At 71.1% G+C, this 451,356-nt stretch carries 399 protein-coding genes, 6 tRNA genes and 7 pseudogenes (2 of these 412 cut by a window edge); 184 read left to right on the forward strand and 228 right to left on the reverse strand.

Going from position 1 to position 451,356, the window contains the following annotated elements; genetic code table 11:
* The 5 genes from ACZ4D5_RS09260 to ACZ4D5_RS09280 form a co-directional block, all read right to left on the reverse strand.
* A protein-coding gene (locus ACZ4D5_RS09260; protein WP_467771732.1) for an FUSC family protein crosses the window boundary here: on the reverse strand, positions 1-1,148 show its 5' portion. 1,042 nt of this gene lie to the left of the window's left edge; only the first 1,148 of its 2,190 coding nucleotides appear in the window; it begins with the start codon at positions 1,146-1,148; its stop codon lies off the left edge, out of view.
* Between the two features lie 95 nt (positions 1,149-1,243).
* Entirely contained in the window at positions 1,244-2,452 is a 1,209-nt protein-coding gene (locus tag ACZ4D5_RS09265) for an ABC transporter permease (protein WP_467771733.1), read from the reverse strand.
* A gap of 5 nt (positions 2,453-2,457) precedes the next feature.
* Positions 2,458-3,156 (reverse strand): ABC transporter ATP-binding protein, encoded by a 699-nt coding sequence (locus ACZ4D5_RS09270; protein WP_467771734.1) that lies wholly within the window; start codon positions 3,154-3,156, stop codon positions 2,458-2,460.
* Positions 3,153-4,229, reverse strand: a complete 1,077-nt coding sequence (locus tag ACZ4D5_RS09275; RefSeq protein ID WP_467771735.1) for an efflux RND transporter periplasmic adaptor subunit — start codon at positions 4,227-4,229, stop codon at positions 3,153-3,155. Before ACZ4D5_RS09275 ends, ACZ4D5_RS09270 begins: the two co-directional genes overlap by 4 nt.
* Positions 4,226-4,867, reverse strand: a complete 642-nt coding sequence (locus ACZ4D5_RS09280; RefSeq protein ID WP_467771736.1) for a hypothetical protein — start codon at positions 4,865-4,867, stop codon at positions 4,226-4,228. Before ACZ4D5_RS09280 ends, ACZ4D5_RS09275 begins: the two co-directional genes overlap by 4 nt.
* 133 nt (positions 4,868-5,000) lie before the next feature.
* Here ACZ4D5_RS09280 and ACZ4D5_RS09285 point away from each other — a divergent pair, with 133 nt between their 5' ends.
* From ACZ4D5_RS09285 to ACZ4D5_RS09295, 3 genes are all read left to right on the forward strand, one after another.
* On the forward strand, positions 5,001-5,702 hold the full coding sequence (locus tag ACZ4D5_RS09285; RefSeq protein ID WP_467771737.1) for a response regulator transcription factor: 702 nt from the start codon (positions 5,001-5,003) through the stop codon (positions 5,700-5,702).
* 74 nt (positions 5,703-5,776) lie between these two features.
* Positions 5,777-7,195, forward strand: a complete 1,419-nt coding sequence (locus tag ACZ4D5_RS09290) for an ATP-binding protein (protein WP_467772257.1) — start codon at positions 5,777-5,779, stop codon at positions 7,193-7,195.
* Positions 7,192-7,731: a GerMN domain-containing protein gene (locus ACZ4D5_RS09295; RefSeq protein WP_467771738.1), complete on the forward strand. Its 540-nt coding sequence runs from the start codon at positions 7,192-7,194 to the stop codon at positions 7,729-7,731. The genes ACZ4D5_RS09290 and ACZ4D5_RS09295 overlap by 4 nt, the downstream gene beginning before the upstream one ends.
* Before the next feature lie 22 nt (positions 7,732-7,753).
* Here ACZ4D5_RS09295 and ACZ4D5_RS09300 read toward each other — a convergent pair whose 3' ends face one another.
* Complete coding sequence (locus ACZ4D5_RS09300; RefSeq protein WP_467771739.1) at positions 7,754-8,893, reverse strand: DUF2786 domain-containing protein; 1,140 nt, start codon at positions 8,891-8,893, stop codon at positions 7,754-7,756.
* Between the two features lie 138 nt (positions 8,894-9,031).
* Positions 9,032-9,973 (reverse strand): DMT family transporter, encoded by a 942-nt coding sequence (locus ACZ4D5_RS09305; RefSeq protein ID WP_467771740.1) that lies wholly within the window; start codon positions 9,971-9,973, stop codon positions 9,032-9,034.
* A 39-nt stretch (positions 9,974-10,012) separates the two neighbouring features.
* Here ACZ4D5_RS09305 and ACZ4D5_RS09310 point away from each other — a divergent pair, with 39 nt between their 5' ends.
* Entirely contained in the window at positions 10,013-10,591 is a 579-nt protein-coding gene (locus ACZ4D5_RS09310) for a MarR family winged helix-turn-helix transcriptional regulator (RefSeq protein WP_467771741.1), read from the forward strand.
* On the opposite strand, the gene ACZ4D5_RS09315 is transcribed toward ACZ4D5_RS09310, so the two are convergent.
* Complete coding sequence (locus ACZ4D5_RS09315; RefSeq protein ID WP_467771742.1) at positions 10,588-11,430, reverse strand: nitrilase-related carbon-nitrogen hydrolase; 843 nt, start codon at positions 11,428-11,430, stop codon at positions 10,588-10,590. The two genes, ACZ4D5_RS09310 and ACZ4D5_RS09315, sit on opposite strands and share 4 nt — an antisense overlap.
* A gap of 120 nt (positions 11,431-11,550) precedes the next feature.
* Between ACZ4D5_RS09315 and ACZ4D5_RS09320 the strand changes: the two genes are divergently transcribed.
* Positions 11,551-13,251, forward strand: a complete 1,701-nt coding sequence (locus ACZ4D5_RS09320) for a bifunctional 3'-5' exonuclease/DNA polymerase (RefSeq protein WP_467771743.1) — start codon at positions 11,551-11,553, stop codon at positions 13,249-13,251.
* Positions 13,252-13,281: 30 nt separating this feature from the next.
* Here the strand turns inward: ACZ4D5_RS09320 and ACZ4D5_RS09325 are convergent, their stop codons facing one another.
* From ACZ4D5_RS09325 to ACZ4D5_RS09345, 5 genes and pseudogenes are all read right to left on the reverse strand, one after another.
* A complete protein-coding gene (locus ACZ4D5_RS09325; RefSeq protein WP_467771744.1) occupies positions 13,282-16,686 on the reverse strand; it encodes an AfsR/SARP family transcriptional regulator in 3,405 nt (1,134 codons plus the stop codon).
* 203 nt (positions 16,687-16,889) lie between these two features.
* Positions 16,890-17,831, reverse strand: coding sequence for a lipase family alpha/beta hydrolase (locus ACZ4D5_RS09330; protein ID WP_467771745.1), 942 nt, complete (start codon positions 17,829-17,831; stop codon positions 16,890-16,892).
* An 86-nt stretch (positions 17,832-17,917) separates the two neighbouring features.
* Positions 17,918-19,834, reverse strand: a complete 1,917-nt coding sequence (locus ACZ4D5_RS09335) for an ATP-binding protein (protein WP_467771746.1) — start codon at positions 19,832-19,834, stop codon at positions 17,918-17,920.
* Positions 19,835-20,087: 253 nt separating this feature from the next.
* Positions 20,088-20,831 (reverse strand): annotated as a pseudogene (locus tag ACZ4D5_RS09340) (response regulator transcription factor); the annotation flags it as partial.
* A gap of 131 nt (positions 20,832-20,962) precedes the next feature.
* Positions 20,963-21,475 (reverse strand): hypothetical protein, encoded by a 513-nt coding sequence (locus ACZ4D5_RS09345; RefSeq protein ID WP_467771747.1) that lies wholly within the window; start codon positions 21,473-21,475, stop codon positions 20,963-20,965.
* Positions 21,476-21,617: 142 nt separating this feature from the next.
* On the opposite strand from ACZ4D5_RS09345, the gene ACZ4D5_RS09350 reads away from it, so the two are divergent.
* Together ACZ4D5_RS09350 and ACZ4D5_RS09355 are read left to right on the forward strand one after the other, a co-directional pair.
* A complete protein-coding gene (locus ACZ4D5_RS09350) occupies positions 21,618-23,321 on the forward strand; it encodes a sensor histidine kinase (protein ID WP_467771748.1) in 1,704 nt (567 codons plus the stop codon).
* 37 nt (positions 23,322-23,358) lie between these two features.
* A complete protein-coding gene (locus tag ACZ4D5_RS09355) occupies positions 23,359-24,063 on the forward strand; it encodes a response regulator (protein WP_467771749.1) in 705 nt (234 codons plus the stop codon).
* A gap of 53 nt (positions 24,064-24,116) precedes the next feature.
* Here ACZ4D5_RS09355 and ACZ4D5_RS09360 read toward each other — a convergent pair whose 3' ends face one another.
* Positions 24,117-25,502, reverse strand: a complete 1,386-nt coding sequence (locus ACZ4D5_RS09360) for an aminotransferase-like domain-containing protein (protein ID WP_467771750.1) — start codon at positions 25,500-25,502, stop codon at positions 24,117-24,119.
* A gap of 160 nt (positions 25,503-25,662) precedes the next feature.
* Between ACZ4D5_RS09360 and ACZ4D5_RS09365 the strand changes: the two genes are divergently transcribed.
* Entirely contained in the window at positions 25,663-26,475 is an 813-nt protein-coding gene (locus ACZ4D5_RS09365) for an alpha/beta fold hydrolase (protein WP_467771751.1), read from the forward strand.
* 105 nt (positions 26,476-26,580) lie between these two features.
* On the opposite strand, the gene ACZ4D5_RS09370 is transcribed toward ACZ4D5_RS09365, so the two are convergent.
* The gene (locus tag ACZ4D5_RS09370; RefSeq protein ID WP_467771752.1) at positions 26,581-27,357 is read right to left on the reverse strand and encodes an SDR family NAD(P)-dependent oxidoreductase; all 777 of its coding nucleotides are present in this window, start codon (positions 27,355-27,357) and stop codon (positions 26,581-26,583) included.
* 139 nt (positions 27,358-27,496) lie between these two features.
* Positions 27,497-27,988: pseudogene (locus ACZ4D5_RS09375) on the reverse strand (cupin domain-containing protein); the annotation flags it as partial.
* Positions 27,989-28,117: 129 nt separating this feature from the next.
* Here ACZ4D5_RS09375 and ACZ4D5_RS09380 point away from each other — a divergent pair.
* The gene (locus ACZ4D5_RS09380; protein WP_467772258.1) at positions 28,118-29,407 is read left to right on the forward strand and encodes a peptidoglycan-binding protein; all 1,290 of its coding nucleotides are present in this window, start codon (positions 28,118-28,120) and stop codon (positions 29,405-29,407) included.
* Between the two features lie 148 nt (positions 29,408-29,555).
* Here ACZ4D5_RS09380 and ACZ4D5_RS09385 read toward each other — a convergent pair whose 3' ends face one another.
* Together ACZ4D5_RS09385 and ACZ4D5_RS09390 are read right to left on the reverse strand one after the other, a co-directional pair.
* Positions 29,556-30,395 carry an RNA polymerase sigma factor gene (locus ACZ4D5_RS09385; protein ID WP_467771753.1) on the reverse strand — a complete coding sequence of 280 codons (840 nt, stop codon included), beginning with the start codon at positions 30,393-30,395 and terminating at the stop codon, positions 29,556-29,558.
* 110 nt (positions 30,396-30,505) lie between these two features.
* Entirely contained in the window at positions 30,506-31,273 is a 768-nt protein-coding gene (locus ACZ4D5_RS09390; RefSeq protein WP_467771754.1) for a response regulator, read from the reverse strand.
* Between the two features lie 182 nt (positions 31,274-31,455).
* Here ACZ4D5_RS09390 and ACZ4D5_RS09395 point away from each other — a divergent pair, with 182 nt between their 5' ends.
* Positions 31,456-32,655, forward strand: a complete 1,200-nt coding sequence (locus ACZ4D5_RS09395) for a sensor histidine kinase (protein WP_467771755.1) — start codon at positions 31,456-31,458, stop codon at positions 32,653-32,655.
* Between the two features lie 21 nt (positions 32,656-32,676).
* On the opposite strand, the gene ACZ4D5_RS09400 is transcribed toward ACZ4D5_RS09395, so the two are convergent.
* Positions 32,677-33,273: a TetR/AcrR family transcriptional regulator gene (locus ACZ4D5_RS09400; RefSeq protein WP_467771756.1), complete on the reverse strand. Its 597-nt coding sequence runs from the start codon at positions 33,271-33,273 to the stop codon at positions 32,677-32,679.
* 90 nt (positions 33,274-33,363) lie between these two features.
* Between ACZ4D5_RS09400 and ACZ4D5_RS09405 the strand changes: the two genes are divergently transcribed.
* The gene (locus ACZ4D5_RS09405; RefSeq protein ID WP_467771757.1) at positions 33,364-33,909 is read left to right on the forward strand and encodes an LppU/SCO3897 family protein; all 546 of its coding nucleotides are present in this window, start codon (positions 33,364-33,366) and stop codon (positions 33,907-33,909) included.
* A 207-nt stretch (positions 33,910-34,116) separates the two neighbouring features.
* Complete coding sequence (locus tag ACZ4D5_RS09410) at positions 34,117-35,994, forward strand: serine/threonine-protein kinase (protein ID WP_467771758.1); 1,878 nt, start codon at positions 34,117-34,119, stop codon at positions 35,992-35,994.
* A gap of 84 nt (positions 35,995-36,078) precedes the next feature.
* Here ACZ4D5_RS09410 and ACZ4D5_RS09415 read toward each other — a convergent pair.
* The 11 genes from ACZ4D5_RS09415 to bldG form a co-directional block, all read right to left on the reverse strand.
* Positions 36,079-36,152 (reverse strand) — tRNA-Thr (locus tag ACZ4D5_RS09415).
* A gap of 118 nt (positions 36,153-36,270) precedes the next feature.
* On the reverse strand, positions 36,271-37,842 hold the full coding sequence (locus ACZ4D5_RS09420; protein WP_467771759.1) for an alpha/beta hydrolase: 1,572 nt from the start codon (positions 37,840-37,842) through the stop codon (positions 36,271-36,273).
* Between the two features lie 125 nt (positions 37,843-37,967).
* Positions 37,968-39,173, reverse strand: a complete 1,206-nt coding sequence (locus tag ACZ4D5_RS09425) for a DNA polymerase III subunit delta' (protein ID WP_467771760.1) — start codon at positions 39,171-39,173, stop codon at positions 37,968-37,970.
* Between the two features lie 198 nt (positions 39,174-39,371).
* Positions 39,372-42,527, reverse strand: a complete 3,156-nt coding sequence (tmk, locus tag ACZ4D5_RS09430; protein WP_467771761.1) for a dTMP kinase — start codon at positions 42,525-42,527, stop codon at positions 39,372-39,374.
* Between the two features lie 137 nt (positions 42,528-42,664).
* On the reverse strand, positions 42,665-45,508 hold the full coding sequence (gene topA, locus ACZ4D5_RS09435; RefSeq protein ID WP_467771762.1) for a type I DNA topoisomerase: 2,844 nt from the start codon (positions 45,506-45,508) through the stop codon (positions 42,665-42,667).
* A 435-nt stretch (positions 45,509-45,943) separates the two neighbouring features.
* Positions 45,944-46,141: a hypothetical protein gene (locus ACZ4D5_RS09440; RefSeq protein WP_467771763.1), complete on the reverse strand. Its 198-nt coding sequence runs from the start codon at positions 46,139-46,141 to the stop codon at positions 45,944-45,946.
* A gap of 260 nt (positions 46,142-46,401) precedes the next feature.
* Positions 46,402-47,925 (reverse strand): DUF7059 domain-containing protein, encoded by a 1,524-nt coding sequence (locus tag ACZ4D5_RS09445; protein ID WP_467772259.1) that lies wholly within the window; start codon positions 47,923-47,925, stop codon positions 46,402-46,404.
* Between the two features lie 139 nt (positions 47,926-48,064).
* Entirely contained in the window at positions 48,065-48,649 is a 585-nt protein-coding gene (locus ACZ4D5_RS09450) for a small secreted protein (protein ID WP_467771764.1), read from the reverse strand.
* Between the two features lie 249 nt (positions 48,650-48,898).
* Positions 48,899-51,301 carry a sodium-translocating pyrophosphatase gene (locus tag ACZ4D5_RS09455; RefSeq protein WP_467771765.1) on the reverse strand — a complete coding sequence of 801 codons (2,403 nt, stop codon included), beginning with the start codon at positions 51,299-51,301 and terminating at the stop codon, positions 48,899-48,901.
* Between the two features lie 270 nt (positions 51,302-51,571).
* Positions 51,572-52,012: an ATP-binding protein gene (locus ACZ4D5_RS09460; RefSeq protein ID WP_467771766.1), complete on the reverse strand. Its 441-nt coding sequence runs from the start codon at positions 52,010-52,012 to the stop codon at positions 51,572-51,574.
* 133 nt (positions 52,013-52,145) lie between these two features.
* On the reverse strand, positions 52,146-52,487 hold the full coding sequence (gene bldG / locus ACZ4D5_RS09465; protein WP_003975386.1) for an anti-sigma factor antagonist BldG: 342 nt from the start codon (positions 52,485-52,487) through the stop codon (positions 52,146-52,148).
* A gap of 80 nt (positions 52,488-52,567) precedes the next feature.
* Between bldG and ACZ4D5_RS09470 the strand changes: the two genes are divergently transcribed.
* Positions 52,568-55,018 carry a DEAD/DEAH box helicase gene (locus ACZ4D5_RS09470; RefSeq protein WP_467771767.1) on the forward strand — a complete coding sequence of 817 codons (2,451 nt, stop codon included), beginning with the start codon at positions 52,568-52,570 and terminating at the stop codon, positions 55,016-55,018.
* Positions 55,019-55,240: 222 nt separating this feature from the next.
* On the opposite strand, the gene ACZ4D5_RS09475 is transcribed toward ACZ4D5_RS09470, so the two are convergent.
* The 7 genes from ACZ4D5_RS09475 to ssd all read right to left on the reverse strand — a co-directional run bounded on the left by ACZ4D5_RS09475 (position 55,241) and on the right by ssd (position 60,224).
* Positions 55,241-55,609 carry an Rv3654c family TadE-like protein gene (locus ACZ4D5_RS09475; RefSeq protein ID WP_467771768.1) on the reverse strand — a complete coding sequence of 123 codons (369 nt, stop codon included), beginning with the start codon at positions 55,607-55,609 and terminating at the stop codon, positions 55,241-55,243.
* Between the two features lie 14 nt (positions 55,610-55,623).
* Positions 55,624-56,034, reverse strand: coding sequence for a TadE family type IV pilus minor pilin (locus tag ACZ4D5_RS09480; protein WP_467771769.1), 411 nt, complete (start codon positions 56,032-56,034; stop codon positions 55,624-55,626).
* Positions 56,021-56,191 (reverse strand): DUF4244 domain-containing protein, encoded by a 171-nt coding sequence (locus ACZ4D5_RS09485; RefSeq protein ID WP_467771770.1) that lies wholly within the window; start codon positions 56,189-56,191, stop codon positions 56,021-56,023. The genes ACZ4D5_RS09480 and ACZ4D5_RS09485 overlap by 14 nt, the downstream gene beginning before the upstream one ends.
* Positions 56,192-56,282: 91 nt before the next feature.
* Positions 56,283-57,071 (reverse strand): type II secretion system F family protein, encoded by a 789-nt coding sequence (locus tag ACZ4D5_RS09490; RefSeq protein WP_467771771.1) that lies wholly within the window; start codon positions 57,069-57,071, stop codon positions 56,283-56,285.
* A complete protein-coding gene (locus ACZ4D5_RS09495) occupies positions 57,068-57,925 on the reverse strand; it encodes a type II secretion system F family protein (RefSeq protein ID WP_467771772.1) in 858 nt (285 codons plus the stop codon). The genes ACZ4D5_RS09490 and ACZ4D5_RS09495 overlap by 4 nt, the downstream gene beginning before the upstream one ends.
* Entirely contained in the window at positions 57,922-59,097 is a 1,176-nt protein-coding gene (locus ACZ4D5_RS09500; RefSeq protein ID WP_467771773.1) for a TadA family conjugal transfer-associated ATPase, read from the reverse strand. The genes ACZ4D5_RS09495 and ACZ4D5_RS09500 overlap by 4 nt, the downstream gene beginning before the upstream one ends.
* Positions 59,094-60,224 (reverse strand): septum site-determining protein Ssd, encoded by a 1,131-nt coding sequence (gene ssd / locus ACZ4D5_RS09505; RefSeq protein WP_467771774.1) that lies wholly within the window; start codon positions 60,222-60,224, stop codon positions 59,094-59,096. Before ssd ends, ACZ4D5_RS09500 begins: the two co-directional genes overlap by 4 nt.
* Before the next feature lie 522 nt (positions 60,225-60,746).
* On the opposite strand from ssd, the gene ACZ4D5_RS09510 reads away from it, so the two are divergent.
* The gene (locus ACZ4D5_RS09510) at positions 60,747-61,580 is read left to right on the forward strand and encodes an HAD family hydrolase (RefSeq protein ID WP_467771775.1); all 834 of its coding nucleotides are present in this window, start codon (positions 60,747-60,749) and stop codon (positions 61,578-61,580) included.
* Positions 61,581-62,016: 436 nt separating this feature from the next.
* Here the strand turns inward: ACZ4D5_RS09510 and ACZ4D5_RS09515 are convergent, their stop codons facing one another.
* The gene (locus ACZ4D5_RS09515; protein WP_467771776.1) at positions 62,017-62,832 is read right to left on the reverse strand and encodes a Fic family protein; all 816 of its coding nucleotides are present in this window, start codon (positions 62,830-62,832) and stop codon (positions 62,017-62,019) included.
* A gap of 101 nt (positions 62,833-62,933) precedes the next feature.
* Here ACZ4D5_RS09515 and ACZ4D5_RS09520 point away from each other — a divergent pair, with 101 nt between their 5' ends.
* Entirely contained in the window at positions 62,934-63,914 is a 981-nt protein-coding gene (locus ACZ4D5_RS09520; RefSeq protein WP_467771777.1) for an ATP-binding protein, read from the forward strand.
* Positions 63,915-63,929: 15 nt separating this feature from the next.
* Here the strand turns inward: ACZ4D5_RS09520 and ACZ4D5_RS09525 are convergent, their stop codons facing one another.
* Complete coding sequence (locus tag ACZ4D5_RS09525; protein ID WP_467771778.1) at positions 63,930-65,201, reverse strand: polysaccharide deacetylase family protein; 1,272 nt, start codon at positions 65,199-65,201, stop codon at positions 63,930-63,932.
* A gap of 298 nt (positions 65,202-65,499) precedes the next feature.
* Between ACZ4D5_RS09525 and ACZ4D5_RS09530 the strand changes: the two genes are divergently transcribed.
* The 6 genes from ACZ4D5_RS09530 to ACZ4D5_RS09555 all read left to right on the forward strand — a co-directional run bounded on the left by ACZ4D5_RS09530 (position 65,500) and on the right by ACZ4D5_RS09555 (position 73,373).
* On the forward strand, positions 65,500-67,824 hold the full coding sequence (locus ACZ4D5_RS09530) for a bifunctional SulP family inorganic anion transporter/carbonic anhydrase (protein ID WP_467771779.1): 2,325 nt from the start codon (positions 65,500-65,502) through the stop codon (positions 67,822-67,824).
* 126 nt (positions 67,825-67,950) lie between these two features.
* The gene (gene acs / locus ACZ4D5_RS09535) at positions 67,951-69,909 is read left to right on the forward strand and encodes an acetate--CoA ligase (RefSeq protein ID WP_467771780.1); all 1,959 of its coding nucleotides are present in this window, start codon (positions 67,951-67,953) and stop codon (positions 69,907-69,909) included.
* A gap of 219 nt (positions 69,910-70,128) precedes the next feature.
* Positions 70,129-71,529 (forward strand): Na+/H+ antiporter NhaA, encoded by a 1,401-nt coding sequence (gene nhaA, locus ACZ4D5_RS09540; RefSeq protein ID WP_467771781.1) that lies wholly within the window; start codon positions 70,129-70,131, stop codon positions 71,527-71,529.
* Positions 71,530-71,581: 52 nt separating this feature from the next.
* On the forward strand, positions 71,582-72,079 hold the full coding sequence (locus ACZ4D5_RS09545) for a phage holin family protein (protein ID WP_362329992.1): 498 nt from the start codon (positions 71,582-71,584) through the stop codon (positions 72,077-72,079).
* Positions 72,076-73,035, forward strand: coding sequence for an alpha/beta fold hydrolase (locus tag ACZ4D5_RS09550; protein ID WP_467771782.1), 960 nt, complete (start codon positions 72,076-72,078; stop codon positions 73,033-73,035). The genes ACZ4D5_RS09545 and ACZ4D5_RS09550 overlap by 4 nt, the downstream gene beginning before the upstream one ends.
* 149 nt (positions 73,036-73,184) lie before the next feature.
* Positions 73,185-73,373 (forward strand): hypothetical protein, encoded by a 189-nt coding sequence (locus ACZ4D5_RS09555; protein WP_362329985.1) that lies wholly within the window; start codon positions 73,185-73,187, stop codon positions 73,371-73,373.
* A gap of 30 nt (positions 73,374-73,403) precedes the next feature.
* On the opposite strand, the gene ACZ4D5_RS09560 is transcribed toward ACZ4D5_RS09555, so the two are convergent.
* The 3 genes from ACZ4D5_RS09560 to nth form a co-directional block, all read right to left on the reverse strand.
* A complete protein-coding gene (locus tag ACZ4D5_RS09560; protein ID WP_467771783.1) occupies positions 73,404-74,609 on the reverse strand; it encodes a MarP family serine protease in 1,206 nt (401 codons plus the stop codon).
* A 49-nt stretch (positions 74,610-74,658) separates the two neighbouring features.
* Positions 74,659-75,447, reverse strand: coding sequence for an NUDIX hydrolase (locus tag ACZ4D5_RS09565; protein ID WP_467771784.1), 789 nt, complete (start codon positions 75,445-75,447; stop codon positions 74,659-74,661).
* Between the two features lie 65 nt (positions 75,448-75,512).
* Positions 75,513-76,475: an endonuclease III gene (nth, locus tag ACZ4D5_RS09570; RefSeq protein WP_467771785.1), complete on the reverse strand. Its 963-nt coding sequence runs from the start codon at positions 76,473-76,475 to the stop codon at positions 75,513-75,515.
* 405 nt (positions 76,476-76,880) lie between these two features.
* Here nth and ACZ4D5_RS09575 point away from each other — a divergent pair, with 405 nt between their 5' ends.
* Both ACZ4D5_RS09575 and ACZ4D5_RS09580 read left to right on the forward strand, forming a co-directional pair.
* Positions 76,881-77,555 carry a Crp/Fnr family transcriptional regulator gene (locus tag ACZ4D5_RS09575; protein ID WP_016642758.1) on the forward strand — a complete coding sequence of 225 codons (675 nt, stop codon included), beginning with the start codon at positions 76,881-76,883 and terminating at the stop codon, positions 77,553-77,555.
* 139 nt (positions 77,556-77,694) lie between these two features.
* Positions 77,695-78,555, forward strand: a complete 861-nt coding sequence (locus ACZ4D5_RS09580; protein ID WP_467771786.1) for a nucleotidyltransferase domain-containing protein — start codon at positions 77,695-77,697, stop codon at positions 78,553-78,555.
* Here the strand turns inward: ACZ4D5_RS09580 and ACZ4D5_RS09585 are convergent.
* From ACZ4D5_RS09585 to ACZ4D5_RS09600, 4 genes are all read right to left on the reverse strand, one after another.
* Positions 78,512-79,342, reverse strand: a complete 831-nt coding sequence (locus ACZ4D5_RS09585) for an MBL fold metallo-hydrolase (protein WP_467771787.1) — start codon at positions 79,340-79,342, stop codon at positions 78,512-78,514. The two genes, ACZ4D5_RS09580 and ACZ4D5_RS09585, sit on opposite strands and share 44 nt — an antisense overlap.
* Before the next feature lie 73 nt (positions 79,343-79,415).
* Positions 79,416-80,291: an NUDIX hydrolase gene (locus ACZ4D5_RS09590; protein ID WP_467771788.1), complete on the reverse strand. Its 876-nt coding sequence runs from the start codon at positions 80,289-80,291 to the stop codon at positions 79,416-79,418.
* Positions 80,292-80,375: 84 nt separating this feature from the next.
* Positions 80,376-80,843 (reverse strand): RidA family protein, encoded by a 468-nt coding sequence (locus ACZ4D5_RS09595; RefSeq protein WP_362329965.1) that lies wholly within the window; start codon positions 80,841-80,843, stop codon positions 80,376-80,378.
* A complete protein-coding gene (locus ACZ4D5_RS09600; RefSeq protein ID WP_003975360.1) occupies positions 80,840-81,001 on the reverse strand; it encodes a DUF4177 domain-containing protein in 162 nt (53 codons plus the stop codon). Before ACZ4D5_RS09600 ends, ACZ4D5_RS09595 begins: the two co-directional genes overlap by 4 nt.
* Before the next feature lie 105 nt (positions 81,002-81,106).
* Here ACZ4D5_RS09600 and bagA point away from each other — a divergent pair, with 105 nt between their 5' ends.
* Positions 81,107-82,087 (forward strand): ATPase BagA, encoded by a 981-nt coding sequence (gene bagA / locus ACZ4D5_RS09605; RefSeq protein WP_467771789.1) that lies wholly within the window; start codon positions 81,107-81,109, stop codon positions 82,085-82,087.
* Positions 82,084-83,406: an ATPase BagB gene (gene bagB / locus ACZ4D5_RS09610; RefSeq protein ID WP_467771790.1), complete on the forward strand. Its 1,323-nt coding sequence runs from the start codon at positions 82,084-82,086 to the stop codon at positions 83,404-83,406. Before bagA ends, bagB begins: the two co-directional genes overlap by 4 nt.
* 37 nt (positions 83,407-83,443) lie before the next feature.
* Here bagB and ACZ4D5_RS09615 read toward each other — a convergent pair whose 3' ends face one another.
* Entirely contained in the window at positions 83,444-83,788 is a 345-nt protein-coding gene (locus ACZ4D5_RS09615) for a WhiB family transcriptional regulator (protein ID WP_030782081.1), read from the reverse strand.
* A gap of 384 nt (positions 83,789-84,172) precedes the next feature.
* Between ACZ4D5_RS09615 and ACZ4D5_RS09620 the strand changes: the two genes are divergently transcribed.
* Complete coding sequence (locus ACZ4D5_RS09620) at positions 84,173-86,455, forward strand: transglycosylase domain-containing protein (RefSeq protein WP_467771791.1); 2,283 nt, start codon at positions 84,173-84,175, stop codon at positions 86,453-86,455.
* A gap of 218 nt (positions 86,456-86,673) precedes the next feature.
* On the opposite strand, the gene ACZ4D5_RS09625 is transcribed toward ACZ4D5_RS09620, so the two are convergent.
* Positions 86,674-87,138, reverse strand: a complete 465-nt coding sequence (locus ACZ4D5_RS09625) for a GatB/YqeY domain-containing protein (RefSeq protein WP_467771792.1) — start codon at positions 87,136-87,138, stop codon at positions 86,674-86,676.
* Between the two features lie 116 nt (positions 87,139-87,254).
* Between ACZ4D5_RS09625 and ACZ4D5_RS09630 the strand changes: the two genes are divergently transcribed.
* The 3 genes from ACZ4D5_RS09630 (at position 87,255) to ACZ4D5_RS09640 (ending at position 89,292) form a co-directional block, all read left to right on the forward strand.
* Complete coding sequence (locus ACZ4D5_RS09630; RefSeq protein ID WP_467771793.1) at positions 87,255-88,181, forward strand: metallophosphoesterase; 927 nt, start codon at positions 87,255-87,257, stop codon at positions 88,179-88,181.
* 254 nt (positions 88,182-88,435) lie between these two features.
* Positions 88,436-89,170 (forward strand): Pr6Pr family membrane protein, encoded by a 735-nt coding sequence (locus tag ACZ4D5_RS09635; protein WP_467771794.1) that lies wholly within the window; start codon positions 88,436-88,438, stop codon positions 89,168-89,170.
* A gap of 48 nt (positions 89,171-89,218) precedes the next feature.
* Positions 89,219-89,292, forward strand: a tRNA-Pro gene (locus tag ACZ4D5_RS09640).
* A gap of 144 nt (positions 89,293-89,436) precedes the next feature.
* Here ACZ4D5_RS09640 and ACZ4D5_RS09645 read toward each other — a convergent pair.
* Complete coding sequence (locus ACZ4D5_RS09645) at positions 89,437-89,907, reverse strand: DUF5994 family protein (RefSeq protein ID WP_467771795.1); 471 nt, start codon at positions 89,905-89,907, stop codon at positions 89,437-89,439.
* A 408-nt stretch (positions 89,908-90,315) separates the two neighbouring features.
* On the opposite strand from ACZ4D5_RS09645, the gene ACZ4D5_RS09650 reads away from it, so the two are divergent.
* From ACZ4D5_RS09650 to ACZ4D5_RS09695, 10 genes are all read left to right on the forward strand, one after another.
* Positions 90,316-90,888, forward strand: a complete 573-nt coding sequence (locus ACZ4D5_RS09650) for a DUF5994 family protein (protein WP_467771796.1) — start codon at positions 90,316-90,318, stop codon at positions 90,886-90,888.
* A gap of 6 nt (positions 90,889-90,894) precedes the next feature.
* On the forward strand, positions 90,895-91,173 hold the full coding sequence (locus ACZ4D5_RS09655; protein WP_467771797.1) for a hypothetical protein: 279 nt from the start codon (positions 90,895-90,897) through the stop codon (positions 91,171-91,173).
* A gap of 142 nt (positions 91,174-91,315) precedes the next feature.
* Positions 91,316-91,672, forward strand: a complete 357-nt coding sequence (locus ACZ4D5_RS09660; protein ID WP_467771798.1) for a PRC-barrel domain-containing protein — start codon at positions 91,316-91,318, stop codon at positions 91,670-91,672.
* Between the two features lie 34 nt (positions 91,673-91,706).
* Positions 91,707-91,877 (forward strand): hypothetical protein, encoded by a 171-nt coding sequence (locus ACZ4D5_RS09665; protein ID WP_467771799.1) that lies wholly within the window; start codon positions 91,707-91,709, stop codon positions 91,875-91,877.
* A 329-nt stretch (positions 91,878-92,206) separates the two neighbouring features.
* Positions 92,207-92,593, forward strand: coding sequence for an STAS domain-containing protein (locus ACZ4D5_RS09670; RefSeq protein ID WP_467771800.1), 387 nt, complete (start codon positions 92,207-92,209; stop codon positions 92,591-92,593).
* Entirely contained in the window at positions 92,590-93,231 is a 642-nt protein-coding gene (locus tag ACZ4D5_RS09675; protein WP_467771801.1) for a hypothetical protein, read from the forward strand. Before ACZ4D5_RS09670 ends, ACZ4D5_RS09675 begins: the two co-directional genes overlap by 4 nt.
* A gap of 54 nt (positions 93,232-93,285) precedes the next feature.
* Positions 93,286-94,734: a PP2C family protein-serine/threonine phosphatase gene (locus tag ACZ4D5_RS09680; protein ID WP_467771802.1), complete on the forward strand. Its 1,449-nt coding sequence runs from the start codon at positions 93,286-93,288 to the stop codon at positions 94,732-94,734.
* A gap of 244 nt (positions 94,735-94,978) precedes the next feature.
* A complete protein-coding gene (locus ACZ4D5_RS09685) occupies positions 94,979-95,722 on the forward strand; it encodes an ANTAR domain-containing protein (protein ID WP_467771803.1) in 744 nt (247 codons plus the stop codon).
* A gap of 76 nt (positions 95,723-95,798) precedes the next feature.
* Positions 95,799-96,530 (forward strand): ANTAR domain-containing protein, encoded by a 732-nt coding sequence (locus tag ACZ4D5_RS09690; protein ID WP_467771804.1) that lies wholly within the window; start codon positions 95,799-95,801, stop codon positions 96,528-96,530.
* Positions 96,531-96,720: 190 nt separating this feature from the next.
* Positions 96,721-97,086 carry an STAS domain-containing protein gene (locus ACZ4D5_RS09695; RefSeq protein ID WP_467771805.1) on the forward strand — a complete coding sequence of 122 codons (366 nt, stop codon included), beginning with the start codon at positions 96,721-96,723 and terminating at the stop codon, positions 97,084-97,086.
* 313 nt (positions 97,087-97,399) lie between these two features.
* Here the strand turns inward: ACZ4D5_RS09695 and ACZ4D5_RS09700 are convergent, their stop codons facing one another.
* From ACZ4D5_RS09700 to ACZ4D5_RS09710, 3 genes are all read right to left on the reverse strand, one after another.
* Positions 97,400-98,917: a LacI family DNA-binding transcriptional regulator gene (locus ACZ4D5_RS09700; RefSeq protein WP_467771806.1), complete on the reverse strand. Its 1,518-nt coding sequence runs from the start codon at positions 98,915-98,917 to the stop codon at positions 97,400-97,402.
* 27 nt (positions 98,918-98,944) lie between these two features.
* Positions 98,945-99,319 carry a helix-turn-helix domain-containing protein gene (locus ACZ4D5_RS09705; protein WP_467771807.1) on the reverse strand — a complete coding sequence of 125 codons (375 nt, stop codon included), beginning with the start codon at positions 99,317-99,319 and terminating at the stop codon, positions 98,945-98,947.
* Positions 99,320-99,452: 133 nt separating this feature from the next.
* On the reverse strand, positions 99,453-99,968 hold the full coding sequence (locus ACZ4D5_RS09710; RefSeq protein ID WP_467771808.1) for a helix-turn-helix domain-containing protein: 516 nt from the start codon (positions 99,966-99,968) through the stop codon (positions 99,453-99,455).
* A 389-nt stretch (positions 99,969-100,357) separates the two neighbouring features.
* Between ACZ4D5_RS09710 and ACZ4D5_RS09715 the strand changes: the two genes are divergently transcribed.
* The 6 genes from ACZ4D5_RS09715 (at position 100,358) to ACZ4D5_RS09740 (ending at position 105,697) form a co-directional block, all read left to right on the forward strand.
* Positions 100,358-101,278, forward strand: coding sequence for a hypothetical protein (locus tag ACZ4D5_RS09715; RefSeq protein ID WP_467771809.1), 921 nt, complete (start codon positions 100,358-100,360; stop codon positions 101,276-101,278).
* A gap of 59 nt (positions 101,279-101,337) precedes the next feature.
* Positions 101,338-101,997: an ATP-binding protein gene (locus ACZ4D5_RS09720; RefSeq protein ID WP_467772260.1), complete on the forward strand. Its 660-nt coding sequence runs from the start codon at positions 101,338-101,340 to the stop codon at positions 101,995-101,997.
* A gap of 109 nt (positions 101,998-102,106) precedes the next feature.
* On the forward strand, positions 102,107-102,343 hold the full coding sequence (locus ACZ4D5_RS09725; protein ID WP_467771810.1) for a hypothetical protein: 237 nt from the start codon (positions 102,107-102,109) through the stop codon (positions 102,341-102,343).
* Positions 102,340-103,260: a DUF2637 domain-containing protein gene (locus ACZ4D5_RS09730; RefSeq protein ID WP_467771811.1), complete on the forward strand. Its 921-nt coding sequence runs from the start codon at positions 102,340-102,342 to the stop codon at positions 103,258-103,260. Before ACZ4D5_RS09725 ends, ACZ4D5_RS09730 begins: the two co-directional genes overlap by 4 nt.
* A 257-nt stretch (positions 103,261-103,517) precedes the next feature.
* Complete coding sequence (locus ACZ4D5_RS09735; RefSeq protein WP_467771812.1) at positions 103,518-104,048, forward strand: plasmid mobilization relaxosome protein MobC; 531 nt, start codon at positions 103,518-103,520, stop codon at positions 104,046-104,048.
* The gene (locus ACZ4D5_RS09740; RefSeq protein WP_467771813.1) at positions 104,045-105,697 is read left to right on the forward strand and encodes a relaxase/mobilization nuclease domain-containing protein; all 1,653 of its coding nucleotides are present in this window, start codon (positions 104,045-104,047) and stop codon (positions 105,695-105,697) included. The genes ACZ4D5_RS09735 and ACZ4D5_RS09740 overlap by 4 nt, the downstream gene beginning before the upstream one ends.
* On the opposite strand, the pseudogene ACZ4D5_RS09745 reads toward ACZ4D5_RS09740, so the two are convergent.
* From ACZ4D5_RS09745 to ACZ4D5_RS09765, 5 genes and pseudogenes are all read right to left on the reverse strand, one after another.
* Positions 105,698-105,894 (reverse strand): annotated as a pseudogene (locus ACZ4D5_RS09745) (flavoprotein); the annotation flags it as partial. It abuts the gene before it with no gap.
* Between the two features lie 43 nt (positions 105,895-105,937).
* Positions 105,938-106,516: a hypothetical protein gene (locus ACZ4D5_RS09750; RefSeq protein WP_467771814.1), complete on the reverse strand. Its 579-nt coding sequence runs from the start codon at positions 106,514-106,516 to the stop codon at positions 105,938-105,940.
* Positions 106,517-106,544: 28 nt separating this feature from the next.
* On the reverse strand, positions 106,545-107,237 hold the full coding sequence (locus ACZ4D5_RS09755; protein WP_467771815.1) for a class I SAM-dependent methyltransferase: 693 nt from the start codon (positions 107,235-107,237) through the stop codon (positions 106,545-106,547).
* On the reverse strand, positions 107,238-108,152 hold the full coding sequence (locus tag ACZ4D5_RS09760; protein WP_467771816.1) for a phosphotransferase family protein: 915 nt from the start codon (positions 108,150-108,152) through the stop codon (positions 107,238-107,240).
* 72 nt (positions 108,153-108,224) lie between these two features.
* Positions 108,225-108,973: pseudogene (locus ACZ4D5_RS09765) on the reverse strand (hypothetical protein).
* A 231-nt stretch (positions 108,974-109,204) separates the two neighbouring features.
* Here ACZ4D5_RS09765 and ACZ4D5_RS09770 point away from each other — a divergent pair.
* The gene (locus ACZ4D5_RS09770; protein WP_467771817.1) at positions 109,205-110,563 is read left to right on the forward strand and encodes a tetratricopeptide repeat protein; all 1,359 of its coding nucleotides are present in this window, start codon (positions 109,205-109,207) and stop codon (positions 110,561-110,563) included.
* A 1-nt stretch (position 110,564) separates the two neighbouring features.
* On the forward strand, positions 110,565-111,098 hold the full coding sequence (locus tag ACZ4D5_RS09775) for an NUDIX domain-containing protein (RefSeq protein ID WP_467771818.1): 534 nt from the start codon (positions 110,565-110,567) through the stop codon (positions 111,096-111,098).
* Between the two features lie 730 nt (positions 111,099-111,828).
* Here ACZ4D5_RS09775 and ACZ4D5_RS09780 read toward each other — a convergent pair.
* From ACZ4D5_RS09780 to ACZ4D5_RS09790, 3 genes are all read right to left on the reverse strand, one after another.
* A complete protein-coding gene (locus ACZ4D5_RS09780; protein WP_467772261.1) occupies positions 111,829-112,914 on the reverse strand; it encodes a fatty acid desaturase family protein in 1,086 nt (361 codons plus the stop codon).
* Positions 112,915-112,959: 45 nt separating this feature from the next.
* Entirely contained in the window at positions 112,960-114,096 is a 1,137-nt protein-coding gene (locus tag ACZ4D5_RS09785) for a ferredoxin reductase (protein WP_467771819.1), read from the reverse strand.
* Between the two features lie 250 nt (positions 114,097-114,346).
* Positions 114,347-114,766: a DUF5994 family protein gene (locus ACZ4D5_RS09790; protein ID WP_467771820.1), complete on the reverse strand. Its 420-nt coding sequence runs from the start codon at positions 114,764-114,766 to the stop codon at positions 114,347-114,349.
* Between ACZ4D5_RS09790 and ACZ4D5_RS09795 the strand changes: the two genes are divergently transcribed.
* The 5 genes and pseudogenes from ACZ4D5_RS09795 to ACZ4D5_RS09815 all read left to right on the forward strand — a co-directional run bounded on the left by ACZ4D5_RS09795 (position 114,765) and on the right by ACZ4D5_RS09815 (position 120,895).
* Entirely contained in the window at positions 114,765-115,130 is a 366-nt protein-coding gene (locus tag ACZ4D5_RS09795) for an STAS domain-containing protein (RefSeq protein ID WP_467771821.1), read from the forward strand. The genes ACZ4D5_RS09790 and ACZ4D5_RS09795 overlap by 2 nt on opposite strands.
* A gap of 64 nt (positions 115,131-115,194) precedes the next feature.
* Positions 115,195-115,314 (forward strand): annotated as a pseudogene (locus ACZ4D5_RS09800) (AraC family transcriptional regulator); the annotation flags it as partial.
* A gap of 84 nt (positions 115,315-115,398) precedes the next feature.
* Complete coding sequence (locus ACZ4D5_RS09805; RefSeq protein WP_467771822.1) at positions 115,399-115,620, forward strand: hypothetical protein; 222 nt, start codon at positions 115,399-115,401, stop codon at positions 115,618-115,620.
* A 151-nt stretch (positions 115,621-115,771) separates the two neighbouring features.
* Positions 115,772-119,785, forward strand: a complete 4,014-nt coding sequence (locus tag ACZ4D5_RS09810) for an nSTAND1 domain-containing NTPase (protein WP_467771823.1) — start codon at positions 115,772-115,774, stop codon at positions 119,783-119,785.
* A 351-nt stretch (positions 119,786-120,136) separates the two neighbouring features.
* Complete coding sequence (locus tag ACZ4D5_RS09815) at positions 120,137-120,895, forward strand: glycosyltransferase family 2 protein (protein ID WP_467771824.1); 759 nt, start codon at positions 120,137-120,139, stop codon at positions 120,893-120,895.
* Between the two features lie 69 nt (positions 120,896-120,964).
* Here ACZ4D5_RS09815 and ACZ4D5_RS09820 read toward each other — a convergent pair whose 3' ends face one another.
* Complete coding sequence (locus ACZ4D5_RS09820; RefSeq protein WP_467771825.1) at positions 120,965-121,900, reverse strand: FkbM family methyltransferase; 936 nt, start codon at positions 121,898-121,900, stop codon at positions 120,965-120,967.
* 57 nt (positions 121,901-121,957) lie between these two features.
* Complete coding sequence (locus ACZ4D5_RS09825) at positions 121,958-123,175, reverse strand: amidohydrolase family protein (protein ID WP_467771826.1); 1,218 nt, start codon at positions 123,173-123,175, stop codon at positions 121,958-121,960.
* A 247-nt stretch (positions 123,176-123,422) separates the two neighbouring features.
* On the opposite strand from ACZ4D5_RS09825, the gene ACZ4D5_RS09830 reads away from it, so the two are divergent.
* Positions 123,423-123,869 carry a DoxX family protein gene (locus tag ACZ4D5_RS09830; protein ID WP_467771827.1) on the forward strand — a complete coding sequence of 149 codons (447 nt, stop codon included), beginning with the start codon at positions 123,423-123,425 and terminating at the stop codon, positions 123,867-123,869.
* Between the two features lie 76 nt (positions 123,870-123,945).
* Positions 123,946-124,548 (forward strand): hypothetical protein, encoded by a 603-nt coding sequence (locus tag ACZ4D5_RS09835; protein ID WP_467771828.1) that lies wholly within the window; start codon positions 123,946-123,948, stop codon positions 124,546-124,548.
* A 1-nt stretch (position 124,549) separates the two neighbouring features.
* On the opposite strand, the gene ACZ4D5_RS09840 is transcribed toward ACZ4D5_RS09835, so the two are convergent.
* On the reverse strand, positions 124,550-126,823 hold the full coding sequence (locus ACZ4D5_RS09840) for a hypothetical protein (RefSeq protein WP_467771829.1): 2,274 nt from the start codon (positions 126,821-126,823) through the stop codon (positions 124,550-124,552).
* A 251-nt stretch (positions 126,824-127,074) separates the two neighbouring features.
* On the opposite strand from ACZ4D5_RS09840, the gene ACZ4D5_RS09845 reads away from it, so the two are divergent.
* On the forward strand, positions 127,075-128,163 hold the full coding sequence (locus tag ACZ4D5_RS09845) for a methyltransferase (protein WP_467771830.1): 1,089 nt from the start codon (positions 127,075-127,077) through the stop codon (positions 128,161-128,163).
* A 9-nt stretch (positions 128,164-128,172) separates the two neighbouring features.
* Here the strand turns inward: ACZ4D5_RS09845 and ACZ4D5_RS09850 are convergent, their stop codons facing one another.
* Entirely contained in the window at positions 128,173-129,195 is a 1,023-nt protein-coding gene (locus ACZ4D5_RS09850; protein ID WP_467771831.1) for an Lrp/AsnC family transcriptional regulator, read from the reverse strand.
* A 213-nt stretch (positions 129,196-129,408) separates the two neighbouring features.
* Here ACZ4D5_RS09850 and ACZ4D5_RS09855 point away from each other — a divergent pair, with 213 nt between their 5' ends.
* From ACZ4D5_RS09855 to ACZ4D5_RS09865, 3 genes are all read left to right on the forward strand, one after another.
* Positions 129,409-130,392 carry an isopenicillin N synthase family dioxygenase gene (locus tag ACZ4D5_RS09855; protein WP_467771832.1) on the forward strand — a complete coding sequence of 328 codons (984 nt, stop codon included), beginning with the start codon at positions 129,409-129,411 and terminating at the stop codon, positions 130,390-130,392.
* 201 nt (positions 130,393-130,593) lie between these two features.
* Positions 130,594-131,337 (forward strand): ANTAR domain-containing protein, encoded by a 744-nt coding sequence (locus tag ACZ4D5_RS09860; protein WP_467771833.1) that lies wholly within the window; start codon positions 130,594-130,596, stop codon positions 131,335-131,337.
* A complete protein-coding gene (locus tag ACZ4D5_RS09865; protein WP_467771834.1) occupies positions 131,334-132,089 on the forward strand; it encodes a GAF domain-containing protein in 756 nt (251 codons plus the stop codon). The genes ACZ4D5_RS09860 and ACZ4D5_RS09865 overlap by 4 nt, the downstream gene beginning before the upstream one ends.
* A 54-nt stretch (positions 132,090-132,143) precedes the next feature.
* Here the strand turns inward: ACZ4D5_RS09865 and ACZ4D5_RS09870 are convergent, their stop codons facing one another.
* Positions 132,144-133,526 (reverse strand): glutamate decarboxylase, encoded by a 1,383-nt coding sequence (locus tag ACZ4D5_RS09870; RefSeq protein WP_467771835.1) that lies wholly within the window; start codon positions 133,524-133,526, stop codon positions 132,144-132,146.
* Between the two features lie 114 nt (positions 133,527-133,640).
* Between ACZ4D5_RS09870 and ACZ4D5_RS09875 the strand changes: the two genes are divergently transcribed.
* The 4 genes from ACZ4D5_RS09875 (at position 133,641) to ACZ4D5_RS09890 (ending at position 137,105) form a co-directional block, all read left to right on the forward strand.
* Positions 133,641-134,345, forward strand: a complete 705-nt coding sequence (locus tag ACZ4D5_RS09875; RefSeq protein ID WP_467771836.1) for a response regulator — start codon at positions 133,641-133,643, stop codon at positions 134,343-134,345.
* Positions 134,346-134,353: 8 nt separating this feature from the next.
* Positions 134,354-135,925 (forward strand): sensor histidine kinase, encoded by a 1,572-nt coding sequence (locus tag ACZ4D5_RS09880; RefSeq protein WP_467771837.1) that lies wholly within the window; start codon positions 134,354-134,356, stop codon positions 135,923-135,925.
* Complete coding sequence (locus ACZ4D5_RS09885; protein ID WP_467771838.1) at positions 135,922-136,461, forward strand: hypothetical protein; 540 nt, start codon at positions 135,922-135,924, stop codon at positions 136,459-136,461. The genes ACZ4D5_RS09880 and ACZ4D5_RS09885 overlap by 4 nt, the downstream gene beginning before the upstream one ends.
* 110 nt (positions 136,462-136,571) lie before the next feature.
* Positions 136,572-137,105 carry a GNAT family N-acetyltransferase gene (locus ACZ4D5_RS09890; RefSeq protein WP_467771839.1) on the forward strand — a complete coding sequence of 178 codons (534 nt, stop codon included), beginning with the start codon at positions 136,572-136,574 and terminating at the stop codon, positions 137,103-137,105.
* Positions 137,106-137,117: 12 nt separating this feature from the next.
* Here the strand turns inward: ACZ4D5_RS09890 and ACZ4D5_RS09895 are convergent, their stop codons facing one another.
* Positions 137,118-137,279: a hypothetical protein gene (locus ACZ4D5_RS09895; protein WP_467771840.1), complete on the reverse strand. Its 162-nt coding sequence runs from the start codon at positions 137,277-137,279 to the stop codon at positions 137,118-137,120.
* A 114-nt stretch (positions 137,280-137,393) separates the two neighbouring features.
* Entirely contained in the window at positions 137,394-138,218 is an 825-nt protein-coding gene (locus ACZ4D5_RS09900; RefSeq protein WP_467771841.1) for a class I SAM-dependent methyltransferase, read from the reverse strand.
* Positions 138,219-138,290: 72 nt separating this feature from the next.
* On the opposite strand from ACZ4D5_RS09900, the gene ACZ4D5_RS09905 reads away from it, so the two are divergent.
* Together ACZ4D5_RS09905 and ACZ4D5_RS09910 are read left to right on the forward strand one after the other, a co-directional pair.
* Positions 138,291-140,129: a S9 family peptidase gene (locus ACZ4D5_RS09905; RefSeq protein WP_467771842.1), complete on the forward strand. Its 1,839-nt coding sequence runs from the start codon at positions 138,291-138,293 to the stop codon at positions 140,127-140,129.
* 164 nt (positions 140,130-140,293) lie between these two features.
* Positions 140,294-141,076, forward strand: a complete 783-nt coding sequence (locus tag ACZ4D5_RS09910; protein ID WP_467771843.1) for an SURF1 family protein — start codon at positions 140,294-140,296, stop codon at positions 141,074-141,076.
* A 72-nt stretch (positions 141,077-141,148) separates the two neighbouring features.
* On the opposite strand, the gene ACZ4D5_RS09915 is transcribed toward ACZ4D5_RS09910, so the two are convergent.
* The 7 genes from ACZ4D5_RS09915 to ACZ4D5_RS09945 form a co-directional block, all read right to left on the reverse strand.
* Positions 141,149-142,228, reverse strand: coding sequence for a hypothetical protein (locus ACZ4D5_RS09915; protein ID WP_467771844.1), 1,080 nt, complete (start codon positions 142,226-142,228; stop codon positions 141,149-141,151).
* The gene (locus tag ACZ4D5_RS09920) at positions 142,225-142,887 is read right to left on the reverse strand and encodes a SigE family RNA polymerase sigma factor (protein ID WP_467771845.1); all 663 of its coding nucleotides are present in this window, start codon (positions 142,885-142,887) and stop codon (positions 142,225-142,227) included. The genes ACZ4D5_RS09915 and ACZ4D5_RS09920 overlap by 4 nt, the downstream gene beginning before the upstream one ends.
* Before the next feature lie 394 nt (positions 142,888-143,281).
* A complete protein-coding gene (locus ACZ4D5_RS09925) occupies positions 143,282-144,340 on the reverse strand; it encodes an aspartate-semialdehyde dehydrogenase (protein ID WP_467771846.1) in 1,059 nt (352 codons plus the stop codon).
* Entirely contained in the window at positions 144,337-145,611 is a 1,275-nt protein-coding gene (locus tag ACZ4D5_RS09930) for an aspartate kinase (protein WP_362329816.1), read from the reverse strand. Before ACZ4D5_RS09930 ends, ACZ4D5_RS09925 begins: the two co-directional genes overlap by 4 nt.
* Positions 145,612-145,838: 227 nt before the next feature.
* On the reverse strand, positions 145,839-146,231 hold the full coding sequence (locus ACZ4D5_RS09935; protein WP_467771847.1) for a Uma2 family endonuclease: 393 nt from the start codon (positions 146,229-146,231) through the stop codon (positions 145,839-145,841).
* 75 nt (positions 146,232-146,306) lie between these two features.
* The gene (locus tag ACZ4D5_RS09940; protein ID WP_467771848.1) at positions 146,307-146,507 is read right to left on the reverse strand and encodes a DUF397 domain-containing protein; all 201 of its coding nucleotides are present in this window, start codon (positions 146,505-146,507) and stop codon (positions 146,307-146,309) included.
* Positions 146,504-147,298 (reverse strand): helix-turn-helix domain-containing protein, encoded by a 795-nt coding sequence (locus ACZ4D5_RS09945; protein ID WP_467771849.1) that lies wholly within the window; start codon positions 147,296-147,298, stop codon positions 146,504-146,506. The genes ACZ4D5_RS09940 and ACZ4D5_RS09945 overlap by 4 nt, the downstream gene beginning before the upstream one ends.
* Before the next feature lie 84 nt (positions 147,299-147,382).
* Between ACZ4D5_RS09945 and ACZ4D5_RS09950 the strand changes: the two genes are divergently transcribed.
* Together ACZ4D5_RS09950 and ACZ4D5_RS09955 are read left to right on the forward strand one after the other, a co-directional pair.
* Positions 147,383-147,814, forward strand: a complete 432-nt coding sequence (locus tag ACZ4D5_RS09950) for a hypothetical protein (protein WP_467771850.1) — start codon at positions 147,383-147,385, stop codon at positions 147,812-147,814.
* Positions 147,815-147,935: 121 nt separating this feature from the next.
* Complete coding sequence (locus ACZ4D5_RS09955) at positions 147,936-148,352, forward strand: peptidase inhibitor family I36 protein (protein ID WP_467771851.1); 417 nt, start codon at positions 147,936-147,938, stop codon at positions 148,350-148,352.
* 98 nt (positions 148,353-148,450) lie between these two features.
* On the opposite strand, the gene ACZ4D5_RS09960 is transcribed toward ACZ4D5_RS09955, so the two are convergent.
* Positions 148,451-148,876 carry a hypothetical protein gene (locus ACZ4D5_RS09960; RefSeq protein ID WP_467771852.1) on the reverse strand — a complete coding sequence of 142 codons (426 nt, stop codon included), beginning with the start codon at positions 148,874-148,876 and terminating at the stop codon, positions 148,451-148,453.
* Positions 148,877-149,265: 389 nt separating this feature from the next.
* Here ACZ4D5_RS09960 and ACZ4D5_RS09965 point away from each other — a divergent pair, with 389 nt between their 5' ends.
* Positions 149,266-149,784 carry a GtrA domain-containing protein gene (locus ACZ4D5_RS09965; RefSeq protein WP_467771853.1) on the forward strand — a complete coding sequence of 173 codons (519 nt, stop codon included), beginning with the start codon at positions 149,266-149,268 and terminating at the stop codon, positions 149,782-149,784.
* Positions 149,785-149,796: 12 nt separating this feature from the next.
* Here ACZ4D5_RS09965 and ACZ4D5_RS09970 read toward each other — a convergent pair whose 3' ends face one another.
* The 3 genes from ACZ4D5_RS09970 to ACZ4D5_RS09980 all read right to left on the reverse strand — a co-directional run bounded on the left by ACZ4D5_RS09970 (position 149,797) and on the right by ACZ4D5_RS09980 (position 151,534).
* On the reverse strand, positions 149,797-150,501 hold the full coding sequence (locus ACZ4D5_RS09970) for a DUF5063 domain-containing protein (protein WP_467771854.1): 705 nt from the start codon (positions 150,499-150,501) through the stop codon (positions 149,797-149,799).
* Complete coding sequence (gene recR, locus ACZ4D5_RS09975; RefSeq protein WP_055699206.1) at positions 150,494-151,093, reverse strand: recombination mediator RecR; 600 nt, start codon at positions 151,091-151,093, stop codon at positions 150,494-150,496. The genes ACZ4D5_RS09970 and recR overlap by 8 nt, the downstream gene beginning before the upstream one ends.
* A gap of 99 nt (positions 151,094-151,192) precedes the next feature.
* Positions 151,193-151,534, reverse strand: a complete 342-nt coding sequence (locus ACZ4D5_RS09980) for a YbaB/EbfC family nucleoid-associated protein (RefSeq protein ID WP_362330415.1) — start codon at positions 151,532-151,534, stop codon at positions 151,193-151,195.
* Between the two features lie 266 nt (positions 151,535-151,800).
* Between ACZ4D5_RS09980 and ACZ4D5_RS09985 the strand changes: the two genes are divergently transcribed.
* Positions 151,801-152,541 carry an SLATT domain-containing protein gene (locus ACZ4D5_RS09985; protein ID WP_467771855.1) on the forward strand — a complete coding sequence of 247 codons (741 nt, stop codon included), beginning with the start codon at positions 151,801-151,803 and terminating at the stop codon, positions 152,539-152,541.
* A gap of 243 nt (positions 152,542-152,784) precedes the next feature.
* Here ACZ4D5_RS09985 and ACZ4D5_RS09990 read toward each other — a convergent pair whose 3' ends face one another.
* The 5 genes from ACZ4D5_RS09990 to ACZ4D5_RS10010 form a co-directional block, all read right to left on the reverse strand.
* Positions 152,785-153,435 carry a hypothetical protein gene (locus ACZ4D5_RS09990; RefSeq protein WP_467771856.1) on the reverse strand — a complete coding sequence of 217 codons (651 nt, stop codon included), beginning with the start codon at positions 153,433-153,435 and terminating at the stop codon, positions 152,785-152,787.
* Between the two features lie 115 nt (positions 153,436-153,550).
* A complete protein-coding gene (locus tag ACZ4D5_RS09995) occupies positions 153,551-156,010 on the reverse strand; it encodes a dolichyl-phosphate beta-glucosyltransferase (protein WP_467771857.1) in 2,460 nt (819 codons plus the stop codon).
* Complete coding sequence (locus ACZ4D5_RS10000) at positions 156,007-156,702, reverse strand: GntR family transcriptional regulator (protein WP_467771858.1); 696 nt, start codon at positions 156,700-156,702, stop codon at positions 156,007-156,009. The genes ACZ4D5_RS09995 and ACZ4D5_RS10000 overlap by 4 nt, the downstream gene beginning before the upstream one ends.
* A gap of 138 nt (positions 156,703-156,840) precedes the next feature.
* Positions 156,841-158,250 (reverse strand): aminotransferase class III-fold pyridoxal phosphate-dependent enzyme, encoded by a 1,410-nt coding sequence (locus ACZ4D5_RS10005; RefSeq protein ID WP_467771859.1) that lies wholly within the window; start codon positions 158,248-158,250, stop codon positions 156,841-156,843.
* A 131-nt stretch (positions 158,251-158,381) separates the two neighbouring features.
* Complete coding sequence (locus ACZ4D5_RS10010) at positions 158,382-158,942, reverse strand: hypothetical protein (protein WP_467771860.1); 561 nt, start codon at positions 158,940-158,942, stop codon at positions 158,382-158,384.
* A gap of 72 nt (positions 158,943-159,014) precedes the next feature.
* On the opposite strand from ACZ4D5_RS10010, the gene ACZ4D5_RS10015 reads away from it, so the two are divergent.
* Both ACZ4D5_RS10015 and ACZ4D5_RS10020 read left to right on the forward strand, forming a co-directional pair.
* Entirely contained in the window at positions 159,015-159,812 is a 798-nt protein-coding gene (locus ACZ4D5_RS10015) for a response regulator transcription factor (RefSeq protein WP_467771861.1), read from the forward strand.
* Positions 159,812-161,200, forward strand: a complete 1,389-nt coding sequence (locus ACZ4D5_RS10020; protein ID WP_467771862.1) for a sensor histidine kinase — start codon at positions 159,812-159,814, stop codon at positions 161,198-161,200. Before ACZ4D5_RS10015 ends, ACZ4D5_RS10020 begins: the two co-directional genes overlap by 1 nt.
* On the opposite strand, the gene ACZ4D5_RS10025 is transcribed toward ACZ4D5_RS10020, so the two are convergent.
* Positions 161,151-161,945 (reverse strand): VTC domain-containing protein, encoded by a 795-nt coding sequence (locus ACZ4D5_RS10025; protein WP_467771863.1) that lies wholly within the window; start codon positions 161,943-161,945, stop codon positions 161,151-161,153. The genes ACZ4D5_RS10020 and ACZ4D5_RS10025 overlap by 50 nt on opposite strands.
* Positions 161,942-162,589 (reverse strand): DUF4956 domain-containing protein, encoded by a 648-nt coding sequence (locus ACZ4D5_RS10030; protein WP_467771864.1) that lies wholly within the window; start codon positions 162,587-162,589, stop codon positions 161,942-161,944. The genes ACZ4D5_RS10025 and ACZ4D5_RS10030 overlap by 4 nt, the downstream gene beginning before the upstream one ends.
* A 156-nt stretch (positions 162,590-162,745) precedes the next feature.
* Here ACZ4D5_RS10030 and ACZ4D5_RS10035 point away from each other — a divergent pair, with 156 nt between their 5' ends.
* The 4 genes from ACZ4D5_RS10035 (at position 162,746) to ACZ4D5_RS10050 (ending at position 167,470) form a co-directional block, all read left to right on the forward strand.
* Positions 162,746-163,342: a DJ-1/PfpI family protein gene (locus tag ACZ4D5_RS10035; protein ID WP_467771865.1), complete on the forward strand. Its 597-nt coding sequence runs from the start codon at positions 162,746-162,748 to the stop codon at positions 163,340-163,342.
* A 35-nt stretch (positions 163,343-163,377) separates the two neighbouring features.
* Positions 163,378-163,875, forward strand: a complete 498-nt coding sequence (locus tag ACZ4D5_RS10040; RefSeq protein ID WP_467771866.1) for a MarR family winged helix-turn-helix transcriptional regulator — start codon at positions 163,378-163,380, stop codon at positions 163,873-163,875.
* Between the two features lie 79 nt (positions 163,876-163,954).
* Positions 163,955-165,799: a serine/threonine-protein kinase gene (locus ACZ4D5_RS10045; RefSeq protein WP_467771867.1), complete on the forward strand. Its 1,845-nt coding sequence runs from the start codon at positions 163,955-163,957 to the stop codon at positions 165,797-165,799.
* 99 nt (positions 165,800-165,898) lie between these two features.
* Entirely contained in the window at positions 165,899-167,470 is a 1,572-nt protein-coding gene (locus tag ACZ4D5_RS10050) for a substrate-binding domain-containing protein (RefSeq protein ID WP_467771868.1), read from the forward strand.
* A gap of 52 nt (positions 167,471-167,522) precedes the next feature.
* Here ACZ4D5_RS10050 and ACZ4D5_RS10055 read toward each other — a convergent pair whose 3' ends face one another.
* Both ACZ4D5_RS10055 and ACZ4D5_RS10060 read right to left on the reverse strand, forming a co-directional pair.
* Positions 167,523-169,424 (reverse strand): CASTOR/POLLUX-related putative ion channel, encoded by a 1,902-nt coding sequence (locus ACZ4D5_RS10055; protein WP_467771869.1) that lies wholly within the window; start codon positions 169,422-169,424, stop codon positions 167,523-167,525.
* Between the two features lie 140 nt (positions 169,425-169,564).
* A complete protein-coding gene (locus ACZ4D5_RS10060; protein ID WP_362329750.1) occupies positions 169,565-170,848 on the reverse strand; it encodes an adenylosuccinate synthase in 1,284 nt (427 codons plus the stop codon).
* A 175-nt stretch (positions 170,849-171,023) separates the two neighbouring features.
* On the opposite strand from ACZ4D5_RS10060, the gene ACZ4D5_RS10065 reads away from it, so the two are divergent.
* Entirely contained in the window at positions 171,024-171,869 is an 846-nt protein-coding gene (locus ACZ4D5_RS10065; protein ID WP_467771870.1) for a diacylglycerol kinase family protein, read from the forward strand.
* Positions 171,870-171,905: 36 nt separating this feature from the next.
* Here the strand turns inward: ACZ4D5_RS10065 and ACZ4D5_RS10070 are convergent, their stop codons facing one another.
* The gene (locus ACZ4D5_RS10070) at positions 171,906-172,421 is read right to left on the reverse strand and encodes a GbsR/MarR family transcriptional regulator (protein ID WP_467771871.1); all 516 of its coding nucleotides are present in this window, start codon (positions 172,419-172,421) and stop codon (positions 171,906-171,908) included.
* Positions 172,422-172,526: 105 nt separating this feature from the next.
* Between ACZ4D5_RS10070 and ACZ4D5_RS10075 the strand changes: the two genes are divergently transcribed.
* Together ACZ4D5_RS10075 and ACZ4D5_RS10080 are read left to right on the forward strand one after the other, a co-directional pair.
* Positions 172,527-173,435 (forward strand): ABC transporter ATP-binding protein, encoded by a 909-nt coding sequence (locus ACZ4D5_RS10075; protein WP_467771872.1) that lies wholly within the window; start codon positions 172,527-172,529, stop codon positions 173,433-173,435.
* Entirely contained in the window at positions 173,432-175,036 is a 1,605-nt protein-coding gene (locus ACZ4D5_RS10080; RefSeq protein WP_467771873.1) for an ABC transporter permease, read from the forward strand. The genes ACZ4D5_RS10075 and ACZ4D5_RS10080 overlap by 4 nt, the downstream gene beginning before the upstream one ends.
* On the opposite strand, the gene ACZ4D5_RS10085 is transcribed toward ACZ4D5_RS10080, so the two are convergent.
* The 11 genes from ACZ4D5_RS10085 to ACZ4D5_RS10135 form a co-directional block, all read right to left on the reverse strand.
* Complete coding sequence (locus ACZ4D5_RS10085; RefSeq protein WP_467771874.1) at positions 175,029-176,255, reverse strand: cytochrome P450; 1,227 nt, start codon at positions 176,253-176,255, stop codon at positions 175,029-175,031. The genes ACZ4D5_RS10080 and ACZ4D5_RS10085 overlap by 8 nt on opposite strands.
* 43 nt (positions 176,256-176,298) lie before the next feature.
* Positions 176,299-176,967 carry a response regulator gene (locus ACZ4D5_RS10090; RefSeq protein ID WP_467771875.1) on the reverse strand — a complete coding sequence of 223 codons (669 nt, stop codon included), beginning with the start codon at positions 176,965-176,967 and terminating at the stop codon, positions 176,299-176,301.
* Positions 176,964-178,304, reverse strand: coding sequence for a sensor histidine kinase (locus ACZ4D5_RS10095; RefSeq protein WP_467771876.1), 1,341 nt, complete (start codon positions 178,302-178,304; stop codon positions 176,964-176,966). The genes ACZ4D5_RS10090 and ACZ4D5_RS10095 overlap by 4 nt, the downstream gene beginning before the upstream one ends.
* Before the next feature lie 168 nt (positions 178,305-178,472).
* A complete protein-coding gene (locus tag ACZ4D5_RS10100) occupies positions 178,473-179,141 on the reverse strand; it encodes a response regulator (RefSeq protein WP_467771877.1) in 669 nt (222 codons plus the stop codon).
* The gene (locus ACZ4D5_RS10105) at positions 179,138-180,508 is read right to left on the reverse strand and encodes a sensor histidine kinase (RefSeq protein WP_467771878.1); all 1,371 of its coding nucleotides are present in this window, start codon (positions 180,506-180,508) and stop codon (positions 179,138-179,140) included. The genes ACZ4D5_RS10100 and ACZ4D5_RS10105 overlap by 4 nt, the downstream gene beginning before the upstream one ends.
* Before the next feature lie 124 nt (positions 180,509-180,632).
* Entirely contained in the window at positions 180,633-181,826 is a 1,194-nt protein-coding gene (locus ACZ4D5_RS10110) for an acyltransferase family protein (protein ID WP_467771879.1), read from the reverse strand.
* Entirely contained in the window at positions 181,819-182,772 is a 954-nt protein-coding gene (locus tag ACZ4D5_RS10115) for an alpha/beta hydrolase (RefSeq protein WP_467771880.1), read from the reverse strand. The genes ACZ4D5_RS10110 and ACZ4D5_RS10115 overlap by 8 nt, the downstream gene beginning before the upstream one ends.
* A gap of 184 nt (positions 182,773-182,956) precedes the next feature.
* On the reverse strand, positions 182,957-183,859 hold the full coding sequence (locus ACZ4D5_RS10120) for an alpha/beta hydrolase family protein (RefSeq protein WP_467771881.1): 903 nt from the start codon (positions 183,857-183,859) through the stop codon (positions 182,957-182,959).
* Between the two features lie 90 nt (positions 183,860-183,949).
* Positions 183,950-185,200, reverse strand: a complete 1,251-nt coding sequence (gene kynU, locus ACZ4D5_RS10125) for a kynureninase (RefSeq protein ID WP_467771882.1) — start codon at positions 185,198-185,200, stop codon at positions 183,950-183,952.
* Entirely contained in the window at positions 185,193-186,068 is an 876-nt protein-coding gene (locus ACZ4D5_RS10130) for a tryptophan 2,3-dioxygenase family protein (RefSeq protein WP_467771883.1), read from the reverse strand. The genes kynU and ACZ4D5_RS10130 overlap by 8 nt, the downstream gene beginning before the upstream one ends.
* Positions 186,069-186,288: 220 nt before the next feature.
* Entirely contained in the window at positions 186,289-186,885 is a 597-nt protein-coding gene (locus ACZ4D5_RS10135) for a CGNR zinc finger domain-containing protein (RefSeq protein WP_467771884.1), read from the reverse strand.
* Positions 186,886-186,995: 110 nt separating this feature from the next.
* On the opposite strand from ACZ4D5_RS10135, the gene ACZ4D5_RS10140 reads away from it, so the two are divergent.
* Positions 186,996-188,123 carry an NADH:flavin oxidoreductase gene (locus ACZ4D5_RS10140; RefSeq protein WP_467771885.1) on the forward strand — a complete coding sequence of 376 codons (1,128 nt, stop codon included), beginning with the start codon at positions 186,996-186,998 and terminating at the stop codon, positions 188,121-188,123.
* Between the two features lie 113 nt (positions 188,124-188,236).
* On the opposite strand, the gene ACZ4D5_RS10145 is transcribed toward ACZ4D5_RS10140, so the two are convergent.
* The 8 genes from ACZ4D5_RS10145 to ACZ4D5_RS10180 all read right to left on the reverse strand — a co-directional run bounded on the left by ACZ4D5_RS10145 (position 188,237) and on the right by ACZ4D5_RS10180 (position 194,989).
* On the reverse strand, positions 188,237-188,650 hold the full coding sequence (locus ACZ4D5_RS10145) for a DUF3151 domain-containing protein (RefSeq protein WP_467771886.1): 414 nt from the start codon (positions 188,648-188,650) through the stop codon (positions 188,237-188,239).
* Between the two features lie 87 nt (positions 188,651-188,737).
* Positions 188,738-189,760 (reverse strand): class II fructose-bisphosphate aldolase, encoded by a 1,023-nt coding sequence (fbaA, locus tag ACZ4D5_RS10150; RefSeq protein ID WP_467771887.1) that lies wholly within the window; start codon positions 189,758-189,760, stop codon positions 188,738-188,740.
* Between the two features lie 128 nt (positions 189,761-189,888).
* Positions 189,889-190,440 (reverse strand): orotate phosphoribosyltransferase, encoded by a 552-nt coding sequence (gene pyrE, locus ACZ4D5_RS10155; protein WP_467771888.1) that lies wholly within the window; start codon positions 190,438-190,440, stop codon positions 189,889-189,891.
* Positions 190,441-190,463: 23 nt separating this feature from the next.
* Complete coding sequence (locus tag ACZ4D5_RS10160; protein ID WP_467771889.1) at positions 190,464-191,255, reverse strand: aldose epimerase family protein; 792 nt, start codon at positions 191,253-191,255, stop codon at positions 190,464-190,466.
* A 24-nt stretch (positions 191,256-191,279) separates the two neighbouring features.
* On the reverse strand, positions 191,280-192,083 hold the full coding sequence (locus ACZ4D5_RS10165) for an SRPBCC domain-containing protein (protein ID WP_467771890.1): 804 nt from the start codon (positions 192,081-192,083) through the stop codon (positions 191,280-191,282).
* 60 nt (positions 192,084-192,143) lie between these two features.
* Entirely contained in the window at positions 192,144-193,712 is a 1,569-nt protein-coding gene (locus tag ACZ4D5_RS10170) for a polyamine aminopropyltransferase (protein ID WP_467771891.1), read from the reverse strand.
* Between the two features lie 81 nt (positions 193,713-193,793).
* Positions 193,794-194,318, reverse strand: a complete 525-nt coding sequence (locus ACZ4D5_RS10175) for a DUF2617 family protein (protein ID WP_467771892.1) — start codon at positions 194,316-194,318, stop codon at positions 193,794-193,796.
* A gap of 386 nt (positions 194,319-194,704) precedes the next feature.
* On the reverse strand, positions 194,705-194,989 hold the full coding sequence (locus ACZ4D5_RS10180; protein ID WP_467771893.1) for a hypothetical protein: 285 nt from the start codon (positions 194,987-194,989) through the stop codon (positions 194,705-194,707).
* A 132-nt stretch (positions 194,990-195,121) separates the two neighbouring features.
* Between ACZ4D5_RS10180 and ACZ4D5_RS10185 the strand changes: the two genes are divergently transcribed.
* Together ACZ4D5_RS10185 and ACZ4D5_RS10190 are read left to right on the forward strand one after the other, a co-directional pair.
* Positions 195,122-196,312: a pyridoxal phosphate-dependent aminotransferase gene (locus tag ACZ4D5_RS10185; protein ID WP_467771894.1), complete on the forward strand. Its 1,191-nt coding sequence runs from the start codon at positions 195,122-195,124 to the stop codon at positions 196,310-196,312.
* Positions 196,313-196,409: 97 nt separating this feature from the next.
* On the forward strand, positions 196,410-197,591 hold the full coding sequence (locus ACZ4D5_RS10190; protein WP_467771895.1) for a glycosyltransferase family 39 protein: 1,182 nt from the start codon (positions 196,410-196,412) through the stop codon (positions 197,589-197,591).
* A 9-nt stretch (positions 197,592-197,600) separates the two neighbouring features.
* Here the strand turns inward: ACZ4D5_RS10190 and ACZ4D5_RS10195 are convergent, their stop codons facing one another.
* Positions 197,601-198,149, reverse strand: a complete 549-nt coding sequence (locus ACZ4D5_RS10195; protein ID WP_467771896.1) for a type III secretion system chaperone family protein — start codon at positions 198,147-198,149, stop codon at positions 197,601-197,603.
* 152 nt (positions 198,150-198,301) lie between these two features.
* The gene (gene clpB, locus ACZ4D5_RS10200; protein ID WP_467771897.1) at positions 198,302-200,908 is read right to left on the reverse strand and encodes an ATP-dependent chaperone ClpB; all 2,607 of its coding nucleotides are present in this window, start codon (positions 200,906-200,908) and stop codon (positions 198,302-198,304) included.
* A 159-nt stretch (positions 200,909-201,067) separates the two neighbouring features.
* Here clpB and ACZ4D5_RS10205 point away from each other — a divergent pair, with 159 nt between their 5' ends.
* The gene (locus tag ACZ4D5_RS10205; protein ID WP_467771898.1) at positions 201,068-201,514 is read left to right on the forward strand and encodes a pyridoxamine 5'-phosphate oxidase family protein; all 447 of its coding nucleotides are present in this window, start codon (positions 201,068-201,070) and stop codon (positions 201,512-201,514) included.
* A 109-nt stretch (positions 201,515-201,623) separates the two neighbouring features.
* Here ACZ4D5_RS10205 and ACZ4D5_RS10210 read toward each other — a convergent pair whose 3' ends face one another.
* Positions 201,624-201,980 carry a hypothetical protein gene (locus ACZ4D5_RS10210; RefSeq protein WP_467771899.1) on the reverse strand — a complete coding sequence of 119 codons (357 nt, stop codon included), beginning with the start codon at positions 201,978-201,980 and terminating at the stop codon, positions 201,624-201,626.
* Between the two features lie 324 nt (positions 201,981-202,304).
* Between ACZ4D5_RS10210 and ACZ4D5_RS10215 the strand changes: the two genes are divergently transcribed.
* The 4 genes and pseudogenes from ACZ4D5_RS10215 (at position 202,305) to ACZ4D5_RS10230 (ending at position 205,869) form a co-directional block, all read left to right on the forward strand.
* Complete coding sequence (locus ACZ4D5_RS10215; RefSeq protein WP_467771900.1) at positions 202,305-203,294, forward strand: helix-turn-helix transcriptional regulator; 990 nt, start codon at positions 202,305-202,307, stop codon at positions 203,292-203,294.
* Between the two features lie 124 nt (positions 203,295-203,418).
* Positions 203,419-203,613: pseudogene (locus tag ACZ4D5_RS10220) on the forward strand (helix-turn-helix transcriptional regulator); the annotation flags it as partial.
* Positions 203,610-204,626, forward strand: a complete 1,017-nt coding sequence (locus tag ACZ4D5_RS10225) for a helix-turn-helix transcriptional regulator (protein WP_467771901.1) — start codon at positions 203,610-203,612, stop codon at positions 204,624-204,626. The pseudogene ACZ4D5_RS10220 and the gene ACZ4D5_RS10225, both read left to right, overlap by 4 nt.
* Before the next feature lie 268 nt (positions 204,627-204,894).
* Complete coding sequence (locus ACZ4D5_RS10230) at positions 204,895-205,869, forward strand: helix-turn-helix transcriptional regulator (protein ID WP_467771902.1); 975 nt, start codon at positions 204,895-204,897, stop codon at positions 205,867-205,869.
* Between the two features lie 66 nt (positions 205,870-205,935).
* Here ACZ4D5_RS10230 and ACZ4D5_RS10235 read toward each other — a convergent pair whose 3' ends face one another.
* The 5 genes from ACZ4D5_RS10235 to dnaK form a co-directional block, all read right to left on the reverse strand.
* Positions 205,936-206,451: a hypothetical protein gene (locus tag ACZ4D5_RS10235; RefSeq protein WP_467771903.1), complete on the reverse strand. Its 516-nt coding sequence runs from the start codon at positions 206,449-206,451 to the stop codon at positions 205,936-205,938.
* A gap of 99 nt (positions 206,452-206,550) precedes the next feature.
* The gene (locus tag ACZ4D5_RS10240) at positions 206,551-207,000 is read right to left on the reverse strand and encodes a heat shock protein transcriptional repressor HspR (protein ID WP_467771904.1); all 450 of its coding nucleotides are present in this window, start codon (positions 206,998-207,000) and stop codon (positions 206,551-206,553) included.
* Position 207,001: 1 nt separating this feature from the next.
* Positions 207,002-208,195, reverse strand: a complete 1,194-nt coding sequence (dnaJ, locus tag ACZ4D5_RS10245) for a molecular chaperone DnaJ (protein WP_467771905.1) — start codon at positions 208,193-208,195, stop codon at positions 207,002-207,004.
* Between the two features lie 45 nt (positions 208,196-208,240).
* Positions 208,241-208,924 carry a nucleotide exchange factor GrpE gene (gene grpE / locus ACZ4D5_RS10250; RefSeq protein ID WP_467771906.1) on the reverse strand — a complete coding sequence of 228 codons (684 nt, stop codon included), beginning with the start codon at positions 208,922-208,924 and terminating at the stop codon, positions 208,241-208,243.
* A complete protein-coding gene (dnaK, locus tag ACZ4D5_RS10255) occupies positions 208,924-210,795 on the reverse strand; it encodes a molecular chaperone DnaK (protein ID WP_467771907.1) in 1,872 nt (623 codons plus the stop codon). Before dnaK ends, grpE begins: the two co-directional genes overlap by 1 nt.
* A 354-nt stretch (positions 210,796-211,149) precedes the next feature.
* Between dnaK and ACZ4D5_RS10260 the strand changes: the two genes are divergently transcribed.
* The 8 genes from ACZ4D5_RS10260 to ACZ4D5_RS10295 all read left to right on the forward strand — a co-directional run bounded on the left by ACZ4D5_RS10260 (position 211,150) and on the right by ACZ4D5_RS10295 (position 222,649).
* Positions 211,150-213,417, forward strand: a complete 2,268-nt coding sequence (locus tag ACZ4D5_RS10260) for a (Fe-S)-binding protein (protein WP_467771908.1) — start codon at positions 211,150-211,152, stop codon at positions 213,415-213,417.
* 102 nt (positions 213,418-213,519) lie between these two features.
* On the forward strand, positions 213,520-214,950 hold the full coding sequence (locus ACZ4D5_RS10265) for an FG-GAP repeat domain-containing protein (protein ID WP_467771909.1): 1,431 nt from the start codon (positions 213,520-213,522) through the stop codon (positions 214,948-214,950).
* Positions 214,951-215,092: 142 nt separating this feature from the next.
* A complete protein-coding gene (locus ACZ4D5_RS10270; protein ID WP_467771910.1) occupies positions 215,093-216,433 on the forward strand; it encodes an FG-GAP repeat domain-containing protein in 1,341 nt (446 codons plus the stop codon).
* 238 nt (positions 216,434-216,671) lie between these two features.
* Entirely contained in the window at positions 216,672-218,057 is a 1,386-nt protein-coding gene (locus ACZ4D5_RS10275; protein ID WP_467771911.1) for an FG-GAP-like repeat-containing protein, read from the forward strand.
* Between the two features lie 63 nt (positions 218,058-218,120).
* Positions 218,121-219,584, forward strand: coding sequence for a VCBS repeat-containing protein (locus ACZ4D5_RS10280; protein ID WP_467771912.1), 1,464 nt, complete (start codon positions 218,121-218,123; stop codon positions 219,582-219,584).
* A gap of 17 nt (positions 219,585-219,601) precedes the next feature.
* A complete protein-coding gene (locus tag ACZ4D5_RS10285) occupies positions 219,602-219,922 on the forward strand; it encodes a hypothetical protein (protein ID WP_467771913.1) in 321 nt (106 codons plus the stop codon).
* Positions 219,923-220,026: 104 nt separating this feature from the next.
* The gene (locus ACZ4D5_RS10290; protein WP_467771914.1) at positions 220,027-221,508 is read left to right on the forward strand and encodes an FG-GAP-like repeat-containing protein; all 1,482 of its coding nucleotides are present in this window, start codon (positions 220,027-220,029) and stop codon (positions 221,506-221,508) included.
* 142 nt (positions 221,509-221,650) lie between these two features.
* Entirely contained in the window at positions 221,651-222,649 is a 999-nt protein-coding gene (locus ACZ4D5_RS10295; protein WP_467771915.1) for a Yip1 family protein, read from the forward strand.
* Between the two features lie 93 nt (positions 222,650-222,742).
* Here ACZ4D5_RS10295 and ACZ4D5_RS10300 read toward each other — a convergent pair whose 3' ends face one another.
* The 3 genes from ACZ4D5_RS10300 to ACZ4D5_RS10310 all read right to left on the reverse strand — a co-directional run bounded on the left by ACZ4D5_RS10300 (position 222,743) and on the right by ACZ4D5_RS10310 (position 224,080).
* A complete protein-coding gene (locus ACZ4D5_RS10300) occupies positions 222,743-223,252 on the reverse strand; it encodes a phosphoribosyltransferase (RefSeq protein ID WP_467771916.1) in 510 nt (169 codons plus the stop codon).
* Between the two features lie 8 nt (positions 223,253-223,260).
* Complete coding sequence (dcd, locus tag ACZ4D5_RS10305) at positions 223,261-223,836, reverse strand: dCTP deaminase (RefSeq protein WP_362329563.1); 576 nt, start codon at positions 223,834-223,836, stop codon at positions 223,261-223,263.
* A gap of 85 nt (positions 223,837-223,921) precedes the next feature.
* Positions 223,922-224,080, reverse strand: a complete 159-nt coding sequence (locus ACZ4D5_RS10310; protein ID WP_467771917.1) for a hypothetical protein — start codon at positions 224,078-224,080, stop codon at positions 223,922-223,924.
* 295 nt (positions 224,081-224,375) lie between these two features.
* On the opposite strand from ACZ4D5_RS10310, the gene ACZ4D5_RS10315 reads away from it, so the two are divergent.
* Positions 224,376-224,449: transfer RNA gene (locus ACZ4D5_RS10315), tRNA-Gly, on the forward strand.
* Between the two features lie 176 nt (positions 224,450-224,625).
* Here the strand turns inward: ACZ4D5_RS10315 and ACZ4D5_RS10320 are convergent.
* Both ACZ4D5_RS10320 and ACZ4D5_RS10325 read right to left on the reverse strand, forming a co-directional pair.
* Positions 224,626-225,141 (reverse strand): hypothetical protein, encoded by a 516-nt coding sequence (locus tag ACZ4D5_RS10320; protein WP_467771918.1) that lies wholly within the window; start codon positions 225,139-225,141, stop codon positions 224,626-224,628.
* Positions 225,142-225,232: 91 nt separating this feature from the next.
* A complete protein-coding gene (locus ACZ4D5_RS10325) occupies positions 225,233-226,411 on the reverse strand; it encodes a helix-turn-helix domain-containing protein (protein ID WP_467771919.1) in 1,179 nt (392 codons plus the stop codon).
* 142 nt (positions 226,412-226,553) lie between these two features.
* Here ACZ4D5_RS10325 and ACZ4D5_RS10330 point away from each other — a divergent pair, with 142 nt between their 5' ends.
* Entirely contained in the window at positions 226,554-227,111 is a 558-nt protein-coding gene (locus ACZ4D5_RS10330; RefSeq protein ID WP_467771920.1) for a flavoprotein, read from the forward strand.
* 1,171 nt (positions 227,112-228,282) lie between these two features.
* Positions 228,283-230,061, forward strand: coding sequence for a hypothetical protein (locus ACZ4D5_RS10335; RefSeq protein ID WP_467771921.1), 1,779 nt, complete (start codon positions 228,283-228,285; stop codon positions 230,059-230,061).
* Positions 230,062-230,447: 386 nt separating this feature from the next.
* On the opposite strand, the gene ACZ4D5_RS10340 is transcribed toward ACZ4D5_RS10335, so the two are convergent.
* The 6 genes and pseudogenes from ACZ4D5_RS10340 to ACZ4D5_RS10365 form a co-directional block, all read right to left on the reverse strand.
* Positions 230,448-231,284 carry an alpha/beta fold hydrolase gene (locus ACZ4D5_RS10340; protein WP_467771922.1) on the reverse strand — a complete coding sequence of 279 codons (837 nt, stop codon included), beginning with the start codon at positions 231,282-231,284 and terminating at the stop codon, positions 230,448-230,450.
* A gap of 410 nt (positions 231,285-231,694) precedes the next feature.
* On the reverse strand, positions 231,695-232,435 hold the full coding sequence (locus ACZ4D5_RS10345) for a class I SAM-dependent methyltransferase (RefSeq protein WP_467771923.1): 741 nt from the start codon (positions 232,433-232,435) through the stop codon (positions 231,695-231,697).
* Between the two features lie 405 nt (positions 232,436-232,840).
* Positions 232,841-233,027 (reverse strand): annotated as a pseudogene (locus ACZ4D5_RS10350) (hypothetical protein); the annotation flags it as partial.
* Positions 233,028-233,199: 172 nt separating this feature from the next.
* A complete protein-coding gene (locus tag ACZ4D5_RS10355; RefSeq protein WP_467771924.1) occupies positions 233,200-233,586 on the reverse strand; it encodes a hypothetical protein in 387 nt (128 codons plus the stop codon).
* A 475-nt stretch (positions 233,587-234,061) separates the two neighbouring features.
* Positions 234,062-234,535 (reverse strand): carboxymuconolactone decarboxylase family protein, encoded by a 474-nt coding sequence (locus tag ACZ4D5_RS10360; RefSeq protein WP_467771925.1) that lies wholly within the window; start codon positions 234,533-234,535, stop codon positions 234,062-234,064.
* Between the two features lie 866 nt (positions 234,536-235,401).
* Positions 235,402-236,895 carry an MFS transporter gene (locus ACZ4D5_RS10365; RefSeq protein ID WP_467771926.1) on the reverse strand — a complete coding sequence of 498 codons (1,494 nt, stop codon included), beginning with the start codon at positions 236,893-236,895 and terminating at the stop codon, positions 235,402-235,404.
* Between the two features lie 187 nt (positions 236,896-237,082).
* On the opposite strand from ACZ4D5_RS10365, the gene ACZ4D5_RS10370 reads away from it, so the two are divergent.
* Positions 237,083-237,490, forward strand: a complete 408-nt coding sequence (locus ACZ4D5_RS10370; protein WP_467772262.1) for a MarR family winged helix-turn-helix transcriptional regulator — start codon at positions 237,083-237,085, stop codon at positions 237,488-237,490.
* Positions 237,491-237,605: 115 nt separating this feature from the next.
* On the forward strand, positions 237,606-238,268 hold the full coding sequence (locus ACZ4D5_RS10375; RefSeq protein WP_467771927.1) for a DUF4232 domain-containing protein: 663 nt from the start codon (positions 237,606-237,608) through the stop codon (positions 238,266-238,268).
* Here the strand turns inward: ACZ4D5_RS10375 and ACZ4D5_RS10380 are convergent.
* Positions 238,226-239,158 (reverse strand): helix-turn-helix domain-containing protein, encoded by a 933-nt coding sequence (locus ACZ4D5_RS10380; protein WP_467771928.1) that lies wholly within the window; start codon positions 239,156-239,158, stop codon positions 238,226-238,228. The genes ACZ4D5_RS10375 and ACZ4D5_RS10380 overlap by 43 nt on opposite strands.
* A 114-nt stretch (positions 239,159-239,272) precedes the next feature.
* Between ACZ4D5_RS10380 and ACZ4D5_RS10385 the strand changes: the two genes are divergently transcribed.
* Positions 239,273-240,046, forward strand: coding sequence for an NAD(P)H-dependent oxidoreductase (locus tag ACZ4D5_RS10385; RefSeq protein ID WP_467771929.1), 774 nt, complete (start codon positions 239,273-239,275; stop codon positions 240,044-240,046).
* A 71-nt stretch (positions 240,047-240,117) separates the two neighbouring features.
* Here the strand turns inward: ACZ4D5_RS10385 and ACZ4D5_RS10390 are convergent, their stop codons facing one another.
* The 4 genes from ACZ4D5_RS10390 to ACZ4D5_RS10405 form a co-directional block, all read right to left on the reverse strand.
* Positions 240,118-247,203: a DUF7927 domain-containing protein gene (locus ACZ4D5_RS10390; RefSeq protein ID WP_467771930.1), complete on the reverse strand. Its 7,086-nt coding sequence runs from the start codon at positions 247,201-247,203 to the stop codon at positions 240,118-240,120.
* 217 nt (positions 247,204-247,420) lie between these two features.
* On the reverse strand, positions 247,421-248,377 hold the full coding sequence (locus ACZ4D5_RS10395; RefSeq protein WP_467771931.1) for a pirin family protein: 957 nt from the start codon (positions 248,375-248,377) through the stop codon (positions 247,421-247,423).
* A gap of 108 nt (positions 248,378-248,485) precedes the next feature.
* Entirely contained in the window at positions 248,486-248,860 is a 375-nt protein-coding gene (locus tag ACZ4D5_RS10400; protein ID WP_467771932.1) for a roadblock/LC7 domain-containing protein, read from the reverse strand.
* Positions 248,850-249,827: a MarR family transcriptional regulator gene (locus tag ACZ4D5_RS10405; RefSeq protein WP_467771933.1), complete on the reverse strand. Its 978-nt coding sequence runs from the start codon at positions 249,825-249,827 to the stop codon at positions 248,850-248,852. Before ACZ4D5_RS10405 ends, ACZ4D5_RS10400 begins: the two co-directional genes overlap by 11 nt.
* Before the next feature lie 280 nt (positions 249,828-250,107).
* Here ACZ4D5_RS10405 and ACZ4D5_RS10410 point away from each other — a divergent pair, with 280 nt between their 5' ends.
* The 4 genes from ACZ4D5_RS10410 to ACZ4D5_RS10425 all read left to right on the forward strand — a co-directional run bounded on the left by ACZ4D5_RS10410 (position 250,108) and on the right by ACZ4D5_RS10425 (position 252,278).
* Complete coding sequence (locus ACZ4D5_RS10410) at positions 250,108-250,545, forward strand: hypothetical protein (RefSeq protein ID WP_467771934.1); 438 nt, start codon at positions 250,108-250,110, stop codon at positions 250,543-250,545.
* Complete coding sequence (locus ACZ4D5_RS10415; protein ID WP_467771935.1) at positions 250,542-251,375, forward strand: transcriptional regulator; 834 nt, start codon at positions 250,542-250,544, stop codon at positions 251,373-251,375. Before ACZ4D5_RS10410 ends, ACZ4D5_RS10415 begins: the two co-directional genes overlap by 4 nt.
* 79 nt (positions 251,376-251,454) lie before the next feature.
* The gene (locus ACZ4D5_RS10420) at positions 251,455-251,847 is read left to right on the forward strand and encodes a roadblock/LC7 domain-containing protein (protein WP_467771936.1); all 393 of its coding nucleotides are present in this window, start codon (positions 251,455-251,457) and stop codon (positions 251,845-251,847) included.
* A 56-nt stretch (positions 251,848-251,903) separates the two neighbouring features.
* Positions 251,904-252,278 (forward strand): hypothetical protein, encoded by a 375-nt coding sequence (locus ACZ4D5_RS10425; RefSeq protein ID WP_467771937.1) that lies wholly within the window; start codon positions 251,904-251,906, stop codon positions 252,276-252,278.
* Between the two features lie 70 nt (positions 252,279-252,348).
* Here ACZ4D5_RS10425 and ACZ4D5_RS10430 read toward each other — a convergent pair whose 3' ends face one another.
* Genes ACZ4D5_RS10430 through ACZ4D5_RS10440 form a run of 3 tightly spaced genes read right to left on the reverse strand, consistent with a single transcriptional unit; the run spans position 252,349 to position 254,376 of the window.
* Positions 252,349-252,552, reverse strand: coding sequence for a hypothetical protein (locus ACZ4D5_RS10430; protein ID WP_467771938.1), 204 nt, complete (start codon positions 252,550-252,552; stop codon positions 252,349-252,351).
* A 49-nt stretch (positions 252,553-252,601) separates the two neighbouring features.
* Positions 252,602-253,870, reverse strand: coding sequence for an MFS transporter (locus ACZ4D5_RS10435; RefSeq protein WP_467771939.1), 1,269 nt, complete (start codon positions 253,868-253,870; stop codon positions 252,602-252,604).
* A gap of 5 nt (positions 253,871-253,875) precedes the next feature.
* Entirely contained in the window at positions 253,876-254,376 is a 501-nt protein-coding gene (locus tag ACZ4D5_RS10440; RefSeq protein ID WP_467771940.1) for an SDR family NAD(P)-dependent oxidoreductase, read from the reverse strand.
* A gap of 128 nt (positions 254,377-254,504) precedes the next feature.
* Between ACZ4D5_RS10440 and ACZ4D5_RS10445 the strand changes: the two genes are divergently transcribed.
* The gene (locus ACZ4D5_RS10445) at positions 254,505-257,726 is read left to right on the forward strand and encodes an AfsR/SARP family transcriptional regulator (protein ID WP_467771941.1); all 3,222 of its coding nucleotides are present in this window, start codon (positions 254,505-254,507) and stop codon (positions 257,724-257,726) included.
* Positions 257,727-257,891: 165 nt separating this feature from the next.
* Here the strand turns inward: ACZ4D5_RS10445 and ACZ4D5_RS10450 are convergent, their stop codons facing one another.
* Positions 257,892-258,623 (reverse strand): GbsR/MarR family transcriptional regulator, encoded by a 732-nt coding sequence (locus ACZ4D5_RS10450; RefSeq protein ID WP_467771942.1) that lies wholly within the window; start codon positions 258,621-258,623, stop codon positions 257,892-257,894.
* A gap of 231 nt (positions 258,624-258,854) precedes the next feature.
* Here ACZ4D5_RS10450 and ACZ4D5_RS10455 point away from each other — a divergent pair, with 231 nt between their 5' ends.
* Positions 258,855-259,997, forward strand: coding sequence for a serine hydrolase domain-containing protein (locus ACZ4D5_RS10455; RefSeq protein WP_467771943.1), 1,143 nt, complete (start codon positions 258,855-258,857; stop codon positions 259,995-259,997).
* A 40-nt stretch (positions 259,998-260,037) separates the two neighbouring features.
* Here ACZ4D5_RS10455 and ACZ4D5_RS10460 read toward each other — a convergent pair whose 3' ends face one another.
* On the reverse strand, positions 260,038-261,006 hold the full coding sequence (locus tag ACZ4D5_RS10460) for a S8 family peptidase (RefSeq protein ID WP_467771944.1): 969 nt from the start codon (positions 261,004-261,006) through the stop codon (positions 260,038-260,040).
* A 174-nt stretch (positions 261,007-261,180) separates the two neighbouring features.
* Here ACZ4D5_RS10460 and ACZ4D5_RS10465 point away from each other — a divergent pair, with 174 nt between their 5' ends.
* From ACZ4D5_RS10465 to ACZ4D5_RS10480, 4 genes are all read left to right on the forward strand, one after another.
* Positions 261,181-261,546, forward strand: coding sequence for a PH domain-containing protein (locus tag ACZ4D5_RS10465; RefSeq protein ID WP_362329454.1), 366 nt, complete (start codon positions 261,181-261,183; stop codon positions 261,544-261,546).
* Between the two features lie 105 nt (positions 261,547-261,651).
* On the forward strand, positions 261,652-262,113 hold the full coding sequence (locus tag ACZ4D5_RS10470; protein WP_467771945.1) for an FxLYD domain-containing protein: 462 nt from the start codon (positions 261,652-261,654) through the stop codon (positions 262,111-262,113).
* Between the two features lie 142 nt (positions 262,114-262,255).
* Complete coding sequence (locus tag ACZ4D5_RS10475; protein ID WP_467771946.1) at positions 262,256-263,401, forward strand: abortive phage infection protein; 1,146 nt, start codon at positions 262,256-262,258, stop codon at positions 263,399-263,401.
* Positions 263,402-263,509: 108 nt separating this feature from the next.
* Entirely contained in the window at positions 263,510-264,472 is a 963-nt protein-coding gene (locus ACZ4D5_RS10480) for an SGNH/GDSL hydrolase family protein (RefSeq protein WP_467771947.1), read from the forward strand.
* Between the two features lie 110 nt (positions 264,473-264,582).
* Here ACZ4D5_RS10480 and ACZ4D5_RS10485 read toward each other — a convergent pair whose 3' ends face one another.
* The 3 genes from ACZ4D5_RS10485 to ACZ4D5_RS10495 form a co-directional block, all read right to left on the reverse strand.
* Complete coding sequence (locus ACZ4D5_RS10485) at positions 264,583-264,927, reverse strand: hypothetical protein (RefSeq protein ID WP_467771948.1); 345 nt, start codon at positions 264,925-264,927, stop codon at positions 264,583-264,585.
* A 172-nt stretch (positions 264,928-265,099) separates the two neighbouring features.
* Positions 265,100-265,399 (reverse strand): DUF397 domain-containing protein, encoded by a 300-nt coding sequence (locus tag ACZ4D5_RS10490; protein WP_467771949.1) that lies wholly within the window; start codon positions 265,397-265,399, stop codon positions 265,100-265,102.
* A complete protein-coding gene (locus tag ACZ4D5_RS10495) occupies positions 265,359-266,207 on the reverse strand; it encodes a helix-turn-helix domain-containing protein (RefSeq protein ID WP_467771950.1) in 849 nt (282 codons plus the stop codon). The genes ACZ4D5_RS10490 and ACZ4D5_RS10495 overlap by 41 nt, the downstream gene beginning before the upstream one ends.
* 134 nt (positions 266,208-266,341) lie before the next feature.
* Here ACZ4D5_RS10495 and ACZ4D5_RS10500 point away from each other — a divergent pair, with 134 nt between their 5' ends.
* From ACZ4D5_RS10500 to ACZ4D5_RS10515, 4 genes are all read left to right on the forward strand, one after another.
* Entirely contained in the window at positions 266,342-266,749 is a 408-nt protein-coding gene (locus ACZ4D5_RS10500) for an ATP-binding protein (RefSeq protein WP_467771951.1), read from the forward strand.
* 69 nt (positions 266,750-266,818) lie between these two features.
* A complete protein-coding gene (locus ACZ4D5_RS10505; protein ID WP_467771952.1) occupies positions 266,819-267,253 on the forward strand; it encodes a DUF7144 family membrane protein in 435 nt (144 codons plus the stop codon).
* Between the two features lie 8 nt (positions 267,254-267,261).
* Positions 267,262-268,536, forward strand: a complete 1,275-nt coding sequence (locus tag ACZ4D5_RS10510; protein ID WP_467771953.1) for an ion channel protein — start codon at positions 267,262-267,264, stop codon at positions 268,534-268,536.
* A gap of 90 nt (positions 268,537-268,626) precedes the next feature.
* On the forward strand, positions 268,627-269,151 hold the full coding sequence (locus ACZ4D5_RS10515; protein WP_467771954.1) for a hypothetical protein: 525 nt from the start codon (positions 268,627-268,629) through the stop codon (positions 269,149-269,151).
* A 64-nt stretch (positions 269,152-269,215) separates the two neighbouring features.
* Here the strand turns inward: ACZ4D5_RS10515 and ACZ4D5_RS10520 are convergent, their stop codons facing one another.
* Positions 269,216-270,124 (reverse strand): LysR family transcriptional regulator, encoded by a 909-nt coding sequence (locus ACZ4D5_RS10520; RefSeq protein ID WP_467771955.1) that lies wholly within the window; start codon positions 270,122-270,124, stop codon positions 269,216-269,218.
* A gap of 152 nt (positions 270,125-270,276) precedes the next feature.
* On the opposite strand from ACZ4D5_RS10520, the gene ACZ4D5_RS10525 reads away from it, so the two are divergent.
* Positions 270,277-271,563, forward strand: coding sequence for an SGNH/GDSL hydrolase family protein (locus tag ACZ4D5_RS10525; RefSeq protein ID WP_467771956.1), 1,287 nt, complete (start codon positions 270,277-270,279; stop codon positions 271,561-271,563).
* Positions 271,563-272,990: an MFS transporter gene (locus tag ACZ4D5_RS10530; RefSeq protein WP_467771957.1), complete on the forward strand. Its 1,428-nt coding sequence runs from the start codon at positions 271,563-271,565 to the stop codon at positions 272,988-272,990. Before ACZ4D5_RS10525 ends, ACZ4D5_RS10530 begins: the two co-directional genes overlap by 1 nt.
* On the opposite strand, the gene ACZ4D5_RS10535 is transcribed toward ACZ4D5_RS10530, so the two are convergent.
* Positions 272,975-273,388, reverse strand: coding sequence for an SH3 domain-containing protein (locus tag ACZ4D5_RS10535; protein WP_467771958.1), 414 nt, complete (start codon positions 273,386-273,388; stop codon positions 272,975-272,977). The two genes, ACZ4D5_RS10530 and ACZ4D5_RS10535, sit on opposite strands and share 16 nt — an antisense overlap.
* 182 nt (positions 273,389-273,570) lie before the next feature.
* Here ACZ4D5_RS10535 and ACZ4D5_RS10540 point away from each other — a divergent pair, with 182 nt between their 5' ends.
* From ACZ4D5_RS10540 to ACZ4D5_RS10555, 4 genes are all read left to right on the forward strand, one after another.
* Entirely contained in the window at positions 273,571-274,581 is a 1,011-nt protein-coding gene (locus ACZ4D5_RS10540) for an ATP-binding cassette domain-containing protein (RefSeq protein WP_467771959.1), read from the forward strand.
* Positions 274,578-275,426, forward strand: coding sequence for an ABC transporter permease (locus tag ACZ4D5_RS10545; RefSeq protein WP_467771960.1), 849 nt, complete (start codon positions 274,578-274,580; stop codon positions 275,424-275,426). The genes ACZ4D5_RS10540 and ACZ4D5_RS10545 overlap by 4 nt, the downstream gene beginning before the upstream one ends.
* A 100-nt stretch (positions 275,427-275,526) precedes the next feature.
* Positions 275,527-276,402 carry a hypothetical protein gene (locus ACZ4D5_RS10550; RefSeq protein WP_467771961.1) on the forward strand — a complete coding sequence of 292 codons (876 nt, stop codon included), beginning with the start codon at positions 275,527-275,529 and terminating at the stop codon, positions 276,400-276,402.
* Positions 276,403-276,463: 61 nt separating this feature from the next.
* Positions 276,464-276,640, forward strand: coding sequence for a hypothetical protein (locus ACZ4D5_RS10555; protein ID WP_467771962.1), 177 nt, complete (start codon positions 276,464-276,466; stop codon positions 276,638-276,640).
* Positions 276,641-276,739: 99 nt separating this feature from the next.
* On the opposite strand, the gene ACZ4D5_RS10560 is transcribed toward ACZ4D5_RS10555, so the two are convergent.
* Together ACZ4D5_RS10560 and ACZ4D5_RS10565 are read right to left on the reverse strand one after the other, a co-directional pair.
* Positions 276,740-278,641 (reverse strand): hypothetical protein, encoded by a 1,902-nt coding sequence (locus tag ACZ4D5_RS10560; RefSeq protein ID WP_467771963.1) that lies wholly within the window; start codon positions 278,639-278,641, stop codon positions 276,740-276,742.
* Between the two features lie 125 nt (positions 278,642-278,766).
* Positions 278,767-279,444: a hypothetical protein gene (locus ACZ4D5_RS10565; RefSeq protein ID WP_467771964.1), complete on the reverse strand. Its 678-nt coding sequence runs from the start codon at positions 279,442-279,444 to the stop codon at positions 278,767-278,769.
* Positions 279,445-279,880: 436 nt separating this feature from the next.
* Here ACZ4D5_RS10565 and ACZ4D5_RS10570 point away from each other — a divergent pair, with 436 nt between their 5' ends.
* Together ACZ4D5_RS10570 and ACZ4D5_RS10575 are read left to right on the forward strand one after the other, a co-directional pair.
* Positions 279,881-280,888, forward strand: coding sequence for an endonuclease/exonuclease/phosphatase family protein (locus ACZ4D5_RS10570; protein WP_467771965.1), 1,008 nt, complete (start codon positions 279,881-279,883; stop codon positions 280,886-280,888).
* Positions 280,889-280,932: 44 nt separating this feature from the next.
* Entirely contained in the window at positions 280,933-282,918 is a 1,986-nt protein-coding gene (locus ACZ4D5_RS10575; RefSeq protein ID WP_467771966.1) for an FUSC family protein, read from the forward strand.
* A gap of 90 nt (positions 282,919-283,008) precedes the next feature.
* Here the strand turns inward: ACZ4D5_RS10575 and snpA are convergent, their stop codons facing one another.
* Complete coding sequence (gene snpA, locus ACZ4D5_RS10580; RefSeq protein WP_467771967.1) at positions 283,009-283,671, reverse strand: snapalysin; 663 nt, start codon at positions 283,669-283,671, stop codon at positions 283,009-283,011.
* 220 nt (positions 283,672-283,891) lie between these two features.
* On the opposite strand from snpA, the gene ACZ4D5_RS10585 reads away from it, so the two are divergent.
* Complete coding sequence (locus ACZ4D5_RS10585; RefSeq protein ID WP_467771968.1) at positions 283,892-284,866, forward strand: LysR family transcriptional regulator; 975 nt, start codon at positions 283,892-283,894, stop codon at positions 284,864-284,866.
* Positions 284,867-285,063: 197 nt separating this feature from the next.
* Entirely contained in the window at positions 285,064-285,996 is a 933-nt protein-coding gene (locus tag ACZ4D5_RS10590) for a hypothetical protein (RefSeq protein WP_467771969.1), read from the forward strand.
* A 71-nt stretch (positions 285,997-286,067) separates the two neighbouring features.
* Here the strand turns inward: ACZ4D5_RS10590 and ACZ4D5_RS10595 are convergent, their stop codons facing one another.
* Positions 286,068-288,164, reverse strand: coding sequence for a PhoX family protein (locus ACZ4D5_RS10595; RefSeq protein WP_467771970.1), 2,097 nt, complete (start codon positions 288,162-288,164; stop codon positions 286,068-286,070).
* A 280-nt stretch (positions 288,165-288,444) separates the two neighbouring features.
* On the opposite strand from ACZ4D5_RS10595, the gene ACZ4D5_RS10600 reads away from it, so the two are divergent.
* Together ACZ4D5_RS10600 and metG are read left to right on the forward strand one after the other, a co-directional pair.
* Entirely contained in the window at positions 288,445-289,872 is a 1,428-nt protein-coding gene (locus tag ACZ4D5_RS10600; protein WP_467771971.1) for a VWA domain-containing protein, read from the forward strand.
* Between the two features lie 85 nt (positions 289,873-289,957).
* Positions 289,958-291,601 carry a methionine--tRNA ligase gene (gene metG, locus ACZ4D5_RS10605; RefSeq protein ID WP_467771972.1) on the forward strand — a complete coding sequence of 548 codons (1,644 nt, stop codon included), beginning with the start codon at positions 289,958-289,960 and terminating at the stop codon, positions 291,599-291,601.
* A gap of 154 nt (positions 291,602-291,755) precedes the next feature.
* Here metG and ACZ4D5_RS10610 read toward each other — a convergent pair whose 3' ends face one another.
* Positions 291,756-292,340, reverse strand: coding sequence for a TetR/AcrR family transcriptional regulator (locus tag ACZ4D5_RS10610; protein ID WP_467771973.1), 585 nt, complete (start codon positions 292,338-292,340; stop codon positions 291,756-291,758).
* A gap of 107 nt (positions 292,341-292,447) precedes the next feature.
* Between ACZ4D5_RS10610 and ACZ4D5_RS10615 the strand changes: the two genes are divergently transcribed.
* Positions 292,448-293,323, forward strand: a complete 876-nt coding sequence (locus ACZ4D5_RS10615) for an NAD(P)-dependent oxidoreductase (RefSeq protein ID WP_467771974.1) — start codon at positions 292,448-292,450, stop codon at positions 293,321-293,323.
* A gap of 6 nt (positions 293,324-293,329) precedes the next feature.
* Here the strand turns inward: ACZ4D5_RS10615 and ACZ4D5_RS10620 are convergent, their stop codons facing one another.
* On the reverse strand, positions 293,330-294,742 hold the full coding sequence (locus tag ACZ4D5_RS10620; RefSeq protein ID WP_467771975.1) for a serine hydrolase domain-containing protein: 1,413 nt from the start codon (positions 294,740-294,742) through the stop codon (positions 293,330-293,332).
* Between the two features lie 162 nt (positions 294,743-294,904).
* Between ACZ4D5_RS10620 and ACZ4D5_RS10625 the strand changes: the two genes are divergently transcribed.
* Positions 294,905-295,594: a TetR/AcrR family transcriptional regulator gene (locus ACZ4D5_RS10625; protein WP_467771976.1), complete on the forward strand. Its 690-nt coding sequence runs from the start codon at positions 294,905-294,907 to the stop codon at positions 295,592-295,594.
* Positions 295,595-295,717: 123 nt separating this feature from the next.
* Positions 295,718-295,897, forward strand: a complete 180-nt coding sequence (locus ACZ4D5_RS10630) for a hypothetical protein (protein ID WP_362329372.1) — start codon at positions 295,718-295,720, stop codon at positions 295,895-295,897.
* 129 nt (positions 295,898-296,026) lie between these two features.
* Here the strand turns inward: ACZ4D5_RS10630 and aspS are convergent, their stop codons facing one another.
* A complete protein-coding gene (aspS, locus tag ACZ4D5_RS10635; RefSeq protein WP_467771977.1) occupies positions 296,027-297,790 on the reverse strand; it encodes an aspartate--tRNA ligase in 1,764 nt (587 codons plus the stop codon).
* Positions 297,791-297,954: 164 nt separating this feature from the next.
* Here aspS and ACZ4D5_RS10640 point away from each other — a divergent pair, with 164 nt between their 5' ends.
* Positions 297,955-300,135 carry an ATP-binding SpoIIE family protein phosphatase gene (locus ACZ4D5_RS10640; RefSeq protein ID WP_467771978.1) on the forward strand — a complete coding sequence of 727 codons (2,181 nt, stop codon included), beginning with the start codon at positions 297,955-297,957 and terminating at the stop codon, positions 300,133-300,135.
* A gap of 68 nt (positions 300,136-300,203) precedes the next feature.
* On the opposite strand, the gene ACZ4D5_RS10645 is transcribed toward ACZ4D5_RS10640, so the two are convergent.
* The 4 genes from ACZ4D5_RS10645 to ACZ4D5_RS10660 all read right to left on the reverse strand — a co-directional run bounded on the left by ACZ4D5_RS10645 (position 300,204) and on the right by ACZ4D5_RS10660 (position 305,102).
* The gene (locus tag ACZ4D5_RS10645; RefSeq protein WP_467771979.1) at positions 300,204-301,241 is read right to left on the reverse strand and encodes an AI-2E family transporter; all 1,038 of its coding nucleotides are present in this window, start codon (positions 301,239-301,241) and stop codon (positions 300,204-300,206) included.
* A gap of 46 nt (positions 301,242-301,287) precedes the next feature.
* Complete coding sequence (locus tag ACZ4D5_RS10650) at positions 301,288-302,244, reverse strand: pirin family protein (protein WP_467771980.1); 957 nt, start codon at positions 302,242-302,244, stop codon at positions 301,288-301,290.
* Between the two features lie 112 nt (positions 302,245-302,356).
* Positions 302,357-304,432: a hypothetical protein gene (locus ACZ4D5_RS10655; protein ID WP_467771981.1), complete on the reverse strand. Its 2,076-nt coding sequence runs from the start codon at positions 304,430-304,432 to the stop codon at positions 302,357-302,359.
* Positions 304,433-304,604: 172 nt separating this feature from the next.
* The gene (locus ACZ4D5_RS10660) at positions 304,605-305,102 is read right to left on the reverse strand and encodes an SseB family protein (RefSeq protein ID WP_467771982.1); all 498 of its coding nucleotides are present in this window, start codon (positions 305,100-305,102) and stop codon (positions 304,605-304,607) included.
* A gap of 119 nt (positions 305,103-305,221) precedes the next feature.
* Here ACZ4D5_RS10660 and ACZ4D5_RS10665 point away from each other — a divergent pair, with 119 nt between their 5' ends.
* From ACZ4D5_RS10665 to ACZ4D5_RS10705, 9 genes are all read left to right on the forward strand, one after another.
* On the forward strand, positions 305,222-307,048 hold the full coding sequence (locus tag ACZ4D5_RS10665) for an acyl-CoA dehydrogenase (RefSeq protein ID WP_467771983.1): 1,827 nt from the start codon (positions 305,222-305,224) through the stop codon (positions 307,046-307,048).
* Between the two features lie 237 nt (positions 307,049-307,285).
* On the forward strand, positions 307,286-308,605 hold the full coding sequence (locus tag ACZ4D5_RS10670) for a M18 family aminopeptidase (protein WP_467771984.1): 1,320 nt from the start codon (positions 307,286-307,288) through the stop codon (positions 308,603-308,605).
* Positions 308,606-308,683: 78 nt separating this feature from the next.
* The gene (locus ACZ4D5_RS10675) at positions 308,684-308,911 is read left to right on the forward strand and encodes a DUF6458 family protein (protein WP_467771985.1); all 228 of its coding nucleotides are present in this window, start codon (positions 308,684-308,686) and stop codon (positions 308,909-308,911) included.
* Positions 308,912-308,960: 49 nt separating this feature from the next.
* Entirely contained in the window at positions 308,961-309,455 is a 495-nt protein-coding gene (locus ACZ4D5_RS10680; protein ID WP_467771986.1) for an LURP-one-related/scramblase family protein, read from the forward strand.
* 130 nt (positions 309,456-309,585) lie between these two features.
* Positions 309,586-310,587 (forward strand): hypothetical protein, encoded by a 1,002-nt coding sequence (locus ACZ4D5_RS10685; RefSeq protein WP_467771987.1) that lies wholly within the window; start codon positions 309,586-309,588, stop codon positions 310,585-310,587.
* 103 nt (positions 310,588-310,690) lie between these two features.
* Positions 310,691-311,128 (forward strand): hypothetical protein, encoded by a 438-nt coding sequence (locus ACZ4D5_RS10690; RefSeq protein WP_467771988.1) that lies wholly within the window; start codon positions 310,691-310,693, stop codon positions 311,126-311,128.
* 1 nt (position 311,129) lies between these two features.
* Positions 311,130-311,984 carry a hypothetical protein gene (locus tag ACZ4D5_RS10695; RefSeq protein ID WP_467771989.1) on the forward strand — a complete coding sequence of 285 codons (855 nt, stop codon included), beginning with the start codon at positions 311,130-311,132 and terminating at the stop codon, positions 311,982-311,984.
* A 185-nt stretch (positions 311,985-312,169) separates the two neighbouring features.
* Entirely contained in the window at positions 312,170-313,186 is a 1,017-nt protein-coding gene (locus ACZ4D5_RS10700) for a hypothetical protein (RefSeq protein ID WP_467771990.1), read from the forward strand.
* 42 nt (positions 313,187-313,228) lie between these two features.
* Positions 313,229-314,182: an FKBP-type peptidyl-prolyl cis-trans isomerase gene (locus ACZ4D5_RS10705; RefSeq protein ID WP_467771991.1), complete on the forward strand. Its 954-nt coding sequence runs from the start codon at positions 313,229-313,231 to the stop codon at positions 314,180-314,182.
* A gap of 169 nt (positions 314,183-314,351) precedes the next feature.
* On the opposite strand, the gene ACZ4D5_RS10710 is transcribed toward ACZ4D5_RS10705, so the two are convergent.
* Positions 314,352-316,517, reverse strand: coding sequence for an L-type lectin family protein (locus ACZ4D5_RS10710; RefSeq protein ID WP_467771992.1), 2,166 nt, complete (start codon positions 316,515-316,517; stop codon positions 314,352-314,354).
* Between the two features lie 200 nt (positions 316,518-316,717).
* Positions 316,718-317,521, reverse strand: a complete 804-nt coding sequence (locus ACZ4D5_RS10715; protein WP_467771993.1) for a carbon-nitrogen family hydrolase — start codon at positions 317,519-317,521, stop codon at positions 316,718-316,720.
* A gap of 137 nt (positions 317,522-317,658) precedes the next feature.
* On the opposite strand from ACZ4D5_RS10715, the gene ACZ4D5_RS10720 reads away from it, so the two are divergent.
* A complete protein-coding gene (locus ACZ4D5_RS10720; protein WP_467771994.1) occupies positions 317,659-318,483 on the forward strand; it encodes a maleylpyruvate isomerase family mycothiol-dependent enzyme in 825 nt (274 codons plus the stop codon).
* Positions 318,484-318,542: 59 nt separating this feature from the next.
* Here ACZ4D5_RS10720 and ACZ4D5_RS10725 read toward each other — a convergent pair whose 3' ends face one another.
* Together ACZ4D5_RS10725 and ACZ4D5_RS10730 are read right to left on the reverse strand one after the other, a co-directional pair.
* The gene (locus tag ACZ4D5_RS10725) at positions 318,543-319,844 is read right to left on the reverse strand and encodes an MFS transporter (protein ID WP_467771995.1); all 1,302 of its coding nucleotides are present in this window, start codon (positions 319,842-319,844) and stop codon (positions 318,543-318,545) included.
* Complete coding sequence (locus ACZ4D5_RS10730; RefSeq protein WP_467771996.1) at positions 319,841-320,503, reverse strand: GntR family transcriptional regulator; 663 nt, start codon at positions 320,501-320,503, stop codon at positions 319,841-319,843. Before ACZ4D5_RS10730 ends, ACZ4D5_RS10725 begins: the two co-directional genes overlap by 4 nt.
* A gap of 158 nt (positions 320,504-320,661) precedes the next feature.
* Here ACZ4D5_RS10730 and ACZ4D5_RS10735 point away from each other — a divergent pair, with 158 nt between their 5' ends.
* Entirely contained in the window at positions 320,662-321,558 is an 897-nt protein-coding gene (locus ACZ4D5_RS10735; protein WP_467771997.1) for a D-alanyl-D-alanine carboxypeptidase family protein, read from the forward strand.
* Between the two features lie 85 nt (positions 321,559-321,643).
* Here ACZ4D5_RS10735 and ACZ4D5_RS10740 read toward each other — a convergent pair whose 3' ends face one another.
* The 3 genes from ACZ4D5_RS10740 to pdhA (ACZ4D5_RS10750) are packed head-to-tail and all read right to left on the reverse strand — an operon-like array spanning position 321,644 to position 325,307.
* On the reverse strand, positions 321,644-323,134 hold the full coding sequence (locus ACZ4D5_RS10740; protein ID WP_467771998.1) for a dihydrolipoamide acetyltransferase family protein: 1,491 nt from the start codon (positions 323,132-323,134) through the stop codon (positions 321,644-321,646).
* An 11-nt stretch (positions 323,135-323,145) separates the two neighbouring features.
* Complete coding sequence (locus ACZ4D5_RS10745) at positions 323,146-324,126, reverse strand: alpha-ketoacid dehydrogenase subunit beta (protein ID WP_467771999.1); 981 nt, start codon at positions 324,124-324,126, stop codon at positions 323,146-323,148.
* Positions 324,127-324,128: 2 nt separating this feature from the next.
* The gene (gene pdhA / locus ACZ4D5_RS10750) at positions 324,129-325,307 is read right to left on the reverse strand and encodes a pyruvate dehydrogenase (acetyl-transferring) E1 component subunit alpha (protein ID WP_467772000.1); all 1,179 of its coding nucleotides are present in this window, start codon (positions 325,305-325,307) and stop codon (positions 324,129-324,131) included.
* 381 nt (positions 325,308-325,688) lie between these two features.
* Between pdhA (ACZ4D5_RS10750) and ACZ4D5_RS10755 the strand changes: the two genes are divergently transcribed.
* The 3 genes from ACZ4D5_RS10755 (at position 325,689) to ACZ4D5_RS10765 (ending at position 327,851) form a co-directional block, all read left to right on the forward strand.
* Entirely contained in the window at positions 325,689-326,348 is a 660-nt protein-coding gene (locus tag ACZ4D5_RS10755; RefSeq protein WP_362329303.1) for a response regulator transcription factor, read from the forward strand.
* Between the two features lie 55 nt (positions 326,349-326,403).
* Complete coding sequence (locus ACZ4D5_RS10760; RefSeq protein ID WP_467772001.1) at positions 326,404-327,348, forward strand: NADP-dependent oxidoreductase; 945 nt, start codon at positions 326,404-326,406, stop codon at positions 327,346-327,348.
* A gap of 80 nt (positions 327,349-327,428) precedes the next feature.
* On the forward strand, positions 327,429-327,851 hold the full coding sequence (locus ACZ4D5_RS10765; RefSeq protein WP_467772002.1) for a pyridoxamine 5'-phosphate oxidase family protein: 423 nt from the start codon (positions 327,429-327,431) through the stop codon (positions 327,849-327,851).
* Positions 327,852-327,952: 101 nt separating this feature from the next.
* Here ACZ4D5_RS10765 and ACZ4D5_RS10770 read toward each other — a convergent pair whose 3' ends face one another.
* Positions 327,953-329,521 carry a protein kinase domain-containing protein gene (locus ACZ4D5_RS10770; RefSeq protein WP_467772003.1) on the reverse strand — a complete coding sequence of 523 codons (1,569 nt, stop codon included), beginning with the start codon at positions 329,519-329,521 and terminating at the stop codon, positions 327,953-327,955.
* 308 nt (positions 329,522-329,829) lie between these two features.
* Between ACZ4D5_RS10770 and ACZ4D5_RS10775 the strand changes: the two genes are divergently transcribed.
* A complete protein-coding gene (locus ACZ4D5_RS10775; protein WP_467772004.1) occupies positions 329,830-331,476 on the forward strand; it encodes a protein kinase domain-containing protein in 1,647 nt (548 codons plus the stop codon).
* 98 nt (positions 331,477-331,574) lie between these two features.
* Here the strand turns inward: ACZ4D5_RS10775 and ACZ4D5_RS10780 are convergent, their stop codons facing one another.
* The 9 genes from ACZ4D5_RS10780 to pdhA (ACZ4D5_RS10820) form a co-directional block, all read right to left on the reverse strand.
* Complete coding sequence (locus ACZ4D5_RS10780; protein WP_467772005.1) at positions 331,575-332,117, reverse strand: bacterial proteasome activator family protein; 543 nt, start codon at positions 332,115-332,117, stop codon at positions 331,575-331,577.
* Positions 332,118-332,182: 65 nt separating this feature from the next.
* Positions 332,183-332,590 (reverse strand): hypothetical protein, encoded by a 408-nt coding sequence (locus tag ACZ4D5_RS10785; RefSeq protein ID WP_467772006.1) that lies wholly within the window; start codon positions 332,588-332,590, stop codon positions 332,183-332,185.
* 223 nt (positions 332,591-332,813) lie between these two features.
* A complete protein-coding gene (locus ACZ4D5_RS10790; RefSeq protein ID WP_467772007.1) occupies positions 332,814-333,791 on the reverse strand; it encodes an NAD(P)H-quinone oxidoreductase in 978 nt (325 codons plus the stop codon).
* Between the two features lie 43 nt (positions 333,792-333,834).
* Positions 333,835-334,941, reverse strand: coding sequence for a potassium channel family protein (locus ACZ4D5_RS10795; protein ID WP_467772008.1), 1,107 nt, complete (start codon positions 334,939-334,941; stop codon positions 333,835-333,837).
* Complete coding sequence (locus ACZ4D5_RS10800; protein ID WP_467772009.1) at positions 334,929-336,467, reverse strand: molybdopterin molybdotransferase MoeA; 1,539 nt, start codon at positions 336,465-336,467, stop codon at positions 334,929-334,931. The genes ACZ4D5_RS10795 and ACZ4D5_RS10800 overlap by 13 nt, the downstream gene beginning before the upstream one ends.
* The gene (locus ACZ4D5_RS10805) at positions 336,464-337,510 is read right to left on the reverse strand and encodes an NTP transferase domain-containing protein (RefSeq protein WP_467772010.1); all 1,047 of its coding nucleotides are present in this window, start codon (positions 337,508-337,510) and stop codon (positions 336,464-336,466) included. Before ACZ4D5_RS10805 ends, ACZ4D5_RS10800 begins: the two co-directional genes overlap by 4 nt.
* A gap of 106 nt (positions 337,511-337,616) precedes the next feature.
* On the reverse strand, positions 337,617-339,071 hold the full coding sequence (locus ACZ4D5_RS10810) for a dihydrolipoamide acetyltransferase family protein (protein WP_467772011.1): 1,455 nt from the start codon (positions 339,069-339,071) through the stop codon (positions 337,617-337,619).
* Positions 339,071-340,087 (reverse strand): alpha-ketoacid dehydrogenase subunit beta, encoded by a 1,017-nt coding sequence (locus ACZ4D5_RS10815; protein WP_467772012.1) that lies wholly within the window; start codon positions 340,085-340,087, stop codon positions 339,071-339,073. The genes ACZ4D5_RS10810 and ACZ4D5_RS10815 overlap by 1 nt, the downstream gene beginning before the upstream one ends.
* Positions 340,084-341,229, reverse strand: coding sequence for a pyruvate dehydrogenase (acetyl-transferring) E1 component subunit alpha (gene pdhA / locus ACZ4D5_RS10820; RefSeq protein ID WP_467772013.1), 1,146 nt, complete (start codon positions 341,227-341,229; stop codon positions 340,084-340,086). Before pdhA (ACZ4D5_RS10820) ends, ACZ4D5_RS10815 begins: the two co-directional genes overlap by 4 nt.
* Before the next feature lie 208 nt (positions 341,230-341,437).
* Here pdhA (ACZ4D5_RS10820) and ACZ4D5_RS10825 point away from each other — a divergent pair, with 208 nt between their 5' ends.
* Positions 341,438-341,953, forward strand: coding sequence for an Lrp/AsnC family transcriptional regulator (locus tag ACZ4D5_RS10825; RefSeq protein WP_467772263.1), 516 nt, complete (start codon positions 341,438-341,440; stop codon positions 341,951-341,953).
* A 36-nt stretch (positions 341,954-341,989) separates the two neighbouring features.
* Here the strand turns inward: ACZ4D5_RS10825 and ACZ4D5_RS10830 are convergent, their stop codons facing one another.
* A complete protein-coding gene (locus ACZ4D5_RS10830) occupies positions 341,990-342,583 on the reverse strand; it encodes a TetR/AcrR family transcriptional regulator (protein WP_467772014.1) in 594 nt (197 codons plus the stop codon).
* Positions 342,580-344,091, reverse strand: a complete 1,512-nt coding sequence (locus ACZ4D5_RS10835) for a 3-hydroxyacyl-CoA dehydrogenase (RefSeq protein ID WP_467772015.1) — start codon at positions 344,089-344,091, stop codon at positions 342,580-342,582. The genes ACZ4D5_RS10830 and ACZ4D5_RS10835 overlap by 4 nt, the downstream gene beginning before the upstream one ends.
* Positions 344,092-344,286: 195 nt before the next feature.
* Here ACZ4D5_RS10835 and paaN point away from each other — a divergent pair, with 195 nt between their 5' ends.
* The gene (paaN, locus tag ACZ4D5_RS10840) at positions 344,287-345,978 is read left to right on the forward strand and encodes a phenylacetic acid degradation protein PaaN (protein WP_467772016.1); all 1,692 of its coding nucleotides are present in this window, start codon (positions 344,287-344,289) and stop codon (positions 345,976-345,978) included.
* A 22-nt stretch (positions 345,979-346,000) separates the two neighbouring features.
* Here the strand turns inward: paaN and ACZ4D5_RS10845 are convergent, their stop codons facing one another.
* The 3 genes from ACZ4D5_RS10845 to ACZ4D5_RS10855 are packed head-to-tail and all read right to left on the reverse strand — an operon-like array spanning position 346,001 to position 348,857.
* Positions 346,001-346,807, reverse strand: coding sequence for a TrmH family RNA methyltransferase (locus ACZ4D5_RS10845; RefSeq protein WP_467772017.1), 807 nt, complete (start codon positions 346,805-346,807; stop codon positions 346,001-346,003).
* Positions 346,804-348,087 (reverse strand): HTTM domain-containing protein, encoded by a 1,284-nt coding sequence (locus tag ACZ4D5_RS10850; RefSeq protein WP_467772018.1) that lies wholly within the window; start codon positions 348,085-348,087, stop codon positions 346,804-346,806. The genes ACZ4D5_RS10845 and ACZ4D5_RS10850 overlap by 4 nt, the downstream gene beginning before the upstream one ends.
* Positions 348,084-348,857, reverse strand: coding sequence for a DUF5819 family protein (locus ACZ4D5_RS10855; protein ID WP_467772019.1), 774 nt, complete (start codon positions 348,855-348,857; stop codon positions 348,084-348,086). The genes ACZ4D5_RS10850 and ACZ4D5_RS10855 overlap by 4 nt, the downstream gene beginning before the upstream one ends.
* A 184-nt stretch (positions 348,858-349,041) precedes the next feature.
* Between ACZ4D5_RS10855 and paaA the strand changes: the two genes are divergently transcribed.
* The 6 genes from paaA to ACZ4D5_RS10885 all read left to right on the forward strand — a co-directional run bounded on the left by paaA (position 349,042) and on the right by ACZ4D5_RS10885 (position 353,953).
* The gene (paaA, locus tag ACZ4D5_RS10860) at positions 349,042-350,040 is read left to right on the forward strand and encodes a 1,2-phenylacetyl-CoA epoxidase subunit PaaA (protein WP_467772020.1); all 999 of its coding nucleotides are present in this window, start codon (positions 349,042-349,044) and stop codon (positions 350,038-350,040) included.
* Positions 350,037-350,327, forward strand: a complete 291-nt coding sequence (gene paaB, locus ACZ4D5_RS10865; protein ID WP_030972485.1) for a 1,2-phenylacetyl-CoA epoxidase subunit PaaB — start codon at positions 350,037-350,039, stop codon at positions 350,325-350,327. Before paaA ends, paaB begins: the two co-directional genes overlap by 4 nt.
* Before the next feature lie 59 nt (positions 350,328-350,386).
* Entirely contained in the window at positions 350,387-351,085 is a 699-nt protein-coding gene (gene paaC / locus ACZ4D5_RS10870) for a 1,2-phenylacetyl-CoA epoxidase subunit PaaC (RefSeq protein WP_467772264.1), read from the forward strand.
* Complete coding sequence (gene paaD, locus ACZ4D5_RS10875; protein WP_467772021.1) at positions 351,079-351,579, forward strand: 1,2-phenylacetyl-CoA epoxidase subunit PaaD; 501 nt, start codon at positions 351,079-351,081, stop codon at positions 351,577-351,579. Before paaC ends, paaD begins: the two co-directional genes overlap by 7 nt.
* A complete protein-coding gene (locus ACZ4D5_RS10880) occupies positions 351,579-352,682 on the forward strand; it encodes a 2Fe-2S iron-sulfur cluster-binding protein (RefSeq protein ID WP_467772022.1) in 1,104 nt (367 codons plus the stop codon). The genes paaD and ACZ4D5_RS10880 overlap by 1 nt, the downstream gene beginning before the upstream one ends.
* 137 nt (positions 352,683-352,819) lie before the next feature.
* Positions 352,820-353,953 carry an acyl-CoA dehydrogenase family protein gene (locus ACZ4D5_RS10885; RefSeq protein ID WP_467772023.1) on the forward strand — a complete coding sequence of 378 codons (1,134 nt, stop codon included), beginning with the start codon at positions 352,820-352,822 and terminating at the stop codon, positions 353,951-353,953.
* 139 nt (positions 353,954-354,092) lie between these two features.
* On the opposite strand, the gene ACZ4D5_RS10890 is transcribed toward ACZ4D5_RS10885, so the two are convergent.
* The 13 genes from ACZ4D5_RS10890 to ACZ4D5_RS10950 all read right to left on the reverse strand — a co-directional run bounded on the left by ACZ4D5_RS10890 (position 354,093) and on the right by ACZ4D5_RS10950 (position 369,729).
* On the reverse strand, positions 354,093-354,440 hold the full coding sequence (locus tag ACZ4D5_RS10890; protein ID WP_467772024.1) for a rhodanese-like domain-containing protein: 348 nt from the start codon (positions 354,438-354,440) through the stop codon (positions 354,093-354,095).
* A gap of 61 nt (positions 354,441-354,501) precedes the next feature.
* Complete coding sequence (locus ACZ4D5_RS10895) at positions 354,502-355,395, reverse strand: hypothetical protein (RefSeq protein WP_467772025.1); 894 nt, start codon at positions 355,393-355,395, stop codon at positions 354,502-354,504.
* Between the two features lie 58 nt (positions 355,396-355,453).
* A complete protein-coding gene (locus ACZ4D5_RS10900; protein ID WP_467772026.1) occupies positions 355,454-357,058 on the reverse strand; it encodes a DUF2252 domain-containing protein in 1,605 nt (534 codons plus the stop codon).
* Between the two features lie 75 nt (positions 357,059-357,133).
* Positions 357,134-358,570 carry an MFS transporter gene (locus ACZ4D5_RS10905; RefSeq protein WP_467772027.1) on the reverse strand — a complete coding sequence of 479 codons (1,437 nt, stop codon included), beginning with the start codon at positions 358,568-358,570 and terminating at the stop codon, positions 357,134-357,136.
* Entirely contained in the window at positions 358,567-359,991 is a 1,425-nt protein-coding gene (locus ACZ4D5_RS10910) for a Gfo/Idh/MocA family oxidoreductase (protein ID WP_467772028.1), read from the reverse strand. Before ACZ4D5_RS10910 ends, ACZ4D5_RS10905 begins: the two co-directional genes overlap by 4 nt.
* A gap of 15 nt (positions 359,992-360,006) precedes the next feature.
* On the reverse strand, positions 360,007-360,561 hold the full coding sequence (locus ACZ4D5_RS10915; RefSeq protein ID WP_467772029.1) for an arsenate-mycothiol transferase ArsC: 555 nt from the start codon (positions 360,559-360,561) through the stop codon (positions 360,007-360,009).
* On the reverse strand, positions 360,558-361,775 hold the full coding sequence (locus ACZ4D5_RS10920) for an ATP-grasp domain-containing protein (protein WP_467772030.1): 1,218 nt from the start codon (positions 361,773-361,775) through the stop codon (positions 360,558-360,560). Before ACZ4D5_RS10920 ends, ACZ4D5_RS10915 begins: the two co-directional genes overlap by 4 nt.
* Entirely contained in the window at positions 361,768-362,625 is an 858-nt protein-coding gene (locus tag ACZ4D5_RS10925; protein WP_467772031.1) for an AAA family ATPase, read from the reverse strand. The genes ACZ4D5_RS10920 and ACZ4D5_RS10925 overlap by 8 nt, the downstream gene beginning before the upstream one ends.
* Complete coding sequence (locus tag ACZ4D5_RS10930) at positions 362,622-363,872, reverse strand: DegT/DnrJ/EryC1/StrS family aminotransferase (protein ID WP_467772032.1); 1,251 nt, start codon at positions 363,870-363,872, stop codon at positions 362,622-362,624. Before ACZ4D5_RS10930 ends, ACZ4D5_RS10925 begins: the two co-directional genes overlap by 4 nt.
* 8 nt (positions 363,873-363,880) lie before the next feature.
* Complete coding sequence (locus ACZ4D5_RS10935) at positions 363,881-364,750, reverse strand: nucleotidyltransferase domain-containing protein (protein ID WP_467772033.1); 870 nt, start codon at positions 364,748-364,750, stop codon at positions 363,881-363,883.
* 51 nt (positions 364,751-364,801) lie between these two features.
* The gene (locus ACZ4D5_RS10940) at positions 364,802-365,812 is read right to left on the reverse strand and encodes an NAD-dependent epimerase/dehydratase family protein (RefSeq protein WP_467772034.1); all 1,011 of its coding nucleotides are present in this window, start codon (positions 365,810-365,812) and stop codon (positions 364,802-364,804) included.
* Between the two features lie 144 nt (positions 365,813-365,956).
* A complete protein-coding gene (locus ACZ4D5_RS10945; protein WP_467772035.1) occupies positions 365,957-367,741 on the reverse strand; it encodes an ABC transporter ATP-binding protein in 1,785 nt (594 codons plus the stop codon).
* Positions 367,738-369,729 carry an ABC transporter ATP-binding protein gene (locus ACZ4D5_RS10950; RefSeq protein ID WP_467772036.1) on the reverse strand — a complete coding sequence of 664 codons (1,992 nt, stop codon included), beginning with the start codon at positions 369,727-369,729 and terminating at the stop codon, positions 367,738-367,740. The genes ACZ4D5_RS10945 and ACZ4D5_RS10950 overlap by 4 nt, the downstream gene beginning before the upstream one ends.
* A gap of 415 nt (positions 369,730-370,144) precedes the next feature.
* Here ACZ4D5_RS10950 and ACZ4D5_RS10955 point away from each other — a divergent pair, with 415 nt between their 5' ends.
* From ACZ4D5_RS10955 to ACZ4D5_RS10985, 7 genes are all read left to right on the forward strand, one after another.
* On the forward strand, positions 370,145-371,335 hold the full coding sequence (locus ACZ4D5_RS10955; RefSeq protein WP_467772037.1) for a nucleotidyltransferase domain-containing protein: 1,191 nt from the start codon (positions 370,145-370,147) through the stop codon (positions 371,333-371,335).
* 64 nt (positions 371,336-371,399) lie between these two features.
* Positions 371,400-372,428, forward strand: a complete 1,029-nt coding sequence (locus ACZ4D5_RS10960; protein WP_467772038.1) for a ParB/RepB/Spo0J family partition protein — start codon at positions 371,400-371,402, stop codon at positions 372,426-372,428.
* 162 nt (positions 372,429-372,590) lie between these two features.
* A complete protein-coding gene (locus tag ACZ4D5_RS10965) occupies positions 372,591-373,607 on the forward strand; it encodes an LLM class flavin-dependent oxidoreductase (protein ID WP_467772039.1) in 1,017 nt (338 codons plus the stop codon).
* A 117-nt stretch (positions 373,608-373,724) separates the two neighbouring features.
* Positions 373,725-375,263, forward strand: a complete 1,539-nt coding sequence (locus ACZ4D5_RS10970; protein WP_467772040.1) for a class I adenylate-forming enzyme family protein — start codon at positions 373,725-373,727, stop codon at positions 375,261-375,263.
* Positions 375,260-377,683, forward strand: a complete 2,424-nt coding sequence (locus tag ACZ4D5_RS10975) for an acyl-CoA dehydrogenase family protein (RefSeq protein WP_467772041.1) — start codon at positions 375,260-375,262, stop codon at positions 377,681-377,683. The genes ACZ4D5_RS10970 and ACZ4D5_RS10975 overlap by 4 nt, the downstream gene beginning before the upstream one ends.
* Before the next feature lie 50 nt (positions 377,684-377,733).
* Positions 377,734-377,991 carry a phosphopantetheine-binding protein gene (locus ACZ4D5_RS10980; RefSeq protein WP_467772042.1) on the forward strand — a complete coding sequence of 86 codons (258 nt, stop codon included), beginning with the start codon at positions 377,734-377,736 and terminating at the stop codon, positions 377,989-377,991.
* Positions 377,988-379,523 (forward strand): condensation domain-containing protein, encoded by a 1,536-nt coding sequence (locus tag ACZ4D5_RS10985; RefSeq protein ID WP_467772043.1) that lies wholly within the window; start codon positions 377,988-377,990, stop codon positions 379,521-379,523. The genes ACZ4D5_RS10980 and ACZ4D5_RS10985 overlap by 4 nt, the downstream gene beginning before the upstream one ends.
* On the opposite strand, the gene ACZ4D5_RS10990 is transcribed toward ACZ4D5_RS10985, so the two are convergent.
* The 7 genes from ACZ4D5_RS10990 to pgl form a co-directional block, all read right to left on the reverse strand.
* Positions 379,485-380,129 carry an HAD-IA family hydrolase gene (locus ACZ4D5_RS10990; protein ID WP_467772044.1) on the reverse strand — a complete coding sequence of 215 codons (645 nt, stop codon included), beginning with the start codon at positions 380,127-380,129 and terminating at the stop codon, positions 379,485-379,487. The two genes, ACZ4D5_RS10985 and ACZ4D5_RS10990, sit on opposite strands and share 39 nt — an antisense overlap.
* Positions 380,129-380,806: a ribulose-phosphate 3-epimerase gene (locus ACZ4D5_RS10995; RefSeq protein ID WP_467772045.1), complete on the reverse strand. Its 678-nt coding sequence runs from the start codon at positions 380,804-380,806 to the stop codon at positions 380,129-380,131. Before ACZ4D5_RS10995 ends, ACZ4D5_RS10990 begins: the two co-directional genes overlap by 1 nt.
* An 83-nt stretch (positions 380,807-380,889) precedes the next feature.
* Complete coding sequence (locus ACZ4D5_RS11000) at positions 380,890-381,981, reverse strand: DegT/DnrJ/EryC1/StrS family aminotransferase (protein WP_467772046.1); 1,092 nt, start codon at positions 381,979-381,981, stop codon at positions 380,890-380,892.
* Between the two features lie 55 nt (positions 381,982-382,036).
* On the reverse strand, positions 382,037-383,170 hold the full coding sequence (locus ACZ4D5_RS11005; RefSeq protein ID WP_467772047.1) for a dehydrogenase: 1,134 nt from the start codon (positions 383,168-383,170) through the stop codon (positions 382,037-382,039).
* The gene (locus tag ACZ4D5_RS11010; RefSeq protein ID WP_467772265.1) at positions 383,167-384,297 is read right to left on the reverse strand and encodes a sedoheptulose 7-phosphate cyclase; all 1,131 of its coding nucleotides are present in this window, start codon (positions 384,295-384,297) and stop codon (positions 383,167-383,169) included. Before ACZ4D5_RS11010 ends, ACZ4D5_RS11005 begins: the two co-directional genes overlap by 4 nt.
* A complete protein-coding gene (locus ACZ4D5_RS11015; RefSeq protein ID WP_467772048.1) occupies positions 384,294-385,475 on the reverse strand; it encodes an ROK family protein in 1,182 nt (393 codons plus the stop codon). The genes ACZ4D5_RS11010 and ACZ4D5_RS11015 overlap by 4 nt, the downstream gene beginning before the upstream one ends.
* Positions 385,472-386,314 (reverse strand): 6-phosphogluconolactonase, encoded by an 843-nt coding sequence (gene pgl / locus ACZ4D5_RS11020; RefSeq protein ID WP_467772049.1) that lies wholly within the window; start codon positions 386,312-386,314, stop codon positions 385,472-385,474. The genes ACZ4D5_RS11015 and pgl overlap by 4 nt, the downstream gene beginning before the upstream one ends.
* A gap of 20 nt (positions 386,315-386,334) precedes the next feature.
* Between pgl and ACZ4D5_RS11025 the strand changes: the two genes are divergently transcribed.
* Positions 386,335-387,216 (forward strand): arylamine N-acetyltransferase family protein, encoded by an 882-nt coding sequence (locus ACZ4D5_RS11025; protein WP_467772050.1) that lies wholly within the window; start codon positions 386,335-386,337, stop codon positions 387,214-387,216.
* Positions 387,217-387,228: 12 nt separating this feature from the next.
* Here the strand turns inward: ACZ4D5_RS11025 and ACZ4D5_RS11030 are convergent, their stop codons facing one another.
* Positions 387,229-388,704, reverse strand: coding sequence for a glycoside hydrolase family 3 protein (locus ACZ4D5_RS11030; protein ID WP_467772051.1), 1,476 nt, complete (start codon positions 388,702-388,704; stop codon positions 387,229-387,231).
* A 356-nt stretch (positions 388,705-389,060) separates the two neighbouring features.
* Positions 389,061-389,147, reverse strand: a tRNA-Leu gene (locus ACZ4D5_RS11035).
* 451 nt (positions 389,148-389,598) lie between these two features.
* On the opposite strand from ACZ4D5_RS11035, the gene ACZ4D5_RS11040 reads away from it, so the two are divergent.
* From ACZ4D5_RS11040 to pknB, 6 genes are all read left to right on the forward strand, one after another.
* Positions 389,599-390,492 carry an FhaA domain-containing protein gene (locus ACZ4D5_RS11040; RefSeq protein ID WP_467772052.1) on the forward strand — a complete coding sequence of 298 codons (894 nt, stop codon included), beginning with the start codon at positions 389,599-389,601 and terminating at the stop codon, positions 390,490-390,492.
* Positions 390,493-390,502: 10 nt separating this feature from the next.
* Positions 390,503-391,021 carry an FHA domain-containing protein FhaB/FipA gene (locus ACZ4D5_RS11045; RefSeq protein WP_467772053.1) on the forward strand — a complete coding sequence of 173 codons (519 nt, stop codon included), beginning with the start codon at positions 390,503-390,505 and terminating at the stop codon, positions 391,019-391,021.
* A 123-nt stretch (positions 391,022-391,144) separates the two neighbouring features.
* Entirely contained in the window at positions 391,145-392,701 is a 1,557-nt protein-coding gene (locus tag ACZ4D5_RS11050) for a Stp1/IreP family PP2C-type Ser/Thr phosphatase (protein WP_467772054.1), read from the forward strand.
* 26 nt (positions 392,702-392,727) lie between these two features.
* Positions 392,728-394,146 (forward strand): FtsW/RodA/SpoVE family cell cycle protein, encoded by a 1,419-nt coding sequence (locus ACZ4D5_RS11055; RefSeq protein ID WP_467772055.1) that lies wholly within the window; start codon positions 392,728-392,730, stop codon positions 394,144-394,146.
* Positions 394,143-395,606, forward strand: a complete 1,464-nt coding sequence (locus tag ACZ4D5_RS11060) for a peptidoglycan D,D-transpeptidase FtsI family protein (protein WP_467772056.1) — start codon at positions 394,143-394,145, stop codon at positions 395,604-395,606. Before ACZ4D5_RS11055 ends, ACZ4D5_RS11060 begins: the two co-directional genes overlap by 4 nt.
* Positions 395,607-395,774: 168 nt before the next feature.
* Entirely contained in the window at positions 395,775-397,784 is a 2,010-nt protein-coding gene (gene pknB / locus ACZ4D5_RS11065) for a Stk1 family PASTA domain-containing Ser/Thr kinase (RefSeq protein WP_467772057.1), read from the forward strand.
* An 82-nt stretch (positions 397,785-397,866) separates the two neighbouring features.
* Here pknB and ACZ4D5_RS11070 read toward each other — a convergent pair whose 3' ends face one another.
* The 6 genes from ACZ4D5_RS11070 to ACZ4D5_RS11095 are packed head-to-tail and all read right to left on the reverse strand — an operon-like array spanning position 397,867 to position 402,273.
* Positions 397,867-398,598, reverse strand: a complete 732-nt coding sequence (locus ACZ4D5_RS11070) for a class E sortase (protein ID WP_467772058.1) — start codon at positions 398,596-398,598, stop codon at positions 397,867-397,869.
* A 24-nt stretch (positions 398,599-398,622) separates the two neighbouring features.
* Entirely contained in the window at positions 398,623-399,912 is a 1,290-nt protein-coding gene (locus ACZ4D5_RS11075; RefSeq protein WP_467772059.1) for a class E sortase, read from the reverse strand.
* Positions 399,909-400,562: an aminodeoxychorismate/anthranilate synthase component II gene (locus ACZ4D5_RS11080; protein WP_467772060.1), complete on the reverse strand. Its 654-nt coding sequence runs from the start codon at positions 400,560-400,562 to the stop codon at positions 399,909-399,911. Before ACZ4D5_RS11080 ends, ACZ4D5_RS11075 begins: the two co-directional genes overlap by 4 nt.
* Positions 400,559-400,747, reverse strand: a complete 189-nt coding sequence (locus ACZ4D5_RS11085) for a hypothetical protein (RefSeq protein WP_467772281.1) — start codon at positions 400,745-400,747, stop codon at positions 400,559-400,561. Before ACZ4D5_RS11085 ends, ACZ4D5_RS11080 begins: the two co-directional genes overlap by 4 nt.
* A gap of 26 nt (positions 400,748-400,773) precedes the next feature.
* On the reverse strand, positions 400,774-401,475 hold the full coding sequence (locus ACZ4D5_RS11090; RefSeq protein ID WP_467772266.1) for a class E sortase: 702 nt from the start codon (positions 401,473-401,475) through the stop codon (positions 400,774-400,776).
* Positions 401,476-401,502: 27 nt separating this feature from the next.
* Positions 401,503-402,273, reverse strand: coding sequence for a DUF881 domain-containing protein (locus ACZ4D5_RS11095; protein WP_467772061.1), 771 nt, complete (start codon positions 402,271-402,273; stop codon positions 401,503-401,505).
* A gap of 142 nt (positions 402,274-402,415) precedes the next feature.
* Here ACZ4D5_RS11095 and crgA point away from each other — a divergent pair, with 142 nt between their 5' ends.
* A complete protein-coding gene (crgA, locus tag ACZ4D5_RS11100; protein ID WP_467772062.1) occupies positions 402,416-402,673 on the forward strand; it encodes a cell division protein CrgA in 258 nt (85 codons plus the stop codon).
* Positions 402,674-402,931: 258 nt separating this feature from the next.
* On the opposite strand, the gene ACZ4D5_RS11105 is transcribed toward crgA, so the two are convergent.
* The gene (locus tag ACZ4D5_RS11105) at positions 402,932-403,828 is read right to left on the reverse strand and encodes a rhomboid family intramembrane serine protease (protein WP_467772063.1); all 897 of its coding nucleotides are present in this window, start codon (positions 403,826-403,828) and stop codon (positions 402,932-402,934) included.
* 115 nt (positions 403,829-403,943) lie between these two features.
* Entirely contained in the window at positions 403,944-404,477 is a 534-nt protein-coding gene (locus ACZ4D5_RS11110; RefSeq protein WP_467772064.1) for a peptidylprolyl isomerase, read from the reverse strand.
* 322 nt (positions 404,478-404,799) lie between these two features.
* On the opposite strand from ACZ4D5_RS11110, the gene ACZ4D5_RS11115 reads away from it, so the two are divergent.
* Entirely contained in the window at positions 404,800-405,513 is a 714-nt protein-coding gene (locus tag ACZ4D5_RS11115) for a DUF5324 family protein (RefSeq protein ID WP_467772267.1), read from the forward strand.
* 200 nt (positions 405,514-405,713) lie between these two features.
* Entirely contained in the window at positions 405,714-405,902 is a 189-nt protein-coding gene (locus ACZ4D5_RS11120; protein WP_467772065.1) for a hypothetical protein, read from the forward strand.
* 73 nt (positions 405,903-405,975) lie between these two features.
* Here the strand turns inward: ACZ4D5_RS11120 and ACZ4D5_RS11125 are convergent.
* Positions 405,976-406,048: transfer RNA gene (locus ACZ4D5_RS11125), tRNA-Ala, on the reverse strand.
* A 182-nt stretch (positions 406,049-406,230) separates the two neighbouring features.
* Here ACZ4D5_RS11125 and ACZ4D5_RS11130 point away from each other — a divergent pair.
* Both ACZ4D5_RS11130 and ACZ4D5_RS11135 read left to right on the forward strand, forming a co-directional pair.
* Entirely contained in the window at positions 406,231-406,779 is a 549-nt protein-coding gene (locus ACZ4D5_RS11130; RefSeq protein ID WP_055563954.1) for a helix-turn-helix domain-containing protein, read from the forward strand.
* A 55-nt stretch (positions 406,780-406,834) separates the two neighbouring features.
* Positions 406,835-408,220: a serine/threonine-protein kinase gene (locus ACZ4D5_RS11135; RefSeq protein WP_467772066.1), complete on the forward strand. Its 1,386-nt coding sequence runs from the start codon at positions 406,835-406,837 to the stop codon at positions 408,218-408,220.
* A 57-nt stretch (positions 408,221-408,277) separates the two neighbouring features.
* On the opposite strand, the gene ACZ4D5_RS11140 is transcribed toward ACZ4D5_RS11135, so the two are convergent.
* Both ACZ4D5_RS11140 and ACZ4D5_RS11145 read right to left on the reverse strand, forming a co-directional pair.
* On the reverse strand, positions 408,278-409,678 hold the full coding sequence (locus ACZ4D5_RS11140; RefSeq protein WP_467772067.1) for a hypothetical protein: 1,401 nt from the start codon (positions 409,676-409,678) through the stop codon (positions 408,278-408,280).
* A 293-nt stretch (positions 409,679-409,971) separates the two neighbouring features.
* Positions 409,972-410,100 carry a DLW-39 family protein gene (locus ACZ4D5_RS11145; RefSeq protein WP_003999697.1) on the reverse strand — a complete coding sequence of 43 codons (129 nt, stop codon included), beginning with the start codon at positions 410,098-410,100 and terminating at the stop codon, positions 409,972-409,974.
* A gap of 312 nt (positions 410,101-410,412) precedes the next feature.
* On the opposite strand from ACZ4D5_RS11145, the gene ACZ4D5_RS11150 reads away from it, so the two are divergent.
* A complete protein-coding gene (locus ACZ4D5_RS11150) occupies positions 410,413-410,742 on the forward strand; it encodes a DUF6344 domain-containing protein (protein ID WP_467772068.1) in 330 nt (109 codons plus the stop codon).
* A gap of 298 nt (positions 410,743-411,040) precedes the next feature.
* Here ACZ4D5_RS11150 and ACZ4D5_RS11155 read toward each other — a convergent pair.
* The 9 genes from ACZ4D5_RS11155 to dnaA form a co-directional block, all read right to left on the reverse strand.
* Positions 411,041-411,117 (reverse strand) — tRNA-Ile (locus ACZ4D5_RS11155).
* A gap of 121 nt (positions 411,118-411,238) precedes the next feature.
* The gene (locus tag ACZ4D5_RS11160) at positions 411,239-411,949 is read right to left on the reverse strand and encodes a DUF3566 domain-containing protein (RefSeq protein ID WP_467772069.1); all 711 of its coding nucleotides are present in this window, start codon (positions 411,947-411,949) and stop codon (positions 411,239-411,241) included.
* An 18-nt stretch (positions 411,950-411,967) separates the two neighbouring features.
* Positions 411,968-414,571, reverse strand: coding sequence for a DNA gyrase subunit A (gyrA, locus tag ACZ4D5_RS11165; protein ID WP_467772070.1), 2,604 nt, complete (start codon positions 414,569-414,571; stop codon positions 411,968-411,970).
* Between the two features lie 42 nt (positions 414,572-414,613).
* Positions 414,614-416,671 carry a DNA topoisomerase (ATP-hydrolyzing) subunit B gene (gene gyrB / locus ACZ4D5_RS11170; RefSeq protein WP_362342579.1) on the reverse strand — a complete coding sequence of 686 codons (2,058 nt, stop codon included), beginning with the start codon at positions 416,669-416,671 and terminating at the stop codon, positions 414,614-414,616.
* Positions 416,672-416,936: 265 nt separating this feature from the next.
* Positions 416,937-417,509, reverse strand: a complete 573-nt coding sequence (locus ACZ4D5_RS11175; protein WP_467772071.1) for a DciA family protein — start codon at positions 417,507-417,509, stop codon at positions 416,937-416,939.
* Positions 417,506-418,627, reverse strand: a complete 1,122-nt coding sequence (gene recF, locus ACZ4D5_RS11180) for a DNA replication/repair protein RecF (RefSeq protein ID WP_362342573.1) — start codon at positions 418,625-418,627, stop codon at positions 417,506-417,508. The genes ACZ4D5_RS11175 and recF overlap by 4 nt, the downstream gene beginning before the upstream one ends.
* A 52-nt stretch (positions 418,628-418,679) precedes the next feature.
* Positions 418,680-419,555 carry a phosphogluconate dehydrogenase (NAD(+)-dependent, decarboxylating) gene (gnd, locus tag ACZ4D5_RS11185; RefSeq protein ID WP_467772072.1) on the reverse strand — a complete coding sequence of 292 codons (876 nt, stop codon included), beginning with the start codon at positions 419,553-419,555 and terminating at the stop codon, positions 418,680-418,682.
* Between the two features lie 89 nt (positions 419,556-419,644).
* Positions 419,645-420,775 (reverse strand): DNA polymerase III subunit beta, encoded by a 1,131-nt coding sequence (dnaN, locus tag ACZ4D5_RS11190; protein ID WP_362342567.1) that lies wholly within the window; start codon positions 420,773-420,775, stop codon positions 419,645-419,647.
* 975 nt (positions 420,776-421,750) lie between these two features.
* Positions 421,751-423,625 carry a chromosomal replication initiator protein DnaA gene (gene dnaA, locus ACZ4D5_RS11195; protein WP_467772073.1) on the reverse strand — a complete coding sequence of 625 codons (1,875 nt, stop codon included), beginning with the start codon at positions 423,623-423,625 and terminating at the stop codon, positions 421,751-421,753.
* A 367-nt stretch (positions 423,626-423,992) separates the two neighbouring features.
* Here dnaA and rpmH point away from each other — a divergent pair, with 367 nt between their 5' ends.
* The 9 genes from rpmH (at position 423,993) to ACZ4D5_RS11240 (ending at position 430,953) form a co-directional block, all read left to right on the forward strand.
* The gene (rpmH, locus tag ACZ4D5_RS11200) at positions 423,993-424,130 is read left to right on the forward strand and encodes a 50S ribosomal protein L34 (RefSeq protein ID WP_003949374.1); all 138 of its coding nucleotides are present in this window, start codon (positions 423,993-423,995) and stop codon (positions 424,128-424,130) included.
* A gap of 21 nt (positions 424,131-424,151) precedes the next feature.
* Positions 424,152-424,523, forward strand: a complete 372-nt coding sequence (gene rnpA / locus ACZ4D5_RS11205) for a ribonuclease P protein component (protein ID WP_467772074.1) — start codon at positions 424,152-424,154, stop codon at positions 424,521-424,523.
* Positions 424,520-424,876 carry a membrane protein insertion efficiency factor YidD gene (gene yidD, locus ACZ4D5_RS11210; RefSeq protein ID WP_467772075.1) on the forward strand — a complete coding sequence of 119 codons (357 nt, stop codon included), beginning with the start codon at positions 424,520-424,522 and terminating at the stop codon, positions 424,874-424,876. The genes rnpA and yidD overlap by 4 nt, the downstream gene beginning before the upstream one ends.
* A gap of 3 nt (positions 424,877-424,879) precedes the next feature.
* Positions 424,880-426,193, forward strand: coding sequence for a membrane protein insertase YidC (gene yidC, locus ACZ4D5_RS11215; protein ID WP_467772076.1), 1,314 nt, complete (start codon positions 424,880-424,882; stop codon positions 426,191-426,193).
* Positions 426,194-426,207: 14 nt separating this feature from the next.
* Positions 426,208-426,723, forward strand: coding sequence for a Jag family protein (locus ACZ4D5_RS11220; protein WP_055700788.1), 516 nt, complete (start codon positions 426,208-426,210; stop codon positions 426,721-426,723).
* A gap of 100 nt (positions 426,724-426,823) precedes the next feature.
* Entirely contained in the window at positions 426,824-427,543 is a 720-nt protein-coding gene (rsmG, locus tag ACZ4D5_RS11225; protein ID WP_467772077.1) for a 16S rRNA (guanine(527)-N(7))-methyltransferase RsmG, read from the forward strand.
* Between the two features lie 296 nt (positions 427,544-427,839).
* Positions 427,840-428,916: a ParA family protein gene (locus tag ACZ4D5_RS11230; protein ID WP_362342690.1), complete on the forward strand. Its 1,077-nt coding sequence runs from the start codon at positions 427,840-427,842 to the stop codon at positions 428,914-428,916.
* Positions 428,913-430,028 carry a ParB/RepB/Spo0J family partition protein gene (locus ACZ4D5_RS11235; RefSeq protein ID WP_467772078.1) on the forward strand — a complete coding sequence of 372 codons (1,116 nt, stop codon included), beginning with the start codon at positions 428,913-428,915 and terminating at the stop codon, positions 430,026-430,028. The genes ACZ4D5_RS11230 and ACZ4D5_RS11235 overlap by 4 nt, the downstream gene beginning before the upstream one ends.
* A 307-nt stretch (positions 430,029-430,335) precedes the next feature.
* Positions 430,336-430,953 carry a GNAT family N-acetyltransferase gene (locus tag ACZ4D5_RS11240; protein ID WP_467772079.1) on the forward strand — a complete coding sequence of 206 codons (618 nt, stop codon included), beginning with the start codon at positions 430,336-430,338 and terminating at the stop codon, positions 430,951-430,953.
* 82 nt (positions 430,954-431,035) lie between these two features.
* Here the strand turns inward: ACZ4D5_RS11240 and trxA are convergent, their stop codons facing one another.
* The 7 genes from trxA to ACZ4D5_RS11275 form a co-directional block, all read right to left on the reverse strand.
* Positions 431,036-431,368, reverse strand: a complete 333-nt coding sequence (trxA, locus tag ACZ4D5_RS11245; protein WP_362342544.1) for a thioredoxin — start codon at positions 431,366-431,368, stop codon at positions 431,036-431,038.
* Between the two features lie 40 nt (positions 431,369-431,408).
* Positions 431,409-432,368: a thioredoxin-disulfide reductase gene (gene trxB, locus ACZ4D5_RS11250; RefSeq protein WP_467772080.1), complete on the reverse strand. Its 960-nt coding sequence runs from the start codon at positions 432,366-432,368 to the stop codon at positions 431,409-431,411.
* 239 nt (positions 432,369-432,607) lie between these two features.
* Positions 432,608-433,600, reverse strand: coding sequence for an anti-sigma factor family protein (locus ACZ4D5_RS11255; RefSeq protein WP_467772081.1), 993 nt, complete (start codon positions 433,598-433,600; stop codon positions 432,608-432,610).
* Complete coding sequence (gene sigM, locus ACZ4D5_RS11260) at positions 433,597-434,331, reverse strand: RNA polymerase sigma factor SigM (RefSeq protein WP_467772082.1); 735 nt, start codon at positions 434,329-434,331, stop codon at positions 433,597-433,599. The genes ACZ4D5_RS11255 and sigM overlap by 4 nt, the downstream gene beginning before the upstream one ends.
* 45 nt (positions 434,332-434,376) lie before the next feature.
* Positions 434,377-436,092 carry a protein kinase family protein gene (locus ACZ4D5_RS11265; RefSeq protein ID WP_467772083.1) on the reverse strand — a complete coding sequence of 572 codons (1,716 nt, stop codon included), beginning with the start codon at positions 436,090-436,092 and terminating at the stop codon, positions 434,377-434,379.
* Between the two features lie 118 nt (positions 436,093-436,210).
* Positions 436,211-438,571: a murein biosynthesis integral membrane protein MurJ gene (murJ, locus tag ACZ4D5_RS11270; protein WP_467772084.1), complete on the reverse strand. Its 2,361-nt coding sequence runs from the start codon at positions 438,569-438,571 to the stop codon at positions 436,211-436,213.
* A gap of 46 nt (positions 438,572-438,617) precedes the next feature.
* The gene (locus ACZ4D5_RS11275) at positions 438,618-440,957 is read right to left on the reverse strand and encodes a DUF6049 family protein (RefSeq protein ID WP_467772085.1); all 2,340 of its coding nucleotides are present in this window, start codon (positions 440,955-440,957) and stop codon (positions 438,618-438,620) included.
* Positions 440,958-441,154: 197 nt separating this feature from the next.
* Between ACZ4D5_RS11275 and ACZ4D5_RS11280 the strand changes: the two genes are divergently transcribed.
* On the forward strand, positions 441,155-442,597 hold the full coding sequence (locus ACZ4D5_RS11280) for a CCA tRNA nucleotidyltransferase (RefSeq protein ID WP_467772086.1): 1,443 nt from the start codon (positions 441,155-441,157) through the stop codon (positions 442,595-442,597).
* 112 nt (positions 442,598-442,709) lie between these two features.
* Here the strand turns inward: ACZ4D5_RS11280 and ACZ4D5_RS11285 are convergent, their stop codons facing one another.
* From ACZ4D5_RS11285 to ACZ4D5_RS11305, 5 genes are all read right to left on the reverse strand, one after another.
* On the reverse strand, positions 442,710-443,234 hold the full coding sequence (locus ACZ4D5_RS11285) for an LppU/SCO3897 family protein (protein ID WP_467772087.1): 525 nt from the start codon (positions 443,232-443,234) through the stop codon (positions 442,710-442,712).
* Positions 443,235-443,675: 441 nt separating this feature from the next.
* Positions 443,676-444,032 carry a peptidase inhibitor family I36 protein gene (locus ACZ4D5_RS11290; RefSeq protein ID WP_467772088.1) on the reverse strand — a complete coding sequence of 119 codons (357 nt, stop codon included), beginning with the start codon at positions 444,030-444,032 and terminating at the stop codon, positions 443,676-443,678.
* A gap of 156 nt (positions 444,033-444,188) precedes the next feature.
* Entirely contained in the window at positions 444,189-445,442 is a 1,254-nt protein-coding gene (locus ACZ4D5_RS11295; RefSeq protein ID WP_467772089.1) for an MFS transporter, read from the reverse strand.
* Positions 445,443-445,541: 99 nt separating this feature from the next.
* Positions 445,542-446,624 (reverse strand): inositol-3-phosphate synthase, encoded by a 1,083-nt coding sequence (locus tag ACZ4D5_RS11300; RefSeq protein ID WP_362338625.1) that lies wholly within the window; start codon positions 446,622-446,624, stop codon positions 445,542-445,544.
* A gap of 59 nt (positions 446,625-446,683) precedes the next feature.
* Positions 446,684-447,370, reverse strand: a complete 687-nt coding sequence (locus tag ACZ4D5_RS11305) for a PadR family transcriptional regulator (RefSeq protein ID WP_467772090.1) — start codon at positions 447,368-447,370, stop codon at positions 446,684-446,686.
* A gap of 373 nt (positions 447,371-447,743) precedes the next feature.
* Here ACZ4D5_RS11305 and ACZ4D5_RS11310 point away from each other — a divergent pair, with 373 nt between their 5' ends.
* On the forward strand, positions 447,744-450,512 hold the full coding sequence (locus ACZ4D5_RS11310; protein WP_467772091.1) for a transglycosylase domain-containing protein: 2,769 nt from the start codon (positions 447,744-447,746) through the stop codon (positions 450,510-450,512).
* Positions 450,513-450,647: 135 nt separating this feature from the next.
* Positions 450,648-451,356: the beginning of a glycosyltransferase family 87 protein gene (locus ACZ4D5_RS11315; RefSeq protein WP_467772092.1), read on the forward strand. Its footprint extends 836 nt past the window's final position; only the first 709 of its 1,545 coding nucleotides appear in the window; its start codon is at positions 450,648-450,650; the stop codon falls past the right edge of the window.

The following is a 451,356-nucleotide window of genomic DNA, read 5'->3' on the forward strand; positions in this document are numbered from 1 at the left end:
ACCGGGGAGTCGTGCCGGAACTCGGCCCGCACGGCCCGCAGGACGCCGGGGACCAGGGCGGGGAGGGTGGGGCGCAGCAGCGGGATGGCCTGGGTGTCGGACTGGGCTCCGGTGGGGACGTCCGGTTGCGTGGGGGCCGCCGTGTCGTGGGTCGGGGCGCCCTGGGTGTTGCCCGCCGTTTCCAGTACGTCGCGCAGGAGCGCGCCCAGGCGGGTCGCCGCCCGGTACGCCGGACCCGTGAGGATCGCTCCCGTGTCCGGGGTCCTGAGCGCGGCCAGGGCCGCCGGGGGGATCTCGACCGGTTCGCCGTGGCGGATCGCCCGGGCCGCGGCGTCCAGGACCGCGCCCGCCGCCCCGAGCAGTTCGCGGACCCTGTCCCGTTCCCTGCCCTCCGGCGGGACGCCCACCGCCGGGTCCGCCAGTGAGGCGAGGACCGGGCGGATGCGTTCCGCGAGGCCGCGCGCGCCGTGGAGTTCCGCGGGGCGGGTGCGGGCCTGGCGCGGGGTGATCGTCGCCGCGTCGCGCGCCGCCATCAGGGGCTCGGGGTCGAAGGGGGCCACCGGGTCGTGGCGGAGCCTGCGGGCGTAGTCCGCCTCGGCCGCCAGTGCGTCGGCCAGGGCGTCGCGGTGCGCGCCCCATCTGCGGATCGGGAAGAGGACCACCAGCGCAGCCTGGACGCAGCCGCCGACGATCATCATCGCCGCGTGGCCCGCGGCGGCGGCCGGCGAGGTGGGGAGCGTGACCGTCACGAGCATGATCGCGACGTTGGACGACGCGATGATGCCGACGGTGGGGCCCGCGGCCCAGCTCAGGCCCGCGAGGAAGGTCCACAGGGCGAGCAGGGCGAGGAAGAGGAGCAGGTGGGAGCCGGTGAGGTAGCCGAGGAAGGTGGAGACGGCGAGGCTCGTGCCGGAGGCCAGGGCCAGTTCCGGGCGGGGCCGCCAGCTGCGCTGGAAGGTGGCGATGGCCGCCTGGTACGCGCCGAAGGCGGAGCTCGCCGCCACTGCCGGGCCGAAGAGGGAGAGGCTGACGCCGATGACGACGGCGAGGCCCGCGGCGCCGCGGAGGGCGACCAGGGGTTCCAGGCGTTTGCGCTCGACGGACAGCCCCGAGCGAGCTGTCTCTTTCAGCGCGCGGAGCCAGGTCACTCTGTGATGATACGGGGCATATCGGGCTACCTGGCCGGGGGGCGAAGGCGGGGCTCTGGCGGGGCGAGGGCGGGGCCCTGGCGGGGGCCGCCCCCTCACGTCGCGCTCAGCGCCACCGTCGGGTGCAGGCGCGACGCCCTGATCGCCGGGTAGAGGCCCGCCGCCATGCCGATCAGCAGGGTCGCGGCGAAGCCCGCCGTCAGGGACCACGCGGGGACCACCGGGGTCCACCCCTGGGCCAGGGCGAACGCGTACGTCGATGTCGCGCCGAGGAACGCTCCCGCCGCGCCGCCCAGCGCCGCGAGCAGCAGGGACTCCGTGAGGAACTGGAGGCGGATCGCGTTCCTGGTCGCGCCGAGGGCCCTGCGCAGGCCGATCTCCGCGCGGCGCTCCAGGACCGAGATCACCATCGTGTTCGCCACCCCCACCCCGCCGACCAGGAGCGCCACCGCCCCGAGGCCCAGCATCAGTGTCGTCAGGCCCTTGTCCGTCGCCGCCTTCGCGGCCAGCGCGTCCGAGGGGCGGGAGACCTTCACCGCGCTCGGGTCGGCGGGGTTGACCGTGCGGGCCAGGACCTCCCGTACGTCCTCCACCGCGGCGTCGGACGAGCGCTCGAAGACGGTGGTCGGGTGCCCGTCGAAGCGGAAGTACTTCTCGGCCGCCGGGAAGCCGACCATCGCCACGCGGTCCAGGTTCGGGACCAGCTCGACGGGCTCCAGGATGCCGATCACGACCACGTACTCGTCGTTCATCAGGATCTTCTCGCCCGGGGACGTGACGCCGAGGCGGTCCGCCGCCACCGAACCGAGCACCGTGACCGGGAGGTTCTCGTTCGCCCCGTTCAGCCACGTGCCCTTGTGGACGCGCGCGTTGAGCGTCCGCAGGAGGTCCGGGTGCGCCGCCTGGGTCGTCACTCCCGCTGTCCGCTCCTCGGGGACCGCCTCGCTGCGGCGGATGCGTGTGTCCACGTTCGCCGTCGCCGTCGCACGGGTCACCGGGCCGACGCGCTCCACCATCGCCACCGCCGACTTGGGCAGCGGCACCTCGAACCCCTCCGCGTTCTTGCCCGCCTCCGCGGAGAGGAGGTTCGTGCCGAGCCGGTCCAGCTTCGCCATCAGGTCCGACTTGCTGGACTGGGAGAGGCCGACGACCGCCACCATCGTGGCGATGCCGATCGCGATGCCCAGGGCCGAGAGGACCACCCGGGCGCGGCGGGCCCGCAGGCCCACCGCGCCGACTCGCAGGATGTCCGCCGGGGAGAGGCGCGACGGCTTCGGGGCCCGGGTGGGCCGGGGTCGCTTCACGTGCGTCAACTCACCTTCCGCGAGCGCGAGTCCGCCGTGATCCCGCCGTCCCTGAAGCGGACCCTGCGCGGCAGGGACTCCGCTATGTCGTTGTCGTGCGTGATCACACAGATCGTCGTGCCCGTCCGGTTCAGGTCGTGCAGGAGGTCCATGACCATCTCGCCCGACGCCGTGTCCAGCGCTCCCGTCGGCTCGTCCGCAAGGAGGAGCGCGGGCTCGCCGACCAACGCGCGGGCTATCGCCACGCGTTGCTTCTCGCCGCCGGAGAGCTGGTCGGGGCGGTGCGACAGGCGGTGGCCGAGGCGGACGCGCTCCAGGGCCGTACGGGCGCGGGCGCGGCGCTCCCCGAGGGGCACGCCCGCGTACAGCAGGCCGTCCGCGACGTTGTCGACCGCGTCGCGGCCCGCCGCCAGGTGGAAGTGCTGGAAGACGAAGCCGATGTGGCGGGCCCGGAGCGCGGAGAGGCGGGCGTCGGTGAGCTCGTTCACGTCGTGGCCCGCGACGTGCACCGTGCCCGACGTGGGCCTGTCGAGCGTGCCGATGACGTTCAGCGCCGTCGACTTGCCGGAGCCCGACGGGCCGACGATCGCGAGGAGTTCGCCCGCGCGGACCGTGAGGCTCACGCCGCGCAGGGCGTGCACGTCGCCCTCGTACGACTTGGTGACGTTCCTCAACTCGACGACGGGGGTGGTTGTCGAAGTCATGGGGCCGCCGCTCCGACCTTCGTGCCCTCCTCGATGCCGGGGCCGCTGACCTCGATCCTGCCGTCGGCCGTCATGCCCGTCTCGACGCGCACCATGCGGGACGTGTCGCCCTCGACGACCTGGAGGCCGTAGCCGCCGTTCTCGCCGCGCAGGGCGACGACCGCCTCGACGGGGACCGCGAGGACGTCCTTGCGGGACTCGCTGACGAACCGCACGCTGGCCGTGGCTCTCGGGTCCTCCCCCGACGCCGCCGATCCGCCCGCGTCCAGGGTCACTTCGACCGTGATGCCGTCCCCGGCCGCGCCGCTCTCGGACTCGTCCGAGGCCCGGGGTTCCACCGTGCCCGTCACCCTGCCCGGCTCCTTCTTGCCGCTGGGCAGGGTGACTTCGACCTTCGTACCCTTCGACGTGAGGGACACGTCCGCCTGGTCGAGCTCCGCGCGGACGACCGGCTTCGTCGAGGCCGCCGTCAGGACCGCGTCGCCGGGGGCGACCTGGTCCGCGAGCGCCGCGTTCGCCTCGGCGACCTTGACCTGTCCGGGCTGGAAGACCACATCTCCCTTGCCCACCCGGCCCGTCGGGGTGCGGTCGAGGGACTTCTGCCACCGCTTGACCGCGGCCTCGGTCGCCTTGTCGAAGCGTGGGTCCACATAGAGGCCGCCGCCGTGACCGAGCGCCACGAGGTTGCGCTCCAGTTGCAGTACGTCGCTGCCGCGGTCCCCCGCCCTCATCTCGCGGAAGGCGGGGACCGGGCCGTAGAGGAGCGTCACCGGCTTGTCGTCCAGCTCGTAGAGCGCCTGGCCGCGCGCGACGGTGGCGCCCCCCTTCGCGGCGACCGTGACCGTGCCCTCGACCGCCGACTTCACCGGGCGGCGCCCCGCGAAGTCGATCTTCCCGTCGACCGTCCTGGACTGGACGAGGTCGGTGCGCACGACCGTGGCGGTCGCGGGCGGCCGCTCGCCGCCCCCGCCGTCGGCGCCCGCGTCCTCGCCGCCCACCGCGAACGCCCCGGCCCCGGCCGCCGCCGTGGCGGCCACCGCGGCCGCCGCGATCCATCCCGTACGGCGTCTCATCCCTGCATCCCGTCCAGGCCTTCGAGCAGCTTGTCCTTGCAGGCCTCCTTGGCCCTCTTGTACGCGGGCGAGTCCTGGTTCATCGTCGGGTCCGCCGGGTCGGTCTCGCCGCCGGGGATGACGTTGCCGCCGGACATCGTGGGGTTGGCGTACTTCGAGAGGCCGTTGTCGCGCATGCACTTGGCGTGCGCGAGCATCGACTCGAAGTCCTTCTGCGCGTCGCGCCTGGGCTCCTGGTTCATCGCGTCCCGCAGCTCCGGGGCGCAGACGCCGTCCCTGCCGCCCTTCTGCTCCTCGCCGCGGCCGTCGGGGTCGGTGATCGCGTCGATCTTCGGCCAGTCGAGATAGCCGCTGAGCTTGGGGTCGGGGAAGTCCTTGATGCCGGCCTTGGTGCGCATGCACTGGACGTACTTCATCTGTGCGTCGTAGAAGGCGCTCTTGCCCTTGGCCTCGGGCTTGGACTCGCCCGCGGGCTCGCCCTCGGACCGCCCCCCGGACTTCTCCGGGGCCGACGCGACCCCCTCCTCCTTCACTCCGTCGCCGCCTCCACAGGCGACGGTGAGCGCGAGGACCGGGGCGGCGACGAGTGCGGCCATCCGCAGACGGGCGGTGCCGCGGGGCGTGGTGTGGATGCTCATGGGCCCCACCGAACCGCGCTCATATGGTGGCCGGTCCATGGCCGCATGATGAGAACGTAACAATGCGCCGCGGCCGTCGGTTCGCCGCTCCTACCGCCCTGAACCGGACAGGTCCTCGCCCATAATCGCTGGCATGCCCCGAGTCCCCCATGTGCTGCTGATCGAGGACGACGCTTCCGTGCGCGACGGAATGGAGCTGGTGCTGCGCCGCCACGGGTACGCGGTCGACACCGCGGCCACCGGCGAGGAGGCCCTCGCCCTGCTCGCCGGGCCTGCCGGCCAGGGCGTCGAGCTCGCCGTGCTCGACCTGATGCTGCCCGGCATGGACGGCTTCGAGGTCTGCCGGCGGATCCGCGCCACCGGGTCGACGATCCCCGTCGTCATGCTGACCGCGCGCGGCGACGACAGCGACATCGTGCGGGGCCTGGAGGCGGGCGCCGACGACTACGTGGTCAAGCCGGTCACCGCGCCCGTCCTTGAGGCCAGGATCAAGGCCGCGCTGCGCCGGGCCGAGCCGGTGCGGCGCAGGCCCGACGAGGACACGTACGCGGGCCTCGTCATCGACCGCGCCGGGCTCACCGTCACCAAGCGCGGGACGCCCATCGCCCTGCCGCCGACCGAGCTGCGGGTCCTCCTTGAGCTCTCCGCCTCGCCGGGGCAGGTGTTCAGCCGCGAACAGCTGCTGCGGTCGGTGTGGGAGCACGACTTCCTCGGGGACTCGCGGCTCGTGGACGCCGCGGTCGGGCGGCTCCGCGCCAAGATCGAGGACGTACCGGCCAGGCCGGTGTTCGTGCAGACCGTGCGGGGCTTCGGGTACCGGTTCGGGCCGGTATGAGGCGGCGCTCCGGGAGGCGGGGGAGCGCGGGTCCGGCGCCGGAGCCGCGGGAGGGCGTGGCGCCCCGGCGGTGGATGTGGGGAGGGCTGCGGACGCGGCTCGTCGTCGCCTTCGTCCTCGTCGCGCTCGTCAGCGCCGTCACGGCCACCGGGCTCGCCTACCGCGAGTCCCGCGACGCCGTCCTGGAACGCAAGCAGGACGCCGTGCGGACCGAGTTCAGGAACCGCGTCGACCAGGCCGCCGCCGACCTCGCGATGCCGCCCGACGAGGTGTCCCTCACCCGCTTCGCCGCCGGTGTCGCCGACGGGCTCGGTGACTCCGTCGTCGTCGCCGAGTACCGCACGCTGCGGGGCTCCTCCGACGCCTCCGCGGACCGGTCACGGATCTCCGACGCGCTGCGCGAGGCCGTGCGCGAGCGGGAGCGGATGAGCTTCCAGCGCATCGAGCGGGACGGCAGCCCCTACCTGGTGGTGGGCACGCCCGTCACCTTCGGGTCCGGGCCGCCGTCCGGGCTCGACGTCTACGCCGTCACCTCGCTGCGGGCCGAACAGGAGGACACCGCGGCGATCCTCGACGCCGCGCGAAACGGCCTGCTGCCCGTGGTGCTCCTCGCCGTCGTGCTCGCGCTGCTGGCCGCGCGCACGGTGCTGCGGCCCGTGCGGGAGCTGGGGCGCGCCACGCGCAGGCACGCCGCGGGAGACCTGTCCTCGCGGGTCGACGTGCCCAAGGGGCGAGACGAACTCGCGCACCTGGCGCGGGACTTCAACCTGACTGCGGACGCCCTGGAGACGTCCGTCGCCGAGCTGCGCGAACAGGAGGCGCGGGCGCGGCGGTTCGTCGCCGACGTCTCGCACGAGCTGCGCACGCCGCTCGCCGCGATGACGATGGTCGCCACCGTGCTCGACGAGGACGCGGGCCAGCTGCCGCCGGACGTGGCCCACGCCGCCCGTACGGTGAGCGCGGAGACGGCGCGGCTCTCGCGGCTCGTCGACGACCTGATGGAGATGTCCCGCTTCGACTCGGGCGCAGCCCGGCTCAACCTCGGCGAGGTCGACCTCGCCGACACCGTGCGGAACACGCTCGCGCTGCGCGGCTGGGCCTCGCGGATCGACGCGCGGCTCCCCAAGGGGGTGCGGGCCGTGGTCGACCCGCGGCGCGTCGACGTGATCGTCGCCAACCTCGTCGGCAACGCGCTGCGGCACGGGGCCGAGCCGGTGACCCTGACGGCGGCGGCCGCGGGCGACTGGCTGACGGTCGAGGTCGCCGACCGGGGGCCCGGCCTCGCGCCCGAGGTGCTTGCCCACGTCTTCGACCGCTTCTACAAGGCGGACAGCGCGCGGACGCGGTCGGAGGGCAGCGGGCTCGGCACGGCCATCGCCCTGGAGAACGCGCGACTGCACGGAGGGACGATCGAGGTGGCCAACAGGGCGGAGGGCGGGGCGGTGTTCACGTTGCGGGTGCCTTGGCGGCGCGGGGAAGGGGGCGGGGAGTGAGTCTCGTACGCGCTGCGGCACGGAGCGCCCTCGTCCGCAGGGGGATCGGCCTGGGCCTTGCCGCGCTCGCCCTCGCGGGGTGCGGGGTGCGGCCGACCGGGGTGGTGGACGCGGGAGAGGCCGCGGGCGGTCTCACCAAGGGGTTGCGGATCTACTTCGTCGACGAGACGGGGCGGCTTCAGGGGGTGTCCCGTTCGGACGAGAACGTCCGCGAACCGGCAGCCGTCATCAAGCTGTTGATGAGCGGCCCCGACGATGCGGAGCAGCGGGCCGGACTCAACACCCTGGTCGACGAGGGGCAGTTCGATGTCACCGGTGGGGGCTCCCGGCTCACCTTGCGGATGCCCGGCACCCCGATCGACCCGTCGTCCGTGCGCGACCGCAACCTCACCGGCCAGCTCGTCTGCAGCATCGCCCGCGCCGGCGCCGTCCTCGACAGGAGCGGGCGGACGCGCCCCGACGACGTGCGGGTGACCGTAGTGCCGCAGGAGGGCGGGGAGTTGGGGCCCTATGTGTGCTCGGACTTCCTGAAGTAGGGCCGGCTCGCGCGCCCTTCGCTCAGGGCAGCGCCGGGCCCCGCGACGACACCTGTGCCCGGTCCGCCGCCGCCGTGCCGTGTGCCCAGCCCTCGCCGTCCGTCACTCCTCGCACCCGTGTCGTGGTCGTCTCCGGGAACATCCGCTCCGCGCGGTCGGTGACCGCCACGTCGCGCGCGGCGAGGACGGGGAGCAGCGCGGCCGGGGACCCGCCCTCCGCCGCGGCCTCCGTCACCGCGTGTTCGCCCGCCTCGGCCAGGCGGGCGCCGATGCGGTGCGCGTACGCCATCAGGAACGACTGGCGGAACGTCTTCGTGCGCTTGCGGCCGCCCGCGCGCTGTTGCGCCTCCGCCCTGGTCATCGCCGCGGTGCCCTGCACGAGGAGGGAGGTGTGGAGCAACTCCACCGCTTCCAGGTCGGGTTCGAAGCCGACCACCGTCGAGAAGCCGTACGCCTCGTTCCACACCGCGCGGCAGCGGTTCGCCGCGGCGACGACGTCCAGGAGGATCGCCTTCGCCGTCTCGTACGGGGCGTCCACGCCGACGCGGCAGGCCGCGGGGACGTCCTTGGCGTGCGTACGGGACGCGAGCAGCGCCTCGTCGAGCGAGTGCCGCGCCATCAGCTCCTGGGCCTTGGCGGTGAGCGCCTCCGCCTCCTCCGGGTAGCCGGTCGCCTCGGCCTTGGCGAGGAGGGCGCGGATGCGGGTGAGGGTGCGGGGTTCGCCCTCGGCCGGGGCGGGGATCGCCTCGCCGGGGGGAGGGCCCACCGGTTCCAGCGGGGGGAGGCGCAGGAGCAGGCGGTAGAGCTGGAGGGTCGTGGTGGCCCGGGAGAAGCGGTCCTGGGCGGGCTCGTCCGTGGGGCCGGTCTCCGCGAGCTGGGTCGCCCAGCGCGGGGGCAGGTGGGCGTAGCGGGCGGTCTCCGCGTGGATCAGGGACGCGGCCAGGCGTACGTGCGGGTCGGCCAGGTCGCGGCGGACCAGGCGGAGGACGTCGGCCGGCTGCCAGCCGTGCCGCCACGCCCTGGTCAGGTACTCCTCGCCTCGGCGGCGCAGGTCGGCGTCCGCGTCGGGGGCCGCCGCCAGGAGCGACGCGCCGGTGTCCAGGCCTTCGTCGCCTTCGCCGTACAGCGCCGCCGCGAACGCCTTGTCGATCACCGAGTCCATGAGGTCAAGGGTATGGGGCGGCGCGGGGCCGGCATGGGGGTCGTTGCATGGGGGGTACGGGGGGCATGGGGGGGCGTGGGGGTACGGGGGGCATGGGGGGCGTTGTTCGGCGGCCGCCTCTGGGGCGAAGCCACCCCCTCATCCACACCCTGTGGATATCGAACTTCTGCGCGGGCGGTCGTTCGCGCGCGGGCGTGGGCGCGGGCGCGGACTCGGGCGGCCCAGGAGGATGCCCGCCAGCACCAGGCCCAGGCCCAGGAGCTGCCGCGGGGTGAGCGGCTCGGCCGCGAGGAGGGTGCCGAGCAGGACGCCCGTCACCGGGTTGAGCAGCCCGACCAGACCCACCGTCCCGGCGGGGAGGTGGCGCAGGCCCGCGAACCAGGCGGCGAAGGCCAGGGCGGTCGCCACCACGGCGACGTAGGCGAAGGCGAGCGCGGCGGGGGCGCCGAGGGCGGGCGGCGCTCCTTCCAGGGCGACCGCCAGGGGGATCAACGCCGCTCCCCCGGCGACGAGTTGCCACGCGGTCGAGGCGAGCACGGGGACGTCGGAGCCCCAGCGCCTGGCGAGGACGTAGCCGAGGGAGGACATGAGCATCGCGGCGGCCGAGGCGAGCACGCCGCCGGGGTCGGCCGACGCCGTGGCGCCGAGCAGCATCAGGCAGACGCCGCCGAGCCCCACGCCCGCTCCCGCCAGGTGCGGCAGCCGGGGCCGCTCGGCGAGCAGGGGCCAGGCGATCACCATCATGACCAGGGGCGAGGTCGCCATGACGGTCGAGGCGATGCCGGTCGGGAGCAGTTGCGCGGCGACGTAGACCAGGGTGAAGAAACCGCCCACGTTGAGGACGCCGAGGACCAGGGACTTCCACCACCACGAGCCGCGCGGCAGCCGCCGGGCCACGGCCAGGAGCAGCAGGCCCGCGGGCAGGGCTCTGATCGCCGCGCCGTACAGGGGGCTTTCGGCGGGCAGGAACTCGTGCGTGACGTAGTAGTTCGTGCCCCAGGCGACGGGCGCCACGGCGGTGAGGAGCACCCAGCGGACCCCTGCGGGCGGTGCGGCGGCGGAACCGGAAGTATCTTCCATGGAAGATACTATGCCTTCCGAGGAAGCTAAAGTGAAGGCATGCCCGACTCCACACCCGAGCCCGTATCGCCCCTGGGTGACGCACCCCTCGACCACGTGGCCCGCATCCAGGCCGAGTGGGCCCGGGAGCGCCCCGACGTCGACGTGACGCCGCAGGGCGCGATCGGGCGGCTGCACCGGCTCGGGGCGCTGCTCACCGAGGAGCTCTGCGTCGTGTACCGCCGATTCGGGCTGAGCGAGGGCGAGTTCGACGTGCTGGCCGCGCTGCGGCGGGCGGGTGAGCCGTACGAGCGGGCGCCCGGCGAGCTGGCCGCGCACACCATGGTCACGACCGGCGCGATGACCAAGCGCGTCGACCGTCTCGAACGCGCCGGACTCGTCACGCGGCGGCGCGCGGCGGGCGACGGCCGGGGCCGCGTCGTCGGACTCACCGGCGCGGGACGGGAGTTGATCGACCAGGCCTTCACGGAGCACATGCGCAACGAGCGGCGTCTCCTTGACGCGTTGACGCCGCGGGAGGCCGAGCAGATCGAGGCGTTGCTGACGACGTGGCTGGGGCGGGTGGAGCGGCCGGTCGGGGCAGAGGGGCCTCCGGGGGCGCAGGCCGAGGCGCGCTAGCTGTCGCCGCCCTCGTCGATGAGCCGCCGCACCTCGCGGTCGACGAGGCCGAGGCGGGCCTCCGCCACGAGCGGTACGGCGCGGCGCTGCCGCCGGGCCTCGTGTACGTCGATGTCCACCGTCACCAGGCCCTGCTCCCACTTCGGCGCCTGCGCGACGACGGTGCCGCGCGGGTCGACGACGCGGGAGCCGCCCCAGAAGGAGGCGCCGTTCTCGTTGCCGACGCGGTTCACGAAGACGACCCAGCACTGGAGCATGCGGGCGGTGTACGAGAGCAGCGTGTCCCAGTACAGGCCGGTGTCCATGGCTTCGGGGTCCAGGCTCGCGGCGCTGTTCGTGGGTACGACGATGACCTCGGCGCCGTCCTGCACGGCGAGCCAGGGCAGGACGGGCTGCCAGGCGTCGTTGCAGACGAGGGTGGCGGCGCGGCCGTGGGCGCCGGGGAGGTCGTACGCGCGCAGGTGCTGGCCGGGGCTGACGTGCTTGCGCTCCTCCCAGGCCAGGTAGTTGGGGAGGTACAGCTTGCGGTGGGCGTGCAGGAGGCGGCCGCCCGTGTAGTACGCCGAGGTGTTGTAGGCGCGGAGGCCGGTGTGCTCGTGGAGGCCGACCAGGACGTCGGGGCCGCCGGGTGCCGCCAGGGCGAGCAGGCGGGGGTCGTCCGTCGTGACGGACGTGTCCTTCTTCAGGGCGCCCAGGTGGTAGCCGTGGAGGCTGAGCTCCGGGAAGACGACGAGGTCGGCGGCCTGGGCCGCCGCCTGCTCGATCTGGTCCCGGGCGGTCTCCAGGTTCGCCTCGACCTCGCCCAGCGCGCAGTCGGTCTGCGCCAACGCCACTCGCATCCCCCGACCCTCGCAGCCGGCGGGTCCTCCCGCACGCCGGGCGCGGCCACCTGGGGCCGGGCCCGGGACCCCTCGCGCGTGGCCCCCGGCGCTGTCAGTGCCGGGTGCGAGACTCCTGGGATGAGCGGGCGGATGGTTGTCGGGGTCGGCGAGGGAGGAGGCGTTGAGCTGCTCCCCCTCGGGGAGGACGGGCTGCCCTCGGGGCCCGTCGTCCGGGAGGCCGATCTCGGCGAGGCCGTGCGGACGCGGGGCCACGTATCGCGGTGGATCTGGCGCTCCACCCCCGCCGTCTACCCCCGCCTCCTCGGCGCCGGCGTCCGCGTGGAGCGGTGCTATGACGTCGAAGCCGCCGAGCTGCTCCTCCTCGGCCACGAGGGCCGCCTCGGAGAGCCCCGTTCCGCGGCCGCCGCGCTCGCCCGCATCCGCAACGCCCCCGTACCCCCCGATCCCCCGCCCCGCGCCGCCGAGCCCGGCACCCAGGACTCCCTCTTCGAGCCCCGTCCCGGAGGCACCCCCGTAAGCATCGAGGAGCTCGCCGAGGTCTATGCCGAGCAGCAGCGAAGACACGACGCCACCGCCCACCCCGGCCGCATGCGCCTGCTCACCGCCTCCGAGTCCGCGGGCATGCTCGTCGCCGCCGAGATGAACGCCGCCGGGCTCCCCTGGCGCGCCGACGTCCACCGCGGCCTCCTCACCGAACTCCTCGGCGAGCGGTACGCGGGCGGCGGCGAACCCCGCCGCCTGGCCGAGCTCGCCGACGAGATCTCCGCCGCCTTCGGCCGCCGTGTCCGCCCCGACCTGGCCGCGGACGTCGTCAAGGCCTTCGCGCAGGCCGGCATCAAGGTGAAGTCGACCCGCCGCTGGGAGATCGAGGGCATCGACCACCCCGCCGTGCGGCCCCTCATCGAGTACAAGAAGCTCTACCGCATCTGGACGGCCCACGGCTGGAGCTGGCTCCAGGACTGGGTGCACGACGGCCGCTTCCGCCCCGAGTACACCCCGGGCGGCTCCGTCAGCGGCCGCTGGACCACCAACGGCGGCGGCGCGCTGCAGATCCCCAAGGTCATCCGCAGGGCCGTCGTCGCCGACCCCGGCTGGCGCCTCGTCGTGGCCGACGCCGACCAGATGGAGCCGCGGGTCCTCGCCGCGATCTCCCGCGACCGGGGCCTGATGGAGGTGGCGGGCAGCGAGGACGACCTCTACACCCGCCTCTCCGACCGCGCGTTCTCCGGCGACCGCGAGCACGCGAAGCTCGCGCTGCTCGGCGCGGTGTACGGCCAGACGTCGGGCGACGGCCTGAAGAACCTGGCCGCGCTGCGCCGCCGCTTCCCGCTCGCCGTCGCGTACGTCGACGACGCGGCGAAGGCGGGCGAGGAGGGCCGCCTCGTACGGACGTGGCTGGGCAGGACGAGCCCTCCGGCGGCGGGGTCCGGGGAGAGCGAGGAGGCGGGGATCCCGCAGGACGACCCCACCGAAACCCCCTCCTCCGACAGCGAGTTCACCCCTGGTTACGCCTCCACCAACGCCCGCGCCCGAGGCCGTTTCACCCGCAACTTCGTGGTGCAGGGCAGCGCCGCGGACTGGGCCCTGCTGATGCTGGCCGCGCTGCGGCGGACGATCGACGAGGCGGGGATGCGGGCGCGGCTCGTCTTCTTCCAGCACGACGAGGTCATCGTGCACTGCCCCGCCGACGAGGCGGAGGCGGTGGCCCGCGCGATCCGCGAGGCGGGGGACCTCGCGGGACGGATCGCGTTCGGCGAGACCCCGGTCAGATTCCCGTTCACCACGGCGATCGTGGAGTGCTACGCCGACGCGAAGTGAGACGCCGGACGGCGAAGGGCCACCCCGGCGCTACGCCGCGAGCAGCGCCCTGAGTTCCTCGACCACCTTGCTGTCCGTCCCGTCCAACGCCCGCAGCGCGCACCGCCATTGCTCGTACGCCTCGCCGTCGCGGCCCTCGTCCCGCAGCAGGAGCCCCCGCTGATGGCGGGCCAGGCCCGTCATATGGGTGTCGCCGCGCTGTTCGGCGCCCTCGGCGAGCGCGACGCACTCGCGCGTCGCGTCCTCCGTGCGGGAGAGGCCGCGCAGGGCCCGCACCAGGCCGAGGCGGGCCTGGGACTTGCCGTGCCAGTCCTCGTACTCGTTGTGGATGCGCAGGCTTTCCTCGAAGTGGGCGAGGGCGGCGGCCGGTTCGCCGAGGGTGAGGTGGGCGTAGCCGATGTTGCAGTGGGCGGACTGGCGGACGATGGCGTGCCCGATGGTCTCGCCGATCGCGAGGCTGCGTTCGTGGTGGACGATGGCGGCGCGGGCGTCCGTGTGCTCGTAGAGGTTGCCGAGGTGGCTGAGGGTGATCGCCTCGCTGAGCGGGTCGGCGAGCTCCTTGGCGAGCTCCAGGCTCTGGTGGAGGGCGTCGGCGGACTCCGCGTGGCGGCCGAGGCCTTCGAGGAGAAGGCCGCGGTTGTTGAGGCCGCGGCGTACGCAGGACACGATGCCGAGCTCGCGCCAGAGGGCGAGGGCCTCGTCGTTCAGGGCGAGGGCCTCGCTGCTGCGGCCCGACATGAAGTGCATGCCGGCGAGGTCGGTGAGGGCCTGGGCCTGCGCGCCGGTGTCGCCCTGGCGGCGGGCGGCGGCCAGGGCGAGGGCACCGAGCGCGGCCAACTCGGTGAGGCGGCCGCGCCGTTGGAGGTACGGGAAGAGGCAGCGGACCAGGACGGGCACCAGGGCCGGGGGGTTCTCGCCGGTGCCGTGGCGTTCGACGAGGGCGAGGATGTTGGCGAGCTCGGTGTCGCCCCAGGCGAACGCGGCCTCCATGGACAGGGACGACTCCGCGGGCCCACTCCCGGCAGGATCCGTGGCCCGAGGCCCGCCCTCGGCAGAACCCGTGGACCGAGACCCACCCCCGGCAGAACCCGTGAGCCGAGACCCACTCCCGGCAGAACCCATGAGCCGAGACCCACTCCCGGCAGAACCCATGAGCCCGGCCCCGGCGAGGCGCGGCTCGACCCCGCGCAGGCGGTCGGCCCTGTCCAGCCCCTCCGGCATGATCGCCAGCAGGGTGCGGCGGGCGGACTCCGCGTACCAGAGCAGGGCCTCGGCCACGGCGTCCGCGCCGGCGGGGGCCGCGGAGGAGGCCGCCGTCTCGCGGGCGAAGTCGCGTACGAGGTCGTGCGGGGTGTACCTGCCGTACGCGGTCTCGTCGAGGAGGGCGACGTCGACCAGGCGGTCGAGGGCGGCGCCCGCGCGCAGCTCGTCGGTGCCCAACAGGCGGGCCAGCAGCGGGACTCCGTACGTGGGCAGGTCGAGCGCGCCGATCCGGGCGAGGGCGAGGGCGGCGTCGCGGTCGGCCTGGCGTTCCGAGGTGCGCAGGGCGTCGAGGGCGACGGCCAGCGAGCGGCGCACGCTCAGGTCGTCGTACTCGAGGTGGTGCAGGCGGCCGCCGCTGACGGTGAGGAGTTCGGCGAGGTCGTCCGGGGTGAGGGCGCGGCGCGCGGCGAGGCGGGCGGCGACGATGCGCAGGGCCAGCGGGAGGCGGCCCGCGAGCTCGACCAGGGGGTGCCCGGCGTCGAGCGCGTCGCGGCCGGAGACGGCCCGCAGCAGGGCGGCGCTCTCGCCGTCGGAGAGGGGCTCCAGCGGGAAGCGGGCCGCGCCGTCGAGCGCGGTCAGCGGCGACCGGCTGGTGACGATGACCGCGCAGCCGGGGCCCGCGGGCAGCAGGGGGCGCACCTGCGCGGCGGTCGCGGCGTCGTCCAGGACCATGAGCGTGCGGGTGGGCGCGAGCAGCGAGCGGAGCAACGCGCTGGCGGCGGCCGGGTCTTCGGGGCTCTCCTGGGTGTGGCGGGGCTCGGCCCCGAGGTCCCGCAGGAGGGAGGCGAGGGCCTGGCCGGGGGTGAGCGGGGTCATGCCGGGGGTCGCGCCGCGCAGGTTGACGTAGAGCTGTCCGTCGGGGAACTCCTCGCGCAGCCCGTGCGCCACGTGCACGGCGAGGGCGCTCTTGCCGACCCCGGCCATCCCGGAGACGACGGCGACGCGTGGCCCTGCGCCGAGGGCGCCCCGCAGCTCCCGGACGGTTTCGTCGCGGCCGGTGAAGTGGGCCGGGCCAGGGGGGAGTTGGGCGGGCTGGTACGGGCCCACGCCGGGCGACGTGGCCGAGCCGCGGGACTCGGCCGCATCCTCGTCGCCGCGAGCGCCCGGGCCATCGGCCCCGTTCCCGTTCCCCTCGGCCCCGTTCCCCTCGACCCCGTTCCCCTCGACTCCGTTCCCTCCGACTCCGTTGGTTCCCTCAACGACTCCGTTGGTTCCCTCGACCCCTTGCGCACGCTCGGCCCTTCGCGTGCCGGCGGACTCCCCGTACGCCTCCCCCGCATCGGACGGCACCACAGAAGTCGTCACGGAGGCCGCCCCGGAAGCCGCCCTGGAAGCCGCCCCGGAAACCGGGTCCGCCGGTCCACGCAGCACCTCCCGATGTGCCTCCCGTACCGCCGTGCCCGGTTCCACGCCCAGCTCGTCGATCAGGCGGCGGCGCAGTTCGCGGTGGACGGCGAGGGCCTCCGCCTGGCGGCCCGTGCGGTGCAGGGCCAGCATCAGCTGGCGGTGGAAGACCTCGCGGAGCGGGTGCTCCGCGACCAGCGCCGCCAGTTCGGGGGCGAGCGCGGCCAGGTCGGTGCCGCGCTCCAGCTCCGCGTCGTACCGCCACTGGAGGGCGAGGAGACGTGCCTCTTCCAGGCGCGGTACGAGGGGGTGGTCGGCCAGCACGTCCGGGAGGCCGCCGAGCGGCGTGCCCCGCCACAGCGCGAGCGCCCCCGAGGCCGACTCGGCGACCCGCGCCCAGTCCCGCTCCGCGTACGCCGCCCGCGCCCGCACCACCAGGCCCTCGAAGACCCGTACGTCCAACTCGCCCTCGCCGACCCGCAGTCGGTACCCCGGCGGCACCGCCTGCAGCCGCCCCGGATCGTCGAGGAGGCGCCGCAGCCGCGTCACGTGGTTCTGGAGGGACGCCTGCGCGGAGGCCGGCGGGTGGTCGCCCCACAGCGCCTCCTTGAGGGCGCCGAGCGAGACCACCCGGTCCGGTTCCAGGAGCAGCGCCGCCAGCAGGGCGCGCCCCTTGGCGCTGCGCACGGGGTGCGGCTCGCCCGCGGCGTCGTACACGGCAGGTGCTCCGAGCAGACCGAACCGCAGCCCGCATCGCTCGCTCACGCCGTCTCCCCGTACTGTCCCGCTCCGCCTGTCCTGACCCTTCGCCCTGACCGTTGGCCACATGTTAGCGATCTGTTGGCGGGCCCTGATGGGATCACTTCATCGGACCTGGCCCGCCGGTACTCGCGCACAGCGCGTAGCTCGGGGGAGTGTCGCCGCCGCGGCCGGGTCCGGGGGCAGAGAGAGAGCCCCGGTCGGCGGAGGTGAACGACCGGGGCTTTCGTCCTGCCCCGCACTCCGTTCGGGACCTCCCCCTCCCCGGAGTCCTACCTGCGGCCTCTGCCCGAGACGCCCTTCGCGAGGATGCCGCAGTCCGCCTCCACCGCCCGCGCCGGATCCAGCGCGTTGAGCGCGAACCGCAGCGCGACCGGATCCGTGGCCGTGCCGCTGTGCAGCGTGAAGTCGTAGGCGCAGCGGTCCTGGAGCAGGCCGTTGCGGCCGTCGGGGCCGTCGTACAGATACTGGGACTTGTAGGGCGTCACCACGTAGTCGTACTTCGTGGCGGCGACGGCGTACGAGACTCCGGGCAGCGTAAGGCCGCCCTCGTTGAGCCGCTTCAGGAACTCCGAGCCCGCCAGCTGGTCCAGGCAGGCCCAGCACGGCGCGTCCTCCGCGACGGCGAGGGTGGCCGCCAGCTTCGGCTGCTCCCTGGCGAGGGCCTCGCGCATGTCGAGGGTCGTGCCGCGGTTGGAGGGGGAGATCCCGACGAGCGTGCGCACCTTCTTCGCGCCGCCCTCGAACTTCATGTACTGGCGGGGCATCATCCCGCCCTGCGAGTGCCCGACGACGTCCACCTGACCGGCGCCCGTGGCGGCGAGGACCCCGTCCACGAACACGGCGAGCTCCTTGGCGGACTCGGCGACCGGCGCCATGCCGTACATGTCCTCGGCCCCGGTCTTCCCGTAGTCGAGGACGAAGACGCAGTACCCCGCCGCCTTGAAGACCGGGACGGCCATCCCCCACGCCTTGCCGGTGGCGAAGGTCCCGTGGACCAGGACGAGGGGGCGCGGGTGGGCGCGGCCGGGGCGGCACGCCCAGTCGTTGGCGCCCGGGACTCCGGGCGTGGCCAGCTTCCTCGCGGCGGCGACCGCGGCAGCGGATGCGGGGTCGCCGGGGTCGCCCGAGCACGGCGCGGGGGCCGCGGCCGCCGGTGAGGCGGCGCAGAGCAGGGCCGCGAGGAGGCCGGCGACGACGGGGCGTACGTCCATGAACCCCAGGGTCCGGCCCACCCGCCCGCCCCGCACGCCTGTGCGGCCGTACGGATCAACGTACGCGGAGCGTCGCCGTGGGGGCCTCATCCCGTCGGCAACCGCACCGTGAACATCGACCCCTTGCCCACCACGCTCTCCGCCGTCACCGTCCCGTCGTGCGCCTCCGCCAGCTTCCGCACGATCGACAGGCCGAGGCCGCTGCCGCCCGTCGCGCGGGTCCGTGACTTGTCGGCGCGCCAGAAGCGGTCGAAGACGTGCGGCAGGTCCGCGGGCGCGATGCCCGTGCCGGTGTCGGCGACCTCGATCAGCACGGCGTCGTCCGCGGTGCGGCAGCTGATCCGCACGCTGCCGCCCTCGGGCGTGTGGCGGATCGCGTTGGAGACGAGGTTGCCGATCGCCTGCCGCAGCCGCAGCGGGTCGGCCGTCACCCGGGGGTCGCCGAACACGGTGGCCCTGAGCCTCACCCCCGCCGCGTCCGCGCGCGCCTGGTGCGCCGCAGCCACCTGCTCGGCGATGTCGGCGGCGCGCACCGGCTCGCGGCGCAGGCGGAGCGTGCCGGCGTCGGCCGCGGCGAGGTCCTGCAGGTCGTCGACGATGTGCTGGAGCAGCAGGGCCTCTTCGAGGAGCGAGGTGACCAGCTCGGGGTCGGTGTCGACGACGCCGTCCTCCGCCGCCTCCAGCCAGCCGCGGATGTTGGACAGCGGGGTGCGCAGCTCGTGGGCGACGTCGCTCACCATGGCCTTGCGCTGCTCCTCCAGGGCCTTGCGGTGGGCCGCCATGTCGTTGAAGGCGGCGGCCAGTTGGCTGATCTCCCCGGCCGAGCGGGTCGCGCTGGCAGGTACGGGGTCGCCCGCCTCCCCCGTCTTCATGCGCCGCGTGGCGGTGGTCAGCGCGCGCAGCGGCCGGGTCAGGCGGGTCGCGGCGAGCGCGGTGACGGCGACCGTGACGGCGAGGACGGCCGCGGCGAGCCCGGCCAGGCGGACGGTGTTGTCCCGGGAGAGGCTGAATCCCGGGGTGCTGCGCGTGCCGTCGGAGCTGGTGATGAAGAGCAGCGCGGGCGAGGAGACATAGGGGCCGAGCTGTTCGCGGCGCGCGGTGTCGACGCAGGACGCGACGGCGGCGGCGGTCGACTCGGCCGCGACCGGCCCGGGACGCGAAGGGCTGGGAGTGGGCGTGGGGTTGGGGTTGGGGGTGGTCGAGGGGGCGTCGTCGGGCTCCACGGGCGGCAGCTCGGGAACGTCGGTGCCGATCGGCTTCGGGCCCGACCGGGCGGTCAGGTCGAGGCTGACCCGTACGGGGGCGAGCCCGCGCCGCTTCATGCAGGCGTTGGCAAGGGAGTCGAACTTGTTGAGCGCCTTCTGCTCGGTCGCGGTGGGCACGTCGAGCAGGTTCATCCGGCAGCGCGCGTCCATGAACTCGCCCGCGTGGTAGTCGAGTTGGACGGAGGGACGGCCACCGGCCCCGAAGACGACCTCGGGGCTCATGCCGAGCTCCGTCAGGCAGGCCGCGCTCCGGTCGGCGGCCTCCTTCATCACCTTGCGCTCCCGCTCGGGGAGGCGGTAGGGGCCGACCGCCCGCGGGTCGATGCGGTCGGCCGCCGTGTCCTCGTCCGCGCGGCCCGGGGCCAGCGTCGTGTCCACGGAGAGGGGGTCGAGGACGGCGGACGCGGTCGGGGGCAGGGAGGTGCGACGGGACGCCGAGTCCGCGATGACCTTGTGGTCCTGGGTGGTGAGGGCGATGCGGCGGCCGGTGCCTCGGGCCAGTTCACGGACGGCCTTGTCGGCGCCCTTCCACTGCGGCGCGCTCGCGCCGACGCCGAGGAGCTTGTCGTAGATGCGGGCGTCGTCGGCGAGGACCTGCCCCTGCTCCTGCTTCAGCGCGCCGGACGTGGTCTGCGCGGCGAGCCAGGCGGTCGCGGCGATCGAGCCGACGGAGACCAGGACGGAGACGGCGAGAAGGCGGGCCAGGAGGCTCTTGCGGAGCGGTATGTCACGCGCCACGCCGCGCCGCCGCCCCACGCCGGACGCCGACGCCGACGCCGGCGTCGGCGCTTACCGGGGCTGGGGCTGGGGGTCTGGCTGGGGCTGGGGATCCGGCTGGGGCTGGGGCTTCGGCTGGGGCTGGGGATCCTGCTCCGGCTTCGGCTTCAGCTGCGGATCCAGTTCCTGCTCCGGCTGCGGTTCCCGCTCCGGCTGTGGCTCCGGATCCCGCTCCGGCTGCGCCCACGCCCACCACGGCTGCGGCCGCGGTTCCAGCTCCAGCTCCAGCTCCGGATCCAGCTCCCGGCACCGTCAGCTTGTACCCCACCCCGAAGACCGTCACGAGCCGATCAGGTCGGCGTGGGTCGGCCTCGATCTTCTTGCGCAGGTTGAGGATGTGCACGTCGACCGTGCGCGCGGATATGTAGCCGGACGAGCCGTGGATCCGGTCGAGGAGCTGCGGCCGCGTGAAGACCCGGCCCGGCTCCTCCGCGAGCGCGGTCAGCAGGTCGAACTCGCCCGGCGTGCAGTCGACCTGGCGCCCGTCGACCGTCACCTCGTGCCGCAGCGGGTCGACGACGAGGCCGCCGACGCGCAGGATCCGCCGGTCGGTGTCCGGCAGCGGCGCGTGGATGCCGCCCGCACGGCGCAGCAGCGTCCGCACCCGGGCCATCAGCTCGCGCGGGCTGTACGGCTTGGTGAGGTAGTCGTCGGCGCCCAGGTCCAGCCCCGTCAGGAGGTCGTCCTCGGTGGAGCGCGCGGTCAGCATCAGGACCGGAAGGCGCGTCAGCTCCGGCGGCCCGCCCGCGTCCCGCAGCAGGCGGGTGACCTCGAGGCCGTCGGTGCCCGGCATCATCACGTCGAGGATCAGCAGGTCCGGCGGCCTGCGCCGGACCTCGGCGAGGGCGGTGGACCCGTCGTGGACGACGGCGACCGTGTGACCCTCGCGCTCCAGGTAGCGGCGGACCAGCTCGGCCTGTTTCTCGTCGTCCTCCGCGACCAGGACAAAAGCGCACATGGCGTTGAGGATAGGCGGGCCCCGGCAGGCAGACCGGATCCGGACGGCGGCCTGACAGGATCCTGATAAGTGACCCGTGGGGCACCACCCGCGGCCGCCGCCCCACCGCCCCCACCGCCCCGGTGATGCGTCTAACGGCCCGGCGACACGTCCCCGTTCGTCCAGGCGTACACGGTGTCCCCTTGCACCGCGACCCGGTACTGGTGGAAGTCCCCGCACTCCGCACGGGCCTCGGAGGGCGTGCGGTCGGGCCACCAGGGTGCGTCGAGCTCCGGCTCGCCGACGCGGGACGCGCCCGCGCCGCAGGCCCTGCCCGCCGGGCCGAAGCGCTCACCGTCCACCGGCGTGAACCGGATCAGCTTCGCGTCGCCGGTCGTCTTCACCTTCACCTTGACGTTCTTGGCGTCCTTCGGGATCCACGAGGGCAGCACGAACGCCAGGTCCCCCTTGGCGGGCGCGTCCGCCGCCGTCGCGAAGGCCTTCGTCTTCTCCTTGAAGACGTGCTCACTGACGGCGTCCGGCATCAGCGAGCTGTCCTTGAGCGCGGGCGCCGCGACGGCGACCGCCCCGGCGGCGACCAGGCATCCGGCGACGGTGAGGACGACGACACCGGCCTTCTTCTTGTTCAGGGACTTCGAGGGCATGGCACCAGTCTTCGATGCCGCACCCGCGATTCCGTACGGCCGTGGGACGAACCTCCGCCTCTGCCGAAAGACAGAGGTCGCACTCCGTATCCCCCTCAAGATGTACGAGGAGGACGGCACCCCCTGTCCAATACTTGACGGTATGCCCCATCCCGCCACCCCGCGCCGCTCACCGCTCGCCCCCGGCCCCTACGCCACCTGGCACCTGGTCCGCGCCGTCCTGGAGGCGCTCGCGGGCGGCGCCCTGCTCGTCCTCACCTACTCCGGCACCAGCAGCGCCGTCACCCAGCTCCCCCGCCCCGCGAAGGTCGCGTACGGCGTCCTGGTGCTGCTCGCGCTCGTGGTCCGGCGGCGCTTCCCCGTGGGGAGTCTGCTCGCGCTGGCGGCGCTCGCGGGCCTGATGCCGCCGACGGGGCTGCTCGTGGCGGTGGCCGCCCACCCGGCGGCGCGGCAGCTGGCGGACCCGCGGCGCAGGGTCGCCGCGCTGCTCGCCGCGGCCGCGCTGACGATGCTGGTGGCGACGGCGACCGCACGGCCGCTCGCCGTGGGCAGCTGGCAGTACGGGCTCGCACTCGGGGCGATGCTCGCGGCGGTGACCGTGATCGTGCCCGGACTGGTCGGCACGGCGGCCGGGCAGCAGGACCGTCTGGTGCGGGCGCTGCGGGAACGCACCGCGGCGGCCGAGCAGGCGCGCCGCCTCGCCGACAGCGAGTCCCGCATCCACGAGCGCTCCCGGATCGCCGCCGAGATGCACGACCTGGTGGGCCACCGGCTCAGCCTGATCTCCCTGCACGCGGGCGGCCTCGAACTGGCCCTCTCCAAGCAGGCCCCCGAACTGCGCGACGACGCCACGCTGCTGCGCAGGACGACGCGCGACGCGATGAACGAACTACGCGAAGTCCTCGGCGTACTCGGCCCGTTGGGGCGCGACACCGGTACGAACGCCCTGACCGACGCGACCGGCACCCGCCCCGACATCGAGGCCCTGGTCGAGGAGTCGCGCGGCGGCGGCATCCCGGTGGCGCTCGCCTGGCACGGCCCCGACCTGGGCCCGCAGGAGGGCCCCTCGGTGCGCAGGGCGGTCCACCGGGTCGTCCGCGAGTCGCTGACGAACGTGCACCGGTACGCGACGGGGGCGCCGGTCGCGGTGACGGTCACGCACGCGGACGACCGGGTGGAGATCTCCGTACGCAACGAAGCGCCGCCCACGCCTCCGTCGGCGACGACCGGCCTCGGCACCGGGCGGGGCCTGGTCGGGCTGCGGGAGCGGGTGGCGCTGCTCGGCGGCGCGTTCGAGGCGGGCCCGGTGCCGGGCGGCGGCTTCGGCGTGACGGCGACGATTCCGACGGACCCGGCGGCATCCGCGGACTCCGCGGAGCCGGACGCCACCGGGCGGCCCGGCCTCGAAGAACCCCTGGGCCCGCCGCTGCCGGACACCTCGGCGGAGGAGGGCGCGGTCGGCGGCCTCCAGAGCCGGATCGCGGGCGTGCTCACGACGCTCCTGGGAATGGGCGGCGTCGCCCTGATGCTCGGCCTCGGCCTCGCCCTGGTGACCGAGGCGCAGCCGGGCCCGAGCGTCGCCGAGCGCCAGGAGGTGCACGTCGGGATGTCGAAGGAGGAGGTGGAGCGTTCGGTGCCGGCGGACAGCGACGCGGTGCGGGCCGCGGCGGCCGGACGCGAACCGGCGCGCCCCGCGGGGACGACGAGCTGTCTCTACCCGTACGTGGGCGGCGGCTCGACGGACGAGGAGTCGGAGGGCGCCCGTTTTGATGTGACTCGCTACTGTTTCAGCAATGATGTCCTGACGTCCATCGACCACTTCACGGTGCCGCTGGCCAGACCGTAGGGACAACGCGGGAACACCGTAGGAACGAGGAGCTCCCATGACGACGCCATCGACGTCACCCACGATCCGCGTCCTGCTCGCCGACGACGAGGAGATGATCCGGCACGGCGTCCGCATGATCCTCCAGCACGCCGACGGCATCGAGGTGGTCGGCGAGGCCGTGAACGGCGCGGAGGCGGTCACGCTCGCCGCCGAGCTGAGCCCCGACGTCGCCCTCGTCGACATCCGCATGCCCGTCCTCGACGGCCTCGCGGCGATCGGCCCGCTGACCGCCCTCGACCCCAGGCCGCAGGTCGTCATGCTCACCACCTTCGGCGACGAGGAGAACGTGACGCGCGCGCTGCGGGCGGGCGCGGGCGGCTTCCTGCTCAAGGACGAGGGTCCGGACGAGCTGATCCGCGCGGTGCGGGCGGCGGCTGCGGGCGACGCGGTGCTCTCGCCCGGCGTGACGGGGACGGTCATCCAGCGGATGCTTCAGGGGGGCGCCGCCCCTGCCCCCTCCGGCGCCGCGTCATCGGGCGGCCCCGACAGCCGTCTGGCCTCCCTCGACTCCCTCACCGACCGGGAGCGCGAGGTGCTCGCCATGCTCGGGGCGGGCCTGCCGAACCTGGAGATCGGGCTGCGGCTCGGCATCGGCGTGGGCACGGTCAAGACGCACGTGGCCGCGGTCCTCGACAAGACGGGCAGCGACAGCCGGGTGCAGGCGGCCCTGCTGGCGCATCAGGCGGGGCTGGCTTCCTGACAGCCGGTGCCGTTCACGGGAGGCGGGACTGGCTTCCTGACAGCCGGTGCCGTTCACGGGAGAACGATCCCCGCGAGCACCCCCAGCGCCTCGCCCAACACCTCCACCGGCGGCGACGCGAGTCCGATGCGCACCGCGTCCGGCGCGGCGTGCGCACCCGCGGCGAAGGCCGAGCCCGGCGTGACGGCGATGCCGCGCTCGGCCGCCGCCGCGACGAAGGTCTCGGCCCGCCACGGCGAGGGAAGCTCCCACCAGCAGTAGTAGGCACGGGGATCGGTACGGAACCGCCCCTTCGCCCCCGTGTCGATCAGCCGCTCCCGCACGACGGCGTGGCGCGCGGCCGCGTCGGCGCGCTTGGCCGCGACGAGCGTCTCCACGGTCCCGCCCGCGACCCACCGCACGGCCGCCTCCAGGTTGAACGCCGCCGCCGTCCACGCCCCGGACCGCAGGGTGGCGGAGAGGGCGTCACGGCGGGCGGGCGGGGCGACGAGCATGCCGACGGTGAGGCCGGGGGCAAGCCGCTTGGAGAGGCTGTCGACGAGGACGACGCGCTCGGGGAGGCGGGCGGCGAGCGGAGCGGGCGCGTCGTCGGCGAGGAACCCCCAGGTGCCGTCCTCGACGGCGTACAGCCCCAACTCGCAGATCACGTGCGCCAGTTGACCCCTGCGCTCCTCCCCCGCCGTCACGGACAGCGGATTCTGCAGGGTCGGCTGTACGTAGACACCGCTGAGGGGCGCGCTCCGGTGGGCGTCGGCGAGCGCGCCGGGCAGCATGCCCTGTTCGTCCATGGCGAGGGGCACGAGCCTGATGCCGAGCTGCCCGGCGATGGCTTTCACCAGGGGGTACGTGACTTCCTCGACGCCGATGCGGCCGCCGGGGCGGGCGAGCGAGGAGAGGGCCGCGGCGATGGCCTGCCGGCTGTTCCCGGCGAACAGCACCCGCTCCGGCTCGGGCCGCCAGCCGCTCCGGGCGAGGACGGAGGCGGCGGCTTCCCGCGCCTGTGCCGTGCCGCCGGGGGCGGCGGTACGGGTCGCCTCCAGGAGGACGTCGGGGCGCAGCAGGGGGGCGAGGGCCCGGCTCATCAGCTCGGACTGCCCTTCGACCACGGGGTAGTTGAGCTCCAGATTGACGGATGCGGCAGGCAGGGGAGTCCCTGGAGGCGCGAGTGCCCCTGAAGGCACAAACGTCCCTGAAGGCGCGGGCGTCCCCGGCGCCCCCTCGGTCAGCGCGGCGCCGCCGGGATGCGGGGCACCGGCCCGCACGAAGGTGCCGCGCCCCACCTCGCCGACGACGAGACCACGCCGTACGAGCTCTCCGTACACGCGAATGGCAGTGGAGTTGGCGATCCGCCGCCGCCGGGCGAAGACGCGCTGCGGCGGCAACCGCTCACCGCTGCGCAGCACTCCGCTCTCGATCTGCCGGGCCACGTCATCGGCCACGCGCCGAAAGTCTTCCCGCACCACAGTTCCGAGCCCCCTTCCCCTGCTGCCCCACGCACACGTACCGCCACACGTCCTGCCACACGCGCCGCCACACGCACATTGCACCGAGAGCAAAGATCCTATTGCACCGCCCAGTTGCCCCGCCTAGCCTCCCTTCATGGCAACCGCGCAGCTCAACGGCATCACGATCGGCTACGACGACACCGGCGAAACCGGAAGCGCAGGCGACGGCAAGGGAAGCGGCACCACCCTCGTCCTCCTCCACGGCCACCCCTTCGACCGCTCCATGTGGGCCCCGCAGCGCGAGGCCCTCGCGGCGACCCACCGCGTCATCACCCCGGACCTGCGCGGCTACGGCGAGAGCACCGTCGTCCCCGGCACCACCGCCTTCGCCACGTTCGCCGAGGACGTCGCGGCGCTCCTGGACCACCTGGGCGCAAGGGAGTTCGCGCTCGGCGGCCTCTCCATGGGCGGCCAGATCGTGATGGAGTGTTACCGCCTGTTCCCGGAGCGCGTCACGGGCCTCCTCCTCGCGGACACCTTCCCCGCGGCCGAGACCCCCGAGGGCAAGGCGTTCCGCAACGCCCTCGCCGACCGCCTCCTCGCCGAGGGCATGAAGGGGTACGCGGACGAGGTGCGGGACAAGATGGTGGCTCCGTACAACACGGAGGCGTCCGCGTACGTCCACCGCATGATGCTGTCCGCCCCGCCCGAGGGAGCGGCCGCCGCCCTGCGCGGCCGCGCCGAACGCCCCGACTACCGCGACCTGTTGACCCGCGCCGACGTCCCGTCCCTCGTCGTCGTGGGCCGCGACGACACGTACACCCCGGTCGCCGACGCCGAGGCCATGCACGCCGCGCTCCCCGACGCCGCGCTGCACGTCGTGGAGTCGGCGGCCCACATGCCGAACCTGGAACGCCCCGACGACTTCAACACGGCGGTCCGCACCTGGCTGTCCCGCGTCCGCTGAAGCCGGGCCGGGGAGGGGCCCGGGGGGCCCGGGAGGGGCCCGGGAGGGACGTCCTCACCGCTGAGCCAGTAACCGCCGGAAAAGCCCCCACCAGGGGTACCAGCCCTACCAGGTGGGCCGCGCCCCCACCCCGCCGTCCACCACGAGATCCGTCCCGGTGATCCACGACGCCGCGTCCGAGGCGAGGAACACGCAGGCGCTGCCGATGTCCTCGGGCGTGCCGAGCCGTCCGAGCGGCGCCGCCCGGCCCCACCGCGCGACGCCCTCGGGCCAGTCGTCGGCGAGCCCCGGCCGGTCGATCAGCCCCGGCGAGACGCTGTTGACGCGGATGCCGCGCGGCCCGTACTCCAGGGCGGCCGAGCGGGCGAACATGATCAGGGCGGCCTTGGACGCGCTGTAGTGCGCGTGGCCGGGCGCGGGGTGCGACCCCTCGATGGACGCGATGTGCGTGACCGTGCCGCCGCCGTCCTGCCCCGCCATGACCTCGGCGGCGGCCTGCGTGCAGCAGAACGCGCTCGTCACGTTCGCCTCGGAGAGCCGCCGCCAGTCCTCGGCCGTCATGCCCGCGAGCTCCTGCACCGGCTGGATCCCGGCGTTGTTGACCAGCGCGTCCAGGCGGCCCCGCCACGCGTACGCCGCTTCGACGAGGCGCCGGCACTCCGCCTCCCGCGTCAGGTCCGCCGGTACGGCGAGGGCGTCGCCGCCCGCCGACGTGACCCGTGCGACCAGTTCACGGGCCCGCTCCTCGCCCCGGCGGTAGTGGACCACCACCGCCGCACCGGCCTGCGCGAACCGCAGGGCGATGCCCGCGCCGACGCCGCCGCTCGCCCCGGTGACCAGGGCGACGCGCCCGGGCAGCCCCGGCAGGCTCTCGTCACGCATGGGAACCACCCTCTCCGAGCGCCTCGCTCCCCGGGACGCCCTCTCCGAGCGCCTCGCTCCCCGGGACGCCCTCTCCAGGCACCTCACTCCCCAGGACGCCCTCTCCAGACACCTCGCCCATCCGCAGCGGCTCGCCCACCCGGCACAGTTCCCGGATGAGTCCCGCCCGCCCCGGATACCGCGCGCCCAGCGCCTCCGGCTCCCCGCCCTCGTAGTCCTCGGGGATGAACCCCGGCGCCATGGTCGTCCCGCACAGCGCCCAGCCGTGCCGCCCACCGGCCGCGACCCGCGCCCCCATCCACGTCCCCGCGGGGACCACCAGCTGCACCAGACCTCCGGCGCCGAGGACGGCCAGCCGGTCGGTGCCGTCGGGGGCGAGGAGCAGGAGCTCCAGCGGATCGCCCTCGTAGAAGTGCCAGACCTCGTCGATCGGCAGCCGGTGCAGGGCGGAGAAGTCCCCGGGCGCGGTGGTCAGGAGCACGACGATCGCCGTCCCCGCGGGGCGCCCTTCCGCGTCCGGCGGGCCCGCCCAGGTGCGCCGGAACAGCCCGCCCTCCACCGGCAGCGGCCGCAGCCCGTGCCGCGCGGCCACCTCTTCCGCCGTCTCCGGCACCGCTCCCTTTTCGACCATGGTCGAACGCTCCCCGGCCGAAGTGCGTCATAACCGCGCGCCTCGCCACTCCTCCTCCATGGCACCCCTTTTCTCCCTGTTCAACCCCTGGAGGGCGATGTGAGCACACCGGTCTTCGACACACCTGTCCTGGACGCGCCAGCCTTCGACGACATATCCGCGACGCCCGACTGCCCCTGCCCCGGCTGCGCGCGCCAGCGGCTCGAACTGCGCGCGAGCGGCGGCTCACGGGCCGGGACCCGCGCCGCCGCCGTCCTGGCACTCGGCGCCGTCCTGACGGGCGCAGGCACAGGCGCCGCGCACGCCATGGCGCAGCCGCCGGTCGCGACGCAGAACCCGCTGCCGCCGGGCCAGGGCGCACCGGGCCCGCTGTTCGCCCAGGCCGCGGCCGCCCGCACGGCATCGGCCTCGACGCCGATGCGTCTGACCCGGGCGCAGATCCTGGCCCGCGCCCAGACCTGGGTGAACGCCCGGGTCCCGTACAGCATGAGCGGCTACTACCAGGGCTACCGCAAGGACTGCTCGGGCTTCGTCTCGATGGCCTGGGGCCTCGGCAGCAACCAGTGGACGGGCAGCCTCGCCGCCTACGGCGTCCGCATCACCAAGAGCGAGCTGAAACCCGGCGACATGCTGCTCTTCCACAACCCGGCCAACCCCGGCGCGGGTTCACACGTGACGATCTTCGGCGGCTGGGCGGACTCGTCGAAGACCCGGTACGTGGCGTACGAGCAGACGCGCCCGCACACCCTCAAGCGGACCACTCCGTACGCGTACTGGAACCACTCCGGCAGCTACGTGCCCTACCGCTACAAGTACGTGACCGACGGCGGCGGTTCGAACGGCGGCACCGGCGGCGGTTCGGGCGGTGGCTCCGCGTCGTTCCCCGGCGCGTCCGCCTTCGGGCCCGGCGCATCGGGCAGCCAGGTCACGAGGCTCGGCAGGATGCTGGTCGAGCGCGGCGGCGGGCGCTTCTACTCGGTGGGCCCGGGGCCCCGCTGGTCGGACGCCGACCGCAGGGCGACGAAGGCGTTCCAGGAGGCGCAGGGCTGGCGGGGCGCGGAGGCGGACGGCATCCCGGGTCCGGCGACGTGGCGCTACCTGGTGGAGGGCAGGGGCAGGGACATCGGCGGGGGTTCGAGCGGCGGTTCGGGCGGTGGCTCCGGCGGCTCGGGGAGCTCGACCGTCGCGTTCCCCGGCAAGCAGTACTTCCGCCCCGGACAGTCCAACGCCCACGTCACGAAGCTCGGCAAGCAGCTGGTGAAGAAGGGGTACGGCAAGCACTACACGCAGGGCCCCGGCCCGCGCTGGTCCGAGTCCGACCGCCGCAACGTGGAGGCCTTCCAGCGGGCCCAGGGCTGGCGGGGCGCGGACGCGGACGGCCACCCGGGCCCGGAGACGTGGCGCCGCCTGTTCCGCTGACCCCACCCACGACCGCCCGCCGCCCCTCCCCCTCGGGAGCGGCGGGCACCGCGGGACCAACGAGCCCCAACACTTCCCCCCCATCCCCATCCCCATCCCCATCCCCAGGCATCCCCGCCCCCGTACACCGCCACCGCAGCGCGCAACCTCACCGCACGTGACGCCCCCGCTGCGGCAACCCCGCGTTCACGTCCCGCAGTTGCCGCCGGCCCTCGCGGCAGGACGCGCAGCGGTGCAGATGTGAGGTGACGGCCGCGGTGTGGCGCCGTACGGAACGGCCGCGCAGTGAGGCCACGACGCGGTCCATGACCTCGGCGCACTCCGCGCTCGCGGGCCGCACGTGACGGCGCAGGAATCCGGCGCGCAGGGCCTCCTTGGAGCGGTAGACGAGGGAGGACGCGGCGGTGGCGGCGATGCCGAGCCGTTCGCCGATGTGCCCCGCGCCCCGCTCCTCGATGGCGAAGAGACGCAGGGCGGTGCGGCGCTGCTCGGAGAGCCCGAGGAACGCCTCGCGCGCGCAGGCCGCGTCGAAGTACGCGCTGACCCGGCAGCCGTTGTCGCCGGGCCGCTCGGGCAGTTCGGGCAGTTCGGCGACGGGCAGCTCCCGCTGGCGCCGCGCGGTGATCCGGGCGGCGGCGCGGCGCACGGAGCACCTCAGATAGCCCGCCACGTTCCCGACGGGTCCGCGGCCGCCGCGCAACGCCTGCAGCAGGCCGAGCATCGCCTCGGACACGGCGTCCTCGGCGTCGGCCGTGCTGCCGCGCGTGCAGCGCAGGGCGCACTGCCGTGCCATCTGAACGTGACGTTCCCACAGCACACGGAAGGCCCGCGGATCGCCCGCACGCACCTGCGCGCAGAGCGCCGCGTCCTCGACGCCTTCAACGCCCTCCACGTACTCGACGGCCCCGTCGCCCTCGACGGCCCTGTCGCCCTCGACGCCCCCGACGTCCCTGACACCCCCGAAGTCCCCGAACTCCTCGACCTGCACGGCGTCACCTTTCGGTTGTGCGGAACGCGCTGCGATTCAGCGTTCCGTGCACCGAAGGCCGTCATGTCCCACCAAAGTGGACAGGTGGCACCAAAGGGAGACAAGCACCCTCAACTTTCGTCCGGCCCGACGAGGGCGGGACGCGCCTGCGCCCACTCACCGCGCTCACCCCACCCAACCTGCCTCAACCGCTCGGCCTGCCCCACCCGTTCACCCTCGTCGACCGAGAGCCCCAACTCGTACGCCAGGATGGCCGCCTGCGTCCTGTTGTCGAGGCCGAGCCTGCGCAGGATCCTCGACACGTACGTCTTCACGCTGGTCAGCGACAGATGCAGCGCCTCGGATATCTCTTTGTTGCTCATTCCCGCGCCCACCAGCGCGAGTACCTTCACTTCGCCCTCGCCGAACGACGCGACTTTCCCGGCCAGTTCCGCCACCCGAGGAATCCGGGCCCGGGGCGCGGGACGGCATATAAGGCGCTGCATGACGGCGTACGAGAGAACACTCGCGCCGGCCGCCACGGAACGCACCGACGAGACGATTTCACGCGGCGTCGACGTCTTGAGGAGAAGTCCCGCCGCACCGGCCTGGAATGCGCCGCGCACCGATTCTTCCGAGTCGTGGTTGGTGAGGACAAGGACCCGCGCGGAAGGCGTTGACCTGGTCAGTTGAAGCGTCGCGTCAATTCCGCCGACCCCGGGCATGCGAAGGTCGAGAAGCACCACGTCGGGCGCGAGTTCCCGGGCCATGCTGACCGCCTCGGCGCCGTCGGCCGCCTCGCCCACGACCACCAAGTCGTCGGCCGCGCCGAGCAATGCGCGCAGGCCCGCGCGGATCACCGGCTGGTCATCGACGACGAGTACGCGAACCACGTTCATTCTTGCCTTGATTGAAGCGCATGTGAGTCTGCCGACGAGCCTGTCATGCGCTTGATGATAACGGGGCTTCCGATCAACTCCGGTTTCCGCCTCAGGACTTTCGACCATTCCGAAAGGCCCGGGGCAGGCCGTAAAGTCCTTTACCGGGGTCGGTGTACAGCGCAATGAGCCGGGTGAACGACGTGACAGGCATACAGGCCGCACTGGTGCGGAAGGCCCGGAGGAGGGTACGGAGAACGACCCGGCGGGCCGCCCGCGCCTGGGCGGCACACCCCGCCGCGCGGCGCGCCGCGATCACCGACGTGACGATCGCCGTCGCGGTCCTCGCGCCCTCGCTCATCGCCCTGCCCACGGGCGGAAGGCCGCTGTTCCTGTGGCGGTTGGCGGCCCTGCTGCTCGCCGCGTCCCTGCTCGTGCTGCGCCGCGTCGCCCCCTGGCTCGCCCTGCTCGCGGCCTCCGTGGCCACGCTGCTCGACTACTCGGCGCGGCTCACGATCATGGCGGCGTCGTACGCGGTCGCCCTCTACCAGCGGCGCTTCCGCGTCGCCGTCCTGCTGCTCCCCGTCCTGCTCGGCATCCTGTACTCCCTGGACGTACCGCCCGACGACCGGCTCGACCTGGACGGCCTCGTCGCGTTCACCGCGGACGTCCTGCTGCCCGCCCTGACCGGCCTGGCGGTGCGTCAGCAGCGGCGCTACGGTCGGGCGGTGCGGCGCGGCAACCGCATCGTCGACGGACTCCTGGAGGGCGCGGCCGACCTCGCCGTCGAACGCGAACGCGCGCGCCTCGCCCGTGACCTGCACGACGGCATCGGCCACCAGCTCAGCGTCGCCGCGCTGTACGCGGGCGTCCTGGAGCAGCGCGCCCCGGACGACGAGCGGCTGCGCTCCTCCGCGCGCACGGTGCAGGACGCGTGCGCGCGGGCCGCCCAGCAGCTCTCCGACGTCCTCGGCGTGCTGCGCGGCCACGGCGGCGCGGCCGAACGGTCCGACCCCGGTGTTTCGATCGCGGAACTCGTCCAGTCGCTGAACGCGGCCGGCGTCGACGTCCGCTTCCGGCCGCCGCCGTCCGACGCCGCGGTGCTGCTGCCCCACGAGACGGCACTCGCCGTCTTCCGCATCGCCCAGGAGGCCCTCACCAACTCCCTCAAGCACGCGCCGGGCGCCCGCGTCGACGTGGCCCTCGATCGGTCCACCGACGGCACGGTCGCCCTGACCGTGCTCAACGGACCGGCCCGTCACCCCCGCTGGGGCGCGCCGTCCAGCGGCCTCGGGCTGCGCGGCATGCGCGAGCGCGCGGAGTCCTGCGGCGCGACGCTCACCACGGGCCCGCTGCCGGAGGGCGGCTTCGCGGTCCGCCTCGCGGTCCCCGCGCCTCGCTGAGCACTCACGCGCGGCTTGCGCTCACGGACACAGCGAGCGCCAGATCCGCTCCGGCAGGATGCGCGCGGCCTCGTCGAGGTCGACGTCGTCGTCGACACCGGAGAGCCAGCGGCGCGCGGTGGCGATGACAGGCCCCATGATCAGCGCCTCGGCCACGGGCACGGGCACCGGCGCGATGTCGCCCGCCGCGACGTGCCGCCGCACCCAGTCGGCCATCGGCGTCAGCCTGGCCTCCTGGGCGTCGCGCAACTGCCTGGCCTGCGCCATCCCGAGCCGGTCGGCGTAGGAGGAGTGCAGGAGCCGGGACGCGTCCGGATGCTCCTGGATGAAGGCCAGATACACCCGTACCAGGGCGCGCACGGCGGTCCTCGCGCTGCGGGCACGCTCCACGGCCCCGGCCAGCTCCCCGAGCAGTCGGCCGAGCCAGCGCAGCAGCAGGGCGTTCATGAGGCCGTCGACGCTGCCGTAGTGGTGGTAGAGGCTGCCGAGGCTGACGCCGCTGGCCTTGGTGAGGGCGCTGACGGTGACACCCTGCTCCCCGGACTCGGCGTACACCTGAAGCGCCGCGTCCAGGAGGCGATCAGCGGTTTCAGCACCGCGTTGTTGCTTGGGGGTCATGGTGGGAACCAGCGTAGAGCACCATTTTTTCTAGAACTATTTTCTAGAAACACACTCCAAAGGAGCCGTCGGCCGATCCACACTGTCCCGGTGTCAGAACCCATACCTCCCACGCCGCGGCCGAGCCGCGCCCCCAAGCCCGGAGCCCGCGGCTGCCTGGCGGTGCTCGTCGCCGCCGGCGTCGCGATCGGCGCCGGCCTGCTGAGCCGGGGGGACGACGGCGACAGTTCCGCGTCCCCCGCCCCGACCTCCAGCACGGGGACCTACGCCCCCTCGACCGACGCCCCCTATCCCAGCGACCCGTACTCGAGCGATCCGTACGACACCGCGACCGACGACCCGATGGCGACGCCTTCGAGCGCGGCCCCCAGCCCGTACGAGCAGGGCACCTGCCTCAACGGCACACTGCCGGACTCCGAGACGGCGCAGGAGGTCAGCGGCGTCGACGAGGTGTCCTGCTCCGCGTCGGACGCCCACTACCGCGTGATCCAGACGATCCCCCTGACGTCGGACCTGAGCCGCTGCAAGAGCAACTCCCAGACGCAGTACGCCTTTTCGTACCGCTACACGATCAACGGATCGACCATCAACGAGTACGTGTACTGCCTGGTCGGCCTGGGTTCGTACGCACGCTGACCGCATCGCCCCGCCACCGCCACCGCCACCGCCACCGCCACCGCCACCGCCACCAAAAGTGAAACCACTTTCTAGAAAAACCTTCCAATCCGGTGGCCGGATGGTCCAAACTGATCACGTGCCGGGCCTGTGTCCGTCCGTGCGGACGGGGGGAGCGCACGGACCGGCACGGTCCGGCCCCGGGGGAGGCCGGTGGACGGGGAGAGCGTGAACGGGGCAGGCGGGGCAGACGAGTTCGACCTGACGGGCAGCGGCGCCGAGCCGCTGCACCCACAGGACCCGCGGCAGATCGGGCCGATCCCCCTGGTGGGACGGCTCGGCGCGGGCGGCATGGGCCGGGTGTACCTCGGCGTCACCGACGGGCGATACGCCGCGGTCAAGCAGATGCTGGCGTCCGTCGTCGCCGAGGACCGGGGCTTCCTGCGCCGCTTCGGCCAGGAGATGGACAACCTCGCGCGCCTGCCCGCCGAGGCCACCGCTCCCCTCCTGGCGAGCGACCGCACCGCCGAACCCCCGTGGTTCGCCACCGCGTACGTCCCCGGGATCACCCTGGCCGAGGCCGTCGAGGACCACGGCGGCCCGCTCTCGCCGGACGCCCTGTGGCTGCTCCTGCGGGAGGTCGCCGCGGGCCTGGAGTCGGTCCACGCCCGCGACATGATCCATCGCGACCTCAAGCCGTCGAACGTCATGCTGACCCTCGACGGCGTCACCCTCATCGACTTCGGGATCGCCCGAGCCGCCGAGCAGAGCCAGCTCACGCAGACGGGCCTGGTCGTCGGCACGCCGGCCTACATGTCACCCGAACAGGCCTCGGGCAAACGGCGGTTGACCAGCGCGTCGGACATCTTCTCGGTGGGCCTCCTGGTCGCGTACGCGGCGAGCGGCCGCTGGCCGTTCGGCGACGGAGCCGAGGGCAGCCCGCTCTACCGCATCGTGCATGACACCCCTGACCTGGCACCGATACGCGAGCGCGACGCCGAACTGGCCGAGGTGCTCGAATCCTGCCTGGACAAGGACCCCGAGGGCCGCCCAACGGCCCCGGAACTGAAGAATCTCGCGCCCGCACACACCTCAAACACCCCACATCCCTCACAGCCCTCACAGCCCCAACCGGCCTGCTCGACCTGGTCGGCCCCGACACTGAAACTCCTGACCGAACGTGCGACGTTCGCGTCGAAGGTCCGGCCCCCGACGGAGACACCGCCCCCGCCACCCACCCCCCTGGTCACGACCGTCCCCGCCCCGCCCCGCCCCGAACGGCGCCGCAACCGCGTCCTGCTGGCCGCCGTCCCCGTGATCGTGGTCACCGCGGGCGCGACGCTGGCCCTGCAGAACCTCCCGTACATCACCGGCCCGGACCGCGCCGCGGGCTCGACGCCCTCGGCCACGGCGTCGGCGCAGCCGCCGGGCGAAGACGAGTCGGCGAGCCCGGAACGGCCAAAGAAGAAAGAGAAGAACAAGGAGGAGGAGAAGAACAGAAAGGACGACTCCCCCTCTTCCAAGGACAAGCCGAACGCGAACGACGGGTCGAGCGGCGACAGTTCGGGTTCCGACGGCGGAAAGGGCGACGGAGAGAACGGCGGCACGAACACGGGAGACTCCTCCGGCGAAGGCTCATCGGACGAGGACTCGTCCGGCTCGGGCTCGTCCAGCTCCGGCTCATCCGGTCCGGGCTCGTCCGACGGCGACGCCCCCAAGCCGCCGACGTCCCCCGACTCCCCCTCCTCCGGCCCCTACCGCCTGAAGAACGCCGACAACGAGGCCTGCCTGACCCAGGTATACGGCTCCGCGGACGACGGCAGCTGCGGCGACGCGAGCGCGTCCTGGAAGACGGTGAGCGCGGAGAACAACAGCTTCAAGGTCGTCAACAAACAGAGCGGCGCCTGCCTGGTCGCCAACATGCTCGGCCAGGCGGTCTTCGTCGGCGACTGCACCCGGGGCGAGGCACGCCTGTGGCGCTGGGGCTCGGGCGGCACACTGAAGAGCACCAGCAACGGCGGCTGCCTGGACCTGGCCTACGGCGGCGGAGTGGCAACGGCGACGTGCGCATCGGGAAAGGCATCACAACGCTGGGCAAGGTCATAGCCCCAGACGCCGCCCAGAACTCACCAAGACGGCCAGAACAAGAAGAAGCCCAGATCACGCAGAACGTGACCTGGGCCCCAAATGAGCCGCCTTCGGGATTCGAACCCGAGACCTACGCATTACGAGTGCGTTGCTCTGGCCATCTGAGCTAAGGCGGCGCGCCGTCCGCACCATGGTGCGATCAGCAACGTGCCCAAGTCTACACAGTTATCGGGGGTGCTCCGTACACCCCCCTCGGACCGGCCCCCGGGCGGGCCGAGATTCCGCCCGCACCCCCTATGAGCAGCGCTTTCCGTCCTCGGGAGCGGTGCCCTTCAGGAGGTAGGCGTTGATCGTCGAGTCGACGCACTCGCTGCCGCGGCCGTACGCCGTGTGGCCGTCGCCCTCGTAGGTGAGGAGGCGGCCCGAGGAGAGCTGGGAGGCCAGGGCCTTCGCCCAGCGGTAGGGGGTGGCGGGGTCGCGGGTCGTGCCGACGACCACGATCGGGGCCGCCCCCTCCGCTTCGATGCGGTGAGGGCCGCCCGTGGCCTCCACCGGCCAGTACGCGCAGTTCAGCGACGACCAGGCCAGGCCCTCGCCGAAGACAGGGGAGGCCTTCTCGAACTCGGGCAGCGCCTTCTCGACCTCGTCCGGGGAGGTGAAGGCGGGCGGCAGGTCCAGGCAGTTCACGGCCGCGTTGGCGAACATGAGGTTCGCGTACGAGCCGTCGCCGTCCCGCTCGTAGTAGCTGTCGGAGAGGGCCAGCAGGCCCGCGCCGTCCTTGTCCTTGATCGCCGAGGCCAGCGCGTCGCGCAGCTGCGGCCACGCCCCCTCGTCGTACATCGCGGCGATCACGCCCGTCGTGGCGAGCGCCTCGCCGAGCTTGCGGCCGGAGGTGTCGGAGGCGGACAGAGGCTTTCCGTCCAGGTCGCGGAAGAAGGACTTCAGCCGCCTGCCCGCGTCCTCGGGGCTCCCGGAGCCCAGCGGGCACTCCGCGCCGCGCGCCACGCAGTCCTTCGCGAAGGACCGGAACGCCGTCTCGAAGCCGGCGGTCTGGTCGCGGTTCATGCGGCGCGCGGACAGGGACGGGTCCATCGCGCCGTCCAGGACGAGGCGGCCCACGCGCTCCGGGTAGAGCCCGGCGTACGTCGCGCCGAGGAACGTGCCGTACGAGGCCCCGACGTACGACAGCTTCTCGTCGCCGAGCACCGCCCGCAGGACGTCCATGTCACGGGCCGCCTCGACCGTCGAGACATGCGGCAGGACCGTCGCCGACCGCGACTCGCAGCCCTCCGCGAACCCCTCGAAGGCGGTACTCAGCTTCTTGGCCTCGCCCCGGTCATCGGGGGTGACGTCGGTCTGCGTGTACGCGTCCATCCGCTTGCCGTCGAGGCAGGTGACGGGCTCGCTGCGGGCCACGCCGCGCGGGTCGACGGCCACCATGTCGTAGCCGGCACGGACCTCTTCGGGGTAGCCGAGAGCCGCGTACGACTGGAGGTAGCCGATCGCCGAGCCGCCGGGCCCGCCGGGGTTGACCAGGAGCGAGCCGATGCGACCGCTCTTCTTGGTGGCCTGCTTGCGGGCCACCGCCAGCTTGATGTCGCCGGCGGTGGACTCGGCGTAGTCGAGCGGGACCTTCATCGAGGCGCACTCGAAGCCGGGGACGCCGCACTCGTGCCAGCTCAGCTTCTGCCCGTAGTACGGAGCGAGCTCCGCGGGCGTCGAGCGGGGCAGCGCGGCCATGGAGGCGTCCGCCGTCGAACTCCCCGAAGAGCAGCCGGAGATGAGCAGCCCTGCGGTCACGAACAGCGTGCCGCATGTACGGAAAGAGAGGAGACGGCTGCGACGGGCGCGACGGCTGATGTCCATCACGCGAGACTAACTCTCCGAGATGGATCGTTCACTCGCGGTACTCGTACGGGTGACACCGTCAATCGACCACAGGACGGCGGCCGTTCACCAGGACGGCGGCCGTTCACCAGGGCGGCGGCCGATCACCCCGACCGCAGCGCCACCGTCATCGCCTCCACCGCGAGCAGCGGCGCCACATTGCGGTCCAGGGCGGTGCGGCAGGCGCCGATCGCCTCGATGCGGCGCAGCGTCGACTCGGGCGAGGAGCCGAGGGCCAGGCGCTGCAGCATGTCCTGCACCTCGGTGTTGGCGATGGCGACCTGCGAACCCAGCTGCAGGGCAAGGACGTCCCTGTAGAGCCCGGTCAGATCGGTGAGCGCCAGGTCGAGGCTGTCGCGCTGCGTACGCGTCCTGCGGCGCTTCTGCTTGTCCTCCAGGTCCTTCATGACGCCCGCGGTGCCGCGCGGCATCCGGCCGCCCTGCGCCGCGCCGAGCGCCGCCTTGAGCTCCTCGGTCTCCTTGGTGTCGACCTCCTCGGCGACCTGCTTCGCGTCCTCCGTCGCCGTGTCGATCAGTTCCTGCGCGGCCTTGAGGCAGCCGCCGATCTCCTCCACCCGCAGCGGCAGCTTCAGGACGGCGGCCCTGCGCTCACGCGCGCGTGGGTCGGTCGCGAGGCGCCGGGCACGGTCGATGTGCCCCTGTGTGGCGCGCGCCGCGGCCGCCGCGACGTCCGGCTCGATGCCGTCTCTGCGTACGAGTACGTCGGCGACCGCGTCCACCGGAGGCGTACGCAACGTCAGGTGCCGGCAGCGGGAGCGGATCGTCGGCAGCACGTCCTCCAGGGAGGGCGCGCAGAGCAGCCACACGGTGCGCGGGGCGGGCTCCTCGACGGCCTTCAGCAGGACGTTCCCCGCGCCTTCGGTGAGGCGGTCGGCGTCCTCCAGGACGATGACCTGCCACCGGCCGCCGGCGGGCGAGAGCTGGGCCCGCCGCACGAGGTCGCGGGTCTCCTTCACACCGATGGAGAGCAGGTCCGTGCGCACCACTTCCACGTCGGCGTGCGTGCCGACCAGGCTGGTGTGGCAGCCGTCGCAGAAGCCGCAGCCGGGGGCGCCGCCGAGCGCGCGGTCCGGGCTCGTGCACTGCAGGGCGGCGGCGAAGGCGCGCGCGGCGGTGTCCCGCCCGGAGCCGGGCGGGCCCGTGAACAGCCAGGCGTGCGTCATCTTCGACGACTCCGGCGGCGGGGTGTCCGCGGCGGCCGCCGTCACCAGCGCGTCGGCGTCCCGGGCAGCGGCCCCCAGCTGCTCGCCGACCCGCTCCTGCCCCACCAGGTCGTCCCACACGCTCATGGGGTCACCGCCTTACGCTGCGCTCTGTTCCTGCCCGCCACCGGAACTGCCCATTGTGGCGGACGCCTCTGACAATCCCGTCCGGTCGCCCGGTCGCCCGGTCGCCCGGTCGGCGAGGCCCGGCGGCCTGCACGGCCCCCACGGACCCCACAGTCCCCACGGCTCCACGACTCCACGGCCTCCGTGACCTCAGCGGCCTCAGCGGCCCTTACGGCCCCGGCGTCCCCGTCCGCCCCGGTCATCGTCGTCGTCCTCGTGCGAGCCGAGCAGTTCGTCCGCCAGCGACGGCAGGTCGTCCAGCGGCGTCTCCTCGGCCCAGTCGGAACGGGGCCGCCGCGGCACGCCCTGCTCGTCGACCTGAGGCAGCTCCCGGGTCCGGTCGTCGGAACCGTCGGGCGAAGGCGCAGGCGCGGCCGCCGGGCGCTCGTCCCGGAAGTACCCCGGCGGAACCTTGTCCTCCCGCACGGGCGGCAGCACGGCCGTCTCGTCCGCGGCACCCGAGGGCACGGGCGGCTTCGGCAGGACCGCCGTCTCGTCCGCCGCGGAACCGTCGGCCGGGACCTGCGGCAGCACGGCCGTCTCGTCGGCGGGACCGGACGACGGCTTCACCACCGGCGTGGGCACGGTGGTCTCGTTGTCCGGCACAACAGGCACATCCGCCACATCCGACGCATCCGCTGCATTCGACGCATCCGTCACATCGGAAGCCGGAGCCGCAGGAGCAGGCGCCGGAGCCGGCGGAGCCACGGGCTTCGAAGCCGCCGCGGCCGCAGCCGCCGAAGCCGCCGCGAGACGACGCGCCTCCTCGGCCCGCAACAGGGCCTCCTCCGCCTTGCGCTGCTTCTCGAGCCGCCGCTCCTCCGCCTCGGCCCGCAGCCGCGCCTCTTCCTCGGCCTCCCTGCGGCGCCGCTCCTCCTCGGCCTTGCGGACCTTCTCCTCGGCGAGGAGCCTGGCCTGCTCCTCCTCGGCACGGCGCTTCGCCTCCTCGGCGCGCTGCCTGGCCTCCTCGGCCTGCCGCTCGGCCTCGCGGCGCTGGGCCTCCTCCAGCTCGCGCCGCTTGCGCTCCTCCTCCTCGGCACGGAGCTTGGCGAGCTGCTCCTGGCGCTCGCGCTCCAGGCGCTCCTCCTCGGCCTTGCGGGCGGCCTCCTCCTCGGCCTTGCGCCGCGCCTCCTCCTCGGCGGCCTTGCGGGCCTCCTCCTGCGCCTTGATCTCGGCCTCGGAGAGCGGAAGGACCACGTCGAGCCGGTGCCGGATCACGGTCGTGACCGCCTCCGGCTCCTGGGAGGCGTCGACGATCAGGTAGCGCCCCGGGTCGGCGGCGGCGAGCGTGAGGAAACCGGAGCGCACGCGCGCGTGGAACTCGGCGGGCTCCGACTCAAGCCGGTCGGGCGCCTCCGTGAACCGCTCGCGCGCGGCCTCGGGCGACACGTCGAGCAGGCACGTCAGATTCGGTACGAGACCTCCGGTCGCCCAGCGGTTGATGCGGGCGACCTCGGTCGGCGACAGGTCGCGTCCGGCGCCCTGGTAGGCGACGGACGAGTCGATGTAGCGGTCGGAGATGACGACGGCGCCGCGCTCCAGGGCGGGCCGTACGACCGTGTCGACGTGCTCGGCCCGGTCGGCGGCGTACAGCAGCGCCTCGGCGCGGTGCGAGAGACCGGCCGACGACACGTCGAGAAGGATCGACCGCAGCCGCTTGCCGACGGGCGTGGCCCCGGGCTCGCGCGTGACGACGACCTCGTGCCCCTTGGCGCGGATCCACTCGGCGAGCGCCTCGGCCTGCGTCGACTTGCCGGCGCCGTCGCCGCCCTCCAGGGCGATGAAGAAGCCGGTGGCGCAGGGCGCCTGCACCGGGTCGTCACCGCCGCGCAGCGCGTCGAGCAGGTCGTGCCGCAGCGGTACGCCCTGCCGGTCGTCGGCCTTGGCGAGGACCAGCGCGGCCACCGGCAGGAGCAGCGCGCCGACCAGCATCAGCGTGAAGGCGGCGCCTCCGTGGTCGAAGACGAACTTGCCGTTGACCATGCGGTGCGGCCCGATCGCGGCGGCGACCACCGGGGCCACGAGCGCGGCGAGCGCGACACACAGTCGTACGACAGCCTGCAGGTGCTCGGTCGTACGGGCCCTGCGGTAGTCCTCGACCTCCTGGTCGAGCAGCGCGTGCCCGGTGTTCGCGGCGACGCCCGCGCAGACCCCGGCGAGGGCCAGGAGCAGCAGCACGGTCGTCACGTCGGGCACGAGGCCCGCGGCGAGCAGCGCCACTCCGGTGAGGGCGATGGCGAGCGCGAGCAGCCGACGGCGCGACAGCGAGGGCAGCAGGGACGGCGCGGTACGGATGCCGACGGCGGTGCCGCCGGTCAGCGCGAGGACGATCAGGCCGTACGTGACGGGACCGCCGCCCAGGTCCTTGGCGTGCAGCACGGCGACGGCGACCGCGGCCGCGACGGCCACGGCGACCGCGGCACAGGCCGCGACGAAGAGCGGGATGGCGCCGGTGCGGCCCTTGTCGGTGCCGGTCCCGGTGCGCGGCCTGCGCAGCCCTTCGAGCGGGCTACGCGCGCGTGGCGTCTGGGCGGCGGGAAGTTCGAGGAAGTAGACGATCGAAAGGGACGCGGCGAAGAGCCCGGCCGCGACGAACGAGGCGAGCCCCGCCTGGTGCAGCGAGAACCAGTCGAGCCCGGCGCCCAGGAGGTTGCCGACGAGCGTGATGCCGACGAGCGCGGCGGCCGCGATGGGCAGCGCCAGGAATCCCGTACGCAGGGACAGGCGCCGCAGCGCGTCCATGTGGTCCGGCAGCGGCCGCACCGTCGCGCCCTCCAGGGGCGGCGCGGGCAGCAGCGCGGGCGCCGCGCTCTCCCGGGCGACCGTCCAGAACCGCTCGGCGACGCCGACGACGAAGGACGTCACCAGGATCACCGCGAGGGCGTTGTCCGGGGTCCAGTCGATCCACAGCGGCGCGACGACAAGGAGTGCGGCGCGCACGCCGTCCGCCCCGACCATGGTCCAGCGGCGGTCGAGCGGACCGTCCGGAGAGGTGAGGGAGGTGAGCGGTCCGAGGAGCACCGCTCCGAAGAGCAGCGTCGCGAGAACGCGTGCTCCGAAGACGGCGGTGACGGCGAAGGCCACGCCCCGATAGCCGCCTCCGAAGGCCCCTTCGACGATGGCCGACTGGAGCGCGAGGATCACCAGGACGAGCAGTGCGAGGGCGTCGCCGACACTGCCGACGAGCTGGGCGCTCCACAGCCTCTTCAGCTGCGGCACACGCAGCAAGGCGCGAACGGCGCGCTCTCGGGAATCTGCGACCAGGGCGTCGTCGGGGGCCGGATTTCCGGCCGTTGGCTGCTCGGCACGCGTCATCCGTCCAGCCTATCTGGACGGACAGCGTCCTAGTGGAACCACCCGAACAAACGACCGTCCGGAAGCCGTCCCCGTGGTGGGCACAACGCCCACTGCCGGGCACCCTTCCAAGAACAAGGCACCCGGCAACGAAGACGTCACTCCTCCGAAGCAGCACCCTTAGAAGCGGCCGCCTTCTTGGCAGTGGTCTTCTTGGCGGTCGTCTTCTTGGCGGTGGTCTTCTTCGCGGCAGTGGTCTTCTTGGCCGCCGTCTTCTTGGCGGCAGCCTTCTTCGCCGGCGCCTTCTTCGCGGCCTTCTTGGCCGTCTTCTTCGCAGGCCCCTTCGCCCGCTTCTCCGCGAGCAGCTCGAAGCCCCGCTCCGGGGTGATCTCCTCCACGGAGTCCGCCGCCCGCAGCGTCGCGTTGGTCTCGCCGTCGGTCACGTACGCCCCGAAGCGCCCGTCCTTGACGACGACCGGCTTCCCGCTGACCGGGTCCTCGCCCAGCTCCTTCAGCGGCGGCTTCGCGGCCGCACGCCCCCGCTGCTTGGGCTTGGAGTAGATCTCCAGGGCCTCTTCCAGCGTGATGGTGAAGAGCTGCTCCTCGGTGTCGATCGACCGGGAGTCCGTGCCCTTCTTCAGGTACGGCCCGTACCGCCCGTTCTGCGCGGTGATCTCGACGCCTTCGGCGTCCGTCCCGACCACGCGCGGCAGGGACATCAGCTTCAGGGCGTCCGCAAGGGTGACCGTGTCGAGGGACATCGACTTGAAGAGCGAGGCCGTACGCGGCTTGACCGCGTTCTTGCCGGTCTTCGGGGTGCCCTCGGGGAGCACCTCGGTGACGTAGGGGCCGTAGCGCCCGTCCTTGGCGATGATCTGGCGGCCGGTCTCCGGGTCGGCGCCGAGTTCGAAGTCGCCGCTCGGCTTGGCGAGCAGCTCCTCCGCGTACTCGACGGTCAGCTCGTCCGGCGCCAGGTCGTCGGGGACGTCCGCGCGCTGGTGGTTCTCGGCGTCGCGCTCGCCCCGCTCGATGTAGGGGCCGTAGCGCCCGACGCGCAGCACGATGTCGTTGCCGACGGGGAACGACGACACCTCGCGGGCATCGATGGCGCCCAGGTCGGTGACGAGCTCCTTGAGGCCGCCGAGGTGGTCGCCGTCGCCGTTGCCCGCGTCGGCGGCGCCTGAGGAGCCCTCGCCCTCACCCTCGCCGAAGTAGAAGCGCTTCAGCCACGGCACGGCCTGCGCCTCGCCGCGCGCGATGCGGTCGAGGTCGTCCTCCATCTTGGCGGTGAAGCTGTAGTCGACGAGCCGGCCGAAGTGCTTCTCCAGCAGGTTCACCACGGCGAAGCTCAGGAAGGAGGGCACGAGCGCCGTGCCCTTCTTGAAGACGTAGCCGCGGTCCAGGATCGTGCCGATGATCGACGCGTACGTCGAGGGGCGGCCGATCTCGCGCTCTTCCAGCTCCTTGACCAGCGAGGCCTCGGTGTAGCGGGCCGGGGGCTTGGTCGCGTGGCCGTCGACGGAGATCTCGTCGGCGGAGAGCGCGTCGCCCTCGTTGACCTGCGGGAGCCTGCGCTCGCGGTCGTCCAGCTCGGCGTTCGGGTCGTCGGCGCCCTCGACGTACGCCTTGAGGAAGCCGTGGAAGGTGATGGTCTTGCCGGACGCGCTGAACTCGGCGTCGCGGCCGTCGGAGGCACGGCCACCGATCTTGACCGTGACGGAGTTGCCCGTCGCGTCCTTCATCTGGGAGGCGACGGTCCGCTTCCAGATCAGTTCGTAGAGCCGGAACTGGTCGCCGGTCAGGCCGGTCTCCGCGGGCGTGCGGAAACGATCACCCGAGGGACGGATGGCCTCGTGCGCCTCCTGCGCGTTCTTGACCTTGCCCGCGTACGTGCGCGGCTTGTCCGGCAGGTAGTCGCTGCCGTAGAGCTGCGTGACCTGGGCACGGGCGGCCGCGACCGCCGTGTCCGAGAGGGTCGTGGAGTCCGTACGCATGTAGGTGATGAAGCCGTTCTCGTACAGCTTCTGGGCCACCTGCATGGTGGCCTTCGCGCCGAAGCCGAGCTTGCGGCTCGCCTCCTGCTGCATCGTCGTCGTACGGAAGGGCGCGTACGGCGAGCGGCGGTACGGCTTGGACTCGACGGAGCGTACGGAGAAGTGCGTGTCCTGGAGGGCGGCGGCCAGCGCGCGGGCGTTCGCCTCGTCCAGGTGGAGGGTGTTCGCGCTGCCGGGCTTCAGCTGTCCGAGCGAGCTGAAGTCGCGGCCCTGCGCGATGCGCTTGCCGTCGACCGTGGTGAGGCGGGCGACCAGCTGCGACGGGTCGGAGGCGTCACCGGCGCGGCCCGTGCCGAAGGTGCCGGTCAGGTCCCAGTACTCGGCGGAGCGGAAGGCGATGCGCTCGCGCTCCCGCTCGACGACGAGCCGGGTCGCCACGGACTGCACGCGGCCCGCCGACAGCCGCGGCATGACCTTCTTCCAGAGCACCGGCGAGACCTCGTAGCCGTACAGGCGGTCGAGGATGCGGCGGGTCTCCTGGGCGTCGACCATGCGCTTGTTGAGCTCGCGCGGGTTGGCGACGGCGCTGCGGATCGCGTCCTTGGTGATCTCGTGGAAGACCATCCGGTGGACGGGGACCTTGGGCTTCAGGACCTCGAGGAGGTGCCACGCGATGGCTTCGCCCTCGCGGTCCTCATCGGTGGCGAGGAAGAGTTCGTCGGACTCCTTCAGGAGGTCCTTGAGCTTCTTGACCTGCGCCTTCTTGTCGGCGTTGACGACGTAGATCGGCTGGAAGTCGTGTTCGACGTCCACGCCGAGACGGCGCACCTCGCCGGTGTACTTCTCGGGCACCTCCGCGGCGCCGTTGGGGAGGTCACGGATGTGCCCGACGCTGGCCTCGACTACGTAGCCGGGGCCGAGGTAGCTCTTGATCGTCTTCGCCTTGGCAGGCGACTCGACGATGACGAGTCGGCGGCCGCCCTGTGCGGTCTCGCTGGTCGGGGACAACTTCGCTCTTCTCTCCGGTCGACGCTCGGTGGCAGTGCGCGGTGGCAATGCTCGTGGCAGTGCGGTGGCAGTGCTCGCATGGCTTGCGTTGCGCTGTCGCTGCGGAGTGTGACGGTACATCCCGCCCCCGTGTCAAACGGGAAAAGCCCGCAACGGCCACTCGAACGGTAACCCGACTACCGCCATCTCTGCCGCCCGGAGTGGCGACCTGCTGTTTCGGCGCCCCATGGGGCCCACGGGCCGACGGCACCGGCGCGATCCCCGGAAGACGATCGTCCGTCCTCCTGGAACAAGCTGGTCCCCCTCACCGGGAGGAGACGGCCCCGCGAGCCGAGAGGAGCGGGTCCGCGAGCCGGAAGGAGCGGGTCCGCGGCGGCCGACCACAGTCCGCCCCCGGCCGGTTCGCGGTCGGCCCCCGGCCGTCTCACAGCCGGTTCACAGTCGCGTGAAGCACCACACGCCGAGGAGCAGCGCGCCCGAGCCCGCGAGCGTGGCGAGGGTCGCCGATGCGACGGGGTTCACACCCTGGGCCACGGGCGAGCGGTGCGCGACCCGCGCACCGGTCCACAGCAGCAGCCCCGCGCCGAACAGCGCGAACACCGTCCCCGCGAAGATCGCCGGTCCGCTCTCCATGGCGTTGCCTCCCCGTGCCGAGTTCCCCTGCGGGGGAGGCTGACACGCACGGGAATCGGGAGCGCGAAATCGGGGTGAACGACGGGGGACCTGCCTGTGCCGCGCCCGAACCGGTTCGCGATGTTGGCCGGTTTCCTGCCCCGCCGTCCCTACTCGCCTCTCTCTTCACGTCTCTTCACGTCACGTCACGCCTCTTCACGCCTCTTCACGTCTCGTCTCGTCCCGTCTCGTCACGCGACGTCGAGGCGTACGTACGAGATCTACGCCGCGACCGGCAGCAGGAAGCCCTGCCGCACGAGGAGCCTGATCTGCGCGGGCGTCCGGTCCCGCAGCAACACCGGGTCCTCCCCGACCAGTTGGGCGATGGCGTCCAGGATCCGCCCGGCGCTCAGTGAGCCGTCGCACACCCCGGCGAATCCGGCGCCCACCGTGTCCACCTTGGTGGCCCGCCGCATCCCGCGGTTCTGGCGCAGCACGACGTGCTCCGGGTCCTCGGCGCCCGGCAGTCCGACCTGCTCCTGCACGACCTCGTCGGCGAGCTTGAAGTGCCCGGCAAGCAGCGCCGCGTCGTCGTGCGTCCGCAGATACTCCTGCCGCTCGAAGAACTCCCGCACCGTCTCGCCGAGCGGCTGCTCGACGGGGTGCGGCCACTCCTCGATCGTGACGGACGGCTCGGCGGCCCCGGTCTTCCGCAGCGCGATCCAGCCGAACCCGACGGCGCGCGTGCCCCGCGCCTCGAACTCGTCCAGCCATGCCTCGTACCGCGCCGCGTACTCGGCCGGGTCCGTGCGGTGGTCGCCCGCGTCCCGCAGCCACAGCTCGGCGTACTGCGTGATGTCCTGCACCTCGCGCTGCACGATCCAGGCGTCGCAGCCACGGGGCACCCAGGAGCGCAGGCGGTCCTGCCACTCCTCGCCGTCCACGTGCTGCCAGTTGGCCAGGAAGTGCGCGTACCCCCCTTCGTTCAGTCGCTCCCCCGCCTCCTGAACGAGCGAGCGGCACAGATCGTCCCCGCCCATCCCGCCGTCCCGGTAGGTGAGCCGGGCGCCCGGCGAGATCACGAAGGGCGGGTTCGACACGATCAGGTCGTACGTCTCGTCCGCCACCGGCTCGAACAGCGAGCCCTCCCGCAGGTCCGCCTCCGGGGCCCCGGACAGGGCCAGGGTGAGCCGGGTGAACCGCAGGGCCCGGGGGTTGAGGTCGGTCGCGGTCACGCGCGTGGCGTGCTGCGCGGCGTGCAGCGCCTGGATGCCGGAGCCGGTGCCGAGGTCGAGGGCGCTCGCGACGGGCGTGCGCACCGTGACCCCGGCGAGCGTCGTGGAGGCCCCGCCGACCCCGAGGACGACGCCCTCCTCATGGCTGCCGATGCCACCGGCCCCGCCGACCGCACAGCCCAGGTCGGAGACGATGAACCAGTCCTCACCGCTCGGCCCGCCGTACGGCCGCACGTCCACGGTCGCCCGCAGCTCACCGTCCCGCTCGACCAGCCATCCGCTCTCCAGGAGAGCGTCGAGGGGCAGAACGTCCGCCACGCGCGCGTGGGGCACGGATTCCTGCAGCAGAAAGAGGCGTACGAGCGCGGCGAGGGCCCCGTCCCCGCGCGTGGCCCGCAGCGCGGGCACGGTCTCGCTGCGCGCGAGCGCGGCATAGGCGGGCGCCCCGAGCAGTTCGAGCAGCCCGTCGGCGGTGAAGTCGACGGCAAGCAGAGCACTCCGCAGGGAGGCGGCGACGTCGACGCGATCGGACGAGGGCAGGGGGAAGCTGGCGTTACTCACGCTCTCCATTGTGACCCGCCGCACCCGGCCGCTCCTGCTGTGGGGCAGGCGGGCACGGCCCGGAGCCGCCGGACACCGACAGACGCGACGTTGCCCCGGGGCAGGCGAGCAGTACCCGCGCCCCGGGGCAACGTACGCAAGAAGAAACCTAGCTCTTGCCGGAAGGCGTAGCGGCAGCGCTCTTGCAGCTGTCCTGCTTGTTCATCGCCTTGCCGACCTCCCCCTCCTGCAACTTCTCCAACGCCTCGTTCCCGCTCTTGCTCAGCTTGTCCAACTCACCCGCGACGTCCTTGAGCCCGTCCGCGAAGTCCGCCTGGTTCTTCGTGTCCAACCCGTCGACCTGCTTCTTCAGGTCCTCGTACGACTTGGAGATGGCGTTGAGCTCCTTGACGGCGTCGTCCGTCTTCTTCTGCCCGTCGTCGACCGGCGGAGCCCCCGCGCTCTTCACGGCGGCGCCCATCGCCTTGTAGGCGTCGGACATGTCCTGGAACGCCTTGGAGTCGGTCTTCTGGACGTCGGCCGGCGAGCTGTTGTCGGAGGTCTCCTTCTGGATCGCGGCGTTGGCGTCCGCGATCTTCTTCGACTGCGGCTGCACGGAGTCGCAGACCTTCTTGGCCCAGTCGTCCAGCTTCTTGTTGCCGTCGTCGCTGCACCCTGACAACGCGAGTACCAGTACCGCACCGCCGGACAGTGCGGCTGCAAGCTTCTTGTTCACCGGATTGGTCCCTTCCATGGCTCTCGGCCCCGGAACTTACACGCCAACTGGGCTACATCCGCATGCCGGAGGTCCGATACGAGCGCTATTGCAGCCATTTGCACCAAGGGACAGAAGGGCGAGAAGCGCGAGAGAAGGCTCACGGATCTCCCGCACACACGAACGGGCGGACGGCGCCTCAAAAAGCGCCACCCGCCCGTGTGTTGGGCAGAGCCCGGTGCTGGGCAGAGCCCGGTGCTGGGCAGAGCCCGACCCGGAGTTACGGGGTCACGAGACCACGGCCGGATCGACCGGCTTGGCCACGCGCTCGGCGTTGCCGTCGTCCTCGACGGCGATGCCCCGCCGCTTGGAGACGTAGACCGCGCCGACGATGACCGCGATGGAGAGCGCCGCGATCAGCACCCGCATCCCCACGCTGGCGTCGTCCCCGTAGCTGAACTTGACGACCGCGGGCGCGATGAGCAGCGCCACCAGGTTCATCACCTTCAACAGGGGGTTGATGGCCGGACCGGCGGTGTCCTTGAACGGGTCGCCGACCGTGTCGCCGATGACGGTCGCGGCGTGGGCCTCGCTGCCCTTGCCGCCGTGGTGGCCGTCCTCGACGAGCTTCTTCGCGTTGTCCCAGGCACCACCGGAGTTGGCGAGGAAGACCGCCATGAGCGTGCCCGTGCCGATCGCGCCCGCCAGGAACGAGCCGAGCGCGCCGACGCCGAGTGTGAAACCGACCGCGATCGGCGTGAGCACGGCGAGCAGACCCGGTGTGGCCAGCTCGCGCAGCGCGTCCTTGGTGCAGATGTCGACGACGCGTCCGTACTCCGGCTTCTCGGTGTAGTCCATGATCCCGGGCTTCTCGCGGAACTGCCGCCGCACCTCGTAGACCACGGCACCGGCCGACCGCGACACCGCGTTGATCGCGAGCCCCGAGAAGAGGAAGACGACCGCGGCGCCGAGGACCAGGCCCACCAGGTTGTTGGGCTGCGAGATGTCCATGACGAGGTTCATCGGAGCCCCGTCGCCGAGCTTCTCCCCCACGTCCTTGGCCGCTTCCGCGATGGCGTCGCGGTACGAACCGAAGAGCGCCGACGCCGCGAGCACCGCGGTGGCGATGGCGATTCCCTTGGTGATGGCCTTGGTGGTGTTGCCGACGGCGTCCAGGTCGGTGAGCACCTGCGCGCCCGCGCCCTCGACGTCGCCGGACATCTCGGCGATGCCCTGCGCGTTGTCGGAGACGGGACCGAAGGTGTCCATGGCGACGATGACGCCGACGGTGGTCAGCAGACCCGTACCGGCGAGGGCCACCGCGAAGAGCGCGAGCATGATCGACGTACCGCCGAGCAGGAACGCCCCGTACACGCCGAGCCCGATCAACAGCGCGGTGTAGACGGCCGATTCGAGACCGATCGAGATGCCGGCGAGGACGACGGTGGCCGGGCCGGTGAGCGAGGTCTTGCCGATGTCCTTGACGGGACGCCGGGTGGTCTCGGTGAAGTAGCCGGTGAGCTGCTGGATCAGCGCGGCCAGGACGATGCCGATGGCGACGGCGACGACCGCGAGGATCCGCGGATCGCCGTCGTGGCCCTTGATCGCCGCGTCGGTGACGCCGTCCAAGTCCGCGTACGTGGACGGGAGATAGACGAAGACGGCCACGGCCACGAGTGCCAGCGAGATGACCGCGGAGATGAAGAAGCCGCGGTTGATGGCGCTCATGCCGCTGCGGTCGGAGCGTCGGGGCGCCACCGCGAAGATGCCGATCATCGCGGTGATGACACCGATGGCCGGGACGATCAGCGGGAAGGCGAGACCGGAGTCGCCGAACGCCACCTTGCCGAGGATCAGCGCGGCGACGAGCGTGACGGCGTACGACTCGAACAAGTCGGCGGCCATACCGGCGCAGTCGCCGACGTTGTCGCCCACGTTGTCGGCGATGGTCGCGGCATTGCGCGGATCGTCCTCCGGAATGCCCTGCTCGACCTTGCCGACCAGGTCGGCGCCGACGTCGGCGGCCTTGGTGAAGATGCCGCCGCCGACACGCATGAACATCGCGATCAGCGCGGCCCCGAGGCCGAAGCCCTCGAGGACCTTCGGCGCGTCGGCCGCGTAGACGAGCACGACACAGGAGGCGCCCAGAAGACCGAGCCCCACCGTGAACATGCCGACGACGCCGCCCGTGCGGAAAGCGATCTTCATGGCCTTGTGCGAGACGGCGGTGAGATCCTTTTCAGGTTCACCTTCCGCCGGAGTGGCCTCCCGGGCGGCGGCAGCCACACGCACATTGCTGCGCACGGCGAGCCACATACCGATATAGCCGGTGGTCGCCGAGAACGCCGCTCCGATCAAGAAGAAGATCGATCGTCCGGCGCGTTGATTCCAGTCGTCCGCGGGCAGCAGCATGAGCAGGAAGAACACCACGACGGCGAATACGCCGAGAGTGCGCAACTGCCGTCCCAGATAGGCATTCGCGCCTTCCTGGACCGCTGCCGCGATCTTCTTCATGCTGTCGGTGCCCTCGCCCGCCGCGAGTACCTGACGTACGAGTACGCCGGCGACGACGAGCGCCGCGAGCGCGACGGCCGCGATGACCATCACGATGAGGCGGTTGTCGTCGGTCAGCACTGCGGCTGCGAAGGTTGAGGGGTGGTCAAACCGATGAGGGGTAGAAAGCCCCGCCATTCGTCCTCCTTGACGCTTGGGCTGAGCTCAAGATGTGGACGGATTGTAGGGAGCGGAACCTGATCAAAACAGAGCGCCACAAACGGAATTGACCTGAGATTGCTTCTCAGCAAATGATCGCCCGGCCGGATTGACCCCGAAAGCGGTAATGCCTCAAAACCGTTGACGGAAGCGCGGCGCGAGATCGTCGATCTACGAGAATTAATGATCGGAAAAATAAAAGGCCCTGTTCACCGAGGTGGTGACAGGGCCTGCGGTACGTCGCCGGGGTCAGGGCAGGAGCGTCGCCGGAGTCGTCGGCCAGCTCATGCGGATGAGGCCGCCGGACTCGCCCGCGGTGACCTCCACGTCGTCCACGAGTCCGCTGATGACGGCGAGACCCATCTCGTCCTCGCCCTCGGCCTCCGGGTCGTCGCCCTCGCCGGCCCGCGCACCGGGCACCCGGTCGCCGGGGGCCGCGCGGGGGGCTTCGTCGCCGACCTCGATGGAGAACTGCTTCTCGTCCTCGATCAGCGCGACGCGCACCGGCGCCGTGACCCCACTGCTCTGGTGCAGTCCGACGGCGCGCGTGCAGGCCTCGCCGACCGCGAGCCTGACCTCGTCGAGAACGGCCTCGTCCACTCCGGCCCTGCGCGCGACCGCGGCCGCCACGAGGCGGGCGGTCCTGACGTGCTCGGGCAGCGCGCTGAAGCGGAGTTCAACGGTGGCCATGCATCCCCCTCGGACATACGCGCGTGCTGTCAGAGGGCCGGGCCCACCAGGGCCCGGTCCCCTGCTGTACTGCCGCCCCGGGCCGAGGGCCCGGGGCATCCGGCCTGTCGGCCGGCAGTCAGCGGTCCGGCACTCAGTCGGTGGCCGCGACGGCTTCCTCGACCGAGGTGTGAATGGGGAACACCTTGGTCAGGCCGGTGATACGGAAGATCTTGAGAATGCGCTCCTGGTTGCAGACCAGGCGCAGCGAGCCCTCGTGGGCACGCACGCGCTTCAGGCCGCCGACCAGCACGCCGAGCCCGGTGGAGTCGAGGAAGTCCACGCCCTCCATGTCGACGACCAGGTGGAAACTGCCGTCGTTCACCAACTCGACCAACTGCTCGCGCAGCTTGGGCGCGGTATATACATCGATTTCGCCACCGACCTCGACGACCGTACGATCGCCGACGGTACGGGTCGACAGGGACAGGTCCACGGATCCTCCAGCACCTTGCTATCGAGCGGTCATCCCTCGGGACACCTCGGCAGAGCCCCCAGGACGGATCGCCAGCCGCGATGGCATTCAATCACTTACCGGCAGGCGTGCACGACGCCTTGGGACCATTGTCCATCCCGCCAGTGACACACTCGATGCCGATGGCCAAATTTTCCCCTCCCGGAGGACCCACTGCGGGTCGCCCGGCACAGACGCCCCCGCGGACGGTCCTTGACCGGCTCACCGCGGGGCCGAGCCGTGCATCGCGCGTCACTCATACGGAGCACTTGCCCCCACGTGAGGCTCGGTATGCAGTCTGGCCCGACCGCATCCGGCCCGAGGTCATATCCGCCGTCCGGGCCGCGGGCATCGAGCACCCCTGGGCCCACCAGGCGCTGGCCGCCGAGCACGCCCTGGACGGGGAGTCCGTGGTCGTCGCCACCGGCACCGCCTCCGGCAAGTCCCTGGCCTATCTCACCCCCGTCCTCTCCGCGCTCCTCGACGGCTCCGAGGCGCCCAACGGCCGCGGCACCACCGCGCTGTACCTGGCCCCGACCAAGGCCCTCGCCGCCGACCAGCGCCGCGCCGTCCGCGAACTCGCGGCCCCTCTCGGGAACGCGGTGCGCCCTGCCGTGTACGACGGCGACACCCCCTTCGAGGAACGCGAGTGGGTGCGTCAGTACGCCAATTACGTCCTGACCAACCCCGACATGCTGCACCGCGGGATACTCCCCTCCCACCCGCGCTGGTCCTCCTTCCTGCGCGCCCTGCGCTACGTCGTCATCGACGAGTGCCACACCTACCGCGGCGTCTTCGGCTCCCACGTCGCCCAGGTCCTGCGCCGCCTGCGCCGCCTCTGCGCCCGCTACGGCTCCGAGCCCGTCTTCCTCCTCGCCTCCGCCACCTCCGCCGACCCGGCCGTGTCCGCGGAGCGCCTCACCGGTCTGCCCGTGAAGGAGGTCGCCGACGACGCCTCACCCCGCGGCGACCTCGTCTTCGCCCTGTGGGAACCCCCTCTCACCGAGCTCCACGGCGAGAAGGGCGCCCCCGTCCGCCGCACGGCGACCGCCGAGACGGCCGACCTCCTCACCGACCTGACCGTCCAGGGCGTCCGCTCGGTCGCCTTCGTACGCTCCCGGCGCGGCGCCGAGCTGATCTCGGTGATCGCCCAGGAGCGCCTCGCCGAGGTCGACCGCTCCCTGGCCCGCCGCGTCGCCGCCTACCGCGGCGGCTACCTCCCCGAGGAACGCCGCGCCCTGGAACGCGCCCTGCACTCCGGCGAGCTCCTCGGCCTCGCCGCCACGACCGCCCTCGAACTGGGCGTGGACGTCTCGGGGTTGGACGCCGTCGTCATCGCCGGCTACCCGGGCACCCGCGCCTCCCTGTGGCAGCAGGCGGGGCGGGCAGGCCGCTCCGGACAGGGCGCCCTCGCCGTCCTCGTCGCCCGTGACGACCCGCTGGACACCTATCTCGTCCACCACCCCGAGGCGCTGTTCCAGCAGCCCGTGGAGTCCACGGTCCTCGACCCCGACAACCCGTACGTCCTCGCGCCCCACCTGTGCGCGGCGGCCTCCGAACTGCCGCTGGTCGAGGACGACTTCGCCCTCTTCGGGCCCGCCGCCGAGGAACTGCTCCCGCAGCTGGAGGCCGCGAAGCTGCTGCGCCGCCGGACGAAGGCCTGGCACTGGACCCGCAGGGAGCGGGCCGCCGACCTCACCGACATCCGCGGCGAGGGCGGGAAGCCCGTGCAGATCGTCGAGGAGGGTACGGGCCGACTCCTCGGCACCGTCGACGCGTCCGCCGCGCACACCACCGTGCACGAGGGCGCGGTCCACCTCCACCAGGGGCGTACGTATCTCGTGCGCCACCTCGACCTGGAGGACTCGGTGGCCCTGGTCGAGGAGGCCGCTCCGCCGTACTCCACGACCGCGCGCGACACCACGGCGATCTCCATCCTGGAGACGGACGTCGAGGTCCCCTGGGGCGAGGGCCGGCTCTGCTACGGCTCCGTCGAAGTCACCAACCAAGTCGTCTCCTTCCTCCGCAGGAAACTCATCACGGGCGAGGTGCTCGGCGAGACGAAGCTCGAACTCCCTCCTCGCACGCTCCGTACGCGCGCGGTCTGGTGGACGGTCACCGAGGACCAACTCGACGCCGCCCGCGTGAATCCCGAGATCCTCGGCGGCGCCCTGCACGCCGCGGAACACGCGTCGATCGGCATGCTCCCGCTGTTCGCGACGTGCGACCGGTGGGACATCGGCGGCGTCTCCGTCCCGCTGCACCCGGACACGCTCCTGCCGACCGTGTTCGTGTACGACGGCCATCCCGGCGGGGCGGGCTTCGCCGAGCGGGCCTTCCACACGGCACGGGAGTGGCTGACGGCCACGCGCCAGGCCATCGCCTCCTGCGAGTGCGAGGCCGGCTGCCCTTCCTGCATCCAGTCCCCCAAGTGCGGCAACGGCAACGACCCTCTGCACAAACGGGGCGCGGTCCGCCTCCTTTCTGTGCTGCTACGGGATGCGGCGGGGTAGCGCGGGTTGCGGGGCTTGGTCGCCGCGGCTCGCGTGAGGCTCGCGTGAGCGTTGTGCGCAGTGATCCGCTTGGACATACCTCCACGTCCCCTCGCGTCTCGTGCACGCCCAACAGGCCGCCTCAGCCTCCCTCTTGCCGCTCCTGCTGCGGACAACCGCGCCGCTGGGACGGCACGGGTGGGCGCAGCCCGAAGCCCCCGAGCACCGATCAACCGTGCCCAACTACCGCTCAGGCCAAGGCATCGCCGGACCCGCGCGGGACCTGACCGTGGTCGCGAAGGGGCCCGCGGACGCCGTGGCCGTGACCTCGGAGACCTGCCCCCGCACCACGCACCGCACAAGCCGCGCCCCCTGCGCCCGCGCCACCCGCCCGGCTCCGTCGCACGCTGCCGCCGAACCACTCATCCACCGGTCCGCCGCGGCGAGCGCCGCCAAGTCCGCCGCGCCGCCCGCCCGATGCCGGGCCACGACGACCTGCGCCATGGCGAGCACCGCGCCGCAGAACACCATCAGCACGGCCATGACGACCACCACCCACACGGTGGCCGCCCCTCGGTCCCGGCCGGCCGGGCGCCACTTTCCGCCCCTCACGGACTTTCCGCCCCTCATGGACTCACCCCCACTGTTTCCTCCGCCAAGGCCACCGCCTCCGACCGCAGTCGCAGGCCGAGGCCGAGGCCCAACGCCGTCGCACCCGGCGGGTCCGCCGCCACCTCCACCCGCACCAGGTCGCCCTCGCGCCGCACGGAGACGCTCGCCCCGCGCGGCGCCGCCTGCCGTGCCGCCGCCACAGCCACGGCGTCCGGGTCCTGCCGAGCCGCCGCGCGGGCCCCCGCCCTGGCCGCGTCCACGCACTGGATCTGCGCGGACGCGGCCAGCAGGGTCCAGAGCAGCGCCATGGTGAACAGCACCAGCGTCGGCAGCACCACGGCCGCCTCCGCCGTCACGAACCCACCATCGCTGCCCCGGAATCGGCCTCTCGGGCACCACCCCCGCCGCACCTCAGAACGGGACATCGAGCGCCTTCTCCACGACCGCCTGCAGCGCCGCCCTGACCTGCCCGCTCGTCACCACCTTGTAGAGCAGCCCGGCGAAACCCACCGCCGCGATCAGCCCCATCGCGTACTCGGACGTCACCATTCCGGCGTCCTTCTTCATGCGCTGTCGTCGCATACCAACCCCCGTGTTTTTCCTGTCAGTTGTCGTGCTGAATGTCGCGCTCTGAGCGAGCTCTGAACGAGCTCAGAGCGCGCTCGGAACGCCCTCAGAGCGTGCTCAGGAGCCCCTCGGCCAGCCCAATCACCACCGGCAGCACCCCGACCGTGACGAACGCCGGCAAGAAGCACAGGCCCACCGGTGCCGTCATCAGGACCGCGGCCCTGCGCGCCCGAGCCGTCGCCGCTCCGCGCCGCTCCGCCCGTGCGTCCACGGCGAGGCGTGCCACCGGTTCCGCCGCGGGCGCTCCGGACTCGCCCGCCCGCTCCAGGAGCCGGGCCAGCGGCGCGGCACCCGGTATCGCGGCCAACTGGCGCCATGCGTCGGCCGGTTCGCCGCCCAGTCGCACTTCCGCCGCCCCTTGCGCCAGGCGCTCGCCGACCGGCCCCTTGAGGGACTCTCCGACCGCGTGGGCGGCCGCCACAGGGCTTGCGCCCGCAGCCACGCATGCCGCCAAGAGATCTGCAGCCAAAGGGAGTTGGCGCTCAGCTTCCTCTGTTTCCGCCCTCCCCTCCGACCCGTTCGCGGCCCCGCTCGTCCGCCCCCTGTACCGCCACGCGGCGTACCCCGTCACCGCTCCCGCCGCGAGGCCAAGAACTCCGCCCACCAGGGCATAGGCCGCACTCGCCGCGCCCGCCACCAGCAGCCATGCGCGCGCTGCGGCGAAGCGATGCCGATGTCGCGCCACGCCTCTGGCGGGTGGTCCCTTCACGTTCAGTGCCTGGTCCGCTCGCCGCCGCAGCGCTCTTTCGCGCCGCGCCGCGAGCACCGTCAGCGCCAGCCACAGCACTGCCGCCGCTCCCCACACGACCACCCCCAGCCTGTGGACAACGCTCATCGCCCCTCCGCCCCTCGCACGATCCGCAGCGCCCACCACACCCCGACGCCCTCCAGCACTCCGCCCACCGCAAGGCAGCCGATCCCCGCTCCGGTGTGCAGCAGCACCCGCAGCGGCTCCGCTCCCAGCGCGCTGCCCATCAGCAGACCCAGCACCGGCAGGCCCGCGAGCATCACGGCCGTCGACTTGGCCCCCGCCAACTGGGCCCGCAGATCGTTGCGTTGATCGCGCTCCGAGCGCAGTGCGGCCTCCAGTCGGTCGAGTCCCGCCGCGAGGCCCGCGCCCCGGTCCACCGCGACCCGCCAGCAGGCCGCGAGCCCCAGCAGCCCCTGGGCCCCGGGCTGCCGCGCCGCCTCCCCCAGCGCCCCCGGCACGTCCCCGCCGAACCGCGCCGCCGCCAGCACCGCACTCCGCGTCGCACCGGTCCCGCCGTCATCCGCCTCGACCGCTTCGCCGAGGGCCAGTCGCAGCGCCTCCCCCGGCTGCCGACCCGCCCGCACCTCGCCGGCGAGCGTGCCGCACAGGGCGATCACCGCGTCGCCGCGCCGCTCCCGCTCCCGTCGCGCGTCCCCGGCCCTCCGCACCCGCGCGACCAGCGGAACACCGGCCGCGCCCACGATCAGCGGCACCACGGACTCCCCCAGCAGCGCGACCGCCAGACCAGCTGCCAGGCACCACCACTCCTGGCGCCCGCGCCCCGCCGCGATCACCCACGGTCGGCACCGGCCGCGTCTCCCCTCCGGCAGACCGGCTGCGAACACCGCTCGTGCCCGCCGGGTCTCCTGGCCGCGTCCGACCGTCAACCAGGCCGCGCTCCCCGCGCACACGGCCGCCGCCCACATCGACGTACTCATGAGTCATCGCCCCAAGGCCCGCCGTCAAGAAGGGAGTTCAGGCGCTCCCAACCCGGCTCCCGGGTGAAGGCCGTCTCGCCCCAGCGCAGCGCGGGCACCGTCACGACCAGGCCCGAAGCGGCCCGCTCCAGCACCCGCACCTCGGAGATCCGGCGGCGGCCCGCCCGGTCGCGCACGAGATGGATCACCACTGACAGCGCGGCCGCCAACTGGCTGTGCAGCGCGGCCCGATCGAGCCCGGCAGCCGTCCCCAGGGCCTCCAGGCGGGCGGGCACGTCCGCAGCGGCGTTGGCATGCACCGTGCCGCAACCGCCCTCGTGACCGGTGTTGAGCGCGGCCAGCAGATGCACCACCTCCGCGCCCCGCACCTCGCCGACCACGAGCCGGTCGGGCCGCATGCGCAGGGCTTGGCGCACGAGATCGTCCAGACCGACCAACCCTGCCCCTTCCTGGTTGACCGGCCGGGACTCCAGGCGCACCACATGGGGATGCTCGGGCCTCAACTCCGCGGAGTCCTCGGCCAGGACGATCCGTTCCTTGGGTCCCACCAGGCCGAGCAGCGCACTCAGCAGAGTCGTCTTGCCGCTGCCCGTCCCACCGCTGATCAGGAAGGACAGGCGGGCGTCGAGCAGGGCCCTCAGCACCCGGTCACCACCCGGAGGGATCGTCCCCGCGGCGGTCAGCTCCGCGAGTGTGAAGGCCCGGGGCCGCACGACCCGCAGGGAGAGGCATGTGGAGCCCACGGCCACCGGGGGCAGCACCGCGTGCAGGCGGGTGCCGTCCGGCAGGCGTGCGTCCACCCAGGGGCGCGCGTCGTCGAGGCGCCGTCCCGCCACGGACGCGAGGCGCTGGGCGAGCCGACGCACGGCGGCCGCGTCCCTGAACGTGACGCCCGTGAGCTCCAGGCCGCCGCCCCTGTCCACCCACACCCGGTCCGGCGCGCAGACCAGCACATCGGTCACCGAGGCGTCCGCGAGCAGTGGCTCCAGAGGTCCCGCCCCGACCAGTTCGGAGCGCAACTGCTCGGCAGCGCCCAGCACTTCGGCGTCCCCGAGGACCCGGCCCTGCGCCCGCAGCGCCTCGGCGACCCGGGCAGGGGTCGGCTCCGTGCCGTTCTCCGCGAGCCACTGGCGCACCCCGTCCAGCATCCGGGCCCCGACCACGGCGCTCATACGCCCCCTCCCACCGCGTCGGCCGGCAGCCGGTCCCAGAAGGCGGCGCAGAACCGGGCCAGCGGCCCGCGCGCGGCTCCCCCGGGCGGCGTCCCCGCGGCCTGTGCCGTCAACAGTCCCGCTTCCCAGGGGACTTCGCCGACCAGCGGAAGCCCGATCAGCCGGGCGACCTCCTCCGGGTCGAGTCCGCCGGGGCCACCGGGCCCGGCGCTTCCCGCGACCACCACCCGCAGATCCCGCTGCACCAAGCCCGCGGCCGACGCGACGCGCCGTGCCCCCGCCACCGCGCGCAGCTCCGGGGGCACCACCAGGAGCCCCAGATCCACCTGCGCGAGCGCCTCGGCGACGCCCTCGTCCACCCGGCGCGGCAGGTCCACGACCACCACGCCGCCGCGCCTGCGGGCCGCGGCCACGACCGCCCGCACGGCCTCCGGAGCGACCGTGACCGCATCACCCCTGTCCCAGCTCAGGACCCGCAGCGCGTGCAGCTCCGGAAGCGACTCCTCCAGCGCGCTGCCGCCGACCCTGCCCCGCGACGCGGCGAAGGCCGGCCACCGGAGCCCGTCCACGGCTTCGCCGCCCAGGAGGACGTCGAGGCCGCCGCCCAGCGGGTCCGCGTCGACGAGCATCGTGCGCCGCCCCGCCCGCGCCGCCGTCACCGCGAGGGCGCACGCCAGGGTGGAGGCCCCGGCGCCGCCGCGGCCGCCGATGACCCCGACGGTGAGCGCGGGGCGCCCCACGCCCTCGGCCACGTCGGCGATGCGGTCGACGAGCCACTGCTCGCCGTCCGGCAGGAGCAGCACATGGTCGGCGCCGATCTCCACCGCGCGCCGCCAGACCCCGGGATCGTCCTGATCCCGCCCAACCAGCACGACCCCGCGCCGCCTCACGGCACCGCGCACCCGGTCCGCCGCGTCGTCCCCGACCAGGACGAGCGGGGCCGCGTCCCAGCCCTCTCCACGCCCTGGTCCGCCGTGATGCACCTCGGGCAGCGCGCCCGCCGCGGCACACAGCCGCAGCAGGTCATCCAGCAGCTCCACGTCCTCCGTGACGATCAGCGGTCCGCCCTGCCGCCCGTCGGACGGCGCCGCCCTGTCGTGCGAAATGACTCCGGCCACGATCTCCATCCCCCTCTCACCACAAGCCCCTGTGAATGCCGCGCCCCGCATCCGCGAAGAACCGGACAAAGCAATCCGGCCATGAACTTCACGAGCGGAACGGGCGGAATCAGCGTGCGGCGAACCGGTAAATCGTGTGGATCTTGGTCAATTACTGTGGACAAGGCGGTGGCTGTGAATATCCCCGTCACCCATACCGGTGACATCCCGTCGACTTCACGCCGACTTCCACAGAGCAGCCTGTTGACTACACACAGTGACGGATCTTGGGTAGAGCACAAGACCGCCTCGACGGCGAAGAGAAGGGCCCGAGGGCCGAAAGAGGATCAGCGGAGGGTTCAAAAACCCATCCGGACATGCGACGACCCCCGCCGGGGGGGAGAGCGGGGGTCGTCCCCACGGTCCGACTCGGGGGGGGAGGAGCCAGACCGGGTTAGCACGGTCGCGAACGATCCGTGACTTCCATGGTGTACCCGAGAGCCTTCTCAGGCAAACCCACGCGCCTCAGCTTACGCCGAATGGTGGGCGCCTATGCTCGGGCTTGTGGAAAACCACTCCTTGCCTCGCACTGCCGCGTTCTTTGACCTGGACAAGACGGTCATTGCGAAGTCGAGCACGCTCACCTTCAGCAAGTCGTTCTACCAAGGCGGCCTGATCAACCGCAGAGCGGTACTGCGCACCGCGTACGCGCAGTTCGTCTTCCTGGCGGGCGGCGCCGACCACGACCAGATGGAGCGGATGCGCGAGTACCTCTCCGCACTGTGCCGCGGGTGGAACGTGCAGCAGGTCAAGGAGATCGTCGCGGAGACCCTGCACGACCTGATCGACCCGATCATCTACGACGAGGCCGCGTCCCTCATCGAGCAGCACCACGCCGCGGGCCGGGACGTCGTCATCGTCTCCACCTCGGGTGCCGAGGTGGTCGAGCCGATCGGTGAACTCCTGGGCGCCGACCGGGTGGTGGCGACCCGCATGGTGGTCGGCGACGACGGCTGCTTCACGGGCGAGGTGGAGTACTACGCCTACGGCCCCACCAAGGCGGAGGCCATCAAGGAGCTCGCGCGGTCCGAGGGGTACGACCTCGACCGCTGCTTCGCCTACAGCGACTCGGCGACCGATCTGCCGATGCTCCAGTCCGTCGGGCACCCCTTCGCGGTCAACCCCGACCGCGCGCTGCGCCGCGAGGCCCTCACGCGCGCGTGGCCGATCCTCGACTTCCACCGCCCGGTCCGGCTCAAGCAGCGCCTGCCCGCGCTCTCCGTGCCGCCCCGGCCCGCCCTCGTCGCGGCGGCCGCGGTCGGCGCCGCCGCGGCCACGGCGGGCCTCGTCTGGCTCGCCAGCCGGCGCCGCGCGGCACTGAGCTGACCAGGGAGCCGGCCGGGCCTGTCGGGCAGGCGCGACCCCGCCCGCGGCAAGCCCGGAGACCGCCCGTCGCCGCGGCCGAAACCCTGCGCCCGATTCGCTCCTGTTTGAACCTAAAAGTAAAGAAGTGCATCCAGGGCTTCCGCTTCCTCCACGACAGGAGTACAAAGGATTCAACGGCCCGCGAGACCAAGGACATCCGAGAGGATCACCTTTAAACGCAACCAAGGCCCCACGGACCGAAGCATGGACATCGAGCACCCACGCGACGTCGACCCGTCGATTACGGGCCAGCCGCACCAGGTGACGGGCAATGTTCCCGACCTGATGGGCAACACTTCGAGGACGCTTGGTAACCCGGTGAACATGCCAGCGGCGGTACGGATTCCGTACCGCCGCAACCCTTTGCGGGCCCCTTCGGACCACGCCCACGGGCCCCTCAGGCCGCGCCGCGCTGCAGCGCCTCGCAGACCGCGGTCGACTCCCTGACGCCGAGCTCAACAGCCTTGCCGCAGTGGGCGATCCAGGCCGCCATGCCCTCCGGCGTGCCGGAGGCGTAACCGTCGAGGGCCGCGACGTAGGCCGCACGCCCCAGCTCTCCGTACCCCGCCTCCGCGGGGCAGATCGACTTCGGGTCGAGTCCGCTGCCCACCAGGACGATGCGCTCGGCGGCCCGCGCGACCAGACCGTTGTACGAGCCGAAGGGGCGCAGGCTGATCAGCTCGCCGTGGACCACGGCCGCCATCACGAGCGCCGGCGCCGAACTGCCCGCGATGATCAGCTGCGCCAGGCCGTCCAGACGGCCCGCCACCTCGTCCGCGTCCGGCAGCGGCAGCTCGACCAGCGGCTCGTCGACGGTCTCGCCCGCCAGGCGGGGACGGCCCGCGCCCTCGGTGGAGTCGGCGGCGGCGACCAGGTGCAGACGCGCGAGCACGCGCAGCGGTGACTGCCGCCAGATCGACAGGAGTTGACCGGCTTCAGCGGTCAATCGCAGGGCCGCGCCGACCGTGCGCGCCTCGCCGTCACCGCTGAAGTCGCTGCGCCTGCGCACCTCTTCGAGCGCCCACTCGGCACCGGACAGCGCCGCGGAGCCGCGGGCTCCGCGCAGGGCCGCCTCGGAGGTGATCTCGTTGCTGCGGCGGCGCATCATCCGGTGCCCGTAGACCCGGTCCACGGCCTTGCGCACGGAGTCCACGGAGTCGGCCACGCCGGGGAGCGCCCCGAGGGCGGCGAGCGGATCGGCTGTCGTACTCATGAGTAAGAGCCTACGTACTTCAGGGCGCCGCTCCACGAAGGAGTGGTCTTCTTCACGCGAGCCGGGCACCAGTCGTGATCGAGCGACTACCCTTCGTGGTCATGAAAATCGCTTTCGTAGGGAAGGGCGGCAGCGGCAAGACCACGCTGTCCTCGCTCTTCATCCGCCACCTCGCCGCCACCGGCGCGCCCGTCATCGCGGTGGACGCCGACATCAACCAGCACCTGGGCCCCGCGCTCGGCCTCGACGAGGCGGAGGCCGCCGAGCTGCCCGCCCTGGGCGCGCGCCTGCCCCTGATCAAGGAGTACCTGCGGGGCTCGAACCCGCGCATCGCCTCCGCCGACACGATGATCAAGACGACGCCCCCGGGCGAGGGCTCGCGGCTCCTGCGGGTGCGCGAGGACAACCCGGTGTACGACGCGTGCGCGCGGCCGGTGGAACTCGACGACGCCGGCGTACGTTTGATGGTCACCGGGCCGTTCACCGAATCCGACCTCGGTGTCGCCTGCTACCACTCCAAGACGGGAGCGGTGGAGCTGTGCCTGAACCACCTGATCGACGGCCGTGACGAGTACGCGGTCGTGGACATGACCGCCGGCTCGGACTCCTTCGCCTCCGGCATGTTCACGCGCTTCGACATGACGTTCCTGGTGGCCGAGCCGACGAAGAAGGGGGTCTCCGTCTATCGCCAGTACAAGGAGTACGCACGGGACTTCGGCGTCGCCCTCAAGGTCGTGGGCAACAAGGTCCAGGGCCAGGACGACGTCGACTTCCTGCGCGAGCAGGTCGGCGACGACCTCCTGGTGACCGTCGGGCACTCGGACTGGGTGCGCGCCATGGAGAAGGGCCGCCCGCCCCGGTTCGAGCTCCTGGAGGAGGACAACCGCCGTTCCCTGCACGCGCTTCAGGCTGCCGTCGACGCCGCGTACGACCAGCGGGACTGGGAGCGGTACACCCGCCAGATGGTCCACTTCCACCTGAAGAACGCGCAGAGTTGGGGGAACGAGCGGACGGGTGCCGACCTGGCTGCCCAGGTCGACCCCGACTTCGTGCTGCGCGAACAGATGGTCGCCACGGCCTGAACGGCCCCGCGGGTGCTACTGCTTGACCGCAGGAGCGCCGGGGACGCCCTTCGGGGCCGGTGCGGGCTGGGCGGAGAGGAACGCCGCCCAGCCTTCCTTCGGCGCCTTGCCGACCGGCAGTCCGGTCAGCTTGGCCAGCGTCTTCGGGTCCTGCGCGTCGAGCCAGTCCGCGAGTTGGCGGAAGGAGACGCAGCGCACCTCGGGCTTGGTGCAGACGCGCTCGACGGTCTCCTCGATGGCGCGCATGTACGTGCCGCCGTTCCAGGACTCGAAGTGGTTGCCGATGATCAGCGGCGCACGGTTGCCCTTGTAGGCGCGGTCGAAGCCCTGGAGCAGGCCGTCACGCATCTGGTTGCCCCAGTACTCGTGCTTGGCGGGGTCGCCGTGCGAGGTCGATCCGGACTGGTTGACCATGAAGTTGTAGTCCATGGTGAGTGTCTCGAACTGGCGGCCGGGGACCGGGACGAGCTGCATCGACAGGTCCCACAGCCCCTCCTTCTTCTTGGGCCAGAGCTGGTTGTTGACGCCGCTGGTGTCGTAGCGGAAGCCCAGCTCGCGGGCGGCGCGCATGAAGTTCTTGCGGCCCTCGAGACAGGGGGTGCGGGCGCCGATCAGTTCCTTGTCGTAGTCGAAGGGCAGGGGCTGCGCCTTCTTCATGCCCGTGTTGGTCTTCCAGGCCTTCACAAAGGACTTGGCCTGGTTGATCTCGCTCTTCCAGTCCTCGACGGACCACTCGCCGACCCCGCGGCCGCTGCCGCAGAAGTGGCCGTTGAAGTGCGTGCCGACCTCGTTGCCCTCCAGCCAGGCGCCGCGGAGCTGGTCCACGGTGTCCTTGATCCCCTGGCGGTCGTTGAAGCCGATGTCCGAGCTGCCCGCCAGGTGCTGCGGCGGCTTGTAGAGTCTGCGCTTCTCCTCGGGGAGCATGTACACGCCGCTGAGGAAGTAGGTCATCGTGGCGTTGTTGCGCTTGGCCACCTTGCGGAAGTGCGAGAACAGCTTCTGGCTGTCCTCGCCGGCACCGTCCCAGGAGAAGACCACGAACTGGGGCGGCTTCTGGCCCGGCTTCATGCGGGCCGGTCTCGGCAGGTTCGGCTGCGTTCCGGTGAAGGCCGTGGAGCCGTCGCCGATCATGCGGACGGCGCTCTTGGGGGCCGGGGCTCCGGCCGCCTTCTTCGCGCCGGGGGCGCCTTCCTTCGTGCCGGTCTCGCCACCGGCACAGCCGGCCAGTGCCGCTACGCACGCCACGAGGGCGGTGAGGCTCGCGGCGATCCTCCGGGTGGCGGCCATGTTCCGCCCACCTTCTTTCCGTGCAAGTCGGGACAGATCTGCAGCAACCTCGCACGGAGTACGGAATGTCACGTTCCGACAAGCCGACCACATTCCTTATTCACTCATCAGGGTGATCGATTGCCCCATTTGCCCCGATAATCCGTCCACGACCTTTACTCTGCATTACGGTTCATTTACCGAGAGTTGAGATATCCCGCCGCTGCAACGCCGTGACCCACGGCCGCGACCCGACCTCCGGAGGCCTCCGGAGGCCCCCTTGTCCCGCGACCGCGCTGCCCCGGAGGAGACGGGAAACATGTCTGCCTGCGTCACTCGCACCACCGACTCGGCCCACACGCCACGCGCCCACAAGCCCCACGCGCCGCCGCCCGGCAAGAGGTTCCGCATCGCGGGCGCCGACCTCTCCGCGTCGGTCGCCGTCTTCCTGATCGCCCTGCCGCTGTCCCTCGGCATCGCCCTCGCCACCGGAGCACCGCTCCAGGCGGGCCTCGTCGCCGCCGCCGTCGGCGGCATCCTCGCCGGAGCGCTCGGCGGATCCCCGCTCCAGGTCAGCGGCCCCGCCGCCGGCCTCACCGTCGTCACCGCCGACCTCATCCACCGGTACGGCTGGCGGACCACCTGCGCCATCACCGTCCTCGCCGGAATCGCCCAACTCGGCCTCGGCTGCCTGCGTGTGGCCCGCACCGCGCTCGCCGTGAGCCCCGCCGTCGTGCACGGCATGCTGGCCGGCATCGGTGTCACCATCGCCGTCGCCCAACTGCACATCGTGCTCGGCGGCACCCCCCAGAGCGCCGTGCTCGACAACCTCCGCGCGCTTCCGGCCCAGTTGGCCGACCTGCATCCGGCCGCCCTGACGATCAGCGTCCTCACGCTGGCGATCCTGCTGCTCTGGCCGCGGATCCCCGGGCGGGTGGGGCGCATCGCCCGGATCATGCCCGCGGCGCTCGTCTCCGTGGCCGCGGCGACGGCCGTCACCCAGCTCGCCGGACTCCGGGTCGACGAGGTCGACCTGCCCTCGTGGCGCAGTCACGCGCTCGCCGGACTGCCCGAAGGGCCCGCGCTCGGGCTCGTCGCCGCCGTCCTCACCATCACGCTGGTGTGCAGCGTGCAGTCGCTGCTCGGCGCCGTCGCCATCGACAAGCTCGTCGCCAGGCAGCCCGAGCTGCACGTGGGCGTGCGCCGCTCCGACCTCAACCGCGAACTGCTCGGCCAGGGCAGCGCCAACATCGTCTCCGGGGCGCTCGGCGGACTGCCCGTCGCCGGGGTCGCCGTGCGCAGTGTCGCCAATGTGCGAGCGGGCGCCGTCAGCAGGAACTCCACGATCCTGCACGGCGTTTGGGTAGTGGTGGCCGCGCTGCTCCTGGTGCCCGTCCTGGAGCTGATCCCCCTCGCCGCGCTCGCCGCGCTCGTCATGTTCGTCGGCATCCAGATGGTCAGCCTGAACCACATCCGTACGATCACCCGCCACCGCGAGATCCTCGTCTACGCCGTCACCACCCTCGGCGTGGTCCTCCTCGGCGTGCTCGAGGGCGTGGCGCTCGGTGTCGCCGTCGCCGTCGCCGTCTCGCTGCACCGCCTGGCCCGCACCCGGATCACCCACTGCGAGGAGGACGGCGTCCACCACATCCGCGTACGCGGGCAGTTGACGTTCCTCGCCGTGCCCCGGCTCAGCAGGGCACTGCACCTTGTCCCCCAAGGATCCGATGCCGTCGTGGAGTTGGACGGATCCTTCATGGACCACGCCGCGTACGAGTCGCTGCAGTGCTGGCAGGACGAGCACAGCTCGCAGGGTGGCACCGTCGAGATCACCGGGCGCGCCGGGACCCGCATCGCCGAGCCCGCCAGCGCCTCGCACTCCTGCTGCCGCCCCTGGACGCCGTGGCGCAACCACCACTGCGACCGACCGCAGGAGGAGGAGCAGACCGGGCGGCCCAGCAGCCACCAACTGGCCAGCGGGATCAGCGCCTTCCAGCGGAACACGGCGCCCCATGTGCGCGGCGAGCTCGCCCGCCTCGCGCGTGAGGGGCAGCAGCCCGCGCAGCTCTTCCTGACCTGCGCGGACTCCCGGGTCGTCACCTCGATGATCACTTCAAGCGGTCCCGGTGACCTCTTCGTCGTACGCAATGTGGGCAATCTGGTGCCGCTGCCGGGCGCCGAGAGCGGGGACGACTCGGTGGGGGCCGCGATCGAGTACGCGGTCGACGTGCTCAAGGTGCGGTCCATCACCGTGTGCGGGCACTCCGGGTGCGGCGCGATGCAGGCGCTGCTCAACACCCCGCCCGGGGGCGCCCAGACGCCGCTCAAGCGGTGGCTGCGGCACGGCCTGCCGAGCCTGGAGCGGATGGGCGCGCAGGACAGGGCGTGGGCGCGGCTCGCCGGGCGGGCGCCCGCGGACGCGGTCGAGCAGCTCTGCCTCACCAATGTGGTCCAGCAGCTGGAGCACTTGAGGGCGCATGAATCAGTCGCGCGCCGCCTTGCCGACGGTGATCTCGAGCTGCACGGTATGTACTTCCACGTCGGAGAGGCGCAGGCCTATCTGCTCACGGAGGGCACCGACGCCGAGCAACTCCCCGACGAGGTCTTCGATCAAGTGGCGCCCACAGCACGGGTCAAGGTCTAGCGAACACCGTCCAGGTAAAGGTCTAAACCAATTTTCGGCAGACCCTTGTCACCACGGGTTGTGTCTGATGAGCTGTGGCTTCGGACACAACGGTCGCCTCCGGCAAAGCAGCGCAAGGGAGATGTCGTGAGCAACGAAAGCCTGGCCAACCTCTTGAAGGAGGAGCGTCGCTTCGCGCCGCCGGCGGAGCTGGCAGCCGCCGCGAACGTCACCGCGGAGGCGTACGAACAGGCCAAGGCTGACCGGCTCGGCTTCTGGGCCGAGCAGGCCCGCCGGCTGACCTGGGCCACGGAGCCGACCGAGACGCTCGACTGGTCGAACCCGCCGTTCGCCAAGTGGTTCGCCGACGGCAAGCTCAACGTCGCGTACAACTGCGTCGACCGCCACGTCGAGGCGGGCAACGGCGACCGCGTCGCGATCCACTTCGAGGGTGAGCCCGGCGACAGCCGGGCCATCACCTACGCGCAGCTGAAGGACGAGGTCAGCAGGGCCGCCAACGCCCTGACCGAGCTGGGCGTCCAGAAGGGCGACCGCGTCGCCGTCTATCTGCCGATGATCCCCGAGGCGGTCGTCGCGATGCTGGCCTGCGCCCGCATCGGCGCCGCCCACTCGGTGGTCTTCGGCGGCTTCTCCGCCGACGCCATCGCGGCCCGCATCAAGGACGCCGACGCCAAGGTCGTCATCACCTCCGACGGCGGCTACCGCCGGGGCAAGCCCTCCGCGCTGAAGCCCGCCGTGGACGAGGCCGTGAGCCGGGTCGAGGGGGTGCGGAACGTCCTCGTCGTCCAGCGCACCAAGCAGGACGTGGCGTGGACCGAGGGCCGCGACGTGTGGTGGCACGAGATCACGCAGAAGCAGTCCGCCGAGCACACCCCCGAGGCCTTCGACGCGGAGCACCCGCTCTTCATCCTCTACACCTCGGGCACCACGGGTAAGCCGAAGGGCATCCTGCACACCTCCGGCGGCTACCTCACACAGGCGTCGTACACCCACCACGCCGTCTTCGACCTCAAGCCGGAGACCGACGTCTACTGGTGCACGGCCGACATCGGCTGGGTCACCGGCCACTCGTACATCACGTACGGCCCGCTGGCGAACGGCGCGACCCAGGTGATGTACGAGGGCACCCCCGACACCCCCCACCAGGGCCGCTTCTGGGAGATCGTCCAGAAGTACGGGGTCACGATCCTCTACACGGCGCCGACGGCGATCCGTACGTTCATGAAGTGGGGCGACGACATCCCCGCGAAGTTCGACCTGTCGTCGCTGCGGGTCCTCGGGTCGGTCGGCGAGCCGATCAACCCCGAGGCGTGGATGTGGTACCGCAAGCACATCGGCGGCGACACGTGCCCCATCGTGGACACCTGGTGGCAGACCGAGACCGGCGCGATGATGATCGCGCCGCTGCCGGGCGTGACCGAGACCAAGCCCGGTTCCGCGCAGCGTCCGCTGCCCGGCATCTCCGCGACCGTCGTCGACGACGAGGCGAACGAGGTGCCGAACGGCGGCGGTGGCTACCTGGTCCTGACCGAGCCGTGGCCGTCGATGCTGCGCACCATCTGGGGCGACGACCAGCGGTTCATCGACACGTACTGGTCGCGCTTCGAGGGCAGGTACTTCGCCGGTGACGGCGCCAAGAAGGACGAGGACGGCGACATCTGGCTGCTCGGCCGCGTGGACGACGTGATGCTCGTGTCCGGGCACAACATCTCCACCACCGAGGTCGAGTCGGCGCTCGTCTCGCACCCCGCGGTCGCCGAGGCGGCGGTCGTGGGCGCGGCGGACGAGACGACGGGCCAGGCCATCGTCGCCTTCGTGATCCTGCGCGGCTCGGCGAACGCCGAGGACGAGGGGCTCGTCGCGGACCTGCGCAACCACGTGGGCGCCACGCTCGGTCCGATCGCCAAGCCGAAGCGGGTCCTTCCGGTGGCCGAGCTGCCGAAGACCCGGTCCGGGAAGATCATGCGGCGCCTCCTTCGGGACGTCGCGGAGAACCGCGAGCTCGGTGACGTCACCACGCTCACGGACTCGTCGGTGATGGACCTGATCCAGACCAAGCTGCCGGCCGCGCCCAGCGAGGACTAGATCCCCTTCGGATGGCATGAGGGCACCCGGCGCCAAGCGCGCCGGGTGCCCCTTTTGCGCTTAAGGTGAAGATCACTGGATTCGTCCGGGCGTACGTTAGGTAAGCTAAGAATCGCGTCAACATCGCGACAAGAAGACGCGACGAGAAGTACCTAGGTGCGCCGGGAAGTCTGGTCGGCATGTGCTCAGCCCTGCCTACCCGACCGGAGGTCGACTCACGTGGCCGCGCCCGCCCCCAGCAGCAACAAGCACAAGGTGCTCGGACGCCTCTCGCTCCCCGAGCGGAACTTCGTCGCCGACGCCCTGCGCGCCGAGACGGTCGGCGGTGTCCTGCTGCTCGTCGCGGCCGTCACCGCACTGATCTGGGCGAACACCGCAGGCGGCTCGTACGAATCCGTACGCACCTTCCACATCGGCCCCGGGTCGCTCGGGCTCGACCTCTCCATCCAGCACTGGGCGGCCGACGGGCTGCTCGCCGTCTTCTTCTTCGTGGCGGGCATCGAGCTGAAGCGTGAGCTCGTCGCGGGCGACCTGCGCGACCCCAAGGCCGCGGCCCTGCCCGTCGTCGCCGCGCTCTGCGGCATGGCCGTGCCCGCGCTCGTCTACTTCCTGACCAACACCTTCGGCAGCGGCTCGATGGACGGCTGGGCCGTGCCGACCGCGACCGACATCGCCTTCGCGCTCGCGGTTCTCGCGGTCATCGGCACCTCCCTGCCGTCCGCGCTGCGCGCCTTCCTGCTCACGCTCGCCGTCGTCGACGACCTCTTCGCGATCCTGATCATCGCGGTCTTCTTCACCAGCGACCTCAATTTCGCGGCCCTCGGCGGCGCCGTCCTCGGCCTCGCCGTCTTCTGGCTGCTGCTCAGGAAGCGGGTGCGCGGCTGGTACATCTACCTCCCGCTGGCGCTGGCCATCTGGGGCCTGATGTACAACAGCGGCGTCCACGCCACCATCGCCGGTGTCGCCATGGGCCTGATGCTGCGCTGCCACAAGGAGGACGGTGAGCAGCACTCCCCCGGTGAGCACATCGAGCATCTCGTACGTCCGCTCTCCGCGGGCCTGGCCGTGCCGCTGTTCGCCCTGTTCAGCGCCGGTGTCGCCGTCACGGGCGGCGCCCTTGGCGACGTGTTCACGCAGCCGGAGACGCTCGGTGTGGTGCTCGGTCTCGTGGTCGGCAAGGCGGTCGGCATCTTCGGCGGCACCTGGCTCGCGGCGCGCTTCACCAAGGCCGAGCTGAACGAGGACCTGGCCTGGCCCGACGTGTTCGCGGTCGCCTCGCTGGCCGGCATCGGCTTCACCGTGTCGCTGCTGATCGGTGAGCTCGCCTTCACCGAGGACCCGCTGCTGACCGACGAGATCAAGGCGGCCGTCCTCATCGGCTCGCTCATCTCGGCGGTGTTCGCCGGGGTTCTGCTGAAGATACGGAACGCCAAGTACCGCAAGCTGTACGAGGACGAGGAGCGCGACGACGACCTCGACGGCATCCCCGACATCTACGAGATGGACAATCCGGACTACCACCTTCGGATGGCCGCCATCTACGAGAAGAAGGCCGCCGAGCATCGCAGGCGTGCCGAAGTCTCGGGTGGGGAACGCGAGGACGGTGCCGGTCCGGCATGATCTGAGCAGACATATCTCAGAAGAGATCAGAAGAGAAAAAGGGGAGAACGCGATGAGCTCACCCGACGGTCCCGTCGGCGCCGAGCGCAGCCTCGGCCAGCTGGTCGCCACGGCGACCAGTGAGATGTCCGCGCTGGTGCACGACGAGATCGCACTGGCCAAGGCCCAGCTGCGACAGGACGTCAAGCGCGGTGCGCTCGGCGGTGCCGCGTTCGCCGCGGCAGGCGCGGTCCTCATCTTCTCGCTGCCGATGCTGAGTTTCGCGCTCGCGTACGGCATCCGCACCTGGAGCGACTGGAACCTCGCGATCTGCTTCGTGCTGTCCTTCGCCGCCAATGTGCTGGTGGCCGGACTGCTCGCGCTGATCGGCGTCGTCTTCGCCAAGAAGGCCAAGAAGGGCAAGGGCCCGCAGAAGGTCGCCGCGTCGGCCAAGGAGACGGCTGCCGTACTGGGGAACGTCAAACCGCATCCCCGCGCGGTGAGCCCTGCGGGTGCCGTCAGCCATCGAGTCGGTGAGACGGCGGAGGCTGTGGCACGCTCGTCCTCATGACGGACCCCGCCCCTCAGGACCCCACGCCCGCCGCCCATTCGGCGCAACCCGCCTCGGTCGTACGCATCGAGGGGCCCTGGACCCACCGGGACGTGGCCGCCAACGGCGCGCGCTTCCACATCGCCGAGATGGGCGACGGGCCGCTGGTCCTGCTCCTGCACGGCTTTCCGCAGTTCTGGTGGTCGTGGCGGCACCAGCTGGTGGCGCTCGCCGACGCGGGCTTCCGGGCCGTCGCGATGGACCTGCGGGGCGTGGGCGGCAGCGACCGCACGCCGCGCGGTTACGACCCGGCGAACCTCGCGCTCGACATCACGGGCGTGGTGCGGTCGCTCGGCGAACCGGATGCCGCGCTCGTCGGGCACGACCTGGGCGGATATCTCGCGTGGACGGCGGCCGTGATGCGGCCCAAGCTGGTGCGCCGCCTCGCGGTGTCCTCGATGCCGCATCCGCGGCGCTGGCGCTCGGCGATGCTGTCCGACCGGAAGCAGACCGCCGCGGGCTCGTACGTGTGGGGCTTCCAGCGGCCGTGGCTGCCGGAGCGTCAACTGGTCGCCGACGACGGAGCCCTGGTGGGCCGTCTGATCCGCGACTGGTCCGGGCCGCGGCTGCCGGACGACGAGACGGTGGAGACGTACCAGCGGGCCATGTGCATCCCCTCGACGGCCCACTGCTCGATCGAGCCGTACCGCTGGATGGTGCGGTCGATGGCGCGGCCGGACGGCATCCAGTTCAACCGGCGCATGAAGCGGCCGGTACGGGTGCCGACGCTGCATCTGCACGGGTCGCTGGACCCCGTGATGCGTACGAGGAGCGCGGCGGGCTCCGGCGAGTACGTCGAAGCGCCGTACCGCTGGCGCCTGTTCGACGGTCTCGGGCACTTCCCCCATGAGGAGGACCCGGTGGCGTTCTCCACGGAGTTGGTGAACTGGCTGAAGGATCCCGAGCCGGATCGGTGACCCGGGGGGCCTTGGGCCGGATCGGTGAGGCGGGGTCGGCCGGGGTGGGTGGGAACGCCTGTCCTACGAACGCCAATTGCCTGGCGCATAGGCCAATTGGGGCCCCTGTGCGCGGTTACCGACCATGAGGCACGGGCACACGTCGGGGTATGGGCTGGACGCACGACTACAGTGACGCAGCACGCAATCGCCGCTCGGCCACAGCGCTGAACAGCCATGAGAGGGGCGGGCCACAGGATCCGGGCCATCACGGCCCCCCTCAGGAGATGGGGATTCCGCGCATTCTGCGCCGGAGGGCCCGCTGGGTCTCCGCGCGGCTCAAGCACACGCGCGACTGACCCCGTCCCGAGGGCCCTGCGACTGCCGCTCTAGAGCGCGCAGCCCTGACTGTCGACCTCTTGGTTGGCGGTGCGGCCCCGCTCGATGTCCTCGCGCACCTCGTCCACCGTCAGCGCATAGCCGGTGTCCGGGTCGTCGAGGGACTTCGCGAAGACCACGCCGTAGACCTTGCCGTCGGGTGTGAGCAGCGGGCCGCCGGAGTTGCCCTGGCGGACGGTCGCGTAGAGCGAGTAGACATCGCGGCGCACGGTGCCCCGGTGGTAGATGTCCGGGCCGTTGGCCGTGATGCGGCCCCGCACGCGCGCGGGGCGGACGTCATAGGGGCCGTCCTCGGGGAAGCCCGCGACGATGGCGCCGGCGCCGCTGGACGCGTCCTTCGACGTGAACTCCAGGGCCGGGGCCCTGAGCGTGGGCACGTCCAGTACGGCGATGTCCCGCTCCCAGTCGTAGAGGACGACCTTCGCGTCGTACACCTGGCTCTGGCCGCCTATCTGGACGGTCGGCTCGTCCACGCCGCCGACCACGTGCGCGTTCGTCATCACGCGGCGGTCGGCGAAGACGAAGCCGGTGCCTTCGAGGACCTTGCCGCAGCTGCGGGCCTCGCCGCGGACCTTCACGATGGAGCGCTTGGCGGTCGTGGCGACCTGGCTCTTGGCGAGCTTGGGGTCGGGCGGGCTGACCTCCGTGATCGGCTCGTTCGAGAACGGGCTGAAGACCTGCGGGAAGCCGTTCTGCGCGAGGACCGAGGAGAAGTCGGCGAACCAGGTGTCGGCCTGGCCGGGCAGCGCGCGGGAGACGCCGAGGAGGACCTTGGAGTTGCGCACCTCCTTGCCGAGCGTCGGCAGCGTCGTACCCGCGAGGGCGGAGCCGATCAGCCAGGCGACGAGGAGCATCGCCACCACGTTCACCAGGGCGCCGCCCGTCGCGTCCAGGGCGCGGGCGGGCTGCCAGGTGATGTATCTGCGGAGTTTGTTGCCGAGGTGCGTGGTGAAGGCCTGGCCGATCGAGGCGCAGACGATCACGATGACGACGGCGACCACGGCCGCCGTCGTGCCCACCGCGGCCGCGTCGTCGTCCGTGAGCGCGTCCCAGATGACCGGCAGCAGATAGACGGCGACGAGGCCGCCGCCCAGGAATCCGATCACCGAGAGGATGCCGACCACGAAGCCCTGGCGATAGCCCACGATCGCGAACCAGACCGCGGCGAGCAGCAACAGGACGTCCAGCACGTTCACCGATTCAATCCTCGCCTCGCATCGCGGTCGCCACGTCCCCGCAACCTTGTCATGCGCGCCAGTCGAGCGGGACCTGCCTGTCGCGGTCCCACGGGCGCTCCCACCCTGCGAAGTGCAGGAGTCTATCGATCACTCCGGCCGTAAAACCCCAGACCAGAGCGGACTCGACGAGGAAGGCGGGGCCGTGGTGGCCGCTGGGGTGGACCGCCGTCGCCCGATTCGCGGGGTCCGTGAGATCGGACACGGGGACCGTGAAGACCCGGGCTGTCTCGTTCGGGTCGACGACGCCCACCGGGGTCGGGGTGCGCCACCAGCCGAGCACGGGCGTCACGACGAAGTCGCTCACCGGGATGAAGAGGCGGGGCAGCACGCCGAAGAGCTGGACGCCCCGGGGGTCGAGGCCCGTCTCCTCCTCGGCCTCGCGCAGGGCGGCGCGCAGCGGTCCTTCGGCCTGCGGGTCGCCGTCCTCGGGGTCGAGGGCGCCGCCGGGGAAGGAGGGCTGCCCCGCGTGCGAACGGAGGGAGCCCGCGCGCTCCATCAGGAGCAGTTCGGGGCCCTGCTCGCCCTCTCCGAAGAGGACGAGTACGGCGGACTGGCGTCCGGCGCCGCTCTCCGGGGGCAGGAAGCGGCTCAGCTGGAGCGGCTGGACGGTCTCGGCGGCGTGGACGACCGGGTCCAGCCACGGGGGCAGGCCGGCCTTGCTCAGGAGGCCGTGGCCGTCCTGTCCGGCGGCCTGGCCGCGCCCCCTGTCGCGCCTTCCGTCGGCCTCCTGGAAACCGCCGTCCATGTGGGTCGTATCGCTGTTCGTGGCGTTCGTCGTCTCGCTCGCGTGCGTCATCGGCACCCCCGTCCGTCTCTGGAGAACGCTCTTGGCCCTTCGGTTCGTTCCGCCCCGCCGCGATGTCACCCCGCCGCGAGCGGGGGCGCCGGCTTGCCCGGGTAGTCCGCCGGCGGCTTCAGGCGCTGGCCCGGGAGGCCGCCCATCTCGTACTTCAGGAGCTTCTTCGCCTTCTCCGGGTCGGTCTCGCCCTCTCCGTACGACGGACAGAGCGGGGCGATCGGGCAGGCGCCGCAGGCGGGCTTGCGGGAGTGGCAGATGCGGCGGCCGTGGAAGATCACGCGGTGCGAGAGCATCGTCCACTCGCTCTTCGGGAAGAGCGCGGCGACGGCCGTCTCGACCTTCTCCGGGTCCGTCTCCTCGGTCCACTTCCAGCGGCGGACGAGGCGGCCGAAGTGGGTGTCGACGGTGATGCCGGGGACGCCGAAGGCGTTGCCCAGGACGACGAAGGCGGTCTTGCGGCCGACGCCGGGCAGCTTGACCAGGTCGTCGAGGCGGCCCGGGACCTCGCCTCCGAAGTCGTCGCGCAGCGCCTTCGCCAGGCCCATGATCGACTTCGTCTTGGCCCGGAAGAAGCCGGTGGGCCTGATCAGCTCCTCGACCTCCTCGGGGACGGCCGCGGCGAGGTCCTCCGGGGTCGGGTACTTGGCGAAGAGGCGGGGGGTCGTCTGGTTCACGCGCAGGTCGGTGGTCTGCGCGGAGAGCACCGTGGCGACCAGGAGTTCGAAGGGGTTCTCGAAGTCCAGCTCGGGGTGGGCGTACGAATACACCTCGGCGAGCTCACGGTTGATCCGCCGGGCGCGGCGGACTAGGGCGGTGCGGGACTCCTGGGGGGCCTTGGGGGAGGCCGCTTTGGTGGAGGTCGCCTTAGCGGGGGTGACCTTGGCGGAGGTGACCTTCTTGGCGGAGGCGGCCTTCTTGGCTGCGGGTGCCGTCTTCTTGGCCGAGGCTGCCGTCTTCTTGGCTGTCGCCGGCTTCTTCGCGGAGGCGGTCGCCGGCTTTGCCGGAGGCGTCGTCTTCTTTGTCATGGGTGCCTTCTTCGCCGGGGGCTGCTCTTGTGCGGGGGGCGTGGTCGTCCGCTGGGGTGGCGTTGGCGGATGCGTCGACGTTGTCCGTTTTGTCGCTTTCTTGCGGGTGCCGGACGCATGTTCGCCCACAGCGGAATCGCGGGGTGCGGCCGCCTTCCCAGCCCCCTCGGCCTGCGCTCTCACCGGCTTTTTGGACACCCGGCCAGCCTAGAGCCCGGCACTGACATCCGTCCTCGACCCCATGGATCGGCCCCCAATTGGCCCCCTCCCGCACAGCATGCGACGCCAGTGCGGCAGACTTGTGACTGATCACACTGTTTGGACCGTCCGGCAAAATGGGGAACACGGTCCCCTGATATGCGGGGGAACCAAGATCCCCTGAGCAGGTCGACAAGGAGAGAACTCGTGGACGACGTTCTGCGGCGCGCCCCGCTCTTCGCGGCGCTCGATGACGAGCAGGCCGCGGAGCTCCGCGCCTCCATGAGTGAGGTGACGCTCGCGCGCGGGGATGCTCTTTTCCATGAGGGCGACCCCGGAGACCGCCTGTACGTGGTCACCGAGGGCAAGGTGAAGCTGCACCGCACCTCGCCCGACGGCCGCGAGAACATGCTCGCGGTGCTCGGCCCCGGCGAGCTCATCGGTGAGCTGTCGCTCTTCGACCCGGGCCCGCGGACCGCCACGGCCTCCGCCCTCACCGAGGTGAAGCTGCTCGGCCTGGGCCACGGCGACCTCCAGCCGTGGCTGAACGCCCGGCCCGAGGTGGCCGCCGCGCTGCTGCGCGCCGTCGCCCGGCGCCTGCGCAAGACCAACGACCAGATGTCCGACCTGGTCTTCTCCGACGTGCCGGGCCGTGTGGCCCGCGCGCTGCTCGACCTGTCGCGCCGCTTCGGCGTGCAGTCCGAGGAGGGCATCCACGTCGTGCACGACCTCACGCAGGAAGAGCTCGCCCAGCTGGTCGGCGCCTCCCGCGAGACGGTCAACAAGGCGCTCGCGGACTTCGCGGGACGCGGGTGGCTGCGGCTCGAGGCCCGCGCCGTGATCCTGCTGGACGTGGAGCGGCTCGCCAAGCGCTCGCGCTGACGCTCTGTCCGTACGCGAATGGGCCCTGCCTCCTGGGAGGCGGGGCCCATTCGCGCGTTGGGCAAGGCGGGTGGTCTCACGGGGCGTCGGCTCGGGTAAATGAGGTGATCCGTGGTGGGGACCGCTGCACAGTTGGCTCATGACGAGCTGTGTCACCATCGGACTTGATGCTCAGGGTTTCATCGCGCGGGAGGGATCCCTCGCGCGCGTGCCGGACGCGTTCCGGCCCGTCGTCGCCGCGGCGCGCGACCGCGTGCTCGCGCTGTTCGGGACACGGCTGGACAGCGCGTACCTCTACGGATCCGTTCCCCGGGGCACCGCGCGGGTCGGGCGGTCGGACCTCGATCTGCTGATCGTCCTGCGCGACGAGCCCGCCGAGGCCGACCGGGCCGCCGTCGACGCCCTGGAGCATGCGCTCGACGCGGAGTTCGAACAGATCGACGGGGCCGGGGCGCTGCTGCTCGGGCGGGAGCGGGTGCTGAGCTCTCTGGAGACGTACGACCTGGGGTGGTTCGTCGCCTGCCTCTGCACGCCGCTGCTCGGCGACGACCTCGCCGAGTTCCTGCCGCGCTACCGTCCCGACGGGCTGCTCGCCCGTGAGACCAACGGCGACCTCGCGCTGTTCCTGCCGCGGTGGCGCGAGCAGGCCGCCGCGGCCTCCGACGACGCCGAGCTGCGGCGGGTGTGCCGCCTCGTCTCGCGGCACCTCGTGCGGACCGCCTTCACGCTCGTCATGCCGCGGTGGGGCGGCTGGACCAGCGACCTCGGCGAGATGGCGGAGGTGTTCGCGCGGTACTACCCGCAGTGGGGCGAGCCGATCCGTGGCGCCGCCGCCGTCGCGTACGAACCCGTGGCCGACCGGGACCTTCTCGCCTCCTACACCGAGGAGGTCGGGCCGTGGCTGGCCGCCGAGTACGCGGCGACGCACGGCGTGAAGGCACCGCGCGAACCCGTCGTCAGATCAGGCCGTGCTCCCGCAGATAGTCCAGCTGCGCCCTGACGGAGAGCTCCGCGGCGGGCCACAGGGAGCGGTCCACGTCGGCGTACACGTGCGCGACGACGTCGGCGGCCTCCACGTGGCCGTTCTCCACGGCCGTCTCGACCTGGGCCAGGCGGTTGGCCCGGTGCGCGAGGTAGAACTCGACGGCTCCCTGGGCGTCCTCCAGGACCGGGCCGTGGCCCGGCAGGACCGTGTGGACGCCGTCGTCGACCGTCAGGGAGCGCAGGCGGCGCAGGGAGTCGAGATAGTCGCCCAGACGGCCGTCGGGGTGCGCCACGACCGTCGTGCCGCGGCCGAGGATCGTGTCGCCCGTCAGGACCGCGCGGTCGGCGGGGAGGTGGAAGCAGAGGGAGTCCGCGGTGTGGCCGGGGGTGGGGACGACGCGCATCTCCAGGCCGCCGGTGGTGATCACGTCTCCGGCGGCGAGGCCCTCGTCGCCGAGGCGCAGGGCGGGGTCGAGGGCGCGTACGTGAGTGCGGGTCAGCTCGGCGAAGCGGGCGGCGCCCTCGGCGTGGTCGGGGTGGCCGTGGGTGAGCAGGGTCAGGGCCACGCGCTTGCCGGCCTTCTCGGCGGTCTCGATGACGTGGCTCAGGTGGGCGTCGTCCAGCGGGCCCGGGTCGACGACCACCGCGAGCGGGGAGTCCGGCTCCGAGACGATCCAGGTGTTCGTGCCGTCCAGGGTCATCGCTGAGGGGTTGGGCGCGAGGACGTTCACCGCGCGGGCGGTGGCGGGGCCGCTGAGGACTCCGCCGCGCGGCTGGCCGGGGAGGGCTGCGGCATCGGTCATGCGGTGGTGACTCCTGTCGGGGCGGGGATGGACCCGGGGCGGGTGGGTGCGGGGGTCGGGACGGGCGGTGTCGTCAACTCGTGCCGCCGCGTTTGATGTGCTTCGTGAACTCCGCGTGGCCCGGCCAGGAGAGGGTCAGGGTGTCGCCCTCCAGGCGTGCCTGGGCCAACACCGGGGTCATGTCCTGGGACGAGGCCGCGGACAGGGCCTCTCGGGGGGAGCCGTGGGGGCTCAGGGCGCGGAGGGTCGCGATGGTGGGCGGCATCATCAGGAGCTCGCCCTTGTCGTAGCGGGCCGCGGCCTCGGCGGGGCGGATCCAGACCGTGCGGTCGGCCTCCGTGGAGGCGTTGCGGGTGCGCTGGCCCTCGGGGAGCGCGGCCACGAAGAAGAACGTGTCGTACCGCTTGGGCTCGAACTCGGGCGTGATCCAGCGGGCCCACGCGGCGAGGAGGTCGCTGCGCAGGAACAGGCCGCGGCGGTCGAGGAAGTCCGCGAAGGAGAGGTCACGGGCCACCAGGGCCTCGCGGTCCGCCTCCCAGTCCTCGCCCGTGGTGTCGCCCACGACCGTCTCCGGAGTGGGGCCCGCGAGCAGGACGCCCGCTTCCTCGTACGTCTCGCGGACCGCGGCGCAGACGATCGCCTGCGCCGCGGCCTCGTCGTCGACGCCCAGGCGGGCCGCCCAGGACGCGCGCGTGGGGCCCGCCCAGCGCACCAGGTGGTCGTCGTCGCGCGGGTCGACGCCGCCGCCCGGATACGCGTACGCGCCTCCGGCGAAGGCCATGGAGGCGCGTCTGCGCAGCATGTGTACTTCAGGTGCGCCGTTCTCCGCACCCTCCCTGAGGAGCATGACGGTCGCGGCGCGGCGCGGCGTCGCGGGCGTCAGCTCGCCCCGCGCGAGGGCGCGGATGCGGTCGGGCCACTCCGGGGGGTACCACTGCCCATTTGCCATGGGCGGAGGCTATCCCCTAGTGAGCTGATGTTCGAGAGGCAACAATCAGTGCCCCTAGGAGGCCGAAAAACGCCTGAACACCCCTCAGGCCTCGGTCAGTTCCACCTGGAACTCGACCTCGACCGGGGCGTCCAGCGGGAGCACGGCGACGCCGACGGCGCTGCGCGCGTGCACGCCCTTGTCGCCGAGCACCTCGCCGAGGAGCTCGCTGGCACCGTTGATCACGCCGGGCTGGCCCGTGAAGTCCGGGGCCGACGCGACGAAGCCGACGACCTTCACGACGCGCGCGATGCGGTCCAGGTCACCGGCGACCGACTTCACGGCGGCCAGGGCGTTCAGCGCGCAGATGCGGGCCAGGTCCTTGGCCTCCTCCGCGGTGACCTCGGCGCCGACCTTGCCGGTCACGCCGAGCTTGCCGTCCACCATCGGGAGCTGGCCCGCGGTGTAGACGTACACCCCGGACTGGACGGCCGGCTGGTAGGAGGCCAGCGGAGGCACGACCTCGGGCAGCGTCAGGCCGAGCGACGCGAGCTTGTCCTCGACGGCGCTCATGCCTGCTTCTCCCGCTTCAGGTAGGCCACCAGCTGCTCGGGGTTGTTCGGCCCGGGCACGACCTGGACCAGCTCCCAGCCGTCCTCGCCCCAGGTGTCCAGAATCTGCTTCGTGGCGTGGACGAGCAGAGGCACGGTTGCGTATTCCCACTTGGTCATGTGGCCGACTGTAGTCGGTGTCAGGGACTGCTCAGGGTCGATGTGGGGGGCAGCTCAGGGTGGGCTCCTGCGTGGGACGGGCGGCGACTGGTTAGGCTCGAAGACGTGAGCAGGCTCCAGGTCGTCAGTGGCAAGGGCGGTACCGGCAAGACCACGGTGGCCGCAGCCCTCGCGCTCGCCCTCGCGACGGAGGGCAAACGCACCCTCCTCGTCGAGGTCGAGGGCAGGCAGGGCATCGCGCAGCTCTTCGAGACCGAAGCGCTGCCCTATGAGGAGCGGAAGATCGCCGTCGCTCCTGGGGGCGGGGAGGTGTATGCCCTCGCGATCGACCCCGAGCTCGCGCTGCTCGACTACCTCCAGATGTTCTACAAGCTGGGGGGCGCGGGCCGGGCGCTCAAGAAACTCGGGGCCATCGACTTCGCCACGACCATCGCGCCGGGGCTGCGGGACGTCCTGCTGACCGGCAAGGCGTGCGAGGCCGTGCGCCGCAAGGACAAGAGCGGTCGGTACGCGTACGACTGCGTCGTGATGGACGCGCCGCCCACCGGCCGCATCACACGCTTCTTGAACGTGAACGACGAGGTGGCGGGGCTCGCGAAGATCGGGCCCGTACACAACCAGGCGCAGGCCGTGATGCGGGTGCTCAAGTCACCCGAGACCGCGGTGCACTTGGTGACCCTCCTCGAGGAGATGCCCGTCCAGGAGACCGCGGACGGGATCGCCGAACTGCGGGACGCACAGCTGCCCGTGGGACGGGTGATCGTCAACATGGTGCGCCCCGCGGTGCTCGACGAGGCCGCGCTGGAGCTGAGCCTGGAGCAGACGCCGCGTACGGCCATCGCGAAGTCCCTGTCCGCCGCGGGACTCGGTGGCGCGCGGCGCGGCGGGGTCGCCGAGCGCCTCGTCGACCCGCTCCTGGAGCAGGCCGCGGAGTACGCCGAGCGGTACGCCCTGGAGCGCGACCAGCGCGCCCTGCTCACGGAGTTCGGACAGCCCCTGCACGAACTCCCGCTGCTCGCGGGCGGGATGGACCTCGCGGGCCTCTACGAGCTCGCCACGGCACTGCGGAAGCAAGGGATCGCATGACCCCGGAACCGGCACGGACCCTGGACCCCGCCCGCGCGCTGGACGTCGACGCCCTGGTCGACGACCCGAAGACCCGCATCGTGGTGTGCTGCGGCTCCGGAGGCGTCGGCAAGACCACCACGGCGGCCGCCATCGGGCTGCGCGCGGCCGAGCGGGGCCGCAAGGTGGTCGTGCTCACCATCGACCCGGCGCGCAGGCTCGCGCAGTCCATGGGCATCGACTCGCTGGACAACGTCCCGCGCCGGGTCAAGGACGTCGACGGCGACGGCGAACTGCACGCCATGATGCTCGACATGAAGCGGACCTTCGACGAGATCGTCGAGGCGCACGCGGACGCGGAGCGGGCGAAGGCCATCCTCAACAACCCCTTCTACCAGTCGCTTTCGGCGGGCTTCGCAGGCACGCAGGAGTACATGGCGATGGAGAAGCTGGGTCAGCTGCGGTCCCGGGACGAGTGGGACCTGATCGTCGTCGACACGCCGCCCTCGCGCTCCGCCCTGGACTTCCTGGACGCGCCCAAGCGCCTCGGATCGTTCCTGGACGGGAAGTTGATCCGGCTGCTCATGGCGCCGGCGAAGGTGGGCGGCCGGGCGGGGATGAAGTTCCTGAACGTCGGCATGTCGATGATGACGGGGGCGCTCGGCAAGCTGCTCGGCGGGCAGCTGCTGCGTGACGTGCAGACGTTCGTGGCCGCGATGGACAGCATGTTCGGCGGTTTCCGCACACGGGCCGACGCGACGTACCGACTGCTGCAGGCGCCCGGTACGGCGTTCCTCGTGGTGGCGTCGCCGGAGCGGGACGCGCTGCGGGAGGCCGCGTACTTCGTGGAGCGGCTGGCGGCGGACGACATGCCGCTCGCGGGTCTCGTGCTCAACCGCGTGCACGGCAGCGGTGCCGCTCAGCTGTCGGCCGAGCGGGCACTTGCCGCCGCGGAAAATCTTGAGGAGAGCCGCATTGTGGATCAGGAGGGCGGGAAGGTTGGAGTTCGTAACTCCCCCGAGAATTCCGTGACTTCCGAGACTCCCAGGCCTTCCGAGACTTCCGAACCCCACGAGCCGGCCACCGACACGTCCGACGAGGTGTCCGGCGAGGACGACGCGTCCGACGAGGTGTCCGGCGACGCGTCCGTCGGGCAACTGACCGCGGGGCTGTTGCGTCTTCACGCGGAGCGCATGCAGCTGCTCGCGCGTGAACAGCGCACGCGTGATCGCTTCATCGCGCTCCACCCTGAGGTGGCGGTGGCCGAGGTGGCCGCGCTGCCGGGCGATGTGCACGACCTCGCGGGCCTCCGGGCCATCGGGGACCGGCTGGCGGGCTGACTGGCTCGGGGGTGCGCACGGTCGCGCGCCCGGCCGGCTAACCCACTGCCGCGTAGCTCTCGTACGTCTCTTCGTCCTCCAAGTCCACGGGCAGCAGGCCCGCGCCGCGCTCGTACTCGGAGCGCGCTGTCTCCAGGAGCCTGCGCCATGAGGTGACGGTGGGACGCCTGCGCAGCAGTGCGCGGCGCTCTCGCTCCGTCATGCCACCCCACACGCCGAACTCGACGCGATTGTCCAGCGCGTCGGCCAGGCACTCGGTCCGCACCGGACATCCGGTGCACACCGCCTTGGCCCTGTTCTGCGCTGCTCCTTGAACGAACAGTTCATCCGGATCGGTAGTGCGGCAGGCCGCCTGCGCACTCCAGTCGGTTACCCAGCCCATACCGGCGCCGTCCTCTCCCGAATCGAGGCTCCCCCACGGCGGCAGCGGCATATTCACCGCCGCCAGTTGAGGACGTTACGGAAGGTGGGCACAGCGCAACACCCCCTTCGGGCCCAATCTTGGATGGCCCGAACGGACTATGCGTAAGCGGCAGATCACCCGACGGAGTGAGCTGGGGACATGCGTGATCAAACCGGCATGTCCGGACAGTTCAGTTGAGTCACAACGGACGCCGAGCGCCACTTGAGGCGAATTCGGACATAAATCCGTCAGATCGGGGAGCGACAGGGGGCTTGTTGCTGGACCGCACTGCTGTGACAGTTGGGAGCAGCTTAGGCCAAGGCATTGAGGCCTGTCCGGCGAATCAGAACGTAGGCTGCCCCCATGGGAAAGAAGCGCTCGGGCGGTGGTCTGTCACCAACTCAGCAGGCCGCGAAGTTCCTAGGAGTCAGCGTTCTGGCGGGTGCGGTGCTCGCCGGGATCGCCCTGCCCGCGGCCGGTGCGCTGGGCCTGGCGGCCAAGGGCTCGGTCGAGGGGTTCGACGAGATCCCCGCCAACCTGAAGCAGCCGCCGCTCAGTCAGCGCACCACGATCCTGGACGCCAAGGGCGGATCGATCGCGACGGTCTACTCGCGTGACCGCACGGTGGTGCCGCTCAAGGACATCTCGCCGTACATGCAGAAGGCGATCGTCGCGATCGAGGACGCCCGCTTCTACGAGCACGGCGCGGTCGACCTCAAGGGCATCCTGCGCGCCCTCAACCAGAACGCGCAGAGCGGCGGCGTCTCGCAGGGCGCGTCCACGCTCACGCAGCAGTACGTGAAGAACGTCTTCGTCGAGGAGGCCGGCGACGACCCGACGAAGGTCGCCGAGGCCACCCAGCAGACGCTCGGCCGCAAGATCCGCGAGCTGAAGTACGCGATCCAGGTCGAGGACAAGCTGGGCAAGAAGCGGATCCTCAAGAACTACCTGAACATCACCTACTTCGGTCAGCAGGCGTACGGCGTCGAGGCCGCCTCCCAGCGCTACTTCTCCAAGCCCGCCAAGGAGCTGAAGCTCCAGGAGGCCGCGCTCCTCGCCGGCATCGTGCAGTCCCCCAGCCGGTACGACCCGGTGAACGACGCGGCCGAGGCGACCAAGCGGCGCAACGTCGTGCTGCAGCGCATGGCCGACACGCACGACATCTCGCAGGCCGACGCCGACAAGGCCAAGAAGACCGACCTCGGTCTGAACGTGAGCCGCCCCAAGAACGGCTGCATCACCTCGGTCAACGGCGCCGGCTTCTTCTGTGACTACGTACGCGAGGTGTTCCTCAACGACCCGGTCTTCGGCAAGACGAAGGAAGAGCGGGCCAAGATCTGGAACCGCGGCGGCCTGAGGATCCGCACGACGCTCGACCCGCAGACGCAGGAGTCGGTGCAGGCCTCGATAAAGGATCACGTGAACAAGACCGACGACGTGGCGACCGCGGCCACCATCGTCGAGCCGGGCACGGGCAAGATCCTCGGCATGGGCCAGTCCCGTCCCTACGGTTTCAAGAAGGACGAGACCACGATCAACCTCTCCGTGGACGACTCCATGGGCGGCGGCGCGGGCTACCAGCCCGGTTCGACGTTCAAGCCGATCGTCGCGGCGGCGGCCCTGGAGGGCGGCAAGTCGGCGGGGCAGAGCTACTCGTCCCCGTACGAGATGCCGTATCCCTCGCGGGTGTCCGCCTGTGGCGGCAAGGACTGGGTGAACTCGGGCGGCGCGAAGCTCACCAACGAGAACGAGTCCGAGGTCGGGCCGTACGGCATGAAGGAAGCGACCGCGAAGTCGGTCAACACCTACTACGTGCAGCTCATCGGCGACATCGGCATCTGCCCGGTGACGACGCTCGCCGACAAGATGGGCGTCAAGCGCGCCGACGGCAAGGAGATGGTCCAGGCTCCGTCGATCGCCCTCGGCACCCAGGAGATGTCGCCGCTGACGATGGCGGGCGCGTACGCGACCTTCGCCTCGCGCGGCACCTACTGCACGCCGATCGCCATCGAGTCGATCTCCACGCTCGGCGGCAAGTCGCTGCCGGTGCCGAAGTCGACGTGCTCGCGCGCCATGTCGGAGAAGACCGCGGACACCATCAACACCCTCCTGAAGGGCGTGGTCGAGGACGGCACGGGCAAGCAGGCGGGACTCGGCTCGCGCCCGAGCGCGGGCAAGACGGGTACGACCGACTACCGCTACGCCGCCTGGTTCGTGGGCTACACCCCGAACATGTCGGGCGCGGTCTGGGTCGGCGACCCGCAGCACAAGCGGCAGATGGTCGACATCACCATCGGCGGCGTCCCGTACGACAAGGTCTTCGGTGGCGAGGTGCCGGGTCCGATCTGGCGCGACGCGATGAGCGGGGCGCTCGCGGGCAAGCCGGCGCCGGGCTTCAACACCGTCCACATCCCCGGCGGGGACAAGGGCAAGGGCCGCGACAGGGACCGCGACCGGGACCACGACGACGGCAAGCCGGGCGGTGGCAACGGCGGCGGTCACGGCGGCGGCGGGAACGGCGGCGGTGACGGTGGTGACGGCGGCGGGAACCCGTGGCCGGAGATCTCGATCCCGCCGGACGCGCTCGGGGGTCTCGGCAACGGCGGGGGCCACGGGGGCGGAATCGGTGGAGGCTGGCCGCGCTAGCCTTCCTGGCCGTGTACGTGGATGAGGGCGCCCCCTGAAGCAGGGGGCGCCCTCATCTGCGTACGGCTTCGGGAGCCTTCGGGGGCCTTCCGGAAGGAAGGGCCGGGCTCAGTCTTCGGGAATCTTCCGGAAGGCGGGGCTGGGCTCAGTCTTCGGGAACTCCCGGAAGGCAGGGCCGGGCTCAACCTTCGGGAACCTCCCGGAAGGCGGGGCCGGGCTCAGCCTGCGAGGAGCTTCTTGACCGTGGCGGCGACGCGGCCGCCCTCCGCCTGGCCCGCGACCTTCGGGTTCACGATCTTCATGACCTGGCCCATGGCGCGCGGGCCCTCGGCGCCGGCCGCCTTCGCCTCCTCGACGGCCTGGACGACGATCGTCTCCAGCTCGTCGTCCGAGAGCTGCTTGGGGAGGTACTCGGCGAGGACCTCGCCCTCCGCCTTCTCGCGCTCGGCCTGCTCGGGGCGGTTGCCCTGGGCGAACGCGTCGGCGGCCTCGCGGCGCTTCTTGGCCTCGCGGGTGATCACCTTCTGCACCTCGTCGTCGGAGAGCTCGCGCTTCTCCTTGCCCGCGACCTCCTCCTTCGTGATCGCGGCGAGGGTCATACGGAGCGTCGAGGAGCGCAGCTCGTCACGCCCCTTGATCGCGGCGTTGAGGTGGTCCTGCAGCTTCGACTTGAGCGTGGTCATGCGTCGATTGTGGCAGGTGCGGGCGGGTTCCTGCCCGCCGATTTCCGTGAGGTGCGCGCCCGTTGCCGCGCCGCCCTCCGGAATTCGGGGCGCCGCGGGTCTGACACGATGGAGGGATGCGCGCGCGATACGCAGTACCTCTGGGCATCACGGCGACGGCCGCGGCCGGTCTCGCCTACTCGGTGGGCTTCGAAGCCCGTTCCTTCCGGCTGAGGCGGGTCACGGTGCCCGTACTGCCGTCGGGGATGCGTCCCTTGCGGGTGCTTCAGGTCTCCGACATCCACATGGTGTCCGGGCAGCGCAAGAAGCAGCGGTGGCTGCGCTCGCTCGCGGGTCTGCGCCCCGACTTCGTGATCAACACGGGCGACAACCTCTCCGACCCCGAGGGTGTGCCGGAGACTCTGGACGCGCTCGGGCCGCTGATGGAGTTCCCCGGGGCGTACGTCTTCGGCTCGAACGACTACTACGGCCCGAAGCCGCGCAACCCCGCCCGCTACCTCCTGGAGAAGGTCCAGGGCAGGCACGGTCTGAACGGCAACCCGCCCGCCGTCGGCGTCATCCACAACCCGTGGGAGGACCTGCGCGACGGGTTCGACGAGGCGGGCTGGGTGAACCTCACGAACACCCGCGGCTCGCTGAAGATCGACGGTTGCGAGATCGGCCTCACCGGTGTGGACGACCCGCACATCAAGCGCGACCGGTACGCGCGCGTGGCGGGCGGTCCGGACGCCGCGGCCGACTTCTCGATGGGCATCGTGCACGCCCCGTACCTGCGCTCGCTCGACTCCTTCGCGGCCGACGGGTACCCGCTGATCCTCGCCGGCCACACCCACGGCGGTCAGGTCTGCATCCCCTTCTACGGCGCCCTGGTCACCAACTGCGACCTGGACACGGACCGGGTGAAGGGCCTGTCGACGCACGAGGCCGAGGGGAAGCGGTCGTATCTGCACGTGTCGGCGGGGTGCGGGGCGAACCGCTACACGCCGATGCGGTTCGCGTGCCCTCCGGAGGCGACGCTGTTGACGCTTACGGCGGGGGGCTGAGGCGGGGCGGGCGCGGGGAGCGGGGCGTGGCCCGGTGGTGGGCGAGTGGCGGCGGGGGCCTCGCCTGACGCCTAACGGCTGGCGGCTGGCGGCTGGCGGCTGGCGGCTGGCGGCTGGCGGCTGGCGGCTGGCGGCTGGCGGCTGGCGGCTGGCGGCTGGCGGCTGGCGGCTGAACAGCGTGGGCTGACGGCGGTGGGGGTGCGACGGGGCCTGACCGCGCGCGTCTGACAGGAACCGTGTTTACGGTGGAGGGCATGATCGCGCCGATTCCCACCGGTGTCCCCGCGGAGGCGGTCGTACCACCCGTGCGCCGCCCCCTCGCGGCGGCCTTCCGCACCCTGATCGCACTCGCCGCGGTGACCGGGATCGTCATCGACCTGGCCATCGGCAGTCCCCTGCGCGTCCTCAGCTACTTCACGGTCCAGAGCAACATGCTCGTGGCCGTGGTGCTCGGGATGTCCGCGTGGCGCGCCTGGCGGGGCCGTCCTCCGCTGCCGCCCTGGGTGACGGGCGGAACGCTCCTGTTCATCTCGATCACCGGGCTCGTCTACCACCTAGTCCTGGCCAACGACTCCAGCGGTTTCTCGATGACCGGGGACATCACGGCCCAGTCCGACTGGCACTCCGTCTCCAACCAACTCCTGCACACCGTGACGCCGATCGGGGTCGCCCTGGACTGGCTGCTGCTCACCAGGCCGGGCGGCCTGCGCCCGCGCCATGCCGGCCTCTGGCTGCTCTACCCGCTCGCGTACCTGGCCTTCGCGCTGGCCCGCGGCGCCCTGATGTCGCCGGGCTCGACGGCCCGGTACCCGTACCCGTTCCTGGACGTCGACGCCCACGGCTACGCGGGGGTCCTCGGCAACGGCGTCGTCTTCGGCCTGGCCTTCTACGCCCTCGCCCTGCTCGTCGTCGGACTCGACCGGATCCGCCCCGCCCCGAGGGGCCGCGAAAACCGGATTTCGTCTCAGGGCGCCGGTCCGCTAAAGTAATCGATGTCGCCGCGACCTGCAGCACTGCGGGCAGCGGAGCAACGACATCGGGGTGTAGCGCAGCTTGGCAGCGCGCTTCGTTCGGGACGAAGAGGTCGTGGGTTCAAATCCCGCCACCCCGACAGCTGAAACACCAGGTCAGGGGCCTGATCCGCTTAGCGGGTCGGGCCCCTGAATCGTTTCTGGCCCCCTCTTGGGAGCCATTTGGGAGCCAACTTCAAGATCCGGCTCCCAAGGAGCCGCTGAGAGAGCCCTCCGGACGTCCCTCAAGCGGAAGTGATTCCGGTGGCCGCCAGGATCTCCGCGGCCGATGCGCTGTTGCCGTCCTGGACGGCCATGGCCATGGCGGCACGCGCGGCGGAGGCGTCGGTCTGCGGCGGGAGTATCAGGAAGGAGAAGATGTCCTGGCGCCCGCGGGTGACGAGCATCGTGTTGTCGTCGACGGCGGACCAGTCGATGCGGACCATCAGGCCGTCGACAGCCATGTGACGTGTGTGCACGTCCCAGGAACTCTCGTCCAGGCCGATGCGAGCGATGGGGCCGAGGCGTTCGGTGAGCGCGCGTATCAAGCCCGGCAACTGAGTTTCGAGGTTCCGGGAGCGCGGCCACCAGGCGCCGTCGAAGGTCCCGTCACGGCGGGGCGTCGTCTCCATTCTCAGTACGGCTGCGCCGGGGGCCAGCTGATGGGTCTGGGTGTCCGCAAGGAGCGTCACGGGAGGCGTGGGGTCGGTGGTCATGACGCACCGCTCGCTCCGAGACGCGGCAGCAGTCGCTGCGAGTCCTGCTCGACTACGGGCCAACCCGCCTTCACCGCATGACCGTTGGCGGGTGCCTTCTTCGGGCAAAGTGTGTTCGTGGTCATGGTGTGCCTCGCCCCGGGCAGATCCGGTCCGGTGACTCGCCGAGAGCGACAAGGGCGACTGGGCCCGTGTACGCAGATCCCTCGGTGCTGCCAGCCTACTCCTGGCCACCCCAACAGGCAGGAACGGCCCCTCAGAAGGGAACGGTCGGGCAGTCGTGGTCGGGGCCGCCGCAGGAGTAGGCTGGCAGTATCGAGAGCATTTCTTGACCGGCTTTCCTGTCGGTATCTCTCTCGGTTCGATAGCACCGGGCCAGGACGCCAAGCCCGGGGACAGGTCGTCACCATGACGATGATCACCCAACGAGCCCCGCCAACCACACCGATCACCGAGCCCACCGGCTCCCTGCCGGTCCGGCTCTCCCTCAAACCTCCGGGACCGCCCGCCGGGCTGCTCGACGGCGCCTGGTGGCCACGCTCCCGGGACCTCACCCGTGAACTTCCCGCCCTGACCGACCTGTTGGACCCGCTGTGGGGCCGTATCACACGCGTCACGGTCAACCCGACGCACTGGCCCGTCGTGCCACGCAAGATCCCCGTCAACGGCCATGTGGTCAAGGTGGGTTGGTTCCGCCAAGAGCAGGACCCGCACCAACTCCTGCTGCTCTCCTACCACGTCGGGCGCTGGGACCTGCTGATCATTCCCCCAGAGACCGGTGCGGCAGCCGCCGGGCGCCTCATGGCCGCCGCCTGCGATCCCCGGACCATACGGACCGGCAGCGCTCTCATCACCGACGAACTGGACCGTCACCCCGCAGCCCCAGCCGAGGCGGACCCGCCGGCCCGCACACAGGCAGAGGCATGGGAGGCGGAGGGCGGCGCCATGGCCGCACCCGTCGGCACGACCGGCGGGAGGTGACGGGCCATGGACACCGGCATCACCATCGCTGTCATCCTCGCGATGATCGCCCTGGGAACGTTCTTGATCCACCGTCTCAACAGCCAGCACGCCGAACGGATCGCGCTGCACAAGTACAGCCGTCGCCTCACCAGCCGTCGCGGCGCCCGCGGTCCCGCACGGCAGCAACCCGGCATCGCTCCTCCCTCCGCCGTCCGCGCCCGCCGCGACCACCGGGACGGAGGCCGCGGACGCCTCCGCCCGCGGCGCCGGAGCGTCAAACGCGCGGGCGGCCGAAAGCCATGACCTGACGGGCGGTCGGCGGGATACCGCGGGTGGATCTGGGTACCCCGGCCGTACTGCTCCGGGAAGAGGCGCACCCCGGCGGGCTGCCGCTGTCCATGGACAGGCTCGCACCGGCCCAGATCAACGGCCCAGGAGGCAAACCATGATCCATGCAGCCGACATCCGCGAGTGGCGCAACCACAACGTCGTCGACCCCAAGGACCACAAGATCGGCGTCCTCGAAGCGATCTATGTGGACACCACCACCGACGAACCGGCCATGGCCACGGTCCGCACCGGACTGCCCACCCGCCACCGGTTGGCCTTCGTGCCCCTGGACGACGTGACCCTGGGGCCAGACTACGTCAAAGTCTCCTACGCAAAGGCCCTGGTGAAAAAGGCACCCGCGGTCGGCATGGACGACGTCCTGCCCGCCGAGGCAGAGAAAGCGATCTTCCATCACTACGACCTGTCCTACCAGACCGGCGCAGACGGCGAGAGGCAGCTCGCACGCCGCTGACCGCCCGTGCTCAGCCCAAGGAGGCGTCCGCGTCATGGTCCTCTTTCTGCTCCTCGTTCTGGTCGCCATCGCGCTGGGAATCATCGGAGCGGTGACAGAGGGGCTCGGCTACCTGCTGCTCATCGGCGTCGCGGTCTTCATAGCCGCTCTGGCCTTCATCGTCATGCGCTGGTCCCGGCGTTCCAGTCGCCACCCCATCCGATGACGACCAGCCTGTGGACTCGGTGCCGAACACTGCCAGGGCTGTCCCTGCGCCGCCGTCACCCGTCCCCTCGAACCACCTCGTCGGGTCCACGATGTGCGGCGGCCCTCCCCGACGGCACCGCCACCAGACGTATCCGAACTCCTGCCACAGATACGGGCCTTGAGAGACCTTTCCGTCTCCCGCACCGGCGAATCCGGGACTATCCTCACAGCAGGACGTCGACGTTCCAGACCCCGACGGCGCGTTGCTGCCGAGCACACACACCTGCCGGGCTCTCAGCCTGCATCGCTGGTCTCCGCCCCGGCCGGTCGCCCGGAACCGGAGGCGCCATGTCCCTGCCCCATCTGAACGTCCAACGGCTCGACGAGCACAGCCAAGCGCTGATCACCCTGGCCGGTGAGATCGACCTCGAGACGGTGCCGTTGGTCAGCGCGTCCCTGCGGGAGTGCCTATACGGGGGTACGTGCACGATCGACGTCGACCTGACGGCCGTCACCTTCTGCGACGTGAGCGGCCTCAACACCTTCCTAGACGCTTCCGAGCAGGCCACCACAGCAGGCGGCGCCCTGCGGCTGCACCACCCACCGTCCTCGCTGCGGCGGATCCTCACCCTCACTGGCTGCGCCTTCCTGCTGGACGGCACACCGGCGAGCCGCACCGGGCGCGCGCCCACCGCGCGGCGACCCGCGCGCCTGTCGTCGGCAGGTGCGCGATGACGGCCGTCGGCTCCGGACCGGGCCACGAGCACGCAGCCCTGGATGCAGTGCGCCTGCGCCGCCTGAACCGCTGGCAGGCCGAGACACTCCGGGAGGACCTGGCGGATCTGTACGTCGAGTCGTCAGACACCGCGACCGGCGAGGCGTACCGCCGCAGGGAGGACTTCCTGCGGCGTCTCGCGGACTCCGTACGGCGCCCGGGATTCTCGATGCTGCTCGCCGAGACCACCGCCCTGGCGGGCTGCGCCTTCGGCTTCCCCATCGCGCGCGACGGGGCCTGGTGGGTCGGCTTCGAGGGCGGCCTGCCCAGGTCGGTCGAGCAGCTGACCTCCTCGGGGCACGCCTTCGCCGTCACGGAGATCGTGGTCCACCCGCACGAGCGCACAGCCGGTCTCGCCCGGCTGTTGCAGACGCGGCTGCTCGCCGACCACCACGCCTCGCTCGGCGCCACCTTGGTGGACCAAGCCGACCCCAGGGCCCACGCCGCCTTCCAGGCGTGGGGATGGGAGGACATCGGCCAGGTCCGCAGGCCCTCCGATCCCGCGGTGCTGCGCGCCCTGGTGCTGCCCCTGGGCGAACGCGAGGCCGGTCGTCCGGACGGCCTCGCGCACAACGCCCGTACACAGCGCCCCGAGTAACCGGAATGAGACGGACAGGCGCGGGAGGCCGGTCGACGAACGGGACGGGAAGACATGGAGTCGTCCCCTGAGGGAGATCACGAGCGGGAGGCGCGGCGCATCGAGGCGGTACGCCGCTACGACATCCTGGGCACCCCGCCGGACGGGGCGTTCGACCGGATCGCCGCGTTGGCCGCGCGCCTCTTCGGCGCGCCGATGGCGACGGTGACGATCGTCGACACCGACCGGGTCTGGTTCAAGGCCGCGTACGGGCTCGACCGTGTCACCCAAGCCGGCCGGGATGCGTGCCTGAGCACCTCGGTCGTCCTCTCCGACACCCCCTTGGTCATCCGTGACACCCACCACGATCCCCGGGCCCGAGCGCACCCGATGGTGACCGGCCCGGCCGGTGTCCGTTTCTACGCCGCCGCCCCCATCACCACGCCGGACGGCCACCGGCTCGGCGCGGTCGACGTCCTGGACATCCGGCCTCGCCGGATCACACCCGAGCGGGCCGCCGCCCTGACCGACCTGGCGGCGCTGGTCATGGACCAGCTGGAGCTGCGCCTTTCCGCGTTGCGCATGCTGCGCAGGGAACGCGAACTGCTGGAGGCCGCCAACGCGGCACGCGAGGGGGCCGAGCGGGAGCGGGCCCGCACCGCCGAGTTCGCCGCAGCCCTGCAGAGCACGCTCCTGCCGCCGGTCCTGCCCCAGGTGCCGGGCCTGCAGGCGGCCTGCCACTACGCCACCGCGTCCGTCCACGACGTCGGCGGCGACTTCTACGACGTCTTTCCCCTCGGCACCGACCGGTGGGCGTTCTGCCTCGGTGACGTGAGCGGCAGGGGCACAACGGCGGCCTCCCTCACCTCGCTGATCCGCCACACCCTGCGTGCCACGGCACCGCTGGAGGCCGACCCGCGCGCCGTCCTGGAGACGCTGAACACGGCCCTGTTGCCGGACCGGGCCGCCGATGTCCACCTGTGCACACTGATCTTCGGCACCTTGGTCCCCGACCCTGCGGGCGGGTTCACCATCGACCTGACCGGGGGCGGCCACCCTCCCGCGTACCACCTGCGCCCGGCCCGCGACGGGCTGCGCCCCAACGCGAAACCGGTGGAGCTGACCGGTGGAATACTCCTCGGTGCGCTCGCCGAGGCACCGTTCGTCTCCCGGACGTTGCGCCTGGCACCGGGCGAGGCGCTCCTGCTCTACAGCGACGGCCTCATCGCGTCCCGCACCTCCCACGGCGCCCGCTTCGACGAGGAGAGCCTGGCCTCGCACCTCACCCACCACGCGGCCACCAGCGCGGCACCCGGCGCGGCCGCGATCATCGACGACCTCACCACCCTCCTCGCCACGTTCCCCGACGGCCCGGCGGACGACGTGGCCCTCCTGGCCCTCAGCGCCACACCCCTGGAAGCCAACGGGACACCCATCGGCGCGTCGGGCACCACCCACACCAGCGTCCCCCTCCCTGCCGGCAAGAGCCACCAGGGCACAGGAACACGCGCACCGATGACGTGAGGCGCATCGCAAGGCAGACGTCGAGCGCCGCCTCCCGCTGCCCGGTCAGTCGTCCCACGACGGGACCGGTGCACCAGAGAACCGCGAACGGCGCGGGATCTCCCGACCGGTTTCCGGCTATGCCGACACGGCACTTCACGAGGTGTCCTGGTCAAGGCGCGCCATGGGGACGAGACTGGGTGGCAACAGGAGACAGCACCCTGTGGGAAGGTGTCCCCGGATCACTCTTGGAGGTGGGTGGGGTATGCCTGAGCTGCCGCGTGAGGAGCAGTTGGCGGCCGCGTTCGTCGACCTCGCCGACACCTTGGTGCGGGACTTCGACGTCATCGGATTCCTGCACACGCTCGCCGACCACTGTGTGGACCTGTTGGACGTGGCGGCGGCCGGGGTCCTGCTCGCCACTCCCGGGGGCCAGTTGGTGGACGCCGCGGCCTCGGACGAGCGCACTCGTCGGCTGGAACTGGCCAGCATCGAGTGGGACGAGGGCCCCTGCCGGGACTGCTTCCGAACCAGGGAGCAGGTGTCTGACGTACCGCTGGCGACGCAGGCGGCCGCGATGCGCTGGCCCCGGTTCGCGCCGCGGGCCGTGGAAGCCGGCTTCACCTCGGTCGTGGCGGCACCTCTCCGTTTGCACGACCAGGTGATCGGAGCCCTGAACCTGTTCCGGGACCAACCCGGGCCGCTGGACGACTCCCAGGTGCGTCTGGCTCAGGCGCTCGCCGACACCGCCACCATCGGCGTCCTGCAACAGCGGGCGGTGAGTGAGCAGATGACAGTGACCGCACAACTACAGGCCGCCTTGGACAGCCGCGTCATCATCGAGCAGGCCAAGGGCTATCTGGCGAACCGCCGCAACACCGGCGTCGAAGAGGCGTTCACCCTCATGCGCCGCTACGCGCGCGATCACCAGACGCGGCTCACCGATATCGCCCGCCAGGTCCTGCAGGGCACGGCCGACGCAGCGCTTCTTGAGCGGCGCGATCGGTGAACCACCCGCCCATCGGTGCTGACTGGTGGGCCGGCCGCCGGATGGTCCGCACGGCACCCGAAAGGGGGTGGCGTCGGTGACCCATCCGGTGTTGGCCGACTACCTGCGCACCCTCAGCTCCCACACCGGCCCCGGCATGGCGCCACTGCCGCTCGCGGCCTGCGCCGACATGCTGGGCCTGGACGGCCTCAGCCTGCTCCTCGCCCCCAGTGGCAACCAGGCCGAACTGGTGCAGTCCTTCGGTGAGCGCACACTCGCGCTGGAGGACCTGCAACAGGTCCAGGGCCAGGGCCCGAGTCTGGACGCCGCCCGCAACGGCGCACTGATACTGCTGCCCGACGTGGCCGACACCTCCGCCTTCGCCACCGATCGCTGGCCCGGCCTGCCGGGCGCCATCGAGGCGCTGGACGTACGCGCGGTGTTCTCCTTCCCGCTGCGCATCGGGGTCATCGCGCTCGGCGCCCTCACCGGCCACCGCACCCGGCCCGGCCCCCTGTCCACCGGCCAGCTCACCGATGCCTTCGGCCTGGCCGACACCATCGCCCAGATCACCATCGCCACCGCCGCCCACGCCGATCTGTCCCACACTCCCCTGCTCGACGAGCCCGGTCTCCACTTCGCCGAGGTCCACCAGGCCACCGGCATGCTCGCAGACCAGCTGGCCATCGACTGCGACCACGCCCTGATCAGACTGCGCGGATACGCCTTCAGCCACGACCGGCCCCTCCTGGACGTCGCCCGCGACGTACTGGCCCGCCGACTCCACCTGGACGACAACGGCGACGGCGAACCCGGACCCGTCCCATGACAACACCCCGCCGAGAAGCCCACCATCAGGTGCCCAGCCCCATCACCCTGTAGCAGCGGAGCCCCCACGTCCGCAGTTTTTCGGCACAACCAGTCAGCAGGCCGGCACAGCCCGCTACCCTGAATCACCGACCCAGATCCCGTTGGTATCCGGTCTCCACGCACATCTGCCTCCGGAGAAGAGGGTCGCCATGCCCCCACCCCCTGCCGTGATCTGCGTCAAGGAAGTCCGCCCTCGCGGAGACTGCACCCTGGTGGTCCTGTGCGGCGAAATTGACATCGACACCGCCCCCGGCATCATCGAATTCCTCGACAGCCTCACCCACGCCAATGACGCTGACCTGCTGATTGATCTGCGCCCCGTCGGCTTCATGGACTGCGCCGGCGTACGGCTCCTCAACCGCGCCCGAGCCAGGTCCAGCGGCCGACACGGACGCCTACGCCTGATCTGCACCGGGTGCGCAATCCTCCACCTGCTCCACCATCCACGGCTACGCCTCGACTTCGACATCCTGAGCGAGCTGCCCGCGCCCGTACCACCGCAGGCTGCGGCCTGACCGACCGAAATCCCCCTGGGTTCACTGCCCCAGCTCAGCTAGGCTCACCAGGCGGCCCCAGCCCCCGGTCGACTGTGCGCCTCCCGCCCGCTGGGTCTTCAGGGGTACCCAGCGCACCGGTCGAGGCAACCGGCCGCGGCCCATGGGGAGTGGGTCCGCAGGCCGGGCACACGCAGTCCTCACCCTGTCTCCTGGGCGCCACCTCACTCCCGGAGCCCCTTCCGCATGCCAAGGACCAATCGGAACGGTCCTTGGACGCCCGGAAACACCGTCCACAGGGAAGCCCAGGCCCGTCGCGACTCCCCGGGAACCGCTACCCGAGGGCGACTGCGCATGCGCGCAGGAGGTCATTGAGCACGCGCACCGGAGACGTTGGGCACATGGCCAGCCGGGCGTCGAGCGCCGCCTCCCACTGCTCGGTCAGACCGAGCATGAGGCGCTTGCGCATGCCAGGGGTGACGTGGGCGTAGCGCGCGGAGACGGAGCCGTCGATGTGGCCCATGCGCTCGTCCATGAGGACCTTCTCGGTGCCGAGGTCCTCCATCATCGTGCGGTGGGTGTGGCGGAGGCCGTGGGGTGTGAGGCCCTTGGCGATCGGGAGCCAGCAAGCGTCGGCTCGGCTGGCGGCGCCGCGCCCGCGTGCGGGGATGCCGGGCCACGGCTCGCCGAGGATCGGCACCGGGCGGGCTTCCTGAGGTGCCTTCTTCGGGTACCAGCCGGAGACTGCCGGGGTGAACAGCCAGGTGGCGAAGCCGTTCCTGCGCCAGTGGGCCGCGTGCTCGGTGGTCGTGCCGCCGCGCACGAAGCCGAGGTCGGCGATCGCCTGCTCGACGCGGACTCGGGTGTCCTCCCGGACGCGGTCGGGGTGGTTGAGGACGTTGGACACCGTCCCTGTGGACACCCCGGCGAGCCGTGCGACGTCGACGAGCTTCGCGCCCTGGTGACCGCCCGCACGGGCGGCGCCCAGCCCACGGAAGACGTAGGTCCGGCCGTGGCAGGGGCAGGGCGTCGGTTTCGTCCGGGCGATGTGGTTGAAGACCAGGGCGGACAGCCAGTCCATCGCGTCAATGGTGCGGTAGCTGTCGTCCTTGGGCGGACAGCGCACCAGCTCGCCGGTGTCCAGCTCGTACAGCTGCCACTCGACCCTGAAGGCGTTGGGGCGTACGAACTCCGTTTCCAGGCCGACGATTTCGCCCCAGCGCTTGCCGGTGTAGCCCTTGAGGACCGTGGCGACGAACTCGTCGTCGCGGCCGGAGAGCAGGGCGGCCCGCTCGGCGGTCAGCAGGATGCCGAGCGCGTCGGTGACGACCTTCTCTGGGCCTCGGTCGCGGGAGCGGCCGGCGCGCTTGCCGCGCCCACGTCGCCGGGCGGCCGGGTTGGACGTGATCAGGCCCTCGTCGATCGCGTCCTCGAAGATCAGGTGGAGCGTCGAGCGCCAGGTCTTGACGCTGGAGGCCGCGTACTCGGCCCGCTCCTTTTTCTCCCACAGCTCGACGTCCGTGCGCAGGATGCCCGCGAGCGCCTTGTCCTCGAACTCGGGGAGCAGGTGCTCCTCGATGTGGCGCTTGTAGTTCTGCATCGTCGAGGCAGCCAGGTCCTGGGCGGCGTACCAGCGGTTCGCGTACTCGCCGAAGGTCTCCTGGCCGAGCGCCGGGTCGCGCCAGTCACCGCGCCGGTACTTGTTCTCGGCCTCGCTCGCGGCGCGCTGGGCCTCGCCCTTGGTGGCGAACTTGAGCGGCTTGCCGTCCTCGCCGACGACGGTGAGGTGCTTGCCGGGTGCGATCTTGTAGCGGCCGCGCCAGTAGTTTCCGCGCTTCTCGCCGAAACCCATGTATCCCTCCCCTTCTTCGTCGTCGTGCTAGGCGGCGGTCCCGAACTGGCCTTGGCGGGCTCGGCGTGGCGGCCGGGCGCGCAGGCGAGCCGAGGCAACGACAGGCGACGGAGAGGGCTGAGGAGCGGGCGGCTTGCGGGCAGGCGCACTTGCCACCGGCTGCTGCAGGCGGGCAGGGCGGGCTTCGTGCATGCGGATGATCTCCGCGAGGTGTTCGCCGGTGAAGCGGTAGGCGCGGCCGACACGGGTGAAGGGGATGAGGCGTCGGCGGGCGCGGTCCTTGACCCACCAGGTGGAGCAGCCGAGGACGGCGGCGACTTCCTCGGGGACGTACAGGCGTGGCAGGGCGGACTCAGCGTGCGGAGTCGGTGCGGAGGCAGGGGGTATTGCGGGTTGGCGCAAGGAGTGAGTCCTCTGTCAGGTCATGGCAGGCATGGGCGCGGCAACACCGGCCTGCCGGTCGATCGCTAGGGATGAGGGTTGAGATGCCCGTGCTGGGGGTTTGCGGGCCCAGGACGGGCGCGGGAGCCGGAGGCTATGCCTCGGCGGCGGGGCTGGTGTTGCCGTGCTCGCCGGGCGGAGGACCGTGCATCTTCAGCATGGTCTTGCTGGCCTCCTCCGCCATGGCGCTCTGGACCATGAGGTCGGCTTCCTCGCGGATGTCTGGGTGCTCGGCGAGGTAGGCGTCGAGAGCGTCGCGCGCCTCCGTGAAGGCCATGTTGGCTCTCTGGGTAGCGCGGAACGCGTCCACGACCTCGTCGATGAGCTCCATGGCACGGGCCTTGGCCGCCAGCTGCGGTGGCCCGACGAGGTTGCGCAGGTCGATGCCGAAGACCTCGGCGAAGCCGATGGCGTCGTCGAGGTTGATGCGGCGCTTCCCGTTTTCGATCCGCCAGACCGCCGACGGGTTCATCTCGAAGCCGGCCTCGTTGAGCCGGTCGGACAGGGCATTGGTACTCCAGCCGCGCGCCTCGCGCTCCACCCTGATGCGGGTCGCGACGTTCGCCTCGCCGCTGAGCAGGACGCCCTCGGACGGTTCTTCCTCCGCCACCGCCACCTCCTTCCGTTCGTAGCGATGCACTGCGGTTTGCAGCACAGCGTAAACAGTAGCATCTCCACTGCGAGATGCAAAACACTTCTGCGATCTGCAATTCATGTGGCATGCTGATGGCATCCACCCCACCGATCCGAGGAGCCCCGCACGACCGCTCGTCACATGAAAGAAGCCCCCGGCGATGCCGGGGGCTCAAGCGCAAACCTCTCAACCGCCATCCCTAGCGATCGACCCGCGGAGTCCGGGATTGCCGTCCCATATGGCCCGCGAGCAGAGGAGCTGATGCCCAGTATGGCCGATCCCCAACCGAATACGCCATCCCCGCACGTCACCGCCTACCCGGTACCCGCCGCGCCGTCGGCGGCGGCGAAGGCGGGGCGATAGGCATGGCGCGGATACGCACCATCAAGCCCGAAGCGTTCATCTCCGAGTCGCTCGCCGCAGTGAGCGTCAACGCCGAGCGGACCTTCTTCGGGCTGCTCACCCAGGCCGACGACCACGGCCGCTTCCGCGACCAGGCCGCCGTCATCGCCGGCGCCCTGTGGGCGCTGCGGCCCGAGCACGGCCCTCTGGCGGTCGAGGACGACCTCACCCAGCTCGCCGGCGCCGGGCTGATCTGCCGCTATGAAGGCGACGACGGCAAGAACTACCTGCACATCGTCACCTGGGCCAAGCACCAGAAGATCAACCGGCCCAGCGGCAGCCGCTGCCCGGCCTGCTCGCACCACGAGGGCGGACGGCCCGCGCAGCCCGCCGGGAGCCATCACGGAGAACTCGCGGACCCTTCAGTGAGCCCTCCCGGAGTCCTTGCTGCGGACTCGCGCATTCTGCGGGAGCCTTCAGTGACCAACGGCGAACCCGCAGGTCAGGAGGGCTCCAGTGAGGCATCACGGAGGATTCCGGGAGGGCTCACGGAGGACTCGGTGAGCCCTCATGGTCCGGATCTAGGACCTAGGATCCTGGATCTAGGATCACCTCCGGTGGGGGACGCGAGCGCCCCCGCACCCGAGTCCGTCTCGGCCAAGGCGCTCATTGCCGAGTACGCCGCCGGATGCACCAACCGACCGCCCAGCGGTTTCCTGGGACATCTCGGCAAGGAGACCGCCAAGCTGCTCGCCGAGGGCATCGACGCGGCGTACGTGCGCGCCGGTCTCGAGCGGCTGCGTGCCAAGGGCCTGCATCCCAGCGTCCTGTCGAGCCTGGTCAACGAGGCCATGAACCCTCCCACGCCGAGTGACACGTCCGCAGGGCACCGGCCGTGGACCAACCCGGTCGACGCGCAGGCCGCGTACGGGGGTGAGCTGTGACCACGACCGCGAAGACGTCCGCCCGCGAGCCACGCCAACTGGGTGGCGCCGTGGCCAAGGTGGAGTCGATCCTGGCCGCCCGCAACATCGACCCCACCGCCGTGGTCGACGCGGCGCCGTCGCCGGAACCGGTGACCGCGCTGGAGCTGGCCGCCGCCCGCATCCCGCGCCGCTACCGCGCCGCCCTGGCCGACCACACCGACGTATCGGCCTGGGTCGAGGAGATCGCGGCTGCCGGTCGGCCGGGGCCAGGTGGGGCGCCGGGTATCGCGTACGGCCCCTCGCTGCTGATCGTGGGCCCGACCGGCACCGGCAAGACCTACCAGGCGTACGGCGCCATCCGCTCGCTGCTCGGCGCCGGGGTCCGGCTGCGCTGGGAGGCCATCACCACCGCCGAACTGCACGCCACCCTGCGCCCACGCCAGGGCCACGACGGCGAACGCCGCTTCCAGGAACTGGCCCGCAGCCCCCTGCTGCTGCTCGACGACCTCGGCGCCGCCAAGGCGTCGGAGTGGACCGAGGAGCTGACCTATCGGCTCATCGACCACCGGTACGTCCACGAGCTGCCCACCCTCATCACCACCAACCTCCCCATCGCCGACCTGCGCACCGCCGTCGGCGACCGCGTTGCCTCCCGCCTCGCCGAGATGACCCGCCGCGTCATCCTCGACGGCCCTGATCGCAGGCGCAGCACGGGCACCGGCCCGCACGGGTATTAACAGGCCCTTGCGCCCCCAGCGCCCCGCACCACCCGAACCACTTTCCTGCCGTGCCCGGCCAATCCTCGCCCTGCCCGGCGCACGCAGTTCACCACGGAGATCCCATCCCATGCCCACACACGCCGCGCTACCTCCTGCCCGCCTCACAGGCAGGGACCGCACCGGCAACATCTCGCTCGCAGCACGCGGTTTCGCCCTGTCCCACGACGCCGCCGCGGCCCTCTTCGCCATCGCCCCACCCGTCTCCGCCAGGGCCGACACCAACTGGCGCCCCGGCACGCTCCTGGACCCCAGGCTCGTGCGGATCGCGAACGTGCACGTCACAGTGGAGGGTGGGAAGTGGTGACCAAGCACGCTGCCGAGCGGACTGTGCTCATCGTGGCCGGGGCCGTCATCGCCGCCCTCACCGCTGGAGCGTTCGCGCTCTCGTACGCGCACCTGGCCGACGTCGCCGGCCAGCACGGCCTTGGAAGCTCACCGGTCCGCCGCTGGGCCTGGCCCGCCACCCTGGACGCCTTCATCGTCGCGGGCGAACTGCTCATGCTCCGCGCGGGCCTGCGCCACGTCACCGACCGGTGGGCCATCGCCGCAACCGTGATCGGATCGGTCGGCTCCATCGCACTGAACGTGGCCGGGGTCAGCGGCACGAACAACGCCGACGCGGTCCCGTTCCTCGACTACGTGGTCGCCGCGGTTCCCCCGCTCGCCGCGATGCTGGCCTTCGCCGTGCTGATGCAGCAGATCCACCAGCTCGTCGAGCCTCCCACCGACCGCCCGGATCCGGTCTCCGGTGAGGAGCAGGAACCGCCGGTCACCCCCTCCACCGGCCCCGTCGGCGTACCGGCAGCTGCATCCGGAACGCCTCAGGAGTCGGTTTCCGGCACCGCGCCGCGTTCCCATGACCAGACGCACCCGGCACGCGAGCACGAACCGGAAGAGGCCCGTGCCCTCACCGCTCACCGGAACGCAGATCCGGTCAGCACGGCTCCGGAACGGAACGCACCGGTGAAGCCGGAACGGAAGCGGACCGGGAAGGGGAAGGGCGGTTCCCCAGGGCGCGAGCCCGACCTGACCGATGCCGAACTGCAGGCTATCGCCCACGACCTCGCCAACGGCACCGGTGTGCCCTCCGTCGCGGAAATGCGCGCAGAGCTCAAGCGGCGCGGCCACAAGGCCGCCACCGAGCGGATCACGAAGGCCCTCAAGGCCCTCAAGGCCGACAGCGGTGCCGGACAGGCTCCGCAGCACACCACCAGCGACTAGCGGTACGGGGCCCAACGCCCAAGGCCCGCACCGGAATGGCCGAGGCGCGTACCAGAATCACCGCCGTTACGCGCCCTCGCATCCACACCCATCGTCCCCTCCCCACTCACACGGAGAACTGATCCATGCACGACCAGCACCACGAACTCCCCACGTCTCAGGAGCAGATGACCGCCACCCCTGCCACCACCGCGTCAGCAAGGTATCCCGCTGGACCGTCCACAGGCCGGCCCCACGGGGAAGCCTCCGCCCCGGGGGTGGCGGAGGCACTCGGGCACCAGGGGGTGCCCGAGGCGGAACAGCCCGCCGACGCCGACACCGCCGCTGTCTTGCCGCTGCCGCGTGCCGCCGAAGCAGCCGCCCTGCACCGCGTCGCCCAGCGCCGCAAGCCCGACCCCAACGGCCGACGCAAAGAGCGCGTCGACGCCCGCTACAGCATCGACGAGAAGGACGACATCCTCGCCAAGGCCCAGTCGCTGAGCGTCAGCGGTGCCAACTACGTCGCCACCGTCGTCCTGGCCCACGTCCACGGTGACCTCACCTTGCCCGGCCGGCGCACCGAGCTCGACGACTACATCGACGAACTCAACGCCCTGCGCCAGCAGGTCGCCGTCATCGGCAAGAACGTCAACCAAATCGCCAAGAAGCTCAATTCCGGTGGCCGTCCACACCCTGGGGACAGCGCCCTGCTGGCCCAGACGGACCGCACCCTGGACGCGGTCGGCACCGCCGTCGGCCACATCGCGGCAGCCGCGAACCAGGCCGTCAGCCACCAGGCGGCCCGATGATCGCGAAGATCAGCAGCGGCAAGGACACCGCCAACTTGGTCCGGTACCTGTACGACACGAGGAAGGCCAAGGACCACACCGATCCACACCTGGTTGCCTCCTGGGATGGCTTCGCCCCTGACCCTGGCCGAGCCGACGACTTCACCGCCACCAAGAAGCGCCTCGTCGCCGACCTCGACCTGCACGTCAAGCAAGCCGAACGACTCGGCCGCGCACCCGAGCGGCACGTGTGGCACTGCTCGATCCGCGCCGCCAAGACCGACCGTCACCTCAGCGACGAGGACTGGGCCGACATCGCCTGCCGCGTCGTCGCCGCCACCGGCATCGCTCCGGAAGGCGATCCGGATGGCTGCCGGTGGGTCGCCGTCCGGCACGCACCGGACCACATCCACATCGCCGCCACCAAGGTCCGCGCCGATCTGCGCACAGCCCGCCACTGGAACGACTACCTCACCGCCGACCGCGAACTCGCCGCCATCGAGAAGGAGTACGACCTGTTCCAGGTCGTTCGCGGTGATCGCACCGCCGCCAAGCGACCCACCCGCGGCGAGCAGGAGAAGGCCAAGCGTGTCGGCCAGGCCCGCACCGCCCGCGAACGCCTGCGCACCACGGTACGAACCGCCGTGGCCGCCGCCACCAGCACGGAGGAGTTCATCCGCCTGCTGCAGCACACCGACGGCGTCCTCGTCGACGTCAAGCACTTCCCATCCGGCGACGTACGCGGCTACACCGTCGCCCTCCAGGGCGACACCAACGGCAAGCAGGAGCCCATCTGGTACTCCGGCTCCGAACTCGCCCCGGACCTGTCCTTCCCCAAGGTCCGACAGCGCCTCGACGCCACCGAACAGCAGCAGGGGCCGCGCAGGGCGAACCCTTGGCACCAGGCCACCGCCGCCGCAGAACGCATCCCCCGCCACCTCGACCAGGCAGACGGCGGGGCTGCCCAGGCCCACCTGGCCGCCTTCGGCGAAGCCCTCGACGCCCTCCCTCTCCTCGCACCTCAGGTCGTACGGCCTCAACTCCGTCAAGCAGCAGCGGAGTTCGAGCGGGCTACCCGATCCCGCGTCCAGGCCGAGCACCAGCACGCCCGCGCCCTACGCGGGGCAGTGCGGGCCATAGTCCGTGAGCCCGGCCCCAAGGACGGCGCTCTGCTGGCGATGTTCCTGGACGCCGCGATCCTCGTCGTCATCGCCGCCGCCCGCTGGCACCAGCTCCGCCGGCACGACCAGCAGGTGGCCGCGGCCCAACAGACCCTGCTCCATCTCCAGGCCGCCTACGAGCAGATCACTGCCGCGCCATTGGCCGTGCTCGCCCAGCGCCGACCGCCCCAGCAGGTGGTGGAGCGGCACATCCTCCTCATTCGGCAGACCGTGCCCGAGCACGCGCAACAGGTCCTGGAGGACCCAGCCTTCGACGCGCTCGCAGCCGTGCTCGCAGACGCCAAGAAGGCAGGCCACAACCCGAAGCAGCTCCTCCAGCAGGCCGCCGACCAGCGTGCGCTGGACGACGCCCGCCGCCCCGCGCGAGTCTTGACCTGGCGCGTCGAACGCCTCAGTCGGAGTGCGGCGCAGCTCCCCGGCACGCCGGTGCAATCGCCATCGGCCACCCCGGCTGCTCAGCCCCAGCCACCACAGGCACGGCGGCGCTGATCACGGCCGCTCGGACAGTTTGGGGATAAGCAGTTCCAGGGCCTCTTCCCAGCGGAAGCGGTCGGCCCCGCCACCGACCTTCGGCCGGTGCGGCTCGTAGGAGCCGATCAGGACGCCCATCTCGCGCACCGGTCCAGACTCTGCCGGTACGCGGGGTGGGCGGCGCTGGCGGACGGCGGGACGACGGCTGTCGTAGCCGGCAGAGGAATGGCAGGTGCCTGGGCCGCCCAGCCCTCGGTGTTACGCGGCTTCGGCTCCATGTGGGGCGCCGGGTGTGCCCGCCCCCGCTACGGACAACCGAGCAGCCCATGTAGTGACTTGGGCCAGATGTTCGGTCTCCAGCCCGACGTGATGGCCTGGCTGGATGAGCAGGGTCGCCGAGCCGCGGGCGGTGCGCTCTGTGGCCCAGTCGTGGTCGAGGACGGTGAAGTCGTCGTCGATCCATACAGCGGGTGCGTCGCCCAGCCAGGTGTCGACGTAGTCGCGTTTCCAGAGGTAGCCGTTGGGGTGGCTGGTGGTGATGTCCGGACGGGGGAGAGCAACGTACGGCAAGGGCGGTAGGCCGAGGAGCGGGCCGATCAAGGTGGCCGCGTCGCGGCGCCAGCTGGTGCACCAGGTCGGGCTCACCAGGCCGGTTCGGAGCATATCCATGAGCAGGGGGCCGTGGTCCGGGTTGAGCCAGATGGCGACGGGGTCGTCGGCGCTTCGGCCGGTGGGGACGACGTCGTGCCGGACATGAGTGGCCGGGGTGGTCCCGTCGTCGTCCGGGAACGGTATGAGGACGCCGTCGATGTCGAGGAGCAAGTAGGGCTGGCGCATGGTTCCTCCAGGGGAGCTGGAGCGGGGGTCAGAGCCTGCGGGCGGTGATCAGCAAGGTGGTGGGCCAGCAGCCGTGGCGGGCGTCGTGGAACTCCTGGGCCGAGGTGAGCCACAGGCCCGAGCGGTCGAGGTGTGTCTCCCAGCGACTGGTGTCGAAGTCCCAGCGGACTATGGGCAGTCGGGTGCGGTCGGGGAGGGTGACGAAGTCACGTCGCGGGCGGTCATCGGCACAAGAGGGTCTGCCGCCGCGCTGTGGGTGAGGCACGGAGAAGGCGAGGGTGCGGCCGGGTTTGAGGCGCTGGGCGATAGCAGGGAGCAGGACCTGCGGAGCGACGAGACCGATGGCGCCGAAGACGGAGTAGATCGCGTCGAAGTGCTCGTTGGTGGCCTGCAGGTAGTGCAGTGCGTGGCCGGCGACGAAGTCGAGGTTGCGCAGGCGTCCGTAGTGCGAGCGGGCTCTGCGGACCTGGAGGCCGACCAGGTCGACGCCGGTGACCTGGGCGGCGTGGCGAGTGGCGAGGTGGGCGGCGTTGTGGCCGGGGCCGCAGCCGAGTTCCAGCACCCGCCTGCGGTGCGGGCCCAGGCTGAGGATCTCGGAGCCGGGGCCGCTTCCTGGCCGGGTGGTCCACTCCATCCTCCCGGGCACGTTCAGTGGCTCGGTGGGCCCGGCCGCAGTGCGCTGGAGAGCATGTGCGTACCAGGGGGAAGCCTGGGCGAGCATCTACACCTCCAGGAGTCGGAGGGCGTCTGTGAGGTGGCGGCGCACGACCTTGGTGTACGCGGGGTCGGTGGCCGGGTCGTTGATCCACCGGATGGACTGCTCCATGAACCACTCCACCGCCCACATGCGGTGCCAGCCCAGCGCCCACTTCTCCGCGGCGAGACCGCCGCGCTCGGCGAGGGCATCGGGGGTGCCGCCTTCGGCGACATAGGTCTCCAGGAAGGCGCGTAGGCATACGGGGTCGGGCTCCTCCAGGGTGCCGTGCCAGCTGGCGAGGTCGAGCAGGCCAGGGCCGGTGAAGGCACGGGCGAAGTCCAGGAGGCGCCAGCCGCGGTTGCCGATGTGAAGGCTGGTGGGGTGGAACTCGGAGTGCACCCAGCCGAACGGCGCCACCGTCGCTCCAGCCGAGCGTGCCTCGGCGGCCTGGGTTAGTCGGTCGAGCGCCGCCTCGATGTCGTCTGTGTCCTGCCACCGTTCGGCCTTGCGGAGCTGGTCGAGGTGGTCCAGCGCGCGGCCGGGCAGGGAACGCAGGGCCTCTTGGTCGAGAACGGGAAGCGCCGCCGCCTTGCGGGTGCGGTGCAGCACCACGGCTGCGGCAGCGCCATCGAGGTCATCGGCGTCCCGGATAGGGCTGCCGAGATCCTCCAGCAGCATCCCGAGCCATCCATCGAGCACCGCGGAGGCGTGGACCTTCGGGACCGGGACACCAAGGGTGTGGGCCAGGCGTAGAGCTTGGTCCTCGCTGTCGAAGGGCTTCTTGGCGTACTTGAAGATGGCGGTGGCGCCGTCGGGGAAGGTCAGGCGTTCGACGCCGGACATGGACCAGACGCGCACCTCTTCGCGCGCTACAGCAGAGGTCTGGCCGGCAGCGGTCAGTACGTTGTCCAAGAGTTCGGCGTTGAGGTTCGCGTCCATGGGGGACTCCTGTGATTGAAGGCGTCCGGGGCGGACGAGCGTGCCTGCCCGCCCCGGAGCCAGGCGTACGGGCTATGCGGCGGGGGCAACCCGGTGGGCGTAGACCTGCTCGATCCATCCGGCCTTGAACTCGGTGAGGTCGTCACGGAAGGTGGCCATCGAGGCACCGTAGGGCGCGACCACGCCACCGGACTGGTCCGGCACGGACTGGCAGCCATGCACGAGCCGCCCGCCGAGCGCGGCGTGGGCTTTGATGGACTCGATGCGACGGTGCTCGTTGAACCAGCCGCCGTGATAGACCTCGTCCAGCAGACCGCCCATCTCCTCGTTCAGGTCGAAGACGACGGAGGTGGCGGCGGGGAAGAACCAGCACGGGCCGACGTTGGAGATGTGTCCGTCCAGCTCGACCTTGTTCAGCGCCATCAGCGTGGCCGCCTCGCGCAGCATCCGCAGGTGCTCGGCGGTGATCTGCGGCAGGCCGAGGCCGGCGAGGTGCTCCTCGCGGAACAGGTACGCGTATACCTCGTACGCGATGGACAGCACCCGAGCCGCGTCCGACGCGGACTCGCCGTGCTGCTTGATGAAGTCGAGCGCGAGCTGCTCGACCGCGCTCTCGGTGGACTCGTTCACGTCCAGGAGCTGGGACTTGACCAGGTCCCAGTCGGCGACGAGCCAGGTGTGGGACTCGAAGCGGAAGAAGTACTCGGCCGGGTCGATGGTGATGCGTCGCCCGTCGACCTGGATGCGGGCAGGCGGCTCCAGCGCGTGTCGAATGCCTCGGGCAGCTCGACCGTGATGGCCGTGGTGTCGATGATGGTCACCGTGTCTCCGTCTCTGATGGGCCGGGAGCGGGCATAGGAATGCCCGAACCCCCAGCAGGCGTACGGAACTTCGGGAAGCCGCCCGGACCAAGGGGGAGCCTGGATCACGGTCGGAACCTGGAACCGTGCCAGGCGGCTGCGATTAAGTGAACCGGTCGTCACGCACCGTGGGTACGGTGAGGGGCAGGCGAAGCGGTATACGCGGTTTACAGCTCCGGATCGGAGGCGGTCGTGGCAGCGCAGAGAGCACCCAACTCCCGTCTGCGTGAGGTCATCGACGCGATCGGCTGCACGTACGAGGCCCTGGCGAAGGATGTACGGCGCATCGCCGCCGAGAACGGCGAGATCACCCAGACCAACAAGTCGGCCATCTCGCACTGGGTGAACGGCACCCGCCAGCCCACAGGCCGGGCCAGCCAGTACCTCGCCGAAGCGCTGACGCGCCGGGCAGGCCGCATCGTCACCCTGGCTGAGATCGGCTTGGGCACGCCTGACAGCAACGAGCAGGACGAAGAAGCCGACCCGGTCTTGGCGGTGACCAAACTGGGACGCGCCGACGTCGAGCGTCACCACTTTCTCGCGGTCGCCACCTTCACCACCGCCGGCGTCGCCATGCCGCTCGCCTACGACCACGAGGCCACCGCCCGCATGCTCCGCGCCCGCACCGGCACTGCGCTGGTCGGCGCGGAGGACGTGGACGTCGTACGCCAGATCACCGCCGCCTTCAGCGCGGCCGACGAACGCCTCGGCGGTGGCCACGGCCTGACCACCGTCACCGCCTACCTCGCCGATACTGCCGCCCCCATGCTCCGCGGCCGCTTCAGCGCCGAGCCCTTACGTCGGGCCGCCTTCGGCGCGGTCGCCGAACTCGCCTATCTGGCAGGCTGGAAGCACCACGACCTCGGCCAGGAAGGCGCGGCCCAGCGTTACTACCGAGTCGGCTACCAGCTCGCCTGCGAGGCTGACCCGCACGGTCACGCCGCATGGATGATGCGCGCCCTCGCCCACCAGGCCCTCAGCCTCAAACAGCCCCACCACTGCATCGACCTCGCCGAAGCCGCCCTCACCCAAGGCATCGGCCACATCGACGGCCAGACCGAGGCCCTGCTCCACATCACCCACGCCCGCGCCTACGCCGCCACCGACGAGAAGCCTGCCGCAGCCCGCGCCCTGCTCGCCGCCGAGGACGCCCTCCTGCGAGACGACGGCCCCCAGCCCAGCTACTCCCGCGTCAGCGGCCCAGCCGCCGGCACCGTGGCCAGCCACACCGCCCGCACCCTGACTGACCTTGCCGATCACGTCGGCACCGAGCAGCAGCACCGCGATGCCCTGATCCGCTGGGACCCCGTGAAGTACAAGCGCGTCCACGCCCTGACCTACGCAGACCTCGGCGACAGCCTCGCCGCCCAGGCCCGCGCCGACGAGGCCGTCGCCGCCTGGTCGCAGGCCCTGACACTCATGGAGGGCATGACCTCCGACCGCACCCGCAAAGCGATCACATCACTGCGGTCCACCCTCGCGATCTATCAGCGGCGCAAGGTACCCGGAGCCGCCGAACTCGCCCGCCGCGCACGGGAAGCACTCGCCTAACATGCCCAACAACCGGCCGATGAAGGGACGCACAGTGGCTCAACCGACCACCGACGACCAGCCCAAAGCCCTCAAGCCCGCACTCGAATCCATGACCCTGCTGGTCGCCGCCGTTATCGTCCACGACAAAGGCACCAATCGCGTCGTCCTCCTCCAGCGCAGCCAGACTGCCAAGTTCGCCCAGGGCATGTGGGACCTGCCCGTCGGCAAGAGCGAACCCGGCGAGCCCATCACCGAAACCGCAGTCCGCGAGCTCTACGAGGAGACCGGCCTGACGGTGAAGCCGGAGTCCCTCAAGGTCGCCCACATCATCCACGGGGCCTGGGGAGTTGAAGCACCCAACGGCTTCCTGACCGTCGTCTTCGCAGCCCATGAGTGGACCGGCGAGCCCGAGAACCGTGAGCCGCGCAAGCACGCCCAGGTCCGCTGGGTCGACGCCGATGCCATCCCCGAAGAGTTTGTGGACACCACCGCCAGTGCCCTCCACCGCTACCTCGACGGCGGCTCGCAAGTCTCGCTCGACGGCTGGCATTAGGAGGAGGCGGCCATGGCGTACGAGTTGCTCTCCATCTGCGACGCGTGCAAGCAGACCGTCACCGACGGCGAGGGAAGCCTCTGGGTGGACATGGCCGAGGTCGACCGCACAGCCTCGAACACGCAGGCGTGGGAGAGGCTGGAGACCAAGCAGGAAGCAGGAGCGCGGAGCTTCTCTGCCGGCAGTCTCATGTCGTATCCCGAGGCTGCCCGCTGGCAGGTCCACCACGGAGCGTGCGCCCCGTCCCCCGACGCCAACACCTACGCCATCGAAGTCCACCGCTGCCGCAGTTGGGCGGACCTGGTGTGGTGGACCGCGCACCTCATGGGCAAACGTGGCTGCAGCACACGGACTAGGAAGATCTCCTCCAGGAGACCGCCGAGGGCGCCGGCACTCGGATCACGCCTGTCACGCCGCCCAAGTCCCATCGGTGACCCACGTCATCAACACCGAGCCCGTGGGAGCCGTTTGGGAGCCAACTCGCTCCCCGAACCCCTCCAACACCACGCGAGACCCATCGGGACCACGCCCCTGACCCGCGCAAACACCATCCACGCAGGCAAGATCAACAACCGAACCTCATTCGGGACGAAGAGGTCGTGGGTTCAAATCCCGCCACCCCGACAGCTGAAACACCAGGTCAGGGGCTTGATCCGCTTAGCGGGTCGAGCCCCTGACCTGTTTCTGCTTCCCTCTCGGGAGCCGTTGGGGAGCCGGCTTCGGGCCCCCGCTACGGAAGGGCATGACGCAGTACGCGGCTCCACATGGATGCGTACTGACGCCACAGCGGTCCGGTGACGTACGGGAGGCCGTAGCGGTCACAGATCTCCCTCACCCGTGGTGCCAGTTGGGCGTAGCGGTTGCTGGGCAGGTCGGGGAAGAGGTGGTGCTCGATCTGGTGACTGAGGTTGCCGGTGAGGAGGTGCAGGAGCGGGCCTCCCTCGATGTTCGCGGAGCCCTGGATCTGGCGCAGGTACCACTCGCCGCGCGTCTCGTCGTCCAACCGGTCCTCGGTGAAGGTCTGCACGTCGCCGGGGAAGTGGCCGCAGAAGATGACCGTGTGCGCCCAGATGTTGCGGGCGCCGTTGGCCGTGAGCGTGCCCAGGAGGCAGGGCAGCGCGGACGGGCCCGCGAGGAGCGGAAACAGGACGTAGTCCTTGGCCGCCTGGCGCACCGCCTTACGTGTCACGCCCGAGGCGTCACGGAAAAGGGCACGTACACTCTTGCGGCCGTGCGCCACGGCTTCGGCCTCCAGGTCGTACAGGGCGATGCCCCACTCGAAGACGGGGGCGAGCAGGGCCGTGTACAGCGGCTGGAGCAGATGGGCGGGGCGCCAGGGCTGGTCCGGGCTCATGCGCAGGATCGTGTAGCCGAGGTCCCGGTCGCGGCCGACGACGTTGGTGTAGGTGTGGTGCAGGTGGTTGTGGGTGCGCTTCCAGGCGTCGGCTGGGGTGGCGAAGTCCCACTCCCAGGTGGTGGAGTGGACTGCCGGGTCGCCCAGCCAGTCCCACTGGCCGTGCAGGATGTTGTGGCCCAGCTCCATGTTCTCCAGCGTCTTGGCGACCGCGAGCAGGGCGGTGCCCGCCGCCCATGCGGGCGGGAAGAGGGAGACGGCGAGTGCGAGGCGGCCGCCGACTTCGCAACCGCGCTGGACGGCGATCACCGTACGGATGTAGCGGGCGTCGTCCGGTCCGCGGGCCGCCACGATCTCGGCGCGGAGCCGGTCCAGCTCTCGGCCCAGCTGTTCGGCTCGGTCGGCGTGCGACACCACGGGCGGTGCGGTTCCGCCGGTTCCGGCGGCAGCCGCTGCGGGCATCGACATGGGTACGGGCATGGGACTCTCCTCGCAGAGGTCTGGTTCTCACAGGTCGAGGACGAGCGGCCCTGCGGCACCGTTGACGCAGGTCTGGATCAACTCACCGGGTTCACCCCGCAGTTCACCGGTCCGCAGATCGCGCACGCGGCCGTCGCGGAGCGGGACGAGGCAGCCGAAGCACAGGCCGCGCCGGCACCCGTGGGGCATGGGCACACCCACCGATTCACCGACCGCGAGGAGGGACGACGCTGCCGTCGCGTCCGCTTCCACGGCGCTGCGGTCGAACCGCACCCGGCCGCCGGCCGCATCGACCCCCGACGCCCGCACGGGTGCCAGGTGGAAACGCTCCACCCGCAGCCGTTCCCGCACTCCCGCCGCGGCCCACTGCTCCTCGGCCATGTCGAGGAGCCCGGCCGGACCAGATGCCCAGGTTTCCCGACAGCGCCAGTCCGGGCAGAGTTCGCCGATCCGCTCCATGGTGAGCCGCCCCTCCGTACGCGTATGCGTCAGGCGGACGCTCAACCAGGGCAACCGGCGCTCCAACGCGGCCAGTTCGATCTGGAAGAGGCACTCGGCCGGTGACGGCGCGCTGTGCAGGAGCAGAGTGTCCGGAGCGACACCGCCGTGCCGTGCGAGCGTGCGCAGCATCCCCACGACAGGCGTGATACCACTGCCCGCCGTCACGAAGAGGAGTCGGCCGGGCAGCGGCCGGGGCAGCACGAACTCTCCCTGCGCCGGGCCGAGTCGGAGCACGGTGCCGGGCACGGTCCGGTGTACCAGGTGCGGGGACACCTGGCCGTCGGGACGGGCCTTCACGGTGACGGTGATCTCACCGCCGGGTCCGCCGCGGGTTCCGCCGCCGGGACTGTCGCCGGGCGGCGAAGTGATCGAGTACGTACGCCAGTGCCGTACACCGTCGATCTCGACTCCGAGCGGCAGGTACTGCCCGGCCCTGTGACCGTTCCAGCCCCTGCCCGGCCGGATGACCAGCGTGGCCGCGCCGGGCGCCTCCGGCCGCACGGCGCTCACCCGGCCCGCGGGATGCCGCGCCGACCACAGTGGGTCGATCAGGCCGAGATAGTCGTCGGGCGAGAGCGGACTGGTCAGCCAGGACACGGCCGTCAGCGCGGCCCGGGCGCCGGGCCGCAAGGCTCCCGGCGACAGCCATGGACGTACGGACATGCGGGTGGCCCCTCCCCTCACGGCCCCTGGACCTGGCCCCTGGACCTGGCGCCGAGCGAAGCACACCGTCCGCCGGACCACACCGCCGCACAGCACGCTTTGCGCCGTCCCTCGCACGGCCCCTGTCAGGCGGAACGCGTCGGCGCCCAGCATGCGACGCCGCCGACGCGCCCGAGAATGACCCGATGGCGACGGGTCGGCCGCTCACGGATCGGAACCGCGCGGGTCGGCGTCGCGGGGCCGGCCGCGCTCAGGGTCGCGCTCGGGGGATCGCCGCAGGGGGTGCCGACGCCACGACGCTCCTTGCTTCCGTCACGCTCTCCATGAGCGGCTTCGCGGCCTCCTCGGCCGTATCCGGCGGGACGACGAGCAGGTCCCAGCGCCCACGGCCGGGGGCGAGAAGGACGACGGTGTGCGCTGCCGTGGCCGTCAGGCTCCCGCCCTGACGTCTCTGTTGGGGATGCCTGTTGGCGATGCTCTGCCGGGACGCATGCCCTCCAGCCCTCCAGGGGGCATCCGATCTCGTCGCCGTGTAGCAGCCCGGCGGGTGCACCCGCAGCTCTTCGGCGAAACCCGCCAAGAGTCGAATACGACGCGCCACTCTGTAATGCCGACCCAGACCCGTTGGCGACCGGTCCCCATGGACATCCGCCTTCGAGAGGGTCGCCATGACCTCACCCTCCGCAGCGACCTGTGTCCAGGAAGTCCGCCTTCACGGCGACTGCACCCTGGTGGTCCTGTGCGGCGAAATCGACATCCACACCGCCCCCGCCATCACCGACTGCCTCGACGCGCTCACCCGCACCGGCGACTCCGACTTGCTGATCGACCTGCGCCCCGTCGACTTCATGGACGGCACCGGGGTACGGATTCTCGATCGCGCCCGGGCCCGGACCAGCGGCCGTCACGGGCGCCTGCGCCTGATCTGCACCCGTCCCGTGACCCTCCACCTGCTCAACCATCCGCGACTGCACCTGGACTTCGACATCCTGGATCGGCTGCCCGCGCCCGTACCACCACAGGCAGCGGCCTGACTGACGCGAAACCACCCTGGGGGATGTCCGAAACCGTGGACACGGTGATGGTGCCGGGCTGTGGGTGAAGGCGGGCATCGACATGGCGCCGGCCCTGGTCGAGGAGGACCACGGCCCTGAGGTGGCGCGCACCACGGCCAAGAACCTCGTCGTCTTCCTACAGCGCCCCGGTGGTCAGTCGCAGTGACTGAAGGGCTCCGTGCGGTGGATGATCCTCGGCAGATGTGCCGCGTCGTATCGGCACCGGTCCCTCCCCTCGTGGGGACCGGTGCCGATCGACGCGGCCGGTGTCATCCGCGCCCATGTCGGCGTATCGGCGCGGATCAGGAAAAGTCCGGATCTGCAGTCGGTGCGAGAGCGGTCCGGGCTTGACCGGGTCAACAGGTTCTTCGAGTGCTTCTTCGAGCGGTTCTGCCAGCAGTTGTTCGGGATGCGGGCGACGGCGTCGTCGTCCCGGGTCGTCCCGGGTCCGGCCGCTGGCCTGCCATGACGCTGCGCGACCGGTTCACCACTGGGCCGCGATCCTGCCAGCTGCGGCTTCCGCCGAGGAGGTTCCGGTTCCGTCCGGACCACTTATCCGCAGGTCAGCCGTATAAAGTGAGTTTTCCGGTCCGGATGTCCAGGTGCGGCGGAAGTGAGGGGTGGAGGCCTTGGGTTCCGACTCGGGAGCGCGTACGGCCTTCGCGGAACGTCTCGCGCTGCTGTACAAGGAAGCCGGCAATCCGCCGCTCCAGCGGGTGGCCGAGTCGGTCGTCCGGCTCCAGCGGGTCGACGAACGCGGGCGCCCGGTGCGGGTGTCCGCGCAGCGCATCAGCGACTGGCGGCGGGCCAAGAACGTGCCCGCGCAGTTCGCCGCGCTCGCGGCGGTGCTGCACGTCCTGATCCCCGAGGCGCGGCGCGAGCGGCCCGCGCCGGTCTCCGCCGGGCTGTACGACCTGGCCCAGTGGCAGCTCCTGTGGGAGCGCGCGGTGGCCAACCCGGCCGGCGACCGCACCGCCGCCTCCGCCGAGGACGAGGCACGGCCCCAGGCCGAGGCCCCCGTCATCCCCGGCGTGTGCCCCTACCGAGGGCTCGCCTCGTACCGCGAACAGGACGCCCGGTGGTTCTTCGGACGCGAGCGGAGCACGCAGGCGCTCGTCGCCCAGCTCCGCGCGACGGAGAGGACGGGCGGTCTCGTCATGCTCGTCGGGGCGTCGGGGGCGGGGAAGTCCTCCCTCCTGAACGCCGGTCTCGTGCCCGCGCTGCAGAGCGGCGCGCTGAGCGGGGAGGGCGGCACGGCGGGCCGGGTCCTGCAGCTGGTGCCGGGCGCCGACCCCCTCGGGGAGCTGAACCGGCACATACCCGAGCTCGCGCCCGCCCTCGCCGAAGCCAAGGCCGCGGCGGCGGACGACCTCGACGCCCCGCTCCTCGCCCACGCGGTGCGGGAGGCCGTCACGGCGTGGGCGGGGAACGGGGAGTCCTCCGCCGCGCGGCCGGTCGTCATCGTGGACCAGTTCGAGGAGGCGTTCACGCTCTGCGCCGACGAGACGGACCGGCAGGCCTTCGTCCAGATCCTGCACGCCGCCTGCTCGGCCGGTCCCGACGGCGCCCCGGCCCCCGCCCTCGTCGTCCTCGGCATCCGCGCCGACTTCTACGAGCACTCCCTCGCGCACCCCGAACTCGCCGACGCCCTGCAGCACCGCCACATGGTGTTGGGGCCGCTGACCACCACGGAGCTGCGCGACGCGGTGACCGGGCCCGCCAAGGCCGTGGGGCTCGAACTCGAACCGGGCCTCGCCGAGCTGATCGTCCGCGAGGTCAGCACCGACGGGCCCCGCGGGGCGCACGACGCGGGCGTGCTGCCGCTCCTGTCCCACGCGCTGCTCGCCACCTGGCAGCGGCGGAAGACGGGGCGCCTCACACTGGCCGGCTACCGCGCCGCCGGCGGGATCCAGGGCGCGGTGGCGGCGACCGCCGAGCGCGCCTGGTCGGGCCTGGACCCGGCGGCGCGCACGGCCGCGCGGCTGCTCCTGCTCAGGCTGGTCCGGCTCGGCGAGGACACCCAGGCCACCCGCAGGCGCGGCACGCGGCGCCAGTTGGCGGAGGAGTCGGCGGACCCGGGCAAGACGGAGGAGTCGCTGGAGGCGCTCGTACAGGCCCGCCTGGTGACGCTCGACGCGGAGACCGTCGAGATCACGCACGAGGCGCTGCTGCACGCCTGGCCCCGGCTGCGGGACTGGATCGACGACGACAGGAACGACCACCTGCTGCGCCAGCGCCTGGAGGAGGACGGCAAGGCCTGGGAGGAGTCCGGCCGCGACACGGCGCTGCTCTACCGGGGGTCCCGTCTGGAGCAGGCCCGCGCCTGGGCCAGGTCCGACGGCGACACCTTCCTGACGCGGGGCGCCGTGGAGTTCCTCGCGGCGTCGGCCAGGTTGCGCAGGCGCACGGTCCTGATCAGCCGGGGCGCGGTCGCGGCCCTGGTCGTCCTGGCGATGGTGGCCGTCGTGTCGGCGGTGGTGGCGTGGCAGCAGCGGGACGACGCGGTGTTCCAGCAGGTGGTCGCCGAGGCCGACCGCGCCAAGGACACGGATCCTTCGCTGTCCGCGCAACTCGACCTGGTGGCGCACCGCCTGCGGCCGGAGGACGAGGCCACCCAGAACCGCCTGATATCGATCGTGAACGCGCCGCTCGCCACCCCGCTGCTCGGGCACACCGGCGCCGTCTACCTCACGTCGTTCAGCCCGAACGGACGGGTCCTGGCCACCGCGAGCTACGACAGGACCGTCCGGCTGTGGGACGTGGCGGACCCCTCGAACACCAGGCAGCTGGGCAAGCCCCTGACCGGACACACGAGTTGGGTGAGCAGCGCGGTCTTCAGCCCGGACGGGAAGACGCTCGCCAGCGCCTCGGACGACGGCACGATCAGGCTGTGGGACGTACGCGACCCCCGCCACCCGCGCCCGCTGGGCAAGCCGTTGACCGGGCACGGCGGCGCGATCTACCTGGTGGCGTTCAGCCCGGACGGGCGCACGCTGGCCTCCGCCAGCGAGGACCACACCGTACGGCTGTGGGACGTGGCGGAGCCGGGCAGGGCCGAACCGGTCGACGAGCTCACCGGGCACACCGCCGCCGTGCGCTCCGTGGCGTTCGGGCCGGACGGGAAGACGCTGGCCGCGGGCGGCGACAACGGCACGATCAGGCTGTGGGACACGGCCGATCCGCGGCGCCCGAAGCCGTTCGGGAAGGTGCTGACCGGGCACAAGGGCACGGTGCACTCCGTGGCCTTCAGCCGCGACGGCCGCACGCTCGCCAGCGGCGGCTCGGACGAGACCATCCGGCTCTGGGACGTGGCGGAGCCGCGGCGGGCCGAGCAGCTCGGCCCGCCGCTCACCGGGCACACCGGCCCCATCTGGTCGGTGGCCTTCGACGCCGAGGGCACGAAGCTCGCGGCGGCCAGCGCGGACAGCACGGCGAGCCTGTGGAACGTCCGCGATCCGGCGCATCCCTCGCAGGTCGGCGAGCCGCTCGCGGGCAGCAGCGGGGAGATGTACGCGCTCGGCTTCAGCCCCGACGGGCGCATGCTCGCCACCGGCAGCGGCGACAACAAGGTCAGGCTGTGGTCGCTGCCGACGTCCGACATGATCGGCCGCATCGGCGCGTTCCGCCCGGACGGGAAGGTGCTCGCGACGGCCGCGCGGGACAACAGGATCCGGCTGTGGGACGTGCGGCGCACCGACCGGCCGGTGTTGCGGAGCAGATCGTTCAAGCCCGGTGACGGGGACGTGCGTTCGCTGGTGTTCTCCCCCGACGGCCGTACGCTCGCGGCGCTCACCGGCAGCCACACGGTGCAGCTGTGGGACGTCGGCGACCCCGCGCACCCCGTCTCCCACGGTCCCGCCGTCACGCTGCGGACCCGGTTCGCGGGCCCGAACGCGCTGGCCTTCAGCCCGGACGGGCGCACCCTCGCGACCGCCCTCACCGACCGCACCGTCCAGCTGTGGGACGTCGCGTCGCCGTCCCGCCTCCGCCCCCTCGGCCCGGCGCTCACCGGCCACAAGGGGTACGTCAACTCCCTTGTCTTCGACGCGGACGGGCGGACCCTGGCGAGCGGCAGCGCCGACGGCACGGTCCGGCTCTGGAACGTGACCGATCCGCGGCGCGCGGCGCGGCTCGGCCCGCCTCTCACCGGCCACCTGGGCCCCGTCAACACGCTCGTCTACAGCCCGGACGGCCACACCCTGGCGAGCGGCAGCGACGACGGCACGGTCCGGCTCTGGGACGTCGCGGAGCCGCGCGCGGCGAAGCGGGTCGGCCCCACGCTCACGGGCCACACCGACGCGGTCATCTCGCTGACGTTCAGCACGGACGGCGACGCCCTGGCGAGCGGCGGCAACGACAACGCGGTGCGGCTCTGGGACGTCAGGGACCCCGCGCAGGCCACCCCCATCGGCCAGTCGATGAGCCCCAACGCCAAGACCGGCGGTTTCTTGTCGTTCAGTCCGCAAAGCCACATGCTCGGGGTGTCGAGCGGCACCGATACCGTCCGCCTCTGGAACCTGGACACGGACGCGGCAATTCGCCGTGTTTGCTCGACCACTCGGGGTGTTCTGACATCCGAAAAATGGCGCGAGTATCTGCCGCGTCTCGACTACGAGCCGCCGTGCGACGAGTAAGACGGGCCCGCCACGTGATCCCGATCACAACTCCCGATTTCGGCCCGGCAGTTGATTCCCTTTGCCCGAGCGGCCTTGTTACTGTTGGACACAGCCCGATCGCTGGTGCATCCCCCGTCGCCAGCGGTCGGGCATTTTCGTGGTCCGGTGGCATGGTGGCGCTTTTCCGATACGGCGGGGCGAGTGGCCTGAATTTGTCCGGTGGACAAGTTCCGCTCCCCTTGCGCCCCGGTCGGCCGAATATTTCCGGGACACGTCGGTGGTGGGGCCATGCACCGTGACGATGGACCTTGGATATTGCCTGATTGCTGCTGGAGTAAGCCGGTCAGAACCCTGGAAAGGTGGTGAGCCGTGAGCCGGCGCATCATCGTCGTCACCGCCGTCCACGCGCCCTCCGCGCGTCTCCTGCCCGACGCCTACGCGTCTCTTCGCGCGCAGGAGCTGCCGGGCGACTGGGAGTGGCGGTGGCTGATTCAGGAGGACGGCACGAGCGACGACGTCGCCCCGTACGTACCCGACGACGAGCGGATCACCTTCCGCCAGGGGCGGCCGGGCGGTCCCGGTGTCGCCCGCACCATGGCGCTCGCCCACGCGGACGGCGCGTACGTGAAGGTCCTGGACGCCGACGACCGGCTCACCCCCGGTGCGCTGGCCCGCGACCTCGCCGCGCTCGAAGGGCATCCTGACCTCGGCTGGGCCACGTCCCGGGCGCTCGACCTGCTGCCCGACGGGTCGACCCGCGGGTTCCCCGGCGACCCAGGGCACGGGCCGGTCGAACGCCACGCGGTGCTCGACCACTGGGCGGCGCACGACTACCGCGCGCAGGTCCACCCGGCGACGCTCTTCGTCCGGCGCGACCTGCTCCTGGCGCTCGGCGGGTGGATGGCGCTGCCGGCCTCCGAGGACACGGGGCTGCTGCTCGCGCTGAACTCCGTTGCCCGCGGCTGGTTCTCGTCCGAGGTGGGGCTCCTCTACCGCAAGTGGGAGGGCCAGGTCACCGGCCAGGCCGCGCACACCGACACCGCCGAGCGGGACGCGCGCATGGCGATCGTCGAGGCGAGGGCGCGGGCGCTGGGTGAACTCCGGTGGAGCTGGACAGGCGGGGCCTGACCGGACGTGGCGGCGCCTGACCGGGATGTGGCGGCGCCTGACCGGGTTGCGGCGGCGCCTGGCCGGACGTCACACGAGGGTCTCGGCATCGACCCGCGAGAACACCAGCTCCGTCTCCCCCACGACAGGACCGCGCCAGCGCACCGGAGGTGTGGGGTTGCGCATGTGCCGCGGATAGCCCTCCGCGGCGTAGTCGTTGACGAGCCGGTAGGTGTGGAAGCCGTGCTCGCGCAGGGTGTCCAGGAGCTCGTCGGCCGAGTCGCCGAGCCGGGCCATGCGATCGGGCGTGACCTCCACGGCGATCTCCACGTCCGGGCGCAACTGGTCCAGGACGGGCCGGAGTCCCCGGACGACACCGCCCTCCGCGCCCTCGACGTCGATCTTGATCACGCGGGCCCTCGCGAGCTCGTCCGCGTCCAGGAGCTCGGCCAGCGGAAGGGCCTCGCTCTCGAAGGTGGACTCGGCGGGACCGTCGTAGGGGACGATCGAGTTCGCCCCCATGTTGCGGGAGCTGGCGAGGACGAACGTCAGCTTCTTCCTGCGGTCCGACACGGCGGCGTTGACCGCGCGGATGTTGGCGCAGCCGTTGAGTTCGGCATGGCGCAGCAGCCGCCGGTGGAAGTCCGGCGACGCCTCGACGGCGACCACGCGCCCGGTGCTGCCGACCAGCCGGGAGCCGAGGACGGCGAACACGCCCACGTTGGCGCCGACGTCGACGAGCACGTCACCGGCGCCGAGGCGGCTCCTCAACCACCGTGTCATGTGCGGCTCCCAGCCGCCGAAGAGGTACAGATAGCGCTGGATCAGGTCCTGGGTGTCGACCGCGAAGCGGGCGCCGAACTCCACGTCGACGACCCGCCGCCGCGGGTGGTCCCGCAGATGGGGGTTGAGGAAGCGGGCCGCGAGCGCGCTCTTGAACAGCGCGCCCGGCGCCCGTCGCACATAGGCCCGGCCCAGCGTGACCAGGACCTCCTTCGTGGGACTGCCCGTCGTGGAGTTGCTCATCGTGCCGCCTCTTCGCAGGGAACAGGCGAACGATAACGCCGGGGTTCCGGGATGCGATCAGTTCCGGTCGAAGGGCAGGTCGAGCATGCGGATCGCGTTGCCGCGAAGCAGCTTGTACGCGATGTCGTCGGGCAGGTGGCCCACGTGCTCCTGCGCGACCTGCTTCGTGTGCGGCCAGGTCGAGTCGACGTGCGGGTAGTCCGTCTCGAAGGTCGCGTTGTCCACGCCCACGGTCTCGATGGAGTCGACGCCGTGCTTGTCGCGGAAGAAGCAGCAGAAGATCTGGCGGTAGTAGTACGTGGACGGGGGCTCGGGGATCAGGTCCTTCACGCCGCCCCAGGCGCGGTGCTCCTCCCACACGTCGTCGGCGCGCTCCAACGCGTACGGGATCCAGCCCATCTGGCCCTCGCTGTAGGCGAGTTTGAGCCGCGGGAACTTCACGAGGACCCCGGAGAAGAGGAAGTCCATCATCGAGGCCATGGCGTTGTTGAAGCTCAGCGCGGCCTGGACGGCCGGGGGCGCGTCGGGCGACGCCGCGGGCATCTGCGACGAGGACCCGATGTGCATGTTCACCACCGTGCCCGTCTCCTCGCAGGCCGCGAAGAACGGGTCCCAGTAGCCGGAGTGGATCGACGGGAGGCCCAGGTAGGTCGGGATCTCCGAGAAGGTCACCGCGCGCACGCCCCGCGCGGCGTTCCGCTTGATCTCGGCGACGGCGAGGTCGATGTCCCACAGCGGGATCAGGCAGAGCGGGATCAGCCGGCCGCCGCTGTCGCCGCACCACTCCTCCACCATCCAGTCGTTGTACGCCCGGACGCAGGCGAGGCCGACCTCCTTGTCCTTGGCCTCGGCGAACGTCTGGCCGCAGAAGCGCGGGAACGTGGGAAAGCAGAGCGAGGCCTCGACGTGGTTGACGTCCATGTCCTGAAGGCGTGCCTTGGGGTCCCAGCAGCCGCGCCGCATCTGCTCCCGCGTGATGCCGTCGAGGGTCATCTCGTCCCGCGAGAAGCCGACGGCCGCGATGATGCGCTTGTACGGGAAGAGGTCGCCCTCGTACTCCCACCAGTCGGTGATCTGGCCTTCCGGGTCCGTCGTGAACTTGTACTTCCCGCCGATGTACGCCAGTTCGCCGATGCCCGCGGTGAAGGGCTTGGGCCCGCGGTCGCGGTACTTGCCCGGAAGCCACCTCTCGAAGAGGTGCGCGGGCTCGATCACGTGGTCGTCCACGCTGATGACCCGGGGGAGTTCCTTGGTGCCGTCCTCGCTGCTGCCCACTGCTGTGCCCCCTACTGCCTGCCGGTTTCCTTCTGCTGCCTGCTGGTTTCCTCGCCAGAATCTGACGCTCCATCAGATTCCATCAGGTCGAGGTTATGGGCAGAGCGGAACGACGGCAAGCGCCCATCCGGAACTCACCCCCTTGCGCGATCGGGCCCCATCCGGTGAACTGACGACTCGTCAGATCGGGTTGAGGGTCGGCAGACCGGGTCGAGGGTCGGCAGACCGGGGCGAGGGAGGGCTCTCCATGCAGACGATGTGGCTGAGCGGCGCCGAGTGGGCCGCCGTGCTCCGGATCGGGCTCGGCCTGTGGTGGCTGGAGAGCTGGCGCCACAAGGACAAGAAGGAGTGGTTCGGCGGCGGCGGGATCGGCTGGGCCGCGGGCATCGCGGAGAAGCACCGGTGGGCGGCCGTCCGCAGCGGCTTCGACGTCGTGGTCAGGCCACGCCCGCTGGTCATGGCCTACGTCGTCGCCTACGCGGAGCTGGCGCTCGGACTCGGCCTGGTCTTCGGGTTCCTGACGCCGATCGCCCTGGTCGGCGGGCTCGTGCTCAACCTCATCTACTTCGTGCTGATGATCCACGACTGGGGCGAGCAGGGGCAGAACCTGATGATGGCGCTGATCTCGCTGGTCGCGCTGGTCACGGTGAGCTGGCAGAGCTGGTCGCTGGACGCGGCGCTGGGGCTCTTCTGACGGCCTGGCCCCTGCCCGTCTCTGTTCTGTTCGCGTGCGACGTGTCACCCTGCCGCTCACCTGACGAGGAGGGGCGATGAGCGAAGGCAACCACGACGAACTCAGGGCCTGTCACGCCGCGCGGGCCAAGAGCGCGGCGGTCCGCGCCGCGGCGGTCAGCCACTACATCGACGGCGGCACGCAGGAACAGAAAGCCGAGGGGCAGACGGCCGAGGCGCAGAGAGCCGAAGGGCAGACGGCCGAGGCGCAGCAGGCCGAGAGGCAGAAGGCCGAGGGGCGGAACACGGCCTGGAAGGCCGCCCATGCCGCCCGCGTCTGCGCGCAGGCGGTGGCCGTCCTCGCCGAGAGCGCCCCCAACCCCGCGGCCGACTCCCGCTGCGCGCGGAACGCCGCCGCGTCCGCCGCCCAGGCCGCGCAGATGGGCAGGCTCCACGACGCGTCCGCCGAGCTCGCCGTCGCCGCCTGCGACGCGGCCCTCAAGGCGTCACAGGCCGCTTCGGACGCCGCGGGCCGTGAACACCTGGGCGAGGATGCCGAGTCGAACGCCCGCGCCGACGCGGCCGAGGCGGCGGCCGTCGCCGCCGCCGAGCGGGCGGGGTGGATGCGGCCGGGTCAGGACGTCGCCGAGGTGTCGACCGGTATGCGCAGCCCCGAGCTGATGTCGATGATGCACCTGTGACTCAACCGGCCTGGCGGCGCTCCTTGTTGAGGGCGTCCACCGCGCCGCGCGCGTCGCCGATCGTGGCGAAGTCGACCGCGACGAAGTTCACCGGGCGGCCGCGCTCGCGCTCGCAGCGGTGGGCTCGGTCCAGGAGGTACTCGCGGGCGTTGACCACGGCCGCGTCCAGGCGGCTGCCGCCCGCGTCGGTGATGAAGTGGTTGAGCAGGAACAGCCGCTTGCCGGTGCCGCCGCGGTGCGGCACGCAGGACATCTCCTCGGGCTTGCGGAAGGCGAACGGGGTCTCCATCGCGTACGTGTAGAAGTTCCGGTACCAGCGCGCGGGGCCGTCGGCCTGCTCGGCGAAGACCACGAGGCGGCGGTCCGAGCGCACCATGTCGCCGAGGGTGGGCCAGGGGCGGTCCGGGTCGGCGTCCGGGGTGAAGAGGAGGCGCTGCAGGCCCGCCTCGCGGAAGGCCCGCTCGGTCTGCTCGCCGGTGATGGCGTCCTGGACGACCAGCGTCACGACGTCACCGGGGTGGTCGTCCAGCCAGGTCCCGATCCGCTTCAGGGTGTCGACCAGGGGGATCGCGCCCGCGCGGCACACGCCGTGGCACAGCCACAGGCCGGGGCGCGCGGGGTTGGCCGCGGCGATCAGGCCGGTGACCTGCTCCTTCAACGCGGGCGGGAAGTCGGCGAGTTGGAGCCGCTCGGCGACCTCGTCGGGCTTCTCCCAGGTGTAGGTGTCGATCAGCAGGCCGCGGGCGCCCGCTTCCAACTGGGCGATGATGTCGGGGTCCTGGAGCGGACCGATGAACTTGTCCGCCGTCGTGGACATCGAGTTGTGGGTGGCCAGGAAGGCGACCTCGTCGTAGCGCTTGTCGCACAGGGCCGCCGAGCCCATGCACAGCTCCCGCGCGTCCCTGCCCGCCGCCACCGGCACCAGGACCGACCCCACCAGCGCGGCGGCCACCACGACGCCCACCGCCGTGCCCGCCACGGCGGTGCGCCTGCGGGGCGACCAGGCCGCCGCGCGGCGCACCGGCCTCGTCCCGGCGAGCCGCGCACGGACCCGGACGCGCCACCTCGGGTACCACTTCTCGTACGCGAGAGCCCCACCGATCAGCGCGAGCCCGGCCAGCAGCGGCAGGGCCGCCGTCACGAACCCCACGGCGAACAGGGCGTCGGCGCCTTCGCGCTGCACGTCGTCGAGGAGGCGGCCCAGGGACGGCGGCCAGGAAGGGGGCGGCCCGGCCATCAGGCCCTCCACCTGCCCCCGCACGAGCAGGAGGGCGAGCGCGGCCAGGGCCCCGCCCGCGGCGAGGCCCGTCCCCACCCCGCGCAGCCGCTTCGGCCATGACGGCGGCCCGGTGAGGGCGAGCAGCGCCACGGCCGCGAGCCCCAGCACGACGGCCGCCCCCTGCACCACGCCCAGCGCGAGACGGGTGAAGGCCCGTGCCTGCTTGACCGCGCCGAGGTCGGCGCCGGCGGCCTCCAGGTCGGGCACCACGTTCCAGTGGCCGTCGTCGGTGAGGGCGGCCAGGTCCCCGGTGGCGTCGCGCTGCCGGTCGCCGAGTGCGTACGGGCCCACGGCGGCGAGCGCGGAGGCCACGTCGCCGGTCGCGAGGGCCGCCCGGACCTCGGGGCGCAGGGCGGCGCGCTCCTTCTCGGGCACCGGGCGCAGCAGCCAGTCCGTGGCCTGCCGTGCCCCCTCGGCGTCCAGGTGCAGCTCGGGCAGGGAGTCGGGGCGCCGCCCCGCCGCGATGTCGTCGAGCGCCCCGGACAGCTCGCGCGTGAACGCGGCGAAGTCGGCGCTCTCGCGGCCCTGCACGGAGGCGACCAGGTCACCGAGGTAGATCTGGGCGAGGCCGCCGATGTTGGTCAGCACGGGGTTCAGGTCGACCGTGATCCCAAGGCGCGGCTCGTCGCCGCGCAGATACCCCACGGCGTGGCCGATCTGCTCGTCCACCAGGGTGCGCAGGGTGGCGGGCGGCAGCACGTTCTTGAGGTTGGCCGTCACCTGGGCCTGTGGGATCGGGATCCTGCCGAGCAGGTCGCGGGTGACGCGGGTGGTGGCCGGGTCGACGAGCACCTCGTCGTAGAGCCGTTCGTAGGCGTCCTGCTCGTCCAGGACGCTCTGGTAGTACGCGCGGTTGAGCAGCGTGCTGCGCGCGGTCCCCGCGAGGACCAGGACGAGCACCGCCAGGGCCAGGACGGCGCAGGCGAGGTACCGCGTCCAGGGCCGCCACACGCCGGGCGGCACCCGGCCGCGCGTACCGGCGCCGTCGTCGCTCACGCACCGATCATCCGTCGGTCGGGGCGGCGCGGCACGTCAGGGGCGCCCTGGAGAGCGATCCCCCCCGCTCCCCGGCGGCCGGGCCTTCCAGGAGCGGCCGCCGGGGAGCTCGGCCGAGGGGCTCGTGCCGCGGGCCTGCGGAACATTCGTTCAAGACGGGGGACGCGGGGGCGGCGACGGTGGGGGTGTGCGGGGTCGTGCGGTGGGGCTCCGTGCGTTCCGTGGGACATCGGAAGGTCAAGGAGAGACCTGTGACGAACACACTTCCATCGAGTGCCGCCGAGTCGGCCACGCCCGCCTCGGCGGACGGTGCCGGTCGTGAGCTGATCGCGCGGCTCACGTTCGGGAGCATGGCCGCGCAGACGCTGCGGGCCGCCGTGCGGCTCGGGGTGGTGGAGCTGCTCGGCGACGCGCCGCGGCGGTCCGCCGACGTGGCCGCCGACGCCGGGGCAGCGCCCCAGCCCGTGCTCCGGCTGCTGCGCGCCCTGACCGCCCTCGGCCTGGCGCGCGAGGAGGCGCCCGGCTCCTTCGCGGCGACGCCCGCGGGCGCGCTTCTGGACCCGGGGCGTCCCGACTCGCTCTCGTCGTTCGTGCGGCTGTTCACCGATCCGGTGGTGCTGCGCTCCTGGGAGCGGCTGGACGACAGTGTCCGCACCGGTGAGACCGCCTTCGACGCCGTCTTCGGCACGGACTTCTTCGGCCACCTCGCCCAACACCCGGAGCTTTCCGCGGAGTTCAACGCGGCGATGGGGCAGGCCTCGGCTCAGACCGCCGCCGCGCTGCCGCACGCCTTCGACTTCGGGCGGTTCACCCGGGTCACGGATGTCGGCGGGGGCGACGGGACCCTGCTGGCCGCGGTGCTCGACGCGCATCCTGGCCTGACCGGCGTGGTCTTCGACACGGCGGAGGGGCTGGCCGACGCGCCGAAGACGCTGGAGCGGCACGGACTCGGGGAGCGCTGTTCCGTCAGCGCGGGGGACTTCTTCCGCGCGGTCCCCTCGGGGTCGGACCTCTGCCTCGTGAAGAGCGTGCTGCACGACTGGACGGACGAACAGGCGGTGACGATCCTGACCCACTGCCGCGAGGTGCTGCCGCCCGGCGGCGTGGTCCTGATCGTGGAGCCGGTGCTTCCCGAAGTCGTCGACACCGGCGCGGGATCGGCCGTCACCGACGGCGGGATCACCTGTCTGAGCGACCTCAACATGCTGGTGAACGTGGGCGGCAGGGAGCGCACCCGCGGCGACTTCGAGGAGGTGTGCGGCCGCGCGGGCCTGACCGTCGCGTCGGTGACGCCGCTGGCGGACGCCGCGCCGTACTCGCTCATCGAGGCGCGGCGGTAGGCGCTTCCCTCATCGAGGCACGGCGGGAGGCACCGCAGGGGCCACGCGCTTGACCTCGCGCAGGGTGGGCGAGGTCTGGATGCCCTGGATGCCGGGGAGGCTGCCGATGCGCCCGTCGATGTAGTCGTACAGGTCGGCGGGGTCGCGGAAGATGCCGCTCGCGACGAGGTTCGCGTCGCCGGTGACGGCGGCGGCGAAGGCGATCTGCGGGTGCGTGGCGAGGGTCTCTCCGACGGTACGCAGATGAGCGGGGGTCACGTTCAGCCAGATCCGGGTGGCCATGTGGTAGCCGAGGAGCCGGGGGTCGAAGTCGACCGCGAAGCTCAGGGCGCCCTCGCCGCGCAGCCGGTCCAGGTGGCGCTGGACGCTGGAGGGGGAACGGCCGGTGGCCGCGGCGAGTTCGGGCAGGGTCGCGCGGCCGTCGCGGGCCAGTTCGGTGAAGAGGGTGCGGTCGGTGGCGTCCAGGGACAGCGGGGCATCGGCGGCCGTGCCGGAATCCACCGCGGTCGGCGCCGCGCTCCTCGGCCCCTCGGGCCGGAAGCGGGTGGCGTGCCAGGTGCTGGTGGCGCCGATGAAGGTGCGCAGCATGCAGTGGGCACTCACGGAGAGCACCTGCGGGGTGCGCGGGAGCTTCTCCAGGAGCAGGGAGTTGCGCTGGTCGGAGGTGCGGACGTCGAGGGCGCAGTACAGCTCGGTGCCGCCCGAGGCGAGCGTGACCCAGTAGGTGTCGGGGCGGCGGGCCAGCGCGTCGGCGATGGTTCCCGCGGCATCCGGCGTGCAGTGCAGCCGCAGCAGCCACCGCGCCATTCCGAGCCGGGCGGCCACGGGCTGCCCGACGACCCGCAGCCCGAGGCCCCGCAGCCGCTGATGGCGCCGGCCGACGGTGCGTTCGGAGACGTCCAGCTCGCGGGCGATGCGGCTGAACGGGGTGCGGCCGTCGAGCTGGAGGGCGCGCAGGACGCGTTGGTCGAGCTCGTCCAGGGCGCCCGGGGTGCTCGGGGTACTCGGGGTGCTCGGGGTGCTCGGATCCACCGTTCATCGCCTCCCTCTCGCCTGATTCCGCCACGGCCAACCGTATGGCTTGGGCGCAGGGCGGCGGGGTCCTGATGGTGGTGCGGTTCCTCCCGCTCCTCCCTGCGGATCCTCCCTACGAGTCCTCTCTGCGAAAGCCGAACGCATGTGTATCTGGCGGCCGTTGACCCCCGCCCCGCCCCTCGCCCACACCGCCCAGAAGGGAACCACCGCATGACCCCCGGCACCCCCGGCACCCCCTGCGCCCGCATCCCCGTCATCGACCTCTCCCCCTGGTCGGCACCTGACGAGTCCGCCCGGCAGCGTCTCGCCGACGACGTCGACCAGGCCCTCCGGACCACCGGGTTCCTCCTGGTGACCGGCCACGGCATCGCCCCCGGCCTGCCCGGCCGCCTACGCGCCGCCGCGCGGGACTTCTTCCACCTGCCCCCGGCCGTCAAGGAGCGCTACGCCGGGCAGACCGGCCGCCGCGGCTGGCTCGGCAGGGAGCAGACGGCCGTCGGCCGCTCCGAGGGCACCCCCACCCCGCCCGACCTCCTGGAGGTCTGGTCGGTGTGCGCCGCCGACTCCACCGAGCGCCCCGGCCGCACGGAGCGCCGCCCCCACCACTGGCCCGCCGAAGTCCCTTGCCTGCAGCCGCTGGTGACCGAGTACACCGACCGCATGCGCGACCTGGCCGACACCGTCCTTGAGGTCATGGCGACCGCCCTGCGCGAACCCGCCGACTTCTTCACCCGCCACACCACGCGCCCCCAGTGGGACTTCACCCTCAACTGGTACCCGGCGGCCCACGAGACGGGCCCGGCGGCCCCCGGCCAGTTCCGCATCGGCCCGCACACCGACTTCGGCCTCCTCACGCTCCTCGACCGGCAGACCGGCAGGGGCGGCCTCCAGGTCCACGACGAGGAGAGCGGCTGGCTGGACGCGCCCTGGGAGCCCGGCGCCATCACCCTCAACATCGGTGATCTGATGGCCCGTTGGAGCGGCGACCGCTGGCGCTCGGGCCGCCACCGCGTCCTGCCCCCGCCCGCCGACGCCCCGCGCGAGGAGCTCACCTCGCTGGTGTACTTCCACTCCTGCGCGCCCGACACCTCCGTGGAGTCACTGCCGGCACCGATCGGCCGCCGCGCCCACACTCCCGTACGCGCGGGCGTCTACCTCCAGAGCAAGATGCGGTCCATCTACACCACCGGATGAACCCTCCTCGGGGTCGAAGGGCCGCACGTCCGGCTCCGGCAGGAGCCCGGGCGTGAGGACTTCGCGCGGCGGCGTCGAGGTCGTACGGGAAGATCGACGTCGTGCGCCGCCGCGCGCCCGTCCGCTCGTCGGGGAGTGCGGAGCCGAGTACGCTGCCCGTCAGGCGCCCCGGTATCACGGCCTCGGCGGGACAGGAGAGCGGTGATCAGTGACGGCATGGCCGGCGTCCTTCGGTCGCTGCGCCTAGGCGAGGCCGAGCGCCTGGCCGAAGATGCCGCGCGGGCCCTCGACGCGGCGGGGTTCGCGGTGTCCCTGCTCGTCGGCAACGGCCGCATCGCGGAACCGATCTGGTGTCATCCGGAAGTGAGCGCCCGTGTCGAAGAGCTCCAGTTCACACTGGGTGAAGGGCCGGGCCCCGATGCCGTCCGCACCGGTGTGCCCGTCCTGGAACCGGACCTGGCGAAGGTGCGGGCCGAGCGCTGGCCCGCCTTCCTGCCCGCTGCCCGTGACCTCGGCGTGGAAGGCGTGTGCTGCTTTCCGCTGGGGATCGGCGCGATCCGCCTCGGCGTGCTGACCGTGCTCTGCTCAGGGCCGCTCGGCCTCTCCCGGCAGCAGTACGACGACGCCGCGGCGCTGACCGCCTCGCTCACCGGCGTCTTCCTCAAGGGCGACCGGGACCCCGCGCCGAACGGCGACCCGGACGCCGGCCTCACCACGCTCATCGGGCAGCCGAAGGAGCTGGGACGGGCCGTGGTGCACCAGGCGACCGGCATGGTCAGCGTGCAGCTCGGCGTGACGCTCGCGGAGGCACTTGTGCGGCTTCGCGCCTATGCGTACGCGAGTGAGAAGACACTGAGTTCCGTGGCGAAGGACGTGGTCGCCAGGAGACTCCGGTTCAGCGACGAAATGAACGGGCCGTACCCGGCAGACGGTGGAAAGGGATGATCGACATGGCCCGCGAACAGCGTCTGGCCCAGGTCTTCGTGGAAGTGGCGGACACGCTGCTCGACGACTTCGACGTGCTGGACCTGCTGCAACGGTTGACGGCCCGCTGCGTCGAGCTGCTCGGCGTCTCGGCCGCCGGGATCATGCTCGCCGACATCAACGACGAGCTGCAGATCATGGCGGCCTCCGACGAGCGGTCCCGCCTCCTGGAACTGCTCGCGCTCCAGCACGACCAGGGTCCCTGCGTCGAGTGCTACAGCACCGGCCGGGCCAGGACCAACATCGACCTGACCACGCTCCAGGCGATGGAGAGCTGGCCCCGCTTCACCGCGCGGGCCCGCGATACGGGGTACGTCACCACGCACGCGATCCCGCTGCGGCTGCGCAGGCGGGTCGTGGGCGCGCTGAACCTCTTCCAGACCGCCGACCGGCCCCTGCAGGAGGACGATCTCGCGCTCGCCCAGGCACTCGCCGACGTGGCCACCATCGCGATCCTGCAGCAGCGCACCCTGGAGCAGGCCCACCTGGAGAACACCCAGCTCCAGGCGGCGCTGAACAGCCGGGTGGTGGTCGAGCAGGTCAAGGGCATCCTCGCCGAGCGCTGGCGCACGACGCCGGACGACGCGTTCAACGCCTTCCGCTGCTACACCCGCGCCCACCGCCTGCGCCTGACGGAGCTGGCCGCGCGGGTCATCGACGGCAGCTTCGACACGTCGGCCATTCCCGCGCCGGAGCCCCGCGCCCACCGCTGAGCCGCCGCTTCCCCGCGGCTCGGCGGCGGCACGCTTCCCGCTCTCCCTCGCGGTTCAGTGGTGGAACCCGGACCTCTCCGGCGCCCCCGTCGGCCCGCCGGCCAGGCGCTCCACGCACGCCCGCAGGTCCCTGGCGAGCAACATGATCTTGTCGTGGCCGATGCCGTGCCGGACCAGGGCCCGCTGGACCACGGTCTCGTGGCGCTCCGGCGGCAGCGGGTAGGCGGGCACCTGCCAGCCGCGGGTGCGCAGCTGCTCGGTCAGGTCGTAGAGCGTGAAGCCCGACGCGGCCGTGGGGTCGGTGAGGGTCCAGGAGACGGCGGGCAGCGCGCCGCGGCCGTCGTGGAGCAGGGTGAAGGGGCCCATCCCCGCGATCTCGTCGGCCAGCGCGCGGGCGCTGGCCGCGCACGCCTCGTACACCTTGCGGTAGCCCTCGCGGCCCAGACGCAGGAGCGTGTAGTACTGCGCGACGATCTCGCCGCCGGGGCGGGAGAAGTTGAGGGCGAAGGTGGGCATGTCGCCGCCGAGGTAGTCGACGTGGAAGACCAGGTCCTCGGGGAGGTGGTCGGCCGAGCGCCAGACGATCCAGCCGACGCCGAGCGGGGCCATGCCGTACTTGTGGCCCGACGCGTTGACGGACACGACCCTCTTCACGCGGAAGTCCCAGGCCAGTTCCGGCTGGAGGAAGGGCGCGACGAAGCCGCCGCTGGCCGCGTCCACGTGGATCGGCACGTCCAGGCCGGTGTCCGCCTGGATCGCGTCGAGCGCGGCGGCGATCTCGGCGACGGGCTCGTAGTCGCAGGTGAAGGTGACACCGAGGATCGCGACCACGCCGATGGTGTTCTCGTCGACGTGGTCGCGCAGTTGGTGCGGGCGCAGCCCGGTGGCGCCGGGCTCCAGGGGGACCTGGCGCAGCTCCACGTCGAAGTAGCGGGCGAACTTCTCCCAGCACACCTGGACCGGACCGCAGACGAGGTTGGGCCGGTCCGCCGGCTTGCCCGCCGCCCTGCGGGCCTCGCGCCAGCGCCACTTCAGGGCGAGGCCGCCGAGCATGCCCGCCTCGCTCGATCCCGTGGTGGAGCAGCCCACGGTGGTCTCCTGCTCCGGGGAGTTCCACAGGTCGGCGAGCATGTGCACGCAGCGGGACTCGATCTCCGCGGTCTGCGGGTACTCGTCCTTGTCGATCATGTTCTTGTCCAGGCACACGTCCATCAGGTGGTGCACCTCGGGCTCGGCCCAGGTCGTGCAGAACGTGGCGAGGTTCTGCGAGGAGTTGCCGTCCAGGGCCAGCTCGTCCGTGACCATCGCGGCCACCGCGCGCGGGTCGGAGCCGTGCTCCGGGATCCTCAGCGCGGGCAGCCGCCGCGCGCTGATCGGTGTGCTGTAGATGTCCTCGTACGCCTGACGGGTCTCGGTCGACACCTTGTGCAGCCCCACGATGACGGTCCTTTCGCCTCAAAACGGACACGGGCGGATGACTCCACCTTGCACCATGGGCCGTCCGCGCGGGCTGTCATCGATCCATCACAAAGCGGACGTAACCTCGCGTACGTGACTCGCGTACTGCTCATCGAGGACGACCCCGCCGTGCAGCAGGGCGTCACCCTTGCCCTGCGCCGCCGCGGCCACGAGGTCGAGGCCGCCGCCAGCGGGGAGTCCGGACTCTTCGCCCTGGAGCGGTTCCGCCCCGACCTCGTGCTGCTCGACCTGATGCTGCCCGGCATGAGCGGCCTGGAGGTGTGCCGCCGCATCCGCGAGACCCGGCAGCTCCCGATCATCATCCTCTCCGCGCGCGGGGACGACATCGACATGGTCGTCGGCCTGGAGGCGGGCGCCGACGACTACGTGGTCAAACCCGCCAGCGGCGAGGTCCTCGAAGCGCGCATGAAGGCGGTGCTGCGGCGCGTCGTGCCGCGCGAGGGGCCGGACGAGGGCGCGGACGCCGCGGGCGGCGGACCCGAGGCGCACGGCGCGCTCACCGTCGACCGGGTGGCGCTGCGGGTCACCAAGGACGGCCGCGAGGTCGTGCTCGCGCCCAGCGAGTTGAAGCTGCTGCTGTTCCTGTGCGCCACGCCCGGCCAGGTCTTCAGCCGCCAGCAGCTCCTCGAACAGGTCTGGGAGCACAGCTTCTACGGAGACGCCCGCCTGGTCGACGCGTGCGTGATGCGGCTGCGCGGCAAGCTGGAGGACGATCCGCGCCGCCCCGTGTACGTCCAGACGGTCCGCGGCTTCGGCTACCGCTTCGGACCGCTGTGAGGCGGCTCGTGCCGCGGCCGCGCGGTGGGCTGCGGACGCGGCTGCTCGTGGCGTTCCTGGTCGTCTCCGCGATCAGCGCCCTGATCACCGCCGCGCTCACCTTCCGCCAGGCCCGCACCGCCATCCTGGACCGCACCCAGGAGTCCGCCGTGCACGACCTGCGCGCCCAGCTCGACTCCCTCGCGCCCGACGTGCCGTTCCCGCCCACCACACGGACCCTGCGCGACCTCGCCCTGCAGCTCGACCGCGCGGGCGGCTCACGGGGCTGGCGGGCCTCCGTCACGTACGAGGACGGGCCGCCGGTCACCGCCGAGGGCGCCGCTTCCGGGGCGGCGTCCGGGGCCCCGGAGATCCCGGCGGCGCTGCGCGAGGCCGTCCGCGACGAGAACGCCGCCGTCCACCAGCGCCTGGAGCGGGGCGGCGAACCGTGGCTCGCGATCGGGGTGCCGCTCGACTTCGACGGCGGGGAGTCCGGCGGCGAAGAGTCCGACGGCGGGGAGTCCGGCGGCGGGGAGTCCGGCGGCGGGGAGTCCGGCGGCGGGAAGCTCGACGGCGGGGAGCGGAAACAGCCGCGCGCCTCGGGGCTCGCCGCGTACGTCACCTTCTCCCTCAAGGACGACAAGGCCGACATCGCCGCCCTGGTCACCGCCGCCGAGGCGGGCGCCGTGCCCGCGCTCGCCCTCGCCGTCGTGCCCGCGCTCTTCGCCGCCCGCCGCGTCCTGCGCCCGGTCCGGCGGCTGCGCACCGCCGCCGAACAGCTCTCCTCCGGCGCCCTCGACACCCGGCTCGACGTCCGCGGGCACGACGAACTCGCCGATCTGAGCCGGACGTTCAACACCATGGCGGGCGCCCTGGAGAAGGACGACGCCGAACTGCGCCGCATGGAGGCCAACGCCCGCCGCTTCGCCGCCGACGTCTCGCACGAACTGCGCACGCCGCTGGCCGCGATGACCGCCGTGACGGAGGTACTCGACGAGGACGCGGGATCGGGCGCGCTGCCGCCCGAGACGGCCGACGCGGTACGCCTGATCAGCGGCGAGACCCGCAAACTCGCGCGCATGGTCGAGGACTTGATGGAGATCTCCCGCTTCGACGCGGGCGCGGCCGCACTCCACGTCGACGGCGTCGACGTGGCGGAGGCCGTCCGCAAGACGCTCCAGCTGCGCGGCTGGCAGACCCGCGTCGAGGCCGAGCTCCCCGACGGACTGCGGGCGTCGCTCGACCCGCGCCGCTTCGACGTGATCGTCGCCAACCTGGTCGGCAACGCGCTGCGGCACGGGGGCGAGCCGGTGCTCGTACGCGCGTACGCGGATGACGCGTCCGGCGGCGAGGAGGCCCTCGTCGTCGAGGTGCGCGACCGCGGGCCCGGCATCCCCGCCGACGTCCTGCCGCACGTCTTCGACCGCTTCTACAAGGCCGACGCGGCCCGCACCCGCTCCCCCGGCAGCGGCCTGGGCCTGGCGATCGCCATGGAGAACGTACGCCTGCACCACGGCACGCTGACCGCCGCCAACTCCCCCGACCAAGGCGCGGTGTTCACGCTCTCCGTGCCGCTGGACCAGCCCACGGAGGACGCGTGAAGAGACCGCACCGGGTGGCGCTCGCGCCGCTGCTCCTCCTCGCCGCCGCCCTCACCGGCTGCGGGATCTCCGCCACGGGCCCCGAGCGGGCGGGCGCGGCGGCGACCGGAGCGGTGCCGCCGGGCACGCGCGCGTACGACGCGCGCCTGGACTTCCTCGGCCCCTGGGGCATGCAGTTCGTGTCCCGCAGGTCCCAGTCCCCCGTCGGCCCCCAGCAGGCCGTCGACCTGCTGCTCGCGGGCCCCACCACGGCGGAGCGGGAGCGCGGCCTCGCCACCCTGGTCCCCGAGGCGCTGCGCGGGCGGGTGACGGCCGTGCCCGCGCGCGGGGCGGTCGACCTCCATCTCCCCGTCCCCGTGGCGCAGTTGGAGCACACGGCCGTCAGCCAGCTGGCCTGCACCGCGGCCAACGCCGCGGAGATCCCCGGCGGCAGGGCGCCCGCCGACGTCGTCGTACGCGTCCATGAACCGGAGGCCGGGGACACGACGTGGGACCTGCGCTGCGACGCCAGCGGCAACGCCTATCCGGCGGGCTGATCCGACCGCGGCCCCACGCACCGTTCCCCTGACAGGTCCGTGCTGTCACCATGCGGAGGCACAGGGTGTCGGGGAGTCGCCCTCAGTGGGGGGCGGGGCGGGAGACGCACATGGCAGAGGTGTTCCTGCGGCGGCTGAGCCGCTGGCAGGCCGAGCAGCAGCGCGAGGCCGTCGCCAATCTCTACAGGGAGGCCCGTCGCGGCCCGGCCGGCGCCGAGTACCGCGACCGGCAGGATTTTCTGCGGAGCTTCGAACACGACGTCCAGCAGCCCGACTTCGACATGGTCGTCGCCGACGCGGCGGGCCTCGTCGGCTGCCTCTACGGCTACCGTGCCGCGCGCACCGGCGAGTGGTGGGCGGGGTTCCACGGCATGCTGCCCGCCGAGATCGAGGAACAGACCGCGTCGGGGCGGGTGTTCCTGCTGAGCGAGCTCATGGTGGTGCCCGCCGAGCGCGACACGGAGCTCGCCACGCGCCTGCGGACACTGCTGCTCACCCGGCACACCTCCGACGTCGTCGTCACCGTCATCGAGCGGGACGACGACGAGGGGCGTGAGGTGCTGCGGGCCTGGGACTGGACGAAGCTGGGCGAGTTCGACCCGGGCCGTGAGGGCTGGCTGCGCCCGCCGTCACCACTGCCGTGAGACTCAGCCGGATCAGCGGTTGCCCTGCCGGCGCGCCTGCGCCTTCTGCTGCATGCCTCTGGTCTTCGCGGAGATCGACTCCACGGGGCGCTCGGCCCGCTTGGCGCGGGCCTCGGCCGCGGCGTTCCTGGCCTGCTGTGACTGCTCTCGCGGGTTGTGGGACTGCTTGGCCATGACCGGCTCTCCTCCTCGCGTGGGAGCGAACCCCACCACTCTCCCCCGCCCCCGCGGGATCGGCATCCGGAAGGGCCGTCGGACAGGGGCGTCGGAGAGGGGCACGGACCGGCGTCAGACCCGGCTCGCCTTGAGGGAGTACATGAGCGGGATGCGCGGCCGGTCCGCGGGGAACTGGTAGGTGCCGTCGCGGAGTTCGAGCGCGCCGAAGCGCTGGAAGAGGGTCTGGTCGCGCTCGCGCAGGAAGTCGATGCGCAGCCCCGCGGCGGCGAGCGCGGAGACGACGTCGCCGACGGGGTGCTGCCACTCGACGCTGCGGTTGTGGACGGTGGGCGTGGTGGTGTCCGCGTACCCGCCGGGGGTCTCGTCGATCCAGGCGTCGCGCGTGAAGTAGTCGTGCTCGACGCGGGAGCCCGTGGCGTCGTCCAGGATGTCGGTGAGCGGGTGGAACTCGTTGAGGTAGAGGAAGCCGCCGGGCGCGACGAGCGAGGCGGCGGTCTCGGCCCACCGCTCGATGTCGGGCAGCCAGCCGAGCGCGCCCACCCCGGTGTAGACGATGTCGTACGAGGAGTCGGGCACCGCCTCTGCCGCGTCGTACACGTCGGCGGCGACGAAGGTGGCCTGCTCCCGGGTCAGACCCAGCTCCTCGGCGAGCTCGCGGGCCGCCTCGACGGCGGGCTCGGAGAAGTCGAGGCCGACCACGCGGGACGCGCCGTGCCGCGCCCAGGACAGGGTGTCGAGGCCGATGTGGCACTGCAGGTGCAGCAGGGACTTGTCCCGCACGTCGCCCACTTCCGTGAGCTCGTGGTCGCGCAGGGGGTCCTTGCCCGCGCGGAAGGCGGCGAGGTCGTAGTAGTCGCTGGCGAGGTGGAGGGGGACGCGTTCGTCCCAGCGCTTCCTGTTGGTCTCGCGCCAGTCGGCGGGCGTCGGGGAGTACATGGTCGAAAAGTTATCCACAGGCTGGGGACCCTCGCCAGCGGATTGTCGGCGGGTGCGGGCACTATGGGGGTCATGAGCGAGACGGGTGCCGAGAAGGCGACAGGGTCGGAGTCCATGCCTGAGTCCATGCCGGACTGGGAGAAGCGGTTCAGGGCGCCGCGGGTGTCGCTGCCGGACTGGGCGGAGGACGCCCCGCAGCGCTCCCTGTTCGTGTCGAACGCGACGGGGACGTACGAGTTGTACGCATGGGACAGGACGACCGGCGCCCAACGCCAGGTGACCGATCGGCCGAACGGCACGACGGACGGCGTGCTCTCGCCCGACGGCGAGTGGATCTGGTGGTTCAACGACAAGGACGGCGACGAGTTCGGCACCTGGCTGCGCCAGCCCTTCGGCGGCGGCGCGGACGAGCCCGCGGTGCCGGGCCTCGACGGCTCGTACCCCGCGGGCCTCGCCCTCGGCAGGGACGGCGGCACGGCGGTCGTCGGCCGCTCCACGGACGAGGAGGGATCGACGATCTACGTGGTGCGTCCGGGCGCCGCGGGCCCCGTCGAGGTGTACCGCCACCGGGAGTCGGCAGGCGTCGGCGACCTCAGTCACGACGGCACGCTGATCGCCGTGGAGCACACGGAGCACGGCGACGCGATGCACTCCGCGATCCGCGTCATCAGGACGGACGGCTCGGCGGTCGCCGAGCTCGACGACACCAAGGGCGGCACGGTCGAGCTCGGCCTCGAGGTCCTCGGCTTCGCGCCGGTCGAGGGGGACACGCGCCTGCTGGTGGGCCACCAGCGGCGCGGCCGCTGGGAGCCGATGGTGTGGGACGTGGCGTCCGGCGAGGAGGACGACCTCGTGCTCGGCCTGCCGGGCGACGTGAGCGCCGAGTGGTGCCCCGACGGCTCCGCGCTCCTGGTCGCGCACGGCTTCGAGGCCCGCGGCGAACTCTTCCGCTACGACCTCGCCTCGCGCGAACTGGTCCGCATCGACACGCCCGCGGGCTCGGTCTCGGGCGCGACGGCCCGGCCCGACGGCACCGTGGAGTACATGTGGTCGTCGGCGGCCGAGCCGCCGGTGGTCCGCTCGACGGCCGGCGGCGTGGTCCTCGACCCGCCCGGCATGAAGGCGCCGCGGTCCGTCCCGGTGGAGGACGTGTGGGTGGAGGGCCCCGGCGGCCGCATCCACGCCCTCGTCCAGCGCCCCGCGGGCTCATCGGGGCCGCTCCCCACCGTCTTCGAGGTGCACGGCGGGCCGACCTGGCACGACAGCGACTCCTTCGCGGCGGGCCCCGCGGCCTGGATCGACCACGGGTTCGCGGTCGTCCGGGTCAACTACCGCGGCTCCACGGGGTACGGCCGCGAGTGGACCGACGCCCTCAAGCACCGCGTCGGCCTCATCGAGCTGGAGGACATCGCGGCGGTGCGCCAGTGGGCGGTGACGTCGGGCCTCGCCGACCCCGACCGCCTGGTCCTCGCCGGCGGCTCCTGGGGCGGCTATCTCACCCTGCTCGGCCTCGGCACCGAGCCGGACGCGTGGGCGCTGGGCCTGGCCGCGGTCCCCGTCGCGGACTACGTGACGGCGTACCACGACGAGATGGAGGCCCTGAAGGCCATGGACCGCACCCTCTTCGGAGGCACCCCGGAGGAGGTCCCCGAGCGCTTCCACGCCTCGTCCCCGCTGACGTACGTGGACGAGGTCAAGGCCCCGGTCTACATCTCTGCGGGTGTGAACGACCCGCGCTGCCCGATCCGCCAGATCGACAACTACGTCGACCGCCTGGCCGCCCGCGGCGCCACCCACGAGGTGTACCGCTACGACGCGGGCCACGGCTCCCTGGTGGTCGACGAGCGCATCAAGCAGGTCGCCCTGGAGCTGGACTTCACGAAGCGCCACCTGCCGCCTGCGACGAGCTGAGCGGTTCGCCCCGCGCCCCGTGAGGGACGCGGGGGAGGCTGACCCGTGAGGGGCGCGGGGAACTGCGCGACAAGCCACGACGAACCCGCAGCCCACCGACCACCGCGGAAACCGGTACCCACCCCACGCCCAAGCCCTCCACAGGGGCCCCGTACCGTGGAGGTGTGTACCGGTTTCTGCTGACGCCCCGCTGGTGGGGAATCAACGTCTTCGTCGTGCTGGCGATCCCCTTCTGCATCTTCATGGGTTCCTGGCAGCTCGGCCGCTTCGAGGACCGCGTACAGGACCACGAGTCCGCGAAGGAGCAGGCCAAGGCGCAGAGCGAGCCGAGCCGCGCGGCGGATGCCCGCCCCCTCGACTCGCTGCTGCCCGTCGACAAGGAGACCTCGGGCGAGCAGGCCTCGGCCACGGGTCGGTACGGCACGCAGTTCCTCGTCCCCGACCGGCAGTTGGACGACAAGCGCGGCTTCTACGTCCTGACCCTGCTGCGCACCGACGACGGCAAGTCGCTGCCCGTGGTCCGCGGCTGGCTCCCCGGCGACGCGAGCGCCGCCAAGGCCCCGGCCGCGCCCAAGGGCGAGGTCACGGTGACGGGCGCCCTGCAGGCCCCGGAGAGCCCCGGCTCGAACGGGGTCAGCGCCGCGGGCGGCCTGCCCCAGGGCCAGCTGGGCGCGATCAGCTCGGCGTCACTGGTGAATCTCGTACGCGACGACCTGTACGACGCGTGGATCACCCTCGACAAGGCCGACTCCGGCATGAAGGCGGTCCCGGCCACCGCGCCGAACAACACCGGCCTCGACCTGAAGGCCTTCCAGAACCTCGGCTACACCGGCGAGTGGTTCGTCTTCGCGGCCTTCGTGCTCTTCATGTGGTTCCGCCTGTTCCGCCGAGAGCGGGAGTTCGCCCGCGACGCGGAGCTGGGTCTGCTTCCCGACGAGGCCCGTTGACGCTCCGCTTCGGACGTCTGCGGGCGCGTCGTGGCTGGTCGCGCCCCTGTCGGGGCGCGGCTGAACCCGTCGTCACGACGCCGGCAGGATCCCCGTGCGGTACACCGTCCCGGCGCACGCGTTGGTGATCGTCGCCCCCGCGGACGGCGCACCCGCCTCCGCGGTCAGGGACACCACGACGCTGCCCTCGGCCACGCCGCCGTCCTCGCGCTCCAGCTGGGGCTCCATGCCCTCGGGCGAGCCGCCGTCCGTGGCGCCGCTGCCGCCCTCCGAGGGCGTCGGGTTGGGCGTGGGCTCGCCGCCGTCCGAGGGGCACGCCTCCGACGGCACCCAGGCGAACCGCACCTCGTAGGCGGCGCCGGGCTGCAGGACCAGGGGGCTGGCCTCCTGCGACGGGTCGGGAAGGCCGGTCGCCGCGTCCCCCGCCGTGTGGTCGACCACGGTGACCTTCGCGGGGTCGGCCGCACCCTGCGGGGCGACGCTGACGGCGCCCGCGGCCTCGACGGTGCAGCTGGTGTCGGAGACGTTCGAGACACGGAAGGAGCCGTACACCTTGTTGTCGGCCTCGGCCGCGCCCGCGCTGCCGGTGGCGCTGAGCTGGGCCGCGTCGCAGACGGGCGACGAGACGGCCTCGGAGCTCGCGGGGTCGGGCGATCCCGTGCCGCCGCCGCCCGTGCCGCCCTTCTCCTCCTCCTTCTTGCCCTTGTCCTTCTTGTCCTTCTTGTCCTTGTCCTTGGACTTGTCGGGCTTCTTCTCGGGGTCCACGCCGCCGCTCTCGGGGTCCTTGCCCTGGCTCGAACCGCCCTGCGCGTCCTGGCTGTTGCCCGCGATCGAGGGCCGGTCGTTCGAGTCGCCCCGGGAGTTGGTGACGTGCACGAGCGCGGGGACGGCGGTGCCGATGAAGAGCGCCGCGGCCGCGAGGCCCACGACGGCCTGCCGCTTGCGGGCCCTGCGCGCGGGGACCGCCTGCCGCAGATGCTCCAGGGAGCGCTCGCTCGGCTCGATCTCCTGGACGGCCTGCCGCATCATCCGCCGCAGCGCGAGCTCGTCGGAGCCACTGTCCGGGCCGAGGTCGCCCTCAGAGCCGTGATTCACTTTTCCGTTCCCGCCATGCCGCTCATTTTCCTGCTCGTCACGCTTGCGCTCACTCATGCCGGCGCCTCCATGGCGACCCTGAGGGCCGCGATGCCGCGCGATCCGTACGCCTTCACCGAGCCCAGCGATATGCCCAGGGTCTCGGCGACCTGCGCCTCGGTCATGTCGGCGAAGTAGCGCAGCACGAGGACCTCGCGCTGGCGCCGCTGGAGGCCGCGCATCGCCTTGATCAGCTCGTCGCGCTCCAGCTGGTCGTACGCCCCCTCCTCCGCGCTGGCCATGTCGGGCATCGGCTTGGAGAGCAGCTTGAGCCCGAGGATGCGCCGGCGCAGCGCGGACCGCGAGAGGTTCACGACGGTCTGGCGCAGATAGGCCAGCGTCTTCTCGGGGTCCCGCACCCGCTTGCGCGCGGAGTGCACCCGGATGAAGGCCTCCTGCACGACGTCCTCGCAGGACGCCGTGTCGTCCAGGAGGAGCGCGGCGAGGCCGAGCAGCGACCGGTAGTGGGCGCGGTAGGTCTCGGTGAGATGGTCGACTGTGGTGCCCGCGGTCATCGTGTCGTCAGCGCCCTCGCGCTGCGTCGGGATGCGGGCGGGCCGCGCTGCGGGCATGGGTGCGATCACCGGCATGCCACCGGTCGCGCGGGGACGCCGGACAGGGCGCAGCACCGCTGCGCCTCTCGCCTGTACCGCTGTGAAGTCGAGTACCTCTGCCACGCCTGTTGGACACGCTTCCCCCCGTCAGGGTTGTACGCATCCGGCATCGCGTTTGCGGCATGCTGCGTGGGCACCGCTCGTGACGATGCATCAAATGCCCCCATGCGTACCAGCTCTTCCCCTATGCCCCATGTGTTCAGCGGCGCCCGGGCCACCCCTGAAGGGCGACCGCTAAAGACGCCCCCCGTCCCGCCGTCGGTTGCAGTGATCGGATGCGAATCTTCGAACGCGGAGATCCTCCGGTTCAAGCGCCACAGGCCACCGAGTTGGACACAGAACTTACACAGATCCCACAAAGATCTTCGCCCGGGGGTGGTCCATACCAATTGGCGGGCCAGGTCGGCAGGCCGAAGGACCGCCACCGGCCCGGCCGGCGGCGGTGTCGTCGTCGGAATCACCCGGCCGTGAACTCCGCGGCCACCAGCTCCGCGATCTGCGCCGTGTTCAGCGCGGCTCCCTTGCGCAGGTTGTCCCCGCACACGAAGAGCTCCAGGGCGGTCGGATCGTCGAGCGAACGCCGCACCCGCCCGACCCAGGTCGGATCCGTCCCCACCACGTCGGCGGGCGTGGGGAACTCCCCGGCGGCCGGATCGTCGAACAGCACGACGCCGGGCGCGGTGGCGAGGATCTCGCGCGCGCGGTCGACGGTGACCTCGTCCTCGAACCGCGCGTGCACGGTGAGGGAGTGCGTGGTGACGACGGGAACGCGTACGCAGGTGGCGGCGACGCGGAGCCCCGGCAGGCCGAGGATCTTCCGCGACTCGTCCCGGACCTTCATCTCCTCGGACGACCATCCGTCGTCCTTGAGGGACCCGGCCCAGGGCACCACGTTCAGCGCCACGGGCTCCGGGAAGGGCCCGGTGTCGTCGCCGACGGCGCGGCGTACGTCTCCGGGGCTGGTGCCGAGGTCGGATCCCGCGACGAGCTCCAGCTGCCGCCGCAGGGTGTCGACACCGTCGCGCCCGGCCCCACTGACGGCCTGGTACGACGACACGACCAGCTCGCGCAGCCCGAACTCGGCGTGCAGGGCGCCGATGGCCACGATCATCGAGAGCGTCGTGCAGTTGGGGTTGGCGACGATGCCGCGCGGCCGCACGCGCGCGGCGTGCGGATTGACCTCCGGCACGACGAGCGGGACGTCCGGGTCCATCCGGAAGGCGGCGGAGTTGTCGACCACGACGACGCCCTTGGAGGCGGCGACGGGGGCCCACTGCGCGGCCACGTCGTCGGGCACGTCGAACATGGCGACGTCGACGCCGTCGAAGACGTCCTCGCCCAGGGCGAGGACCTCGATCTCCTCCCCGCGCACGGCCAGCTTCCTGCCGGCCGAGCGCGGAGAGGCGACGAGTCGGATCTCGCCCCAGATGTCGGCGTGCTGCGACAGGATCTGGAGCATGACCGTGCCGACCGCCCCGGTCGCTCCGACGACCGCGAGCGTCGGCTTACGGCTCATCGGCCGGTGCCTCCATAGACCACGGCCTCGTCCGTGTCGGAGTCCAGGCCGAAGGCGGTGTGCACGGCACGCACGGCCTCGTTGACGTCGTCGGCGCGCGTGACGACCGAGATCCGGATCTCGGAGGTCGAGATGAGCTCGATGTTCACGCCGGCGTCGCTGAGCGCCTCGAAGAAGGTCGCGGTGACACCGGGGTTGGTCTTCATCCCGGCCCCGACGAGCGAGATCTTCGCGATCTGGTCGTCGTAACGCAGGGAGTCGAAGCCGACCGACTGCCGGGTCTTCTCCAGGGCGTCGATGGCCTTGCGGCCCTCGGCCTTGGGCAGCGTGAACGAGATGTCCGTCAGGCCGGTCGAGGCGGCCGACACGTTCTGCACGACCATGTCGATGTTGACCTCGGCGTCCGCGATGGCGCGGAAGATCGACGCGGCCTCGCCCGGCTTGTCGGGCACACCGACGACCGTGATCTTGGCCTCGGACGTGTCGTGCGCGACACCGGAGATGATGGCCTGCTCCACCGTGCGGTCCCCTTGCTTCGGCTCATTGCTGACCCACGTACCCTGCAGCCCGCTGAAGGACGAACGCACGTGGATCGGGATGTTGTAACGACGCGCGTACTCCACGCAGCGGTGGAGCAGCACCTTGGACCCGGAGCTGGCGAGCTCCAGCATGTCCTCGAACGAGATCCAGTCGATCTTCCGGGCCTTCTTGACGACCCGGGGGTCGGCGGTGAAGACACCGTCGACGTCCGTGTAGATCTCGCAGACCTCCGCGTCGAGGGCGGCGGCGAGGGCGACGGCGGTGGTGTCGGACCCACCACGCCCGAGCGTGGTGATGTTCTTCCCCTCCTGGCTCACGCCCTGGAACCCGGCGACGATGGCGATGTTGCCCTCGTCGATCGAGGCCCGGATGCGGCCGGGGGTCACATCGATGATCCGTGCTTTGTTGTGGACGGAGTCGGTGATGACACCGGCCTGGCTGCCCGTGAACGACTGGGCCTCGTGGCCCAGGTTTTTGATCGCCATGGCCAGCAACGCCATGGAGATCCGCTCACCGGCGGTCAGCAGCATGTCGAATTCGCGCCCGGCGGGAATCGGGGAAACCTGCCCGGCAAGATCGATCAACTCATCCGTCGTGTCACCCATGGCGGACACCACGACAACGACCTGATGGCCGTTCTTCTTGGCGTCGACAATCCTCTTGGCGACCCGCTTGATGCCCTCGGCATCGGCTACGGAGGAGCCTCCGTACTTCTGCACGACAAGGCTCACGTGCGCTCCTCGCTCAATCCGTTGTGCGGTCGGCTCAGTCTAACGAGCGGCCGAAATTCGCCTCGCCAATATCACATCGTGAGATGTCCCGCTCACGAGTTGATCACCCACGGGCATACGTCGCCGCTTCTCGGGACGTACGTTCCGGCCGCTCCGAACCGTCACATGCCCGCTTCGGAGCGGGACACTCCGGAAAGTGGGGCGGGTCACAGGCCTCCGGCCGGGATTCAGCCCGCGTAGTCCTTCAGCTTCTCGGTGTCGAGGGTGATGGCGACGGGGGCGGGGAGTTCGACCGTGGCGCCGTACGCGTGCGAGGAGGTATGCCGGCAGTCATCGTCGTGCGGGTCGCTGAACACGGTGAGTGTGTCGCTGTCCCGGTCGATGAGGAGGTAGAGGGGGATGCCGGCGCGGGCGTATCCGTGACGCTTCTCGTGGCGGTCGCGGCGGTCGGTGTCGCGATCGTAGGAGGTGACCTCAACGGCCATGAGGACGCCTCCTGGGTCTCCCCACTCGCCTTCCTGGTCCGCAAAGTGATCGAGCGGAGCCAGGGCGCCATCCGCCCGAGCCCGCCCCGCCCTGTAGGCCGGAACCTGCAACGCCTGGGGTGACGGAACCCTCAACTCCCCTTCTGGGCAGGTCGGTTGGGTTCATTTCACCCACTGACCAGACCCAGGGAAGAGCTCGGGTCCCGGGGCTCAAGCTCCGGGCTGAACTGCGGCGATGAAGGTGGCCCAGGCCGGGACGGAGACGGTGAGCTCGGGGCTTGCGGGGAGTTTTGAGTCGCGGATGTGGACGGCGACGGGCGGGAATCGGCGTCGGTTCAGGGCGAGTTCCAGGCAAGCGCCGCCTTCGGAGTCGCTGTAGCTCGACTTGAACCAGGTCAGGTGCTCGCTCACAGTTCCTCCGCCATCCGCTTGATGAAGAGGGACGACTCCTCGGTGCCGAGGGCCTCCATACGGATCATGCTAAGTCGCTCAGTGTGCGAACTCACCACCTCTGGCTCGGAAGTGAGCACGCTCGTCGACGGTCCCTCCGTAAATGCCAGCCGCTCACGGTCCCGGGTCTCCAGCAGCACCATCGGTCCCAGCAGGGCGGCTGAGATCGCTCGACCGAACGGCAGGACCTGCACCGAGATGTTGCTCCGGCGCCCCACATCAAGCAGACGGAGCAACTGCCCCTTGTCCACTTGGGGAACCCGCAGCACGGCCTCGTACACGACGAAGCTGATCGCTACCGGAGACGTACGAGTGAGGATTTCCTGACGCTCCAGCCTCGCAGCGACTCGCTGATCCACCGTCTCCTCATCGAGCGGCGGGCAGTGGGTCCCGATCAACGCCCTCGCGTAGGGCTCCGTCTGCAACAAACCAGGGACCAGCGCCACTTCGTACCACCACAGGCTGACTGCTTCACGCTCGTACACCATGAAGTCCTGAGCCCGCGCCGGAAACTTCTCCGCCTTCACGTACTCCTTGGCCGCACTCAGCAAGCCTTCCGCCCGGCACAGCTCATCCGCCGCATCCAAGACCCGAGCCGTGGGCATGCGCACACCCTGCTCCATGGCCTTGATGGTGTCCGGCGCGTAATTGGCGGCAGCCCCCAGTTCCTCACGCGTGACGTTCGCCTTCGTACGCCACCGCTTCAACTGGTTCCCGCTGTACCGCCACGTCGGGTTGTACTGAACGGACACAGCGCCCACCTCCGACCGATACACCCCGGCGTGTATCCCCTCAGTCACTACCGAGCGTAACCCCGCACTCCCCACTCTGTAGCCATGACGAACGCAATTCACTGGCCCGAGTGGGTCCCAGTGGCCGGGCACCAACTCCGGGTGTCCGGCGTCCACTTCGACGCGCTGCGCATTCAGGGCGTACGAGGGGAACAGGTCGCCGCCGACCTGATCGAGGCGACGGACGGTGACGCCGGACCCGTCATCTGCGAAGCGACCGGCTTCCGCTGGATGTACTTCCTGCTGGCCCCGGGCACCGCCAAGGACCACACCTGGCCGCTCGGCGTACAACGCTTCGGCGGGGCGGGGTGCCGCACGGTCACGTACATCGGCGTACCGGCGCTGAACGGCAACACGTGGCCGCTGCAGTGGTATTCGGAGCCCACGACTACGGCACCGTACGTGGACCCGGCCCAACTGCTCGCCGCGCACGAGGAGATCGCACGAGCGAGCACCCGAAGGGAACGCCACCTCTGACATCCAAGGTTCCGGCGCCGGAGCGTCCGGAGCACTGTGCTGTCGTCGCCGCGGCTGTGCGGTCGGCGCTCCACGGGAGAGCCCTCCCGCGTGACCCCTTCTTGCCAAGGAGGAGACATCAGTGAAAGCACTTCGCACCGTGATCGCTTCTGGAGCCGCTGCCGCGGCCGGAGCGGCGCTGCTCGCCGCTCCGGCGAGCGCCCAGGCCGCACCGCGTCAGGCCGCGCCGGCGGCGTGGGACTGCCCCAAGGGGTACGTCTGCCTCTGGACCAGTCAGGGAGGCAAGGGACAGCGCTGCTACACCGACATCAACATCAACCGGTGGATCACCGAGTCGTGCAACACCCGCAAGTTCAAGTCCTACCGCAACAACGGCAGGACGGGCAGCGGCATCCCCTCCGTCGCCTACCTCTACCCCGGGTACAACCACAGCGGGGCCTACCACTTCGCGTGGGCCGCCGGCACCAAGAGCGACTTCAACGGCGACGCGTGGCCAAGTGGCGTTTCTCTTAAGTCAGTTGCCTGGAAGTTCAGCTGACCGGTCCTGGAAGCAGCCTGCTCCCGGCACACGAAGGCCCTCGGCGCCCACTGGACGCCGAGGGCCCTGGTGCGGCGCCCTCTCGTACGTCCCGCACATCACGCTGCGTCGAGCGCCTCCGTGATCTTGCGGGTCATCTCCGTCATCGCGGGGGTCGGCTCGCCCTTGCGGCGGGCGCGGGCGCCCGTTTCGAGGGCCATCAGGACCGTGCCGCGGAAGTTGGCCGCCTCCGCCGGGGCCTGCTCGGCGAGCAGGGTCATGGCCTCCGTGAGGGCCGGAAGGACGCGGTCGGCCAGCTCCGCCACCGACTTGCCGCTCAGGTCGCCACCCTTGGGGAAGTCCGTGAGCACGTGGCCGACCAGGCCCGTCGCCGAGGCCAGCGCGATGCTGCCGTGCGTGGCGACCTTGTGCGGCGAGCCCGCGGCGTCGGCCGCGGCCAGCAGCGAGACGGCGCCGTACGCGGCGGCACGCAGGGTGGTCTTGTCCTGGTCGGCGAGGGCGGTGGTGGCAGTGGTCGCAGTCATGGTTGCGCGCTCCTTTTGATCGGCTCGATCGGCCGTGCCTGATCGGCTGTGCTCGATCGGCTGTGTTCTCGGTCCGCCGTGTTGGCGTGGCTTCACTGTGGCACAACAATGGCGCCACGTCGAGCCATTCATGGCGTCACGTCGTGGCGCCAACACGGCCGACATCCATGAAGTCACAGGTCAGATGGCTTCACGGTGCCACCGAAGACGCCAGAAACTTTCGCGTGAGTCACCCGAATTCAAGATGGTGCCACCGGTTCCACCTGCGCATTCATCAACCCCACCGCACTTCGGCGCCACAGACCACTCCCCGTGGTGCCATTCGTGTGCCATGATGGCGCCACCGCCGCACACGGAGTGCGTCAGACGGACATCAAAGGGGTGGGGTCATGGAGACAGCACAGAGCGGGCCGCAGGCCGCCCCGCCCGGCGCCTTCGGCGCCTTCGCGCGGTTCGTGCTCTGTGGGGGTGGGGTCGGGGTCGCTTCCAGCTTCGCCGTGGCGGGGCTGGGGTCCTGGATTCCCTGGGTGGTCGCCAACGCCCTCGTCACCGTGGTGTCCACCCTGCTCGCCACCGAGCTGCACGCCCGGTTCACCTTCGGCGCGGGCGGGCGCGCGACCGCGCGGCAGCATGCGCAGTCGGCCGGGTCCGCGGCCGCCGCGTACGTGGTGACCTGCCTGGCGATGGCCGTGCTGCAGATGTTCGTGGTCGCGCCCGGCGCCGTGCTCGAACAGGTCGTCTACCTGTCCGCCTCCGCGCTCGCCGGGGTCGCGCGGTTCGTCGTGCTGCGGCTCGTCGTCTTCGCGCGGAAGCGGTCGCAGGTCACCACCGCCACCGCGCCCGCCGTGCCCGCGGCGCTTCCCGCGCGGGCGGGAGTGGACACCGCCGCGCTCTGCCCCGCCGCCTGAGGCGGGTTCGGCCTACTTCACCGTCCGCAGCCCCAGCGGGCCCGCGATCTCCTCCGCCATCACCTTGCCGGCCTCCTCCGCGAGGAGGTCCTCCGTCAGGTCCTCGTCCGTGTCCAGGCCGTCGAGGTCCTCAAGGGGCTGGTTCAGGCGGACGTGCGCCACCAGGGACTGGAGGGCCCGGAGCGCCGCCGACGCCGTGCTTCCCCAGTTGGAGAAGTACGAGAACTGCCACCACCACAGGGCCTCGACCGTGCGGCCCGCGCGGTAGTGGGCCAGGCCGTGGGAGAGGTCCGCGACCACGTCCGCGAAGTCGTCCGAGATGCGGTGCGCCACCGGGGCCTTGCGGGGCTCGTACGGATCGAAGACCTCGGAGTAGACGTCCACCGGGTCCAGGAGCATCGCGAGGCGTTCGCGGAGGTCGTCCACGTCCGCCTCCGGGCCGAGGTCCGGCTCGTACCGCTCCTCGGGGACGATGTCCTCGTGCGCGCCCAGCCTGCCGCCGGCCAGGAGGAGTTGGGAGACCTCCAGGAGGAGGAAGGGGACCGCCGAGTCGGGCTCGTCGCCCTTGGCCACTTCCGTGACCGCGACGATGAAGCTCTCGATCTGGTCCGAGATCTGGACCGCGAAGTCGTTCGGGTCCTGGGCCGTGGAGTGGATCAGCTTGCCGCCCGGTTCGGATTCCGCCTGCGGTGCCTTCGGCTGCGGGTTGCTAGACATCTAGGAGTCGTCTCCCCTCGAAAGCGCGGCCCAGGGTGACCTCGTCCGCGTATTCCAGATCTCCCCCGACAGGGAGTCCGCTGGCCAGGCGGGTGACCTTCAGGCCCATGGGCTTGATCATGCGCGCGAGGTACGTCGCCGTGGCCTCGCCCTCCAGGTTCGGGTCCGTCGCCAGGATCAGTTCCGTGACCGTGCCGTCGGCCAGGCGCGCGAGGAGTTCCCGTATGCGCAGGTCGTCCGGCCCGACGCCCTCGATCGGGCTGATCGCGCCGCCCAGGACGTGGTACCGGCCCCGGAACTCGCGGGTCCGTTCGATGGCGACGACGTCCTTCGGCTCCTCCACCACGCAGATCACCGACGGGTCGCGGCGCGCGTCGCGGCAGATGTTGCAGAGCTCCTCCTGCGCGACGTTCCCACACGTCGCGCAGAAGCGGACCTTGTCCTTGACCTCCAGGAGCGCGTGCGCCAGGCGGCGCACGTCCGTGGGCTCGGCCTGCAGGACGTGGAAGGCGATCCGCTGCGCGCTCTTGGGACCGACGCCGGGCAGCCTGCCCAGCTCGTCGATGAGGTCCTGAACCACGCCTTCGTACACGGAACGCCTTCCTGGAAATGTGAAGTTCTGAGTCCCGAACTTCTGGAGTTCTGCAGAGGGTGTCGGGTCTCTGCCTACGGTAGTTGGCCGGGGGGTTTCTTAGAAGGGAAGGCCCGGCATGCCGCCGCCGCCCAGCCCCTGGGCCAGCGGGCCCAGCTTCTGCTGCTGCAGCGCCTGCGCGTTCTCGTTGGCCGCCTGGACCGCCGCGACGACCAGGTCCGCCAGCGTCTCCGTGTCCTCGGGGTCGACCGCCTTCGGGTCGATCACCAGGCCACGCAGCTCGCCGGAGCCGGTGACGGTCGCCTTGACGAGGCCGCCGCCCGCCTGGCCGTCGACCTCCGTGCGCGCCAGTTCCTCCTGCGCCGCCGCGAGGTCCTGCTGCATCTTCTGGGCCTGCTGGAGCAGCTGCTGCATGTTGGGCTGGCCACCACCGGGGATCACGATCAGCTCCTGGTTTCTCACGGGTGCGATGAGCTTGTTCAAGGGGCGGGGTATCCGCCTGGACCGAGCCTACGTGGTCGGGGGCGGCATCGCCCCAGCACTCTTTCGAGTGAGATCGGCCGTCCTCCTATACCTGATCAAGCACCTCTTCCGGGCGGAAAAGCCGTGAAAGCGGGCTCATGGCCACCCATTGGGCGGTAGGACTTGTGCTGCGCATCAGCATCGATCGTTTCAGCGCCGATCGTCACGTCAAGAGGGAGTGCCGGGTGAGCCAGCCGGAGATGCAGCCCGAGGGGGTGCCCCCCGAGGGGCAGGGTTCGGGGGCGGGTGCGCGGCTCGGCGATCTCACCGGGCGGGCCTTCCCCCTCGGCGACTGGGGCGAACCCGCCGAGCGGCTCGACGAGCTGTACCGGTGGGTGGAGCGCGGCGCCCTGAACACCGCCGAGTGGTACCTCGCCGACCGCGCCCTGAAGCGCCGGGGGGCGCGGCTGCTGCGGGTGGGCGCCGCGCTGGGCGCCGTGGGCGCGGGCGTGCTGCCGCTGCTCGATCTCGCCGGGGCCGTGGGAGACGTGGCCACCTGGGGGTTCGTGTCGCTGCTCGCCGGGGTGGCGTGCGTGGGGTGCGACCGGTTCTTCGGGCTCACGTCCGGGTGGATGCGGAACGTGGCCACCGCGCAGGCCGTGCAGCGGCGGTTGCAGGTGCTGCAGTTCGACTGGGCGTCGGAGAGTGTGCGGGAGGTTCTCGGGCCCACGGAGGGGACCGCGGGAGAGGCGGCCGAGCGGTGCCTCGGGGTGCTGCGGAAGTTCTCCGAGGACGTGACGGAGCTGGTGCGGGCGGAGACGTCGGACTGGATGGTGGAGTTTCGGGCGGGGCCCGTGCCGCTGGCGATGCAGGCCTTGGCGCCGGGGGGTGTGCGGGGGGAGGCCCCCGCTGCCCCCGGACGCTTTCCGTTGCCGCCGGGGGCCCGGCCGAACATGCCTCGGCAGCGGCCGCCGGAGCCTCGGTGAGGGTGCGGGGTGCCGGGGTGCTGCCTGGCCTACAACGATGGGTACGACGCCGGCCTCGACACCGGCATCGCCCACGCCCTCACCACGCCCCCCCCCCCGACGAGAAGGCCATGGCTTCACCGTCGGCCGAATAGCCGCAGGTCAGCTCCACCGGAATGAGCCCGGCAAAGTCAGGCCGCAGTCATCGCGCTGGCGCTGCGCACCGGTGTCGGCGGCGCCACCCGACATGGCGTCCAAGTGCCGTCAGCTGTAGATGATCATGGAGCCCTGCGCCAGGCTCCTCGTCGTGGCCGCGTGCAGGCCCAGCCAGACGTGACGTTCCCTGGCGAAGGGGCTCGTGTCCGGGGGCGGTGCCGCCGCCGGTTCTTCCAAGGAGGTGGGGGACGGCGGTGGGGCCGGGGCAAGAGGTGGGTTCGCCGGGTCTATGCCGATCGACGGGGCCACGAACTCCAGCTCGCGCAGGAGCGCCTGGGAGGAGCCCAGCGGGCCGCCGCCCGCCAGGAGTTCGTCGTTGGAGAGCGGTGCGGGGAAGTCGACGGGGACGTACGCGCCCGCGTGGTCGTAGTGCCAGACGAGGTGCGACTGCTGGGCCGTGGCGTCGAACATCTCCAGGAGCTGTTCGTAGTCTCCGCCCAGCTCGTCGACCGGCGTGACCTCCAGACCGCAGATCCGCAGGAGATAGGCGCGCCGCAGGAAGTGCAGGGCGTCGTAGTCGAAGCCCGCGACCGGGGCGACGTCGCCGGACAGGCCCGGCATGTAGGCGAAGACGGGGACGGGTGGCAGCCCGGCCTCGTGGAGCGCCTTGTCGTAGGCGGCGAGCTCTTCCGCGAAGGGGTTGTCCGCGCTGTGGCACAGCACGTCGACGAGCGGGACCAGCCATAGGTCGCAGGCCAAGAAGGACTCCTCGGGTCAGGTCGCACAAGGACAAGGGCACAAGGACATGGGCAGGGTCAGCGAACGGAGTCGCGTCGCTGTGCGTCGCCTCGCGTGACGGCAGCGTAGTCGGGCCTCATGTCCTCTGGCTGCCCCGGTGCAGGTCCCATATCCATACGCCGCCCACCCACTTTCCGGGTTGGCCGACAAGTGCCTCCACGGTCAGGCGCAGTTCCTGGTCGTTCGGCTGCGGGGCGAGGACCAGGAGGCCCGCCTTCCAGAACGCCAGGTCCTCGCGGGCCGCGGCGCGCCAGGCGGGCGTGACCTTCGGGACGCGGCCCAGGGTGCGGACGTCGCGCAGGAGGTTCGACGTGTTGCGGGGCGAGGGGCCGTAGATGCCGACGCGGTCCGGGCCCCAGGGCCCGTTGAAGTAGCCGCCGGGGATGCGGAAGCCCAGGTCGGCGGTGGTCTGCCAGTGCAGGCCCTCCGCGTTGGCGGGGTCGGGGACGGGCACCGGCACGAGGGTCTCGCCCTCGCCCAGGTACGAGCGCCAGGTGCCCTGCGCGATGAACGGCGGGACGTCGACCCGGTCCACGGCCCTGAGCGGCGCGGGCACGATCGGCAGCAGCGCGACGGCGACGGCCGCCAGGCCCGCGAACCGCGCGGGCCCGGAGACGGCGCCGGCCACCGGACCGTCGTGCCGGAGCGTGCGCCGGGGCGCCCGCAGCAGACCGGCGAGTGCCAGCGCGAGCAGCATGCCGAGCGCCGGGGCGCACACCATCGCCACGCGTGACTCGATGACGGACTCGAAGAGCGGGCGGTCGGAGAGCAGCGCCCACGGCCCCGGGAGCACGATGTCCGTGCGGGGGACGCGGAACTTCGGGCCCAGCGACAGGAGCGCCGCGGCGACGGCGGTGAACGCCAGCGCCTTGACCACCGCGCGCTCCCAGAGGCGTACGACGATCGCGAAGGCGAGGGCGGCGAGCGGCCAGCCGTAGAAGGCGTTCTGCTCGGTGGGGTTCATCGACAGGGCGCTCGCGGACTCCCTGTCGCCCGCGAGGGAGCGCTCGGCGAAGGAGACGAAGGCCAGCGGGCTGTTGCCGGCGTTGTCGCCGTGCAGCACGCTCTTGTAGCTCTGCGGGCCGAAGAACTGCCAGTACAGCGGGAAGGCGACCAGCGGGACGCAGACCGCGAGGGCGATGCCGATGCCGCGCGCGAGGGGGCGCCAGGACGCCCTCGCCACGTCACGGCGTACGGCCGCGTACGCGAGGGCGAAGAGCACCATGCCGAGCGCGGCGAGCAGCAGCGGCTCCTCGCCCAGGAAGATCTGGTACGTCGTGCAGAGCCCGAGAACGACCCCGTCGCGCACGACGCGGGTGCCCTCGCACAGCCGCAGGGCCCTGTCGATGATCAGCGGGATCATGAACAGGACGACGAAGTTCGGGTGGGCGTTGCCGTGGCTGACCATCGGCGGCGCGAACGCGGCGAGGGCGGCGCCGACGGCGGCCGCGCCCCGGTGGGACACGAGGCGCCGCAGGATCAGCCGGTACCAGGCGAGCGCGGTGAGGGTCAGGCCGCCGGTCATCGCGACGTTCAGGGCGGCCGCGGGGCCGAGGAGCCAGGTCACCGGGGCGAGCGGGACGGAGAGGCCGAGCATGACCGTGTTGGCCATGAGGTTCACGCCGTCCGGCACGTTCTGGAGGGTGGTGAACAGGGGGTTCTGGAGGTGGCGGACGTTGTCCGCCGTCACCGCGAAGAACCACTCCCACTGGTTCTGGTCCTGCATCGAGTCGGGGATGTAGCGGTGGTCGGGCGAGACCAGGCGGCCCGAGTAGAGGATGACCGAGAAGGCCAGGAAGAGGAGCGCGGCCAGGATGTCGGCGCGGCGGACCGCGCGGGCCTTGAGGACGGTCAGCTCGGCGAGGACCCTGGCGTAGTCCAGCGGCCTGACCTTCGATCCCTCCTGGTGGGACCAGCGCACGGGGACCTCGGAGACGGGCCAGCCGGCCCGCCGGAAGTACTGCAGTATCTCGACGTCGATGCCCCAGCCGTGCAGCCGGGAAGCGGCGAACGCCTCGCGTGCCCGGTCGCCGTCGAAGAGCTTGAATCCGCACTGGGTGTCGCGGATCCCGGGGACGGCGACCGAGCGTATGAGGAAGTTGCCGGTACGCCCCAGGAGCTCGCGCAGGCGGTGCTGGTGTCTGCCGATGCTCGCGCCGGGCCGGGCGCGCGAGCCGATCGCGGCCGCGTGCCCGTCGGTGAGCGCCTTGTCGAGGACGTCGAGCTCCTCGATCGGCGCGGCGAGGTCCGCGTCGGTGACCAGGACGCGGCGGCCGTACGAGGCGAGGACGCCGAGGCGCAGGGCGTGGCCCTTGCCGCGGTTGCGCTCGCCGCGGACGAGCTGGACGCGGGGGTCGGCGGCGGCCGCCTCCGCGGCGATCTCCGCGGTGCGGTCGGTGGAGCCGTCGTCGACGACGATCACCTCCCACTCCCCGCGCTCCGTGGCGTCGAGGTACTCGCGGATCGCGGCCAGCGAGGGCCCCAGGCGCCGCTCCTCGTTGTACGCGGGGACGACGACGGACAGTTCGACGCTCATGCGGCGGCCAGCCGCTCGACGAGGGCCAGGGAGTGCGCGTTGTACTCCCTGACGATCGCGTGGGCGGCCGCCGGGTCGCGGCGCACCAGGGCGTCGACGAGCTCGGTGTGCCGGGACCAGAGGGTGCCGCGCAGGTCGCCGCCGCCCTCGCTCCAGCGGCGGAGGTGGGTGACGGCGCAGACCCAGGACTTCACGCGCAGGCGGTGCAGGAATTCGGAGAGGTAGGGGTTGCCGAAGAGGGCGCTGAGCTCGCGCCAGAAGCGGAGGTCGTAGCCGATCAGGACGGTCAGGTCGCCCGCGCAGGCCGCGCGGGCGGCCTCCTCGCCGCGGCGGCGTACGGAGAGCAGGGCGTCGCCCAGGTCGCCGCGCTCGGCGCCGTGCTCCGCGAGGTCGCGGAAGATGCCGTCGGCGACGAGGCCGCGGGCCTCCAGCATGCCGCGGTAGTCGTCCAGGGTGTGCTCGTGGACGCGGAAGCCGCGGTGCTGGTCGGCGTCCAGGAGGCCCTGGGCGGTGAGGTTCACCAGGGCCTCGCGGACGGGCGTCGCGGAGACGCCGTACTGCTCGGCGATCTCCTTCACCGTGAACTCCTGGCCGGGCTGCAGTCTGCCGGCCAGGACCTCGTCACGGAGGGCGTCGGCGATCTGCTGGCGCAGAGTGCTGCGGATGACGGCGGGGCCGTCGGTGCCGGGCATCTTTTTCCCCCGCGGAGTCCGTGTACGTGGTCGCTTACGAGCACGTCAGACTACGTGGTCGGGGTTCCGAGGAGCTGAGGCCCAGTTGACAGGTGCCCGGCAGCTTCGGGGTGTGCCCACCCTTCCCCGAGCTCTCGGTCACACCGTGTAGTCGTCCGCCACCGACAACGCAGCGTCCAGGGCCGCCAGGCCCTCCTTCGCCTCTGCCTCCGTGATGTTGCACGGCGGGACGACGTGGGTGCGGTTCATGTTGATGAAGGGCCACAGGCCGTTCTTCTTCGCCGCCGCGCCGAACGCCGCCATGGGGGCGTTCGCCTCGCCGGTGGCGTTGTAGGGGACCAGGGGCTCGCGGGTCTCCCGGTTCCTGACCAGCTCGAGGGCCCAGAACATGCCGACGCCCCGCACCTCGCCCACGCTCGGGTGGCGCTCGGCGAGGGCGCGCAGGCCCGGCTCGATGACCTGGGCGCCCAGGTTCGCGGCGTGCTCGACGACGCGCTCCTGCGCCATGACGTTCATCGTCGCGACGGCGGCGGCGCAGGCCAGCGGGTGCCCGGAGTAGGTGAGCCCGCCCGGGTAGGGCCGCTCGGCGAAGGTCTCCGCGATCTTCCCGGAGATGGCGACGCCACCGAGCGGCACGTAGCCGGAGTTCACGCCCTTGGCGAAGGTCATCAGGTCCGGCACGACGTCGAAGAGGTCGGCGGCGAACCACTCGCCGGTGCGGCCGAAGCCCGCCATGACCTCGTCCAGGACGAAGACGATGCCGTACTTGTCGCACAGCGCGCGGACGCCCGCGAGGTAGCCGGGCGGCGGGACCATGATGCCCGCGGTGCCGGGCACGGTCTCCAGGATGATCGCCGCGACCGTCTGCGGACCCTCGTAGACGATGGTGTCCTCGAGGTGCTGGAGGGCGCGCTCGCACTCCTGCTGCTCGGTCTCGGCGTAGAAGCGGGAGCGGTACAGGAACGGCGCCCAGAATCGGACGACGCCCGCCGTGCCGGTGTCGGAGGCCCAACGGCGCGGGTCGCCGGTGAGGTTGATCGCCTGATGGGTGCCGCCGTGGTACGAGCGGTAGGCGGAGAGCACCTTGGGGCGGCCCGTGTGCAGACGGGCCATGCGGGTGGCGTGCTCGACGGCGTCGGCGCCGGCGTTCGTGAAGAAGATCTTGTCCAGGTCGCCGGGGGTCCGCTCGGCGATGAGGCGTGCGGCCTCGGAGCGGGCCTCGACGGCGAAGGCGGGCGCGAACGTCGTCATCGTCGCCGCCTGCTCCTGGATCGCGGCGACGACCTTCGGGTGCTGGTACCCGATGTTGGTGTAGACGAGGCCGCTGGTGAAGTCGAGGTAACGGTTCCCGTCGTAGTCCCAGAAGTACGAGCCTTCGGCACCGGCGACGGCCAGCGGGTCGATGAGCTCCTGTGCGGACCAGGAGTGAAAGACGTGCGCACGGTCCGCGGCCTTCACGGCCCGCCCGTCTCCCGCCACCGCCTTTCCAACGAGGCGCTGCGCGGCGCCCATCTTGTCTCCGACCTGGGGATTCGGCTGAGGGGTCATGGGGCCGAGGGTAAATGTCCGCAGAGTGGACACGACATGGGCGTCCTGTCTGGCGTGTGGGGCGGAACACGACAGAGTGTCGCGGGCGGGACGCTGCCCCGTCGTCGTGGGGAATCAGTCGTCGTACGGGATCAGTCGTCGTCCGTGTCCGGCACGACCTTGGCCCGCGGCCCGTCCGCCGCGCACCGGATCTCGTACGGCAGGTCCTCCTGCTCGTCGTCGTCCCCCGGCTCGGCCTCGAGCCGCACGACGGCCGCGGGCCCGCGCTCCACGTCGTCGTCGATGTGGAACCCGTCGGCGGGACTCCAGGAGACGAGATAGACGGTGCCGTCGGCACGGCACTCGACGGTGGCGGAGCCACCGGTGAACCGGACGGTGGAGCGCTCGGCGGTGGGCGAGGGAGAGGGCGAGGAGGAGGGCGTACGACTCGGCTTCCCGGAGGGAGAGGCCGAACCGGCGCCGGAGGGCGAACCCGAGGAAGATCCGGCACCCGAGGGCGACGACGCACCGCCACCGCCACCAGCCCTCGCGCCGTCCAGGGCACGCCGCACGGCGGCCTCGTCCAAAGGACGGCTGTGAGCCGATTCCCCCGCACTGTCCGAACTGGCCAACTGCCAGGCGCCCAGCGCCCCCGCCGCCGTGCCCACGGCCACCCACGCGGCCGTGACGACGGCGCTCCGCCACTTCCTCATCCCGCCACTGTGCCGCATCGTTTCCTAACGCCCGGTTAAGCCCCCGACAAACCCCCTGACTACGGTGGTTGTATGGCGCATCTTCTTGTCGTCGAGGACGACCCCCAACTCCGTGGCGCGCTGGTGCGGGCCCTGCGCGACAAGGGGCACGCGGTGGCGACCGCGCCGAGCGGCATGGCGGGCCTGGACGCGGCGGTGACCAGCAGGCCCGACCTGGTGGTCCTCGACCTGGGCCTGCCGGACGTCGACGGGGCGCAGGTCCTGCGGATGCTGCGCGCGGTGAGCGACGTCCCGGTGATCGTGGCCACGGCCCGCGACGACGAGCCGGAGATGGTGACGGTCCTGGAGGCCGGGGCGGACGACTACATCGTGAAGCCGTTCGGCGCCGCGCAGTTGGACGCCCGGGTCAAGGCGGTCCTGCGCCGTCTCGGCGCGACGGAGACGGAGGAACCCCTCCACATCGGCACGCTCTCCATCGACCCGGCCTCCCGCGAGGTGGCCCTGGACGGCCGCCCCATCGACCTCACACCACGCGAGTTCGACCTGCTCGCCTACCTGGCCCGCCGCCCCGGCCAGGTGATCTCGCGCCGCGAACTCCTCGCCGAGGTCTGGCAGCAGCCGCTGGGCGGCGCCGACAAGACGGTCGACGTCCACCTCTCCTGGCTCCGCCGCAAACTGGGAGAAACGGCCCAACAGCCGCGCTACCTCCACACGGTCCGCACGGTGGGGGTGAAGCTGACGCCTCCCGACGAGCCCGGGACCGAGCCGCCCCCCGCCGCGGCGGCGAGGCCCCGCGACGCAGAGGGCGAGTACGGACACGCACCCCACGCACCCGCACCGGCAGACATCCCCGCGCCGGAGGCCGACTGATGCGCCGCAGCGTCCTCCTCCTGACGGCGGCGACAACGGCCCTGGTCCTCACCGCACTTCTGGTCCCCCTCACCCTCCTCACCCGCACCCACGCCGCCGACCGCGCCACCTCCGAGGCCACCGCCCGCGCCCAGTGGGTCGCCCACGCCATCGGCCCGGCCCTGGCGACCGCCGACGAGCGCGAGACCGCCGAGCAGACGGTGGAGAGCGTCAACGGCAAGGACCTGCCGACCACTTCACTGGTCCTCGCGGACAACGAGGTCATCGGCCCGCACCCGCGGCGCACCCCCGCCGTCACGGACCCGATCCGCCTGGCCCGCACGGGCCGCGCCTTCACCTACGAGCCCGAGTCCGGCGGCCGTCTGGTCCTCGTCCCCGTCCAGGGCGCCAAGGACGGCACGGCGGTGGTCCAAGTGACGCTCACCGAGTCCCAGTTGTACGCGGGCACCCTCGCCTCCTGGCTGGTCCTCGCCGGCATCGGCGTAGGCCTCGTACTCCTGGGCCTCCTCCTCGCCGACCGCCTCGGCGCACGCCTGGTCGGCGCGACCCGCCGCCTCGCCCGCACGGCGGACCGCCTGGCCGCCGGCGACCTCACGGCACGTGCCACCCCCGAGGGCCCGCCCGAACTCCGCCTGATCGCGGGCGAACTGAACCGGCTCGCCGCCCGCATCGACGAGCTCCTGACCGCCGAGCGCGAGAACGCCGCCGACCTGGCCCACCGCCTCCGCACCCCGGTGGCGGCCCTGCGCCTGGACGCGGAGACGCTGCGCGACCCGGACGAGGCACACCGCATCGCGGCGGACGTCACGGCCCTGGAGCGCAGCGTCGACGAGGTGATCCGCAAGGCGAGGCGCCCCCTGCGCGAGGCGCCGAGCGCGGACCTGGCGGCGGTGGCGCGGGAACGAGCGGCGTTCTGGGAGCCGCTGGCGGAGGACCAGAACCGCGAGACCCGCACCACGACACCACCTCACGGGGCCCCGGTCCCGGTACCGGTCCCGGAGGACGAACTGGCCGCGGCCCTGGACGCGTTGATAGGCAACGTCCTGGACCACACCCCACACGGCACACCCTTCACGATCACGGTCCGCACGACAGGGACCGCACCCCACACGAGGACCCACGCGGAACTGACCGTCGCGGACGAGGGCCCCGGCTTCCCCGACACCACGTCCCCCGACCGGGGCACCAGCGGCGCGGGCTCCACGGGCCTGGGCCTGGACATCGCCCGCCGCACGGCCGAAGAGGCGAACGGCACCTTCGGGACGCGGAGCACCCCGCAGGGCGCGAGTGTCACGCTGACGTTCCCCCTCACGCCGACGCCTCTCCCCGCGACGCCCCTCACGCGGCCCGGGGAAACGCCGTGCGCACCGCCCGGGCCCACTTGTTGATGCCCAGCTCGGGCCGCACCGCCGCATACCCGCCGCAGTACTTCGTGAAGTCGGCGGCGCGCACCCCGAACCGGTGCAACACCCGGTCGGCGTCGGTCAGATGCCCCTTCGTCTTGGTCTCGACGAGCACGAGCCCGCTGTCGGCCTCGGCGCTCCGCCCGGTCACCGTGTCACGGACGACGAGCCCGGCGTCGCACGTGATGCGCTGCCCGTCGGCGACGAAGGTCGCGCGCCGGTAGTCGGTGACCAGCGAGGTGACGAGCCCACGAGGAGCGTCGATCCCGTACGACCCCCGCAGCACCCCGGACAGGAACCCCCGCCGGGCCTCGTCCAGGACGTGGTCACCCCCTTCGAGCCGCTGCCGGTGCTTGACGGTCTCGCCGCGCCCGCTCTTCAGCTTGATCTCGAACTGCCGCTCCCCGCTGTCCTGGTAGACGCGCTCGCGGATGCGGTACCGCAGGCGCCGGCCCTGCCGGTGGTCGTGGAAGGTGACCAGTTCGGGGGTGTCGTAGTACGTCGAGTGGTACCGGAACCACCTCTTCCCTCCGATGCTGAGCGCCCGGAAGGGCCCGCCGGCCCGCCGTGGGTCGGTGAGCAGCGCCGCGAGATCCTCGAAGATCTCGACGGGCACGAGGTAGCTGTTGTCGTAGCGGGCGAGGAGCTCGGCCCGCGCGTTCACCTCGTCCAGCGCGATGGGGTGCGCGGCGAGGGCGGCGCGGCCGATGGCGCGTACGGCGGGGTTCACACGGTCTCCTTCGGGTGACTGGGGGGAAACGTGGTGGACCGGGTCGTGCGTCGTCGTACGGTCAACTCCCGGGACGGTACCGAAGGTTCCGGCTGACGGAAGCGGACTTCCAGGACCATGAGGTCGCGTACGTAGTCCACCTCCTGGACGGTCCACCCCAGAGGCCGCCCGAGGCGCCGCTCCAGCTCGGCGCGGAGCGGGCCCTCCTCGCGGTAGACCGCGTCGAGCGTGACGACCGCGCGCCGGTCGCGGGCGAAGAGGCGGGGGTGATCGGCGCCGTACATGACCACGAGCAGCACGGCAGCGAGCCCGGTCGCCACCGGCAGGCTCAGCCCCGGAAGACCGCAGAGCAGGCCGAGGACCAGGGTGATGAAGTAGTACGCCACTTCCTGGTGCTGCAGGGCGTCGGAGCGCAGCCGCACGATCGAGAGCACTCCGAAGAGCCCGAAGCCCAGGGCGAGTCCACCGTTCCCGCCGACGGTCCCGAGCCCGGCGACCACCGCGAACAGGGCGACGTTCAGGGCGAGATACGCGGGGACGAGCTCGCGCCTGCGGTGCCGCGGATAGAAGACGCCGAAGGTCAGCAGGGAGACGGCGGCCAGATCGAGGCCCAGGTGGGCGCTGAGGGTCAGTGTGCTGTCCATGGCGAGGACGCTAGGGACGGGCGGGTTAAGCCCGCCCCTCACGAAAGTTAACGAACGGGCCCGCCGCCGAGACCGCGCGGCATCCCTATTGACAGCCTCCTGTCATTTCGACAGCATGCTTACGTACGCGCCGCTCGCCCACCGCCGGAGGTCGTCATGTCCCGCAAGCCCGCACACCTGGCCGTCTACGACACGCTCGCCGACTGGGAGACCGGCCACACCACGGCCTGGCTCGCCCGCGCCGGGTACGAGATCCGCACGGTCGCGCCCTCCGCGGCCCCGGTCCGCTCCATGGGCGGCCTGCGCGTCCAGGCCGACCTGGCGCTCGACGGGCTGCGGCCCGAGGACAGCTCGCTGCTGATCCTGCCGGGCGCCGACCTGTGGGACACGAGCGAGGACCTGGCGCCGTTCGCGCGCACGGCCCGCGCGTTCCTCGACGCCGGGGTGCCGGTCGCCGCGATCTGCGGCGCCACGGCGGGACTCGCCCGCGAGGGGCTCCTCGACGACCGCGCGCACACCAGCGCGGCGTCGATGTACCTGGCGGCCACCGGCTACAAGGGCGGCGAGCGGTACGTGGAGGCGGACGCGGTCACCGACGGCGACCTGATCACGGCGGGCCCGACGGAGCCGGTCGCGTTCGCGCGGGAGGTCTTCGGCCGGCTCGGCGGCGTCTTCGACGACGAGAAGCTCGACGCCTGGTACCGCCTCTTCCACGACTCGGACCCGGCGGCGTTCGAGACCCTCAACTCCTGAGCGGGGCACGGACGACGAACAGGAGAGCAGGGACGATGACCGAAGAAGAAGAGCGCCGTGAGCAACAGGACCTGCTCAGCCGCACCGCCCTGACCGTCTTCCGCCTGAACGGCCGCTTCCTCGCCGCATCGGAGGAGTTGGCGAAGCCCGCCGGGCTGACCGCCGCCTGGTGGCAGGTGCTCGGCGCGGTGCTGCGCGAGCCCCTGCCGGTCGCGGGCATCGCCCGGGCGATGGGCATCACGCGGCAGAGCGTGCAGCGCGTGGCGGACCTCCTCGTACGCAAGGACCTCGCCGAGTACGTGCCGAACCCGGCCCACCGCCGCGCCAAACTGCTGCGTCCCACGGCCGGGGGGCGAGCCGCCGTGGCGCGGATCGACCCGGGCCACGCGGAGCTCGCCGGACGGCTCGCGGCAGCGCTCGGCGAGGACGAGTTCCAGGAAACCGTACGGGTGTTGGAACGCCTCGCCGCGGTCATGGACTCCGTCGCCGACGCCGATCCGGAACCCGTTGCGGAACCCGTTACGGAACCGTAGAGAGCAGCCCGTCCCACCCTGTCGTAGGGCCGCACTATCCTCACTCTGTTGCACACCAATGGGGGAGGTCGGTGCGGCGATGGAAAAGCTCGGGCCCGGTGATCCGCAGCGGATCGGCGCCTACCGGCTGCTGGCGCGGCTCGGCGCCGGCGGCATGGGTCAGGTGTATCTCGCGCGGTCGGGACGGGGCCGCACGGTCGCGGTCAAGCTGGTCCGCCAAGAGCTCGCGGAGCAGGAGGAGTTCAGGAGCCGCTTCCGGCAGGAGGTGAGCTCCGCGCGGCAGGTCGGCGGCGCGTGGACGGCGCCGGTCCTGGACGCGGACACCGAGGCGGACGTCCCGTGGGTCGCCACGGGGTACGTCGCGGGTCCCTCGCTGCAGACCGTCGTCTCGCACGACCACGGCCCGCTGCCCGAACGCTCGGTGACCGTCCTCGCGGCCGGACTCGCGGGCGCGCTCAAGGACATCCACGCCGCGGGCATCGTCCACCGCGACCTCAAGCCGTCGAACGTCCTGATCACGATCGACGGCCCGCGCGTCATCGACTTCGGCATAGCCCGCGCCCTGGAGACGGTCACCGACGGCGGCCTGACCCGCACCGGCGCGCTGGTCGGATCGCCCGGCTTCATGGCGCCCGAGCAGGTCCGCGGGGACCGCATCACCCCGGCGTGCGACGTGTTCTGCCTCGGCTCCGTCCTCGCCTACGCCGCGTCGGGAGCGCTGCCCTTCGGCACGGCCAACAGCGGTGTGCACGCGCTGATGTTCCGCATCGCGCAGGAGGATCCCGACCTGGCGGGCATCCCCGAGAGCCTCACCGAGCTGATCTCCCTGTGCCTGCGCAAGGACCCGGCGGCCCGGCCGTCGCTCGACGAGGTCCTGGAGCGGACGGGCGCCGCGGACGCCCTCGGCGACGGCCGCGCGCTCGACCCGTGGCTGCCGGGCGCGCTGGTCGCCCAACTGGGGCGGCACGCCGTGCAGTTGCTGGACGCGGAGGACCCGGACGAGACGGGCCCGGCCTCGGTGCCGGACGCGCCCGGGGCTGCCGGGACCCCAAAGGCCACTCCCCCGGCAGCCGCCACCCCCGAAGGCGACGACGAAGCCACGCCCCCACCCCCCGGCAGGCCCGGCGCCGCGCCCGTCAACCACCTGCCCACCATGGTGTCCGGCCAGGCCCCGCCGCCCACGCCGCCGCCCGGCGCACCCTCGTACGGCTATCCGCAGCAGCACCCGCAGCCCGCCGCCTACGGCTACCCGCACCAGCCCCAGCCACATCCCCAGCCGCCGGGCTACGGCTCGACGCCCCCGTACGGCCCCGGTCTCTACGCCCCCGCCGCCGCGCCCGAACCCCCGCGCCGCAGCGGGCGTTCGACCGCGGCCCTGATCGTCGTGGCGTTGATAGTGGCCATCGGAGCGGGCGGCACCGTCTACGCCGTCATGAACGGCGACGGCACCGAGAAGAAGCAGGGCGACGACGCGAGGAACTCCGCGAGCAGCGCGCCCGAGACCCCGGGCACCGGTTCGCCGACGGCCGAGGCGTCCGGCCAGGAGGCGGCCACCCCGGACGCCGTCGACGACACGATCCCCGACAAGTACCTGGGCACCTGGTCGGGCGGCCTCGACACCGACTCCGGCCACAGCACCCGCGAACTCACCCTGCAGCAGGGCGAGGTGGGCGACACGGTCCTCTCGGTGACGGCGGACGGACCGACCGACGGCGGCGGCACCTACCACTGCGTCTTCCAGGGCAAGCTGGTCTCCGCCTCCGAGGACCGGCTGCGCATCGGCCCGACCGAGGTCACCGTCGGCGAACCCATGTCGTCCTGCACGCCGGGCGAGCCGAGCGTCATCACGATCCTCGGCAACGGCAAGCTGCGGCGCGCGAACACGGACGGCAGCGGCGAGTTGACGTACACCAAGGGGAGTTGACGGCCCGCGGCACGGGCGAGCTGAACCGGCGGAGAACAACAGCCGACAGAACGGGGAAGCGGGCCCCGGGCGGCCCCGCGCCGCCTACCGTCACCGCCCATGGACTGGTTGAGCGCCGAGAACACCATCGCCGTGGTCACGGCGGCGCTCGGCCTCGCCGCCACCGTCGGCGCGCTCTGGTACGAACGCCGGGTGCCGCGCCGCAAGCGGATCGGCTACCGCGTCCAGATGGACACGGCCATAGGGGACAACGTCCGCACGGGCGGCGCCAACGCCCGCCTCGGCCTGTTCGACGAGACCCCCGAGATGTCGGACGCCACCCTCGTCCTGCTGCGCGTCGAGAACGACGGCTCGCAGTCGATCTCGGACGCCGACTACACGGGCCGCGCCCTGCACGGCCTGACCGCCGTCTTCACCGGCCGCACCGTCCGCGGCATCGCGGTCACCGCGCCGCCCGGCGCCGACCACCTGATGGAGCACTTCGCCCCGGGCGCGGGACTGCGCTACGAGGGCAGCACCCTGCACATCCCGCGCGTCCCGCTCAACAGGGGCCAGCACTACAAGCTCCTCGTGCTGCTCACCGGCGGCCCCGTCGGCGGCGAGATCACCATGTCCGGCGGCATCCAGGCGGGCGAGGTGCAGCCCAACCGCTCGACCACGCCCGACGACAAGCCGCCGCTCCTGTCCCGCCCCGCCCAGCTCCTGACGGTCCTGCTCACGCTCTCCGTCGTGACGCTCGCCTCGATCATCGTGCTGCGGGACGACGATCCGCCGCCGATCGAGTGCGCGACGGGCGAGCTGACGGTGCTCGGCTCGACGGCGTTCGCTCCGGTCGCCGAGGAGCTCGCGGCCGCGTACGAGGAGGACTGCCCGGGATCCGACATCACGGTCGGCGCGCACGGCAGCGCGGCGGGCGTGCGCGAACTGGACGACAGGGGGCGCGCGTTCACCGGCGGCTCCGGGAAGCACCCCGAGAAGGGCGCGGGGAAGGGCTCCCCGCCCCTGCTCACCTTCTCCGACGGCCCCAAGTCCGACGGCTTCCCGCGCCTCGCCGAGACCCGCGTGGCGATCTCCGTCTTCGCGCTCGTCCTCAACGACCGCGTACCACTGCGGAATCTGACGCTGCCCCAGGTGCGCCGCATCTACCGCGGAGACGTACGCAACTGGAAGGAGCTCGGCGGACCCGACCTGCCGGTGGTCCTGGTCAGCAGGGGATCGAGCTCGGGCACCCGCGACACGCTCCAACGCCGCGTCCTGGGCGGCGGCTTCGAGGTCAAGGCGTCGTCCAACGACTGCCTGGGCAAGGACGACCCGTCCGTGCCGGTGACACGCTGCGAGCTGGACTCCACCGACCAGGTCCTGGACGCCGTCGGCCGCATCCCCGGCGCCGTCGGCTACAGCGAACTGCGCGCCGCGTCCGGCCTCAAGGGCCTGCACCGGCTGAACCTGGAGGGCCACGAGCCGTCCGTGGAGCAGCTGGAGAAGAGCGGCTACCCCTACCGCGAGATCGAGTACGCCTACACCTACGGACAGCCGCCCGCCGACTCGCTGGCCTCCAGCTTCCTCGCCTACGCGCGCGGCAACGGCCTGGACGTCATCCGCACCCACGGCCATCTGCCGTGCTCCACCCCGGAGGGCCTGCGCATCTGCGGCGACGAGAACCCGGGGTGAGCCCCGGTCACTCCACGGCCGTCCACCGCACGGCCGTCCACCGCACGGCCCCCTACTCCACGGCGAGCACGATCACGCTGTCGCCCGCGCCGAGGCTCAGCCGCTCCCGCTTGCCCGGGTTGAGCCGCACCCCGAAGGCGGGCGGGAGCGCGGCCTCCTCGGCCAGGCGGTAGCCGATCGCGCACTGCCCCTGGCGGCGGGCGGACTCGACGACGGTGGCGTACGAGACCTCGTGGCCCGGCGCGACGTAGTCACAGGCGGGCCTGAGGTAGATCTCACTGCCCTCGGGATCACCCAACTCCCTGAAGAGTCCGGCCAGTTCGTGGTTCTCGGCGATCTGCGTCATCAGCAGGCTGACGATCTTTCCGCTGACGATGAAGTCGGTGCCCTCGCTGAGCGGGGCGAGCGCGCGGTTGCGGTCGTCGGACATCTCCGTGACGACGGGCAGATGCCGGTTCAGGGCACGCCCCAGGGCACGCAGATGCAGCAGCGTGACGAGGGTGCCGACGTCGGAATCGGCGCCGATCCGCCCCTCCTCGTCCTCGTAGCCGAGCACGACGACACTCGCGTACGAGCCGATGTCGAGCTCCGAGAGCACCTCGGGCCGGTCGGTGGCGCCGCACCGGAAGCCGGTCTTGAGGCGGTCGGGCGGCGTGAGGGCGGCGGCCTCGTCCACGGCACGGTCGCCGTGCGCGACGATGTCGAGGACCGATCCCGGGGCGACGTACCCGTCGAGCTGCTCGATGATCAGCGGGGCGCGGCGGTTCCAGCCGAGCAGCAGGATCCGCTCCGGGACGGCCTCGCGCGGGAGGGGCACGACGACGGCGGCCTCGTCCACCTCCGGCGCGCGGCCCGTGTCCATCACCACGGCGTCGTCGTCGGCGGCCACCGCGACGATCCGGTCGTCCGCGCCGATCGTGGTGGCGGGGGGCGGGTTGACGGCGACCGAGCCGTCCGGGCGCACCAGGCCGACCACCGACGACGTCTCGTACGCGAGCAGCGCGTCGCCGAAGGTGCGGCCGACCAGGGCGGGCGGCGCGGGGACGGTGTAGAACTCGTCGCCCGCGAAGTCGAGGAGCTGCTGGTAGACGAGGGAGAGGCCGGGCTGGCGGGAGGTCTGCACGATGAGGCGGGCCGTGACGTCGTCGATGTTGAGCACGCAGCCGTCGTCGCCCGCGGCGAGGCAGGCGGCCGCGTGGTGCCTGCCGTCGCGCACGGCGGCGACCAGGTGAGCGTCGCCGCGCTGCCCGCCGCCGCTGTTCACGGCGAGCAGGGTCTTGATGACCTGGGAGTCGGCGTCCTCGTCGCCGGGTGAGACGACGAGGATGGAGCGGGCGGTGTGCAGGCCCACGCGCCCGATGACCGCCGGGTCGCCGGTGTCCCCGGTCCGGCAGATCACCCGCGTCGTCCCGGTGTCGGGCACCTGCGTGTGGATCTCGCCCTCCATGGCCACCTTGTCGCGGTCGGCGAGGATGGCGACGGCGGCCCTGCGCTGATTGGCGTTGGCCTCGACGAGCTCGCTGACGATGGGGAAGACCTGGTCCGACCAGCCGAGGACGACGGTGTGCCGCTCCTCGATCACCTGGGAGCGCCCGAGCCGCAGCGACATGATCTTCCTGTTCACGCCGGCCGTGATGAGGCCGACGAGGGTGGACGCGAAGAACAGGGCGACCAGGGCGAGCAGCACGGACAGCGCGACGTAGGCGGGCGTCCCGATCGCGCCGCCGCCGATCTTGAAGGTGGTGCCGATGCTCTTCCAGATGGCGACGGCCTGGTTGGAGAGGGTCGTCGGGGTGTTCTTGTCCGCCCAGACGAGGGCCGCGCTGGCGGGCACGACGATGACCAGACACACGAGGGTGAGCCAGCCGATGAGCGCGGGCGTGCCGCGCGCCATGGTCTTGTCGAACCAGTAGCGCTGCCGCTGCCTGAGGGTCGGCTTGCGGACCTCGGTCATACAACGCCTCCCCTCACGGTTGGTGAGCGCTGTGCACGGACGGTGACTTCTCATGATCGTCCGATGGCGGGGCGGGGTTCGCAAGCGCGAAAGGGGCACCCCGGCCGTGCCGGGGTGCCCCTTTCGTCGTACGGGAACCGCTAGATGAACGAGTTGATCTCGATCGTCTCGGTGCGGCCCGGGCCCACGCCGATCGCGGAGATCGGGGCGCCGGACATCTCCTCCAGGGCCTTCACGTAGCCCTGCGCGTTCTTCGGCAGGTCGGAGAAGGTCTGGGCCTTGGTGATGTCCTCGGACCAGCCCGGCAGCATTTCGTAGATCGGCTTCGCGTGGTGGAAGTCGGTCTGGTTGTACGGCAGTTCCTCGACGCGCTTGCCGTCGATCTCGTACGCGACACAGACCGGGATCTGCTCCCAGCCGGTGAGGACGTCGAGCTTGGTGAGGAAGAAGTCCGTCAGGCCGTTCACGCGGGTCGCGTAGCGGGCGATCGGGGCGTCGAACCAGCCGCAGCGGCGGTCACGGCCGGTCGTCACACCGCGCTCGCCGCCGATGGTGCGCAGCGCCTCGCCGTCGTCGTCGAACAGCTCCGTCGGGAACGGGCCCGCGCCGACGCGGGTCGTGTACGCCTTGAGGATGCCGATGACGCGGCTGATCTTCGTCGGGCCCACGCCGGTGCCGGTGCAGGCGCCGCCGGCGGTCGGGTTGGACGAGGTGACGAAGGGGTACGTGCCGTGGTCCACGTCCAGGAGCGTGCCCTGGCCGCCCTCGAACAGGACGACCTTGTCGTCGTCGAGCGCGTTGTTCAGGATCAGCGTCGTGTCGGCGACGTACTGCTTGATGTTCTCGCCGTGCTCCAGGAGCTGCTCGACGATCTGCTCGGCCTCGATGGCGCGACGGTTGAAGACCTTGGTGAGCAGCTGGTTCTTCTGCTCCAGAGCGGCTTCGACCTTCTGCTGCAGAATCGACTCGTCATAGAGGTCCTGCACGCGGATGCCGGTGCGGTTGATCTTGTCGGCGTAGGTCGGGCCGATGCCGCGGCCGGTCGTGCCGATCTTCCGCTTGCCGAGGAAGCGCTCGCCGACCTTGTCCACCGTCACGTTGTACGGCGTGATGATGTGCGCGTTTCCGCTGATCAGCAGCTTGGACGTGTCGACGCCGCGCTCGTTCAGACCGCTCAGCTCGGAGAGCAGGACCGACGGGTCGACGACGACTCCGTTGCCGATGACGGGCACACAGTCCGGGGAGAGAATCCCGGAAGGGAGGAGGTGCAGCGCGTACTTCTGGTCGCCTACGACAACCGTGTGGCCGGCGTTGTTGCCGCCCTGGTAGCGCACCACATAGTCCACCGAGCCACCGAGCAGGTCGGTGGCCTTTCCCTTGCCTTCGTCACCCCACTGAGCACCGAGCAGCACAAGTGCGGGCACAGGCGTACACCCCTTCCGGGCGGGGCATGTCCAAGGTCAGGGGCCGTAGCCGCCGTATGGGTGTGCCTTGGATGCTGCCCCGGAATAGACGAAGCCCCTGGCGCAATAGCGCAAGGGGCTCTTGCACAAAGATGCTACCCGAGGTCTCAAAGAACAGCTAAAGAAAGGGCGCACGTTGTCGGCTCGCGACCAGCTCCTAGTCGTCATCGACCCGGTCGCCCGGCGCACGGACGGTGAGTCGGTACGGATCGCGAAGGACGTGCTCGGCGCGGGTGCGGCGGTCCGCATCTGCCTGCCCGAGGGGCCCGAGGACTTTATGAAAGCGCTGGCCAGGAGGGGTGCGCGACGGCTCGTGGTGGTCGGCGACGACCGGGCGCTGCTGCGGGCGGTGGGAGCGCTGCACCGGGAGCGGGATCTCGGCGGCAGCGCGCTCTCGGTCGTTCCCGTGGGCGCGGCGCAGTCGCTCGCGCGGGCGCTCGGGGTGCCTGCCGGGGCGGTGGCGGCGGCGCGGGCGGTCCTGGAGGGCGCCGAGCGGCGGCTCGATCTGCTGGTGGACGACAGCGACGGAGTGGTCCTCGGGGACCTGCGGATTCCGCCGGTGGGGAGCGGCGACGCGGGCGCCGGGGCCGCCGCGGAGGGCGGCGGCGACGGCCACGCCTGGCTCCGCACCTGCCAGTCCTTCGTCCGCACCCTCGCCACGCGGCCCTCGCGGGTGGCGGCGGCGCCCGGTCCCGCGCCCGCCCGGCTGCGGGTGGAGGCGGACGGGGTCACGCTGGTCGACCTGGACCAGCCGGTGCAGGGGGTGCGGGTGACCGCGGGGGACGGGGGCGGTCTCGCGCAGGTGGAGGTCCGGCCGACCTCGGTGGGTGCGGAGGCGGCGCCGCTGCGGGTGCGGGCGCGGACGGTGACGGTGTCCGGCGCGGACTTCCGCTACCGCGCGGACGCGGTGGTGGCGGGCCCGGTGCGCACCCGGACCTGGACGGTCCGGCCGCGGGCCTGGGGTCTTACGCTGCCGCGCTGACCACGCCCCGGCCGCCCCGGCCGCGCCGCCGTCCCGTCACGTCCCTTCGCCGCCGAAGAGCTCTTCCCTGCGGACCCGCCAGCGGTCCATCATCCCGGCCAGCTCGACCTCCACGAACTCGAAGAACGCCAGGGTCTCCGAGAGGCGGCGGCCCGCGGGGGAGTCCGGGCCGAGGTTGGCCACACCGTCCCTGAGGGCGCTCTCCCAGCGCTTGAGCACGCCGTCGCGGTTGCCCAGCGCCTCGTACCACTGGTTGCTGTGCACCCGGAACAGGTCACGCCGCGTCCCCGGCTCCCGCTCCCGGTTCACCATGTGCTGCTGGGTCAGGTAGCGCACCGCCCCGGAGACCGCCGCCGGGCTGACCCGCAGGCGTTCGCCCAGTTCCGCCGAGGTGAGCGCGCCGGAGTCGGAGGCGAGGAGAGCCGCGAAGATCCGGGCCGGCATCCGCGGCATGCCCGCCTCGACCAGCTGTGCGGCGAAGTGCTCCACGAAGCGGGAGACGGTCTCCTCGTCACGCCGCTCCCGCGCGTCCTGGGTCTCGTCCGTCGTCATCTGTCGATCATCTCCCCTGCCCTCTCCCCCGCTGTCCCCGGTGCTCGCGAGTTTATACGCTTCCTTAACTTCACAAATTTGTGAAAGAAGCGTACGTTCAGAAACATGACGAAGGCAATCACCGTCTCCGGACTGCACAAGTCGTTCGGCAAGACGCACGCGCTGGACGGCCTCGACCTGGACGTCGAGACCGGTGAGGTGCACGGCTTCCTCGGCCCGAACGGCGCCGGGAAGTCCACCACCATCCGGGTCCTGCTCGGCCTGCTCCGCGCCGACGCCGGCGCGGCCCAGCTGCTCGGCGGGGACCCGTGGCACGACGCCGTCGACCTGCACCGCCGCATCGCGTACGTACCGGGCGACGTCACCCTGTGGCGCAACCTCTCCGGGGGCGAAGTCATCGACCTGTACGGGAAGTTGCGAGGCGGGCTCGACCGGGCGCGCCGCGCCGACCTCGTCGAGCGGTTCGAACTCGACCCCACCAAGAAGGGACGCACGTACTCCAAGGGCAACCGGCAGAAGGTCGCCCTCGTCGCCGCCTTCGCCTCGGACGTCGACCTGCTGATCCTCGACGAACCGACCTCCGGACTCGACCCGTTGATGGAGGAGGTCTTCCAGAGCTGCGTCGAGGAGGAGCGGGACCGCGGGCGGACCGTGCTGCTCTCCTCGCACATCCTCAGCGAGGTCGAGTCGCTCTGCGACCGCGTCAGCATCATCAGGAAGGGCGCGACCGTCGAGAGCGGCTCGCTGGCCGACCTGCGCCACCTGACGCGGACCAGCGTCACCGCCGAACTCGCGGGCGCGCCCGACGGGTTGTCCGGCCTGCCGGGCGTCCACGACCTCGACGTACAGGGACACCGCGTCAAGCTGCAGGTCGACACCGACAAGCTGGACGCCGTCCTCAGGTCGCTGACCGCGTCCGGCGTCCGGTCGCTGACCAGCACTCCGCCCACCCTGGAGGAGCTGTTCCTGCGGCACTACCAGGACGACGTGCGTGAGGCGGCGATGGCACGATGACCGCCGTCACCTTCGCACCGCGCGGGGGCGGGGCACGTCAACTCGCCGGTTCCGGGCAGCTGTTGCGGCTCGCCCTGCGGCGCGACCGGGTCATGATGCCCGTCTGGATCCTGATCGTCTCCGGCCTGGTCCTCGCCATGCCCGGCTCCCTCGAAGGCATCTACGGCACCGCCGCCGAGCGCGCCGACGCCATGGAGTCGATGAACTCCAACTCCTCGATGCGCGCCATGTACGGGCCGGTCTTCGGGGACTCCGTCGGGGGCCTGACCGCCTGGCGCATCGGCTGCTACGCGGGCGTCCTCGCCGCCGTCATGAGCCTCGTCATCGTCGTACGGCACACCCGCGAGGAGGAGGAGACCGGGCGCCAGGAGATGCTCTCCGCCTCCGTGGTGGGACGGCGGGCGCCGCTCACCGCCGCGCTGTCCGCCGCGCTCGTCGCCGACGCGGGGGCCGGCCTCCTGATCGTCCTCGGCATGGCCGGGCAGGGCGCGGGCGGCGCGCTCGCGCTGGGGCTCGGCGTCGCGGGCGTCGGGATGCTGTTCGCCACCATGGCCGCCATCGCCGCCCAGCTCACCGAGAGCGCGCGGCTCGCCAAGGGGATCACGGCCGGGGTGCTCGGCGCGGCGTTCGTGCTGCGGGCCGCGGGCGACGCGGGGACGACCGGGGGTTCGTCGCCGCTGACCTGGCTCTCGCCGCTCGGGTGGCAGGAGAACCTGCGGGCCTACGCCGGTGAGCGGTGGTGGGTGCTGTCCCTGCTCGCCGCGGCGATCGTGGCCCAGGGCATCGTCGCCTACGCGCTGGCGGGGCGGCGCGACGTCGGGATGAGCTTCCTGCCCACCCGGCCCGGACCCGCGCACGGCGGGCTCGCCACGGCGGGCGCCCTCGCCTGGCGGCTCCAGCGGGGCAGCGTGTTCGGCTGGACGGCCGGATTCCTGCTCGCCGGGATCGTGTTCGGCGGCATGGCGTCCGGCGCGGCCGACGTCGTCGGCGACAACGAGAGCACCCGCGACATCATCCGGCGGATGGGCGGTCAGTCCGGCCTCACGGACGCCTTCCTCGCCACCATCACGGGGCTGTTCGGCATGATGGCCGCGCTCTACATCGTGACGTCCGTGCTGCGGCTGCACGGCGAGGAGACCTCGCAGCGCGCCGAGCCGGTCCTCGCGGGCGCCGTCGGGCGGCTGCGCTGGGCGGCCGGGCACCTCGTCATCGCGTTCGGCGGTGCGGTGCCGCTCCTCGCGGTCGCGGGGGTCGGCATGGCCGTCGGGCACGGCGCGGACGCGGCCGCCGTGGTGGGCGCGTGCCTCGCGCAGCTGCCCGCGGTGTGGGCGCTCGGCGGGCTCGCGGTGCTGCTCGCCTGCGCGTACCCGAAGGGGGCCGTGGCGTCCTGGGCCGTGGTCGGGGTCTGCCTGGCGATCGGCTGGATCGGCCCGGCGCTCGATCTGCCCCAGGCGGTCATGGACCTCTCCCCCTTCGGCCACCTCCCGAAGCTGCCGGGGGCCGAGATGTCCTGGGCCCCGCTGCTCGTGCTCACGCTGATCGCCGCGGCGCTGGTCGGCGCGGGGCTCGCGGGGCTGCGGCGCCGGGACATGATCAGCTGACGACCAGCAGTTCGGTCAGGCCCCTGATCACGAAGTTGGGCCTGCGCCCGGGCTCCGCGGCGAGACTCAGCCGCGGGGCCCTGCGCAGCAACGCGCCCAGGGACGCGGCGAGTTCGATGCGGGCCAGCGGGGCGCCGATGCAGTAGTGGATGCCCGCGCTGAAGGAGATGTGCGGGTTGTCGCGGCGGGCGAGGTCCAGTTCGGCGGGGCGCGCGAAGACCGCGGGGTCGTGATTGGCGGAGCCGAAGAGGAGGGCCAGCTCGGAGCCCCGGGGGATGACCTGTCCGTCGATCTCGATGTCGTCCAGGACCCAGCGCTCGAAGAGCTGGAGCGGGGTGTCGTAGCGCATCAGCTCCTCCACGGCCGTGGGGATCAGACCCGCGGGATCGGCGCGCAGGGCCGCCAGTTGGGCGGGGTTGCGGAACAGCGCGTACCAGCCGTTGACCGTGGCGTTCACCGTCGCCTCGTGGCCCGCGTTCAGGAGCAGGACGCAGGTCGAGATCATCTCCTGCTCGCTGAGCGACTCGCCGCCGTCGTACGCCGCGATCAGGCCAGAGATCAGGTCGTCGCCCGGCTTCGCGCGCCGGGCCGCGATCAACTCCCGCAGATACGCGGTGAATTCGAGCGAGGCGCGGACCGCGGCCGCGGCCGTCCCCTCGGACGGGTTCAGCTCGTACATCCCGCAGATCGCCGCCGACCAGGGACGCAGCAGGCCCCTGTCCCCCTCCGGGATGCCCAGCATCTCGGCGATCACCGCCACCGGGAGCGGTTCGGCGACGCGGGCCGCGAGGTCGCCGCCGCCGTCCTCCACCAGCTCGCACGCCAGCCGGTCCGCCAACTCCTCGACGTACGGGCGCAGCCGCTCGACCGTGCGGGGCGTGAACGCCTTCGACACGAGGCGGCGGATGCGGGGATGGGTGGGCGGCTCCAGGTCGAGCATGCCGTTGTCGTTGAGGACGTGGAACGGCTCGTGCTCGGGCGGCGGGGCCTGCCGCCCGAACTCCTCGTGGGTGAAGCGGTGCAGATAGGTGCGGCCGAGGCGGCGGTCGCGCAGCAGGGTCGAGACGTCGGCGTGGTGGGGGATGAGCCACTGGTCGCTGGGGGCGTAGTGGTGGACTCGTCCCGCCTCGCGCAGTCGCGCGTACGCCGGGTAAGGGTCGGCGACGAAATCCGGTACCGAGGGGGCGAAGACCGCGGAGACGTCGAAGGCTGCGTCCATGGCGTGACGCTAGCCCCGACCAACGTGACGTGACCAGCCCCGCTCACCCCGGCGTGACCAGCCTCGCCTCGTACGCGAACACCGCCGCCTGCGTGCGGTCCCGCAGGCCCAGTTTCACCAGGACCCGGCTGACGTGCGTCTTGATCGTGGACTCGGCGACCACGAGCCGTGAGGCGATCTCCGCGTTCGACAGGCCCTGCGCGATCAGCACGAGCACCTCCGTCTCGCGCTCGGTGAGCTCGCCGTACTGCTGCGCCTGGACCGCCGCCGAGAGCCGCGGCGTCTCCGCGAGCCGGGAGAACTCCGTGATCAGGCGGCGCGTCACCGTCGGCGCGAGCAGCGCCTCGCCGGACGCCACCACCCGTACGCCGTCGGCCAGTTGGCGTGCCGACGCGTCCTTGAGGAGGAAGCCGGACGCCCCCGCGCGCAGCGCCTGGTAGACGTACTCGTCCAGGTCGAAGGTGGTCAGGACGAGCACCTTCGAGTCGCCGTCGGACGCCACGATCTCGCGGGTCGCCTCGATGCCGTTCAGCTCCGGCATGCGGATGTCCATCAGGACGACGTCGGGGGCGAGTTCGCGGACCCGCCGGACCGCCTCGCGGCCGTTGACGGCCTCTCCGACGACCTCGATGTCGGGCATCGCATTGAGCAGCACGGAGAACCCTTCGCGGACCATCATCTGGTCGTCCGCGATCAGGACGCGGATCGTCATGCGATGTCCTCCCCCGCCGGGTCGAGGCGGTCCGCGTGCGGGACCGGCAGGAAGACCGTGACCTCGTAGCCGCCCTCGGCCGTGGCCTCCGCCGTCATCTCGCCGTCCAGCATCGTGACGCGCTCGCGCATGCCGGTGATGCCGTGCCCGGCTCCGGGCGAGGGCTTGACCAGGCCGGTCGCCGGGCCGTTGACGACGCGCAGGCCGAGGCCGCCGAGGACGTAGCCGACCTCGACGCGGGCCGGGGCGCCCGGCGCGTGGCGCAGGCTGTTGCTGAGCGCCTCCTGCACGATGCGGTACGCGGATAGCTCCACGCCCTGCGGCAGCTCCCGCACCGCTCCGGTGACCACCTTGTCGACGGTCAGGCCCGCCTCGCGGACGTTGTCCAGGAGCCGGTCGAGGTCGGCGAGGGTGGGCTGCGGGGCGTCGGGCGCCTCGTAGTCCTCGGCCCGCACGACGCCGAGGACGCGGCGCAGCTCGGTCAGCGCGGACACCGCGTTCTCGCGGATCGTCACGAACGCCTGCTCCAGCTCGGGCGGCGGGTTCTCCACGCGGTAGGGCGCGGCCTCGGCCTGGATGGCGACCACGGACATGTGGTGGGCGACCACGTCGTGCAGCTCGCGGGCGATGTTCGTGCGCTCCTCCAGGAGCGTGCGCTTGTCGCGCTCGATGGCGGTGACGGTGCGCTGCACGGTGACCTCGCGCTGCGCCTCGCGGCGGACGTGCACCACCGTGGTGACCAGGAGCGCCAGCGCGGAGAAGAAGAGCATCTGCGGGGCGTCCGTGCCGCTGCCGCCGATCAGCACCTGGGCGGCCACCGAGTACGCCCCCGTGCCGACCCACATCCACAGCGCGGTGTGCGGTCCCGTCCGCGCCGCCGCCACGACCATCACCACGATGTGCGCGAAGAAGGCGGGCGGCCCCCACGGCCAGCCGTCCCAGCTGTTGCCGAGCGCCATGGTGACCGGGGTGGAGAGCAGCGAGACCCAGTAGGCGCCGACCGGCCTGACCAGTGTCATCAGGACGGTGACCGCGGGGATGAACCCCGTCATGGCGTACGCGAGCTCGTTGCCGACGCCGCCCACGCCGAGGGCGATGAGCAGGGTGATCAGAGCGGCGGACACCACCAGGGCGTGGCGGCTCCAGACCGCGTAGCGGCGTATCCGCTCGGGCAGACGGCTGGTCAGCGGGCCCAGCGTCTGCCTGGGCCGCAGGGGGCGGTAGTCGAAGGCGTCGTGGAACAGCGCCTTGCGCATGCCCCCGAAGGCGTCCATCACGAGGTGGTACTCGGGGCTTCTGCCGCCCCGGGCCTTGAGCTGTTCAGTCGTCTCGGTCACGTCTACGACGGTACGGGGGCGCCGCCGCTCGGTCGTCCGCAGTGAGGGGGGTTCCGGGGGGTCCGTCCCAGGTACTACTTGAGTGTGGCTGAGCGCGCCCGCGCGGCGGAGCCGCATATGTCACAGCCCCGCGCCCCTTCGGGGGCTCGGAGGCTCGGCCTTGAAAGCTCAGGTACCCGACGGCCTCACCACCCCCGACTCGTACGCGAACACCGCCGCCTGTGTGCGGTCGCGCAGGCCCAGTTTCACCAGGATGCGGCCCACGTGCGTCTTCACGGTCTGCTCGGCGACCACGAGGTGCGCCGCTATCTCCGCGTTCGACAGGCCCTGCGCGATCAGCGCCAGGACCTCCGTCTCGCGCTCGGTGAGCTCTCCGACACGGGATGTGAGCGGGCCGCGCGGGCCGCCGCCGTCCAGGCGCGCGAACTCGGCGATGAGCCGCCGCGTGATGCCGGGCGCGAGCAGCGCGTCGCCCGCGGCCACCACCCGTACCGCCTCGGCGAGCTGGGCCGCCGACGCGTCCTTGAGGAGGAACCCGGAGGCGCCCGCGCGCAGCGCCTCGTACACGTACTCGTCGAGGTCGAAGGTGGTCAGGACCAGGACCTTCGCCTCGGACCGCTCGGCGGTGACGCGGCGGGTGGCCTCGATGCCGCTCAGTTCGGGCATGCGGATGTCCATCAGGACCACGTCGGGCAAGAGTTCGGCGACCTGGGCGACAGCGTCCTCGCCGTCGACGGCCTGGCCGATCACCTCGATGTCCGGCTCCGCGTTCAGCAGGACGGAGAAGCCCTGCCTGACCATGACCTGATCGTCGGCGATCAGAACCCGGATCGTCATGCCTTGTGCTCTCCGTTCGTCGGCAGGAAGTTCGTCGGCAGGAAGGCGGACACCTCATAGCCGCCGTCCGGTGTGGGCCCGGCGGCGAGGTCGCCGCCGAGCATGGCCGTGCGCTCGCGCATACCGAGCAGGCCGTGGCCGGTCCCCGGTGAGGGCGGGGCCTCGGTGTGCGCGGCGGTGTTGGTGACACGGACGCGCAGCCCGGAGCGCGCGTGCGCGAGGTCGACCCGCACCGTCGAGCCCGGCGCGTGCCGGATGGCGTTGCTGAGCGCCTCCTGCACGATGCGGTACGCCGACAGGTCCACGCCGGGCGGCAGCGGGCGCGGCTCCCCCGCCGTCTCGCAGCGGACGGTCAGGCCTGCCGCGCGCGCGTTGTCGACGAGGGCGCCGAGGCGCTCCAGGGTGGGCAGCGGTGAGCGCGGCGCGGTCTCGGGGTCCTCGGGGTTCTCCGAGCGCAGGACGCCGAGGACGCGGCGCAGTTCGGTGAGCGCCTCCAGGGCGTTCTCCCGGATGCCCGCGAGGTTCTCCCTGAGCGCCTCGGGCGGGTCCTCGACCAGGTGCGGCGCGACCTGCGCCTGGATGGAGATCACGGACATGTGGTGGGCGACCACGTCGTGCAGCTCGCGGGCGATGCGGCCGCGCTCCTCCAGGAGCGTGCGGCGGGCCCGCTCCTCGGCGGTCAGCGTCTCCTGCTCGACGAGCCGGGTGCGGGCCTCGCGGCGCCCGCGCAGGGCGATGCCGATCAGGGTGAGGGCGCCGAACAGGACGACCGCCACGGGCATCGTGTTGTCGTACGAGGACGGGGCGCGCCAGAAGTGGAGCAGTGGAAGCGCTCCGGAGCTGAGCACGAGGGCGGCCACCGCGCCCCCGGTCGGCAGGCGCAGCGCGAGCAGCAGCGTGATCACGGCGTGCGCGACGAGACCGGGCCCGCCCCAGGGCCAGGACTCGGGCGGGGGCTTGGGCCAGGAGCCGGACGGACCCTCCGCGGTGATCCGCCCCGTCGAGCAGAGAGCCGCCACGGCCGTCGACACCAAGGACAGCCACCAGGCGGGGGCCGGCCGCCACAGGGCGAGGACCATGGCCGCGCCCTGCCCGAGGGCGAGCGGCACGCCGAGCGCGAAGCCGAGGCCGTAGCGCTGCGGGAACTGGTCGAGGTTGCCGAAGAACGCGGCGATGCCGAGCAGCACGACCACGAGGTGCGGCAGCCACCGCAGCGGCCGCGGCTTCGCGAGCGGCGGCAGCGGCATGGCCCGCCAGGTCACCAGGTCCTCGCGGACCGCGCTCAGACCGGACAGCGGGAAGGAAACGAAGGCCTTCCCTCCACCGCGCCCGCGGCCGCGCCCGGAGCCCTCGTCGCCGTCACCCACCAGCCCCTCCCCACGATCACGCCCGAAGCCCTCGTCACCGCCACGCCCGAAGCCCCCTCCACCAGCACGCCCCGAACCCCTCCCGCCCCCGCGCCCGCGGCCCCCGCTCTCCGCAAGATCGATCTCAGGCACGCCGCACCGCCTTCGTTTTCGCGCCCCCGCGCCGCGCCCGCACCACCAGGGACCCTCCCCGGCTCTTTCCCCTGCCCCCTTGCTCGTACGTCCGAAAGGCCGTCCAGCACACCGCGAGTCCCAGCGCGAAGACCGGCAGCCAGGCGAGGCGGGCGAGCACCCAGGCGAGGCTGTCCGGCGCCGTGTGCAGTCCGGGCAGCGGAGGACCCGCGAGCAGGCCGAGCGCGGTGACCGCCATCAGCGCCGTCTGGTGCCAGAGGAAGACCGTCATCGCGGAGAGGTTCGCGAGGGCCACGGCCGTCCACGCCGCGGGCCCGCGCATCCACCGGGCGAGCGGCTCCCGCAGGAGCAGCGCCAGGCCGCACTGGGCGAGGCCGAACGCGACGGCCGCCAGGGTGGGCGGGGCGAGGTTCGACACCGCCTCGCCGGGGACGCCGACCATCGAGGCGGGGTAGCCGGCCCACAGGATCAGCCCCGCGGTCGCCGCCGCGCCGCCCGCCAGCAGCACCACGCCGGATCGCCGCGTCAGCTCGCCCCGCGCCCAGGCGGCGCCCAGCGTGTACGGGACGAGCCAGCCCGCCGCGAGGTTGACCCAGCCGAGCCAGGCGGGGCCGCCGAAGCCGAACCGTATGAGGTCCACATGGAGGACGACCGCCAGCGGCCACAGCGGGTTGAGCCGCCGCACCAGCGGGGTGGCCGCGGTGAGGGCGGCGAAGACCAGCAGGAACCACAGCGGGGACAGCGCCAGTGTGACCAGCGCGTGGACGGTGCCCGGGTCCGCGCCCGAGACGACCAGGCCCGCGGCGACGGCGGCCCACAGGCCGAGCACCGCCGCGACCGGCCGGAAGAGGCGGCCGAGCCGGGCCGCGAGCCACGCGCCGTGGCCGATGCCGCGCTCGCGTGCCAGGGCGTGGCTCCTCGCCGCCACGTGCCCGCCCACCAGGAAGAACACGGCGAGCGTCTGGAAGATCCAGGAGATCGGCGCGAGCCACGGCATGTGCCGCAGCGGGCTCGCCCCGTGCAGCGCGCCGCCCTGCGCCACCAGGGCGGTGACGAGCCAGTGCCCGCCCACCACGCCGAGGATCGCGAAGGCCCGCAGGGCGTGGACCGCGCGGTCCCGGTCGGGCGGTGTGGCGGCGTCGACACGCCTGACGAGCGCGGACAGGTGACGCTGACGCTCACGCATGAGTGCCCTCCGGTTCGTCGCCGCGCACGATCCGTGCGAGGTTGTCGAGCGATGTGGAACCCGGCTTCAGGTAGTCGCCGTGGCCGCCGTCGCCCGCCGCGAAGACGCGGGCGCCGAAGCCGCGGGAGACCGGGTCGGTGCCGAAGCCGACCGTCGTGCCGAAGAGGTCGGCGCTGGTGTGCGGCACGTCGGCGATCCAGTCGTCGGCGCCGCGGCCCGCCCAGATCCGGGCCGGGGTGTTCAGGTCGGCGGCCTTGTCGACGCCCGTTCCGGGGCTGCCGTAGAACGCGATGTCGGCGACGGCGAGGCCGCGCGGGCCCGAGGCGGCACCGGCGCACACCACCGAGCCGTACGAATGGCAGAGCAGGGCCACACGCGCGTGGGCGTTGACGCCGCGCAGGTCGGCCACGAAGGAGCGCAGCGCGGGCGCCGCCCGGTCCGCCCGGCCCGTGGTCAGCACGGCGGGGCTGACCGTGCCCGGCGTCTCGTAGCCGAGCCAGGCCACGACGGCCGCGCGCGGGCCGAGCTCCTTCAGCAGCGCGAGGGCGCCCGCGCGGAACCTGCCGTACGAGTCGAGGGACGTGTCCGAGCCCGGCACCAGGACGGCGACGCTGTCCGCGCCCGCCAGGTCGCCGAACACCTCGGCGGTGCGGCCCGCGCCCCGCCCGTCGAAGGCGAGGAAGTGCCGCTCGGGCGAGGCCATGGCGCGCAGTGCGGCGGCGCGGTCCCCCGCTCCGTACCGCTCGGCCATGGCGGCGGCCTCGTGGGCGTTCGCGCGGTTCGCGGCGTAGGCGTCGGTCAGGGTCGATGCCGTGACATGGCCGAGCACGGCGGGGGCGGGCGCCGGGATCTCGGGGCGCGCGGCGCCCGACAGCGGGACCACCACGGCGGCGGCGACACCGAACGCCGACAGAGTGCGGCGCAGCCGCCCGGCCCGGATCCTCATCGCGGCCCTCCCTTCCGTCTCCGCGCGGGCCGGTGCTCCGACTCGCGTCCACGGAAGGAAAGTTATGGATCAGGCTCTGTCGCTCACATCACACTGGGGTATACAGCTGACCTGTAGCTCTCAGGTATTACGGGTAGCCCCTGGGGCACCTCCTACGGGTATCCCTGGGTCGACCTCCCAGAGGTCAGAACGCCAACTGCGCGATCTCCTCGGCGACCACCGCGCACGCGTCCGCCGCCGGATCGATCAGCGGGAAGTGCCCCACGTCCTCAAGGAGCGTCAGCCCGACGACCTCGCCCGCCTTCGCCGCGGCGTCGGCGTACGCCTCGGCCACGGCATGCGGCACGACGATGTCGGTACGGCCCTGCACCACGGTCGTGGCGATGCCCGTCGGCAGCAGCGCGGCCGGATCGGCGTACGGCAGACGCTCCTCGAACCTGTCCGCGCCGCCCAGGAGTTGCGCCGACGCGCCGCCGCAGACCTCCAGGTCCTCGGCGACACGGAAGTCCGCGATCGGCGCGAGCGCGACGACGCCGCGCAGCGGGGCCGGGCGTTCGGTGCGCCAGGGCGCGTCGGCGGGCAGCAGGTGCCGCGCGGCCGCCCACAGCGCGAGGTGGCCGCCCGCGGAGTGCCCGGTGACGACGGTGCGGCGCGGGTCGGCCGACGGCAGGGCCTCCCGTACCAGCGAGGGCAGCGCGTCGAACGCGGCGGCCACGTCGTCGAACGTCTCCGGCCAGCGCCCGGCCACCGGGCCCGCGCCGCCCTGTGCGGGAATCGAACTGCCCCTGCGGTACTCGACGTTGGCCACCGCGAAGCCGCGGCGCGCGAGGAAGTCCGCGAACGGCGTGATGTGCTGCCGGTCGTACGGCGCGCGCCAGGCGCCGCCGTGCAGCACGACGACGAGGGGCACGGGCCCCGGTCCTTCACCCCCGGAGGCGTGGAACTCGTCACCCCTGGGGGCGTAGAAGTCGACGACCTGGTCGGGGTGTTCGCCGTACGCGGCAGTGGCGTCCGGCTTCACGGCGGGATGCGAGAAGGCGGCGTCGGCCTCGGCGGCATCGCGGGCCACGGCGGCGTCGTCCGGCATGCGGCAACCTCTCAACAGCGGTACGTCAGGCGGGGCTGCCCCCGCTCTTCCGTGGTGCGGAAAAGCGGGAGCAAGATCCGCCGGACGGTATCAGGCCAGCGTGCGTGCGAGGACACGGGCCGCACGCTCGGCGTCGGCGAAGGAAACGTACAGCGGTGTGAATCCGAAGCGCAGTACGTCCGGCGCGCGGAAGTCGCCGACCACGCCCTGCTCGATGAGGCTCTTCATCACGTCGCCCGCGCCGTCACAGCGCAGCGCGACCTGGCTGCCGCGCTCGGCGTGCGCCACCGGGGTGAGCGACTCCACCCGTCCCTCGGGCACGTACGCCTCGACGCACCGCAGGAAGAAGTCGGTCAGGGCAAGGGACTTGGCGCGCACCGCCTCGACGGAGACGCCGTCCCAGACGTCGAGCGCCGCCTCCAGGGCGAGCATCGACAGGATGTCCGGGGTGCCGACGCGGCCGCGCGGCGCGCCGTCCGCCGCCTCGAACTCCGGCCGCATGGCGAAGGGTTCGGCGTGCGAGTTCCAGCCGGGCAGCGGGGAGTCGAAGCGGTCCTGCAGCCCTTCGCGTACGTAGAGGTAGGCGGGCGAACCCGGGCCGCCGTTCAGGTACTTGTAGGTGCAGCCCACCGCGAGGTCCACGCCGTGCGCGTCCAGGCCGACGGGCAGGGCGCCCGCCGTGTGGCACAGGTCCCAGACGGCGAGGGCGCCCGACGCCTGGATCGCCGCCGTCAGGCCCGGCAGGTCGTGCAGGCGTCCGGTGCGGTAGTCGGCGTGGTTGAGGAGCACGGCGGCGGTGCGCCCGCCGACGACGCCGGGTACGTCGGCGGGGGCCACCGGAATCAGACGGCACCCGGTCAGGCGTGCCGCCGACTGCGCGATGTACCCGTCCGTGGGGAAGGTCGTGGCGTCAACGACGATCTCGTCGCGCCCCTCGTCCGAGTGTCCGGAGTCCGTGCGTCCGGGGTCCGCGGAGTTCCCGCCGCGCGCCATCCGTACCGCCGCGACCAGCGCCTTGAAGACGTTCACGCTGGTCGAGTCGCCGACCACGATCCGGCCCCGCGCGGCGCCGACCAGCGGGGCGATGCGGTCGCCGATGCGCTCGGGCGCGGTCCACCAGCCGCTCTCGTCCCAGGAGCGGATGCGGAGCTTGCCCCACTCGTGGGTCATCACCTCGGCGAGGCGCGCCGGTACGTGGGCGGGCAGGGCACCCAGCGAGTTGCCGTCGAGGTAGACCGTGTCGTCAAGAACGAACTCCTCGCGCTTGCGCCGCAGTTCGTCCGCCGCGTCGAGCTTCTCCGCCCGGGCTCGCAGCTCCTGCCCGAGAACAGGCTCAGACATGGCTCCTCGCAGTCCACAGCTCGGGGAACACGTTCTTCGTCGCGCGCTTCTCCAGCCAGGCCACACCGGCGGAGCCGCCCGTGCCCGTCTTGGAGCCCATGGCGCGGCGGGTGGCGACCAGGTGGTCGTTGCGCCATCGCCAGACCAGCTCGCCGACGTCCGTCAACGTCTCGCCGAGGCGGGCCAGTTCGCTGCTCTCGTCGCCGGAGTAGAGCTCCGTCCAGACGGCCTCGACCTCGGGCGAAGGCTCGTACTTCCGGGAGAGGTCGCGCTCCAGGACGGCGGCGGGAACGGCGTACCCGCGCCGGGAGAGGAGCCGCAGCACCTCGTCGTACAGGCTCGGCTCCTGCAGGGCCTTCTCCAGCTCCGCGTGGACGCGGGGCGCGCCGCGGTGCGGGACCAGCATGGACGCGGACTTCTCGCCGAGCAGGAACTCCATGCGGCGGTACATCGCCGACTGGAAGCCGGAGCCCTCGCCGAGCGCGCCACGGTAGGAGTTGAACTGTGCGGGCGTGAGCTGGGCGAGCGGGCGCCAGGAGGCGTTCAGGGCCTCCAGTTCGCGCAGGCTGCGCTTGAGCGCGGCCACCGCGACGGGGATGTCGTCGCGCCGCAGGGCGTGCGCGGCGGTCTCCCACTCGTGGACGATCACCGTGAACCACAGCTCCATGACCTGGGTGGTGACCAGGAAGACCATCTCGCCGGGGTCGTCCGAGCGGGGGTGCTGGAGGTGGGTGAGGACGTCCGCCTGGACGTAGTCCTCGTAGGGGGTGGTGCCGGCGAAGTCGAGGTTGGGGCTCTCGGCCTGCTGCCGCGACTCGGCGGGCACCTCGCGCGCGTCGGTGGACGCCTCATGCGCCTGTGGGGACATCGCTGTCTCCTCGATACGTACTCCGGGTAGCGGTCCGCCCCTACCGGTACCGGCACGGGGGCCCCGGTCCCCACCGGAATCTTCTGCAACTTTCCCCGAAACGGCAAGGCATGACCTTCCCGGAACAGGACCTAAAGCAGAACACTGCTGTCAGGCCTCAGATCGCAGGCCTCAGGTCGCAGGCCTCAGATCGCAGGCCTCAGGCCTCAGACCTCAGGCCTCAGGCCTTGGCCCGGCGGCGCTCCCTGCAGGCGCGCAGATGGGCGGCGTTCCCGCAGCCGCGCACGGAGTGCCAGACGCCGCTGTTGTTGCGGGAGCGGTCATAGAAGGCGACGGCGCAGGCTTCGTTGCGGCAGATCTTCAGGCGGCGCCAGACTCCGGAGGTCTGGGCGAGCAGCCCCTCGGCGAGGACCGCGGAGGCCAGCCAGCGGGCGCCCGCGCCCTCCGGCTCCACGGTCAGGCAGCCGTCGCCGCCGAGCGCGACCACGACGGGCGCCGAGGTGAAGCGCACCGCGTCCCCGCCCCCGTCCCCCGCGCCGAGCGCCCGCCGCAGCTGGTCGCGGAGGCAGCGCAGCTTGGGCAGGTCGTCGGCCGTCAGGGCCAGCCGCACGTCACCCCGCCCCGTCTCCACCGCCCACCCGCGCACGGCCGGGTCGGCCCACTCCTGGGCACGGTCCAGCGCTCCGTCGGCCAGCAGGTCGGGCAGGTCGGCGGAGGCGGGGTGGCCGGCGGGCGCGGTGTTCAGGAGGTCCTGGACGAGGGCGAGGCCGCCGGGCGCGGGGGTCAGACAGTGGCGCTCGGTCGCTGGCCAGTTCATGCCGTTCAAGGTACCTGTTCGGGGCCCGCCCTTTAAGTGACATCACCAAAAGACTTACAGTGCTGTCAGGCATGCTGCCGAAGAGAAGCACCGAGAGCTCAGGAGAGCGCATGGAAGCCACGGAAACGACGACGTCACGAGCCGCGGGGATCCTCGGCCGCCCCCTCGACATCAACGGCCTCACCCTGCGCAACCGCATCGCCATGGCCCCCATGACCCGCGAGTTCTCCCCGGGCGGCGTGCCGGGCGCCGACGTGGCGGAGTACTACGCGCGCCGTGCCGCGGGCGGCGTCGGCCTCATCGTCACCGAGGGCACGTACGTCGACCACGCGTCGGCCGGCAGCAGCCACCGCGTCCCGCACTTCCACGGCGACGCGGCGCTCGCGGGCTGGCGGAAGGTCGCCGAGGCCGTGCACGCGGCGGGCGGCCGCATCGTCCCGCAGCTGTGGCACGTCGGCGCCACCCGCAACGAGGGCGACGGACCCTTCACCGACGCGCCCCCGGCAGGCCCCTCCGGCCTCGGCCTGGACGGCTCCCCGAAGGGCCACGCGCTCACCTCCGCCGACATCGACGAGGTCGTCGCGGCCTTCGCCCGCGCCGCGGCCGACGCCGAGCGGATCGGCTTCGACGGCGTCGAACTGCACGGCGCGCACGGCTACTTGATCGACCAGTTCTTCTGGGGCCGCACCAACCGCCGCACCGACGGCTACGGCGGCGACCTCGCCTCCCGCGCCCGCTTCGCCAGGGAGATCGTCGAAGCGGTGCGCGGGGCGGTCTCGCCGGACTTCCCCGTGATCCTCCGCCTCTCCCAGTGGAAGGCGAACGCCTACGACGAGAAGCTGGCCGCGGACCCGGCCGAACTGGACGCCCTGCTCGCGCCGTTGGCGGCCGCGGGCGTCGACGCCTTCCACGCGTCCACGCGCCGCTACTGGCTGCCGGAGTTCGAGGGCGACGACCTGAACCTCGCGGGCTGGGTCAAGAAGCTCACCGGCAAGGCCGCGCTGTCCGTCGGCTCGGTCGGCCTCGACAAGGAGTTCGGCATGCAGAGCTTCTCCACGGAGACCTCGTCCACCACCGGCATCGACCTGCTCCTCGACCGCATGGAGCGGGACGAGTTCGACGTGATCGCCGTCGGCCGTGCGTTGATCGCCGACGCGGAGTGGGCGGACAAGGCGCTCGGTGACCGCCTCGACGAGGCGACGCCTTATGACGCGGGGATGCTGCGTTCTTTGCGTTGACGGTCGTCCGCGGACCTGCTGTGGCTGGTCGCGCAGTTCCCCGCGCCCCCGACGGGGCGCAGCCCCCGTGACAAGGGCCCCCGGCGTGGCAACACCCCGGGGGCCCTTCATGCTCAGCCCAGCGTCTCCGCCGCCGTCTGCGACGAGTCCCGCAGGAAGCCCGCGCAGCGCTCGTACTCCTCCTGCTCGCCGATCGCCTGCGCCGCCCGCGCCAGGGCGTGCAGCGCGCGCAGGAAGCCGCGGTTGGGCTCGTGCTCCCACGGCACCGGGCCGTGGCCCTTCCAGCCGCTGCGGCGCAGGGCGTCCAGGCCTCGGTGGTAGCCGGTGCGGGCGTACGCGTACGACTCGACGACGCTGCCGCGCTCGTACGCCTCGTCGGCGAGACGGGCCCAGGCGAGCGAGGACGTCGGGTACTTGGCGGCGACATCGGCGGCAGCCGTGCCGCCCGCGAGCAGCTCGCGCGGCTCCGGGTCGTCGGGCAGGTGGGTCGGGGGCGGTCCCCCGAGCAGATCCTTGTGAATGGCCATGGGTGCAAGTCTGCTCCATACGCGTACGGGCCCGGCACCCAGGGAAGGGGTGCCGGGCCCGTACGGAAGCCGGAGCGCTCGCGCCGCTTACTTCAGCTTCGTACCCGTGGAGCGCAGCGCGGCGCAGGCCTCGCTGACGCGCCCGGCCATGCCGGCCTCGGCCAGCTTGCCCCAGGTGCGCGGGTCGTACGTCTTCTTCGAACCGACCTCGCCGTCGACCTTCAGGACGCCGTCGTAGTTCTTGAACATGTGGTCGGCGACCGGACGCGTGAAGGCGTACTGGGTGTCGGTGTCGAGGTTCATCTTCACGACGCCGTTCTCCAGCGCGGTGGCGATCTCCTCGGCGGTGGAGCCGGAGCCGCCGTGGAACACGAAGTCGAAGGGGGACGTCTTGCCGTACTTGGCGCCGACACCCTCCTGGAGGTCCTTGAGGAGCTCCGGGCGCAGGACGACGTTGCCCGGCTTGTAGACGCCGTGGACGTTGCCGAAGGACGCGGCCAGGAGGTAGCGGCCCTTCTCGCCCAGGCCCAGGGCCTCGGCGGTGCGCAGCGCGTCGTCGACGGTCGTGTACAGCTCGTCGTTGATCTCGTGGCTGACGCCGTCCTCCTCGCCGCCGGTCGGGGTGATCTCGACCTCAAGGATGATCTTGGCGGCGCGGGCCTTCTCCAGGAGCTCCTGGCCGATGGCCAGGTTGTCCGCGAGGGTCTCGGCGGAGCCGTCCCACATGTGGGACTGGAACAGCGGGTTCTGACCGGCCTTGACGCGCTCGGCGGAGATGTCGAGCAGCGGGCGGACGTAGCCGTCGAGCTTGTCCTTGGGGCAGTGGTCCGTGTGCAGCGCGACCGTGATGTCGTACTTCGCGGCGACGATGTGCGCGAACTCGGCGAGGGCGACGGCGCCGGTCACCATGTCCTTGTTGTACTGACCGCCCAGGAACTCCGCGCCACCGGTGGAGATCTGGATGATGCCGTCGCTCTCGGCCTCAGCGAAGCCGCGCAGGGCGGCGTGCAGGGTCTGCGAGGAGGTGACGTTGATCGCCGGGTAGGCGAACTTGCCTGCCTTCGCCCGGTCGAGCATCTCGGCGTAGACCTCGGGGGTTGCGATGGGCATGTGTCCGCTCCTTGTGATGTGCGGGTGTGTGCTGGGCCCTGACCTATGGGGGCGACGTCATCGTCGCCCCCATCTTTCCAGACTTGCCGGACAGCTCCAGCCGGTCGGAAGTCCTCAGTCCGTGGTCCTCAGTCCGTGAGACCGAGGTCGTCCTTCGAGTACGCGAAGAGGTACGGGACGCCCGCGCCCTCGGTGATCTTCTCGCCGGCGCCGGTCGCGCGGTCCACGATCGTGGCGACGGCGACGACCTCGGCGCCCGCCTCGCGGACGGCCTCGACGGCGGTCAGCGGCGAGCCGCCGGTGGTGGAGGTGTCCTCGACGACCAGGACGCGGCGGCCCCTGATGTCCGGGCCCTCGACGCGGCGCTGCATGCCGTGCGCCTTGGCGGCCTTGCGGACGACGAAGGCGTCCAGGCGCTTGCCGTGCGCGGCGGACGCGTGCAGCATCGCGCCCGCGACGGGGTCGGCGCCCATGGTCAGACCGCCCACGGCGTCGAAGTCGAGGTCCTTGGTCAGGTCGAGCAGGACCTGGCCGACCAGCGGGGCGGCCTCGCCGTCGAGGGTGATCCGGCGGAGGTCGATGTAGTAGTCGGCCTCCAGGCCGGAGGAGAGCGTCACCTTGCCGTGCACGACGGCCTTGTCCTTGATCTGCTGCAGCAGCTCGCCGCGTACGTCAGTCATGCCTAAGAGCTTAAAGCCAGCGATTACAGCCGCCGCCAGCTCCAGGTCGTCGCCGTCTCCAGGGGCTCGATGGGGGTGACCAGGCGCGGGTCGGTGTTGAGGCCGTTGGGCGGTCCGGTCTGCGGCTCGACGCAGACGGCGGCCTCCTGCTCGTCGTAGACCACGACCCACTGCTCGCGGCTCTTGACGTTCACTTCGAGGCGCTCGGGCCAGGTCAGCGTCACGTCGACGCCGTCGGGCATCCCGAAGCAGTCGTCCCAGGGGCCGGGCTGTACGTCGATGCGGCGCCCTGTGGGCAGGTGGTCGGCGCCTCGCTCCTCCTGCCAGGCGGGGGCGAAGTCGACCCGGACGGGTGCGCCGCCGTCGAGGACGCGGTTGAACCACGGGTGCCAGCCGGCCTGCGCGGGGAAGGAGCCGCCGTGCGTCTCGACGCCGAGGCGCAGCGTCAGCGTCTCCTCGGTGAGCTCCACGATCTGCGTGACGCGCCCCGGGTAGGGCCAGGGGTCGGTCAGGTCGTACGTGAACACGGCCTCGGTCGTGGAGGCGCGTGCCGTGCGCCATTGCGCGTCGCGGGCGAAGCCGTGGATGGCGTGCGGCGGGGAGTTCAACGGCATCTGGTGGACGACTCCGCCGTCGCGGAACTGCCCCTCCTTGATGCGGCCGCACCAGGGCACCATCGGGAAGGAGCCGTACTTCTGCCCCTGCCGGAGCAGCTCGACGCCGCCGATGCGCAGACTTCCGATGCGGCAGCCGTTGCCCGGCTGCACCGTCACTTCCGCGTCGCCCGCGGTCAGGATCACGTCTTCGGTACTCACGGGGCGACCCTACGGCGTGGTCGGTCAGCGGCGGCGGCGCAGGGCCCTGCCGACGACGATGGCGGAGGCGAGCGCGAGGGCGGCGGCGGGCGCGGCCCAGCGGAGCGTGGCGCTGGTGGAGAGCGTCTCGGGGGCGGGCGCGGGGGCGTACCTGCCGCGGGGCGGGGCGTGGTCGACCTCCTCGGCGCTGCGGCCGATCATCGTGCGGCGGGCGTGCGCGGCCTCGGCGGGCGGCACGGCGAGGTGGTCCGCGTCGTCCGTCACGTCGTCCTCGTCGGCCTCCGCCACCTCGTCCAGGTCGTCGCTGAGCGGGTCGAGGGACGGCGGCGGCACCTCCGTCTCGAAGACGGTGACCGTCGGGATCGCCGCGGCCTCGGGCTCCTCGGGCGCGGTGTCGGGCGGCGCCGCGGCGGCGAGGCCCTCCGCGAACCGTTCGACGAGCCTTCGCACAGCGGATTCCACAGCCTGTGGAGAACTCTCCGTGACCCGCCCCTCGGCGGCGGCGCTCCCGGCGAAGACGAGGGTCGTCCCCGCGACGGCAGGCACGAGCCGCACGGTCAGCGAGAGCTTCACGGAGCCGGAGCCGCGCGCCTCGGTCCCCTCGCCCTCGACGGCGTACGTCCCGTCGGGGCGCTCCTCGGTCCGCGCCGAGCCGCGGTACGTGATGGTGTGCCCCCCGACCCGCACCCGAAGGCGGCCGGAGAGCGGCCCCGCCGTCTCCTCCGCGTCGCGCTGAAGCCCGGGTACCGCCCCGGCGACCCTCTCGGGATCTGCCAGGACCTGCCGGAGCCGCTCTGCCGAGACCGGAACGAACACCTCATGCTCCATGGCAGCCGAGCCTACCCACGCACTCGCCACTGTGTACGTCGGTTCGTCAGACCGTGTACGTCAGTTCGCGTAACGCGGATGCACGAGCGTGGACGGCGCGAGCCCGGGGAGGCGGGCCAGCTCGGCGGACCGCGCCCCGGCGCGCACCACCTCGGACCCGGCGGCGCGCGCCAGGACGGGCAGCGTCCGCGCGGCGAGCACGAAGCCCCAGTCGCGCGCGGTCGTGCCGCCCTCGGCCGTGCGGTCGGGCCCGGCGGCGAACCCGGACTGCCGGCCGCCCACGCGGTAGGGCACGGTCCGCAGGCCCGCGGCGCGCAGCGTCGCCTCCACCGTCCAGAAGGCGCGCGCCCGGGACGACATCGGCCCCGCGTGCACGGTGAGGCGGCCGCCGTCGGCGAGGGCGCGGGTGGCGAGGCCGTAGAACTCCAGGGAGTACAGCTTCGTGCTGGCCGTGATGCCGGGGTCGGGCAGGTCGGAGATCACCACGTCGTACTCCGTGCGTGTGGAGCGCAGCCAGCGGAACGCGTCGGCGTGCACCACGCGCACCCGGGGGTCGCGGTACACATGGCCGTTGAGCTCGCTGAGGGCCGGGTCGTGCCGGGCCAGCTCGACGACGCCCGCGTCCAGCTCGACGATGTCGACGCGGCGCACCCCGCGGTGGCGCAGGACCTCGTGCGCGGCGAGCCCGTCGCCGCCGCCGAGGATCAGCACGCGCGCGCGGGGGCCTCGCATCGCGGGGGACACGAGCCCCTGGTGGTAGCGCTGTTCGTCGCGTCCGCTGATGCGCAGGCGGCCGTCGAGGAAGAGGTGCAGGGAGCGCCGCCTCCCTCCGGTGAGGACGACCTCCTGCACGTCGGTCCGGACGGCGACCCGCACGTCCCCGCCGTACACCGCCCGGCGCGCGGCCCGCTCGAAGTCGTCGACGAGCACGGCGGCGGTGGCCAGCAGGGAGAGCACGACGACGTTCGCGGTCAGGAGCACCCAGCGGCCGCGCACGCTCAGGTCTCTTCGGAACAGGCCGAAGACGAGGGCGCCGCCCGCGAGGGCGTTGACCGCACCGGTGAACAGGGCGCCCGTCAGCTGTCCGAACAGCGGGAGCAGCAGGAAGGGGAAGGCGAGGCCGCCGACCAGCGCGCCCACGTAGTCCGCGGCGAAGAGGTCGGCGACGGCGCCGCCCGCGTCCTGGCGCCGGATGCGCTGGATGAGCACCATCAGGAGCGGCACCTCGGCGCCGATGAGGATGCCGATGGCGAGGGAGAAGGCGACCAGCAGGTAGCGCGATCCGCTCGCCCACACCTCGCCCTTGTCGCCGGTCCACGCGAACGCCGCGTACAGCGCCATGGCGCTGCACCCGCCGACCAGCGCGAGCGCCGCCTCGACGAGGCCGAACCAGGCCGAGGCGCGGCACCGCAGCCGCTTGGCGAGCAGCGAGCCGATGCCCATGGCGAAGACCATCACGGAGAGCACGACGGAGGCCTGGGTGACGGAGTCCCCGATCAAGTACGCGGCGAGGGCGACGAGTTCGAGTTCGTAGACGAGCCCGCAGGCAGCGCAGACGAACACGCCCACGAGGACGAAGAACCGTCCTGCCCCGGGCGAGACCGGCAACCGCACCGACGACTCGATCACGCCAGGAACGCTACGTCACCGCGCCCTCACACCGAGTCCCCCACATGGGTGCAACTAGGTTTGCGCCCAAGGTTTCCAGGTTCACAGCGTCGCGGGCAGCGGCATCCGCACGCCCACCCTCGTCCGGGTCGCCACCAGCTGCCCGTCCTGTGGATACGCGTGCCACGTACGCCACATGAGTGAGCCCTCGTGGCGCTGCGCGAGCATCGCGGTGAAGGCGTGCGGGCTGCCGGGGAACACTCCGGCCAGGCCGTGCGGGTGCTCGGCGACCAGGGCGAGCAACTCCTGCGCGCGGCCCGCGAACTGGCCCTGCGACAGGGTCTCGACGCGCGCGGCGAACTCGTACTCCCAGTCGCCCACGCGTTTGGAGACGCCGAGCGGGAGGGGCGTGCTGCTGCCGGGGATGCAGGCCACGGTCTCGGAACAGCCGCCCTGCTCCTCCTCCAGGAGAACCTGGTGCGAGGCCCCGAGCAGTCTCAGCTGCATCTTCGCGTCTGCCAGCTCCACTTCGAGGGTGGCGAGCGCGGGCAGCGGCTCGCGCCCCAGGGCCCAGGCGAGGTCCGCGGCGCGCGTGTCGGTATAGACAGTCTTCAGGGTCGTGAGCATGGGTCGGCTCCGCTAACACGCAATGGAGGTGGGGCCGGCGCACCCGGATACAAGGCACCGGGAGGTCGGAATGCCGGCTCGTGCCCACGAGAACGTCACATGACGGGTATCCGGACTTCGGTCCGTGAAACCTGTGCCGTGCGTCCGAGGGCGGTGCTGACGTTTAAGAGGGAATCATGGTCGGCGACGCTGCCACAGCGTTTTTACCCAACTTCGTAGGGTTTCCATCCCCCCGAGGGCTGCACAGTTCAACTGTTCAGTCCGGCCGCCACGGGACGGCGCCGGAGCACGCCCCTGCCGCACTACCTCGCACAACGTCAAAGCGCCCGGCGGAAGTTGCCTCCCGCCGAGCGCTCCAATGGGATCGGTGGACCAGCTGCCCCGTGTCAGCTGCCTCCGCCGCATCCGCCCCCGCCACCACCGCACGAGGACCCGCCACCACCGCACGAGGACCCGCCGCCGCAGCCGTGCCCGCCGCCGTGGTGGTGCCCGGAGTCACCGCCGTAGGAACCGTCGGCGGACCCGGCCCACCAGCTGCCCCCCGCCGAGCTCGACGCGGTGCCGCCCGAACCCCAGCCCTTCCGGCGCCGGTTGCCCTTGCGGGAGCCGACCACCACGGCCAGGGTGAACACGATTGCCGCCACGAAGATGAAGGCCACGATCACGGCCATCACACTCCTTCCGTTCCCCCGAAGCGGGTCCCCCCGTGGGCCTCGCTTCTTGCGTGACAGGGGGATGCCCGTGCGCAAGCCGACGCAAAGCAGAGTTGAGGAAGTCCAGAGGTTCGGCGCAGGATGACGGCCATGACCTCCACCTCCGGGAGCGGACGCCCGCTGCTCAACCGCCGCCTCGCCGAGTTCGGTACGACCATTTTCGCCGAGATGTCCGCTCTCGCGGTGAAAACAGGCGCGATCAACCTGGGTCAGGGTTTCCCCGACACGGACGGCCCCGAGTCCGTGCGCGAGGCGGCGGTGCGCGCGCTGCGCGACGGCCGCGGCAACCAGTACCCGCCGGGCCCCGGCGTCCCGGAGCTGCGCGAGGCCGTCGCCGCGCACCAACTCGCCCGCTACTCGCTCTCGTACGACCCCGACCGCGAGGTCCTCGTGACGGCGGGCGCGACCGAGGCGATCGCCGCGTCCCTGCTCGCCCTGGTCGAGCCGGGTGACGAGGTCATCGCACTGGAGCCCTATTACGACTCGTACGCGGCTTCGATCGCGCTGGCCGGGGGCGCGCGGGTCCCCGTCACTCTGCGCCCGCGCGACGGCCGCTTCGTCCTCGACCTGGACGAGCTGCGCGACGCGGTCACCGACCGCACCCGGCTGATCCTGCTCAACACCCCGCACAACCCGACCGGCACGGTCCTCACCCGCGCCGAGCTCACCGAGATCGCGAAGCTGGCGGTCGAGCGCGACCTGCTCGTCGTCACCGACGAGGTCTACGAGCACCTCGTCTTCGACGACGCCGAGCACATCCCGCTCGCCTCCCTGCCCGGCATGCGCGAGCGCACGGTCACCATCGGCTCCGCGGGCAAGACGTTCTCGTTCACGGGCTGGAAGGTCGGCTGGGTGACGGCCACGCCGGAGCTGGTCACGGCGGTCCGCTCGGCGAAGCAGTTCCTCACGTACGTCTCCTCGGGGCCGTTCCAGTACGCGGTCGCGGAGGCGCTCGCGCTGCCCGACTCCTACTTCGCCGGCTTCCGCGCGGACATGCTGGCCAAGCGGGACCTGCTGAGCGAGGGGCTGACCGCGGCGGGCTTCGACGTCTACCGCCCGGCGGGCACGTACTTCGTCACGACCGACATCCGGCCCCTCGGCGAGACGGACGGCTTCGCCTTCTGCCGCTCCCTGCCGGAGCGGGCCGGCGTGGTCGCCATCCCGAACGCCGTCTTCTACGACCACCGGGACGCGGGCGCGCCCTTCGTGCGGTTCGCCTTCTGCAAGCGGGTGCCGGTCCTGGAGGAGGCCGTGACGCGGCTGAAGTCGCTGGCGGGCTGAAGTGACCGGTGGAGCGAGGTAGCTGACGGGTTGACGGGTTTACCCCGCTCGGCCCCCTCCGGTCGCGGGCGCGGCGGGCGGCCAGCAGGGTTCGGGTGTGAGCCAGTCCAGCACCCTCGTCCTGCGCCGTGCGGGCCGCCTGCACGGCGCCCTCACGACCGGCCCCGCCGTCGCCCTCGGTCTTTTCGCCGCCGCCCGCCTCACCGGCATGGTGTGCGTCACCCTCGTCGCGCACCTCACCCACCAGGACACCTTCCGGCTGCTCGGCATGTCCTGGGACTCCCGCTGGTACACGGGGATCGCCGCGCACGGCTACGGGCGCACCCTCTACTTCGAACCCGGCGTCGTCCAGAGCGACCTCGCCTTCTTCCCGCTCTACCCGGGCCTGGTGCGCGCCGTCGCCACCGTCCTGCCCGTCGGCTACGGCGCGGCGGGGCTCCTCCTGTCCTGGCTCGCGGCCGGAGCCGCCGCCTGGGGGATCTACGCCATCGGCGAGCGCCTGCACGGGCGCCGCGCCGCCACGCTCCTTGTGCTGCTCTGGGCGCTGATGCCGCACTCCGTGGTGCTGTCCCTCGCCTACACCGAACCCGTGCTCACCGCGCTCGCCGCCTGGTCGCTGTACGCGGTGCTCGACGGGCGCTGGCTGTGGGCCGGCGCGCTGGCCGCCCTCGCGGGGCTCGCACGGCCCAACGGGTTCGCGGTGGCCGCGGCGGTCTGCGCGGCCGCGGTGTACGAGATCGTCCGCCGCCGCCGGGAAGTCCGGGAAGTTCCCCACAGCCTGTGGAAAGTCTGGGCGGGCGCGGCGCTCGCCCCGCTCGGCTGGACGGCGTTCGTCCTCTATGTGGGCATCCGCAAGGGCGATCCGCTGCACGGCTACTTCGCGGTGCAGCGCGGCTGGGGGTCACGCTTCGACTTCGGCGCGGGCTCGCTCGCCTTCGTCAAGCACCTGCTGCGCGACGGGGACAAGCTGGTCTTCGCGATGACCCTCGTCATCGTCGCCGCCGCCCTGCTCCTGTTCGCCCTGCTCGTGGCGGACCGGGCCGCGCCGCTGCCCGTCCTCGTCTACACCGGCGTACTCATGATCATCACGGTCGGCGGCTCCGGCTTCTTCGAGTCCAAGCCGCGCTTCCTGCTGCCGGCGTTCCCGCTCCTGATCCCGCTGGCCCTGGCCATGACGAGAGCCCGGCCGAGGAGCGCCTCCCTGGTGGTGGGCGCCCTGGCCGGGCTCTCGCTCGCGTATGGGACGTATCTGCTGACGATCGCCCACATGCCCCTGTAGGAGGCGGGCTCAGGCCTCGTCGTCGCCGGGCTTCTCGTCGGTCTCGCCCTCGGCGGAGTCGACCTCGGCCTCCAGGCCCAGCTGCTCGACGAGCCAGCGGTCGAACTCGATCGCGGCGCGCACCCAGCTGACGGTCGACGACACGAAGTGCTCCAGCGAGACACCGGTGCCGATCAGCATCTGGGCCTCGCCGATGAGGCGGACCGTGCCGTCGTCGTGCGTGTGGCTGTAGACCTTCGGCCACAGCGTGCGGCGGTTCCAGTCGTCGATCGACTCCAGGAGCTGCTGCTTCTGCTCGATCTGGTGCGGCCGGTCGTAGAACGTCCGCACCGAGAAGACCTGCTGGTCGTCCTCGCCGCGGAACATGAAGTACGTACGGAACTCCTCCCACGGCGCCGCGAGGTCACCCTCGTCGTCGACGACGTGCTTGAGCTCCATCTGGTCCAGGAGCTGCTTGACCAGGTCCTGGTCGGGGACGACGGGGCCCGCCGGTCCTGCGCCCTGCTGCGGTTCGGGCTGGCCCCCGAAATTCGGAATCGAGGACGGGTCGATGCTCACCGTGTATTTCCCTTCGTATGGATGGGCCCCATCCTCTCCCAGGAAGGGGCCCCGGGGGCAAGCCCGCGCCCCCGAAGGGGCGCGGGGAACTGCGCGAGGACGGACCACTGCCCGCAGCCGGAGAGCGACCGGACCAGGCAGACGCTCTCCCGCTACAGGGACTTGCCCGTGGCGGGACCCACGATGAGGCCATCGCCGAAGACGTCCACCCGCACCACATCCCCGTCCTTGACCTCGCCCGCCAGGATCTCCTTGGCGAGGCGGTCGCCGATGGACGTCTGGATGAGGCGGCGCAGGGGGCGCGCGCCGTACGCCGGGTCGTTGCCCTCGTCCGCCAGCCAGGCCAGCGCCTCGGGCGTGACGTCCAGGGTCAGGCGGCGCTCGGCCAGGCGCTTGGCGAGGCGGTTGATCTGCAGCTCGGCGATGTGCGCGAGCTCGTCCTTGCCGAGCGCGGAGAAGACGACCAGGTCGTCGAGGCGGTTGAGGAACTCCGGCTTGAAGGAGGACCGCACGACTTCGAGCACCTGCTGCTTCTTCTCCTCCTCGCTGGTCAGCGGCTCCACCAGGTACTGGCTGCCCAGGTTGGACGTGAGGATCAGGATGGTGTTGCGGAAGTCGACCGTCCGCCCCTGGCCGTCGGTGAGGCGTCCGTCGTCGAGCACCTGGAGCAGCACGTCGAAGACCTCGGGGTGCGCCTTCTCGACCTCGTCGAGCAGGACCACGGAGTAGGGCCTGCGGCGGACCGCCTCGGTCAGCTGGCCGCCCTCCTCGTACCCCACGTACCCGGGAGGGGCGCCGACCAGGCGGGCGACGCTGTGCTTCTCGCCGTACTCGCTCATGTCGATGCGGACCATGGCCCGCTCGTCGTCGAAGAGGAAGTCCGCGAGGGCCTTGGCCAGTTCCGTCTTGCCGACACCGGTCGGGCCGAGGAAGAGGAAGGAACCCGTCGGCCGGTCGGGGTCGGCGATCCCGGCGCGCGTGCGGCGCACCGCGTCGGAGACGGCCCGCACGGCCTCGGTCTGGCCGATGAGGCGCTTGCCGAGCTCGTCCTCCATGCGGAGCAGCTTCTGCGTCTCGCCCTCCAGGAGCCGCCCGGCGGGGATGCCGGTCCACGAGCCGACCACGTCGGCGATGTCGTCGGGGCCGACCTCCTCCTTGACCATGGTGTCCTTGGCCTGGGCAGCGGCCTCCTCCTCGGCCTCCGAGGCGGCTTCGAGGTCGCGCTCCAGGGTGGGGATCTCGCCGTAGAGCAGCTTGCTTGCGGTGTCGAAGTCGCCGTCGCGCTGGGCCCGTTCGGCCTGGCCGCGCAGTTCGTCGAGCTTCTCCTTCAGCTCACCGACGCGGTTGAGGGACTGCTTCTCCTTCTCCCAACGGGCGTTGAGCCCGCGCAGCTCCTCCTCCTTGTCGGCGAGGTCGCGCCGCAGCTTGTCCAGGCGCTGCTTGCTCGCGGGGTCGGTCTCCTTGGCGAGCGCCAGCTCCTCCATCCTCAACCGGTCGACGGCGCGCTGGAGTTCGTCGATCTCGACGGGCGAGGAGTCGATCTCCATGCGGAGCCGGGACGCGGCCTCGTCGACGAGGTCGATGGCCTTGTCGGGCAGGAAGCGCGAGGTGATGTACCGGTCGGAGAGCGAGGCGGCGGCCACCAGGGCGCTGTCCGCGATCTGCACCTTGTGGTGCGCCTCGTACCGCCCCTTGAGGCCGCGCAGGATCGCGATCGAGTCCTCGACGGACGGCTCGGCGACGAGGACCTGCTGGAAGCGGCGCTCCAGGGCGGGGTCCTTCTCGATCCGCTCGCGGTACTCGTCGAGGGTGGTGGCGCCGACCATGCGCAGCTCGCCGCGGGCCAGCATCGGCTTGAGCATGTTCCCGGCGTCCATGGCGGAATCCCCACCCGCGCCGGCGCCCACGACGGTGTGCAGCTCGTCGATGAACGTGATGATCTGGCCGTCGCTCTCCTTGATCTCGGAGAGGACGGTCTTGAGCCGCTCCTCGAACTCGCCGCGGTACTTGGCGCCGGCCACCATCGCGCCGAGGTCGAGGGAGACGAGCCGCTTGTTCTTCAGCGACTCGGGGACGTCGCCCTTCACGATGCGCTGGGCGAGGCCCTCCACGACGGCGGTCTTGCCGACGCCGGGCTCGCCGATGAGGACGGGATTGTTCTTCGTACGCCGTGACAGCACCTGGACGACCCGCCGGATCTCCTGGTCCCGTCCGATGACGGGGTCGAGCCTGCCCTCGCGGGCGGCGGCGGTGAAATCGGTGCCGAACTTCTCCAGGGCCTTGTACTGACCCTCGGGGTCGGGTGTGGTCACCCGGCGCCCTCCCCTTGTCTTCTCGAATGCGTCCAGCAGCTTCCTGCTGCCGGCCCCGTGCTCGGTGAGTACGTCCCCGGCCCGGCCACCCTTGGCCGCGATGCCGATGAGCAGGTGCTCGGTGGAGAGGTAGTCGTCCCCCAGCTCCTTCGCGCGCTGGGCGGCGTCCGAGATGACGGCGAGCAGCTCACGATTGGGCTGCGGCGGCGCGACCGTGGACCCGGTCACGCTGGGCAGCGCGGCGAGGACCCGCTCGGCGTCCGCGCGCACGGCCGCCTGGTCGACGTCGACCGCGGCGAGCAGGTCGGTGATGTTCTCGTTGTCCTGCCCCTCGAGCAGTGCGAGCAGCAGGTGCGCGGGTGTCAGATCGGCATGCCCGTCCTGCACGGCCCTGCTGGTGGCCGCGTTGATCGCGTCCCGGCTCCTGTTGGTCAGCTCGGCATCCACGTGCGCTTGTCCTCCCTACGGTGTCCTGCCCATGCCCCGGCTACGCCCCGGTCACGGCTACGTCCCGACTACGACGTCCTGACTTAACCAACGTACACAAAGTTGAGTCTATTCCACTCAAGGAGGAAGCCGGAAGGCCGGGCGGCTATGTTCCGGGCCATGACCCCGAACACCTCGGCCACCCCCCGGCCCCCTCGGATCGACCCGCGCGACCCGCCGGAGCCTTACCTCAGCTTCTGGCGCGAACGGCACCTGTGCACCTTGACGACGCTGCGCCCCGACGGGACCCCGCACGTGGTGCCGGTCGGCGTGACGTACGACCCGGAGGCGGGGGTCGCCCGGGTGCTCGCGCGCAAGACGAGCCGGAAGGTCGCGCACGTCCTCGCGGCGGCGGGCGTGGACGGGCCGGGGGCGCGGGTGGCGGTGTGCCAGTTCGCGGGCCGGCGCTGGGCGACGCTGGAGGGCCGGGCGACGATCAAGACGGACCCGGCGGAGATAGACGAGGCGGAGCGGCGCTACGAGGAGCGCTACGAGAGGCGCCCCTCACCGAACCCGGACCGGGTCCTGATCGAGATCACGGTGACGCGGGCGCTGGGCAAGGCGTAGGGGCGGCGACCCCGTCCGCACACCACAGCGGCGCCACCGTGTTCAGGTCCACGGTGGCGCCGCTGCTGGGGGAAGCACCTGCGCGATTTACAACGACGGGGGAATCGCGTCAGGCACTGCGGGGGGTGGCTGTGATGTTGTCCGTGGCGCTCATGGCGCCCGGGTCCTGCTGCTCCTGCTGTCCGACCACCTGGTGGTCGCGCCGGTCGAGATTGACGAAGACCATCCCGTACCGGATGGCACACCGCACGGGCTGCGGCGCGCCTCGGGGCCTGCGCAGGCACCGGTAGGCCCGGATCTCCTCCTCGTCGTCACGGGTGACGACGATCGGCTCGCCGAGCAGGGTCACCATCAACGAGTCGCCGCGGTGGGGGATCGCGGTCACGAGATCGATGAAATGCCAACCGGAGCGGTAGGCGGTGGCCATTTCTCGGCGGAACGTGCGGTCGTCGGGAGGGGTGCTCATGCCTGGCCGCCCTTCGGTCCGACGGTCCAACCCGTGTCCGCTGCCGGGGCCGCACCCACACTGGTCCAACCAGTGTCCGTACCGCCCGCCACCTCGGAACTTCCGCTGCCAGAGCTCGCGCCACTAAGGGCACCGAGGGCCACAGCGGCAGAGAAGACTGCGGCAAGCACTGAGCCAAGTATTCTCACGCGCATAGTCGGCTTCGTCCTCACTTGATGGATTCTTCTCCCCCGGCCATGAAGACGATGGCTCATTCAGGCATGTCAGCGCCACAGGAGCGATGCATCATGTTCTTGCACGTTCAGGACCCTGGGGGGTGGAGATATGACCACAATCAACTCACAACCGACACATCCCCATGCTGTCACTGAGCTGTGCGACGAGGGGGCACGCCTTTACGCCAGTGCGCTGCGTTCGGGCCGCATCAATCGTGTCGAAGTGGAACTCGCGCCTTGTCTGGTGGAGTTCGCCCTGCTCCACCCTGATCCCGACGACGCCAACTGGCTCCGACCTGTGCCGCCGTCGGTCGCGCTCGCGCAACGACTGCACCCGTTGGAACGCGAGATCCAGGACCGGAGGCGGCTGGCCATCGAGCTCACCGACTCCTTCGAGCAGTTTGTCGCCATCAGCACGCAGAGCCCGGCAAACATTCACGCGATCACCGTGCTTGAGGGGTTCGACCGGATCAACGCGGCGCTAAATTCAGCCACCTCCGAGTGCACCACATCCGTTCTGACCATCCAGCCCGGGGGCGGGCGCCCCGTGGACGCCCTGAACCAGGCCCTGGAGCGGGACCGGCCGTTGACGGACCGTGGTGTCAGCATTCGCACGCTCTACCAGCACACCGCACGACACAGCCAGGGAACGCTGGCCTATGTGGACCGCATCTCGGGCGGCAAGGTACAGGTCCGCACGCTCGAAGAGCTCATCGAGCGCTTGATCATATTCGACCGGACCGTCGCCTTCATTCCCGCCAGCGACGACCGGCGGGTGGCCCTCGAACTGCGTCACCCCGGCCTGGTCGAGTACCTCAGCAAGGTCTTCGAACAACTCTGGGAGCGCGCTGTCCCGTTGACCGAAGAAGTCCCGTACGACATCGCACCCGACGGCATCACCGGCGTCCAACGCTCCATAGCCCGGCTCCTCATCGAGGGCCACGTCGACGAGGCCATCGCCCGGCGGCTCGGCATGAACGTCCGGACCTGCCGCGCCCACATCGCCAAGATCGCCGCGGCCCTGGGCAGCGGAAGCCGGGCCCAACTCGGCTATCTCATCGCCCAGTCGGGGATCCTCGACCAGGACCGCCCCAAGTGACCGCGGAACCCCGCCGTTCCCACGGACCCGACGAGCTCCGCGAGTCCGCCTCGACGCCGTACGCCCGCGCCCTTCGCGAGAGCCGCACACCTCGCAAGGATGCCGAACCGCCGCCGTGCCTCGTCGCCGGCACGCCATCGCCGGCCTCCTCGTCGAAGGCCTCACCGACAAGGAGACGGCCGACCGCCTCGGCATGAACGTCCGCACCGCCCGCGTCCACACCGCCAAACTCGCCACGACTCCCGGCAGCGAAAGCCGCGCCCGACTCGGCTGCCTCATCGCTCAGTCCGGGATTCTCGACCAGGACCGTATGACGTGACCAAAGAGATGCATCGCCCCCATGGACCCGACGAACTGTGCGAGGCGGGATCGGCGCTGTACGCCCGCGCCCTCCGGGAGAGCCGTGTGCCGCGCCAGGATGCCGAACAGGCTCCGTGCCTGGTCGACTTCGCGCTGCTGCGGCCGGACACGGAGGACCCGCACTGGCTGCTCCCCACCGCCCCGTCGATCGCCCTGCCCCGGCTCCGTGAAGCAATCCAGGAGCGGATCACACAGGAGGTCCGCCGCGAGGCCCTGCTCACCACCGCGTTCGAGCCGCTCATGGCGCTCTCCCCGACGCCGTCGCCGGCCTCGGCCGCCGTGTCCCCGGAAGGGATCTCCGCCATCACCCTGCTCGACGGGCTTCCCCGGATCCAGGAAGCCCTCGGCCGGGCCCTGACCGAGACCAGTCGGGAGGTACTCTCCATCCAGCCGGGCGGGGTCCGGCCCACCCCCCTCCTCGCCCAGTCCCTCGACGAAGCGCGCGGCTTCCTGGCCCGCGGCGGCAGTCTGCGGACGCTGTGCCAGCACACCTCACGGCACTCGCTGCCCATGCTCGCCCAGTACGAGGAGCTCAAGGGCGACGCCGAGGTCCGCACGCTGGACGAGGTTCCCGAGCGCCTCTTCGTCTTCGACCGGACCGTGGCCGTCATCCCCGTGAACAAGGACCGCAGCATCGCGCTGGAGATACGCCACCCGGCCCTCGTCGAGTACTTCGTCACGACCTTCGAACGGCTCTGGCGCCTCGCGGTCCCCATCTACCCGCGCACCATGCAACTCCCGTCCGCGAACGGCATCACCGCCCGCCAGCACGCCATCGCCGGCCTCCTCGTCGAAGGCCTCACCGACGCCGAAGTGGCCGACCGCCTCGGCATGAACGTCCGCACCGCCCGCGTCCACATCGCCAAACTCGCCTCCACCCTCGGCAGCGAGAGCCGCGCACAACTCGGCTACCTCATCGGGCAGTCCGGAATCCTCGATCCATCCGCCTCGTGCGCCTCGTCCGCCTCGTAGGGCGGCCGGATCCCCACGGTCGTGATCGCGGCGGTTCGGCCAAAACGTGGGCAGCGGAACGCGCAAGAGCGCAGGGTGCGGAATTCGCCACCCACCCTGTCAGGACAGGCATCAGACCGTTCCACCACCCCGGCGACAGTCGGGCATTCCCGGCCGGAACCGACCAAATCCCTACCACGAGAAGTGGACACTTCAATCACGGCCGACGCCCCGCCTAGGTGGCCCCTGCATAGAATCGCCGCGCTTCACCTACCGGGAGGGAGCGCATATGGTCAAGGAACATGCGCCACATGGAGTGGAGGAACTCTGCGAGGAAGGGTCCGGCGTGTACGCCCGTGCCCTCCGCGAAGGCCGGATCCACAGCAAGGACGCGGAACACGCCCCTTGCCTGATCGACTTCGGCCTGCTCCACCCCGACATCGACGACATGCGGTGGCTGCTTCCCACCGCCCCCGCCGCCGCCCTCCCCCTCCTGCTCCGCACCATCGAGGACCGGATCTCCGACCAGCGGCGCCGCGAAGAGCGGCTCACCGCGGCGTTCGAGCCGCTCATCGCCCTGGACGCCCAGCTGTCGTCCGCCACGGACACCCCCACGATCACCGTCCTCGACGGCCTGGAGCGCATCAACTCGGCCATCGACCGCGCCATGCAGGACGTGACGGAGGAGTTCCTCGCCGTCCAGCCCGGCGGCACCCGGCCGCCCGAAACGTTGGCCGAAGCTTTTCCCCGGGACCAGGCGATCCTCAGCCGGGGTTGCCGGATGAGGACCCTCTACCAGCACACGACGCGCCATTCCCTGCCCGTGCTCGCCTACTTCGAGCAGCTGGACGGCGACGCCGAGGCCCGCACCCTCGACGAGGTCACCGAGCGCCTCTTCGTCTTCGACCGGACCGTGGCCTTCATCCCCGCGAGCAAGGACCGCAGCGTCGCCCTCGAACTGCGCCACCCGGCGCTCGTCGAGTACTTCGCCACCACCTTCTGGCGGCTGTGGCGCCTGGCGACCCCCATGTGGCCGCTCGCCGCCCCCCAGCCCTCGGAGGGCGGCATCACACCGCGCCAGCGCGCCATCGCCAACCTCCTGGTCGAGGGCCTCACCGACGCCGAGATAGCCGACCGCCTCGGCATGAACATCCGGACGGCCCGGGTCCACATCGCCAAACTCGCCACCACCCTCGGCAGCGAGAGCCGCGCCCAACTCGGCTACCTCATCAGCCAGTCCGGAATCCTGGACAACAGACCCTGACCCGAGACGTCCGGCGCCCGCGACAAGTCACAGGGCAAGGCCACCACCGCAGGCGAAGGCCCGCCCTCAGCCCCCGTCCCCCTCGGCCCACTCCCGCAGCAGCGTCTCCCGCTCGGCCGCGCGCGGTGTGCCGCCCTCGTGGCGGCGGCCCCAGGCCGACATCGCGGAGAGGGTGGTCAGGAGCGTGCCCGCGCCTTCCGTGAGGCGGTTCAGGAGGGCCCGGGAGAGGTCGTACTCCCTCTGGGAGTAGCCGATCGCGGCCGCCGTGTACGCCGTCAGTTCGGTGTCCTCGCCGTCGGAGCCCGTGATACGGACCGTCATCGTCGGCGCCTCGTCGCCGCCGCCGAGGCCCGCCGTGAGGACCATGTCGACCGCCGCGCCCACGTGCCGCTTCAGGGACTTCACCGGGACGTCGTCGACCGTGAGGCCATGGACGTCCTCCCACGGCCAGACCCCGGACTGCCTGTCGCCGAGGGCCACCACGCCCTCCGGCGTCAGGCGCACCCCCGCGGCCAGCCCGGAGGGCTTCGCGCCCACGTAGACGTCGCCCTCGGCGATCCAGAACAGCCCCACCATGGCCATGGTCAGCTCAACTCCCCGTACCCACACGCCCACATACCGACTCAGGGCCGGGAGGCTGTCGCCTCCCGGCCCTGTATCAGATTACTCAGGCTCCGAAACCTACTGCTCCTGCGACCTCTTGGGCCGCCACACCACCAGCGCGCTCGCCTGCTGCACGTCCTGGTAGGGGACGAGGTCGCGGCGGTACGAGGCGTGCACCGCCGCTTCACGTTGCTGCATGGCGGCGGCGGCTCCCTCCACGGCCGCGGAGAGCTCCGCGACACGCGACTGAAGCGCCGCGACCTGGTTCTCCAGCTCGATGATGCGCTTGATGCCTGCGAGGTTGATGCCCTCCTCCTGCGACAACTGCTGCACCGTGCGAAGCAGTTCGATGTCGCGGGCGGAGTAGCGGCGGCCGCGCCCGGCCGTGCGGTCGGGCGAGACCAGGCCGAGGCGGTCGTACTGCCGCAGGGTCTGCGGGTGGAGGCCGCTCAGCTGGGCGGCCACCGAGATGACGTACACCGGCGTCTCGTCGGTGAGTTGATACGGATTTCGACGACGGCCGTCCATCTCATGCTCCCTTCGCGGCCTGGAACAGTTCTGCCCGCGGGTCGTCGCCCGCAGTCGCCTCGCGGTAGGACTCCAGGGCTTCCTTCGCCGTGTCGGACAGAGACGTCGGGACCGACACCTCCACCGTCACGAGCAGGTCGCCCCGCGTGCCGTCCTTGCGGACCGCGCCCTTGCCGCGCGCCCGCATGGTGCGGCCGTTCGGCGTGCCGGGCGGCAGCTTCAGGGTGACGGCGGGTCCGCCGAGCGTCGGGACCTTGACCTCGCCGCCCAGCGCCGCCTCCGCGAACGTGACCGGCACCGTGACCGTGAGGTTGTCGCCCTTGCGGCCGAAGACCGGGTGGGCGTCGACGTGCACGACCACGTACAGGTCGCCGGCCGGGCCGCCGCGCTCGCCGGGGCCGCCCTTGCCGCGCAGCCGGATCCGCTGGCCGTCCGAGACGCCCGCCGGGATCCGCACCTGCATCGTGCGGGACGACTTCGCGCGGCCCGAGCCCTTGCAGACCTCGCACGGGTCCTGGGCGATGAGCCCACGGCCCTTGCAGTCCACGCACGGGTCGGTGAGGGAGAACCCTCCGCCACCGCCCCGCGAGACCTGCCCCGTGCCGACGCAGGTCGGGCACACGCGCGGCGTGCCGTTCTTGTCGCCGGTGCCGGAGCACGCCTTGCAGGGCGCCTGGGAGGACATGCGGAGCGGCACCGTCGCGCCGTCCACCGCCTCCGTGAAGCTCAGCGTGACCTCGGACTCGATGTCCTGGCCGCGCCTCGGCTGCGTACGCGTGCCGGATCCGGCACCCGCGCCGCCGCGGTTGAACAGGCCCCCGAAGACGTCACCGAGACCGCCCCCGAAGCCGCCGGCGCCCGCTCCACCGCCACCCGGGCCGCCGCCTCCGAAGAGGTCGCCCAGGTCGAAGTTGAACGAGCCGCCGGCGCCTGCGGGGCCCTGACGGAATCCGCCGTTGCCGAAGAGAGCACGCGCCTCGTCGTACTCCTTGCGCTTCTTGGGGTCGCCGAGGACGTCGTTCGCCTCGGAGATCTCCTTGAAGCGCTCCTCCGCCTTGGCGTTGCCCTTGTTGGCGTCCGGGTGGTTCTCGCGGGCGAGCTTCCGGTACGCCTTCTTGATCTCGGCTTCGGTGGCGTCCTTGGGGACGCCGAGGACCTTGTAGTAGTCCTTCTCGATGAAGTCCTTGGTGCTCATCCCCGACGTCCCTCCTCTCTCGTCAGTGCGGCGTCAGGTACAACGTCAGCCCTCGTCCGGGCCACCGCTGTCCTTGTCCGCCGCCTCGGCCGACTCGTCGGCCCCCTCGGCAGTCTCACCCTTGACGGTCTGCGCGCCCGGCTGCGGCTCGGCCACGGCCACCCGCGCGGGGCGGATGGTGCGCTCGCCGATCCGATACCCCGGCTGCAGGATCGCGACGCACGTCGTCTCGGTGACGTCCGGTGCGTAGCTGTGCATCAGGGCTTCGTGGATCGTCGGGTCGAAGGGCTCGCCCTCCTTGCCGAACTGCTGCAGCCCCAGCTTCGCGACGACCGTCTCCAGGGACTCGGCCACCGACTTGAAGCCGCCCACCAGCTCGCCGTGCTCACGCGCGCGGCCGATGTCGTCGAGGGTCGGGAGGAGCTCGGAGAGGAGGTTCGCCGAGGCGATCTCCTTCACCGTCACCTTGTCCCGCTCCACGCGGCGGCGGTAGTTCTGGTACTCGGCCTGCAGCCGCTGGAGGTCGGCGGTGCGCTCGCTGAGCGCCTTCTGTGCCTGGTCCAGCTGGGCGGTCAGGCCCGCTGTCTTCGCTGCGTCCCCGGCCGGGGCCGCCGGGCCCTCCTCGGAGGAGGGCTCGGCGGCCTTCGGCGCCGCGTCATCAGGGGTGGCGCCGGAGGGGACGTCGGGGTTCTCGGCGTTCTCGCCGAGGCCCGGGGTCTCCTCGGTCATCAGGCGGCGCCGCCCTTCGCGTCACCGGGCTTCTCGTCGTCGACGATCTCGGCGTCGACGACGTCGTCGTCCTTGGACATGTTCGGGGCCTCGCCGCCCGGGGCAGCGCCCTCGGGACCGCCGGCGGCCTGCGCGCCCTGGGCGTCGGCGTACATGGCCTGGCCCAGCTTCTGCGAGACGGCGGCGACCTTCTCGGTGGCGGTGCGGATCTCGGCCGTGTCCTCGCCCTTGAGCTTCTCCTTCAGCTCGCCCACGGCCTCCTCGACCTCGGTCTTCACCTCGGCGGGGACCTTGTCCGCGTTGTCGGTGAGGAACTTCTCCGTCTGGTAGACGAGCTGCTCGCCCTGGTTGCGGGACTCGGCGGCCTCGCGGCGGGCGTGGTCCTCCTCCGCGTACTTCTCGGCCTCTTCGCGCATCCGGTTGACCTCGTCCTTCGGCAGCGAGGAGCCACCGGTGACGGTCATCTTCTGCTCCTTGCCCGTGCCGAGGTCCTTCGCGGTCACGTGCATGATGCCGTTGGCGTCGATGTCGAAGGCGACCTCGATCTGCGGGACACCGCGCGGGGCCGGCGGCAGACCGGTCAGCTCGAACATCCCGAGCTTCTTGTTGTACGCCGCGATCTCGCGCTCGCCCTGGTAGACCTGGATCTGCACGGACGGCTGGTTGTCCTCGGCCGTCGTGAAGATCTCCGACCGCTTGGTCGGGATGGTCGTGTTGCGCTCGATGAGCTTGGTCATGATGCCGCCCTTGGTCTCGATGCCAAGCGACAGCGGGGTCACGTCGAGGAGCAGGACGTCCTTGACCTCACCCTTGAGGACACCGGCCTGCAGGGCGGCGCCGATGGCGACGACCTCGTCCGGGTTCACGCCCTTGTTGGCCTCGTTGCCACCGGTCAGTTCCTTGACCAGGTCGGCGACGGCCGGCATACGGGTGGAGCCACCGACGAGAACGACGTGGTCGATCTCGGAGAGCTGGATGCCCGCGTCCTTGATGACGTTGTGGAACGGCGTCTTGCAGCGCTCCAGGAGGTCGGACGTGAGCTGCTGGAACTGGGCGCGCGTGAGCTTCTCGTCCAGGTGCAGCGGGCCCTCGGCGGAGGCCGTGATGTAGGGCAGGTTGATCGTGGTCTCCGTGGAGGAGGACAGCTCGATCTTGGCCTTCTCGGCCGCCTCGCGCAGGCGCTGGAGCGCCATCTTGTCCTTGGAGAGGTCCACGCCGTGGCCGTTGTTGAACTGCTTGACCAGGTAGTCGACGACGCGCTGGTCCCAGTCGTCACCACCGAGGTGGTTGTCGCCGTTCGTGGCCTTCACCTCGACGACGCCGTCGCCGATCTCGAGCAGCGAGACGTCGAAGGTGCCGCCACCGAGGTCGAAGACCAGGATGGTCTGGTCGTCCTTGTCGAGGCCGTAGGCCAGGGCGGCGGCGGTGGGCTCGTTGACGATGCGCAGGACGTTCAGGCCCGCGATCTCACCGGCCTCCTTGGTGGCCTGGCGCTCCGAGTCGTTGAAGTACGCCGGGACGGTGATGACCGCGTCGGTGACCTTCTCGCCCAGGTAGGCCTCGGCGTCGCGCTTCAGCTTCTGGAGGATGAACGCGGAGATCTGCTGGGGGTTGAACGCCTTGTCGTCGATGTCCACCTTCCAGTCGGTGCCCATGTGGCGCTTGACCGACCGGATGGTCCTGTCGACGTTGGTGACCGCCTGGCGCTTGGCCACCTCGCCGACCAGCACCTCGCCGTTCTTCGCGAAGGCGACGACGGACGGCGTGGTCCTGGCGCCCTCGGCGTTGGTGATGACGGTGGGCTCGCCGCCTTCGAGAACGCTGACGACGGAGTTAGTCGTGCCCAGGTCGATGCCGACCGCACGTGCCATTTCGATTCCTCCAGATGACTTCTTGAGTGGATCTGGCTCAAGAATGCATCAGCCGTTTCCCGGAGTCAACAGAGCTGAGTCGAGGGGACTCAACTCTTATCCAGCACTTACACGCAACCAAGCCCCCGCAAGGGGCGCGGGGAACTGCGCGACCAGCCACGACCGGGCCGCAGACGAACGACGCCCCGAGCGGAGTGTCCATGCAAGGCTTGCCTGAGCGACGCAGATCACCGCCTTGCTGGCTACAGTGCGGCGAGTTAAGTGGGTAGTCTCAGACGGACTGCATAAGTTACCGCTTAGTAATCAGTCGTAGTCCGCTACGAAGTCCCGCCTCGCAGGCCCGAGGAGCCCCCAATGCAACTCGCCGCGATCATCGTGTCGCTGGTCCTAATCGCGGTCGGCGTCGCGCTGTTCGGCCGTGCCATCCTGCAGATCGTCCAGCTCATGCGGCTCGGTCAGCCGGTGCCCGCCGGCACCAGGACCGACCTCCCCCTCCAGCGCACCCTCACCGTGGTCCGGGAGTTCCTCGGGCACACGCGGATGAACCGGTGGGGCATCGTCGGCTTCGCGCACTGGTTCGTGGCGGTGGGCTTCCTCACGCTGCTGCTGACCATCGTCAACGCCATCGGCCAGCTCTTCAAGGCCGACTGGATCCTGCCGATCATCGGTGACTGGGCGCCGTACAACATGTACGTCGAGTTCATGGGCACCATGACCGTGCTCGGCATCCTGGTCCTGATCGTCGTGCGCCAGCTGAGCAAGCCCGGCAAGCCGGGGCGCAAGTCCCGTTTCGCGGGGTCCAAGACCGGCCAGGCGTACTTCGTCGAGACCGTCATCCTCGTCGTCGGCGTCTGCATCTTCATGCTGCACGCCCTCGAAGGCGCCCAGCACCACGTGGACGGCTACGAGGCGTCGTTCTTCATCTCGTACCCGGTGGTCTCCTGGTTCGAGGGCATGGACGTCTCCACCCTGCAGAACCTCACGTACTTCTTCGCCGGGCTGAAGATCGCGACCTCGTTCATCTGGATGATCACGGTCTCGGTCAACATCAACATGGGTGTCGCCTGGCACCGCTTCCTCGCCTTCCCGAACATCTGGTTCAAGCGGGAGGCGAAGGGCGGGACCGCGCTCGGCGAGCTGCAGCCGATGACCTCCGGCGGGCAGCCGATCGACTGGGAGGACCCGGCCGAGGACGCCGTCTTCGGTGTCTCCCAGGTCGAGCAGTTCTCCTGGAAGGGCCTGCTGGACTTCTCCACCTGTACCGAGTGCGGCCGCTGCCAGTCGCAGTGCCCCGCGTGGAACACCGGCAAGCCGCTGTCGCCGAAGCTCCTGATCATGTCGCTGCGCGACCACGCGCACGCCAAGGCCCCGTACCTGCTCGCCGGCGGCGGCAAGTCCATGGAGGGCGAGGAGAAGGCGACCGAGGAGCAGCTGGGGGACGTGCCCGCCGCCGCGCTCGCGGAGGCCGAGCGGCCGCTGATCGGGACCCACGAGGAGAACGGCGTCATCGACCCGGACGTCCTGTGGTCCTGCACCACCTGCGGCGCCTGTGTCGAGCAGTGCCCGGTCGACATCGAGCACATCGACCACATCGTCGACATGCGCCGCTACCAGGTGATGATCGAGTCCGCGTTCCCGTCCGAGGCGGGCACGATGCTCAAGAACCTGGAGAAGAAGGGCAACCCCTGGGGGCTCGCCAAGAAGCAGCGCGTGGAGTGGACCAAGGAGGTCGACTTCGAGGTCCCGATCGTCGGCAAGACCGTCGACGACCTCACCGAGGTCGACTACCTCTACTGGGTCGGCTGCGCCGGCGCCCTGGAGGACCGGGCCAAGAAGACCACCAAGGCCTTCGCGGAGCTCCTGCACATCGCGGGCGTCAAGTTCGCGATCATGGGCGGCGACGAGAAGTGCACCGGTGACTCCGCCCGGCGCCTGGGCAACGAGCCGCTCTTCCAGCAGCTCGGCCAGGAGAACGTCGCGATGCTGAACATGGCGTTCGGCGAGGACGACGAGGACGAGAGCACCAGGAAGCCCAAGTCCAAGAAGAAGATCGTCGCCACCTGCCCGCACTGCTTCAACACGATCGCGAACGAGTACCCGCAGCTGGGCGGCGAGTTCGAGGTCATCCACCACACGCAGCTGCTGCAGCACCTCATCGACGAGGGCAAGCTGATCCCGGTGACGCCGGTCGAGGGTCTGATCACGTACCACGACCCCTGCTACCTGGGCCGTCACAACAAGGTCTACACGCCCCCGCGCGAGATCATGGACAAGGTGCCGGGCCTGCGCCAGCAGGAGATGCACCGCCACAAGGAGCGCGGCTTCTGCTGCGGCGCCGGTGGTGCCCGCATGTGGATGGAGGAGCGGATCGGCAAGCGCATCAACACGGAGCGGGTCGACGAGGCGCTCAGCCTCAACCCCGACATCGTGTCGACCGCCTGCCCGTTCTGCCTCGTCATGCTCACGGACTCCGTGAACGGCAAGAAGAACGACGGCAAGGCCAAGGAGTCGCTCCAGGTCGTGGACGTCGCGCAGCTGCTGCTCGACTCCGTGAAGACGCCGGTCGACCCGGCCGGTGACGAGGAGTCGGCGGACGCGCCGGAGCCCGAGCCGGTCAAGTAGGCCCCTGCCACCAGCTGTTCAGGCCGGTTCCGCCCTCGGGCGGGACCGGCCTGTTGCGTGGAGGCGGCCGGTCCGTGATCCACGCGTGCGTACGTTGACCTCATGCGTCCAGGTACAAGTGCGGGTACGAGTGCGGTTTCAGGTCCGGGTATACGTCGGGGCGTCCTCGTCACGTGTGCCGTACTGCTGCTCTCCTCCTGCACCGGGTCGGGAGGCGGGAAGGAGGGGGCCGGGCAGGCGGACGCGCGGCGGCCCGCCGCGGGCAGGGCCGCCGAGGAGCCGCGGGAGGGCGATCTGAACGGCGACGGGTACGACGACATCGCGACCGTCATGGCCGGGCGCCTCGTCGTCGTGTACGGCTCCGAGCGCGGCGCGCAGCCGCGGACCCGCACCGTGGTGCGGCTTCCGGGGCGGGGCGCCGAGGCCAGGCACCAGGACACGCTGCTGCACCGCGGCGACCTCGACCGGGACGGGTTCACCGATCTGGTGGCGACGCTCGCCGACGGACGGCAGTGGGCCCTGTGGGGCGGGGCGCGCGGTGTCACCGGGCCGCGCGAACTGGCCACCGGGAAGCGGCGGGTGATCGATCTGGACACGTCCGCCAACGACTTCGGCAGCGTCGGCGACTTCGACGGCGACGGCAGCGCGGACGTCTTCCGGCTCGGGGCGCCGGACGAGACGGCGGGGAGCGTGCACGCGGGGCCGTTCGGCCGGGACGGGAAGCCCGCGCGCGAGAAGGAGCTCGACGAGGAGCTCCCCGAGGACAGCCTGCCGTACCGGTCGACCTCGGCCGACTACGACGGCGACGGGCGCAGCGAGCTGACGGTGTGGCTGCGGTGGACCGACCCGGAGATGGAGGGCGACGGCGTCAACTACGGGCGGGGCGCCCACCATTACCGGGGCTCCGAGGACGGCCCGCGGTTCGTGCGGACCTCGGGCGACCGGACAGGGGACCTGTACGCGGGCACCCCGGCCGACGTCGACGGGGACGGCGCCGACGAGCTCCTGACGACGGGCTACGACTCCTCCACCGGAAAGCTGGGCGTCGCCGTGAACCAGGTGCCGGGCGGCGGGAAGCCGCGAGGCGTCTCCTTCGACCGCGTACCCGGCCTGGAGCCCCGAACGGGCGGCGGCCTCACGAACCGCGCCGTCGGGGACGTCGACGGCGACGGCAGGCAGGACCTGGTGTTCGGCATGCCCGAGGGCAACAACAGCCGCGGCCTGGTCGTCGTCCTGCCCGATGTCGCCCACGCGGGCCCAGGCACCCGCCTGCGCACCGTGGACCTGGAGTCTCCCGGCGTCCCCGGCGCCAACCGCGAGCCCAACTCCGAGGACACGACCTACGTACGGCACCGGCTCACCGTGCGCGGCCCTCTGCTCGACGTGGACGGCGACGGCCGGGCGGATGTCGTCGCGGGCGCACAGGACGACATGAAGCAGACGGGCCTGTGGGTGTTCCCCGGCAGCCCCTCGGGGCTCGATACGCGCGCTACACGCCGTATCACCCTGAATGACCTGGGCCTGCGTGACTGACAAGTGACCAAAGCGGCATCCCGCCGGACTTAACGCCTCCGCACAGCCGGAGCATCATGTGCTGGTTGTTGCTGGTTGTTGTCTCATGGGGCGGGTCGGGTCGGGGTTGATGACGGGCATACGGAGTGACAGACGGCGCGGCATGCCGATGCGCCTCGCCGCGGGCACGCTCGGCTGTGCGCTGCTCCTCGTGGGCTGCGGCAGCCACGAGGGCGACGGCGGCGGCGCGAAGAACGGTGACGAGCGGCCCGTCAGCATGGCGGGCAAGGGCGCGGCCCAGCAGCCCGTTCCGCGCGGCAGGGGAAGCAGGGCCGACGACGACTTCAACGGTGACGGCGCCCGTGACCTCGTACTCGACGATCTCGTGCACCGCGACCACGGCGACGACGCGGGCATCGGGATCGTCTACGGCTCCCGCGCCGGACTGCGGCCCGGCGCACGGCAGTTGCTGAGCGCACACGCCAACGGGGCGCGTACGAAGGGGCAGTTGCCCGCGGCCTTCGAGTCCGAGGCCGCCTGCGACCTCGACGAGGACGGCTTCACCGATCTGCTGGTGTCCACCGACCCGCCCTACGACGGCCAGGGCCGGCCGCCCGTGCCGCTGCAGATCCTCTTCGGCTCGCCCAAGGGGCTCGTCGGCAAGGCCGTGAAGCTGAAGGTGCCCGCGCAGGCACGTTTCGGCAACGACTGGCCGGACCAGCCGGTGTGCGGCGACTTCGACGGGGACGGCGCGAGCGACCTGGTGCTGCACGCGAGCGGGGCCCGCATGACGTTCCTGCGCGGCCCGTTCAGGCGGAGCGGCGCCCCGCGCGCCGCGGGCAGGCCCCTCGTCGCGCCCGGCGACGCCCTCGTCACGGGCAGGGCCACCGACGTGGACGGCGACGGCTACGACGACGTCCTCGTGCGCAAGGCCGCGGGCGCTTCGGGCGCCGCCGCCGGGGCCCTCGTCCTCGGCGGCCCCGAGGGCCCCGACGAGACCGGGGTGCTCCTCCCCGCGGGCAAGGACATCGCGTTCGGCCGCTTCGGCAGGGGCAGGGGCATGGACGCGGCGATCGCCTCGCCGCGCGGCGTCGCCCTGCGCTACGAGGTACCCGGCACCCTGCGCGGCACCCTGGAGGCCAAGGACGTGGCGGTGGACGCGGGCGACCTCGACGGGGACGGCCTGAGCGAGCTGGTCATGAGCGGCGGGGGCAGCGGGAGCGGCGACGGCGCGGGAGAGGTGCGGGTCTTCCGGGGACGCACGTCCGGGCTCGCCCCCAACGCGACGGCGCTCGTGGTGCCCTCCGCCAAGGGCACCACGCAGGTCCTGCGGGTCGCGGACTTCGACGGCGACAAGCGCGCGGACCTGGTCCTGCGGACGTACCGCGGCGAGGGACAGGACGTCGTGGGCGTCTACCCCGGCCTGAAGAGCGGTGACCTGGTCTCCCGCAAGCCCCGACTGACCTTCTCCACCGCGGAGTTCCTGTCCCTGAGCGTGGGCTGACGACGAGGACGCGGGCGAAGTGACCGCACCTCCGGAGCGCATTTCCCCCAAGACGCCCCGAGACAGGGCGGTTTGGACACTTTCCGCCGTTCATCTTCCGGCCACCTACCCGCCCCTCTCGCACAACCCTTCGTACGCCCCGCGAGTCACACACCTGGAACCCATAGCCAAAGGTTCCGGAGCCGTACCAGAGGCTCTTTCGAAGCGGTACCAGAGGTTCGTTCAAAGGGAGTTCCACGTGCGCGCAAGAAACCTGGCCGTCACCGCAACCGTCGCGGCCCTCGCGGCCGCGGGCCTGACGCTGCCCCTGGCCGGTTCGGCGAGCGCCGCCTCCACCCTGAAGGACGACTTCAACGGCGACGGCTACCGGGACCTCGTGATCGGCTCGCCGAAGAGCAACTCCGTGACGGTCACGTTCGGTTCGGCCTCCGGCGTCTCCGAGGGGCGCTCGGTGACCGTCACCCAGGACACCCCCGGGGTGCCCGGCGTCCTGGAGCGCGAGGACGAGTTCGGCGAGAACGTCACCAGCGGCGACACGAACGGCGACGGCTACGCCGACCTGATCGTCGGCGCCCCCGGCGAGAAGGTGACGGGCAGGCCCTCCGGCTCCGTCACCGTCATCAAGGGCGGCAGGAACGGCTTCACCTCCGGCGGGCACGTCGTGAACTCCCCCGCCGACACCACGGGCCGCTTCGGCGAGGCCACCGCCTGGACCGACCTCGACTACGACGGCTCGCCCCAGCTCGCCGTGATCAGCGGCGACAACTGGTACTACTACTCCGGCTCGGGCGCGGACGGTCGCGCGTTCGGCCTGGAGGTCGACTTCCTGCCCGAGGGCGTCCAGCTGGACGGCATGGTCTCCGGGAACTTCAAGTACAAGGACGGCGTCGGCTTCGTCCTGTTCGGCCAGCGCGCCGACGGCGGCCTCTACACCGCGCACATGAACGGCGGCGTCGGCGACTACGGCTACCGGGCCGAGGTCATCGCCGAGGGCGACGACCCCACCGGGACGCGGGAAGCCGCCGCCGCGGGCGACGTGAACGGCGACGGCTACGCCGACCTGATCACCGGCAACCCCGAGGCGGGCAAGGGCGGTTCGGTCACCGTGCGGCTCGGCGGCGACGGCAGGTTCGGCGCCCCGGTGACGTACGACCAGGACAGCGCGGGCGTGCCGGGCGCCGACGAGGAGGGCGACGGCTTCGGCCGGTCCGTGGCCGCGGGCGACGTGACCGGCGACGGCCTCGCGGACCTCGCGGTCGGCGCGCCCACCGAGGAGGTCGACGCGACGCCCGGCGCGGGCAGCGTCACGCTCCTCAAGTCCACCGGCGGTGCCTTCACTTCGGGCAGGGCCTGGCACCAGGAGACGGCCGGCGTGCCCGGCGTCGGGGAGGCGCACGACGGCTTCGGCACCTCGGTCCGCCTGAAGGACATCAACAGGAACGGCAAGGCGGACCTGGCCGTCGGCGCGACCGGCGAGGACATCGGCACGACGCGCGACGTCGGCGCCGTGTGGGTCCTGCGCGGCACGGCGACGGGGCTGACCACGTCGTACGCGGCCTCCTTCAACGGCGGGGACTTCGGCCTCGGCGGCGAGAACGCCGACTTCGGCCGCACCCTCCGCTAGAGCCGCCCTCCCTCCTCCCTCCGAGACCAACCCCCTCCCCCCATAAGCGAGTTGGAGACACCCGTGGCCTCAGCGCCCCAGCACGTGCACAAGCCCGTACGGAAGAGGTTCCTCGCGGCGGGCGCGCTCTGCGCCGCCACCGTCCTCGGCGTCACCGGCCTGACGGCGGGCGGCGCGGCCGCCGCCGAGCCCTCGAAGCTCCGGGCCGACTACAACGGCGACGGCTATGTGGACCTCGCGGTCGGCGTGCCGAACGCGACCGTGGACGGCAAGGCCAAGGCCGGTTACGTCAATGTCGTGTGGGGCGGCGCGAACGGCCTCGGCAAGCACGGCTCGACCACCGTCAGCCAGGCCACGGCCGGGGTGCCCGGCACCGTCGAGGCGGGCGACAAGTTCGGGTACGCCGTCGAGTCGGACGACATGAACGGCGACGGCTACAGCGACCTGGTCGTCGGCGCCCCCGAAGAGGCGACCTCCGCCGGTCTCGGCGCGGGCACCATCGCGGTCGTCTGGGGTTCCGCGAGCGGCTTCAAGGGCGGTTTCACGGCGGCCGACGGGGCGGTGAGCGACGCGAGTTACGGCGCGATGCTCGCCCTCGGCGACTTCGACAGGGACGGCAACAACGACGTCGCCTTCAACTCCCACTTCGACGAGAGCAGTGCGGTGGTGACCCGCCAGGGTCCCTTCAACTCCGGCGCGTCGGACGAGATCTTCCGGGTCGCGGGCTGGCACTTCGCGGGCCCCGCCGTCCTGGAGAGCGGCGACTTCGACGGGGACGGCGGCGACGACCTCGCGTTCTCGTACGACGGCATGGAGATCAGCGGCACGGACGTGATGAGCCGCGCCTCGGGCAGGTGGGAGTCCCTGTGGTCCACCGCCGACAGCACCACCAGCGCCCTCGCCGCCGGTGACTTCGACGGCGACGGCACCACCGACCTCGCCGTCGGCGGCGTCCGGCCCAACCCCGAGGTCGAGGGCACGTACTGCGAGGACCGGCTCGGCGGCGCGATCCTCACGGTCTACGGCAAGCAGGGCGGCAAGCTCGGCGACGGCGGCGACTCCTGCACCACCCAGAACAGCCCGCAGGTCGGCGGCGCGGCCGAGGCCGAGGACGACTTCGGCGCGCACCTCGCCGTCGGCAACCTCGACCGCGACGGCATCGACGAACTGATCGTCGGCGCGGACACCGAGGCGGTCGGCACCGCGAAGAACGCGGGCAGCTACTGGGTCCTCGCGTCGCCCGGCGCGGGCAAGCCCCTGGCGGGCCCCGCCGTCAGCCAGAACTCCGCGGGCGTCGCGGGCACGGCGGAGGCCGACGACCGCCTCGGCGCGGCCGTCGCCACCGGCGACTACAACGGCGACACCTACCCGGACGTGGCCGTGGGCGCGCCCGGCGAGGACGGCAAGGGCGGCGTCTGGTACGCCCCGACACCGAAGGACGGCCCGAACCCGCCGGTCACGTCGGTGACGCCCGGCAAGCTGGGGCTCTCCGGCTCCAAGGCGTACGGGGCCGTGCTGGGCCGGTAGTGCCGGTAGTGCCGGTAGTGCCGGTAGTCCGGTGCCTCCCCACACGTACGCACACCGCCCCGCGACCACCCGCGGGGCACCACACGCCCCAGGAGACAGGAGAACCGCATGGCCCAGCACAAGCGCAGCCCAACTCCACTGAGAAGAACGACTTCTTCGGCGCGTACGGCGAGAACGGCGGAAACGGCGAGAACGGCGGAAACGGCGGGAACGGCCCCGTCCACCCCCTGACCAGCAAGGCGGACGGCACCATCGCGGGCACGTCCGGCGTCTGCACGTCGACCGTGGGCATCTCGGCGAAGGGCTCGCCGCGCTTCGGCATGAACTTCGCGGACTGACCGACCGGTTCGCGCTCGGCCTCAGCGGCTGGACCATCCCCGAGGCCCAGCCGCTGAACCCCTCTCATACAAGCCACCCTGCTCACCAAGGAGTTGGAGTCCCCGTGCGCACACGCACCCGCACCCTCGCTCTCGCCGCGGCCACCGCCCTGGCCGCGACCGGCCTCACCCTGCCCCTCGCGGCCACGGCGAACGCCTCGGAACCCGCCGCACCCACCGAACCCGCCTCCGTGAAGAGCGACTTCGACGGCGACGGCCACGCGGACCTCGCCGTCGGCGTGCCCAGCGGTGCCGTCGACGGCAAGGCGAAGGCCGGCTACGTGAGCGTCGTCTTCGGCGGCGAGGGCGGCCCCGGCTCCAGCAACGTGCGGCGCATCACGCAGGCCACCGTCGAGGTCCCCGGCACCCCGGAGGCCGGTGACCGCTTCGGCTCCGCGGTCACCACCGCGTACATCGACGACGACCGCTACGCGGACCTGGTCATCGGCGCCCCGGGCGAGGACATCGGGACGAAGGCGGACGCGGGCTCGGTCACCGTCCTCTACGGCACCGGCGACGGCTTCGCCACGGCCAACACGGCGGCCCGCGGCGCGGCGGCGGGCGACTCCTACGGAAACGCCCTGGTCGCCGCCGACTTCACCGGCGACACGGACGTCGACCTGGCGATCGGCGGCAAGGACAAGGTCGTCTACAACGCCCACCCGCTCGTCGCCACCACGCAGCCCCTGATGGGCACGCACATGGGCGGCCGCGCCCCCGTCATGACGACCGGCGACTTCAACTCCGACGGCCGCCCCGAGCTGGCCGTCGCGTACTACACCCAGAACCAGCCCTACACCCAGTCCCACGTGCAGCTCTTCCGCTACATGAAGGACGAGTACCGCTTCGGCCTGACCTGGAGCAGCGACAACAGCGCCGCGAACGCGCTGGCCGTGGGCGACTTCGACGGCGACGGCCTCGACGACCTCGCGCTCGGCAACTGCCGCGAGATCGCCGACGAGAACATCGACGACCCGTGCGGCCCCGAGGAGCGCGCCAAGGGCGGCGGCATCCACATCCACTACGGGGGCGGCGACGAACCCGTCTGGCAGGGCCAGACCCTCAACCAGGACACTCCGGGTGTTCCGGGTGTCGCCGAAAAGGGTGATGACTTCGGCAACGCCCTCGCGGTCGCCGACATCGACGGTGACGGCAAGGACGACCTGATCGCGGGCGCTCCCGGCGAGGCCATCGGCAGCGCCGCCCGCGCGGGCAGCGTCACCGTCCTCAAGGGCGGCGCGAACGGCATCCTGAACGCGGACGGGGCGGCGAGCGCGGTGGCGTACCAGCAGGACTCCCCGGGCGTTCCGGGCACGGCCGAGGCGGGCGACGCCTTCGGCGCGGCCCTCGACACGGCCGACCACAACGGCGACGGCCACCTGGACCTCTCGGTCGCGGCCCCCGGCGAGAACAAGGCGGCGGGCGGCGTGTGGAACTTCCCCTCGGTGACGACGGGCGACGCGCCCGTCACCACCGTCACGCCGAACTCCCTTGGCCTGCCCGCGTCTTCGGACCCGCTGGCGTACGGGGCGGCGCTGGCCCGCTAGAGCCGTCTTTCTGGTCACCGGGCGTCCGGACCTGTGGCAAACCCTTCCGGGTTCCCTTAGGGGTTGTCACAGGTCGGCCGCAAAGGCCGTCTCCTCCCGAGGAGGGACGACCCCGCCCCCGAAGACCAGGTACGTTCGATTCGTGGCTGGATTCAGGATCGGACGCGGCCGGGACAACCGCGCCCCGCAACCGCAACCGCAACAACAACCGCGGCAGCAGCCGTACGGACAGCAGGCCCCCCAGGGCGGCCGGCAGCCGTACGGCTACCCACCCGCGCCTCCGAACCCGCAGCAGTACGGCGGCGGCCCCCAGTACGGCGGGGGTGGTCCGCACGGCGGTGGCCCGCACGGGGGTGGTCCGCACGGCGGTGGCCCGCACGGCGGTGGTGCGCACGGCGGTCAGCAGTGGCCGCAGGCGCCCGGCGGCCACGGCGAGCCGGAGTACTTCGGCGGCCCGGACGACCACGGCCGCGGCCCCCAGAGCGGCTACGACCCGTACGCGGCCAACAACCCCGGGCACACCCAGGCCTTCTCCATCGGCGAGGACCCCTACAACCAGGGCGACACCTACCGCGCGGGACAGGCGAGCGCCCCCATCGGCCCGCGTCTGCACTGGAAGGACCTGCTGCGCGGCGTCGTGCTGCGCCCGGCCCCGACCTTCCTCCAGATGCGGGACTACGCGATGTGGGCCCCGGCCCTCATCGTCACGTTCCTCTACGGCCTCCTGGCGATCTTCGGCTTCGACGACGCCCGAGAGGACGCGATCAACGCCACCCTCTCCTCGGCCGTCCCGTACGTCCTCACCACCGGCGTCGCGATCACCATCAGCGCCTTCGTCCTGGGCGTGGTCACCCACACCCTCGCCCGCCAGCTCGGCGGCGACGGCGCCTGGCAGCCGACGGTCGGCCTCTCCATGCTGATCATGTCGCTGACGGACGCGCCCCGCGTGATCGTCGCGATGTTCCTGGGCGGCGGCCAGCCCTTCGTACAGCTGCTCGGCTGGGCGACGTGGCTCGCGGCGGGCGCCCTGCTCACCACGATGGTGAGCAAGTCCCACGACCTGCCGTGGCCGAAGGCACTGGGAGCGGCGTCGATCCAGCTCCTGGCGATCCTGGCGATCGTGAAGCTGGGCACGTTCTAGCCTCTGACGGACAGCGGGAAGGGCCCGGCGGACAAAGTCCACCGGGCCCTTCTGCTGTCTCTGCTGTCTCTTCTGCCTCTTCTGTTACCGGCCTCAGGCGTCGAGAACCTGGCCGTCGCGCTTCACGACGGGAGGCTCGACACTCCACGGGAAGTTGATCCACTCGTCGGTCCGCTTCCAGACGTACTCGCACTTCACGAGGGAGTGCGACTTCTCATAGATGACGGCGGACCGCACCTCGGCCACGTGGTCGAGGCAGAAGTCGTGGACGAGCTTCAGCGTCTTCCCGGTGTCGGCGACATCGTCGGCGATCAGGACCTTCTTGTCGGTGAAGTCGATGGCGTTCGGGACGGGCGCGAGCATGACGGGCATTTCCAGGGTCGTGCCGACCCCGGTGTAGAACTCCACGTTCACGAGGTGGATGTTCTTGCAGTCGAGGGCATAGGCGAGCCCGCCGGCGACGAAGACGCCGCCGCGCGCGATCGACAGCACGACGTCCGGCTGGTACCCGTCGTCGGCGATGGTCTGCGCGAGCTCGCGCACGGCCCGACCGAACTTCTCGTACGAAAGATTCTCGCGCACGCTGCTGACGCCGTCGCTCATACCGCTGCTCACACCTGTGTCCGATGGAAGTTGAGGAAGGACCGGGAGGCGGTAGGCCCGCGCTGGCCCTGATAACGAGACCCGTACCGCTCCGACCCGTAGGGCGACTCGGCGGGCGAGGTGAGCCGGAACATGCAGAGCTGCCCGATCTTCATCCCCGGCCAGAGCTTGATCGGCAGCGTCGCGAGGTTCGACAGCTCAAGCGTCACGTGCCCGCTGAACCCCGGGTCGATGAACCCGGCGGTGGAGTGCGTGACGAGCCCGAGCCGCCCGAGACTGGACTTGCCTTCGAGCCGACTCGCGAGGTCGTCGGGCAGGGAGATGACCTCGTACGTGGAGGCGAGCACGAACTCCCCGGGATGGAGGATGAACGGCTCGTCGCCCTCGGGCTCCACGAGCCGCGTGAGGTCGGCCTGCTCGACGGAGGGGTCGATGTGGGGGTACCGGTGATTCTCGAACACCCGGAAGTAGCGGTCCAGCCGCACGTCGATGCTCGAGGGCTGCACCATGGATTCGTCGTACGGGTCGATCCGCACCCGTCCGGAGTCGATCTCGGCCCGGATGTCCTTGTCTGAGAGAAGCACGCACCGAGGATACGCAGAGCGCGCGGGCCGTCCCCAATCGGACAGACCCGCGCGCCTCGGTACCCGTGCGCCCGTACCCGCGCCGCTACCGCTTGTGCATCGTCACCGGCACGGCGTGCCGGAGCCGGGCGCAGCGCGGACAGCGGATGAGCCGGCCGGGACCGAGGCGGTCGGCCTGCTGCATCGGGAACGAAGCGGTGCTGAACACGTGCCCTTCGGCACATCGGACGACGGTGCGGTCCATCAAGTCCTCGAGTCCCTTCCCCAAAGCCGTAATTGAGCCGTACGCGAGCCGGTGCTTTTGCCCGTACTGACTCGTCTCCGGCCCGTTCCAGAGCCGACGACGAAAGCCACATTACGATACGAAAGGGACGCCACTCCAGGCGGCACGACCACATTCAACGGTACGCCCCAACTCCCTCCCCCCGCACGGCCCATCCACCTCCCGGACAGCCCTCGGGCCCCACGGCGAGAGCGCCTGGGGCCCGGGATGAGGTAGAGTGTGCGACGTTACGACACCGCTTCCAGCGGGGTCTTTCGCGGGTGTAGTTTAGTGGTAGAACATCAGCTTCCCAAGCTGAGAGTGCGAGTTCGATTCTCGTCACCCGCTCCATAGTTGAGGCCCAGGTCGGACGACCTGGGTCTTTTTGTTGCGCGCACTGCGTAGCGCGCGCAGTGCCCGTCGGATCCGGGCCCCGTCGTCGCAGTCTCGTTCCGCCTGGCAGTCGTCACATCCGTCGAGGTGTGCGAGCAGGGCCTGGTAGGTGGACCATTCCGCCGCCGTGACCATCACCTCAGCTCCCCGCCGAGCCGCCTATGGCCGAGGGTGATCAGCGCGGCGACGGACTGGAGGGGACACAGGTCGCCCGGTTGGTGCGGAAGCGACACCCAGTGCGGGCCCGGCGGCGCGGTGCGGTGCACCGCCGGAACACCCAGAAAGGTCCCCTCTCCCAGGAACGGGGCCTCGTGGTCGTAGGGCCACCCCTGCCGGGGGATGCCTTCGACCAGTGCGTAGTACTGGCCGCTGAAGGCGTTGCAGATCACCGGGCCGGTCAGCATTCCGGCGAGCGAGACGTCCACCACTTCCGGCGCATCGGTGCCGAAGGCCGCGTACACGAGGCGGCCGGGGAGCCTCACCGCGCAGAAGCGGGGCCCGCACGGGAGCAGTGCGACGCCCCCTTCCTCCCACTCGCGCCAGGCTTGCGCACGTCCTGGCTGCGCGTGCGCGAACCAGTCGGAGATCGCTCGGTCTCCTTGATGGATGTTCACGGGATCGCCCTTGCCGTCGGTACTGATCGGTTCCACGACCAGACTGGCGACGCGAGAGAACACCAACTGTCACTCTCCGGTGACACCGACCGCGTACTGCGTGCTGCCCGCTGCCTGCTGTCTGCCGTCACAGACCGAGCCATGCGGAGATGCGCCCCAGGGCATCGGGGGTGCGACGCTGCTGGTGCACCAGGCCTTCGATCGTCGCGCGTGCGCCGGGGTGGTACCGGGTCTGCTGCGGAGCCAGCTCGCGGGCTTTGGTGATGGAGGCGAGCGCCGCGTCACTGCGGCCGGTCTCCATCTCCGAGCGCCCTCGGTCGATCCACACGTGTGCGCGACGCGACGTGGGCCACGAGGCCGGCATGTGGAGCTTCTTGGCCTTCTCCACGGCCTGCCCGTACCGGCCCATCTCGGTGAGGGCGGACAGCTCGTGCGCGGCCCAGTTCGTCGGCCCGAACGACAGCCAGTGCACCTGCCCCATCTCACCGACCTGGTCGGCGATCTGCTTCGCCTCGCTCAAGTGGCTCATCACCGCGCCTTCGTCACGGGCCCGTGCGGCGATGACGGTCGCGCCCAGATGCAGCTGCCCCGCCACGGCACGGGACTCGGGGGTGTCCTGGCCCTGGAGGAGGAGGCGGTGGCCGGCGTTCACGAGGCGCAGCCCGATCGTGTACTCGCCCTCCCGGTGGTAGACCAGACCGCGCATGTACTGGCGGACGGCCGAGAGCACGGGGTCGGAGGCGCGTTGCGCGGCCCACTCCATCCGGTCCAGGGCGATGGTGGACAGGTCGTAGAAGCCGAGCTTGATGGTGATGTCGTGGGCGGTGCGGTAGGTGGAGCCGAGTGCCGCCCACAGTTGGGTGGAAGGCGTCCGGTACGCGGCTGTTGTCAGCTCGGCGACCAGCCGGGGCAGGGTGCGGGCGGCCTTGTTGAGCTGGGTCGCCCGCACCTGTCGGCACAGGCCTGCTGCGGCTTCGACGAGGTGGGGCGCGTCACGGGTGACGACGTCGGGGTCGGGCCCGAGGTCGTACAGGTCGAGCGACTCGCGAATGGGCCGGATGAGTTCCGCGAGGCGGTCTTGCTGGAGCTCGGTCATATACGGCTGCCCGGTCAGGGCGGCGACATCGATGCGCAAGGCCCGCGCGCATGCCGCGATGAAGTCCGGGCTCGCCGCCTTGTGCCCGCTCTCCACCTGGTGGAGCAGGCTGTAGGAGTAGCCGACCTTCAAGGCCAGACCACGCTGCGTGTACCCGGCCAGCTTGCGCTGCTGCGAGATCCGGGCCCCGGGGTGATCGTCTCTGGACATGCTGGAACTCCCTGGAACTCCGCTCCTGACCCGCCACCCGGAACGGTACCCACGCCACCCGGAACCGACCCGGCCACTGCCCCTGCACCACCCGGATCAGGGGCAGTTGCTTGCCATCAACCCTGCGGGATGGGATAAGTCCATGACCTCACGGACGCTGTACCTGTTCGGCTCAGCCGCACCGCCCGTCTTCGACGCGGCCGAGGTGATCGAGACGGCACAGGAGGACGGCTGGAACGTCTGCCTCGGCTTGACCCCGGCCGCGGCCCGCTGGCTCGAGGCCGACCTCGCCGCCCTGGCCGCGCTCACGAGACACCCCGTACGCAGCGAGTACAAACTGCCCGGCGAACCGGACGTCTGGCCCCCAGCCGACGCGATCCTCTTCGCCCCGGCGACGTTCAACAGCATCAACTCATGGGCCCTGGGCCTCACTTCATCATTCGTGATCGGCGTAGCCGCCGAGGCGATCGGCAAGAAGATCCCCACGGTGACGATGCCGTGCGTGAACGCGGCATACGCCCAACACCGCCAACTCGACCGCAGCATCGCAGAACTGCGCGACCAGGGAGTCACCGTCCTCTACGGACAGAACGGCTTCACGCCCAACCCCGCCGGGTCCGGAAAACCGAAGAACTACCCCTGGGACCTCGCGCTCGAAACGGTCGGACGGATGACCGGCAGGCCGGGATGGGGTAGTTGAACTGCTCCACCCAAAGACACCGCGATGCGCGAAGGCGCGTGGGCTGCTGGCCGACAGCGGACTCAGGCGCTGATCTCAGCACAACGTCCACAAGAGGGAAGTGAGTTACAACCTTCTCTACGGGTTCAAGGCGGCTCGCTCCGCTCTCCGCGCGCGGCCCGGCTCCCCGGGCCGCCGCTCCTGTCTCCGCCCCGCTCCAGCCCGGTCCACCGGGCCGCGCGACAAGAGCTAGCGGCCAATTGACCTCAGAGAAGGGGTACATCGTGGCTGGGGCGGTCGGCTCCGCGGCTTTACGGAGCCACTTTGGCGCGAGCCTCGAAGATCATGGCCCCAACGTCGTGCTTTACCGGGCAGGTCCACAGACTGCCCGACGCGCCGGAAGCTTACGGGGCCATGATCACTCGCGCCAAAGCAGCGCCACCCCAAAGCCGCTCCGCCGACCTCAACGATGCGGCAGACTAGACGTGTTGGCCAGAGTCACAACATCACTCGCACAGGCACACGTCAGGAGACGGGAGAGGCTGTGTCAGCAGCGACGAACCGCGGTCTTGTTGCAGGTGCTTCAGTTGTGATTGCCGCTGCCATTGGGGTAGTGACAAACGTTGCCACTGACCGTCCCGGACTGGCTTGGTGGGTGTCCCTCGGCGCACTACTTGTGATTGGCATTGGAGCCCAGGTATGGCTCACGAGCAGTGAGGGTCGACAGGGAAATGTCGCGGCCTCAGGAGCAGGCAGCGTAGCAGTGGGGGGTACTACCCATGAGGCAGTACGAACTCACGTACGCGGGTCGACGCAACCAGGTTCGTCAATAGTCCCCCGGGATGCAATCACCGCCACAGGAACCGGCAGTATCGCAATCGGTGGAGACGCAAGAGGTGAACTCACAACCGACATTGAAGGCGCGGAGTAACAGACAGTGCGACGGGACAAAGTAACCGCGTCCGGAGAATCAGCAGTTGCCATTGGGGGTGACGTTCAAGCGCCAATCGTCACGAGCCCCAGAATTTACATCAACGTCAAAGAGTCACCCTCTTTCGAGCCAACCGAATGGCGCAAGGTACACGAAGTCGATCCGCTCAAGCTTGGAGTTCACAGGTCACGTCAAGCAAAAAATCACCCCCTTCTCCCACCCTATGTATTGCGCGATATAGATCAAGAAATTGCAGAGAGAATGAAGCACGCAGCAACCCATGGGGGGATGGTCCTGTTGACCGGAGACTCTACCTCCGGCAAGAGCAGGACTGCATTTCACGCAATGCAACGCTGCATGCCGAATCACACGATCTACGCTCCAAGTCGAGGCGCCAACATAAAAGAACTGCCGAGATCCCTTCAAAGCTCATCAGCGGCTCCATTCGTTCTCTGGCTGGATGATCTTGATGGGTTTCTAGGTGCTGAGGGTTTGACCCCCGCACTATTGCATGATCTTGAAAGTATCGGCGTCGCAATAATCGGCACGATTAGAGATGATCTATTCGATATCTACACTGCTTCACGGGATCACCAAGCACTGGAAGGCGAAGAGTCGACTCGAACAATTGGAAACCGTCTCTTGAGGGCGGTCGAGCCAGTTTTTATCGACAGAGTTTGGAGCGCTCGTGAAATTGATCGAGCCTCGAAAGCTGGAGATGAACGACTCACTGACGCAATCCCTCACAGCCGCATTTACGGTATTGCAGAGTACATGGCAGCCGGACCGTCACTCATGGAGGAGTGGCAGCGAGCGCGACGCGTCAGCGGTCATCCCCGAGGAGCTGCCCTTGTCCAAGCGAGTGTCGACCTTGCCCGAGCTGGATTCAGTAGCGCTGTGGACATCGACGCGTTGAAAGACCTACATGAAAAATACCTTCCCACCTCAACGCTGAGATATGAATCATGGGAGGCCGCCGCAGCCTGGGCAACAGAAGTTAGGTACGGCGTGTCTGGTCTATTGATCCCAGGAGAGGAGTACGCGGACACGTGGCGCGCATTCGACTATCTTCCAGATGCCGTGTCACGCTTCCAGAAAAGCTGGACCTATATTCCAGAATTCATCTGGGAAGAAGCTCTTAATCTTTGTCCTGACGATGACGACCGATGGCTCATCGGCATGCGCGCCTACATGAATGGAAAAAATGACCACGCTCTAGCTGCATGGAGACCGCTGGCGGCGAACGGAAACGGGGCAGCCGCAGACAACATTGCAGCTATCTATATGGAAATGGGCGATGAGGAGCCAGCACGCTATTGGCAGCAAGTCGCACACCGGGATGAATTCTATTCTACTATTATACCCTTCAATCCGGCCAACCCTCTATACGATCCAGAGACCGAGAAGATTACCCTGGGGAAATATCGCGATGGTCGACCAGTCGAGATTTCTCTGCACCAGGCCAATGGTGGCGCGCGCCACGGAATAATAGCCGGGGATAAAGGTGTCGGCAAGAGTAACAATCTTGATCTAATCCTGCTCGGCGCCCTAGGAAGTTCGAAATATGTACTATTACTCATTGACTGGTCGCCAGACCAGAAACATTTTCGCTCCTTCAAAGAAACTGATGCAGCTCATCGCTATTCGGGCAATGACCTTGCATCTTCACTAGGCGTTCTATCCGGGCTCGCGCGAGTTATTGAATATCGGAAACGTGTGGATGGATACGTTAACCCCGAGCCCGGAAAACCTGGAATCCTTATCGCTATCGAAGAGGCGCACCTACTCCTTAAATTAAGCATGGAAGCCCGCTCGCTATGCTTGAAGATTGCACAGGAAGGGGCCCTTGTCGGCGTAAGTCTATTCATTACAATTCCAGATGTCTCACTGGAAAGCTTTGGCGGTAACGCAGAACTCCAAGGTGAAATGCTGCAAGAATCGAATATTAAATTCTATATGGGGACGGGCAGTGCACTGCGGATGATGCGGGATGCTAAAAGCATGCAAATCAACGAAGACGCGAAGGATCCGTACGAGTAGCGGCTCATACCTTGGCTAATCGAGGCGTCACGGTTCAGCGGAGCGAGTCTGCCGGCAACAGACGTCCAGCCAACCGTTTGAGGCTCCGCTGCCCGGGGAGCACGCGGACCATGGCACGCCCTACGGAACGGGCCGCCTCCACTGAAGGCCGTGAGGGAGGCATCGCACCACAAGCGCACCAGATGGAGCGGGGGACAGTGGGGAATCACGGTGAAAGCAGCCACGCTCGGCGATCCCGCTCCCAGGCCGTTTGCCCAGGTCAGCACCTGAACCGTCCGCAAATGACCGCAGCTTCCCAAGCTGGGAGTGCGAGTTCGATTCTCGTCACCCGCTCTTCTTCGAACCCCCAGGTCATGGACCCGGGGGTTCTTTGCTGCCCGGGCGCTTCAAGCGGCCCGCGCACCAGCGGTGTCCGTCTGGTGCCGGTCCACGAACTCGGTCAGGGCACGGGCGAACACTTCGGGGAGCTCGAAAGGCAGCGCGTGCCCGCCGTCCAGCATCAGGTGGCGGGCACCGGTGATGGCGTCAGCCAACACCTTCTGGTGGTGCGGCGGGACGATCAGGTCCTGGGATCCGGACACGACCAGGGTGGGCGCGGTGATCCGGGCCAGTGCCGCGGTGATGTCCACCCGCGTGTTGAGCTCGGATTGGCGGGCCATGCCTTCCGCGACGAACAGTTCGTTGAAGCCGGCTACGCCCTGCTCGAAGTCCTCGATCCGGCGCCCGGCGAGCGTGTCGGCGCCGATCGCGGTGACCTGCAGCACCCGCGAGAGCAGGTCCTTGTCCTCACGCAGCAGCCGCTGCCACAGGTCGAACTGGAACCGCTGCCACGGGTCGGTCACCGCCCAGCCCGCATGCAGGAAGAGAGAGCGCACCCGCCGGGGGCGTTCTCCGGCGACAGCGGCTGCGACCGTCGCCCCCAGGGAGTGCCCGGCCAGGTGGAAGGTGTCCAGGCCCGCCGCGTCCGCGCTGGCGAGCACCTGGGCGACCAGGTCGTCGACGGTCAGCGGTGAGCCGGTGTCGGTGGTGGCACCCGAGCCGGACAGGGTCGGGGCAACGATGGTGTAGCGGTTCTTGAGGGCGTCGATCACCGGACCCCAGTTGCCCTCGGGCGTGGCGCCGGTCCCGTGCACCAGCACAAGGGCCGGGCCCGAGCCGGTGACCAGGCAGTTGACGGCGCTGTCACCACCGGAGATGGGGACATGAACGGTCTTGTACGTCATGGCAGTTGCGCCTTTCAGCCGCAGACGGTCGCCCCCTCGCACCGAAGGCGGACGGAAGCAATTGATTGCACACACGCTTTGCACGCGCTTGCAATACTTGCAGGCGCTCACTATTGGCGCAATGGGCTGGGCGAAGCGGCGCGGTTTGCCCGCGCCCTTGATCCGGCACGGGTTGCGGCTGATCAACTCGTCGTCGACAGCGGTCTCGATCCGAACGCACACCCGTCGAGCTGCGCGAGCAGGGCCTGGTACATGGCGCATTCCACCGCCGTGGCCGTCAGCTCAACGACCGGCCTGGGCAAGGTGCGGGCCGTGCACGGCGAGTGCAAACCGGAGCCTGTGGAGCAGACGGCGCAACCTCTGGGGCCTGTCCGGGGAGGGGATGCCTTCGTGTCTCGGCGCGACGGAACTTACGGTTTGTGGGTGACCCAGAGCAGTTCCGCCGGCCAGCGGTGGGCCCAGTCAGGTGGGTCGGTTTCGTTGTAGCCGTTGGGTGTTCCGAGTTCGGGCCGCGGCTCGATGAGGTCGTCGATGATGAGGCCCGCGCCGCGCAGGACCTTGACCCAGTCGCCGTAGGTGAGCTGATAACTGGTCGCGTCGTCGCCTTCGTCGATGGTGTTCAGCCCGAAGTAGTCCTGCCGCAGCATCGTGGTCACGCGGCCGGCGGCTTCGTCGTAGCACGCTTCGAACCATGGGCTGGCGACGTTGAACACCAGGCGCCCGCCTCGACACAAGACACGTGCGGCCTGCGGGACGGCCAGGTGCGGGGGTGCCCAGCTGAGCCCACCGAAGTCGCAGAACACGAGGTCGAAGCTGTCGTCGGCGAAGGGGAGTTGCTCGGTGGCACCTTGCACCAGCGGGTAGCGCACCGCTCCCATCGCCTGTGCTGCTGCGGCGAGTTGGACTTCGGACAGGTCGAGCCCGACCACGGCGGCTCCCTCGGCGGCGAGCGCCCTGGACCACTGGCCGGCGCCGCAGCCGACTTCGAGGACACGCTTGCCGGTGACGTCGCCCAGGGCGTTCAGGTGCGCGTCGGGGATGGAGTACATGCCCCACAGCCGGGGTGCGGCGCCGATTCGCGGGTCGTGCTTGTGCTGGTAGGAGCCGCTGATCTGATTCCAGAGCCGCCTGTTGGCGGGGATGCTGTCCACGTGCCCGACTCCAGCACCGGCTGCCGGGGCGGTCAACACGATTAGGGCACTGGCCGGCCCTCGCCTCGGTCCGACCCTGGCTCGGCCCATGATCCGCCGGACGAGCCCCAGCGCTGAGCACGGCCGCACCCCAAGCGCACCAGATGGTACGGGGGCCAGCGGGGGATCACGGTGAAAGCCACCGAGCCCAACGACGCCTCAGTCCGGCCGTTCACCCGGGCCGGCACCCCGACAGACCTCGGACTGCCGCAGCTTCCCAAGCTGAAAGTGCGAGTTCGATTCTCGTCACCCGCTCCCTAGTCGAGGCCCAGGTCAGGGACCTGGGCCTTCTTCATGGGCGTCGCCGATCCGACGCGAACCGTGCGCCGGGCCGGCGCCCAAGTCCCGTCTGGCCGGGTGGACTTCCTAGCATTGCCGCCCGCCACTCCAAAGGACTTCAGCCTTCAGGGTTCGAAGGGGAAGGTCGTCGGGCAGGACCCGGAATGCCTTGTGGCGGCCCAGGGGGGACCGCGTGGAGATCTCGGCGTTCGAGGGTGAGGATCGCGTCCGTGTCGTAGTCGGCTGACAGGGACACGTTCACCGCGTCGGCGACCGTCTCGCGGACCGTTTCCTTGGACGGCGTGCGGCCCGGTCCCTCGAAGGGGCGTGAGAACAAGGGCTCGTCCCAGACCCGGTTCGCCATCGCGTCGAGGTGGATGCCCTGGCGAATGGTCTCGGCCTCGCTCATGCCCGGCGCCTGGCGGCTTCGCGCGACGGCGAAACCCTCAAGCCGCAGGGGCGAAGGGGACGGGGAGGAGGCCCACCTTGGAGATCCGCATCCACAGCTGTGGAGGGTGGTCGCTGAACGTGACTCCGGGGAGCGAGAAGCGCACCGCCTCGTTCGGTTCCAGGACTGCCTGCGTCATCACCAGACCGTCACCGGCCCGGCCGGGGAGTCCACGGCTCATCACCGCGACCTCAACCGCCTTGTCACCGCTCACGTTTCGCAGCTCGCACTCGTCGTCCCGTGCGATGTGCAGCTTGAGTCGGTCCCGAGCGGCTTCCGCCCGGTGAGCACGGCGTTCGTTGCGCACGGCGAATGCCGTGGTGACCACGAAGGCGCAGAAGCTGATCACCACAGCCACCACGCCCGTCACTGCAACAGCTGTCATAACTCACGTAACGGAGCGCATACGTCAGGGGTACGCGCCACGCCCCGAAGCACCCGAAAGCGTGGTGACGGTCAAGCGCGCATTGACTCTCTCGGGGTCGACCGCACCCGCGCGGCACCTCTCACCGGCCGGTTGACCTGGCCATCCGTACCGCCTCGTCCGCCGCCGCTTCGGCGCGACGGGTCGCCTTCACGCTTCTGACCGTCGCCCTGCTCGCCATGCCCAGCAGAACAAAGGAAGCGATACCAGTACCTACGGCTACGAGTACGACAAGTGTGGCAATTCCGCTGTCCATAGGTCCCATCCCAGTCCGTGTGCGGTCACTCCCCCTGGCCCCGTTGTGGGCGGCTGCAACGGAGGACCGACCACGCTCGTCACCCGTAAGGATTAAAACGAGCTGTGCCCCTCCGGGTTACGCAGTCGAGGCCCAGGCCCATCCCCCGCGGGCCCGGGCCCCTCTCGTCGCCGGTCGGGCTCAGGCGAACTGCCCCGGCTGGTAGTCCCCCGCCGGCATCTGGACCATGACGTTCACGCGGTTGTACGTGTTGATCAGGGCGATCAGCGAGATCAGGGCGACGAGCTGCTCCTCGTCGTAGTGCTTCGCCGCGTTCGCCCACGCCTCGTCCGACACGCCGCCTGCCGCGTCCGCGATGCGGGTGCCCTGCTCCGTCAGCTCCAGGGCCGCGCGCTCGGCGTCGGTGAAGACCGTGGCCTCGCGCCAGGCCGCGACCAGGTGGAGGCGCTGGGCCGTTTCGCCCGCGTGGGCCGCGTCCTTGGTGTGCATGTCGGTGCAGAAGCCGCAGCCGTTGATCTGGCTCGCGCGGATCTTCACCAGCTCCTGCGTCGCGGCCGGCAGCGGCGAGTCCGAGATCACCTTGCCCGCCGAGTTGACGTGCTTCAGGACCTTCGCCGCGAGCGGGCTGCCGAAGAGGTTCAGGCGGGCTTCCATGGTGACTCCTTGGTGGTGTGTTCCTTGTGGTGTGTTCCTTGGTGCTTCACCTCTCTGACGGAGCCGCTCGGTGAGATGTGACAAGGGGGCGTGTGACGTACGCCACTCGCACGTCGGCATGTGTCGCTCGTACGTCACGCATGTGTCGCTCGTACATAGTTCGTGCGTGGTTCGTGCGTGGTTCGTACGTCGCTCACGACCTCGTACGGCGCCGGATCCTCGCGGCCGCCAGGAGCGCGAGGACGAGGAGCACCGCCAGGGCCGCCGCCGCGCCGTAGATCAGGTCGCGGTTTCCGGTGGGGGCAGGACTGGGTCCGGATTGATCCTGACGCCGGTGACCTCGCAGGACGGGTCCGTGGAGGACGGGCCGCAGTTGCCGTCGCCGGTGGACGTGATGCGGTTGTCCAGCGTCTTGTCGGCGGCGCCGAGCTCCTTGGCCTTCTTGATCCGGAACGGGTACGTGACCTCGACGCTCGCCCCGGCCGCACCTCCCCGCGCCGCCTCAGGACCGGCTCCCGGTAGGCGACGGTGCCGCCGGTGGCGCGGGCGTCGCGCAGGTAGACGGCGTCGTCGAGCACCCCGGAGAGGTCGTTGCCGCCGGTGTTGGCGATGGTCACCGTGTACGCCACGGTGTCGCCCGCGCCCACCGCCGTGCGGTCGGCCTTCTCGGACAGCTCCAGTCGCTGCGCGGGCACGGGGGGCGCGGTGGCGTTCTTGCCGGGTTCGGCGGTCGTGTTGCGCGGTACGGGCCCTTCCCACAGGGAGACGACGTTCTCGGGCGCCTCCTTGGCGAGGGCCCCCGGCGAACGCACGAGGACCCCGCCACCTGCGAGTGACGGGGCCCCCGTTTCGTACGCGGCTACGGCTCAGGCCGTCACGCGCTCCGGCGCCTGCGCGTCCGACGGGGTCTGCGACTCCGCGAGCTTCCGCGGCGTCTGCGCCCGCGTCCGCCGCAGGCCCAGCAGCGCCACCGCCACCACCAGCAGGAACGCCGCCCCGGCAATGGTGAAGCTCAGCGTGAACTGGCTCTCCTGGGGCAACTTCGGCATGCCCGCCGGGAGTTCGATCGTCTTGGAGGCCAGGAGCGACGTGATCATCGCGCTCGCCACCGCGCTGCCGACCGACCGCGAGATCGAGTTGATGCCGTTGGCGATGCCCGTCTGGTGCGGCGGGACGCTCGCCACGATCAGGGCCGGCATCGAGGCGTAGCCGAAGCTGATCGCCAGGCCGATGACCATGCCCGCACCGATCACCGACGCCGTGGTGTCGTGCGCCAGGGTCAGCCAGGCGAAGCCGATGACGCCGAAGCAGGCTCCGGCGGCCAGCGTGCCGCGCGCTCCGATACGACGGACGAGTACGCCGCCGAACGGCGCTCCCACCAGCGAGACCAGCGTCGCCGGCAGGAGGTAGACGACCGAGGCGTCGAGCACGGAGGCCCCGAAGCCGTACCCGGCCAGGCCCTCCGGCATCTGCACCAGGTACGAGACGCCGATGAACTGGGCGAACATCGCGAAACCGAGCAGCAGGCCCGCCAGGTTGGTGAAGAGGACCGGGCGGTGCGCGAACATCCGCATGTCCACCATGGGCTCACGCACCCGGCGCTCGGTGAGGACCCAGATCCCCGCCATCACGACCGCGCCCGCGAAGCTGCCCAGCGTGCGGCCGGACGTCCAGCCCCACTCGTGGCCCTGCGAGATCGGCAGGAGGAGGAGCACGAGGAGCAGGGCGAGGGTCAGCGCGCCCAGCCAGTCCGTCCGCCCGCCCGTCTTCGTACGGGACTTCGGCACCACGTACAGCACGCCGAGCAGCGCCACCACGGCGAGCACGACCGCGAGCCAGAACACCCGGTGGTAGTCGGGGTCGGAGCCCTGGGTCAGCAGGCCCGCGCCCACCAGGGCGAGGCCGCTGCCGAACGCCAGCGTGCCGCTGACCAGCGCCATCGCGCCGTGCAGCTTCTCGGGCCTGATCTCCTCGCGCAGCACGGACAGCGCGAGCGGGAAGATCGCGGTCGCCGCGCCCTGCATCACGCGGCCGACGATGAGCCAGGTCAGCGAGGTCGTGGTGGCGGCGAGCACCGAGCCCGCGATCATCACGAGCAGCACGCCGACGAGCGTCGGCTTCTTGCCGTGCTGGTCACCGAAGCGGCCGAGGAGCGGTGTGAACACCGCCGCGGACAGCAGCGTGGCCGTGGTCACCCAGCTGACGTTCGCCGTCGTGGCGTCCAGTTCGCTCTGGATGATGCCGAGGATCGGGACGACCAGCGTCTGCATCATCGAGACGACCATCGCGGCGAGGCCGAGGACCAGGACGAGCGTCGTGGACCCGGACGAGGGCGCCGTTCTCTGTTGTGCGTGGGACACGTCGTGCTTCTTTCCGGCTACTGAGGAACTACTGAGGAACTACTGAGGAACTACTTAAGAAGGTCGATACTTGAAGACATCAAGTAAGTCCTTTACGTTAAGCGCTAATATTTGAGATGGTCAAGTTTCTGGACGTAAGGTGGATCACATGGCAGGGCGGCCCCCACGCGTCGGCACGGACCAGCTCATGGAGCTGCTCTCGGTGTCGCTCGGCGTCTATTACGGCGACTTCACGGCCGCCGCGGCCCGCGAGAACCTCACCGCGAGCCAGGGCAAGACCCTGACCGTGCTGCGCCGCGGCCCGGCCGCGATGCGGGTGCTCGCCGCGACGCTGTCCTGCGACGCCTCCAACATGACCGGCATCATCGACCGCCTGGAGAAGCGCGGCCTCGTGCGCCGCGAGCCGAGCCCCGGCGACCGGCGCGTCAAGAACGTCGTCCTCACCCCCGAGGGCGAGCAGGCCATCGACGCCATCCGCGCCAACATGCACACCACGCTGGCCGGCCTCGCCTCCCTCAGCGAGGCGGATCAAGAAACGTTGTACGCCCTCCTGGAGCGGGCCTTCACGGAAAAAGCCCACGTCAGCGAGGCGTGAGCGGCAAGACAGCGGAACGTGAGCGGCGGGCGCGAGAGTAGTTCCTGTCAGCACGTCAGGCGCGGTCGCCCCAGACCAGGCAATGCCGCGCCCCTCACTTCACGGGGGAAATCCCATGCGTACGTTCCGCAGCCGCACCACTGTCCTCGCCGCCGCCGGCGCCGCCGTGCTGGCCCTGTCCCTCACCGCCTGCGGTGGTGACGACTCCGACACCAAGTCCGCGGGGACGGCGACCGAGACCACCATCTCGGTCGACAAGGCCGCCAAGTCCGCCGGGTCCGCGGGTGCCGCCGGTGCCGCCGCCAAGAACGGTGACAGCGCGCAGGCCACGCCCTCCGCCCACAGCAAGCAGGCCGCCGCCCCCGTCTGCACGACCAAGGACGTCGCCATCAGCGCCGCCCGCCAGGACGGCCCGCCCTACACCCACATCGTCCTGACCGCGAAGAACACCTCGGGCAAGACCTGCACGATGACCGGGTTCCCGGAGATCCAGTTCCTGGAGAGCCACAAGCAGAACGTGCCGGCCGTCGCCAAGAGCAAGCCCGCTTCCCCCGTGGTCCTCAAGGCGGGCGCCCCCGCGTACGCGCTGGTGAAGCTGTCGGACGGCGGCGTCGACGAGAACAACGAGCCCGTCTCGGCCTTCTCCGTGACGCTGCAGGGCGGCGGCGGCATGGCCGCCGTCACGGCGCCGGGCAAGGGCGGCATCGCCGTCGACCCGGCGAAGGCGCTGACCGGCTACTGGACGTACGAGCTGCGCAACGGCGCCGACGACTTCTGAGCCGTCGGGTCCGTCGGGCCCGTCGGGCCCGCACCCCCAGCCGAGGCCGCCGCGTCCCGCGCCCGCTCCGCCGCCCCCCAGGCGATGCGGGCCAGCGCGGCGGCCTCCTCCGTGCCCTCCTCCGCGCCGAAGACGTGCACGACCAGGCCCGTCTCGCCGGGCGACGCCGGGACGTGCAGCGTTTCGTAGTCGAGGGTGAGCGGGCCCGTCGCCGGGTGCCGCAGCCGCTTGCTGCCCCCGGCGCACATCACGATCTCCCCGCTGTCCCAGAAGCCGCGGAACTCGGCGCTCTGCTCGCGGAGTTCGGCGATGAGGGCCGCCAGATCGGCGTCGTCGGGGTAGCGGCCCGCGGCCACCCGCAGCTGGCCCACCGCCTCCGCGGCCCGGTCCGCCCACTCGGGGTACACGTCACGGGCGGCGGGGTCCAGGAAGAGGAACCGCGCGTTGTTCCCGTCGCGCCGCTCGCCCAGGCCGCCGAGCAGTTCGGCGCCCGGCGCGTTCCATGCCACCACGTCGAGCCGGTGGTTGGTCGCGAAGGCCGGGAAGTGCGCCATGGAGTCCAGGAGTTGGCGCAGGAGCGGGCTGATCCTGGCCCGCGGCGTGGGCACACGCTCGGCGGCCGCCAGCGTGGCGAGGTGCCTGCGCTCGGCCGTGTCGAGACCCAGGGCCCTGGCGAGGGCGTCGAGCACTTCGGGGGACGGCTGGGTGGCACGGCCCTGCTCGATGCGGACGTAGTAGTCCACGCTGATCCCGGCGAGCTGGGCCAGCTCCTCGCGCCGCAGCCCCCGCACCCTGCGGCGGTTGCCGGTGCTGAGCCCCACGCTCTCCGGTGCGACGCGGCCCCGCCGGGCACGCAGGAATCCGCCGAGGTCCCGCCCGTTGTCGTCCATGCGATCAAGTATGGGCGGCCCCGCCCCCAGGGTGGGTCTCGCGATACCAGGAACGGCTTTCCTCGGTCGAACAGAGTGCTGGCTGCCGGAGCACGCCCGCGGGAGCCTGACGGCATGAAGATCCTCGTCGTCAGCGCCCACCCCGAGCCCCGCTCCCTCAACGCCTCCCTCGCCCGCTTCGCCGTCGACCACCTCCGGGAGGCCGGTCACGAGGTGCGGGTCTCCGACCTGTACGCGATGAAGTGGAAGGCGACGGTGGACGCCGACGACTTCCCCGACGAGTTCCCCGACGCCCGGGGCCGCCTGCACGTGATGGGCGCCTCCGAGCGCGCCACGCTCGACGGCCGGCTCACCCCTGACGTCGCCGAGGAGCAGGAGAAGGTGCGCTGGGCCGACGCGATCGTCCTGCAGTTCCCGCTGTGGTGGTTCTCGGTGCCCGCGATCCTGAAGGGCTGGATCGACCGGGTGTTCACCGCCGGATTCGCGTACGGCCCCGCGGTCCCGCCGCCGTACAGCGACGGCCCACTCGCCGGGAAGCGGGCGCTTGTGTCGGTGACCGCGGGCGCGCGGACCGGGGCCTTCTCGGACCGCGGCATCCACGGCGAACTGTCCGACGTGCTCCACCCGCTGCAGCACGGCCTGTTCTGGTTCACCGGCGTCGCGCCGCTCGAACCGTTCGCGGTGTACGAGTCCAACGCCCTGCCCGAGGAGCGGTTCGAAGAGGCCCGGCAGGCGTACGCGGCACGGCTCGACGGGCTCTTCACCGACGAGCCCGTCCCCTTCCGCACGCTCGTCGGCGGCGACTACGACCACGACATGCGGCTGCTTCCGGGCGTCGAGGAGCCGGGCACGGACGGCCTCGCGCTGCACACCCGCCCGAGCCGCTGAGCCGCCGGGCCACGCGCGGAGGGGCGCCCCGGTCCTCACAGGCCCGGGGCGCCCCTCAACTACCGTCGGAATCAGGCGGCTTCGTTCCTCCTTCGCCTCATCGTCGCCACGATCCACGCGCCCACGCCCACCAGGACGATCGCCGCGCCACCCGCGAGCAGCGTCCGCGTGCGGCCGCGGTCACCGGTCTCCGGGAGCACCGGCGGCGGCTTGATCGGGTCGATGACCTCCGGCGGCACGGGGCCGCCCGTGCAGTCCGGGTCGGTCGAGCCCTCCGGGCAGTTGCCGCCCGAACCACCCGGCGTGATCACCCGGTTGGCGATCCTGCCGTCGCCGGAGCCCTTGGGCTTGACGGTCACGGAATACCTGACCGTCGCCCGCTCGCCCGGCTGCAGGTCGCCGGTCCAGCTCAGCGTCGGCGAAGCGAAACGAGCCGTGCCCGCGCCGGCCCCCGCGTCGCCGTTGTACGTCGCGTCGTCGAGGACGTCGCTCAGGTCGTCGCGGAACGTGGCGCCCTCGTACGGCGCCGAGCCGGTGTTGGTGACGGTCACCGTGTAGGTGATCCTCTCGCCCGGCCTGACCTTCTCCTTCGCGTCGTGCTGCTTCTTGACGGTCAACTGCTTGATGAGGCTCGGCCCCGTCGAGCAGTCCGGATCGATCGGACCGAGCAGCAGCGCCCTGGCCGCCCTCGCGGGCATGGGCAGCGGGCAGTTGGTGCCGGGCGTGCTCGAAGTGACGGAGTTCGTCAGCTTCTTGTCGCCCTTGACCGGGTTGTCGACGGTGATCGAGTAGGTCACCGTGACGGTCCCGCCCGCCGGTACGTCGCCGGTCCACGTGACCGTGGGCCGTTCGTAGCCGACGTCGCCCGAGGAGGCCTCGGCGTCACCGTTGTAGGCGGCGTCGTCCAGCACGCCGCTCAGGTTGTCGGAGAACGTGGCGCCCCGGTAGACGCTCTTGCCTTCGTTGAGGACCTTGACCGTGTACGTGACCCGCTGCCCCGCGGTGATCGTGCCGCTGGGGTCGGCGGTCTTGAGGAAGCGGATGACGGCGATGCCGCCCTCCTCCTCGCCGCCGGTGGAGCAGTCGGGGTCCTTCGAGCCGGGCGGGCAGTTGGAGCCCGGCACGTCCGAGGTCACCGTGTTCTTCAGGACCTTGTCGCCCTTCGGCGGCGCGTCCACGGTCACCGAGTACGTCACCGTGACCGTCTGCCCGGCCGCCAGATCGCCGGTCCAGGTCAGCTTCGGCTCGGCGTACGCGACCGTGCCGTGCGGGCTCCCTCCGGAGACCGCCTTCGCGTCGCCGTTGTACGTGGCGTCGTCCACCACGCCCGACAGGTCGTCGGTGAACTTCACGTCCGGGTAGGGGGCCTTTCCGTCGTTCTCGACGGTGACGGTGTAGGCGACCTTCCCGCCGGGGGCGGGGTTCTTGGGCTCCATCACCTTCTTGTACTTCAGGTTGGGCAGACCGCCGTCGGCCTCGCCGGTGGTGCAGTCGGGGTCCTTGGACCCGGGCGGGCAGTTGGAGCCCTCCACATCCGACGTCACCGTGTTCTTCAGGACCTTGTCGCCCTTGGGCAGGTCGTCGACGGTCACCGAGTACGTCACCGCGACCTTCTGCCCGGCCGCGAGGTCACCGTGCCAGGTCAGCTTCGGCTCCTCGTACTTCACGGTGCCGTGGTCACTGCCCTCGGAGACGGCCTTCTCGTCGTGGTTGTACTTGGCGTCGTCGATGACGTCCGCGAGGTCGTCGGTGAACTTCACCCCGGGGTACGCGCCCTTCCCGTCGTTCTCCAGGGTCACCGTGTAGGAGACCTTCTGACCGGGGAGCGGGTTCTTCGGCGACATCACCTTCTTGAACACGAGGTTCGGCAGGCCACCGCCCTCGTCACCGCCGCTGCCGCACTCCGGGTCCTTCGATCCGGGCGGACAGTTCGACCCCGAAACATCCGAAGTCACCGTGTTCTTCAGGGACTTGTTGCCCTTCGGCGGCGAGTCCACGGTCACCGAGTACGTCACCGTGACCGTCTGCCCCTTGGCCAGATCGCCGGCCCAGGTCAGCTTCGGCTCGGCGTACCTCACCGTCCCGTGACCGCTCCCGCCCGAGACCGCCTTCGCGTCGTCGTTGTACGTCGCGTCGTCCACGACATCGGAGAGGTCGTCGGTGAACTTGACGCCGGGGTAGTTCCCTTCGCCGTCGTTCTCGACCGTCACCGTGTAGGAGACCTTCTGCCCCGGCAGGGGGTTCTTCGGCGACATCACCTTCTTGTACTTCAGGCTCGGAATGCCGCCGTGGTCACCGCCCGTCCCGCAGGACGGGTCCTTGGATCCGGGCGGGCAGTTGGAGCCCTCCACGTCCGACGTGACCGTGTTCTTCAGGGACTTGTTGCCCTTGGGCGGCGAGTCCACGGTCACCGAGTACGTCACCGTGACCTTCTGCCCGGCCGCCAGATCGCCGGTCCAGGTCAGCTTCGGTTCCGTGTACGCCACGGTGCCGTGGTCGCTGCCGCCCGAGACGGCCTTCTCGTCACCGTTGTACTCGGCGTCGTCCACCACGTCCGACAGGTCGTCCGTGAACTTCACGCCGGGGTACGCGCCCTTCCCGTCGTTCTCCACGGTCACCGTGTAGGAGACCTTCTGACCGGGGAGCGGGTTCTTCGGCGACATCACCTTCTTGTAGACCAGGTTCGGCAGACCGCCGCCCTCGTCACCGCCGCTGCCGCACTCCGGATCCTTCGAACCGGGCGGACAGTTCGACCCCGAAACATCCGAAGTCACCGTGTTCTTCAGGGACTTGTTGCCCTTCGGCGGCGAGTCCACGGTCACCGAGTACGTCACCGTGACCGTCTGCCCCTTGGCCAGATCGCCGGCCCAGGTCAGCTTCGGCTCGGCGTACCTCACCGTCCCGTGACCGCTCCCGCCCGAGACCGCCTTCGCGTCGTCGTTGTACGTCGCGTCGTCCACGACATCCGACAGATCGTCCGTGAACTTCACTCCCGGATAGTCGGCCTCGCCGTCGTTCTCGACCGTCACCGTGTACGAGACCTTCTGCCCCGGCAGCGGACTCTTCGGCGACATCACCTTCTTGTACTTCAGGCTCGGAATGCCGCCCTCGTCACCGTCACCCGTGGAACACCTCGGGTCCGTGGAGCCGGGCGGACAGTTGGTGCCCTGCACGCTCGAACTGACGGCGTTCTTCAGCTTCTTGTCGCCCTTCGGCGGCGAGTCGACCTTCACCTTGTACGTGATGGTCGCGGTCCTCTCCGCCGGGACGTCACCGCTCCAGCTCAGCTTCGGCTTCGCGTACGAGGCCGTGCCGATGTCCGCCGACTCGCTGTTCACCACGTACGTCGCGTCGTCCACGACGTCCGTCAGGTCGTCCTCGAACTTCGCCCCGGTGTACGTCACCGAGCCGGTGTTCTCCACCTTCACCGTGTACGTGACCTCGTGGCCCGGCAGGGGCTTGGTGGTGGAGACGGACTTGGTGATCCTCAGGCTCTTGGTGCCGAGGATGTTCTCGCCCTCATGGGTGCAAGGGCCCTTCTTGTCGGGGCAGTTGCTGTCCTCGGAACCGCTGGGCCCCGTGACCTTGGCCGTGTTCCTGACCGGGTCCTTGCCCGGGTCGGCCTTCAGCGTGCCGGTGATGGTGATCACCGCGGACCTGCCCGCGGGGATGGTGGCGACCGTCGTGCTGACCGAGTTGCCCGTGCCCGAGCCGCAGGCCGTCGTGGAGTCGACCGTGCACTGCCAGGTGACGTCCGTGTAGTTGGCGGGGACGGTGTCCTCGATCTTGACGCCGAGCGCGTCCGAGGGGCCCTTGTTGGTCGTCGTGACGGTGTAGGTGACCTGCTGGCCCACCGTGAGCGGGTCGGGACGCGCCTCCTTCTTGATCTCAAGGGCGATCCTGCGGCCGCCGACGGTCAGCTGGTTGGTGTCCTTGTTGTTGGCCAGCCACTCGTCGGGCTCGTTGGACGTGGTGCTGGTGGTCGCCGTGCCCGTGGTCCTGGTACCGGGGACGGCGTCGGCCGGGACCTTGAGCGTGAAGGTGTGCCTCTTGGTCGCGCCCTTGGCCAGATCGCCGATGGTGCAGGTGACGGGCCCGGCCTCGCCGCCCGTGCAGCCCGTCGGCAGCGAGGCGGTGTCGACCGTCGTGCCCGGCGGGATCTCGTAGACCGTCTTGACGCCCTTGGCGTCGTTGGGCCCGTCGTTGGTCGTGGTCAGGGTGACGTCACCGCTGGTGCCCGGCGCGATGGTCAGGTCGTTGACGTCGACCTTGATGTCGACGGTCTCGCCGATGTTGGTGGTCGTCGTGTTGGTCTGCCGCTCGGTGGTGTCCGAGCCGTCCGGCGTCTCCTTCCAGCCCGCGGTGGCCTGGTTGATGACCTTGCTGCCGCCGGCCGCCCTGGCGATCTTGACCTTGTACGTCATCTTCCAGGTCTCGCCGGGTGCCACCTTGCGCGGACTGCTGCCCGCTCCGATGGGGGCCGTGACGCGCTTGCCCGCGCTGTCGTAGCCGTCGGCGTCCGAGACCGCCGTCGTGGACCCGTCGGGCCTGGTGACCGTGATGGAGCCGGGGACGAAGTCGGAGTTGGCCGGGATGGGGTCACGGAGGAAGGCGTCGAACGCGTCGTCGCCGCCCTCGTTCCCCGCCTCGACGGTGTACGTCAGGACGTCCGTCGGCTGCGACGGGTCGCGGTCCGGGTTCCGGGTCACGGACTTCTTCGTGGTCAGACAGCCCGGCGTGCCGAAGCGGATGCCGTCGAGGAAGTTGCCGATGGCGTTGCCGCCGATGCTCCTGACCGACGCGAAGGCGAAGCGCGTGATGTGCTGGCCCGCGGGGATGGTGTACGTGCCCCGGTACTCCTTCCAGCCGCTGGTGCCCGTGGTGATGTCCGGGGAGGAGGCGCCGGTCGGCGTCTGGGCGACGAGCGTGCCGTTCGACGGGCCGATCCGCACCTGCATCGTGTCGTCGCCCTGGCGGCCCCGGTGGAAGATGCGCCAGTTCATCTTGAGGCCGGGCGTGGTGCTCAGGTCCTGGTAGAGCGTGGAGACCTGGTTGGCGTTGAGCTCGGCCCACTGCTGCCCGTCCGCCGCGGTGATGTTGCCCGCGGGGGTGTTCGGGCCCCGCCAGATCTCGATCTTGCGGTCGGTGGCGGTGGTGCGCCAGCCCGGTACGTTCGGCGCGGGCTGCCCGGCGTCGCCGTAGAACTGCACGCTCGAGGTGTTCACCGGCGACTCGAAGCTGCCGTTGGTCAGCTCGGCGATCTTCGGGCAGTCACTGGCCGGGCCGACGTTCAAGGTCACCGAGGAGCTCTCGACCGGCTTGGTCTGGTACGTCGACGTGGCCTTGGAGGCGGTGTTGACGATCTCCCCCTCCTTGGTGGTCTTGGCCACCAGGTTGAAGGTCTTCGTCTCGTCCTTCTTGAGGTCCCCGGTGCTCCAGATGCCCGTCCCGGAGTCGTACTTGCCGCCCGAGTCGTCGGAGACGTATCGCAGGCCGTCCGGCAACTCGTCCGTGACCTTCACATCCGTGGTGTCGTCCGGGCCGGTGTTCTTCACTGAGATCGTGAAGAGGACCTCGTCCCCCAGGCGGGGCGTGGTGGTGTCCACGGTCTTGCTGATGTCCAGGTTGGCGACCTTGGCCACCGTCATCGTGTAGTCCTCGACCTCACCGGAGTCGGCCCAGCCGGACGCCTTCCGCGTCGTGGTCGCGTCGTACCCGAGCCGGATGCGGGCCGGGTGCGTGCCGGACTTCACGTCGCTCGGAACCGTCCAGGTCAGCTTGGCGGTCGTGGCACCGGCTTCCGGAGCGGCATCCGCGCGCTCGCCGTCGTCCAGGGTGCCGTTGCCGTTCCAGTCCACCCAGCCGGAGAGCGCCGAGGCCGAGGGCGAGGTGAGTGCGACGTCCACGGAGTACGAAGATCCGGCCTTGTCGGACCCGACGGCGGGCCAGGAGGCGACGCCGTCCGCGTCGTCGTCCGCCTTGATCCCGGGGTTGGTGATCACCGTGTCCGGGCTGTCACCGGTGGACAGGGCGCCGAGCTTCAGGTCGGAGAGGGTGTGCGAAGCCGCGGGCAGATCGGAGGAGTTGGAGAAGTCCTCGTCGACGGTGGCCATGAAGCGCACGCCGTCGCCGGTCGTGCCGCCCGCGTTGTTGCGGGTGGCCACGGCGAGCGTGACGCTGCTGACGGTGCCGGTGACGCCGACCGTGCCGCAGCCTGAGGTGACGTTGGTGGACGTGGTGGCCGCGGTACAGCTGGGGTTCGCGGTGCTGTACGAGTTGGAGATCTCGGTGTCGGAGACCGTCCAGTCCGTGAAGCCCGCCAGCTTGCTCAGCGTGGGTGAGGCCGACGCGGGCGCGCTGTCGGTGAGCCGCAGCCGCATGTTGGCGCCGGGCGCGGCGCCCATGCCCGCGAGGTGCAGCCGGGGGTTGCGCACCGGACGGCTGAAGGTGAACGTCACCGTGCCGCGCTCGGTGTAGCTGGTGCTGCCGCCCGTGGGCCACAGGAGGCCGACGGAAGCGGAGCCCGCGAGGCCGGACGGCGACGTGACCGTGCCGCCGTCGAGGGCGTTGGCGGTGGCGTTGCCCTGCGCCCCGGTCGACGAGATGGCGACCGTGGTGCCGCTGGGCAGGGTGCCGGTGCCGCCGGTGCCGGAGACGGTGTAACTGCCCGCCTTCTGGGCGCGCTTGCCGGATGACAGGGGGGTGCCGTCGTCGAGGGGGAGCTCGTCGGCTTCGGCCTCCTTCTCGGCCTCGGCCTTCTTCTCGGCCGTCGCCTTCTTGTCGGCCTTGGCCTTGGACTTGGGCTTCCCCTCGGGCTCCTGGTCGGCCCGGGTGGCCTTCGGCTCCCCGGCTTCGGGCTCGGTCTCGGTCTCGGTCTCGTCCTCGGCCGCGGGTGACACCGGGGTCGAGGGCGAGGGAGAAGCGCTGGGAGAGGTCTGCTCCGCGGCAGGACCCGTGGTCGACGGTGCGCTCGCCGAGGCGCTGGGGGAGCCACTGGGCGAGGGGCCGGTGTCCTCCACCGACCACGCCGCGTCCAGCCCGACCAGCTGGCCGCTCACCACCGCCATGACGAGCGCCGTACGCATCGCGCGGCGTACGCGCCGTCTGCACCGTTCGACCGGCGCCATGCGCCGGCCGAACGCCCGGGTCACTTCCATGTGCCTAACCTCACGCCATCTCGGACCGACCGATTCGTCAGGCACATTTGATGAAAAGTACGAGGAACTGCTTTATGACGCTCTCGAACCGTCACACGGGCGGCCGTACCTGACCACCCGTCAGACGTCGTGCGGGAGCGCGCAGTTAGGCCACATAGCCGCACGGCGGGACCGAGTGGTCCCGCCGTGCGGTGGGGTGTCGCCCTGCGGTGGGGTGTCAGCGGGTCCGGAGCCGCCCCAGGCGCGGTACCGGGCCGAACTTGCCGTGTTCGTAGTCCCGGTAGGCCTGGTAGATCTCGGCCTCGCTGTTCATGACGAACGGGCCGCCCGCCACCACCGGCTCCCGGATCGGCTCGCCCGCGAAGAGCATCACCTTGCTCGGGGCGTCGCCGTGCCCGGTGGTCAGCCTCAGGGCGCTGACGCCGCCGTTCGCGCCCGCCACCGGATCCGACCAGGCCGTCTCGCCCTCGGCTGTCCTGCGCCCGCAGACCGTGACCTCGCCCGTGACGACGTACGCGAAGGCCCGGTCGTGCGCGGCGAGGAGCTGGGTGTAGTCCGTCTCCGGGTCCAGAGTGATGAGCAGGCCGAGGACCGGGTGCTGGTTCCTGGCCGGGCCGCGGGCGCCGCCCGTCTCGCCCGAGACGACCTTCACCGTGACGCCGGGTTCGGCGTACGTGGCGTACGTCTTCGCGTACAGGTCCTGGTAGTGGGTGTCGACCAGCTTCTTGGCGGCGGGCAGGTTCAGCCAGAGCTGGAGCGTGTGGACGTACTCGTTCTTGAAGGCGAGTTCGCGGTGGATGATGCCGTGGCCCGCCGTCATCCACTGGGTGTCGCCCTCCTCCAGGGCGCCCGCGTTGCCGAGGCTGTCGCCGTGTTCCAGTACGCCGCCGAGGACCACCGTCACGGTCTCCAGGCCGCGGTGCGGATGCCAGTCGAAGCCGGTCTGGGAGAACCAGTCCTCGGCCATCAGCAGGAACGGGTCCGTGCGGCGGAAGTCGCCGGGGGCGATGACCAGGGCCTTGTTGTCGACCTGGGTGTCGGGGCCCGCGACCAGACGGCGCTCGATGCGGTCGACGGTGCGGGTGGTGACCGGGTCACCGCCGACGGGTGTCGGGCCGCCGCCGGGTGTCGGGCCGCCGCCGGGTGTCGGGCCGCCGCTACCGGGTGAGGTCATGGGGTCTCCTCCACGTGCTCTGCGTACAGTCACGTGCTCCACGTACCAGCTTCGAACAGGCTGCCGGTTCGTGCCAACCCGGAGCGGCGGACCCGTGAGGGGCGGGGCTCAGGCCTTGTCCGTCAGGATGGCGTCGACGCGCTTCAGGACGGGGCGGCACTCCTCGTCCAGCCGGCCCAGGTCCAGGCCCTCGTCCCCGACGACCACCAGCAGCGCCGCGGCCCCGACCGCGTACACCGCCGTGCAGCCCCGGCTGCCGTGCGACACCGTGCCGCGCAGGGTGCCGCGGCCGGTGGCCTCGGCCATCCGCTGGGCCAGGCCGAGCGTGGCCGCGGCGAGGGCCGCGAGGCCGTTCACCTCGACGCCCTCGTCCGTGTCGGCCTCGATGAGCAGGCCGTCGACGGCCGCCACCGCCGTGTCCGTGATTCCCGCCAACTGCGCGCGCAGACCCTGCATTTCGGCGGACAGTGCTTCATGGTCCATTCAGTGGACCCCCCTTGTTCTCGCATGCCGGAGCGCGAGGCCTCTCCCCCCGTCGGAAGAAACCTCGCCAGCCCACCGCGGGGTCGTCCGCGGCGGGAGTCCTGGTCCTGCCGCTGGCCCCGGGGCTGCGGCGGGGAAGTCCCGGGGAGCGGGCCGCCCCCGCGGGGACGGCCTCACCGCCGGGCTGTCGGCGGGACAGGGGCGGGGCGGCGGTGCGCGGCCCGGAGCCGCCGGGCTCCGGCACAGGTCCGCCGGAACCGCCCGGCTTCGGCACCGACCGCAGCAGCAGCCCCTCGCCCAGCATCAGCGCGGTCTCCACCGTCACCGCGTGGACGCCCCTGCCGAGGAGGAACGCGATGTCACGCGGGGTGCGCCGCCCGTCGGCGAGCCGCAGGATCTCCCGGTGCGCGGCGGGACAGGAGCTCGGTGCGCACCCCGCCTCCAGGGCACGCACCGGCCGGTCCCGGTGCGGCAGCACGGCGTACGGAAGGGCGGCGAGCGCCGCCAGCTCCCCGGCGGCCTCGCGCAGCAGCGTCTCCGGCTCCTCTCCCCGGCCGGGCGGGGGGAGCGGGCCGAGCAGCGCGGACAGGCCGGGCGGGGCGGCCTCCGTCACGCCACCCCCCGCATCCATGACACAGCCGCTCACCTCCCCCGCAAGGATCGCGAACACCGCGTCCCTGGTCGCGAATACCTCGGCGCACCGTCGGCCGCACGGCCGCACGCACGGCCGCTCGCACGCCCGGCCGCACGCCCTGCCGCTCGGCCACCCCGCCCGCAGCAGCACCTCCGGCCCCGGAGCCCCGGGGCTCTCCACCGCGACCACGCGGCCCTGCCGGAGACGGAACAGACCGCCGGGTCGGCCGATGACCCGCAGCGCGCCGGTGACCGCGCGGGCCGCGCAGTCGGTGAGGGCGCGGGACAGCAGGGCGTACCCGTCCGGGTCGACGCGTTCGCGTGGATCCGCCATCAACACCCCCTGGCCGCAACGGATATCGCGCATGTCTACCAACCGGCGGCGCCATTCCCCAGAGGTCTGCCCAAGGTGACGGAAGATGCCCGCAAGCACCGATCACATAGCCGAATTACGTCACCGAACGTGCATCCAGAAGTACGGAACTGTCGGCCCCGAGCATGTTCCGCGGGAATGTGCCACTGCCTTCCACACGCGCCTTTCCCCTGCATAACCTCCGCGTCACCGCAAGGACACCAGACAGGTGTGCGTGCGGTGTTGGGGAGGGGAGTTCCGGGTGCCCGGTATAGATCTGTGTCTGCTGGAAGTCATGTCCGTACCGGGCGCTCGGGGTGCGTCCCTCGTGGACTGGACGTGCGGTCTCTCCCTCGGCTCGATCGGTGAACCGCCGCACGGCGAGGCCGAGTCGGCCGCGGCGGAGACCGCGGAGCTGGCCCGCATGTCCGTGGAGTACCGCACGTTCCGCCCCGCCGGGGACCTGCGCCTCGCCGGCCACTCCGACGCCGGCACCTCGGCGGACGCACCCCCCGTCGGAAGTACCGACGTCGAGGACCTCATCGTCACCACGCGGACCGAGTACCACGTACTCAGGTTCGTGGAGACCGACTTCGACAGCAGCGTCTTCCTGCACATGTGGCTCGACCGCGACGCGGGCAACCTCGCCGTCGCGCGCCTGCGGCTCCAGGACGTGGCCCGACGTCTGGTCCTCGAATGACGACCGCCGCGCCCGCTCCCGCACCGGACCCCGTCCTGCCGACCCGGTGCTCGATGCTCGTACGGCTCGCCATGGAGGGGGCCACCGGGGCGCTGATGCGCGACGCGGGGACGCTCTATCTCGCCGAGGGCCGCGTCGTCCACGCCGAGAGCGCGGCGGCGCCCGGCGTCGACGTCCTCCTGACGGCGGGCGGGCGGCTGCCGCGCACGGTCTGGGACGAGGCCGTCGGGCGGGCGGGTCCGCGGCGGGGTGTGGCCCGACTCCTGGTCGACGGCGGCCACGTGAACCCCGGCGAGCTGGAGATCTGCCTGCTGACCGCGCTGTTCGACGCCGCACTGTTCGCCCTGGCGCCCGGCAGCGGCCCGACCCGGTTCCGGCACGGCGTCGCGCACGGCCTCGGCACGGCGCGCCCCGTCCCCGCCGAGCTGGTCGAGCGGGAGTCGCGCCGCCGCAGGAGGCTGCTCGACCGCCTCTGGCCGGGACCCGGGATGGACACGGCCCCGGTGGTGCGCCTGCCGCCCGCGGCCGGGCAGTACGTGCCGGGGCGGCAGCGGACGCTGCTCGACCTCGCCGACGGCAGGCGCACTCCCGCGGACCTCTCGCGGCTGCTCGGCAGGCCCGCCTTCCACGTCCTCCTCGAGGTGCGGCGCCTGGCCGTCGCGGGGCTGATCGACGCGCCGCGCCCGAGCCCGCCGCCGGAGACCCCCGCTCCCGCCCCCGCCCGGCCGACGACCCGTGCCTCCCCGCCCGTCGCCGTCGGCACGGACGGCTTCGCCGAGACGGACATCGCCCTCCTGCGCCGGGTCCGTCACGCTCTGGAGGCCCTGTGAAGTCCCGTTCCGACCGCCACCGGTCCGCGGGTGCGTCATGAGGCGGGTGGCACGGCGCCGTGCCCGGAGGAGGCAACTGATGGCGGCAGAACCGGAATTGCTCCGCGAACTCAGACGGCTGCGGGCCTGTGTCCCCCAGCTCACCGGTGCACTCGCCGCCGGCACCGACGGCAAGGTGCTGGCAGGAGACACCACGCACGACGAGGCCGAGCACATCGCGGACCTCACCGCGGGCGCCCTCGACGTCGCCCTGAGGCTGGCGGACGCAGCCGGCCGGGGCCGGGCGTCGGAGCTCCTGATCCAAGGCGAGCGGGGCTACGTCGCGGCCTACGCGGCAGGCCCCTCCGCCGTCCTGACCCTCCTGGCGGAACCGCGCGTCAACGTGGGCCGGCTCCACCTGGAGGCACGCCGGTCCAGCGCCCGTATCCGAGACCTGCTCGACGGTGCGCTCGAACGACTGGAGAACACCTGACCATGACTCCCCCCTCGGCCCGCTCCACCAACAGACGAAAAGGAAGTACGAGCCCCATGTACAACACGGAAAGCGCGCTGAAAGAAGCGATGACCGCGATCGACGGCTCCCTGGGGGCCGCGCTGGTCGACTACAGCAGCGGCATGGCCCTCGGCACCCTGGGAGGGAACAAGGAGATCGACCTGAACGTCGCGGCGGCGGGCAACACCGACGTGGTGCGGGCCAAGGTGCGCACCATGGAGATGCTCGGCCTCAAGAGCGAGATCGAGGACATCCTGATCACGCTCAACGACCAGTACCACCTGATCCGGCTGCTGAGGTCCCGCAACAACAGCGGCCTCTTCCTGTATCTGGCCCTGGACAAGGACAAGGCGAATCTGGCGATGGCCCGGCATCAGCTCAGGAGGATCGAGACCGAACTGGACGTCTGACGCGCACCAGGAACTCCTGCGCGCACCAAGAACACCGCGCCCTCCCGTCGTACGGGTAGGGCGCGGTGAACTAGCCGTCCGAGCCGGACGAGTTGCGGTTGTTGCCGCCGTAGATCCGGCTGCTCTTCCTCATGGCCGTGACCAGTTCCGCCGAGACGGTCGTCGCCTTCGCCACTCCGTGGACCCAGCGCGGTCCGCCCCGGGCCGCCCAGACGACCGCGCCCAGGCCCGCCGCCGCGACCAGCACCCCAATGGCCAGCAGCACGATCATCATCGGCTTCCCCCTTCTTCGTACGGAAGTCTTCGCACGGAAGGGGATTTTCTCAGACGCGGCTTCGCACCGGGAAGCCGTGCCTGCGGGCCGCGGCCACCACCAGCAGGACCGGGACCAGGAGCAGCAGGATCGTCCACGGGAAGGACGAGGAGCCGACCAGGCCGAGGAGGACGCCGCCGAAGACGCCGCCGCCCGCCATGGCCACGTTCCACAGGGTCACGAGCATCGCCTGGGCCGCGTCCGCCGCGTCGCCGCCCGCCTCGCCCGCGGCGGTCTGCAGGAGGGTCGGCGCGCCGCCCCAGCCCAGGCCCCACAGGGTCACGGCCGCGTAGACCAGCGCCGGGGTGCCGGAGAACAGGGCGAGGACGGCCGCCGCCGCGCCCACCAGGAGCACGCTCGCCAGGGTCAGCGCGCGCAGCCTGCGGTGCACGAGGGCGCCCACGATCCAGATGCCGGCGAGGGAGGCGGCGCCGAAGACGAGCAGGACGAGGTCCGTGGAGCCGCCCATGCCGAGCTCGTCGAGGAAGGTGGCGATGTACGTGTAGAGGACCGTGTGCGCGAGGACGAAGACGAGGGTCACGAAGAGGACCGGGCTCACGCCGGGGACGCGCAGGGTGCTCAGGACGGGGGTCCTCTCGCCGCGCGGCTGTCCCGGGTAGTCGGGGACGAGCGCGGCGATCCAGGCCAGCAGGCCCACCGTGAGGCCGGTCATGACCAGGAACGCGACCTGCCAGCTGAGCACCTTGCCGAGGAACGTGCCCGCGGGGACGCCGAGGGAGAGCGCGACGGGGATGCCCGCCATGGCGATGGCGATGGCCTTGCCCTGGAGGTGGGCGGGGGCCATGCGGCGGGCGTAGCCGGCGAGCAGCGCCCAGGCGAGGCCCGCGGCGACACCGGCGACGAAGCGGGCCACCATGGTCACGGGGTAGTTGGCGGAGGCCGCCGTGACGGTGTTGGCCGCGGCGAAGCCGGCCATCGCCGCGAGGAGCAGCCGCCTGCGGCGCCATCCCGCGGTGGCCGCGGTGAGCGGTATCGCGGTGAGGGCGGTGCCGATGGCGTAGATGGTGACCGTCTGGCCGGTCGCGGACTCGCTGACGCCGAGGTCGGCGCTCATCGCGGGGAGCAGGCCCGCGGGCAGGGTCTCGGTGAGGCTGGTGACGAAGACGGCGGTGGCGAGGGCGAGGAGGGCGGGAAGGGGAAGCTTCTGGGGCTCGCCCCTGCCCCCCGCCGTCCTCTTGGTGGCCGCTGTCTCGGTGGCCGCTGTCTCGGTGGCCGCTGTCTCGGTGGCTGCTGTCTCGGTGGCTTCTGCGGCGCGCATGCCGGTCAGATCCTTTCGGTACGTGTACGGGGACGGGGGCGGGGGCCGGGTTGTGCACGGGGGATGTCCGCGGCCAGGCGGAGTGCGGTGCGGGCGGTGTCGTCGGCGGAGGCGCGACATCGGACCAGCGGGGCAAGGGAGTTGACGGTCGGGTCGGCCGACGAGCAGGTGAGGACGACCGCGCCGTCGTCGCGCAGGAGGCCGAGCAGCGCGGGCGCGGGCTGTGCGGGCAGGCCGTCGTCCGCGTGGACGAAGAGGAGGTCGACGCCGCCGAGCCGCTCGCGGACGGCGGGGGCGAGGGCGGCGGCGGCCGCGGGGTCCTTCGGGTCGGAGCCGATGACGTGGGCGCGGGGGCCGACCTCGACGGCGGCCTCGGCGAGGTCGGCGCCGGGGCCGCCGGTCACCAGGACCTCGGCGCCGCCCTCGACGAGGCGTTTGGCGATGGCGAGGCCGAGGCCGGTGGCGCCGCCGACGACCACGGCTTTCCTGCCTGCGTACGTGGGCATCGGGCCCTCCCCTGCGTGCGTTGGCTGCTGACAGGGACGACTGTGCGGGCGGGCGCTTCGGGACCGCTGATGGTCCGCTGATGGTCGGCGGCGACCATGACCGAGGGCCGGTGTGTACGGTGATCCGCATGCGGTTCGGGGTGCTCGGTCCACTGGCGGTGTGGGACGGCGAGGGGGAGCCCGTCAAGGTTCCCGAGGCGAAGGTCAGGGCGCTGCTCGCCGATCTTCTGGTGCACGAGGGGAAGCCGGTCTCCGCCGACCGGCTCGTCGACGACCTGTGGGGCGGGGCCCCTCCGGGCCGTCCGGCCAACGCCCTGCAGTCCAAGGTCTCCCAGCTGCGCCGCGCCCTGGGCCGCGACCGTGTGGTGCACCAGGCGCCGGGCTACCGGCTGCGGGTGGACGCGGCGGCCGGGGACGAGGTGGACGCGGACCGCTTCCGCGCGCTGGTGGACGACGCGCGGCGCGAGGCGGACCCGCGAAGCCGTGCCGAACTCCTGACGAAGGCGCTGGAGTTGTGGCGGGGGCCCGCGTACGCGGACTTCGCGGACGAGGAGTTCGTCCGCGCCGCCGCCGACCGCCTGGCCGAGCAGCGCCTCGCCGTCCTGGAGGAACAGGCCGAGGCGAGGCTCGCGGCGGGCGACCACACGCTGCTGACCGGCGAGTTGGCGGACCTGGTGTCCCGGCATCCGCTGCGGGAACGTCTGCGGGCGGTGCAGATGCGGGCGCTGTACCTGGCGGGCCGCCAGAGCGAGGCACTGGCTTCGTACGGATCCCTGCGGGACCAACTGTCGCAGGAGTTGGGCCTGGACCCGGGCCCGGAGCTGACGTCACTGCACGAGGCGATACTCCGACAGGACCCCGCCCTGTCGCTGCCGCGCCCCCAGACTCGGGCCCCCGCCGAGAACCCGCCCAGTCCCCCGGCCGAAAACGAAACGCCCGCCGGCCCCCCGCACCCCCGAACCAACCTGCCCGCCCACCTCACACCCCTGATCGGACGAACCCAGGCACTGACCACCATCGCCCACCTACTGACCTCCACAAGGCTCGTGACGCTTACGGGCCCCGGAGGCGTCGGCAAGACGAGACTCGCCCTGGAGGCGGCGGGGGTGCCGGGGACCGCGGGCGCCGCGCAGCCCCTGGGAGGCCCCTTCTTTTCCGATGGGGTCTGGCTAGTTGAGTTTGCCGGGCAGGGTGGGGGGAGCACGGTCGACGATCTCGCTCAGGCCGTTTCCACCGCGCTCGGGCTCCGTGACGATGCGCCCGCCGGGGTGCCCGGGCCCGTCCCCTCCGCCCCCGCCGACCGTCTCGCCGCCGCCCTGCGGGACCGCCGTACGCTGCTGGTGCTCGACAACTGCGAGCAGGTCGTCGCCGAAGCCGCCGAGCTCGCGGACACCCTGCTGCGCGCCGCGCCCGGCGTCCGCGTTCTCGCCACCAGCCAGGAGCCGCTCTGCCTCACGGGCGAGGCCGTGTTCGTGGTGGAGCCCCTGCGGCCCGACGACGCGGTCAGCCTCTTCGTCGCCCGCGCCGCCGCCGCGGCCCCCGTTTTCGGCGGCGAGGCCGACGCGGAAGCCGTCGCGGAGATCTGCCGCCGCCTGGACGGCATCCCGCTCGCCCTCGAACTCGCCGCCACCCGCGTACGGGCCCTCGGCGTACGGGAGGTGGCCGAGCGGCTCGGTGACCGGTTCCGGCTGCTCACCTCCGGACAGCGCGGTGCCCCCGCCCGGCAGCAGACCCTGCGGGCCGTCATCGACTGGAGCTGGGAGCTGCTCAGCGCCCCGGAGCGGATCGTGCTGCGGCGCCTTGCCGTGCACCGTGACGGCTGTGTGCTGGAGGCCGCGGAGGAGGTCTGCGCGGGCGACGGCGTGGCCCGCGAGGAGGTCCTCGACCTGGTGACGCGCCTCGTCGACCGCTCCCTGGTCGTCATGGTGCAGGGGGCCGCGGGGGTGGCGCCGCGGTACCGGCTCCTTGAGTCCGTTGCGGCCTACGCGAGGGAACGGCTGCGGGAGTTGGAGGATCTCGGGGGCGTCCAGGAACGTCACCTGGAGTACTACCTGGCCCTTGCCGAGCGGGCGGAGCCGTTCCTTCGCGGGGGCGAGCAGCGGGACTGGCTTCCGCGGCTGGATGCGGAGGCGGCCAACTTCCGTTCGGCGCTGGCCTTCGGCCGGGGGCACGACGAGGGTGTGCGGCTCGGCTCCGCTCTGGCGTGGTGGTGGCTGCTGCGGGGGCGGCTGGCGGAAGGGCGACGTGAGCTGTCCGCGGTGCTGGGGGCTTCGCCGGGGGCGGGGGAGCTTCGTCTGTTGCGGGACGCGTTTGCGTTGCTGACCGGGGACGGGTCGTCTGATCGCTGCGGGTCGGACGGGGCTGCTCGCGCGGTTCCCCGCGCCCCTTACGGGGCGCGGTACCTCTGGATGTACGCGTACGCACTGTTCAGCTCCGGTGACCCGGCCGCCAGCGAAGAAGTGAACGCCCAAGCCCTCGCCCTCGCCGAGGAGACGGGCGACCCCTGGAGCATCGCGGCCGCGCTGTCGTTGCGGGCCATGCACGCGTTGATCCACGGGGATCTCGACACGATCGGGCGGGACGGGCGGCGCGCGGCGCAGCTGTTCCGTGAACTGGGCGACGGCTGGGGCGAGTTGCAGACCGTCACGCCGCTTGCCGTGCTCGCGGAGATCAAGGGCGAGTACGAGGAGGCCGTGCGCCGCCAGGAAGAAGGGCTCCGCATCGCCCGTGAGCTGGGGCTCGCGGCGGAGGTCTCGGCACGTCTCTCCGGGCTCGGGAGGCTGGCCCTGCTGACGCGCGCATGGGACAGGGCACGGGAACTGCACACACAGGCACGCGAGTTGGCGGTGGAGCAGGGCTACAGGTACGGGGAGATCCACTCGGACATGGGCCTCGCGCTGGGGGCGCGGCGGGCGGGTGAGCTGGAGTCGGCGGAGAGGCATCTGCTCCGCATCCGTGACCGGCACGCGGACGTGTCGTCGCCGACGGGCGACCATCTGCTCCAGGCGGAGCTGGGCTTTCTGGCGGAGATGCGGGGTGACGTGGAAGGGGCGAGGTCCCATCACGTACGCGCCCTGGAGCTGGCCAAGTCCCTCGCGGAGCCGCGGGCGTTGGCCCTGGCCCTGGAGGGGCTGGCGGGTGTGGCGGTGTTGTCCGGCTCGGCGGAGGACGCGGCGCTGCTTCTGGGGGCGGCGGATGCGTCTCGTAGGGGAGTGGGTGCGCCGTTGCCGCCGGCGGAGCGCATGGACGTCGACAGAATCATGGCCTCGGCGAGGGCCGTGTTGGGCGGGGCGGGGTTCGAGAAGGCGTTCACGAAGGGCTCGGCCTTGCCTCCGGAGGACTTGCCGTAGCCGATTCGGGTGCGGGGCGGTGGGGGGCGGATTGCGCAGTTCCCCGCGCCCCTTACGGGGCAGTGACCGTGCGCGTATCGCGTGCGGGCCCGATCCGGTTGCTCGCGCCGTTCCCCGCGCCCCTTACGGGGCGGTAGCCGTTGCTCGCGCCGTTCCCCGCGCCCCTTACGGGGTGCCGTCCGGTTCCCCGAAATAGATTCGGCCCCACCTCTCCGCCGACCGGACCAGGTCCTCGCTGACGTGTTCGAGGAAGTGGCTCAGGTTCGACAGCCTCTCGCCGGCCGGGGTCCCGCGCCCCAACGCCCGCGCACCCCGCGCGGCCGCCTCGGCGATCCGCCCGTCGATGCGCACGCTGGCCATGACCGCCCGGAACCACACGTCGTCACCGATGACATACCGTTCCGCCCGCCCGCGGGGATCCCGCTCGCGTTGGATGAACCCGATCCCCTCCAGGTACCCCACAGCCTTGGAGACGGCCGCCGGGCTGACCTGCAGACGCCGTACCAGCTCGGCAGAGCCGAGGCTGCCGCTGTCCGTGGTCAGCAGTGCCGCAAGCACCCTCGACGCCATCCGCGTCAGCCCCGACTGGACGAACAACTCCGCGGTATGCGCGGCCACTTCGTCCACGGTCTGCCGGTCGCGCCCGTCGGTGTCGGCGTCAGCGCCCTCAGGAGAACGCGGCGGAGCCGTCACCTGCGCAGGACGCGCCTTCCGCTTGCTCGCCTGGTGGGCCCGCTCCGCGTGGTACGCGCCCGGCCCACCGTTCCGCATCACCTCACGCGTGACCGTCGACGTCGGCCGGCCGAGGCGGCGGGCCACGGCGGCGTACGTCTGCCCGTCCCGCAGCGCCGCGCCGATCTCCCGCCGCTCCTCCCGCGTGAGCCTCTCTCCAGGCATCGCCCGCCCCACCTCTCCACGTCCCCACGCCCTGCGTTCCCAGCAGCTTAATGCAACGCTCCCGTTGCATTCACAAGCAATGGGCTTGCAATGAAATACCCATCCCCACCTGCCAGTTATCCATTGCTTCACGAAATCATGATTGACCCAATCTCTAATGCAACGTAATTTTTACATGTCAGTGAAGATCCTTTGGCGAGGGCCGAAGGACCGGAAGAGAGGCCGAAAGGCATGAACACCGAAGGAATTCAGCACGCACTCGACCAGGCCGTGGCCGAACTCCACATCCCCGGCATCGCCGCCGACGTCAGGCACGACGACCGCACCTGGTTCGGCACCGCCGGAGTGGCCGACCTCAAGACCGGCGCCCCGCGCGTACCCGGGGAGTTCCTGCACGCCGGCAGCGGCAGCAAGGCCTTCGTCGCCGCCGTCCTCCTCTCCCTGGAGGCCGAGGGCAGGCTCAGCATCGACGACACCGTGGACACCTGGCTGCCCGGCATACTGGACCCCGCCACCAACGGCTACGACGGCGGCAGGATCACCATCAGGCACCTGCTCAGCAACACCGCGGGCCTGTTCTCCACCGGCCTGGCGCCGGAGCTGACCAACCGGTTCGCCACCCGCGCCAACTTCGCGAGGCACCGCCTCGAAGTCGTCCCCGCCGACGAGCTGCTCAAGATGACCGTCTCCCGGCCCCCCGTCGGCGAGCCCGGGGAACGCTTCGAGTACTCCAACGGCGGCTTCTACCTCGCCGAGGCCGTCATCGAGAAGGTCACCGGCAACACCGTCGCGGAGGAGATCGAGCTCAGGGTCATCCGGCCCCTCGGGCTGACCGGCACCTACGTACGCCGCCCCCAGGACACGGACTACCCCGCACCGCACCCCCGCGCCTACTCCACGCTGTTCTACAAGGACGGCACGGACCCGGCCACGGTCACCCCGGCGAACTGGGAGTCCGTGATGGAGGAGCCGGGGCTCGCGCCCCTCGACGTCACCGAGTTCAACACCTCGTGGGCGCCCGGCAACGTCGTCTCCACGACCGGCGACATGATCAAGTTCGTCAACGCCATGTCCTGCGGCGCCCTGCTGCCGCCCGCCCAGCACCGCGCGATGTGGACCACGGTCTCCACCGAGGGCGGCAACTGGACGCCGCACACCCGCTACGGCCTCGGTCTCTTCGAGTTCGACAAGGCGGCGACGGGCGGCCTGACGCTGCGCGGCGTCGGCGGCAGCTTCTGGGGATGCCTGTTCTACACGGTGGGCACCGCCGACGGCACCCACACCGTCTCCCTCCAGACCAACACCGAGTGGAAGACCTGGGACGTCCTCTTCAAGGTCATCGAAGCGGAGTTCGGCGTCCGTCTCGGCGCGTGAGCCTCCGGCCGCACGGCCCGACGCCCACGCGCCGAAACACCTACTTCGAGGACTCCACCGCCGCGTTCGCGTCCACCACGCCCAGGCCCAGCTTCGCCAGCTTGTCCGGGTTCTTCGCGCTGGCCCTGATCGCGCTCATGATCTCGTCCGGCTTCCGGCCCTGCTGATGCAGCAGCGCCGCCACCGCGGACACGTACGGCGCCGCCATGGACGTCCCCGACAGGTCCCCGTACCCGGAGTCGTTCTTCAGCGTCTCCTTCGTCCTGTACGTGGGCAGCGTCGACAGGATGTCCACCCCCGGCGCCGAAACCGCCTGCTGCGCACCGAAGTTGGAGAAGCTCGCGGGCTTTCCGTTCCGGTCGCTCGCGCCCACCACCAGCACCGGCGTCTCGACCTTGTACGGCTGCAGCGCCGTGCCGTCGTTGCCCGCCGCCACCACCACCGCCCCCTTGTCGTGCGCTGCCTGGATGGCCAGGTTCAGCACCCCGCCCTTCAACAGCCGCGCCATGAGGCCCGATTCGCCGAGGGAGAGATTGATGACATCAGCCCCGTGATCGGCCGCCCAGACGATGCCCTTGGTGATGTTCGCGTCACTGCCGCTGCCGTCCGCGCCCAGCACCCGGACCGGCATGATCTTCGCGCCCGGGGCGCCGCCCGCGATGCCCACCCCGTTGTCGGTGTGGGCGGCGGCGATGCCGGAGACATGGGTGCCGTGGCCGTTCATGTCCTTCGGCTCGTCGTCGTTGTCGACGAAGTCGTGGCCCGCGACGAGCCGCCCCTTCAGGTCCGGGTGGTCGAGGTCCGCCCCCGTGTCGACCACCGCGACGACCGTGTCGTCCCCCTTCGCCTCGTCCCAGGCGTCCGGCAGCTTCAGCGCGTCCAGCGCCCACTGCTTGTCCCGCATGGGGTCCGGCTTGCTGTCGTTGTCGTCCCCGCACGCGGTGGCGAGTCCGGTGACGGCGGTGAGGCAGAGCGCTGCGGCAACCAGCCGTCGTCCGTACGTCGTCATCAAGGTCCACCCTCCTGTTGTCTGTCCCGACCCTCGGGGGACCCGGGGACAGGCGCCACAGAGGGTGGGCCGTACGGGGGACGCCCCAGCAGGGGGTACCCGGTTAGGGTTCGTACAGAAATTCGGAAGCCGGAAACACGGCAGTCCGCAAGCATCTCCATGGGGGGTCAGCACATGGCACTGTTCGGAAACGCACACACCGTCGACCCGGGCAAGGCGCAGAACGAGTACGCCCGCCTGCTCGGCCACGGCGAGCAGGTGCACGCCGCGTACACGCTGATACGCGACACCATGCTCTTCACCGACCGCAGGCTGATCATGGTCGACAAGCAGGGGATCACCGGCAAGAAGGTCGAGTACCACTCGATCCCCTACCGCAGCATCACGCACTTCGCCGTGGAGACCGCGGGCCACTTCGACCTGGACGCGGAGCTGAAGATCTGGATCTCCAGCAACCCGACGCCGCTGCAGAAGACCTTCACCAAGGGCGTGAACATCTACGAGGTGCAGGCCATCCTCACCCAGTTCGTCGCGCGCTAGCCGCGGCCGTCAGCCGCACCGCGGGACACTCCCGGCGTGCGGCCTCCGCCTCGCTGGACTTCACTGGGGGGACCAGGTGAAGCGAGCGACGGCGACGGAGGCGGCATGACCGGGTACGGAACACGCACGGTGGCCGCGGCGGCCTGCGCCGCGGCCCTCGCCCTCGGCGCCGCGGGCTGCTCCGAGGCCGAAGGCACCGCCTCGGACGCCGCCAGCAGGGCCGCCTCCGCCGTGGCCTCGGCCACCGCACGCGCGGGCGAGAAGATCGACGAGGTCAAGGGCGGCGTCGACGTCAAGGGCGACGTGAGCCTAGGCGACCCGCGGACGGACGACGACGGCCGGACCACCGTGGAGGTCACCGCCAGGAACACCGCAGGCTCCGCCAAGACCTTCGCCGTCCAGGTCACCTTCAAGGACCCCGACGGCAAGCTTCTGGACACGGTCGTCGTGACGATCCCCGACGTCCCCGAGGGGCAGTCCAAGGACGCCACCGCCCGCAGCACCCACAAGCTCGACAAGGACAAGGGCGACGTGAAGGCGAACGTCACCACCGCCCTGCGCTACTGAGACCGCCGGACGTCACCACGTCTTAAGTCGGCGTGTGCGCACCGCCGTTGCGACCTCCGTCGCCGCGCCCTGGACCAAAGGCCGAAGATCCGGCGCCCCTCCCCCTCCCATGCTGAAACCCGGTCCTACGACGGGAGACAGCATGCGGCACGAAGGCATCGGCGAAGGCATCAGCAGAGCCCGCTTCCTCGCGGGAGCCGGAGCCGCGGGGGTCGCGGCCGCCGTCGGCGGGCTCGCCACCGCGGGGTCGGCCGCCGCCGGGACGGGGGTCCGGCGGGGGCTGACCTATCGCGGGGTCTGTTACGAGGTCGGGGACGGGGAGTCCGCCGCCACCGCCTGGAACGCGAAGCGCATGCGGCACGACATGCGGGCCCTGCGCCACCGGCTGCACGCCAACTCCGTCTCCGTCTTCGGCGACGGGGTCGAGCGGCTCGCCGCCACCGCCTCCGAGGCCGCCGAGCGCGGACTGCACGTCTGGCTGCAGCCACGCCTGGGCGACGTACCGGAGCGGGAGATCCTCGACCACCTCGCCGAGACCGGCCGCCAGGCCGAGCGGCTGCGGCGCCAGGGCGCGAAGGTGCACCTCAGCGTGGGGTGCGAGTTCGTGCTGTACGTCCCCGGAATCGTGCCCGGCGACAACGCCGTGGAGCGCGTCGAGAACATGCTCAAGGGGAACTACGACCCCAAGAAGATGGTCCTGCGGCTGCGCGACTTCATCGGACGGGCGGCCAGGGCCGGCCGCGCCGTCTTCCACGGCCCCCTCACCTACGGCGCCGCGCACGAGGACGAGGTCGACTGGTCCCTCTTCGACATCGTCAGCGTCAACTACTACGCGTATCACCGGACCAAGGCCGCCTACGTCAAGGAGCTTGCCCCGTACCGGCGTTGGGGCAAGCCGGTCGCGATCACCGAGTGCGGTTCCTGTACGTACGAAGGCGCGCCGCAGGACGGCGGCATGGGCTGGCACGAGGCCGTCGACTACACCAAGGAGCCGCCGGAGATCGCCCCCGGCCTCAAGCGCGGCGAGCGCACGCAGGCCGCCTATCTCCTCGACGTCTTCGACGTCTTCGAGTCCATGAACCTGCACGGCGCCCTGGTCTACAACTTCTGCTCCCCCGAGATGCCCCACCGTCCCGACGACCCGGTCCACGACCTCGACATCGCCAGTTACAGCCTGACCAAGACGATCCGGCAGCGGCCCGACGACCCGGAGTCCCCCTGGCACTGGGAGCCGAAGGAGTCCTTCGAGGCCCTCGCCCGCCACTTCGAACGGGCCGCACGCCGCTGACCGTCCGCCGGGACCCGGCACGATTCTTGGCACGCGGATGCCTTCCGGCACGGGCTCCCGTGTGCTTGCCTGGTGGCCATTTCGGCTGTCTGAGGCGGGAGTTGCCGCATGCGGAAGCTGTGGAGCGCGGGGGCGTTGGCTGCTGTGCTGGTGCTCGGCGGGTGCGGGGACCCGGGGTCGGGGGGCGAGGGGAGCGCGCCTCCTCCGGCCGCGGTGCCGGAGGACGGCCGGGACGCGGACGCCCCGTCGGCCTCCCCCCACCAGGGCCGGAGGAAGGACCCGGCGCCGACCTCCACCACCCGGCAGCGCGCCGCCGGCCCCCGGGCGAAGTCCAGGTCCCCCGAGGTCCTGTACCTGGGGGACTCCCTCGCCATGGAGAACCAGAACGTCCTCGGCGAGCAGATGCGCGGCTCCCTCGGCGCCCGCTACCGCAGCGCCCCGTACTCCGGCACCACCCTCTGCGACTACCTCACCGGCACCGGCAAGGACTCCCTCGTCCCCGACAAGGACAAGGCCGCCACGCTGGTGCGCGAGCGGCGTCCGGACTATGTGGTGCTCCAGTTCTGGGGCAACGCGTGGGGCTACACGCCCTGCATGGACGGCATCACGTACGACAAGCAGCGCGACAAGTACTTCGACCGGTACGCCGCCGACGCACGGGAGTTGGCTGCCCAGATCAAGGCGGCGGGCGGGGCGGACGCGCCACGCGTCGTGTGGGTGCTGCAGGGCCCCGACCCCATCACGCCCGACCGCGTGCGGCGCGTGAACGAGATCTACGAGGCGCAGGCCAAGGCCTCGCGCGGAATCCTTGCCGACGCGGGGCGGGCGGTCGCGCCGGAGTCGGGCCGGTACACGTGGGTCGAGAAGCTGCCGTGCACTTCGTACGAGCGGGATCATCCGGAGTACTGCACGGAGCGGGGCAGCGGCCGCACCGCCCTCCACCGCGACGACGATTACCTGCACTTCTGCCTTGCGCCGACCACGGCCAAGTCCCGTCCCTGCCCGGTGCGTTCCCCCGGCATCCGCCGGATGGTCGCAGCGATCACACAGGCGGTCGCCGACGCCCGCTAGGCGGGGCACGGGCTGCGGAAGGCCCCGCGCGGATCCATCCGGCGCGGGGCCTTCAGCGGGATGCTGGTCGCACTGCCGCTCCAGTAAGCGGCAGAGGCGGCGGGTGGAGATCAGCCGCCGATCGGCATGCCGCCGATCAGACCCGAGCCCGGGGCGCCGTCGACGGCACGGGTCGAGGCGCCCGCCAGCGCGTTCGTCTTCGAGGCCAGGTCGTTCTTGGTGGCCAGCTTGTCGGCCAGCTTGCTCGTGGCGTCGGTGATCACCTTGACGTCGAAGTCCTTGAGCGGGTTCTTCACGTCGTTCTTCGAGACCGTGCTGCTGTCGACGAGGACCTCGCCCTCGGCCTTGGTCTGCGCCGACGCGGTGTTGTCGAAGTCGTCGGCGAAGGCGGGCGAGGCCACCCCCAGGGCCATCACAGAACCGGTAACGACCGCGGCGGCCTTCGTGTACTTCACTTCACTTCCCTCTCCGACAGGGAGCCTGTACACGGCCACGACCGTCGCGCCGCCCGGGCGCCTTGCTGTGCGTCCGGGGCTTCCGCTGTCTCCCGGTTAACGGGACACAGCGGGGCCCGGAAACCCTGATTCCCCGTCAGATTTCACAACCACCCCAACGGCTCAGTGCAGGTCAGCGGCCTAGTGAGCCGGTGGCTGCGGCTTGGACGAAGCGGGTGAAGGCGGCTTCGGTGAGGGTGAAGGCGGGGCCTTCGGGGTTCTTGCTGTCGCGTATGGCGACGGTTCCGTTGCCATTGCCGTTGCACTGGGCTTGGGCGATTTCGATGCAGTCGCCGCCGCCGCTGCCGCTGTACGACGACTTACGCCACGTTGCGCCGTTCAGCGGGGCGCATTCGATGCACTCGCCGCCGCTGCTGCCGCTGTACGACGACTTACGCCAGTTCACGCCCGTCAGGTCCCGGCCGATCCCCATAACGATCCTCCATCACGCGAGCGATCAGCGTGGCTGACTCCTCCCGCGAGAGGGCAGCGCCTTGCAGGCGAGCGTAGCCGAGTGAACGCTCCCTGATCACTTGCGGGTTGGCAGTCATGTGCCCCGAGTCATAACTCTCCGAGTAGAACAAGTCAGGGTCATCTTCGAAGCGCAGCAGCGTGAATGACCCCATTACAGCGGCGTGTTGCCCCACTGAGAACGGCAGCACCTGAAGGTGCAGCCAAGGGCTGTCGCGGAAGCCCAACAGATGCGCGAGTTGATCTCGCATGACTCGGCGGCCACCGATTTCCCGGTGGAGAGCAGCCTCATCGAGGACGACGAACAGGGCAGGTGGGCACTCCCGGCTCAGAATCCGCTGTCGTTCTATCCGTGCTGCAACCAGCTCGTCGAGGCGGTCACTGTGCTCCACACCGAGTACCGCCCGCGCATACGCTTCCGTCTGCAACAGCCCGTGAACCAACTGGCACTGATACGCGGAGAGGTACCCCGCCTTCGCCTCCATCTCCGCAAACGGCTGGAACCACGTAGGCAGCTGACTCTTCAGGACCAGCCCCACCAACCGCGAAAAGAACCCATCCGTCCCCAGCGCCGCATCCACCCGCTCGGAGAAATCCCTCGTCGGCACCTTCTTCGCCGTCTCGATCTGGCCGATCAAGGACGCCGTCACGAAGATGCAGCCGCCCAACTGCCCCTGCTTCAGGCCCGCGGCCTCCCGCAGGCGCCGCAGTTCCGAGCCGTAGTAGTCCAGCGGAGACGCGCTGGGGTCGAGGTCGCGGACGTTGACCATGTGCGGGCCACCCCCAAAGAACCAACGCAACGCCTGGCAGCGTGCGATTCATGCCGTAGCCCAGAGTAATCAGCCAAATCCACCCTGGTGACATGAATCACGTAACTCCCCATCCCCCGCTGCCAGTTCGAGGGATGTGCCGCCTCAGCCTCACGCTGGGTGAGCACTCGGCGCGGCATCTGCGGTTCATCCTCCGTACGTATCTGGGAAGTTGGGGGATGGAGGAGCTCGGGGACTGCGCCGAACTGGCGCTGACCGAGCTGGTCACGAACGTCGTACGTCACGTACCGGACAGACACTGCGAACTGCTCATCCTGCGCCGCCCGCAGGGACTGCGGGTGGAGGTGGCCGACAGGTGTGCCCGGGTGCCGGCGGAGAGCGAGGCCGGGGAACTGGCCGAGGGAGGGCGCGGGTTGATGATCGTGGCTGCCGTCACCGACCGCTTCGGGTTCCTGCCGTGGCGGGACGGTACCGGCAAGACCGCCTGGTTCGAGTGCGACGCCAAGGGGTCGGGGCCCGCCGCCCCCACCCGTTCGGCCTAGGCCCGGTCGCCGCTCCCGGCGGGCCGTCACACGCTGTGAATCCCTGACCGTAAAGAAAAAGGGGTGGCCATGAGCAGCGCGACTGCGCCCAACAAGCCGACGCGTGACGACAGCGGCAGCGGCAGCGCATGGGCCGCGGGCGGGACGATGTTCGCCGGTGTCCTGATGCTGGTGAACGGCGTCCTCGGGATCCTCGAAGGCATCGCGGGCATCGCCAAGGACGACGTCTACGAGCGGATCGGCGACTACGTCTACAAGTTCAACCTCACCACGTGGGGCTGGATCCACCTGGTCCTCGGCATCCTGGTGGCGATCACCGGATACGGGATCCTCAAGGGCGCCGACTGGGGCAGGGCGGCGGGCGTCGCGCTGGCGTCGATCGCGATCGTCGCGCAGTTCCTGTGGCTGCCGTACACGCCGGTCTGGGCGCTCATCTCGATCGCGATCGGCGTCTTCGTCATCTGGGCGCTGTGCAACGACCGCTCCGACGCCACCGCTCCCTGAAGGGCGTCATGAGCCTGCCGCCGCAGGCCCGCGCGCTGGCTCCGCTGATCGTCCCGGCCCTGCTCGTCGGGGTCGGGTCGAGCCTGTTGCTGCTGGCGCTGAGCTGGGTGGCGGAGCGGCTGCAGGACGTGCTGTGGGACCGGCTGCCGGACGCCTTCGGGGTCTCGGGGACGTCGGCCGGGTGGATCTTCGGGATGCTCACGGTGGTGGGCCTCGTGGTGGGGCTCGTGGTGTGGAAGGTGCCGGGGCATGCCGGGCCGGACCCCGCGACGATGGGCCTGGTCGATCCGCCGCTGCCGTTGCGGGTGCTGCCGGGCATCGCGCTCGCGGTGGTCATCGGGCTCGCGGGCGGGGTGAGCCTCGGTCCGGAGAACCCGATCACGGCCATCAACATCGCGCTCGCGTACGCGCTGGGGATGAAGGCGATGCCCCGTACGCCCGCCGCGGAGTGGGTGGGGCTCGCGGCGGCGGGGACGGTGGGGGCGCTGTTCGGCACGCCTGTCGCGGCGGCGCTGATCCTCTCCGAGATGGCCATGGGGAAGGACCCGAGGCCGCTGTGGGACCGGCTGTTCGCGCCGTTGGTCGCGGCGGGGGCCGGGGCGCTGACGACGGTCCTGATCGCGCATCCGACGTTCCAGATCGACGTCCCCGACTACGCGGGGCCGCACTGGGGGGACCTGCTGTCCGCGGTGGTGATCAGCGCGGCCTCGGCGGTGGTCGGGCTGGCGGCGGTGTACGCCTTCCCGCTCTTCCACACGGCGTTCCGGAGCCTGGGGCATCCGGTGCTGATGCTGACGGTGGGCGGGCTCGTGCTGGGGGCGCTGGGCGCGCTGGGCGGCCACCTGACGCTCTTCAAGGGCTTGGAGGAGATGAAGGAGCTGACGGAGGACGCGGGGGACCACGGGGCGGGGAACCTGCTGCTGCTGGCCCTGGTGAAGCTGGCGGCGCTGGTGGTGGCGGGGTCGTGCGGGTTCCGGGGCGGGCGGATCTTCCCCGCGGTGTTCGTGGGGGTGGCGCTGGGGATGCTCGCGCACGCGGTGGTGGACGCGGTGCCGCTCGCGCTGGCGATCACCTGCGGGGTGCTGGGCATTCTGCTGGCCACGACGCGGCAGGGGTGGCTGAGCCTGTTCACCGCGGCGGTGGTGGTGATGGACATGGACCTGCTGCCGGTCCTGTGCGTGGCGGCGCTGCCCGCGTGGCTGGTGGTGACGGGGCGGCCGGAGATGCTGATCGAGGAACAGGGCGGGGGCCCGACCGAGCGCACCCGAGCGACGACGGCTTAACCGCGCGCGAGTCAAGTCGCAAGGGGGCATTACATATGGTTACGTGCTGTGCACCCAACGTAATCTCGGCGGGCCCAGGAAGGACTCCCCATGCGAAGCATCACCCGCTCTCTGGCCATGCTGGCGACCGTCGCCATCGTGTCCGGTGCCGCGACGGCCACGGCCTCCGCCATGCCCACGGCGGCTGAACGAACCGCTCCCGCGGCGAGCGTCGAGGACTGCCAGAAGGCTCTGGAATCCCTGCGCGATTCCTTCCCGAAGTTCGCCGCGGGCGCGGACAGCGAGACCCAGGACGCCATCAGCCAGGACATCGAGGACGCCATCGACGAGGCCTCGTCGTCCGAGAACCTCGGCCAGCCGAAGGTGCTGGACGGCCTGGCGAAGCTCGGCGGCAAGCTCAAGAAGGCGGAGGCCGACCAGCTGGTCGCCGCCGCGGGCAAGGTCGCGACCGCGTGCCCGTACACGGTGCCCGAGGACGAGACGGTGGGGTCCGCGGACGCCACCGACACCGCGGACGCCACGGACGCCACGGACGCCACGGACTCTGTCGACTCCCTCATGGACTCCATGGACTCCGCGGACTCCGTCGACGCCCTCCTCGCCTCCATGGACTGACGCGCGCGTCGCCTTCCCCTCCGCCTCCGCCGGTATCGGCGGAGGCGGTTGTGGTTGCGGTCGCTCAGAACGGTGCCGGGCCGCCGTTCGCCGCCACGGCGTCCCCGACCGCCCTGACGAACGCCTCCGTTCGAGCCGTGACGCCGGACTTCCGGTGGATCAGGGCCACCTCCGCCGGCTCCACGTCCCGCAGCGGAACGAACGTCACGTCAGGCCGCGCGTAGTACTTCTCCACGGACGCCACCACCGGTGAGATCCCCTGGCCCGTCCCCACCAGCGTCATCAGCTCCTGGAACGACGCCACCGAAGCGCCTCGCCCGATCTCCCGGCCTGAGGGCGTACGGGGCGGGACGTGGAAGTCCCACCAGTACGCGGGCGCCCCGTTCACCACGCCGAAGAACGTCTCCCCCGCCAGCTCCTCCAGGGAGACCGACGTCCGGCCCGCCAGCGGGTGGCCCAGGGGGACCGCCAGTGCTCGCGGCTCGTTGATCACCACCGGGCCCACCGTCAGGTCCGGCTCCTCCACCGGCAGGCAGGTGAAAAGGAGGTCCACGTCCCCGCCCCTCAGCGCCCCCAGCGGATCATGGAACTGCGTCTCCCTCATCCGCACCTCCACCCCCGGGCACCGCTCCCGGAACAGCGCCAGGATCGGCGCGGTCAGCGTGCCCGCGCCCGACCCCAGAAAGCCCACGTTCAGCTCCCCGTCCACGCCCCGCGCCGCGGCCTTCGCCCGCGCCACCGCCGCGTCCATCTCCCGGCTCAGCGGCGCCAGATCCTCGTACAGCCGACGCCCCAGCGGAGACATCCGCACCACCCGGCTGGTCCGCTCGAACAGCGGCGCCCCGATCTTCCGCTCCAGCTTCTTCACCGTCTGGCTGACCCGCGCCTGCGACAGCACGAGCCGCTCCGCCGTGCGGCCGAAGTGCAGCTCCTCGGCCAGCGTCAGGAAGGTCTCCAGCTCCTGCCGTTCCACCACATACCCCCTGTGACCTGCATCGATAAGCCTGAGCGCGCCGATCGTTTCACGGATCGCCGTTGATGGGCGGTCGCGGTCGGCGGATCTTTGACACATCACGACGGCAGCCGCCGAAGCGCCTCCCTCCCCTCAACCACCAGGAGATTCCGATGATTTCGCGTGCCCGCAAGACCCTCGTCGCCACCGCCACCGCCGCCGCCCTCGCCCTCACCGCCGGGCTCGCCGTGACCGGCGCCCAGGCCTCCCCCGAGCGCCACGAGGACGGGAAGGGGGCGGGCTGGAGCGCCGCCTGGGCCGCCTCCCCGCAGCGCCCCAGCACCGGCTTCAGGCCCAACTGGTCCGAGGCCGGGTTCGACGGCCAGACCCTGCGCCAGGTCGTCCGCGTCACGGAGGGCGGCACGAAGGCGCGGATACGTCTCTCCAACGCCTACGGGACCTCCCCCCTCACGATCGCCTCCGCCACCATCGCCCGTACGACGAAGGGGGCGTCCGTGGAGAAGGGCTCCGTCAGAGCCCTCACCTTCCGGGGAGGGAAGCCCTCCGTCACCGTCCCCGCCCACGCCCAACTGTCCAGCGACGCCGCCGACCTGAAGCTCCGGCCCTTCGAGTCCGTGACCGTCACCCTGCACCTCTCCGGAACCACCGGCCCCGCCACCTTCCACTCCCAGGCCTTCGCCACCAGCTACCGGGCGGACGGGAACCACACCGCCGACACCGGGGGCCGGGCCTTCGACGAGTCGACCGAGTCCTGGTACTACCTCTCCGGTGTGGACGTCAGCGACGGCCGCCCCCCGCAGCGGCGCGACGGCGTCGTCCTGTTCGGCGACTCCATCACCGACGGCTTCGCCTCCTCCACCGACCTCAACCGCCGCTGGTCCGACGCCCTCGCCGAGCGCCTCGCCAAGTCCGGCGACCGGCGCCCCGTCCTCAACTCCGGCATCGGCGGCAACATGGTCCTCAACGACTCGGCCTGGTACGGCGAGAAGAGCGCCAACCGGTTCTCGCGCGACGCCCTCGACCTGCCCGGCGTCGGCACCGTCGTCGTCCTGGAGGGCCTCAACGACATCGGCTTCAGCGAGACCGACAAGCCGACCTACAAGCCCGCCCCGGTCGTGTCGGCGCGCGAACTCATCGACGGCCACCGGACGTTGATCCGCGCGGCCCGCGCCAAGGGGATGAGGGTCGTCGGGGCCACGCTCCTGCCCCTCGGCGGCTCCGACCACTACGGCCCGCACGCCGCCGCCGTAAGCAACGAGTTCAACCGTTGGGTTCGCACCTCTGGCGAATACGACGCGTATGTGGACTTCGACAGGGCCCTCGCCGACCCGAAGGACCCGGAGCGGATCGCCCCGGAGTACGACAGCGGCGACCACCTGCACCCGAACGACGCCGGTTACCGGGCCATGGCCCGCGCGGTGGACCTGGGGGCCCTGTGATGAGCGCCCTCGAAGCCTCCGTCGGCCGGGCGGGCCACGTCCGCATGACCTCCCGGCAGAAGCTCGTCCTGACCCTGCTCCTCGGCTCCCAGTTCATGATCGCCGTGGACTTCTCCATCCTGAACGTCGCGCTCCCGGTGGTCGGCGAAGGCCTCGGCTTCCCGCTCGCCCACCTCCAGTGGATCGCCACCGCCTTCGCGCTCGCCGCGGCCGGTTTCACGCTCCTCCTCGGACGCGTCGCCGACCTCTTCGGACGCAAGCGGATCTTCATCGGGGGCATGGCCCTGCTCGGGGTCTCCTCCGCGCTCGGCGGCCTCGCCACCACCCCCGAAGTCCTGCTCGCCGCACGGGTGCTGCAGGGGCTCGCGACCGCCGCGGTCACCCCCGCCGGGCTCGCCCTGCTCACCACCGCCTTCCGCGAGGGGCCGCTGCGGGAGCGGGCGCTCGGGCTGAGCGGCGCGCTGATGTCGGCGGGGTTCACCACCGGGGCGATCCTCGGCGGGCTCCTGACCGAACTGCTCTCCTGGCGTTGGGCGTTCCTCATCAACGTGCCGGTCGCCGCGGCCGTCGTCGCCCTCGCGCCGTCCCTGCTCACCGACTCCCGGCTGGTGTGCAGGCACCGCCTGGACGTGCCCGGCGCGGTGACGGTCACCGGCGGACTGCTCGCCCTCGTGTACGGCCTGACGCGGGCGGGCGAGAACGGCTGGAGCGAGCCTCTCGCGCTCACCGCACTGGCCCTCGGAGCCGCCCTGCTCGTCGCCTTCTGGCGCGTGGAGCAGCGCTCGGCGGCGCCCCTGGTCCCCGTACGCATCATGCGGCGCCGCACCGTCGTCTGGGGCAACACGGCGGGTCTGATCGCCTTCGCCACGGAGACCTCGCTGGTCTTCCTCCTGACGCTCTACCTCCAGGAGGTCCTCGGCTACTCGGCGCTCGCCACCGGGCTCGCCTTCGGGGTCCTCGGCATCGGCACCGTCGTCGGCGGGACGCTGGGCGGGCACGCGGTGGGCCGGTTCGGCAGCCGCGCCACGGTCCTCGGCGGTGGCGCGGTGCAGGCGGCCGCCACCCTGTCCCTGGTGGCGCTCGGCACCTCGGGCGGCTGGCTCTCCCTGCTGCTCGCGGCCACGTTCGTCGGCGGCGTCGGCAACATGCTCCTGATCGTCGGCTTCATGGTGACGGCGACGTCGGGCCTTCCGGACTCCGAGCAGGGCCTCGCCACCGGCCTCGCCACCATGACCCAGCAGGTGGGCATCATGCTGGGCATCCCGGTGATGAGCGCGGTGGCGGCGGCCCGGACGGGCGGCGGCACGGGTCCCGAGGCGGTGCTCTCCGGAGTGAGCGCGGCGGTACTGGTCAACTCGGCGCTGGTGCTCGCCGGTTCACTGCTCGCGTGGCACGCGCTCGGCCGGCGCGCTCACCCCGTCCCGTAGTGGTGGTGGTCGTGGTGGCGGTCCCGGTGCTGCTCCTTCCACTGCGGGCAGGGGTCCTCGGAGGAGCAGCCCGGCACATGGCGGCCTCCGGTGTCGACGTACGCCGCGCTCACCCAGCCGCGGACGCCGCCGAGCCAGTACCAGTACGGATCGCCGTGGACGGAGGTGCCCCAAGTGGCGCATTCGACGCGGTCCTGACTGCCGTACGGCAGCTTCGCGACGACGGACGCCGAGGTGTTCGGCTGGTCCCTGACGTTCAGATCGGGGCCGGAGACGACGGTGCCCCAGATGACTCCGCCGTCGTTGTCCGTGACCTGCGCCGCGCCGGCGGTGGCGGCGGAACCCAAGGTCAGCAGGGCCGCGGCGGCCACCGCGGCCGGGGCCGGAGCGATGTGCATGGCGACCTCCTCGCCCCCTCGTCAAGGAAACACCCGTTCGACCCAACGCTCCACCGGAGCCTTGCTTAGCCTGGGGGGAGCGATGAGTTTCGGGGCCCGGCACGGTCTGCCTCCATGACGGAAAACCGATGACTCTCACTCGGCTTCCTTGGCGCGACTCCTTCGGAGAGGGCGGACGGAACATGAGCAACATCGCCATCGAGACCGCGGGTCTGGTGAAGACCTTCGGCGACAACCGCGCGGTCGACGGCATCGACCTCATCGTCCCGGCCGGCACGGTCTACGGCGTGCTCGGGCCGAACGGCGCGGGCAAGACCACCGCGGTCAAGATGCTGGCCACCCTGCTGCGGCCGGACGGCGGCGAGGCGCACGTCTTCGGGCACGACGTGGTGCGCGAGGCCGACGCCGTACGCAGCAGGGTCAGCCTGACCGGGCAGTACGCATCGGTCGACGAGGACCTGACCGGCATGGAGAACCTGATCCTGCTGGCCCGCCTCACCGGACACCAGAAGAAGGCGGCGCGCGCCCGGGCCACGCAGCTCCTGGACGCCTTCGGCCTCACGGACGCGGCGGCGCGGCAGGTGAAGAACTACTCGGGCGGCATGCGGCGGCGCATCGACATCGCGGCGTCGATCCTGAACACCCCCGACCTGCTGTTCCTCGACGAGCCGACGACGGGCCTCGACCCGCGCAGCCGCAACCAGGTGTGGGACATCGTGCGAGCGGTGGTCAAGCACGGCACGACGGTGCTGCTGACCACCCAGTACCTGGACGAGGCCGACCAGTTGGCGGCCCGCATCGCGGTCATCGACCAGGGCAAGGTCATCGCCGAGGGCACCAAGGGCGAGCTGAAGGCGTCGGTCGGCGCGGGCTCCGTGCACGTGCGGCTGCGGGAGGCCGCGCAACGCGAGGAGGCCGCCCGGCTGCTCGGCGCGGTGCTCGACGCACAGGTCCAGCTGGAGCCGGACCCGGTGGCCCTGACGGCCCGCGTCGCCGCGCACGGCGAGCGGAACGGCAGCGGCGCGGCCGAGCAGGCCTCGCGGGCGCTGGCCGAGCTGGCCCGCGCGGGCATCACCGTCGACAACTTCGCGCTCGGCCAGCCCAGCCTGGACGAGGTCTTCCTCGCCCTGACCGGCACGGACGCCGCCCACCGGACTCCCGAGACCGACCTGAAGGAAGAGGCCACGGCATGAGCACCGCAGCCACCACCGAGACGCAGGACCTCGCGCCGGTCAGGACCGAGTCCCTCGCCGAACTCCTCATCGCCACCGAGCGCCCGCCGAGGCCCACCGCGCTCTCCGCCTGTCTGACGTTCGGCTGGCGCGCCATCCTCAAGATCAAGCACGTGCCGGAGCAGCTCTTCGACGTGACGGCGTTCCCGATCATGATGGTGCTGATGTACACGTACCTCTTCGGAGGGGCGCTGGCGGGCTCCCCGCGCGAGTACATCCAGTACCTGCTCCCCGGCATCCTGGTGATGTCGGTCGTCATGATCACGATGTACACGGGCGTCTCGGTCAACACGGACATCGAGAAGGGCGTCTTCGACCGCTTCCGCACCCTGCCGATCTGGCGCCCCTCGACGATGGTCGGCTACCTCCTGGGCGACGCCCTGCGCTACGCCATCGCCTCGGTCGTCATGCTGACGGTGGGCCTGATCATGGGCTTCCGCCCGCACGGCGGCTTCGTCGGAGTCGTCGTCGGCATCCTGGTCCTGCTCGTCTTCGCCTTCGCGTTCTCCTGGGTCTGGACGATGTTCGGCCTGCTCCTGCGCACGGAGAAGTCCGTGATGGGCGTCAGCATGATGGTGCTGTTCCCCCTGACGTTCCTGAGCGACATCTTCGTGAAGCCGGAAACGATGCCGGGCTGGCTCCAGGCCTTCGTGAACAACAACCCCGTCACGCACGCGGCATCGGCGGTCCGCGCCCTGATGGAGGGGTCGTCGGCGACGAGCTCACTGATGTGGACGTTCGGCTGGGCACTGCTGCTGGTGGCGGTCTTCGGTCCGGTGACGATGCGTCTGTACAACCGCAAGTAGCGGGAATTGCGCCACACGCGCCTCTCTCTTGCCCCATATGCAGTCGCCCCGGTCGCGCCCCGCGTGACCGGGGCCTTGCCTGGGAGGCGTGCCGAAAAGTGTGCGTAGTGTTCCGTCCGTCGTCCTTCTCGTTCTCGCCTGCCTGCTCGTCCCGCTCGGCGCGCTGTCCACCTGGGCGAAGTACGAGATCGGGGACACCGACAACTACGTCGCCACGATGGCGCCGCTCGCCTCCGAATCCGCCGTACAGAACGCCGTGGCGGACGCGGTCACCGACTCCGTGATGAAGGAGATCGACGTGGGGCCGCTGCAGGGCACCGTCGAGACGTTCGTACGCGACGCCGTGCAGTCGTTCACCGAGACCTCGGCCTTCAAGACGGCGTGGAACGCCGCGAACCGCGCGGCGCACGACGCCGTGCAGCGGGCCCTGAACGACGACTCCAACAGCGAGGTCACCATCGACCTCGCGCCCATCACGGAGCAGATCAAGCAGCAACTGGTCGACGACGGCGTCCCGTTCGCCTCGAAGATCCCCGTGAAGCACACCGAGGTCACGGTCATGGAGTCCAAGGACCTCGGCGAACTGCGCAAGGGCTTCCACCTGCTCCAGGTGGCGGGCCTCTGGCTGCCGGTAGCCGCGGTGGTCCTCGCGGCCGCGGGCCTGTGGCTCGCCCCGCGCCGCCGCCGGGCCGCCTTCTGGACGGCGCTCGGGGCGGCACTGGCGGCCGGGCTCCTGCTGATCGCCGTCGCCGTGGGGCGCGCCCTCACCCTCGACGACCTCCCGACGGACGTCGACCGTGACGCGGCAGGCGCGGTCTACGACGCCCTGACGGCGACGCTGCGGGTCGCGGGGTGGGTGGTGGTGGGGGTGGGGGTGCTGGCGGCGGCGGGTGCCTGGTTCGCCGGCCGCCTGCGCCGACCCGGCCCCTCGGCCCCCCACAGCACGGGCTCTGCCCGCATGAGGGTCCCCGGCTGACAGGCATCACACCCGAAGGCGGTGCCCCAGGGCGTGAGGACGACGACGCCGGAACCGCCGCATGATCATCGTCATCACCGACACCTCGGGCCTGCTGGCCGCCCTCGACTCCACCCACCCGGAACACACCGCGGCGAACGAGGCGATCCTCACCCTCGACCGCAGAGACTTCCGCGCCGTCCGCCCCCTTGGCCGCCACAAAGCATTCCGGGTCCTGCCCGACGACCTCCCTCTGTGAGGCGCCGACGACTGGCCCGCGCGGCATCAGCACGGAGCGTCGCAACGGTGGCAGAGACGGGCAAGCCCTGCTCCGCCACCGCGTCCTCCAGAACCGCTGTCAGTCGTCGCTGACCACATAGAGATTCAAGGCCTTCGACAGCGCACGGGCGCCCTTCGCCGCTTCGTCCCAGCTCTCCCCACTCAGCGACTGATAGGGCGGGTCCATCAGCTCTCGGTAGTCGTCAAAGCCCGCACGCGCTTCCGCAATCCCGGTGAGGGTGCGCTGCCGTGCTCCATCCGCCTTCGAGGCCGGTGTACTCGTCGGCTTCATCAGTACACGAGCCCGCAGCCAGTCGTTGTTGGCCGCAGGGGTGTTGGGCTGTGCGCCATCCTCAATGGGCTGCCCGTCCTCATCGAGCCTGGGGAATTGTGGTTTCGGGCGCCGCGAGGCACGGATGGTGGCCATCAGCTGCTTGATGCCCCAAGCATTCGTGATCATCTTGTCCACGACCACCGAAGCCTGGCCACGGTAGGCGGCGGAGCCTCTGTCTACCCCGAGTCCACCAAGTGCCAGCAGAGGAACAACAGCCCTGGCGGCTACTTCGTAACAGCGCGGGCCACTTCCCCCTCCATCCACCTCGGCGAGGGCTTCCTGCTCCAACTTGTCCAGGTCAGCCTCTTCAGGGCGTGGTACGACATCCCAGTCGTGTCCCACATTCGTCCAGAGCGCGTGCACCGCGGCATTCCGCGCACGGTCCAGAAGCTGATTGTCCTGCCCGGAGAATGACCGCAGCGCCAGCTCGAAGACGTACGGTGACCGGCCCTTGGCCGAGAAGGACTTCACCCCGAGCACTTCGTTGATGACCTTCCGCTCCTCCCTCTTCGGCGTGGTCATCAGCCGGATCAACCATGCGCAGCGTTCGTCGCGGTGAGTGTCGAAGCCAAGCCTCTTGGCCACCTCCGCCAGGTCCTCACGCCCCAGGGCGAAGATGAGTTCGTCCGAGCTGAGCAGGGCGTAGTCAGCAAGTGTGTTCACTGCCCGCTCGGCCAGCAGCGTCTTCTGTGCCTCCGCGGAGAACGCCTTCGGCTCGATGTTCTGGGCCCCAAGCGCCAGGTTCAATGTGCTGACGTAACTCGACTTGCCCTGGCGCTGCTGTGGTGTCGCCTGGCTCCCCCAGCCCCATCCAATAATGAGATCGACCTCGGCTGTGAGGGCATTGAGCTGCTGCTCGGCCTGGAGCAATCTGTCGAGCTGCATCTCCGGAGCATCCGCCAGGTCCGCTGCCTCGGCGCTGAGATGGCGCATCAGCTTGTTGAGCCAACGCCGTTGCCCGACCGGCTCCATCGTGAGGATCTCGGACTCCGTCAGCCCGAGGATCCGGTGTGCTGAAGCCGTCCGGGACGTTCCGTCCACGACGCCGACGGCTTGGCGAGGCGTACCGTCCGTGAAGCGGAACTCCACATGACCAGCCAGGAGAGGCATGAGGACACCGTTGGCACCGATATCTTCCACCCAGTTGTTGTGCTGAAGGACGTAAGCCGCATTGCTGTCCAGCGCACCGGCGATGGCTGCCCGCGACCCCCGGTAGACAAGCGAGGGCAGTTCGGGGGGAGACTCCGGGGCCGGCAATGCGAGATGCGCCGACCCTGCCTCGCTGACCTTGGGGTCGGACAGATACGTCTGACCGACGACGAACCTGCCATTGGTGGCGTCGACGAGCAGCAACGGCGTCCACACAGTGGCACGAAGCAGGTAGAGGACCCTGTTGCCCCGCACCCGCTGCTGCCTGATCTGTGATGCCTGGACGCTCCGGGGGTCGACAACGGTGGCCAGGAGCTCCGCCGCAGTCTCTTCCGTGTGCCCGATGTCCACCTGAGCCTTCTGCACGAGACGCTCGGCTGCGCTTTCGACAGACCGGCGGTCCCTGACGACAAGGAGCGCAACACGATCTCGAAGCACGTCCACCCGGTCCCGGTATTCCGGTTCTGTGATATCGCGCTCATTTTCCATTTCGTTCATTGGTCGCAAGTCTCCCGCTTGACCGTGTGACAGAGGACAGGCACAGTGAAAGGGCCTGGCCCAGGAGGGCCAGGAAGTGGGGCCAGGTCATCCGCCGGACGACGGACACCTGGCCTTCGCGCTGTTCAGGGGGCATCGGCCGACGGCCCGGGGCCCGCCGCGCGGGCCATGGTGTCAGGGACGTGCGACATGGCGCACCGACCGCACGTCAAGACGGACACCTTGGTGCCGCTGACCATCTCGGCCCAGTACTCGGGCACACCGTCCACCGCCGCACCGAAAGCGCCCACGGCGACATCGGCCGCCCACAACGCCTGCTCCAACGGCCCAGCTACATGGCTTACCCGCAAGCTCTCCGGCAGCAGGCCCGAGCTCCGCAGCCCAGCCAACCCAGCGATGTCGCCTTTGTCCCTGACCAGCCCCCTGGACTCGAACACGACATTCGAGACCTCTCGATCAGCCAGAGCAGTGAGCAGTGCCTGCTGAGCCTTCCTGCGAGCCCGCTCCTGGCGAGAGCTGTCCATTCCGCACCAGGTGGCAAGCACCACCTCGCATTCGATTGCTGCCGCGCTCCTGACGAGGGACCGTCTGCGCCCGGCAGCCTCATCGCGCCAGTGGACCTTTCGCTGACCGGCCAGCAGTGACGCGGCCATGCGATCCCGAGCCAGCTGCACTTCGTGCGGGGCCAGTACCACCGCCGAGAACATGTAGATCCCCGTGCCGTTCGCACGGCAGCGCAGCGATTCATCGCAGAATGCGCTGATACCCGGCTTGGTGTTATGAGAAGACGGCGCACCGCTCATTGGTTGGAGACCTCCGTGTCGTACGAGGGCGCTCAGCGCTCGTACCCGTGGCAGGTCCTGTACGTCTGGGCACCCCCGGGTCCTCACAACGCTCTCCGGCTGCATACGTTCCGGGGGCGCGGTGGGCGCGGGGTGGGTCTCCGGCAGGGGCGAATTCGCCTCCGGCCAGGGACGCCGCGTGCTGGAAGTCCAGGAGTGATTTCAGTACCAGAAGAACCCTAGGCCTCTCAACCATCCTCGTGCAAGCAGAGTTTGATTCAGCATCAGTTCCACCAGGAGAAGGTGAACGCCTCCCAGGCCAATGCCGACAAACGTCAACTCCCTTTGACCAACAGGATTCTGATTCGCGGCGCGGGCAACCGCCGTCGGCCGGGCGCCGTCTCTGAGAGAGGATTCGGGCGAGACCCGACGACGAGAGGCCGGCCCCTTGAACAACATGACGGCCATCCGTGACGCCGAGAACGAGGCGCGCAGGAACGAGCGGCGGCGCGGAGGCCGGGTCTCCGCATGGGCGGCCGCCCTGATCCTCGCGGGCGTCAGCACCGTCATCGGCTTCCGCGTCGCGGACGCCGACGGCGTCACCCCCGTACCCCAGATCCTCGCCTTCCTGCCCTGGCTGCTCGTCCCCGCGGGGGCGGGCCTGCTGCTCGCGCTGCTCGGGCGGTGGCGGATCGGCATGGTGTGGGGCGTGGCCGTGCTCGGGCTCGTGGCCTGGTACATGGAGCCGTACGGGAAGACCGACCAGCCCGACGGGCCCGCCTTCGCCGAGCTGCGCGTGATGACCTCGAACGTCGAGTTCGGGCGCGGCACGGACGGGCTGGTCGAGGCCGTCCGCAAGGAGAAGCCCGACCTCCTCTTCGTCCAGGAGTGCGACTTCGGGTGCGCGAAGACCCTGCGCAAGGAGCTGCCCCGCGCCGACTACCCCTACCGCGAGGCCGTCGACGCGTCCGGCGCCGAGGGCTCCGTCATCCTCGCCGACGTCCCCCTCAAGAGCGCGGACGGCATCGAGGCCACCCTCGGGATGCCCGGCGCCGTCGCCGACGTGAAGGGGCACCCGGTGCGTGTGCAGCTCGCGCACCCGATGCCGCCGGTGCCCCGCGGGGTCGGCCTGTGGCGCTCGGAGCTCGGGGACATCCGGGACTACGCCGCCGCGGACGACGGGACGTCGACCATCATCGCCGGGGACTTCAACGCCACCCAGGACCACGCCGCCTTCCGCTCGGTCCTGGACGAGGGGCTGCGCGACGCCGCCCGCCTCGACGGCTCGTCCCGCTCGCCCAGCTGGCCCGCCGCCGTGCCCTCGCCGCTCGGCGCGCAGATCGACCACGTCCTCGCCACGCCGGACTTCTCCGCCCGCGACGCCCGCTTCCTGGAGATCGGCGACACGGACCACCGGGCCCTCGTCGTCACGCTCACCCTGCACAAAGAGGAAACAGAGCGTTGATCCTCCGGCCAGGGCAAGTTACGTAAAGCGCCGATAATGGGCGCATGCCCCGTGAGCCCCGCCCCGCCCGTCCGGTCTCCCTGAGACCGCTCGCCCCGCCCGACTGGCTGGTCAGGTCCCTCAAACCGCAGTCCGCCCCCATCCCCTGGGCCGCGGTGGCCCGCGCCTCCGTCGCGATGGCGCTCCCCCTCGCCGTCGGCATCCTCGCGGGACAGCCCGCGTACGGCGCGCTCGCCTCCATGGGCGCCCTGTCGGGAGTCATCGGCGACACCGCCGACGCCTACCGCATGCGGATCCTCAACATCGCCGTGCCGCAGCTCTTCGGCGCCCTCGGCGTCACCCTCGGCTCGCTCGTCTTCGGGCACGGCTGGGTCGCGGTCGGCGCGGTCACCTTCGTCGCGCTCGTCTCCGGGATGATGTCGACGATCGGCGCCGTCGCCTCGGTCTCCGGACTCCTCCTCCTGCTGAACTGCGTGGTCGGCGCGGGTCTCCCCATGCCGGGCCAGTGGTGGCTCGCCCCGGTCCTGATGACCGGCGGCGGCCTGCTCGTCCTGCTCCTCGCCCTGCTCGCCTGGCCGCTGCGCTCCGGCATCCCCGAGCGCGCCGCGGTCGCCGGCACGTACCGCTCCGTGGCCGCGCTCCTGGAGGCGGCGGGCACGGACGCGTACGACGAGGCGCGCGCCGCGGTGACCACCTCGCTCAACCAGTCGTACGACCTGGTCCTCGCCCGGCGGGCCCGCGACCACGGCCGCAGTCCGGAACTGGTCCGGCTGATCGCCCAGTTGAACGCCCTCACCCCGATCGTCGAGGCCGCACCCGCCGCCGACCAGGCGGTGCGGCACTCCGGGTGCGTGCTGCCCTCGGCGGTGCCGGACGCCGTGCGCGGCATCGCCGACGCCGTACAGCACGGCCGCACCACGCCGCCGGACGTGGTCCCGGGCATCCCCGAGCCGCGCGGCACCGCCGAGCGCGCCCTCGACCAGGCGGTACGGCACGCCGTGGAGACGCTGGAGAACCCCGACCCGCTCTCCTTCGTCGACGTCGACGACCGCCTCGGACGGCCCGCCGCGCTGCGGGTGCGGGCCCGCCGCGCCGGGCGCAACGTCATCCTGTCCGGGGCCTCCTGGCGCTACGGCCTGCGGCTCGCGCTCTGCATCGGCATCGCCCAGGCCCTGGTCTCACTGATCGACGTGCCCAGGTCGTACTGGGTGGCGCTCACCGTCACGTTCGTCCTCAAGCCCGACTTCGGCTCGGTCTTCTCGCGCGCCGTGCTGCGCGCGCTCGGCACCGCGGCGGGCCTGGTCCTCGCGGCGGCCGTCCTCGCGGAGGTGCCGCACGGGTGGTGGGACGTGCCGGTGATGATGCTGCTCGCCCCGCTGATCCCGGCGCTCACCACGCGGGGCTACGGCTACCAGACGGCGGCGATCACGCCGGTGATCCTGCTGCTCTCCGACATCCTCAACCACCAGGGTCTGGGGCTGGTCGTACCTCGCCTCCTCGACAGCCTGATCGGCTGCGCGATCGCGCTCGTCGCGGGCTATCTGCTCTGGCCGGAGAGCTGGGGCACACGGATCGGCGACCGCCTCGCGGACGCGGTCGCGGACACCGCCGAGTACGTGGACCGCGCGTTCGGCGCCCTGGACGAACCAGCCGCCCGCGCCCGCATGCGCCGCCGCCTCTACCGCGACCTGTCCGTCATCCGCTCCGAGTTCCAGCGCGCCCTGACCGAGCCGCCGCCGATGGGCACGCGGGCCGCGGCCTGGTGGCCGCTGGTCGTCGCCGTCGAACGCATTCTGGACGCCACGACGGCGGCGAGGGTCCGTATCCGCCACGGAGCGGACGCCCCCAAGCCGGACGAGGTGGCCGAAGTGGCCCGCGAACTGAGGGAGTTGGCGGAGGGCCTGCGCGCCTCGGACACCCTGGAGGAGGTCCACAGCGAGTTCACGGTGAGCCCGGAGGGCAGCGTCCTGGAGCCACTGCGCCAGGAGGTGGCGGCGGCAAGGGCGATCGCTTCACCGCGGGTTGCATAGGCGCCCCGAGAGGGGCGCGGGGAACTGCGCGACCAGCCACAACCGGCCCGCAGTTCCCCGACAACCTCAACCCTCGTTACCGCACGGGCCTCAACGCGCCGCGTTGACCTTGTGCAGGGCCTTGGCCAACCCGTTGGCCCACAACTGGTCCACCTTCGCCCGCTCCGTCGCGTCCGGCTGCGCGTTCGTGCAGGACGGGCCGGGCCCGCCGCCCGACATCAGCTGGCTGCACGGACCGTCGTACGTGTCCGGGAGCCCGAGGACGTGCCCCGTCTCGTGCGTGGTGACCCGCGTCGAGTCGTACTCCTGGTTCTGGGCGTAGTCCAGGAAGATGTACCCGTTGCCGTGCCCGTCCGTGGACGCGTACGAACCCCGCGGGTCATCGCCCTCGCGGTACGAGAAGCTGGCGCCCGACGAACCCGCCTGCAGCTTCACGTTGGAGACCGCGGCGTTCCAGATCGACGTCGAGTTGGCTATCTGCTGGGCGAAGGTGGGGGCGCCGGACGCGTCGTACGTGACGGTCACGGACTTCGCGCCGGGGTTGGCCGCGCGCTTCTCGGCGACCGCCTTCACGACGGCCTCGAAGAACGCCTTGTTGGCCTTGGCCTCCGCGGCCGATCCCTGGTACGAGGCGTACGAGGCCGTGGCGGACGCGGAGGTGGGGGTCGCGGTCGACGCCGTGGCCGAGGTCGCGCCGAGACCGGCGACCGTGAGACCGAGGACGGCCGCGACAGACAGGTAACGCTTGTTCATGTGTGGGGGGCTCCCTACTCGTTCGACGACCGATGGGGCGGTCGATGAAAGGTGAACGGTTCGGTGGCTGTGAGTGTGGGGGAGCCCGGGGCGCGTGGGGATGATGGCAACTCGCGATAGCACGGGGCTATCACCCGGTCCCGGCCTGCCCAGAACGGCTGGTTCTCATGGGGTTTGGGCGTCTGGTGCGGCGGCCGTAGCGCCTCTACGCTCATCGACCATGGAGCTCGAGGTCAGGCACCTCCGCGCGCTGTGCGCCATCGCCGACACCGGCAGCCTGCACAAGGCCGCCCGGCAACTCGGCATGAGCCAGCCCTCGTTGACGACCCAGCTGCGGCGCATCGAGAACGCGCTCGGCGGCCAGCTGTTCGCCCGCGAGCGCACCGGCTGCCGCCCGACCCAGCTCGGCCGGGTCGTCCTGAGCCGCGCCCGCCCCCTCGTCACGGAGATGCGGGCCCTGGTCACCGAGACCAAGGCCGCCGCCGCGCGCGCCGCCGAGGGCCCGCAGCTGCGCATAGGCTCCACCGCGAGCCGCGCCATACCGGGCTGGCTGCGCAGGCTGCGCGTACGCCTGCCGAACACCGAGATCTCGCTCCAGATGGACGTCTCCGCGAACGCGCTGCTGCGCATGGTCGCGGCCGGCCAGCTCGACGTCGCCTTCGTGCACGAGGTGGAGGGCTGCCCGCTGCGCCTCCCGGAGTCCCTGCGAAGACGGGTGCTCGTCGACCGGGAGCCGCAGTTCGTCTCCCTCGCCGCGGACCATCCCGCGGCGGACCGCCCGGTCGTACGCCTCTCGGACCTCGCCGACGACCGCTGGATGGTCGACCCGACCGTCGACGGCGAGTGGGACGGACTGCGCCGCGTCCTGACCGCGGCCGGGCTCAACCCCCGTGTCCTGCACGGCGATTACCTCACCGCGGCGTCCCTCGTCGCCACCGGCGAGGTCGTCACCCTCTGCCAGCCGACCTCACGGGCCAGGCCCGACATGGCCGTACGCCCCCTGTGCGGCGATCCTCTCGGCGTACGCCTCATGGTGGCCGCGCGCACGGAGGACGAGATCAACGCCGTCTACGGCGAGCTGGAAGCCTCCTACTGGGAGGCGGCGGGGCAGTCCCCCGCCTACACGGAGTGGCTGCTGCGGGCCGGTGACCCCCGGGGAACCGCGGGCGGGACCTTGGTCCCCGCCAGCCGGTGACCTTCGGCAAAACAACCCTTGACCTGCGGTTTTGACCGATTTACGGTACTGGGTCACACCCTGAGGCCGCTTGTTACATTTCCGACGGATGACGCACACATGGCGCCCGTAGCTTCGTATCTGTCGCCACCGCAAAGGGGCACAAACACGAACGGCTCGACCACAGCTCGACCACAGCAACGAGGGAAGTCACCGCCATGCGCGCCACCCGCCGTACCTTCCGTACCGCCGCCATCGCCACCGGGGCCATCGCCGCCCTCGCCGTCCCGACGACGGCCGCGTTCGCCTCGGACGCGCCGTCGGCCCCGCAGGGGCAGGTCGCCGCGGGTGACCGGACCGGCCAGGACCAGACGGGCAAGGACCAGGACCAGTCCGGCAACAAGGACCAGACCGGCAAGGACGAGACCGGCAAGGACAAGTCCAAGGAACAGGACAAGTCCAAGGACCAGGACAAGCAGACCGACAAGGACACCCCGAAGCCCGGCAGCTGGGAGTCCAAGGGCACCACGAACCTCGGCAACGGCTGGTCCGCGAAGGTCGACGTCAACGCCTCCGCCCGCACCGCCAAGGCGACGCTCTCCCTGAACGGCGCCGCGAAGGGCTCCCTCACCGCGTACGAGAAGGCCGCGACGACCACCGTCGACGGCAACACCTTCACGCTGACGCCCGACGGCACCGTCACCATGAAGTCGAAGCCGACCCCGCCGAAGCCGGACGACAAGCGCGTCTTCGTCCGTGACGCGAAGCTGGCCGACGGCTCCACCGCGAAGATCTACAAGCTGGGCCCGCACCACTACCAGGCCGACATCATCGCCAAGGGCGTCAAGCTGGACACCCTCGACGCCAACGGCAAGTCCGCCTCGGGCCAGAACAACGGCCTGCACGTCACCCTGAACCCGGACGGCACGATCAAGTCCTGGGTCGAGGGCAGGCACAACGGCACCAAGCCGCAGCCCAGGAAGGACGGCAACACGGTCGTCCCGAAGGGCGGCGTCAAGGCCGGTGCCGACGGCGTGAGCACGGGATCCTCCGACGACGCCCCGCTGATCGCCGCGGGCAGCGGCATGGCGGCCATCGGCGCGGCCGGCCTCGGTTTCGCGATCTACCGCCGCAAGCAGCACAGCAACTGAGCGTGATCCAGCAGCAGTACGAGGACGGGGCACCCCGCGGTCGCGGGGTGCCCCGTTCGCGTACGTACGGGTCAGACGCCGATGTCGCAGCCGTCCTCGCGCCACACGGACACGACCGACGGGCGGACGATCTTTCCGGGACCGTCGGGCCAGGCGCTCGCCGGCTTCTCCACCGACGCCCCGTCGACCTCGCCCGGGTGCTGCACGGAGACGAGCACGCGCCGGTCCTGGACGATCGGGCCGCAGGTCTCGGCGCCGGTCGGCATGGTCAGGAACTGCTTGAGCTCACCGCGCCGGTCACCGCGCGTCGCGACGCCGAACAGGCCGTCGTGCGAGCCGAGTTGGTTGCCGTCCGTGGAGATCCACAGGTTGCCGTGCGGGTCGAAGGCGACGTTGTCGGGGCAGGAGATCGGGGAGACCCGGTCCTTGGGGAAGCCCGCGAAGTACGTCGAGGGGTCGTTCGGGTCTCCGGCGACGAGGAAGAGCGACCAGGCGAAGGTGGTGGCCTCGGCCCGGTTGCGCCGCTCGGTCAGCTCCAGGATCTGCCCGTGCTTGTTGAGGTTACGCGGGTTGGCCTCGTCGGCGCCGGCCTTGCCCGCCTTGCCGCGGTCGGAGTTGTTCGTCAGCGCGACGTACACCTTGCCGGTGTGCGGCGACGGCTCGATGTCCTCGGGCCGGTCCATCTTGGTGGCCCCGACCTTGTCACCGGCGACGCGCGTGAAGACGTACACCTCTTCGGCCGTCATGCCCTCGACGTGGCTGACGGCCTTGCCGCCGGGGCCCGCGGTGGCCAGCGGGATCCAGGTGCCGCTGCCGTCGAACTCGCCGTCGGCGGGCAGCTTGCCGGTGCCGTCGATGTCGGCGGCCGGGGAGTCCCCGGTCAGCTTGGCGACGTACAGCGTGCCCTCGTCGAGGAGCGTCAGGTTGTGCTCGTGCGCGGCCCGCGACTTCCCCTTCGCCATGCGCTTGCTGCTGACGAACTTGTAGAAGTAGTCGAACTTCTCGTCGTCGCCCATGTAGACGACCGGGCGGCCGTCGTGCGTCAGGCGCGGCTGCGCGGCCTCGTGCTTGAAGCGGCCGAGGGCGGTGCGCTTGCGCGGGGTCGAGTCCGGGTCGTACGGGTCGAGTTCGACGACCCAGCCGAACCGATTGGCTTCGTTGGGCTCCTGCGCGAGGTCGAAACGGCGGTCGAACCTCTCCCACTTCCGCTCGGAGGCGGCGCCGACGACGCCGTACCGCTTCAGGCGCGCGGCGGTCGTCGGGTCGGTGACCTTCTCGGCGTTGGCGAAGTACTGGTTGAAGTTCTCCTCGCCGTGCAGCGTGGTGCCCCAAGGGGTGGTGCCGCCCGAGCAGTTGTTGAGCGTGCCGAGGACGGTGGTGCCGCGCGGGTCGGCCGCCGTGCGCACCAGCTCGCTGCCGCGCACGGGGCCGGAGAGCCGGAAGGGGCTGGTGGCGGTGAGGCGCCGGTTGAGGTGATGGCGTGAGACGGCCCGCAGCTTCCCTCTCCGCCGCTCGCCTTCGACCACGACGACGGAGAGGCCGTGGGCCGCCCAGGCGATCTCGACCTGCTCACGGGTCGGGTTCTCGGGGTCGTACCCCTTGAACATCAGGATCTCGTCCGTGTACTCGTGGTTGGCGACCAGGAGCTGGCGGCCGTGCTCGCGGTGCAGCGGCAGCAGGCTGAGGAAGTCGTTGTTGTACCCGAACTGCCCGGCCTGCGCCTTGGCGCTCTGCCGGTCCGCGTCGAAGGCGGGGGCGCCGCGCAGGATGGGCTCGCCCCAGCGGATGACGACGTTCTGGCCGTACCCGGCGGGGACGGTGACGGCGTCGGTCTTGTTCGGGGCGACGGGCGTGAACCGCAGGCCGCGCGCGCCCCTGCTCCTGCCGTGCTTGACGCTCGTACGGTCCGCGGGGACGGCGGCGGCCTCGCTCGCGCCCGGCCCGCCTATGACGGCGCTGCCGGCGGCGGTGGCGACGGTCACGACGGCCGCGGCGCGCATCATCGAACGGCGGCTGAGCGCACCGGCGATGACGTCGCCCACGTAGTCGTTGTCGCTGGCGTTCGGGACTTCCTGGAAGCAGGCGTCGCCGCAGCGGAAGCGGCAGGTCAGGGCGGAACGGCCGCCGCTCCCCTGATGCGAGGTGATGATCGGCAGCAGCTTCGGCACGGGTCCTCCGTCGTTGTGGCGCGCTCTTGCGTGGCTTGATTCCGCCGTGAGGCTAGGTGGGGGTTTCGGCAAGGCGGCGGCCTACGGGTGAACGGAGGGTGAATCCGTGGCGCATGAGAGGGAGTTGCCGCGAGGGTCGTTCGGGTGGTGATTCGGGAGGGTGGCTCGGGCGGGTGACGGTCGGCGACCCTGCCCAAGATCGCATTCCGCGGCGGCTAACCTTACGTGTCCGCCCTGGCCAGGGATTTTCGGGAATCAACTCACGCGAAGGGTTGCGCACATGGGCATTCTGAACCGCCTGCGGAACGCGTTCGGACGGTCACGCAAGGGGGGCGTTCCGGAGGCACGGGAGCCCGAAGTTGCGGCGGCGCCTGAGCAGCCGGCGGCGGTGACCGTGCCGGCCCCCGCGCCGGAGCCGACACCGAGCGCGGCCTCGGTCCCGCCTCCGGCCTCGGCGGTGGACGACCTGGTGGCAGCGGCCTTCGACAACGTGACGGTCCCCGCACCGGCGACGGAACGGAACGCACCGTCCCCCACGGCCGAGGCACCCCCGAAGCCTGCCTCGCCATCGACCCCGACTCCCGAGCCCGTGACCGAGTCGGCCCCCGAGCCCATTACCGAGACGGCCCCCGAGCCCAAGCCCACGGCCGAGACCACCCCGGAACCCCAGGCCGAACCGGAGCCGGTGACCGAGCCCGTGACCGAGGCAGCCCCCGAGCCCATTACCGAGACGGCCCCCGAGCCCAAGCCCACGGCCGAGACCACCCCGGAACCCCCGGCCGAACCGGAGCCGGTGACCGAGCCCGTGACCGAGGCAGCCCCCGAGCCCGTTACCGAGACGGCCCCCGAGCCCAAGCCCACGGCCGAAACCGCCCCGGAACCCCCGGCCGAACCGGAGCCGGTGACCGAACCCGTGGCCGAGGTTGTCTCCTCTCCAGAGACCGAGGCGGCCTCCGAGGACGCGGACGCACCCGCACCCGCACCCGCACCCGAAGTCCCGACCGCTCCGACTGAGCCCGAAGCCAAGCCTGAGGCTCAAGTTGCCGCCAAGCCCGCCCTCACCGCCGCCAAGGTCAAGGCCAAGGCCCCCGCGCTCGCCACGGCCTACAAGGCCGCAGGCGCCGCGCTCAAGAAGAACGGGCTCACCGGGGTCCGCGCCCCGGTCTACCTCGTCCTCGACCGCTCCGGCTCCATGCGCCCGTACTACAAGGACGGCTCGGCCCAAAGCCTCGGCGAGCAGACCCTCGCCCTCGCCACCCACACCGACCCCGAAGCCACCGTCCACGTCGTCTTCTTCTCCACGGACATCGACGGCACCGGCACCCTCACCCTCGCCGAACACGAGGGCCGCATCGACACCCTGCACGCCGCCGCGGGACACATGGGCCGCACCAGCTACCACCGCGCCATCGAAGAGGTCGTCGCCCACTACGAGAAGTCCGACCACAAGGGAAGCCCGGCCCTGGTGATCTTCCAGACCGACGGCGCCCCCGACGCCAAGGGCCCCGCCACCCAGGCCCTCGCGGACGCGGCCAGGCACCCCCTCTTCTTCCAGTTCATCGCCTTCGGCGACCACGAGGCGAAGGGCTTCGACTACCTCCGCAAGCTCAAGGCCGACAACGCCGCCTTCTTCCACGCGGGCCCCACCCCCCGCGAGCTCACGGACAAGGAGCTGTACGAGGGTCTGCTGGCGGCCTGGCGCCCGTAACCCCTCTCCGGTGGGCGGACGGACCCCCGTCCGCCCACCGGAATCGAGGTGAGTGGATCTTCACGGGGCCGTTAGGATTTCGACCATGGCGGCCACTGAATCTGAGAAGCTGAACACTGCGGAGCGTCTTCCCCGCGCAAGCGGGGATGAGTCGGCGTTCTACGTCTCGACGCCCATCTACTACGTCAACGACGCTCCGCACCTTGGCCACGCCTACACGACCGTCGCAGGGGACGTGCTCACGCGCTGGCACCGGCAGCGCGGCGAGAAGGTGTGGTACCTCACCGGCACGGACGAGCACGGTCAGAAGATCATGCGCACGGCCGAGGCGAACGACGTCACCCCCCAGGAGTGGTGCGACAAGCTCGTCACCGAGGCCTGGAAGCCCCTCTGGGAGCACCTGAACATCGCGAACGACGACTTCATCCGCACCACGGAGAAGCGTCACACGGACCGCGTGCAGGAGTTCGTCCAGGATCTCTACGACAAGGGCGAGATCTACAAGGGCGGGTACGAAGGCCCGTACTGCGTGGGCTGCGAGGAGTACAAGCTCCCGGGCGACCTCATCGAGGACGAGGACGGCACCAAGCTGTGCCCGATCCACAAGAAGCCGGTGGAGCTCCTCAAGGAGGAGAACTACTTCTTCAAGCTCAGTGAGTACGGCGACAGGCTCCTCGCCCTCTACGAGTCGAACCCGGGCTTCATCCAGCCGGAGTCGGCGCGCAACGAGGTCGTGAACTTCGTCAAGCAGGGCCTGCAGGACCTGTCGATCTCGCGCTCGACGTTCGACTGGGGCGTGAAGGTCCCCTGGGACGACAAGCACGTCATCTACGTCTGGGTCGACGCCCTCCTGAACTACGCCACCGCCGTGGGCTACGGCGCCAACCAGGAGAAGTTCGACGAGACGTTCCCCGCGAACGTCCACCTCGTCGGCAAGGACATCCTCCGCTTCCACGCGGTGATCTGGCCCGCGATGCTCCTCGCGCAGGGCCTGCCGGTCCCCGGCAAGGTCGCGGCCAACGGCTGGCTGATGGTCGGCGGCGAGAAGATGTCGAAGTCGAACCTGACCGGCATCAAGCCGCAGGACCTGACTTCGCACTTCGGCGTGGACGCGTACCGCTGGTACTTCCTGCGCGCCATCGCGTTCGGCAGCGACGGCTCGTTCTCCTGGGAGGACTTCACCGCCCGCTACACCAGCGAGCTGGCGAACGACTACGGCAACCTCGCGTCCCGCGTGGCCGCCATGGTCGGCAAGTACTTCGGCGGCGAGCTGCCCGAGGCCACGGCCGCGGGCGAGGCCGAGAAGGCGATCCAGGACGGTCTGGCCAAGGCCGTCGCCGACGCCGACCGCGCGATCGGCGAGGAGCTCGACTTCCAGTCCGGCATCCTGTCGATCTTCGCCTTCGTCAAGCAGGTCAACGGCTACATCACGGAGCAGGAGCCGTGGAAGGTGGCCAAGGACGACAGCGAGGAGGGCCGGGCCCGCCTCGCGACCATCCTCTACACCGCCGCCGAGTCGCTGCGCGCCGTCGCCGTCCTGCTGAACCCGATCATGCCGGAGACCTCCCAGAAGCTCTGGGACTCCCTGGGCGCCGAGGCCTCGCTGGGCGCGCTCGCCGGCCAGCGGGTCCAGGACGCGGGCACCTGGGGTCAGCTGCCCGCCGGTGCCACGGTGACGAAGGGCGCGGTGCTCTTCCCGCGCCTGGAGGAGCCGAAGAAGGAGGCATAAGCCTCAAGCCCCGTGAGGGGCGCGGGGAACTGCGCGCTCAACCCCCACAAGACTGCACCCGCCCTAGGGCCTGCCGCGGCAGGTCCTTCGGCGGGTGCGGGTTTTCATGGGTCGCTCGCGCAGTTCCCCGCGCCCCTGAAGGGGGCCCGGCCCCTCAGGGGCCGTACGACCGCACGAGCCGCGCCAGTTGACGCCCTGCCCCCCGCAGCGGCTCCTCGCTCCGCGCGACCTGCGCGGTCACCTCCGCACCCTCCAGCGCGCTGATGACCGTCGTCGCCAGCTCCCGCGCGTCCTCGGCCGCGAAGCCCGAGGCGACGAGCCGGTCCGCCACGATCCCCTCCCAGCCGCGCAGCGCGTCCGCGCACACCCGCTGGATCTCCGAGTCCGTGCCGAGCGTCTCCAGCGCGGCGGCCGTGACGGGGCAGCCGTCGACCCAGCCCGACTCCCGCAGCCCGACGGCGAGTTGACCGGCGCAGTCCTCGATGGCCGCCGCCGGGTCTCCGCCACCGGCCAGCCCTTCCCTCAGCACCTGCGCGAACTCCTCGGCGCTGTACGTGATCGCGGCCACCGCGACGGCCTCCTTGCCGCCGGGGAAGAAGTGGTACACGGAGCCGAGCGTGGCCTCCGCCTCCTTGGCGATCTGCTTGATGCCGGTGCCCACGTACCCCTGTCGCTGGATGAGGCGGGCTGCGACGACGACGATCCGGTCGCGGGTGCTGGGAGCGGTCTTCTCGGCCATGCCGCCACCCTACCCGCAATTAGTTAGAGCGTTCGTTCTAGAGGCGTGCTACGTTTTCCCCACGCACTGGATAGAGCGATCGTTCTAGTAACCGTCTGGAGTCACGCATGCCTTCCACCGCACAGTCCGTCACCGTCATCGGCCTCGGCCCCATGGGCCAGGCCATGGCCGCCGCCTACCTCGACCGGGGCTACCGCGTCACCCTCTGGAACCGCACCCCGTCCCGCGCCGACGCCCTGGTGGAGCGCGGCGCCGTCCTCGCCGGAAGCGTCGAACAGGCCCTGGCGGCCAACGAGTTGGTGATCCTCAGCCTCACCGACTTCGACGCGATGTACGCGATCCTCGGGCAGGCCGAGGCCGCCCTCGCCGGCCGCACCGTGGTGAACCTCAGCTCGGACACCCCCGAGAAGGCGCGCGCCGGGGCCCGCTGGGTCACCGAGCGCGGGGGCACCCACCTCACCGGCGGCGTCCTGTCCCCGCCGCCGCTGATCGGCACCCCGGAGACGTCCACGTTCTACAGCGGTCCGCGCGAGGCGTACGACAAGCACCGCGAGGCGCTCGAAGTCATCACCGGGAAGTCGGACTACCGGGGCGAGGACCAGGGCCTCGCCGCGCTGATGTACCAGCTGAACATGTTCGTCTTCTGGCCCGCGATGGTCGCCTACTGGCAGGTCGTCGCCGTGGCGGGCGCGCACGGCATCACGGCCCGGGAGATCGCCCCGTACGTCACCGAGAACTTCGCGGGCATGGGCCACTTCGTCGACTTCTACGCCTCCCGCATCGACGAGGGAAACCACGCGGGCGACGTGGACCGCACCTCGATGGGCCTGGCCAGCATGGAGCACGTCGTCCACACGGCGGCGGACGCGGGCGTGGACACGGCGTTCCCCTCGGCGGTGCACGACGTCTTCCGCCGCGTGGTGGAGGCCGGGCACGGCGCGGACAGCTTCAGCCGCGCCGTGGAACTGATCAGGAAGGGCTGACGGCCCTCAGCCCACCCGGCCCTTGAGCGGCTCGGTGTCCGGCTCCGCCTTCGGCGCCACCCGCATCCCGATGTAGCAGTACGGCGTGCCGTCGGCCAGCGTGTCGAACACCACCGGCATGTAGCCCTCGCTGAAGGACGGGCCCGCGCCGGTCCCCGCGAAGGCCTTCTCCGTCACGGCGAACAGCTCGACGTCCAGCGGCGGCGAGAAGTCCTTCATGCCGTCCACGAACTCGTAGACGAGGTGGGGCTTTCCGTCGCGCTCGGAGACGGTGATGACGACACCGGCCCGCTTGTACGTGCCGACGTACCGGGAGAAGTCCACCTCCGGCGCCTGCGCGGGCGGCTCGAAGGCGTCCGGCATCGTCACGCCCGCAAGCGCGCCGAGCAGCTCGCGGAAGAGCCCCGCGTAGAGCTCGCGGGCACCGCCGCCGTTGGTGAGGAGCACGACGGCGACGCCCGCCGACGGCACGATCCGCAGATAGCCGTACTGCCCGATCGCGGCGCCGTCGTGGCCGTATCCCGCGACGCCGTTCCAGTCGTACAGCGTCCAGCCGAGGCCCCAACCGTCCGCGCTGACCGACCACTTGTCGGGCACGTCGGCCACCCGGCGCCGCATCTCCTCGACGGCCGCGGCGGACAGCAGCCGGGTGCCGTCGGGGGCCGTGCCGCCGTCGAGGTGCATCCTCGCCAGGCGCGCCACGTCACCGGCGGAGACCAGGACGCGGCCGTACGGACCCGCCGAGCGCGGCATCAGGTCCCAGGCGGGGGCCGGGTCGGGGTCCTGGCCCGGCTCGCCGAGGTGGCTCATCGCGGTGCGGAACGCCAGCGCCTCCTCGGGCAGCGTCATGGAGCGCTCCAGGCCGAGCGGGGCGAAGAGGCGGTCCTTCAGGGCCGCGTCCCAGGTCTGTCCCGTCAGGACCTCGACGATCCGGCCGAGGACGTTGTACCCGAGGCTGCTGTAGGAGACCGCGGCGCCGGGACGGCAGTCCAGGGCCACGCCCCTGGCCGCCTCGACGTACCGCTCCAGGCAGTCGTCGCCGCGCCCGGCGTCGTAGGTGAAGTCGCACGTCAACCCGCCCGTGTGGGAGAGGAGTTGGCGGGTGGTGATGGTTCGCGTGGCCTCCTCGTCGGCCGTCTCGAACTCCGGCAGGATCTCCTTCACGGGGGCGTCCAGGTCCAGTTCGCCCGCGTCGGCGAGGCGCATGATCAGCGTCGCCGTGTAGATCTTGGCGATCGAACCGGACTGGAACACCGAGTCCGTGGTCGCCTCCACGCCCGTCCCGCGGTGCAGCACGCCGCTCGCCAGCTCGTGGATCTCCCCGTCGACCAGGACCGCGAGCGTGGCCCCCGGCACGTGGTGGGCGGCGCGCAGCCCGTCCAGCCTGGTCTGCCAGTGCGCGAGGTCGAACGTGGCCATGAGATCCCCTCCGAGGTGATGCGACGACGGCTGTGCGTACTTCGTTCTCTCGTTGCGAACACTGTACGCACAGGGATCGGTGTGCGCAAGGTGCGCACGCCGTGCGCTACGGTGGTGGGGTCCCGCACGGAACACGCGCAGGAAACGCACGAGGAGGCCGCCATGCCCGCCGACCCGAAGCCCGAGATCGCCTCGGTGTGGACCCGCCCGCGCCGCCATCGCGAGCAGCTGAGCCGGGAGCAGATCGTCGCCGAGGCCGTGCTGCTGCTCGACGCGGACGGCCTCGAATCGCTCAGCATGCGCAAGCTCGGCACCCGCCTCGACGCGGGCGCCACCTCCCTCTACCGGCACGTCGCCAACAAGGACGAGCTGATCGAGCTGGTCGTCGACGAGGTCTACGGCGAGCTGGAGGTGCCCGCCGCGACCGGCGCCGCCGACTGGCGCGACGCCGCCGCCCGCAGCGCCCACAGCCTGCGCGCGATGATCCTGCGCCACCCCTGGGTCGCCTCCGTGCTCGGCCAGGTCGGCCTGGTCCACCTCGGCCCGAACGTGACGAGGATGTCCGAGCGGATGGCCGCCGTGTACGCCGAGGCCGGCTTCCCCGCCGACGAGATCGAGCAGGCTCTGTCCACCGTCATCTCGTACGTCATCGGGATGGCGACCAGCGAGGCCGCGTATCTGTCACTGATCGCCCGCAGCGGCAGGACCGAGCGGGAGTTCGCCAAGACCCTCCACGACACCGGGCAGCGGAAGGGGCGGACCGAGGACCCGGGGAAGGCCCGCGACGAGACCTTCGAGTACGGCCTCCAGCGCGTGCTCGACGGCCTCGCCGTGCGGATCGCGAAGAACTGAAGGGCTGATTCGGCTCACCGGCCGACGAAGAACGGCCGGAAATGGATCACGGTGAGCTAAGTCATGCGCAGAGGCCGCGTAATTTGACGGCGCCTTCACATTCCCGTACGTAAGCTTCACTGCATGGCCACGACTCCCTCCCCCGACCGGCGACGCACCGCCGACGAGGTCAACGAGGAGATCCGTGCGCTGTGGCTGCGCGCGGGCGGACGCCTCCGCCCCGACGAGCGGCGTGTGTACGAACGCCTGGTCACCGAATGGGCCGAGGCCGAGGCCAACTCCTCACCGACACACGCGGCTTGAGACCGAGCCCCGTCAGAGCGCCCCGAAGGGGCGCGGGGAACTGCGCGACAAGCCCCAACGCACCCGCAGCAGAGAACGAACAAGGAAGGCCCCCGGAACCAAAGGTTCCGGGGGCCTTCAAGTCAACCGCTACTGCGCCGCAGGCTTCCGCAGCGCGATGTTCAGCTCGCGCAGACGCGACTCGTCCAGCTCCGTCGGCGCGCCCATCATCAGGTCCTGGGCGTTGCCGTTGAGCGGGAAGGCGATCGTCTCGCGGATGTTCGGCTCGTCGGCCAGGAGCATCACGATGCGGTCGACGCCCGGGGCGATGCCGCCGTGCGGCGGGGCGCCGAGGCGGAAGGCGCGCAGCATGCCCGCGAACTCGTGCTCCACCGTCTCCGCGTCGTAGCCCGCGATCTCGAAGGCCTTGAGCATGACGTCCGGCTCGTGGTTCCGGATGGCGCCGGAGGAGAGCTCGATGCCGTTGCAGACGATGTCGTACTGCCAGGCGAGGATGTCGAGCGGGTCCTTCTCCTCCAGGTCCTTCATGCCGCCCTGCGGCATCGAGAAGGGGTTGTGGGAGAAGTCGATCTTCCCGGTCTCCTCGTCCTTCTCGTACATCGGGAAGTCGACGATCCAGCAGAAGCGGAAGACGCCCTCCTCGAAGTGGCCCGCGCGCTTGGCGGCCTCGACGCGGACCGCGCCCATGATCTTCGAGACCTCGTCGAACTCGCCCGCGCCGAAGAACACGGCGTGACCGGCCTCCAGGCCGAGGCGCTCGGTGAGGACCTTCACGTTCTCCTCGGTCAGGAACTTCGCGATCGGGCCCGCGAAGGTGCCGTCCTCGCCGACGCGGATCCAGGCGAGGCCCTTGGCGCCCTGCTCGACCGCGTAGTCACCGAGGCCGTCGAAGAACTTGCGGGACTGCGAGGCGGTGTCCGGCACGGGCAGCGCGCGCACGTGCTTGCCGGCGAAGGCCTTGAACTCCGAGCCCTCGAAGACGTCGGTGATGTCGACCAGTTCGAGCTTGGCGCGCAGGTCCGGCTTGTCGTTGCCGTACTTCAGCATCGACTCGCGGAACGGGATGCGCGGGAAGGGGGACGTCACCTCGCGGCCGCCGCCGAACTCCGTGAAGAGCTCGGTCATGAGCTTCTCGATGGGCCGGAAGACGTCCTCCTGCTCGACGAAGCTCATCTCGACGTCGAGCTGGTAGAACTCGCCCGGCGAGCGGTCGGCGCGGGCGTCCTCGTCGCGGAAGCACGGCGCGATCTGGAAGTACCGGTCGAAGCCCGAGATCATCAGCAGCTGCTTGAACTGCTGCGGGGCCTGCGGCAGGGCGTAGAACTTGCCGGGGTTCAGGCGGGAGGGGACGACGAAGTCACGGGCGCCCTCGGGGGAGGTCGCGGTGAGGATCGGCGTCGCCATCTCGTTGAAGCCGAGGGCCACCATCTTCGAGCGGATCGAGGCGATCACGGCGCTGCGCAGCATGATGTTGCGGTGCATGCGCTCGCGGCGCAGGTCCAGGAAGCGGTACTCCAGGCGGCGCTCCTCGTTCACGCCGTCCTCGGCGTTGATCGTGAAGGGCAGCGGGGCGGCCGCGCCGAGCACCTCGACGTCCGAGGCCTCGATCTCGACCTCGCCGGTGGGCAGCTCGGGGTTGACGTTCTCCGTGCCGCGCGAGACGACCTTGCCGTCGACGCGGACGACGGTCTCCTTGGACAGCTTGTCCAGGACCTCGGCGGCCTTGGTGCCGGGGCGGGCCACCAGCTGCGTGATGCCGTAGTGATCGCGGAGATCGATGAAGAGAATGCCGCCCAGGTCTCGGCGATTGTGCAGCCAGCCGCTCAGCCGGACGTCGGTGCCGACGTCAGAGGCGCGGAGCTCGCCGCAGGTGTGGGACCTGTACCGATGCATCGTCGTTCATCCAGTCTTCGCGAATAGGGGAGAGAGCAGACCCTCCCAAGGCTACCGTCCGGGCGAAGATCGCTTTCCTGATATCCGCCGGGGCCACTCTCCCGAGGTCGTGGGACGAGGGGGCTCGGTGGCGACTTCGCCTGAGATCTTCCTAAAGTGGGTCAATGCGCACCGACGATCCCCTCATGCAGGTGGGGGATGACTCCCTGCCTCCCGTACGGGACGTCCTGGCCGCCATCGCGACCGGACTGTGGCGCTGGGACAACGCATCCGGGACCGTCACGCTCGACGCCGAGGCCGCCCGGCTGCTCGGCCTGCCCGCACGCGCCCAGACCCTGTCCGAGGCGGGCGTGCGCTCCCGCTTCCACCCCGTCGACTGGAACGAGATCTACGGAACCGTCCAGCTCGCCGTCGCCGAGGGCACCCTCGCCGAGGCCCGCCTCCGGATCATGGACGAGACCGGGCGCCGCGTCCTGCGCACCGTACGCAGCCGCTCCAAGCCCGTCCTGCACGGCGCCACGGAGGCGTACGAACTGATCGGCACCCTGCAGGAGGTCACCGAGCCCGCGCCGGGCACCGCCGCCCGCACGCCCGTCACCGGCGACTGGCGCCGCTCCCGGGAGGCGTTCCTGCTCGACGCGGGGCGCGCGCTCGCCGAGGCGCGGTCCACGGAGGAGGTCCTGCGGGTCGCCGCCGGGCTCTCCATGCCGGGGTTCTCGCCGGACGGGCTCGCGGTCTTCGGGGTGGCGGGCGACCGGCTGACGATCATCGGGCACCACGGCCACCAGCCCGGCGACGACGGGCCCTTCTCCGCGATGCCGGTGGACACCGACTACCCCGCCGCCGAGGTGGTGCGCACCGGCCGGGCCGTCTATCTCTCCTCGCCCGAGGACTACCGCCGCCGCTATCCGGCGGCCTGGCCGCTGGCGCGGCGCTTCGAGCGGCAGTCGTGGGCGTTCCTGCCGCTGACCGTCGCGGGCCGCACGATGGGCGCGTGGATGGCGGCCTTCACCTACCCCGTCTCCTTCACGCCGGACGAGCGCTCGGTGCTGACGACGGTGGCGCGGATGCTGGCGCAGGCCCTGTCCCGGGCCGGGGTCGCGGAGTCCGAGCGGGAGCTGACGGAGGGCCTGCAGCGCTCGATGCTGCCGATGCTCGGCCCGCAGATCCCGGGGATGAGCGTGGCCGCCCGCTATGTGCCGACCGGCGGGGGCCTGCAGGTCGGCGGCGACTGGTACGACATGATCCCGCTGCCCAGCGGCCGCATCGCCTTCGCCATCGGCGACGTGCAGGGCCACGACGTGCGCGCGGCGAGCCTGATGGGACAGCTGCGGATCGCCCTGCGCGCGTACGCCTCCGAGGGGCACCGCCCGGACGCGGTGCTCTCGCGCGCCACCCGCTTCCTCTCGGGGATCACCGAGTCCCTCACCTACGGCTCCAGCGGCAGCGGCGCGGCCGCGGCCACCGAGTACGACCCGCGCTTCGCGACCTGCCTCTACGTCGAGGCCGACCCGGCGACCGGCGTCCTGGAGATCGCCCGCGCGGGCCACCCCGAGCCCGCGATACGCATGAGCGACGGAACGGTCCTGCTGCGGCCCGTCGCGGGCGGGCTGCCGCTCGGCATCGACCCGGACGCGGACTACCCCACGACGCGTCTCGTCCTGGAGGCCGGCGAGACCATGCTGATCTGCACCGACGGCCTCATCGAGACCGGCGGCCACGACCTGGACAGCGGCTGGGCGCGGATCAGGGCGATCCTGGAGGAGCACGCGGGCGACGGCGAGGGCGACGGCCTGGAGCAGCTCGCGGACGCCCTGGTGCAGGCCGTGCACGGGCCCTCGTCGCACCACACCACGGGCCCGCTGGCGGACCGCCGCGAGGACGACATAGCGGTGCTGCTGCTGAGCAGGGCGAGCCGCCCCGAGCAGCGCACGGACGCCCGCCGCACCGTCCTGACCATCGCCCAGGCCGAGCCGGAGCGCATCGCGGGGGCCCGCCGCCACCTGCGGGACCTGCTGCACGACTGGGCGGACGCCGACCAGGTCGACTCGGCGGTCCTGATGGTCTCCGAGATGCTCACGAACGTCCTGGTGCACACGGACGGCGACGCCCTGATGGTCGCCGAGGTCACCGGCGAGCCGGGCGCGCGCCGGCTGCGGGCCGAGGTCGCGGACGGCAGCGACGACCTCCCGCACAAACGCCACCCCGGCGAACTCGCCTCTTCCGGGCGGGGGTTGGTCCTGATGGAGCTGCTGGCCGGGGCGTGGGGCGTGGACCCGCGGGGCGACGGAAAGAGCATCTGGTTCGAGCTGTACGAAAACACTTCCGGCGGGGATGCGCCCTGAAGGGGCGCGGGGCTCTGACATGTGCGGCTCCGCCGCGGGGCGCGACCAGCCACGTAAAACCCGCACCTTTACGACGGACTCGCGTAGCGGCCCCGCAGCTCCGAGACGATCCCGAACGCCGCCGCCGTCAGCGGCACGGCCAGGAGCATCCCCAGGATCCCCGCGACCGACGCGCCCGCCGTGATCGCCAGCATCACCACCGCCGGATGCATCTGCACGGTGCGGCTCTGGATCATCGGCTGGAGGATGTGGCCTTCGAGGACCTGGACGGCGAGGACCACGCCGAGGGCCCACAGCGCGATGACGAAGCCCCGGTCGGCGAGCGCGACCAGGATGGCGACCGCGCCGGACAGGAACGCCCCCAGGTACGGGATGTAGGCGCCGACGAAGACCAGCGCGCCAAGCCCCCAGGCGCCGGGGACGCGCAGGATCAGCAGGCCGACGGTGATGCAGATCGCGTCGATGAGCGCGATGAACGTGGTGCCCCGCATGAAGCCCTCGACGGCCTCGAAGGCGCGGCGGCCCATCGCCTCGACGGTGTCGCCCGTGGAGCGCGGCGCGAGGGACCTCAGGGCGTCGGCGGCCTTGTCGGAGTCGCGCAGGAAGAAGAAGACGAGGAGCAGCGCGAGGACGGCCATGGCGATCATCTCGCCGACCACGCTGAGCCCGCTGATCACGCCGGACGCGGCGGTCCCGCCGTACTTGCTCAGGATGTCCTTGGCGTTGGAGGCCAGGTCGTCGAGCGAGGTGCCCGCGGCCCCGAAGTGCTCGCTGAGCGACTTCGCGGCCTGCTGGAGCGAGGCGATGATCTGGTCGCCGGTCTCGATGAGCGCGCTGACCACGATGTACGTCGCGCCGCCCACGACGGCGACGACCGCGACGCAGGTGAGACCGGCCGCCAGGGACCGGTTGAGCTTCATCGCGACGAGCCGCCGGTGCAGCGGCCCGAGCAGCGCGGTGCCGAGGATCGCGAGCAGGACCGGGGTGACCGCCGTCTTGAAGGTGACGCAGAGCCAGATCCCCACGGCGGCCACGCCGGTGACGAGGAGAGCGACGACGCACCAGGCGGCGAGGCGGCGCGCGGGCTCGGGCAGGAGGGTGCTCACCCTCCTACCCGAGCACGGCGGTGCGGAGCCCGCACCTTATGTACGGCTACATGCCGTGCACGGCGGGGACCGTGCCGAGCAGGCCCTTCTGGAAGTCCTCGAAGGCCTGCTGCAGTTCGTCCCGGGTGTTCATCACAAACGGGCCGTAGTGCGCCATCGGCTCCCGGATCGGCTGCCCGCCGAGCAGCACGACCTCCAGGTCGGGGGCGTGCGCGTCCTGCCGCTCGTCCGCGCGGACGGTCAGCGAGGAGCCCGCGCCGAAGACCGCGGTCTGCCCCATGTGCACCGGGCGGCGCTCGGTGCCGACGGTGCCGCGGCCCGCGAGGACGTACGCGAGGCCGTTGAAGTCCTCGCGCCAGGGCAGCGTCGCCTCGGCGCCGGGCCGCACGGTCGCGTGGATCATCGTGATCGGCGTGTGCGTGATGCCGGGGCCCTCGTGCCCGTCCAGCTCACCGGCGATGACGCGGAGCAGCGCGCCGCCGTCGGGGGTGGTGAGCAGCTGGACCTGGCCGCCGCGGATGTCCTGGTAGCGGGGGTCCATCATCTTGTCCTTGGCGGGCAGGTTCACCCACAGCTGGAGGCCGTGGAAGAGGCCGCCGGACTGGACGAGGGACTCCGGCGGCGCCTCGATGTGCAGCAGGCCCGAGCCCGCCGTCATCCACTGGGTGTCGCCGTTCCGGATGGTGCCGCCGCCTCCGTTGGAGTCCTGGTGGATGAAGGTGCCGTCGATCAGGTACGTGACCGTCTCGAAGCCGCGGTGCGGGTGCCAGGGGGTGCCCTTGGGCTCTCCCGCCTCGTACTCCACCTCTCCCATCTGGTCCATCATGATGAACGGGTCGAGGTACTTGTAGTTGATTCCCGCGAAGGCCCGGCGCACCGGGAACCCCTCGCCCTCGAAGCCGCTCGGCGCGGTCGTCACGGCGAGCACGGGTCGGGCCGTGGCCTCGGCCGGCGCCACCACTCGGGGCAGGGTCAGCGGGTTCTCGACGGTCACTGCAGGCATGGTCGGTACCTCCTTGTGCGCTCACTTTAGTTGAACGTAGAACTTTCTGCCACCTGAACGAACGGAGCCCGGAGGGCATTCCCTCCGGGCTCCGCGAGTGGCTGGAAGCGGTCTACGAGCGCGCCGGGCTGCCGCCCACCGTCACCTCGGCCGCCGCCGAGCAGCTGCCCCTGCAGGTCAGCTCCACCGAGTTGTCCGGCGGATGCACGATCGCCTCGTTCCCGGCGACGCGCGGCGGCACGATGCCGACGAAGGTGTACGTGACCTCGCCGTCCGCCGCGATGTCGGCCGTGGTGTCCAGATCGCCGACCCCTCGGCCCTCGCCGCACGAGGACGGGGACGTGGCCGAGCAGATCCAGCTGAAGCCCTTCAGCCACTCCGGCAGGGTGTCCCTGACCCGCACGCCGATCGCGTCCGAGGGCCCGGCGTTCTTCGCGATCACCTTCAGGGTCAGCCGGTCACCGGCCTTGTACGGATGGGGCTGGTAGGACTGGTCCACCGAGAGCGCGGTGTGCGGCCGCGGCGCCACCTGCGCGTGGTCCGCGCAGACCGGGTCGCAGCCGGGGTCGGAGGTGTTGTCCGGCGGCTCGACGCTGGCCGTCGCGGTCAGCGCGCCGGTCGCCGACGACGGCACCCTGCCCTGCTGTACGTAGACGACCTTGCCGCCGGGCGGCAGCGTCACCCGCTGGTCGACCCTGCCCGAGCCGGTCCTCGTCGGGCAGACGCCGCCCTCCTTCGCGGTGCAGGTCCAGGCGAAGTCCTGGAGCTGGGGCGGAAGTTGGGCGATGACATGGGCTCCCTTGGCGACACCCGGGCCGTCGTTCGTGACGGTGACGGCGTAGGAAAGGGGCTCACCGGGGACGTAGGGGTCGGGGTCCGCGAGCTCGGTGATGCGCAGGTTCACTTCGTTGACGACGTCGATCGGCAACTGGACGCGGTTGTCACGGGGGTTGAGGTCGTTGTCCGTCTCGCCGCGCACCACGGCGTCGCTCGGCGCCTCGCCGACCGCGTCGGGGCCCGCCTTCACGTCGAGCAGGACGGGCGGCGCCGCCGTGCCGGGCTGGATGACGTCCGGCCGACTGCACGTGACCGTCTGTTCCTCGACCTCGCAGTCCCAGCCGGGCGCGGAGACGACCTTCGGGGTCAGGCCCGGCGGCAGCGTCTTGACGAGCGTGGTGGCCGTCGACGTGGGGGCGGCCAGCCTGCGGTTGCCGACGGTCAGGGCGAGTTGGCCGGTGCCGCCGGTGCGGAACTCGCCGCGCACCTCCTCGGTGACGTACAGATCCGGGTCCAGTGTCGTCACCTTCACGTTGGTGATCTCGTGGAAGCCCGTCGAGGCACCCGTGGAGGCCGCGAAGCCGAGCTTCAGCGTCTCCGGCACGGCGGGCTGGCCCTTCACCTTGGCCAGATCCAGCGGGCCGAGCACCCGCTTCATGCCGGCGCCGTCGTGGAAGTCGATGGAGACGGCCAGTTGGAGCGCCGTGGACAGCTCGACCTTCACGGTCCGCTTCGCCTTCGCGCGGCTGCGCTCCCCGTCCACGGCGAGCGGCCGCCGCAGCCGGTAGTGCTGCACGTAGGCGTTGCCGGTGGCCAACGCCCCTCGTACGCCGATGGAGTTCGGCACCCGGCCGGGACCGCCCTCGCCCCTGGCCTGGGGCGGGTTGGTGAAGTTGCCGTACTGGTCGAGGCCGACGCCGAGGTAGCCGCCCTCGATGCCGGAGTAGCCGAGCGCGCCGCCGTAGTGGCCCGCGTCCCTGGGCGAGGCCTTGCCGTCCAGGAAGAAGAAGCTGATGCCGTCGGCGCCGCGGGGGGTCGTCGCCCCGTACTGGTACTGGTCGAAGGTCGCCGAGATCCCGGCCCTCGACGGCAGCGCCCGGTTGATCAGCGCGAAGCCGCTCTGCCGGTGGCGGTTGCTGGTGAGGCGCAGCGCGCCGCGCCCCGCCTCGTCCTTCGAGGCCCGCTTCGGACAGCCCTTCAGCGGGCCCTCCGCCCCGCGGTCCCCGGTCAGGCACGCCCACCCGTCGGGGTCCCCGGGCCCCGCGGCCCGGCTGTACCACTCCGTGGTGTCGACCTCGGACCCCGCGAAGGTCTCGTCGATGAAGGTGTCGGCACGGGCGTCGGCCGTCGGCAGACAGAGACCGACGGCGGCGAGGACCACGGCGAGACCACGCGAAAGAAGACTACGCATGGTCACGATCAAGTCACGGAGAGCAACCTACCGCTAGCGGGGAGGTCCGTCCGGGTCGCACCGCAGACGCGCCCCGTAAGGGGCGCGGGGCTGTATCGACATGCGGCTCCGCCGCGTGGGCGCGACCAGCCAAAACGGACCCGCAGCCGAAATCCGCGAACCCAGCGGAGCGTCAGCCGTACATCCTGCGCATCGCGAAGTCCACCATCTGCTCGACCGCCTTCGCGTCGAACACCATCCGGTGCTCGCCCTCCATGTCGAGGACGAAGCCGTACCCCGTCGGGAGCAGGTCGATGACCTCCGCCCCGGTGGTCACGAAGTACTTGGAGTCCTTGCCCGCGTACCGCCGCAGCTCCTTGAGGGACGTGAACATCGGGATCACCGGCTGCTGGGTGTTGTGCAGCGCGAGGAAGCCGGGGTTGTCACCGCGCGGGCAGTAGACCTTCGAGGTCGCGAAGGCCTGCTGGAAGTCCTCCGCGGACATCGATCCCGTGGTGAACGCGCGCACCGCGTCCGCGAGAGAAGGCGGCGAGGGCTCGGGGTAGAGCGGGGGCTGCTGGCCGTACCCACCGCCGGGCATGCCCTGCATCTGCTGCTGTTGCGGTGGCGGCTGCGCGCCCGGCGGTGCGTACTGCTGCTGGGCGCCGGGATTCTGGTCGTAGCCGTACATGCCCGCAAGAGTACTGAGTCACAGATGACCTATTAGGGGTTGCTTCTTATTACCGACGGGTAGCATCATCGTATCCACTTGCTGGTACTCATCCCTTTCCTGCTTACGGAGCCTTCGCCATGGGCCACTACAAGTCGAATCTCCGCGACATCGAGTTCAACCTCTTCGAGGTGCTCGGCCGCGACAAGCTGTACGGCACCGGCCCGTTCGCGGAGATGGACGTCGACACCGCCAAGAGCATCCTCGACGAGCTGCGCAGGCTCGCCGAGAACGAGCTGGCCGAGTCCTTCGCGGACGCCGACCGCACCCCGCCGGTGTTCGACCCGGAGACCAACACCGCGCCGATCCCCGAGACGTTCAAGAAGAGCTACCAGGCCTTCATGGACTCCGAGTACTGGCGCCTCGGCCTGCCCGAGGAGATCGGCGGCACCACCTCGCCGCGCTCCCTGATCTGGGCCTACGCGGAGCTCCTGCTCGGCTCGAACCCGGCGATCTGGATGTACTCGTCCGGTCCCGCGTTCGCCGGCATCCTCTTCGAGGAGGGCAACGAGGCGCAGAAGAAGATCGCCCAGATCGCCGTCGAGAAGCAGTGGGGCTCGACGATGGTCCTGACCGAGCCGGACGCCGGTTCGGACGTGGGCGCGGGCCGCACCAAGGCCGTGCAGCAGGAGGACGGCTCCTGGCACATCGAGGGCGTGAAGCGCTTCATCACGTCCGGTGAGCACGACATGTCGGAGAACATCCTCCACTACGTCCTCGCCCGCCCCGAGGGCCACGGCCCCGGCACGAAGGGCCTCTCGCTCTTCCTGGTCCCCAAGTACGAGTTCGACTGGGAGACCGGCGAGCTGGGCGAGCGCAACGGCGTCTACGCCACGAACGTCGAGCACAAGATGGGCCTCAAGGCGTCCAACACGTGCGAGATGACGTTCGGCGACCAGCACCCCGCCAAGGGCTGGCTGATCGGCGACAAGCACGACGGCATCCGCCAGATGTTCATGATCATCGAGTTCGCCCGCATGATGGTCGGCACGAAGGCCATCGCGACGCTGTCGACGGGTTACCTCAACGCCCTCGAGTACGCCAAGGAGCGCGTGCAGGGTCCCGACCTGGCCCAGTTCATGGACAAGACCGCGCCGAAGGTGACGATCACTCACCACCCGGACGTGCGGCGCTCGCTGATGACGCAGAAGGCGTACGCGGAGGGCATGCGCGCGCTCGTGCTGCACACCGCGGCGGTCCAGGACGACATCCAGATCAAGGAGGCGGCGGGCGAGGACGCGTCGGCGCTGATCGCCCTGAACGACCTCCTCCTGCCCATCGTGAAGGGCTACGGCTCGGAGAAGTCCTACGAGCAGCTGGCGCAGTCGCTCCAGACGTTCGGCGGCTCGGGGTACCTCCAGGAGTACCCGATCGAGCAGTACATCCGGGACGCCAAGATCGACACCCTCTACGAGGGCACGACGGCGATCCAGGGCCAGGACTACTTCTTCCGGAAGATCGTCCGCAACCAGGGCGCGGCGCTGAACGGCCTGGCCGAGGAGATCAAGAAGTTCCTCGCGGTCGGCACGGGCGGCGAGACGCTGGCCGGCGCCCGCGAGGAACTGGCCAAGGCCGCGGTCGAGCTGGAGGCCATCGTCGGCGTCATGCTGACCGACCTCGCGGCCACCGAGCAGGACGTGAAGTCCATCTACAAGGTGGGCCTGAACACGACCCGCCTCCTGATGGCGTCGGGCGACGTGGTCGTCGGCTACCTGCTGCTGCGCGGTGCCGCCGTGGCCGCCGAGAAGCTGGAGACGGCTTCCGCGAAGGACAAGGCGTTCTACGAGGGCAAGATCGCCGCGGCCAAGTTCTTCGCCGCGAACGTCCTGCCGGGCGTCGCGAACGAGCGGAAGCTGGCGGAGGGCGTGGACCTGGGCCTGATGGAGCTGGACGAGGCGGCGTTCTGACCGACGCCCCACGAACCGACTGACGGCGGCCCGTCCCCTGCCGGGGGGCGGGCCGCCGCCGTCATCCGGGTCCCGCCCCGGGGACGGCTCCTGTCCCGCCAACGCACCGCACAGAACGCCCACGCCGAGACATCCACCGCGAAGCGGTGGTGCAGGGGAGGGTGAGGCGGCGGCAGCCTCACCGCGGTGGCAAAGGACACCCGCAACAGAACGACCGCTCTGGCTAGGCTGGCTTCCATGAGCACTCCGCCCCGCTTCGACCGCGGCCACACCGAAGACCTCATGTCCTTCCTGGCGGCGAGCCCCTCGCCGTACCACGCCGTGGCGAGCGCCGCCGAGCGCCTTGAGAAGGCCGGTTTCCGGCAGGTCGAGGAGACCGACGCCTGGACTGAGACATCAGCGGCCGGCGCCGCGGGGACGACCGGCGGCAAGTACGTGCTGCGGGGCGGGGCGATCGTCGCCTGGTACGTCCCCGAGGGCGCCGCCCCGCACACCCCCTTCCGCATCGTCGGCGCACACACCGACTCCCCGAACCTGCGGGTGAAGCCGCAGCCCGACGCCGGCGCCCACGGCTGGCGCCAGGTCGCCGTCGAGATCTACGGCGGACCGCTGCTCAACTCCTGGCTGGACAGGGACCTCGGCCTGGCGGGACGCCTCTCCCTGCGCGACGGCACCTCGCGCCTCGTGAACATCGACCGGCCCCTGCTGCGCGTGCCCCAACTGGCCATCCACATGGACCGGTCCGTGCACACCGACGGGCTCAAGCTCGACAAGCAGAAGCACATGCAGCCCATCTGGGGCCTGGGCGACGACGTCCACGAGGGCGACCTCATCCGCTTCCTGGAGGAGGAGAGCGGCCTGGGCGAGGGCGACGTCACCGGCTGGGACCTCATGACGTACGCGATCGAGGCGCCCGCCTTCCTCGGCCGCGACCGCGAACTCGTCGCCGGCCCCCGCATGGACAACCTCCTGTCCGTGCACTCCGCGACGGCGGCCCTCGCCGCCGTCGCCGCCCAGGAGAACCTCCCCTACATCCCCGTACTCGCCGCCTTCGACCACGAGGAGAACGGCTCGCAGTCCGACACCGGCGCCGACGGCCCGCTGCTCGGCAGCGTCCTCGAGCGGTCGGTGTTCGCGCGCGGAGGTTCGTACGAGGACAAGGCCCGCGCGTTCGCCGGGACCGTCTGTCTCTCCTCCGACACCGGGCACGCCGTCCACCCCAACTACGCCGAGCGGCACGACCCGACGCACCACCCGCGCGCCAACGGCGGCCCGATCCTCAAGGTGAACGTCAACAACCGCTACGCCACGGACGGTTCGGGCCGCGCGGTGTTCGCCGCCGCGTGCGAGAAGGCGGGCGTGCCCTTCCAGTCGTTCGTCTCCAACAACGCGATGCCGTGCGGCACGACGATCGGCCCGATCACCGCGGCGCGGCACGGCATCAAGACGGTCGACATCGGCGTCGCGATCCTCTCCATGCACAGCGTGCGCGAACTGTGCGGCGCGGACGACCCGCACATGCTGGCCAACGCGCTCGTGGCGTTCCTGGAAGGCTGACTACCGCCTTGTTGTGTGACTGCGAGGGGGCCGGGTACCCGGGCCCCCGCAGTCGATACAGCAGGGAGGCGGTCCATCATGGGCCTGGGCGGATGCATCATCCTGATCGCCGTCGGCGCCATACTCACGTTCGCCACCGACTGGGAGATGGAAGGAATCAACGTCACCGTCGCCGGGCTCATCATGATGGCGGTGGGCATCATCGGGGTGGCCGTCTTCACCAGCATCGCGCGCCGCAGGCGGGCCGTGCCGCCGGTCGCGCAGACCACGGTCGTCGAACCCGACCAGGAGCACCGGGGTTACTGAACCGCCCACGCGTGTCCGACACGTCACGGTTCGGGGTAGTCATGGCGCCATGAGACTTCTCGTACGCGACCGCATGCTCGGCATCGGCGACGACTACTGGATCGAGGACGACCAGGGCCGCAAGGTCTTCTTCGTCGACGGCAAGGCCATGCGCCTGCGCGACACCTTCGAGCTGAAGGACATGCAGGGCAGGGTCCTCATCGACATCCGCGCCAAGATGCTCGCCCTGCGCGACACGATGGTGATCGAGCGCGAGGGCGAGCCGCTCGCCAGGGTCAAGCGCAAACGGCTCTCCCTGCTGCGCAACCACTACCGCGTGGAGCTGGTCGACGGCACCGAACTCGACGTCAGCGGCAAGATCCTCGACCGGGAGTTCGCCATCGAGTACGACGGCGAACTCCTGGCCGACATCTCGCGCCGCTGGTTCCGGGTGCGCGACACCTACGGACTGCACGTCGTGCGCGAGGACGCCGACCCCGCGCTGCTGCTCGCCGTCGCGGTCTGCGTGATCCGCCTCGCGGAGAAGGAGCGGGGCGAGGACTGAGCAGACCGCGCGGCACGGACCGACCCCCCAGTCGGCGTCCCACCGCATGCATGTTACGTAGGGCGATGTTCCGCTTACCGAGAGTGGCCGAAGGGTCGGCCACTGTCAGTGAGAGAGGAATTGGGTGGCTATGTCTGCATGGCGCACCACGGGCACACGCACCGCTTTCGCGGCCGGGCTCGGCATCGCATTGGCCCTGACCGTCACGACCACGGCCGTCTCCGCACCGGCCTACGACGGCCACGAACCGGACAACGCCGACTGGGGCACGGTCGTCGACACCGCCAAGGACGGCCTCCAGGCCAACGCCTGGGTGGCCCGCGTCCAGGGCCTGCAGGGGGTCGTCGACACGGCGCTCTTCGAGTCGCACTACCCGACGACGCCGAAGGCCCCGGCCGAGCAGTCCGGCGGCAAGAAGCTGATCGACCTGGCCCCGGGCGGCTTCGGCATCGGCAAGGGCTCCGCGCTGTACTCCCGCGCGATGGGCAACAAGTTCCCGGCCACCACCTCCAGCGACACCGCGGTGCCCGCCCCGGGCGTGGCCTACGCGGACGCGGGCGGCGCCGCCATCGACGTCGGCATCCCCTACATCCAGAACCCGGCGGGCGGCACCCAGCTCTCGCCGCTCGGCCTGCACGTCGAGGGCATCACCGTCTCGGCGATGAGCGTGCCCGGCAAGCCGGTGCACTTCACCGGCGGTGCCGCCCGGGCCTCGCTGTCCAGCATGGGCGCGAACATCATCAAGATCCCGCCGCTGTGGCCGGTGAACTTCGGCGCGCGCATCCCGGCCGACTACTCCAAGCCGCCGGTCGCCCTGGCCACCACCAACGAGCAGGTGACCACGGACAACAAGGGCCGCCCGACGCTCGGCGAGGACAAGCACTACCGGTACGACGAGAAGGCCACCAGCGGCTACGTCAACGCCATCCACGCCTCGATCCTCGGCACCGAGGTCGCCGACGTGACGGTCGGCCACGCGGCGGTGCTGCGCGACGCGTCGCTCACCGACAAGCTCAAGGACAAGCTGCCGGCCGACAAGCTGCCCAAGCTCCCGGACTTCGGCGACGTGAAGATGCCGAAGATGCCGGACTTCACGGCCAAGAAGCCCGAACCCGCGGACAAGAAGCCCTAAGCGGCCCCGCCGCCCTCGGCCGTCGGCGCCTCGGAGGCGCCGACGGCCGAGCGCGCGCCCCGCACCCAGCCGCACAGCACGAGCCCGAGAAGGGTCAACCACCATGCCGCAGCACCGACTTGGGCGCACCGCGTCCCTCGCGGCCGCCACGGGACTGAGCGCCGTCCTGCTGCTCGGCGGCGCGGCGCACGCCGCCGAACCCCCGCCGTTCCCGCCGCCCGGCGGCATCGAGCTGAACGAGAAGGGGGAGCCCAAGGGCGAGCAGATCGACACCACTTGGGAGATCGTCAAGCCGTTCAAGGCGGCCGCCGAGTGGATGGTCCACGGCGCCTTCGACATCGCGTCGGGCTTCTGGAACACCTTCTTCCCCGGCACCGCCGCCGACGCCGCCCCGAAGTCCCCTGCCGATTCCGCGGATACCGCGGATACCACGGATACCACGGATACCGCGGATACCGCGGATACCACGGATTCCACCGGCCCCTCCGACGCCTCCGACCCCTCCGGCACCGCGCCGACCTCGCCGAAGGAGCAGCCCTGACATGCGACGTCTCCCGTCCGTTCCGCTGCGCGTCGGCCTCGCGCTGCCGGTCGCCCTCCTCTGCGCCGCGGCGCCCGCCGCCGCCCTCCCCGCACCGGGCCCCGACCCCCAGCACCAGGCCGCGTCCACGCACAACTGGGGCACCGTCCTCGACACCTCCGAGCCCGCGCAGTCGACCGCCTGGGCGATGCGGGCCCTGAGCCGGAACACCGCCTCCGACGCCCGCATCGGCGAGAGCCACCACCCCGCCTACCCGGGCGTGCCCGACGCCTACCAGGCCGCGCTGAACGGCCCGGTCGAACCCGGCGCCGACGCCCCGTGGTTCGACCACATCCAGGGGGTGCGCACCGCCGCGGGGGCCGCGCCGAAGGACCGCCGCGCCGTGACGGCGTCCGTCTCCGTCGAGGAGATGGAGTTCGGCCTGCCCACGTACAAGGCGCCCGCGAAGCCGGGCCCCGCCGCCACCCAGCTCTCCGAGTTCGGCGTGCTGCTGCGGGACGTCGGGGCGGGCGCGGCCGCCGGGCCCGGCAGGCCGTCCACGCTCTCCTCGTCCGTCGCCTCCGGATACCTCTCCCTGGCGGGCAAGCGGATCCACGCCTTCGACGGCACGAGCCCCGCCAACACCGGCGTCCGCGTGCCGAAGGACCCGAAGCTGCCGCCGCGGCTCCTGCTCACCGTCAACGAACAGATCAGCACCGACGGCCAGGGCCACCCCAACGTCACCGCGTCCGGCGGCGACATCGCGGACAGGAACGCCCCCGGCGCCTATGTGAACGCCCTGCACCTGACGCTCCTCGGCCCGGAACCGGTGGACTTGACGATCGGTCACGCCGCCGTGCTCCGGCCCGTGGGCTGAGCGGGCCGCACCCCCCGGATGGCCGACCCGGCATGCGGCGGTAGCTCTCCGTGTCGACGCTGTAACCATCGGTGGTCAGAAAAGTCGACGCGCACCACGCACCGCCCTGACCCCCACCGACCCCTCCCGTACCAGCTACGTCCCCGTACCAGCTACGCGAGACACGAAGGAAAGAGAGGCTGGCCATGGCCTCATGGCGTACTTCAAAGCGGTACGCCCTGCTCACCGCAGGGCTCGCCGCGACCGCGGTGACGGCTACCGCATTCCCGGCCCAGGCGGCGCTCGCGCCGGTCGGCGTCGACGACTGGGGCACCGTCGTCAAGACCGACGACTGTCTGCAGGCGGACGCCTGGGTGGCCCGCGTGAAGGGGCTCGCGAGCGTCGTCGACACCGCGCTCTTCGAGTCGCACTACCCGACCACGCCCAAGGCTCCCAAGCAGCACGCGGGCGGCGAGAAGCTGATCGACCTCGCCCCCGGCGGCGTCGGCATCGGCCGTGCCTCGGCCCTGTACTCCCGCGCCATCGGGCACGCCCACCCCTCGACCGAGGCGGGCAGCAACGACGTCCCGGCCCGCGGCGAGGTCTACGCGGACGCGGGCGGCGCCGCCATCGACGTCGGCGTCCCGTACATCCAGAACCCGGCGGGCGGCACCCAGCTCTCGCCGTTCGGCGTGCACGTCGAGGGCATCACCGTCTCCGCGTACTCGCAGCCGGGCAAGGCGGTGCAGTTCACCGGCGGCGCGGCCCGCGGCTACATCTCGGTGGCCGGCGCCCGCATCATCGACATCCCGCCGCTGTGGGCCGTCAACTTCGGCGCCCGCATCCCGGAGGACTACTCCAAGCCGCCCATCGCCCTGGCCACCACCAACGAGCAGGTGACCACGGACCAGAAGGGCAACGCGACCCTGGGACCGGACAAGCACTACAAGTTCGACCCCAAGGCCAGCAGCGGTTACGTCAACGCGATCCACGCCAGCGTCCTCGGCACCGAGGTCGCCGACGTGACCGTCGGGCACGCCGCCGTCATCCGCGACCCGGCGCGCACCGACAAGTTCGCGCCCAAGACCACCAAGTCGGCGGCGAAGCAAGCGACGCAGCCCGCGGGCAAGTCCAAGTTCTGCGCCCCCTACGCGCCGCCGACCAAGGTCCTCGGCGCGATGCGGAACACGTACGACGCGGCGGGCAAGACCTCCTGCTGGTGATCCGGTAGCCCTTCCGTCGCGCGGCGCGGCACGGCGTGACGCGTGACGCTGGTGCGCATGTACGTCACCGCGCTCGCCCGCACGGCCGCCATCGGCGCACTCGCCGCGCTCGCCGTCGGCTGCACCACACCGGAGCCCGAGAACATCCCGCAGGTCAGCGGGGAGTTCGGCAAGCAGCCCACCGTGACCATCCCCGATCTGCCGCCGCCCGACAAGGCCCGGATGAAGGTCCTCAAAGAGGGCGACGGGCCCGTCACGCGCAAGGGCCAGGTCGTCGTGACCGACGTCGACATGCGCCTGTGGGAGAAGAACAAGCCGCTCCTGGACACCTACCGCCTGGAGCAGCCCACCACCGCCGTCCTGGACGGCGAGCACGTCGCCCGCACCTGGGACCAGGCGCTGCTCGGCCGCAAGGCGGGCAGCCGCGTCCTCATGGTCGCCCCCGCCACCCACGGCTTCGGCCCGCACGGCATGGCACCGGCGCAGGTCCCGCCCGGCAACCACATGGTCCTCGTCTTCGACGTGATCGGCGGCTACGGCCCCAAACAGCAGGTCCCCGAGGGCGGTTCGGCCCCGGCGGACGGCAAGAGCGGCGATCCCGTGGTGCGCGCCGAGCCCGGCAAGGACCCGCAGATCACCGCGTGGGGGAGCCCGCCCCGCAAGGCGACCGTCCGCACGCTGGTGGCGGGCAAGGGCCGCGAGGTCGGCGAGGGCGACACGGCGGTCGTGCAGTGGTCGGGCCGCGAGTGGGGCAAGAAGGCCCCGTTCGGCTCGACGTACCTGCGCAGCGGACCGAACGGCTTCGTCGTCAAGAAGGGCGCGGTGCCCCCGGGCTGGTACGAGGCCCTGAAGAACCGCAAGGTCGGCACGCGCCTCCTGCTGACGGTCCCGAAGACCCAGGACCCGTCGTTCACGATGACGAAGGGCGGGGTGGGCGTCCCGAAGGGCAAGGACGTGGCGTACGTGATCGACGTACTGGACAGCAGGGATCGTTGAGGCAAGACCCCGGTAAGCAGAGGCGCCCCGTCAGGGGCGCGGGGCTGTGACAACATGCGGCTCCGCCGCGCGGGCGCGACAAGCCCCCACCCACCCGCAGACGACTCACAACCCGCGAAGGCCCCCGGGAGCAACGCTCCCGGGGGCCTTCACCGTTCAGCCCCTGCGGTCAGCAGCGCGTGCGGATCCAACCACCGCAGCTGATGTCCTGGTTGGGGTCGGTCTTGACCACGAACGTGTCCGTGGTCGTGGACCCGTTCGTCCCGTTGCCGTCGGAGGTCACACCCGTCGTGCCCTCCAGCTGGCCCTCGGCGCCCTTGTCGACGTCCGTGACCACCTTGACCGGCGGGTAGGAGTCACCGGGCTTCAGGGCGTCCGCGCCGGTACCCGGCCGCGTACACGTGACCGTCTGGCCGTTGACCGTGCACTTCCAGCCGTCGCCCGAAGCGGTCTTCGGGGTGACGCCCTTGGGGAAGGTGCGCTCGACGGTGACCTGGCCGCGCGTCGGGCCCGCGGTCTTGTCGTTGCTGGTCGTGATCGTGAACGTGGCCGGCTTGCCCTGGACCACGTCGCCCTCGGGCTTGGTGACCGTGGTGAGGTTCGGGTCCTTGACCGGGGCGGGCGTGACCGTCGTCTTGTCCGTGACCGGGCCCGGGGTCTGCTCGCCCGGCGTGGTCACCTCGGTCTTGCCCTCCAGCTCACCCTTGGCGTCCTCGTCGACCCTGGTGCCGATGTGGATGGTCGGGTAGCTCCTGCCCGGGTTGAGCACGTCGGTGCCCTTGCCGGGGCGCTTGCAGGTGACCGTCTGGCCGTCGATCTTGCAGTCCCAGCCGTCACCGTTCGCGCTGACCGGGGTGATGCCCTTGGGGAAGGTGCGGACGACCTTCACCTCGCCGTCGGTGGGACCGGCGTCGGGCTTGTTCGCGACGTCGATCGTGTAGCCGGCGTTACCGCCGCCCACGACGGGACCGGTCGGCTTGGTGGTGACGGTCAGGTCCGGGCCCTTGGCCGGGGTGACCGTGAACTTGCTGGTCTCGGGGCCCTTCTTGGGCCCGCCCGGCGTGGTGGTCTCGGTGGTGACGGTCTTGTCGCCCTTGGCGCCGCCGTCGACCTTGGTCTTCACCGTGACCGGCGGGTACTTGTCGCCCGGCTTCAGGGCGTCAGGACCGGTGCCGGGCCGCTTGCAGGTGACCGTCTGGCCCTCGACCTTGCAGTCCCAGCCGTCGCCGGAGGCGGAGACCGGGGTGACGCCCTCGGGGAACGTCTGCTTGGTGACGACCTCGCCGGTGGTGGGTCCGGCCAGCTTGTCGTTGCCGGTGACCATCTCGAACTCGGCGCCTTCGCCCGCGTTGACCGGGCCCTTCGGAGTGACCGTCGTCGACAGGTTCGGGTCGAGGGACTCGACCTTGCCGTTCCACAGCTCGTGGATCTCGGTGCTGTAGCCGGTGGAACCGGCGAAGCCGATGCGGAAGGTGTCGGGGACCTTCGGCTGGCCCTTGATCTCGTCGAGGTCGACCGGCTCGATGACGTCCTTGTAGCCGCGGCCGTCGTGGAAGTCGATGGAGACGGCGAGCACGCCCGCGGTGGACAGCTCGACCTTGGCCGTACGGACCGCGGCGCTACGGGTCTTGGCCTCGTTCACCGCGAGCTTCCGGCCCGACTGGTAGGTCGCGACCATGGGGTTGTCGACGCTGGTCGCGCCGCGCACGGTGATCGAGTTGGGCTTGCGCTCCTTGGCGCCGCCCGCGCCGTAGCCCTCCTTGGTGAAGTTGCCGAAGACGTCGAGGCCGACACCGAGGTAGCCGCCCTGGATGCCGACGTAGCCGAGGCCGCCGCCGTACTTGCCCGCGGCCTTCGGCAGCGGGGCCGAGCCGTCGAGCAGCATGAGGGAGATGCCGTCGGCGGCGTTGCCGGTCGACGGGTCGTACGCCGCGAAGTCGATGGTGAACTTCAGGCCGCCCTTGGAGGGCAGCGGCGTCTTGGCGACGGCGAAGCCGCTCTGGTCCTTCTTGTTCGACGTCAGCCGCAGAGCGCCCTGTCCCGCCGCGTCACCGGTCGCGTCGGGGCACGCCTTGAGCGGGCCCTTCGCGCCGGTGGCCGCGGTCAGACAGGCGTAGCCCGTCGGGTCGTCGGCGGTGGCGGTGGAGCTGTGCCACTTGTTCGGGTCGACCGACGTACCGGTGAAGGACTCGCTGGCGATCTCGCCCGCAGCGGCCGGCTGCGGCGCGACGAGGGACAGGCCCATGGCCACCGTGGTGGCCAGGCCGAGCGATGCCGTCAGCCGGGGTGGCAGCCACCCCGGCCGCCGTCCACGACTGTGTCCGATGTCTGTCATTTGGGTGCCTCCTCGGGCGCACCACGCCCTGACCACAGGTCTCTGAGTGATTACGTCACGTAGGCATCTGAATGCACACAGTGACCATCTTTTCGATCATCAGAACACCGGGGCGGGGTTGCCGCGATTGGCGAAGCCCAAGCGAGTGAGAGGCCGTGGGGCGCCTGGCCTCCCGCGTCGGCGACGCGGGCGGGCAGGCCTCAGCGACGCGGCGCGGGCGAACCCAGGAGGCGGTCCTTCAGCGCCGGGAACTGCTCCCTGGTGGCGGCGACCTTCGCGGGGTCGAGGTCGACGGTGAGGATCTCCTCGCCGTCGCCCGCCTCGGCGAGCACCTCGCCCCACGGGTCGACGACGACGCTGTGCCCGGCCTGCGGGACGTCCGCGTGCGTGCCGCCGGTGCCGCAGGCCAGGACGTACACCTGGTCCTCGACCGCCCGCGCGCGGGCGAACAGCAGCCAGTGCTCGCGGCGGCGCGCGGGCCATCCCGCGGGCACCACGAACATCTGGGCGCCCGCGTCGACGAGCCCGCGGAAGAGCTCGGGGAAGCGCAGGTCGTAACAGGTCGCGAGGCCGAGCGTGGTGTCCGGCGTGCGCACCGTCGCCAGTTCGGATCCCGCCGCCATCAGCACGGCCTCGCCCTTGTCGAAGCCGAAGCGGTGGATCTTCCGGTAGGCGGCGGCGAGTTCACCGTCGGGGGAGAAGACGAGGGAGGTGTTGTAGAGGGGGCCCTCGGGGTCCCTCTCCGGGATCGAGCCCGCGTGCAGCCAGACGCCCGCCTCGCTCGCGGCCTTCGACATGGCCTCGTACGTCGGGCCCTCCAGCGGCTCCGCCTCGCTCGCGAAGGACTCGTACGCGAAGGCGCCCGTGGTCCACAGCTCGGGGAGCACGACGAGGCCGGATCCCTCCCGCTCCGCGACCTCGCGAACGAGCGAAGAGACGCGTGACCTACGGGAATTGACCGATTCGCCCTCGTCTACGGCGATCTGGATCAGAGAGGCGCGCACACTACCACCGTCCTGGCATTCGAGCCGTCAACACGGGCCTACGATCGTCACACGAAAGCACTGCCGGGGTGCCTTTGGGCAGCGTAACTTAGCCACTCAAGACACCCACCGCCCGCGTACGACCGCCGAGGGGTCCCGTGAGTCTCCATCCCAGCCTGCAAACCTACGCCGACGCCTGGACCCACTCCGTGGAAGCGATATCCGAGCTGGTGTCGCCACTCGCCGAGAGCGAGTGGAACTGGGCGACGCCCTGCCCCGGCTGGTCGGTGCGGGACATCGTCTCCCATGTCATAGGCCTGGACTGCGAGATGCTGGGCGACCCCCGCCCCATCCACACCCTGCCCCGCGACCTGTACCACGTGCAGACCGAGGGCCAGCGGTACATGGAGATGCAGGTCGACGTGCGCCGCCACCACACCGCGCCGGAGATGACCTCCGAGCTGGAGTACACGATCATCCGCCGCTCGCGGCAGCTGCGGAACGAGTCGCGGGACCCCGACACCAAGATCCGCGGCCCCCTCGGCACGGAACAGACCCTCGAACTGGCCATGCGGATGAGGGCGTTCGACGTCTGGGTGCACGAGCAGGACCTGCGGACGACGCTGAAGAAGCCCGGCAACCTCGACTCCCCCGGCGCCCATGTCGCCCGGGACCTGCTCCTGCACGGACTCCCGAAGGTGGTCGCCAAGAAGGCGGGCGCGCCCGCGAATTCGGCCGTCGTCCTCGACGTGAGCGGCCCCGTCGAGTTCCTGCGCACGGTCCGCGTCGACGCCGAGGGCAAGGGCACCGTCGACAACGCGCCCTCACTGGGCCCGCTCGCCACCATCGCCCTCGACTGGGAGACGTACGTCAGACTGGCCTGCGGCCGCGTGACGTACGCGTCCGTGGCGGACCGCATCAAGGTCGAGGGCGACCACGACCTCGCGGAGGCGATCCTGCGGGAGTTCGCGGTGACGCCCTAGCCGTCACGCCCTGGCCGTCCCGCCCTCGACGGCACGCCCCCGGCGTCACGCCCCCGGCGTCACGCGGGCACGTGCACGGCCTCGACGCGGCTGGCCACCAGCTGCTCCTTCTCCCGACGCACCGCCCTGGTCCGCAGCCGCAGGATCTGGCTGAGCCCCAGCAACTCCAGGACGAAGACGGCCGAGAAGGCGATCCGGTAGTTGTCGCCGGTCGCGTCGAGCAGCACGCCGATCGCGAGCAGCGTCGTCATGGAGGCGATGAAGCCGCCCATGTTGGTGATGCCCGACGCCGTGCCCTGGCGCTCCGGCGGGTTGGCGGGCCGCGCGAAGTCGAAGCCGATCATGGACGCGGGGCCGCAGGCGCCGAGCACGGTGCACAGGACGACGAGCAGCCACATCGGTGCGTGGTCCCCGGGGCAGGCGAGCGTGGCGCCCCAGGCCGCGGCCGTCGTCCCGATGGTGCCGAGCGCCAGCGGGAGGCGCGCGGCGTGGTGCCGGGCCACGATCTGCCCGTACACCAGGCCGATGACCATGTTGGACAGCACGACGAGCGTGAGCAGTTCACCGGCCGTGGCCCGCGAGAGCCCCTGCGCCTCGACGAGGAACGGCAGCCCCCACAGCAGCAGGAACACCATCGCGGGGAACTGCGTGGTGAAGTGCACCCACAGGCCGAGCCGGGTGCCGGGCTCCCGCCAGGACAGGGCGATCTGCTTGCGGACGAAGGCCGCTCCGGTGTGCGCCACCGGCTCCGGCTCGTGCCCCTCGGGGTGGTCCTTCAGGAACAGCGTGGTCAGGACGAGGACGACGACACCGCACAGCGCGCTGCCCGCGAAGGCCGCGGTCCAGCCGACGGAGTGCAGCAGCCGGGCGAGGACGAGGGTGGAGACGAGGTTGCCCGCCATGCCGACGAGGCCGGCGAGCTGGGCGACCAGCGGGCCGCGCCGGGCCGGGAACCAGCGGGTGCCGAGCCGCAGGACGCTGATGAAGGTCAGGGCGTCGCCGCAGCCGAGCAGGGCACGGGACGCGAGCGCCATCCCGTACGAGGGGGAGAACGCGAAGCCCAGCTGCCCGACCGTGAAGAGGACGACACCGATGGTCAGCACCTTCTTGGTGCCGAGCCGGTCGACCATCAGGCCGACGGGTATCTGCATGCCCGCGTACACGAGCAGCTGGAGTATGGAGAAGGTCGAAAGGGCGGACGCGTTGACGTCGAAACGGTCGGCGGCGTCGAGCCCGGCGACGCCGAGCGAGGTGCGGAAGATGACGGCGACGAAGTAGACCGCGACGCCGATGGACCAGATGAGGACGGCCTTCTTCCCGCCGGGCGGATCACCGGGGAGGGTCACGGCGGCGGCGCTCATCGGACCTCGCCCCGCGCCAGGTTCTGGAACCAGCCGACGTGCCGGGTGACGACGGCGACCGCCGCCTCCGCGTCGCCCGACCTGAGCGCGGCGAGGATCTCCTCGTGCTCCGTGAGCGTCTTGGCGATCCGGTCGGGGTGCGAGTGCATGACGGCGACGCCCATCCTCAACTGCCGGTCCCGCAGCTGGTCGTAGAGGCGCGAGAGGATGTCGTTGCCGCCGCTGCGCACGATCTCGGCGTGGAAGCACCGGTCGGTGACCGCGGCCGCCGCGAGATCCCCCGCGGCCGCCTGGGCCCGCTGCTGTTCGAGCAGCTCCGTCAGGCGCCCTATCAGCCCGGCCGGCGCGGGCACGGCCTTGCGCACCGCGTGCGTCTCCACGAGCAGCCGCGTCTCGACGACGTCCGCGATCTCCTGCGCCGAGACGGGAAGGACGAGGGCGCCCTTCTTCGGGTAGAGCCGCAGCAGCCCCTCGACCTCCAGCTTCAGGAGCGCCTCGCGCACCGGGGTGCGGGAGACCCCCACGGCCTCGGCGAGCTCGCCCTCGGTGAGGAGCGTGCCGCCCTCGTAGCGGCGCTCCAGGACGGCTTGCTTGACGTGCGCGTACACGCGCTCGGCGGCGGGGGGCCGCTTGACGGCGGCCGTGGCGGTGGCTGGCATGCGCACAGCATAGATACAACAGGGATACGACGGGGCCCCTGTCCACATCGCGGGCACTTTCCCTGAACAGCGGCACATCCATTCACCCCTCTCACTCGTCTTATGAGTGAGCGGCACCCTCATGTCGCCGCAGCCCAGGGGTATTTGGAGCAGAGAACTTGAAAACCGGCATCAAGGGCGTACGCCGCGCATCGGCCGTTATCGTCACCGCGAGCGCGATACTGGCCGGCGGCGCCCTCACCACCCCGGCCCACGCGGCCGCACCGCCGAAGCCGTCGATCACCGCCAAGGGCGGGTTCGTCATGAACAACGGCAACGGCAGGACCCTCTTCACCAAGTCCGCCGACACCCGCCGGTCCACCGGCTCCACGACGAAGATAATGACGGCGCGCGTCGTGCTGGGCCAGCGGAACCTCAACCTGGACTCCAAGGTCACGGTCCAGAAGGCCTACAGCGACTACATCGTCGACAACAACTGGGCCTCGTCGGCCCGGCTGATCGTCGGCGACAAGGTCACCGTCCGCCAGCTCCTGTACGGGCTGATGCTCCCCTCCGGCTGCGACGCGGCGTACGCGCTCGCGGACAAGTTCGGCAAGGGCTCGACCCGTTCCGCCCGCGTGAAGAACTTCATCGGCCAGATGAACTCCACGGCCAGGAGCCTCGGCATGCGGAACACGCACTTCGACTCGTTCGACGGCATCGGGCGCGGCAACAACTACTCGACGCCGCGGGACCTGACGAAACTGGCGAGCAACGCCATGAAGTACTCCACGTTCCGCTCGGTCGTGAAGACGAAGTCGACGACGCAGAAGGTCACCACCAGGTCCGGTGGCTACCGCAACATGTCGTGGACGAACACGAACCCGCTCCTCGGCTCGTACCGCGGTGCCATCGGCGTGAAGACGGGCTCCGGCCCCGAGTCGAAGTACTGCCTCGTCTTCGCCGCGACCCGGAACGGCAAGACGGTCGTCGGCACGGTCCTGACGTCGTCGTCCGTCGCCAACCGCACGTCGGACGCGAAGAAGCTGCTCGACTACGGCTTCAAGGTGGCCTGAGCCCCCGCAAGGGGCGCGGGGAACCGCGCGGCCACCCCCACCGGCCCGCAGGCGAAGAACAGCCGCCTGCGGGCCGGACCCGTCTCTACGCCCAGGTGAGCAGCCTCTTCGGCTTCTCCAGGATCGCCGCCACATCGGCCAGCACCTTCGAGCCCAGCTCGCCGTCGACGAGGCGGTGGTCGAAGGAGAGCGCGAGCGTCGTCACCTGACGCGGCTTGACCTTGCCCTTGTGGACCCAGGGCTGGAGCTTGATCGCACCGACCGCGAGGATCGCGGACTCGCCGGGGTTGAGGATCGGCGTGCCCGTGTCGACGCCGAAGACGCCGACGTTCGTGATCGTGACCGTGCCGCCCTGCATGGCCGCGGGCGAGGTCTTGCCCGAGCGGGCCGTGGAGACCAACTCGCCGAGCGCCTCGGCCAGTTCGGGCAGGGTCCTGTCGTGCGCGTCCTTGATCTTCGGCACGATCAGACCGCGCGGGGTGGCCGCGGCGATGCCCAGGTTCACGTAGTGCTTCTGGACGATCTCCTGGTTCTCCTCGTCCCAGGCGGCGTTGATGTCCGGGTTCCGCTTGATCGCCACCAGCAGGGCCTTGGAGATGAGCAGCAGCGGATTGACCCGCAGCCCCTCGAAGGCCTTGTCCTGCTTGAGCTCCTCGACCAGCTTCATGGTGCGCGTCACGTCGATCGTGACGAACTCCGTGACGTGCGGGGCCGTGAAGGCCGAGGCGACCATCGCCTGCGCGGTGGCCTTGCGGACGCCCTTGACCGGGATACGGGTCTCGCGGGCGGCGTCGCCGCTCACGACGGGGGCGGGCGCGGGGGCGGCCTGCGGCGCGGGCGCCTCGGTCACCACCGGCTGCGGCTGCGGCGCCGGAGCGACCGCCGCGTGCACGTCCTCGCGCGTGATGATCCCGTCGGGTCCGGACGGGACGACCGTCGCGAGGTCCACGCCGAGGTCCTTGGCGAGCTTGCGGACGGGCGGCTTGGCGAGCGGCCGGGTGCCCTGGCCCGCGGCGGGCCGCTCGGAGGGCTGGACCGCGGGAGCGCTCGTGCCGTTCAACTCGGCCTGGACCGCGGCCGCGTAGTACGTCCCGGCCGGCGGCTGGTCGGCCTGCTCCGGCACGGACGACTTGCGCGCGCGCCGCTTGCCGGAGGACTCGGAGACCCCGTACCCGACGAGTACGGGCTGGCGGCCCGCCGGGGCGGCCTCCTCCGCGGGCTCGGCAGGCGCGGCCGCGACGGGCTCGGCGGGTGCGGCGGTCTCGGCGGGGGCGGCGGCCTCCTGCGCGGGAGCCGCGTCCACGGGAGCCGATCCGCCCGACACGTCGACCGCGATGATCACCTGGCCGACGTCGACCGTGGTGCCCTCGGGGAAGCGCAGCTCGCGGACGACGCCGTTGAACGGAATGGGCAGTTCCACGGCCGCCTTGGCCGTCTCGACCTCGCACACGACCTGGCCGTCGGTGACCGTGTCACCGACCTGGACGTACCACTTGAGGATCTCCGCCTCCGTGAGCCCCTCGCCCACGTCCGGCATCTTGAACTCGGCAAGAGCAGTGTCTGTCATCGTCGTCACGACCCTCTCCCTCAGTACGCCAGCGAGCGGTCGACGGCGTCGAGCACCCGGTCGAGGCCCGGCAGGTACTCCTCTTCGAGGCGTGCCGGCGGATACGGCGCGTGATAGCCGCCGACCCGCAGCACCGGGGCCTCCAGGTGGTAGAAGCACCGCTCGGTGATGCGCGCGGCGATCTCCGCGCCGGTGCCCAGGAAGACCGGGGCCTCGTGGACCACGACCAGGCGGCGGGTCTTCTCCACCGAGGACTGCACCGCGTCGAAGTCGATGGGCGACATCGAGCGCAGGTCCAGGACCTCCAGGGACTTGCCCTCATCCTCGGCGGCCGTGGCCGCCTGCAGGCAGACCTTCACCATGGGGCCGTACGCCGCGAGGGTCAGGTCGGTGCCCTCGCGGGCCACACGGGCCTTGTGCAGGGGAGCGGGGATGGCCTCCTTGTCGACCTCGCCCTTGTCCCAGTAGCGCCGCTTCGGCTCGAAGAAGATCACCGGGTCGTCGCTCTGGATGGCCTGCTGCATCATCCAGTAGGCATCGGCCGAGTTCGAGGGAGAGACCACCTTCAAACCCGCGACGTGCGCGAACAGCGCCTCGGGCGACTCGCTGTGGTGCTCGACCGCGCCGATGCCGCCGCCGTACGGAATGCGGATGACGACCGGCATCTTGATCTTGCCGAGCGCGCGGGCGTGCATCTTCGCGAGCTGCGTGACGATCTGGTCGTACGCCGGGAAGACGAAACCGTCGAACTGGATCTCCACGACGGGGCGGTAGCCCCGCAGGGCCAGGCCGATGGCCGTGCCGACGATGCCCGACTCGGCGAGCGGGGTGTCGATGACCCGGTCCTCGCCGAAGTCCTTCTGCAGACCGTCGGTCACACGGAAGACGCCGCCGAGCTTGCCGACGTCCTCACCCATGATCAGGACCTTGGGGTCCGTCTCCAGGGCCGTGCGCAACGATTCGTTGATCGCCTTGGCGATGGGAAGCTTCTGGACAGCCATGGTTACTTGACCTCCCCGTCGGCGAACGAGGCCTGGTAGGCGGCGAACTGGGCGCGCTCCTCGTCCACGAGCGCGTGCCCGTCGGCGTAGACGTTCTCGAAGATCGCCATCAGATCCGGATCCGGCATCGCCCGCACCACCTCTCGCACTCGTTTGCCCAACGCTTCGCTCTCGTCCTCGAGTTCCGCGAAGAATCCCTCATCCGCGTGACCTTCGGACTCCAGGTACGCGCGCAGCCGCAGGATCGGGTCCTTGGCCTCCCAGGCCTCCCGCTCCTCGTCCCTGCGGTACTTGGTCGGGTCGTCGGAGGTGGTGTGCGCGCCCATGCGGTAGGTGAACGCCTCGATGAGCGCGGGGCCCTCGCCCGAACGCGCCCGCTCCAGCGCCCACTTGGTGACCGCGAGACACGCCAGCACGTCGTTGCCGTCGACCCGGACGCCCGGGAAGCCGAAGCCCTGCGCGCGCTGGAAGAGCGGCACCCGGGTCTGCTTCTCGGTGGGCTCGGAGATCGCCCACTGGTTGTTCTGGCAGAAGAAGACGACCGGGGCGTTGTAGACCGCGGAGAAGGTGAACGATTCGGCGACGTCGCCCTGGCTGGAGGCTCCGTCCCCGAAGTACGCGATCACGGCCGAGTCCGCGCCGTCCTTGGCCACGCCCATCGCGTAACCGGTGGCGTGCAGGGTCTGCGAGCCGATGACGATCGTGTACAGGTGGAAGTTGTTGCTGTTCGGGTCCCAGCCGCCGTTGTTCACGCCGCGGAACATGCCGAGCAGGTTCGTCGGGTCCACCCCGCGGCACCAGGCGACGCCGTGCTCGCGGTAGGTGGGGAAGACGTAGTCGTCGTCGCGGGTGGCCCGGCCGGAGCCGATCTGGGCGGCCTCCTGGCCCAGCAGCGAGGCCCACAGGCCCAGCTCGCCCTGGCGCTGCAGGGCGGTGGCCTCGGCGTCGAAGCGGCGGGTGAGGACCATGTCGCGGTAGAGACCGCGCAGTTCCTCCGCGGTGATGTCCGCGACGTACGGGTCGTACTCGGCGTTCTTGACCCGCTTGCCCTCAGGGGTCAGCAGCTGTACGAGTGCGGGCTCCGTGCTCTTCTGCGGCGCGGCCTTCTTGGCGCTCGCGCGCTTGCCGCCGCCCGTACTGCTGCGGCGCGGTTTGCGCGCGGCGGTGCTCTCCACGGTCACGTGTGCTCCTCCGTCGGTCCGGCCCCCGGGATTACCGGGTGAGCCAGTGCGGCTCGCCTGGTCCGTGCCCGCGCACGGGGTGGGTGCGACTCGGCCGGGAACAGGCGTGACAGGTGCCCCGGCGAGCTCCCTGCACAAAGCACGTTACCCAGTGCTTCCCAATTCTGTGAAACCCCACCTGACCTGCGAATTTGCTTGGAAATCCAAGTACCTGACTGCTTGGATTTCCGAGTAAATCGAGAAAGTCGGGAACAGTTCCTGGTCACAGCACTGATCACAGCCTGGCAGGGGGCCGGAACACCGGCACGTTATCCCGGCCACCCCGCGCACGGGAAGGGTTCCGCCCGGGCAGGGAAAGAGATCGTGTGTGAGACTGGCTCCGTGCGCGAAGAAGGAAAAATTACGGTATTTCTCCTCGACGACCATGAGGTGGTCCGGCGTGGAGTCCATGAGCTGCTGTCCGTGGAGGCCGACATCGAGGTCGTCGGCGAGGCCGGCACCGCGGCGGACGCCCTGGTCAGGATCCCCGCGACCCGGCCCGACGTGGCCGTGCTCGACGTGCGCCTGCCGGACGGCAGCGGTGTCGAGGTGTGCCGCGAGATCCGTTCGCAGAACGAGGACATCAAGTGCCTGATGCTCACCTCGTTCGCCGACGACGAGGCCCTCTTCGACGCGATCATGGCCGGTGCCTCCGGCTATGTCCTCAAGGCCATCCGCGGCAATGAACTCCTCACCGCCGTACGGGACGTGGCCGCGGGCAAGTCCCTGCTCGACCCCGTCGCCACGGCGCGGGTCCTGGAGCGGCTGCGCGACGGCAACAACGCCAAGGGCGACGACCGCCTGGCCAACCTCACCGAGCAGGAGCGGAAGATCCTCGACCTGATCGGCGAGGGCCTGACCAACCGCGTCATCGGTGAGCGGCTCCACCTCGCCGAGAAGACGATCAAGAACTACGTCTCCAGCCTGCTGTCCAAGCTGGGCATGGAGCGCCGCTCGCAGGCCGCCGCGTACGTGGCGCGCATGCAGGCGGAGAAGCACTGACGTACCCGTCGGCGGGGGCGGGGGCGGTGGGGGGCCACCGGAAGGGCGTTCCCTCATGCGTGCCGTCGCGGTCGACGCGTTCAAGACCGAGCCCCGTCTGATCGAGGTGCCCAAGCCCGAACCAGGCCCCGGCGAGGTGCGGGTCAGGGTCGTGTACTCCTCGCTCAACCCCTTCGACTGGCAGGCCGCCGACGGCCTCCTCGAAGGCCGGGTCGCCCATGTCTTTCCGCTGGTCATGGGCTCGGACTTCGCGGGCTCCGTGGACGCGCTCGGCGCGGGTGCCGACCGCTTCCGGGTCGGCGAGGCCGTCTTCGGGCAGGTGACGCGGCCGCCGGTGGGCGCGGGCACGTACGCCGAGTACGTGACCGTCCCCCAGGACGGCGCCGTCGCCGCCGTCCCCGAGGGCCTCTCCCTGATCACCGCCGCCGTGCTGCCCACCGCCGGGATGACCGCCGCGCAGATCCTGCGGGCCGCCGCGATCCGCGCGTGCGAGAGCCTGCTGGTCATCGGCGCCACGGGCGGTGTGGGCACGTATCTCACACAGCTCGCCGCGGCCCGTGACGTCCGCGTCGTCGCGGCGGTACGGGGCCAGGAGGGCAGGCGGATGGGCGCGCTGGGGGCCGCCGTCACCGTCGACACGATGACCGAGGACCTGGCCGCGGCGGTGCGCGGGGAGTACCCGCAGGGCGTCGACGCGCTGGTCGACCTCGTCTCCGCGGACCCGGACGCCTTCGCCGCGCACGCCCAGCTCGTCCGCGACGGCGGGGTCGCGCTCTCCACCCGCTTCGCCGCGGACCCGGCGAAGGCACCGGCCGGCATCGAGGCCGTGGACTTCGCTCTGGACGCCTCGTCCGACCTCCTCGACCTGCTCGCCGCCGAGGCCGCGAAGGGCTCCCTGAAGGCGCCGATCGACGCGGAGGTCCCCCTGGACGAGGCCCCGCGCGCGATTGCCAGGAACAGGGCGGGCGGGGCACGCGGCAAGACGGTGTTCGTGGTCTAGTCCTCAGGGACTTACGTCCCCGCCCGATGAGGGCGGGATCCCCTTTCCCGACACCCTGTCCATGAACCAAGGTGGGGTCCATGCCCACCGACGAACAGCTCGCCTTCGAACTGCTCCGCCGCACCGACTACGGCAGGGTGGCGACGAGCATGCGCGCGCTGCCCTTCCTGGCCGCGGCCCGTCATATCGTCGTCGACGGGAAGATCCTGCTGCGCATGCACAAGGGATACGGCTACCACCAGGCCTGCGTCGGCAGCGTCGTCGCGTACGGCGCGGACAACCTCAACGTGGCGAGCGCGCGGGACGGTCAGTGGACCGTGCAGCTGGTCGGCGTCTGCGAGGCGGTCGAGCCGACCACGGCGGAACTCGAACTCTTCGGCCCGGGCCCCCACTACGTGGACGGCGAACTCTTCGACCCGGTCTACCTGCGCATAGAGCCGCAGTTCACGACGGTCCACACCCTGAAGGCCGGCCACGACCGCCAGCTCCAGCACATCCTGTGAGCCGGAAGCGGCCTCGGCCGTGGGCAAGCGTCCCGCCGGGGCCACACACCGTCCCCGCCCCGGGGCGGCGCACCGCCCCCGCCTGAGCCCGGCCGCCGGGGTCAGACCCCGTCGCCGTCCCCGCCGGCACCGCCCGGGTCGCCCTCGCCGTCATCCGTCGGCTCCGTCGGCTCCGAGGGCTCGTTCGTCGGATCCGTCGTCGGATCCGTGGTCGGCTCCTGCGTGGTGGGATCCGTCGTCGGATCCGTCGTCGGGTCCCCCGTCGGCGTCGTCGGCCCGGTCGTCGGATTCGTCGGCCCGTCGGACTGGCTCGGCGGCGGGTTGTAGTCCGTCTCCCCGCCCGTCCCGGTGTCCGGGTCCGACGTCTCGTCCTGCGTCTCGTCGTCCGGGCTCTTGCTCGGCTCCTTGGACTGCGACTGCTTGGTCGCCGGGGTCTTCGGCGGGTCCTTCTTGTCGTTCTTGTCCGCCGCCGTCAGCGCGAACGTCACGCCCACCGCGATGGCGATGATCGCGAGCGCCACGAAGATCCACATCTTGCCGCGGCCGCCCTTGCCGCCGTGGTGACCGCCGTCGAACCCGCCGTCGTCACCGCCCGGCGGCCGCAGCATCGGGCTCGGGATCTGCGCGGTCCCGGAGTCGGGGTGCGCCATGGCGGCCGTACCCGCGACACCCATCGCCGGGGTGTTGCCGCCCTCGTGCATCTCCACGGGCCCGGTGTTCCAGGTCCCCGTGTGGCTGCCCTGCTCGTGCAGCATCTGCAGCCCGTACTGGACGAGGCCGCGCATCTCCTCGGCCGTCTGGAACCGGTCGTCCGGGTCCTTGGCGAGGGAGCGCATGACGAGCCCGTCCAGCTCCGGCGGCGCCGCGTCCGAGACCTCGGACGGCGGCACGGCCTGGTCCTGGACGTGCTGGTAGACCACGGAGAGCGGCGTCTCACCGGTGAACGGGGGCCGCAGGGCGAGCAGTTCGTAGAGCAGACAGCCGGTCGCGTACAGGTCGGACCGGTGGTCGACGGCCTTGCCGAGCGCCTGCTCGGGCGAGAGGTACTGCGGCGTGCCCATGACCATGCCGGTCTGGGTCATCGTCGACTGCGCGCCGTGCAGGGCGCGCGCGATGCCGAAGTCCATCACCTTCACCGCACCGGTGTTGGTGATGATCACGTTCGCGGGCTTGATGTCGCGGTGCACGATGCCGTGCTGGTGCGAATAGGCCAGGGCTTCGAGAACGCCCGACACGATGATGAGGGCCTGCTCGGGACCCGGCGCCTCCGCGTTGATCAGCAGATCGCGGATCGTCCGGCCCTCGACGATCTCCATGACGATGTACGGGACGACGTTCGGCCCGACGACGTCTTCACCGGAGTCGTACACCGCGACCACGGCGTGGTGGTTCAGGCCGGCGACCGACTGTGCCTCACGCGTGAAGCGGGCCTTGGAGACCGGGTCCTCGGCGAGGTCGGAGCGGAGCAGCTTGACCGCGACCGTGCGGCCCAGGCGTACGTCCTCGGCCGCGAACACCTCGGCCATGCCGCCCCTGCCGAGTCTGCGGGTCAGCCGGTATCGGCCGTCTCCGACAAGCCCGCCATTGCCCCACATCTCAGGCGCGTCTGACATACCGCCGCCAGTCGCCTCGGGGTCGGACGGGCCCTGAGCGCGCTGCGTCTGTGCCATCAGTCCTCGCCGTCGTTTCTGGTCGTGGTACTTGGTACTGAGTACGTCGCGGTACGGGGTACTCCGTCGGGCCACGCTACAGCCTTCACGCCACCCGCCGGTTCGACGTGGACCGCACATCAAAGCCTTCGACGGGTCCCGTGCGCAAACTTGTAACGCTTCCGAGACGCTTCTTGCGCGTACGGTCACGGAACGGGCACCGAGCTTGACGCGTCATCGTCCTCGGGCAGACTTGGCCTGGAATAGCGGGTAATTCGATCACCAGCCGCGGAGCCGTCCGGCAACCGCGCCGATGGGGGACGCACGAGATGAGCAGCCAGGACGGCGCACAGGGGCGGTACGCGGGGCGTTCGCTGGCCGGTGGCCGCTACCAACTGCGCGATCTGCTCGGCGAGGGCGGCATGGCGTCGGTCCACCTCGCGTACGACACGGTGCTCGACCGACAGGTCGCCATCAAGACCCTGCACACCGAACTCGGCCGTGAGCAGTCCTTCCGCGAACGCTTCCGCCGCGAGGCCCAGTCGGTGGCGAAGCTCACGCACACGAACATCGTGTCGGTCTTCGACACCGGCGAGGACGAGCTGGACGGCGCGACGATGCCGTACATCGTCATGGAGTACGTCGAGGGCAAGCCGCTCGGCTCCGTGCTCGACGCCTCCGTCACGCAGTTCGGCGCGATGCCGACCGACCAGGCGCTGAAGATCACCGCCGACGTGCTCGCGGCCCTGGAGATCAGCCACGAGATGGGCCTGGTCCACCGCGACATCAAGCCCGGCAACGTCATGATGACCAAGCGCAACGTCGTGAAGGTCATGGACTTCGGCATCGCCCGCGCCATGCAGTCCGGGGTCACCTCCATGACCCAGACCGGCATGGTCGTCGGCACCCCGCAGTACCTCTCGCCCGAGCAGGCCCTGGGCCGCGGCGTCGACGCGCGCTCCGACCTGTACTCGGTCGGCATCATGCTCTTCCAGCTGGTCACCGGGCGGCTGCCCTTCGAGGCGGACTCGCCGCTCGCCATCGCGTACGCGCACGTCCAGGAGGAGCCGGTCGCTCCCTCCTCGATCAACCGTTCCCTGCCGCCGGCCGTCGACGCGATCGTCGCCCGCGCGCTCAAGAAGAACCCGAACGAGCGTTTCCCGACCGCCGAGGCCATGCGCGACGAGTGCCTGCGCGTCGCCCAGTCCTTCCAGGCCGCGCCGCCCAGCATCGTGCCGGGCGCGCAGACGGCGAGCGGCGCGGGGGTCGGCTCGGCGGTCTTCCCGCCGGTCGACACGTCGATGCCGCAGGGCGGCAACGTCCAGACGCCGTACCAGCCGGGTCCGTACGGCCCGGCGACCCCGGCCCCGACGCCCGCCCCCACTCCGGGCTACGGCTACCCGCCGCAGCAGAGCGGCTACCAGACCCCGCCGCCCACCAACGCGTACGCACCGCAGCAGCAGGGCGCGCAGACCCCGCCGCCGTACCAGCTCTCGCCGCAGCCCGCGACGACCGCGGCGGGCGGCCCGGGTTCGGGCGGCCGCAAGAAGAACATGCCGGTGGTCGTCGGCTCGATCGTCGTCGCCCTCATCGCCATCGGCGGCCTGATCACCGCCCTCACGCTCAACGGCGGCGGTGACGGCGACAAGGAAGGCTCCGGCGACAAGTCGAAGCAGCCGGTCGCGGGGCACAAGGGGCCCAACCGCAACATGACGATCGAGACCGACAAGTGCACGGAGCCCGAGACGGGCTACAACGACGAGAACAAGATCAAGGTCCCCGACTTCACGTTCAAGGACTGGAAGTCGGTCCTGTCCTGCCTCCAGGCGGCCGGCTGGAGCTACGACAAGCGCAAGATCGACGAGAACGCCTACGGGGAGGACACCGTCATGCGGCAGACCCCGAAGGAGGGCACGGAGGTCGACCCGAAGAACATGGACATCCAGTTCGACGTCTCCTCGGGCAACCCGGCCTAGGGCCGAGCAGGCTTCACACCACGCACCACGACGAGGGGCTCGGTACGCATGATGCGTACCGAGCCCCTCGTCGTGCGCCTGGAAGTTCTCAGAGGGTCCTAGAGGTACGGACCTCCTGAGCGGCCCGCGATGCCGCCCTCTTCCTCCTCGTCGCCGCCGCCCACACCGGGAGGCAGCGCCCGTCGCATCTGTTCCAGCTGGGCCCGCGCCGCCATCTGCTGCGCGAACAGCGTGGTCTGGATCCCGTGGAAGAGGCCCTCCAGCCAGCCGACCAGCTGTGCCTGCGCGATGCGCAGTTCCGCGTCGCTCGGCGTCGTGTCGTCCGTGAAGGGCAGGGAGAGCCGCTCCAGCTCCTCGACGAGCTCGGGGGCCAGACCGTCCTCGAGCTCCTTGACCGAGCTGGCGTGGATCTCCTTGAGGCGGACCCGGCTCGCCTCGTCGAGAGGAGCCGCCCGCACCTCCTCGAGCAGCTGCTTGATCATGCTGCCGATACGCATGACCTTGGCCGGCTGTTCGACCATCTCCGTCACCGGGACCTCGCGGGATTCGTCGTCTCCGCCGCCACCGAGAGCCATTCCGTCCTGGCCCACGACCAGGACCTGGGGGCTCTCCGGCGACCGTTCGTTCCTCGGCATCTCCATGCCGCCATTCTCTCGCACCCGTACATCACACATCGGTGGTGCCCCCATACGGGAGTGATCCACCCTCAGCCGCGGCGCAGCCGCAGACCGAGGAAGCCGAGGCCGAGCCCGATGAGGACGAGACCGCCGCCGAGCGGCAGGACGCGGGGGACGGGCAGCACGGGCCCCTCGGGCGCGGCGTCCTGGTGCGCGACGGGGGTCGGCTCGGACACCGGCGCAGGCGGTGGCTCCGGAGGCGGCTTCGGGGACGGGGTGGACGGCGGCAGCGGCGGAAGCAGGGGCTCGGCCCGCCCCGGCCGCTCACGTCCCACACCGGGACGGCTCCCGGCGCGGGACGTCTCGTCGACGGTGGTCACGGGACCCCTGGGGGCCGATTCGGCCGCGTACGAGACGAGGTCGGGCACGACGGCCGCGAGGACCGCGAGCAGGGCGGCCACCACGAGGACCAGCCGACTCGACCGCGAAACAGTCACCGCACTGGCCCCCTCCCGCTACCGGGACACCAAGATCAGAATGATCGCCACACCGGTGACAAGCGTCACATAAAGGTGCATTTCCGGCATCTTGGTGGTGTAGGGGCCTCAGTGATACGCCCCCGGCCGAGACATGCCCCGAGAAGGGCGCGGGGGGACGGCGCGACAAGCCACAAGGCACCCGCAGACGAGAAACCCACCCGGCCCGCCCTTCGGCACCGCCCTACAGCGCCAACAACACCTTGCCCATGTGACTACTGGCCTCAAGAACCCGATGAGCCGCCGCGGCGTCCGGCATGGGAACGGTCCGGTCCACGACCGCCCGCACATGCCCCGCCCCGATCAACGGCCAGACATGCTCCCGCACCGCGGCCACGATCGCCGCCTTCTCCGCGGCAGGGCGGCCGCGCAGCGAGGTCGCCGTGACGGCGGCCCGCTTGTTCAGCAGCGTGGCGATGTTCAGCTCACCCTTGACGCCACCCTGCATACCGATGATCGCGAGCCGACCGTTGACCGCGAGCGCCCGCACGTTCCGCTCCAGGTACTTCGCGCCCATGTTGTCGAGGATGACGTCCGCGCCCGCCCCGTCCGTGGCCCGCTCGATCTCCTCGACGAAGTCCTGCTCGCGGTAGTTGACGAGTACGTCTGCCCCCAGCTCCCCGCAGAACGCCAGCTTCTCCTTGCTGCCCGCCGTGACGGCGACCTTCGCGCCGACGGCCTTCGCGAGCTGGATCGCCATGGTGCCGATGCCGCTCGATCCGCCGTGCACGAGCAGCGTCTCGCCGGGGCGGAGGTGGGAAATCATGAAGACGTTGGACCAGACCGTCGAGGTCACCTCGGGCAGCGCGGCCGCCGTCACGAGGTCGACGCCCTCCGGCACCGGAAGCAGCTGGCCGACCGGCACGGCGACCTGCTCCGCGTACCCGCCGCCGGAGAGCAGCGCGCACACCTCGTCGCCGACCGCCCAGCCGGAGACGCCGGGTCCGAGCGCGGTGATCCGGCCCGAGCACTCCAGGCCGGGGTACGGGGACGCGCCGGGCGGCGGGTTGTAGAAGCCCTGTCGCTGCAGCAGATCGGCGCGGTTCACGGCGCCGGCCGCCACCTCGACGAGCACCTCGCCCTCGCCGGGCACGGGATCGGGGACCTCGGCCCACACGAGCGCTTCGGGGCCGCCGGGTTCGGGGATCGTGATCGCATACATGCGGCCGAGGCTACTCGCGTGGGTTCGGCCCCGCCCGGCCCCGTCAGTTCGGCGGCAGCGGCTTCGTGTCCGGGGTGACCGCCGTCCTGGGCGAGGCCCGCACGATCGTGATCAGCCGGTCCGTCAGCTCCAGCTTCCCGACGGCCGGATCGTCGTACCCGAGCACCCGATGTCCTCGTACGACGCTCACGACGAGGTCGTCCGTCTCGCGTACGCCCCGCCCCACCTCGGCCTTTATGACCGGCCGTTCGACGAGGTCGAGCCCGCTGCCCTGCTGGATCAGGTCCTCCATGACCATGCCCGCGCTCGGGCTGAGCACGGAGAGACCGAGCAGCCGGCCCGCCGCACTGGCGCTGGTGATCACGGCGTCGGCACCGGACTGCCGCAGCAGCGGCGCGTTCTCCTCCTCGCGCACCGCGGCCACGATCTTCGCCCCGCGGTTCAGCTGGCGCGCGGTGAGGGCGACCAGGACGGCGGTGTCGTCGCGCTGTGTGGCGATGATGATCTGGCGGGCCCGCTGCACCTCGGCGCGGAGCAGCACATCGCTGCGCGTCGCGTCGCCGATGACACCCGCGAACCCCTCCGCGGTGGCCGCGTCGACGACCTTCGCGCTCGGGTCGACCACCACGATCTGCTCCGGCTTCAGGCCGGTCGCGCAGACCGTCTGGATCGCCGAACGGCCCTTGGTGCCGAAGCCGACGACGACAGTGTGTTCACGCAAGTTGGACCTCCAGCGGGACAGACGCCATTCCTCGCGCGTCCGTTCCGTGAGCACTTCGAGGGTGGTGCCGACCAGGATGATCAGGAAGAGCACGCGCAGCGGCGTGATCAGCAGGATGTTGGTGAGCCGCGCGCTGTCGCTGTACGGGACGATGTCGCCGTATCCGGTGGTGGAGAGCGTCACCGTCGCGTAGTACGCGGCGTCGAGGAAGTCGACGTGCTTGTCGGAGTTGTCGTTGTAGCCCTCGCGGTCGAGCCACACGATGCAGGTCGTCAGGGCGAGCACCAGCAGGGCCATCAGCAGCCGGCGGGTGACCTGCCGCAGCGGGCGGACGACCTCGCGCTGGGGCAGCTTGATCCGGTGCGTCGTGTGGTGCTCGTCGGGCTGGCGGGCGATGGCGTCGTGGCCGGGAAGTTTCACGTGAAACACTCCCCGCCGTCCGACAGGGCCCATGGGAGATCGAGGATCTCCAGCTCCTGGCCCTGCCGTGCGCCGCCCGGCGGCACCACCGCGAGGCCGTCGGCCGCCGCGATGCCGCGCAGCATCGCCGGGCCGTTGAAGCGCAGCGGCACCGCGTCGTCACCGCGCAGCGTGACGGGCACGAGGCGGGTGTCGTACGGATGGCCGTGCACGTCGTCCCGTACGGCCGCCGTGTACGTCGACGCGGCGCGGCGGCCGGAGAGCGTACGCAGCAGGGGCTCGGCCAGCGTGAGGAGGCCGGAGACGGCCGCCAGCGGATTGCCGGGCAGGCCGACCAGGTGCTGTCCGGGCCGGATGCGGGCCAGCAGCATGGGGTGCCCGGGGCGCACCGCGACACCGTCCACGAGCAGCTCGGCGCCGAGGCGGCGCAGGGCGGGGTGGACGTGGTCGACCGGCCCCGAGGCCGTGCCGCCCGTCGTGACGATCAGGTCGGCGGTGGACGCCGTGATCGCCCCGTGGAGGGCCTCGGCGTCGTCGCCCAGGCGCCGGACACCGGTGACCTCGGCGCCGAGCGCGCGCAGCCAGGGCGGCAGCATCGGGCCGAGCGCGTCACGGATGAGGCCCTCGCGGGGAAGTCCCTCGGTCAGCAACTCGTCGCCCAGGACGAGGACTTCGGCACGGGGCCTGCGGATCGCGGACAGCGTGTCGTACCCGGCGGCCGCGGCGAGGCCGAGCACGGCGGGCGTCACCACCGCGCCGGGCGGCAGCAGGCGGTCGCCGGAGCGGCACTCCTGGCCGCGCGGGCGGATGTCCTGGCCGGTCACCATCTCGCGCAGGGCGTGCAGCCTGCCCTTGTCGTCGATGCGGCCGTGCTCGCTGCGCAGGACGGCGGTGGCGTCGTGCGGGATGCGGGCGCCCGTGGCGATGCGCACGGCCTCCCCGTCGATGAGCGCGTCCGGACGGGCGTGCCCGGCGAGGATCCCGTCGGCGCGTACGTCCCAGGGACCCGGACCCGCGACGACCCAGCCGTCCATCGCCGAGGTGTCGAAGGACGGCAGGTCGGTGAGGGCGGTGAGGGGGGCCGCCAGGATCAGGCCGAGGGCCCGCTCCAGGGGGACGGGGGCGGGCTCGGCACCGGGCCCGGGAGCGGCCTGTGCCGCGCGGGCGCGGGCGGCGGGCCAGGAGGTGATGTCGCGGTGCCTGTCCTCGCCTGCGGCGATGGCGTGCTCCTGCCCTGGCTGCGGGGTGGACGGGGGCGTGGCGCTGTTCGGAGGCACGGCGCTGTTCGGAGGCTCGGCTCCGTTCACCAGCGCGGAGCCGCTCGGGGGCGAGGTCGAGGCGCCGTACGGAGTGGAGGTCGTGGCGGTGGCCGTGGCCTCGGTCGTGGCGGTGGCCGTGGCCTTGGTCGGCGTCGATGTCGGTCCCTGTGGCGAGACCGCTGCCGGGCGAGGGCCGGTACCGCGCCTGTCGCGGGGGTCGTTCACCAGGGCGAGCGCCTCGTCGATCTCGGCCTCCGGCGCGGGCTGCCCGGTCATCCTGCGTCCGGCTCGGCCCGGGCGGCGGCGTCGGGCCCCGCGGTCGGCTTCGGGTCCTGGGCCGCCTCGGCTTCCTGGGACACCTTGGGGTCCTGGGACACCTTGGCGTCCTGGGACACCTTGGCGTCCTGGGTCACCTTGGCGTCCTGTTGGTCCTCGTCCGCCCAGCGGGCCGCGAGCGCCGCGGCCTTGCGCGCCGCCTCCGCCACCGCCTCGGCCCCGTCCGCCTCCCCGCCCCGGGCCGCGGCCTGCGCGGCCGCGTACCCGACGAGGAACGTGGTCAGCGGCGCCGCGGGCCTGGCCACGCCGTGCGCGGCGTCACGGGCGAGGTCGAGGAGGGTGCCGGTATCGACGTCGAGTTCGATGCCCAGCTCGTCCTTGACTGCGGAAATCCATTCATCCAACACGTGCCCATGCTCCCTGATCCGCGCCCGAGCGGCGGCGATGTCGTCCCAGGTGTCGCAGTCGAAGGCCGCGAGGGGGTCGGCGACCCTGGTGAGGTCGAGCCGCGTGGTGAGCAGCCGCAGCGGAAGCCCGGTGAGCCCACGGCCCTCCGCCCCGGCGCGTCCTGCCGCGTCCAGGCCGGTGCCGGGCAGCGACGCGAGCTCCCGACGGAGCGACGCGCTCCGATAGGCCGCGACCAGGGGCTGGTCGCGGCCGTCGGGGTCGGTGAGGACCGTCCCGTCCGCGCCGCTCTCGCGCAGGGCGGTGAGCAGACGGCGTACGGTCCGCGCGCCCAGGAAGGGCAGATCGGCGGAGAGCACCACCACCAGTTCGGCGCGCGTGCGCCGCAGCCCGGCGTCGAGCGCGGCGAGCGGCCCGCCGCCCGCGGGTTCCTCGCGGGCCCACACCACGGGCCGCGCGGTCGGCCTCGGGGCGGCGACGACGACCGTGGTCCCGGCGTCCGCGCACGCCGCGAGGACCCGGTCGATCAGCGCACGGCCGCCCACGCGCACCCCGGGTTTGTCGGCGCCGCCGAGCCGTGCGGCGCCTCCCCCGGCGAGCACGACGGCGTCGTACCGGCCACCTTCGTTCGCGGTCATCCCCCGAGTATGGGCATACGGAGGATCATTGCCACCCCCGCGAAGGGCCCTTCGGGCAAGGGACTTACGTCACGTCGGGCGGCTCACACCGACCGCATCTGGTGACTCACACCGACCGCAGCAGCACCGCCGGCTGCTCCACGCAGTCGGCCACGTAGCGCAGGAAGCCACCCGCCGTGCCGCCGTCGCACACCCGGTGGTCGAAGGTGAGCGACAGCTGGACCACGTGCCGCACCGCCAACTCCCCTTCGTGGACCCACGGCTTGGGGATGATCCGCCCGACGCCGAGCATGGCCGCCTCGGGGTGGTTGATGATCGGCGTCGAGCCGTCGACCCCGAACACCCCGTAATTGTTGAGCGTGAAGGTCCCTCCGGTGAGTTCCCCGGGCGTGAGCGTCCCGGCCCGCGCCTCCTCCGTGAGCCGGATCAGCTCGGCGTTGATCGACGCGGTCGTACGCGACTGGGAGTGCCGCACCACCGGCACGACCAGGCCGCGGTCGGTCTGCGCCGCGAAGCCGAGGTGGATGTCGGCGAACCGGCGTACCTCGCGCGCCTCCATGTCCACGCTGGAGTTGAGCATCGGGAAGCGCTGCAGCGCGGCCACGCTGATGCGGGCGAACAGCGCGAGCAGCGACACCTTGTGGCCGTCGCGCTCGCTCATCGCCGCGTTCATGGCCCTGCGGGCCGCGAGCAGTTCGGTCGCGTCGGCGTCGACCCAGCAGGTGGCCTCCGGTATCTCGCGACGGCTGCGGGACATCTTGTCCGCGACCAGGCCCCTGATGCCGGTCAGCGGGTGCCGGGACTCGATGCCCGCGCGTGTGGGCTCCTGTCCGGCCGCCACCTGGCGGCGCGCCTCGGCCCGTCCCGCGCGGATCAGCTCGTCGTCCTCGCGGGCGGCCTCCTTGATCGCGCGGGTGCGCTCCGTGGCCCGCGCGCCCGCCCGGCCCGCCGCGACGGCGGACTCGACGTCCGCGCGCGTGATCAGCCCGTCCGGGCCCGAGCCCGTGAGACCCCGCAGGTCGACGCCGTTCTCGCGCGCCAGCTTCCGTACGAGGGGGGAGATCACCGGAACCGGGCCGTCCGCGCGCGCGGACGGCTCCTGCGGAGGCTCCTCTCGCGGAGGCTCTTCCCTCTGAACGGGGCTGGTGGGGCCGGTAGGGCTGGTGGGGCTGGTGGGTCGTACCCTCCTGCGGCGCGCGGGCGCCGCCGCCGTTCCGTACCCGACCAGGACGTTGCCGGAGGACTCCTCGGCGGCCGACTGCAGGGCACGCTCGGCGGGCTCCTCCGGGGCCCGGGCCCCGGCCGTCTCCTCGGCGGCACCCACGGCGACCGTCAACAGCGGCGCGCCCACGGGCAGTTCCTCGCCCTCCCCGCCGTAGCGGGCCGTCACCACGCCTCCGTAGGGACACGGCACCTCGACCATCGCCTTGGCCGTCTCGACCTCGACGACCGGCTGGTCCACCGCGACCACGTCACCGACCTCGACGAGCCAGCGGACGATCTCGGCCTCCGTCAGCCCTTCCCCGAGGTCGGGCAGTTTGAATTCGAGGACCTGGGCCATCAGCTCTCCGCCTCCCACTGCAGCCGCGCGACCGCGTCCAGAATCCGGTCCACGCCCGGCAGATGGTGCTTCTCCAGCATCGGCGGCGGATACGGGATGTCGAAGCCCGCGACCCGCAGCACCGGCGCCTCCAGGTGGTGGAAGCACCGCTCGGTGACCCGCGCGGCGATCTCTCCGCCGGGGCCGCCGAAGCCGCCCGACTCGTGCACGACGACCGCGCGTCCCGTCCGCCGCACCGACGCCGCGACCGTCTCGTCGTCGAAGGGCACCAGCGAGCGCAGGTCGACCACTTCGAGGTCCCAGCCCTCCGCGCGGGCGGCCTCGGCGGCCTCCAGGCAGACGGGCACGGACGGGCCGTACGTGATGAGGGTGGCGCTGCGCCCCGCGCGCCGCACCACGGCGCGGCCTATCGGTTCAACGGTCGCCGGAGCGTCCGGGTTCCAGTCGGCCTTGGACCAGTACAGCCTCTTCGGCTCCAGGAAGACGACCGGGTCGTCGGAGGCGATGGACGCCCGCAGCAGGCCGTAGGCGTCGGCGACGGTGGCGGGCGTGACGACATGGAGCCCCGGGGTCGCCATGTAGTACGCCTCGGAGGAGTCGCTGTGGTGCTCGACGCCGCCGATCCCGCCGCCGTAGGGCACGCGGACGGTGAGGGGCAGCGGCATCGCGCCCCTGGTGCGGTTCCGCATCCGCGCCACGTGCGAGATCAGCTGCTCAAAGGCGGGGTAGGCGAAGGCGTCGAACTGCATCTCGACGACGGGCCGCAGGCCGTACATCGCCATGCCCACCGCCGTGCCGAGGATGCCCGCCTCGGCCAGCGGTGTGTCCGTGCAGCGGTCCTCGCCGAACTCCTCGGCGAGTCCGTCGGTGACCCGGAAGACACCACCGAGCGCGCCGACGTCCTCACCGAGGACGTGCACGGAGGGGTCCTCGGCCATGGAGTCGCGCAGCGCTCGCCCGAGCGCCTGCGCCATGCTGGCCGGCTTGGTGACCGGCTTCGCCGCGACCGTGGTCATCGCGCTTCCTCCTCCGCCTCTTCCGAGGCCACTTCCAGCTCGGCCCGCAACTGCGCCGCCTGCTCCCGCAGTTGGGAGGTCTGCTCGGCGTACACGTGCGTGAAGAGATCCATGGGGTCGAGCAGCGGGTCCTGGTTCATGCGCTCGCGCAGGTCGGCCGCCATGGCCTCGGCGTCGTCGGTCGCCCGCCGCCTGATGTCGTCGTCCAGGAGTCCGCGCTCCGTCAACTCCCGCTCCAGGAGCAGGATCGGGTCGTGGCCGCGCCAGGCCTCCACCTCGGCGTCGCGGCGGTAGCGGGTGGCGTCGTCGGCGTTCGTGTGGGCTTCCATGCGGTACGTGAGGGCCTCGACGAGGGTCGGGCCGCCGCCCTCCCGCGCGCGGGAGACCGCTTCGCCGAGGACCTCGTGCATCGCGACCGCGTCGTTGCCGTCCACCAGGCGCCCCGGCATGCCGTACCCGACGGCCTTGTGGGCCAGGGACGGGGCGGCCGTCTGCTTGGCGAGCGGCACGGAGATCGCGAAGCCGTTGTTCTGCACGAGGAAGACCACGGGGGCCTGCCACACGGCGGCGAAGTTCAGCGCCTCGTGGAAGTCGCCCTCGCTGGTGCCGCCGTCGCCGACCATGGCGAGCGCGACCACGTCGTCGCCCTTGAGCCGGGCGGCGTGTGCGAGGCCCACGGCGTGCGGGAGTTGGGTCGCGAGGGGGGTGCACAGGGGCGCCGTGCGGTACTCACGCGGGTCGTACCCGGTGTGCCAGTCGCCGCGCAGCAGCGTCAGCGCGCTCACGGGGTCGAGACCGCGGGCGACCACGGCGAGCGTGTCCCGGTAGCTGGGAAAGAGCCAGTCCCGCTCCTCCAGGGCGAGGGCGGCGGCGATCTCGCACGCCTCCTGCCCGGTGCTGGACGGGTAGACCGCGAGCCTGCCCTGCTTGGTCAGCGCGGTCGCCTGGGTGTTGTAGCGGCGACCGCGCACCAGCTCCGCGTACAGGCGGCGGAGCAGCCCCGGATCGGCCTTCTGAGCGGCCTCGGTGCCAAGGACGCGGTAGGGCTCCGCGTCCGGCAGGAGCGGCGCGGGGCCGATCCTGGGCTGCCAAGCGGGGGGCGGGGAGGGCCGGTAGGCGCCCCGCTGCTCCATGACCGTCATGACGGCACCTCCTGGGGGGGGAAGCGGTCTCCTCGTGGGAGCTGCAAAAGAGGCGCGGCGATGTGATGCGCCTCACCAACCGATTGTTCGGTCGTCGGCACATTTTGGCTACAGGCACCTCCAGGCTGTGGACAAACGGTTCTGCACAGCCTGGGATGGATGCAGTACGTCCATGGTAGGGAGGCGGGGGGACATGGCATCTGAACGAATGGCCGACCGGAACGACAGCGACCGTCCGGAACCCCGGCCGGAGACCCGCCCCGAACCCCGCCCCGAGCCCAGGCCCCTGGACGCCATCGACCGCGACATCCTGCAGATCCTGCACACGGACGGTCGCGCGTCGATACGCTCCGTGGCCGAACGCGTCCATGTGTCGCGGGCCAACGCGTACGCGCGCATCAACCGCCTGATCGACGACGGCGTCATCCGGGGCTTCGGGGCGCGGATCAACCACGAGCGCGCCGGGCAGGGCGCGTCCGCGTACATCACGCTCAAGATCGTTCAGAACACCTGGCGTACGGTGCGCGAGCACCTGCGCGCACTTCCCGGTGCGTCACACATCGCGCTGGTCAGCGGCGACTTCGACGTACTGCTCCTGGTGCACACGCCGGACAACCGCGCTCTGCGCGAACTGGTGCTCACCCGGCTGCAGTCCATCCCCGAAGTGCTCAGCACGCGTACGTTGCTGGTCTTCGAGGAGGACGACATGGAGCCGGAGAGCTGACTCCCGGCCCGGCCACGCGCCGTTCCGCGGGCCGGTTCAGCGCTCGGCGCGCAGCCCCGCGAAGGCCAACTGCACGACCGCGTCCGCGATTTGTGCGCCGTTTGCGGCGCCGCGGCTCTCCGGCCGGTACCACTCGACGATGGAATTGATCATTCCGAAGAGCAGCCTGGTGGCCAGGCGCAGCTCGACGTCGGAGCGCAGATCGCCGTCCGCGACGGCCTCCTTGAACAGCTCGGCCACCTGCTGGTCGAACTCCCTGCGCCGCTCCATGGCCCAGCGCTCGGTGTCCGTGTTGCCGCGCACCCGCAGCAGCAGCGTCACATAGGGCAGTTCGGCGACCAGGACCTCCACCGTGCGGCGCGTGACGTACTCCAGGCGCTCCACCGCACTGCCCACGCGCGCGTGCTCCTCGGCGAGGATCCCGAAGAGGCCGTCGAGCGCCCGGCTCACCGCGCGGCGCAGCAGCTCCTCCTTGCCCGTCACGTGGTGGTAGATCGAGGACTTGGAGATGCCGGCCGCCTTGGAGAGGTGCTCCATGGACGTGCCGTCGTAGCCCCGTTCGTTGAAGACTCCGACGGCGACGCCGAGCAGTGTCTCCGGGGTGTACGTGTCCCGCCGGGCGGTGGTCATGAGTACTCCTCTCGCACGGCCTGGCGCCGCAGGGCCTGGGAGGGCGCGTATCGCCCTGTGGGGTACTCGTCGTTCAGCAGGTCCAGCGCCTGGGCCACGCGGTACGCGGTGAGGCGGCGGCCCCATTCGACCGGTCCGAGCGGGTAGTTGACGCCGAGCCGCATGGCGGTGTCGACGTCCTCGGCATCCGCCACCTCGCGCCCCACCGCGTCGAGGGCGAAATCGACGAGCATCCACACCGTGCGGGCCACGATCATTCCCGGGGTGTGCCGGATGACGCTGACCTTCTTGCCGAGCGCCTGGAAGAGGCCGATCGCCTCCTTCAGGCCCTGCTCGCCCACCCTGCTCGACGGCGCGAGGGCGATCCGGGTCGCGGCCCGGTAGTCCAGCGCGAGGTCGAAGTGGATCGTGGGCTCCGCCGCGGCGTCGGCGGCCGAGCCGTCGGCCGGGGCGAGCCGTGTGCCGCTCGGGAGCTCGATGTGTCCCGGGGAGCTCGGGACTCCCGTGCCGTGCTCGACCCGGATGCCCGCCTCACCGATGAGGTCGACGAGCGTGCCCGCCGGGAAGAGGTCGCCGTCGACGAGGACGGACTCCGGTGCCTTCGCGGGATCCGCGGTGTGCGGCTCCGCGCGCGGGGCGTCGTCCCCGTACGCGTACCAGCCCTGTCCTGACTTGCGGCCGAGGCGGCGCGACTCGACGAGGCGGCGCTGGGCGAGCGAGGGCGTGAACTTGGGGTCCTGGAAGAAGGAGTCCCACACGGAGCGCGTGACGGCTTCGTTGACGTCCTGGCCGATGAGGTCGGTGAGCTCGAAGGGGCCCATCTTGAAGCCGCCGCACTCGCGCAGGACGGCGTCGATGGTGGCGGGGTCGGCGACCCGCTCCTCGTACAGGCGCAGGGCCTCGGCGTAGAAGGGCCTGGCGACGCGGTTGACGACGAAGCCGGGGGTGTCCGCGCAGCGCACCGGGGTCTTGCCCCAGGCCTTCGCGGTCTCGTACGCGCGCGTGGCGGCCGACTCGTCCGTCGCGAAGCCACTGACGACCTCGACGAGGGGGAGCAGCGGCGCGGGGTTGAAGAAGTGCAGGCCGACGAAGCGGCCCGGCTCGCGCAGGGCGCCCGCGATGGCGGTCACGGACAGGGACGAGGTGTTGGTCGCCAGCAGACAGTCCTCGGAGACGACGTCTTCGAGGTCCTGGAACAGCCTCTGTTTGACGTCCAGTTGTTCCAGGATCGCCTCGACGACGAGACCGCAGCCGGCGAGCTCCGCGAGGCTCGCGGCGGCCGTGAGCCTGGCGCCGGCCGCGGCGCGGTCCTCGGCCGTGAGCCTGCCCTTCTCGACGAGCCGGTCCAGCCGGGCGCCGATCGCGTCGGCCGCCGCCTTCGCGCGGTCGGGCGCGGCGTCGTACAGCCGCACGGGGTGGCCCGCGACCAGGGCGACCTGTGCGATGCCCTGTCCCATGGTTCCGGTACCGACCACGGCAACGGCGCTGGTGAGCTCGAGTGCTGTCATGCTCGCGATCCTCCCGCACGGCCTTCGGCCGGGGGTTCCGGGGGTGGCCGTGGAGAAGTTGTCCACAGGTTTGGCGGACCCTCTTGTCCCGACCGATCGTTCGGTTACTCTAGCTCTGTCCGCACGTCCCTGCCCACCGTCCCTGCCCAGTTCGCCAGCTCGACGAAGAGCTGACCGACGAGGAGTTGGTCCGTCATGGCCGCCGAACTCACCGCGCACGACCTCATCGCCAAGCACCGGTCCACCCTCGACCAGGCGCTGGAGACCATCCGCACGCGCGCGTACTGGTCCCCCCACCCCGAACACCCCAAGGCGTACGGCGAGGACGGCAGTCTGAGCCTGCCCGAGGGCAAGGCCGCGTTCGACGCCCTCCAGGGCACCCGCTTCGACCTCGCCCAGCCCGGCACGGACGACTGGGTGGGCGGGGAAGTCTCTCCGTACGGCCCGGAGTTGGGGATCACCTACCCCCACCCGGACATCGACGCCCTGCTGCCCGCCATGCGCGCGGGCATGCGCGCCTGGCGCGACGCGGGCGCGGAAGCGCGCGCGATGGTCTGTCTGGAGATCCTGTCGCGGATCAGCGCCCGCACGCACGAGTTCGCGCACGCCGTCATGCACACCAGCGGCCAGGCCTTCATGATGGCCTTCCAGGCGGGCGGCCCGCACGCCCAGGACCGCGGCCTGGAAGCGGTCGCGTACGCGTACGTCGAGCAGTCCCGCACCCCCGACGCCGCCGAGTGGACCAAGCCCCAGGGCAAGCGCGACCCCCTCGCGATGAACAAGCGGTTCACGCCCGTCGCGCGCGGCATCTCCCTCCTGATCGGCTGCAACACCTTCCCGACGTGGAACGGCTACCCCGGCCTGTTCGCCTCGCTCGCCACCGGCAACCCCGTCCTGGTCAAGCCCCACCCGCGCGCGGTGCTGCCCCTCGCGCTCACGGTCCGCGTCGCCCGCGAGGTCCTCGCCGAGGCGGGCTTCGACCCGAACCTCGTGTGCCTGGCGGCCGAGAGGCCCGGTGAGGGCATCGCCAAGACCCTCGCGGTCCGCCCCGAGATCAGGATCATCGACTACACGGGGTCGTCGTCCTTCGGCGACTGGCTGGAGGCCAACGCCCGCCAGGCGCAGGTCTACACCGAGAAGGCCGGCGTCAACACGGTCCTCGTGGAGTCGACGGACAACTACAAGGGAATGCTGGCCAACCTCGCCTTCTCCCTGTCCCTCTACAGCGGCCAGATGTGCACCACCCCGCAGAACCTCCTGATCCCGCGCGACGGCATCACCACGGACGCGGGCGCCAAGTCGTACGACGACGTGGTGTCCGACCTCGCGGCCTCCGTGAACGGCCTGCTCGGCGACGACGCCCGGGCGAACGGCATCCTCGGCGCACTGGTCAACCCGGACGTGAAGGCCCGCCTGGAGGCGGCCGCCGGGCTCGGCGAAGTCGCCCTCGCCTCACGGGAGATCGCCAACCCCGAGTTCCCCGACGCCGTGGTCCGCACCCCGGTGATCGTCAAGCTGGACGGCGCGAAGCCGGACGCCGAGGCGGCCTACCTCAGCGAGTGCTTCGGCCCGGTCTCCTTCGCGGTCGCCGTCGACTCGGCGGCGGACGCGGTGGAGCTGCTGCGCCGCACGGTGCGCGACAAGGGAGCGATGACCGTCGGGGCGTACACCACGTCGGACGAGCTCTCCGCCGCCGTGGAGGAGACCTGCCTCGAAGAGTGCGCCCAGCTCTCCCTGAACCTCACGGGCGGCGTCTATGTGAACCAGACGGCGGCGTTCTCGGACTTCCACGGCTCGGGCGGCAACCCCGCGGCGAACGCCGCGCTGTGCGACGGCGCGTTCGTGGCCAACCGCTTCCGCGTGGTGGAGATCCGCAGGGACGCCTGACGCCCCGGAGTCCGCGGCGGGTTCAGGCCTCCGGCCCCGGGGGCCTGCCCGCCGACCAGTGGAAGAGCGCCATGCCGACGCTCGTCGCCAGGTTGTAGCTGGAGACCTGGGGGCGCATCGGCAGGGACACCAAGTGGTCGGCGCGGTCCCGCAGTTCGGCCGAAAGGCCGCTGCGCTCGGACCCGAAGGCGAGCACGGCGTCGTCCGGGAGCGTCAGCCCCCGGATGTCCTCGCCCTCGGCGTCGAGCGCGAACACCGGGCCCGGCGGCAGCTCCGCGACCTCCATCCGCTCCACGGCGGTCGCGAAGTGCAGCCCTGCCCCGCCGCGCACGACGGTGGGGTGCCAGGGATCGAGCGTGCCGGTCGTGACGACCCCGGTCGCCCCGAACCCCGCGGCGAGCCGGATCACCGCGCCCGCGTTGCCGAGGTTGCGCGGGTCGTCGAGCACGACGACCGGCGCGGTCCTCGGCAGCCGCCCCAGCGCCGCCAGATGGGCCGTACGCGAGGGGCGCACCGCGAGCGCGGCGACCGCCGTGGGGTGCAGCCGGGGCACGAGAGCGCGCAGCCGCTCGTCCTGGACCTGCACCAGAAGCCCGTCGAGCGCCTCCCTCACGTCCGGCGCGAGGTCGTCCGCCAGGGCGAGGACGGCGGCCCTGTCGCCGGTCAGCGCGAGGGGCACCCGTGCCCCGAAGCGCAGCGCGTGCTTGATCGCGTGGAAGCCGTCGAGCAGCACGGAGCCGTCGGCGAGCCCGCGCCAGGCGCGTACGGCGTCCTCGGGGTCCGTCGCGGCCGCCCCGCCCGTGCCGTCCGTGACGTCCGTGCCGTTCATGGAGTGAAGCCTACGCGCGCGTGCTCGGTGGGCTCCGTGCCCGGCTCCTCGCCCCGTGCGCGCTGCTCCGGCATGGCGTCCCCGTCCTCGGCACGGTCGGCGCGGCCGGCGCGGGGGAGCGGAATGCGGGAAACCGCCGCTCCACGCGCGCGTGCCACCCATCCGCCCAGGCGCCGCAGGAACGACGTCGGCAGGAACACGGCGTCGGCCGCGATCATCGCGAGCGAGAAGAACGGCAGGCCCAGGACGACCGCGATGACGGCGTGCTCGAACATCATGGCCGCCAGCAGGACGTTCTTGACCCGGCGGTTGAAGAGCGTGAAGGGGAAGGCCACCTGCACGGCGACCGTCCCGTACGTCACCAGCATCACCATGAGGCCGTGCGACGAGAGCAGTTCGGAGAGGGCGGGCCACGGGGAGAAGTAGTCGAGGTTCAGCGGGTAGTAGACAGCCGTGCCGTCCTGCCAGCGGCTGCCCTGGATCTTGTACCAGCCGGCCGTCGCGTAGATCAGGCAGGCCTCGACCATGATCACGAGTAGCCCCGCGTTGTGGGCGATGTTGGCCACCACGTCGAGGAGCTTGCGCAGCTCGCTGCCCGGCCCGCGCCGCCCCGTCGCCCACCACAGGCCGTGCGCCAGCCACAGCCCCCAGAAGAACAGCAGCCAGCCGCCGCTGAGCTGCCCGAAGAACGTCACGAGGGACAGGCCGAGACCGAGCACCCACCACAGGACGGGCCCCACCCTGTCGACGTCCGGCACCCTGTCGGCGTCGACGTCCTCCGCCTCGTCGGCGCCCTCCACGCGCACGCGTGCCGCACGCCGCGCGTCCAGCGACCAGACCTGGCCGCACCGCGTGAAGACCAGATACGTCGCCATGAGGTGGATGACGTTGTCGCCGCCGTCCCCGATGAAGATGCTGCGGTTCTGCAGCGACAGCACGCCGATCATGAAGAGCACGGACATCGCGCGCGTGTGCCAGCCGAGCAGCAGCAGGGCGCTGCTCAGCATCGCCAGCGCGTAGACGACCTCGAACCAGAGCTGCCCGTCCGACCACATCAGCGCGGTGAAGGCGCCGTTGCTCGCGACGAGCTGCTGCGCCATGTCCCAGTTCCAGGGACCGTCGGGCCCGTACATCTCATGGCGGTGGGGGAACTCGCGCAGCAGGAAGAACAGCCAGGTCGCCGCGAAGCCGATGCGGATCACCGCGGTCTGGTACGGGCCGAGGGCGTATCCGGTGGCCTTGGCGAGCCCTTGTCCCAGCGGACGTGCGAACCGACTCACCGGTCACTCCCCTTCGCGTCCGAGAGCGGCAGGTCCTCCGGAGTCACCGTCCACCAGGGGAGGAGGCGGTACACGGGTTTGGCGGACACCTTCTCGTCGCTCCACTTCGGAGGCCGCACGTTCGTGGTCTTCGCGCGCAGCTGCACCCGTGCGATCTCGTCGCCCTTGCCGCCCGGCGCCTCCCGTTCCAGGCGCATGTACGCGATGCGGCGGACGTAGCGCTCGGAGAGCTGGCCCCGCAGACCGACGGGACGATTCTGCGTGTCGTGCGCGCCCACGTAGAAGTCCCAGGCCCTGCGCAGCTCGTTCTGCTGCGTGTGGCTGGGCAGCAGACTGCCGTCGATCCCGGCGCCGTCCTGCGCGGAGAGGTCGTACCAGTCCGTGGTCCGTACGCCTCCGTCGGCCGTACGGAGCTCCGCGCGGGCCTGCACCGCGACGTTCTGCTGGAGCGGATTGGGGGCGAAGAGCTTCCAGTTCTGCTCGAACTCGGGGTAAATCCACTCGTCGACCACGTCGCCGTGCTGCTTGGTCAGGGTGTTCGAGGGCGCGACGTGGAGGAAGAGCATGCCCGTGTGGACGACGGCGACCACGGCGATGATCGCCAGGGCGCACGCCGCGGCGATCTGATGACCGAGCCTGAGCCCGGCGATGCCGACGCGAGCCGCCGGCTCGGGGCTCCGGCCCTCGCCGAGCGGTGCCGGATCGGCCGTGGGTCCTGGGCCGTGGGGTCCGGCGGGCCCGCCGCCGGACCCCTTGTCGTACCCGTCCATCGCGCCCCGTTCCCCGTTCCCGCACCGAACCCTGCCGCCGGAACGGTACTCAGGCCTGCCCGCCCCGCACAGCGTCCGTGAAGTTATCCACAGGGTTGACACCTTATGGCGACGCGCCGCACCATTGAATTCAACGAACCGAACGATCGGTCGGTAGGTTCGCTCAAGGTCGAGGGGGACCGAGATGGCGACAGCAGCCGCACACCAGGCGGCGGGGACGGAGCCGGACGAGGCCGCGTCCACGGCGGAGCACCAGACCGCCTTCGACGCGGCGGTCGCCGCCGACGAGCGCATCGAGCCACGCGACTGGATGCCGGACGCCTATCGCGCGTCCCTGGTCCGCCAGATCGCGCAGCACGCGCACTCCGAGATCATCGGCATGCAGCCGGAGGCCAACTGGATCACGCGCGCCCCCTCCCTGCGGCGCAAGGCGATCCTCATGGCGAAGGTGCAGGACGAGGCCGGTCACGGCCTGTATCTCTACAGCGCCGCCGAAACCCTCGGCACCAGCCGTGACGAGCTGCTCGACAAGCTGCACGCGGGCCGCCAGAAGTACTCGTCGATCTTCAACTACCCCACGCTGACCTGGGCCGACGTCGGCGCGATCGGCTGGCTCGTGGACGGCGCGGCGATCACCAACCAGGTCCCCCTGTGCCGCTGTTCGTACGGTCCTTACGCCCGCGCCATGGTCCGCGTCTGCAAGGAGGAGTCCTTCCACCAGCGCCAGGGGTACGAGTCGTTGCTCGCCCTCAGCCGCGGCACCCAGGCCCAGCACGACATGGCGCAGGACGCGGTGAACCGCTGGTGGTGGCCCTCGCTGATGATGTTCGGCCCGCCCGACGACGAGTCCTCGCACTCCGAGCAGTCGATGACGTGGAAGATCAAGCGCCACTCGAACGACGAGCTGCGCCAGCGCTTCGTGGACATCTGCGTCCCCCAGGCCGAGTCGCTCGGCCTGACGCTCCCCGACCCGGACCTGGTGTGGAACGAGGACCGGGGGCACTACGACTTCGGCCCCATCGACTGGACCGAGTTCTGGGACGTCCTCAAGGGCAACGGCCCCTGCAACGACCAGCGCATCACCCAGCGCAGGCGCGCCCACGAGGAGGGCGCGTGGGTCAGGGAGGCCGCGGCCGCGTACGCGACGAAGCACGGCGAGAAGCACGGAGAGGCGACAGCATGAGCAGCTCGACCGACTGGCCGCTGTGGGAGGTGTTCGTCCGCTCCCGCCGCGGGCTCTCCCACACCCACGCGGGCAGCCTGCACGCCCCCGACGCGGAGATGGCCCTGCGCAACGCCCGCGATCTGTACACCCGCAGGAGCGAGGGCGTCTCCATCTGGGTGGTGCCGTCCACCGAGATCACCGCCTCGTCCCCGGACGAGAAGGACTCCTTCTTCGAACCGGCCGGCGACAAGCCCTACCGCCACCCGACGTTCTACGAGATCCCGGAGGGGGTGAAGCACCTGTGACCGCCTCCACCGACGTCACCTCCACCGATGCCGTCGCGACCGGCGCCGAAGTCCCGGCCCTGCCCGCCCTGGCCCTCGGGGACGACGCGCTGGTGCTCTCGCACCGCCTGGGGGAGTGGGCCGGGCACGCCCCCGTCCTCGAAGAGGAGGTCGCCCTCGCGAACATCGCCCTCGACCTCCTCGGCCAGGCCCGCGTCCTGCTCTCCCTGGCCGGTGACGAGGACGAGTTGGCGTATCTGCGCGAGGAGCGCGCCTTCCGCAACCTCCAGCTGGTCGAGCAGCCGAACGGCGACTTCGCGCACACCATCGCCCGCCAGCTCTACTTCTCCACGTACCAGACCTTGCTGTACGGCCAGTTGGCCGCGGGCGACAGCCCCTTCGCCCCCCTGGCGGCGAAGGCCGTCAAGGAGGTCGCCTACCACCAGGACCACGCCGAGCAGTGGACCCTGCGGCTCGGCGACGGCACGGACGAGAGCCACGCGCGCATGCAGCGCGGCCTCGACGCCCTGTGGCGGTACACCGGCGAGATGTTCCAGCCGGTGGCGGGCCTGGACGTCGACGGGCAGGCGCTGCGGGAGAGTTGGACCGCCTCGGTGACGGCGGTCGTCGAGCGCGCCACGCTGACCGTGCCCGAGGGCCCGCAGACCGGCGCGTGGGCGGCGGGCGCCGGACGCCAGGGCCTGCACACCGAACCGTTCGGGCGGATGCTCGCCGAGATGCAGCATCTGCACCGCAGCCACCCGGGGGCGTCATGGTGACGACCGCGCCCACCGCGCTGGAGGCGGAGCTCCTGGCCCTCGCGGGCTCGGTGCCCGACCCCGAGCTGCCCGTGCTGACCCTGGCCGAGCTCGGCGTGGTCCGCGGCGTCCGGGTCCTCGGCCCCGGCAAGGTCGACGTCGACCTGACCCCCACGTACACCGGCTGCCCCGCGATAGAGGCCATGACCGCCGACATCGAGCAGGTGCTGCACGACCGCGGCATGGCCGAGGTCTCGGTGCGCACGGTCCTCTCCCCCGCCTGGTCGACGGACGACATCAGCGCCGAAGGCCGCCGCAAACTGGCCGAGTTCGGCATCGCGCCCCCGCGCTCCCGCCCGGCGGACGGCCCCGTCCCCCTGAGCCTGTCGATCCGCTGTCCGCACTGCGGCTCGACCGACACCGAACTGCTCAGCCGCTTCTCGTCCACGGCCTGCAAGGCGCTGCGCCGCTGCGCCTCCTGCCGTGAACCCTTCGACCACTTCAAGGAGTTGTGATGGCCCGCTTCCACCCGCTCCGGGTAGCGGCGGTCGACCGGCTCACCGACGACTCCGTGACGCTGACGTTCGACGTGCCGCCCGCGCTGCGCGAGGAGTTCCGCTTCGTCCCCGGCCAGCACCTCGCCCTGCGCCGCTTCACCGACGGAACCGACGGCACAGACGGCACAGACGGCACAGACGGCACCGAGATCCGGCGTACGTACTCGATCTGCTCCCCGGCACCGCACCCCGACGCCCAGGGAGAGCCCCGGAGCCTGCGGGTCGGCGTTCGCCTGGTCGAGGACGGCGCCTTCTCGACGTACGCCTTCAAGGAAGTCGCCGTCGGCGACGAGCTGGAGGTGATGACGCCCGCGGGACGCTTCACCCTGGACCCGGCGCCCGGTCGCTATGCGGCGATCGTCGGCGGCAGCGGCATCACTCCGGTGCTCTCCATCGTCACGACGCTCCTGGAGCGCGAACCGCGGGCGGACTTCTGTCTGATCCGCAGCGACCGCACCACCGCGTCGACGATGTTCCTGGAGGAGGTCGCCGACCTCAAGGACCGCTGGCCCGACCGGTTCCAGCTGGTCACGGTGCTCTCCCGCGAGGAGCAGCAGGCGGGCCTCGACTCCGGACGGCTCGACGACGAGCGGCTCGCCCGGCTCCTGCCCGCGCTGCTGCCCGTGGGCGAGATCGAGGGCTGGTTCCTGTGCGGCCCGTTCGGCCTGGTGCAGGGTGCCGAGCGGACGCTGCGCGGCCTCGGCGTGGACCGTCGCCGCATCCACGAGGAGATCTTCCACGTCGACGCCGGTGTCCCCGCCGCGCCCGCCTCCCCCGCCCCCGAGCACAGCACGGTGACGGTGACGCTCGACGGCCGTTCGGGCACCTGGCCCGTCCGCGACGGCGAGACGCTCCTGGAGACGGTGCTGCGCAACCGCGCCGACGCGCCCTATGCCTGCAAGGGCGGGGTCTGCGGCACCTGTCGCGCCTTCCGGGTCTCGGGCGAGGTGCGGATGGACCGGAACTTCGCGCTGGAGCCGGAGGAGACGGAGGCCGGCTATGTGCTGGCGTGCCAGTCCCATCCGGCCACGGACACCGTGGAGTTGGACTTCGACCGCTGAGCACGCCCGGCCCCGCAGGTGTGGCTTCCTACGGATGTGGCTCCCCGTGCCCGCGCCCCCGGCCCTCTGCCTGTTCCCTTCCCGTAGAACCTGTTCTATCTTGACGGACCGTCAGATCTGAAGCGGGAGGACAGGCAGTGGACTTCACCTTCACCGAGGAACAGCAGGCCGTGGTCGAGGCGGCGAAGGCACTCTTCGCCGGTGTCGCTCCGGACGGGGTGCCGAGCCCCGCCCTCACCCCAGGAGCCGTCGCCGACGACTTCGACCGCCCCCTGTGGTCCCGGCTCGCCGACTCCGACCTGCTCGGTGTGCTCATCGACTCCGAGCACGGCGGCGTGGGCCTGGACGCCATCGCCCTGTGCCTGGTCCTGCGCGAGTCCGCGAAGGTGCTCGCGCGCGTCCCGCTCCTGGAGAGCAGCGCCGCCGCGGCGGCCGTACAGGCCCATGGCGGCGGTGAGTTGAAGCGGCGGATCCTGCCCGCGGCCGCCCGCGGAGAGCTCGTCCTCACCGTCGCGGCGAACGGCCGTACCGGACACGACCCCGCCGAGCTCGCCGTCACCGCTCAGCGCGACGGCGACAGCTGGGTCCTGGACGGGCTCCAGACGGGCGTGCCCTGGGCGTTCGACGCCGACCTCGTCGTCGTCCCCGCCCACACCGCCGAGGGCCGCGCCGTCCTCGCGCTCGTCCCCCGCGTCCATGAGGGCGTCACCGTCGCCGAGCAGATCTCCACCACCGGCGAGCGGCTCGGCCGACTCCGCCTGGCGGCCGTGCGCGTCGCCGCGTCCGACGTCATCGATGCCGACGGCGCCTGGGACCGGCTGCGCGACCTGCTCGCCACCGGGACCTGCGCGCTCGCCCTCGGCCTCGGCGAGGCCGTGCTCGGCATGACGAGCGAATACACCGGCAAGCGGGAGCAGTTCGGCCACCCCGTGGCCACGTTCCAGGCCGTGGCCGTGCAGGCCGCCGACCGCTACATCGACCTGCGCGCGATGGAGGCCACCCTCTGGCAGGCCGCCTGGCGTGTCAGCACCGGCGCGGACGGCGCCCTACCCACGACGGGGGACGTGGCCGTCGCCAAGATCTGGGCCTCCGAGGGTGTACGAAGGGTCGTGCAGACGGCCCAGCACCTGCACGGCGGCTTCGGCGCCGACACCGACTACCCCCTGCACCGCTACCACGCCTGGGCCAAGCAGCTGGAGCTCTCCCTGGGCCCCGCCGCGGCGCACGAGGAAGCCCTGGGCGACCTCCTGGCCGCCCACGCGCTCGGCTGACCCGAGCCCGACCGCTCGGCTGACCTCAGCCCGACCGCTCGGCTGACCCAGGCCCAACTGCTCGGCTGACCTCAGCCCAACCACCCGGCTGACCCCAGCCCAGTCACCCGGCTGAGCCGAGCCCGACCGCCCGGGTGGCTCAGACCACGGCGCCCGGCTGTCCCTTGTCGTCGACGACGGGCCGCCCGGCCGCCGCCCAGGCCTCCATGCCACCGGCGACGTTCACCGCGTCGATGCCCTGCTGCCCGAGGTACATGGTGACCTGGGCGGAGCGCCCGCCGGACCGGCAGATCACGTTGACCCTGCCGTCCTGCGGCGCCGCCTCGGTCAACTCGCCGTACCGCGCGACGAATTCGCTCATCGGAATGTGCAGGGCGCCCGCGGCGTGCCCCGCCTGCCACTCGTCGTCCTCGCGGACGTCCAGCAGAAAGTCGTCACCCGCGAGCTCGTCCACGCCGACCGTGGGCACCTGAGAACCAAAATCCATGCCTCGACGCTACCGGACGGGTGCCGCCGCACTCGGCGGCGGCCGGGCTCGGCGGCCGGTCCTACGCGGTCAGCCGCTCCAGCTCCGCCTCGCGCTCGGCGACCTGGGCGAGGAGCTGCTCGGCGATCTCGTCGAGCAGCGTGTCCGGATCGTCGGGCGCAAGCCGCAGCATCCCGCCGATCGCGCTCTCCTCCAGCTCCTTGGCGAGGACCGAGAGGAGCTCCTTGCGCTGGGCGAGCCATTCGAGCCTGGCGTACAGCTCCTCGCTGCGCGTGAGCCGCCGCGCCTCGGGCACGGGTCCCGCGGCCCACTCCTCGGACAGCTCCCGCAGCAGCGCCTCGTCGCCTCGCGCGTACGCCGCGTTGACGCGCGTGATGAACTCCTCGCGCCGCTGCCGCTCGCTCTCCTCCTGCGCCAGGTCCGGATGCGCCTTGCGGACCAGCTCGCGGTAGAGCTTGCGGGCCTCCTCGCCGGGGCGCACCCGCTGCGGCGGCCGCACCGACTGATCGGTCAGCATCGCGGCGGCCTCGGGGTGGAGCCCGTCGCCGTCCATCCAGCCGTGGAACAGTTCCTCGACGCCCGGCATCGGCATCACCCGCGCCCGTGCCTCGTCCGCCTTGCGCCGGTCCTCGGGGTCGCCGGTGCGGGCCGCGACGGCCTCGGCGATCCGGGCGTCCAGCTCGTCGAGCCGGGCGTACATCGGGCCGAGCTTCTGGTGGTGCAGGCGGGAGAAGTTCTCCACCTCGACCCGGAAGGTCTCCAGCGCGATCTCGTACTCGATCAACGCCTGCTCGGCGGCGCGCACGGCCCGCTCGAGCCGGTCCTCCGGCCGCTCCGGGGGCGGCGTCCCGCCCTGCGGCCCCTGCGCGGAGCCCTCGGCGCTCCCAGCGCTCTCGGCGCCCTCAGCGCTCTGAGGGGTCTCGGGCTGCGTCGGCTCGGCTTCCGGGGTCGTCACCCGCCCAGCCTAGGCCACCCTCCGAAGGCACCCCCGGGGCCATCCCCCGAAGCCCCCCTCACACCCCGGCCTCCGCCGCCACCCGCCCCTCCTTGACCGCACGCACCAGCAGCGCGTGATCCGCCTCCGTACGGTTCGCGTACGCCGTCGCGAAGCGCGCCACCGCCTCGTCCAGCTCGTCGTTCTTGCCGCAGTACCCCGCGATGAGCCGCGGGTCGGCGCTGTGCGCGTGGGCGCGGGCCAGCAGGGCGCCGGTCATGCGGCCGTAGTCGTCGATCTGGTCGGCGGCCAGCGCCGCCGGGTCCACGCTGCCCTTGCGGTTCCTGAACTGACGTACCTGGAAAGGCAGTCCGTCGACCGTCGTCCACCCCAGCAGGAAGTCGCTGACGACCTGCATCCGCTTCTGGCCGAGCACCACCCGGTGCCCCTCGTGCGCCGCCGTCGGCGCCTCGAAGCCGGCCGCGGGCAGATGCGGGAGGAGCGCGGAGGGCCGCGTCTCCTTGACCTGGAGCACGAGCGGCTCGCCCCGGTGGTCGAGCAGCAGCACCACGTACGACCGCAGGCCCACGCTGCCCGTGCCGACCACGCGGAACGCCACGTCCTGGATGGCGTACCGCGCGAGCAGCGGCAGCCTGTCCTCGGGCAGCGTGCCCAGGTACTCTCCGAGCGCGGCGGCCACCGACGCCGCCTCCGCGTCCGGCACGCGCCGCAGCACGGGCGGGGCGTCGACGAAGCGCCGCCCGACAGAACCGTCGCGGCCCTCGACGCGCTCCGTGGACTTCGCCGCGAACCGGGCGCTCGTGTTGTGCCGTGCCTTCTCGGAGACCCGCTCCAGGGTGCCGAGCAGGTCGCGCGCGTCCGTGTGCGAGACCAGCTCCTCGTCCGCGATGGCGTTCCACGCGTCGACGACGGGAAGCTTCGCGAGCAGCCGCATCGTGCGGCGGTAGGCCCCGACGGCGTCCAGCGCCGCCTCCTCGCAGACGTCCTCGCTCGCCCCCGCCTCGCGCCCCGCGAGCACCAGGGACGCGGCGAGGCGCTTGAGGTCCCACTCCCAGGGGCCGTGCACCGTCTCGTCGAAGTCGTTCAGGTCGATGACGAGGCCGCCCCGCGCGTCCGCGTAGAGACCGAAGTTCGCCGCGTGGGCGTCCCCGCAGATCTGCGCGCCGATGCCGGTCACCGGGGTGCGCGCGAGGTCGTACCCCATCAGGCCCGCGGAGCCCCGCAGGAACGCGAAGGGGGATGCGGCCATCCTGCCGACCCGGATCGGCGCGAGCTCGGGGAGCCGGGTGCGGTTGGTCTCCGTGACGACGGCCACGGGATCGGGCCGGTCGCCGTCCACCGGGAACCGCGCGTGCTCGGCCCGCGCCACCCGCTTGCGCAGCGCCTTGCCCGCCCCCTTGGGCGAGCCCTGCGCTGGCCAGGCGGCGAACCCCGCCACCTCCGGCAGCCGCACACCCGGCAGCCGCACGGCAGGCCCCCGCTGCCCGGGAACCGCCTTGCCGAGCTCCGCCTTACCGGACTCGGCCTTACCGGACTCCGCCCTACCGGACTCGGCCTTACCGAGCCCCGCTGTGCCAAGTTCCGCCCTACCGGACTCCGCCCTACCGAACTCCGCCCTGCCGAACTCCGCCCTGCCGAACTCCGTCTTGCCGGACTCCGCCATGTCCCTCGCCCCCCCGTCGCCCGCCCGCCGGGCCTCGCGCCAGGCCTCGACGGTACCGCCGTGCGCCGGCCGCCGTCAGAGGCCGCCCCGTCCCGGCTTCCGGGGCAGCGCCGTGATGAGCAGCAGCATGACGGCCGCGAGGCAGGAGGCCACCACAAGCACGTGCTCGAAGCCGGCCGAGAAGCGTGCGACGCAGCCGGCGCCGCAGTTCCCCACGGCCTCGATGCCGTTGTTCCCCGCCGCGTCGAACAGGGCGGCGAACATGGCCGACCCCGTGCTCTGTCCGATCTCCCGGCAGAAGAAGAGGTTGGCGGTCGCCGCTCCCCGGCCCTCCCAGGTGACCGAGGCCTGCACGCCGACCAGCAGGGCGGGCTGGAGCAGGCCGAAACCGGAGCCGAGCCCCGCGGACGTCAGCGCGTACGCCCAGCCGGGCGCCCCGGACCCGATGAGCAGCACGGTCGCCGTGAGCGAGGCCGCCACCACCGCGCTCCCCGCCCACGCGGCGCTGCGGAATCCGACGCGCAGGTACAGCCTGCCGCTGAACGCGGCCACGGTCGGCCAGCAGAACGTCATCCCCGCCAGGACGAGGCTCGCGCCGATCGGGTCGAGCCCGAGGACCTCCTGGGCGAAGACGGGCAGGAAGAGCAGGGGGACGACCATGACCGCGCCCAGCAGGCCCATGACCAGGCTCGGTAGCGCCAACTCCCGTCTGCGCCAGACCCATCGCGGCACGACGGGGTGGTCCGCGCGCCGCTCGGTGCGCACCGTGACCGCCACCAGGAGCAGGAACACCGCGCCCAGCACGGCGCTTTGCGGTGACGCCCAGCCCCACGCCGAGCCCGCCTGGGCGAACAGGGTCATCAAGGTCGCGCAGGACAGCAGCAGGCACAGCGCCCCGCGCCAGTCGACGGCGGCACCGGTTCCCCGCGCGGGGCTCTCCCCGGGGAACCGGCGGTGGAGCAGCCACACCGCCGCCACGCCGAAGGGGAGGTTGAGCAGGAAGATGAACCGCCAGTGGCCGTAGTGGGCGAATCCGCCCCCGAAGGCCGGGCCCGCCAGCGCCGCCAGGCTCCAGACCGACGCGAGCAGGGCCTGGATGCGGCCGCGCTCGCCCGGCCCGTAGAAGTCGCCGACCACCGTCTGCACCGTGGCCTGGATCGCGCCGGCCCCGGCCCCCTGGACGAACCGGAAGACGATGAGGCTCGCCATGCTCCAACTCGTCGCGCAGAGTAGCGAACCCACCAGGAACAGGGCCGTGCCCCAGATGAGCACGGGCCTGCGCCCGTGGAGGTCCGCCAGTTGTCCGTAGACGGGCACCGACACGGTCGCGGCCAGGACGTACGCCGTGAAGAGCCAGCTGAAGAGGGATCCGTCGCCGAGGTCGGCCACGACCTGGGGCGCGGTCGTGGCCGTCACCGAACTGTCCATGGCGGACAGGAACATCACCAGGAGGAGGGCCGCGACGACCCCGCGCGGCCGCCTCGCGACGGCGGCCGCGGCCGCTTCCGTCACGGAGTCAGCTCAACCACGTGTTCGACCCTGTCGGGCGAGCCGTCGGCCGAGGCCGCGACGAGTTCGTAGAACGTGCCGAACAGGCGGTGGCTGAGCCACTGGTCCTCGAAGAACGCGATGCGGTCCGCGACTTGTTCCGGCACCGCGTCGCCGCCGGCCAGGAGCACCATCGCCTGGAGGACGTCCTGGGGCGTCACGGAACTTCCCGCGTGCGCGTTGTCGAAGACCTCGTCCGTGTGGGGCTCGGGGCTCACGACGGGGTTGCGGCGCCGCTGCACCCGTATGCGGTAGTCGTCGCCGACCACGTCGTTCTTGAAGACCCCGATGTGCTGCAGGCTGCCCTGGTTGATGTCCAGGGAGAACTGGGACATCCTGCCCTTCTCCCGGAAGGGCTGCCGGCCGTCGAGGTCGAAGTCCTGGAGGCCGACCGTCCGGTGGGAGTAGGTGTGCGACTGGCAGGAGTAGGTGACCAGGCCCGCCTTCCGCCCGCTCGCGGTGAGCAGTTCCATCTGGAAGACGAAGTCGCTCTCGGCCGCGAGCACTTCACGCGGGAACTCGGGTACGTGGACCGCGTCGCCGTCGCCTATCAGTTCGGCGAGCGTGGTGGCCTGCCGCGTGCCGAGGAAGTCCCCGACCCTGCGCAGGTACGGATTGGTGATCCGCAGCGCGGCCGCCTCTCCGGGAGCGAGTTCCAGGTACCAGGCGAGCAGGTCGATGTAGTGGTAGCTGGAGAACGAGAGCGCTCCGATGCCGCTGCGGTAGCCGTGCGCGTCCCCCAGCAGGTACTCCTCCGGGAACCGGAACAGGCCGCCGTTCTTGACCATCTGCATCGATGTGATGCCCTGCCCGTACGTGCGCTGCATCTCGCCGATGTCCGCGGCGATCGACCGGTAGATGTCGTTGGCGCGCCGGCGCAGCGGCAGCGCCACGTGGCAGGGCCGCCCGGACGCGCGCGCCCGGTCCAGGGCGCGCCGGATCTCCTCGTAGCCCTCGATGATCGTCCGGGCGGCGGCCGGGTCGTACGCGGCGTGCTCGGTGACCAGCAGGGGCTTGTCGCACAGGACGGTGATGCCGCGGGAGATCGCCCAGAGGATGTACGCACGGTGGTGGACCGGGCTGCAGGCGATGATGACCAGGGAGAACCGGTGCGCCGCGTGCGCCTGGTCCAGCAGGCTCGTCAGCCCTCGGTCGTCGAGCCCTTCGGGGTTGAGCCAGTCCGGATCGTCCGCGCTCAGCAGCTCCCGCAGCGGGGCCATGTCCTCGTCCTGCGCGCGCTTCTCCGGGTTCCTCGGGTCGCAGATGGCCGCCACCCGGACCGGCCTGCCGGACCGCTTCATGCCCAGCAGCGCCGGCGCGTGGTTCTCCCTCCCCGCCCAGTGCCCTGAGCCGCCGACAAGAAGCACCTCAGTGGTGCGAGCCATTCCTCGTGTCTCCTTTCACGCCGTACGGGCGGCATCGACATGCCGGAGGAACCCGGTCACCTCTGCGGTGAGCGGAAGCCCTCGGCGGTTGTCGGGCGAATCGACCAACTGCAGGAAGGCGGCGACGAGTTCGTGCGCCTGCGCGATGGTCGCGGAAAAGGCCGCGGGGCCGTTTCCATAGGGATCGGGCAGTTCGGTGAACGGAAGGCCCAGGTGGGAGACCGGAAGCACGGGCACGTCGGCGGACAGCCGCGAGCCGGCCTCCCGCGACACGGCGGAGTCCAGGGGCACCACGAGATCCAGGCGTCCCATCCGCTGCTCGTCCCAGCGCTGCGAGAGCGTACGGGGCAGCTCGACGCCGTGCTTCCCCGCGGCCGCGACCATGTCGCGGTGGACGGGCTTTCCGCCGCACCACGAGGCGACGCCGGCGGACCGGGAGTCCAGCACCCGCGAGAGACCGACCTCCGCGAACCGTTCCCGTGCCAGATGGGCCACCAGCGGAGAGCGGCAGATGTTGCCCGAGCACAGCCACCAGACGGCGGCTGGGCGCGGAGACGGCGAATCGGTCATCGGTGCTCCTGTGACGCCTGGTTGAGGGAGGTGGCCACGGAGTACAGCTCCTCGTGGCTCCGCGCCGAGGGGCCGGACAGCACGTCCTCGACGACATGACGCGGATCCGACGCGGTGCCCTGCCGGCCGCCCACGTGGACACGGGCCCTGCGCCGCCGGTCGAGGCTGCCGGGGAGGTCGGCCAGGTTCTCGCGATCGACTCCGAGGAGGACTCCGCGGCGCGCGAACTCGTCCACGAGCTGCCCCGCCCGGGGGCCGTCCTCGACGGCCAGCGTCAACGCCGCGTCGCAGGACGCGGCCCGCGGCGGCACGGCCTCCGCGCCCGGCGCCCCCAGCAGACGGGGCACGGCCTGTGCCGCGGGACCGCAGGTGGAGACGGCGTCGGCGATGGCGAAGCTGCCGGTACGGCGCGCGGCGACCTCCGTGACCAGGAACTGTCCGGTGCGCTCGGCCAACACGCCCTCCACGCTGAGGAATCCGCGGGTGCCCGACGCCTTGACGACCTGTTCGGCGAGGTGGAAGAGGGGTGAGGTGACGGAGAGCGGCACGGCGACCTTCGCCTTCCAGTCCCCGTGCACCACGGGCATGCGGGTCCGCTCCTTGACGATCACCGCGACCGGCAGGACGCGGGGCCCCGCGAGCACCTTGACGGAGACCTCGGGCCCGTCGACGAAGTCGCTCACGAGGATGGGTGTGTCCGGGTCCGCCACCTCGGACAGCGGCCGCGCGCAGTCCGCGGCGGACGCTCCGGCGACGACCCCGACGCCCCCCGTGCGGTCGAGCAGCTTGGCCACCGTCGGCCGGGGGACGGCGTCCGCGGCCAGTCCGGCCAGGTCCGTGAGCCTGCTCGGCACGGCGGGCAGCGCGTGGTCGCCCAGGAACCGGTGGGTGAGCCACTTGTCGTCGAACACCTCGGCGGCCGACGCCGAGGGACCGAACGCGGCCACGTCGACGGGCACGGCGGCCCCCCACTCGTCCCAGGCGCTCGCGATGCGCCGGATCGAACCGGGCCTGGACGCACGCCCGACATTGACCCAGTGCGTGGCCCGCGCCTCGCGCACCGCCCCGCGCACCGCCGCGCCGACGGACTCCGGCGCGTCGGCCAACTCCTGGTCGTCCACATGCAGATGGGCGTGGCCGAGGCTGCGGTAGGCGGCGGCCACGGCCTCGGCCTGGCGCGCGGACCCCCAGGTGACCAGCAGGACGTCACGCATGGGCGGACACCAGGGAGAGGCCTCGGACGAACTCCTCGTCGAGGTGCCCGGCGATGAAGGCCGCCACGGCCTCGTTCTCGGCCTCCCACGACTCCAGCACCGGGGTGTGGGAGCCGCGCGGCGGAAGGTCGGCGTACAGCGGGATGACGGGGACGACACCGAGACAGGGCCACCCCGTCTCGGCCTCGACACGGCGTGCTCCGGCCCACGCGGTGTCGGGGTGTTCCACGCCGTTGACGATGAACCCGCGTACGCGCGAGCACACGGTGTCCGGGACGAGGCGCGCGGTGCCCACGAGGGAGGACTGCCAGCCGCCCTTCCTGGCCCCGGCCACCAGGACCACCGGGCGCTCCGCCATGTCGGCCAGGAGCATGTTGGACAGGTCGCGGTCGACCGCGTCCGTCGCGGCGCCCGCGCCCTCGGCCAGGAGGTAGGTACCGGCCGCCCTGTCGAGGTCGGCGCGGGTGGCCTCCAGCAGGTGCCGCCACTCCTCCTCGCCGACCGCGGTGAAGTCGAGCGCGTCCTCGGACAGCCGGCGCGAGACGGCGGCCGTGCCGGGCCCGACGGCCCGCCGGATCAGCACGCGTTCGCCGTCGAGGACCGCCGTGTGGCCCACGACGCCGGACTCGACCGCGCCGCGGGCACCGACCGCGAGCGCCATCAGATGCACGGACAGGTCGACCGCCGGGTCCTCGGACACGGGGTTGAGCGCCAGCGCCACGGGCTTGTAGACGGAGACCGGCAGCGCGGCGGCGCGTCTGATGACCGCGAAGGACCGCACGAACAGGCTCTTGCCGCTGCCGGCCGTGGTGCCGAGCACCGTCAGGCCGGGCCGTTCGGGGATGTTCATGAACCTGCCTTCAGTGCGGGGAGCGCGGCGTGGACCTTCTCGAAGGCGTCGGCGTACGCCTCGACGAGCGGGGCCTCGTCCTCGAACGTGAGCGTGGGCAGGCTGAGGGACTCGGCCCAGACGCGTTCGGCGGTGGGGAAGTCCCCCGGGCCGTAGCGACGGCGCCCGAGCTGCCCGGAGCGGAAGACCGGAACGTCCTCGTCCGTGAAGAACGCCGTCGTGTGCAGGGGGGCCGAGCCGGGCTTGTGGACATCGAGGCCCTCCGCCTGGAGCGCCGCGACCAGGGTCTTGGTGGGTACGTCGAGCCAGTCGCCGGACAGGCGCAGCTTGTACCCGTAGAAGGCACCCCGGTCGCAGCCCTCGCGGGTCACCGGCGTGCGCAGGCCGGGGATCCGGTCCAGCCGCTCGGTCAGCCGGGAGAGCCGGGCCTGGCGCTGCGCCACCAGGGGCTCCATCTGCTCGGTGCTGACCCGGGCGAGGGCCGCGGACAGGGGGTGGATCCGGTAGTTCAGGCCGAAGCCCGTGCTGGCGTAGCGCGCCAGGTCGGTCGTGCAGTCCTGGGAGGCGCGCACCCGGAAGTGCCCGAGCAGCACGGCGCGTTCGAAGACCTCGCGGTCGCGCGCCGCCATCAGGCCGCCCTGTCCGGCGAAGACGAGCTTGGCGCTCTGGAAGCTGAAGGCGGCGGCGTCGCCGATGGAGCCGACCTCGCGGCCGCGGTGCCGGGCGCCGTGGGCGTGGGAGCAGTCCTCGACCACCCAGAGGCCGTGCTCCCGCGCGATCTCCATGATCGCGTCCATGTCGCACGGGTGGCCCCACAGATGGGTCACGCTGATGCCGACGGTGCGGCTGGTGATGGCGGCGCGGATCGACTCGGGGTCGATGTTGCCCGTGTCGTCCTCGGCGTCCGCGAGCACGGGCGTCGCACCGGTCTGCACCAGGGGCATCACCGTGGCCAGGAACGTGTTGGTGGGGCAGATCACCTCGGTGCCGGGCTCCGCGCCGAGCGCGTAGTACGCGGAGTGCAGCGCGGCGGTGCCCGACGTCACGGCGAGGGTGTGGTGACCGTCGAGGCGCTTGCTCCACATCCCCTCCAGGACCTCGGCCTCGCCCTCGCGCCCGTAGTAGCTGAGCTCGGTCCTCTCCATGAGGGCGCGGACCGCCGCGTCGTGCTCGGGGGTGAGCCGGGGCCAGGAGAAGACGTGGGGCTCGTCGAGGACGGGGGTGCCTCCGTGCAGTGCCAGCGTCATGGCGTCGTTCATCCTTTCGAGGTGTGGGCGTAGTGGGGGCGGCCGCTCCAGGCGTCGAGGCTGTCGTCGAGCCGCCGCATCGACCGCGTCACGAGGTCGAAGCGGGCGACGAGCCGGTCCCGCGTGGCGTGGCGCAGGAAGAGCCGGGTGGCCTCCAGGCAGCTGCGGACCGCGTCGGCCCCCGCGTCGTAGTCGGGGAACAGGCCGGCCTGGGTGATGTCCTCGCCGGGCAGCAGGGGGTTCTCCATGCGCGCGCGGGTCAGCAGCATCTGGCGGGACTTGGGGTTGACGACCAGTTGGCACTCGGTGGCGAGGGCCGCGTCGATGGCGTACTCGGCGGACAGCCGGGCCGTGTACAGGGCCTCGGTCGGATCGGCTGAGGGCACGGCGAGCAGGTCGTCCGTGAGCGCGGCGCACGCCAGGGCCGACCGGACCGCCATGTAGATGTGCAGGAGGTCGGCGGCGTAGCGCTGCCGGAACGCCTCGCCCGTCCCCGACGCGGACAGGGCACGGTCGCGCCACAGCGCGTGCAGCTCCATGAAGCGGCGCTGCGACAGCAGGGGCAGGCCCGGCTCCTCCACCTCCGCCGGCGCCAGGAGCAGCGACAGCAGGTTCTCCCGGTCGCGCGGCTCGGCGGTGCCCGGGACCACGTTGACGTCCAGCAGGGCGTCGCCGCACACGACGGTGACGGACGGCTGGTCCGCGGGGCGTGCTTCGGGCGTGAAACAGAACAGGTCGACGTCCGACGCCTCGTTTCCCAGGTCCCCGGCGAGCGATCCGCCGAGGTAGATGTCGCACGGGCCGATCTCCCCGTGGACCGCCTCGACCACCCGGTCGTGGTCGATGTTCCATAGCTCGAACAACTGACTGGTGAGCATCCCGGCTCTGACCAACCTTCCTGTCTACGAGTGGGTACTGCCGGCCGGTCCTCAGGCCGAGGGAGTGCGCCAGCGCTGTCCCGGGAACCGCGGGCGGCGCTCCGAGGAGAAGTCCGCGAGCCACATGCGTGCGGTCCAGTCCAGGGCGCGCTCGGGCCGGTATCCGAGCTCCTCGCGGGCCTTGGAGGTGTCCACGGACTTGCCGACGCGGTCCGGGAGTCGGATGCCGCGGTGCTCCGCCGCCTCGACCAGGTCGGGGACGGCTTCCTTGAGCACGGGCAGCAGCTCGGTGCCGAGCCGCTCGCGCCTGGCCCTGTCCAGGGGCAGATCCGACGCGACGCAGTAGGCGGAGAACGGGTCCCGCGGCGTGCGCGCGAGGGCACGCACGATGGCCTGGCAGGCGTCCAGGGCGTCCAGGCCGGTCGACAACTTCCGCAGGTGGTAGTCCACATGGGACGGGAAGAAGAACCGGCCGAAGCGCAGGGCGGTGCCCACGGCGCCCTGGGCGGCGTACTGGCGCAGCAGCTCCTCGCTCGCGATCTTCGACATGTCGTAGACGTCCTCGGGGCGCAGGGGCGAGTCCTCGTCCAGCACGTACGCCGGCTGCCCCTCGGCCGAACCCGAGCCGTAGATCGAGGTCGAACTGGCCACCACCGCTCTGCGTACGCCGGCTTCGAGCGCGGCGAACAGGACGCTCTCCGTGCCCCGCACGTTGATCTTCCAGAACTCGTTCCGCGGGAATCCGGACACCAGGTGGGCGCCGTGCAGGGCCGCCAGGTGCACCAGCGCGTCGGCCCCCTCGAACGCCGAAGGGACGACCGTCGCCGGGCTGGAGATGTCGCAGTGGACGAAGGTGGCGTTGGCGACCGGCTCGCACGGGCGGGAGTCGAGGACCAGGACCTCGACACCGCGCTCGGCCAGGAGGCGGGTGAGCAGGGAGCCCAGCCGGCCGGAGCCGCCGACGACGGCCACCTTGCGGATGTCCGCCGCCGTCAACGCGTCGAGCCAGGAGGCCTCGGCGCCGGTGGCCACGGAAGCGGTGGCCACGGAAGCGGTGGTCACGGAAGCGGTCGTCTCGGGACCGGCGTCCTCGGAACCGGCCGCTGTCTCGGAACTCGCCGGTGCGTCGGAACCGGCCGCTTTCTCGGCAGTGCGGGATGTCAACCGCCCTCTCGCCATGTCATCTTCCTCTCGGGTTCGTCCGGTTCAGCGATAGGAGCGGGCCTGGAGCTCGAAGAGCTCCGCGTAGGTCCCACCGCTGCTCATCAGCTGTTCATGGGTCCCGGCCTCCCGGACCCTGCCCTCGTCGAGCACCACGATGAGGTCGGCGTCGCGCACGGTGGAGAAGCGGTGGGAGACGAAGAGAGTGACCGCTCCCGCGCCGGCACCGCGCCGGTCCGCCGCGTCGGAGAAGCGGGCGAAGACCGCCTGCTCCGCCGCCGCGTCGAGTGCCGCGGCCGGTTCGTCGAGGACCAGCAGCAGCGGCTCCTCGCGCACCAGCGCCCTGGCGAGGCCGACCTTCTGCCACTGCCCGCCGGAGAGTTCGGCGCCTTCGCCGTAACCGTGGCCGAGCAGTCCGTCGAGACCGCCGGGGACGCGCTCGACCACGCCACGGGCCTCGGCGTCGTCCAGGGCCCGGTGGAGGGCCGCGTCGTCGCCGATGGCGGGCAGGGCACCGATGCCCACGCCTTCCCGCAGGGTCAGTTCGAGGCGCGCGAAGTCCTGGAACAGCGGCGCGACGCGACGGGACCAGGACTCCGGGTCGAGCTCCGCGAGGTCCGTGCCGTCGACGAGGACGCGTCCGCTCGTGGGCTGGTACATGCCGCAGAGCAGCTTGACGAAGGTGCTCTTGCCCGCGCCGTTCTCACCGACGAGGGCCACGGTGCTGCCCGCGGGGATGACCAGGTCGACGTCGCGCAGCACGGGCCGCTCGCTGCCGGGGTAGGAGAAGCCGACGTTCTCCAGACGGATGCCCCGGCCGAGCCGTACCGGCGCGGGCCTCTCGCCCGCGGGGCGCCGGGCACGCCCGGCGAAGGCCCTCAGCCGGTCCAGGCGCTCGAAGGTGCGGCCCGCGGCCTGCACGGTGCTCAACATGGCGAGCGCGGCGACGACTTGGGTGCTGATCTGCACGGCAAGGGTGATCAGCAGGACCACGTCGCCGATCCCCGACTCTCCCGCGAGGGCCTGCCGCACCACGACGACGATCGCGCCGCCGAAGGCCAGGGCGAACAGCAGCTGCCCCAGGGCCCGCAGCCCCGCGGCCCGTGCCGCGGCCCGGGTCAGGGCCCTGTCGACGGCGCTCCAGTCCTCCTGGTGCAGCGCGAGCACCCGCCGCTCGGCGCCGTACGTCCGCAGTTCCCTGACGGAGGCCGCCGTGGTGGCGAGGTTCATCAAGTGCCGTGCCCTGCGGGTGTTCTCGGCGGTGCGCTCCTCGGCGCGGTCCACCAGTGCCTGGGCGCGGCGGCCGATCAGGATGGGCGGTACGGCCGCCACCGGAAGAAGCACGAGCCAGGGGTTGAGCAGGGCGAGGAGCACGGCGGTCACCCCTGTCTGCAGCCCCAGGCAGACCAGTTGGAGCACGGCTTCGAGCACGGCACGGGTGCGGGGCAGGTCCTCGCGCACCAGCGCGAGCGTGTCGGCGAACTCGTGGCTGTCGAAGTGCTCCAGGCCCGGTGTGCCGTTGGCGACCTCCAGCAACTCCTCCTGGAGCGCGGCCTCGCCCAGCTCGCCCAGCTCGAAGTAGAGCAGGTGCGCGAAGTGGCCCATCATCAGCTCGACGATCAGCAGGGCGGCCGTGCCCAGCGCGCACCACAGCACCATGCCGGTGGCCTCGTCCAGCGCGGCGTCCGTGAGTCCCTTGAGCGCGAGGGAGATCGCCGGTGTGGCCAGGCAGCCGATCAGCAGCAGCCCGGCGCCGCCGGCCAGTCTCCACGGGTCGCTGCGGTGGGCGAGGGTCAGTACGGGGCGGATGGCCCGCCAGGGCGACGTCACCGGACGGCACCCCTCTGCCCCGGCCCTTCGGGGGCGTCCGCCGCGTCCTCGAAGCGGCTGGCCTGCAGTCGGAAGAGGGCGGCGTATCCGCCGTCCGCGGCCATGAGTTCGTCGTGCGTGCCGGATTCGGCCACCTTCCCGTGCTCCAGGACGACGATGCGGTCGGCCCGGCGCACGGAGGAGAAGCGGTGCGAGATGATCACGCTCGTCAGGCCCCGGGTCATGTCGAGAAAGCGGTCGTAGAACTCGGCCTCGGCCCGGACGTCGAGCTGCGCCGTCGGCTCGTCGAGGACCAGGACCTGGGCGCCCGTCTCGGCGGCGAAGAAGGCGCGGGCCAGAGCCGTGCGCTGCCACTGCCCGCCCGACAGGTCGTGACCGCCCCGGTAGGCGCGGGACAGGATCGTGCCGGCGCCGCCGGGCAGTCCGTCGACGACCTCGCGGGCGCCCGCGCGCTCGACGGCTCTGGCGAGCGCGCGCTCCGTCTCCGGTGAGTCGGGGGCGTCGGGGGCACCCATGCGGATGTTCGCCTCCATGCTGAGCTCGTAGCGGATGAAGTCCTGGAAGATGACGGCGATGGCGCGGCGCCAGGCATCCGGGCACACCTCGCGCAGATCGGTGCCGTCGACGCGGACGGCCCCCTCGTCCGGGTCGTGGAGCCGGGTGAGGATCTTGACGAGGGTCGACTTGCCCGCGCCGTTGAGGCCGACGACGGCGGTGGAGGTTCCGGCCTCGATGTCGAGGTCGAGGTGGTCGAGGACCGCGGCGCCGCCGGGCGCGTAGCGGAACACCACGTTCTCCAGGCGAAGGCTCTTCTTCAGGGTGAAGTCGGCCGTCGTCTCCCGCGGCACCGATCCGGAATCCTTGTGTCCGGAATGCTGCACGTTCCGACGTCCGGAATGGTGCCCGTTCCGACGTCCGCCGTGCTGCCCGTTCTGACGTACGCGCTGCCCGTCGCGCTCCGCCAGTGACTCGAAATCGACCATTGCGTCGGCCGACTGCATTCCGTACTGGGTCTGCACATCGCTTTCGGGGAAGTACACGCCGAATCGAAGCGGAATGAGAATTCCCTGTATCGCGACCGTGAGTTGAAGAAGTTCGAGGCGCCCTTCGGCGACGGCGTGAGCGAGGAGATACAGCGTGACGGCGCCACCGACGAGTCCGACCACGGAGAGTGCGACAAAGGGCAGGAACAACAGGCGCCGCCGCCCCGCCCACAGCGGTTCGAGATAGCCGCGGGTCTCCTTCGCGTGGCGTTCCCTGAACCAGCCGATGAGCCCAAGTATGCGTATTTCCTTGGCGATTTCCGCACCGCTCGCGGTACGGCGCACATACGCCATGCGTCGCCAGCGGCCGGTCAGGTCCGTCCACAGCTGGGCGAACCTGCCGAGCGATCCCCGCTGCCCGTGGCGGATCACCAGGGCGGTCACGGCGACCGTGAGCCCCGCCCAGGGGCTGAGCGCCACGCCGACGAGCACGACGGCCCCGATCAGCTGTGTGTAGCGCGAGACGAGGGCGAGCAACCCCGTCACGGCGTCCCCGGGCGTCGAGGCCTGCTTCTCGAAGGCGCCACGGGCCCGGCTGAGCAGGTCCAGGGTCTCCTGGCGTTCCAGCGAGGCGAGCGGCGCGTCCTTGAGGGCACCGCTCATCAGCCGCTGGACGCACCGCCCGTCGACACGCCGCGTGACGACGTCACCGACGAACAGCCGGTACGGAGGCAGGAGTTGCTGCGCGACCAGCGCTGCGGCGGAGACCGCCAGAGGCCCCGCGACGGACCCGAGGCCTTCGCCCCCGACGTCCGGGAGGCGGTCGATCAGGACGCTGATCGCGACGATGAAGACCAGTGGCAGCAGACCGAGCACCACATTGACGGCGAGCGAGGCCGCCACCGGCCCCGTACCCGCGTACGGCAGCAGGCGCAGGATGGCGATCCAACGGCGGGACCGGGAACCCCACGAGCGCGTGGCGGCAGCACGAGATTCCGTCGGCATGAGCCACCCCCCTTGGATTCAAGTTGGTTCAGACCAACGGCAATTGAGCTTGCGTGGCCGCCATCTGGCTGTCAAGGCCAGGCAGTTCGCACGATCCGTTCACAAAAGCGCAACAGGCCAAGGGTCTTGAATGCCGCTTTACCAGGCTTTGAACGGCCCTTTCATTTGGTTCGGACCTGAATTGCGTTGGTCTAGACATGGTGCTCGACAGGTTGTTAGGTTCGTCGATCAGTGAGCGCCACAGCGACCACTCGGCCGTGTCCGCCTGTTGCCCGCGCGCGTTGCGAGCTCCGCCCCGGCGGAGGCTGCTTTTCGTCCGCGCCGCGAGCCGGTCCAAGGCCGGCTGTGACCCGAACATCCCGCCCGACACGGCCAATCCGCACTTCGTTCTTGATGAGGTAATGGGGGATCAGACATGGGTGTGCTCGGTACCAACGAAGCGGGCCGACAGGACGAAGGCGACCTCGGCGTCTCCCATGAACAGCACGTGGACACGCTGCTGCTGCTGTCCGACCCCTGGCTCTCCGCCGACGAGGCGGAGCGCCTTCGCGAACGCTTCCGGCAGATCGGCGGGCGCCTCGACTGGGGCTGGCTCCTCGACCAGGCGGCCCGCCACAAGGTGCTGCCCCTGGTGGGCTACAACGTCGGCCGCCACCGCCTGCACCGGCATCCGGAGGAGCGGTTCGACACCATCCCCAACCGCTGGGTGCTGACCGCCGCGTACGAGTCGAACCGGCACCGCAACGCCGTCCTGCGCGAGGAGTTCGCCGCCGTCATCGAGGCCGCCGAGTCCCTGGGCGTCCCCTACGCCGTACGGAAGGGACCGCTGCTGAGCGAGCGGCTCTACCCCGACCCGGGCCTGCGGCGCATGCACGACCTGGACCTGCTCGCCTCGAAGGAGACCGCCGCCGCGCTCGGCCCGGAACTCGCCCGGCTCGGCTTCGTCCAGGGCCGCGTCTCGGACGACGGCACCGAGGTGGAGAGCTTCAGCCGCGGCACCCGCTACTTCTGGTCCCTGCACGTCAACAACGCCCTCCCCTACCTGAAGCTGTCCCCCGATCCCCATGTGGAGAGCATCGAGATCGACTTCTGCCACGACATCGCGCCGTCGGCGGGGCCCGACGGCGAACGGCGCACGGCGGACTTCCTGGCGCACGCGGTGCCGGTGACGGTGTGCGGGGTGCAGGGCCGCGCCCTGCGCGTCGAGGACGAGGTCATCGACCTCTGCGTCCACCTCCACAAGGAGGCCGACTCGCGCCACTACATCGCGCTCGGCACCGACCTGCTGCTCTCCAAGTTCATCGACGTGGCGTGCGCCGTGTCCCGCTGCACGGCGGAGGACGGCCGAAGGGTGGCCGCCCGGGTCGCCGAACTCGGCGTGCGGGACAGCGTCTTCTACGCCCTGCACTACGCCAGGGAGCTCTTCCCCGAGGCCGTCTCCAAGGAGCTGCTCGACGCCGTCCAGCCGGTCAACGAGAACGTTCTCGTGGAGTACGGACACCTGGAGGGAAAGCCGGCCGCCTGGACGTCCGACTTCCGCGACCGCCTCTTCTCCACCCGTCGGATCGCCGAGGCGGAGGACGCCAAGACGCTGCCGGTGACCTGAACCGCCGTACGGAGCAGCGAAGTTGACTGGTGAAGTCCATTTCTTTCATGGGGGTGCTGGTTCGATGACGACGATGCGGGAGCCGAACCCCGCGGAGGGCGGGCCCGATGCGGGCCTGCCCTTCCCGGGCGAACTCAGTGGGGACGGCGCGGTCGAGTCCGTCCCCATCTCCTCGCTGCTGAACGCCGACTCACCGCGGATCCAGGGCGAGGACCCGGAGCACGTGCAGATCCTCGCGCAGTCCGGCGACGCGCTGCCGCCGATCGTCGTCCACCGGCCGACCATGCGGATCGTCGACGGCATGCACCGCATGCACGCCGCGTTACTCCGGGGCGCCCAGGAGATCGACGTACGGTTCGTCGACGGGGACGAGGCGGACCTCTTCCCCCTGGCCGTCCGGCTGAACGTCACGCACGGCATGCCGCTCTCCCTCGCCGACCGGCGCGCCTCGGCGGCGCGCATCCTGGTCTCCCACCCGCAGTGGTCCGACCGGGCCGTCGCGGCGGCCACCGGGCTCGCCGCGAAGACCGTCGCCGCGCTGCGCAAGGACACGGACGCGGACGTCGCGCCGCTGCGCGGCAGGATCGGCCGCGACGGCAGACGCCGCCCAATCAGCAGCGCGGAAGGGCGCAGGGCGGCCGGCGAGCTGGTGAAGGCGAACCCGCGGACCCCGCTGCGCCAGCTCGCCCGGGAGTCGGGCATCTCCCTCGGCACCGCCGCCGACGTGCGGGCCCGTGTGCTGCGGGGCGAGGACCCCGTACCCCGGCCGAAGGCGGCGGGCGGTCCCGACCCCTCGGCGGTGGTGCGCCGGCCCCGCACCGGCGGCTCGCCGACCGAGCTCGCGCCGCAGCGGGACGCGGCGATGGTCCTGCGGATCCTGGTGGCGGACCCCTCCCTGCGCTTCACCGAGTTCGGCCGCTCCCTGCTGCGCTGGCTGAGCGGCCACGTGGTCGACCCGCAGGACTGGCAGCAGCTCATCGACGACGTGCCGAGCCACTGCGCGGGAACCGTGGCGGACCTGGCCCGCAAGTGCAGCGAGTCCTGGCGCGAGTTCGCCGACCAACTGGAACAGCGCCTCCATGCCTCGGCGTAGCGCTTCCGGGCCACGGTCCGACGCCTGCGAGCCACGGCCCGACGCCCGCGCGCCACGGCACAGCGCCCGCGCGCCACAGCATGGCGCCGTGGCGCGGGCGGCGGACGTGCGCGCGCCCCTCGTCCTTCCTCCTCAGCCCTCGGCCGGACCCGGAGCAACGCGGTGACCCACGAATTCGACGTCTACGCCACGGCCAGCACGACCCGTAGCCAGGGCGCACCCCACGAGCTGGCCGTGACCCGGGAAGTGGGGCGCCGCGCCGAGCAGTTCGGGCTCACGGGGCTGCTGGCCTTCTACAACCACCACAACCTCGACCCCTGGCTCGTCGCGTCCACCCTCATGGGGTGCACCGACCGCCTGGTGCCGCTGGTCGCCGCCCAGCCCTACGCAGTACCGCCGTTCACCGCGGCCCAGATGATCTACACCCTGTCCACGCTGTACGGCCGCCGCGTCGACCTCAACCTGATCACCGGCGCGGCCGGCAACGAACTGGCCCAGATCGGCGAGGGGTTGGGACACGACGAGCGCTACGACCGCGCGACGGAGTACATCCACGTGATCCGGTCGCTGCTCGGCGACCCCGCCGCGCTCACCCACGCCGGCCGCCACTACCGCTACGAAGGCCTGCGCATCAACGCCCCGCTCGACCCCGCCCTGATGCCGCGCGTCTTCGTCGCGGGATCCTCCCCCGCGAGCCTCGCGACGGCCAGGGCCGTGGCCGACGTCGCCGTCACCCACCCCGAGCCCGTGGACCGGTTCACCTCCGAGTACGCGCGGCACCTGGACGGCGGGCCGCGCATCGGGATCCGGATCGGGCTCCTCGCCCGCCCCGGCGACGCCGAGGCCTGGGAGGTCGCACGCGCCACCTACCGCGAGAGCCGGGCGGCGTCCCTGAAGACCGCGCTGCGCCGCACCTCCGGATCCGACTGGAGCCGGAGGATGGCGGTGCTCGCCACCGAGGGCGACATCTACGACGAGGTGTACTGGACCGGCGCCTACCGCAGCGACAAGGGGTCCATGCCCCTGCTCGTGGGCAGCTACGAGACCGTCGCCGCCTATCTGGCCCGGTACTTCGACGCGGGCGCCCGCGTGGTCCTCCTCGGCAACGTCGTCGAGGCGGAGGACTTCCGGCACGCCGAGGCGGTCTTCTCGCTCCTGTCCGCGGCGCGGACCGGGTGACCGCCGCGCCGATCCGGTCGCCCGTTCAACTGCTGACCTCATCAGTTGAACGCCGTTGCTCCTGACTCCCTCGTCCGGCTTGATTCCTACCTCCGACCGCAATCCCTGGGGGACTTCGTGGCCTTCACCCCGCACTCGCTCACCGCGGGTGACCCGCACCTGCCGTCCGCGTCCGCCGCCGTCCACGACCTCCTGGACGCGGCGGCGGACGGCCGTCCGACGGCGCTCGCCGTGTCCGACGCCACCGGCGCGTGGACGTACGCGGAGCTGCGGACGGCGAGCCTGCGCGTGGCGGGCTGGCTGCGGGAGCGACAGGTGCGCCGCGGGCAACGGGTCCTCGTGCAGCTGCCCAACCGCAGGGAACTGGCGGCGCTCCTGTACGGGGCCTCGCGCATCGGCGCCGTACTCGTACCGATCAGCGCGCAGATGATGCCGTACCAGTTGAAGGACGTCGTCGAGGACGCCGGGCCGGCGCTGGTCGTCGCGGAGCGGCAGACCCTGGAGCGGGCCCGGTCGGCGACGCGGTCCTGCCCGGTCCTCGATCTCGACGAGGTGTGGTCCGGCATCGACGCCACCGCGCCGCTGCCGGGCGAGGGCCCCTCGACCCCGCACGACGCGGCGGTGCTCATCTACACGTCGGGGAGCACCGCCGCGCCCAAGGCGGTCGTCTGCCCCCACCGGCAGATCCTGTTCGCCGCGCGGGCCATCGGCTCACTGCTGCGCTACCGCCCGGACGACGTCGTCTTCCTGCGTCTGCCCCTGTCCTTCGACTACGGGCTCCACCAGCTCTTCCTCGCCGCGCTGAGCGGGGCGTCCGTGGTCATCGACGGCGCGGGACGGGACATGACCCTCCTGCGGCGGATCCGGGCGGCCGGCGCGACCGTCGTACCGCTGGTCCCCTCCCTGGCGCAGCTCCTGACGAGCCTCGCCGCACGGGACCGGCAGCCGACGGACGTCCGGCTGTTCACCAACACCGGCGCGGCGCTGACCGAGGCGGACCGCAGGGCCCTGCGCGAGTGGTTCCCCTCGGCGGAGATCTCGCTGATGTTCGGCACCACCGAGTGCAAGCGCATCTCGGTGCTCGAACCCGACGGCGACCTGAAGAAGCCGGGCTCGGTCGGCCCCCCGCTCCCCGGCACGGCCGTGGACGTCGTCGACGAGAACGGCGTACCCCGGCCGCCGGGCGAGACCGGGGAGTTCGTCGTCCGCGGCCCGCATGTGATGAGCGGCTACTGGCGCGCCCCCGAGCTGACCGCGCAGCGGTTCCGCAGGGATCCGCGGACCGGCGAGGTCGTCCTGTACACCGGTGACCACGGCTGGCTCGACGAGGACGGCCACCTCTACTTCGCGGGCCGCAAGGACGACCTCGTCAAGCACAAGGGGACCCGCCTCGGCCTCCTGGAGGTCGAGGCGGCGGCGATGGACATCGAGGCGGTCCGGGCGGCGGCCGCCCTCGTCCTCGACGACGGGACGCTGGTGCTGTGCGTCACCGCGGACGTGCCGACCTCCGAGCCGATCGTCCAGGGCCTCGCGGAGCGCCTCGAACCGGCGAAGCTCCCCGACCGGTGCCTGCTCGTCGGAGACCTGCCCCTCACCCCCAACCACAAGACCGACAGAAAACGCCTGGCCGAGACGGTGAAGGAGCTGCAGCGATGAAACCGACCGCACTCGTGGAGGAGTTCGGCAGCCCGCTCTACGTCTACGACCTGGCCCGCGCCACCGAGTCCGCGGCCGCGCTGCGCGCACAGCTGCCCACGGGCTCGACCCTGTTCTACTCGCTCAAGGCCAACCCCCACCCGGAGGTCGTCCGCACCCTGCGGGAGGCCGGCTGCCGGGCCGAGGTCAGCTCGACGGGAGAGCTGGACGCGGCCCTGCTCGCCGGCCACCGGGCCACGGACTGCCTGTACACCGGCCCTGGCAAGACCCCGGCGGAGCTCGCCCACGCCATGCGCTCGGGCGTCACGTTCCACTCCGCCGAGTCCCTCGGCGACCTGCGGCGCATCAGCGAGGCGGCGGGCCGGGAAGGGGTGTCGGCCCGGTGCCTGCTGCGGATCAACGCGGCCGAGGCCGCCGGTTCCGCCGGGCTGCGCATGACCGGCACCGCCTCGCAGTTCGGCTTCGACCTCGGTGCCGTGGCCGACTGGGCGGACCGGGTCACCGAGGTCCCGCACGTCGAACCGGTCGGCCTGCACCTGTTCACGGTGACCAACGCCAGGGACGAGGACAGCCTGCTCCAGGAGCTGCTCGCGAACATCCGCACCGCGGCGCTCCTGCGCTCCGAACACGGGCTCCCCCTGCGCTTCCTCGACCTCGGCGGCGGTTTCGCGCACCCCTACGCCGTGCCCGGCGACCGGCCCTCCTATCCGCTGCTGCGCCAGGCCCTGGAGGACGAACTCGACCGGCTGTTCCCCGGGTGGCGGGACGGCGGTCCGGAGGTGGCCTTCGAGTCGGGCCGTCATCTCAGCGGGTCCTGCGGGCAGTTGCTGACGACCGTGACGGACGTCAAGGAGAGCAAGGGCCGTACGTTCGCGGTGCTCGACGCCGGTGTGAACACCCTCGGGGGCCTCGCGGGCCTGCGGCGGCTGCCGCCCGTCCGGGCCCGGGCCGTGGTGGCCGACGCCCCCGGCGAACGCGAGCGCGCCGAGCAGCGGGTGACCCTCGTCGGGCCGCTGTGCACGCCGAGCGACACCCTCGCGCACGACGCCGTCCTGCCCCGGCCCGAGCCGGGCGACGTGCTGTCCGTGCCGAACACCGGCGCCTACGGCCTGCACGCGAGCCTCCTCGGCTTCCTCTCCCGGCCGCTGCCCACCGAGGTCGCCGTCCTCGGCGACAGCGTGGTCTCCACGGGACGGCTCACCCTGCGCCGCGAGGACGCACCGGCCCCCGGCGGGAGCCACCCGTCCCCCGCGGAGCGCGCCCGGCGCGTGCTTCCCGTACTCGCCGAACACGCGCGCGCGGTGGACACCGAGGCCCGCTTCCCCGCCGAGTCGCTGACGGCACTGCGCGAGAGCGGACTCATGGGTCTGCTCGTCCCGGTCGCCCACGGCGGCCTCGGCGGAAGCCTCGCCGACCTCGTCGAGGTGGCCCAGATCCTGGCGTCGGGCTGTCTGTCCACCGCGATGATCTGGGCGATGCACTGCCAACAGGCCGACGCCGTCGTACGGTTCGGCTCGCCGGAGCTGCGCCACGAGCTGCTGCCCCGGATCGCGGCGGGCACGGTCTACCTGGGATCCATCACCTCCGAGAGGCAGACCGGCGGCCATCTGCTCACCAGCGCGTCCCCGCTGCGCGAGACCGCGGACGGCCTGCTCGTCGAACGGGACGCCCCCATCGTCACGGGCGGCACCGCGGCCGACGGCTTCCTGCTCACCATGCGCGACGCGGAGGAGGCACCGGCGCGGCAGGTCACCCTCGTCTACGCCGACCGCGCCGCGCTGGACGTCCGGGTCAGCGGCGACTGGAACCCGCTGGGCATGCGGGGCACGCACAGCGTCGCCCTGCGCCTCTCCGGCGTGGTGCCCGCCCACCATGTGGTGGGCGGGCGGGGCGAGTTCGCGCAGGTCGCGGTCGGCAGCTTCATTCCGCTCGGCCACGTCGGCTGGGCCGCCTGCTGGCTCGGCGCGGCGCGGCAGGCACTCGCCGAGCTCGTCGCCCAGCTCCGCTCGCCCAGGCGCCCGTCCTCCATGGACCTGAAGTCCGACCTGGTCACCGAGCGGATCGCGCGCATCCGCATCGACCTCGAAGCGGTCAGCGCCGTCCTCCACCAGTGCGAGCGGGAGATCACCCGGTGCCGCGCACAGGGCGGCGACGTCACCGAGACCTCCGTGCAGATCCATCTCAACACCCTCAAGGTCCTCGCGTCGGAGCTGACGTACCGGGCGGCGGACCGGTGCGTCGAGCTCGCGGGCCTGGGCCTCGGCTACCGGGCGGACTCCCCCGTCCCGCTGGAGCGCCACCTGCGCGACCTGCGATCGGCCAGCCTGAACTACTCCAACGACCGTCTCCTGACCGCGACCGGCACGCTCTGCCTCGTCGACCGCGCGGTCCGGCTCATCGGGGACGCCCCCTCGCCATGACGACGGCGGAGCCGATCGTCACACCCACACGACCAGAGCGGAGAAGCACCGTGGACACCCAGTGGACACCGCAGTTCGAGAAAGTCGTCCGGGAGTACCTGCCCCTGCTGGAAGCCGATCACGAACTGCCGTCCGACGCGCGGCTGTCGAGCCTCGGCCTGGACTCGCTCTCCACGGTGCAGCTCATCGTCACCCTCGAGGACACCTTCGAGGTGAGCGTTCCCGACGAGCTGCTCACGCCCGAGAACTTCGCCACGTGCGGCGCGCTCTGGGCAGCCTTCAACCCGCTTCTGCCGTCCGGGTCATGACGGATCCCGTCGCCCTCCGGGAGGAACTCCGCATCCGGGTCACCGGGGAACGCTCCGGCACCGCGCCCCTGACCTGGGCCCAGCGCGTGCAGTGGAACGACACGGAGTGGATGAAGCCGCACGACCACCACTTCAACACGAGCAGGCTCCTGGCCGTCCCCTCCGGGCTCGGCCTCGACGCGGTGGCCGCGATCGTCACCGGCACGCTGCGGCGCCACGAGTGCCTGCGCACCCGGTACGTCGTCGACGCCGACGGCACCCCGTCCCAGGTCCTCGCCGCCACCGCCGAGATGCGCGTGCCCGTCTACCGGACCCTGGTGCCCGACCCGGCGGAGGCGGCCGACCGGCTCCGCGCCCGCCTGCAGGCGCGGCGCTTCGAGCTGGACGCCGAACCGCCGGTGCGGATCGCCGTCCTCGAACACGCGGGCGAGCCCGTGCAACTGCTGCTCGTCGTGTCGCACGTCACCCTCGACTTCTCCGGACTCGCCCTGCTCACCGACGAGTTGACGGCCCTCCTGTCCGGCCGCGTCACCGCGGCCGAGCTGCCGCCGGTGCGCCACCAGCCGTTCGACCAGGCGGCCGCCGAGGCGGAGCCCGCGGCGCTGCGGCGCTCCGCCGCCGCCCTGGAGTACTGGGAAGGCATCCTGCGCGCCGCGCCCCTCACCCTCTTCGCCCCGCCCGTGGACGAGCCCGCGACGGCCGGGGACACCGAACGGCCCGCGCCCGCCACCGAACGGCCCGCGCCCGCCGGGGACGCCGATCTGCCCGAACCGCCCGCCGCGGACGCCGAGCGGTTCGGGCAGATCAGCATGGCGTCGCCCGCGCTCACCCTGGCCACCCGGGCGGTGGCGGGCAGGCTCGGGGTCAGCGGGACCACGGTTCTGATGGCCGCGGTCCACAGCGTGCTCGCCGAACTCACCGGCCAGGACGCGGTGCCGCTCAAACTCATCGCGTCCAACCGCGCGGCTCCCGAGCTGCGCGACCTCGTCGGGATCGCGCTGGGCAGCTGCGTCACCCTGGTCCCCGCGCGTGGCCGCCCCTTCCCGGACGTCGTACGCACGACGGGGCACGCCGCCCTGCGGGCCTACCGCAGGGCGCAGTGCGACCCGGTGGCGCTGGCCGCGCTGCGGGCGGCGGTGAGCGCCGAACGCGGCGTGGCGGACATCGAGTTGGCGTGCGGTTTCAACGACATGCGCCCGACGCGCGCGCCCGAGGCCGGGCGGCAGGACCCCGGCGAGCTCTCCCGGCTCCTGCCGCACACGGAACTGACGTGGGACGGCCACCGGCCCCGCCAGGAGGTCAAGCTCTGGTACTGGGTCCAGGAGGTGGACGGCGTGGACGTCCACCACGCCCTGGTCGACCTGCACCACCTGCCGAAGGAGCGGACCCGGGCCCTGCTGCGGGCCGTCGAGGACGTGGTGGTGACGGCCGCCCTCGACACGACGCCTCCCACCACGCCTCCCACGACGCCTCCCGCCACGTCCCCCTCCGCCTCACCCGACCCGGGCCCCGAGCACCCCTCGCACCTCTGACAGGTGTCCCACCACGGCATGCGCCGCGCCGAGCCGGTCGGCGGTGTGTGTCGTGGTGATCCCCACGACGTACATCCCCGCGCTGCGGCCCGCCTCCACCCCGGCCGGCGCGTCCTCGACGACCACGCACTCCCCGGGACTCGCGCCCAGGGCGGCGGCCGCCGCCAGATAGCCCTCCGGATCGGGTTTGCCGCGGCGGACGTGGTCGGCGGCCACCAGGACCTCCGGCACCGGCAGTCCGGCGCCGCGCAGCCTCCCTGTCATCAGGCCGCTGGGACCTGACGTCACCGCGGCCCAGCGGCCGGGCGCGAGCCCCTCGAGCAGCTCGGGCGCCCCCGGCACGGGCCGGACGAGACCGACCCCCTCGGCCTCCAGCTCCTGGATGCGGGCCAAAACCGCGGACTCGTCGTCGGCACGGAAGAACCGCGGCACGACGTCGCTGTCCCTGCGGCCGTGGCAGACCGCGAGGATCCCCTCCGCGTCCGCTCCGAACTCGGCCGCCACGCGCCGCCACACCTGCACGATCAGCCTGCTGGAGTCGACCAGCGTGCCGTCGATGTCGAACAGGAACCGCGCAGGGGCCCCGGTCGTGGCACCCGCCCCCATCAGGCTCCCGCCGCGGCCGCGCCGAGGGACGCGTACGCCGCCGCCACACCCGCCGGGTCACGGAACAGCGCCGAGGCGACGACCAGGCGGTCCGCCCCCGCCGCCCGCAGCGCCGCGGCACGCTCCGCCGTCACGCCGCCGTCCGCCGTGACCCGCACATGGCCGAGGCCCCGCGCGTCCAGGTCGGCCCGCAGCCTGCGGATCTTGTCCACGGTGTACGGCAGGAAGTCGCTGGTGCCCGGGTTGACCGCCATGACGACGACCTGCTCCACGAGGTGGGCGACCTCCTCGACCGCCGACAGCGGGGTCCCCGGGTTCAGCACGATGCCGCTCGCGATGCCCGCGCTCTCCAGGTCGCGCAGCAGCCGGGCGATGTGCGGGGTGCTCTCGACGTGCACCGACACGAGATCCACGCCCGCGCCCGCGAGTCCGTCGATGTGCTCCTGCGGCCGGGCCACCTGCAGATGCACGTCCAGACGCCGGTCGAAGGCCTTGCGTATGGACGTCACCGCCTTCAGGCCGAAGCTGATGTCCGGCACGAACACCCCGTCCATCACGTCGAGGTGCAGCAGCTCCGCGTCCGTACCCGCCACATCGGCGACAGCCTGCCCGTACCGCAGCGGGTCGGCGCCGAACAGGCCGGGGACGATGGACACTTCAGTGGCTGAATCCGTCAAGGCGATCTCCTCGTCGTTCTCGATCTGGGTTCTCGATCTGGGTTCTGGCTCGGTCCGGCTCTGTCTCGCTCGGCCCGGCTCGGTCAGCCGGTGATCGACCGCAGCGTGTCGGCGACCAGGTCGATGTCCTCGGGACGCATCTCCGGGCGCAGCGGCAGGCACAGCGCGTTCCGCGCCAGGAAGTCGGCGTTCACCAGAGCTGCCGCGTCGAAGGAGTACGCGGCGAAGGCGGGCTGGCGGGCGATGGACACCGGGTAGCGCACGACCGCGTCGACTCCCTTGTCCCGCAGGGCGGCCAGGGTGGCGTCGCGGTCGGGTACGACGGCCTGGTACATGTGGTACACGTGCTCGGGCCCGGCCTCGGGCACCCGTACCCTGCTGCCGGCCAGCGCCGCGGTGCACCGGTCCGCGAGGCTGCGGCGCGCGCTGTTCCACGCGTCGAGGCGCGGCAGCTTGTACTGGAGGACCAGCGCCTGCACGGAGTCCATCCGGCTGCTGTAGCCGATCTCCGTGTGGTGGTTCTGCGCCTCCTGGCCGAGCCCCCGCAGGCGCCGCAGACGGTCCGCGAGCCCGGCGTCCCCGGTCACGGCGGCGCCCGCGTCCCCCGCGGCGGCGAGGTTCTTGGACGGGTGGAAGCTGAAGCAGCCGATGTCGCCGAACGTGCCGACGTGCTGCCCCTTCCAGCGGGCGCCGACGGCCTGGGCGCAGTCCTCGACGAGCACGAGGCCGTGCTCCCGCACCAGGCCGGTGATCCGGTCCATGTCCAGGACCTGGCCGAACATGTGCACCGCGAGAACGGCCTTGGTGCGCGGAGTGATCGCGGCCGCCAGCTGGTCGAGGTCCATCATGTAGTCGGTGTCCGTGCAGTCCACCAGGACGGGGGTGGCCCCGACCCGCGCGATGGCCAGGACGGTGGAGTGGAAGGTGTTGGCCACCGTGACGACCTCGTCGCCGGGACCGACGCCCAGGGCGTGCAGGGCCAGGATCAGCGCGTCCGTACCGGAGTTGAGGCCGATGGCGTGCTCGGCGCCCGTGTAGTCGGCGAAGGCCCGCTCGAACTGCTCGACGGGCTTGCCGAGGATGTAGTCGCCGGACAACAGCAACTCGCGGATCTTCGCGGTGAGTTCGTCGATGTCACTGAACTGGGCCGGGTAGCCGTAGCGCGGAACCAGCATGACTTCCTCTCAGGAGGGCTTTCGGAAGGACGGCAGGGGAGGGGGAAGCGCGGTTTCAGCAGCCGACGGGGACGTCGGCCACCGTGGTGACGATGTCCGGCTCACGGCTCGCGCCCGCCGCCAGCGTGGGGTCGATCAGCACCTTGAGGTGCTCGCCGGGCAGCCGCTCGCCCGGCCGGTCGGCCGCCATGGAGCGCAGCACGGGCCCGGCGGACTCCAGGGAGACCACGTGGCTGAGCACCCGGCCGAAGCGCCCCGCATGGGCACAGAGCAGGTCCTGCGCGCGCCGCAGATGGGCGGGGGAGGTGCCCCGGTGCCCGGTGAGCCCGATCCTCTTGCCCGAGGGCAGCACCACGTCGTGGACGGCGCCCGGCGCCGGCGCCCCGCACACATTGGCCCGGCGCACCGCGTTGAGATCGAGGTCCCCGGTCAGCTCGTGCACGCTGCCGGTGCCGAACCCGCCGAGCAGGTCGACGACCCCGCCGTCGGCCACGGCGTGCGCGGCCTCGGTGAGCGCCGCCCCCGCGGCCTCCCTGGGCAGACAGACGAACGCGGCCCCGGCGGCTCCCGAGGCCCCCGCGCCGGACGCCGCGCCGACGAGCCGGGTGCCGGGCAGGACCTCGCGCCGCCGCAGGTAGTCCAGGCGGTCCTCGCGCCGGTGCACCAGCGTCGTCCCGATGCCGCGCACCTCGCCGACGAGCGCGGCGAGCACGGCGGTGGTGCCGCTGCCCCAGACCGCGACCGTGTCCGGGCCGCCCGCCGCGTCGAGCAGGTCCCAGCCGTAGAGGACGGCGCCCAGGGGCTCCACCAGGACCGCGAGGTCGGCGGGCAGGTCGGGGCGGGCCGGGACCAGGTGCCGCAGGACCGGGCCGTCCGGGCGGGCCGGGTAGTACCGCCGGAAGCACCCGTCGTAGGAGTGCCCGAGGATCCGGTCCTGGTCGTCGGGGTCGACCGGGTTGAAGACGCCCCGCTCGACGCCGGCCGGTGTGCGGTGCTCCACGAGCCCTTCATGGCCGAGCACGGCCGCCGCGTCGGCCCGTACGCCGCGCTGGATCTGCAGGTCCGTCCCGCAGATCCCGGCCCGCAGCACCCTCAGCCGCGCGGTGCCTGCGACCTCGGTGCGGGAGAGCCGCGTGCCTCCGTCGGCCGTACGGGTCCAGGCCAGGTCGGTGGTGGTGGTGTCCGTCATGCCGCCGCCCTCGTCCCGTCGAGCAGCCGGTGCAGGAGGACCACCGCGCGCCGGATGTCCGGCTCGGTCAGGTCGCCCGCGAAGCTGTGCTTGCCGATGCCGATGGGCAGCGGCACGTTCTGGTTCCCGTCCCGGTGCCGGGTGGACTCGGCCAGGGCGTCCCACAGGAACTCCGGCGCGCAGACCGGGTCCCACAGCGGAAGTCCGGCCCTGCGGAGCAGGTTCATGACCCGCAGGGCGTCGGCGGGCGTCTGCAGGCCGCGGTCCACCGCGAGGGCGCAGGACAGCGCGATGTCGATCGACACCGCCTCGCCGTGCAGCAGTTCCGGCTGGGCCGCCATCTCCACCGCCGGGCTGAAGGTGTGCCCGAAGTCCACCGCCCTGCGCAACTCGTGCTCCCACAGGTTCGGTTCGAGCTCTTCGAGCATGCCGTCGATCGCCCGGCGCATCACCTCCTGGCCGACCGCGCCGTCGAGGCGGCGGCGCAGCAGGTCCTCGACGTCCCCGTCGAGCAGGTCGAACAGCACCGGGTCCTTGACCACCGCCATCTTGACGATCTCGGCCATGCCGTTGCTGATGTGGCGGGCCTCCAGGCTGCCCAGGAAGCTCCGGTCGAGCAGCGTGACGGCGGCCGGGTGGTAGGTGCCGAGCCGATTCTTGTGGCCGTGGAAGTTGACCGCCGTCTTGGCGCCGATCGCCGCGTCGACCAGGCCGATCAGCGTGGTCGGGACGCGGACGTACGGAGTGCCGCGCCGGTACAGGCTGGCGGCGAGCCCGACCAGGTCGGTCAGCACCCCGCCGCCGATGGCCACGATCGGCTCCCGGCGGGCGAGCCCGGTGGCGTCGGCCGCGTGCACGATCTCCTCGATCGCCGCGAGCGTCTTGCTCCGCTCCCCGCCGGGCAGGGCCAGCACGCGCGGGGTGACGCCCCTGCCCAGGAAGTAGTCCCGTATCTCCGCTCCCCGCACCGCGTGCACGGCCTCGTCCACCACCACCAGGCGCCGTGCCCCCGCCGCAAGGCCGGCGGCGGCCGCGAGCGCGTCGTTCCCGGGTGCCAGTACGTCCGTCACCTCGGTGACGCGGTAGGTGACGTCCTGACAGGCACGGACGTTCCAGTCCCCATTCATGCTCTGCACTCACTCCCCAGCAGAATTCCCCTTGCGTGGATCCCCGCGCCACGCAGCGCACTGAGGCCGTCCGGCTCCCCTCGGACGACCCTCCGGGCGAAGTAGTCCGGGTCCCGGTCCGACATCCCGTACAGCCCCAGGTCGTCGAGGTTGCGCAGCAGACTCGCCAGGTACGGGTCTCCGAGGTTCTCCACCACCCCGCCGGTGAGCACGGTGTGTTCCACCTCGGGGTTGAGGCAGGCCTGCGCCAGGAGCACCTGCGCCATGGGCCTGGTGACGGCGTCGAGCACCCGGACGGCGCCGGGGTGCCCCGCGCCGACCGCGCCCGTGAACGAGGCGAGCAGGTCGGCGTCCGAGCCCGCCGCCCGTCCGTCCGCACCGCCCCACTCCGAGGCCGGCACGGTGCGCAGGAAGCGGCGGATCCCCTCGCCCGAGGAGAACGCGCCGACGTGGTCGTACGCCCCGCAGTCGCATCGCGCGGTGACCGGCCCGCCGTTCCACAGGAGTTGGGCGGGAAGGTGCCCGATCTCGCCCTGCAGTCCGTGCTCCCTGTCGAACGGGATGCGCCCGGTCGCCAGGTCGATCGTCCGGTACGCGATGCCGGTGCTCACCGTCACCGCGGCCGCCGTCCTGCGCTGGTCCAGGTCCTCCCGGGCGAGGAGCGCGTAGGCCAGCGCGGAGACGTCGTTGATCACTGTCCACCGTATGCCGGGGCGCCGCTCCGCCAGCTCGGCGGCCGGCCACCAACTGGTCCGCTCGGCTCCGAACAGCGGCGCCGCGCCGAGGACTTGGCCGGTCCAGCCGTCCATGGCCGCCCCCAGGGACACCGCGCAGGTGTCGATCGGACCGGACAGCCCGATCCCGTCCCTGGTCTCGTCCCTGATCTCGTCCCTGATCTCGTCCCTGATCTCGTCCCTGATCTCGTCCCTGATCTCGTCCAGGGTCCGCACCAGCCAGTCGACGATCCCGCGCTGCAGTTCGGCCGCGGTCCCCGGGCGGGAGCGATGGCTGACGGCCGGGTCGCGGCGCAGCGCCACGACGTCGCCACCGCCCACGAGCACACCGGCGCGGAACCACGTGCCGCCGAGGTCGAACACCACGACCGGGCGGTCGCTCTCCCGTGCCGCCTCGGCGCTGAAGCCGTCGGCGCGCGCCCCCGTGGCATACGGGCCGGTCACTGCGGTGAGCCGGCCGCTTCGGCGTCGAGCAGCAGCAGGCCGTCGGTGCCGACAAAGGTCCGGGCGGCGAAGGTGTCCTCGGTACCGGCGACCGTCTTGGCGACCGCATCCGTCTTCTGCGCCCCCGTGGCCAGCACGAGGCGGGTGGCCGCGCCCCGCAGCGACCGCAGGGTCTGGGTCATCCGCACGGCGCCGTCCACGGTGGTGGTGACCGTGACGCCCGAGGGGTCCTCGGGGTCGTAGCGGTCGGCGAACAGCGAGGCCAGATGGCCGTCCGGGCCCAGCTGGAGCAGGACGACGTCCGCGCTTCCCGTGGTGGTCAGGGAGGAGAGGAACCCGGCGTACTCCGCGGCACCGGCGGCCGGGTCGTCGGCACGGACGGGCATCGGGTGCCTGCGCGCCTCCGGCACCCCCGCGGGGTCGAGGAGCGTCTCACGGATCATCCGCCAGTTGGAGCCGGTCTCCGCCTCGGGCAGCACCCGGTCGTCGGTCTGCACGACCCGCACCGAGTCCCATGGCACATCGCTTTTCGCCAGCAGCCGGTAGGTCGCCAGCGGAGTATTTCCTCCAGTCAGCGCGACAACACATTCCCCACGCTCTTGAACTGTCTTCCGTACGGCTTCCACGACCGCCTCGACAGCTTTCTCGGCCACCGCTTCGGCAGTCTTCAGGTGGTGCGCAGAAAGCGAACTCAACGTAAAACTCCCGGTCTTGATGGAGGAATTCACTGGACCGGTAGTGACCCTACTGCCGTCGGATCTTTCCGGCCACGCACCCGCTTGAACAGCAAGAATGCTCCGCAATACGGAACACACTGGAACGACTCGACATCGGTTCATACACTGTTACAGTCCCGGCCATGCCAATATCCCGCGTCAATGGATACCTGGACCGGCTCGGCGTTCACGGGCCGATATCGCCCACTTACGAGAACCTGCTGCGACTGCACCGCGCCCACGTGGAGCGAATTCCCTACGAAACCCTGGACTTTCAGCTCGGCCGTGCGCCCGGCATCGACCCGCACCAGTCCTTCGACCGCATCGCGCGGCTGCGCAGGGGCGGCTACTGCTTCCACCTCAACGGCGCGTTCTGGCTGCTGCTCAAGGAGCTCGGCTACCAGGTGGAGATGCACCGCGTCGGCGTACAGAAGGTCGACGAGCCCGTACCTCCGGGCATCAACGCCAACCACATGGCGCTGACCGTCACCGGCCTCCCCGCCCCGCACGTGCCCGAGGGACGCTGGCTGGTCGACGTGGGCCTGGGCTTCGCCTTCCACGAGCCGCTGCCGCTGCGCGCCGGACGGACCGAACAGGGCCCGTTCTCGTACGAGTTGACGTCATCGCCGTTCGAGCCGGACGCCTGGCGCCTGGACCACCACCCGCTGCGCGGCTTCGCGGGCGCCGACATCTCCACCCGGCCGGCGGGCCCCGAGGACTTCGCGGAGCAGCACGCCCATCTGTCCACCGCGCCGGAGTCCGACTTCGTACGGCTCGCCCGCGCCCAGCGCAGGGACGCGTCGGGCACCGATCTGCTGCTCGGCTGTGTCCTCACCCGCATCACCGACGCGGGTGAGCAACAGCGCGAACTCACCACCGCCACAGAGTGGTTCGAGACCCTGAGCACCCGCTTCGGCCTCCCTCTCGACGACCTCGACACCACCGACCGCGAACGGCTGTGGACCACCGTGCGCACCGCTCATGAGGCGTGGCGGCAGAACACACCGAGCCTGTCCGACGCATGAGGGCGCCCTCCCTCACCGCCAGTCCCGCGGCGCCCCCTCCGTGCGCCGCCCGGACAGCGCCTCGGCCGCCGCCACCGCGTTGACGAGGCCCGCGCCGAACGTCTTCAGCACGACCGTCCCCGCGGGCACGGGCACATCGCGGAACCCCATGTCGACCACGACCGCGTCGGGGCGCGCGGCGAGCAGCCCCGCCAGCGCCCGTGCCTGCCACGCGTCGTCGGTCCCCGCCCTGACCACCACGGCCACCGGGACGCCGTCCGGCACCGCGATGTCCGCGGTGGCGGTACCCGGGGCCACCGCCACCGAACCGGCGGCACCACCGAGCCTCTCCAGCACGTCGGCCAGCCCCCAGGGCACGGTGCCGCAGGAGATGTTCGGCTCCGGACGCAGCTCGACGACGAAGCGCCCGCCGGGGTCCGGCAGTGGCCCCCGCACCTCGAGGGCGCGCCGGGCGGCCACGAGCCCGACCGGGCTCAGGTCCTCGGCGGGGCGGTCGGGCGCCCCGGTCCACTCCCGCAGCCCCGCCACCCGCTCGGCGGCCTCCTCCAGCCTGGACAGCGTGAGGGTGCCGTCGGCGAGGGCCCGGCGGACGCTGTCATGGATCTCGGCGCAGATCTCCTCCCCGTCGTCCGGCCCCAGGATCATCAGGTCGACGCCCGCGGCCCACGCCCGCACGGCCGCACCGCCGAAGCCGAGCCCGGCCTGCGCGGCCTTCATGTCGAGCGCGTCGCTGATCACCACGCCCTCGAACCCGAGCTCCCCGCGCAGGATGTCGGTCATGAACCGCCTGCTGAACGTGGCGGGGGTGCCGTCGATCGCCCCGACGACGACGTGCCCGGTCATCACCGCCTTGGCTCCCGACTGGACCGCGGCCGCGAACGGGGAGAGGTCGCGGGCGCGGAACCGCTCCTCGGACGCGTCCACGGCGGGCAGTTCGAAGTGCGAGTCGACGGTGGTGGACCCGAGCCCCGGGAAGTGCTTGACGGTCGCGGCGACCCCGTGCCGCTGGAGCCCCTCGACGAAGGCCCGGGTGTGCACGGCCACGCGCGCCGGATCGGAGTGGAACGAGCGGGTGCCGAACACCGGAAGCTCCGGCCCCGGGCAGACCTCCGCACAGGGAGCGAGGTTCACCGAGATCCCCGCGTCGATCAGATCGGCGGCGATGGCCGACGCCACCCGCGAGGTCAGCTCCGGGTCGTCCACCACACCCAGGGCGAGATTGCCCGGGTAGTTGCTGCCCCGGTGGTACTCGGCCCTGGTGATGTCACCGCCTTCCTCGTCCAGGGCGATGATCAGGTCCGGACGGTGCGCCCGCAGCGGCCGCGTGACCAGCTCGCGCACCTGCCCGCCGAGCAGCCCGAGGTTCGCGCCGAACAGCACGATGCCGGCGAGCCCGTCGTCCAACTCCCGTTTCAGCCAGTCGGCCGGCTCCGCGCCCCCATAGGCAGGCAGCAGGCAGGAGTTGACCAGGGTCGACACCTCTGTCATCCACGTCTCCTCAGGGGAACCGGCGGTGGTCTGGACCAAAATGGACCGGACCAACTGACGCTGTCAACGCCCTCGCGCCCCACACGGACGCCCCAGGAACACGGACCACCGAGGCCCACTCCCCGGGAAGGTTGAACGCTTGCGTACGTCTCGGCCGGAACGCGATCCTGGATGCCCCGCCGGGGGTGGACGCTCCACCGGCGGTGGACGCCCCCTCACAGCGACAGGGCCCCGACCGTGAGATAGCTCACCGTCGGGGCCCTGTGTGCGCTCTCCGGCCGAAACCGGCCCGAAACGCGAGAAACGGGCCCCACCAGGACTCTCGTCTCTGGTGAAGACCCGTTCATCGGTTCTTCTGGTGCGCGAGGGGGGAGTTGAACCCCCACGCCCTTGCGGGCACTGGAACCTGAATCCAGCGCGTCTGCCTATTCCGCCACCCGCGCATTGGGTGTTGTCTTCGGGCTTCCCGCCGTTTGGGGCGAGCGCCTGCCGACATCCAGAAGATTAGCACGCTGCAGAGGGTGGATTCACATCCGTATGCGCGGGCACCTGCCCAGGGGACCGGCCCCGCACCGGCCGGGACCCACCGCCGCCCCCGGCCGAGCTCACCGGGGTCCACAGCCAGGTGCGGGACACTGGCTTGGAGCCCCCTCTACGATCCCTTGTAAAAGGAGGCTCGAGCAGGCGTCCCGAGCAGCTGCCCGGAAGGGTTCCGGGGCCGGAGATCAGGGCTTCATCAGGGAGCCCTGGGAGGATCCGCGGACCCTGGTGCGGGCATGCCTTGTGAGAGGCGACACTCGTCGACTGGGCGGACAGGGGGAACCAGCCGATTTCCCGGCGCGTGGATACGATCAGTAAGCAGTACCAGGATGACTACGACGGAGGAGGTGCCCCATGGGAGTCCTGAAGAAGTTCGAGCAGCGACTTGAAGGTCTGGTCAACGGCACCTTCGCCAAGGTGTTCAAGTCCGAGGTCCAGCCCGTCGAGATCGCCGGCGCCCTCCAGCGGGAGTGCGACAACAACGCGACGATCTGGAACCGCGAGCGGACCGTCGTCCCCAATGACTTCATCGTGGAGCTCAGCGCCCCCGACTTCGAGCGGCTGAGCCCGTACTCGGGCCAGCTCGGCGACGAGCTCTCCGGCATGGTGCGTGACTACGCGAAGCAGCAGCGCTACAGCTTCATGGGCCCCATCAAGGTCCACCTGGAGAAGGCCGAGGACCTCGACACCGGCCTGTACCGCGTGCGCAGCCGCACGCTCGCTTCCAGCACCTCACAGACTCCCGAGCGCGCCCCGGCGGGCCCCGGCCCGAGCGGCCCGACGGGTCCCGGCCGCGGCGCGAGCGGCGGCGGCGGTGGCTACGGCTACCCGCCCACCGGCGCCCCCGGCGCGGGCGCACCGCCCATGCCGGCCGCACCGCCACCCGGCGGCGCGGGCCACCCGGGCGGTCAGTCCCCGGCTCCGAGCAGACCCTCGGGTCCCGGTGCCGGACCACTTCCGGGCGCCCAGGTGCGGCGCTGGATCGAGATCAACGGCAACCGCCATCAGATCTCCCGCCCGACGCTGGTGCTGGGTCGCAGCACCGACGCCGATGTGCGGATCGACGACCCCGGCGTATCCCGTCGGCACTGTGAGATCCGGACCGGAACGCCCTCGACGATCCAGGATCTCGGGTCTACCAACGGCATCGTGGTAGACGGGCAGCACACCACCCGCGCTACGCTCCGCGACGGCTCGCGGATCGTCGTGGGCAGCACCACCATCATTTACCGGCAAGCCGAAGGGTGAAGCGGGGGCAATGTCAGAGCTGACCCTGACGGTCATGCGGCTGGGTTTCCTGGCCGTTCTGTGGCTGTTCGTGATCGTGGCCGTCCAGGTCATCCGCAGCGACCTGTTCGGTACGCGCGTCACCCAGCGTGGTTCGCGCCGTGAGGCGCGGCCGCAGCAGACCGGCCGCCAGCAGCAGGCCGCACCGCCGCAGCAGCGCCAGCAGCAGGGCGGTGGTGGCCGCCAGCGCCGCGGCGCCCCCACCAAGCTGGTCGTCTCCGAGGGCATCCTCGCCGGGACGACGGTCGCGCTGCAGGGCCAGACCATCACGCTGGGCCGTGCGCACGACTCCACGATCGTGCTGGACGACGACTACGCCTCCAGCAGGCATGCCAGGATCTACCCGGACCGTGACGGCCAGTGGATCGTCGAGGATCTCGGGTCCACCAACGGCACGTATCTCGACCGGACCCGACTCACCACCCCGACGCCCATTCCGCTGGGCACGGCGATCCGCATCGGCAAGACCGTCATCGAGCTGCGGAAGTAGTACGACAATGAGCGAGCGGAGCGAGCGAGCCGGAGCGGCTGTCCAGGGGCTGGACGCCGGCGCGCTCCCGACCGGAGGGTGGGCACCGTGCGGATGTACCCGGAGCCGACGGGCGAGGTGCGCATGAGTCTGTCTTTGCGTTTCGCCGCCGGATCGCACAAAGGCATGATCCGGGAGGGGAACGAGGACTCCGGTTACGCCGGACCGCGTCTCCTCGCGATCGCCGACGGCATGGGGGGCCAGGCCGCGGGCGAGGTGGCCAGCTCCGAGGTGATCTCGACGCTCGTCACCCTCGACGACGACGTACCGGGCTCGGACATCCTCACCTCGCTCGGCACGGCCGTGCAGCGGGCCAACGACCAGCTGCGCCTGATGGTCGAGGAGGACCCCCAGCTCGAGGGCATGGGCACGACCCTGACCGCCCTCCTGTGGACGGGGCAGCGCCTCGGCCTCGTCCATGTCGGCGACTCACGCGCTTACCTCCTGCGGGACGGCGTGCTCACGCAGATCACGCAGGACCACACCTGGGTGCAGCGCCTCGTCGACGAGGGCCGCATCACCGAGGAAGAGGCCACCACCCACCCGCAGAGGTCCCTCCTCATGCGCGCGCTGGGCAGCGGCGACCACGTCGAGCCGGACCTCTCCATCCGCGAAGTCCGCGCCGGCGACCGGTACTTGATCTGCTCGGACGGCCTCTCCGGAGTCGTCTCGCACCAGACCATGGAGGACACCCTCGCCTCCTACCAGGGCCCGCAGGAGACCGTGCAGGAGCTGATCCAGCTCGCGCTGCGCGGCGGCGGCCCCGACAACATCACCGTGATCGTCGCGGACGTCCTGGACATCGACAGCGGCGACACCCTCGCGGGCCAGCTCTCCGACACCCCCGTGGTGGTCGGCGCGGTCGCCGAGAACCAGCTCCAGGCGCAGGACGACGGCGCCATGCAGACGCCCGCGGGCCGCGCGTCGGGCCTCGGCCGCCCGGTGCCGCCGCAGACCCCTCATGGACAGGGCGGCGGCTTCGGCCCCCCCGGCAGCGGCGACACCACGGGGTACGTCCCCGAGGGCGGCTTCGGGGCGTACGACGACGAGGACTTCATCAAGCCCCGCGGCGGCCGCAAGTGGCTCAAGAGATCCCTGTACGGGGTACTCGCGCTCGCCGTCATCGGCGGCGGTCTCTACGGCGGCTACCGCTGGACCCAGACCCAGTACTACGTGGGCACCAAGGACGAGCACGTCGCCCTCTACCGCGGCATCGACCAGGACCTGGCCTGGGTCAGTCTGTCGAAGGTCGAGAAGGACCACCCCGAGATCGAACTCAAGTACCTGCCGCCGTACCAGCGCAAGCAGGTCGAGGGCACCATCCCCGAGGGCGACCTCGACGCGGCCCAGAGCAAGATCGAGGAGCTGGGCCGGCAGGCCTCCGCCTGCAAGAAGGACGCCGAGCGCCGCGCGGTCGAGCGCGAGAACAACGCCAGGACCGGCGAGGGCGAGGCGGGCGGCACCACCGGCCTCCGCAAGGCCCCGGACCCGACCTCGTCGACGTCGCCGACCGACAAGGGCGACGCGAACGACAAGAACAACCCGAACGACAAGAACAAGTCCGAGAAGCCGACTCCCACACCCGGCCCCAGCCTCTCCGAGGATGAGCAGAAGCTGGTCCCGCTGTGCGGTAAGCAGTAAGCAGCCGTTGGGGGCCTTTGCACGCCATGAGCAGTACTACACACACGTCGACGATCGGCGCGATCGGTGCGCCCAGCCGGCGCAACACCGAGCTCGCGCTGCTCGCTTTCGCGGTCGTCATCCCGCTGTTCGCCTACATGAACGTGGGGCTCGCCCTCACCGGTGAGCTGCCCACGGGCATGCTCGGCTACGGCCTGGGCCTCGGCATGCTGGCCGGCGTCGGCCACATCGTCGTACGCAAGTTCGCGCCGTACGCCGACCCGCTGCTGCTTCCGCTGGCGACGCTGCTCAACGGCCTCGGTCTGGTCGTCGTCTGGCGGCTCGACCAGTCGGAGAAGCTCCAGCAGCGCGCCGAGGCGCAGTTCGGCGCGTTCAGCCCCTCGGCGCCGAACCAGCTGATGTACTCCGCGATCGGCGTCGCCCTGTTCGTCGGCGTGCTGCTCCTGCTCAAGGACCACCGCGTCCTGCAGCGCTACACGTACATCTCCATGGTCGGCGCGATCGTCCTGCTGCTCCTTCCGCTCGTGCCGGGCCTCGGCATGAACGTGTTCGGCGCCAAGATCTGGATCCGGGTCGGCGGTTTCTCCATCCAGCCCGGTGAGTTCGCGAAGATCGTCATCGCGATCTTCTTCGCCGGATATCTGATGGTGAAGCGGGACGCGCTCGCCCTGGCCAGCCGCCGCTTCATGGGGCTCTACCTGCCGCGCGGCCGTGACCTCGGCCCGATCATCGTCGTCTGGGCGATCTCGATCCTGATCCTGGTCTTCGAGACCGACCTCGGTACGTCGCTGCTGTTCTTCGGCATGTTCGTCGTGATGCTGTACGTCGCCACGGAGCGCACCAGCTGGATCGTCTTCGGTCTGCTGATGTCCGCCGTCGGTGCGGTCGGCGTGGCCTCGTTCGAGCCCCACGTGCAGCAGCGTGTGGACGCCTGGCTGAACCCGTTCGCCCCGGAGACCCTCGCCCAGACCGATCAGATCGCCCAGTCCCTGATGGCGTTCGGCTCCGGCGGCGTCCTCGGCACCGGCCTCGGCCAGGGCAACTCCGACCTCATCGGCTTCGCCGCCAACTCCGACTTCATCCTCGCCACCTTCGGCGAGGAGCTCGGCCTGGCCGGCGTCATGGCGATCCTGCTCATCTACGGCCTGATCGTGGAGCGCGGCGTCCGCACGGCGCTCGCCGCCCGCGACCCGTTCGGCAAGCTCCTCGCGATCGGCCTCTCCGGAGCCTTCGCCATCCAGGTCTTCGTCGTCGCCGGCGGCGTCATGGGCCTGATCCCGCTCACGGGTATGACCATGCCCTTCCTGGCGTACGGCGGTTCCTCCGTCATCGCCAACTGGGCCCTGGTCGGCATCCTGATCCGGATCAGCGACACCGCGCGCCGCCCCGCACCGTCCCCCGCACCGAACCCCGACGCCGAAATGACCCAGGTGGTCCGACCGTGAACAAGCCCCTGCGCCGGATCGCGATCTTCTGCGGGCTGCTCGTCCTCGCCCTGCTCGCCCGGGACAACTGGCTCCAGTACGTCCAGGCCGACACCCTCGCGAAGCACGAGAAGAACCGCCGCGTCACCATCGAGCGCTACTCCCAGCCGCGCGGCGACATCATCGTCGACGGCAAGCCCATCACCGGCTCGAAGGCGACCCCGGGCAGCGACCTGAAGTACAAGCGCACGTGGAAGAACGGGGAGATGTGGGCCCCCGTCACCGGTTACTCCTCGCAGCGCATCGGCGCCAGCCAGCTGGAGAGCATCGACGACGGCATCCTCACCGGCAACGACGACCGGCTCTTCTTCCGCCGCACCCTCGACATGCTGACCGGCGAGAAGAAGGAGGGCGGCAATGTCGTCACGACCCTCAACTCCGCCGCGCAGAAGGCCGCGTACGACGGCCTGAAGAGCAAGGGCAAGGGCGCCGTCGCCGCGATCGACCCGTCGACCGGCGCGATCCTCGCGCTGGCCTCCACTCCGTCGTACGACCCGGGGACCTTCGCGGGCAACACCGACAAGGAAGCCCAGCAGTTCCTCGACCTGGACAAGAACAAGGACAAGCCGCTGGTCAACCGCGCGCTGCGCGAGACCTACCCGCCCGGCTCCACCTTCAAGGTGGTCACGGCGGCGGCGGCCCTGGAGCACGGCCTCTACGACAGCATCGACGAGAAGACGGAGTCCCCGCTTCCGTGGACGCTGCCGACCACGCGGACCCCGCTGAAGAACGAGAACAACATCCCCTGCAAGAACGTCTCGCTGCGTGAGGCGCTGCGGATCTCCTGCAACACCGTCTTCGGCAAGATCGGCTCCGATCTCGGCAAGGACAAGATGCTGGAGACGGCGAAGAAGTTCGGCTTCAACTCCGAGCAGTTCGTCCCCGTCCGCTCCAACGCCTCCAACTTCCCCGAGGACATGGACAAGCCGCAGACCGCGCTGTCCTCCATCGGCCAGTTCGAGACGGCCACGACGCCGCTGCAGATGGCCATGGTCGCCTCCGCGATCGCCAACGACGGCACGCTCATGGAGCCGTACATGGTGAGCGAGCTGCAGGCGCGCAACCTCGACGTCATCGAAAAGCACTCGCCCAAGGAGATGAGCGAGCCCCTCTCGAAGGAGAACGCCCAGAAGCTCCAGGAAATGATGGAGACGGTCGTCAACAACGGCACCGGAACCAACGCCAAGATCCCCGGCGTCACCGTCGGTGGAAAGACGGGTACGGCTCAGCACGGCGTCGCCAACAGCAAGAACCCGTACGCGTGGTTCATCTCGTACGCCAAGACGGACTCCGGTTCGCCGGTCGCCGTCGCCGTGGTCGTCGAGGACAGCGACGCCGACCGGGGTGACATCTCCGGTGGCGGACTCGCCGCGCCCATCGCCAAGAACGTGATGAAGGCAGTCATCGAAAGCAAGAAGTGACCCCCATCACGCTCCCTCCACATCGGTGCACGTTGCGGTACCGGTCCGGTATCGGGTGACGGTCGCGTCCGGGTCACGCAAGTCGAGCCGGGTACGGTATGCCCGGACAGCACACCGCCGGACCACACAACGGTGCGGTCGGGACCGACGGAGAGGGCTGGATTAGCTATGGAAGAGCCGCGTCGCCTCGGCGGCCGGTACGAGCTGGGCCAGGTGCTCGGCCGTGGTGGCATGGCCGAGGTGTACCTCGCGCACGACACCCGGCTCGGTCGCACCGTGGCGGTGAAGACGCTGCGGGTGGACCTCGCTCGTGATCCGTCCTTCCAGGCCCGGTTCCGCCGTGAGGCCCAGTCGGCCGCCTCGCTCAACCACCCGGCGATCGTCGCGGTCTACGACACCGGCGAGGACTACGTCGACGGGGTCTCCATCCCGTACATCGTGATGGAGTACGTCGACGGCTCCACGCTGCGTGAGCTGCTGCACTCCGGCCGCAAGCTGCTGCCGGAGCGGGCCATGGAGATGACGATCGGCATCCTCCAGGCCCTGGAGTACTCGCACCGCAACGGCATCGTCCACCGCGACATCAAGCCGGCGAACGTCATGCTGACGCGCAACGGCCAGGTCAAGGTCATGGACTTCGGCATCGCCCGTGCGATGGGCGAGTCCGGCATGACGATGACGCAGACGGCCGCGGTGATCGGCACGGCGCAGTACCTCTCGCCGGAGCAGGCCAAGGGCGAGCAGGTCGACGCCCGTTCGGACCTCTACTCCACCGGCTGTCTGCTGTACGAGCTGCTCACGGTCCGGCCGCCGTTCGTCGGGGACTCCCCGGTCGCGGTCGCCTATCAGCACGTACGGGAAGAGCCGCAGGCCCCGAGCGTCTTCGACGGCGAGATCACGCCCGAGATGGACGCCATCGTCCTGAAGGCCCTCACCAAGGACCCGGACTACCGCTACCAGTCGGCCGACGAGATGCGGGCCGACATCGAGGCCTGCCTCGACGGCCAGCCGGTCGCCGCCACCGCCGCCATGGGCGCGGTCGGCTACGGCGGGACCGACGGCTATGGGGCCGACCAGCAGACGGCGATGCTGCGCCCGCAGAACGGCGGCGGCCAGACGTCGATGATGCCGCCGGTCAACCCGGACGACGGCTACGGCTACGACGAGGGCCGCGGCCGCCGCCAGAAGAAGAGCAACACGTCGACGTGGCTGCTCGTCCTCGCGGGCGTCCTGGTCCTGGTGGGCGCGATCCTCATCGGGAAGTGGGCGTTCAGCGGGGGCGGCGGCGACAACACGACGAAGGCGCCGAACTTCGTGGGCGAGACGTACAAGGAAGCCCAGAAGTCGGCGGAGAACGTCGGCCTGAAGCTGGAGATCGGCAAGCGCGAGCCGTGTGAGAAGTACCCGAAGGGTGAGATCTGCGCCCAGGACCCCGGGGCCAACACCGAGGTGAAGAAGGGCGACACCATTTCGGTGACGGTGTCGACCGGCTCTCCGAAGATCATGGTCCCTGATGTACAGGGCCTGAGCTTCGAAGAAGCCAAGAAGATGCTCGAGGACAAGGGCTTCAGCAACATCGAGCAGGAGACGCAGGAGTCCGACCGGACCCCCGGCAAGGTCATCGGCCAGGACCCGGAGGGCGACACCAAGGCGGAGAAGAGCGAGACCATCACGCTCACCGTCGCCAAGGAGAAGAAGCAGGAACTGGTCCCCGACGTCACCGGCCTCGACTATGAAGCCGCCGCGAAGCGGATCACGGACAACGGCTTCACTCCCGCACGCTCGGACGTAGCCAGCGAGGACGTCGAGGAAGGCAAGGTCATCAAGACCACGCCCGCCGCCGGCACCCCGGCCGACCCCGGCTCCACCGTCACCGTCCAGGTCGCCAAGAAGGCCGAAGAGGCCACGGTCCCACCGCTGACGGGTCAGAAGCTGAAGGACGCCCGCAAGGCCATCGAGGACGCCGGTCTGACGGTCGGCACCATCACGGGCCCGCAGGACGACGACGCCCTCGTGGTCCTGTCCACGCCCAACGCCGGCGAGAAGGCGGCCCCGGGCACGGCGGTCAACCTGACCACCGCGGGCGGCAGCGGCAACGACAACGGCGGAAACGGCGGTGACGACGGCGGCGGAGGCGGCTTCATCGAGGGCGCCGGCGGCTGGGGTCGCCACGACTGACCCCACACCCCGAACGTGAGAGAGCCCCGGTACCGCTGAGCGGTACCGGGGCTCTCCCGCGTTCTCGTCACACGCGTACGCGCTACTCCAACTCCGCCGGAGGCGTCCGCTTGTTGTCGACCTTCTCGATCCGCTCCAGCTCGCCCCAGACGATGTAGCGGTAGTTGGACGTGTAGACCGGCGTGCAGGTCGTCAGCGTGATGTAGCGGCCCGGCTTCTTCTTGCCCGATTCCTTCGGGACGGGGTCCAGGACCCGCACGTTGTACTTCGAGGTCTCGGGCAGCGTCGCGTACACCTTGTAGACGTACCACTTGTCCCGGGACTCGTAGACGATCGCGTCGCCCTTCTTGATCTTGTCGATCTTGTGGAACTTCGCGCCGTGCCCGTCACGGTGCGCGGCCAGCGTGAAGTTGCCCTCCTTGTCCTGGGGAAGGGCCGACTTGATCGGGTCCTTGTAGTAGCCGGCGACGCCGTCGTTGAGGATCTTGCTGGTCGTGCCCTGCTTGACCAGGATCTCGCCGTTGCCCATCGCGGGGACGTGCAGGAAGCCGATGCCGTCCTTGGTGTCGATGCTGCCGGGGCCGCCGGCCCAGCGGTCGCGCACCCGGTCGCCCTGCTTGTGGGCCTCGCGGTCCGCTATGACGTTGGTCCACCAGAGCGAGTAGACAACGAACAGGCCGAGCACCAGGCCCGCGGTGATGAGGAGTTCACCGAAGACGCTGACCGCCGTGGCGATGGGGCCGCGGCCCCGCTGCCGTGGCGCGGGCACGGGCGCCTCGGCCTTCTTCTCGTCGTGGTCGGTCGTGGCTGCCACTGGATCTGCCCCGTTCTCACACTGCTAGTTGACGAGCGCGCTCGGCTTTCCCTTGCTGCGCGGCCGTTCCTCGACCATCTTGCCCCAGACGATCATTCGATACTTACTCGTGAATTCCGGGGTGCAAGTGGTCAGTGTGATGTACCGGCCGGGTTTCGTGAAGCCGGATCCGGGCGGAACAGGGCTGATCACACCGATGTTGCCGGGGCTGGTCTGCGGCAGGATGCTCGCCATCTTGTAGACGAAGTACTTGTCCTGCGTCTCTACGACGATCGGGTCGCCCGGCTCCAGACGGTTGATGTAGCGGAACGGTTCGCCATGGGTGTTGCGGTGGCCCGCGACCGCGAAGTTGCCCTGCTTGGCTTCCGGCATCGCGGTCTTGGTGGCGCCCTCGTTGTAGTGGCCGACCATGCCGCGGTCGAGGACCTTCTGCTTGTCGATGCCCTCGGCGACCGGCACGACGACGTCGAGGCGCGGAATGTGCAGCAGCGCGAAGCCCTGGCCGGGCTCGAAGGCCCCGGGTTTGCCCTTGCCCTTCGCCCAGCTCTCCTGGAGGTCGTGGGCGGCGCCGTCCGCCTGCTGCTGGGCCCGGATGTTCGTCCACCACAGCTGGTACGTGACGAACAGAAGCATCAGGACGCCGACGGTGATGAAGACTTCGCCGAGCCCCCGGCTGATGACCGCGCCCGGCGACGGCCTGCGGGCGCGCTCCGCACGGCGGGCCTCCAGGCGGGAGAGAGGGGCGCCCTGCGAGGGCGGCGCGGGGCGTGTGCCGCCGGAGCGGGTGCCGCCCTTCTTGGCGGCCTTGCGGCGAGCAGCCCGGCCCTCCGTGGGCCGCTCGGGCTCCGGCTCGGCTATTCGGCGGGTGTCCTCGGTCCGCAGCGCCACCGTCTCGTCGTCGGGTATCGGCTCGTACGCGGCTGAGGGGCGCTCCGGGGCGTACGCGCCGTACAGCTGCTCGTACGTGGGCTCGGCCGTCTCCGCCGTCTCCTGCGGCTGCGGCTGCGGCTGTGCCTGCTCCCCGTACCAGTCCCGGGCGTACCCCTCGGGGTCGTACCACTCCTGTTCCTGGGGCTCCGGCTTCGGCTCCGCGGCGGGCCCGCTGCGGAACCACGGAGAGGGGTGCTGCCCCGGCAGAGGATCGGTCAGCGGGTCGGCCAGATGATCGACGGCCGACTCCAACGCACCGCCGTCCAACCCACCGCCCTCCGCCGCCCCGCCGTCCCCGGAAACGACGCCACCCGCGCCCCCCTGCGCGTCACTCGCGTCGTACGGGGCTCCGGAGGAGTCGCGCTCGGGGCGCAGGGCGGTCACGCCGTGGCCCTGCCCACCACCGGGGCGAGCCCGCTCGATCGCTCCACGGCACCGGTGTCGCCGCACTCCACGAGCCAGTTGGCGAGCATGAGGTGGCCGTGCTCGGTCAGCACCGACTCGGGGTGGAACTGCACGCCCTCGACCGGCAGTTCGCGGTGGCGCAGGCCCATGATGATGCCGTCCTCCGTGCGCGCGGTGACCTGGAGCTCCGCCGGGACGGTGGCGGGCTCGGCGGCCAGCGAGTGGTAGCGGGTCGCGGTGAACGGCGACGGCAGCCCCGCGAAGACGCCCTTGCCCTCGTGGCGCACGAGCGAGGTCTTGCCGTGCAGGAGCTCGGGGGCGCGGTCCACCACGCCGCCGTACGCCACCGCCATCGACTGCATGCCGAGGCAGACGCCGAAGACGGGCACCCCGGTGGCGGCGCAGTGCCGCACCATTTCGACGCAGACGCCCGCCTGCTCCGGGGTGCCGGGGCCCGGCGAGAGCAGGACGCCGTCGAAGCCGTCCTGCGCGTGCCTCAGCTCGACCTCGTCGTTGCGCAGGACCTCGCACTCGGCGCCCAGCTGGTACAGGTACTGGACGAGGTTGAAGACAAAGCTGTCGTAGTTGTCCACGACCAGGATGCGGCTGCGGCCGCCGGCGGTGCTCACTGGCCGTCCACGGTCACGTCGTTGAAGGGCAGCAGCGGCTCGGCCCACGGGAAGACGTACTGGAAGAGCACGTACACCACCGCGAGGACGAGCAGCAGCGAAATCAGCGCCCTCACCCATGCGTTTCCCGGCAGATGCCGCCAGATCCAGCCGTACATGCCGTCCCTTCCGTCGCGTACGACCAAGGCCTCCCTCGCCGTACGGCACCAGACTAACGGCGCAGTGCCTCCGGTTTCCCGGCCTCCACAGGCTGGGTGGCATCCAGATGTGCCCAGACGATCAGCCGGTGACTGTGGCCCCACTCTGGTTCACAGGTCGTAAGGGTGAGGTAACGTCCCGGGCCGTCATAACCGGATTTGCGCGGGACCGGATCAATGACACCGATGTCGCCGGGGAGCGTCTTGTACGGCTTCTTGTCGATGCGGTACGTGAACCAGGTCGTGCCGTCGGTCAGGACGACGGCGTCGCCGGGGCGGAGCTCGGGGAAGTCCTTGAAGGGGTCGCCGTAGGTGCGCCGGTGGCCCGCCACGGAGAAGTTGCCCTTCTGCCCGAGCCGGGCGGTGGAGGCGTAGTGGCCGAGCCCCTTCTTGAGTACGTCGGTGCCGGTGCCCTGGAGCACGGGCTTGTTCCACGTGAAACCGAACCGCGGGATGTACATGACGGCGAAGGGCTTGCCGTCCTCATAGGCGGCGGGCTTCTTCGGGGCGCTGTCGACGGCGTCGCCACCACCGCCGCCGCCCGTGCCCGTGGGCACGGAGCCCTGCGCCCACTGGTCCTGCAGCTTGTCGATCTCGCCGTCCATGGCGTTGTCGGCCTTCACGCCGGTCCAGAACAGGACGTACACCACGAACAGCACGATCAACGTGCCGACGGTGATGCACAGTTCGCTGAACGTCCTGACGAGCACACGCACCGACACAGGACGACCCCTCCCTGGGTGCTACTCCATGGACTTCGCGTAGTGGAGATCCACTGTGCCGGAGTAGCCGGGAAGAGTCACCGCCCCGTCGTCGTCCACTTTCCAGCCCAGGCCGTACGCGTTGACGTACAGCATGTAGTTCTGGATCTCGGGGGACGCGGCGAGGGCGTTCTTGAGCTTGTCGGGGTCACCGACCGCGGTCACCTTGTACGGCGGGGAGTAGACGCGGCCCTGGAGGATCAGGGTGTTGCCGACGCAGCGCACGGCGCTCGTGGAGATCAGGCGCTGGTCCATGACCTTGATGCCCTCGGCGCCGCCCTGCCAGAGGGCGTTGACCACGGCCTGGAGGTCCTGCTGGTGGATGACCAGGTCGTTGGGCTGGGGCTCGGGGTAGCCGGGCAGCTTGGCGGTGGCGTTGGGCGGGGCGTCCGCGAGGGTGACCGTGACCGCCTTGCCGCGGAGCTTCTTGGTGCCGGCGTTCTCTTCCAGGGCCTTGAGCCGCGCGTCGTCGGCCTTGGTGCTGCCGTTGTCACGCTGAGCGAGTGATTCGACGTCGTCCCGCAACGATCCGTTGGACTCGTCGAGCTCGCCGTTCTTGTGGCTGCGCTCCTGAATGAGATCGGAGAGTTTCAACAGGGAGGCATCGGTACGGATGTTGGTGCCTTTGGCCGTGTTGAAGCTGGTGAAGAAGATCAGCCCGGCGAGTGCGAAAACGGCACCCGTAAGCACCCGAACCGGACGCCATCGGGGGCGACGACCGGCACCTTTGTGGGAGTCGGCAGAATTGCTCAACGTACCCTTATCTCCTTCAGCGCCGCGGAAGCACTACGCTAACGGACGCCCGGGGGAGGCCTCAGCTCCCCGTAGCGTCCCGCCCGGCGCCAGACCACAGTTACCTGCGCGGCCACGCAGCGCATCGACAGGAGAGACCCTCGTGCCGAAGTCACGTATCCGCAAGAAGGCAGACGACTACACGCCGCCGCCCGCGAAGAAGGCGACGAACATCAAGCTGACCAGCCGCAGCTGGGTGGCGCCGGTGATGCTGGCGATGTTCATCATCGGCCTCGCCTGGATCGTCGTCTTCTACGTCACGGACGGAAAGCTGCCGATCGACCCGTTGGGCAACTGGAACATCGTGGTCGGCTTCGGCTTCATCGCGGCGGGATTCGGCGTCTCCACGCAGTGGAAGTAGGCCCCACGGCGTAGAGCACAGGCGCTCCACGCACAAGCCTTGCCCTGAGTTATCCACAGCGCTATCCACATGGGGAAAAGGTCTGAAGATCTGTGGATAACTCTCAGACGGTTGACGCCGGTGTGACTGGCCCACCGGATCTCTGTTCGCCCCGCGCCCCTTGTCCTTCCTGGGGAAACCCAGGTCAGCGACAAGGGGCACGGTTGTTCCCCACAGCATGCACAAGATCCGGCACACGCTGTGGACAACGCGAGCACGTCAGGTGAGCTGCCCGGTCCTGATGACGACCATGACCACAGCCGCGACGAGCACCAGTGCACAGCTGCCGTACTGGATGAGGTTCCGCCGCTCGCGGGGCGCGTGCACCATCGCGTAGCCGACGATGACGCCGCCGACCAGGCCGCCGATGTGGGCCTGCCAGGCGATGCCGGGCCAGAAGGCCGTGATGACCAGGTTGATCGCCAGGAGCGCGATCACCGGCCGCATGTCGTAGTTCAGCCGCCGCATCAGGATGGCGGTCGCGCCGAACAGACCGAAGATGGCACCGGACGCCCCGAGCGAGGGCCTGTACGGCTCTTCGAGGAGATAGGTCAGCGCGCTGCCCGCGAGACCCGACGCCATGTACAGCGCGAGGAAGCGGGCGCGGCCGAGCGCCGCTTCGAGCGGGCCGCCGATCCACCACAGGCTGAGCATGTTCAGGGCGATGTGCATGATGCTGCTGTGCAGGAACATCGCCGTCACCAGGCGGTACCACTGCCCCTCGGCGACTCCCTCGATCGAGCCGAGCTCCGGCACGATGGCCCGCCCGAGCAGGTCGTACTGATCGGTGAAGCGATCGCCGACCGCCTGCTGCACCATGAACAGGACGAGGTTCAGCCCGACCAGGATCTTGGTGACCAGCCTCGGGTCGGCGGTGATCGCGCCGCCCGCGACCGTGCGCGGCTGGTTGGCCGCCGGCGCGTGGCCGGTTCCCGAGCCGCCCCGGACGCACTCGGGGCACTGGAAGCCGACCGAGGCACTGATCATGCACTCGGGGCAGATGGGCCGCTCACAGCGCGTGCAGGTGATACCGGTCTCACGGTCCGGATGCCGGTAGCAGCCGGGCAGGCCCGACGCCCCCTGCGGCTCCTGCGGGCTGCCTGGCGCCTGGTCCATGGGGTCCCCTCAATCTCCGTACGAAGGCACTGTGACGGCACACGTGGCAACGCACCGCCCCGCCCTTCCTTACGGACGGGCGGGGCGGTTTGGTTCCCTCGCGTATACGCGCAGGTCAGGCGTCGCGGGTCTCGATGACCACGGACTCGATGACCACGTCGTTGACCGGGCGGTCGGTGCGCGGGTTGGTCTGCGTGGTCGCGATGGCGTCCACGACCTTCTTGCTGGCGTCGTTGGTGACCTCGCCGAAGATCGTGTGCTTGCGCGTCAGCCACGCGGTCGGCGACACAGTCACGAAGAACTGCGAGCCGTTGGTGCCCGGACCGGCGTTGGCCATCGCCAGCAGGTACGGCTTGTCGAAGGCGAGGTCCGGGTGGAACTCGTCCTCGAACTCGTAGCCCGGGCCGCCCGTGCCGTTGCCCAGCGGGTCACCGCCCTGGATCATGAAGCCGCTGATCACCCGGTGGAAGACCGTGCCGTCGTAGAGCCGGTCCGTCGTCTTCTTGCCGGTCTGCGGGTGCACCCACTCGCGCTCGCCCTGGGCGAGCTCCACAAAGTTCTTGACCGTCTTGGGCGCGTGGTTCGGCAGAAGCCGGACCTCGATGTCGCCCTGGTTGGTCTTCAGGGTGGCGTAAAGCTGCTCAGCCACGATCTGCCTTCCGTTGTCTTCTGTGACACCCCGATCCTCGCACGGACCGGATTGGGACGAGTAGCCACCGAGTGGGCGCGCGCCGCGGGGATCCGTGGCATTGTCGGCCAAGAGCGCTTCTTGCACCGATTCGATCGAATTGAACGGAAGCAACCGATCGATCGGGCTGAGCGGAGAATTGCCTTGATCACAGATCGGCCGGAGTCCGTATTTCTCGTGACCCGGATGCCCGCCCTCGCATGCCTCGGAGCGATCCGGAAGGCATGATCCCTGAAAGGGTGGAAAGGTGACATACCTATACGCCACCGAGGAGGAGGATCCCGTGACCCGCATCGACAGCGTGCGCGCCGCGACCGGCTCGGCGAAGGACAGCGTCCGGCACGCCGCGGAGGCGGTGGCCCCCTATGCCGGCACGGCCAAGGACCAGGCCGCCCACTATGCGCACGAGGTGCGCACACGGCTGGCCCCCAAGGTGTCACAGGCCGCGCATCAGGCCGCCGAGCAAGCACGCGTCCAGTACGGCGCGCATGTCGCCCCGCGCGTCGAGCAGGCGCGTACGCACGTACCGCCGAAGGTCGACCACGCCGCGCACGAGGCCGCCGCCCGCACCCGCAAGGCTGCCCGCCAGGCCGCCGACTACTCCAAGCCCCGCATCGAGCACGCGGTCGCCGTCGCTCAGCCGGTCCGCGAGGAGGCCGCGTCCCGTGGCACGGCGGCCCTCGCCGCGCTGCGCGGTCAGGTCTCGCCGAAGGAGATCCAGCGCCTGGCCCGCAAGCACAAGCGCCGCGCCAGGGCAGGTCGCCTCGCCAAGAGGCTCGCCGTGGTCGGCATCCTCGCGGGAGGGGCCGTCGCCGCCTGGAAGTGGTGGGACAAGCAGGCCAACCCCGACTGGCTGGTCGAGCCGCCCGCGGCCACGGAGGTCCCGGACCGCGCGCCGCTGACCTCCGTCGACGGCAGCGGCCAGGCCTCCCTCGACCCCGAGGTCCAGGCCAAGCAGGCCGAGGCCGAGGCGGCGGACCGCGACGAACGGGGCTGACCCCACCGGGGCCCCGGCTCCGTTTCACGTGAAACAAGAAAACCCCCTCTGACCTGTTTCCCCAGGCCAGAGGGGGTTTCTCACTATGGAGCCCAACCGACGCCCGCCTTGACTTCCTCAGGACGGCGCGAAGCTGAGCGCGCAGCGCACGGGCACCTTGAAAGGTGGGTGGCGGTGAGGTCGGCGCCCTCAGAGAGAGCATGGTCCGCACCGGCCCGAACACCACGGCGCGGGACTCGCGCATCGGCTGGGTCGCCAAGCAGCTCCAGCTCCTCACCACCGTGAATCCCGTGTGGGCGCAACGCTTCAGGGGCACCGTCGAGACTCAGTTTCCCGAGTTGTCCCTCGCCGACGTCGACGAGCACCCCGTCGACGAAATGACGCAGTAGGTGACCGCTGACGTCATAACCGCAGAGAGCCCCTCCGACTGCGTTTCCGCAGGTCGGAGGGGCTCTCGGGATGTGGAGCCTAGGGGAGTCGAACCCCTGACATCTGCCATGCAAAGACAGCGCTCTACCAACTGAGCTAAGGCCCCGTGAGTGATACGTCGGACCGGAAGAATCACGTCCCGGCGTGCATCGCAGACCAGAGTACCGGGTCACCCCCCGGATCTCGCAAAAGGATTGGGGGTCCCGGTGCACGACCACTCTCCGTAAGATGCTCGACGTGGTTCGCGGCAGCGAACCACGGTCTTAGGGGAAGCGATGGGGAGACGCAATGGACGCCGCACAACAAGACACCACCGCGAGAGCACGGGAGCTCCAGCGGAACTGGTACGGGGAGCCGCTGGGGGCGCTCTTCCGTCGCCTCATCGATGATCTGGGCCTGAACCAGGCGCGCCTCGCCGGGGTCCTCGGCCTGTCCGCGCCCATGCTGTCCCAGCTGATGAGCGGTCAGCGTGCCAAGATCGGCAACCCCGCGGTCGTCCAGCGCGTCCAGCTCCTCCAGGAACTGGCCGGCCAGGTCGCGGACGGCAGCGTGAGCGCCGCCGAGGCCACCGACCGCATGGACGAGATCAAGAAGTCCCAGGGCGGCTCCGTCCTCACCAACACCTCACAGACGGCGACCAGTTCGGGCGCGCCCACGGTCAAGCGCGTGGTGCGTGAGATCCAGTCGCTGCTGCGCTCCGTCGCGGCGGCCGGCGACATCATCGATGCCGCCGACTCCCTCGCCCCCACCCATCCGGAACTGGCAGAGTTCCTCCGGGTGTACGGCGCCGGGCGCACCGCGGACGCGGTCGCCCACTACGAGGCGCACCAGAGCTGAGCCTGAGCCGTCGACCGGGCCGCCACGCGGCCCGGAAGGGGAGCGGAGCGCGACCATGGGTGAGGTCTTCGCCGGTCGGTACGAACTGGTCGACCCGATCGGACACGGGGGAGTCGGAGCGGTCTGGCGTGCCTGGGACCACCGCCGCCACCGCTATGTGGCCGCCAAGGTCCTCCAACAGAGCGACGCACACGCCCTGTTGAGGTTCGTACGGGAACAGGCCTTACGGATCGACCACCCCCATGTGCTCGCGCCCGCCAGCTGGGCCGCCGACGACGACAAGGTCCTGTTCACCATGGACCTGGTCGGCGGCGGCTCGCTAGCTCATGTGATCGGGGACTACGGCCCGCTGCCGCCCCGCTTCGTCTGCACCCTCCTCGACCAGCTGCTCTCCGGCCTCGCGGCCGTCCACGCCGAAGGCGTCGTCCACCGCGACATCAAGCCGGGCAACATCCTGTTGGAAGCCACCGGCGCCGGGCGCCCTCATCTGCGCCTGTCGGACTTCGGCATCTCGATGCGCAAGGGCGAGCCCCGGCTGACCGAGACCGACTACGTGGTGGGCACGCCCGGCTACTTCGCCCCCGAACAAATGCTGGGCGCCGAGCCGGACTTCACCGCCGACCTCTTCGCCGTCGGCCTGGTCGCCCTGTATCTCCTGGAGGGCGCCAAGCCCGACGCCAGGGCGCTGATCGAACACTTCGCCGAGCACGGCACGCCACGCGCCCCACGAGGCATGCCCGAGCCCCTCTGGCAGGTGCTCGCCACCCTCCTCCAGCCGGACCCCCAGACGCGCTTCCGCACCGCCACGGGCGCGCGCAAGGCGCTGGCCTCGGCTGCCGAGATGCTTCCCGAGCCGGGTCCCGACGACGAGCTCATCGAGATCTTCGACCAACTCGCCCCGCTGCCCACCGGATTCGGCCCCGACGGCCCTCTCACATCCGCACCGAGGCCGGGCCCGACCTCGGGTCACATGCGCCCTACCGCCAGGCCGCAGCCCCCCGCCGCCCCCTCGCTATGGACTCCGACTCCGACTCCCACACCGACGTCCACCCCCACTCCCACTCCGACATCCACTCCCACACCATCCGGTCCCCTCCCGTACGTCGCTTCGGAGACGGGCAGCTTCCCCCTGCCTCCGCCCCTGCAGCCGCCTCAGCCGTCCACTCCCCCCACACCCACTCCGATGCCCCTGCAGGCACCCGCTCCCGACCCCGCACAAGCCGTGACGTCCGCGGTGCACCGCAGCCACGCTCCTACTTATCCATACACCGCTCAAGCCGCTCAGGTTCCACCTCAGAACCCCACAGTTCCCCAGCCCCACGCCACGGCCTTCCCCGCCTCGCCACGGCGCCCCGGACCGCCCGCGAAGGTCGCGGTCCCGATGCTGCTCATCGCGTTGGTCTGCCTCGCGATCGGCACCTGGGCCCTGACCCGGATCTGACAGCCGACACCCACACCCACACGGCCGGGCCCCGGTCAGCCCGCCCTCACAGCCCCCTCACCAGCCCCGCGGCGGCCCGAACTCCGCAGGCGCATGCGCGGCCGCGGGCCCAGACACGACGGCCGCCGAAGCCGAAGCCGCGGCAGCCGCTCTCCGCCGCGCGACCAGCGTCCACACGCCGAGGGTCCCCAGCAGCACCACACCGGCCCCGATCCCACCGGCGGCAAGCATCACCATCGCCTCGTCGACGCCACCCGCACCGCCCCCGGCGGGCGTATCTCCTCGCTTCGCGGCCGCCGCGTCCCGCTCCGTGACGCCGAACTCATCGGCGGGCCGAGGCGATCCCGCGTACGCGGGACCCGGCTTCGGCGCCCCCTCGACGTCCACCCGCAGCGTCAGCTCCAGCGTCCCCTCGCCGAGCTTCTCGGCGACTTCCGAGCTGAGGTGGACCGACAGGTAGTACCAGCCGGCGAACCGCATCGCGGCCATCTCGTCGGTGAGGGCGAAGCGATTCTCGTACGCGACAGGCGGCAGCGGATCCATCGCCGCCGACTTCTGCTTGCCGTCGTACGCCGTATCCGCGTCGTCGACGTGCGCGCGCACGGGGTTGAACAGCGACACGATCAACGCGGACGAGACATACCCCGTGCCGCGCGCGCTCCCGCGCCCCGGGCCGCCCCGCTCACCGCCGACGCTCGAACTGCCGAGCTCGGCGGCGACCGAGAGCCGCTGTCCCCAGTCCACCGGCACGCGGTAGAAGAGCGTCTCCCCGGGCTCGATCTCGGCCCCCCAGACCCCGCTCTCCAGCCCTCGCGCCCGGTTGAAGCTCGTGCCGCCCTCACGTGGCTTCCGCTCGCCGGACGGCGGCACAGGAGTCGACGAGTCCCACGACTTCGGCGGTGCCGTCCCACCCCCCGCCCGCAGCGCGGGTTCTGACGCCACGTGAAGTTCCAGGTCCCAGTCCTCCCGGGCGGCCGCCGACTCACCGATCCGCTCGACGGCCACGTAGTAGGTACCGGCTCCCTCACAGCTCTTCTCGTCGGGACCGACCCTGCGTGCCGCCGTGGCCGTGATGGGACGAGGACTCTCCGAAGAGCCGTACCGCGCCTCCTGCGCCTCCAGGGGACTGCAGTTGTTGCCGTCCGCGTCCTGCACGGACACCTCGACCCCGTCGGCATAGGACACCTTGGTGCCAGGCTTCGGGACGGCGGTCACCGAGACGTACGCGCTCTCCTTCGCCGTGAGCTCCAGGCGGTAGAAACGTTGCCCCACGCGCGGGAGAGAGCTTTTGTACGTCTTCCCGGGGCTGAGCCGATGCCCCTCGACGTTGCTCGTCGTGCCGTCGACCGTCTCGGCGCCCTCGGCGAAGGCATACGGACCGGGCGCCCCCGCAGCCCCGGCCTGCCCTGGAAGCGCCGCCACGGCGCACAGCGCGGCCACCACGACCACGGCCGGCACTGCCCTGCCACGGCCCCGTCTCAGCGCTCCCCGGCCCCCACCCAGCCGCCGCCCCATCACGCGCCACCCCTCGTCGCGAACTCAGACGTCCCACCCGTCCCGACCGTCCTGCCCGCCCGGCACCGCGCGAACACCACCGCGAACCCGCCACCGACGCAACCGCGCCACCGCACCGCCACAGGAATTCGCTCACGCAAGCGAGCAATTTACGTACGCGAAGAATCAGCCCCCGAGCAGCACAAAGCCCCGGCCGCAAGAGCGACCGGGGCCTGTGAAGTGACTGCTGTCGATACTCACGAACCCGTGGGCACGGAGTCAGTCGCCTCCGTCCACAGATCCTGCTCGGCGCGATCCGCCTGGATCTGGCGGTACACGAGGAGCCCGCCGATGGCGGCCAGTGCGACCAGGAGAAGCTTCTTCACCGCGCGACCTCGTCTTTCCTTGACGTAGGGGACTTCTGGCGCCCGACTATACACACCGATCGATATCGATCGGTGACCTGGATCCACCCCAACTCCCGCCCCGCACACAGCAGTCGAACCGGACGCAGATCCTCCGCACCGATCCCGTCCACTGTGACTTTCGCCGCTCTTGCCCCTTTCTCGGGCCCTTGGGGCCATCCGGGTGGTGTTCATCTGAACATCGACGCGGCTCGTGCGTCGGTCCACCACTCTCGGCCCCGCATACACATCATGAGGAAAGTACGCAAATCGCCCAACCCGAATTGAGGGGTCATGACCGGCACCAAGGCCATGAAGCTGTGGACCACGATCGTCACCGCCTTCCTCGCGCTCTTCGCGGCGCTGGGGCTCACCACGACGGCCACCGCGGCCACGGCGGTACAGGAGACCACGAACGCACGCAACGCCACGGTGAGCGCGCCCGCGCAGGCCATGGCCTTCTGGTCGGCGGCGTACGAACGGTCCTTGCCCCCGACGATGAAACAGCGCATCCGGGCCGAGGCCCATGGCTCGTCCCCCAGCTGCCGGCACCTGCCCCCGACGGACACGGAAGCCGAGGCTGAGAACACCGCCCAGGAGCCAGGGCTCGCTGCGGAGCCGTAATCCCGGCCCCCACGCCAGGGCACACGCCCTCCCCGCCTTCAGAAGACCCCCAGGCCGCCACAGGCCGGGGGTCTTCTCCGTATGCCTCCGGGGGTCTTCTCCGTATGCCCCCGGAGATCTCCGGACGCCACCGGCAGCCTCCGGATCGAGCACTGCGAGACGAGATCCACCGCCCGATCAAGACACAGCACCCAGCTCGTTCGAGGCACCGGACCAAGCACCGTCAGGACACCCGGCCAGGCACGGTGCCCCGAGACGCCAAAGACCCCCGGCCCTAGTGGACCGGGGGTCTTCGTGCTGGTGGGGCTAACAGGATTTGAACCTGTGGCCTCATCCTTATCAGGGATGCGCTCTAACCAACTGAGCTATAGCCCCGCCGCGCTTCGGTGTGTGTCCCGCGCGCTGACCTCTGAAGATTAGCGCACCTGGGGGCCAGTCCCAAAATCGATACCCGCGCGCGGGGAACCCCGCACCGAAGCCCGTGGGAAAGCAGGGGTTACTCGTCCTCGGCCAGGGTCAGCTCGACGCCGCCCACGAAGCCCGCGGAGAGGTTGTAGATGAAGGCGCCGAGCGTCGCCAGCGCCGTCGCCAGGACGACGTCGATGACCGCGATGATCGACGTGAACATCAGGACGCGCGGCAGCGACAGGAAGGACTGCAGGTCGAATCCGTTGGACTCGTTTGAGCCCGTCGCCTCGGAGATCGTGCCGCCGACCGTCGAGAAGACGCCCATCGCGTCCATGACCATCCACAGCACGGCGGCCGCGACGATCGTGCAGATGCCGAGCGCGATGGAGAGCAGGAAGCTGACCTTCATCACCGACCACGGGTCGGCCTTGGCCACCCGCAGCCGCGCCTTGCGCGTACGCGGCGTCGTGCGCGCCCCGGTGCGGGGCCTGCGCACCGATCCCGTCTGGGAGCCCTGCTGATATGCCTGCGGCGGGTGGTACGCCTGAGACGCCTGCTGCTGGGGCTGACGCTCTCCGGGCAGAGCCCCGCCGCCCTGCGCGCCCTTGCCGCCCGCGTACGTGGCGTCGTACTGGCCAGATGCCTGACCAGAAGTCCCCGGCCCTCGGGTGTCCGTCACAGTCCCCCCCTGGGATCCATGAGACTCATGAGAGTCGTGTGCATCAGTGGCGGAGCCACGGGCACCGTCTGTGCCGGTAGTGCCGGTCCTCTTCGCCCCGGCGCCCGTGGCTCCACTCACGATGACTCACTCCTCGCGCTACTCGGCCGAGGAGTCCGTGCCCTCGTCCGTACCGACGGCCGGCTCGCCGCCGTCCGATTCGTCGACGACGACGTCGCCATCGACTTCCTCGGCCTCGCGCCCGGCCTCGGCGTTACGAGCGATACCGACCACGGCATCGCGCTTGCCCAGGTTGATCAGTTGGACGCCCATGGTGTCACGGCCCGTCTCCCTGACCTCGTTGACTCGCGTACGAATCACACCGCCGGACAGCGTGATGGCGAGGATCTCGTCGGTCTCCTCGACCACCAGTGCGCCGACGAGCGAACCGCGGTCCTCCACGATCTTGGCGGCCTTGATGCCGAGGCCACCGCGACCCTGGACGCGGTACTCGTCGACGTTGGTCCGCTTCGCGTACCCACCGTCGGTGGCGGTGAACACGAACGTACCCGGACGGACAACATTCATCGAGAGCAGCTCGTCGCCGTCGCGGAAACTCATGCCCTTGACGCCCGAAGTGGCGCGGCCCATCGGACGCAGCGCGTCGTCCGTTGCGGTGAACCTGATCGACTGGGCCTTCTTGCTGATGAGCAGCAGGTCGTCCTCGGCCGAGACCAGCTCGGCGCCGATCAGCTCGTCGTCCGAACCGTCCTCCGTCTCACGGAGGTTGATGGCGATGACACCACCCGATCGGGGTGAGTCGTAGTCCTTCAGAGAGGTCTTCTTGACCAGACCGCCCTTGGTGGCGAGCACCAGGTAGGGCGCCGCTTCGTAGTCACGGATCGCCAGGATCTCGGCGATCTGCTCGTCCGGCTGGAAGGCGAGGAGGTTCGCCACGTGCTGGCCGCGGGCGTCGCGTCCGGCGTCGGGCAGTTCGTACGCCTTGGCGCGGTAGACGCGGCCCTTGTTGGTGAAGAACAGCAGCCAGTGGTGCGTCGTCGACACGAAGAAGTGGTCGACGATGTCGTCTTCCTTGAGCTTCGTGCCGCGAACGCCCTTGCCGCCGCGCTTCTGTGAGCGGTAGTCGTCCGTCTTCGTGCGCTTGACGTAGCCGCCGCGGGTGATCGTGACGACGATGTCCTCTTCGGCGATCAGGTCCTCCATGGACATGTCGCCGTCGAAGGGCACCAGGGCGGAGCGACGGTCCTCGCCGAACTTCTCGACGATCACCGCGAGCTCTTCGCTGATGATCTGGCGCTGCTTCGCGGGCGAGGCCAGGATCGAGTTGTACTCGTTGATCTTCGCCTGGAGTTCGTCGTGCTCGGCGACGATCTTCTGGCGCTCCAGGGCGGCGAGCCGGCGCAGCTGCATCTCGAGGATGGCGTTGGCCTGGATCTCGTCGATCGACAGGAGGCCCATGAGGCCCTCGCGCGCGATGTCGACGGTCTGGCTGCCGCGGATGAGCGCGATGACCTCGTCGATGGCGTCCAGGGCCTTGAGCAGGCCGCGCAGGATGTGGGCCCGCTCCTCGGCCTTGCGCAGACGGAACTTCGTACGCCGGACGATGACCTCGATCTGGTGCGTCACCCAGTGGCGGATGAACGCGTCCAGCGAGAGCGTGCGCGGCACGCCGTCGACCAGGGCCAGCATGTTGGCGCTGAAGTTCGACTGCAGGTCGGTGTGCTTGTAGAGGTTGTTCAGGACGACCTTGGCGACCGCGTCCCGCTTGAGGACGATGACCAGGCGCTGGCCGGTGCGCGAGGACGACTCGTCGCGGACGTCCGCGATGCCGCCGACCTTGCCGTCCTTCACGAGGTCGGCGATCTTCTGCGCGAGGTTGTCGGGGTTCGTCTGGTACGGGAGTTCGGTGACCACCAGGCACTGGCGGTTCTGGATCTCCTCGACCGCGACGACCGCGCGCATCGTGATGGAGCCGCGGCCCGTGCGGTAGGCCTCCTCGATGCCCTTGCGGCCCACCACGAGGGCGCCGGTCGGGAAGTCGGGGCCCTTGATGCGCTCGATGAGGGCGTCGAGCAGCTCCTCGTGCGAGGCGTCCGGGTGCTCCAGCGCCCACTGCGCGCCCGCCGCGACCTCGCGGAGGTTGTGCGGCGGGATGTTGGTGGCCATGCCGACCGCGATGCCCGCGGAGCCGTTGATCAGCAGGTTCGGGAAGCGCGCCGGCAGGACCGTCGGCTCCTGGTTGCGGCCGTCGTAGTTGTCCGTGAAGTCGACGGTCTCCTCGTCGATGTCACGGACCATCTCCATGGCCAGCGGGGCCATCTTGCACTCGGTGTAGCGCATGGCGGCCGCCGGGTCGTTGCCCGGGGAGCCGAAGTTGCCGTTCGAGTCGACGAGCGGCATCCGCATCGACCACGGCTGGGCGAGGCGCACCAGGGCGTCGTAGATCGAGGTGTCGCCGTGCGGGTGGTACGTACCCATGACGTCGCCGACGACGCGGGCGCACTTGTAGAAGCCCTTCTCGGGGCGGTAGCCGCCGTCGTACATCGCGTACAGGACGCGGCGGTGCACGGGCTTCAGACCGTCACGTACGTCGGGCAGCGCGCGGGACACGATGACGGACATCGCGTAGTCGAGGTAGGAGCGCTGCATCTCCGTCTCGAGCCCGACGGGCTCGACACGCATGCCCACACCGGGAACGGCGGGTTCCTCTTCGGGCGTCACAGGGGTGTTCTCGTCGGCCATTGCTGGTCAAAGTCCTTTCGAGGTGCGGCTTGTACGGCCGACTCAGATGTCGAGGAAGCGGACGTCCTTGGCGTTGCGCTGAATGAACGAGCGCCGTGCCTCGACGTCCTCACCCATCAGCACCGAGAACAGGTCGTCGGCCTGCGCCGCGTCGTCCAGGGTCACCTGGCCGAGAACGCGGTGTTCCTGGTCCATCGTCGTGACGCGCAGCTCCTCGGCGTTCATCTCGCCGAGACCCTTGAAGCGCTGGACCGAGTCGTCCTTGATGCGCTTGCCGGACTGGCGGCCGAGCTCGATCAGGGCGTCCCGCTCGCGGTCCGAGTACGCGTACTGGAAGTCGTCGCGGGTCCACTTGATCTTGTACAGCGGCGGACGCGACAGGTAGACGTGACCGGCCTCGACCAGCGGCCGCATGAAGCGGAACAGGAAGGTCAGGAGCAGCGTGTTGATGTGCTGACCGTCGACGTCGGCGTCCGCCATCAAGATGATCTTGTGGTAGCGGAGCTTCTCGATGTCGAAGTCCTCGTGCACACCGGTACCGAAGGCCGAGATGAGGGCCTGGACCTCCTGGTTGTGCAGGATCTTGTCGACGCGCGCCTTCTCGACGTTCAGGATCTTGCCTCGGATGGGCAGGATCGCCTGGTACATCGGGTCGCGGCCGGACTTCGCCGAACCACCGGCGGAGTCACCCTCGACGATGAAGATCTCGCACTTCGTCGGGTCGTTCGACTGGCAGTCGGAGAGCTTGCCCGGCAGGGACGCCGTCTCCAGGAGGCCCTTGCGGCGGGTCAGGTCGCGCGCCTTGCGGGCGGCGACGCGGGCCGTGGCGGCCTGGATGCCCTTGCGGATGATGTCCGCGGCCTCGTTCGGGTTGCGGTCGAACCAGTCCGTCAGGTGCTCGTGCACGACCTTCTGGACGAAGGTCTTCGCCTCGGTGTTGCCCAGCTTGGTCTTCGTCTGGCCCTCGAACTGGGGCTCGCCCAGCTTCACCGAGATGATCGCGGTCAGACCCTCGCGGATGTCCTCACCCGTGAGGTTGTCGTCCTTCTCGCGGAGCAGCTTCTTGTCGCGTGCGTAGCGGTTGACCAGACCCGTCAGCGCGGCCCTGAAGCCCTCTTCGTGCGTACCGCCCTCGTGCGTGTGGATCGTGTTCGCGAAGGAGTACACGCCCTCGCTGTACTGCGAGTTCCACTGCATCGCGATCTCGGCCGAGAGGAGGCGCTCCTTGTCCTCGGCCTCGACGTCGATGACGGTGGGGTGGACGACCTCGCCCTTGCGGGAGTTGAGGTACTTCACGAAGTCGACGATGCCGCCTTCGTAGTGGTACGTCACCGTGCGGACCTCGTCGTCGGCCGCCTCGGCCGTGTCCGCGCCCGCCACGGCCTTCGCCGACTCGCGCTCATCAGTGAGTTTGATCGTCAAACCCTTGTTGAGGAACGCCATCTCCTGGAAACGCCGCGCCAGCGTCTCGAAGGAGTACTCGGTCGTCTCGAAGACGTCCGGATCGGCCCAGAAGGTGACCGTGGTGCCCGAGTCCTCGACCTGCTCGTGCTTGGCGAGCGGGGCCGTCGGCACACCCAGCTTGTAGTCCTGGGTCCAGCGGTAGCCGTCGCGCTTGATCTCGACCGAGACCTTCGTCGACAGGGCGTTCACGACGGAGACGCCGACGCCGTGCAGACCACCGGAGACGGCGTAGCCACCGCCGCCGAACTTGCCACCCGCGTGCAGCACGGTCAGCACGACCTCGACGGCCGGCTTCTTCTCCACGGGGTGGATGTCGACGGGGATGCCGCGGCCGTTGTCGATCACGCGCACGCCGCCGTCGGCGAGGATCGTGACGTCGATCGTGTCCGCGTGTCCGGCCAGGGCCTCGTCGACGGAGTTGTCGACGACTTCCTGCACGAGGTGGTGCAGGCCTCGCTCACCGGTCGAGCCGATGTACATGCCGGGTCGCTTGCGAACCGCGTCCAGACCCTCGAGGACGGTGATGGCGCTGGCGTCGTACGAGGCGTTGGCCTCGTTCTCGCCGGCGTCGGTGGACGGGATGTTCTCGTTGGGGTTGCCGGAATCGGCCACGAAGCGCCCTTTCTGGCACAGCACAAGCCAAGCTCCCGGCGGTGGCCGGAGCGGCTGCGTCGTTCAGCGATAGTCAGCGTTGCTCGGTGCGTCCCACAAGTGGGGCGGGATTAGCTTCCAGTCTACCGGTAGCGCTGACAGTGATGGGGGTTTGCCGGTACCTGAGTCCGCATGTGCCGCCCTGAACCGGCCTCGGCCGACTCCCCATATGCGGCCCAGGGCTCCAGAACGCTCACAGCGGCACTCAGCGCTTCGGGACGTCAACCCCCAGCTACCGTCGCGAGCGCCCTCAGCCGTAGGTGTCGCCGGGGCCCGTGCTACCGGGCGCGCGCAAGGGTCCGAAGCGGCGCGCGGGGCCCCCGGGACCGAGGACCTTGATGAGGCGTACGGTGCCGTGGCCCAGGTCCTCGTTGAGGCGGGCGACCAGCTGTGGGGCGAGCAGGCGCAGGTTCGTCGCCCAGGCCGTCGAGTCGCACTGCACCGTCAGGACGCGCTCGTCCTCGTCGTACCTCTGCGGGACGCAGTGCTTGGCCAGGTCGTCGCCGACGATCTGCGGCCAGCGGCCCATCACGCCGCCCACCGCGGCCGACGTCTCCCAGCCGCGCTCGGTGATCAGACGGTTGATGGCGGAGCCGAGCGGCAGCGGGTCGCGCCCGTCCGCGCGCGCACCGGAGCGCAGTCCGCCGCGGCGGGCCTGCTTCTTCTGCTGCGCGGCATCCCCACGCGCGCGTGCCTGCTCCTTGGCCGCGCGCAGGGCGACCCGGGCGAGGTCGACGCCGGAGGGTTCGGGGGTCTTCGGCTTGCCCGCGGCCCCGTCTCCGGAGGCCTGGGGAGCGCCCTTGGCCGGCTCTTCGGTGCTCATACGCGGTCCACCGCGCCGTCCGACACCGCGTACCGCGTGCCGGTGAGCACGTCCGGGACGTCGTCGTCCACCGCGGCGGTGACCAGCACCTGCTCGCCCGGGGCCACCAGCTCCGCGAGCCGTTCCCTGCGGCGGGCGTCCAGCTCGGCGAAGACGTCGTCGAGGACGAGCACCGGCTCATTGCCCTCGGCCCTGAGCAGGTCGTACGAGGCCAGGCGCAGCGCCAGGGCGTACGACCAGGACTCGCCGTGGCTCGCGTACCCCTTCGCGGGGAGCTGGCCCAGCTTGAGCACGAGGTCGTCGCGGTGCGGGCCGACCAGGGTGACGCCCCGCTCGATCTCCTGCTTGCGGGCCTCCTCCAGGGCGGCGATCAGCTGTTCGTAGAGCGCCTCGCGCGTGTGCCCGTCCCCGGGCGCCGACGGCTTGTACTCCAGAGAGATCGGTCCGCCACCGGGAGCCAACTGTTCGTACGCCTTGTCGGCCAGCGGCTGCAGCGTCGAGATCAGGTCGAGCCGCTGGGCGAGCAGCTCGGCACCCGCGCGCGCGAGGTGCTGGTCCCAGACGTCGAGAGTGGACAGGTCCATGGAACGCCCGCCGTGGCGGCGCGCGAGGGCGGCCGACTTCAGGAGGGTGTTGCGCTGCTTCAGGACCCGGTCGTAGTCCGACCGGACACCCGCCATGCGCGGGGAGCGCGCGGTGATCAGCTCGTCGAGAAAACGACGGCGCTCACCGGGGTCGCCCTTGATCAGCGCGAGATCCTCGGGCGCGAACAGCACGGTGCGGACGATCCCCAGCACATCGCGCGGCCTGACCTGCGAGGACCTGTTGATGCGGGCGCGGTTGGCCTTGCCGGGATTGAGCTCGAGCTCGACCAGCTGCTGCCGCTCGCCCTGGCGCACCTGGGCCCTGATGACGGCGCGCTCGGCGCCCATGCGCACCAGCGGCGCGTCCGAGGAGACCCGGTGGCTGCCGAGCGTGGCGAGATAGCCGACGGCCTCGACGAGGTTGGTCTTGCCCTGCCCGTTCGGGCCCACGAACGCGGTGACGCCCGGATCGAGAGGGACCTCGACCCGGGCGTACGAGCGGAAGTCGGCCAGCGACAGATGCGTGACGTGCATGGTGTGCGCCGACCTCCCCCGGCAAACCCGCGCTCAGCGCACAGGCTGTGGATTACTTCTTCTCGACCGCGTGGCCGCCGAACTGGTTGCGCAGCGCGGCGATCATCTTCATCTGCGGCGAGTCGTCCTGCCGCGAGGCGAAGCGCGCGAAGAGCGACGCGGTGATCGCCGGCAGCGGCACGGCGTTGTCGATGGCCGCCTCGACGGTCCAGCGGCCCTCTCCGGAGTCCTGCGCGAAGCCGCGCAGCTTCTCCAGGTGCTCGTCCTCGTCGAGGGCGTTGACCGCCAGGTCGAGCAGCCAGGAACGGATGACCGTGCCCTCCTGCCAGGAGCGGAAGACCTCGCGGACGTCCGTGACGGAGTCGACCTTCTCCAGGAGCTCCCAGCCCTCGGCGTAGGCCTGCATCATCGCGTACTCGATGCCGTTGTGGACCATCTTCGCGAAGTGGCCCGCGCCGACCTTGCCCGCGTGCACCGAGCCGAAGTCGCCCTCGGGCTTCAACGCGTCGAAGATCGGCTGCACCTTGGCGACGTTCTCCTTGTCGCCGCCGTACATCAGCGCGTAGCCGTTCTCGAGGCCCCAGACGCCGCCGGAGACGCCGCAGTCGACGAAGCCGATGCCCTTGGCGGCGAGCTCCTCCGCGTGCTTCTCGTCGTCCGTCCAGCGGGAGTTGCCGCCGTCGACGACGACGTCGCCGGGCTGGAGGAGCTCGGAGAGCTCGTCGATGGTGGACTGGGTCGCGGCACCGGCCGGGACCATCACCCACACCACTCGCGGGCCCTTGAGCTTGCCCACAAGCTCCTCGAGGCTGTGGACATCCGCGAGGTCCGGGTTGCGGTCGTATCCGATGACGGTGTGACCTGCGCGGCGGATGCGCTCGCGCATGTTGCCGCCCATCTTGCCGAGGCCGACGAGACCGAGCTCCATCAGAGGTTCCTTCACTAGCGACGTGGCGTTACGGCACTTTCGTACCTGCGTCCGAGCCTACGCCCGGACGCACGCACACACCTGTGGGCTCAGCCGCTCAGACGTACGGGCATGATCAGGTACTTGTAGGCCTCGTCCGCCTCGGCGTCCAGGGCCGGCTTGCCGCTCAGCAGCGCCGGCTTCGTGGACGTCGTGAACGACAGCTGGGCGACCGGGGAGTCGATCGCGCTCAGGCCGTCCAGCAGGAACGTCGGGTTGAAGGCGATCGAGATGTCGTCGCCGTCGAGCTGGGCGTCGACCCTTTCCACAGCCTGTGCGTCGTCACTGGAGCCCGCTTCCAGGATCAGCACACCCTGCTCGAAGCTCAGCCGCACCGGGGTGTTGCGCTCCGCGACCAGGGCCACACGCTTGACGGCCTCCACGAAGGGGGCGGTCTCGATGACGGCCACCGAGTTGAACTCGGTCGGGAACAGCGTGCGGTACTTCGGGAGGTCGCCCTCGAGGAGACGCGTGGTCGTACGCCGGCCCGCGCCCTCGAAACCGATCAGGCCCTCGCCCGCGCCCGAGCCGGACAGCGCCAGGGTGACCGTGTCGCCGCTCGTGAGCGCCTTGGCGGTGTCCAGGAGCGTCTTGGCGGGCACCAGGGCGACCGCGGACGCCTCGGGGTTCTCCGGCTTCCACAGGAACTCACGGACCGCGAAGCGGTAGCGGTCGGTGGAGGCCAGGGTGACCGTGTCGCCCTCGATCTCGATGCGTACGCCGGTCAGCACGGGCAGCGTGTCGTCGCGGCCCGCGGCGATGGCCACCTGGGAGGCGGCGGATGCGAAGACCTCACCGGGGACGGTGCCCGTGGCGGTCGGCATCTGCGGCAGCGCGGGGTACTCCTCCACAGGAAGCGTGTGGAGTGTGAATCGCGAGGAGCCGCAGACCACCGTCGCCCGTACACCGTCTGTGGAGATCTCCACCGGGCGGTTGGGGAGCGCGCGGCAGATGTCCGCGAGCAGCCGGCCCGACACGAGGACCGTGCCTTCCTCGTCCACCTCCGCGTCCACCGAGACGCGTGCCGAGACCTCGTAGTCGAAGCTCGACAGGCTCAGTGCGCCTTCCTCGGCCTTCAGCAGCAGGCCCGCGAGGACGGGCGCAGGCGGCCGGGCCGGGAGGCTGCGCGCCGCCCAGGCCACCGCCTCCGCGAGTACGTCGCGTTCAACCCGGATCTTCACCGTAAGCCGCCCTCCTGCTGTTGCTGGCTGCTCTCGCCCGCTGGGCCTGTGGCCCTCGTCGTCTGACTCGGTGTCTCTCAGCCATGCCGTGGGAAGGACACCGGGGACCAGTCTGACGCACCGCACTGACAGTCGGTGCCCGTCGGGGTCAAGTCGTGGCGAGCGGCACCGGAGCTCCGGAGCTCGAGTTGTGCACAGGACCCCCTTCCAAACGATTTCCCCGGACTCTCTAGTTGGGAGTAGTAGTAGGGCCTGTGGAAACCGTGGATAACCGTGAAAGCGCAGGTCAGCGCCGGTTTTTTATCCACTGAGCCTGTGGGCGGCACCCGTGGACAACCGGGGGTTTCTGTGGACGGGCGAAAGTTCTGCACACCCGATGCACAGGGAGGGGGCACTTCTCCCCAGCGCTGTCCCCAGCTTTACCCAGCTTCCCCACAGGCCAACCGACCACCTTGGTGTGACGCCTTTCACTCGACCCAGTGAGAGCGCGCGTTGCGTTGCCGAACAGTGGACAGCCGTGTGGAGAAGCTGGGGACGGCTGGGGACAACGAGCTCGAGCCTGTGGGTAGCCGGTGGACAACTTCATGCACAGCCTGTGGACAGAATTTTGATCCACACCCTGTGGAGAATCTTCGTCCACGAATCCACAGCCACCTGACCTGGCCTGATGATCCCTCAGCAGGGTCCCCTGTGGACAGCGTCTGGACAACTTCCCGGTCCCCAGGGTGTGGAAGCGAAAAAGTTCGCACATCTGTGGAGAACCCCCGTCTGAGCAGGGGAAATCGAACACCGGTCGGCCCCGATCCGGCCCGCTGGAGCCGTCGATAGCCGTCGATGCCTCCTCAGGGGCCCCAGAAGGTGCCGTGAGGAGGCCTCAGGAGGTGTCCTGAGGCAGCAAGAAGGCGCCTCAGGAGGTGTCCTGAGGCGCCTTCAGCGACGTAACGACGTATCTCCGGGGGCTGTTCCCCGTGGCTGTCAGCCGTTCTTGATGCGGTTGGTGAGCTCGGTGACCTGGTTGTAGATGGAGCGGCGCTCGGCCATCAGCGCGCGGATCTTGCGGTCCGCGTGCATGACGGTCGTGTGGTCGCGGCCGCCGAACTGCGCGCCGATCTTCGGCAAGGAGAGGTCCGTCAGCTCACGGCACAGATACATGGCGATCTGCCGGGCCGTCACCAGGACGCGGCTGCGCGAGGATCCGCACAGGTCGTCCACCGTCAGACCGAAGTAGTCGGCGGTCGCGGCCATGATGGCCGTCGCCGTGATCTCCGGAGCGGCGTCCTCGCCGCCGGGGATCAGGTCCTTGAGGACGATCTCCGTCAGACCGAGGTCCACAGGCTGTCGGTTGAGGGACGCGAACGCGGTCACCCGGATCAGCGCGCCCTCCAGCTCACGGATGTTCCGTGAGATGCGCGACGCGATGAACTCGAGCACCTCCGGAGGCGCGTTGAGCTGTTCCTGCACCGCCTTCTTACGAAGGATCGCGATACGGGTCTCCAGCTCGGGCGGCTGGACGTCCGTGATCAGGCCCCACTCGAACCGGTTGCGCAGCCGGTCCTCCAGGGTCACCAGCTGCTTGGGCGGCCGGTCACTGGAGAGCACGATCTGCTTGTTCGCGTTGTGGAGCGTATTGAAGGTGTGGAAGAACTCCTCCTGCGTCGACTCCTTGTCCGCGAGGAACTGGATGTCGTCGACGAGCAGGATGTCCATCTCGCGGTAGCGCTTGCGGAAGCTGTCGCCCTTGCCGTCGCGGATGGAGTTGATGAACTCGTTGGTGAACTCCTCCGAGCTCACGTAGCGCACGCGCGTGCCGGGGTAGAGGCTGCGGGCGTAGTGCCCGATCGCGTGCAGCAGATGCGTTTTGCCAAGCCCCGACTCCCCATAGATGAAGAGGGGGTTGTACGCCTTCGCGGGCGCCTCGGCGACGGCGACCGCGGCCGCGTGCGCGAAACGGTTCGACGCACCGATGACGAAGGTGTCGAAGAGGTACTTCGGGTTGAGGCGCGCGGTGGGCTCGCCCGGCCCCGTCGCGGGCGCCGGCTGCGCGGCCAGCGGGCCGGGGGCGCCGCTCGACGAGGTGGGACCGACAGGGCCGCCCCGGTGTACGCCGCCGTGGCCGTTGCCCCGGTGGTCACCGGGCGGCTCCGGCATGTCGTGGCGCTCGCGCCGGTCCTGCGGCTCGGGGCGCTGCTGCTCGTACGGCGAGCGCTCCTGCGGCGGCTGCGAGCGGTAGTCGTGCTGCGGCGGCTGCACCGGGTTCGCGTACGGGTCGCGCTCGGGGAAGCCGAGCCGCGGCTGCTGCCAGCCGTAGTCGTCCTGGGGCTGCTGCTGCGGCCAGGCGCCGGGCGCCTGGCGCTGATAGTCCGGGTAGGCGGGGCGCGCGGTCGGCAGCTGGTCGGGACGGGAACCTGCCTGGTGCTCGTCCGCCGGGCGGCGTCCGTAGCTCTCGTACTGCTCGCGTCCCTGCCCGGAGGCGGGCGGCAGCTCGGGCTCTTCGTAGCGCTGCTGCTGATGGTGCTGCTGTTGCTGGGCGGGCTGCTGCTGGATCGGCGGCGCCGGCGGGCCCACGGGCTCGCCCACGGAGTCGTCGACCGTGATCGCGATGCGGATCGGGCGGCCGCACTCGCGGCTCAGGGTCTCGCTGACCACGGGCGCGAGACGGCCCTCCAGTACGCCCTTGGCGAATTCGTTCGGAACGGCCAGCAGCGCGGTGTCGGCGACGAGCGCCAGTGGCTGGCAGCTCCTGAGCCACCGTTCGTCCTTCGCCTCGACGCCCTGTCCGCGGCCCTCACCCAGCAGATGTTCCAGAACTCGTGGCCACACTGCGGCAAGATCGGCAGGTACGTCAGCCACAGGGCACGCTCTCTCACGGGGTCCCACGAAGGTGTGGTTCATGGGACGGAAATCGGGATGGGGAGAAGGAAGGGAACGAATCGGAGTTCAGCCACGGTAGTCAGGGCGACGGCTGCGGTTCAAGTTGTTGTCCACAGGCTGTGCACAGTGTCTCTCCCTGACGGCCGGTTTGACCGGATGGCGTAGCCCCGCGTACCGTAACCAGGTCGAGTTGTCGATGGCTGCTGCCGCCTGCCTCCGATGGGCAAAGATCACGATCTGTGATTGTGAAGCGGTGCACTCGGTGCGTATTCGCGAGCTTCTCGTGGGCGCACGGTGACAGCCAGGCGATGTCCCGCCATCTACGAATCATTTCTGGAGCCCCCGAGTGAGCAAGCGCACCTTCCAGCCGAACAACCGTCGTCGCGCCAAGACCCACGGCTTCCGGCTGCGCATGCGCACCCGTGCCGGCCGCGCGATTCTCGCGTCCCGCCGTGGCAAGGGTCGCGCCCGCCTGTCCGCCTGATCCCAGTCAGGTCATGACGTCGTGCTGCCTACCGAGCATCGGCTGAGGCGGCGCGAAGACTTCGCGACCGCGGTACGCCGAGGACGCCGGGCCGGACGCCCGCTTCTCGTCGTCCATTTGCGTAGCGGTGCAACGGACCCGCACGTGCCAGGGGAGAGCTCTCCCCCGACACGTGCGGGTTTCGTCGTCAGCAAGGCCGTGGGCGGTGCAGTCGTACGCAACACCGTGAAGCGCAGGCTTCGCCACTTGATGCGTGACCGATTGGCCCTCGTGCCCCCCGGTAGCCTGGTAGTCGTACGAGCGCTGCCCGGAGCGGGTGACGCCGACCATGCACAGCTGGCCCGAGACCTGGATGCCGCCTTGGAGCGGTTGCTGGGAGGGGGCGCGCGATGAAGTACCCGCTGCTGGCTCTGATCAAGCTGTACCAGTGGACGATCAGTCCGCTCCTGGGCCCAGTGTGCAAGTACTACCCATCGTGTTCCCGCTACGGCTACCTGGCCATCGACCGGCACGGTGCGGTCAAAGGGACGGCGCTCACCGCCTGGCGCATTCTGCGGTGCAATCCGTGGTCGCTCGGTGGTGTCGACCACGTTCCGCCGCGCAAGCGTCCGCGGTGGCACGAGATGCTGCGCGCTGCCTGGCGCGAACGCAAGGGCGGGCCCTCCGCCGCAGGCGCGCCGACCGGGGATCTTCCCCCTGGACCGGCCGCCGAGACCGAGACCCCGTCCCATGCTCAAGGAGCCTGATTAGTGGACACGATTGCCAGTCTCTTCAGCTTTATCACGACACCAGTCTCGTGGATCATCGTCCAGTTCCACTCGGTGTACGGGAAGATCTTCGGCCCCGACACGGGCTGGGCCTGGGGCCTGTCCATCGTGTCCCTGGTGATCCTGATCCGGATCTGCCTGATCCCGCTCTTCGTGAAGCAGATCAAGGCCACTCGGGCGATGCAGACGCTGCAGCCCGAGATGAAGAAGATCCAGGAGCGCTACAAGAGCGACAAGCAGCGCCAGTCCGAAGAGATGATGAAGCTGTACAAGGAGTCGGGTACCAACCCGCTCTCCTCGTGCCTTCCCATCCTGGCGCAGTCCCCGTTCTTCTTCGCCCTGTACCACGTGCTCAACGGCATCGCCACGGGCAAGCAGATCGGCGAGATCGACGGTCCGCTCCTGGAGAGCGCGCGGAAGGCCCACATCTTCGGTGCCCCGCTGGCCGCGAAGTTCACTGACAGCGCGGACAAGGTCGCTGCGCTCAACGCCACGCTGACGGACGTCCGCGTCGTCACCGCGATCATGATCATCCTGATGTCGGCGTCGCAGTTCTTCACGCAGCGCCAGCTGATGACGAAGAACGTGGACACCACGGTCAAGACGCCGTTCATGCAGCAGCAGAAGCTGCTGATGTACGTCTTCCCGATCATGTTCGCCGTGTTCGGTATCAACTTCCCCGTCGGTGTCCTCGTCTACTGGCTGACCACCAACGTGTGGACCATGGGCCAGCAGATGTACGTGATCCGCCAGAACCCGACCCCGGGCTCCAAGGCCCAGGCCGCGTTCCTGGAGCGCCTGCAGAAGCAGATCACGCACACCAAGAAGGTGCGGGGCCGCGGCAAGACCAATGTCATCAAGGCGATCGTCGCCAAGGGCCGTGACCGCAACGAGTTCGAGCGGAAGTTCATCAACGGCCTGACCAAGGCGGGCCTCGCGGCCCAGGCCGACGGCACCGTCGTCGAGAGCGAAGCGGCCGTCGCCACGGAGACCGAGGACGGCGCCCCCGCCGCCGGTGCTCCCAAGCGGCAGCAGCCCAAGCGCCAGAGCAAGGCGAAGCGTCAGTCCGGCACCGCTCAGGGCACCGCCAAGACGGACGCCCCCGAGGACAAGTCCCCCGAGACGAAGCCCTCCCTGGAGAAGGCCGACAAGCCCCAGGACACCACCCCCAAGACCAAGCAGGCCGGCGGCAGCACGACGGGCAATCAGCCCGGCTCCGGTCAGCGCAGCCGAGCCAAGTCGGGACAGCAGCGCAAGGGCCAGCAGCGGCCCAAGCACCCGTCCTCCAAGAAGTAGAAGGAGCCCATCCCGTGACGGAAGGCACCACCACCTCCGCCGCAGCTGAGGCCGGCGACACCCTCACCCGCCTCGAGCAGGAGGGGGAGATCGCGGCGGACTACCTCGAGGGTCTGCTGGACATCGCCGACCTCGACGGCGACATCGACATGGACGTCGAGGCCGACCGGGCCGCTGTCTCGATCATCAGCGACAGCGGCAGCCGCGACCTGCAGAAGCTGGTCGGCCGCGACGGCGAGGTCCTGGAGGCGCTCCAGGAGCTCACGCGTCTCGCGGTGCACCGCGAGACCGGTGACCGCAGCCGCCTGATGCTGGACATCGCGGGTTACCGCGCCAAGAAGCGCGAGGAGCTCTCGGAGCTGGGCGCCAAGGCCGCGGCCGAGGTGAAGAGCTCGGGCGAGCCGGTCAAGCTCAAGCCGATGACGCCGTTCGAGCGCAAGGTCGTGCATGATGCGGTCAAGGCCGCCGGTCTGCGCAGTGAGTCCGAGGGCGAGGAGCCGCAGCGCTTCGTCGTCGTGCTCCCCGCCTGAGCGGCACCGAGTATTTCCGGCCCCGTCTGTTCGCAGGCGGGGCCGATCTTTGTCAGCCTGTTAGTCAGCCACCCCAGTGCGGTACGGAAGGACGGTCCCCGTGACGGAGGCAGCGGAGCTCCCCCCGGCGCCTGAAGAGGCACGGACGGTATTCGGCGAGCGCTTCCCGGACGCGGTCCGGTACGCGGAGCTGCTCGCCGACGCGGGAGTGCAGCGAGGTCTGATCGGCCCTCGTGAAGTGCCCCGGCTGTGGGAGCGGCACCTGCTGAACTGCGCGGTGCTGTCCGAGGTCGTGCCCGAGGGCGTCACGGTGTGCGACGTCGGCTCCGGCGCCGGCCTGCCCGGTATCCCGTTGGCGCTCGTCCGCCCGGACCTGAAGATCACGCTTCTCGAGCCCCTGCTGCGGCGCACGAACTTCCTCACCGAGGTCGTGGAGCTCCTCGGCCTCGACCATGTGACGGTCGTGCGGGGACGCGCCGAGGAAGTCCTCGGCAAGCTGCCGCCGGTGCATGTGGTGACCGCACGTGCCGTCGCGCCCCTGGACCGGCTTGCGGCGTGGGGCGTCCCGCTGCTGCGCCCGTACGGAGAGATGCTTCTCCTCAAGGGCGACACCGCCGAGGAGGAGGTCAAGGCCGCAGGAGCCGCCCTGAGCAAGCTCGGTGCGGTGGACACCTCGGTCCTGCACGTGGGCGAGGGTGTGGTGGACCCGCAGTCGACGGTCGTGCGGGTCGAGGTCGGGGAGAGCCCGGGTGGTGTGCGTTTCGCCGCTAAGCGGGCGAAGGCGGCTCGTACCGGGCGGGCCCGGCGACGCCGAGGCTGAACCGGATTCTTTCACTGCGGCCCAGGGGCGCTGATCCGTCCTGACGACGAGCCGTACTCCACAAAAGCTGTCAAACGTACGCATACCGGGGTGTCGCACAAGCGGCACCCCGGCTGCGGTGCATCGTGTTTCACGTGAAACGTCGCTCACTGCTGCATGGCATCATCAGTCGCGGCCGCGCTGCGGAACCTCGCGACCGTCGACCACTTGGTTCCCTCGATAAGGGAACGGAGTTGTCCACAGAGGTGGATTCGTCCACAGAAGACCGGGCCTCGCTGGTTCACGACCCCGAAAGCATGGGAGGCTCTGTTCATTGCGAGCCTGATGTCGAGGAGAGTGAATCCTTGCGGTCCGACGCCAACATCGCGGGACCGATGACCGATCCGGTCCCCGGTCCCCGTACCGAGTCGGCGGGGGAGGATGTTTCACGTGAAACACCGACCCCGATGGACGACACACCCATCGGTCGTGCTGCCCAACTGGCGGTGGAAGCGCTCGGCCGCGCAGGCGAAGGCCTGCCGCGCCCCGAGCAGACCCGCGTCATGGTGGTCGCCAACCAGAAGGGTGGGGTGGGCAAGACGACGACGACCGTCAATCTGGCCGCCTCGCTCGCTCTGCACGGCGCACGCGTCCTGGTGATCGACCTCGACCCGCAGGGCAATGCCTCCACGGCTCTCGGTATCGACCATCACGCCGAAGTGCCGTCCATCTACGACGTCTTGGTCGAGAGCAAGCCTCTCTCCGAAGTCGTCCAGCCGGTGCCTGACGTCGAGGGTCTCTTCTGCGCCCCCGCCACCATCGATCTCGCCGGTGCGGAGATCGAGCTGGTGTCGCTGGTGGCGCGTGAGAGCCGGTTGCAGCGAGCGATCCAGGCCTACGAGCAGCCGCTGGACTACATCCTCATCGACTGCCCGCCGTCGCTGGGGCTGCTCACGGTCAACGCACTGGTGGCCGGCGCGGAGGTGCTGATCCCCATTCAGTGCGAGTACTACGCACTGGAAGGACTCGGCCAACTCCTGCGCAACGTCGACCTGGTACGGGGCCACCTCAACCCGAACCTGCATGTGTCGACGATTCTCCTCACCATGTACGACGGCAGGACCCGGCTCGCCTCTCAGGTGGCGGACGAGGTGCGCAACCACTTCGGCGACGAGGTCCTGCGGACGAGCATCCCGCGATCGGTCCGCATCTCCGAGGCGCCGAGCTACGGCCAGACGGTGCTCACCTACGATCCGGGATCGAGTGGCGCCCTCTCCTACTTCGAAGCGGCACGAGAGATCGCGCTGCGCGGAGTAGGAGTGCGTTATGACGTCCAGCACGCCCACATGGGCGCTCAGAACAGCCAGCAGAGCATGACGGAGGGGATGCAGTGAGCGAGCGACGGAGAGGGCTGGGGCGAGGCCTCGGAGCCCTGATCCCTGCAGCCCCGACGGAGAAGCAGGCCCCGCAGACGGTGGGGGGAGCCTCGACCTCCCCCACGGCAGTGCCTGTGCTCACCGCCGAGCGAGGAGTGGCCGCCGCGAAGGTGGCGTCGCTCCCGCAGAGCCCCGTTTCACATGAAACGGCGGAGCCGGCCCAGCAGGCAGTGGAGGCGCCGGAGAGCTCGACCGTGGCCGGTGCGCACTTCGCCGAGCTGCCGCTGGACTCCATCAAGCCCAACCCGCGACAGCCGCGTGAGGTGTTCGACGAGGACGCTCTCGCGGAGCTGGTGACCTCCATCAAGGAGGTTGGTCTCCTCCAGCCCGTCGTCGTACGGCAGTTGGGTCCCGCGCGTTACGAGCTCATCATGGGCGAGCGACGCTGGAGGGCCTGCGGTGAGGCGGGGCTGGAGCGCATCCCCGCGATCGTGCGGGCCACGGAGGACGAGAAGCTCCTCCTGGACGCGCTGCTCGAGAACCTGCACCGTGCCCAGCTGAATCCGCTGGAAGAGGCCGCCGCCTACGACCAGTTGCTCAAGGACTTCAACTGCACGCACGACCAGCTGGCGGATCGTATCGGTCGCTCCCGCCCGCAGGTCTCCAACACGCTCCGGCTGCTGAAGCTCTCTCCGGCGGTGCAGCGCAGGGTCGCTGCCGGGGTCCTCTCCGCGGGGCACGCTCGTGCGCTGCTCTCCGTCGAGGACTCGGAGGAGCAGGACCGACTCGCCCACCGGATCGTGGCCGAGGGCCTTTCGGTGCGTGCCGTCGAGGAGATCGTGACCCTCATGGGGTCGCGGCCGCAGAGCGCTCCGAAGGCCAAGGGGCCGCGTGCCGGCACCCGGCTCTCGCCGGCGCTGACCGGTCTCGCCACCCGGCTCTCCGACCGGTTCGAGACGCGAGTGAGGGTGGACCTGGGGCAGAAGAAGGGCAAGATCGTCGTCGACTTCGCCTCCCTGGAGGATCTGGAGCGCATCCTCAGCACGCTGGCTCCGGGAGAGGGGCCCGTCCTGCAGAACGGCCTCGCCGAGGCCGCGGCGGAGGACGACTCCGAGGACGGCAAGGCCTGAGCCCCAGAGGTCGGCACCGCGAGAGCGGGCCGTGTCCGGTCTGTACCGGAACACGGCCCGCTCTTTGCTTTCTTACGGTATCGGGGCAATCGCATCGTGGATACGATGCGTTGAGGTATGGCGCATCCACCTGACGGCACCTCATTGGGGAGGCAGGGGCCATGCGATCGATGAGCCGCACCGGACTGATGACCGCGGGCCTCGGGCTGGGGGCGGTCGGCGGATTCGTCGGCAGCTTGCTCAGGGAACGCAGCGCTCTGACAGCCGCTCTCAGTGCGGCGGGCGAAGGAAGTGAGGAACCGCCTTCATGGGGCGTCGGCTCGTACCGCTCACGCTGGACAACCTCCCGGACCTTCCCAAGCGCTGCCGTTCGTGCGTCTTCTGGGAACTGGACCCGGTCAGCGGCCAGGCCGCGGTAAAGGCCGGAACTCCGGAGCTGGAGAAGGAGGCATGGATCTCCGCCGTCCTGCTGGAGTGGGGATCCTGCGGTCGCGTCGTGTACGTCGACGATGTGCCGGTGGGCTTCGTGCTCTATGCGCCTCCGGCGTATGTCCCCCGCTCCACCGCGTTCCCCACCAGCCCTGTGTCACCGGATGCCGTCCAGTTGATGACGGCCTTGATCATGCCGGGCTATCAGGGCCAGGGGCTCGGCCGCGTGATCGTCCAGACGGTGGCGAAGGATCTGCTGCGCAGAGGGTTCAAGGCGATCGAAGCCTTCGGTGACGCGCGCTGGGAGAAGCCTGCGTGTGTGCTGCCCGCGGATCATCTCTTGGCGGTGGGCTTCAAGACGGTCCGCCCGCATCCTGCCTACCCGCGGCTGAGGCTCGAGCTGCGGACGACGCTCTCCTGGAAGGAAGACGTCGAGCTGGCGCTCGACCGCCTGCTGGGAGCGGTACAGAAGGAGCCGGCGCTGCGGCCGCTCTGAGACTTCCGGCCTGTGAACGGCGAATGGACCAGCCCCCGGAGGGACTGGTCCATTCGTGTTTCACGTGAAACATCGCCGCCGATTACTCGGCGATGAAGTCCGCCAGGTCGCGCTCGATCGCGGCCTTCGGCTTGGCGCCCACGATGGTCTTGGCCACCTCGCCGCCCTGGTACACGTTCAGGGTCGGGATGGACATGACGCCGTACTTGGCGGCCGTGCCCGGGTTCTCGTCGATGTTGAGCTTGACGACCTCGATCTTGTCGCCGTGCTCGGCCGCGATCGCCTCGAGGGACGGGGCGATCTGGCGGCACGGACCGCACCAGGCGGCCCAGAAGTCCACCAGTACGGGCTTGTCGCTCTTGAGGACGTCCTCCTCGAAGGAGGCGTCGGTCACGTTCTTCAGGGTGCCGGCCACGGCAGTCTCCTTAACTTGTTGCGGTGGGGGAAGAGAGGGGTCAGACGGTGGCAGCCGCGGACTCGCTGTCGGCGAGGGCAGCGAGGAAACGCTCTGCGTCGAGAGCGGCGGAGCAGCCGGTGCCGGCCGCCGTGATCGCCTGGCGGTACGTGTGGTCGACGACGTCGCCGGCGCCGAAGACACCGGTCAGGTTCGTCCGGGTCGAGGGCGCGTCGACCTTCAGGTAGCCCTCATCGTCCAGCTCCAGCTGTCCCTTGAAGAGCTCCGTGCGCGGGTCGTGGCCGATCGCGATGAACAGACCAGTCACCGGCAGCTCGGACGTCTCGCCCGTCTTGAGGTTGCGCAGCGTCAGCCCGGAGAGCTTCTGCTCGCCCTTGATCTCGGCGACCTCGCTGTCCCAGATGAACTTGATCTTCGGGTCGGCGAAGGCGCGCTCCTGCATCGCCTTGGAGGCGCGCAGGCTGTCGCGGCGGTGCACGATCGTCACGGACTTGGCGAAGCGCGAGAGGAAGGTGGCCTCCTCCATCGCGGTGTCGCCGCCGCCGATCACGGCGATGTCCTGGTCCTTGAAGAAGAAGCCGTCGCAGGTGGCGCACCAGGAGACGCCACGTCCGGAGAGGGCGTCCTCGTTCGGCAGGCCGAGCTTGCGGTGCTGCGAGCCGGTCGTGACGATGACGGCCTTCGCACGGTGCACGGTGCCCGCGGTGTCCGTCACGGTCTTGATCTCACCGCTGAGGTCGACGGCGACGACATCGTCGGGCACGAGCTCGGCACCGAAGCGCTCGGCCTGGGCCCGCATGTTGTCCATGAGCTCGGGGCCCATGACGCCGTCCTGGAAGCCGGGGAAGTTCTCCACCTCGGTGGTGTTCATCAGCGCACCGCCTGCGGTGACGGCGCCCTCGAACACCAGCGGCTTCAGCGACGCGCGCGCGGTGTAGAGCGCCGCCGTGTAGCCGGCGGGCCCGGAGCCGATGATGATCACGTTACGGACGTCGGTCACGGCTTGATTCCTCGTCTCTGGGGACTGCTGCGTACTGCTGGTGGGTGCCTGTCTCAGGACTCTCACCCCACCCAACGGATCCTACGGGGCGTGCATTCCCCGACGTGTCCGCGCGCACGGAAGCGTGTCAGGACGGAGAGTGCCATGCACCACAAGACTGCTGGCCGCAGCGTCGAGCGCCCGTGAAAGAGCGCTGTGAAAAAGGCCGGTGACGTCAGCCCTGGGGGATACCCGAGACGTCAGTTCTGGGGATAGGAGTGCGTCACAAGGATCTTGCCTGTGGACGGTGAGGCCTTGTCCACGCAGGTGGCATCGACGACGTACGCGGAGACCTTGGTGCTGTCGGTGTCATGGGGCACGACGACGAGATAGGCGGGCTTGCCTTCGTAGGAGCCCGCTTCGGCGGCGAGAGGCGTCTTGTCATCGATGCCGCGCTGAATGCACTCGGGGATCTCGGCCGTGGCTGCCTGAGACTCCTCGGACTCCTCACCCAACTTCGTCTTGGGGGACTCCGGCGCGGTGCGTGTGTCGTAAGTAGGTGTGGAGCCCTCCACCTTGCTCCCGGACCCCTTGACGGAGTTCTTCGCGAGGAGGTCGGCGACCTGACCCTTGAGCTTCTCCTCGGAGAACGGGTTCGCGGTCTCCCGGCCCGAGGCCGTATCGGAGGTCCCACCTGAGTCGCCGCCCATGGTCTGCATCAGCAGGGTGCCGAGACCGATGGCAGCCGCGGTGAAGACGGCGCTGAGCACGGCGGTACGCCGACGCATCCCCCGCGGTCGGCCACCGCGCCCTGGACCGGTGGCGGCACGCGGGCGCCCGGCAGGGCGGTCGGTGGTTCCGGAGGACGTGCGGGAAGGCGATGTTTCACGTGAAACACGCGCGGCGGCGGGCGACGAAGTGGCGAGCGCCGGCTCGGGCTCCACCTCGGGCTCCGCTTCGGACGTCTCACCCACCGCATCGGGGCTGTCGGGGGCGGTGGAGTTCAGCAGTGCTTCGGCAGCCAGCGCGGCGTCGATGCGCCCCGCGACATCGGCCGGCATGCGTGGAGGGCCCGGCAGGGTGCCGAGCATGCCGCGGATCTCCTCCAGGGAGGCATAGACGTCGGCGCAGAGCTCGCAGCTGTCCAGGTGCCGCCGTACGTCGCTCGTGCGCGACGGGGAGAGCAGACCTTCGGTCAGCTCGGAGATCTCAGCGACTTCCGGGTGCCCGGCCGAGTCGGTCGTGGCTGTCACGCTCGCCCACCTCCGCCCTTCACAGCAGCTGAATCGCTTGGTCCTGAATCCCGTGGCCCTGCTGCCGGTGGGACGGATGTCCCCTGCGTCCGGTTCCTTCCTGAGGCGGGCTTCTTGCTTCCGCCGTCGTCGCCGCTGTCTCCATTGCGCGCGGGTGCTTCCGTACGCAGATGAGTGAGCAGCGGCAGCAGTCTGGCTCTGCCGCGTGCGCAGCGGCTCTTGACCGTGCCGGTGGGGATGTCGAGCATGCGGGCTGCCTCGGCCACCGGATAGCCCTGCATGTCGACCAGGACGAGGGCGGCACGCTGATCGTGAGGAAGCGTGCCCAGGGCCTCAATGAGTTCCCGGTGGACATCGCCGCGCTCGACGGGAGCGGCGGCCGATTCCTCCGGCTCCAGGAGCTGCTCAAGCCGTTCGGTGTCATCGATCGGCGAGGCCTTGCGCGAGGCTGCCTTGCGCGCCCGGTCGAGACAGGCGTTCACGGTGATCCGGTGCAGCCACGTCGTCACGGCGGACTGCCCACGGAAGGTGTGGGCCGCGCGGTAGGCGGAGACCAGGGCGTCCTGCACCGCGTCGGCCGCCTCCTCGCGGTCCCCCAGCGTGCGCAGCGCCACGGCCCACAGCCGGTCGCGATGGCGCCGTACGAGCTCACCGAAGGCGTCCTTGTCACCGGCGACGTGGCAGGCGAGGAGGTCCTGGTCGCTCATGTCACGGTGTTCGGTGCCCTCCACCGTCGAACCCCCTCCCCCCTCGGTGAGCGTCGCCGAGCCGATTCCTCAGCCCTTGAATTTCACGTCCGTGATGCCTTGCTTGTATCCCGCGCTGTAGTACCCGTCGCGAGGTGAGTTCGGTACTTCGGTCATCCAGAGGAGCACGTACTGCGACTTCACGGGCTTCTTGGCCTCGATCTTCGCGGTCTGGCCCGACGTGGTCGCGGTGCCGATCTTCTTCATGGACTTGATGTCCGCCGAAGGCGTCAGTGAGTCCGTCGCGTACAGCTCGACCGTGGTGCGGTTCCCGCCGTAGCGAAGGGCTATCGACGCCTCGGAGACGTCTTGCTCCGAGCCGAGGTCGTAGACGATACCGACACCGGGCTTGTACGGGGCAAGCCGCGGACCCTCGTTGAAGGTCTTGGTGCGCCAGAGCGTGGACCGGTCCTTGTCGTAGGTGTTGCCTACGGTGCCCGGGTTCTGGGGGTCGCCCTTCAGGACGAACTCCTCGGCGCCCTTGATGGCGATCGGCTTCTTCGGCTTGGGCTGGCCCTTGTCGCCGCCTCCGTTGGTGTGCGACGTGCCGGGGGCCCCGGAGTTCTCGCGGTCCATCAAGGCGTCCGCAAGCTGCCAGCTGCCCAGGCCGAGCGCGGCGATGAGCAGCGCGGACACGGCCCACTTGAGGGCCCTGCCGGTGCGGCTCTGCAGCGGGGGCGGCGGGGTCGGCACGGGCTGCGTGACCCCGGGAGCCGCGGGACGGCCGTACGTGCCCTGCTGGTATGTCGTGCGCTGGTACTCCGGCGGCGCGGTGAAGGCGGGCTCGGGCGGGCGGATGCGGGGCATCTCGCCGATGGCCTTCACCAGCTCCTCCGGCGTCGTGCACGGAGGTTCCTGGCGTGACGCCGTCGCACCGTCGTTGACGAGCGCGCGCATGGCGAGCTCCGACAGGCCGCGGTGGACGCCCGCACGCACCTGGTCGGGGGCGATGAGGCCGATGTCCTTGGGGAGCCCGGAGAGGCCGTACGCGTCGTCCTCGTACGGCCAGCGCTGGGTCAGCGAGGCGTACAGAAGGGCGCCGATCGCTTCCGTGTCCGTGCGCTGCGGGGTGTCGGAGCTGATGCCGCGCAGCGCGGCGTTCACGGCGAGACCACGGATGCGGTACTGGCCGGTGGAGGTGCGCAGCACCGCGCTCGGTGTCAGCCGCAGATGCGCGAGGCCTTCGCGGTGCGCGGCGGCCATGGCCTGGGAGACCTGGCTGACCAGCTGGTACGCGTCGTGCGCCTCGAGCGGGCTGGCGGCAAGGAGCGCGGTGAGCTCCGTGGCGTCAGGGAGCCACTCGTGGACCACGTAGACGAGGTCGTTCTCCTCGACCGCGTCCAGGACCTGTACGAAGCGCGGGTCGCCGAGCAGCGCCGAGGAACGGGCCGCGGCGAGCACCGAGCGGGCCCGCGGATGGTCCGCGGGCAGGAGGTGCACGCCGACGGCGCGACGGAGCTTCTCGTCGACCGCACGCCAGCTGCTGAAACCGTCCAGACGGGTGACGCACTCTTCCAGTCGATAGCGTCTGGCGAGCTTGTGGCCACTGTGCAGTTCTGGGGGTGAGGACGCCGCCCCGCGGCTCGTGGGCTTGTCGTTGTTGTCCGCCGCGTCTTCGTCTGCTGCCGTGTCCCGCTCCCGGGTCTGGGCCACCCCGTCGGCCGTGGCCTGCTCCGCCTTGGCGGTCAGCGGCTCGTCGCCGCTGTTGTCTGCCACGTCGACGGCAGCCGTGCTCCGTTCCGCCACCGTCGTTCCTGCCTCCCCATCCGTTGCGCTTCGTCAGACGCCAAAGCCAATTGTGCCCACAGTCCGGCGCTATGCACGACACACGGTGGCCGACGATGGTTGTGCGAACCGCCCTATCTCAGCGGCCGAGACGCCCCCGGACCATGCCGACCATGGAGTTGAGCTCCGCGATCCGCATCTTTCGGGCGGCCACGAAGAAGACGCCGATGAGTGCGATGCCGCCGACGACCAGCGCGACCAGGGAGCTGAGCGCCCCGGTGCCCATCGCCTTGAGGATGGCGAAGCCGACGGCGCCACCGACGAGGGCCGCCGGGATCGAGGCGCCGAAGAGCCGCGTGTACGTGCGTGCCACCTGCGCACCGTCCAGGTCGCCGCCCAGCCGTGCGCGCAGCCGCCGCCAGGCCACACCGACGCCCACCGCATAGGCGAGGCCGTAGGAGGCCGCCATGCCGACCACCGCCCACCGGGCGGGCAGGACGAAGAAGCAGAGGGCCGAGGCCGCCGCGTTGACGGCCGCCACGATCACGGTGTTGTAGAAGGGCGTGCGCGTGTCCTCGTAGGCGTAGAAGCCGCGCAGGACGACGTACTGGACCGAGTACGGAATCAGGCCGAGCCCGAATGCCATCAGGGTGTAGCCGATGTTCTGCGCGCCCGAGCCGGAGCCCGCGTACAGCAGCGTGGCCATCGGGACGCCGAGGGCGAGGAAGGCGAAGGCGCACGGCACGATGGCCACGGCCGAGGTGCGCAGGCCGTACGAGATGTCGTCGCGGACGGCGGCAGGGTCGCCGTCGTTCGCGGAGCGGGAGATGCGGGGCAGGACCGCGGTCATCACGGAGACCGTGATGATGGCCTGCGGCATCTGCCACAGGAGCAGCGCGTAGTTGTACGCGGTGATGCCGGTGCCGGCATGGCCCTGGTCGGCCGCGGTCGTACCCGCGCTGGTGGCGAGCTGGGTGACGACGACCATGCCGACCTGGTTGGCCAGGACGAAGAAGAAGGTCCACTTCGCGAGCCGCGCGGCCTTGCCGAGGCCGTGGCCGCGCCAGTCGAACCGCAGGCGGATCTTGAACCCGGCCTCGCGCAGGTACGGAAGCATGGCCAGGGCTTGCACGACGAGGCCGAGCAGCGTGCCGATGCCCAGCAGGCGCACGCCGTCGGGCGTGATGTTGGCGGGGGTGACGCCGGACTCGGTGAATCCGCCGAAGGCCCAGATGAAGGCGCCGAAGGTGGCGATGACCACGATGTTGTTGAGGACCGGGGTCCACATCATCGCGCCGAAGCGGCCGCGGGCGTTGAGGATCTGTCCGAGGACGACGTGCACGCCCATGAAGAACATCGTCGGGATGCAGAAGCGCGCGAAGGTGACGGTCACTTCCATGCGAACGGGGTCGTCCGCGATCGTCGGCGACATCATCCGGACGAAGAGGGGTGCCGCCACCACACAGATGACGGTGACGCCCGCGAGCAGGACCATGACCAGGGTGAGGAGCCGGTTGGCGTATCCCTCGCCGCCGTCGTCGTCCTTCTTCATGGCGCGTACGAGCTGCGGGATGAACACGGCGTTCAGCGCGCCGCCGCCGACCAGGACGTAGATCATCGTCGGGAGCGTGTTCGCGACCTGGTACGAGTCGTTGAGCAGGCCGACGCCGATCGCGGCGGCCATGACCAGGGTGCGCAGGAAGCCGGTGAGGCGGGAGACGATCGTCCCCGCGGCCATGAGGGCGCTGGACTTCAGCAGGCTCGACGCGCGGCCGCCCGACTTGGGAGCGGGCGCAGGCGCGGGAGCCGGTGCCGGGGCCGCCGCGGGGGCCGGGACGACCGGTTGCTGTTCGGCGGGCGGATAGCCGCCGTTGACGGGCTGCTGGTAGCCGTTGCCCTGCTGATAGCCGTTGTCCTGGGGGTAGCCGCCCTGCTGGGGATGGCCACCGCCTTGTTGGTAACCGCCTTGGGGGTAGCCGCCCTGTTGGTAGTCGCTCTGCTGGTAGCCGACCTGCTGGTTGCGGTAGCCGCCGGGCTGCTGGTCGCGGAAGAGGTGTGCGAAGGCGTCCGGTTCGTGGTGCTCCTCGCCGGCCTGGGTGACCAGGTCGTCGACGCCCACGAACTGCGTCGTACGGGCGTCGTCGCCGTACGGGAGGTGGCGGGTGGGGCCGTCCGGCTCGGGTGCGGGCGTCTGGGCCCACACACGCGGGTCCGGGGCGTGCTGCGGGCTGGGCGGCTGGCCGTACAGCGGCTGCTGCTGATAGGTGCCGGGCGGCGGCGGAGGATGCGCCGCACGGTCGTAGAGCGCCTCGGTCACCGGGTCCTGGGCGGAGAGGTCCTGGGCCCGGTAGGGGTCCTGGTCGTAGGCATCCTGGAGATACATGTCCGGCGCTGGCTGCGGCGGCACCTGCCCGTGCTCGGGGGAGCCGGGCGGCGGGCCCCCGGGCGAGGCGGAACCGCCCGCGCCCTGGCCACGGTCACCGTCGTACGGCGCGTTCATGGTTACCCCACCTCATCGTCCCCGGGCCCACCGGCCACGACATCGCTCAACGGTCCACTCTCTCACCCGTGTCCGACGGGTCGGTGCTTTCCGGAGCGGTGTCCGGCGCCGGGTCACTCGGCTGCTCGGGGTCGTCTTCCCCCGACTCGGAGCCGGAATCGCCCTCAGGGCCCTCGTCAGGGCCTTCCTGGGCCTGCTTGCGCGCGGCGCGCTTGCGCTGGGTGTACATCCGGAATCCGGCGAGAACGAGCAGCAGGAGACCGCCGGCGATGACAAGCATCACCGTGAGGGTGAACTCGGTGACGTTGACCTCGAAGCGCACGGCGTCGCCGTAGGGCTGGTCGTCCTCCGTGTAGAGCTGGGCGTACACCGGGACCGGACCGTTGGCGTTGGCCGTGGTCGTGAACTTCACCGACTGGGAGTGGCCGCCCGAGACCTTGATCGGCTTCTCCTCGCACTGCCCGTCGCCGATCTTCAGGCGGGTGGGCTTGCGCGAGCACAGCCGCAGCACCAGGTTGTCGACGTCCTGTACCAGGTTGTTCTGGACAGAGATCGGAATGGTCGCGCTGCGTCCGGAGAGCTTCGCGGCGGACCTCTGGACCAGACTCACCTGCTGGGTGAGCTCCTTGAGGTAGTCCCACACGCTCGTCCGGTAGTCGCTCGACTCCTTCGGACGCCCGCGCCAGGACGTCGACATCTCACGGTCTATGGCCCTCCCGAACGGGGTGACCACGCGGTCCTTCTCGGTGAGGATGACCTGGAAGCGGTCGAGCTGGTTCTGCGTGTTCTGAATGTGCTCGAAGGCCGACTGCGGCAGCTCCTGCTTGCGCAGCGAGGCGGGGTACGTGCCGGCCGACGGCACCTGCGTGGTGGCCTGCGGGTCCGGCTTCTCCTTCGCCGCGGCGGTCAGGTCCTGGGACTGCGACCACTGGCTGCCGGAGAGGCTGGTCAGCGCCTTCGCCATGGACTGGGCCTGGCTCGCCGAGGGCATGCGCTGCGGGGCGACGACGATGCTGCGCTGCTTGTCGGGGTCCTGGAGGTTGATCATCAGGCTCTGGGCGAGGAACTCCTGCACGGCGAGCGTGGAGTTCTCGGCCTCCGTCATGTCGCCCTCGAAGGCCGTCGAGAGGCGTGCGTCGGCCACCATGGCCGTCGTGCCGCCGCCGATCGGCCGGGCCGCTGTCGGCGCGTACTGCAGGTTGGTCTCGCGCAGGCTGTCGCTGCGGGTGATGACCGAGTGGGCGCCCGCGGAGGTGGCGACGTCGACGATCGACGGGTCGATCGCCCCGTCGGCGGGCCACGCGAAGTCCGTGCTGGGCTTCACGTGGAGGATCGTGTCCACCGCCTTGGCCCCGACGTCGGTGGCCTCCTTGAGGTGGCCGAGCGAGCCGGAGACGGCCTTGCCGTTGTGCGCGAGGGACGCGAGGTCGGGGTCGGCGAAGGGGAGCGCGACGACCTTCTTGCCCTTGACGGCGGCCTCGAGGTCGTTGAGCCACTGGTTGGCGACGGCCTGGTGCCTGCCGGCCCTCGTGGTCTTCCCGTCGGGGTTCTGGATCCGGTAGCTCTTCGTCATCGCCTCGACGGAGGCGAGCAGGTCCGGATCGATGACCCAGGTGACGTCGAGGTCGCTGCCGAGGGACAGGAGCTGTTCCAGGCGGCCGCCGGGCCCCAGCTCATCGGCCAGGTCGTCGTTCTTGAAGACGGGCGTCTGCTGTTCGTCCGACTCGTTCTTCGCCGTGAGGTGCGTGGAGGAGATCAGCGGCCAGAGATAGGTCGTCTTCGTCTTCGCGTCGGCGGCGTCGGGCTGCCACGGCAGGAAGGTGCGCTCGATCCCGAGCACCTGGGGGTAGGGCTGGGCGCTGCTCTGCCCGGTGAGGGCGACGCCCAGCTGGTAGACGCCGTCGGCGCCGAGGCTCAGCTCCTTGACCGGTACGGAGATGCTGAAGTCCTGACGCACACCTGGGGCCAGCTTGGAGAACTTCTCGGTGTACTTCCCGCCGACCTCCGTGCCCTCGGTGCCCGGCTGGAAGCCCGTGCGCTTCGCGGCGGCGTCGATGGCACTGCGGCTGTTGACGGGTCCCACCCGCAGGCCGACCTTGGCGTCGGTCACCGTCTGCTTGCCGTTGTTGGTGACGGTGCCGGAGACGACGAGGGTGTCGCCCTCACCGGGCGTGGTCGGGGTGAGCTTGTCCAGCGAGACGTCGACGGTGCGGGATCCGGTCGCGTCGGCCTTCGCGCTCGGCGGGGCGGCATGTGCGACGGGGCCTGCAGGGACCTGCAGGAGTCCGGCCAGCAAAGGGGTGCCCACCAGCAGTGCTGCGGTGCGCCGCAGCCACCGGCGGGCAGGTGAGGGACTGGTCCCCGGGAAGTCTGCCGCCTCGGCCACGCGTTCGCCCGTCCCTCGTCGTCGTCAGTGGTCGTCGGTTGTGCGTCCACGCATGGTAACGATGCGCGCTGTGGCGAAGTGCCGCGGACTGCTCCACATGATCGGAAGACCTGGCCGGGGGCGACGGTGCGGGCCTTGCGGGGCCCGGCGGGAATCGGGTCGGCCCCGGGCGCCCGGGACACGTACCCTTTTCTGTTGTGCCGAACGCCAATGAAGACAATCCCAGCGCACTGAGCCAGGTGCAGCGCCGCGCGGTCAGCGAACTGCTGCGTGTGTCCCCTGTCGCGGACGATCTCGCCCGTCGATTCCAGGAGGCGGGGTTCTCCCTCGCCCTGGTCGGTGGCTCGGTCAGGGACGCCCTCCTGGGGCGGCTCGGCAACGACCTGGACTTCACGACCGACGCACGCCCCGAGGACGTACTGAAGATCGTCCGGCCCTGGGCGGACGCGGTGTGGGAGGTCGGGATCGCCTTCGGTACGGTCGGCAGCCAGAAGGACGGCTACCAGATCGAGGTCACGACGTACCGCTCCGAGGCGTACGACAGGACCTCGCGCAAGCCCGAGGTGTCCTACGGCGACTCCATCGAGGAAGACCTCGTACGCCGTGACTTCACGGTGAACGCGATGGCGGTGGCGCTCCCCGAGAAGGAGTTCATCGACCCGCACAGTGGGCTTGAAGACCTGTCGGAGCGCGTCCTGCGCACTCCTGGCACTCCCGAGGAGTCCTTCTCCGACGACCCGCTGCGCATGATGCGGGCCGCGCGCTTCGCCGCGCAACTGGACTTCGAGGTGGCCCCCGACGTCGTCGCCGCGATGAAGGCGATGGCCGAGCGCATCGACATCGTCTCCGCGGAGCGTGTGCGGGACGAGCTGAACAAACTGATCCTCTCCGCACACCCGCGCAAGGGCCTGGCTCTGCTCGTGGACACCGGGCTTGCCGAGCGCGTCCTGCCCGAGCTGCCGGCGCTGCGTCTGGAGCGGGACGAGCACCATCGTCACAAGGACGTCTACGACCACTCGCTGATCGTCCTCGAGCAGGCGATGGCACTGGAGACGGACGGCCCCGACCTGACGCTGCGGATCGCGGCGCTGCTGCACGACATCGGCAAGCCGCGGACGCGACGCTTCGAGAGCGATGGTCGGGTCTCCTTCCATCACCACGAGGTGGTGGGCGCGAAGATGGTCAAGAAGCGGATGACAGCGCTCAAGTACTCCAACGAGCTGGTGAAGGATGTCTCGCGTCTGGTCGAGCTCCACCTGCGCTTCCACGGGTACGGCACGGGCGAGTGGACCGATTCGGCCGTACGTCGCTATGTACGGGACGCGGGACCGCTCCTGGACCGGCTGCACAAGCTGACCCGCTCCGACTGCACGACGCGTAACAAGCGCAAGGCGAACGCCCTGTCGCGCGCGTACGACGGCCTGGAGGAGCGCATCGCTCGCCTCCAGGAACAGGAGGAGCTGGACTCGATCCGCCCCGACCTCGACGGCAACGACATCATGGAGGTCTTGGGCGTGGGCCCGGGCCCGGTGATCGGCAAGGCCTACAAGTTCCTGCTGGAGCTGCGGCTGGAGAACGGGCCGATGGAGCGGGACGCCGCGGTGGCGGCGCTCAAGGAGTGGTGGGGCGAGCAGAGCTGAGGCGGGCGCTGGTTGTTTCACGTGAAACAACCAGCGGTCCGTTATGTGCCGAGGGGCGCTGTTTCACGTGAAACCGTGAACCAGCGCCCCTCGGCACATCAGCTGTGTCAGGTCAGGCTTCCTTTGTGCAGAACAGGAAGTTGTTGCCCTCCCCGGTCTCGGCGTAGAACCCGGTGGCGCCCTCGACCTTGCGGCACTCGGCCTCCGCCGTGAACGAGGTGAACTTGCCGTCGATCTTCTTGATGCCCTTGGATTCCGCCTCGGAGGAGGAGCAGTCCACGACCTCCATGCGGTCCGAGGACGACGAGGCGGGCTTCAGGCAGTCGCCGACCGCCGCGGTCTCTGCGTCGTCCCGGCTCGCCCACCAGCTACCTGCGATCACTATGAGGCCGAGCACCACGGCCGCACCTCGCAGGTACGCCTTTATGGGACGACGCTGCGGCTGGGGCGGCGGAACCGGCGCGCCCTGGTTGAAGGCCGGATACGGCTGCTGCGGCATGCCCGGCTGGCCCTGCTGGGGCGGGTACGGGGCCGCTGGTGCCTGCTGGCCGTACGGAGCGCCGCCCTGGGGCTGGCCATAGGGGTTCTGGCCCTGGGGCGGGTACGGAGTCTGGCCCTGGGGCGGCGGAGTGGTCACTTTGGGGGTCCCCCTCGAACGAGAGCGCGATGGCGCGAATAAGACGCCCGTAAGTTATCGGGGAGAAGCGGCGTCCCTGAAACTCACAGGGACTCTGTGGCACTGATGTGACACTTACTGAGCGACAAACCGGTCAATAGCGGAACTAATGGCGTCTGGTCGCTGCTACTGCCGCCCGGCGCTGCGTCAGCTCGCTGAAGTGGTGCGCCGCTATGGGCGGTGGGGCATGTGCTGCTGAAGCGGTGTCCAGGGAGCAGTGGACTGCTTAGGCGCGAGGGTGTGTTGCGGGATTCGGGCGTACCGCCGCAGTTCTCGTAAGAGTAGGAGTTGGTATCCGGTTTTCCTCACGCTAAATGCATGCAGGGTGGCTGATCTGTACAGGCCAGCCACCCTGTGTAGCACTTCCGTGCTGGTGTCTTTTCTCTTAATCGCGAAGGCGGATCAGGCCGCTATGCCTTTGTAGCTGGCAGGGACAAACGGGGTGCTTGAGGAGTAGTCACCGGGCTTGATGTCGAAGTAGGATCCCTTGCAATCCTTCTTTGAGTAGTAGCGGACTTTCCCTGCCCTTCCATTTGCTACGGAGTGGCCTGACTGCAACGGATTAGTGCATTGGTTACCCCAGTCTGGCAGTGCTGACCAGCGGGAACCCGAGAAGTTCTTGTTCTTCCATATGCACATGTACTTTGAATTAATGCAACTCTTCCGGTCTGCCGTTCCAGCGCTTGCTGGTGCGGCGCTGACGACGCCGGTTACCACTATGGCGAGGGTTGTGGCCGCGATGCCCAGCGACTTCTTCATAATCTGCTCCTTTATGGGATGGCTGGAACGCTATCGAGTTCTTCGCGCGTATGAGGCAGGAATCGGTTGGTGTGACCGACCTCACGCTAGATTTCGATGCAAGCTCGGGAGCTTAAACTTGACTCAAATAAATATGGCCATCAATGAGTAAGTCAGCTAAAGGGGGAGACGCGAACCGCTGAATGCAATTGTTGCGTAGAGCAGTGCCACGCCCACAACAAGCGGAACCGACCTGCCGTCAGGCGGCAGCATCAGCGCGGCCACCGCTGCCGCGCCGACGAAAGCGACGTTGAAGAGGACGTCGTAGACGGAGAAGATTCGGCCGCGGAAGCCGTCGTCCACCGAGGACTGCACCACCGTGTCCGTGGCGATCTTCGCGCCCTGAGTCGTGAGGCCGAGGACGAAGGCGGCGATGAGGAGGGGGACGGGTTCGAAGGGGAGACCGAGGGCCGGTTCCAGGACCGCCGCCGTCGCCGCGCAGGCCACGATCCAGCCGCTCGCCCCCAGTCGCGCCACCGCGGAAGGCGTCACCACGGCGGCCACGAAGAACCCCGCGCCGGAGATCCCCACGGCGAGTCCGAGCAGCGCGAGCCCGTCGGACTCCGTCGATGTCCAGGCGTACCGGCACAGCATCAGGACCATCACCGTGAGCGCGCCGTAGCAGAACCGCATCACCGTCATCGCGGCCAGCGCGCGGGCGGCCGCGGGGCGCTGGGCCAGATGGCGCACCCCCGCCCGCAGGCCTCGTGCCGTCCCGGCCAGCGCGGCCGCCAGGCGTGGCTGCACCAACTCCGGATCCGGTCCGAGCAGTTCACGGGCCATGCGGAGGGACGCGAACGCCGCGCAGAGGTACAGGGCGGCGCCGAGGAGGACCACCGCCGCGTCCGAGTCCGATGCCGCCAGACGGACGATGAAGGCGAGGCCGCCTCCCACGGTCGCGGCGAGCGTTCCCGCGGTCGGCGAGAGGGAGTTGGCGATGACCAGGCGGTCGGCGTCGACGACGCGGGGCAGGGCTGCCGAGAGCCCGGCCAGGACGAAGCGGTTGACGGCCGTGACGCACAGCGCGGAGGCGTAGAAGAGCCAGTCGGGGACGTCACTGAGCATCAGCAGCGCGGTCAGCGACGCAAGGCCGGCCCGCAGGACATTGCCGTACAGGAACACCTGGCGGCGCTGCCAGCGGTCGAGCAGGACGCCGGCGAAGGGCCCGATCAAGGAGTACGGGAGGAGCAGCACGGCCATGGCGGAGGCGATCGCTCCGGGCGAGGCCTGCTTCTCCGGAGAGAAGACGACGTACGTCGCGAGGGCGACCTGATAGACGCCGTCCGCGCCCTGCGAGATCAGCCGTACGGCGAGCAGCCGCCGGAAGTCCCGCAGCCGCAGCAGTATCCGCAGGTCACCGACGACAGCCATGGGCCAAGCCTCACATACGAAGAGGGTCCCCGGGCGGAATGCCCGAGGACCCTCAACACGTCACAAGGAGAAGGCGATTGGCGCGCCCTCCGGGTCTCGCTAGCGCTCGACCTCGCCCTTGATGAACTTCTCGACGTTCGCGTAGGCCTCGTCGTCGAAGTACTGGACCGGCGGGGACTTCATGAAGTAGCTCGACGCGGAGAGGATCGGGCCGCCGATGCCGCGGTCCTTGGCGATCTTCGCGGCGCGCAGGGCGTCGATGATGACACCGGCCGAGTTCGGGGAGTCCCAGACCTCGAGCTTGTACTCCAGGTTCAGCGGGACCTCACCGAAGGCGCGGCCCTCGAGGCGGACGTACGCCCACTTGCGGTCGTCGAGCCACGCCACGTAGTCCGACGGGCCGATGTGGACGTTCTTCTCGCCCAGCTCGCGGTCCGGGATCTGCGAGGTGACGGCCTGCGTCTTCGAGATCTTCTTGGACTCGAGGCGGTCACGCTCGAGCATGTTCTTGAAGTCCATGTTGCCGCCGACGTTGAGCTGCATGGTGCGCTCGAGACGGACACCGCGGTCCTCGAACAGCTTCGCCATCACGCGGTGCGTGATGGTGGCGCCGACCTGCGACTTGATGTCGTCGCCGACGATCGGGACACCGGCCTCGGTGAACTTGTCCGCCCACTCCTTGGTGCCGGCGATGAAGACCGGCAGGGCGTTGACGAACGCGACCTTGGCGTCGATGGCGCACTGCGCGTAGTACTTCGCGGCGTCCTCGGAGCCCACGGGCAGGTAGCAGACGAGAACGTCGACCTGGCGGTCCTTGAGGATCTGGACCACGTCGACCGGGGCCTCGGCGGACTCCTCGATGGTCTGGCGGTAGTACTTGCCCAGGCCGTCGAGGGTGTGGCCGCGCTGGACCTGGACGCCGGTGTTCGGCACGTCGCAGATCTTGATGGTGTTGTTCTCGCTGGCGCCGATGGCGTCCGCGAGGTCGAGCCCGACCTTCTTCGCATCGACGTCGAAGGCGGCGACGAACTCGACGTCACCGACGTGGTAGTCGCCGAACTGGACGTGCATCAGGCCCGGGACCTTGGTGTCCGGGTCGGCGTCCTTGTAGAACTCGACGCCCTGGACCAGCGAGGCGGCGCAGTTGCCCACGCCGACGATGGCTACGCGAACCGAACCCATTCCGGTTGCTCCCTGTGTGATCTCGGTATTCCGGATGAAACCCTGCAAAACGCCGGGTCTCACTTGGCGGGGTCATCGGACGGATCCGGCGGCGGGTTGTTCTCCCGCCGCCGGGGCAGGACCGCCGACTCCCCTGATGTGCTGTTCTGCTGAGCGGAGCTGTCGGGAGCGGACCGTTGCTGGTCCCGTCCCGCTCGCTCGCTCTCGATGAGCTCGTTCAGCCAGCGCACTTCGCGCTCCACGGACTCCATGCCGTGCCGCTGGAGCTCAAGCGTGTAGTCGTCCAGGCGCTCCCGGGTACGGGCCAGGGAGGCGCGCATCTTCTCCAGGCGCTCTTCGAGGCGGCTGCGGCGGCCCTCGAGCACCCGCATGCGTACGTCCCGCGAGGTCTGCCCGAAGAAGGCGAAGCGGGCGGCGAAGTGCTCGTCCTCGTACGCGTCGGGGCCGGTCTGCGAGAGCAGATCCTCGAAGTGCTCCTTACCTTCCGCCGTCAACCGATAGACGATCTTGGCGCGACGCCCTGCGAGTGGAGCTGCGAGGGCGTCCTCGGGGCTGCTGCCCGGCTCCTCGATCAACCAGCCGTTGGCGACCAGCGTCTTGAGGCACGGATAGAGGGTCCCGTAGCTGAAGGCGCGGAACACTCCCAGCGACGTATTGAGTCGTTTCCGCAGCTCATAGCCGTGCATCGGAGACTCGCGGAGCAGACCGAGCACGGCGAATTCCAGGATGCCGGAGCGCCTGCTCATCGTCGCCTCCCGTCTGCCGCGGTCTCTCAGTACGGCCTTTATGCCGAGCTGATGTATCGACTCGATACATCGAGACGATAGAACGGCGATCCGGTTGAGACAAGAGGGGGCACGGTGAACGGCGTCACATCACCGATTCGTAGGAAGTAACTTGCCTGATTTGGGGTGAACTTCAGCTCTACGAGGGTTTTGACGGTGCGTAGTCTGTGCGCCATGCATGCCACCGGGAACCAAGTGACGCCAGGGAGCGTCGTCGTCCCCGGTGCAGTGCGGGTGAGTGCCGGAACGGGCGCATCCGTACTTCGGGGGGACCGGAAACCAGCCGCCGTTTCCAGGCGTGGACAGCTGCGCCTGCCCGAGGAGTAATCGTTCGATGAGCGAGCACCGTCGCAAACCGCCGCAGCCGCAGGGTGGCGGACGCGCCGCGGCCAGGCGCGGCGCCCCAGGAGCGTCGTCGGGCCGCCGCGCGGCACCGCGGGGCGCCACTGGATCGCCCTCTTCCTCCTATGGGTCGCATGGATCAGGGGCCCCCGACGACGGGGACCGCCCTTACGGCGGGCGGGCCGAGGCCCGTCGCGCCGCTCAGCGCAGTGGTTCGGTGGGCGCGGGCGGCGGTCGTCGCAGAGCGCCCGACGGGTCCGGCGGCGGGCGGTCGGGCGCCGGTGGCGGCGGACGCCGTGGCGGTGGCGGTCCCGGTGGTCCGAGCGGCCCCGGGCGCGGCAGGGGCCGTGGCGCCGAGCCGCCTCGCAAGAAGCGGTTCATCGACTACCCGCGCGCGGGCAGGCACGGTGCGCGGCGCTGGATCCCGTCATGGCGCCTGGTCAGCGGCGTGTTCATCGGTTTCCTCGGCAGCCTGATGGCGGTCGCCGGCATCTCGTACGCCCTGGTGGAGGTGCCCGAGGTCGACAAGGCGGCCAAGGCCCAGAACAACGTCTACTACTGGGCCGACGGCAAGCAGATGGTCGCGACGGGTGGTGAGCGCAACCGCCAGATCATCGACTACGACGACATCCCCAAGGAGATGCGCTTCGCCGTCATGTCGGCGGAGAACAAGTCCTTCGAGAAGGACAAGGGCATCGACCCGATGGGCATCACCCGTGCCCTGGTCAACATGGCCAAGGGCGGGCAGACCCAGGGTGGCTCGACCATCACCCAGCAGTACGTGAAGAACGCGCGCCTCGGTGACCAGTCGCAGACGTTCAGCCGTAAGTTCAAAGAGCTCTTCATCTCGATAAAGGTCGGCCGGACGGTCCCCAAGGAGGACATCATGGCCGGCTACCTCAACACCGCTTATTACGGTCGTGGGGCGTACGGCATCCAGGCGGCGGCTCGGGCCTACTTCGACAAGGAAGCCAGCGAGCTGGATCCGAGCGAGTGCGCTCTGCTCGCCACGGTGCTCAAGGGCGCCACGTACTACGACCCTGCCGGCTACCCCGAGATCGACCCCGCGGCCAACAGCAAGGACAACACCGCGCGCGCCAAGAAGCGCTGGGCGTGGATCCTGGACGAAGAGGTCAAGGACGGTCGTCTGACCGCCGCGCAGCGGGGCAAGTACACGAAGTTCCCCAAGCTGCAGAACCCGCGGTCGAACACCCAGCTCGCCGGCCAGACCGGTTACCTCGTGGACCTGGCCAAGGCCTACGTCATCAGGAACACGAACATCACCGCCGAGGAGCTTCAGCAGGGCGGCTACGAGATCCACACGACCTTCGAGAGGAAGAAGGTCAAGGAACTCGAGAAAGCGGTGAGGAAGGTCCAGAAGGACAAGATCAAGCCGAAGCTGCGTCCGGACAAGGACACGCACGTCCAGTTCGGCGGTGCCTCCGTGGATCCGAAGGACGGCGCGATCAAGGCCATCTACGGCGGTGAGGACGCGACGAAGCACTTCACCAACAACGCCGACCAGACCGGTGCCCAGGTCGGTTCGACGTACAAGCCGTTCGTGCTGGCCGCCGCTTTCAAGCACGGTGTGCGGGACCGGGAGGGCCCCGAGATCCAGTCCGACGCCGAGCGCACCGTCGTCAATCCGAAGAGCCTGTACAGCGGCAAGAACAAGCTCAAGATCCAGAAGTACAACGGCGACGTCTGGACCGACAGAGAAGGCAAGGAGTGGCTCCAGACGAACGACGGAGACCAGTCCTACAACGCCCCGACCTACCAGATCGACCTGCGTGAGGCGATGCGGGAGTCGGTGAACTCGGCCTATGTGCAGCTCGGCATGGACGTCGGCCTGGACAAGGTGAAGGAGACGGCCATGGAGGCCGGTCTCAAGGACGACACCTCCATGGCCAGCGCCAATTACCCGTCCTTCTCGCTCGGCACCTCCTCACCGAGCGCGATCCGGATGGCCGGGGCGTACTCCACTTTCGCGGCCAGCGGCAAGCAGAACGAGCCGTACTCGGTCACCGAGGTCAAGCACGAGGGCGACACGGTCTACCAGCACGAGAAGGAGACCAAGCAGGTCTTCACCGCTGAGGTCGCCGACAACGTCACCGATGTACTGAGGACCGTCGTGGACAAGGGCACCGGTACCTCGGCTCGGCTGCAGGGCCGCCAGGTCGCCGGCAAGACCGGTACGACCGACGGCAACAAGTCCGCCTGGTTCGTCGGCTACACCCCGCAGCTGTCGACGGCGATCAGCATGTACCGGCTCGACGACGACGAGAACAACAAGAAGCGCGAGTTCCTGGAGATGTTCGGCACGGGTGGCGAGGAGAAGATCCACGGCGCCTCGTTCCCCGCGCAGATCTGGCGGGACTACATGACGCAGGCGCTCAAGAACGCGCCGGTGAAGACGTTCCCCGTGCCGGAGCCGATCGGCAAGGTCGTCGGGGAGACTCCGCCTCCGCCGCCGTCCCCGACGGAGACGGAGGAACCGGAGGAGACCACGTCGCCCACGCCCACGGAGTCCGAGTCCTCGAAGCCTCCGTCGGAGTCGCCCGACCCCGGTGAGTCCTGCGATCCGTTCGACTGGGACTGCAACCACAACGGTGGTCAGGAGAACGGCGGTGCCGACGGAGGGGCTGACGGCGGTCCCGGTGGCGAGTCGCCACCGGCCACCGAGGATCCGACCGATGGCGGAGCGAGCAACGGGAACGGCCATGGCGGCGGAGGCGGGTTCATCTCCGGTTCGGAAGGCTGAGCCGACGCCTTCCGGCTGATCCGGCAGGACGCCGGGGACTCCCCCGCTCATGTTTCACGTGAAACGAGGGCCGTCGCACCGATGGGTGCGGCGGCCCTCTCCGTGTTTTCAGTCGCGTACGGCAGGATGGCGGGCATGCCCAGTGCAGACCCCAGCGCAGATCCGAGCGCAGAGACCCCGCGCACGAGCGTGTACGAGCCTGTGAGCCCGCAGGAGCCGGAGCCGGATCCGGTACGGCCCACGAAGGAGGACGAGGTCGCCAGGGCCGGCAGTGAGCTGATCGGCGGTCCCATCGGCCGAAGAGTGCTGTTCGCGGCGACCTGGTGGACCCCCGTACGCATCATCGCGCTCGTCGCAATCGGGATGTTCGCGCTCGGAATGATCCAGAAGATGCCCTGCTACAACGGCGCGTGGTTCTTCGGGGCGAGCTCGCAGTACACGCACGCGTGCTACTCCGACATCCCGCATCTCTACCAGGGGCGTGGCTTCGCCGACGGTCTCGTGCCGTACTTCGACAAGTTGCCCGGCGACATGGAGTACCTCGAGTATCCGGTCCTCACCGGAGTGTTCATGGAGGTGGCCTCCTGGGTGACTCCTGGCAGCGGATCCATCCAGCACCAGGAGAAGATCTACTGGATGGTCAACGCCGGGATGCTGATGGTCTGCGCGGCGGTCATCGCCGTCTGCGTCGCCCGCACCCATCGGCGCCGCCCCTGGGACGCGCTGCTGGTCGCCCTGGCGCCGGCGTTCGCGCTGACGGCCACCATCAACTGGGACCTGTTCGCCGTCGCTCTCACGGCCGCCGCGATGATGATGTGGGCACGCGCGCGCGTACTTGCCTTCG

It is taken from the genome of Streptomyces sp. NPDC025651, assembly GCF_055558735.1.

What these genes read in the sequence shown, in the direction of transcription:
- ACZ4D5_RS09270 (WP_467771734.1), bottom strand. Translation starts at nt 3,156, where the DNA reads ATGACTTCGACAACCACCCCCGTCGTCGAGTTGAGGAACGTCACCAAG.
- ACZ4D5_RS09275 (WP_467771735.1), bottom strand. Translation starts at nt 4,229, where the DNA reads ATGAGACGCCGTACGGGATGGATCGCGGCGGCCGCGGTGGCCGCCACG.
- ACZ4D5_RS09280 (WP_467771736.1), bottom strand. Translation starts at nt 4,867, where the DNA reads ATGAGCATCCACACCACGCCCCGCGGCACCGCCCGTCTGCGGATGGCC.
- ACZ4D5_RS09285 (WP_467771737.1), top strand. Translation starts at nt 5,001, where the DNA reads ATGCCCCGAGTCCCCCATGTGCTGCTGATCGAGGACGACGCTTCCGTG.
- ACZ4D5_RS09290 (WP_467772257.1), top strand. Translation starts at nt 5,777, where the DNA reads ATGTGGGGAGGGCTGCGGACGCGGCTCGTCGTCGCCTTCGTCCTCGTC.
- ACZ4D5_RS09300 (WP_467771739.1), bottom strand. Translation starts at nt 8,893, where the DNA reads ATGGACTCGGTGATCGACAAGGCGTTCGCGGCGGCGCTGTACGGCGAA.
- ACZ4D5_RS09305 (WP_467771740.1), bottom strand. Translation starts at nt 9,973, where the DNA reads ATGGAAGATACTTCCGGTTCCGCCGCCGCACCGCCCGCAGGGGTCCGC.
- ACZ4D5_RS09310 (WP_467771741.1), top strand. Translation starts at nt 10,013, where the DNA reads ATGCCCGACTCCACACCCGAGCCCGTATCGCCCCTGGGTGACGCACCC.
- ACZ4D5_RS09315 (WP_467771742.1), bottom strand. Translation starts at nt 11,430, where the DNA reads ATGCGAGTGGCGTTGGCGCAGACCGACTGCGCGCTGGGCGAGGTCGAG.
- ACZ4D5_RS09320 (WP_467771743.1), top strand. Translation starts at nt 11,551, where the DNA reads ATGAGCGGGCGGATGGTTGTCGGGGTCGGCGAGGGAGGAGGCGTTGAG.
- ACZ4D5_RS09325 (WP_467771744.1), bottom strand. Translation starts at nt 16,686, where the DNA reads ATGTGGCCAACGGTCAGGGCGAAGGGTCAGGACAGGCGGAGCGGGACA.
- ACZ4D5_RS09330 (WP_467771745.1), bottom strand. Translation starts at nt 17,831, where the DNA reads ATGGACGTACGCCCCGTCGTCGCCGGCCTCCTCGCGGCCCTGCTCTGC.
- ACZ4D5_RS09345 (WP_467771747.1), bottom strand. Translation starts at nt 21,475, where the DNA reads ATGCCCTCGAAGTCCCTGAACAAGAAGAAGGCCGGTGTCGTCGTCCTC.
- ACZ4D5_RS09350 (WP_467771748.1), top strand. Translation starts at nt 21,618, where the DNA reads ATGCCCCATCCCGCCACCCCGCGCCGCTCACCGCTCGCCCCCGGCCCC.
- ACZ4D5_RS09355 (WP_467771749.1), top strand. Translation starts at nt 23,359, where the DNA reads ATGACGACGCCATCGACGTCACCCACGATCCGCGTCCTGCTCGCCGAC.
- ACZ4D5_RS09365 (WP_467771751.1), top strand. Translation starts at nt 25,663, where the DNA reads ATGGCAACCGCGCAGCTCAACGGCATCACGATCGGCTACGACGACACC.
- ACZ4D5_RS09370 (WP_467771752.1), bottom strand. Translation starts at nt 27,357, where the DNA reads ATGCGTGACGAGAGCCTGCCGGGGCTGCCCGGGCGCGTCGCCCTGGTC.
- ACZ4D5_RS09390 (WP_467771754.1), bottom strand. Translation starts at nt 31,273, where the DNA reads ATGAACGTGGTTCGCGTACTCGTCGTCGATGACCAGCCGGTGATCCGC.
- ACZ4D5_RS09400 (WP_467771756.1), bottom strand. Translation starts at nt 33,273, where the DNA reads ATGACCCCCAAGCAACAACGCGGTGCTGAAACCGCTGATCGCCTCCTG.
- ACZ4D5_RS09420 (WP_467771759.1), bottom strand. Translation starts at nt 37,842, where the DNA reads ATGGACATCAGCCGTCGCGCCCGTCGCAGCCGTCTCCTCTCTTTCCGT.
- ACZ4D5_RS09425 (WP_467771760.1), bottom strand. Translation starts at nt 39,173, where the DNA reads ATGAGCGTGTGGGACGACCTGGTGGGGCAGGAGCGGGTCGGCGAGCAG.
- tmk (WP_467771761.1), bottom strand. Translation starts at nt 42,527, where the DNA reads ATGACGCGTGCCGAGCAGCCAACGGCCGGAAATCCGGCCCCCGACGAC.
- ACZ4D5_RS09440 (WP_467771763.1), bottom strand. Translation starts at nt 46,141, where the DNA reads ATGGAGAGCGGACCGGCGATCTTCGCGGGGACGGTGTTCGCGCTGTTC.
- ACZ4D5_RS09445 (WP_467772259.1), bottom strand. Translation starts at nt 47,925, where the DNA reads ATGGAGAGCGTGAGTAACGCCAGCTTCCCCCTGCCCTCGTCCGATCGC.
- ACZ4D5_RS09450 (WP_467771764.1), bottom strand. Translation starts at nt 48,649, where the DNA reads ATGGAAGGGACCAATCCGGTGAACAAGAAGCTTGCAGCCGCACTGTCC.
- ACZ4D5_RS09455 (WP_467771765.1), bottom strand. Translation starts at nt 51,301, where the DNA reads ATGGCGGGGCTTTCTACCCCTCATCGGTTTGACCACCCCTCAACCTTC.
- ACZ4D5_RS09460 (WP_467771766.1), bottom strand. Translation starts at nt 52,012, where the DNA reads ATGGCCACCGTTGAACTCCGCTTCAGCGCGCTGCCCGAGCACGTCAGG.
- ACZ4D5_RS09470 (WP_467771767.1), top strand. Translation starts at nt 52,568, where the DNA reads ATGGCATTCAATCACTTACCGGCAGGCGTGCACGACGCCTTGGGACCA.
- ACZ4D5_RS09480 (WP_467771769.1), bottom strand. Translation starts at nt 56,034, where the DNA reads ATGTCCCGTTCTGAGGTGCGGCGGGGGTGGTGCCCGAGAGGCCGATTC.
- ACZ4D5_RS09485 (WP_467771770.1), bottom strand. Translation starts at nt 56,191, where the DNA reads ATGCGACGACAGCGCATGAAGAAGGACGCCGGAATGGTGACGTCCGAG.
- ACZ4D5_RS09490 (WP_467771771.1), bottom strand. Translation starts at nt 57,071, where the DNA reads ATGAGCGTTGTCCACAGGCTGGGGGTGGTCGTGTGGGGAGCGGCGGCA.
- ACZ4D5_RS09495 (WP_467771772.1), bottom strand. Translation starts at nt 57,925, where the DNA reads ATGAGTACGTCGATGTGGGCGGCGGCCGTGTGCGCGGGGAGCGCGGCC.
- ACZ4D5_RS09500 (WP_467771773.1), bottom strand. Translation starts at nt 59,097, where the DNA reads ATGAGCGCCGTGGTCGGGGCCCGGATGCTGGACGGGGTGCGCCAGTGG.
- ssd (WP_467771774.1), bottom strand. Translation starts at nt 60,224, where the DNA reads ATGGAGATCGTGGCCGGAGTCATTTCGCACGACAGGGCGGCGCCGTCC.
- ACZ4D5_RS09510 (WP_467771775.1), top strand. Translation starts at nt 60,747, where the DNA reads ATGCTCGGGCTTGTGGAAAACCACTCCTTGCCTCGCACTGCCGCGTTC.
- ACZ4D5_RS09515 (WP_467771776.1), bottom strand. Translation starts at nt 62,832, where the DNA reads ATGAGTACGACAGCCGATCCGCTCGCCGCCCTCGGGGCGCTCCCCGGC.
- ACZ4D5_RS09520 (WP_467771777.1), top strand. Translation starts at nt 62,934, where the DNA reads ATGAAAATCGCTTTCGTAGGGAAGGGCGGCAGCGGCAAGACCACGCTG.
- ACZ4D5_RS09525 (WP_467771778.1), bottom strand. Translation starts at nt 65,201, where the DNA reads ATGGCCGCCACCCGGAGGATCGCCGCGAGCCTCACCGCCCTCGTGGCG.
- ACZ4D5_RS09530 (WP_467771779.1), top strand. Translation starts at nt 65,500, where the DNA reads ATGTCTGCCTGCGTCACTCGCACCACCGACTCGGCCCACACGCCACGC.
- ACZ4D5_RS09545 (WP_362329992.1), top strand. Translation starts at nt 71,582, where the DNA reads ATGAGCTCACCCGACGGTCCCGTCGGCGCCGAGCGCAGCCTCGGCCAG.
- ACZ4D5_RS09550 (WP_467771782.1), top strand. Translation starts at nt 72,076, where the DNA reads ATGACGGACCCCGCCCCTCAGGACCCCACGCCCGCCGCCCATTCGGCG.
- ACZ4D5_RS09555 (WP_362329985.1), top strand. Translation starts at nt 73,185, where the DNA reads ATGGGCTGGACGCACGACTACAGTGACGCAGCACGCAATCGCCGCTCG.
- ACZ4D5_RS09565 (WP_467771784.1), bottom strand. Translation starts at nt 75,447, where the DNA reads ATGACGCACGCGAGCGAGACGACGAACGCCACGAACAGCGATACGACC.
- nth (WP_467771785.1), bottom strand. Translation starts at nt 76,475, where the DNA reads ATGACAAAGAAGACGACGCCTCCGGCAAAGCCGGCGACCGCCTCCGCG.
- ACZ4D5_RS09580 (WP_467771786.1), top strand. Translation starts at nt 77,695, where the DNA reads ATGACGAGCTGTGTCACCATCGGACTTGATGCTCAGGGTTTCATCGCG.
- ACZ4D5_RS09585 (WP_467771787.1), bottom strand. Translation starts at nt 79,342, where the DNA reads ATGACCGATGCCGCAGCCCTCCCCGGCCAGCCGCGCGGCGGAGTCCTC.
- ACZ4D5_RS09590 (WP_467771788.1), bottom strand. Translation starts at nt 80,291, where the DNA reads ATGGCAAATGGGCAGTGGTACCCCCCGGAGTGGCCCGACCGCATCCGC.
- ACZ4D5_RS09595 (WP_362329965.1), bottom strand. Translation starts at nt 80,843, where the DNA reads ATGAGCGCCGTCGAGGACAAGCTCGCGTCGCTCGGCCTGACGCTGCCC.
- ACZ4D5_RS09600 (WP_003975360.1), bottom strand. Translation starts at nt 81,001, where the DNA reads ATGACCAAGTGGGAATACGCAACCGTGCCTCTGCTCGTCCACGCCACG.
- bagB (WP_467771790.1), top strand. Translation starts at nt 82,084, where the DNA reads ATGACCCCGGAACCGGCACGGACCCTGGACCCCGCCCGCGCGCTGGAC.
- ACZ4D5_RS09615 (WP_030782081.1), bottom strand. Translation starts at nt 83,788, where the DNA reads ATGGGCTGGGTAACCGACTGGAGTGCGCAGGCGGCCTGCCGCACTACC.
- ACZ4D5_RS09620 (WP_467771791.1), top strand. Translation starts at nt 84,173, where the DNA reads ATGGGAAAGAAGCGCTCGGGCGGTGGTCTGTCACCAACTCAGCAGGCC.
- ACZ4D5_RS09625 (WP_467771792.1), bottom strand. Translation starts at nt 87,138, where the DNA reads ATGACCACGCTCAAGTCGAAGCTGCAGGACCACCTCAACGCCGCGATC.
- ACZ4D5_RS09630 (WP_467771793.1), top strand. Translation starts at nt 87,255, where the DNA reads ATGCGCGCGCGATACGCAGTACCTCTGGGCATCACGGCGACGGCCGCG.
- ACZ4D5_RS09635 (WP_467771794.1), top strand. Translation starts at nt 88,436, where the DNA reads ATGATCGCGCCGATTCCCACCGGTGTCCCCGCGGAGGCGGTCGTACCA.
- ACZ4D5_RS09645 (WP_467771795.1), bottom strand. Translation starts at nt 89,907, where the DNA reads ATGACCACCGACCCCACGCCTCCCGTGACGCTCCTTGCGGACACCCAG.
- ACZ4D5_RS09650 (WP_467771796.1), top strand. Translation starts at nt 90,316, where the DNA reads ATGACGATGATCACCCAACGAGCCCCGCCAACCACACCGATCACCGAG.
- ACZ4D5_RS09655 (WP_467771797.1), top strand. Translation starts at nt 90,895, where the DNA reads ATGGACACCGGCATCACCATCGCTGTCATCCTCGCGATGATCGCCCTG.
- ACZ4D5_RS09660 (WP_467771798.1), top strand. Translation starts at nt 91,316, where the DNA reads ATGATCCATGCAGCCGACATCCGCGAGTGGCGCAACCACAACGTCGTC.
- ACZ4D5_RS09665 (WP_467771799.1), top strand. Translation starts at nt 91,707, where the DNA reads ATGGTCCTCTTTCTGCTCCTCGTTCTGGTCGCCATCGCGCTGGGAATC.
- ACZ4D5_RS09670 (WP_467771800.1), top strand. Translation starts at nt 92,207, where the DNA reads ATGTCCCTGCCCCATCTGAACGTCCAACGGCTCGACGAGCACAGCCAA.
- ACZ4D5_RS09675 (WP_467771801.1), top strand. Translation starts at nt 92,590, where the DNA reads ATGACGGCCGTCGGCTCCGGACCGGGCCACGAGCACGCAGCCCTGGAT.
- ACZ4D5_RS09680 (WP_467771802.1), top strand. Translation starts at nt 93,286, where the DNA reads ATGGAGTCGTCCCCTGAGGGAGATCACGAGCGGGAGGCGCGGCGCATC.
- ACZ4D5_RS09685 (WP_467771803.1), top strand. Translation starts at nt 94,979, where the DNA reads ATGCCTGAGCTGCCGCGTGAGGAGCAGTTGGCGGCCGCGTTCGTCGAC.
- ACZ4D5_RS09695 (WP_467771805.1), top strand. Translation starts at nt 96,721, where the DNA reads ATGCCCCCACCCCCTGCCGTGATCTGCGTCAAGGAAGTCCGCCCTCGC.
- ACZ4D5_RS09700 (WP_467771806.1), bottom strand. Translation starts at nt 98,917, where the DNA reads ATGGGTTTCGGCGAGAAGCGCGGAAACTACTGGCGCGGCCGCTACAAG.
- ACZ4D5_RS09715 (WP_467771809.1), top strand. Translation starts at nt 100,358, where the DNA reads ATGGCGCGGATACGCACCATCAAGCCCGAAGCGTTCATCTCCGAGTCG.
- ACZ4D5_RS09725 (WP_467771810.1), top strand. Translation starts at nt 102,107, where the DNA reads ATGCCCACACACGCCGCGCTACCTCCTGCCCGCCTCACAGGCAGGGAC.
- ACZ4D5_RS09740 (WP_467771813.1), top strand. Translation starts at nt 104,045, where the DNA reads ATGATCGCGAAGATCAGCAGCGGCAAGGACACCGCCAACTTGGTCCGG.
- ACZ4D5_RS09750 (WP_467771814.1), bottom strand. Translation starts at nt 106,516, where the DNA reads ATGCGCCAGCCCTACTTGCTCCTCGACATCGACGGCGTCCTCATACCG.
- ACZ4D5_RS09755 (WP_467771815.1), bottom strand. Translation starts at nt 107,237, where the DNA reads ATGCTCGCCCAGGCTTCCCCCTGGTACGCACATGCTCTCCAGCGCACT.
- ACZ4D5_RS09760 (WP_467771816.1), bottom strand. Translation starts at nt 108,152, where the DNA reads ATGGACGCGAACCTCAACGCCGAACTCTTGGACAACGTACTGACCGCT.
- ACZ4D5_RS09775 (WP_467771818.1), top strand. Translation starts at nt 110,565, where the DNA reads ATGCCCAACAACCGGCCGATGAAGGGACGCACAGTGGCTCAACCGACC.
- ACZ4D5_RS09780 (WP_467772261.1), bottom strand. Translation starts at nt 112,914, where the DNA reads ATGCCCGCAGCGGCTGCCGCCGGAACCGGCGGAACCGCACCGCCCGTG.
- ACZ4D5_RS09785 (WP_467771819.1), bottom strand. Translation starts at nt 114,096, where the DNA reads ATGTCCGTACGTCCATGGCTGTCGCCGGGAGCCTTGCGGCCCGGCGCC.
- ACZ4D5_RS09795 (WP_467771821.1), top strand. Translation starts at nt 114,765, where the DNA reads ATGACCTCACCCTCCGCAGCGACCTGTGTCCAGGAAGTCCGCCTTCAC.
- ACZ4D5_RS09790 (WP_467771820.1), bottom strand. Translation starts at nt 114,766, where the DNA reads ATGGCGACCCTCTCGAAGGCGGATGTCCATGGGGACCGGTCGCCAACG.
- ACZ4D5_RS09820 (WP_467771825.1), bottom strand. Translation starts at nt 121,900, where the DNA reads ATGAGCAACTCCACGACGGGCAGTCCCACGAAGGAGGTCCTGGTCACG.
- ACZ4D5_RS09830 (WP_467771827.1), top strand. Translation starts at nt 123,423, where the DNA reads ATGCAGACGATGTGGCTGAGCGGCGCCGAGTGGGCCGCCGTGCTCCGG.
- ACZ4D5_RS09835 (WP_467771828.1), top strand. Translation starts at nt 123,946, where the DNA reads ATGAGCGAAGGCAACCACGACGAACTCAGGGCCTGTCACGCCGCGCGG.
- ACZ4D5_RS09855 (WP_467771832.1), top strand. Translation starts at nt 129,409, where the DNA reads ATGACCCCCGGCACCCCCGGCACCCCCTGCGCCCGCATCCCCGTCATC.
- ACZ4D5_RS09865 (WP_467771834.1), top strand. Translation starts at nt 131,334, where the DNA reads ATGATCGACATGGCCCGCGAACAGCGTCTGGCCCAGGTCTTCGTGGAA.
- ACZ4D5_RS09890 (WP_467771839.1), top strand. Translation starts at nt 136,572, where the DNA reads ATGGCAGAGGTGTTCCTGCGGCGGCTGAGCCGCTGGCAGGCCGAGCAG.
- ACZ4D5_RS09895 (WP_467771840.1), bottom strand. Translation starts at nt 137,279, where the DNA reads ATGGCCAAGCAGTCCCACAACCCGCGAGAGCAGTCACAGCAGGCCAGG.
- ACZ4D5_RS09900 (WP_467771841.1), bottom strand. Translation starts at nt 138,218, where the DNA reads ATGTACTCCCCGACGCCCGCCGACTGGCGCGAGACCAACAGGAAGCGC.
- ACZ4D5_RS09905 (WP_467771842.1), top strand. Translation starts at nt 138,291, where the DNA reads ATGAGCGAGACGGGTGCCGAGAAGGCGACAGGGTCGGAGTCCATGCCT.
- ACZ4D5_RS09915 (WP_467771844.1), bottom strand. Translation starts at nt 142,228, where the DNA reads ATGAGTGAGCGCAAGCGTGACGAGCAGGAAAATGAGCGGCATGGCGGG.
- ACZ4D5_RS09925 (WP_467771846.1), bottom strand. Translation starts at nt 144,340, where the DNA reads ATGAGCCGTAAGCCGACGCTCGCGGTCGTCGGAGCGACCGGGGCGGTC.
- ACZ4D5_RS09950 (WP_467771850.1), top strand. Translation starts at nt 147,383, where the DNA reads ATGACGAACGCAATTCACTGGCCCGAGTGGGTCCCAGTGGCCGGGCAC.
- ACZ4D5_RS09960 (WP_467771852.1), bottom strand. Translation starts at nt 148,876, where the DNA reads ATGACTGCGACCACTGCCACCACCGCCCTCGCCGACCAGGACAAGACC.
- ACZ4D5_RS09965 (WP_467771853.1), top strand. Translation starts at nt 149,266, where the DNA reads ATGGAGACAGCACAGAGCGGGCCGCAGGCCGCCCCGCCCGGCGCCTTC.
- ACZ4D5_RS09970 (WP_467771854.1), bottom strand. Translation starts at nt 150,501, where the DNA reads ATGTCTAGCAACCCGCAGCCGAAGGCACCGCAGGCGGAATCCGAACCG.
- ACZ4D5_RS09995 (WP_467771857.1), bottom strand. Translation starts at nt 156,010, where the DNA reads ATGAGCGTCGAACTGTCCGTCGTCGTCCCCGCGTACAACGAGGAGCGG.
- ACZ4D5_RS10000 (WP_467771858.1), bottom strand. Translation starts at nt 156,702, where the DNA reads ATGCCCGGCACCGACGGCCCCGCCGTCATCCGCAGCACTCTGCGCCAG.
- ACZ4D5_RS10005 (WP_467771859.1), bottom strand. Translation starts at nt 158,250, where the DNA reads ATGACCCCTCAGCCGAATCCCCAGGTCGGAGACAAGATGGGCGCCGCG.
- ACZ4D5_RS10010 (WP_467771860.1), bottom strand. Translation starts at nt 158,942, where the DNA reads ATGAGGAAGTGGCGGAGCGCCGTCGTCACGGCCGCGTGGGTGGCCGTG.
- ACZ4D5_RS10015 (WP_467771861.1), top strand. Translation starts at nt 159,015, where the DNA reads ATGGCGCATCTTCTTGTCGTCGAGGACGACCCCCAACTCCGTGGCGCG.
- ACZ4D5_RS10020 (WP_467771862.1), top strand. Translation starts at nt 159,812, where the DNA reads ATGCGCCGCAGCGTCCTCCTCCTGACGGCGGCGACAACGGCCCTGGTC.
- ACZ4D5_RS10030 (WP_467771864.1), bottom strand. Translation starts at nt 162,589, where the DNA reads ATGGACAGCACACTGACCCTCAGCGCCCACCTGGGCCTCGATCTGGCC.
- ACZ4D5_RS10035 (WP_467771865.1), top strand. Translation starts at nt 162,746, where the DNA reads ATGTCCCGCAAGCCCGCACACCTGGCCGTCTACGACACGCTCGCCGAC.
- ACZ4D5_RS10040 (WP_467771866.1), top strand. Translation starts at nt 163,378, where the DNA reads ATGACCGAAGAAGAAGAGCGCCGTGAGCAACAGGACCTGCTCAGCCGC.
- ACZ4D5_RS10045 (WP_467771867.1), top strand. Translation starts at nt 163,955, where the DNA reads ATGGAAAAGCTCGGGCCCGGTGATCCGCAGCGGATCGGCGCCTACCGG.
- ACZ4D5_RS10050 (WP_467771868.1), top strand. Translation starts at nt 165,899, where the DNA reads ATGGACTGGTTGAGCGCCGAGAACACCATCGCCGTGGTCACGGCGGCG.
- ACZ4D5_RS10055 (WP_467771869.1), bottom strand. Translation starts at nt 169,424, where the DNA reads ATGACCGAGGTCCGCAAGCCGACCCTCAGGCAGCGGCAGCGCTACTGG.
- ACZ4D5_RS10070 (WP_467771871.1), bottom strand. Translation starts at nt 172,421, where the DNA reads ATGACGACGGACGAGACCCAGGACGCGCGGGAGCGGCGTGACGAGGAG.
- ACZ4D5_RS10075 (WP_467771872.1), top strand. Translation starts at nt 172,527, where the DNA reads ATGACGAAGGCAATCACCGTCTCCGGACTGCACAAGTCGTTCGGCAAG.
- ACZ4D5_RS10080 (WP_467771873.1), top strand. Translation starts at nt 173,432, where the DNA reads ATGACCGCCGTCACCTTCGCACCGCGCGGGGGCGGGGCACGTCAACTC.
- ACZ4D5_RS10085 (WP_467771874.1), bottom strand. Translation starts at nt 176,255, where the DNA reads ATGGACGCAGCCTTCGACGTCTCCGCGGTCTTCGCCCCCTCGGTACCG.
- ACZ4D5_RS10090 (WP_467771875.1), bottom strand. Translation starts at nt 176,967, where the DNA reads ATGACGATCCGCGTCCTGATCGCGGACGACCAGATGATGGTCCGCGAA.
- ACZ4D5_RS10100 (WP_467771877.1), bottom strand. Translation starts at nt 179,141, where the DNA reads ATGACGATCCGGGTTCTGATCGCCGACGATCAGGTCATGGTCAGGCAG.
- ACZ4D5_RS10110 (WP_467771879.1), bottom strand. Translation starts at nt 181,826, where the DNA reads ATGCGTGAGCGTCAGCGTCACCTGTCCGCGCTCGTCAGGCGTGTCGAC.
- ACZ4D5_RS10115 (WP_467771880.1), bottom strand. Translation starts at nt 182,772, where the DNA reads ATGAGGATCCGGGCCGGGCGGCTGCGCCGCACTCTGTCGGCGTTCGGT.
- ACZ4D5_RS10120 (WP_467771881.1), bottom strand. Translation starts at nt 183,859, where the DNA reads ATGCCGGACGACGCCGCCGTGGCCCGCGATGCCGCCGAGGCCGACGCC.
- kynU (WP_467771882.1), bottom strand. Translation starts at nt 185,200, where the DNA reads ATGTCTGAGCCTGTTCTCGGGCAGGAGCTGCGAGCCCGGGCGGAGAAG.
- ACZ4D5_RS10130 (WP_467771883.1), bottom strand. Translation starts at nt 186,068, where the DNA reads ATGTCCCCACAGGCGCATGAGGCGTCCACCGACGCGCGCGAGGTGCCC.
- ACZ4D5_RS10135 (WP_467771884.1), bottom strand. Translation starts at nt 186,885, where the DNA reads ATGAACTGGCCAGCGACCGAGCGCCACTGTCTGACCCCCGCGCCCGGC.
- ACZ4D5_RS10140 (WP_467771885.1), top strand. Translation starts at nt 186,996, where the DNA reads ATGGAAGCCACGGAAACGACGACGTCACGAGCCGCGGGGATCCTCGGC.
- ACZ4D5_RS10145 (WP_467771886.1), bottom strand. Translation starts at nt 188,650, where the DNA reads ATGGCCATTCACAAGGATCTGCTCGGGGGACCGCCCCCGACCCACCTG.
- fbaA (WP_467771887.1), bottom strand. Translation starts at nt 189,760, where the DNA reads ATGCCCATCGCAACCCCCGAGGTCTACGCCGAGATGCTCGACCGGGCG.
- pyrE (WP_467771888.1), bottom strand. Translation starts at nt 190,440, where the DNA reads ATGACTGACGTACGCGGCGAGCTGCTGCAGCAGATCAAGGACAAGGCC.
- ACZ4D5_RS10165 (WP_467771890.1), bottom strand. Translation starts at nt 192,083, where the DNA reads ATGGAGCATGAGGTGTTCGTTCCGGTCTCGGCAGAGCGGCTCCGGCAG.
- ACZ4D5_RS10175 (WP_467771892.1), bottom strand. Translation starts at nt 194,318, where the DNA reads ATGCTCACGACCCTGAAGACTGTCTATACCGACACGCGCGCCGCGGAC.
- ACZ4D5_RS10180 (WP_467771893.1), bottom strand. Translation starts at nt 194,989, where the DNA reads ATGGCCGTGATCGTGGCCTTCATCTTCGTGGCGGCAATCGTGTTCACC.
- ACZ4D5_RS10185 (WP_467771894.1), top strand. Translation starts at nt 195,122, where the DNA reads ATGACCTCCACCTCCGGGAGCGGACGCCCGCTGCTCAACCGCCGCCTC.
- ACZ4D5_RS10205 (WP_467771898.1), top strand. Translation starts at nt 201,068, where the DNA reads ATGACCCCGAACACCTCGGCCACCCCCCGGCCCCCTCGGATCGACCCG.
- ACZ4D5_RS10210 (WP_467771899.1), bottom strand. Translation starts at nt 201,980, where the DNA reads ATGAGCACCCCTCCCGACGACCGCACGTTCCGCCGAGAAATGGCCACC.
- ACZ4D5_RS10215 (WP_467771900.1), top strand. Translation starts at nt 202,305, where the DNA reads ATGACCACAATCAACTCACAACCGACACATCCCCATGCTGTCACTGAG.
- ACZ4D5_RS10230 (WP_467771902.1), top strand. Translation starts at nt 204,895, where the DNA reads ATGGTCAAGGAACATGCGCCACATGGAGTGGAGGAACTCTGCGAGGAA.
- ACZ4D5_RS10235 (WP_467771903.1), bottom strand. Translation starts at nt 206,451, where the DNA reads ATGGCCATGGTGGGGCTGTTCTGGATCGCCGAGGGCGACGTCTACGTG.
- ACZ4D5_RS10240 (WP_467771904.1), bottom strand. Translation starts at nt 207,000, where the DNA reads ATGGACGGCCGTCGTCGAAATCCGTATCAACTCACCGACGAGACGCCG.
- dnaJ (WP_467771905.1), bottom strand. Translation starts at nt 208,195, where the DNA reads ATGAGCACCAAGGACTTCATCGAGAAGGACTACTACAAGGTCCTCGGC.
- grpE (WP_467771906.1), bottom strand. Translation starts at nt 208,924, where the DNA reads ATGACCGAGGAGACCCCGGGCCTCGGCGAGAACGCCGAGAACCCCGAC.
- dnaK (WP_467771907.1), bottom strand. Translation starts at nt 210,795, where the DNA reads ATGGCACGTGCGGTCGGCATCGACCTGGGCACGACTAACTCCGTCGTC.
- ACZ4D5_RS10260 (WP_467771908.1), top strand. Translation starts at nt 211,150, where the DNA reads ATGCAACTCGCCGCGATCATCGTGTCGCTGGTCCTAATCGCGGTCGGC.
- ACZ4D5_RS10265 (WP_467771909.1), top strand. Translation starts at nt 213,520, where the DNA reads ATGCGTCCAGGTACAAGTGCGGGTACGAGTGCGGTTTCAGGTCCGGGT.
- ACZ4D5_RS10270 (WP_467771910.1), top strand. Translation starts at nt 215,093, where the DNA reads ATGCCGATGCGCCTCGCCGCGGGCACGCTCGGCTGTGCGCTGCTCCTC.
- ACZ4D5_RS10300 (WP_467771916.1), bottom strand. Translation starts at nt 223,252, where the DNA reads ATGAGCGACGGCGTCAGCAGCGTGCGCGAGAATCTTTCGTACGAGAAG.
- ACZ4D5_RS10310 (WP_467771917.1), bottom strand. Translation starts at nt 224,080, where the DNA reads ATGGACCGCACCGTCGTCCGATGTGCCGAAGGGCACGTGTTCAGCACC.
- ACZ4D5_RS10325 (WP_467771919.1), bottom strand. Translation starts at nt 226,411, where the DNA reads ATGTCCAGAGACGATCACCCCGGGGCCCGGATCTCGCAGCAGCGCAAG.
- ACZ4D5_RS10330 (WP_467771920.1), top strand. Translation starts at nt 226,554, where the DNA reads ATGACCTCACGGACGCTGTACCTGTTCGGCTCAGCCGCACCGCCCGTC.
- ACZ4D5_RS10335 (WP_467771921.1), top strand. Translation starts at nt 228,283, where the DNA reads ATGAAGCACGCAGCAACCCATGGGGGGATGGTCCTGTTGACCGGAGAC.
- ACZ4D5_RS10340 (WP_467771922.1), bottom strand. Translation starts at nt 231,284, where the DNA reads ATGACGTACAAGACCGTTCATGTCCCCATCTCCGGTGGTGACAGCGCC.
- ACZ4D5_RS10355 (WP_467771924.1), bottom strand. Translation starts at nt 233,586, where the DNA reads ATGACAGCTGTTGCAGTGACGGGCGTGGTGGCTGTGGTGATCAGCTTC.
- ACZ4D5_RS10360 (WP_467771925.1), bottom strand. Translation starts at nt 234,535, where the DNA reads ATGGAAGCCCGCCTGAACCTCTTCGGCAGCCCGCTCGCGGCGAAGGTC.
- ACZ4D5_RS10370 (WP_467772262.1), top strand. Translation starts at nt 237,083, where the DNA reads ATGGAGCTGCTCTCGGTGTCGCTCGGCGTCTATTACGGCGACTTCACG.
- ACZ4D5_RS10375 (WP_467771927.1), top strand. Translation starts at nt 237,606, where the DNA reads ATGCGTACGTTCCGCAGCCGCACCACTGTCCTCGCCGCCGCCGGCGCC.
- ACZ4D5_RS10380 (WP_467771928.1), bottom strand. Translation starts at nt 239,158, where the DNA reads ATGGACGACAACGGGCGGGACCTCGGCGGATTCCTGCGTGCCCGGCGG.
- ACZ4D5_RS10385 (WP_467771929.1), top strand. Translation starts at nt 239,273, where the DNA reads ATGAAGATCCTCGTCGTCAGCGCCCACCCCGAGCCCCGCTCCCTCAAC.
- ACZ4D5_RS10390 (WP_467771930.1), bottom strand. Translation starts at nt 247,203, where the DNA reads ATGGAAGTGACCCGGGCGTTCGGCCGGCGCATGGCGCCGGTCGAACGG.
- ACZ4D5_RS10395 (WP_467771931.1), bottom strand. Translation starts at nt 248,377, where the DNA reads ATGACCTCACCCGGTAGCGGCGGCCCGACACCCGGCGGCGGCCCGACA.
- ACZ4D5_RS10400 (WP_467771932.1), bottom strand. Translation starts at nt 248,860, where the DNA reads ATGGACCATGAAGCACTGTCCGCCGAAATGCAGGGTCTGCGCGCGCAG.
- ACZ4D5_RS10405 (WP_467771933.1), bottom strand. Translation starts at nt 249,827, where the DNA reads ATGGCGGATCCACGCGAACGCGTCGACCCGGACGGGTACGCCCTGCTG.
- ACZ4D5_RS10415 (WP_467771935.1), top strand. Translation starts at nt 250,542, where the DNA reads ATGACGACCGCCGCGCCCGCTCCCGCACCGGACCCCGTCCTGCCGACC.
- ACZ4D5_RS10420 (WP_467771936.1), top strand. Translation starts at nt 251,455, where the DNA reads ATGGCGGCAGAACCGGAATTGCTCCGCGAACTCAGACGGCTGCGGGCC.
- ACZ4D5_RS10425 (WP_467771937.1), top strand. Translation starts at nt 251,904, where the DNA reads ATGTACAACACGGAAAGCGCGCTGAAAGAAGCGATGACCGCGATCGAC.
- ACZ4D5_RS10430 (WP_467771938.1), bottom strand. Translation starts at nt 252,552, where the DNA reads ATGATGATCGTGCTGCTGGCCATTGGGGTGCTGGTCGCGGCGGCGGGC.
- ACZ4D5_RS10435 (WP_467771939.1), bottom strand. Translation starts at nt 253,870, where the DNA reads ATGCGCGCCGCAGAAGCCACCGAGACAGCAGCCACCGAGACAGCGGCC.
- ACZ4D5_RS10440 (WP_467771940.1), bottom strand. Translation starts at nt 254,376, where the DNA reads ATGCCCACGTACGCAGGCAGGAAAGCCGTGGTCGTCGGCGGCGCCACC.
- ACZ4D5_RS10445 (WP_467771941.1), top strand. Translation starts at nt 254,505, where the DNA reads ATGCGGTTCGGGGTGCTCGGTCCACTGGCGGTGTGGGACGGCGAGGGG.
- ACZ4D5_RS10450 (WP_467771942.1), bottom strand. Translation starts at nt 258,623, where the DNA reads ATGCCTGGAGAGAGGCTCACGCGGGAGGAGCGGCGGGAGATCGGCGCG.
- ACZ4D5_RS10455 (WP_467771943.1), top strand. Translation starts at nt 258,855, where the DNA reads ATGAACACCGAAGGAATTCAGCACGCACTCGACCAGGCCGTGGCCGAA.
- ACZ4D5_RS10460 (WP_467771944.1), bottom strand. Translation starts at nt 261,006, where the DNA reads ATGACGACGTACGGACGACGGCTGGTTGCCGCAGCGCTCTGCCTCACC.
- ACZ4D5_RS10465 (WP_362329454.1), top strand. Translation starts at nt 261,181, where the DNA reads ATGGCACTGTTCGGAAACGCACACACCGTCGACCCGGGCAAGGCGCAG.
- ACZ4D5_RS10470 (WP_467771945.1), top strand. Translation starts at nt 261,652, where the DNA reads ATGACCGGGTACGGAACACGCACGGTGGCCGCGGCGGCCTGCGCCGCG.
- ACZ4D5_RS10475 (WP_467771946.1), top strand. Translation starts at nt 262,256, where the DNA reads ATGCGGCACGAAGGCATCGGCGAAGGCATCAGCAGAGCCCGCTTCCTC.
- ACZ4D5_RS10480 (WP_467771947.1), top strand. Translation starts at nt 263,510, where the DNA reads ATGCGGAAGCTGTGGAGCGCGGGGGCGTTGGCTGCTGTGCTGGTGCTC.
- ACZ4D5_RS10490 (WP_467771949.1), bottom strand. Translation starts at nt 265,399, where the DNA reads ATGGGGATCGGCCGGGACCTGACGGGCGTGAACTGGCGTAAGTCGTCG.
- ACZ4D5_RS10495 (WP_467771950.1), bottom strand. Translation starts at nt 266,207, where the DNA reads ATGGTCAACGTCCGCGACCTCGACCCCAGCGCGTCTCCGCTGGACTAC.
- ACZ4D5_RS10500 (WP_467771951.1), top strand. Translation starts at nt 266,342, where the DNA reads ATGTGCCGCCTCAGCCTCACGCTGGGTGAGCACTCGGCGCGGCATCTG.
- ACZ4D5_RS10505 (WP_467771952.1), top strand. Translation starts at nt 266,819, where the DNA reads ATGAGCAGCGCGACTGCGCCCAACAAGCCGACGCGTGACGACAGCGGC.
- ACZ4D5_RS10510 (WP_467771953.1), top strand. Translation starts at nt 267,262, where the DNA reads ATGAGCCTGCCGCCGCAGGCCCGCGCGCTGGCTCCGCTGATCGTCCCG.
- ACZ4D5_RS10515 (WP_467771954.1), top strand. Translation starts at nt 268,627, where the DNA reads ATGCGAAGCATCACCCGCTCTCTGGCCATGCTGGCGACCGTCGCCATC.
- ACZ4D5_RS10525 (WP_467771956.1), top strand. Translation starts at nt 270,277, where the DNA reads ATGATTTCGCGTGCCCGCAAGACCCTCGTCGCCACCGCCACCGCCGCC.
- ACZ4D5_RS10530 (WP_467771957.1), top strand. Translation starts at nt 271,563, where the DNA reads ATGAGCGCCCTCGAAGCCTCCGTCGGCCGGGCGGGCCACGTCCGCATG.
- ACZ4D5_RS10535 (WP_467771958.1), bottom strand. Translation starts at nt 273,388, where the DNA reads ATGCACATCGCTCCGGCCCCGGCCGCGGTGGCCGCCGCGGCCCTGCTG.
- ACZ4D5_RS10540 (WP_467771959.1), top strand. Translation starts at nt 273,571, where the DNA reads ATGAGCAACATCGCCATCGAGACCGCGGGTCTGGTGAAGACCTTCGGC.
- ACZ4D5_RS10545 (WP_467771960.1), top strand. Translation starts at nt 274,578, where the DNA reads ATGAGCACCGCAGCCACCACCGAGACGCAGGACCTCGCGCCGGTCAGG.
- ACZ4D5_RS10555 (WP_467771962.1), top strand. Translation starts at nt 276,464, where the DNA reads ATGATCATCGTCATCACCGACACCTCGGGCCTGCTGGCCGCCCTCGAC.
- ACZ4D5_RS10560 (WP_467771963.1), bottom strand. Translation starts at nt 278,641, where the DNA reads ATGAACGAAATGGAAAATGAGCGCGATATCACAGAACCGGAATACCGG.
- ACZ4D5_RS10565 (WP_467771964.1), bottom strand. Translation starts at nt 279,444, where the DNA reads ATGAGCGGTGCGCCGTCTTCTCATAACACCAAGCCGGGTATCAGCGCA.
- ACZ4D5_RS10570 (WP_467771965.1), top strand. Translation starts at nt 279,881, where the DNA reads ATGACGGCCATCCGTGACGCCGAGAACGAGGCGCGCAGGAACGAGCGG.
- ACZ4D5_RS10575 (WP_467771966.1), top strand. Translation starts at nt 280,933, where the DNA reads ATGCCCCGTGAGCCCCGCCCCGCCCGTCCGGTCTCCCTGAGACCGCTC.
- snpA (WP_467771967.1), bottom strand. Translation starts at nt 283,671, where the DNA reads ATGAACAAGCGTTACCTGTCTGTCGCGGCCGTCCTCGGTCTCACGGTC.
- ACZ4D5_RS10585 (WP_467771968.1), top strand. Translation starts at nt 283,892, where the DNA reads ATGGAGCTCGAGGTCAGGCACCTCCGCGCGCTGTGCGCCATCGCCGAC.
- ACZ4D5_RS10590 (WP_467771969.1), top strand. Translation starts at nt 285,064, where the DNA reads ATGCGCGCCACCCGCCGTACCTTCCGTACCGCCGCCATCGCCACCGGG.
- ACZ4D5_RS10600 (WP_467771971.1), top strand. Translation starts at nt 288,445, where the DNA reads ATGGGCATTCTGAACCGCCTGCGGAACGCGTTCGGACGGTCACGCAAG.
- metG (WP_467771972.1), top strand. Translation starts at nt 289,958, where the DNA reads ATGGCGGCCACTGAATCTGAGAAGCTGAACACTGCGGAGCGTCTTCCC.
- ACZ4D5_RS10610 (WP_467771973.1), bottom strand. Translation starts at nt 292,340, where the DNA reads ATGGCCGAGAAGACCGCTCCCAGCACCCGCGACCGGATCGTCGTCGTC.
- ACZ4D5_RS10615 (WP_467771974.1), top strand. Translation starts at nt 292,448, where the DNA reads ATGCCTTCCACCGCACAGTCCGTCACCGTCATCGGCCTCGGCCCCATG.
- ACZ4D5_RS10620 (WP_467771975.1), bottom strand. Translation starts at nt 294,742, where the DNA reads ATGGCCACGTTCGACCTCGCGCACTGGCAGACCAGGCTGGACGGGCTG.
- ACZ4D5_RS10625 (WP_467771976.1), top strand. Translation starts at nt 294,905, where the DNA reads ATGCCCGCCGACCCGAAGCCCGAGATCGCCTCGGTGTGGACCCGCCCG.
- ACZ4D5_RS10630 (WP_362329372.1), top strand. Translation starts at nt 295,718, where the DNA reads ATGGCCACGACTCCCTCCCCCGACCGGCGACGCACCGCCGACGAGGTC.
- aspS (WP_467771977.1), bottom strand. Translation starts at nt 297,790, where the DNA reads ATGCATCGGTACAGGTCCCACACCTGCGGCGAGCTCCGCGCCTCTGAC.
- ACZ4D5_RS10640 (WP_467771978.1), top strand. Translation starts at nt 297,955, where the DNA reads ATGCGCACCGACGATCCCCTCATGCAGGTGGGGGATGACTCCCTGCCT.
- ACZ4D5_RS10650 (WP_467771980.1), bottom strand. Translation starts at nt 302,244, where the DNA reads ATGCCTGCAGTGACCGTCGAGAACCCGCTGACCCTGCCCCGAGTGGTG.
- ACZ4D5_RS10655 (WP_467771981.1), bottom strand. Translation starts at nt 304,432, where the DNA reads ATGCGTAGTCTTCTTTCGCGTGGTCTCGCCGTGGTCCTCGCCGCCGTC.
- ACZ4D5_RS10660 (WP_467771982.1), bottom strand. Translation starts at nt 305,102, where the DNA reads ATGTACGGCTACGACCAGAATCCCGGCGCCCAGCAGCAGTACGCACCG.
- ACZ4D5_RS10665 (WP_467771983.1), top strand. Translation starts at nt 305,222, where the DNA reads ATGGGCCACTACAAGTCGAATCTCCGCGACATCGAGTTCAACCTCTTC.
- ACZ4D5_RS10670 (WP_467771984.1), top strand. Translation starts at nt 307,286, where the DNA reads ATGAGCACTCCGCCCCGCTTCGACCGCGGCCACACCGAAGACCTCATG.
- ACZ4D5_RS10675 (WP_467771985.1), top strand. Translation starts at nt 308,684, where the DNA reads ATGGGCCTGGGCGGATGCATCATCCTGATCGCCGTCGGCGCCATACTC.
- ACZ4D5_RS10680 (WP_467771986.1), top strand. Translation starts at nt 308,961, where the DNA reads ATGAGACTTCTCGTACGCGACCGCATGCTCGGCATCGGCGACGACTAC.
- ACZ4D5_RS10685 (WP_467771987.1), top strand. Translation starts at nt 309,586, where the DNA reads ATGTCTGCATGGCGCACCACGGGCACACGCACCGCTTTCGCGGCCGGG.
- ACZ4D5_RS10690 (WP_467771988.1), top strand. Translation starts at nt 310,691, where the DNA reads ATGCCGCAGCACCGACTTGGGCGCACCGCGTCCCTCGCGGCCGCCACG.
- ACZ4D5_RS10695 (WP_467771989.1), top strand. Translation starts at nt 311,130, where the DNA reads ATGCGACGTCTCCCGTCCGTTCCGCTGCGCGTCGGCCTCGCGCTGCCG.
- ACZ4D5_RS10700 (WP_467771990.1), top strand. Translation starts at nt 312,170, where the DNA reads ATGGCCTCATGGCGTACTTCAAAGCGGTACGCCCTGCTCACCGCAGGG.
- ACZ4D5_RS10710 (WP_467771992.1), bottom strand. Translation starts at nt 316,517, where the DNA reads ATGACAGACATCGGACACAGTCGTGGACGGCGGCCGGGGTGGCTGCCA.
- ACZ4D5_RS10725 (WP_467771995.1), bottom strand. Translation starts at nt 319,844, where the DNA reads ATGAGCGCCGCCGCCGTGACCCTCCCCGGTGATCCGCCCGGCGGGAAG.
- ACZ4D5_RS10730 (WP_467771996.1), bottom strand. Translation starts at nt 320,503, where the DNA reads ATGCCAGCCACCGCCACGGCCGCCGTCAAGCGGCCCCCCGCCGCCGAG.
- ACZ4D5_RS10745 (WP_467771999.1), bottom strand. Translation starts at nt 324,126, where the DNA reads ATGGCTGTCCAGAAGCTTCCCATCGCCAAGGCGATCAACGAATCGTTG.
- ACZ4D5_RS10760 (WP_467772001.1), top strand. Translation starts at nt 326,404, where the DNA reads ATGCGTGCCGTCGCGGTCGACGCGTTCAAGACCGAGCCCCGTCTGATC.
- ACZ4D5_RS10765 (WP_467772002.1), top strand. Translation starts at nt 327,429, where the DNA reads ATGCCCACCGACGAACAGCTCGCCTTCGAACTGCTCCGCCGCACCGAC.
- ACZ4D5_RS10770 (WP_467772003.1), bottom strand. Translation starts at nt 329,521, where the DNA reads ATGGCACAGACGCAGCGCGCTCAGGGCCCGTCCGACCCCGAGGCGACT.
- ACZ4D5_RS10775 (WP_467772004.1), top strand. Translation starts at nt 329,830, where the DNA reads ATGAGCAGCCAGGACGGCGCACAGGGGCGGTACGCGGGGCGTTCGCTG.
- ACZ4D5_RS10780 (WP_467772005.1), bottom strand. Translation starts at nt 332,117, where the DNA reads ATGGAGATGCCGAGGAACGAACGGTCGCCGGAGAGCCCCCAGGTCCTG.
- ACZ4D5_RS10790 (WP_467772007.1), bottom strand. Translation starts at nt 333,791, where the DNA reads ATGTATGCGATCACGATCCCCGAACCCGGCGGCCCCGAAGCGCTCGTG.
- ACZ4D5_RS10800 (WP_467772009.1), bottom strand. Translation starts at nt 336,467, where the DNA reads ATGACCGGGCAGCCCGCGCCGGAGGCCGAGATCGACGAGGCGCTCGCC.
- ACZ4D5_RS10805 (WP_467772010.1), bottom strand. Translation starts at nt 337,510, where the DNA reads ATGACCGCGAACGAAGGTGGCCGGTACGACGCCGTCGTGCTCGCCGGG.
- ACZ4D5_RS10810 (WP_467772011.1), bottom strand. Translation starts at nt 339,071, where the DNA reads ATGGCCCAGGTCCTCGAATTCAAACTGCCCGACCTCGGGGAAGGGCTG.
- ACZ4D5_RS10815 (WP_467772012.1), bottom strand. Translation starts at nt 340,087, where the DNA reads ATGACCACGGTCGCGGCGAAGCCGGTCACCAAGCCGGCCAGCATGGCG.
- pdhA (WP_467772013.1), bottom strand. Translation starts at nt 341,229, where the DNA reads ATGACGGTCATGGAGCAGCGGGGCGCCTACCGGCCCTCCCCGCCCCCC.
- ACZ4D5_RS10825 (WP_467772263.1), top strand. Translation starts at nt 341,438, where the DNA reads ATGGCCGACCGGAACGACAGCGACCGTCCGGAACCCCGGCCGGAGACC.
- ACZ4D5_RS10830 (WP_467772014.1), bottom strand. Translation starts at nt 342,583, where the DNA reads ATGACCACCGCCCGGCGGGACACGTACACCCCGGAGACACTGCTCGGC.
- ACZ4D5_RS10835 (WP_467772015.1), bottom strand. Translation starts at nt 344,091, where the DNA reads ATGACAGCACTCGAGCTCACCAGCGCCGTTGCCGTGGTCGGTACCGGA.
- paaN (WP_467772016.1), top strand. Translation starts at nt 344,287, where the DNA reads ATGGCCGCCGAACTCACCGCGCACGACCTCATCGCCAAGCACCGGTCC.
- ACZ4D5_RS10845 (WP_467772017.1), bottom strand. Translation starts at nt 346,807, where the DNA reads ATGAACGGCACGGACGTCACGGACGGCACGGGCGGGGCGGCCGCGACG.
- ACZ4D5_RS10855 (WP_467772019.1), bottom strand. Translation starts at nt 348,857, where the DNA reads ATGGACGGGTACGACAAGGGGTCCGGCGGCGGGCCCGCCGGACCCCAC.
- paaA (WP_467772020.1), top strand. Translation starts at nt 349,042, where the DNA reads ATGGCGACAGCAGCCGCACACCAGGCGGCGGGGACGGAGCCGGACGAG.
- paaB (WP_030972485.1), top strand. Translation starts at nt 350,037, where the DNA reads ATGAGCAGCTCGACCGACTGGCCGCTGTGGGAGGTGTTCGTCCGCTCC.
- paaD (WP_467772021.1), top strand. Translation starts at nt 351,079, where the DNA reads ATGGTGACGACCGCGCCCACCGCGCTGGAGGCGGAGCTCCTGGCCCTC.
- ACZ4D5_RS10880 (WP_467772022.1), top strand. Translation starts at nt 351,579, where the DNA reads ATGGCCCGCTTCCACCCGCTCCGGGTAGCGGCGGTCGACCGGCTCACC.
- ACZ4D5_RS10890 (WP_467772024.1), bottom strand. Translation starts at nt 354,440, where the DNA reads ATGGATTTTGGTTCTCAGGTGCCCACGGTCGGCGTGGACGAGCTCGCG.
- ACZ4D5_RS10900 (WP_467772026.1), bottom strand. Translation starts at nt 357,058, where the DNA reads ATGGCGGAGTCCGGCAAGACGGAGTTCGGCAGGGCGGAGTTCGGCAGG.
- ACZ4D5_RS10910 (WP_467772028.1), bottom strand. Translation starts at nt 359,991, where the DNA reads ATGGCTCGCACCACTGAGGTGCTTCTTGTCGGCGGCTCAGGGCACTGG.
- ACZ4D5_RS10915 (WP_467772029.1), bottom strand. Translation starts at nt 360,561, where the DNA reads ATGACCGATTCGCCGTCTCCGCGCCCAGCCGCCGTCTGGTGGCTGTGC.
- ACZ4D5_RS10920 (WP_467772030.1), bottom strand. Translation starts at nt 361,775, where the DNA reads ATGCGTGACGTCCTGCTGGTCACCTGGGGGTCCGCGCGCCAGGCCGAG.
- ACZ4D5_RS10925 (WP_467772031.1), bottom strand. Translation starts at nt 362,625, where the DNA reads ATGAACATCCCCGAACGGCCCGGCCTGACGGTGCTCGGCACCACGGCC.
- ACZ4D5_RS10930 (WP_467772032.1), bottom strand. Translation starts at nt 363,872, where the DNA reads ATGACGCTGGCACTGCACGGAGGCACCCCCGTCCTCGACGAGCCCCAC.
- ACZ4D5_RS10935 (WP_467772033.1), bottom strand. Translation starts at nt 364,750, where the DNA reads ATGCTCACCAGTCAGTTGTTCGAGCTATGGAACATCGACCACGACCGG.
- ACZ4D5_RS10950 (WP_467772036.1), bottom strand. Translation starts at nt 369,729, where the DNA reads ATGCCGACGGAATCTCGTGCTGCCGCCACGCGCTCGTGGGGTTCCCGG.
- ACZ4D5_RS10955 (WP_467772037.1), top strand. Translation starts at nt 370,145, where the DNA reads ATGGGTGTGCTCGGTACCAACGAAGCGGGCCGACAGGACGAAGGCGAC.
- ACZ4D5_RS10960 (WP_467772038.1), top strand. Translation starts at nt 371,400, where the DNA reads ATGACGACGATGCGGGAGCCGAACCCCGCGGAGGGCGGGCCCGATGCG.
- ACZ4D5_RS10975 (WP_467772041.1), top strand. Translation starts at nt 375,260, where the DNA reads ATGAAACCGACCGCACTCGTGGAGGAGTTCGGCAGCCCGCTCTACGTC.
- ACZ4D5_RS10985 (WP_467772043.1), top strand. Translation starts at nt 377,988, where the DNA reads ATGACGGATCCCGTCGCCCTCCGGGAGGAACTCCGCATCCGGGTCACC.
- ACZ4D5_RS10990 (WP_467772044.1), bottom strand. Translation starts at nt 380,129, where the DNA reads ATGGGGGCGGGTGCCACGACCGGGGCCCCTGCGCGGTTCCTGTTCGAC.
- ACZ4D5_RS11000 (WP_467772046.1), bottom strand. Translation starts at nt 381,981, where the DNA reads ATGCTGGTTCCGCGCTACGGCTACCCGGCCCAGTTCAGTGACATCGAC.
- ACZ4D5_RS11005 (WP_467772047.1), bottom strand. Translation starts at nt 383,170, where the DNA reads ATGACGGACACCACCACCACCGACCTGGCCTGGACCCGTACGGCCGAC.
- ACZ4D5_RS11010 (WP_467772265.1), bottom strand. Translation starts at nt 384,297, where the DNA reads ATGAATGGGGACTGGAACGTCCGTGCCTGTCAGGACGTCACCTACCGC.
- pgl (WP_467772049.1), bottom strand. Translation starts at nt 386,314, where the DNA reads ATGAACCGATGTCGAGTCGTTCCAGTGTGTTCCGTATTGCGGAGCATT.
- ACZ4D5_RS11025 (WP_467772050.1), top strand. Translation starts at nt 386,335, where the DNA reads ATGCCAATATCCCGCGTCAATGGATACCTGGACCGGCTCGGCGTTCAC.
- ACZ4D5_RS11030 (WP_467772051.1), bottom strand. Translation starts at nt 388,704, where the DNA reads ATGACAGAGGTGTCGACCCTGGTCAACTCCTGCCTGCTGCCTGCCTAT.
- ACZ4D5_RS11040 (WP_467772052.1), top strand. Translation starts at nt 389,599, where the DNA reads ATGGGAGTCCTGAAGAAGTTCGAGCAGCGACTTGAAGGTCTGGTCAAC.
- ACZ4D5_RS11045 (WP_467772053.1), top strand. Translation starts at nt 390,503, where the DNA reads ATGTCAGAGCTGACCCTGACGGTCATGCGGCTGGGTTTCCTGGCCGTT.
- ACZ4D5_RS11050 (WP_467772054.1), top strand. Translation starts at nt 391,145, where the DNA reads ATGAGTCTGTCTTTGCGTTTCGCCGCCGGATCGCACAAAGGCATGATC.
- ACZ4D5_RS11055 (WP_467772055.1), top strand. Translation starts at nt 392,728, where the DNA reads ATGAGCAGTACTACACACACGTCGACGATCGGCGCGATCGGTGCGCCC.
- pknB (WP_467772057.1), top strand. Translation starts at nt 395,775, where the DNA reads ATGGAAGAGCCGCGTCGCCTCGGCGGCCGGTACGAGCTGGGCCAGGTG.
- ACZ4D5_RS11105 (WP_467772063.1), bottom strand. Translation starts at nt 403,828, where the DNA reads ATGGACCAGGCGCCAGGCAGCCCGCAGGAGCCGCAGGGGGCGTCGGGC.
- ACZ4D5_RS11120 (WP_467772065.1), top strand. Translation starts at nt 405,714, where the DNA reads ATGGTCCGCACCGGCCCGAACACCACGGCGCGGGACTCGCGCATCGGC.
- ACZ4D5_RS11130 (WP_055563954.1), top strand. Translation starts at nt 406,231, where the DNA reads ATGGACGCCGCACAACAAGACACCACCGCGAGAGCACGGGAGCTCCAG.
- ACZ4D5_RS11135 (WP_467772066.1), top strand. Translation starts at nt 406,835, where the DNA reads ATGGGTGAGGTCTTCGCCGGTCGGTACGAACTGGTCGACCCGATCGGA.
- ACZ4D5_RS11150 (WP_467772068.1), top strand. Translation starts at nt 410,413, where the DNA reads ATGACCGGCACCAAGGCCATGAAGCTGTGGACCACGATCGTCACCGCC.
- gyrA (WP_467772070.1), bottom strand. Translation starts at nt 414,571, where the DNA reads ATGGCCGACGAGAACACCCCTGTGACGCCCGAAGAGGAACCCGCCGTT.
- ACZ4D5_RS11175 (WP_467772071.1), bottom strand. Translation starts at nt 417,509, where the DNA reads ATGAGCACCGAAGAGCCGGCCAAGGGCGCTCCCCAGGCCTCCGGAGAC.
- recF (WP_362342573.1), bottom strand. Translation starts at nt 418,627, where the DNA reads ATGCACGTCACGCATCTGTCGCTGGCCGACTTCCGCTCGTACGCCCGG.
- gnd (WP_467772072.1), bottom strand. Translation starts at nt 419,555, where the DNA reads ATGGAGCTCGGTCTCGTCGGCCTCGGCAAGATGGGCGGCAACATGCGC.
- yidD (WP_467772075.1), top strand. Translation starts at nt 424,520, where the DNA reads ATGAAGTACCCGCTGCTGGCTCTGATCAAGCTGTACCAGTGGACGATC.
- ACZ4D5_RS11230 (WP_362342690.1), top strand. Translation starts at nt 427,840, where the DNA reads ATGGGAGGCTCTGTTCATTGCGAGCCTGATGTCGAGGAGAGTGAATCC.
- ACZ4D5_RS11240 (WP_467772079.1), top strand. Translation starts at nt 430,336, where the DNA reads ATGGGGCGTCGGCTCGTACCGCTCACGCTGGACAACCTCCCGGACCTT.
- murJ (WP_467772084.1), bottom strand. Translation starts at nt 438,571, where the DNA reads ATGAACGCGCCGTACGACGGTGACCGTGGCCAGGGCGCGGGCGGTTCC.
- ACZ4D5_RS11290 (WP_467772088.1), bottom strand. Translation starts at nt 444,032, where the DNA reads ATGAAGAAGTCGCTGGGCATCGCGGCCACAACCCTCGCCATAGTGGTA.
- ACZ4D5_RS11295 (WP_467772089.1), bottom strand. Translation starts at nt 445,442, where the DNA reads ATGGCTGTCGTCGGTGACCTGCGGATACTGCTGCGGCTGCGGGACTTC.
- ACZ4D5_RS11300 (WP_362338625.1), bottom strand. Translation starts at nt 446,624, where the DNA reads ATGGGTTCGGTTCGCGTAGCCATCGTCGGCGTGGGCAACTGCGCCGCC.
- ACZ4D5_RS11305 (WP_467772090.1), bottom strand. Translation starts at nt 447,370, where the DNA reads ATGAGCAGGCGCTCCGGCATCCTGGAATTCGCCGTGCTCGGTCTGCTC.
- ACZ4D5_RS11310 (WP_467772091.1), top strand. Translation starts at nt 447,744, where the DNA reads ATGAGCGAGCACCGTCGCAAACCGCCGCAGCCGCAGGGTGGCGGACGC.